Source organism: Serratia proteamaculans (assembly GCF_008830365.1).
GTDB classification, from domain to species: domain Bacteria; phylum Pseudomonadota; class Gammaproteobacteria; order Enterobacterales; family Enterobacteriaceae; genus Serratia; species Serratia proteamaculans.
On the sequence record NZ_WBKI01000001.1, the window covers coordinates 976,251 to 1,437,623 of the forward strand.

General features: G+C 55.0%; 427 protein-coding genes, 2 tRNA genes, 1 other RNA gene, 6 pseudogenes, 1 riboswitch and 1 other annotated feature. Of the genes and pseudogenes, 203 read left to right on the top strand and 233 right to left on the bottom strand.

Annotated features, from left to right (window positions below; genetic code table 11):
- Window positions 1-63: 63 nt before the first annotated feature.
- On the bottom strand, window positions 64-1,233 hold the full coding sequence (gene dacD, locus F8R23_RS04620; RefSeq protein ID WP_129934520.1) for a serine-type D-Ala-D-Ala carboxypeptidase DacD: 1,170 nt from the start codon (window positions 1,231-1,233) through the stop codon (window positions 64-66).
- A 281-nt stretch (window positions 1,234-1,514) separates the two neighbouring features.
- Between dacD and F8R23_RS04625 the strand changes: the two genes are divergently transcribed.
- From F8R23_RS04625 to F8R23_RS04640, 4 genes are all read left to right on the top strand, one after another.
- The gene (locus F8R23_RS04625; RefSeq protein WP_151415328.1) at window positions 1,515-3,821 is read left to right on the top strand and encodes an FdhF/YdeP family oxidoreductase; all 2,307 of its coding nucleotides are present in this window, start codon (window positions 1,515-1,517) and stop codon (window positions 3,819-3,821) included.
- A 109-nt stretch (window positions 3,822-3,930) separates the two neighbouring features.
- On the top strand, window positions 3,931-4,458 hold the full coding sequence (gene gloA / locus F8R23_RS04630; protein WP_129934518.1) for a lactoylglutathione lyase: 528 nt from the start codon (window positions 3,931-3,933) through the stop codon (window positions 4,456-4,458).
- 184 nt (window positions 4,459-4,642) lie between these two features.
- Window positions 4,643-6,577 (top strand): exoribonuclease II, encoded by a 1,935-nt coding sequence (locus F8R23_RS04635; protein ID WP_129934517.1) that lies wholly within the window; start codon window positions 4,643-4,645, stop codon window positions 6,575-6,577.
- Window positions 6,578-6,815: 238 nt separating this feature from the next.
- Window positions 6,816-8,873: a carbon starvation CstA family protein gene (locus F8R23_RS04640; protein WP_099062878.1), complete on the top strand. Its 2,058-nt coding sequence runs from the start codon at window positions 6,816-6,818 to the stop codon at window positions 8,871-8,873.
- 87 nt (window positions 8,874-8,960) lie between these two features.
- Here F8R23_RS04640 and fsa read toward each other — a convergent pair whose 3' ends face one another.
- The gene (gene fsa / locus F8R23_RS04645; RefSeq protein WP_112348452.1) at window positions 8,961-9,626 is read right to left on the bottom strand and encodes a fructose-6-phosphate aldolase; all 666 of its coding nucleotides are present in this window, start codon (window positions 9,624-9,626) and stop codon (window positions 8,961-8,963) included.
- A 146-nt stretch (window positions 9,627-9,772) separates the two neighbouring features.
- Here fsa and F8R23_RS04650 point away from each other — a divergent pair, with 146 nt between their 5' ends.
- Genes F8R23_RS04650 through F8R23_RS04660 form a run of 3 tightly spaced genes read left to right on the top strand, consistent with a single transcriptional unit; the run spans window position 9,773 to window position 13,904 of the window.
- Window positions 9,773-10,672, top strand: a complete 900-nt coding sequence (locus F8R23_RS04650) for a glycyl-radical enzyme activating protein (RefSeq protein ID WP_129934516.1) — start codon at window positions 9,773-9,775, stop codon at window positions 10,670-10,672.
- Between the two features lie 4 nt (window positions 10,673-10,676).
- The gene (locus F8R23_RS04655) at window positions 10,677-13,109 is read left to right on the top strand and encodes a formate C-acetyltransferase/glycerol dehydratase family glycyl radical enzyme (protein ID WP_151415329.1); all 2,433 of its coding nucleotides are present in this window, start codon (window positions 10,677-10,679) and stop codon (window positions 13,107-13,109) included.
- Window positions 13,110-13,157: 48 nt separating this feature from the next.
- Complete coding sequence (locus F8R23_RS04660) at window positions 13,158-13,904, top strand: DeoR/GlpR family DNA-binding transcription regulator (protein ID WP_099062875.1); 747 nt, start codon at window positions 13,158-13,160, stop codon at window positions 13,902-13,904.
- 49 nt (window positions 13,905-13,953) lie between these two features.
- Here the strand turns inward: F8R23_RS04660 and araD are convergent, their stop codons facing one another.
- Complete coding sequence (gene araD, locus F8R23_RS04665; protein ID WP_129938208.1) at window positions 13,954-14,649, bottom strand: L-ribulose-5-phosphate 4-epimerase; 696 nt, start codon at window positions 14,647-14,649, stop codon at window positions 13,954-13,956.
- A gap of 361 nt (window positions 14,650-15,010) precedes the next feature.
- Between araD and osmB the strand changes: the two genes are divergently transcribed.
- Window positions 15,011-15,229 (top strand): osmotically-inducible lipoprotein OsmB, encoded by a 219-nt coding sequence (osmB, locus tag F8R23_RS04670; RefSeq protein ID WP_004945176.1) that lies wholly within the window; start codon window positions 15,011-15,013, stop codon window positions 15,227-15,229.
- Between the two features lie 203 nt (window positions 15,230-15,432).
- Here the strand turns inward: osmB and yciH are convergent, their stop codons facing one another.
- A complete protein-coding gene (yciH, locus tag F8R23_RS04675) occupies window positions 15,433-15,759 on the bottom strand; it encodes a stress response translation initiation inhibitor YciH (RefSeq protein ID WP_099062873.1) in 327 nt (108 codons plus the stop codon).
- Between the two features lie 10 nt (window positions 15,760-15,769).
- Entirely contained in the window at window positions 15,770-16,498 is a 729-nt protein-coding gene (pyrF, locus tag F8R23_RS04680) for an orotidine-5'-phosphate decarboxylase (RefSeq protein WP_198642679.1), read from the bottom strand.
- Window positions 16,499-16,826: 328 nt separating this feature from the next.
- Between pyrF and bhsA the strand changes: the two genes are divergently transcribed.
- Window positions 16,827-17,087, top strand: coding sequence for a multiple stress resistance protein BhsA (bhsA, locus tag F8R23_RS04685; protein ID WP_085117030.1), 261 nt, complete (start codon window positions 16,827-16,829; stop codon window positions 17,085-17,087).
- 172 nt (window positions 17,088-17,259) lie between these two features.
- Window positions 17,260-17,556, top strand: a complete 297-nt coding sequence (locus tag F8R23_RS04690) for an Arc family DNA-binding protein (RefSeq protein WP_099062871.1) — start codon at window positions 17,260-17,262, stop codon at window positions 17,554-17,556.
- Window positions 17,557-17,620: 64 nt separating this feature from the next.
- Here F8R23_RS04690 and lapB read toward each other — a convergent pair whose 3' ends face one another.
- The 3 genes from lapB to pgpB all read right to left on the bottom strand — a co-directional run bounded on the left by lapB (window position 17,621) and on the right by pgpB (window position 20,158).
- Window positions 17,621-18,790, bottom strand: coding sequence for a lipopolysaccharide assembly protein LapB (gene lapB / locus F8R23_RS04695; protein ID WP_112348457.1), 1,170 nt, complete (start codon window positions 18,788-18,790; stop codon window positions 17,621-17,623).
- Window positions 18,791-18,796: 6 nt separating this feature from the next.
- Complete coding sequence (locus F8R23_RS04700; protein ID WP_085117032.1) at window positions 18,797-19,099, bottom strand: LapA family protein; 303 nt, start codon at window positions 19,097-19,099, stop codon at window positions 18,797-18,799.
- A 288-nt stretch (window positions 19,100-19,387) separates the two neighbouring features.
- Complete coding sequence (gene pgpB / locus F8R23_RS04705; RefSeq protein WP_129934512.1) at window positions 19,388-20,158, bottom strand: phosphatidylglycerophosphatase B; 771 nt, start codon at window positions 20,156-20,158, stop codon at window positions 19,388-19,390.
- 278 nt (window positions 20,159-20,436) lie between these two features.
- Between pgpB and ribA the strand changes: the two genes are divergently transcribed.
- Window positions 20,437-21,030 (top strand): GTP cyclohydrolase II, encoded by a 594-nt coding sequence (gene ribA, locus F8R23_RS04710; RefSeq protein WP_085117134.1) that lies wholly within the window; start codon window positions 20,437-20,439, stop codon window positions 21,028-21,030.
- 46 nt (window positions 21,031-21,076) lie between these two features.
- Here the strand turns inward: ribA and acnA are convergent, their stop codons facing one another.
- Window positions 21,077-23,749 carry an aconitate hydratase AcnA gene (gene acnA / locus F8R23_RS04715; RefSeq protein WP_129934511.1) on the bottom strand — a complete coding sequence of 891 codons (2,673 nt, stop codon included), beginning with the start codon at window positions 23,747-23,749 and terminating at the stop codon, window positions 21,077-21,079.
- Window positions 23,750-24,070: 321 nt separating this feature from the next.
- Here acnA and F8R23_RS04720 point away from each other — a divergent pair, with 321 nt between their 5' ends.
- Window positions 24,071-24,676 carry a hypothetical protein gene (locus F8R23_RS04720; protein WP_129934510.1) on the top strand — a complete coding sequence of 202 codons (606 nt, stop codon included), beginning with the start codon at window positions 24,071-24,073 and terminating at the stop codon, window positions 24,674-24,676.
- Between the two features lie 127 nt (window positions 24,677-24,803).
- Here the strand turns inward: F8R23_RS04720 and cysB are convergent, their stop codons facing one another.
- Together cysB and topA are read right to left on the bottom strand one after the other, a co-directional pair.
- Entirely contained in the window at window positions 24,804-25,778 is a 975-nt protein-coding gene (cysB, locus tag F8R23_RS04725; protein ID WP_012145383.1) for an HTH-type transcriptional regulator CysB, read from the bottom strand.
- A gap of 360 nt (window positions 25,779-26,138) precedes the next feature.
- Entirely contained in the window at window positions 26,139-28,736 is a 2,598-nt protein-coding gene (gene topA / locus F8R23_RS04730; RefSeq protein ID WP_099062866.1) for a type I DNA topoisomerase, read from the bottom strand.
- A gap of 426 nt (window positions 28,737-29,162) precedes the next feature.
- On the opposite strand from topA, the gene F8R23_RS04740 reads away from it, so the two are divergent.
- Window positions 29,163-29,414, top strand: coding sequence for a YciN family protein (locus tag F8R23_RS04740; protein ID WP_099062865.1), 252 nt, complete (start codon window positions 29,163-29,165; stop codon window positions 29,412-29,414).
- A gap of 47 nt (window positions 29,415-29,461) precedes the next feature.
- Here F8R23_RS04740 and sohB read toward each other — a convergent pair whose 3' ends face one another.
- Window positions 29,462-30,508 carry a protease SohB gene (gene sohB / locus F8R23_RS04745; RefSeq protein ID WP_151415330.1) on the bottom strand — a complete coding sequence of 349 codons (1,047 nt, stop codon included), beginning with the start codon at window positions 30,506-30,508 and terminating at the stop codon, window positions 29,462-29,464.
- A gap of 360 nt (window positions 30,509-30,868) precedes the next feature.
- Here sohB and F8R23_RS04750 point away from each other — a divergent pair, with 360 nt between their 5' ends.
- Window positions 30,869-31,630, top strand: coding sequence for a YciK family oxidoreductase (locus tag F8R23_RS04750; RefSeq protein ID WP_129938211.1), 762 nt, complete (start codon window positions 30,869-30,871; stop codon window positions 31,628-31,630).
- 13 nt (window positions 31,631-31,643) lie between these two features.
- Window positions 31,644-32,234: a cob(I)yrinic acid a,c-diamide adenosyltransferase gene (gene cobO, locus F8R23_RS04755; protein ID WP_099062862.1), complete on the top strand. Its 591-nt coding sequence runs from the start codon at window positions 31,644-31,646 to the stop codon at window positions 32,232-32,234.
- Between the two features lie 44 nt (window positions 32,235-32,278).
- Here the strand turns inward: cobO and rluB are convergent, their stop codons facing one another.
- From rluB to rnm, 5 genes are all read right to left on the bottom strand, one after another.
- Window positions 32,279-33,175, bottom strand: coding sequence for a 23S rRNA pseudouridine(2605) synthase RluB (rluB, locus tag F8R23_RS04760; RefSeq protein ID WP_085117041.1), 897 nt, complete (start codon window positions 33,173-33,175; stop codon window positions 32,279-32,281).
- Window positions 33,176-33,405: 230 nt separating this feature from the next.
- A complete protein-coding gene (locus F8R23_RS04765) occupies window positions 33,406-34,203 on the bottom strand; it encodes an alpha/beta fold hydrolase (RefSeq protein WP_129934506.1) in 798 nt (265 codons plus the stop codon).
- A 148-nt stretch (window positions 34,204-34,351) separates the two neighbouring features.
- Window positions 34,352-34,711 carry a Rap1a/Tai family immunity protein gene (locus tag F8R23_RS04770; protein WP_099062860.1) on the bottom strand — a complete coding sequence of 120 codons (360 nt, stop codon included), beginning with the start codon at window positions 34,709-34,711 and terminating at the stop codon, window positions 34,352-34,354.
- Window positions 34,712-34,825: 114 nt separating this feature from the next.
- Window positions 34,826-35,446, bottom strand: coding sequence for an L-threonylcarbamoyladenylate synthase (locus tag F8R23_RS04775; protein ID WP_112348464.1), 621 nt, complete (start codon window positions 35,444-35,446; stop codon window positions 34,826-34,828).
- Between the two features lie 48 nt (window positions 35,447-35,494).
- On the bottom strand, window positions 35,495-36,382 hold the full coding sequence (gene rnm / locus F8R23_RS04780; RefSeq protein WP_129934505.1) for an RNase RNM: 888 nt from the start codon (window positions 36,380-36,382) through the stop codon (window positions 35,495-35,497).
- Between the two features lie 243 nt (window positions 36,383-36,625).
- Window positions 36,626-36,729: a sequence feature (Trp leader region), on the top strand.
- 25 nt (window positions 36,730-36,754) lie between these two features.
- On the opposite strand from rnm, the gene F8R23_RS04785 reads away from it, so the two are divergent.
- From F8R23_RS04785 to F8R23_RS04815, 6 genes and pseudogenes are all read left to right on the top strand, one after another.
- Window positions 36,755-38,317: an anthranilate synthase component 1 gene (locus tag F8R23_RS04785; RefSeq protein ID WP_129934504.1), complete on the top strand. Its 1,563-nt coding sequence runs from the start codon at window positions 36,755-36,757 to the stop codon at window positions 38,315-38,317.
- Window positions 38,317-39,911 (top strand): annotated as a pseudogene (gene trpD / locus F8R23_RS24260) (bifunctional anthranilate synthase glutamate amidotransferase component TrpG/anthranilate phosphoribosyltransferase TrpD). Before F8R23_RS04785 ends, trpD begins: the two are co-directional and overlap by 1 nt.
- A 3-nt stretch (window positions 39,912-39,914) precedes the next feature.
- Complete coding sequence (gene trpCF, locus F8R23_RS04800; protein WP_207213251.1) at window positions 39,915-41,276, top strand: bifunctional indole-3-glycerol-phosphate synthase TrpC/phosphoribosylanthranilate isomerase TrpF; 1,362 nt, start codon at window positions 39,915-39,917, stop codon at window positions 41,274-41,276.
- Window positions 41,277-41,307: 31 nt separating this feature from the next.
- Window positions 41,308-42,498 (top strand): tryptophan synthase subunit beta, encoded by a 1,191-nt coding sequence (gene trpB, locus F8R23_RS04805; protein ID WP_099062853.1) that lies wholly within the window; start codon window positions 41,308-41,310, stop codon window positions 42,496-42,498.
- Window positions 42,498-43,304 (top strand): tryptophan synthase subunit alpha, encoded by an 807-nt coding sequence (gene trpA / locus F8R23_RS04810; RefSeq protein WP_129934501.1) that lies wholly within the window; start codon window positions 42,498-42,500, stop codon window positions 43,302-43,304. The genes trpB and trpA overlap by 1 nt, the downstream gene beginning before the upstream one ends.
- A gap of 220 nt (window positions 43,305-43,524) precedes the next feature.
- The gene (locus F8R23_RS04815; protein ID WP_012145400.1) at window positions 43,525-43,839 is read left to right on the top strand and encodes a BON domain-containing protein; all 315 of its coding nucleotides are present in this window, start codon (window positions 43,525-43,527) and stop codon (window positions 43,837-43,839) included.
- A gap of 47 nt (window positions 43,840-43,886) precedes the next feature.
- On the opposite strand, the gene ompW is transcribed toward F8R23_RS04815, so the two are convergent.
- A complete protein-coding gene (gene ompW / locus F8R23_RS04820; protein ID WP_099062851.1) occupies window positions 43,887-44,531 on the bottom strand; it encodes an outer membrane protein OmpW in 645 nt (214 codons plus the stop codon).
- Between the two features lie 433 nt (window positions 44,532-44,964).
- Here ompW and F8R23_RS04825 point away from each other — a divergent pair, with 433 nt between their 5' ends.
- Entirely contained in the window at window positions 44,965-45,717 is a 753-nt protein-coding gene (locus tag F8R23_RS04825; RefSeq protein ID WP_151415333.1) for a YciC family protein, read from the top strand.
- 46 nt (window positions 45,718-45,763) lie between these two features.
- Here the strand turns inward: F8R23_RS04825 and F8R23_RS04830 are convergent, their stop codons facing one another.
- Window positions 45,764-47,467: a SulP family inorganic anion transporter gene (locus F8R23_RS04830; RefSeq protein ID WP_129938213.1), complete on the bottom strand. Its 1,704-nt coding sequence runs from the start codon at window positions 47,465-47,467 to the stop codon at window positions 45,764-45,766.
- 234 nt (window positions 47,468-47,701) lie between these two features.
- Here F8R23_RS04830 and F8R23_RS04835 point away from each other — a divergent pair, with 234 nt between their 5' ends.
- Together F8R23_RS04835 and yciA are read left to right on the top strand one after the other, a co-directional pair.
- Entirely contained in the window at window positions 47,702-48,241 is a 540-nt protein-coding gene (locus tag F8R23_RS04835) for a septation protein A (protein WP_129934499.1), read from the top strand.
- 75 nt (window positions 48,242-48,316) lie between these two features.
- Window positions 48,317-48,745 (top strand): acyl-CoA thioester hydrolase YciA, encoded by a 429-nt coding sequence (gene yciA, locus F8R23_RS04840; RefSeq protein ID WP_012145405.1) that lies wholly within the window; start codon window positions 48,317-48,319, stop codon window positions 48,743-48,745.
- 69 nt (window positions 48,746-48,814) lie between these two features.
- Here the strand turns inward: yciA and tonB are convergent, their stop codons facing one another.
- Together tonB and F8R23_RS04850 are read right to left on the bottom strand one after the other, a co-directional pair.
- Window positions 48,815-49,561: a TonB system transport protein TonB gene (gene tonB / locus F8R23_RS04845; RefSeq protein ID WP_129934498.1), complete on the bottom strand. Its 747-nt coding sequence runs from the start codon at window positions 49,559-49,561 to the stop codon at window positions 48,815-48,817.
- Between the two features lie 238 nt (window positions 49,562-49,799).
- Window positions 49,800-50,453 carry an epoxyqueuosine reductase QueH gene (locus tag F8R23_RS04850; protein WP_099062846.1) on the bottom strand — a complete coding sequence of 218 codons (654 nt, stop codon included), beginning with the start codon at window positions 50,451-50,453 and terminating at the stop codon, window positions 49,800-49,802.
- Between the two features lie 181 nt (window positions 50,454-50,634).
- On the opposite strand from F8R23_RS04850, the gene F8R23_RS04855 reads away from it, so the two are divergent.
- Complete coding sequence (locus tag F8R23_RS04855) at window positions 50,635-50,931, top strand: YciI family protein (protein WP_129934497.1); 297 nt, start codon at window positions 50,635-50,637, stop codon at window positions 50,929-50,931.
- A gap of 238 nt (window positions 50,932-51,169) precedes the next feature.
- The gene (locus F8R23_RS04860; RefSeq protein ID WP_129934496.1) at window positions 51,170-53,059 is read left to right on the top strand and encodes a hypothetical protein; all 1,890 of its coding nucleotides are present in this window, start codon (window positions 51,170-51,172) and stop codon (window positions 53,057-53,059) included.
- A 161-nt stretch (window positions 53,060-53,220) separates the two neighbouring features.
- Here the strand turns inward: F8R23_RS04860 and F8R23_RS04865 are convergent, their stop codons facing one another.
- The gene (locus F8R23_RS04865) at window positions 53,221-53,766 is read right to left on the bottom strand and encodes a TetR/AcrR family transcriptional regulator (protein ID WP_151415335.1); all 546 of its coding nucleotides are present in this window, start codon (window positions 53,764-53,766) and stop codon (window positions 53,221-53,223) included.
- Window positions 53,767-53,890: 124 nt separating this feature from the next.
- Between F8R23_RS04865 and F8R23_RS04870 the strand changes: the two genes are divergently transcribed.
- Both F8R23_RS04870 and F8R23_RS04875 read left to right on the top strand, forming a co-directional pair.
- Window positions 53,891-55,363, top strand: a complete 1,473-nt coding sequence (locus tag F8R23_RS04870) for an MFS transporter (protein WP_129934494.1) — start codon at window positions 53,891-53,893, stop codon at window positions 55,361-55,363.
- A 196-nt stretch (window positions 55,364-55,559) separates the two neighbouring features.
- Window positions 55,560-56,051, top strand: coding sequence for a Dps family protein (locus F8R23_RS04875; RefSeq protein ID WP_085117075.1), 492 nt, complete (start codon window positions 55,560-55,562; stop codon window positions 56,049-56,051).
- 48 nt (window positions 56,052-56,099) lie between these two features.
- On the opposite strand, the gene F8R23_RS04880 is transcribed toward F8R23_RS04875, so the two are convergent.
- Window positions 56,100-56,276 carry a YciY family protein gene (locus F8R23_RS04880; protein WP_071593055.1) on the bottom strand — a complete coding sequence of 59 codons (177 nt, stop codon included), beginning with the start codon at window positions 56,274-56,276 and terminating at the stop codon, window positions 56,100-56,102.
- A gap of 253 nt (window positions 56,277-56,529) precedes the next feature.
- On the opposite strand from F8R23_RS04880, the gene cls reads away from it, so the two are divergent.
- Together cls and F8R23_RS04890 are read left to right on the top strand one after the other, a co-directional pair.
- Window positions 56,530-57,990, top strand: coding sequence for a cardiolipin synthase (cls, locus tag F8R23_RS04885; RefSeq protein ID WP_085117076.1), 1,461 nt, complete (start codon window positions 56,530-56,532; stop codon window positions 57,988-57,990).
- 56 nt (window positions 57,991-58,046) lie between these two features.
- A complete protein-coding gene (locus F8R23_RS04890) occupies window positions 58,047-58,370 on the top strand; it encodes an HI1450 family dsDNA-mimic protein (protein WP_004945300.1) in 324 nt (107 codons plus the stop codon).
- Window positions 58,371-58,434: 64 nt separating this feature from the next.
- On the opposite strand, the gene oppF is transcribed toward F8R23_RS04890, so the two are convergent.
- From oppF to F8R23_RS04925, 7 genes are all read right to left on the bottom strand, one after another.
- Window positions 58,435-59,436, bottom strand: a complete 1,002-nt coding sequence (gene oppF / locus F8R23_RS04895) for a murein tripeptide/oligopeptide ABC transporter ATP binding protein OppF (RefSeq protein ID WP_112348478.1) — start codon at window positions 59,434-59,436, stop codon at window positions 58,435-58,437.
- A complete protein-coding gene (gene oppD, locus F8R23_RS04900; RefSeq protein WP_151415336.1) occupies window positions 59,433-60,449 on the bottom strand; it encodes an ABC transporter ATP-binding protein in 1,017 nt (338 codons plus the stop codon). Before oppD ends, oppF begins: the two co-directional genes overlap by 4 nt.
- Before the next feature lie 11 nt (window positions 60,450-60,460).
- Window positions 60,461-61,369 (bottom strand): oligopeptide ABC transporter permease OppC, encoded by a 909-nt coding sequence (gene oppC / locus F8R23_RS04905; protein ID WP_099062839.1) that lies wholly within the window; start codon window positions 61,367-61,369, stop codon window positions 60,461-60,463.
- A gap of 14 nt (window positions 61,370-61,383) precedes the next feature.
- A complete protein-coding gene (gene oppB, locus F8R23_RS04910) occupies window positions 61,384-62,304 on the bottom strand; it encodes an oligopeptide ABC transporter permease OppB (RefSeq protein WP_112348479.1) in 921 nt (306 codons plus the stop codon).
- 83 nt (window positions 62,305-62,387) lie between these two features.
- A complete protein-coding gene (gene oppA / locus F8R23_RS04915) occupies window positions 62,388-64,025 on the bottom strand; it encodes an oligopeptide ABC transporter substrate-binding protein OppA (protein WP_112348480.1) in 1,638 nt (545 codons plus the stop codon).
- A 150-nt stretch (window positions 64,026-64,175) separates the two neighbouring features.
- Window positions 64,176-65,813, bottom strand: coding sequence for an ABC transporter substrate-binding protein (locus tag F8R23_RS04920; RefSeq protein ID WP_151415337.1), 1,638 nt, complete (start codon window positions 65,811-65,813; stop codon window positions 64,176-64,178).
- A 691-nt stretch (window positions 65,814-66,504) separates the two neighbouring features.
- Window positions 66,505-67,149 (bottom strand): YchE family NAAT transporter, encoded by a 645-nt coding sequence (locus tag F8R23_RS04925; protein ID WP_085117083.1) that lies wholly within the window; start codon window positions 67,147-67,149, stop codon window positions 66,505-66,507.
- A 524-nt stretch (window positions 67,150-67,673) separates the two neighbouring features.
- Here F8R23_RS04925 and adhE point away from each other — a divergent pair.
- Window positions 67,674-70,346, top strand: coding sequence for a bifunctional acetaldehyde-CoA/alcohol dehydrogenase (gene adhE / locus F8R23_RS04930; protein ID WP_129934490.1), 2,673 nt, complete (start codon window positions 67,674-67,676; stop codon window positions 70,344-70,346).
- Window positions 70,347-70,692: 346 nt separating this feature from the next.
- On the opposite strand, the gene F8R23_RS04935 is transcribed toward adhE, so the two are convergent.
- On the bottom strand, window positions 70,693-71,277 hold the full coding sequence (locus tag F8R23_RS04935; RefSeq protein ID WP_112348441.1) for a thymidine kinase: 585 nt from the start codon (window positions 71,275-71,277) through the stop codon (window positions 70,693-70,695).
- A gap of 695 nt (window positions 71,278-71,972) precedes the next feature.
- On the opposite strand from F8R23_RS04935, the gene hns reads away from it, so the two are divergent.
- Window positions 71,973-72,380, top strand: a complete 408-nt coding sequence (hns, locus tag F8R23_RS04940) for a histone-like nucleoid-structuring protein H-NS (RefSeq protein ID WP_006321188.1) — start codon at window positions 71,973-71,975, stop codon at window positions 72,378-72,380.
- A gap of 215 nt (window positions 72,381-72,595) precedes the next feature.
- On the opposite strand, the gene F8R23_RS04945 is transcribed toward hns, so the two are convergent.
- The 5 genes from F8R23_RS04945 to rssA form a co-directional block, all read right to left on the bottom strand.
- The gene (locus F8R23_RS04945; protein WP_129934489.1) at window positions 72,596-73,606 is read right to left on the bottom strand and encodes an NAD-dependent epimerase; all 1,011 of its coding nucleotides are present in this window, start codon (window positions 73,604-73,606) and stop codon (window positions 72,596-72,598) included.
- Between the two features lie 9 nt (window positions 73,607-73,615).
- A complete protein-coding gene (locus F8R23_RS04950; RefSeq protein ID WP_151415339.1) occupies window positions 73,616-74,959 on the bottom strand; it encodes a UDP-glucose dehydrogenase family protein in 1,344 nt (447 codons plus the stop codon).
- 43 nt (window positions 74,960-75,002) lie between these two features.
- A complete protein-coding gene (gene galU / locus F8R23_RS04955) occupies window positions 75,003-75,920 on the bottom strand; it encodes a UTP--glucose-1-phosphate uridylyltransferase GalU (RefSeq protein ID WP_099064216.1) in 918 nt (305 codons plus the stop codon).
- 200 nt (window positions 75,921-76,120) lie between these two features.
- Window positions 76,121-77,134, bottom strand: coding sequence for a two-component system response regulator RssB (gene rssB, locus F8R23_RS04960; RefSeq protein ID WP_099064398.1), 1,014 nt, complete (start codon window positions 77,132-77,134; stop codon window positions 76,121-76,123).
- 105 nt (window positions 77,135-77,239) lie between these two features.
- Window positions 77,240-78,145, bottom strand: coding sequence for a patatin-like phospholipase RssA (gene rssA / locus F8R23_RS04965; protein WP_129934487.1), 906 nt, complete (start codon window positions 78,143-78,145; stop codon window positions 77,240-77,242).
- Window positions 78,146-78,287: 142 nt separating this feature from the next.
- Here rssA and F8R23_RS04970 point away from each other — a divergent pair, with 142 nt between their 5' ends.
- From F8R23_RS04970 to F8R23_RS05005, 8 genes are all read left to right on the top strand, one after another.
- Window positions 78,288-78,752 (top strand): YchJ family protein, encoded by a 465-nt coding sequence (locus F8R23_RS04970; protein WP_129938217.1) that lies wholly within the window; start codon window positions 78,288-78,290, stop codon window positions 78,750-78,752.
- 122 nt (window positions 78,753-78,874) lie between these two features.
- Window positions 78,875-79,723, top strand: coding sequence for a formyltetrahydrofolate deformylase (gene purU, locus F8R23_RS04975; RefSeq protein ID WP_085117091.1), 849 nt, complete (start codon window positions 78,875-78,877; stop codon window positions 79,721-79,723).
- A gap of 158 nt (window positions 79,724-79,881) precedes the next feature.
- A tRNA-Tyr gene (locus tag F8R23_RS04980) sits at window positions 79,882-79,966 on the top strand.
- A gap of 194 nt (window positions 79,967-80,160) precedes the next feature.
- Window positions 80,161-80,245: transfer RNA gene (locus tag F8R23_RS04985), tRNA-Tyr, on the top strand.
- A gap of 43 nt (window positions 80,246-80,288) precedes the next feature.
- Window positions 80,289-80,415: non-coding RNA, RtT sRNA (locus F8R23_RS04990), on the top strand.
- 153 nt (window positions 80,416-80,568) lie between these two features.
- Entirely contained in the window at window positions 80,569-81,141 is a 573-nt protein-coding gene (locus F8R23_RS04995) for an LOG family protein (protein WP_112348434.1), read from the top strand.
- A gap of 102 nt (window positions 81,142-81,243) precedes the next feature.
- Window positions 81,244-82,050 (top strand): exodeoxyribonuclease III, encoded by an 807-nt coding sequence (gene xthA / locus F8R23_RS05000; protein ID WP_085117093.1) that lies wholly within the window; start codon window positions 81,244-81,246, stop codon window positions 82,048-82,050.
- Between the two features lie 45 nt (window positions 82,051-82,095).
- Window positions 82,096-82,497, top strand: coding sequence for a pyrimidine (deoxy)nucleoside triphosphate diphosphatase (locus tag F8R23_RS05005; protein WP_129934485.1), 402 nt, complete (start codon window positions 82,096-82,098; stop codon window positions 82,495-82,497).
- 9 nt (window positions 82,498-82,506) lie between these two features.
- Here F8R23_RS05005 and F8R23_RS05010 read toward each other — a convergent pair whose 3' ends face one another.
- The 5 genes from F8R23_RS05010 to F8R23_RS05030 form a co-directional block, all read right to left on the bottom strand.
- Window positions 82,507-82,803 carry a DUF1496 domain-containing protein gene (locus tag F8R23_RS05010; protein ID WP_129938218.1) on the bottom strand — a complete coding sequence of 99 codons (297 nt, stop codon included), beginning with the start codon at window positions 82,801-82,803 and terminating at the stop codon, window positions 82,507-82,509.
- Window positions 82,800-84,725 (bottom strand): DNA topoisomerase III, encoded by a 1,926-nt coding sequence (locus F8R23_RS05015; RefSeq protein ID WP_165366350.1) that lies wholly within the window; start codon window positions 84,723-84,725, stop codon window positions 82,800-82,802. Before F8R23_RS05015 ends, F8R23_RS05010 begins: the two co-directional genes overlap by 4 nt.
- Complete coding sequence (gene mnmH, locus F8R23_RS05020) at window positions 84,725-85,843, bottom strand: tRNA 2-selenouridine(34) synthase MnmH (protein ID WP_151415340.1); 1,119 nt, start codon at window positions 85,841-85,843, stop codon at window positions 84,725-84,727. The genes F8R23_RS05015 and mnmH overlap by 1 nt, the downstream gene beginning before the upstream one ends.
- Window positions 85,843-86,886 carry a selenide, water dikinase SelD gene (gene selD, locus F8R23_RS05025; RefSeq protein ID WP_112348429.1) on the bottom strand — a complete coding sequence of 348 codons (1,044 nt, stop codon included), beginning with the start codon at window positions 86,884-86,886 and terminating at the stop codon, window positions 85,843-85,845. Before selD ends, mnmH begins: the two co-directional genes overlap by 1 nt.
- Window positions 86,887-87,040: 154 nt before the next feature.
- Complete coding sequence (locus tag F8R23_RS05030) at window positions 87,041-87,592, bottom strand: NAD(P)H nitroreductase (protein WP_129935164.1); 552 nt, start codon at window positions 87,590-87,592, stop codon at window positions 87,041-87,043.
- A 160-nt stretch (window positions 87,593-87,752) separates the two neighbouring features.
- Between F8R23_RS05030 and sppA the strand changes: the two genes are divergently transcribed.
- The 4 genes from sppA (at window position 87,753) to chiD (ending at window position 92,886) form a co-directional block, all read left to right on the top strand.
- A complete protein-coding gene (gene sppA, locus F8R23_RS05035; RefSeq protein WP_129934481.1) occupies window positions 87,753-89,609 on the top strand; it encodes a signal peptide peptidase SppA in 1,857 nt (618 codons plus the stop codon).
- Between the two features lie 93 nt (window positions 89,610-89,702).
- On the top strand, window positions 89,703-90,719 hold the full coding sequence (gene ansA, locus F8R23_RS05040) for an asparaginase (protein ID WP_037419689.1): 1,017 nt from the start codon (window positions 89,703-89,705) through the stop codon (window positions 90,717-90,719).
- 24 nt (window positions 90,720-90,743) lie between these two features.
- Window positions 90,744-91,376 (top strand): bifunctional nicotinamidase/pyrazinamidase, encoded by a 633-nt coding sequence (gene pncA / locus F8R23_RS05045; protein ID WP_151415341.1) that lies wholly within the window; start codon window positions 90,744-90,746, stop codon window positions 91,374-91,376.
- 232 nt (window positions 91,377-91,608) lie between these two features.
- Window positions 91,609-92,886: a chitinase ChiD gene (gene chiD, locus F8R23_RS05050; protein ID WP_151415343.1), complete on the top strand. Its 1,278-nt coding sequence runs from the start codon at window positions 91,609-91,611 to the stop codon at window positions 92,884-92,886.
- Between the two features lie 37 nt (window positions 92,887-92,923).
- Here the strand turns inward: chiD and F8R23_RS05055 are convergent, their stop codons facing one another.
- Together F8R23_RS05055 and msrB are read right to left on the bottom strand one after the other, a co-directional pair.
- Window positions 92,924-93,196 (bottom strand): YeaC family protein, encoded by a 273-nt coding sequence (locus F8R23_RS05055; protein ID WP_129934478.1) that lies wholly within the window; start codon window positions 93,194-93,196, stop codon window positions 92,924-92,926.
- A gap of 64 nt (window positions 93,197-93,260) precedes the next feature.
- Window positions 93,261-93,674, bottom strand: coding sequence for a peptide-methionine (R)-S-oxide reductase MsrB (gene msrB, locus F8R23_RS05060; protein ID WP_085117103.1), 414 nt, complete (start codon window positions 93,672-93,674; stop codon window positions 93,261-93,263).
- Window positions 93,675-94,022: 348 nt separating this feature from the next.
- On the opposite strand from msrB, the gene gapA reads away from it, so the two are divergent.
- On the top strand, window positions 94,023-95,018 hold the full coding sequence (gapA, locus tag F8R23_RS05065) for a glyceraldehyde-3-phosphate dehydrogenase (RefSeq protein ID WP_165366351.1): 996 nt from the start codon (window positions 94,023-94,025) through the stop codon (window positions 95,016-95,018).
- 80 nt (window positions 95,019-95,098) lie between these two features.
- Window positions 95,099-95,974, top strand: a complete 876-nt coding sequence (locus F8R23_RS05070; protein ID WP_129934477.1) for a D-hexose-6-phosphate mutarotase — start codon at window positions 95,099-95,101, stop codon at window positions 95,972-95,974.
- A gap of 104 nt (window positions 95,975-96,078) precedes the next feature.
- Here the strand turns inward: F8R23_RS05070 and F8R23_RS05075 are convergent, their stop codons facing one another.
- Together F8R23_RS05075 and F8R23_RS05080 are read right to left on the bottom strand one after the other, a co-directional pair.
- On the bottom strand, window positions 96,079-96,843 hold the full coding sequence (locus F8R23_RS05075) for a MipA/OmpV family protein (RefSeq protein WP_151415344.1): 765 nt from the start codon (window positions 96,841-96,843) through the stop codon (window positions 96,079-96,081).
- Window positions 96,844-96,951: 108 nt separating this feature from the next.
- Entirely contained in the window at window positions 96,952-97,224 is a 273-nt protein-coding gene (locus F8R23_RS05080; RefSeq protein ID WP_129934475.1) for a hypothetical protein, read from the bottom strand.
- A gap of 47 nt (window positions 97,225-97,271) precedes the next feature.
- Between F8R23_RS05080 and yeaG the strand changes: the two genes are divergently transcribed.
- From yeaG to F8R23_RS05095, 3 genes are all read left to right on the top strand, one after another.
- Entirely contained in the window at window positions 97,272-99,206 is a 1,935-nt protein-coding gene (yeaG, locus tag F8R23_RS05085) for a protein kinase YeaG (RefSeq protein WP_012145456.1), read from the top strand.
- Between the two features lie 64 nt (window positions 99,207-99,270).
- The gene (locus F8R23_RS05090; RefSeq protein WP_099064231.1) at window positions 99,271-100,539 is read left to right on the top strand and encodes a YeaH/YhbH family protein; all 1,269 of its coding nucleotides are present in this window, start codon (window positions 99,271-99,273) and stop codon (window positions 100,537-100,539) included.
- Between the two features lie 851 nt (window positions 100,540-101,390).
- A complete protein-coding gene (locus F8R23_RS05095; RefSeq protein WP_129934474.1) occupies window positions 101,391-101,993 on the top strand; it encodes a type 1 glutamine amidotransferase family protein in 603 nt (200 codons plus the stop codon).
- Window positions 101,994-102,055: 62 nt separating this feature from the next.
- Here the strand turns inward: F8R23_RS05095 and F8R23_RS05100 are convergent, their stop codons facing one another.
- The 3 genes from F8R23_RS05100 to F8R23_RS05110 form a co-directional block, all read right to left on the bottom strand.
- Window positions 102,056-102,745 (bottom strand): alpha/beta hydrolase, encoded by a 690-nt coding sequence (locus F8R23_RS05100; RefSeq protein ID WP_129934473.1) that lies wholly within the window; start codon window positions 102,743-102,745, stop codon window positions 102,056-102,058.
- A 157-nt stretch (window positions 102,746-102,902) separates the two neighbouring features.
- Window positions 102,903-103,460, bottom strand: a complete 558-nt coding sequence (locus tag F8R23_RS05105; protein ID WP_112348420.1) for a GNAT family N-acetyltransferase — start codon at window positions 103,458-103,460, stop codon at window positions 102,903-102,905.
- A gap of 335 nt (window positions 103,461-103,795) precedes the next feature.
- Entirely contained in the window at window positions 103,796-103,954 is a 159-nt protein-coding gene (locus F8R23_RS05110; protein ID WP_006322621.1) for a YqaE/Pmp3 family membrane protein, read from the bottom strand.
- Window positions 103,955-104,176: 222 nt separating this feature from the next.
- Between F8R23_RS05110 and F8R23_RS05115 the strand changes: the two genes are divergently transcribed.
- Window positions 104,177-104,353: a GhoT/OrtT family toxin gene (locus F8R23_RS05115; protein WP_012145459.1), complete on the top strand. Its 177-nt coding sequence runs from the start codon at window positions 104,177-104,179 to the stop codon at window positions 104,351-104,353.
- A 52-nt stretch (window positions 104,354-104,405) separates the two neighbouring features.
- Here the strand turns inward: F8R23_RS05115 and F8R23_RS05120 are convergent, their stop codons facing one another.
- Both F8R23_RS05120 and F8R23_RS05125 read right to left on the bottom strand, forming a co-directional pair.
- Window positions 104,406-106,523, bottom strand: a complete 2,118-nt coding sequence (locus F8R23_RS05120; protein ID WP_151415345.1) for a TonB-dependent siderophore receptor — start codon at window positions 106,521-106,523, stop codon at window positions 104,406-104,408.
- Between the two features lie 430 nt (window positions 106,524-106,953).
- Window positions 106,954-107,247, bottom strand: coding sequence for a hypothetical protein (locus tag F8R23_RS05125; RefSeq protein ID WP_129934471.1), 294 nt, complete (start codon window positions 107,245-107,247; stop codon window positions 106,954-106,956).
- A 171-nt stretch (window positions 107,248-107,418) separates the two neighbouring features.
- On the opposite strand from F8R23_RS05125, the gene F8R23_RS05130 reads away from it, so the two are divergent.
- The 7 genes from F8R23_RS05130 (at window position 107,419) to F8R23_RS05160 (ending at window position 114,995) form a co-directional block, all read left to right on the top strand.
- The gene (locus F8R23_RS05130) at window positions 107,419-107,901 is read left to right on the top strand and encodes a hypothetical protein (RefSeq protein ID WP_151415347.1); all 483 of its coding nucleotides are present in this window, start codon (window positions 107,419-107,421) and stop codon (window positions 107,899-107,901) included.
- A gap of 317 nt (window positions 107,902-108,218) precedes the next feature.
- Window positions 108,219-109,028, top strand: coding sequence for an ATP-binding cassette domain-containing protein (locus tag F8R23_RS05135; protein WP_151415349.1), 810 nt, complete (start codon window positions 108,219-108,221; stop codon window positions 109,026-109,028).
- A gap of 13 nt (window positions 109,029-109,041) precedes the next feature.
- Window positions 109,042-109,824 carry an ABC transporter ATP-binding protein gene (locus F8R23_RS05140; RefSeq protein WP_390901287.1) on the top strand — a complete coding sequence of 261 codons (783 nt, stop codon included), beginning with the start codon at window positions 109,042-109,044 and terminating at the stop codon, window positions 109,822-109,824.
- An 18-nt stretch (window positions 109,825-109,842) separates the two neighbouring features.
- Window positions 109,843-111,351, top strand: a complete 1,509-nt coding sequence (locus tag F8R23_RS05145) for an ABC transporter substrate-binding protein (RefSeq protein ID WP_151415352.1) — start codon at window positions 109,843-109,845, stop codon at window positions 111,349-111,351.
- Window positions 111,351-113,069, top strand: coding sequence for an ABC transporter permease subunit (locus F8R23_RS05150; RefSeq protein WP_151415354.1), 1,719 nt, complete (start codon window positions 111,351-111,353; stop codon window positions 113,067-113,069). Before F8R23_RS05145 ends, F8R23_RS05150 begins: the two co-directional genes overlap by 1 nt.
- 62 nt (window positions 113,070-113,131) lie before the next feature.
- Window positions 113,132-113,692 (top strand): 3'-5' exonuclease, encoded by a 561-nt coding sequence (locus F8R23_RS05155; protein WP_151415356.1) that lies wholly within the window; start codon window positions 113,132-113,134, stop codon window positions 113,690-113,692.
- A gap of 109 nt (window positions 113,693-113,801) precedes the next feature.
- Entirely contained in the window at window positions 113,802-114,995 is a 1,194-nt protein-coding gene (locus F8R23_RS05160; RefSeq protein ID WP_099064245.1) for a multidrug effflux MFS transporter, read from the top strand.
- Window positions 114,996-114,998: 3 nt separating this feature from the next.
- Here F8R23_RS05160 and dadX read toward each other — a convergent pair whose 3' ends face one another.
- Together dadX and F8R23_RS05170 are read right to left on the bottom strand one after the other, a co-directional pair.
- Window positions 114,999-116,072: a catabolic alanine racemase DadX gene (gene dadX, locus F8R23_RS05165; protein ID WP_129934464.1), complete on the bottom strand. Its 1,074-nt coding sequence runs from the start codon at window positions 116,070-116,072 to the stop codon at window positions 114,999-115,001.
- 72 nt (window positions 116,073-116,144) lie between these two features.
- The gene (locus F8R23_RS05170) at window positions 116,145-117,449 is read right to left on the bottom strand and encodes a D-amino acid dehydrogenase (RefSeq protein ID WP_129934463.1); all 1,305 of its coding nucleotides are present in this window, start codon (window positions 117,447-117,449) and stop codon (window positions 116,145-116,147) included.
- Window positions 117,450-117,986: 537 nt separating this feature from the next.
- Here F8R23_RS05170 and F8R23_RS05175 point away from each other — a divergent pair.
- The gene (locus F8R23_RS05175; protein WP_129934462.1) at window positions 117,987-119,522 is read left to right on the top strand and encodes a SpoVR family protein; all 1,536 of its coding nucleotides are present in this window, start codon (window positions 117,987-117,989) and stop codon (window positions 119,520-119,522) included.
- A 60-nt stretch (window positions 119,523-119,582) separates the two neighbouring features.
- Here the strand turns inward: F8R23_RS05175 and fadR are convergent, their stop codons facing one another.
- Window positions 119,583-120,302 (bottom strand): fatty acid metabolism transcriptional regulator FadR, encoded by a 720-nt coding sequence (fadR, locus tag F8R23_RS05180; RefSeq protein WP_151415357.1) that lies wholly within the window; start codon window positions 120,300-120,302, stop codon window positions 119,583-119,585.
- A gap of 242 nt (window positions 120,303-120,544) precedes the next feature.
- Between fadR and nhaB the strand changes: the two genes are divergently transcribed.
- Together nhaB and dsbB are read left to right on the top strand one after the other, a co-directional pair.
- Window positions 120,545-122,116: a sodium/proton antiporter NhaB gene (gene nhaB, locus F8R23_RS05185; RefSeq protein WP_099064254.1), complete on the top strand. Its 1,572-nt coding sequence runs from the start codon at window positions 120,545-120,547 to the stop codon at window positions 122,114-122,116.
- Window positions 122,117-122,240: 124 nt separating this feature from the next.
- Entirely contained in the window at window positions 122,241-122,771 is a 531-nt protein-coding gene (gene dsbB, locus F8R23_RS05190) for a disulfide bond formation protein DsbB (protein ID WP_085117123.1), read from the top strand.
- Between the two features lie 506 nt (window positions 122,772-123,277).
- Here the strand turns inward: dsbB and F8R23_RS05195 are convergent.
- Complete coding sequence (locus F8R23_RS05195; protein WP_129934395.1) at window positions 123,278-123,724, bottom strand: YcgN family cysteine cluster protein; 447 nt, start codon at window positions 123,722-123,724, stop codon at window positions 123,278-123,280.
- A gap of 409 nt (window positions 123,725-124,133) precedes the next feature.
- Between F8R23_RS05195 and F8R23_RS05200 the strand changes: the two genes are divergently transcribed.
- Window positions 124,134-124,382 carry a CsbD family protein gene (locus F8R23_RS05200; protein ID WP_012145476.1) on the top strand — a complete coding sequence of 83 codons (249 nt, stop codon included), beginning with the start codon at window positions 124,134-124,136 and terminating at the stop codon, window positions 124,380-124,382.
- 75 nt (window positions 124,383-124,457) lie between these two features.
- On the opposite strand, the gene F8R23_RS05205 is transcribed toward F8R23_RS05200, so the two are convergent.
- From F8R23_RS05205 to F8R23_RS05215, 3 genes are all read right to left on the bottom strand, one after another.
- Window positions 124,458-125,114, bottom strand: a complete 657-nt coding sequence (locus F8R23_RS05205) for a fumarylacetoacetate hydrolase family protein (RefSeq protein ID WP_112348407.1) — start codon at window positions 125,112-125,114, stop codon at window positions 124,458-124,460.
- A gap of 83 nt (window positions 125,115-125,197) precedes the next feature.
- Window positions 125,198-126,238 (bottom strand): lytic murein transglycosylase, encoded by a 1,041-nt coding sequence (locus F8R23_RS05210; protein WP_151415358.1) that lies wholly within the window; start codon window positions 126,236-126,238, stop codon window positions 125,198-125,200.
- A 63-nt stretch (window positions 126,239-126,301) separates the two neighbouring features.
- Window positions 126,302-126,574: a YcgL domain-containing protein gene (locus tag F8R23_RS05215; protein ID WP_129934393.1), complete on the bottom strand. Its 273-nt coding sequence runs from the start codon at window positions 126,572-126,574 to the stop codon at window positions 126,302-126,304.
- A 136-nt stretch (window positions 126,575-126,710) separates the two neighbouring features.
- Between F8R23_RS05215 and minC the strand changes: the two genes are divergently transcribed.
- The 3 genes from minC to minE are packed head-to-tail and all read left to right on the top strand — an operon-like array spanning window position 126,711 to window position 128,523.
- Window positions 126,711-127,412 (top strand): septum site-determining protein MinC, encoded by a 702-nt coding sequence (minC, locus tag F8R23_RS05220; RefSeq protein WP_129934392.1) that lies wholly within the window; start codon window positions 126,711-126,713, stop codon window positions 127,410-127,412.
- A 25-nt stretch (window positions 127,413-127,437) separates the two neighbouring features.
- Entirely contained in the window at window positions 127,438-128,250 is an 813-nt protein-coding gene (gene minD, locus F8R23_RS05225) for a septum site-determining protein MinD (protein WP_012145481.1), read from the top strand.
- Window positions 128,251-128,253: 3 nt separating this feature from the next.
- The gene (gene minE, locus F8R23_RS05230; RefSeq protein ID WP_012145482.1) at window positions 128,254-128,523 is read left to right on the top strand and encodes a cell division topological specificity factor MinE; all 270 of its coding nucleotides are present in this window, start codon (window positions 128,254-128,256) and stop codon (window positions 128,521-128,523) included.
- A 237-nt stretch (window positions 128,524-128,760) separates the two neighbouring features.
- On the opposite strand, the gene rnd is transcribed toward minE, so the two are convergent.
- From rnd to yoaA, 5 genes are all read right to left on the bottom strand, one after another.
- Window positions 128,761-129,882, bottom strand: coding sequence for a ribonuclease D (gene rnd, locus F8R23_RS05235; RefSeq protein WP_129935149.1), 1,122 nt, complete (start codon window positions 129,880-129,882; stop codon window positions 128,761-128,763).
- 89 nt (window positions 129,883-129,971) lie between these two features.
- Entirely contained in the window at window positions 129,972-131,660 is a 1,689-nt protein-coding gene (gene fadD / locus F8R23_RS05240; protein WP_129934391.1) for a long-chain-fatty-acid--CoA ligase FadD, read from the bottom strand.
- A gap of 207 nt (window positions 131,661-131,867) precedes the next feature.
- Complete coding sequence (locus F8R23_RS05245) at window positions 131,868-132,458, bottom strand: Slp family lipoprotein (protein WP_099064259.1); 591 nt, start codon at window positions 132,456-132,458, stop codon at window positions 131,868-131,870.
- A gap of 100 nt (window positions 132,459-132,558) precedes the next feature.
- Window positions 132,559-133,260, bottom strand: coding sequence for a tRNA (adenosine(37)-N6)-threonylcarbamoyltransferase complex dimerization subunit type 1 TsaB (gene tsaB, locus F8R23_RS05250; RefSeq protein WP_129934390.1), 702 nt, complete (start codon window positions 133,258-133,260; stop codon window positions 132,559-132,561).
- A gap of 80 nt (window positions 133,261-133,340) precedes the next feature.
- On the bottom strand, window positions 133,341-135,245 hold the full coding sequence (yoaA, locus tag F8R23_RS05255; protein ID WP_085117141.1) for a DNA repair helicase YoaA: 1,905 nt from the start codon (window positions 135,243-135,245) through the stop codon (window positions 133,341-133,343).
- Between the two features lie 133 nt (window positions 135,246-135,378).
- Here yoaA and F8R23_RS05260 point away from each other — a divergent pair, with 133 nt between their 5' ends.
- The gene (locus F8R23_RS05260; protein ID WP_044551823.1) at window positions 135,379-135,723 is read left to right on the top strand and encodes a RidA family protein; all 345 of its coding nucleotides are present in this window, start codon (window positions 135,379-135,381) and stop codon (window positions 135,721-135,723) included.
- A gap of 58 nt (window positions 135,724-135,781) precedes the next feature.
- Here the strand turns inward: F8R23_RS05260 and mdtI are convergent, their stop codons facing one another.
- From mdtI to zwf, 4 genes are all read right to left on the bottom strand, one after another.
- Window positions 135,782-136,111 (bottom strand): multidrug/spermidine efflux SMR transporter subunit MdtI, encoded by a 330-nt coding sequence (gene mdtI / locus F8R23_RS05265; protein WP_012145489.1) that lies wholly within the window; start codon window positions 136,109-136,111, stop codon window positions 135,782-135,784.
- Window positions 136,098-136,466: a multidrug/spermidine efflux SMR transporter subunit MdtJ gene (gene mdtJ, locus F8R23_RS05270; protein WP_165366352.1), complete on the bottom strand. Its 369-nt coding sequence runs from the start codon at window positions 136,464-136,466 to the stop codon at window positions 136,098-136,100. The genes mdtI and mdtJ overlap by 14 nt, the downstream gene beginning before the upstream one ends.
- 566 nt (window positions 136,467-137,032) lie before the next feature.
- Window positions 137,033-137,674 (bottom strand): bifunctional 4-hydroxy-2-oxoglutarate aldolase/2-dehydro-3-deoxy-phosphogluconate aldolase, encoded by a 642-nt coding sequence (locus tag F8R23_RS05275; protein WP_112348401.1) that lies wholly within the window; start codon window positions 137,672-137,674, stop codon window positions 137,033-137,035.
- A 152-nt stretch (window positions 137,675-137,826) separates the two neighbouring features.
- Window positions 137,827-139,302 carry a glucose-6-phosphate dehydrogenase gene (zwf, locus tag F8R23_RS05280; protein ID WP_112348400.1) on the bottom strand — a complete coding sequence of 492 codons (1,476 nt, stop codon included), beginning with the start codon at window positions 139,300-139,302 and terminating at the stop codon, window positions 137,827-137,829.
- A gap of 353 nt (window positions 139,303-139,655) precedes the next feature.
- On the opposite strand from zwf, the gene F8R23_RS05285 reads away from it, so the two are divergent.
- The 3 genes from F8R23_RS05285 (at window position 139,656) to F8R23_RS05295 (ending at window position 143,150) form a co-directional block, all read left to right on the top strand.
- Complete coding sequence (locus tag F8R23_RS05285; protein ID WP_129934389.1) at window positions 139,656-140,528, top strand: MurR/RpiR family transcriptional regulator; 873 nt, start codon at window positions 139,656-139,658, stop codon at window positions 140,526-140,528.
- 188 nt (window positions 140,529-140,716) lie between these two features.
- Window positions 140,717-142,159 carry a pyruvate kinase gene (gene pyk / locus F8R23_RS05290; RefSeq protein ID WP_085117145.1) on the top strand — a complete coding sequence of 481 codons (1,443 nt, stop codon included), beginning with the start codon at window positions 140,717-140,719 and terminating at the stop codon, window positions 142,157-142,159.
- A 106-nt stretch (window positions 142,160-142,265) separates the two neighbouring features.
- Window positions 142,266-143,150 carry a leucine-rich repeat domain-containing protein gene (locus F8R23_RS05295; protein ID WP_129938228.1) on the top strand — a complete coding sequence of 295 codons (885 nt, stop codon included), beginning with the start codon at window positions 142,266-142,268 and terminating at the stop codon, window positions 143,148-143,150.
- A 66-nt stretch (window positions 143,151-143,216) separates the two neighbouring features.
- Here F8R23_RS05295 and lpxM read toward each other — a convergent pair whose 3' ends face one another.
- The 3 genes from lpxM to znuA form a co-directional block, all read right to left on the bottom strand.
- Window positions 143,217-144,185: a lauroyl-Kdo(2)-lipid IV(A) myristoyltransferase gene (lpxM, locus tag F8R23_RS05300; protein WP_085117147.1), complete on the bottom strand. Its 969-nt coding sequence runs from the start codon at window positions 144,183-144,185 to the stop codon at window positions 143,217-143,219.
- 149 nt (window positions 144,186-144,334) lie between these two features.
- Window positions 144,335-145,657: a murein DD-endopeptidase MepM gene (gene mepM / locus F8R23_RS05305; protein ID WP_129934386.1), complete on the bottom strand. Its 1,323-nt coding sequence runs from the start codon at window positions 145,655-145,657 to the stop codon at window positions 144,335-144,337.
- A 21-nt stretch (window positions 145,658-145,678) separates the two neighbouring features.
- Window positions 145,679-146,644 (bottom strand): zinc ABC transporter substrate-binding protein ZnuA, encoded by a 966-nt coding sequence (gene znuA, locus F8R23_RS05310; RefSeq protein ID WP_129938229.1) that lies wholly within the window; start codon window positions 146,642-146,644, stop codon window positions 145,679-145,681.
- A 78-nt stretch (window positions 146,645-146,722) separates the two neighbouring features.
- Here znuA and znuC point away from each other — a divergent pair, with 78 nt between their 5' ends.
- Window positions 146,723-147,481, top strand: coding sequence for a zinc ABC transporter ATP-binding protein ZnuC (gene znuC / locus F8R23_RS05315; RefSeq protein ID WP_112348397.1), 759 nt, complete (start codon window positions 146,723-146,725; stop codon window positions 147,479-147,481).
- Window positions 147,478-148,263, top strand: a complete 786-nt coding sequence (gene znuB / locus F8R23_RS05320) for a zinc ABC transporter permease subunit ZnuB (RefSeq protein ID WP_112348396.1) — start codon at window positions 147,478-147,480, stop codon at window positions 148,261-148,263. The genes znuC and znuB overlap by 4 nt, the downstream gene beginning before the upstream one ends.
- A 70-nt stretch (window positions 148,264-148,333) precedes the next feature.
- On the opposite strand, the gene ruvB is transcribed toward znuB, so the two are convergent.
- From ruvB to F8R23_RS05355, 7 genes are all read right to left on the bottom strand, one after another.
- Window positions 148,334-149,338, bottom strand: a complete 1,005-nt coding sequence (gene ruvB, locus F8R23_RS05325; RefSeq protein WP_099064267.1) for a Holliday junction branch migration DNA helicase RuvB — start codon at window positions 149,336-149,338, stop codon at window positions 148,334-148,336.
- 20 nt (window positions 149,339-149,358) lie between these two features.
- Window positions 149,359-149,970: a Holliday junction branch migration protein RuvA gene (gene ruvA / locus F8R23_RS05330; RefSeq protein WP_099064268.1), complete on the bottom strand. Its 612-nt coding sequence runs from the start codon at window positions 149,968-149,970 to the stop codon at window positions 149,359-149,361.
- A 112-nt stretch (window positions 149,971-150,082) separates the two neighbouring features.
- Entirely contained in the window at window positions 150,083-150,604 is a 522-nt protein-coding gene (ruvC, locus tag F8R23_RS05335) for a crossover junction endodeoxyribonuclease RuvC (protein ID WP_112348395.1), read from the bottom strand.
- A 73-nt stretch (window positions 150,605-150,677) separates the two neighbouring features.
- Window positions 150,678-151,421 carry a YebC/PmpR family DNA-binding transcriptional regulator gene (locus F8R23_RS05340; RefSeq protein WP_012145503.1) on the bottom strand — a complete coding sequence of 248 codons (744 nt, stop codon included), beginning with the start codon at window positions 151,419-151,421 and terminating at the stop codon, window positions 150,678-150,680.
- Window positions 151,422-151,440: 19 nt separating this feature from the next.
- On the bottom strand, window positions 151,441-151,887 hold the full coding sequence (nudB, locus tag F8R23_RS05345) for a dihydroneopterin triphosphate diphosphatase (RefSeq protein ID WP_112348394.1): 447 nt from the start codon (window positions 151,885-151,887) through the stop codon (window positions 151,441-151,443).
- A complete protein-coding gene (aspS, locus tag F8R23_RS05350) occupies window positions 151,887-153,668 on the bottom strand; it encodes an aspartate--tRNA ligase (protein ID WP_099064271.1) in 1,782 nt (593 codons plus the stop codon). The genes nudB and aspS overlap by 1 nt, the downstream gene beginning before the upstream one ends.
- 74 nt (window positions 153,669-153,742) lie before the next feature.
- Window positions 153,743-153,973 (bottom strand): FmdB family zinc ribbon protein, encoded by a 231-nt coding sequence (locus tag F8R23_RS05355; RefSeq protein ID WP_332871787.1) that lies wholly within the window; start codon window positions 153,971-153,973, stop codon window positions 153,743-153,745.
- A gap of 202 nt (window positions 153,974-154,175) precedes the next feature.
- Between F8R23_RS05355 and F8R23_RS05360 the strand changes: the two genes are divergently transcribed.
- From F8R23_RS05360 to cmoB, 5 genes are all read left to right on the top strand, one after another.
- On the top strand, window positions 154,176-154,748 hold the full coding sequence (locus tag F8R23_RS05360; protein WP_129938230.1) for a hydrolase: 573 nt from the start codon (window positions 154,176-154,178) through the stop codon (window positions 154,746-154,748).
- A gap of 74 nt (window positions 154,749-154,822) precedes the next feature.
- Entirely contained in the window at window positions 154,823-155,638 is an 816-nt protein-coding gene (locus F8R23_RS05365) for a DUF72 domain-containing protein (RefSeq protein ID WP_129934383.1), read from the top strand.
- A 102-nt stretch (window positions 155,639-155,740) separates the two neighbouring features.
- Window positions 155,741-156,136, top strand: a complete 396-nt coding sequence (locus F8R23_RS05370; RefSeq protein ID WP_085117161.1) for an MAPEG family protein — start codon at window positions 155,741-155,743, stop codon at window positions 156,134-156,136.
- Between the two features lie 103 nt (window positions 156,137-156,239).
- A complete protein-coding gene (cmoA, locus tag F8R23_RS05375; RefSeq protein ID WP_151415360.1) occupies window positions 156,240-156,983 on the top strand; it encodes a carboxy-S-adenosyl-L-methionine synthase CmoA in 744 nt (247 codons plus the stop codon).
- On the top strand, window positions 156,980-157,951 hold the full coding sequence (cmoB, locus tag F8R23_RS05380) for a tRNA 5-methoxyuridine(34)/uridine 5-oxyacetic acid(34) synthase CmoB (RefSeq protein ID WP_151415361.1): 972 nt from the start codon (window positions 156,980-156,982) through the stop codon (window positions 157,949-157,951). Before cmoA ends, cmoB begins: the two co-directional genes overlap by 4 nt.
- Window positions 157,952-157,990: 39 nt before the next feature.
- On the opposite strand, the gene F8R23_RS05385 is transcribed toward cmoB, so the two are convergent.
- The 3 genes from F8R23_RS05385 to cutC all read right to left on the bottom strand — a co-directional run bounded on the left by F8R23_RS05385 (window position 157,991) and on the right by cutC (window position 160,959).
- Complete coding sequence (locus F8R23_RS05385; protein WP_129934380.1) at window positions 157,991-159,283, bottom strand: FKBP-type peptidyl-prolyl cis-trans isomerase N-terminal domain-containing protein; 1,293 nt, start codon at window positions 159,281-159,283, stop codon at window positions 157,991-157,993.
- The gene (locus F8R23_RS05390) at window positions 159,280-159,681 is read right to left on the bottom strand and encodes a hypothetical protein (RefSeq protein ID WP_129934379.1); all 402 of its coding nucleotides are present in this window, start codon (window positions 159,679-159,681) and stop codon (window positions 159,280-159,282) included. Before F8R23_RS05390 ends, F8R23_RS05385 begins: the two co-directional genes overlap by 4 nt.
- Before the next feature lie 519 nt (window positions 159,682-160,200).
- A complete protein-coding gene (gene cutC, locus F8R23_RS05395) occupies window positions 160,201-160,959 on the bottom strand; it encodes a copper homeostasis protein CutC (RefSeq protein WP_017893093.1) in 759 nt (252 codons plus the stop codon).
- Between the two features lie 101 nt (window positions 160,960-161,060).
- On the opposite strand from cutC, the gene F8R23_RS05400 reads away from it, so the two are divergent.
- The gene (locus F8R23_RS05400; RefSeq protein WP_129938231.1) at window positions 161,061-162,212 is read left to right on the top strand and encodes a MalY/PatB family protein; all 1,152 of its coding nucleotides are present in this window, start codon (window positions 161,061-161,063) and stop codon (window positions 162,210-162,212) included.
- On the opposite strand, the gene F8R23_RS05405 is transcribed toward F8R23_RS05400, so the two are convergent.
- Complete coding sequence (locus F8R23_RS05405) at window positions 162,209-162,772, bottom strand: VOC family protein (protein WP_129934377.1); 564 nt, start codon at window positions 162,770-162,772, stop codon at window positions 162,209-162,211. The genes F8R23_RS05400 and F8R23_RS05405 overlap by 4 nt on opposite strands.
- Before the next feature lie 897 nt (window positions 162,773-163,669).
- On the opposite strand from F8R23_RS05405, the gene argS reads away from it, so the two are divergent.
- Window positions 163,670-165,400 carry an arginine--tRNA ligase gene (argS, locus tag F8R23_RS05410; RefSeq protein WP_112348386.1) on the top strand — a complete coding sequence of 577 codons (1,731 nt, stop codon included), beginning with the start codon at window positions 163,670-163,672 and terminating at the stop codon, window positions 165,398-165,400.
- Window positions 165,401-165,475: 75 nt separating this feature from the next.
- Here the strand turns inward: argS and murJ are convergent, their stop codons facing one another.
- From murJ to rimJ, 4 genes are all read right to left on the bottom strand, one after another.
- Window positions 165,476-167,011, bottom strand: coding sequence for a murein biosynthesis integral membrane protein MurJ (gene murJ, locus F8R23_RS05415; protein WP_129938232.1), 1,536 nt, complete (start codon window positions 167,009-167,011; stop codon window positions 165,476-165,478).
- A 122-nt stretch (window positions 167,012-167,133) separates the two neighbouring features.
- On the bottom strand, window positions 167,134-168,054 hold the full coding sequence (locus tag F8R23_RS05420; protein WP_151415363.1) for a Gfo/Idh/MocA family protein: 921 nt from the start codon (window positions 168,052-168,054) through the stop codon (window positions 167,134-167,136).
- On the bottom strand, window positions 168,047-168,691 hold the full coding sequence (locus F8R23_RS05425) for a YceH family protein (protein ID WP_129934374.1): 645 nt from the start codon (window positions 168,689-168,691) through the stop codon (window positions 168,047-168,049). The genes F8R23_RS05420 and F8R23_RS05425 overlap by 8 nt, the downstream gene beginning before the upstream one ends.
- A gap of 9 nt (window positions 168,692-168,700) precedes the next feature.
- Complete coding sequence (gene rimJ, locus F8R23_RS05430) at window positions 168,701-169,285, bottom strand: ribosomal protein S5-alanine N-acetyltransferase (protein WP_085117187.1); 585 nt, start codon at window positions 169,283-169,285, stop codon at window positions 168,701-168,703.
- Window positions 169,286-169,630: 345 nt separating this feature from the next.
- On the opposite strand from rimJ, the gene mdtH reads away from it, so the two are divergent.
- The 5 genes from mdtH (at window position 169,631) to F8R23_RS05455 (ending at window position 174,328) form a co-directional block, all read left to right on the top strand.
- The gene (gene mdtH, locus F8R23_RS05435) at window positions 169,631-170,836 is read left to right on the top strand and encodes a multidrug efflux MFS transporter MdtH (protein WP_129934373.1); all 1,206 of its coding nucleotides are present in this window, start codon (window positions 169,631-169,633) and stop codon (window positions 170,834-170,836) included.
- 86 nt (window positions 170,837-170,922) lie between these two features.
- On the top strand, window positions 170,923-171,171 hold the full coding sequence (locus F8R23_RS05440; protein ID WP_129934372.1) for a hypothetical protein: 249 nt from the start codon (window positions 170,923-170,925) through the stop codon (window positions 171,169-171,171).
- Window positions 171,172-171,300: 129 nt separating this feature from the next.
- A complete protein-coding gene (gene grxB, locus F8R23_RS05445; RefSeq protein WP_129938234.1) occupies window positions 171,301-171,948 on the top strand; it encodes a glutaredoxin 2 in 648 nt (215 codons plus the stop codon).
- Between the two features lie 29 nt (window positions 171,949-171,977).
- Entirely contained in the window at window positions 171,978-173,618 is a 1,641-nt protein-coding gene (locus F8R23_RS05450) for an ABC1 kinase family protein (protein WP_129934370.1), read from the top strand.
- A gap of 146 nt (window positions 173,619-173,764) precedes the next feature.
- Window positions 173,765-174,328 carry a lipoprotein gene (locus F8R23_RS05455; RefSeq protein ID WP_099064287.1) on the top strand — a complete coding sequence of 188 codons (564 nt, stop codon included), beginning with the start codon at window positions 173,765-173,767 and terminating at the stop codon, window positions 174,326-174,328.
- Window positions 174,329-174,423: 95 nt separating this feature from the next.
- Here F8R23_RS05455 and yebF read toward each other — a convergent pair whose 3' ends face one another.
- The 4 genes from yebF to dbpA all read right to left on the bottom strand — a co-directional run bounded on the left by yebF (window position 174,424) and on the right by dbpA (window position 176,996).
- Window positions 174,424-174,783 (bottom strand): protein YebF, encoded by a 360-nt coding sequence (yebF, locus tag F8R23_RS05460; RefSeq protein WP_129934369.1) that lies wholly within the window; start codon window positions 174,781-174,783, stop codon window positions 174,424-174,426.
- 70 nt (window positions 174,784-174,853) lie between these two features.
- A complete protein-coding gene (yqfB, locus tag F8R23_RS05465) occupies window positions 174,854-175,162 on the bottom strand; it encodes a N(4)-acetylcytidine aminohydrolase (protein WP_129934368.1) in 309 nt (102 codons plus the stop codon).
- A gap of 39 nt (window positions 175,163-175,201) precedes the next feature.
- Window positions 175,202-175,525 (bottom strand): YebG family protein, encoded by a 324-nt coding sequence (locus F8R23_RS05470; protein ID WP_099064290.1) that lies wholly within the window; start codon window positions 175,523-175,525, stop codon window positions 175,202-175,204.
- An 88-nt stretch (window positions 175,526-175,613) separates the two neighbouring features.
- Window positions 175,614-176,996, bottom strand: a complete 1,383-nt coding sequence (gene dbpA, locus F8R23_RS05475; RefSeq protein ID WP_099064291.1) for an ATP-dependent RNA helicase DbpA — start codon at window positions 176,994-176,996, stop codon at window positions 175,614-175,616.
- Between the two features lie 242 nt (window positions 176,997-177,238).
- Here dbpA and purT point away from each other — a divergent pair, with 242 nt between their 5' ends.
- Window positions 177,239-178,417, top strand: a complete 1,179-nt coding sequence (purT, locus tag F8R23_RS05480) for a formate-dependent phosphoribosylglycinamide formyltransferase (RefSeq protein WP_129934367.1) — start codon at window positions 177,239-177,241, stop codon at window positions 178,415-178,417.
- 33 nt (window positions 178,418-178,450) lie between these two features.
- Here the strand turns inward: purT and F8R23_RS05485 are convergent, their stop codons facing one another.
- Window positions 178,451-178,699: a YoaH family protein gene (locus F8R23_RS05485; RefSeq protein ID WP_129934366.1), complete on the bottom strand. Its 249-nt coding sequence runs from the start codon at window positions 178,697-178,699 to the stop codon at window positions 178,451-178,453.
- A gap of 63 nt (window positions 178,700-178,762) precedes the next feature.
- Window positions 178,763-179,770 (bottom strand): glycosyltransferase, encoded by a 1,008-nt coding sequence (locus F8R23_RS05490; protein WP_129938235.1) that lies wholly within the window; start codon window positions 179,768-179,770, stop codon window positions 178,763-178,765.
- A gap of 443 nt (window positions 179,771-180,213) precedes the next feature.
- Here F8R23_RS05490 and pabB point away from each other — a divergent pair, with 443 nt between their 5' ends.
- From pabB to F8R23_RS05510, 4 genes are all read left to right on the top strand, one after another.
- Entirely contained in the window at window positions 180,214-181,587 is a 1,374-nt protein-coding gene (gene pabB / locus F8R23_RS05495) for an aminodeoxychorismate synthase component 1 (RefSeq protein WP_151415365.1), read from the top strand.
- Window positions 181,584-182,162: a CoA pyrophosphatase gene (locus F8R23_RS05500; protein WP_129934363.1), complete on the top strand. Its 579-nt coding sequence runs from the start codon at window positions 181,584-181,586 to the stop codon at window positions 182,160-182,162. Before pabB ends, F8R23_RS05500 begins: the two co-directional genes overlap by 4 nt.
- Window positions 182,163-182,607: 445 nt before the next feature.
- Complete coding sequence (sdaA, locus tag F8R23_RS05505) at window positions 182,608-183,972, top strand: L-serine ammonia-lyase (protein ID WP_099064296.1); 1,365 nt, start codon at window positions 182,608-182,610, stop codon at window positions 183,970-183,972.
- A gap of 280 nt (window positions 183,973-184,252) precedes the next feature.
- On the top strand, window positions 184,253-185,869 hold the full coding sequence (locus F8R23_RS05510; RefSeq protein ID WP_129938237.1) for an EAL domain-containing protein: 1,617 nt from the start codon (window positions 184,253-184,255) through the stop codon (window positions 185,867-185,869).
- Between the two features lie 17 nt (window positions 185,870-185,886).
- Here F8R23_RS05510 and F8R23_RS05515 read toward each other — a convergent pair whose 3' ends face one another.
- On the bottom strand, window positions 185,887-187,431 hold the full coding sequence (locus F8R23_RS05515) for a TerC family protein (protein ID WP_112349727.1): 1,545 nt from the start codon (window positions 187,429-187,431) through the stop codon (window positions 185,887-185,889).
- A 575-nt stretch (window positions 187,432-188,006) separates the two neighbouring features.
- On the opposite strand from F8R23_RS05515, the gene manX reads away from it, so the two are divergent.
- The 5 genes from manX to mntP all read left to right on the top strand — a co-directional run bounded on the left by manX (window position 188,007) and on the right by mntP (window position 192,456).
- Window positions 188,007-188,978 (top strand): PTS mannose transporter subunit IIAB, encoded by a 972-nt coding sequence (gene manX, locus F8R23_RS05520; protein ID WP_129934362.1) that lies wholly within the window; start codon window positions 188,007-188,009, stop codon window positions 188,976-188,978.
- Between the two features lie 181 nt (window positions 188,979-189,159).
- Window positions 189,160-189,960: a PTS mannose/fructose/sorbose transporter subunit IIC gene (locus F8R23_RS05525; protein WP_085117191.1), complete on the top strand. Its 801-nt coding sequence runs from the start codon at window positions 189,160-189,162 to the stop codon at window positions 189,958-189,960.
- A gap of 15 nt (window positions 189,961-189,975) precedes the next feature.
- A complete protein-coding gene (locus tag F8R23_RS05530; protein WP_085117192.1) occupies window positions 189,976-190,818 on the top strand; it encodes a PTS mannose transporter subunit IID in 843 nt (280 codons plus the stop codon).
- A 193-nt stretch (window positions 190,819-191,011) separates the two neighbouring features.
- The gene (locus F8R23_RS05535; RefSeq protein ID WP_151415367.1) at window positions 191,012-191,470 is read left to right on the top strand and encodes a DUF986 family protein; all 459 of its coding nucleotides are present in this window, start codon (window positions 191,012-191,014) and stop codon (window positions 191,468-191,470) included.
- Window positions 191,471-191,691: 221 nt separating this feature from the next.
- Window positions 191,692-191,875: riboswitch (yybP-ykoY riboswitch) on the top strand.
- Between the two features lie 11 nt (window positions 191,876-191,886).
- Window positions 191,887-192,456, top strand: a complete 570-nt coding sequence (gene mntP, locus F8R23_RS05540; protein WP_085117194.1) for a manganese efflux pump MntP — start codon at window positions 191,887-191,889, stop codon at window positions 192,454-192,456.
- A gap of 66 nt (window positions 192,457-192,522) precedes the next feature.
- Here mntP and rlmA read toward each other — a convergent pair whose 3' ends face one another.
- Window positions 192,523-193,344, bottom strand: a complete 822-nt coding sequence (gene rlmA / locus F8R23_RS05545; protein ID WP_129934360.1) for a 23S rRNA (guanine(745)-N(1))-methyltransferase — start codon at window positions 193,342-193,344, stop codon at window positions 192,523-192,525.
- 144 nt (window positions 193,345-193,488) lie between these two features.
- On the opposite strand from rlmA, the gene pgeF reads away from it, so the two are divergent.
- The gene (gene pgeF / locus F8R23_RS05550) at window positions 193,489-194,205 is read left to right on the top strand and encodes a peptidoglycan editing factor PgeF (protein WP_129934359.1); all 717 of its coding nucleotides are present in this window, start codon (window positions 193,489-193,491) and stop codon (window positions 194,203-194,205) included.
- A gap of 52 nt (window positions 194,206-194,257) precedes the next feature.
- Here the strand turns inward: pgeF and cspE (F8R23_RS05555) are convergent, their stop codons facing one another.
- The 3 genes from cspE (F8R23_RS05555) to F8R23_RS05565 all read right to left on the bottom strand — a co-directional run bounded on the left by cspE (F8R23_RS05555) (window position 194,258) and on the right by F8R23_RS05565 (window position 196,498).
- Window positions 194,258-194,467 carry a transcription antiterminator/RNA stability regulator CspE gene (gene cspE, locus F8R23_RS05555; RefSeq protein ID WP_002221949.1) on the bottom strand — a complete coding sequence of 70 codons (210 nt, stop codon included), beginning with the start codon at window positions 194,465-194,467 and terminating at the stop codon, window positions 194,258-194,260.
- A gap of 41 nt (window positions 194,468-194,508) precedes the next feature.
- Complete coding sequence (locus tag F8R23_RS05560; RefSeq protein ID WP_071593021.1) at window positions 194,509-194,625, bottom strand: DUF2627 domain-containing protein; 117 nt, start codon at window positions 194,623-194,625, stop codon at window positions 194,509-194,511.
- Between the two features lie 874 nt (window positions 194,626-195,499).
- Window positions 195,500-196,498 (bottom strand): MBL fold metallo-hydrolase, encoded by a 999-nt coding sequence (locus F8R23_RS05565; protein WP_151415369.1) that lies wholly within the window; start codon window positions 196,496-196,498, stop codon window positions 195,500-195,502.
- Window positions 196,499-196,719: 221 nt separating this feature from the next.
- On the opposite strand from F8R23_RS05565, the gene F8R23_RS05570 reads away from it, so the two are divergent.
- Window positions 196,720-197,010 (top strand): hypothetical protein, encoded by a 291-nt coding sequence (locus F8R23_RS05570; RefSeq protein ID WP_129934358.1) that lies wholly within the window; start codon window positions 196,720-196,722, stop codon window positions 197,008-197,010.
- 39 nt (window positions 197,011-197,049) lie between these two features.
- On the opposite strand, the gene F8R23_RS05575 is transcribed toward F8R23_RS05570, so the two are convergent.
- The 5 genes from F8R23_RS05575 to mgrB form a co-directional block, all read right to left on the bottom strand.
- Window positions 197,050-198,417, bottom strand: coding sequence for an amino acid permease (locus F8R23_RS05575; protein WP_129934357.1), 1,368 nt, complete (start codon window positions 198,415-198,417; stop codon window positions 197,050-197,052).
- Window positions 198,418-198,593: 176 nt separating this feature from the next.
- On the bottom strand, window positions 198,594-198,830 hold the full coding sequence (locus F8R23_RS05580) for a DUF4060 family protein (RefSeq protein WP_012145549.1): 237 nt from the start codon (window positions 198,828-198,830) through the stop codon (window positions 198,594-198,596).
- Window positions 198,831-198,897: 67 nt separating this feature from the next.
- Complete coding sequence (locus F8R23_RS05585) at window positions 198,898-199,212, bottom strand: phage protein NinX family protein (protein ID WP_099064304.1); 315 nt, start codon at window positions 199,210-199,212, stop codon at window positions 198,898-198,900.
- A gap of 145 nt (window positions 199,213-199,357) precedes the next feature.
- Window positions 199,358-199,630: a YebO family protein gene (locus tag F8R23_RS05590; protein WP_099064305.1), complete on the bottom strand. Its 273-nt coding sequence runs from the start codon at window positions 199,628-199,630 to the stop codon at window positions 199,358-199,360.
- Between the two features lie 99 nt (window positions 199,631-199,729).
- Window positions 199,730-199,873 carry a PhoP/PhoQ regulatory lipoprotein MgrB gene (gene mgrB, locus F8R23_RS05595; RefSeq protein ID WP_099064404.1) on the bottom strand — a complete coding sequence of 48 codons (144 nt, stop codon included), beginning with the start codon at window positions 199,871-199,873 and terminating at the stop codon, window positions 199,730-199,732.
- Window positions 199,874-200,051: 178 nt separating this feature from the next.
- On the opposite strand from mgrB, the gene F8R23_RS05600 reads away from it, so the two are divergent.
- Window positions 200,052-200,285: a YobH family protein gene (locus F8R23_RS05600; RefSeq protein WP_099064306.1), complete on the top strand. Its 234-nt coding sequence runs from the start codon at window positions 200,052-200,054 to the stop codon at window positions 200,283-200,285.
- A gap of 41 nt (window positions 200,286-200,326) precedes the next feature.
- On the opposite strand, the gene F8R23_RS05605 is transcribed toward F8R23_RS05600, so the two are convergent.
- On the bottom strand, window positions 200,327-200,566 hold the full coding sequence (locus tag F8R23_RS05605; protein ID WP_085117202.1) for a DUF2766 family protein: 240 nt from the start codon (window positions 200,564-200,566) through the stop codon (window positions 200,327-200,329).
- A 201-nt stretch (window positions 200,567-200,767) separates the two neighbouring features.
- Between F8R23_RS05605 and F8R23_RS05610 the strand changes: the two genes are divergently transcribed.
- Both F8R23_RS05610 and F8R23_RS05615 read left to right on the top strand, forming a co-directional pair.
- Window positions 200,768-200,980, top strand: a complete 213-nt coding sequence (locus F8R23_RS05610; protein ID WP_012145555.1) for a YccJ family protein — start codon at window positions 200,768-200,770, stop codon at window positions 200,978-200,980.
- A 457-nt stretch (window positions 200,981-201,437) separates the two neighbouring features.
- Complete coding sequence (locus F8R23_RS05615; protein ID WP_012145556.1) at window positions 201,438-201,824, top strand: helix-turn-helix domain-containing protein; 387 nt, start codon at window positions 201,438-201,440, stop codon at window positions 201,822-201,824.
- 28 nt (window positions 201,825-201,852) lie between these two features.
- Here F8R23_RS05615 and F8R23_RS05620 read toward each other — a convergent pair whose 3' ends face one another.
- The 4 genes from F8R23_RS05620 to lysM all read right to left on the bottom strand — a co-directional run bounded on the left by F8R23_RS05620 (window position 201,853) and on the right by lysM (window position 204,743).
- Window positions 201,853-202,206 (bottom strand): DUF1304 domain-containing protein, encoded by a 354-nt coding sequence (locus F8R23_RS05620; protein ID WP_099064307.1) that lies wholly within the window; start codon window positions 202,204-202,206, stop codon window positions 201,853-201,855.
- A gap of 426 nt (window positions 202,207-202,632) precedes the next feature.
- Window positions 202,633-203,574 carry a pirin family protein gene (locus tag F8R23_RS05625; RefSeq protein WP_129934356.1) on the bottom strand — a complete coding sequence of 314 codons (942 nt, stop codon included), beginning with the start codon at window positions 203,572-203,574 and terminating at the stop codon, window positions 202,633-202,635.
- A 106-nt stretch (window positions 203,575-203,680) separates the two neighbouring features.
- Window positions 203,681-203,845 (bottom strand): hypothetical protein, encoded by a 165-nt coding sequence (locus F8R23_RS24145; protein ID WP_020827317.1) that lies wholly within the window; start codon window positions 203,843-203,845, stop codon window positions 203,681-203,683.
- 451 nt (window positions 203,846-204,296) lie between these two features.
- Window positions 204,297-204,743, bottom strand: a complete 447-nt coding sequence (gene lysM, locus F8R23_RS05630) for a peptidoglycan-binding protein LysM (RefSeq protein WP_112349719.1) — start codon at window positions 204,741-204,743, stop codon at window positions 204,297-204,299.
- A 226-nt stretch (window positions 204,744-204,969) separates the two neighbouring features.
- Here lysM and F8R23_RS05635 point away from each other — a divergent pair, with 226 nt between their 5' ends.
- Together F8R23_RS05635 and F8R23_RS05640 are read left to right on the top strand one after the other, a co-directional pair.
- Window positions 204,970-205,161: a YdfD/YebW family protein gene (locus F8R23_RS05635; protein ID WP_012145560.1), complete on the top strand. Its 192-nt coding sequence runs from the start codon at window positions 204,970-204,972 to the stop codon at window positions 205,159-205,161.
- Window positions 205,162-205,291: 130 nt separating this feature from the next.
- Window positions 205,292-205,516, top strand: a complete 225-nt coding sequence (locus tag F8R23_RS05640) for a biofilm development regulator YmgB/AriR family protein (RefSeq protein WP_099064310.1) — start codon at window positions 205,292-205,294, stop codon at window positions 205,514-205,516.
- A gap of 88 nt (window positions 205,517-205,604) precedes the next feature.
- Here the strand turns inward: F8R23_RS05640 and F8R23_RS05645 are convergent, their stop codons facing one another.
- The 6 genes from F8R23_RS05645 to F8R23_RS05670 all read right to left on the bottom strand — a co-directional run bounded on the left by F8R23_RS05645 (window position 205,605) and on the right by F8R23_RS05670 (window position 213,533).
- Window positions 205,605-206,687: a porin gene (locus F8R23_RS05645; RefSeq protein WP_099064311.1), complete on the bottom strand. Its 1,083-nt coding sequence runs from the start codon at window positions 206,685-206,687 to the stop codon at window positions 205,605-205,607.
- A 653-nt stretch (window positions 206,688-207,340) separates the two neighbouring features.
- Complete coding sequence (gene astE, locus F8R23_RS05650) at window positions 207,341-208,324, bottom strand: succinylglutamate desuccinylase (protein ID WP_129934355.1); 984 nt, start codon at window positions 208,322-208,324, stop codon at window positions 207,341-207,343.
- An 11-nt stretch (window positions 208,325-208,335) separates the two neighbouring features.
- A complete protein-coding gene (gene astB / locus F8R23_RS05655; protein WP_151415370.1) occupies window positions 208,336-209,676 on the bottom strand; it encodes an N-succinylarginine dihydrolase in 1,341 nt (446 codons plus the stop codon).
- An 83-nt stretch (window positions 209,677-209,759) separates the two neighbouring features.
- The gene (astD, locus tag F8R23_RS05660) at window positions 209,760-211,232 is read right to left on the bottom strand and encodes a succinylglutamate-semialdehyde dehydrogenase (protein WP_129938240.1); all 1,473 of its coding nucleotides are present in this window, start codon (window positions 211,230-211,232) and stop codon (window positions 209,760-209,762) included.
- Entirely contained in the window at window positions 211,232-212,266 is a 1,035-nt protein-coding gene (gene astA / locus F8R23_RS05665) for an arginine N-succinyltransferase (RefSeq protein ID WP_129938241.1), read from the bottom strand. The genes astD and astA overlap by 1 nt, the downstream gene beginning before the upstream one ends.
- Window positions 212,267-212,318: 52 nt before the next feature.
- A complete protein-coding gene (locus F8R23_RS05670; RefSeq protein WP_129934352.1) occupies window positions 212,319-213,533 on the bottom strand; it encodes an aspartate aminotransferase family protein in 1,215 nt (404 codons plus the stop codon).
- Window positions 213,534-214,273: 740 nt separating this feature from the next.
- On the opposite strand from F8R23_RS05670, the gene F8R23_RS05675 reads away from it, so the two are divergent.
- From F8R23_RS05675 to F8R23_RS05700, 6 genes are all read left to right on the top strand, one after another.
- The gene (locus tag F8R23_RS05675) at window positions 214,274-215,548 is read left to right on the top strand and encodes an ABC transporter substrate-binding protein (protein ID WP_165366354.1); all 1,275 of its coding nucleotides are present in this window, start codon (window positions 214,274-214,276) and stop codon (window positions 215,546-215,548) included.
- Between the two features lie 60 nt (window positions 215,549-215,608).
- The gene (locus F8R23_RS05680) at window positions 215,609-216,550 is read left to right on the top strand and encodes a carbohydrate ABC transporter permease (protein WP_099064317.1); all 942 of its coding nucleotides are present in this window, start codon (window positions 215,609-215,611) and stop codon (window positions 216,548-216,550) included.
- On the top strand, window positions 216,540-217,373 hold the full coding sequence (locus tag F8R23_RS05685) for a carbohydrate ABC transporter permease (protein WP_129934350.1): 834 nt from the start codon (window positions 216,540-216,542) through the stop codon (window positions 217,371-217,373). The genes F8R23_RS05680 and F8R23_RS05685 overlap by 11 nt, the downstream gene beginning before the upstream one ends.
- A 3-nt stretch (window positions 217,374-217,376) precedes the next feature.
- The gene (locus F8R23_RS05690) at window positions 217,377-218,786 is read left to right on the top strand and encodes a leucyl aminopeptidase family protein (protein WP_151415372.1); all 1,410 of its coding nucleotides are present in this window, start codon (window positions 217,377-217,379) and stop codon (window positions 218,784-218,786) included.
- The gene (locus tag F8R23_RS05695) at window positions 218,786-219,919 is read left to right on the top strand and encodes an ABC transporter ATP-binding protein (protein ID WP_112349711.1); all 1,134 of its coding nucleotides are present in this window, start codon (window positions 218,786-218,788) and stop codon (window positions 219,917-219,919) included. The genes F8R23_RS05690 and F8R23_RS05695 overlap by 1 nt, the downstream gene beginning before the upstream one ends.
- A gap of 61 nt (window positions 219,920-219,980) precedes the next feature.
- The gene (locus F8R23_RS05700) at window positions 219,981-220,973 is read left to right on the top strand and encodes a LacI family DNA-binding transcriptional regulator (protein WP_218165667.1); all 993 of its coding nucleotides are present in this window, start codon (window positions 219,981-219,983) and stop codon (window positions 220,971-220,973) included.
- Between the two features lie 9 nt (window positions 220,974-220,982).
- Here the strand turns inward: F8R23_RS05700 and F8R23_RS05705 are convergent, their stop codons facing one another.
- Window positions 220,983-221,909: a glycosylasparaginase gene (locus tag F8R23_RS05705; RefSeq protein ID WP_129934348.1), complete on the bottom strand. Its 927-nt coding sequence runs from the start codon at window positions 221,907-221,909 to the stop codon at window positions 220,983-220,985.
- Between the two features lie 243 nt (window positions 221,910-222,152).
- Here F8R23_RS05705 and F8R23_RS05710 point away from each other — a divergent pair, with 243 nt between their 5' ends.
- Window positions 222,153-223,127 carry an alpha/beta hydrolase gene (locus tag F8R23_RS05710; protein WP_129934347.1) on the top strand — a complete coding sequence of 325 codons (975 nt, stop codon included), beginning with the start codon at window positions 222,153-222,155 and terminating at the stop codon, window positions 223,125-223,127.
- 1 nt (window position 223,128) lies between these two features.
- On the opposite strand, the gene F8R23_RS05715 is transcribed toward F8R23_RS05710, so the two are convergent.
- The 6 genes from F8R23_RS05715 to F8R23_RS05740 all read right to left on the bottom strand — a co-directional run bounded on the left by F8R23_RS05715 (window position 223,129) and on the right by F8R23_RS05740 (window position 230,289).
- The gene (locus F8R23_RS05715; RefSeq protein ID WP_129934346.1) at window positions 223,129-224,097 is read right to left on the bottom strand and encodes an ABC transporter ATP-binding protein; all 969 of its coding nucleotides are present in this window, start codon (window positions 224,095-224,097) and stop codon (window positions 223,129-223,131) included.
- Entirely contained in the window at window positions 224,087-225,073 is a 987-nt protein-coding gene (locus F8R23_RS05720) for an ABC transporter ATP-binding protein (protein ID WP_151415374.1), read from the bottom strand. The genes F8R23_RS05715 and F8R23_RS05720 overlap by 11 nt, the downstream gene beginning before the upstream one ends.
- Window positions 225,070-226,020 carry an oligopeptide ABC transporter permease gene (gene opp4C / locus F8R23_RS05725; protein ID WP_129934344.1) on the bottom strand — a complete coding sequence of 317 codons (951 nt, stop codon included), beginning with the start codon at window positions 226,018-226,020 and terminating at the stop codon, window positions 225,070-225,072. The genes F8R23_RS05720 and opp4C overlap by 4 nt, the downstream gene beginning before the upstream one ends.
- A gap of 2 nt (window positions 226,021-226,022) precedes the next feature.
- Window positions 226,023-226,979: an ABC transporter permease gene (locus F8R23_RS05730; RefSeq protein WP_129934343.1), complete on the bottom strand. Its 957-nt coding sequence runs from the start codon at window positions 226,977-226,979 to the stop codon at window positions 226,023-226,025.
- Window positions 226,980-227,027: 48 nt separating this feature from the next.
- Window positions 227,028-228,716 carry an ABC transporter substrate-binding protein gene (locus F8R23_RS05735; RefSeq protein WP_151415375.1) on the bottom strand — a complete coding sequence of 563 codons (1,689 nt, stop codon included), beginning with the start codon at window positions 228,714-228,716 and terminating at the stop codon, window positions 227,028-227,030.
- 154 nt (window positions 228,717-228,870) lie between these two features.
- Window positions 228,871-230,289 (bottom strand): aminotransferase-like domain-containing protein, encoded by a 1,419-nt coding sequence (locus F8R23_RS05740; RefSeq protein WP_151415376.1) that lies wholly within the window; start codon window positions 230,287-230,289, stop codon window positions 228,871-228,873.
- Window positions 230,290-230,433: 144 nt separating this feature from the next.
- On the opposite strand from F8R23_RS05740, the gene F8R23_RS05745 reads away from it, so the two are divergent.
- The 3 genes from F8R23_RS05745 to F8R23_RS05755 are packed head-to-tail and all read left to right on the top strand — an operon-like array spanning window position 230,434 to window position 233,008.
- On the top strand, window positions 230,434-231,834 hold the full coding sequence (locus F8R23_RS05745) for a cytochrome ubiquinol oxidase subunit I (protein ID WP_085117220.1): 1,401 nt from the start codon (window positions 230,434-230,436) through the stop codon (window positions 231,832-231,834).
- A 2-nt stretch (window positions 231,835-231,836) separates the two neighbouring features.
- On the top strand, window positions 231,837-232,844 hold the full coding sequence (gene cydB / locus F8R23_RS05750; protein ID WP_129934341.1) for a cytochrome d ubiquinol oxidase subunit II: 1,008 nt from the start codon (window positions 231,837-231,839) through the stop codon (window positions 232,842-232,844).
- A 14-nt stretch (window positions 232,845-232,858) separates the two neighbouring features.
- Complete coding sequence (locus F8R23_RS05755) at window positions 232,859-233,008, top strand: DUF2474 domain-containing protein (RefSeq protein ID WP_085117222.1); 150 nt, start codon at window positions 232,859-232,861, stop codon at window positions 233,006-233,008.
- A 62-nt stretch (window positions 233,009-233,070) separates the two neighbouring features.
- Here F8R23_RS05755 and F8R23_RS05760 read toward each other — a convergent pair whose 3' ends face one another.
- The 27 genes from F8R23_RS05760 to F8R23_RS05890 form a co-directional block, all read right to left on the bottom strand.
- A complete protein-coding gene (locus F8R23_RS05760; RefSeq protein ID WP_129934340.1) occupies window positions 233,071-234,156 on the bottom strand; it encodes a fatty acid desaturase family protein in 1,086 nt (361 codons plus the stop codon).
- Complete coding sequence (locus F8R23_RS05765) at window positions 234,153-235,235, bottom strand: fatty acid desaturase family protein (protein ID WP_151415377.1); 1,083 nt, start codon at window positions 235,233-235,235, stop codon at window positions 234,153-234,155. The genes F8R23_RS05760 and F8R23_RS05765 overlap by 4 nt, the downstream gene beginning before the upstream one ends.
- Window positions 235,228-236,361, bottom strand: a complete 1,134-nt coding sequence (locus F8R23_RS05770; protein ID WP_129938251.1) for a sterol desaturase family protein — start codon at window positions 236,359-236,361, stop codon at window positions 235,228-235,230. The genes F8R23_RS05765 and F8R23_RS05770 overlap by 8 nt, the downstream gene beginning before the upstream one ends.
- A complete protein-coding gene (locus tag F8R23_RS05775; RefSeq protein WP_129935145.1) occupies window positions 236,358-236,975 on the bottom strand; it encodes a phosphatase PAP2 family protein in 618 nt (205 codons plus the stop codon). Before F8R23_RS05775 ends, F8R23_RS05770 begins: the two co-directional genes overlap by 4 nt.
- Window positions 236,975-238,258 carry a F390 synthetase-related protein gene (locus F8R23_RS05780; RefSeq protein ID WP_129934337.1) on the bottom strand — a complete coding sequence of 428 codons (1,284 nt, stop codon included), beginning with the start codon at window positions 238,256-238,258 and terminating at the stop codon, window positions 236,975-236,977. Before F8R23_RS05780 ends, F8R23_RS05775 begins: the two co-directional genes overlap by 1 nt.
- Entirely contained in the window at window positions 238,255-239,061 is an 807-nt protein-coding gene (locus F8R23_RS05785; RefSeq protein ID WP_112349696.1) for an MBL fold metallo-hydrolase, read from the bottom strand. The genes F8R23_RS05780 and F8R23_RS05785 overlap by 4 nt, the downstream gene beginning before the upstream one ends.
- Window positions 239,054-240,070: an NAD-dependent epimerase/dehydratase family protein gene (locus tag F8R23_RS05790; protein ID WP_129938253.1), complete on the bottom strand. Its 1,017-nt coding sequence runs from the start codon at window positions 240,068-240,070 to the stop codon at window positions 239,054-239,056. Before F8R23_RS05790 ends, F8R23_RS05785 begins: the two co-directional genes overlap by 8 nt.
- Window positions 240,067-241,074, bottom strand: a complete 1,008-nt coding sequence (locus tag F8R23_RS05795; RefSeq protein ID WP_112349694.1) for a 3-oxoacyl-[acyl-carrier-protein] synthase III C-terminal domain-containing protein — start codon at window positions 241,072-241,074, stop codon at window positions 240,067-240,069. The genes F8R23_RS05790 and F8R23_RS05795 overlap by 4 nt, the downstream gene beginning before the upstream one ends.
- A 576-nt stretch (window positions 241,075-241,650) precedes the next feature.
- Entirely contained in the window at window positions 241,651-242,328 is a 678-nt protein-coding gene (gene narI / locus F8R23_RS05800; RefSeq protein ID WP_129934334.1) for a respiratory nitrate reductase subunit gamma, read from the bottom strand.
- Between the two features lie 2 nt (window positions 242,329-242,330).
- Window positions 242,331-243,053: a nitrate reductase molybdenum cofactor assembly chaperone gene (narJ, locus tag F8R23_RS05805; protein ID WP_151415378.1), complete on the bottom strand. Its 723-nt coding sequence runs from the start codon at window positions 243,051-243,053 to the stop codon at window positions 242,331-242,333.
- Window positions 243,050-244,594: a nitrate reductase subunit beta gene (gene narH / locus F8R23_RS05810; RefSeq protein WP_085117243.1), complete on the bottom strand. Its 1,545-nt coding sequence runs from the start codon at window positions 244,592-244,594 to the stop codon at window positions 243,050-243,052. Before narH ends, narJ begins: the two co-directional genes overlap by 4 nt.
- Window positions 244,591-248,367: a nitrate reductase subunit alpha gene (locus F8R23_RS05815; protein WP_129934333.1), complete on the bottom strand. Its 3,777-nt coding sequence runs from the start codon at window positions 248,365-248,367 to the stop codon at window positions 244,591-244,593. The genes narH and F8R23_RS05815 overlap by 4 nt, the downstream gene beginning before the upstream one ends.
- A 315-nt stretch (window positions 248,368-248,682) precedes the next feature.
- Window positions 248,683-249,936, bottom strand: a complete 1,254-nt coding sequence (locus F8R23_RS05820; RefSeq protein WP_151415379.1) for an EpsG family protein — start codon at window positions 249,934-249,936, stop codon at window positions 248,683-248,685.
- A 116-nt stretch (window positions 249,937-250,052) separates the two neighbouring features.
- Complete coding sequence (locus F8R23_RS05825; protein ID WP_129934331.1) at window positions 250,053-250,955, bottom strand: glycosyltransferase family 2 protein; 903 nt, start codon at window positions 250,953-250,955, stop codon at window positions 250,053-250,055.
- 34 nt (window positions 250,956-250,989) lie between these two features.
- On the bottom strand, window positions 250,990-251,976 hold the full coding sequence (locus F8R23_RS05830; protein ID WP_112349688.1) for a glycosyltransferase family 2 protein: 987 nt from the start codon (window positions 251,974-251,976) through the stop codon (window positions 250,990-250,992).
- A 6-nt stretch (window positions 251,977-251,982) separates the two neighbouring features.
- On the bottom strand, window positions 251,983-253,860 hold the full coding sequence (locus F8R23_RS05835; protein ID WP_151415380.1) for a carbohydrate binding domain-containing protein: 1,878 nt from the start codon (window positions 253,858-253,860) through the stop codon (window positions 251,983-251,985).
- Window positions 253,857-254,600 carry a glycosyltransferase family 2 protein gene (locus F8R23_RS05840; protein ID WP_112349686.1) on the bottom strand — a complete coding sequence of 248 codons (744 nt, stop codon included), beginning with the start codon at window positions 254,598-254,600 and terminating at the stop codon, window positions 253,857-253,859. Before F8R23_RS05840 ends, F8R23_RS05835 begins: the two co-directional genes overlap by 4 nt.
- A gap of 1 nt (window position 254,601) precedes the next feature.
- The gene (locus F8R23_RS05845) at window positions 254,602-255,663 is read right to left on the bottom strand and encodes a glycosyltransferase family 4 protein (RefSeq protein WP_129934329.1); all 1,062 of its coding nucleotides are present in this window, start codon (window positions 255,661-255,663) and stop codon (window positions 254,602-254,604) included.
- A gap of 1 nt (window position 255,664) precedes the next feature.
- Complete coding sequence (locus tag F8R23_RS05850) at window positions 255,665-256,570, bottom strand: glycosyltransferase family 2 protein (protein ID WP_099064355.1); 906 nt, start codon at window positions 256,568-256,570, stop codon at window positions 255,665-255,667.
- A 141-nt stretch (window positions 256,571-256,711) separates the two neighbouring features.
- On the bottom strand, window positions 256,712-257,560 hold the full coding sequence (locus F8R23_RS05855) for an ATP-grasp fold amidoligase family protein (protein ID WP_099064356.1): 849 nt from the start codon (window positions 257,558-257,560) through the stop codon (window positions 256,712-256,714).
- Window positions 257,550-258,839, bottom strand: a complete 1,290-nt coding sequence (locus F8R23_RS05860; RefSeq protein ID WP_129934327.1) for a flippase — start codon at window positions 258,837-258,839, stop codon at window positions 257,550-257,552. Before F8R23_RS05860 ends, F8R23_RS05855 begins: the two co-directional genes overlap by 11 nt.
- 4 nt (window positions 258,840-258,843) lie before the next feature.
- Entirely contained in the window at window positions 258,844-261,027 is a 2,184-nt protein-coding gene (locus tag F8R23_RS05865; RefSeq protein ID WP_129938257.1) for a polysaccharide biosynthesis tyrosine autokinase, read from the bottom strand.
- Window positions 261,028-261,055: 28 nt separating this feature from the next.
- Window positions 261,056-262,189, bottom strand: coding sequence for a polysaccharide export protein (locus tag F8R23_RS05870; protein ID WP_151415381.1), 1,134 nt, complete (start codon window positions 262,187-262,189; stop codon window positions 261,056-261,058).
- A gap of 46 nt (window positions 262,190-262,235) precedes the next feature.
- Window positions 262,236-263,285, bottom strand: coding sequence for a UDP-N-acetylglucosamine--undecaprenyl-phosphate N-acetylglucosaminephosphotransferase (gene wecA, locus F8R23_RS05875; RefSeq protein ID WP_112349681.1), 1,050 nt, complete (start codon window positions 263,283-263,285; stop codon window positions 262,236-262,238).
- A 180-nt stretch (window positions 263,286-263,465) separates the two neighbouring features.
- Window positions 263,466-264,422 (bottom strand): NAD-dependent epimerase/dehydratase family protein, encoded by a 957-nt coding sequence (locus F8R23_RS05880; RefSeq protein WP_129934324.1) that lies wholly within the window; start codon window positions 264,420-264,422, stop codon window positions 263,466-263,468.
- A gap of 182 nt (window positions 264,423-264,604) precedes the next feature.
- A complete protein-coding gene (locus F8R23_RS05885; RefSeq protein WP_129934323.1) occupies window positions 264,605-265,504 on the bottom strand; it encodes a transcriptional regulator in 900 nt (299 codons plus the stop codon).
- Between the two features lie 777 nt (window positions 265,505-266,281).
- Window positions 266,282-267,673, bottom strand: coding sequence for a NarK family nitrate/nitrite MFS transporter (locus F8R23_RS05890; RefSeq protein ID WP_151415382.1), 1,392 nt, complete (start codon window positions 267,671-267,673; stop codon window positions 266,282-266,284).
- 362 nt (window positions 267,674-268,035) lie between these two features.
- Between F8R23_RS05890 and narX the strand changes: the two genes are divergently transcribed.
- Together narX and narL are read left to right on the top strand one after the other, a co-directional pair.
- Window positions 268,036-269,820, top strand: a complete 1,785-nt coding sequence (narX, locus tag F8R23_RS05895) for a nitrate/nitrite two-component system sensor histidine kinase NarX (protein WP_129938258.1) — start codon at window positions 268,036-268,038, stop codon at window positions 269,818-269,820.
- Window positions 269,821-269,831: 11 nt separating this feature from the next.
- On the top strand, window positions 269,832-270,482 hold the full coding sequence (gene narL / locus F8R23_RS05900) for a two-component system response regulator NarL (RefSeq protein ID WP_151415383.1): 651 nt from the start codon (window positions 269,832-269,834) through the stop codon (window positions 270,480-270,482).
- On the opposite strand, the gene F8R23_RS05905 is transcribed toward narL, so the two are convergent.
- Window positions 270,479-271,972, bottom strand: a complete 1,494-nt coding sequence (locus tag F8R23_RS05905; protein ID WP_129938259.1) for a YchO/YchP family invasin — start codon at window positions 271,970-271,972, stop codon at window positions 270,479-270,481. The two genes, narL and F8R23_RS05905, sit on opposite strands and share 4 nt — an antisense overlap.
- 521 nt (window positions 271,973-272,493) lie before the next feature.
- Here F8R23_RS05905 and F8R23_RS05910 point away from each other — a divergent pair.
- A complete protein-coding gene (locus tag F8R23_RS05910; protein ID WP_151415384.1) occupies window positions 272,494-273,195 on the top strand; it encodes a prepilin peptidase in 702 nt (233 codons plus the stop codon).
- A 134-nt stretch (window positions 273,196-273,329) separates the two neighbouring features.
- Window positions 273,330-273,896: a YbhB/YbcL family Raf kinase inhibitor-like protein gene (locus tag F8R23_RS05915; protein WP_129938261.1), complete on the top strand. Its 567-nt coding sequence runs from the start codon at window positions 273,330-273,332 to the stop codon at window positions 273,894-273,896.
- Window positions 273,897-273,900: 4 nt separating this feature from the next.
- Here F8R23_RS05915 and cobA read toward each other — a convergent pair whose 3' ends face one another.
- From cobA to chaB, 16 genes are all read right to left on the bottom strand, one after another.
- Entirely contained in the window at window positions 273,901-274,716 is an 816-nt protein-coding gene (cobA, locus tag F8R23_RS05920) for a uroporphyrinogen-III C-methyltransferase (RefSeq protein ID WP_129938262.1), read from the bottom strand.
- Window positions 274,717-274,729: 13 nt separating this feature from the next.
- Entirely contained in the window at window positions 274,730-277,381 is a 2,652-nt protein-coding gene (locus tag F8R23_RS05925; RefSeq protein WP_151415385.1) for a nitrate reductase, read from the bottom strand.
- Complete coding sequence (gene nirB, locus F8R23_RS05930; RefSeq protein ID WP_211369071.1) at window positions 277,378-281,523, bottom strand: nitrite reductase large subunit NirB; 4,146 nt, start codon at window positions 281,521-281,523, stop codon at window positions 277,378-277,380. Before nirB ends, F8R23_RS05925 begins: the two co-directional genes overlap by 4 nt.
- Window positions 281,524-281,533: 10 nt before the next feature.
- Entirely contained in the window at window positions 281,534-282,322 is a 789-nt protein-coding gene (locus F8R23_RS05935; protein WP_129938265.1) for an ABC transporter ATP-binding protein, read from the bottom strand.
- Window positions 282,323-282,332: 10 nt separating this feature from the next.
- The gene (gene ntrB, locus F8R23_RS05940; protein ID WP_112349669.1) at window positions 282,333-283,229 is read right to left on the bottom strand and encodes a nitrate ABC transporter permease; all 897 of its coding nucleotides are present in this window, start codon (window positions 283,227-283,229) and stop codon (window positions 282,333-282,335) included.
- 8 nt (window positions 283,230-283,237) lie between these two features.
- Window positions 283,238-284,497 carry a CmpA/NrtA family ABC transporter substrate-binding protein gene (locus tag F8R23_RS05945; protein WP_112349668.1) on the bottom strand — a complete coding sequence of 420 codons (1,260 nt, stop codon included), beginning with the start codon at window positions 284,495-284,497 and terminating at the stop codon, window positions 283,238-283,240.
- Between the two features lie 504 nt (window positions 284,498-285,001).
- Entirely contained in the window at window positions 285,002-286,282 is a 1,281-nt protein-coding gene (locus F8R23_RS05950) for a nitrate regulatory protein (protein WP_151415387.1), read from the bottom strand.
- Between the two features lie 57 nt (window positions 286,283-286,339).
- On the bottom strand, window positions 286,340-287,914 hold the full coding sequence (locus F8R23_RS05955) for an ABC transporter substrate-binding protein (protein ID WP_151415388.1): 1,575 nt from the start codon (window positions 287,912-287,914) through the stop codon (window positions 286,340-286,342).
- A 148-nt stretch (window positions 287,915-288,062) separates the two neighbouring features.
- Window positions 288,063-288,734, bottom strand: a complete 672-nt coding sequence (locus F8R23_RS05960) for an ABC transporter ATP-binding protein (RefSeq protein WP_129938268.1) — start codon at window positions 288,732-288,734, stop codon at window positions 288,063-288,065.
- The gene (locus F8R23_RS05965) at window positions 288,731-289,567 is read right to left on the bottom strand and encodes an ABC transporter ATP-binding protein (RefSeq protein WP_112349664.1); all 837 of its coding nucleotides are present in this window, start codon (window positions 289,565-289,567) and stop codon (window positions 288,731-288,733) included. Before F8R23_RS05965 ends, F8R23_RS05960 begins: the two co-directional genes overlap by 4 nt.
- Complete coding sequence (locus F8R23_RS05970) at window positions 289,557-290,426, bottom strand: ABC transporter permease (protein WP_129938270.1); 870 nt, start codon at window positions 290,424-290,426, stop codon at window positions 289,557-289,559. Before F8R23_RS05970 ends, F8R23_RS05965 begins: the two co-directional genes overlap by 11 nt.
- A complete protein-coding gene (locus F8R23_RS05975) occupies window positions 290,423-291,475 on the bottom strand; it encodes an ABC transporter permease (RefSeq protein ID WP_112349662.1) in 1,053 nt (350 codons plus the stop codon). The genes F8R23_RS05970 and F8R23_RS05975 overlap by 4 nt, the downstream gene beginning before the upstream one ends.
- A complete protein-coding gene (locus F8R23_RS05980) occupies window positions 291,475-293,043 on the bottom strand; it encodes an ABC transporter substrate-binding protein (RefSeq protein ID WP_151415389.1) in 1,569 nt (522 codons plus the stop codon). Before F8R23_RS05980 ends, F8R23_RS05975 begins: the two co-directional genes overlap by 1 nt.
- 303 nt (window positions 293,044-293,346) lie before the next feature.
- On the bottom strand, window positions 293,347-294,300 hold the full coding sequence (gene cbl / locus F8R23_RS05985) for an HTH-type transcriptional regulator Cbl (RefSeq protein WP_012145640.1): 954 nt from the start codon (window positions 294,298-294,300) through the stop codon (window positions 293,347-293,349).
- Window positions 294,301-294,598: 298 nt separating this feature from the next.
- Window positions 294,599-295,294, bottom strand: coding sequence for a gamma-glutamylcyclotransferase (locus F8R23_RS05990; RefSeq protein ID WP_112349659.1), 696 nt, complete (start codon window positions 295,292-295,294; stop codon window positions 294,599-294,601).
- A 455-nt stretch (window positions 295,295-295,749) separates the two neighbouring features.
- On the bottom strand, window positions 295,750-295,977 hold the full coding sequence (chaB, locus tag F8R23_RS05995) for a putative cation transport regulator ChaB (protein ID WP_129936661.1): 228 nt from the start codon (window positions 295,975-295,977) through the stop codon (window positions 295,750-295,752).
- A gap of 130 nt (window positions 295,978-296,107) precedes the next feature.
- On the opposite strand from chaB, the gene F8R23_RS06000 reads away from it, so the two are divergent.
- A complete protein-coding gene (locus F8R23_RS06000; protein WP_012145642.1) occupies window positions 296,108-296,926 on the top strand; it encodes a siderophore-interacting protein in 819 nt (272 codons plus the stop codon).
- A gap of 314 nt (window positions 296,927-297,240) precedes the next feature.
- Window positions 297,241-298,341 (top strand): sodium-potassium/proton antiporter ChaA, encoded by a 1,101-nt coding sequence (chaA, locus tag F8R23_RS06005; RefSeq protein WP_129936662.1) that lies wholly within the window; start codon window positions 297,241-297,243, stop codon window positions 298,339-298,341.
- Window positions 298,342-298,394: 53 nt separating this feature from the next.
- On the opposite strand, the gene lpxO is transcribed toward chaA, so the two are convergent.
- From lpxO to putP, 7 genes are all read right to left on the bottom strand, one after another.
- Window positions 298,395-299,297 carry a lipid A hydroxylase LpxO gene (gene lpxO, locus F8R23_RS06010; protein WP_129936663.1) on the bottom strand — a complete coding sequence of 301 codons (903 nt, stop codon included), beginning with the start codon at window positions 299,295-299,297 and terminating at the stop codon, window positions 298,395-298,397.
- A gap of 465 nt (window positions 299,298-299,762) precedes the next feature.
- The gene (gene phoH, locus F8R23_RS06015; protein WP_085117328.1) at window positions 299,763-300,548 is read right to left on the bottom strand and encodes a phosphate starvation-inducible protein PhoH; all 786 of its coding nucleotides are present in this window, start codon (window positions 300,546-300,548) and stop codon (window positions 299,763-299,765) included.
- A 685-nt stretch (window positions 300,549-301,233) separates the two neighbouring features.
- Window positions 301,234-303,381 (bottom strand): TonB-dependent receptor PqqU, encoded by a 2,148-nt coding sequence (gene pqqU, locus F8R23_RS06020; RefSeq protein WP_112349655.1) that lies wholly within the window; start codon window positions 303,379-303,381, stop codon window positions 301,234-301,236.
- Between the two features lie 211 nt (window positions 303,382-303,592).
- Window positions 303,593-304,891 (bottom strand): iron uptake transporter deferrochelatase/peroxidase subunit, encoded by a 1,299-nt coding sequence (gene efeB, locus F8R23_RS06025; RefSeq protein ID WP_129936664.1) that lies wholly within the window; start codon window positions 304,889-304,891, stop codon window positions 303,593-303,595.
- Window positions 304,892-304,902: 11 nt separating this feature from the next.
- Window positions 304,903-306,039: an iron uptake system protein EfeO gene (gene efeO, locus F8R23_RS06030; RefSeq protein ID WP_151415390.1), complete on the bottom strand. Its 1,137-nt coding sequence runs from the start codon at window positions 306,037-306,039 to the stop codon at window positions 304,903-304,905.
- Between the two features lie 19 nt (window positions 306,040-306,058).
- Complete coding sequence (efeU, locus tag F8R23_RS06035; RefSeq protein WP_151415391.1) at window positions 306,059-306,904, bottom strand: iron uptake transporter permease EfeU; 846 nt, start codon at window positions 306,902-306,904, stop codon at window positions 306,059-306,061.
- A gap of 251 nt (window positions 306,905-307,155) precedes the next feature.
- The gene (gene putP, locus F8R23_RS06040) at window positions 307,156-308,640 is read right to left on the bottom strand and encodes a sodium/proline symporter PutP (protein ID WP_112349651.1); all 1,485 of its coding nucleotides are present in this window, start codon (window positions 308,638-308,640) and stop codon (window positions 307,156-307,158) included.
- Window positions 308,641-309,186: 546 nt separating this feature from the next.
- Here putP and putA point away from each other — a divergent pair.
- Window positions 309,187-313,158, top strand: a complete 3,972-nt coding sequence (putA, locus tag F8R23_RS06045) for a trifunctional transcriptional regulator/proline dehydrogenase/L-glutamate gamma-semialdehyde dehydrogenase (RefSeq protein ID WP_151415392.1) — start codon at window positions 309,187-309,189, stop codon at window positions 313,156-313,158.
- Window positions 313,159-313,257: 99 nt separating this feature from the next.
- On the opposite strand, the gene tcyN is transcribed toward putA, so the two are convergent.
- The 7 genes from tcyN to F8R23_RS06080 all read right to left on the bottom strand — a co-directional run bounded on the left by tcyN (window position 313,258) and on the right by F8R23_RS06080 (window position 319,570).
- Window positions 313,258-314,010, bottom strand: a complete 753-nt coding sequence (tcyN, locus tag F8R23_RS06050) for an L-cystine ABC transporter ATP-binding protein TcyN (RefSeq protein ID WP_129936667.1) — start codon at window positions 314,008-314,010, stop codon at window positions 313,258-313,260.
- Window positions 314,011-314,013: 3 nt separating this feature from the next.
- The gene (gene tcyL / locus F8R23_RS06055; protein WP_037419074.1) at window positions 314,014-314,676 is read right to left on the bottom strand and encodes a cystine ABC transporter permease; all 663 of its coding nucleotides are present in this window, start codon (window positions 314,674-314,676) and stop codon (window positions 314,014-314,016) included.
- Complete coding sequence (tcyJ, locus tag F8R23_RS06060) at window positions 314,676-315,476, bottom strand: cystine ABC transporter substrate-binding protein (RefSeq protein ID WP_099064618.1); 801 nt, start codon at window positions 315,474-315,476, stop codon at window positions 314,676-314,678. Before tcyJ ends, tcyL begins: the two co-directional genes overlap by 1 nt.
- Window positions 315,477-315,590: 114 nt before the next feature.
- Complete coding sequence (locus tag F8R23_RS06065; protein ID WP_129936668.1) at window positions 315,591-316,583, bottom strand: D-cysteine desulfhydrase; 993 nt, start codon at window positions 316,581-316,583, stop codon at window positions 315,591-315,593.
- Between the two features lie 126 nt (window positions 316,584-316,709).
- The gene (gene fliZ / locus F8R23_RS06070; RefSeq protein ID WP_112349646.1) at window positions 316,710-317,219 is read right to left on the bottom strand and encodes a flagella biosynthesis regulatory protein FliZ; all 510 of its coding nucleotides are present in this window, start codon (window positions 317,217-317,219) and stop codon (window positions 316,710-316,712) included.
- A 57-nt stretch (window positions 317,220-317,276) separates the two neighbouring features.
- On the bottom strand, window positions 317,277-317,999 hold the full coding sequence (locus tag F8R23_RS06075; RefSeq protein WP_112349645.1) for an RNA polymerase sigma factor FliA: 723 nt from the start codon (window positions 317,997-317,999) through the stop codon (window positions 317,277-317,279).
- A 332-nt stretch (window positions 318,000-318,331) separates the two neighbouring features.
- Window positions 318,332-319,570, bottom strand: coding sequence for a FliC/FljB family flagellin (locus F8R23_RS06080; RefSeq protein WP_151415393.1), 1,239 nt, complete (start codon window positions 319,568-319,570; stop codon window positions 318,332-318,334).
- 281 nt (window positions 319,571-319,851) lie between these two features.
- On the opposite strand from F8R23_RS06080, the gene fliD reads away from it, so the two are divergent.
- From fliD to F8R23_RS06105, 4 genes are all read left to right on the top strand, one after another.
- Window positions 319,852-321,249, top strand: a complete 1,398-nt coding sequence (gene fliD / locus F8R23_RS06090; protein WP_129936670.1) for a flagellar filament capping protein FliD — start codon at window positions 319,852-319,854, stop codon at window positions 321,247-321,249.
- Between the two features lie 26 nt (window positions 321,250-321,275).
- On the top strand, window positions 321,276-321,686 hold the full coding sequence (gene fliS, locus F8R23_RS06095; RefSeq protein WP_085117266.1) for a flagellar export chaperone FliS: 411 nt from the start codon (window positions 321,276-321,278) through the stop codon (window positions 321,684-321,686).
- A complete protein-coding gene (gene fliT / locus F8R23_RS06100; RefSeq protein WP_112349642.1) occupies window positions 321,686-322,054 on the top strand; it encodes a flagella biosynthesis regulatory protein FliT in 369 nt (122 codons plus the stop codon). Before fliS ends, fliT begins: the two co-directional genes overlap by 1 nt.
- A 347-nt stretch (window positions 322,055-322,401) precedes the next feature.
- Window positions 322,402-323,268, top strand: a complete 867-nt coding sequence (locus F8R23_RS06105) for a helix-turn-helix transcriptional regulator (protein ID WP_151415394.1) — start codon at window positions 322,402-322,404, stop codon at window positions 323,266-323,268.
- A gap of 525 nt (window positions 323,269-323,793) precedes the next feature.
- Here the strand turns inward: F8R23_RS06105 and fliE are convergent.
- Window positions 323,794-324,108 (bottom strand): flagellar hook-basal body complex protein FliE, encoded by a 315-nt coding sequence (gene fliE, locus F8R23_RS06110; protein ID WP_151415395.1) that lies wholly within the window; start codon window positions 324,106-324,108, stop codon window positions 323,794-323,796.
- A gap of 434 nt (window positions 324,109-324,542) precedes the next feature.
- Between fliE and fliF the strand changes: the two genes are divergently transcribed.
- The 14 genes from fliF (at window position 324,543) to sra (ending at window position 335,897) form a co-directional block, all read left to right on the top strand.
- Window positions 324,543-326,231, top strand: a complete 1,689-nt coding sequence (fliF, locus tag F8R23_RS06115) for a flagellar basal-body MS-ring/collar protein FliF (RefSeq protein WP_129936673.1) — start codon at window positions 324,543-324,545, stop codon at window positions 326,229-326,231.
- Window positions 326,228-327,220: a flagellar motor switch protein FliG gene (fliG, locus tag F8R23_RS06120; RefSeq protein WP_129936674.1), complete on the top strand. Its 993-nt coding sequence runs from the start codon at window positions 326,228-326,230 to the stop codon at window positions 327,218-327,220. Before fliF ends, fliG begins: the two co-directional genes overlap by 4 nt.
- On the top strand, window positions 327,213-327,917 hold the full coding sequence (gene fliH, locus F8R23_RS06125; RefSeq protein WP_129936675.1) for a flagellar assembly protein FliH: 705 nt from the start codon (window positions 327,213-327,215) through the stop codon (window positions 327,915-327,917). The genes fliG and fliH overlap by 8 nt, the downstream gene beginning before the upstream one ends.
- Complete coding sequence (gene fliI, locus F8R23_RS06130) at window positions 327,917-329,278, top strand: flagellar protein export ATPase FliI (protein ID WP_099064632.1); 1,362 nt, start codon at window positions 327,917-327,919, stop codon at window positions 329,276-329,278. Before fliH ends, fliI begins: the two co-directional genes overlap by 1 nt.
- Window positions 329,279-329,300: 22 nt before the next feature.
- Entirely contained in the window at window positions 329,301-329,747 is a 447-nt protein-coding gene (fliJ, locus tag F8R23_RS06135; RefSeq protein ID WP_112349637.1) for a flagellar export protein FliJ, read from the top strand.
- Entirely contained in the window at window positions 329,744-330,970 is a 1,227-nt protein-coding gene (locus F8R23_RS06140; RefSeq protein ID WP_151415396.1) for a flagellar hook-length control protein FliK, read from the top strand. The genes fliJ and F8R23_RS06140 overlap by 4 nt, the downstream gene beginning before the upstream one ends.
- 182 nt (window positions 330,971-331,152) lie before the next feature.
- A complete protein-coding gene (gene fliL, locus F8R23_RS06145; RefSeq protein WP_099064635.1) occupies window positions 331,153-331,635 on the top strand; it encodes a flagellar basal body-associated protein FliL in 483 nt (160 codons plus the stop codon).
- 5 nt (window positions 331,636-331,640) lie between these two features.
- Entirely contained in the window at window positions 331,641-332,642 is a 1,002-nt protein-coding gene (gene fliM, locus F8R23_RS06150; protein WP_085117279.1) for a flagellar motor switch protein FliM, read from the top strand.
- Window positions 332,639-333,052, top strand: coding sequence for a flagellar motor switch protein FliN (fliN, locus tag F8R23_RS06155; RefSeq protein WP_129936678.1), 414 nt, complete (start codon window positions 332,639-332,641; stop codon window positions 333,050-333,052). The genes fliM and fliN overlap by 4 nt, the downstream gene beginning before the upstream one ends.
- Window positions 333,052-333,456, top strand: coding sequence for a flagellar biosynthetic protein FliO (gene fliO / locus F8R23_RS06160; RefSeq protein WP_112349634.1), 405 nt, complete (start codon window positions 333,052-333,054; stop codon window positions 333,454-333,456). The genes fliN and fliO overlap by 1 nt, the downstream gene beginning before the upstream one ends.
- Window positions 333,453-334,289 (top strand): flagellar type III secretion system pore protein FliP, encoded by an 837-nt coding sequence (gene fliP, locus F8R23_RS06165; protein WP_232810740.1) that lies wholly within the window; start codon window positions 333,453-333,455, stop codon window positions 334,287-334,289. The genes fliO and fliP overlap by 4 nt, the downstream gene beginning before the upstream one ends.
- A gap of 48 nt (window positions 334,290-334,337) precedes the next feature.
- Window positions 334,338-334,607, top strand: a complete 270-nt coding sequence (gene fliQ / locus F8R23_RS06170) for a flagellar biosynthesis protein FliQ (RefSeq protein ID WP_037419012.1) — start codon at window positions 334,338-334,340, stop codon at window positions 334,605-334,607.
- Window positions 334,608-334,609: 2 nt separating this feature from the next.
- The gene (gene fliR, locus F8R23_RS06175) at window positions 334,610-335,392 is read left to right on the top strand and encodes a flagellar biosynthetic protein FliR (RefSeq protein ID WP_112349632.1); all 783 of its coding nucleotides are present in this window, start codon (window positions 334,610-334,612) and stop codon (window positions 335,390-335,392) included.
- Between the two features lie 373 nt (window positions 335,393-335,765).
- Window positions 335,766-335,897 carry a stationary-phase-induced ribosome-associated protein gene (sra, locus tag F8R23_RS24205; protein ID WP_198642216.1) on the top strand — a complete coding sequence of 44 codons (132 nt, stop codon included), beginning with the start codon at window positions 335,766-335,768 and terminating at the stop codon, window positions 335,895-335,897.
- A gap of 572 nt (window positions 335,898-336,469) precedes the next feature.
- On the opposite strand, the gene flgL is transcribed toward sra, so the two are convergent.
- The 11 genes from flgL to flgB all read right to left on the bottom strand — a co-directional run bounded on the left by flgL (window position 336,470) and on the right by flgB (window position 346,788).
- Window positions 336,470-337,429 (bottom strand): flagellar hook-associated protein FlgL, encoded by a 960-nt coding sequence (flgL, locus tag F8R23_RS06180; protein WP_129938275.1) that lies wholly within the window; start codon window positions 337,427-337,429, stop codon window positions 336,470-336,472.
- Between the two features lie 58 nt (window positions 337,430-337,487).
- Entirely contained in the window at window positions 337,488-339,134 is a 1,647-nt protein-coding gene (gene flgK, locus F8R23_RS06185; RefSeq protein WP_129938276.1) for a flagellar hook-associated protein FlgK, read from the bottom strand.
- A gap of 272 nt (window positions 339,135-339,406) precedes the next feature.
- Window positions 339,407-340,363: a flagellar assembly peptidoglycan hydrolase FlgJ gene (flgJ, locus tag F8R23_RS06190; RefSeq protein ID WP_129936681.1), complete on the bottom strand. Its 957-nt coding sequence runs from the start codon at window positions 340,361-340,363 to the stop codon at window positions 339,407-339,409.
- A complete protein-coding gene (locus F8R23_RS06195) occupies window positions 340,363-341,463 on the bottom strand; it encodes a flagellar basal body P-ring protein FlgI (RefSeq protein ID WP_129936682.1) in 1,101 nt (366 codons plus the stop codon). The genes flgJ and F8R23_RS06195 overlap by 1 nt, the downstream gene beginning before the upstream one ends.
- Window positions 341,464-341,473: 10 nt before the next feature.
- Window positions 341,474-342,175, bottom strand: a complete 702-nt coding sequence (gene flgH / locus F8R23_RS06200; protein WP_099064643.1) for a flagellar basal body L-ring protein FlgH — start codon at window positions 342,173-342,175, stop codon at window positions 341,474-341,476.
- Window positions 342,176-342,411: 236 nt separating this feature from the next.
- Entirely contained in the window at window positions 342,412-343,194 is a 783-nt protein-coding gene (gene flgG, locus F8R23_RS06205) for a flagellar basal-body rod protein FlgG (protein WP_020827517.1), read from the bottom strand.
- 18 nt (window positions 343,195-343,212) lie between these two features.
- Window positions 343,213-343,968, bottom strand: coding sequence for a flagellar basal body rod protein FlgF (locus F8R23_RS06210; RefSeq protein ID WP_112349625.1), 756 nt, complete (start codon window positions 343,966-343,968; stop codon window positions 343,213-343,215).
- A gap of 12 nt (window positions 343,969-343,980) precedes the next feature.
- Window positions 343,981-345,204 (bottom strand): flagellar hook protein FlgE, encoded by a 1,224-nt coding sequence (flgE, locus tag F8R23_RS06215; protein WP_099064645.1) that lies wholly within the window; start codon window positions 345,202-345,204, stop codon window positions 343,981-343,983.
- Between the two features lie 70 nt (window positions 345,205-345,274).
- Window positions 345,275-345,952, bottom strand: a complete 678-nt coding sequence (gene flgD, locus F8R23_RS06220) for a flagellar hook assembly protein FlgD (protein ID WP_151415397.1) — start codon at window positions 345,950-345,952, stop codon at window positions 345,275-345,277.
- A 12-nt stretch (window positions 345,953-345,964) separates the two neighbouring features.
- On the bottom strand, window positions 345,965-346,369 hold the full coding sequence (flgC, locus tag F8R23_RS06225; protein WP_020827521.1) for a flagellar basal body rod protein FlgC: 405 nt from the start codon (window positions 346,367-346,369) through the stop codon (window positions 345,965-345,967).
- A 5-nt stretch (window positions 346,370-346,374) separates the two neighbouring features.
- Entirely contained in the window at window positions 346,375-346,788 is a 414-nt protein-coding gene (gene flgB, locus F8R23_RS06230) for a flagellar basal body rod protein FlgB (protein WP_012145692.1), read from the bottom strand.
- Between the two features lie 160 nt (window positions 346,789-346,948).
- Here flgB and flgA point away from each other — a divergent pair, with 160 nt between their 5' ends.
- The 5 genes from flgA (at window position 346,949) to F8R23_RS06255 (ending at window position 349,435) form a co-directional block, all read left to right on the top strand.
- On the top strand, window positions 346,949-347,602 hold the full coding sequence (flgA, locus tag F8R23_RS06235; protein WP_151415398.1) for a flagellar basal body P-ring formation chaperone FlgA: 654 nt from the start codon (window positions 346,949-346,951) through the stop codon (window positions 347,600-347,602).
- 122 nt (window positions 347,603-347,724) lie between these two features.
- Window positions 347,725-348,051 (top strand): flagellar biosynthesis anti-sigma factor FlgM, encoded by a 327-nt coding sequence (gene flgM / locus F8R23_RS06240; protein ID WP_112349622.1) that lies wholly within the window; start codon window positions 347,725-347,727, stop codon window positions 348,049-348,051.
- Window positions 348,052-348,098: 47 nt separating this feature from the next.
- Window positions 348,099-348,533: a flagella synthesis protein FlgN gene (locus F8R23_RS06245; RefSeq protein ID WP_129936685.1), complete on the top strand. Its 435-nt coding sequence runs from the start codon at window positions 348,099-348,101 to the stop codon at window positions 348,531-348,533.
- Window positions 348,534-348,765: 232 nt separating this feature from the next.
- The gene (locus F8R23_RS06250; protein WP_129938279.1) at window positions 348,766-349,152 is read left to right on the top strand and encodes a type II toxin-antitoxin system RelE/ParE family toxin; all 387 of its coding nucleotides are present in this window, start codon (window positions 348,766-348,768) and stop codon (window positions 349,150-349,152) included.
- Window positions 349,133-349,435, top strand: a complete 303-nt coding sequence (locus F8R23_RS06255) for a helix-turn-helix domain-containing protein (protein WP_012145696.1) — start codon at window positions 349,133-349,135, stop codon at window positions 349,433-349,435. The genes F8R23_RS06250 and F8R23_RS06255 overlap by 20 nt, the downstream gene beginning before the upstream one ends.
- Before the next feature lie 3 nt (window positions 349,436-349,438).
- Here F8R23_RS06255 and F8R23_RS06260 read toward each other — a convergent pair whose 3' ends face one another.
- From F8R23_RS06260 to flhD, 15 genes are all read right to left on the bottom strand, one after another.
- Complete coding sequence (locus F8R23_RS06260; RefSeq protein WP_129936687.1) at window positions 349,439-349,843, bottom strand: flagellar protein FlhE; 405 nt, start codon at window positions 349,841-349,843, stop codon at window positions 349,439-349,441.
- Window positions 349,843-351,921, bottom strand: a complete 2,079-nt coding sequence (flhA, locus tag F8R23_RS06265; RefSeq protein ID WP_151415399.1) for a flagellar biosynthesis protein FlhA — start codon at window positions 351,919-351,921, stop codon at window positions 349,843-349,845. Before flhA ends, F8R23_RS06260 begins: the two co-directional genes overlap by 1 nt.
- Window positions 351,914-353,065, bottom strand: a complete 1,152-nt coding sequence (flhB, locus tag F8R23_RS06270; protein WP_151415400.1) for a flagellar biosynthesis protein FlhB — start codon at window positions 353,063-353,065, stop codon at window positions 351,914-351,916. Before flhB ends, flhA begins: the two co-directional genes overlap by 8 nt.
- Window positions 353,066-353,241: 176 nt before the next feature.
- Window positions 353,242-353,886, bottom strand: coding sequence for a protein phosphatase CheZ (cheZ, locus tag F8R23_RS06275; protein WP_112349617.1), 645 nt, complete (start codon window positions 353,884-353,886; stop codon window positions 353,242-353,244).
- A 10-nt stretch (window positions 353,887-353,896) separates the two neighbouring features.
- Window positions 353,897-354,286, bottom strand: a complete 390-nt coding sequence (gene cheY, locus F8R23_RS06280; protein ID WP_037418944.1) for a chemotaxis response regulator CheY — start codon at window positions 354,284-354,286, stop codon at window positions 353,897-353,899.
- A 65-nt stretch (window positions 354,287-354,351) separates the two neighbouring features.
- Window positions 354,352-355,401, bottom strand: coding sequence for a protein-glutamate methylesterase/protein-glutamine glutaminase (locus F8R23_RS06285; protein ID WP_099064657.1), 1,050 nt, complete (start codon window positions 355,399-355,401; stop codon window positions 354,352-354,354).
- Complete coding sequence (cheR, locus tag F8R23_RS06290; protein ID WP_112349616.1) at window positions 355,401-356,273, bottom strand: protein-glutamate O-methyltransferase CheR; 873 nt, start codon at window positions 356,271-356,273, stop codon at window positions 355,401-355,403. The genes F8R23_RS06285 and cheR overlap by 1 nt, the downstream gene beginning before the upstream one ends.
- A 28-nt stretch (window positions 356,274-356,301) precedes the next feature.
- Window positions 356,302-357,927: a methyl-accepting chemotaxis protein gene (locus tag F8R23_RS06295; RefSeq protein ID WP_129936688.1), complete on the bottom strand. Its 1,626-nt coding sequence runs from the start codon at window positions 357,925-357,927 to the stop codon at window positions 356,302-356,304.
- A gap of 84 nt (window positions 357,928-358,011) precedes the next feature.
- Window positions 358,012-359,682, bottom strand: coding sequence for a methyl-accepting chemotaxis protein (locus F8R23_RS06300; RefSeq protein ID WP_112349614.1), 1,671 nt, complete (start codon window positions 359,680-359,682; stop codon window positions 358,012-358,014).
- A gap of 172 nt (window positions 359,683-359,854) precedes the next feature.
- Window positions 359,855-360,355 carry a chemotaxis protein CheW gene (gene cheW, locus F8R23_RS06305; RefSeq protein WP_151415401.1) on the bottom strand — a complete coding sequence of 167 codons (501 nt, stop codon included), beginning with the start codon at window positions 360,353-360,355 and terminating at the stop codon, window positions 359,855-359,857.
- Window positions 360,356-360,387: 32 nt separating this feature from the next.
- On the bottom strand, window positions 360,388-362,361 hold the full coding sequence (gene cheA, locus F8R23_RS06310) for a chemotaxis protein CheA (RefSeq protein ID WP_151415402.1): 1,974 nt from the start codon (window positions 362,359-362,361) through the stop codon (window positions 360,388-360,390).
- A 4-nt stretch (window positions 362,362-362,365) separates the two neighbouring features.
- Complete coding sequence (gene motB / locus F8R23_RS06315; RefSeq protein WP_129936691.1) at window positions 362,366-363,331, bottom strand: flagellar motor protein MotB; 966 nt, start codon at window positions 363,329-363,331, stop codon at window positions 362,366-362,368.
- Window positions 363,328-364,218: a flagellar motor stator protein MotA gene (motA, locus tag F8R23_RS06320; RefSeq protein WP_037418923.1), complete on the bottom strand. Its 891-nt coding sequence runs from the start codon at window positions 364,216-364,218 to the stop codon at window positions 363,328-363,330. Before motA ends, motB begins: the two co-directional genes overlap by 4 nt.
- A 158-nt stretch (window positions 364,219-364,376) precedes the next feature.
- Entirely contained in the window at window positions 364,377-364,961 is a 585-nt protein-coding gene (gene flhC / locus F8R23_RS06325; RefSeq protein WP_151415403.1) for a flagellar transcriptional regulator FlhC, read from the bottom strand.
- Window positions 364,961-365,311 carry a flagellar transcriptional regulator FlhD gene (gene flhD / locus F8R23_RS06330; RefSeq protein WP_017893242.1) on the bottom strand — a complete coding sequence of 117 codons (351 nt, stop codon included), beginning with the start codon at window positions 365,309-365,311 and terminating at the stop codon, window positions 364,961-364,963. Before flhD ends, flhC begins: the two co-directional genes overlap by 1 nt.
- A gap of 1,407 nt (window positions 365,312-366,718) precedes the next feature.
- Here flhD and ydgT point away from each other — a divergent pair.
- The 3 genes from ydgT (at window position 366,719) to F8R23_RS06350 (ending at window position 368,614) form a co-directional block, all read left to right on the top strand.
- The gene (ydgT, locus tag F8R23_RS06340) at window positions 366,719-366,934 is read left to right on the top strand and encodes a transcription modulator YdgT (RefSeq protein ID WP_012145712.1); all 216 of its coding nucleotides are present in this window, start codon (window positions 366,719-366,721) and stop codon (window positions 366,932-366,934) included.
- A 148-nt stretch (window positions 366,935-367,082) separates the two neighbouring features.
- Window positions 367,083-367,502 (top strand): universal stress protein UspC, encoded by a 420-nt coding sequence (uspC, locus tag F8R23_RS06345; protein ID WP_099064662.1) that lies wholly within the window; start codon window positions 367,083-367,085, stop codon window positions 367,500-367,502.
- A 77-nt stretch (window positions 367,503-367,579) separates the two neighbouring features.
- Window positions 367,580-368,614: an NADP-dependent oxidoreductase gene (locus F8R23_RS06350; protein WP_151415404.1), complete on the top strand. Its 1,035-nt coding sequence runs from the start codon at window positions 367,580-367,582 to the stop codon at window positions 368,612-368,614.
- A gap of 43 nt (window positions 368,615-368,657) precedes the next feature.
- Here the strand turns inward: F8R23_RS06350 and F8R23_RS06355 are convergent, their stop codons facing one another.
- Together F8R23_RS06355 and F8R23_RS24455 are read right to left on the bottom strand one after the other, a co-directional pair.
- Window positions 368,658-368,933: a pyroglutamyl-peptidase I family protein gene (locus tag F8R23_RS06355; RefSeq protein ID WP_454292626.1), complete on the bottom strand. Its 276-nt coding sequence runs from the start codon at window positions 368,931-368,933 to the stop codon at window positions 368,658-368,660.
- Window positions 368,833-369,051, bottom strand: a complete 219-nt coding sequence (locus F8R23_RS24455) for a pyroglutamyl-peptidase I family protein (RefSeq protein ID WP_454292627.1) — start codon at window positions 369,049-369,051, stop codon at window positions 368,833-368,835. Before F8R23_RS24455 ends, F8R23_RS06355 begins: the two co-directional genes overlap by 101 nt.
- A gap of 977 nt (window positions 369,052-370,028) precedes the next feature.
- Between F8R23_RS24455 and F8R23_RS24400 the strand changes: the two are divergent.
- The 29 genes and pseudogenes from F8R23_RS24400 to F8R23_RS06500 all read left to right on the top strand — a co-directional run.
- Window positions 370,029-370,175: pseudogene (locus F8R23_RS24400) on the top strand (DUF2169 family type VI secretion system accessory protein); the annotation flags it as partial.
- A gap of 263 nt (window positions 370,176-370,438) precedes the next feature.
- Window positions 370,439-370,939 carry a type VI secretion system accessory protein TagV gene (tagV, locus tag F8R23_RS06365; RefSeq protein ID WP_129936694.1) on the top strand — a complete coding sequence of 167 codons (501 nt, stop codon included), beginning with the start codon at window positions 370,439-370,441 and terminating at the stop codon, window positions 370,937-370,939.
- A 26-nt stretch (window positions 370,940-370,965) separates the two neighbouring features.
- Window positions 370,966-371,496 carry a type VI secretion system lipoprotein TssJ gene (gene tssJ, locus F8R23_RS06370; protein WP_112349610.1) on the top strand — a complete coding sequence of 177 codons (531 nt, stop codon included), beginning with the start codon at window positions 370,966-370,968 and terminating at the stop codon, window positions 371,494-371,496.
- A gap of 40 nt (window positions 371,497-371,536) precedes the next feature.
- Window positions 371,537-372,883 (top strand): type VI secretion system baseplate subunit TssK, encoded by a 1,347-nt coding sequence (gene tssK, locus F8R23_RS06375; protein WP_112349609.1) that lies wholly within the window; start codon window positions 371,537-371,539, stop codon window positions 372,881-372,883.
- Window positions 372,884-372,904: 21 nt separating this feature from the next.
- The gene (locus tag F8R23_RS06380) at window positions 372,905-374,107 is read left to right on the top strand and encodes a DotU family type VI secretion system protein (protein ID WP_129936863.1); all 1,203 of its coding nucleotides are present in this window, start codon (window positions 372,905-372,907) and stop codon (window positions 374,105-374,107) included.
- Window positions 374,107-377,745 carry a type VI secretion system membrane subunit TssM gene (tssM, locus tag F8R23_RS06385; protein WP_129936695.1) on the top strand — a complete coding sequence of 1,213 codons (3,639 nt, stop codon included), beginning with the start codon at window positions 374,107-374,109 and terminating at the stop codon, window positions 377,743-377,745. The genes F8R23_RS06380 and tssM overlap by 1 nt, the downstream gene beginning before the upstream one ends.
- A gap of 18 nt (window positions 377,746-377,763) precedes the next feature.
- Window positions 377,764-378,483, top strand: coding sequence for a type VI secretion system-associated protein TagF (gene tagF / locus F8R23_RS06390; protein WP_112349606.1), 720 nt, complete (start codon window positions 377,764-377,766; stop codon window positions 378,481-378,483).
- A gap of 23 nt (window positions 378,484-378,506) precedes the next feature.
- Window positions 378,507-379,532: a type VI secretion system protein TssA gene (tssA, locus tag F8R23_RS06395; RefSeq protein WP_129936696.1), complete on the top strand. Its 1,026-nt coding sequence runs from the start codon at window positions 378,507-378,509 to the stop codon at window positions 379,530-379,532.
- A gap of 104 nt (window positions 379,533-379,636) precedes the next feature.
- A complete protein-coding gene (gene tssB / locus F8R23_RS06400) occupies window positions 379,637-380,173 on the top strand; it encodes a type VI secretion system contractile sheath small subunit (protein WP_099064671.1) in 537 nt (178 codons plus the stop codon).
- Window positions 380,174-380,176: 3 nt separating this feature from the next.
- A complete protein-coding gene (gene tssC, locus F8R23_RS06405) occupies window positions 380,177-381,682 on the top strand; it encodes a type VI secretion system contractile sheath large subunit (protein ID WP_085117362.1) in 1,506 nt (501 codons plus the stop codon).
- Between the two features lie 56 nt (window positions 381,683-381,738).
- The gene (locus F8R23_RS06410) at window positions 381,739-382,245 is read left to right on the top strand and encodes a type VI secretion system amidase effector protein Tae4 (RefSeq protein ID WP_112349604.1); all 507 of its coding nucleotides are present in this window, start codon (window positions 381,739-381,741) and stop codon (window positions 382,243-382,245) included.
- Complete coding sequence (locus tag F8R23_RS06415; RefSeq protein ID WP_112349603.1) at window positions 382,242-382,682, top strand: T6SS amidase immunity protein Tai4 family protein; 441 nt, start codon at window positions 382,242-382,244, stop codon at window positions 382,680-382,682. The genes F8R23_RS06410 and F8R23_RS06415 overlap by 4 nt, the downstream gene beginning before the upstream one ends.
- Window positions 382,683-382,879: 197 nt before the next feature.
- Window positions 382,880-383,362: an Hcp family type VI secretion system effector gene (locus F8R23_RS06420; protein WP_012145727.1), complete on the top strand. Its 483-nt coding sequence runs from the start codon at window positions 382,880-382,882 to the stop codon at window positions 383,360-383,362.
- 101 nt (window positions 383,363-383,463) lie between these two features.
- Window positions 383,464-383,829, top strand: a complete 366-nt coding sequence (locus F8R23_RS06425; RefSeq protein ID WP_129938284.1) for a T6SS amidase immunity protein Tai4 family protein — start codon at window positions 383,464-383,466, stop codon at window positions 383,827-383,829.
- Window positions 383,822-384,202 (top strand): annotated as a pseudogene (locus F8R23_RS06430) (T6SS amidase immunity protein Tai4 family protein). The gene F8R23_RS06425 and the pseudogene F8R23_RS06430 overlap by 8 nt, the downstream one beginning before the upstream one ends.
- A 150-nt stretch (window positions 384,203-384,352) precedes the next feature.
- Window positions 384,353-386,098: a type VI secretion system-associated FHA domain protein TagH gene (tagH, locus tag F8R23_RS06435; RefSeq protein WP_151415405.1), complete on the top strand. Its 1,746-nt coding sequence runs from the start codon at window positions 384,353-384,355 to the stop codon at window positions 386,096-386,098.
- Window positions 386,098-386,871, top strand: coding sequence for a PP2C family protein-serine/threonine phosphatase (locus tag F8R23_RS06440; protein ID WP_129936699.1), 774 nt, complete (start codon window positions 386,098-386,100; stop codon window positions 386,869-386,871). The genes tagH and F8R23_RS06440 overlap by 1 nt, the downstream gene beginning before the upstream one ends.
- A 30-nt stretch (window positions 386,872-386,901) precedes the next feature.
- Complete coding sequence (locus F8R23_RS06445; protein WP_129938286.1) at window positions 386,902-387,888, top strand: type VI secretion system-associated protein; 987 nt, start codon at window positions 386,902-386,904, stop codon at window positions 387,886-387,888.
- A 17-nt stretch (window positions 387,889-387,905) separates the two neighbouring features.
- Window positions 387,906-388,721 carry a type VI secretion system accessory protein TagJ gene (locus F8R23_RS06450; RefSeq protein WP_277986051.1) on the top strand — a complete coding sequence of 272 codons (816 nt, stop codon included), beginning with the start codon at window positions 387,906-387,908 and terminating at the stop codon, window positions 388,719-388,721.
- A gap of 2 nt (window positions 388,722-388,723) precedes the next feature.
- Window positions 388,724-389,299: a type VI secretion system baseplate subunit TssE gene (locus tag F8R23_RS06455; RefSeq protein ID WP_151415406.1), complete on the top strand. Its 576-nt coding sequence runs from the start codon at window positions 388,724-388,726 to the stop codon at window positions 389,297-389,299.
- Window positions 389,300-389,303: 4 nt separating this feature from the next.
- The gene (gene tssF, locus F8R23_RS06460) at window positions 389,304-391,190 is read left to right on the top strand and encodes a type VI secretion system baseplate subunit TssF (RefSeq protein WP_129938287.1); all 1,887 of its coding nucleotides are present in this window, start codon (window positions 389,304-389,306) and stop codon (window positions 391,188-391,190) included.
- Complete coding sequence (gene tssG / locus F8R23_RS06465) at window positions 391,187-392,260, top strand: type VI secretion system baseplate subunit TssG (RefSeq protein WP_129938288.1); 1,074 nt, start codon at window positions 391,187-391,189, stop codon at window positions 392,258-392,260. Before tssF ends, tssG begins: the two co-directional genes overlap by 4 nt.
- Window positions 392,261-392,311: 51 nt before the next feature.
- Complete coding sequence (gene tssH / locus F8R23_RS06470; RefSeq protein WP_151415407.1) at window positions 392,312-394,975, top strand: type VI secretion system ATPase TssH; 2,664 nt, start codon at window positions 392,312-392,314, stop codon at window positions 394,973-394,975.
- A gap of 48 nt (window positions 394,976-395,023) precedes the next feature.
- On the top strand, window positions 395,024-396,481 hold the full coding sequence (locus F8R23_RS06475) for a serine/threonine protein kinase (protein WP_151415408.1): 1,458 nt from the start codon (window positions 395,024-395,026) through the stop codon (window positions 396,479-396,481).
- A gap of 81 nt (window positions 396,482-396,562) precedes the next feature.
- Entirely contained in the window at window positions 396,563-398,500 is a 1,938-nt protein-coding gene (locus tag F8R23_RS06480) for a type VI secretion system Vgr family protein (RefSeq protein ID WP_151415409.1), read from the top strand.
- A 13-nt stretch (window positions 398,501-398,513) separates the two neighbouring features.
- Window positions 398,514-399,320: a DcrB-related protein gene (locus tag F8R23_RS06485; RefSeq protein WP_129938292.1), complete on the top strand. Its 807-nt coding sequence runs from the start codon at window positions 398,514-398,516 to the stop codon at window positions 399,318-399,320.
- 3 nt (window positions 399,321-399,323) lie between these two features.
- Window positions 399,324-400,559: a polymorphic toxin type 46 domain-containing protein gene (locus F8R23_RS06490; protein WP_151415410.1), complete on the top strand. Its 1,236-nt coding sequence runs from the start codon at window positions 399,324-399,326 to the stop codon at window positions 400,557-400,559.
- Complete coding sequence (locus F8R23_RS06495) at window positions 400,556-400,942, top strand: immunity protein Tsi6 family protein (RefSeq protein WP_151415411.1); 387 nt, start codon at window positions 400,556-400,558, stop codon at window positions 400,940-400,942. Before F8R23_RS06490 ends, F8R23_RS06495 begins: the two co-directional genes overlap by 4 nt.
- Window positions 400,943-401,054: 112 nt before the next feature.
- Window positions 401,055-401,402 carry a hypothetical protein gene (locus F8R23_RS06500; protein ID WP_244953378.1) on the top strand — a complete coding sequence of 116 codons (348 nt, stop codon included), beginning with the start codon at window positions 401,055-401,057 and terminating at the stop codon, window positions 401,400-401,402.
- A gap of 94 nt (window positions 401,403-401,496) precedes the next feature.
- Here F8R23_RS06500 and kynA read toward each other — a convergent pair whose 3' ends face one another.
- The 9 genes from kynA to F8R23_RS06550 form a co-directional block, all read right to left on the bottom strand.
- A complete protein-coding gene (gene kynA / locus F8R23_RS06510) occupies window positions 401,497-402,339 on the bottom strand; it encodes a tryptophan 2,3-dioxygenase (protein WP_061806550.1) in 843 nt (280 codons plus the stop codon).
- 199 nt (window positions 402,340-402,538) lie between these two features.
- A complete protein-coding gene (locus tag F8R23_RS06515; RefSeq protein ID WP_099064692.1) occupies window positions 402,539-403,054 on the bottom strand; it encodes a MaoC family dehydratase in 516 nt (171 codons plus the stop codon).
- A complete protein-coding gene (locus tag F8R23_RS06520; protein ID WP_129938295.1) occupies window positions 403,048-403,998 on the bottom strand; it encodes an ornithine cyclodeaminase family protein in 951 nt (316 codons plus the stop codon). The genes F8R23_RS06515 and F8R23_RS06520 overlap by 7 nt, the downstream gene beginning before the upstream one ends.
- A gap of 2 nt (window positions 403,999-404,000) precedes the next feature.
- On the bottom strand, window positions 404,001-405,002 hold the full coding sequence (dmpG, locus tag F8R23_RS06525) for a 4-hydroxy-2-oxovalerate aldolase (RefSeq protein WP_112349585.1): 1,002 nt from the start codon (window positions 405,000-405,002) through the stop codon (window positions 404,001-404,003).
- Window positions 404,986-405,873: an acetaldehyde dehydrogenase (acetylating) gene (locus tag F8R23_RS06530; RefSeq protein WP_129936710.1), complete on the bottom strand. Its 888-nt coding sequence runs from the start codon at window positions 405,871-405,873 to the stop codon at window positions 404,986-404,988. Before F8R23_RS06530 ends, dmpG begins: the two co-directional genes overlap by 17 nt.
- Window positions 405,870-406,733: an HpcH/HpaI aldolase/citrate lyase family protein gene (locus F8R23_RS06535; protein WP_129936711.1), complete on the bottom strand. Its 864-nt coding sequence runs from the start codon at window positions 406,731-406,733 to the stop codon at window positions 405,870-405,872. The genes F8R23_RS06530 and F8R23_RS06535 overlap by 4 nt, the downstream gene beginning before the upstream one ends.
- Complete coding sequence (locus F8R23_RS06540) at window positions 406,730-407,953, bottom strand: 8-amino-7-oxononanoate synthase family protein (protein ID WP_129936712.1); 1,224 nt, start codon at window positions 407,951-407,953, stop codon at window positions 406,730-406,732. The genes F8R23_RS06535 and F8R23_RS06540 overlap by 4 nt, the downstream gene beginning before the upstream one ends.
- Window positions 407,953-408,807: a cupin-like domain-containing protein gene (locus F8R23_RS06545; protein WP_198642218.1), complete on the bottom strand. Its 855-nt coding sequence runs from the start codon at window positions 408,805-408,807 to the stop codon at window positions 407,953-407,955. The genes F8R23_RS06540 and F8R23_RS06545 overlap by 1 nt, the downstream gene beginning before the upstream one ends.
- A 44-nt stretch (window positions 408,808-408,851) precedes the next feature.
- A complete protein-coding gene (locus F8R23_RS06550) occupies window positions 408,852-410,078 on the bottom strand; it encodes an MFS transporter (RefSeq protein ID WP_129938297.1) in 1,227 nt (408 codons plus the stop codon).
- A 607-nt stretch (window positions 410,079-410,685) separates the two neighbouring features.
- Here F8R23_RS06550 and F8R23_RS06555 point away from each other — a divergent pair.
- On the top strand, window positions 410,686-411,912 hold the full coding sequence (locus tag F8R23_RS06555) for a M24 family metallopeptidase (protein WP_129936713.1): 1,227 nt from the start codon (window positions 410,686-410,688) through the stop codon (window positions 411,910-411,912).
- A 273-nt stretch (window positions 411,913-412,185) separates the two neighbouring features.
- Here F8R23_RS06555 and norR read toward each other — a convergent pair whose 3' ends face one another.
- A complete protein-coding gene (gene norR, locus F8R23_RS06560; protein WP_129936714.1) occupies window positions 412,186-413,709 on the bottom strand; it encodes a nitric oxide reductase transcriptional regulator NorR in 1,524 nt (507 codons plus the stop codon).
- 162 nt (window positions 413,710-413,871) lie between these two features.
- Between norR and norV the strand changes: the two genes are divergently transcribed.
- From norV to F8R23_RS06575, 3 genes are all read left to right on the top strand, one after another.
- Window positions 413,872-415,359, top strand: coding sequence for an anaerobic nitric oxide reductase flavorubredoxin (norV, locus tag F8R23_RS06565; RefSeq protein WP_129938298.1), 1,488 nt, complete (start codon window positions 413,872-413,874; stop codon window positions 415,357-415,359).
- Complete coding sequence (gene norW / locus F8R23_RS06570; protein WP_129938299.1) at window positions 415,356-416,504, top strand: NADH:flavorubredoxin reductase NorW; 1,149 nt, start codon at window positions 415,356-415,358, stop codon at window positions 416,502-416,504. The genes norV and norW overlap by 4 nt, the downstream gene beginning before the upstream one ends.
- 122 nt (window positions 416,505-416,626) lie before the next feature.
- Window positions 416,627-417,577, top strand: coding sequence for a Dyp-type peroxidase (locus F8R23_RS06575; protein ID WP_129936717.1), 951 nt, complete (start codon window positions 416,627-416,629; stop codon window positions 417,575-417,577).
- Window positions 417,578-417,590: 13 nt separating this feature from the next.
- On the opposite strand, the pseudogene F8R23_RS06580 reads toward F8R23_RS06575, so the two are convergent.
- From F8R23_RS06580 to F8R23_RS06590, 3 genes and pseudogenes are all read right to left on the bottom strand, one after another.
- Window positions 417,591-417,704, bottom strand: a pseudogene (locus F8R23_RS06580) (IclR family transcriptional regulator); the annotation flags it as partial.
- Window positions 417,704-417,838 (bottom strand): annotated as a pseudogene (locus F8R23_RS06585) (ArsB/NhaD family transporter); the annotation flags it as partial. The pseudogenes F8R23_RS06580 and F8R23_RS06585, both read right to left, overlap by 1 nt.
- Window positions 417,839-417,907: 69 nt before the next feature.
- Complete coding sequence (locus F8R23_RS06590; RefSeq protein ID WP_129936718.1) at window positions 417,908-418,243, bottom strand: metalloregulator ArsR/SmtB family transcription factor; 336 nt, start codon at window positions 418,241-418,243, stop codon at window positions 417,908-417,910.
- A 150-nt stretch (window positions 418,244-418,393) separates the two neighbouring features.
- Between F8R23_RS06590 and F8R23_RS06595 the strand changes: the two genes are divergently transcribed.
- Window positions 418,394-419,503: a YbdK family carboxylate-amine ligase gene (locus F8R23_RS06595; protein ID WP_129938300.1), complete on the top strand. Its 1,110-nt coding sequence runs from the start codon at window positions 418,394-418,396 to the stop codon at window positions 419,501-419,503.
- A gap of 96 nt (window positions 419,504-419,599) precedes the next feature.
- Window positions 419,600-419,779 carry a hypothetical protein gene (locus F8R23_RS06600; protein WP_012145763.1) on the top strand — a complete coding sequence of 60 codons (180 nt, stop codon included), beginning with the start codon at window positions 419,600-419,602 and terminating at the stop codon, window positions 419,777-419,779.
- Between the two features lie 78 nt (window positions 419,780-419,857).
- On the opposite strand, the gene F8R23_RS06605 is transcribed toward F8R23_RS06600, so the two are convergent.
- Complete coding sequence (locus tag F8R23_RS06605) at window positions 419,858-420,775, bottom strand: LysR family transcriptional regulator (RefSeq protein WP_129936720.1); 918 nt, start codon at window positions 420,773-420,775, stop codon at window positions 419,858-419,860.
- A gap of 106 nt (window positions 420,776-420,881) precedes the next feature.
- On the opposite strand from F8R23_RS06605, the gene F8R23_RS06610 reads away from it, so the two are divergent.
- From F8R23_RS06610 to F8R23_RS06625, 4 genes are all read left to right on the top strand, one after another.
- Entirely contained in the window at window positions 420,882-421,337 is a 456-nt protein-coding gene (locus tag F8R23_RS06610) for a DMT family transporter (protein ID WP_112349562.1), read from the top strand.
- A gap of 5 nt (window positions 421,338-421,342) precedes the next feature.
- On the top strand, window positions 421,343-421,807 hold the full coding sequence (locus F8R23_RS06615; RefSeq protein WP_129936721.1) for a DMT family transporter: 465 nt from the start codon (window positions 421,343-421,345) through the stop codon (window positions 421,805-421,807).
- Window positions 421,808-421,922: 115 nt separating this feature from the next.
- Window positions 421,923-422,519, top strand: a complete 597-nt coding sequence (locus F8R23_RS06620) for a SatD family protein (RefSeq protein ID WP_112349561.1) — start codon at window positions 421,923-421,925, stop codon at window positions 422,517-422,519.
- A gap of 1 nt (window position 422,520) precedes the next feature.
- Complete coding sequence (locus F8R23_RS06625) at window positions 422,521-423,294, top strand: DUF3307 domain-containing protein (protein WP_129938302.1); 774 nt, start codon at window positions 422,521-422,523, stop codon at window positions 423,292-423,294.
- Between the two features lie 31 nt (window positions 423,295-423,325).
- On the opposite strand, the gene mgtA is transcribed toward F8R23_RS06625, so the two are convergent.
- Both mgtA and F8R23_RS06635 read right to left on the bottom strand, forming a co-directional pair.
- On the bottom strand, window positions 423,326-426,025 hold the full coding sequence (mgtA, locus tag F8R23_RS06630) for a magnesium-translocating P-type ATPase (protein WP_151415412.1): 2,700 nt from the start codon (window positions 426,023-426,025) through the stop codon (window positions 423,326-423,328).
- A 198-nt stretch (window positions 426,026-426,223) separates the two neighbouring features.
- Window positions 426,224-426,922 carry an MgtC family protein gene (locus tag F8R23_RS06635; protein WP_099064721.1) on the bottom strand — a complete coding sequence of 233 codons (699 nt, stop codon included), beginning with the start codon at window positions 426,920-426,922 and terminating at the stop codon, window positions 426,224-426,226.
- A gap of 515 nt (window positions 426,923-427,437) precedes the next feature.
- On the opposite strand from F8R23_RS06635, the gene F8R23_RS06640 reads away from it, so the two are divergent.
- Together F8R23_RS06640 and F8R23_RS06645 are read left to right on the top strand one after the other, a co-directional pair.
- Window positions 427,438-429,621, top strand: a complete 2,184-nt coding sequence (locus F8R23_RS06640) for a glycoside hydrolase (RefSeq protein WP_129936724.1) — start codon at window positions 427,438-427,440, stop codon at window positions 429,619-429,621.
- Between the two features lie 63 nt (window positions 429,622-429,684).
- On the top strand, window positions 429,685-431,070 hold the full coding sequence (locus F8R23_RS06645) for a CoA transferase (protein ID WP_151415413.1): 1,386 nt from the start codon (window positions 429,685-429,687) through the stop codon (window positions 431,068-431,070).
- 2 nt (window positions 431,071-431,072) lie between these two features.
- Here the strand turns inward: F8R23_RS06645 and F8R23_RS06650 are convergent, their stop codons facing one another.
- Window positions 431,073-431,945, bottom strand: coding sequence for a LysR substrate-binding domain-containing protein (locus F8R23_RS06650; protein ID WP_129936726.1), 873 nt, complete (start codon window positions 431,943-431,945; stop codon window positions 431,073-431,075).
- 101 nt (window positions 431,946-432,046) lie between these two features.
- Between F8R23_RS06650 and F8R23_RS06655 the strand changes: the two genes are divergently transcribed.
- Window positions 432,047-433,462 (top strand): pyridoxal phosphate-dependent decarboxylase family protein, encoded by a 1,416-nt coding sequence (locus F8R23_RS06655; protein ID WP_151415414.1) that lies wholly within the window; start codon window positions 432,047-432,049, stop codon window positions 433,460-433,462.
- A gap of 737 nt (window positions 433,463-434,199) precedes the next feature.
- Complete coding sequence (gene rcsA / locus F8R23_RS06660) at window positions 434,200-434,829, top strand: transcriptional regulator RcsA (protein WP_099064726.1); 630 nt, start codon at window positions 434,200-434,202, stop codon at window positions 434,827-434,829.
- A 236-nt stretch (window positions 434,830-435,065) separates the two neighbouring features.
- On the opposite strand, the gene dsrB is transcribed toward rcsA, so the two are convergent.
- The 3 genes from dsrB to F8R23_RS06675 all read right to left on the bottom strand — a co-directional run bounded on the left by dsrB (window position 435,066) and on the right by F8R23_RS06675 (window position 436,976).
- Window positions 435,066-435,266 (bottom strand): protein DsrB, encoded by a 201-nt coding sequence (gene dsrB / locus F8R23_RS06665; protein ID WP_129936728.1) that lies wholly within the window; start codon window positions 435,264-435,266, stop codon window positions 435,066-435,068.
- A 347-nt stretch (window positions 435,267-435,613) separates the two neighbouring features.
- Window positions 435,614-435,826: a transcription antiterminator/RNA stability regulator CspE gene (cspE, locus tag F8R23_RS06670; protein WP_004946278.1), complete on the bottom strand. Its 213-nt coding sequence runs from the start codon at window positions 435,824-435,826 to the stop codon at window positions 435,614-435,616.
- 283 nt (window positions 435,827-436,109) lie between these two features.
- Window positions 436,110-436,976, bottom strand: coding sequence for an ion transporter (locus F8R23_RS06675; RefSeq protein ID WP_151415415.1), 867 nt, complete (start codon window positions 436,974-436,976; stop codon window positions 436,110-436,112).
- Window positions 436,977-437,129: 153 nt separating this feature from the next.
- On the opposite strand from F8R23_RS06675, the gene F8R23_RS06680 reads away from it, so the two are divergent.
- The 3 genes from F8R23_RS06680 to F8R23_RS06690 all read left to right on the top strand — a co-directional run bounded on the left by F8R23_RS06680 (window position 437,130) and on the right by F8R23_RS06690 (window position 439,402).
- Complete coding sequence (locus tag F8R23_RS06680) at window positions 437,130-437,513, top strand: hypothetical protein (protein ID WP_129938308.1); 384 nt, start codon at window positions 437,130-437,132, stop codon at window positions 437,511-437,513.
- A 511-nt stretch (window positions 437,514-438,024) separates the two neighbouring features.
- Window positions 438,025-438,234 carry a hypothetical protein gene (locus F8R23_RS06685; RefSeq protein WP_012145776.1) on the top strand — a complete coding sequence of 70 codons (210 nt, stop codon included), beginning with the start codon at window positions 438,025-438,027 and terminating at the stop codon, window positions 438,232-438,234.
- Window positions 438,235-438,394: 160 nt separating this feature from the next.
- Window positions 438,395-439,402 (top strand): NAD(P)H-quinone oxidoreductase, encoded by a 1,008-nt coding sequence (locus F8R23_RS06690; RefSeq protein WP_129938309.1) that lies wholly within the window; start codon window positions 438,395-438,397, stop codon window positions 439,400-439,402.
- Window positions 439,403-439,441: 39 nt separating this feature from the next.
- Here F8R23_RS06690 and F8R23_RS06695 read toward each other — a convergent pair whose 3' ends face one another.
- Both F8R23_RS06695 and F8R23_RS06700 read right to left on the bottom strand, forming a co-directional pair.
- Window positions 439,442-440,521 (bottom strand): endonuclease/exonuclease/phosphatase family protein, encoded by a 1,080-nt coding sequence (locus F8R23_RS06695; protein WP_129936732.1) that lies wholly within the window; start codon window positions 440,519-440,521, stop codon window positions 439,442-439,444.
- A 109-nt stretch (window positions 440,522-440,630) separates the two neighbouring features.
- The gene (locus F8R23_RS06700) at window positions 440,631-441,683 is read right to left on the bottom strand and encodes an SDR family oxidoreductase (protein WP_129936733.1); all 1,053 of its coding nucleotides are present in this window, start codon (window positions 441,681-441,683) and stop codon (window positions 440,631-440,633) included.
- A gap of 115 nt (window positions 441,684-441,798) precedes the next feature.
- Here F8R23_RS06700 and F8R23_RS06705 point away from each other — a divergent pair, with 115 nt between their 5' ends.
- A complete protein-coding gene (locus F8R23_RS06705) occupies window positions 441,799-442,731 on the top strand; it encodes a LysR family transcriptional regulator (protein ID WP_151415416.1) in 933 nt (310 codons plus the stop codon).
- 3 nt (window positions 442,732-442,734) lie between these two features.
- On the opposite strand, the gene F8R23_RS06710 is transcribed toward F8R23_RS06705, so the two are convergent.
- The 4 genes from F8R23_RS06710 to F8R23_RS06725 form a co-directional block, all read right to left on the bottom strand.
- Entirely contained in the window at window positions 442,735-443,121 is a 387-nt protein-coding gene (locus tag F8R23_RS06710; protein WP_099064733.1) for a YidB family protein, read from the bottom strand.
- A 94-nt stretch (window positions 443,122-443,215) separates the two neighbouring features.
- Window positions 443,216-443,464 carry a GlsB/YeaQ/YmgE family stress response membrane protein gene (locus tag F8R23_RS06715; RefSeq protein ID WP_099064734.1) on the bottom strand — a complete coding sequence of 83 codons (249 nt, stop codon included), beginning with the start codon at window positions 443,462-443,464 and terminating at the stop codon, window positions 443,216-443,218.
- A gap of 516 nt (window positions 443,465-443,980) precedes the next feature.
- Window positions 443,981-444,883, bottom strand: a complete 903-nt coding sequence (locus F8R23_RS06720; RefSeq protein WP_129936791.1) for a LysR family transcriptional regulator — start codon at window positions 444,881-444,883, stop codon at window positions 443,981-443,983.
- A gap of 53 nt (window positions 444,884-444,936) precedes the next feature.
- Window positions 444,937-445,710, bottom strand: a complete 774-nt coding sequence (locus tag F8R23_RS06725) for an SDR family oxidoreductase (RefSeq protein WP_099064736.1) — start codon at window positions 445,708-445,710, stop codon at window positions 444,937-444,939.
- Between the two features lie 269 nt (window positions 445,711-445,979).
- On the opposite strand from F8R23_RS06725, the gene F8R23_RS06730 reads away from it, so the two are divergent.
- Complete coding sequence (locus F8R23_RS06730; protein ID WP_099064737.1) at window positions 445,980-446,396, top strand: VOC family protein; 417 nt, start codon at window positions 445,980-445,982, stop codon at window positions 446,394-446,396.
- Between the two features lie 55 nt (window positions 446,397-446,451).
- On the opposite strand, the gene F8R23_RS06735 is transcribed toward F8R23_RS06730, so the two are convergent.
- Window positions 446,452-446,646 carry a hypothetical protein gene (locus F8R23_RS06735; protein WP_099064738.1) on the bottom strand — a complete coding sequence of 65 codons (195 nt, stop codon included), beginning with the start codon at window positions 446,644-446,646 and terminating at the stop codon, window positions 446,452-446,454.
- 232 nt (window positions 446,647-446,878) lie between these two features.
- On the opposite strand from F8R23_RS06735, the gene F8R23_RS06740 reads away from it, so the two are divergent.
- Both F8R23_RS06740 and F8R23_RS06745 read left to right on the top strand, forming a co-directional pair.
- The gene (locus tag F8R23_RS06740) at window positions 446,879-448,429 is read left to right on the top strand and encodes a sensor domain-containing diguanylate cyclase (RefSeq protein ID WP_129936792.1); all 1,551 of its coding nucleotides are present in this window, start codon (window positions 446,879-446,881) and stop codon (window positions 448,427-448,429) included.
- A 455-nt stretch (window positions 448,430-448,884) separates the two neighbouring features.
- Window positions 448,885-449,291: pseudogene (locus tag F8R23_RS06745) on the top strand (Kdo hydroxylase family protein).
- A gap of 40 nt (window positions 449,292-449,331) precedes the next feature.
- Here the strand turns inward: F8R23_RS06745 and paaZ are convergent.
- Window positions 449,332-451,404: a phenylacetic acid degradation bifunctional protein PaaZ gene (gene paaZ / locus F8R23_RS06750; RefSeq protein ID WP_129936793.1), complete on the bottom strand. Its 2,073-nt coding sequence runs from the start codon at window positions 451,402-451,404 to the stop codon at window positions 449,332-449,334.
- A 317-nt stretch (window positions 451,405-451,721) separates the two neighbouring features.
- Here paaZ and paaA point away from each other — a divergent pair, with 317 nt between their 5' ends.
- Genes paaA through paaK form a run of 11 tightly spaced genes read left to right on the top strand, consistent with a single transcriptional unit; the run spans window position 451,722 to window position 461,364 of the window.
- Complete coding sequence (gene paaA, locus F8R23_RS06755) at window positions 451,722-452,660, top strand: 1,2-phenylacetyl-CoA epoxidase subunit PaaA (RefSeq protein WP_198642220.1); 939 nt, start codon at window positions 451,722-451,724, stop codon at window positions 452,658-452,660.
- Between the two features lie 12 nt (window positions 452,661-452,672).
- A complete protein-coding gene (paaB, locus tag F8R23_RS06760) occupies window positions 452,673-452,960 on the top strand; it encodes a 1,2-phenylacetyl-CoA epoxidase subunit PaaB (RefSeq protein WP_112349546.1) in 288 nt (95 codons plus the stop codon).
- Window positions 452,961-452,968: 8 nt separating this feature from the next.
- The gene (gene paaC / locus F8R23_RS06765; RefSeq protein WP_112349545.1) at window positions 452,969-453,727 is read left to right on the top strand and encodes a 1,2-phenylacetyl-CoA epoxidase subunit PaaC; all 759 of its coding nucleotides are present in this window, start codon (window positions 452,969-452,971) and stop codon (window positions 453,725-453,727) included.
- Between the two features lie 9 nt (window positions 453,728-453,736).
- Complete coding sequence (gene paaD, locus F8R23_RS06770; RefSeq protein ID WP_129936795.1) at window positions 453,737-454,234, top strand: 1,2-phenylacetyl-CoA epoxidase subunit PaaD; 498 nt, start codon at window positions 453,737-453,739, stop codon at window positions 454,232-454,234.
- A gap of 8 nt (window positions 454,235-454,242) precedes the next feature.
- Window positions 454,243-455,301 carry a 1,2-phenylacetyl-CoA epoxidase subunit PaaE gene (gene paaE, locus F8R23_RS06775; protein WP_151415417.1) on the top strand — a complete coding sequence of 353 codons (1,059 nt, stop codon included), beginning with the start codon at window positions 454,243-454,245 and terminating at the stop codon, window positions 455,299-455,301.
- A 9-nt stretch (window positions 455,302-455,310) separates the two neighbouring features.
- Window positions 455,311-456,084 (top strand): 2,3-dehydroadipyl-CoA hydratase PaaF, encoded by a 774-nt coding sequence (gene paaF / locus F8R23_RS06780; RefSeq protein ID WP_129936797.1) that lies wholly within the window; start codon window positions 455,311-455,313, stop codon window positions 456,082-456,084.
- A 3-nt stretch (window positions 456,085-456,087) separates the two neighbouring features.
- A complete protein-coding gene (gene paaG / locus F8R23_RS06785) occupies window positions 456,088-456,879 on the top strand; it encodes a 2-(1,2-epoxy-1,2-dihydrophenyl)acetyl-CoA isomerase PaaG (RefSeq protein WP_129936798.1) in 792 nt (263 codons plus the stop codon).
- Between the two features lie 2 nt (window positions 456,880-456,881).
- Window positions 456,882-458,402 (top strand): 3-hydroxyacyl-CoA dehydrogenase, encoded by a 1,521-nt coding sequence (locus F8R23_RS06790; RefSeq protein ID WP_151415418.1) that lies wholly within the window; start codon window positions 456,882-456,884, stop codon window positions 458,400-458,402.
- Window positions 458,399-458,839 (top strand): hydroxyphenylacetyl-CoA thioesterase PaaI, encoded by a 441-nt coding sequence (paaI, locus tag F8R23_RS06795; RefSeq protein ID WP_151415419.1) that lies wholly within the window; start codon window positions 458,399-458,401, stop codon window positions 458,837-458,839. Before F8R23_RS06790 ends, paaI begins: the two co-directional genes overlap by 4 nt.
- On the top strand, window positions 458,836-460,041 hold the full coding sequence (gene pcaF, locus F8R23_RS06800; RefSeq protein ID WP_129936800.1) for a 3-oxoadipyl-CoA thiolase: 1,206 nt from the start codon (window positions 458,836-458,838) through the stop codon (window positions 460,039-460,041). Before paaI ends, pcaF begins: the two co-directional genes overlap by 4 nt.
- Window positions 460,042-460,056: 15 nt before the next feature.
- Window positions 460,057-461,364 carry a phenylacetate--CoA ligase PaaK gene (paaK, locus tag F8R23_RS06805; protein ID WP_151415420.1) on the top strand — a complete coding sequence of 436 codons (1,308 nt, stop codon included), beginning with the start codon at window positions 460,057-460,059 and terminating at the stop codon, window positions 461,362-461,364.
- Window positions 461,365-461,373: the final 9 nt, after the last annotated feature.

Here is a 461,373-nt window from a genome sequence, read left to right on the forward strand (position 1 = left end):
CATGACTGGCCTGAGTATATCATCGCCGCAGGATTTCGGGCGCAGCACCCTGCGCCCGGAGGGTCAGATTTTCAGCTTCACATAGTCCATCAGGCGCGAGAACATGCCGCCCTGATTGACCGGCTGCAACGCCACCAGCGGCAAGGTTTTCAGTACTTTGCCGTTATCGCTGATACGAATTTCACCGATCGCTTGCCCCTGTGCCAACGGCGCATCAAGACGCGGCGTATTGATCACATATTGCGCTTTCAGTTTGGCCGCCTCACTTTTCGGCAGGCTGAAGTATTGATCCTGCGCACTGCCCACCGTGACCTCATGGCGGTCGCCGTACCACACTTTTTCCTGGCCCAGGTTTTGCCCGGCGCTGAACAAATGCACGGTGGCGAAATCACGCAGGCCCCAGGTCAGCAGTTTACGTGCCTGTTCTTCTCGTCCTTTCGAGCTTTTACCGCCCATCACCACCGCAATCAGTCGGCGGTCACCTTCGGTAGCAGAGGCAATAATGTTAAAACCGGCAGATTCGGTATGCCCGGTTTTCAGGCCGTCCACCCGCAGATTTTTGTCCCACAACAGCCCATTGCGGTTCTGCTGGGTGATGCCATTCCAGGTCAGCGATTTCTCGCTGTACATATGGTATTCCGCCGGCTCACTCATGATGATGGCACGTGAAATCACCGCCAGATCGCCCGCCGTGGTGAATTGCCCCGGCGCATCCAGGCCGTGGACGGTTTCAAAATGGGTATTTTGCAGACCCAACTGGGCGCTCTTTTCATTCATCAGTTTGACGAATGCGGCCTGACTGCCCGCCACGTAGTCCGCCATGGCTACGCAGGCGTCGTTGCCAGAGTCAATGATAATGCCGCGGCTGAGATCGCGAACCGTGACCCTGTCACCTGGCTTCAGGAACATCAGCGATGAGCCTTTGAACACCGGATTGCCCTGCGCCCAGGCATCTTTACCCACCGGTACCACGTCATCCAGACCAATCTTGTGTTGATCGAGCGCGTGATCAATCACCAACCCGGTCATCAGTTTGGTCAGACTGGCCGGATTACGCCTCTGATCGGCATTTTCCTGTGCCAGTACCTGGCCAGTGGTGTAATCCATCAGCACGTAAGAGGCGGCGTCTATCGCCGGCGGGGCATTAAGGGGAAAGTTGAGTGGCGCATCTGCCGCCTGTACCGCCAACGGCAGCAAAACCCCGGTGATAACCACCAATACTGAACGCTTCAATTGCTGTTCCTCAGGCCCTGCGGGCAAAATAAAATACCAATATAATCCGAGGCATAGACTGCATTAATTGTGGCGAAAGCGGAATCATTACTCTTTTTCAGCACATGTCATTATGCAACCATTTGTTTGCCCGGGCCGAGCATGCGATAAACCGGCTCTATGCCGCCATAGCCCCATTCGATTAGACGCTGAAGCCGCGCCCTCCTAAACTTGTGACATAAACACTGAAAGCGCTTAAAAAAGCGTTCACTTTTTAGCTACAACCACCTGCGAAGACCAAAATGAAATTTAAACCGGCAATAAAGCCTTATACCGGCGCGGCGGGCGGCTGGGGTTCACTCGAAGCCACCACTCGCTATGTGCTCGACAGCAAACAGACGCTGAAAAATCTGCGTAACCTGATGCGCGTAAATAAGGCCCGTGGCTTCGACTGCCCGGGCTGCGCCTGGGGCGATGATAATCACAGCACCTTCAGCTTCTGCGAAAACGGCGCCAAGGCGGTCAGTTGGGAAGCCACGCGTAATGCGGTCGAACCGGAATTCTTTGCCGCTCACAGCGTCAGCACTCTGCAGCAACAAAGCGATTACTTTCTTGAGTATCAGGGCCGCCTCACCCACCCAATGCGCTATAACGCCGAAACCGACCACTATGAACCGATCGGTTGGCCAGACGCGCTGGCATTGATTGCCCGGCACATCAGGCAAATGGATAATCCGAACCAGATCGAGCTGTATACCTCGGGGCGCGCCAGTAACGAAGCCTCCTACCTGTATCAACTGTTTGGTCGCATGCTCGGCACCAGTAACTTTCCTGACTGCTCCAACATGTGCCACGAAGCCAGCGGCGTCGGGCTGAAACAAAGCATCGGCGTGGGTAAAGGCACCATCCGTATGGATGATTTTGAAAAGGCCGATGCCATCTTCGTCTTTGGTCAGAACCCCGGCACCAACCACCCGCGCATGTTGCACAGCCTGAAAAACGCGGCCAGCCGTGGGGCGCGTATTGTCAGTTTTAACACCCTGCGCGAACGTGGGCTGGAGCGCTTTGCCGATCCGCAAAGTCCGATTCAAATGCTGACGCCCAAGTCATCACCGATCAGTTCGTCCTATTTCCAACCCAACCTCGGCGGAGATATGGCCGCGGTACGCGGCATGGTGAAAGCTTTGCTTGAAGGCCACCGTCAGCACTTGGCTGCCGGTGAGCCAGGCCTGTTCGACCTGGCCTTTATTGAGCAGCACAGCGTCGGTGTGGAGAGCTATCTGGCGCAGGTAGATGCCACCTCATGGGAGCAAATCACCCAGCAGTCCGGCCTCAGCGAAGCACAACTACGCCAGGCGGCGGCCATTTATCAGGGTGCCGAACGCGTGATCTGCACCTGGGCGATGGGCATCACCCAGCATAAACACTCAGTACCGACGGTGCGTGAGATCACCAACCTGCAACTGCTGTTCGGCCAGTTGGGTAAACCGGGTGCCGGCCTGTGTCCGGTACGCGGCCACAGTAATGTGCAAGGCAACCGCACCATGGGTATTGATGAGAAGTCGCCCAAGGCGCTGCTAGACAGCCTGGAGCAACATTTTAACTTCTCGCCGCGACGCGAACCGGGCCATAACACGGTAGAGGCGATTGAGGCCATGCTGCGTGGTGAAGTGAAGGTTTTGCTGGCGCTGGGCGGTAATCTGGCCGCCGCCGCACCGGACACCGAACGCACAGCCCGCGCTCTGCGCTGCTGCGACCTCACGGTGCATATCAGTACCAAGCTTAACCGTAGCCATCTGGTCACCGGCAAGGACGCACTGATCCTGCCGACGTTGGGCCGCACCGAGCAGGACTTGCAGGCCAGCGGCCCGCAGTACATCACGGTAGAAGACTCGTTCAGCATGGTGCATGCCTCTGAAGGCGTCGGCAGGCCGCTGGCGGAAACCCAACGCTCGGAAACCGCCATTGTCTGCAGTATTGCCGATGCGGTACTGGGCAACCAACAGCTCGACTGGCTGGAGTTGGCGGATGACTATTCATTGATCCGCAATCATATTGCCGCCACCATTCCGGGCTTCGAAGATTTTAACCATCGCTGCGATCAGCCGGGCGGTTTCTATCTGGGCAATGCCGCCGCCGAACTGCGGTTCAATACGCCGAGCGGCAAGGCGGAATTCGGGGCTGCCCCGTTGCCGGACAGCCTGTTCCCACAGTTGGATGGTCGCCAGGCACCCTTCACACTGCAGACCTTGCGCTCGCACGATCAGTACAACACCACCATCTACGGGCTGGATGACCGCTATCGCGGCGTGTATGGCCAGCGAGAAGTGCTGTTTATTCACCCGGAAGATCTGGCGGCACTGGATATGCAGGACGGCGAACTGGTGGAGATCGAAACCCTGTGGAATGACGGTATCACCCGCAAGGTGAGCGGTTTCAAACTGGTGAGCTACGATATCCCGCGCGGCAATCTGGCGGCCTATTACCCCGAGACCAACCCGCTGGTGCCCCTGGCCAGCTTTGGTGACGGCACCGGCACGCCGACCTCCAAGTCGATCCCGGTTGAGATCCACCGTTGCGTCGCGCAGCCGACGCTGCGTATCGCCTGACCCGCAGCGCCCGGTTTACGCCGGGCGCGCTAATATATAGTTGAAAAAATCACTTGGGATGGTCATTGAATTATCCTAGAGTCGTACCGACAACCTAAGAGGGAATCCTATGCCACTGAATGATTTACTGACGTTGCCAGGTGTGACTGCCCAACCGGAAGCGGTCACCGACGGCTACGTGTTCAATCACACCATGCTCCGTGTCAAAGACCTGAGCAAAGCGCTGGATTTTTATACTCGTGTGCTGGGTTTCACCCCGGTGTACCTGGAAGAATTCAAAGAAGCCGCGTTTACTATTTGCTATCTGACCCGTAGCCCACGCAATCAGATCCCTCAGGATGACGCCGAGCGCAAACGCTGGGTGCTGAGCCAGCCTGGCATTTTGGAACTGACCCATAATCACGGCAGCGAACAGCAGGCCGATTTCCACTACCACAACGGCAACAGCGAGCCACGTGGCTTTGGCCACCTGTGTGTCACCGTGCCGGACGTGCGTGCCGCCTGTGAGCGTTTTGAGCAGTTGGGTGTGAACTTCCAGAAGCGCCTGCATGAAGGCCGAATGAACTACGTGGCCTTTATCAAAGATCCTGACGACTACTGGATTGAAATACTGCAGCCAACGCCGCTACAGGACTGATTTCGCCCCACTTCTCCCCGGTCTGCTGAGCCGGGGTTTTTCTTTCCGGCGATTGAACGCTCGATATTCCATGAAATCACGAGCCAACGCGGGAAACCACGACGTTAGGCTTGCTCGCAGCAGGTGATTCGCGTAAAACTGTCAGCCGCAAATCTTGCCACTCACAACCCATTCACTGGACGATATGTTTCAAGATAACCCGCTGCTGGCGCAGCTTAAACAGCAACTTCACTCTCAGACCCCGCGCGTTGAAGGCGTAGTAAAAGGGACTGAGAAAGGCTTTGGCTTTCTTGAAGTAGACGGTCAAAAAAGTTATTTCATTCCGCCACCGTACATGAAGAAAGTCATGCACGGCGATCGGGTGAGCGCGACCCTGCACACCGAGAAAGAACGCGAAATCGCCGAGCCGGAAACCCTGATCGAGCCATTCCTGTCGCGTTTTGTCGGCCGTGTGCAAAAGCGCGATGACCGCTTGTCCATCGTGCCCGATCATCCTTTGCTGAAAGACGCGATCCCATGTCGTCCAGCGCGTGATCTGAAGCATAACTTCCAGGCCGGTGACTGGGCAGTTGCCCAAATGTGTCGCCACCCGCTGAAGGGCGATCGTGGCTTTAACGCCGATCTGACCCATTTCATTACCGACGGTGAAGATCACCTGGCACCGTGGTGGGTAACTCTGGCCCGTCACAATCTGGAAAAAGAAGCCCCGGAAATGATCGCTACCCGCGAGCCGGACGTTTCGTTGCCGCGTGAAGATCTGACTGCGCTGAACTTTGTCACCATCGACAGTGCCAGCACCGAAGATATGGACGATGCGCTGTTCGTGCAGGACAACGGCGACGGCACACTGCAGTTGACCATCGCTATCGCCGATCCGACCGCTTACGTCGAGCAAGGTAGCCCATTGGATGAAATCGCCCGCAAGCGCGCCTTCACCAACTACCTGCCGGGCTTCAACATCCCGATGTTGCCCCGTGACCTGTCAGAAAACCTGTGTTCACTGCGCCCGAACCAACGCCGTCCGGTGCTGGCCTGCCGCGTGACCGTCGGTGCCGACGGCGCATTGGCTAACGACATTCACTTCTTCGCCGCCGAGATCGAGTCAAAAGCCAAACTGGTTTATGACGAAGTGTCCGACTGGCTGGAAGGCATTGCCGGCTGGCAACCGCCGAGTGACGACATTGCGCAGCAAATCACCCTGCTCAAGCGCGTGTGCGATGTGCGTAACGCCTGGCGCCACCAGCATGCTCTGGTGTTCAAGGATCGCCCTGACTACCGCTTTGTGCTGGGCGAAAAAGGCGAAGTGCTGGAGATCGTCACCGAGCAGCGCCGCAGCGCCAATCGCATCGTTGAAGAGTGCATGATTGCTTCTAACGTTTGTGCCGCTATCGTGCTGCGTGACCGTCTGGGCTTCGGCATTTACAACGTGCATACCGGTTTCGATCCGCTGCTGGTCGAGCAGGCGGTTACCGTGCTGCAGGCTAATGGCGTAGAAGCCGAAGCCGAGAAACTGCTGACGCTGGACGGGTTCTGCGAACTACGTCGTCACCTGGATTCACAGCCGACCCAGTTCCTCGACAGCCGCATCCGTCGTTCCCAGACCTATGCCGAGATCAGCACCACACCGGGCCCGCATTTCGGCCTGGGGCTGGAAGCCTACGCCACCTGGACCTCACCGATCCGTAAATACGGCGATATGGTTAACCACCGCCTACTGAAAGCCATTATTACCGGGCAGTCCGCTGAGAAACCACAGGATGAAGTGACCGTCCAGTTGGCCGAACGCCGTCGTCTTAACCGCATGGCGGAGCGCGACGTAGGTGATTGGCTGTACGCTCGCTACCTGAAAGATAAAGCTGGCACCGATGAGCGCTTCAATGCGGAAATCATCGACGTGACCCGCGGCGGGCTGCGTGTGCGCCTGCTGGACAACGGTGCTGTAGCCTTTATCCCGGCACCGTTTATTCACGCGGTGCGTGATGAAATGGTCTGCAGCCAAGATACCGGCACGGTGCAGATCAAAGGCGAAGTCGTCTATCGTCAGGGTGACAGCCTGCAGGTCACTATCGCCGAAGTGCGTATGGAAACCCGCAGCGTGATCGCCAGACCGGCGGCCTAACCCCGCGAGACTCATCTCACGTCAGACAAACACCGGACGGGTCAACCTCCGGTGTTTTTTTCGCCTGTTGATGACCACAACAATCTCATCACATTGTTTTTACGCCATTACTTAACCAGCATCACATTTCTCATCCGACCTGCTGTTCTTCACGCGCAAAACTCCTACTTTTAATGGGTATCCATTATCCATAACAACATCGCTTTCTTTATTTCTGCACACCAAGGAGTCGTTGAAGATGAAGAACGTCAAGTCTGGGATCATCTGGCTGGTAGTGGCGTTGGTGGGCGCATTTGCCTTCGCCATGCTGGCCCTTAGCCGTGGTGAACATGTCAACGCGGTTTGGCTGGTGGTGGCGGCGATTGCCTGTTACAGCATCGCTTACCGCTTCTATAGCCTGTTCATCGCCAAAAAAGTATTTGAGCTCGACGATCGCCGCATGACGCCGGCGGAGCGTCGCAATGACGGGCTGGATTATGTCCCTACCAACAAGTGGGTGCTGTTTGGTCACCACTTTGCCGCTATCGCCGGAGCCGGGCCGCTGGTTGGCCCGATCCTGGCGGCGCAAATGGGTTTTCTGCCCGGCACCATCTGGATCCTGGTGGGGGTGATGCTGGCCGGTGCGGTGCAGGACTTCCTGATCCTGTTCATTTCCACCCGCCGCGACGGTCGCTCGTTGGGTGAAATGGCCAAGCAGGAACTGGGGGCCTTTGCCGGGGTGATCACCATGCTGGGCGCACTGGGAGTGATGATTATCATTCTGTCCGCGCTGGCACTGGTGGTGGTAAAAGCCCTGGCCGACAGCCCATGGGGATTGTTCACCATCGCCGCCACCATTCCTATCGCGCTGTTTATGGGCGTGTATATGCGTTTCATCCGTCCAGGTAAAATCGCTGAAATCTCGGTGGTGGGCTTCGCCCTGATGCTGCTGGCGATCATTTATGGCGGCAATGTGGCACAAGACCCCTACTGGGGCCCCTTCTTCACGCTGCACGGCACCACGCTGACCTGGGTGCTGGTGGTCTATGGCTTCGTCGCCTCGGTGCTGCCAGTGTGGCTGCTGCTGGCACCGCGTGACTATCTGTCCACCTTTATGAAGATTGGCGTTATTATCGGGCTGGCGGTCGGCATCGTCTTCGCCATGCCAGAGATGAAAATGCCGGCGGTATCGCGCTTTATCGACGGCAGTGGCCCGGTATTCGCCGGTTCGCTGTTCCCGTTCCTGTTTATCACCATCGCCTGCGGCTCGATTTCGGGCTTCCATGCACTGGTATCCAGCGGCACTACGCCGAAGCTGGTGGAACGTGAAAGCCACATCCGTTTTATCGGCTACGGCGCCATGCTGATGGAGTCCTTCGTGGCGATCATGGCCCTGATCTGCGCCTCGGTCATCGATCCAGGCGTTTACTTCGCCATGAACTCGCCGGCGGCGCTGATCGGTACCACGGTAGAGAATGCCTCGCAGGTGATCAACGGTTGGGGCTTTATGATCACCCCGGAAACCCTGACGATGATTGCCAAAGACGTTGGGGAGCATTCGATTCTGTCACGTGCGGGTGGCGCACCGACCTTTGCGGTGGGTATGGCGCACATCATTACCGAGGTGTTCAACAGCCGCGCGATGATGGCGTTCTGGTACCACTTCGCCATTCTGTTCGAAGCCCTGTTTATTCTGACCGCCGTCGATGCCGGGACCCGCGCCTGTCGCTTTATGGTGCAGGATTTGGTCGGCGTGGCAATCCCAAGGCTGGCCAATAACCGTTCGTGGTTCGGTAATCTGGCGGGCACTACGGTAGCCGTCGCCGGCTGGGGCTTCTTTGTGTATCAGGGGGTAGTTGATCCGCTCGGCGGCATCAACACCCTGTGGCCGCTGTTTGGTATCGGCAACCAGATGCTGGCGTCGATGGCGCTGATCCTCGGTACCGTGGTGCTGTTCAAAATGAAAAAGCAGCGCTATGCCTGGGTGACTATCCTGCCGACCGTCTGGCTGTTTATCACCTCAATGACCGCCGGCTGGCAGAAAATCTTCCATGAGAAACCGAGTATCGGCTTCCTGGCGCAGGCGAAGAAATTCTCTAACGGTATTGAGCAAGGTACGTTGATCGCCCCTGCCAAAACATTGAAGGATATGGAAACCATCGTTTTCAGCAACCAGATTAACGCCGCGCTCTGTGCTTTCTTTATGCTGGTAGCGGTCACCATGCTGGTCTCCGCCTTCTTTGTGATCCGTCGTGCGCTGAACGCCAGCCAGCCAACGGTGAAAGAGTCGCCGATCGTCCTGCGTGAGAATGGCTAACCCTGCGATTGAGTGCGGCATATCGCGCAACTATTTATAAATAACCGGGCACTGAGTCAGTGCCCTTTTTTTCGCTTATTTCACAAGTCAGTTCAGCAAGTTAGTCCCAAACGCCCCCTGCCAATCCTGCTCGAACTTTTCTACCGCTGCCTGAACCGCCGGGGCAGTAAGGAACTGCTCAGCCACGTCGACCGGCAAGGTGATGGCCTGGCAGCCCGCCAGCAAGCATGCCAACGCCTGACGCGGCGTTTTAAAACTGGCGGCCAACACCCGGGCTCCCGGCGCATGCAGCGTCAGCAACTGCTGCAACTCATGCACCATTTCGATACCGTCGCCGCCCTGCGCGTCCAAACGGTTAACGTAAGGCGCCACGTACTCCGCCCCGGCCAGCGCCGCCAACAACCCCTGACCTGCACCATAGACCGCCGTCCCCAAAGTAGGGATCGACATCGCCTTCAGTTTTTTAATCGCAGCCAGCCCTTCCGCGGTCGCCGGCACCTTCACCACCAGCCCCGGCACCCGCTGATGAAGCAACGCCGCTTCGGCCACCATGCGCTCGGCATCGTTGGCCATCACCTGAGCAAACAGCTTGCCAGTGCCCCCCAGCGCATCGCGCAGCGCCGGTAACACCTCCCAAATGGGCTTTCCTTCTTTGGCAACAATGCTTGGGTTGGTGGTCACACCGTGCAACGGCAGGATGCGCGCCAGACGTTTTACTGCGTTCACATCAGCGGTATCGAGATAAAGCTCCATTATGGACTCCTGAATCTTCTGTGGGCGAATTCAAACTCTCATCATAGTAGGGCATGCAATGCGTTTATATTTGATCGAAATCAAATCAACTTTCATTCGAAACAACTTTAATGACATCAGTAAAGCAACTGAATGACAGGTGACTCGTGATCTTCAATCTGCAGCGCTATTCCACCCATGATGGCCCCGGCATTCGCAGCGTGGTATTCCTGAAGGGCTGCTCACTCGGCTGCCTCTGGTGCCAGAACCCGGAAAGCCGCGCGCGACAGGCCGATCTGCTGTTCGACCCTCGCCTGTGCCTGAGCGGCTGCACGCTGTGTGGAGACGACCACTCGCCGGCAATCCGGCGGATAGACGGTAACCTGGTGATCCAACGCGATTTGCTCAGCCATGAAGATTATGCCGCATTGGCCGCCCGTTGCCCAACCGGCGCACTCAGCCTGTGCGGTAACGCGGTTAATATCGACGATATCATGGCCGAAGTGTTGCGCGACCGGCCCTTTTATTTACGTACCGGTGGGGGCCTGACGCTTTCTGGCGGTGAACCCTTTATGCAACCGACCGTGGCGGCAGAACTGCTGCGTCGCGGTCATGACGCCGGTATTCATACCGCGGTAGAGTCCTGCCTGCATACCCCGTGGTCGCACATCACCCCTTCACTGCCCTGGCTTGACCTGATGCTGGCGGATCTGAAACACGTCGATGAACGACGTTTCAAACAGTGGACCGGCGGATCCGCCAAACGGGTGATGGATAACTTCCGCCGGCTGGCAGCCCATGGCACCCCAACTACCGTACGCGTACCGCTGATCCCAGAATTTAACGCCGATCGCCATTCTATCCGCGCGATTGTCGATTTCGCTGCCGATGAAGCCGGTGCCAAAGAGATCCATTTCCTGCCGTATCACACGCTGGGCATCAATAAATACCACTTGCTTGGCGAACATTATCACGCTGCCCGTACCCCACTGGATGCGCCCGAATTGCTGGCCTATGCCGAGCAGTACGCCGAAGCCAAAGGGCTGACCGCCATTTTGCGAGGATAACATCATGACCACGCTGGACCTGACCACCCTGACCGCACGTACCCTGGCCCACAAGAACGCACTGATCCATATCGTCAAACCGCCGGTTTGCACCGAACGCGCACAGCATTATACCGAGGCCTATCAGCAGCATCTGGATAAACCCTTGCCGGTACGCCGGGCACTGGCGTTGGCCAACCATCTGGCCAAACGCACGCTGCGAATTGACAACGATGAGCTGATTATCGGCAACCAGGCCAGCGAATTACGCGCCGCGCCGATCTTCCCGGAATATACCGTCGGTTGGGTCGAAGATGAGATAGACCAGTTGGCCGACCGTCCGGGTGCCGGTTTTTCCGTCAGCGAGGAGAATAAGGCAGTTCTGCACCAGGTATGCACATGGTGGCGAGGTCAAACGGTGCAGGACCGCTGCTACGGCATGTTCACCGATGAACAAAAAGCCCTGCTGGCCACCGGCATCATCAAGGCCGAAGGTAATATGACCTCGGGGGATGCACACCTGGCGGTGAATTTCCCACTGCTGCTGGAAAAAGGCCTCGACGGGCTGCGTGACAAAGTGGATGAGCGCCGCAGCCGCATTCGGCTCACCGACTGGCAAGAGCTGCAGCAAGAGCAATTCCTGAAGGCCATCGACCTGACGCTGGAAGCACTGAGCGAACATATCCTGCGCTTTGCCCGGTTGGCCCACAGCATGGCCCAGGCGGAAAGCCGTCACTGGCGCAGTGAGGAGTTGCTGGCCATCGCAGAAAACTGCGAGTTGATCGCCCACCGTCCACCACAGACTTTTTGGCAGGCTCTGCAACTGTGTTACTTCATTCAGTTGACGCTACAAATTGAATCCAACGGGCATTCAGTGTCCTTTGGCCGTCTCGACCAATATCTCTATCCCTGGTATCGCCGTGATGTCGAGCTGGAGCAAACTTTGCCGCGCGAGCGCGCGATTGAAATGCTGCACAGCTGCTGGCTGAAACTGCTGGAGATCAACAAGATCCGTTCCGGCTCACACTCCAAAGCCTCGGCAGGCAGCCCGCTGTATCAGAACGTAACTATCGGTGGGCAGCAACTGGTCGACGGCAAGCCGTGCGATGCGGTTAACCCCCTGTCCTATACCATTTTGGAATCTTGTGGACGCCTGCGTTCTACCCAACCCAACCTCAGCGTGCGCTACCACGCCGGGATGAGCAGCGATTTTCTCGACGCCTGTGTACAGGTGATCCGCTGTGGATTTGGCATGCCTGCCTTCAACAACGACGAAATCGTCATTCCCGAGTTTATCAAGCTGGGGGTCGAACCGCAGGATGCTTATGACTATGCGGCAATCGGCTGCATCGAGACCGCTGTGGGGGGCAAGTGGGGCTACCGCTGTACCGGTATGAGCTTTATCAACTTCGCCCGCGTGCTGCTCGCCACGTTGGAACAGGGACGCGATGCCACTTCCGGTCAGATCTTCCTGCCGCAGGAACTGGCGCTGTCACAGGGCAACTTCAGCCATTTCGACCAGGTGTTGGGGGCCTGGGACAACCAGATCCGCTATTACACCCGTAAGTCGATTGAAATTGAGTGCGTGGTCGATAGCGTGCTGGAAGAAAATGCACACGACATTCTGTGCTCAGCACTGGTGGACGACTGTATCGAGCGCGGTAAAAGCATTAAGCAAGGTGGGGCAAAATACGACTGGGTTTCGGGCCTGCAGGTCGGTATCGCCAACCTGGGCAACAGCCTGGCGGCAGTCCGCAAATTGGTGTTCGAACAGGGCGTGATTGGTCAGCAGCAGTTAGCGGTTGCGCTAGCCAATGACTTTGACGGGCTGAGCGGCGAACAGTTACGCCAGCGGCTGCTCAACGCCGCGCCAAAATACGGCAACGACGTGGATGAAGTTGACCAACTGCTGGTGCGGGCTTATCAGACCTACATTGATGAACTCAGGCAGTACCAGAACACCCGTTTTGGTCGTGGCCCGATCGGCGGCACTTACTACGCCGGTACCTCGTCCATTTCAGCTAACGTCCCCTTTGGGGCCGCCACCCTGGCAACGCCGGACGGCCGCAAAGCGCATACGCCGCTGGCGGAAGGTGCCAGTCCGGCTTCCGGCACCGATCACCTGGGGCCTACCGCCGTGTTCAACTCGCTGTCCAAGTTGCCTACCGCGTCGATCCTCGGTGGCGTGCTGCTGAACCAGAAGCTGAACCCGACCACGCTGGAGAACCCGGCCGATCGCGAAAAGCTGATGTTGATGTTGCGTACCTTCTTTGAGGCCTATCAGGGCTGGCATGTGCAGTACAACATCGTGTCGCGGGAAACCCTGCTGAAGGCGAAGCAACATCCTGACCAGTATCGTGATTTAGTGGTTCGCGTTGCTGGATATTCCGCTTTCTTTACCGCATTATCCCCTGACGCGCAGGATGATATTATTGCGCGAACAGAACATACTATTTAAACAATAAATATTAGCGGCCGCACCTTGGTGGCCGCACATCAGGTTGATATGAATTCTAGACAACAGACAATATTGCAATTGGTTAACGACCGCCGGCGCATCAGCGTCAGCGATTTGGCTGCCGCCACCGGCGTTTCAGAGGTGACAATCCGCCAGGATTTGAACTTGCTGGAGAAACGCAGCTATCTGAAACGGGTACACGGCTCCGCGCTGGCGCTGGAAAGTGACGACGTCGATGCGCGCATGATGTCCAACTTCACCCTCAAGCAAAAGCTGGCGCAGTATGCCGCTTCGCTGGTTAACGACGATGAGACCATCTTCATCGAAAGCGGCAGTGCCAACGCGTTGCTGGCTCGCTACATTGCCGAACGCAAGCGCATCACGTTGATCACCGTCAGCCACTATATCGCCAACCTGCTGAAAGAGACCGACTGCGAGGTGATCGTGCTGGGGGGCATGTATCAGAAAAAGAGCGAAACCGTGGTTGGCCCCTTAACGCGTCAGTGCATTCAGCAGGTTCATTTCAGCAAGGCGTTTATCGGCATTGACGGCTACCATGCGGACACCGGCTTTACCGGCCGCGATATGATGCGTGCCGACGTGGTTAATGCCGTGCTGGCGAAAGGCGTGGAAAATATTGTCCTGACCGACTCGTCCAAATTTGGCCAAATCCAGCCCAATCCGCTGACTCAGCAGGGAAAAGTGCATCGGGTAATCACCGATTCGCGGCTGTCACTGGAATATCAACACCAGTTGAAACGCCAGGGAATACAGTTGGATATAGTGAACGACTAGGCGTCAGGCAAGAATATGAACGGCCGTCGATCGGCGGCCATTCTGAAGATCACTGGCCGTAATAGGCATTCTTACCGTGCTTACGCAGGTAATGTTTATCCAACAGTGTCTGCTGCATATTCGCCAACCCCGGCGTCAGTTGGTTTGAAAAAATCCCCATATAGGCAACCTCTTCCAACACCACCGCATTATGCACCGCGTTTTCCGCATCCTTCCCCCAGGTAAAAGGACCGTGCGAATGTACCAATATCGCGGGGACCGCGGCAGGATCCAACTGGCGTTCAGCAAAGGTTTCGACAATCACCCTGCCGGTTTCCCATTCATAGCGGCCGTTAATTTCCTCATTCCGCATCTGTCGGGTACAGGGGATATCACCATAAAAATAATCGGCGTGCGTGGTCCCCCAGGCAGGAATGTCCAGCCCCGCCTGCGCCCAAATGGTAGCGTGGCGTGAATGGGTATGGACAATGCCCCCGGCGGCGCCAAACTCAAGGTAAAGTACGCGGTGGGTATCGCTGTCCGATGACGGCTTTTTACCTCCCTCCACTACGTTGCCGCTTTCCAGTTCCACCACCACCATGTCATCACGGGTCATCACCTCGTATTCCACCCCAGAAGGCTTGATCACCATCAGCCCTTCACGGCGATCGACGGCGCTGACGTTACCCCAGGTAAAAGTCACCAGATGATGCCGTGGCAGGGCCAGGTTGGCCTCTAATACCTGCTGTTTGAGTTCGTTAAGCATGTGTCTTTCCCGTTTAAACCTGTTGGGAATATTGTCGGCAGGCCGGCTCTGAGAGGGTATGGCGTAAATCGCTAAAGACCGCGTAGCCTTCTGCTGGAAACCGAGAACTGTGCGACACAGAGTGAATGGCCTGTAGAGGTGGGGAATGGACTTTAAGACTATTTACCTGTTTATCGTCAGGCAGAGGCTTATAGTGGATATTGGCAGAGAGAGCGCTTCTGGCTTTTCAATTGTTCTGCCTTTAACAAAAAATGCCATTTTTTATATCGATACGCTTTGGGAGCTAATAGCAGGCCGAATTTAGGGTTCATGCCTATACTTATAGGGCACTCCCATAAGCCAATGCTAAGGAGAAGTCATTATGATGATTATCAATAAACGTTTCGCCACCGCTGCTTTGGCGCTTACACTGGCGTTTTCACTCAGCGCTTGTTCAAACATGTCCAAACGTGACCGTAACACCGCTATTGGTGCCGGCGCGGGGGCTGTAGGCGGCGCGGTGTTGACCGATGGTAGCGCATTGGGTACGCTCGGCGGGGCCGCCGTTGGGGGCATCATTGGTCATCAGGTAGGCAAATAACCTGATCGGCCACTATCTGGATACCTCTGCCGACAGGCTGGCAAAAGCATTTACGCTTTGACGTATTAACCATAATAAAGATTATTTCAGGTCTGTTTTACCTTCAGTCAATGGCTCTTTGCCATTCACGGGTTAACGCCCGGCAGCATCACCCTATGCCATGCCGCAGTATTGTACCGCGGCATGGCAATTCCCCCAGGCGATCAACCACCCGCCAGCTTGACCTTCATTCCTTTGGCTTCCAGCAGCTGTTTTAGTAAATCGCGCTTATCGCCCTGGATCTCAATCACGCCATCCTTGAGCGAACCACCGCAGCCACACTTCTTCTTCAACTCGGCCGCCAGTTTTTCCAGTGCCGCATCATCCAGATCAACGCCCGAGATCAGGCAAACGCCCTTCCCCTTACGCCCACTGGTTTGACGCTGAATGCGTACGATGCCGTCACCCTTGTCGCGCTGTGGCTTAACCTCTTCCTGTTTGATGCGGCCGCTGTCGGTGGAATAGACCAGGCGGCTGTTATCGTCCTTCATGGTCATATCCTCAGGCCAGTGAGGCGCGAATGGCGCTCAGCGTGGCGGCAGGGTCAGCGGATTGGGTGATCGGACGCCCAATCACCATGTAGTCAACGCCCACCGCCTGTGCCTGCACCGGCGTCATGATGCGACGCTGATCGCCTGCGTCGCTGCCTTCAGGGCGGATACCCGGCGTCACCAACTGGAACTGTTGACCACAGGCCGCTTTCAGGCGCTCGGCCTCATGCGCAGAACAGACTACGCCGTCCAGCCCGCAATCGCGAGTCAGGCGCGCCAGCCGTTCCGCATGTTCGGCCGGTGAGAGATCAATACCGATAGCCTGCAGATCCTCCGCTTCCATGCTGGTCAGCACGGTCACGGCGATCAACAACGGCGCCTGCGCGCCATAAGACAGCAATGCCTCTTTGGCGGCAGTCATCATACGCGCACCGCCGCTGGCGTGAACGTTAACCATCCATACGCCCAGCTCGGCCGCTGCCGCTACCGCGCGGGCGGTAGTGTTAGGAATATCGTGGAATTTCAAATCCAGGAATACGTCGAAACCGCGGTCGTGCAAATCGCGCACCAGTTGCGGTCCAAACAGGGTGAACATTTCCTTGCCCACTTTTAACCGACAGTCCTGCGGATCGATACGATCGGCAAATGCCAGCGCGGCACCTTTGTCCGCGTAATCCAGCGCAACGATAATTGGCGATGATTTTAAGTCATTGTTATTAATGTTATTTTCAGACTTCATTTCTTCTACCTTCTGTAAAATGGACATAACCAGGTAACAACCCGCCAAACTGACCGCCGCATTCTACATGCCAGCCGACAGAAATCCCAGCCGCAGCGCGTGCTGCGGTTAAGTAATGTTAACCCCTGGTTCGTCATCAAGCGTCAATATAACCCGAATGCCATTAACCCAGACTGCGTAAAGCGCCGTAAAGATGCGTAAATTATAAATCAAATAATTTGAACAACAAGCTCAGCATTATCAGATTTTAAATCCCCGTGGATGCTTTATTATTCAACGCATCGGAAGCAAACGGCTTCCAACCTAAATAAACAGACTGGAGTTTCCTATGAAAAGCATCAAATATTTTGCAGCCGCTGCCGCTATCGCCATGACCTCTTTCGCTACCTTCGCCGCTGAGCCGGTTGATCTGCAGCAGGCCACCAGCCTGACCGCCTCCGGTGTCGTCTCCGCAGGCCATGCTACTACCCTCAGTAGCCTGGAAAGCAAACTGGCCGCCAAAGCTGAAGCCCAGGGCGCCAGCAGCTACCGCATTATCTCAGCCGGTGGTAATAACATGCTGAGCGGCACCGCAGTCATCTACAAATAAGTGCTTTCGGTATAGGGCCCGGCACGCCGGGCTCTATCTCAATCCCCCCCACCATATCGTTCATTATTTCCCCGTCACAATGTTACATAAATATTAAATTTTTATTACACACTAGACACTCACTCACGACTGGCTTAGCTTGAAAGCAATCCTCCCGCAGAAAGGCTTCAAAATGAGCGAGATATCTACACTAACGATTAAAATCCCTCTGGAACTCAAAGAAAAAATTCGTGCCATTGCCGCCGATAACCAACTTTCTCTGAGCGCTGAGGTTTGCCAACGTCTTGAACATAGCTTCGACTTCCCGGCTAAGGCGGAAAAAGCCGCTAAGAAATCGGCGGAGTTACACCATGGTGACATCGACAACCAGGGTATTGAAGAAGAGATTGAGCAACCGCTGAACCAGAAAGAATTGAAGAAGCTGCGTCAGTTGCTGAAAGGTGGCGTCAAAGCCGGCAAGAAAAAATAAAGCGCTATTCTCATAAAAAAACGGGGCTAATTTAGCCCCGTTTTTTATTGTGTATTACTGTGCGTTATTGTCCATCCAGCCCGCGGATCGGTTTAACCGATGACCAGGCTCGGCATGATGGACAATGCCAATAAAGAGAGTGTGCGGTAAAACCGCATTTATGGCAGCGATAGCGCGGCTTGGTACGTATTTGTTCGCCAACCATATCACGCAGCAACAGCAAGCTCTCTTTCGCACGGCCGTCTTCCGCATCTGCCAGGTGATAATCCATCAGGCGATAAAATACCCGCATCGTCGGGTGGCGCTGTAATTGGCGGTTGATATAAACCTGCACCACATCGCGCCCTTCTTGCTGCTCAATTATTTCCGCCAGCATCAGTTCAGCGGTAGCGCCAGTATTTTCTTCCACACAACGTTTGAGGAAGTCCGACCAATCCTGCTGCTGCTCCAGATGTTGGTAACACTCATGCAGCATCGGCAAGGTTTCGCTAACCAGTTCTTTATCCTGATTCAACACCCGCTTGAGCGACTCTACCGCCTTGGCGTATTCCCCCTGAGCCATATAAATGCGCCCTACCATGATCGACACCCGGGCACACTGCTTATCGGCCGAGGCCGCTCGTTTCAGCAGGCCCATTGCCTTATCGAGATCGTCACTGCCCATCGCCTGCAATGCCAGTTCGCAGTAGAAATGGGCGATCTCGATACGCTGTTTATCTTTGCCCAATTTGACCAGTTTTTCCGCCACATCAATGGCTTTTTGCCAATCGCTGGTGGCCTGATGGATCACCAACAATTGCTGTAACGCGGAAATGCGGAAATCTTCTTCACCGATTAACTGGCCGAACATATCTTCCGCGCGATCGTACATGCCGGCGGCCATATAATCGCGCCCCAGCTGTTGCACCGCCAGCAGACGTTGTTCGAAGGTCAGAGAAGCGCTTTCCATCAGCGCCTGGTGAATGCGGATTGCACGGTCTACTTCGCCGCGCGAACGGAACAGGTTACCCAGCGTCAGGTGAGCCTCAACGGTGTTGCTGTCCTCTTTCAACATATCCAGGAACAGATCAACCGCTTTATCCTGCTGGTTGGAAAGCAGGAAGTTAACCCCGGCCACATACTCGCGTGACAGACGGTTGGCTTCCTGTTGTTTATCCTGTTGAGCACTTCTGCGCCCCATGTACCAGCCGTACGCGGCAGCCACGGGCAACAACAGAAACAGCAGCTCTAACATAGAAGATTATTCCTTGCTGACAACGGATGGAGCTGCCGATTCAGCAGGTTGTTCAAGCTGCAGTTCCAGCCTTTTGATTTTGCGCTCGGCCCGACCCAGCGAAATGCGGGTACGCAGATAAAACAGACCACAAATGACCCAGCCGAGAACAAAACCGGCGCCAAACAATGCCGCCAATAGGGTCGATACGCGATAGTCGCCCTGCGCAACCAGGTAATTAAAACTCACGACCTGGTCGTTATGCGCGCCCAACGTGACTGAAATCACGAAAATCACCAGAACCAACAAAAAAATCAGCAAATATTTCACATTCTTTCCCGCGATGCCGAGTTAATCGGATGAACTATGCCTATACGTGGCGTCCCTAACCTTTAAGTTAGCATTTCCCATCGTGGCAGGGAAACCCTGCGGCACGATAAAACCACATATCTGCTGGCATATTCGACAGTAAACGACGCTCCCGAACAAATTAATGAGAAAGCTTCTCAAAATAATAGATTAATAAGGATATGGGGGCATGAATAAGAATTACAACAAAGGGAAATGTAAGGGGTTAATGCGGCGCCGTATCGGCGCCGTGATAAGTGACATCGTCACCTAATGTTTATGGGTAGCACTTCTTTCCGCAATTTCCTGCTGTTCTTGCGGCGGCGGAGTCAAAGGGCCAAACCAGCGTTGTGCCAACCAACAAGCTATTGTCACCAGCAACCAACTGATCAACGTCGCCACCACCAGATCGCGCGGCCAGTGCATACCCAGCAGCAAACGACTGCCCATGACACCCGTTGCCCACAGCATTAATACCGCCACAGTCTTATAGTGCCGACGCGGCCACAACAGCCCTACGCCCAGCAGCGCCCAACTGGCGGCAAACATGGTATGGCCGGAAGGGAATGCGAAACCGGTCTCAAACTGCCAGTGTTCACGTAACCATACCGGTACCAGAGGTTGCTCCTGCAGTTGTTCTTTAACCAACGCACCCCGCTCTTTACGCTTGAGTGAGTAAAAGTACTTTTCGTCAATCTGATGGGCAGACTCCAGCCACAACACAAACGGCCGCGGTTCCTGTACCCGATCCTTGATAAAAGACTTCACCCCCTGACCAATCAGAATCGATGCGCTGAGCAGCACCAACAGACCTATAGCCGGCCGGATGCGAAAGCGCAGGCACCAAAGAAACCAGGCACCGAGAATGATGCTGGTGATAATTCCCCAGGGCGAAGTGACCGTTTCGGTCAGCCAATACAGACCTTTCAATAGTCGGCCATCGCCGCCCGGCTGCCATTGCCAACCGGAAAGCCACGCTGCCAGCGGCATCAACAACAGCACTATCGCGCCTGCTGCCGTGCGTTTTGCTATCTCAAACATTCCTATCGTCCTTTGCATAAACCCATTGGCAGTGTAACAATCTTGTAATATTGATAACACTCTAAAAATTAAACAGATATATAACCTAATTCAATAATACTTGACTGAAAACACCGGATGCCGATTTGCTGAGCACCTCAGGGCAAGAAGTTATGGCAAAATAGTCGATAATTGATGAAATGCCGATCGTCGTTGCGCATTTTAATACTGGTCAGTTCACTGTGCCGGACGTAGGATGCGCAACCATGATTGAATCGGATGTATTTGTGGAGAGCAACATGCAGCTTAAACGGGTGGCAGAGGCCAAATTGCCAACACCTTGGGGCGATTTCCTGATGGTAGGATTCGAAGAACTGGCTACCGGGCACGATCATCTGGCGCTGGTGTTCGGTGATATTTCTGGCGCGACGCCGGTACTCTCACGGGTTCATTCTGAGTGTCTGACCGGTGATGCATTATTCAGCCTGCGCTGTGACTGCGGTTTTCAGTTGGAAGCGGCGCTGGAGCATATCGCAGAAGAAGGTCGCGGTATTCTGCTCTACCACCGCCAGGAAGGTCGTAATATCGGTTTGTTGAATAAGATCCGCGCTTATGCGTTGCAGGACAAGGGGGCTGACACGGTAGAAGCCAACCACCAGTTGGGCTTCGCCGCTGATGAACGCGATTTCACCCTGTGTGCAGACATGTTCAAACTGCTGGGCGTGGATGCGGTGCGTTTGTTGACCAACAACCCGAAAAAGGTTGAGATCCTGACGGAAGCCGGTATCAACATTAGCGAACGAGTGCCGTTGATCGTGGGGCGTAACCCGAAGAACGAACGTTATCTGGCGACCAAGGCCGCGAAAATGGGCCATTTGCTGGACCAAGAGTAATTTCCCCCAGGGGAAAATCAGGGCGCCATGACAGGCGCCCTTTTTATTACAGCATTTTCCTGATCACATAGTGCAGGATGCCGTCATTTTCATAGTAGGTCAGCTCATTGCCGGTATCGATACGGCAACGGGTATTGACCACTTCTTTACGCCCATCTGCGTAAGTGATCAGCACCGGCACATTTTGCCCCGGTTTCAGCGTTTGCAATCCGCTGACGCTAATCTGCTCATCACCACTCAGCCCCAGCGTTTTGCGTGTCACGCCCGCAGGGAACTCCAGAGGCAGAATACCCATACCAATCAGGTTAGAACGGTGAATACGCTCAAAGGATTCGGCAATCACCACTCGTACCCCCAGCAGACGCGGCCCCTTCGCCGCCCAGTCACGGCTGGAGCCGGAACCGTATTCTTTACCGGCAATCACCGCCAGCGGTACCTGCTCCTGCTGATACTGCATCGCGGCATCGTAGATCGACAGCTGATTCTGTGACGGAATATGGCGGGTATAACCCCCTTCAACCCCCGGCACCATTTCGTTGCGGATGCGGATATTGGCAAAGGTGCCACGCATCATCACTTCATGGTTACCACGGCGTGAGCCATAGGAGTTAAAGTCCAGTGCAGCAACGCCATGATCACTCAGATAGCGCCCCGCCGGGCTTTCACGTTTGATATTCCCCGCCGGCGAAATATGGTCGGTAGTCACCGAGTCAGCCAGGATCGCCAGAATGCGGGCATCTTTGATGTCTTGCACCGGATCCGGCTGCACTTTCATGGTGCTGAAGAACGGCGGATGGCGAATATAGGTGGAATCTTCCTGCCACGGATAGGTGGCCGAACCGGCAACCTGAATCGACTGCCAGTTGGCGTCACCGTCAAACACCGCACCGTATTCCTTGTGGAACATCTCGGTGCGAACTTCTTCCACCGCCTGGGCAATGTCCTGGCTGCTTGGCCAGATATCCTTCAGATAAACCGGCTTGCCGTCACGGCCTTCGCCCAGTGGGTCTTTGGACAGGTCAACCTTCATGCTGCCGGCCAGCGCATAGGCCACCACCAGCGGCGGCGAGGCCAGCCAGTTGGTTTTCACCAGCGGATGGATACGGCCTTCAAAGTTACGGTTACCGGACAATACCGCCCCCACGGTCAGGTCGCCCTCTTTAATCGCCTGCTCGATAGGATCGGGCAATGGCCCGGAGTTACCAATACAGGTGGTACAGCCATAACCCACCAGATTAAAGCCGAGCTCTTCCAAGTAGGCGGTCAGCTTGGCGCTGTCGAAATAGTCGGTCACCACTTTGGAACCCGGCGCCAACGAGGTTTTCACCCAAGGTTTGGTTCGCAGCCCTTTATTCACCGCATTTTTCGCCAGTAGACCGGCTGCCATCATCACGCTGGGGTTGGAGGTATTGGTACAGGAGGTAATGGCCGCGATAACCACAGCGCCGTTATGCAGCTCGTGTTGCTGCCCATTCAGAGTGAAAGGTTTGAATTCAGATTTACGTTGCTGGTTGCCGATTTCCAGTTCGGTTGCGGCATTGAACGCTTTAGGAACGTCGGGCAGTGCCACACGGTCCTGTGGGCGTTTCGGCCCGGCGAGACTGGCGACCACCGTCGACATATCCAACGCCAGAGTACTGGTAAACACCGGCTCATCACCAGGGTTACGCCACATGCCCTGCACTTTGGCGTAGGCTTCCACCAATGCGATTTGTTCATCGCTGCGACCACTCAGCTTCATATAGCCCAGCGTCACGTCGTCCACCGGGAAGAAGCCGCAGGTCGCGCCAAATTCTGGCGACATGTTGGCAATGGTGGCTCGGTCGGCCAGCGGCAAATCGGCCAGGCCGTCACCGTAGAACTCGACAAACTTGCCCACCACCCCGTGCTTACGCAGCATCTGGGTGACGGTCAACACCAGGTCGGTGGCGGTAATGCCTTCGCTGAGCTTACCGGTGAGTTTAAAGCCCACCACGTCCGGGATCAGCATCGACACCGGCTGGCCCAGCATCGCCGCCTCGGCCTCGATACCGCCCACGCCCCAGCCAAGAATACCCAGGCCGTTGATCATGGTGGTGTGGGAGTCGGTACCCACCAAGGTATCCGGGTAGGCAATACGCTGACCGCTTTCGTCGGTGTGCCATACCGTTTGACCAAGATATTCCAGGTTAACCTGGTGACAGATACCGGTGCCCGGCGGCACTACGCGGAAGCGGTTGAAGGCTTTCTGCCCCCAACGCAGGAAGGTATAGCGCTCGTGGTTGCGTTCCATTTCGATACGCACGTTTTCTTCAAACGCTTCGTCATCGCCGAACTCATCAACGGTGACCGAATGGTCAATCACCAGATCGACCGGTGACAACGGGTTGACCTGGTCAACATTGCCGCCCAATCGCTGCACCGCTTCACGCATAGCGGCCAAATCCACCACCGCGGGTACGCCGGTAAAGTCCTGCATCAGTACGCGAGCGGGGCGGTAGGCAATCTCGCGGTCGGCATGACCGGTCTGTAACCAGCCGACGATAGCTTTAAGGTCGTCAACCTGCACGGTGTCGCCATCCACATGGCGCAGCAGGTTTTCCAACAGCACTTTCATTGATTTTGGCAACCGGTCGATATCACCCAGCTGTCTCGCGGCCAGTGGCAGACTGTAATAACGATACTCGTTATTCAGTGCAACCAGCTTATCCATACTCGTTTCACGAAGATCGGACGACATAGCTCCTCCATTTCTTATTATGTCTAAAACAGGGTAATCACTGAGGTCTTATTTAAAGATAACACAAAGATGATGTAACGTTTTGATAACAACACGTTTTGATCATAACGATAGATAGAAGTAATCAAGAAGGGAGAAGTCGTTTTTTCCCAACGGCTTAGACATGGGCTCCGCTGAGCACAGAATAGCAAGAGGGTCATATTCCTGCGTCGATTGCTATCTGTTAAGGTTCCTTTCCAGCCGTTCGAAGAACGGCTTGTGACTTATCGCGCAGCATTGGCCGTGATACCAAAGTCATATTTTAAATCCAAGGAGAGAATAGTGGCATTTTTGGGATTCGTCAGTGAACGTGAGTGTCAGCGCTGGGAAGGCGCGCCGCCCTATATTCCCGCCTTCAGCTTTCATGAAAAACATCAGTCAGCCCCCATTAATGCCACACCTGAAGCCATTATTCAGGCGGTGCTTGCGCTGGATATGGCCGAGGACCCTATCATCAGTCGGTTACTGATGCTGCGTCAGTTACCCACGAAGCTGCGCCAATGGTTCACTAACACCAAAAACACTACGCCGCCCGCTGCATTTGGTTTCGACACTTTTACCCTGCTGCATCAGAGCACTAATGAAATTTCTCTTGGATTGGCCGGTCGTTTCTGGCGCCCAACCATGGGGGTGGCAAATCTGGCCAATGCAGAAGAGTTTGACCATTACAACGATCCCGATGCGGCTAAACTGGTGTTGCGCTTCAACGCCACACAGGACAATGCCGGATGGGCAGTGTTAAGTACGGAAACCTTCGTCTGGTGCCCTACGCCCCAGGTAAAAGCACGCTTTGCCTGCTATTGGGGAGCCATTCGCCCGGCCAGCGGTTGGATAAGGCGCCGCACCCTGCTTGCCGTGCAGCAGAAACTGGCAATGAGAGACAGCTGACGAATGGATGCCGGAACTGGCATCGTTCTGTGGGAGTACAAAGGGGATATCAGAGGTGAACAAACCTGAAAAGATAAAACAGGAAGGGGTGGGTTCCCCTCCTGCTATCAGCCATTAATCTAACGGCTTACTTCTCTGGCAGTTTGATGTCCTTGAACATCGCTTCAATCTCTTCGTTGGAACGCAGCGCAACTGCGCTATCAACCACGTCGCGCGTCAGATGCGGAGCGAAGCGTTGAATGAAATCGTACATATAACTGCGCAGGAAGGTGCTGCGGCGGAAACCGATTTTGGTGGTGCTGTAAGTGAAGATATCACGCGCATCCACCGTCACCAGATCGGGATCCTGAACCGGATCCACAGCCATGCTGGCAATCACCCCTACACCAAGCCCCAGTCGCACGTAAGTTTTAATCACGTCGGCGTCTGTCGCGGTAAATACGATGCGTGGCGTCAGGCCTGCGCGATTAAACGCGGTATCCAACTCGGAACGGCCAGTGAAACCGAAGGTATAGGTAACAATCGGGTAAGCCGCCAACTCTTCGATGGTGATGTGGCTTTTACCGGCTAATGGATGATCGGGTTTTACTACCACCGCACGATTCCAGTGGTAGCACGGCAACATGATTAAATCGTCGTAGAGGTGCAACGCTTCAGTGGCAATGGCAAAGTCTGCGGTGCCTTTGGATACGGCTTCGGCGATTTGCGTCGGCGACCCCTGATGCATATGCAGCGAAACACGCGGATAACGCTCAATGAAGCCTTTAATGACGTTAGGCAGCGCGTAACGTGCCTGGGTGTGAGTTGTGGCCACATACAGTGAACCTTTATCCGGGTAGGTATGCTCGCCGGCGACGGCTTTGATGGCATCCACTTTGGACAGAACTTCACGCGCAATACGGATAATTTCCAAACCTGCCGGCGTCACCTGAGTCAGGTGTTTACCGCTACGGGCGAAAATCTGGATGCCCAGTTCATCTTCCAGCATCCGCACCTGCTTGCTGATACCGGGCTGTGAGGTGTAAAGCCCTTCTGCCGTCGAGGAGACATTCAGGTTGTGGTTAACCACTTCCACGATGTAACGAAGCTGCTGCAATTTCATATCTTATACCATCCTAGGTTAAACACTGCGTTGAGCCGCAGCCAGGTATATCGGTGTCGCCCCGGTATGCTGAAAAGTAACAAGCCATAAACACCGTGTTTCACCCAGACGCTGAAGAAACCGCCGCTGTTAATAAGCTTTAATCATAAAAAAACTTTTTATATAACCACTATAACACGCTACAGCTTCAAGTATAGATCCACGTCACACTGTGGTAACGATTATTTTGCATTGCTATCAAGGTGAAACCCTGGCTCCAGGAGGGAAAAAGCAGCAAAGGATAGATCCGTTCGCCCCCTTTCGCCAATAAAAAAACCAGCCACATGGGCTGGTTTTTTATGTTGCATTCAGGCTGCAAATTTACTTTTTGCCTTCAACCCATTTGCCATCTACGTAGAAAGCGGACCAGCCGGTGGCTTTGCCGTCCTTTTCTGAAGAGACATACTGCTGTTTGGTTTTACGGCTGAAACGCACCATGGTTTTGTTGCCTTCCGCATCGGCCACCGGCGCATCTGCCAGATAGCGCAGTTTTTCAGGCAGACGATCCTTGAAACGGGCCAGTTCTTCCACCAACGGCGCACGGGTCTCGCGCGATTTAGGGAAGGTATTAGCCGCCAGGAACACACCGGCAGCGCCGTCACGCAGTACAAAGTAAGCGTCCGACTTTTCGCATGGCAGTTCCGGCAATGGAACCGGATCTTCCTTCGGTGGTGCAACATCACCATTACGCAGGATCTTACGGGTATTTTTACACGTCTCGTTGGTGCAACCCATGTACTTGCCGAAGCGCCCCATTTTCAGGTGCATTTCAGAACCACACTTATCGCACTCAACCACAGGACCGTCATACCCTTTCAGGCGGAACTCGCCCTCTTCGATCTCATAGCCGTCACACGCAGGGTTATTACCACACACGTGCAGCTTGCGTTGGTTATCGATCAGGTAGCTGTCCATCGCCGTGCCGCACTTCTGGCAACGACGGCGGGCACGCAACGCGTTGGTTTCCGCGTCATCCCCTTCGAGAATGTTCAGCACTTCCGTTTCCGGCACCAGGTTAATGGTGGTTTTACAACGTTCCTTCGGCGGCAACGCATAGCCGGAGCAACCCAGGAACACGCCGGTACTGGCAGTACGGATACCCATCTTGCGTCCGCAGGTTGGGCAATCGATGCTGGTCATCACCATCTGATTCGGGCGCATGCCGCCTTCTTCTGGCTCTTTCTCCGCCGTTTCCAGCTGTTCGCTGAACTCGGCAAAGAACTCATCCAACACCGCTTTCCACTCTGCCTGGTTGTTCGCTACCTGGTCCAGGCCGTTTTCCATGCGTGCGGTGAAGTCATAGTTCATCAGCTCGCGGAAATTTTCTTCCAAACGGTCGGTAACGATCTCACCCATTTTCTCGGCGTAGAAACGGCGGCTTTCGACCCGCACATAGCCACGATCCTGAATGGTCGAGATGATCGAAGCGTAAGTCGATGGACGGCCGATACCGCGTTTTTCCAACTCTTTTACCAATGACGCTTCGCTGTAACGCGCAGGTGGCTTGGTGAAGTGTTGACTTGGGATCAGCTTCTGCAATTCCAGATCGCTGCCTACTTCAACGTATGGCAAGGTGCGGTCTTCATCACCCTTGCGCAGAGCAGGCATCACTTTGGTCCAACCATCAAAACGCAGCGTACGGCCTTTGGCGCGCAACTGGTAATCAGCAGCTTTCACCGACAGCGTGGTGGAGTCATACTGCGCCGGTGTCATCTGACAGGCCACAAACTGGCGCCAAATCAGCTGATACAGTTTTTGCGCATCCGCTTCCATATCTTTCAACTGCTCAGCCAGCACGTTCACATCCGACGGACGGATAGCTTCGTGTGCTTCCTGCGAGTTTTCTTTGCTGCTGTACTGATTCGGGGCTTTCGGCAGGTACTTGTCGCCGAAGTTGTCACCGATGTAACCGCGCACCATCTCGAGCGCATCCTGGCTCAGGTTGGTGGAGTCGGTACGCATATAGGTGATGTGACCTGCTTCATACAGCCGCTGAGCCATCATCATGGTTTTCTTCACGCCAAAGCTCAGACGGGTACTGGCCGCCTGCTGCAAGGTCGAAGTGATGTAAGGTGCACCCGGCTTGCTGCTGGTCGGTTTGTCTTCGCGATCCAGCACCGTATAACGGGCTTTCTCCAGCAGTTTGAGTGCGGCGTGGGTCTGCTCACGGTTAACCGGTTTGAACGGTTTGTCGTGGGCATGTGTCACTTCCATCTGCAGCGCGGTATCGCCCTTCGCCAACAGATCGGCGTGCAACTCCCAGTACTCTTCCGGCACGAAGGCTTTGATGTCGCGCTCACGCTCCACCACCAGCCGAACCGCAACGGATTGCACTCGCCCGGCGGACAAGCCACGGGCAATTTTTTTCCACAGCAGCGGCGAAACCATGTAACCCACCACGCGGTCCATAAAGCGACGCGCCTGCTGAGCGTTAACACGATCGATATTCAGTTCACCGGGCTGTTTGAACGCATTTTGGATCGCGTTCTTGGTAATTTCGTTAAACACCACGCGGCTAAAGCGTTTGTCGTCACCCCCGATAACTTCCCGCAGGTGCCAGGCAATGGCTTCCCCTTCGCGGTCAAGGTCGGTTGCGAGATAAATGTGGTCGGCGTTTTCCGCTAACGACTTTAACTCGGCGACAACTTTTTCTTTACCCGGCAGGATTTCGTATTGCGCTTTCCAGCCATGGTAAGGATCGACGCCCATGCGATTTACCAGCGCCGTCGTCGGATCTTTTTTAACTTTCTTCTTGGCTTTGTCTTCGGTTGAGTCAGCGCTCTTTTTGCTGGCTGAGCCACTGGTCGGCAAATCACGGATATGACCGACGCTGGACTTCACCACGTAGTCATTACCTAAATATTTATTAATAGTTTTGGCTTTTGCCGGGGACTCAACTATTACGAGAGCTTTACCCATATTTACCTTTACCTAATTTTATTTCTTCTAAAAAGAAGTCTTTTATCTCGCCGTGCCGCAGCGATTCATATCTCTTTTTTATATTGCGGCAGTCTGGCAAGAGATCAACATGTTTTTTTCTATCGGCTGTTTAACTGCTCAACCTGAACGCAAGTTGTTGATCCTGCCTACTATTCACTCATGCCCCAGAAGTACGGCAGTGTGAAACTCATTCATGGCGTAAACAAAACCTTCCACCCGACGCCGCAAAATCCCACACTGTACCTGATAAAAAGCGCCACGCAACCTAATTAGCACGGAAAGGCAGATTTCGCCAATCGGCAGATAGTGCTAGCCATCCAGACGGCAAATAAACCTTAGTCTGTTTGCGGATAAATGCGAACTGGCGTTAGAATATGTGCAGAATTTTTCATTGGAGTGTAATAAATGCGCACTGATACCTCACCTATTGCTCGCGAAGCCCTGCTGGAAGAAGCAAATAAACTTATTCGCCAGCATGATGAATATCTGCATGGTATGGTTGCCACTGATGTTGAACAAAAAGGCAGCGTTTTAGTTTTCCGCGGTGAATTCTTTTTGGATCCGGATGGATTGCCAACGATAAAAACTACCGCAGTATTTAATATGTTTAAACACTTGGCTCACGTGTTTTCTGATAAATACCATTTGGTCGATTAAGCATTAAAAAAGGGGGCCATGGCCCCCTTGATGTTTAAACATTCGGTTTAAAGCAGTGGCTTTTCACCCCGCTGCCACCAGCGTAACAGCAGACGATCGACACTTTCCGCCGCACTGCCGGTAAAACGGTCCATCATGCGTTTACGGCGTGCATAGCGCACCCTGACCACCTCGTGGTTTTCCATTTCAGCGATCAACAAATCATCACTGGTGCCAATGGCATCAATCAGCCCTTTGTCTTTCGCCTGAGTGCCGAACCAATGCTCACCGGTCGCCACGCTATCGATATCCAGCGATGGACGCTGTTGATGAACAAACTGTTTAAACAGCTCGTGGGTGTCGTTCAAGTCTTCACGGAATTTCTCACGCCCCTGCTCGGTGTTTTCGCCAAACAATGTCAGCGTGCGTTTGAACTCACCGGCGGTGTGCAACTCTACATCAATATCATTCTTTTTCAGCAAGCGATGGAAGTTAGGGATTTGCGCCACGACGCCAATGGAACCGATGATGGCAAAGGGGGCTGCAACGATGCGATCTGCCACGCAGGCCATCATATAACCGCCGCTGGCCGCCACTTTATCGACCGCAACCGTCAGGCGAATGCCGCCGGTACGCAAACGTGCCAGTTGCGATGACGCCAGGCCGTAGCCGTGCACCACCCCGCCAGGGCTTTCCAAGCGCAGCAACACTTCATCCTGCGGTGTCGCTACCGCCAGCACCGCCGAAATTTCCTCACGCAGTGAAGTCACTTCATGGGCATCCATGCTGCCTTTGAAATCCAGCACGTACAGGCAAGGTTTGGTGGCTTCAACCGCACCGGTTTTGGCACGCTGTTTCTTCAGTTTATCGTCGGCCTTGGTCTGCTTTTTAAACTGTTTGTTCCAGGCCTTTTGTTCCGCATCGCCCATGCGCGCCAGCCGCATATCACGCTGCATGTCGCGATATTGTTCGCCAAGGTCAGTCAGCCGCAGTTCTCCTTTCTGGCGGTTCTTACGTTGCCCCAGGCTGACCGCCAGCAACGCCAGCGCGGCGATAGCAATCACTACCGTCGCGACTTTGGCCAAAAATAGGCCATAAACAGATATAAACTCCACAGATTCCGCCTTGATTAACAGGTTGTTAGTATGATCTCATTCATTCTAGCCAACCGACGCAGTGACTGTCGCGGCTAAATAAAAAATCCTTGTGATACCTTTTTACTATGTGGGCACATTTTGGCTTAACCAAGCCGCTACTGTTCCCTTTTTGTTACAAAAGAATGCCGATTCTGCTGCCTAATCATTGAAAATACGATCCATTTAAGGCATATAACACGGATTATTCATCAACATGATGATCCAAATTCGCTGCGGGGCCCTGCATGCGGTCGAGCCTTAGCTCCTGTCATGGCCCCTCAATCCACACCCCTCCCCGATGCAAGCGGGAGACCAGCCACCAAGGCGCGAGGAATTATTGTGCATTACCAACCTAAACAAGATCTGCTGGAAAAACGTATCATTTTGGTCACCGGCGCCGGTGACGGCATCGGTCGCGAAGCGGCACTCACTTACGCCAAATTTGGTGCACAGTTGGTGCTGTTGGGGCGTACCGAAAGCAAGTTGCAGGCGGTACAAGCCGAGATCGCAAAACTCAGCAGTTCGCCAAGCTACATCATCACGCTGGATCTACTGCATACCACTCAGGAGCAGTGCCAACAGGTGGCCGAAGAATTGGCAACCCATGTCCCGCGTCTCGACGGCGTGCTGCATAACGCCGGTCTGCTGGGTGATATCGCCCCCATGGCAGGACTGTCGATGGCAATGTGGAATGAGGTGATGCAGGTGAACGTCAACGCGACCTTTATGCTCACTCAGGCGCTGCTGCCATTGCTGCTGAAATCCAACGCCGGATCGCTGGTCTTTACCAGTTCCAGCGTCGGCCGTACCGGACGTGCCAACTGGGGTGCCTATGCGGTGTCCAAGTTCGCCACCGAGGGCATGATGCAGGTGTTGGCCGATGAATACAAAAGTCGCCATCTTCGGGTAAATTGCATCAACCCTGGCGGAACACGTACCCAAATGCGCGCATCAGCCTTCCCGCACGAAGACAAAAGCAAGCTAAAAACCCCGGCTGATATTATGCCGCTTTACCTCTATCTGATGGGTGATGACAGCCGCCGTAAAACCGGCATGAGCTTCGATGCCCAGCCAAACCGTAAACCCGGCGCCGCCGAATAAAAGGGGCTTTATCATGGCAGAAGATCGTCACCAACAACGCCAGCAGCGCCTGAAAGAACAGGTCGATGCCCGCATCGCTGCGGCTCAGGATGCACGGGGTTTACTGCTGGTTTTCACCGGTAACGGCAAGGGCAAGACTACCGCAGCATTTGGCACTCTGACTCGCGCTGTCGGCCACGGGATGAAAGCCGCCGTCATTCAGTTCATCAAGGGAGAGTGGCCGAACGGTGAGAAGAATCTGCTGCAGCAGCACGGCGTTGAGTTTCAGGTGATGGCCACCGGTTTTACCTGGGAAACCCAGGATAAAGCCAGCGATACCGCCGCTTGTCAGGCCGTATGGCAACACGGCAAGCGTATGCTGGCCGATAGCAGCCTGGATCTGGTGCTACTGGACGAACTGACCTACATGGTCAGCTACGGGTACCTTGAGCTGGATGAGCTGCTGGAGGCGCTACGACAACGCCCTGCACACCAGACGGTGATTATCACCGGGCGAGGATGCCATAGAGATCTGTTGGAACTGGCGGATACGGTCACGGAGATGCGACCGGTGAAACACGCGTTTGACGCGGGTATCAAGGCACAACAGGGAATTGACTGGTAACGCAAAGAAAACGCCGCAGCCCGGAGAGGGTTGCGGCGTAATGATTAGCTACGCTTGGCGGGCTTGCCAGGCTTGCTGCCTGCCGCACTACGACGTCCGCTGCCGGCCACCTGGGTATGGCGCTTGACGGCACGACGGATCTGATTGGCTTTCACGCGGCGACGTTCACGCTCAATCGGCATCTTGCTAACGGTTTCCGGTTTTAATTCAACCAGTTCACGCAGATAGTTAATTGCCGGCAAGTCCAGTTCGGTCCAACCGCCACGCGGCAGGCCTTTCGGCAGATCGATATCGCCGTAACGCACACGGATCAGGCGACTCACCTGCACGCCGACCGCTTCCCAAAGACGACGAACTTCGCGGTTACGCCCTTCGGTCAAAGTGACGTTGTACCACTGGTTAATGCCTTCGCCACCCTGGAAACTGATGGTGCGGAAAGCGGCCGGGCCGTCTTCCAGCTGAACGCCCTTGCTCAGTTGCTTGATTTTTTCGTCATCAATCTGACCAAATACACGCACCGCATATTCACGCTCAACTTCACGGCTTGGGTGCATCAGGCGGTTCGCCAGTTCACCGTCAGTGGTGAACAGCAACAAGCCTGAGGTATTGACGTCCAGACGCCCTACTGCCACCCAGCGTGAGCCACGCAGTTTAGGCAGGCGATCAAATACTGTCGGACGGCCTTCAGGATCGCTACGGGTGCAGAGTTCGCCTTCCGGCTTGTAATACGCCAGTACGCGGCAAACCGCTTCTTCGGATTCTTTAACCGAGACCACGTGACCATCCAAACGGATTTTCATTGAAGCGGTTACTTCAACGCGATCACCCAGCTTGGCGACTTTACCGTCAACGCTGACGCGGCCGGCTTCAATAATGGTTTCGATTTCACGACGCGAGCCATGGCCAGCGCGCGCTAAAACTTTCTGTAACTTCTCGCTCATTGAGCAACCTCTAGTGTCGCCTTCACAGGCGTCGGGGGGATGACCACCGCGGCGTCGAGCGCCACGGCAGTAACAATACGTTTACATAGATCGAACCGCGCATTATACAGGCTTTCAATAGGGTTGAAACCCACTTTATTGTCGGGTCGATTATCAAAAGCTATTGATGGCTTCAACACGCGGGGGAAAACGGGCGCAGGCCCGTTAGATAAACAACTGCAGTTATTTAATTAATGACCGAGAAAATTGACAACCTCCCGATATACCACCTCCGGCTGTTCGAGAATACCGAGATGAGTACGGGCATCATCCAGCCGCGTAACCGAGAAGAACGGATGGTCAACGGCAAACCCCTGTTGGTGCCGCAGGTAATCGTCATCACGATCCAGCGAGTAAATATGCCGACAAACCGGAGGGGAGCTTAATTGACTCAGCCGGTGAAGTGGCGAACGGTATTGCAGATAGGCTTGTTCAATCGCTACGCCAGCCGCCTGCCAAACGCGAAAATCTTCCTGCGCCATTTCGACAGTCAGATGATGTTTAACCCGTGGTTGCTCAATTCCCCCCTGCCAGAAACTAAACAATTCATCACGTGCCGCCAGCCATTTTTCTGGCCGCTGCATTTGTTGCACCGAATCGAAAAATGCCGGTTCAGGCTGAGTCATGATCCAATCGAGAAAGACCATGGCTTGCGTCTGCTGTGGCAAGCTCTCGGCCAACGCCACCGCAATCCAACTGGCGTGTGCCACCGACAACGTCGCAAACCGATTCACCCGCAGTTCAAGTAACAGTTGGCGCAAATCCACCAGCAAATCCTCAGCGCCCAGCGCAAGATCGACACCGCCGGCGGACAGCCCGTGGCCACGCCAGTCGAGACTGATCACGCGGTATTGTTGCTCCGCCAGTGCGGTAAAAGGGGCAAAAACGGTTTTCGGCTCACACCAGCCAGGCAGCAAGAGCAACGTCAGTGGACCTGAGCCGGAATCTTGATAATCGAGGGAAAGAGTGCCATGGCGAAACGCTGTCATTTTGTCTCCTAAACGTCATTGCCCTAAATCACTTAGGGGTTTATGCGCTAGTGGTAAAATGACAGCGTTTATCGATCTCATCTATGGGAAATGATGCTAACAAACCGGCTTCGCACCTAATGAAAAAATACGCACGAAACGGACTGTTTTAATGCCGTTCACAAGGGTAAGCGGCGGTTAACGCCAGCATAATCACCGAAGGCGCTGAATAGTGCAGCTGTTCCGGGTGTTCATTTAAATATTGCATGACAGCATCCGAGGCCATGCCCACGCTCATACCGGCATCCGGGCAAATATTGCGGTTGCCCTGCATCGAAAAGGTATCAAATACCCCGGCTACATAGCCCATAAACATCCCGCCATCGAGGGCTTCGGCAACGGTGGCTGCACCATTTTTATTTTTCACATAGCCGCTGGTCTCAGACAGCAAAGCACTGCCGGAATAAAAACCTGCACTGGCCGCAGAGGAAAACAATATGGCTGCTAAAAGAGAAACCCGCTTAATCATCGCTATGCATCCTGCCTATTATCTATTTTTGATATTGTAGAATAGCGGCTTTAACCCTAAATGACGCCGTTTCGGCCACTTTTCAGAATAATGAGCAAAAACTACCGCTATGAATCAACGGAAAGGCGTTGGGTCACCCGCCCCTTCGCGCAGCACTTCCGGTGCGGACTCGGTCAGGTCAACCACCGTGGTCGGTTGCTGCCCCAGGAAGCCACCGTGGATCACCAGATCCACCTGTTTACCCAGGTGTTCGCTGATTTCTTCCGGGTCGGATTCGGCAAAATCATTGCCTGGCAGCATCAACGTAGTCGACATCATCGGTTCGTTTAATACTTCCAGTAACGCCAGCGCAATCGGGTTCGACGGCACGCGCAATCCTATGGTTTTACGTTTGTCATTCATCAGGCGGCGCGGGACTTCCTTGGTCGCTTTCAGAATGAAGGTGTAGTTGCCGGGAGTGTTGTTTTTGATCAGTCGGAACGCGGTATTGTCGACATAAGCGTAAGTCGATAACTCAGACAGATCGCGACACATCAGCGTAAAGTTATGATTGCCGTCCAATTGACGAATGCGACAGATACGCTCCATCGCCGACTTTTCTTCCAGCTTGCAGCCCAGCGCGTAACCGGAATCGGTGGGATAAACGATCACACCGCCCTTACGCAGTACATCCACCGCCTGATTGATCAGTCGCGGTTGGGGATTGTCTGGATGAATATAAAAAAGCTGACTCATGACTTGCTCCTAAAAATGATGCTCGCGGGCGGCATCGCTCACGTTAAATCAATCGACTTTGGCCAGTTGTGGCTGCGACCAGTCACGCCACACGGGTTCAACACCGCCGGGTAACCACAGTTTACGGCCCAGTTCGATCCACGAGCAGGGCTGATGGAAATCAGAGCCCTGCGACGCCAATAATTGATATTCCTGCGCATACTTCGCCAATTGCGAACGCTCATGCGGCGCCTGCTGACACTGTGCAACTTCCATGGCATCACCACCATGTTCCGCAAAGTGCGCCAGCAACCGCTTCAGCCATTTGGCCGTCAGGTCGTAACGGCCCGGGTGCGCTATCACCGCCTGACCGCCGGATTGATGAATGACATCAATGGCTTGTTCTATTGTACACCACTGTGGCGGAACGTAGCCGGTTTTGCCTTTGGCAAGGTATTTCTTGAACACCTGAGCCATATTATCGGCCATGCCGATCTGCACCAGATAACGGGCAAAGTGGCCGCGGGTCACCGCCCCGCCGTCTGCCAATTTTTGTGCGCCTTCAAAAGCACCTTCAATACGCGCCTTGGCCAGTCGCACGCCTATTTCATGGGCGCGCAGGTGACGGCGCTCGGTCTGTTCGGCCAACAGCTGCACCATCGCCGGGTGCCTGGTCTCTATCCCCAGGCCCACGATATGGATCTCGTGGTTTTCCCACAGCGTGGAGATCTCTACCCCGTTAACCAATTGCAACGGCAGTGACAATTCAGCAATGGTTGCCGCCGCTGCGGCCAGGCCCGCGGTGGTATCGTGGTCGGTAATCGCCAGTACGCCCACCCGCATTTCAACCGCCCGCTGCACCAGCTGCGCTGGCGTCAAATAGCCGTCAGAGGCGGTGGTATGGCTGTGGAGGTCGTAGAGAGTAAATGCGGAAGGTTGGGGGTTGCTGTCTGTCAAAAGGAATATCCGGCAATGGCTTGGTCTTCTATCATACCCGCGATCGCCCGGCAGACGGAAATCTATTCTGGTCCGAGGCCCCTTCCCGCTGATGAAAATAATTCACGCTTGCCGCTAAAACATTGTGCGAAAAGAGGGTTGACTTTACCCCCACGAACCAGTTAACTAGTACACAAGTTCAGGGCAATTCCCTGGTTGGATGATAAACAAGAGAGCATAGAAATGAATAAGCAAACTTCTCTTCTTCGTTGGTGGCGTCACTCCCTTTCTCGGGCGGAGTAATCACGCATACCTGTCATCTGACACTGCAGATTCCCTAAGCCCGCTGGTAACGCGGGCTTTTTTATGGATAAATTTTAACTGGAACCACCAATGATGAACATCAAACCACAACTCAAATTACTGAAGGCGGAGGCCAGTTACCGGGGCGATCCGACCACCATTTTCCACCAGTTGTGCGGCGCTCGTCCGGCTACCCTGCTGCTGGAATCAGCTGAAATCAACAGCAAGCAAAACCTGCAAAGCCTGTTGGTGATCGACAGTGCCCTGCGCATCACCGCTCTGGGCCGCACCGTGAAGCTGCAGGCGCTGACCGCCAACGGCGCGGCGATGCTGCCGTTGCTGGACGAAGCCCTGCCGGCCGAAGTCCAGATCCAGGTACGTCCTAATGGGCGTGAACTGACCTTCCCGGTGATTGATGCCATTCAGGATGAAGATGCCCGCCTGCGTTCGCTGTCGGTGTTTGATGCACTGCGCACTCTGCTGACGCTGGTTGACTCCCCGGCTGACGAACGTGAAGCGGTGATGCTTGGCGGCCTGTTTGCCTACGATCTGGTTGCCGGTTTTGAAGACCTGCCGGAACTGCGCCAGGATCAGCGCTGCCCGGACTTCTGTTTCTATCTGGCGGAAACCCTGCTGGTACTGGATCACCAGCGCGGCGTTGCCCGTCTGCAGGCCAGCGTTTTCACTGCCGACACGGCGGAAGAGCAACGTCTGCAACAGCGCCTGGAACAGCTGCAGGTTCAATTGAAACAGACGCCTCAACCAATTCCCCACCAGAAACTGGAAGACATGCAACTGAGCTGCAACCAGACCGATGAAGAATACGGTGCGGTCGTCAGCGAATTGCAACAGGCTATCCGTCAGGGCGAAATCTTCCAGGTAGTACCATCGCGCCGTTTCTCACTGCCTTGCCCAGCCCCGCTGGCCGCTTATCAAACGCTGAAGGACAACAACCCAAGCCCGTATATGTTCTATATGCAGGATGATGAATTCACCCTGTTCGGTGCATCGCCGGAAAGCGCGCTGAAATACGATGCCGGCAACCGCCAAATCGAGATCTACCCGATTGCCGGTACCCGTCCTCGCGGGCGTCGCGCCGATGGTTCGCTGGATCTGGATCTCGACAGCCGTATCGAGCTGGAAATGCGCACCGATCACAAAGAACTGGCCGAACACCTGATGCTGGTCGATCTGGCGCGTAACGATTTGGCGCGCATCTGTCAGGCCGGTAGTCGCTATGTGGCCGACCTGACCAAAGTGGACCGCTACTCATTCGTGATGCACCTGGTTTCCCGGGTGATTGGTACCCTGCGCGCCGACCTCGACGTGCTGCACGCCTACCAGGCCTGTATGAACATGGGCACCCTGAGCGGTGCGCCAAAAGTACGCGCCATGCAGTTAATTGCCGCCTCTGAAGGCACGCGTCGCGGTAGCTACGGCGGTGCAGTCGGTTATTTCACTGCCACCGGCGATTTGGATACCTGTATTGTCATCCGCTCCGCGTATGTTGAAGACGGCATTGCAACCGTGCAAGCCGGCGCCGGCGTGGTGCTGGATTCTGTTCCTCAGGCGGAAGCCGATGAGACCCGTAATAAGGCACGAGCCGTGCTGCGTGCCATTGCCAGCGCGCACCAGGCCAAGGAGGTGTTCTGATGGCCGATATCTTACTGCTCGATAACGTTGATTCCTTTACCTATAACCTGGTCGACCAGCTGCGTGCCAGCGGCCATCAGGTGGTGATTTACCGTAACCAGATTTCTGCCGAAGTGATTATCGAACGCCTGCAGCAGTTGGAACAGCCTGTTCTGATGCTGTCACCGGGGCCAGGTACCCCGTCCGAAGCCGGTTGCATGCCGGAGCTGTTACAACGCCTGCGCGGCCAGTTACCTATTATCGGCATCTGTCTGGGTCATCAGGCGATTGTCGAAGCCTACGGCGGCCACGTTGGCCAGGCCGGTGAGATCTTGCACGGCAAGGCCTCGGCCATCAGCCACGACGGCGAAGGGATGTTTGCCGGGATGGTGAACCCACTGCCGGTGGCACGCTATCACTCCCTGGTCGGCAGCAATATCCCGGCCGAGCTCACCGTCAACGCCCAGTTTGGCGAGATGGTGATGGCAGTACGTCATGACCAGCATCGCGTATGCGGTTTCCAGTTCCATCCGGAATCGATCCTGACCACCCACGGCGCGCGTTTGCTTGAGCAGACACTGACCTGGGCGCTGGCGAAATAACGAGGGATACGACGATGCAAACTATTCTTGAAAAACTGTACCGTTCAGAGTCGATGGACCAACAGGAAAGCCAGCAGTTATTCAGCGCCATCGTGCGCGGTGAGCTGGAACCAAGCCAATTGGCAGCGGCACTGATCAGCATGAAAATTCGCGGCGAACGCCCGGAGGAGATCGCCGGAGCGGCCAAAGCGCTGCTGGCCGACGCCCTGCCGTTCCCACGCCCGGATTACCCGTTTGCCGACATCGTCGGCACCGGTGGCGACGGCACCAACAGCATTAATATTTCCACCGCCAGTGCCTTTGTGGCAGCGGCATGCGGCGCCAAAGTGGCCAAACACGGCAACCGCAGCGTTTCCAGCCGGTCCGGCTCCTCTGATCTGCTGGCGGCATTTGGCATTCGCCTGGATTTGCCGGCAGAAGAAGCGCGTAAGGCACTGGACGAACTGGGCGTGTGCTTCCTGTTCGCACCGCAATATCACACCGGTTTCCGCCATGCGATGCCGGTACGCCAGCAACTGAAAACCCGCACGGTGTTCAACGTGCTCGGTCCGTTGATCAACCCGGCACGCCCACCGCTGGCGCTGATCGGCGTTTACAGCCCGGAATTGGTGCTGCCGATTGCCGAAACCCTGCGCGTGCTGGGTTATCAACGGGCAGCGGTGGTACACGGCGGCGGTATGGATGAAGTGGCGATACATGCGACTACTCATGTGGCCGAATTGAACAACGGTGAAATTGAAAGCTATCAGTTGACGCCACAGTCCTTCGGGCTACAAAGCTATCCGCTGGAAGCCCTGCTGGGCGGCTCACCGGAAGAAAATCGTGACATTCTGGCAAGGTTGTTACAAGGTAAAGGTGACCCGGCACACGCCGCTGCGGTAGCCGCTAACGTGGCGCTGCTGCTGAAGTTATTCGGGCATGAAGACCTGCGCCAAAACGCGCAGCAGGCACTGGACATGATTCACAGCGGGCAAGCTTACGAGCGCGTCACCGCACTGGCAGCAAGAGGATAAATGATGCAGGAAACCGTGCTCAACAAGATTGTTCGTGACAAAGCGCAATGGGTCGCAGCACGACAGCAACAACAGCCACTGGCCAGTTTTCAGAATGAAATCGTCCCGAGTGAACGCGGTTTTTACCACGCGTTAGAGGGAGCCAGAACGGCGTTTATTCTTGAATGTAAAAAGGCATCCCCTTCCAAAGGGTTGATCCGCGAAAACTTTGATCCGGTGGAAATCGCTGAGGTCTACAAGGATTTCGCCTCGGCGATCTCGGTGCTGACCGATGAAAAATACTTCCAGGGCAGCTTCGATTTTCTGCCGCTGGTCAGCAAGACGGTGACACAGCCGGTACTGTGCAAAGATTTTATTATCGACCCGTACCAGATCTACCTGGCTCGCTTCTATCAGGCCGATGCCATCCTGCTGATGCTGTCGGTGCTTAATGACGAGCAATACCTTCAGTTAGCCGCGGTGGCGCACAGCCTGAACATGGGCGTGCTGACCGAAGTGATCAGTGAAGAAGAGCTGCAACGGGCCATTACTCTGGAAGCGCGCGTGGTGGGTATCAATAACCGCGATCTGCGCGATCTGAGCATCGATCTGGATCGCACTCGTCAGTTGGCGCCACGCGTGCCACACGGCGTGACGGTGATCAGCGAGTCCGGCATCAACAACTACGGCCAGATCCGCGAATTGAGCCGCTTTGCCAACGGTTTTCTGATTGGCAGTGCATTGATGTCGGAACCCGACCTGCGCGCCGCCGTACGCCGGGTAATGCTCGGCGACAATAAAGTGTGCGGGCTGACCCGTCCGCAGGATGCCGCCGCGGCCTATCAGGCAGGTGCCGTCTACGGTGGGCTGATTTTTGTCGGGCGCTCCCCGCGCTATGTCGATATCACCCGTGCCCGTGAAGTCATTTCCGGCGCTCCGCTGAAATACGTCGGCGTGTTCTGTGACGCACTGGTAGAAACGGTAGTACAGACTGTCGCACGTCTGGGCCTGAAAGCAGTGCAACTGCACGGCGCGGAAGACCAAACCTATATCACCGCCCTGCGCGCCGAACTGCCGATCGACTGTCAGATTTGGAAGGCGCTGAGCGTGAAAGACCATTTGCCAAAGCGTGATTTGCAGCACGTTGACCGTTACCTGCTGGATAACGGCGCGGGCGGCACCGGGCAACGTTTCGACTGGTCGGTACTCCAGGGTGAAAACCTGGAAAACGTGATGCTGGCCGGTGGCCTGGGTGCAGACAACTGTGTTGACGCGGCCAAGCTCGGCTGCGCCGGTCTGGACTTTAACTCCGGCGTTGAGAGCCAGCCCGGCATTAAGGATCCTGTCCGCCTGGCGGCGGTGTTCCAGACCCTGCGCGCTTACTGAAGATCATTAACGGATAATAACGGGAACTATAATGACGCTGCTTAACCCCTACTTCGGCGAATTTGGTGGCCAATATGTGCCACAGATTCTGATGCCGGCCTTAAAACAACTGGAAGAAGCCTTTGTCAGCGCACAGCGCGACCCGGAGTTCCAGGCTGAATTTATCGACCTGCTGAAAAACTACGCCGGTCGCCCAACGGCGCTGACGCTGTGCAGAAACCTCACTGCCGGTACCAAAACCAAGCTGTACCTGAAACGTGAAGACTTGCTGCACGGCGGCGCACACAAAACCAACCAGGTGTTGGGTCAGGCACTGTTGGCCAAACGCATGGGAAAAACCGAAATCATTGCCGAAACCGGTGCCGGTCAGCATGGCGTTGCCTCGGCCCTGGCCTGTGCCTTGCTCGGTCTGAAATGCCGCATCTATATGGGTGCCAAAGATATTGAACGCCAGTCGCCGAACGTCTTCCGCATGCGTCTGATGGGGGCGGAAGTAATCCCGGTGCATAGCGGTTCTTCTACGCTGAAAGACGCCTGTAACGAAGCGCTGCGCGACTGGTCTGGCAGCTACGAAACCGCCCACTATATGTTGGGTACCGCAGCAGGCCCACATCCGTATCCAACCATCGTACGTGAATTCCAGCGCATGATCGGTGAGGAAACCAAAGCGCAGATGCTGGAGCGCGAAGGCCGCCTGCCTGATGCGGTACTGGCCTGTGTCGGTGGTGGCTCCAACGCCATCGGCATGTTCGCTGACTTTATCGATGATGCCAGCGTGGGTCTGATCGGCGTTGAACCCGCCGGGCTGGGTATTGAAACCGGCCAGCACGGCGCACCCTTGAAGCACGGCCACGTGGGGATCTATTTCGGCATGAAAGCGCCGATGATGCAGACTTCCGAAGGCCAGATTGAAGAGTCCTATTCCATTTCAGCCGGGCTCGACTTCCCTTCCGTTGGGCCGCAGCACGCCTATCTGAACAGCATTGGTCGCGCAGAATATGTGTCGATTACCGATGACGAGGCGTTGGACGCCTTCAAGGCCCTGTCGCGTAGCGAAGGGATTATCCCGGCGCTGGAGTCTTCCCATGCCCTGGCACACGCGCTGAAAATGATCCGTGAAACACCGCAAAAGGAACAGATCCTGGTGGTTAACCTGTCTGGCCGCGGCGACAAAGACATATTTACCGTTCACGACATTCTGAAAGCACGGGGAGAAATCTGATGGAACGTTACCAGCAACTGTTCGACCGCCTGGCAAGCAACAAGGAAGGCGCCTTCGTCCCGTTCGTGACCCTCGGCGATCCTAACCCGACATTGTCATTGCAAATCATCGATACTTTGGTTGAAGCCGGTGCCGACGCGCTGGAATTGGGTATCCCGTTCTCCGATCCACTGGCTGACGGCCCAACCATCCAAAGTGCGGCGCTGCGCGCATTCGCCTCTGGCGTCACACCAACCCAGTGCTTTGAAATGCTGGCCGCCATCCGTCAGAAGCACCCTGGCATCCCCATTGGTTTGCTGATGTACGCCAACCTGGTGTTCCATAAAGGCATCGATGCGTTTTACCAACGCTGCGCCGAAGTGGGCGTTGATTCGGTGTTGATTGCCGACGTGCCGTATGAAGAGTCTGCGCCCTTCCGGGCCGCCGCTATCCGCCATGGCATCGCGCCGATCTTTATCTGCCCGCCAAATGCCGACGATGATTTGCTGCGTGAAATCTCCTCACACGGCAGGGGATACACCTACCTGTTGTCACGCGCTGGCGTAACCGGGACCGAAAGTCGCGCGCAATTGCCACTGCATCACCTGGTGAACAAACTGCGTGAATACCATGCAGCCCCACCGCTGCAAGGGTTTGGCATTTCCGAGCCGGCTCAGGTGCGTGATGCACTGCAGGCCGGGGCTGCCGGAGCGATATCCGGCTCGGCGATCGTCAAGATTATCGAGCAAAACCAAGCGCAACCGGCCGAAATGCTGACCCGACTGGCGACCTTTGTCAGTGAAATGAAGGCCGCAACACGGGCGTAATTCCTCAACAACGGGTGCAGAGGATCTGTACCCGTTGTTAACATATTGTTTCCCTTCAAGGTTGTGCTAATTTTTTACAGCTTGGATTTGAACAAACCCCATTCTTGTCTCACAATGAATCTTGCGCGTCGGGCATTTCTTTATTGGGAGGGAATGCGCTACGTTTTTAGATGACAACCTAAATGTAGTTTCAACAATAACATTGCATGGAGAGTAATTTATGAAGCTATTTAAAACCCTTTCGGTCTTATGCATGGCAGCCGTTGTGGCATTCGCAGTGAGTGCCTGCGCGCCAACAGCGAAATCTGAAGGGACTGGTGGTTATATTGACGATACGGTAGTAACGACCAAGGTGAAGTCAGCGCTGCTGGCGGATAAAACCATCAAATCTACCGAAATCAGCGTCGAGACCTTTAAAGGTCGTGTACAGTTGAGCGGTTTCGTCAGTTCAAGCGCCGATGCCAACCGCGCAGTGCAGGTGACTCGTGGTGTAGCGGGTGTGAAATCTGTTGAAAACGTGATGAATATCAAGTAGTAAAAATAAAACGGAGGCGCTGTATGCGCCTCCCTGTTTCACCCCTGTCAGAAGCGATACCCTGCCCCGAACATAAACACCCACGGATCCAAACGCGTATCGATGCTGTGATGATTACCGTCCGCGTCGTCAAAGCGAGTTTTGGTTTCGATGTTCATCCACCACACTGACATGTTCAGCATCCAGTGCTCATCCAGGTTGTAATCCAGGCCCGCCTGCGCGGCCACGCCCCAGGAGTCTTTCAAGCTCAGGTTGCTCAGCCCGGCGCTTTTACCGTTGTCGTTGAATTTTTCATCGAAGAAGGTGGTGTAGTTAACCCCCAGCCCCAGATACGGACGCAGTTTGTCCTGCTTATCGCCAAAGTAGTATTGCGCCATCAGGCTTGGCGGCAGATCGCGCACGGTGGCGATATCACCGTTCACCGCCTTGCCATTCAGCCCCACTTTATGGCGAAATGGCGTTGCGGCCAGCAGTTCGACACCAATATTGTCCGTGACCATATAGCCGAAGGTCAGACCAAGCTGGGTATTATTGTCGGCACTGAATGAGCCTTGCCCCAGCACGTCATCCGATCCGGCGTTTGGCCGCACCGTTGCAGCGCCGGCGCGGAAAAGAAAATCCCCTGCCTGATGTGCACTTGCCAACATAGGGGCCATCATCGCCGCCAATACCACCAGAGTTGTCTTTTTCATTGTCCATTCCATTTGTGTGGTTATCATCCGGGGGAATATACCTACTTACGGGTATTTATGATCCCATCGAGATCACATCTTATGTGTAAAAATTTTAAATCCTACTAAAAACAAGGTTACCTAAGAGGCTAATAAATCAAGAATTGATCTGAATCAAAAAAACACTTTTGTTGCAAATTATCTACATGTTTAGTTATGGGACGTAGCATAAACGGGGCAAATATTTTCATCCTTCGACCGGCTCAAGGGTGACAAATCTAGCGGGAATTAGGTTAAACGCTGTGGTTTGAAAGATAATGAGTAGATAGCAATAACGGCGATCGCCGAAGAAATCGTCGCAGTGCACTTCACGGGGTGCCACAGCGGCCTGGAACAGGGTACAATCGCCCACTGATTTTGATTTATCTCTGTTTCTCGATGCCAAGGAGTCTGCATGCCTATCACGGCCAACACGTTGTACCGTGACAGTTTTAATTTTTTCCGTAACCAACTGACCAGTATCCTGATGCTGGCGCTGTTGACCGCGTTCATTTCTGTACTGCTCAATCAAGCTTTCAGCCCTGATGTCGAACAGTTGAAGATCCTGAGCGCAACGGAAGGTGACTTTGCTGCATCCGCCGGTATGGGGATCCAGGAAATCATTCAACAAATGACGCCTGAACAACAGATGGTGTTATTGAAAGTTTCAGCCGCCGCCACCTTTTCCGCATTAGTGGGCAACGTGTTGCTGGTTGGCGGGATGCTGACATTGATTCGCCTGGTTTCCCAGGGGCAGCGTATCAGCGCACTGCGCGCCATCGGTGCTTCCGCGCCCGAGTTGCCGCGTCTGTTGTTGCTGCTGTTCACCTGCACGCTGTTGATTCAACTGGGCCTGACGCTGTTTGTGGTACCTGGCGTGATCATGGCGATCGCTTTCTCGCTGGCACCGGTGATCACCGCTACCGACAAGAAAGGCGTGTTTGCCTCGATTAAGCTGAGCTGCAAGTTGGCTTTCGCCAATGCGCGTGTGATTGTTCCGGCGATGATGCTGTGGCTGGCAGCCAAGCTGCTGGTGTTGTTTATGGTGAGCCACCTTTCGGTGCTGACCCCGAACGTCGCCAGCGTGGTATTGACTGCATTGAGCAACCTGGTTTCCGCCCTGTTGCTGGTTTACCTGTTCCGTCTGTATATGCTGCTGCGCAGCTAATTTTGCCACAGGAACTTAAAGGGCACGCCTCGGCGTGCCCTTTTGCTTACTGAGTCACCGGCGGTTCAGCCTGTTCCTTACTTTGAATCAGCTTCAGCGCCAGGTACAAATCCGGCACCAGGATCAATTCCCGGTCGCGCCCCATTCGATTGATACGGAACCAGCGCGTCAGCTCGGTTCGCCGCCCTGCCAGTACCAGTCTCACGTTACGCTGTAACAAATCCCGTTTCAATTCGTCGATGGCCGCCAATACGCTGATATCGGCATGGGTAAAGCTGGCAACCGCATCCACCACTACCCAACGCGGCTGGAACGGCGTGCTGTCGACCAGGTTGAGGATCCGCCGCTTGAAGTACGCCACGTTGAAATAGGTCAGCGGCGAGTTGAAACGATACATCATCACGCCGGGTACCGCTTTAATGCCGTTATTGTTGCCCATTGAGTGAATCATGCCTTCGTCATTAACACCCAGCAGTTGTTCAGTCGGGCGGAACACCGTGCGCAGAAACTGCATCAGGCCCAGTAAGACCGCCAGTCCAATACCGCTTATCACCCCCACCAGCAGCACGCAGAGGAAGGTAAACATCGCCAGTCGGAAAGCCTGAGCATTACGACGCCGCATGATCCAGATACCGCGAATATCCAGCAACGACCAAGCGGCGTACATCAGCACCACGCCCAAACCCGCTACCGGAATAAACTGCAACGGTGCCATCAGGAACAACAACACGAAAGCAATCACCGCTGCTGCAATGATCGACACCAGTTGACTCTTGCCGCCGTTGGCATCATTGACCGCGGTACGTGAATCCGCCCCGCTGATGGCAAACCCCTGTGACAGCGCCGAGACTATATTCACCAACCCGAGCGCGCGGAATTCAGCGTCAGCGTTCACCTCATAACCGTTCTTCGCCGCAAAACTACGGGCAGTCAGCATCATGCTGACAAAACTCACCACCGCCAGGTTGAGCGCCGGGATCACCATGTCACGCAGTAAACCCGGTTGAAAATCCGGCCACTGCACGATGGGTAATACATCGCTAAAACCGCCCACCGTCACCACACCATGCTGCTGCAGTCCACCAGCCCAGGTCATAAAGGTCACCAGGACGATGGCAAATAACGGCGCCGGCCAGTTGGGCCGCCATTTTTTAAACCCAATCAGCGTAACCAGCGTCAGTAACGACACCGACATGGTCAGCCAATCGCTGTGCATCAGGTTGCCCGGCAGCGCGTAGATACGTTCGATCAACTGCGCCGGATGCACGCCAAAACCAAATACCTTACCAATTTGATCGACGATAATGGTGATCGCCACGCCGTTCAGCAGCCCACTGAGAATCGGCCTGGAGAGCAGGTCCGCCAGCGCACCCAGCTTAAAGCGGCTGGCCAACAGGCACCAGGCGCCCATCATCGCGGTCATCATAATGGTCAGTTGCCAGTGGCGTTCCATATTGCCTGCCGCCAATGGGGTCACAACGGCGGCAATCACCGCGCAGGTCGCCGCATCCGGCCCCACAATCAGTTGGCGTGAGGAGCCGAAAAAGGCGTAGGCCACCATCGGTAAAATACAGGAATATAACCCTACTATCGGGCTGACCCCCGCCAGTTCGGCGTAGGCAATCGCCACCGGCAAGGCCACGGCGGCCACGGATAACCCGGCGCGGATGTCCGGTTTCAGCCAACTGCGTTGATACCCTAATAAATGCGTCAAACCGGGCGTCAGCGCCTGGAGAGATTTCCACTGCATAAACTGTTTTCCGTTATAAATTATCCGGCTATTATTGTGTGTATCATGCGATGCCAATGCCGTACTGGCAATCTGCCCGCCGCGAACTCGCGACCTCAATCGTAAGTTTATGCAAATTCCTGCTTTCATGGCGGAAATCCGGTGGCCAAACGCCGATAATCATCGCTTGCCAGCGGTACACAGAGCCCGCCAAATCCGGTATAGTCGGCCGATGAACAGATGATGGATTGATTTATGAAGCAGTTTCTTGATTTCCTCCCGTTAATTGTCTTTTTTGCATTTTATAAGCTCTACGATATCTACGTCGCCTCTGGCGCGCTAATTGTTGCTACCGCCCTGGCGCTGGTGTTCACCTGGTTTAAATACCGCAAAATCGAGAAGATGACGCTGATCACCTTCCTGATGGTACTGGTGTTTGGCACCCTGACACTGGTGTTCCATAACGATTTGTTTATCAAATGGAAAGTGACGATCATCTACTGCTTGTTCGCACTGGCATTGTTGATAAGCCAACTGGTGCTCAAAAAACCGCTGGTACAACGCATGCTAGGCAAAGAGCTGACGCTGCCGGATAAAGTCTGGAACACCCTCAACCTGGCCTGGGCGATCTTCTTCCTGGTCTGTGGCCTGGCGAATATCTACGTCGCTTTCTGGCTGCCTCAGAGCGTTTGGGTTAACTTCAAAGTGTTCGGCCTGACCGCGCTGACGCTGGTATATACCCTGCTCAGCGGCGTTTATATTTATCGGCACATGCCGGAAGAACAGAAAAAATAGTTACAAAATTGTTAATGCCCGTGGCGTTTGCTACGGGCAGTATAGTGAAATCCCTTCCTTGATAAGCAGACAGCTATGACTCAACAACGACCTTTACCCAGTGGCGAAATGGTGCTACGAACGCTGGCGATGCCGGCAGATACCAATGCCAACGGTGATATTTTTGGCGGCTGGCTGATGTCGCAGATGGACATCGGTGGCGCTATTCAGGCAAAAGAAATTGCCGAAGGCCGTGTCGTGACCGTGCGAGTGGATGGCATGACCTTCCTGAAACCGGTCGCGGTAGGTGACGTGGTATGTTGCTACGCACACTGTATCCGCACCGGACGCAGTTCGATCACCATCAATATCGAAGTGTGGGTCAAGAAAGTGTCTTCTGCACCTATCGGGCAGCGCTACCGTGCGACCGAAGCCGTGTTTACCTATGTTGCCGTAGACGACGAAGGTAATTCACGCGCCCTGCCCGACGGTAAGATGAACTTCCGTGTTGGCTTCGAAGAATAAGCCGGAATTCAGGCAGTAAAAAGGGTCGCCCTGTGGCGACCCTTTTCTTTGTCAAAATCACTCTCGGTGTCAGTTCATTTCCGTGGTGCCGTTAATTTTAAAGCGGATACTCATGGTGATATTCTTCGCTTCCTTGGCTTCATAACGCCACTTACGCATTGCCTGTTTCACTTCACGCTCAAACATATTGCGTGGCTCCGCATACAGGATACGCACGTTACTCAAACGGCCATCACTGTCGACATCAAACTGCACCCGCACATTGCCTTCAATCTGCAAGGCTCTGGCGCGCGGCGGATAAATCGGGTCGGCACGGCTGATCGCTCTCGGCGTCACATCACGCGAATTGCCCGCAACCGGCGCTGATGGCGCCTGCTTCACCGGAGCCCTATCGACAGGCTTGGCCGGTTGGTTATTTTCAAACGGTGACGGCTCACGCGGCTCGGTTTTCTGCGGCTCACGTTTAACCGTTTTCTCGACCTTCGGCTTCGGTTTTGGCTTCGGCTTGGGTTTTACCGGCTCAGGCTTCAGTATCGCCTTCGGCGGTGGCTCTGGGAGCGGTTCCGGCTCGGGCTCGGGTGCAGGCTCCACCTGCGGCTCTGGCTCAGGCTCGGCCGGTGCAGGCGGTGGCGGCTCTGCCATCGCGGCGGTATTGACCATCATGACGCTGATCGGCGCATCCTCAGGTTTCGGCAACTCCATCACCTCCTTGACAGAAGCATAGAGCAGACTCGCCACCAGGGCGCTATGTAAGCCAACGGACAGGACAATTGGCACGGACAAACGGCGATTAAGGAACATCTTTTTTAGCGGCATAATGATTCTGTTTCCTCTGGTTCGCCAAGTTTAAATGCAAATAGCAATCATATTCAATAACGAATGGCAAACTATCGCTCTAATCGTCATTATTCATTGCTAAAACCTGTAAACTCATGAGGATATTAACCTTTCATTTGCCTTTTAACTGAGGCTTTTACACGCTTCATTAACCTGATTCACCTGGGTCAAAACCGAAAAAACCCGCCGTAGCGGGTTATCTTTGCCCCATGCAGCGTTATTCTTCATCGCCGTAATACAGTACGCCCAGTTTGATCAGCGGTCGGCCCTGCGCTTTACGATGCAGGTTGCTGTCACGTAGCGAATAGACGCAGCCGCAGTACTCTTGCTGATAAAAACGCTCACGTTTGCTGATGTCGATCATCCGCGACGAACCGCCTTTTTTACGCCAGTTGTAATCCCAATACTCCAAATCGGGGTACTTTTCCGCCGCGCGCACTCCACAGTCGGTGATTTGCTGCATATTCTTCCAGCGAGAGATACCCAGCGAGCTGGAAATAGTGTCGTAGCCGTTTTCATGCGCGTAGAGTGCGGTGCGTTCAAAACGCATGTCAAAACACATGGTGCAGCGGATACCGCGCTCAGGTTCATGCTCCATGCCTTTGGCACGAGCGAACCAGTTATCGGTATCATAATCGGCGTCGATGATCGGTACCCCGTGCTGCTCGGCAAAGCGGATATTCTCGTCCTTGCGCAGCAGGTATTCCTTTTGCGGATGGATATTCGGGTTATAGAAGAAAATGGCGTATTCGATGCCGGAGGCTTGAATGGCTTCCATCACCTCCCCGGAACAGGGCGCACAGCAAGAGTGCAGCAACAGTTTACTTTTGCCCTCAGGCAAGTCGAGTTTATCTCTAACCAGTTCCGTCATTTCCTCACCTCTCAATCCTTGTCTCATTAAACCGCGCGGCCGCACTATACGAATAAAAGCTAGTCGCTTCAAGGCATAAGCGCCAGCCACAGTTAAATTCCAGCGGGCGGGCATTCCCTTGTATCTCCTTTTGCGCTACTTTAAATTTACCCTTCTATAGCAATGATTTTAAAGGTGAAACATGCTTTATCTGATCTACGCACAAGACGTGCCCAACTCTTTGGAAAACCGCCTGTCAGTACGCCCCGCACACTTGGCTCGCCTGCAGGCACTGCGTGACGCAGGTCGCCTGATAGTTGCCGGCCCCAATCCAGCCATCGACAGCAACGATCCGGGCAGTGCCGGTTTCAGCGGTTCTACGGTGATTGCGGAATTCGCCTCACTGGCCGATGCCCAAGCCTGGGCTAAACAGGATCCTTACGTCGCCGCCGGTGTTTATGCCGAGGTGACGGTCAAACCCTTCAAGCAAGTGTTGTAGTTTAATGATGACCCGCAGTTGATGTTGCTACGGGTTGTCTATTACAACCAGGTCCCAATTTGATCCGCTAAAATAAATATCGACTCCTGAGTCATAGCATAATTGCCCATTTCCCCGTTTAGCCTTGGATGGCACAACAGCCGTGTACCTGTGCGCTATTGTGCATTAACCAAAGCACTCATAGACTTCAATGACTGTATAAAAATACAGTATTCATTTTGCTATGAGGATCTAAATAATGAACACCTGCCCTGATATTGCAACATTGAGAAGTACTGTCCCTACCGCTGCCGGCGAGCTGATCGCCGTAACCGCCTATGATGCAAACTGGAGCACCGGTAGCCGTCAGCCAACCGGTGGCGGCATTTTTGTCGCAAAAGCGCAGCCGACACCAGCGGATGATGGTGGTATGTTTATCCGTTCTAATACTTCGTGGGTCTGGCTACGTGTATTGGAGGTAGCGGGCACCGTCTCGCCTTATATGTACGGCGCGAAAGGCGATGGTATTGCTGACGATACCGATGCGATCCAAAAAGCCCATGATTACGCCAGTTCGCAGGCAACCACCAGCGGTGCACGTGTGTTGAAAAACGGCAATCTTATTTTTGGAAATGGTCGTTTCAAATGTATTACAAAACTAACCTTTGATACCAAAACCGTCGATTATGATTTTTCCGGTGCATTACTGGATTTCACAGCAATGACACCTGGCACTGCAGAACTTCACAAGGCTGCCATCGACTGGAAAAATAATGCCGGTTATGCCCAAGGTAATCTGAGTGCTAAAAATCTGCGAATGATCGGCCCTGGCGCTGACTCGTTTATTGATGGAATGGCATTCTCTACATCGCTTTCAGGCAGCTACCCACGTAACTCGCTGACGTTCACCGGCGGTGGTATCGAGGGATTCTCCTGCGGCATTACAGGTACCACTAATTTCTATTTCCTGCGCATGTACGGCTTCACTTTCAACCATTGCGACACTTGCTATTTCTTCCCAAACAATACCTCAGACTCCGGTGAAGAGATGAACTTCCACAGCTGTGTCTTTGCCCAAAGTAACTGCGGCGTGAACCTGCAGGGAGGATATAGCTACTTCTTCAATTGTTCCTTCGACTATATCTACGGGAAAAGTGGGCCGCAAACGTCGGCAGACAGACTGGGGAAATATATTCATATCGAAGGCGGTCAACACACTTTCCGCGATTGCCACTTTGAGGGTTACGGCCCCCAAAATTACATCGTCAACATCCCAGATGATAAAAGCTGTAAAGTTAACTTTATTGGCGGCATCTTCACCTTTAAAGCTGGTGGCAGCCCATCGACCTATCCGACTACCTGTAACCCTTTCTACTTTGGCAACCTGGCACGAGTCGTGTTTGAAAAAGTCAATATTGGTCAGATGCAGCAAGGTGGCGATGCAAACGTCAGCGGCTGGATTGATGGTAACGGTTCAGTGTCATTGCATGATACGCAACTGCCGATCGCCTGGCCTTATTTGTTGTCGCAAGTACGTACCGATGCAACGGTGCAGGACAACTGGCTCGATGGCTCAACCTATACCAGCGGTGCCGGGAATGAGAAATGGACCGAGGAAGTTTGGGTATTACCGCCAGGAGGCGTTAATAGCGTGCGCAAATCACGTTACGGCTGGGGAACCGCAGCCAGTACCAATTTCAGCATGATCCGACAGGCCAACTTTGTCTCCCTGGGGCGTAATGTAAGCGCCGGAGACGGTGTATTTCAGGCCGTGTTAGGAACTATAAAACTGAAAGGCTACGGCGGTGTCATTCATCACCTCCGAGCCAATACATTCGCAGGCGATGGTCAAAGCTGCCAGGTTAAAATTATTTGGGCAAAACTGAGCGAATTTGGTGCTCAGCAGGATGTTGAGCCCAAAATACTAATGCAACAAACCGGCCACTCATACACCTTTAATTTCAGCGGATTAGAATCCGAATTGAAAACCGTGGTTATTCCTGGACAAATGCAGGGCTATGTCACCCAGCCACCATCATTTGAACGGGCCCCAGATTGGGCAACGCATGCTTTCTTACTGGTGGATACCACTAAAATGAAAAGCAACTTCGACCTGCGAATTACGGACGTTTATATGCGTCAGGTCTAAAGAGTACAATGTTAACAGCAGCCGCAGATGACCGCGGCTTTTTCATACAAAAAAAAGCCAGCACGGAGTGGCTGGCTAAAGGGTTCTTCGAGGGAATATCTTGTCCGATAAACTTACTCTCTTCACTTGTCGGTCCGCCATCTATTGCTGTGATAGGCGAGCTATTTTTTCGCAAAAATCAACGCCTGCATATCCGTAAACATGGCGTCCCACTCTGGCTGGTCAATCGCCATCAGGCCAAAGAAACGCAGCATAAATGCCCCTTCTGTGGCCAGAAAAGCCAATCGAGCGCGTTTGCCCTCTTCGCTGGTTAAGTCCAGACCGGCGATCCGGCTGCGGTACCACTCGCGCGTACTGTCCAAATGCTCTGGCGTTTGGATCAGCGTCGCCATCAGCCCCGCCGCCTTGGCGCTGGATGCCTGATCGGAACTTCGGGTCGCCTGCATATGTGCTTGCACACTAGTCGTGGCCGAGGGATTGTCCCCGGCAATGGCATCAAACACCCGGTCATAGGCCTTACCCCAACGATCGAACATCGCATCAATTAACGCGTCTTTGCTGCCAAAGCAGTATTGCACCCCGCCCTTGGAAATCCCCATCGCCTTGGCAACGGAATCAATGGTCAGCCCGGCAGCACCCTGCGTGGCGACAATCTCTTCAGCCGTATCCAGAACCTTGTCACGATCGATGCTGCGTTGACGTCCCATTGAGAAACCCTCTTTTCAATACATACGTATGGATATATATTAGCGCCAGTATACCACCCGACAGGTTCGGGTGGTGACTTTATGGCAACGCATCCGCGTCGCTCGCTTTTTTTGGAATAATATTATGCACGTAAACAACCGCTGGTTGATCCTGGCAATGATTTCCAGCGCGCTATTTTTGATCATCATCGACATGACGGTGCTGTACACCGCATTGCCACGCCTGACGCTAGCGCTGGATGCCAGTGCGTCACAAAAATTATGGATCGTGAATGCCTACCCGTTAGTGGTTGCCGGTTTGCTGCCCGGTGCAGGCATGTTGAGCGATCGCATTGGTCATAAACGGCTGTTTATTGCCGGGTTGCCCGTGTTTGCCGTCGCCTCCCTGTGTGCGGCCTTTTCTCCTTCAGCCGAATGGTTGATCGCCGCTCGCGTATTCCTCGCTGTCGGTGCAGCAATGATGATGCCGGCCACGCTGTCCATTGTCCGCCACGTTTTTACCGACGAACGCGAACGCGCCTTGGCGATTGGTATTTGGGCTGCAGTCGCCTCTGGTGGTGCCGCTATTGGCCCGGTGGTTGGCGGGGTCCTGCTGGAATATTTCTGGTGGGGGTCGGTGTTCTTGATCAACGTGCCAGTCGTTATGGTGGTGTTACCGCTGGCATGGCGGTTGATACCGCACTGCGGCGGAGAAAATAAACGCCCTTACGATATCATCGGTTCGGTGCAGGTCATGGCCGGTCTGGTGGGCTGCATCTATGCGCTGAAGGAACTGAGCAAGGCGACGCCCTCCTTTATTGCGCTGGTGATTGCCGCCGCCATCGGTATTTTCTCGCTCTGGCTGTTTGTCCGTCGCCAGCGTCAGGCGCGTTATCCAATGATCGACTTCTCGCTGTTCCAGAATCGGCTGTTTGCCGGCGGCGTCGGCGTGGCTCTGATATCGATGATAGCCCTGGTCGGTGTGGAGCTGGTACTGACGCAACGTCTACAGTTGGTGCTTGAACTTAGCCCGTTACAAGCGGCACTGTTCATTCTGCCGATCCCCGTGGCGTCTGCATTAGCCGGTCCGCTGGCCGGATTAATGCTGCCACGCTACGGCGAGCGCAGCATGATATTCGGTGGGTTGCTCCTGACCGGCTTGGGTATTGGCGGCCTGGCGCTGCTTTATCAGAGTAGCCTGGTGCTGCAGTTGGTTTGCCTGTTTATCGCCGGTTTTGGTCTTGGGGGAGTAATTACCGCCGCGTCGACTGCCATCATGCTCAATGCTCCGGAAGAAAAATCCGGTATGGCGGCGTCGATCGAAGATGTGTCCTATGAACTGGGCGGCGTTCTGGGCATCACCTTGCTGGGTGGGTTGATGACCGCCATCTATAGCCACAGTCTGGCGCTGCCTGGCAGTCTGCCGGTGAGTGAAGCCGCTTACGACAGTATCGATGAGGCCTTGCGGTTGGCCTCAACTCTGGCCGCCGATCAGGCACAACAGCTTAAGCAACTGGCCCGCCTGGCTTTCGACCGCGCATTTATCGTGGTGCTGATCACGGCGGCATTACTGATGGTGCTGGGTGCCGGTGTGACAAAAATGGCCTTGCGCAAGTAATGATAAGAAGCCGCTTTTGTTGTTAACGCATTCTGCTTAAACTGAATTGGCAATTTGCTTCTCGGATTTATCGTTATTGGTTTCAACGATTGCATTGATGCTTTTGATCGTCTTTAACCCTGCGATAAATCCGGTTACTGTGTTTGTTATGGATATTGTGTAAATCATCGAATCAAATAATCAGGAGAAGATTATTATGGCAACGACGAAGAAAGCAGCTAAAAACCATATCGGCCTGGACAGTAAACAATCGGCAAAACTATCGGAAGCGTTGAATGCGCTGCTGGCGAATTATCAGGTGCTGTATATGAACGTGCGCGGTTACCACTGGAACATTTCCGGCCCGCATTTCTTTGAGCTGCACGTCAAATTTGAAGAAACCTATAACGATCTGCTGACCAAGGTTGATGAGTTGGCGGAACGTATTCTGACCCTGGGTTCGCAGCCGCGTCATGCCTTCAGCGATTATCTGAAAACTTCCGACATCAAGGAAGACACCAACGTCACCGATGATAAAGGCACGCTGGGTGGGTTGCTGCACGGTTATTCGGTGCTGTTGCAACAGCAGCGCGACCTGTTGACACTGGCCGCCGATGCGGGTGATGAAGGGACGGCTTCACTGATGAGCGACTACATCAAAGAGCAGGAAAAGCAGGTTTGGATGCTTAACGCCTATCTGGGGAAATAAACCCAACCGCAGTTAACAGAAACAGTCCCCTCAGGGACTGTTTTTGCTTTACCACTCGTAGGCCACCACAAACAGCAATGAACGTCGGTGCTGGTCATCCAGGCGACGTCGCACCCGAATAATATGCCGATTGCTGCAAGACTGGCGTTCCAACCAGCGATGCCTGCGGCGCTGACTCTGTCGTAGCATCCGCCAGCGGCCCACCTCGTTTCTACTGCGTCTCATCGTTTTGTCACTCATCCGTCAAAAACCTACGGCGGGCATTATAGCCCTTTCGCTGAGCGATCCAAGCCTCAGTTCGCCGTATTTTAATCCGACTGGGCGACGCGATAACCGGCGAAAAATGTATTTTTTGTTTACAGCAAGTGCCTTAAGCCAATCATATTTTTGCAACATAAGCGCCGAGAAAAGGTTTCCCCTTTAGCGTTCTGTGCGTACACTCATCGTTGGTGGTTTGCGAACGGGATTTTTCGCCTTTATGACAACATTTTATACCGTAATCAGTTGGCTCATGGTCTTTGGTTACTGGCTGCTTATCGCCGGTGTGACACTGCGTATTCTGATGAAACGTCGCGCTGTACCTTCCGCTATGGCCTGGTTGCTGGTTATCTATATTCTGCCGCTGTTCGGTATCGTGGCTTACTTATCCTTTGGTGAATTGCATCTGGGCAAACGCCGCGCCGAACGCGCCAAGGCGATGTGGCCTTCTACCGCACGCTGGCTGAGCGAATTAAAAGAGAGCCAGCGCATCTTCGCCACCGATTACAGCGAGGTCGCCAGACCCCTGTTCCAACTGTGCAATCGTCGCCAGGGTATTGATGGCGTCAAGGGCAACCAACTTCAGTTACTCACCACCACCGACGCAACGCTAAAAGCGCTAATCCGTGATATTGAGCTGGCGCGCCATAATATTGAGATGGTGTTTTACATCTGGCAGCCCGGCGGATTGGTGGATCAGGTGGCCGAATCCCTGATGGCCGCTGCGCGCCGCGGTGTACATTGTCGCCTGATGCTGGACTCTGCCGGCAGCCTGCAGTTCTTCCGCAGCCCCTATCCCGGCATGATGCGTAATGCCGGCATCGAGGTGGTGGAATCACTCAAGGTCAACCTGTTCCGCGTATTCCTGCGCCGGATGGATTTGCGTCAACACCGTAAAGTGGTGCTGATTGACAACTATATTGCCTACACCGGCAGTATGAATATGGTCGATCCACGCTATTTCAAACAGGACGCCGGTGTTGGTCAGTGGATCGATCTGATGGCACGTATGGAGGGCCCAGTCGCCAGTACCATGGGTATCGTTTATGCCTGTGACTGGGAGATTGAAACCGGTAAACGGATCCTACCACCGCCGCCGGACGTCAATATCATGCCGTTCGAACAGGAAAGCGGTCACACTATCCAGGTTATCGCCTCCGGCCCCGGCTTCCCGGAAGAAATGATCCACCAGGCGCTGCTGACCGCAGTTTACTCAGCACGTGAACAGTTGATCATGACCACCCCCTATTTCGTACCCAGCGACGATTTGCTGCATGCGATCTGCACCGCCGCACTGCGCGGGGTTGAAGTCAGCATTATTGTGCCACGCGATAACGACTCCACGATGGTACGCTGGGCCAGTCGCTCTTTCTTCTCCGAACTGCTGGAAGCAGGCGTCAATATCTACCAGTTTGAAGACGGCTTGCTGCATACCAAGAGCGTACTGGTCGATGGTCAACTCAGCCTGGTTGGCACGGTAAATTTGGATATGCGCAGCCTGTGGCTGAATTTCGAAATCACACTGGTGATCGACGATGACGGTTTCGGCAGCGATCTGGCCTGCGTGCAGGATGACTATATAGCCCGTTCGCAGTTGCTGAATGCCAAAGAGTGGCAGAAACGGCCGTTCTGGCACCGTATTGTTGAGCGCCTGTTCTACTTTTTCAGCCCGCTGCTATAAATGCCGTAGCGGGCATGCTTTAATAATGCCAAATCATTTGTTATCGGGATTTAATTATGGATTTGAATAACCGCCTTACTGAAGACGAAACGCTGGAACAGGCTTACGACATCTTTTTGGAGTTGGCCGGCGACAATCTGGATCCGGCGGATATTCTGCTGTTCAACCTGCAGTTTGAGGAGCGCGGTGGCGCCGAACTGTATGACCCGGCGGAAGACTGGTCGGAACATGTGGATTTTGACCTGAACCCGGACTTTTTCGCCGAAGTGGTGATTGGCCTGGCGGACAGCGATGGCGAACCGATCAATGACGTGTTTGCCCGCGTGCTGCTGTGCCGAGAGAAAGACCACAAGCTTTGCCACATTCTGTGGAAAGAGTAAGCGGCTATCAGGCATAAAAAAACCCGCCAATTTTGGCGGGTTTTTTGTTGGCGAAAAACACCGATTACAGCGGATCGACCTTCAGACAAGAAACCGCATGGCGGAAGCTGCCTTCCAGCAACGGTCGGGTCTTGGCGCATTCCGGCCCGGCGATGGGACAGCGAGTACGGAACACACAGCCAGATGGCGGGTTGATCGGTGAAGGCAGTTCCCCTTCCAGCAACTGGATCTGTTTATCCTTCTCCTTGTCCGGATCAGGAACCGGTACCGCCGACATCAGAGCTTTGGTATAAGGGTGCTGCGGGTTGTGGTACACCTCATCATAGGTGCCCAGTTCCACCGCATGACCCAGATACATTACCAACACGCGGTCAGAGATGTGTTTTACTACCGCGAGGTCATGAGCGATAAAGATCAGCGACAGCCCCATTTCACGCTGCAGTTGCTGTAACAGGTTCACCACCTGCGCCTGGATCGATACGTCCAGCGCCGAGACCGGTTCATCACAAATCACCAGTTTTGGCTCCAGGATCAGGGCGCGGGCGATACCGATACGCTGACACTGACCACCGGAAAACTCATGCGGATAACGGTTGATCAGGTTTGGCAACAGGCCAACCTTCAGCATCATCGCTTTAACCTTGTCTTTCACTTCCTGACGCGGCATTTTTGGGTAATAGGTACGCAGTGGCTCGGCGATGATTTCCCCAATGGTCATGCGCGGGTTCAGTGAGGCCAGCGGATCCTGGAAGATCATCTGAATATCGCTGCGGGTTTTGCGCCAGTCAACGTCGCTCATACCGAGCAAGTCTTTACCCAGCCAGGCAACGCGCCCGCTGGTCGCTTTCACCAGACCGATAATAGCGCGGGCAAAGGTCGATTTACCACAGCCCGACTCGCCCACCACGCCCAGAGTTTCCCCTTCGAACAGGCGCAGTGTCACACCGTCAACGGCCTTCAGGGTTTTCGGCGGCTGCCAGAACCACTGTTTGTCATCATGAATGTCGAAGTGCACTTTCAAATCAGCCACTTCGAGCAGGACTTTCTTGTCGGTTACCGTACTCATACCAACGCCTCCACCGGTTTAAAGCAGGCACGTAGACGCCCTTCACCAAACTGCTCCAACGGCGGAGCGCTTGCACATTGCGGCATCGCGTACGAACAACGCGGCTGGAACGGGCAGCCTTTCGGCAGGCGTAGCAGATTCGGTGGGTTGCCAGGAATAGTCATCAGCGCCTCACCTTCGGCGTCCAAACGAGGTACCGCATTCAGCAAACCAATCGAGTAAGGGTGGCTAGGACGATAGAACACATCGCGTGCACTGCCATATTCCATGGTGCGTCCGGCGTACATCACCAGCACCTTGTTACAGATGCCGGCCACCACGCCCAGGTCGTGGGTGATCATAATGATGGCAGTGTTGAACTCGCGCTTAAGCTCGTTCAGCAGTGTCATGATCTGCGCCTGAACCGTCACATCCAGTGCGGTGGTAGGTTCATCGGCAATCAACAGCTTCGGCCGGCACAGCAACGCCATGACAATCATCACGCGCTGGCGCATACCGCCGGAAAACTCATGCGGATACATGCGCATGCGCTTACGCGCTTCAGGCATTTTAACCGCATCAAGCATGCGCACCGATTCTTCAAAGGCCGCACTTTTACCCATGTTCTTGTGCTGCATCAGCACTTCCATCAACTGCTCACCAACGCGCATATAGGGGTTGAGTGAGGTCATCGGGTCCTGGAAGATCATCGAAATCTCTTCCGCCCGCAGCTTATTGAGCTGTGTTTCCGGCAGGTTGAGAATTTCACGGCCGTTAAATTTAGCCGAGCCGCCAATGCGACCATTGCTGGCCAACAGCCCCATCAGCGCAAAGGCGGTCTGGGATTTACCAGAACCGGATTCCCCCACGATACCCAGCGTTTCGCCGGCGCGCAGGTCAAAGTTCAGATCGTTCACTGCCGTCACGTCACCGTCCGGAGTGCCGAAGGTCACGCGCAGGTCTTTTACATCCAGCAACAGCGGCGATTTAGCGGCGGTGCTGGTTTGCAACTGTGGATTTTCAATGGTGCTCATGATTGCACTCCTTAACGATCTTTCGGGTCGAGGGCGTCACGCAGGCCATCGCCGATAAAGTTGAAACAAAACAGAGTGACAACCAGGAAACCCGCCGGGAACAGCAGCAACCACGGTGAAACTTCCATCGAGTTGGCGCCATCGCTCAGCAATGCACCCCAGCTGCTTAACGGTTCCTGAGTACCCAGCCCCAGGAAGCTGAGGAAAGATTCGAACAGGATCATACTCGGCACCAGCAATGAGGCGTATACCACCACCACACCGAGCACGTTCGGCACGATATGGCGCAGCACGATATTACGGCTCGACACACCGCATACCAACGCCGCTTCGATAAATTCCTTACGCTTTAGGCTCAGGGTTTGTCCGCGCACAATACGCGCCATATCCAGCCAGGACACCATGCCGATCGCCACAAAGATCAGCAGGATGTTTTGCCCGAAGAAGGTGACCAGCAAGATAACGAAGAACATGAACGGGAAGGAGTTGAGGATTTCCAACAGGCGCATCATTACCGAATCGGTTTTACCGCCCAGGTAACCGGACATCGCACCATACAGCGTCCCGACAATCACCGCCACCAGCGCGGCTGATACGCCAACCATCAGCGAGATACGTCCGCCAATCGCCACGCGCACCAGCAAATCACGACCGGAGGAGTCGGTGCCAAAGTAATGGCCCGCGTCAAGGCTCGGCGCGGCCGACATCATCGCCCAATCGGTATCGTCATAGGCAAACTGTGACAGCCAGGGTGCCACAATCACAAACAGGGTAATCAGCACCAGCACAAACAAGCTGCTGACTGCCGCACGGTTATGCACAAAGCGACGACGGGCATCCTGCCACAGGCTGCGCCCTTCTACTTCGAGCTTTTCGCTGAAGTTCTCCAGAGCCTCGCTGTTCTTTTTCGTCAACATCATTTGCGTGCTCCAGCTTAATAACGAATTTTTGGATCGATAACGGCGTACAGCACGTCGACGATCGCGTTAAACAAAATAGTCAGGCCACCCACCAGAATGGTCAGGCTCAATACCAAGGAATAGTCGCGGTTCAGCGCGCCGTTAACAAACAGCTGGCCGATACCCGGCAGACCATAAATGGTTTCGATCACCATGGAACCAGTGATAATGCCGACAAACGCCGGGCCCATGTAAGAAAGCACCGGTAATAACGCAGGCTTGAGCGCATGGCGGAAAATAATGCGCCGCATCGGTAAGCCTTTGGCGCGGGCTGTGCGGATAAAGTTTGAGTGCAGCACTTCAATCATCGATCCACGCGTGATACGGGCGATACTGGCAATATAGGCCAGTGATAACGCCACCATCGGCAGGATGATGTATTTCGGCGCCCCTCCGTTCCAACCGCCACCCGGCAACCATTTCAGCGTGATGGCGAAAATCAACACCAGTAACGGCGCCACCACGAAACTGGGGATCACCACCCCGGTCATGGCAAAGCCCATCACCGTATAATCCCATTTGGTATTTTGATTCAGTGCAGCAACCACCCCGGCGCTAACCCCCAAGACGACCGCCAACAAAAATGCGGCAAGGCCAAGTTTGGCGGAGACCGGGAATGAAGAAGCCACCAGATCGTTTACCGAGTAATCTTTGTATTTGAATGACGGCCCAAAATCGCCTTTCGACAGTTGCACCAGATAATGGCCGTACTGCTTCCAGATCGGATCGTTCAAATGATATTTGGCCTCGATGTTGGCCATCACTTCCGGCGGCAATGCACGCTCGCCGGTAAATGGGCTGCCAGGAGCCAAACGCATCATAAAGAATGAGATGGTAATAAGGATAAATAGTGTCGGGATCGCTTCTAACAAGCGACGAAATATAAATTTAAGCATTGCCCTAACCCTGTGCTGCAGCCTGATAACGGCTTATTATTCTCAACATGGGCCGGCGGTTCACACCGCCGGCACTTACCTTATCAATGCTTGATGATGTACAGGTTTTTGTCGTACACGTTATCAAGTGGGTCTTTACCGGTGTAACCCCCAACATAAGGTTTCACCAGACGGGCATTCACATAGTAATAAACCGGAACGATGGCGGAGTCTTTATCCAGCTGCACTTCGGCTTTCTGATACAGCTCTGCACGTTCTTCTTTGGTTTTCGCCGTCAGCACATTCGCCATCAGCTTATCGAACTCCGCGCTCTTATAGTGCGGGGTGTTACTGCTGCTGTCAGACAGCATCATGTTCAGGAACGAGCTTGGTTCGTTATAGTCGGCACACCAGCCGGCGCGCGCTACGTCATAGGTCCCCTGATGGCGGGTGTCCAGGAAGGTTTTCCACTCCTGATTCACTAGCTTCACGTCCACACCCAGGTTTTTCTTCCAGATGGAGGCCGCGGCGATAGCCAGTTTTTTGTGCAGGTCGGAAGTGTTGTACAACAGTGAGAATGTCAGTGGTTTGCCTGGGCCATAACCAGCGTCAGCCAGCAGTTTTTTCGCTACTTCGTTGCGTTTTTCCTGTGTCCAGCCGAACCACTCTGGTGGCGTCAGTTTGGCGCCATCGGTGTAAGGAGGTGTGAAGCTGTAGGCTGGCAGATCACCCTGGTTTTTCACTTTATTGGTGATGATGTCGCGATCCAGACCCAGTTTCAGCGCTTCACGTACACGCTGATCGGTAAATGGCGCTTTCTGGTTGTTGATCTCGTAGTAATAGGTACACAGGTAAGGATCAACATGAACTTCTTTCGGGATCTCTTTTTTCAATTTCTGGAACAGTTCAATCGGCATGTTGTTATAAGTCATGTCGATTTCGCCGGTGCGGTAGCGGTTTACGTCGGTCACTTCCGACGCAATTGGCAGGAACGTCACTTTATTAATGATGGTTTTTGCGTTATCCCAATATTCCGGGTTACGTTCCAGCACGATACGTTCGTTAACCACCCAGTCTTTCAGCTTATAAGCACCGTTGCTGACGTAGTTCGCCGGCAGGGTCCACTTCTCGCCAAACTTCTCGACCGCGTCTTTAAACACTGGTTTCATCGCGTAGTGCGGCGTCATTTCAACCAGATAAGGCACCGGCTCGGTCAGGGTAACCTGGAAGGTGTGATCGTCGATTGCTTTCACGCCCAGGGTGGATTTGTCTTTCTTGCCCGCGATAACGTCATCGACGTTTTCTACGTGAGCGTATTGCAGATAGCTGGCGTAAGGGGATGCCGTTTTTGGATCCACCACGCGCTGCCAGCTATAAACGAAATCTTGCGCCGTTACCGGCTTGCCATTCGACCATTTTGCGTCTTTACGCAGATGGAAGGTCCACACTTTAAAATCTTTGTTATCCCAGCTTTCCGCCACGCCCGGAACGATAGCCCCATCCGGACCATTGTTGGCCAGGCCTTCCATCAGATCGCGGGTAACGTTATTTTCCGGCACGCCTTCGATCTTGTGCGGATCCAGGGACTGCACTTCCGAACCGTTGTTTTTAACGATTTCTTGCTTGTCCGCCAGTTGCACACCCGCCGGCACGTCAGCCGCAAAAGCACTTCCGGTTGCTGTGATGCCCAGCGCGGCAATGATGCCGGCCGCAAGGATGGTTTTTTTCGTGATGTTGGTCATGTGTATACTTCCGTTTTTATTATCACAGGCTCGTCGTGGAGCCTGCGTTGCCCGTGAGCGGACCTTGTTATACCGGCTACCGATGAACGAATACGGCAGGCGGCCTTCCCTGTATTACTCACCGTTGTTGGCGTGACGTAATACCCCTCGTTACTGCTTGATGATGTATAGATTTTTCACATCGGTGTAATCCAGCGGATCTTTACCGGTAAAGCCGCCCACTGATGGCCTGATCAGACGCGCGCTAATGCGGTAATACACCGGGACCAACGCGGAGTCTTTGTCCAACTGCGTCTCCGCCTGCTGATAAAGAGCAGCGCGGGCAGCTTCATCCGGCGCTTTCAGCGTGCTGGCCATCAGGGCGTCAAACGCCGGGCTCTTGTAAAAAATGGTGTTGATACTGCTATTGGAGATCAGCAGGTTCAGGAAGGCACTTGGCTCATTATAATCACCACACCAGGTGGCCCGAGCCACGTCGTACTGCCCCTGATGGCGGCTTTCCAGTGAGGTTTTCCACTCCTGATTGCGCAGCGTGACATCCGCACCGAGGTTTTTCTTCCACATTGACGCCGCTGCGATCGCCTGCTGTTTATTTTGATCGGAGGTGTTGTACAGCAACGTGAATTTAAGCGGTTTAGCCGCGGTGAAACCTGCCTCGGCCAACAATTTCTTCGCCTCGGTATTGCGCTGTTCCTGGCTCCATCCTGCCCATTCCGGCGCCGTGAACTTGGCACCGTCAGTAAAGGTCGGGGTAAAGCTGTAGGCCGGGATCTGTCCCTGGCCCATGATCTTGTTGGCGATAATGTCGCGGTCCAACGTCAGTTTTACTGCAGCGCGCACCCGGGCATCGGTAAATGGTGCGCGCTGGTTGTTGATCTCGTAATAAAAAGTGCACAGATAAGGGTTAACGTGCAATTGCTCAGGAATTTCGCTCTTCATCTTCGCGAACAGATTTGGCGGGATGGCGCTGTTAGTGATATCAATTTCACCGCTGCGGAAGCGGTTGACGTCACTGACTTCTGAAGAAATCGGCAAGAACGTTGCCTGATCGATTACCGTTTTCTTGTTATTCCAGTAGGTTGGGCTGCGTTCAAGCACAATACGCTCATTCACCACCCAATCTTTCAAGCGATAGGCCCCATTGCCGACATAGTTCGCAGGCAGCGTCCATTTGTCGCCAAACTTCTCAACCACCGAACGTTTTACCGGTTTCAGCGAGGTGTGGCTCAGCATGCTGATAAAATACGGCACTGGCTCGCTCAGGGAGACCTGCAGCGTTTTATCATCAATGGCTTTAACGCCGAGGGTCTGCGGACTTTGCTTGCCGGTCAGGATCGCGTCGGTATTTTCAATTTTGGCGTACTGCAGATAGCTGGCGTAAGGTGAGCCGATTTTCGGATCGGCCAGACGCTGCCAACTGTAGACAAAATCCTGTGCAGTGACCGGTGAGCCATCACTCCATACCGCGTCGGGCCGCAGGTGGAAAGTCCAGGTCTTAAAATCCTGATTTTCCCAATTTGTCGCCGCGGCCGGTACCACGTGCCCATTGGCGTCGGTACTGACCAACCCCTCCAGCAGGTTCAGAATGATATTGCTTTCCGGTATGCCTTCGACCTTATGCGGATCCAATGAAGCCACTTCCGAACCGTTGTTAATGACAATCTTCTGCTGTTGGGCTAATTGCACCCCGGCCGGAACATCAGCCGCCTGAGCAGAATAAACGGTGCTGAGACTCAGCAAACCGGCAATGAACATGGCCAATGGCGTGCGCTTTAAGGTTTGCTGCATAGTCGAGGCTCCTTTTCACCAACAAGCAATGCTTATCGATATTCGTGAAGTATTTATAAGAATTCTAAATAAACAGACACCAGCAAAAATCATTCCCACTTTGGCGACGCGATACTGTTAATTACGCGTAGAAAGTTGCTCAGAAATTAGCAGAAGGCAATTTCCATAGCCAATAATTTTTACAGAAATGTTAAGCAATTCTCTTTTATTGCTCCAAGCAGGTTCTGACCCACTGGTGAAGGGGGTACGTGAAAATAATTTAACCAATTGATTTTAATGATTAAAATTAAAAAAATAACCGTCAGAGCCGTACGCAGCGAACCCACACACCAGATAAAGAAACATTCAGTTAACAAAGGCGCAGTTCAAAGAACAAACACCTGCTTATGTGCGGTTAATCACTAATAACACCTGGATGAAAGCGAGACAAGCCCTACAGAATGATGTGATTAAATTAACAGCGAATTTGATGTTCAGAAGGTAATAAAGGGCAATAACCGAGGGGGATAAGGGGTAAAAATAGCGCTTAGAGCTTTTATTGAGCAACAGATTAAGATTTATGCCACATTATGGTGCAAGTGAATAAAATTCATTCACATTAAGCACCATATTAATGCGAGACAATAATAGTTTTTATTTTTTAAAATTAATTTGAGCCGCGAATCATCCTATTCGCGACTCATTCCCCGGATTACAGCAAGCCGGGGAATATGGCTTTTATACCCGTCACGATAAACTCGATACCCAATGCCATCAGCAACAACCCCATGATACGGGTGATGACGTTAATGCCGGTTTGCCCCAATAGACGCACCAGCAGAGGCGCAGCGCGGAACAACAACCAACAACAAAAGGCAAACAACGCGATGGCCAGGGTAAACCCCAGCAGGTTCTGCCAGCTGTGATAGCGAGAACTCCAGACTATGGTGGAACTGATGGCGCCCGGTCCAGCCATCAGTGGCAATGCCAACGGCACCACGCCGATGCTCTCACGGATCGCGCTCTCTGATTTTTCCTGTTTGTTCTGTTTGTCCTCGCCCAGCTTGCCGCTGATCATCGACATGGCAATGCTGACCACCAGAATGCCGCCGGCAATACGGAACGAGTCAATAGAGATGCCGAACATGCGCAAAATCCCCTCCCCCAAAAACAGCGAGGTCCACAGGATAATGGCGACCGACAGGTTGGCGGTCAGGTTAGTTTTATTGCGCCCGGCCGCCGCCTGGTAGCTGGTCATACTGATAAACACCGGCAAAATACCCACCGGGTTCACCAGTGCAAACAGGCCGACAAAAAATTTAATGAAGCCGGAAAAATCCAACAGAGATGGGCCCACAAATGACTCCGCTTTAGTAACGCTAAAAGTGACAATGCCTTCGCGCGCTAATGTAATAGAATTGCCACGGGTAATCCATTGGTCATGGGCGGGATTTATATCTATTTATGCCCATGCCGATAAGATAATTCGCCATTGTTAAAGCAATGTACGGTTTATGATTTTTTATGTTGAGAAAAGTGTCTGACATGACAGTTATCAAGAATTATTCTCAACAACCGTAGCTGAATGGTGTCAGCTTGCGGTTTTTATGATTTAAATCACAAAATCACTAACCAAGAGTAGTTAAGCTCTTAGTCGTAGTCAGGGAGTAGAACAGGTTAAGGAAAAAGTGGCATCTCTGTTCGGCCCGCTGTCTTCTTCTGCTGAAGCATCGGGTAAAGCTCTTTAAGCAAATCAGCGACATGTGACAAAAAATGGCGGAAAGCCCTTGTTTTTAAAGCAGCATTTTCCCCCGTTCTGTCTATACTACTTGCTCGCACGGCTGATTTACTGAAAGAGTTTAACATTATCAGGAGAGCATTATGGCTGTAACAAATGTCGCTGAACTGAACGAGCTAGTTGCACGTGTCAAAAAAGCCCAGCGCGAATATGCCAACTTCACTCAAGAGCAAGTTGATAAAATTTTCCGCGCTGCTGCCCTCGCCGCTGCCGATGCCCGCATTCCTCTGGCCAAATTGGCCGTTGAAGAATCCGGGATGGGTATCGTTGAAGATAAAGTGATCAAGAACCACTTCGCATCAGAGTTTATCTACAACGCCTATAAAGATGAAAAAACCTGCGGCATTCTGGCCGAAGACCATACTTTCGGTACCATCACCATTGCAGAGCCTATTGGCCTGATTTGCGGTATCGTACCTACCACCAACCCGACTTCCACGGCCATTTTCAAAGCCTTAATCAGCCTGAAAACCCGTAACGGCATTATCTTCTCTCCGCACCCTCGTGCGAAAAACGCCACCAACAAGGCAGCGGATATCGTGCTGCAGGCCGCGATTGCCGCCGGTGCACCAAAAGACATCGTCGGCTGGATCGACCAACCTACCGTTGAACTGTCTAACCAACTGATGCACCACCCTGACATCAACCTGATCCTCGCGACCGGCGGTCCAGGCATGGTGAAAGCCGCCTACAGCTCCGGCAAACCGGCTATCGGCGTTGGTGCAGGTAACACCCCGGTGGTGGTTGACGAAACCGCAGACATCAAACGCGTTGTCGCTTCAATCTTGATGTCCAAAACCTTCGACAGCGGCGTCATTTGCGCCTCTGAGCAGTCAGTCATCGTGGTTGATTCAATCTATGATGCAGTGCGCGAACGTTTCGCTACCCACGGCGGCTACATGCTGCAGGGGAAAGAGCTGAAAGCCGTTCAGGACATTATCCTGAAAAACGGCGGTCTGAATGCGGCTATCGTTGGCCAGTCTGCACCGAAAATCGCCGAGATGGCTGGCATCAAAGTGCCGGCAAGCACCAAAGTGCTGATCGGTGAAGTGAAACTGGTTGATGAAACTGAGCCTTTCGCTCACGAAAAACTGTCGCCTACGCTGGCTATGTATCGCGCCAAAGACTTTGCCGACGCCGTCAGCAAAGCGGAAAAACTGGTCGCCATGGGCGGTATCGGTCACACCTCTTGTCTGTACACCGACCAGGATAACCAGCCGGAACGCGTTGCCTTCTTCGGCGACAAGATGAAAACCGCGCGTATCCTGATCAATACCCCGGCTTCTCAGGGGGGCATCGGTGACCTTTACAACTTTAAACTCGCTCCGTCACTGACGCTGGGCTGCGGTTCCTGGGGTGGTAACTCCATCTCTGAAAACGTCGGTCCAAAACACCTGATCAACAAGAAAACTGTAGCGAAGCGAGCAGAAAACATGTTGTGGCATAAACTTCCGAAATCAATCTACTTCCGTCGTGGCTCACTGCCTATCGCGCTGGAAGAAGTAGCGACCGACGGGGCAAAACGCGCCTTCATTGTGACCGACCGCTACCTGTTCAATAACGGTTATGCAGACCAGATCACCTCCGTTCTGAAGTCTCACGGCATTGAAACAGAAGTCTTCTTTGAAGTTGAAGCGGACCCAACGCTGTCCATCGTGCGTAAAGGTGCTGAGCAGATGAACTCCTTCAAACCAGACGTAATCATCGCGCTGGGTGGGGGTTCACCGATGGATGCTGCGAAGATCATGTGGGTGCTGTACGAACATCCTGAAACCCATTTCGAAGACCTGGCGCTGCGCTTTATGGATATCCGTAAACGTATCTACAAGTTCCCGAAAATGGGCGTCAAAGCAAAAATGATTGCTGTGACCACCACCTCTGGTACTGGTTCAGAAGTAACACCGTTTGCGGTAGTGACCGACGACGTAACCGGCCAGAAATACCCACTGGCGGATTATGCGCTGACACCGGATATGGCGATCGTTGACGCAAACCTGGTGATGAACATGCCAAAATCCCTGTGCGCCTTCGGCGGCCTGGATGCGGTGACTCATGCACTGGAAGCTTACGTTTCAGTACTGGCGAACGAATACTCTGATGGTCAGGCGCTGCAAGCGTTGAAACTGCTGAAAGAGTATCTGCCAGCCAGCTACAAAGAAGGTGCAAAGAACCCGGTAGCCCGTGAGCGCGTGCACAATGCCGCAACCATCGCCGGTATCGCGTTCGCCAACGCCTTCCTGGGGGTTTGCCACTCAATGGCCCACAAACTGGGCTCTGAGTTCCACATCCCACACGGTCTGGCCAACGCCATGCTGATCTCCAACGTTATTCGCTATAACGCGAACGACAACCCAACCAAGCAAACGGCATTCAGCCAATACGACCGCCCGCAGGCTCGTCGTCGCTACGCTGAAATCGCTGATCACCTCGGTCTGGGCGCTCCTGGCGACCGTACCGCACAAAAAATCGAGAAGTTGCTGACCTGGCTGGACGAGATCAAAGCCGAACTGGGCATCCCGGCATCAATCCGTGAAGCCGGTGTGACGGAAGCCGATTTCCTGGCAAAAGTTGACAAGCTGTCTGAAGACGCCTTTGACGACCAATGTACCGGCGCCAACCCGCGTTATCCGCTGATTGCAGAACTGAAGCAAATTATGCTGGATACCTTCTACGGCCGTAAGTTTAGTGAAGCAGAAGATGAAGAAGTTTTGGTAGCACCTGTTGTGGCCAAAACAGAAAAAAAGACCAAAAAGTAACGGTTCATTGAGCCAATAAAAAACTGCCGAAATAAAGTGAACCCCGAAAGTTGGACACCCCAACGATTAGGGGTTTTCTTTTAAATGGGCAGAAAAAAGTACACAACAGAATTTATCCGTAAGGTTGTCTTCCACTATCTCAAACAATGAGCAAATCAAAGTAAAACTAAACGGCCTAAGCCCGGTACAGTACCGAACTCAGGCCATGTTAGCCGCCAGGAAAAGTATCCAATAAATGGGATTCACTTCAGAAAGGCGGTTTTTTTATGCGGAAGGTTCAGCTCAATCTACCAGGTTGTACAATAGCGTTTAAACGCGCCACAGGGCTCGCTGTCGTGTTTAAACCTTACCCCAGTGCCTGTATGGCTTCCTTGTAATGCTTGCGACAAACGGAGACATAGCTCTCGTTACCGCCAATCACTACCTGCTCACCGGCATGCATCGCCTGCCCGCTCTCATCCAGCCGTAACACCATATTGGCCTTACGCCCGCAATGGCAGATAGTTTTCAACTCTACCAGTTTGTCCGCCCAGGCCAGCAAGTATTGGCTGCCAATGAACAGTTCACCCAGGAAGTCGGTACGCAAGCCGTAACACAAAACCGGAATATCCAGTTGGTCGACGACATCGCATAATTGCTCAACCTGCTGCTTCGTCAGGAACTGGCTTTCATCCAACAACACGCAGTGTATCGGTTGCTGTTGATGTTCCTGTGCAATCATCGCGTAGAGCATCGACTCATTATTATAGAGCTGTGCCTGAGATGACAGGCCAATCCGCGAGCTCACCTTGCCCACGCCAAAACGGTGATCTATTTCGGCGGTAAACACCAGTGTACGCATACCACGTTCTTGATAATTATATGAAGATTGCAACAACGCGGTAGATTTCCCTGCATTCATTGCAGAGTAATAAAAATAAAGTTGAGCCATGGGCCCGCAACTCCAATGGTATAAGAAATATTCAAACGTTGATTCAGGCGTAAAGTGTACCATAACCTGTCGGCCTGCTCACGCCTCCGGGTTAATCAACATCCCGACAAAACGAATACCAAACTTTCAAGTGAAACATTCCGTTCTGTACGTGCCATGCCTTTACATCTATTTACAGGATAATTGCCGTCTGTCATCACATTTAATTACTGCTAATGATTAGCATCAGGCATTAATGGTTATAGCAACACAGGTCTGCCCCGTCCCCGAGACACAGAGAAATTGAATCTATTAACGCCTGCCGGTGCGACACCAGAGTATTTAATGACATAAAACAGCTAAGGGTACAGTTCTTGACGTTATCTTTACTCGTATACCCCCATTGTTTACAGTGTTGGCATACTAAGGCGCGTGATTTAACCCACAGAATTCAGCGTAATATTGATATAAAACACAATTATAACTTAGCCATGAATGCCTTTCATGCATAGTAAACATACCCTACTGTTGAAAATTTGACTTAAAAATGGAGGTTGTAATACTTATCCCCCCCACCTATATTAGCCGTAGTGTTCCGGTTAGGTGTTTTAAAAGGTAAATTTGAGCGTTCCTTTCAATTTGTCTATTGCAGAAAAGAAAAGAGCACTCTATTATTATCCAGACGCCCCCCACCAATATAATTTGAGACTAGGACAATGAGCGAAGCATTAAAGATTTTGAACAACATCCGTACTCTACGCGCACAGGCAAGAGAATGCAGCCTGGAAACGCTGGAAGAAATGCTTGAAAAACTGGAAGTTGTTGTGAACGAACGTCGCGAAGAAGACAGCCAGGCTCAAGCAGAAGTTGAAGAACGCACCCGTAAACTGCAGCAATATCGTGAAATGCTGATTGCTGACGGTATTGATCCTAACGAACTGCTGCAAACTATGGCTGCAACTAAAGCCGCTGGTAAAGCTAAACGTGCAGCACGTCCGGCTAAATACCAATATAAAGATGAAAACGGCGAACTGAAAACCTGGACTGGCCAGGGCCGTACTCCAGCAGTGATTAAGAAAGCTATCGAAGAGCAAGGTAAATCTCTGGACGATTTCCTGCTGTAATAGCATTTCAATGCACGTTAAAAAGGCTCCCTTGGGAGCCTTTTTGTTATGCTTATTTCCTGGCTGGTTAGAACATAAGTTAAGCTTTAGGTAATTATCCTATGGCAGCCCTCTGCCCCATTGGTTTTTGTCTCCTGACTTACCGAACTGACCTGACTTTGTCTAAGCATAAAAAAAGGGGCCAAAGCCCCTTATAGCATTTACGTATTGCTCAATTACTGAGCTTTATAAAATGACTTATACCATTCAACAAAGCGTTTCACGCCTTCTTCAACGCTGGTTTCAGGCTTGAAGCCAATAACACGATAAAGCTCCGCAGTATCAGCACTGGTATCTAACACGTCACCAGGCTGCATCGGCAGCATATTCTTACGAGCCTCAATCCCCAACGCCTGTTCCAGTGCACTGATATATTCCATCAGCTTCACCGGGCTGCTGTTGCCGATATTATAGACATGGTACGGCGCAGAACTGGTCGCTGGCGATCCCTGCTCAACTGTCCAGGCTGCATTGGCCTGAGGAATAACCGCCTGCAACCGCACAATAGACTCCGCGATATCGTCGATGTAGGTAAAGTCACGGTGCATCTCCCCGTGGTTATATACATCGATGCTCTCGCCCGCCAATATGGCCTTGGTAAATTTAAACAGCGCCATATCCGGGCGCCCCCACGGGCCATATACGGTAAAGAAACGCAAACCGGTGGTGGGAAGACCATATAAGTGAGAGTAACTGTGCGACATCAGCTCATTGGCTTTTTTAGTAGCCGCATACAATGATATCGGGTGATCAACAGAATCTTCAGTCGCAAATGGCAGCTTACGATTCAAGCCATATACCGAACTGGAAGAAGCATATAACAGATGCTCGACTTTATTGTGTCGACATCCTTCCAGCACGTTTAAATGCCCGATGAGATTCGAGTCAGCATAGGCCAGCGGGTTTTCCAATGAATAACGCACCCCGGCTTGAGCCCCAAGATGAATCACCCGCTGGAACTGGTGCTCGGCAAACAGCTGCGCCATGCCCTCACGATCGGCCAAATCCAGCTTAATAAACTGGAAATCGGGTTTATCCACTAGCAGATCAAGGCGAGCCATTTTCAGGCCCACATCGTAATAATCATTCAGGTTGTCGATACCGACAACCTGATGCCCAGCGGCCAGCAGACGCTCAGCGGTGTAATAACCAATAAACCCTGCCGCGCCTGTAACCAGGAATTTCATATTTGTCCCTTAAATAACCGGCTGAATGGACGCACCGCGACCAATGGCATAATAGGTAAAGCCGCGGCTTTCCAGACGCTCAGGGTCAAACAAGTTGCGGCCATCAAAGATCACCGACTGCTTTAACGCGCCTTTAATCACGTCGAAATCAGGCGCGCGGAAATTCTGCCATTCGGTACAGATAACCAACGCGTCAGCCCCCTGCAGGGCCGCTTCTTTGGTACCTACCAGCTTCAGATCGTCGCGCTGGCCATAGATGCGCTGCACTTCGTTCATCGCTTCAGGGTCGTACGCCTGCACGGTAGCACCTGCTTCCCACAGCTGCTCCATCAGCACACGGCTGGAGGCTTCACGCATGTCGTCGGTATTAGGTTTGAAGGCCAGTCCCCACAACGCAAAGGTTTTGCCCTTCAGATCTTCACCAAAGTGATGCTTGATAAATTTGGTCAGCTTATATTTCTGCTGATAGTTAACCTGTTCTACCGCCTGCAACAGTTTTGGCTGGTAGCCAATATGCTCCGCGGTGCGGATCAGGGCCTGAACGTCTTTCGGGAAGCAGGAGCCGCCATAGCCGCAGCCTGGATAGATAAAGTGATAGCCGATACGGGAATCAGAACCGATACCCTGACGCACTTTCTCAATGTCTGCACCAAGCATTTCGGCCAGATTAGACATTTCATTCATAAAGCTGATTTTGGTCGCCAGCATGCAGTTTGCAGCATACTTGGTCAGTTCAGCACTACGAATGTCCATTATGATCATACGATCGTGGTTGCGGTTGAACGGCTCATACAGCTCGCGAATAGGCTCGATCACATCGTTGTTATCGGTACCGATGACGATGCGCTCAGGACGCATGCAGTCTGCTACCGCAGCGCCTTCTTTCAGGAATTCCGGGTTGGAAACCACATCGAAAGCAACCTTGCTACCGCGTTTCTGCAGCGTTTCTTCCATAACCTGACGGACTTTATCTGCGGTGCCGACCGGTACGGTAGATTTATCGATCACCACTTTGCGATCGGTCATATGTTCTGCGATGGTACGTGCCACGGCAGTCACATATTTCAAATCGGCAGAGCCATCTTCGTCCGGTGGTGTGCCCACGGCGATGAATTGAATGGTGCCATGCGCGACCCCGGCTTTTGCATCGGTGGTGAAATGCAGACGGCCGGCTTCATAGTTTTGTTGCACCAACGGCGTCAGACCAGGCTCAAAAATAGGGATGTTCCCTTTCTTCAGGTTTTCGACTTTATGCTCGTCTATATCGATACACATAACGTCGTGCCCGACTTCAGCCAGAACCGCAGCCTGCACCAGGCCAACATAGCCAATACCAAAAACTGTTACTTTCATAGGAAAATCCTAGTTTTTAAAATTAAGACTAAAGATAAATAAATTATTTCTTATCAGCGGCCAGTAACTGTTTCAACCACTGAGTAAACTCTTGGCCCAGCCCGGCATGTCGCATGCCATATTCGACAAATGCCTGCATATAACCGAGCTTATTGCCGCAGTCATGGCTGATCCCTTTCAGGTGATAAGCCTCTACTGTCTCTTGCTGCATCAGCATTTCAATGCTGTCGGTAAGCTGGATTTCACCACCGGCACCCGGAGGGGTTTTCGACAGCAGCGGCCAGATATCGGCGGAGAGCACATAGCGGCCAACAATGGCCAGATTGGATGGCGCTTCATCCGGCGAAGGTTTCTCGACTACGCTGACCATCGGGGCACTTTCGCCCGGCTGAAGATCATACCCTTTGCAATCGGCCACGCCGTAGTTGCCAACATCTTTATGTGGCACGGGTTCGACCATAATCTGGCTGATACCGGTTTGTTCATAGCGCTGCAGCATTTCGTGCAAATTGTCTTTTTTCAGATCGGAGCTGTACTCATCGAGGATCACATCCGGCAAAATTACGGCCACCGGCTCGTCACCCACCAGCGGGTAAGCACACATAATCGCGTGTCCCAACCCTTTAGCTACCCCTTGACGTACCTGCATCACGGTAACGCCCTTTGGACAGATAGACTGCACTTCATCCAGCAACTGACGCTTAACACGTTTTTCCAGCATCGCTTCCAGTTCAAAACTGGTATCGAAATGGTTTTCGATCGAATTCTTGGAGGAATGGGTTACCAACACAATCTCGTTAATCCCTGCTGCAATACATTCATTGACAACGTATTGGATCAAGGGCTTGTCAACCAGCGGCAGCATTTCTTTTGGAATGGCTTTTGTCGCCGGTAACATCCGTGTTCCCAAGCCTGCAACCGGGATCACAGCCTTTCTGACTTTACGATTTACAGCAGGCATTATTTCCTCTCTTAATAGCGCTCGGTTTATGAGCTTCATCCGTCATACAAAAAACCTCCGGAGTATACCAGTTTATGACTGAGTGGCATTAACCGCAGCACAAATAGAAAAACTTTAGGACAATTACCCAATGGGTTAACTGAGGTAAAAATAAGCACGTCAAATATCTAAACTTTACATGCTGTTTTAATCGCGGTGGTTTATTCAGCGCTGAGCATCAAGCGCAGCCTGCCACCAGAGCCCCAAACCTGGCACTGCCAGGCAGCACAGTGCTGGCTGATTTGATTCATGTAGGTCGCACCCAGCGTCCCAAGCGGCACGCCGTTGCTCAGTTGAATTTGATTATCGCCGGTATTTACATTGGCATGCAGACCTGCGGAGACCAAAATCAGGTTTTTATATTCGGCGTGATAATAACCGACCAGCAACGGGAATTGCCCCTCCAGTTTGCCCTGACGTAATAATTGATTAACTTGCTTTAACAATGCAGTCATTTGCGGCAACCGATGGCGCTGATTAGCTAAATGATCCTGCAGTAATCCATTAAATAAAGCCCGCAGTAGTAATGCCGCCAATACGCCATTATCCCCTGCGCGGGTCACATCCAGACAATAGAACGCCAGATCCTTATCCGATAACGCTGCAATATCCAGCACCAACCCCGGGTTCTCGCCGGTGGTTAATTGCCGGTAATTAATCCGGCAATGAGCGATGGTCTGCTGCACCGGAGGCTGTAACTGTTTGAGTAACTTCACCGCTTCGGAGGGATTTTTACTCAGTGCATCCCAGTCCTGGAACAGTTCCACTTCTTCGATAGCCGGTGAGGTAAACATATTGGGATACAGACAGCCCAGCACCGCTTCACGCAGGCGATTGAGATCGGTCACCGGTTTTAACAACACGTCCTGGACACCTAACCGCAACATTTTGGCGATATCCGCCATTTTGTCGGTCGCCGAGATCACCAACACTGGGGTTTGTACGCCTTGCAGGCGCAGATGTTCGACAAACTCGATCCCATCCATTTCCGGCATCGCCAGATCGCACAGGATTAAATCGGGATGAACATCATCCACCAAACTCAATGCCTGCAAACCGTTGGCCGCTTCACTGGTTTCCGCCCCCAACGATTTCAAATAGCCAACAAGCACGGAACGAAAAACCAGTTCGTCCTCAACGACCAAAATGCGCTTGTGAGTCAGTGGTAATGCCATCAGCCGAGCCTCTTCCCTTTCCATAGTGTAATAGTGGCTCAAAAAGACCGTTTATGCCTGCCTGAAATTTTCACCACCGCAGAGCATGCCGTTAAGAACCGTAAATTATTTGTCTTTTATCAATGGCAACAGCATATCCAGCTGTTTTTCAACCGCCAGTTTACCCGCTTCAATCGCCTCGTCGGCACGATGGAAGTCTAACGTCGAGATCTGTGGACAATAGGGTTGGATCAGCACATCCGGCGGATCGCCGGCCATGCGATTGCGTTTCAGCCGATTTTCCAGCACCTGGATCGAAGTCCCCATGATCTCCATCGCCGTCGGCGTGAAATTCGGCTTTCTGGTGGTCATTTTGCTGATACGTTCCCTCAATCGCCCTCGCCAGTTTCGGGCAGGGAGATCTTTTGGTGTCTCCATATCAGGAGTGCGTACCGAGAACAAATCCTGTTGCATCAGATGGGCATCATGTTGCAAGTCAACGGCAATAACGATGTCTGCCCCCAAAGCCCGGGTCAATGAGATAGGCACCGGATTCACCACCGCACCATCCACCAGCCAATAGCCGTCAAACCACACCGGCGCCAACAGACCAGGCATACTGCACGACGCACGCACCGCCTGATGAATATCCCCTTCCGTTAACCACAGTTCCCGTCCGGTGCTCAGATTAGTCGCCACCGCGCCAAACTTCAGTGAACATTCAGCGATATCATCAATCTTTAACAACTGCCCTACCGCATTGAATACCCGTTCCCCACGCAACAGCCCGCCGCGTTGCCAGGACAGGTCCATCAGACGGATCACATCCCAATAGCTGAATGAACGCACCCAGGTTTCCATCGCCGGCAGACGGTGGCTGGCAAAGGCAGCCCCCACCAAGGCACCCACCGAGCAGCCGGCTACTATATCGACTTCAACACCCAATTTCTTTAGCGCGTTGATCACCCCGATATGCGCCCACCCTTTGGCCGAACCCGCGCCCAATGCCAATCCGATCTTAATTTTCCGCATCGTTTCCGTCCTTTTTTCGGTGAATGTTTCGCCCCAGCTGTCAGCCTAGATTGTCACAGCCGAATATTGTTAGGTAACATATGCTCTAAATTTGTTTCGGCATCGGCCCGTTCATTTCGTTCCGGCCATTTTAGGAGTCATCTTGCCCGAATTATGCCCCTGCGGCAGCGGCCTGGAGTATAGCGCATGCTGCGAGCCCTACATCAACGGCCCCCAAACGCCGTCGACCCCTGGTAAATTAATGCGTTCGCGCTTTAGCGCTTACGTAAAACACAATGTGGATTATCTGGTAGCGACCTGGCATCCCGACTGTCATGCCGCTGAATGGCGCAATGGGATCGTCGACAGCTTCAAGAATACCGAGTGGATCGGCCTGACCCTGGTGGAAGAAAAACAGGGACATGAAACCGGAGAAGGTTTTGTCGAGTTCATCGCCCGCTTCGTCGACGGCAGTACCGGCGAGCACAAAGCGATGCACGAGCGTTCGCGCTTCCTTCTGCTTGACCAACGCTGGTATTATATTGACGGAACCAAACCCCAGCCTGGCAGAAACGCCGTTTGCCCCTGCGGATCAGGGAAAAAATATAAAAAGTGCTGTGGGCGTTAGCCGACAGTCACAGGCACCGTAGATTTCAGGCGTGGCCAATCGGGCACAGCTTGAAAATAAAGATGATAAAACTCTCGCCTGCGAAGACAGGACGTTCAGTATCAGACAGGATCCTCACTCCCATGCCACACCAAAATGTACAAAGAAAAGTTTTGCGCACCATTTGTCCGGATGCCAAAGGCCTGATCGCCAAGATCACCAATATTTGTTACAAGCATGAACTCAACATTATTCAAAACAACGAGTTCGTTGATCACCGCACCGGCCGTTTCTTTATGCGTACCGAACTGGAAGGCATTTTCAACGACACCACACTACTGGCAGATCTCGACAGCGCGCTGCCGGTGGGTTCGGTTCGCGAACTGCATAACTCTGGCCGTCGTCGTATTGTCGTCCTGGTTACTAAAGAGGCACACTGCCTGGGCGACCTGTTGATGAAAAGCGCCTACGGTGGTCTGGATGTAGAAATCGCTGCGGTTATCGGTAACCACGATACCTTGCAAACGCTGGTAGAGCGTTTCGATATTCCGTTCCACCTGGTCAGCCATGAAGGCCTGACGCGCGACCAGCACGATCAGAAAATGATGGCTCAGATTGATCAGTATCAGCCAGACTATGTGGTGCTGGCCAAGTATATGCGGGTGTTGACGCCGGCGTTCGTCCAGCACTACCCGAATCAGGTGATCAACATCCATCACTCGTTCCTGCCGGCCTTTATCGGTGCCCGACCTTATCATCAGGCTTACGAACGCGGCGTGAAAATCATCGGCGCTACCGCCCACTACGTTAACGACAATTTGGATGAAGGCCCAATCATCATGCAGGACGTGATCCATGTCGATCACACCTATTCTGCTGACGATATGATGCGTGCCGGACGTGACGTTGAAAAGAATGCACTCAGCCGCGCGCTGTACCATGTGCTGGCGCAGCGGGTATTTGTTTACGGCAACCGGACGGTTATTCTGTAATTGCTCAATAAAGCGGTGCCTTTCGTTCAGGGATGCACCGCCACGAGTAAAAAACCGGCAAACGATTCATTTTCTGCATTTCAATACTTTACACGCCCGTTTCATTTGATATGATGCGCCCCGCTTACCGAGACAGATGTTTCGCAAGCAAGGCCAGTGGTGGGGTTCCCGAGCGGCCAAAGGGAGCAGACTGTAAATCTGCCGTCACAGACTTCGAAGGTTCGAATCCTTCCCCCACCACCATCTTCTCTCTGTTGTTGAGAGCACAGCGAAAGCTGAAGCTACATAAAACACGGAGGGGGAGGATGAGAAGCTTCGACAAGGTTCGAGCCGAGCGCAGCGAGACAACGCGCTTCAGCGCGGTAATCCTTCAGACGAAGCGCCATAGGAATCTAGCCGATCTCCTGTTAAATAATAAGTAAAACCATGAATACCATGGTGGGGTTCCCGAGCGGCCAAAGGGAGCAGACTGTAAATCTGCCGTCACAGACTTCGAAGGTTCGAATCCTTCCCCCACCACCATCCTTGTATGTCCCCCAATATTAAATCAAACTTGAAAGTACCCTATCACTCCTTACCGGGAAGGATGAGAAGCTTCGACAAGGTTCGAGTCTCACGCAGTGAGACAACGCGCTTCAGCGCGGCCCGAAGGGTGAGTCGCACCGCGACGAATAATCCTTCCCCCACCACCATCCTTGTATGTCCCCCAATATTAAATCAAACACTTGGTCCTCTTATCTCCCATTTATCAATTCCCTTAATCCGTTAGCGCATCCTCAACTTGAATTCCGGCCAACAATTCGCTATATCACTGACTTCTTTAATGCAGTTAAGGAAGAAAGTGCATGCGTAACAATATCTGCGTTTTTTGTGGCGCCAGCGAAGGCGTTAATCCTGCTTATGCCGAGAATGCACGGCAATTGGGTCTGACGCTGGCCACTCAGGGCCGACGCCTCATCTATGGCGGCGGTAAAAAAGGGTTAATGGGCATTGTGGCGGATGCGGTCCTTGCCGCCGGTGGTGAGGCCGTGGGCATCATTCCCGAGCGCCTGGTCGAAGCAGAAACCGCACACCGAGGTCTGACGGAACTGGAAGTAGTCCCGGACATGCACACCCGTAAGGCGCGCATGGCGGCGCTGGCAGACGGTTTTATTGCTCTGCCTGGCGGCATAGGCACCCTGGAGGAACTGTTTGAAATCTGGACCTGGGGTCAGATCGGCTATCACAGCAAACCGGTGGGTCTGTTGGACGTAAACGGTTTTTATCGCCCGTTAAACAGTTTCCTGCAGCACGTGGCCGATCAGGGCTTTATGCGCCATGACTACCTCGGTACCATGCATATCAGCGATTCAGCGCAAACCTTGCTGCAGCAATTCGACGACTATCAGCCGAAGAATTACGACCGCTGGGCAAAATAATTTTGCTTGCCGGCGGCGGCCGTTGCCGCTGGCCTGCGTTACATTTCTGGCCAAACTCTGCTACTATCTCAACACATTTTTCTTGTGAAAACGGCACCGCTCATGAAGTTTGTCTCTTTTAATATCAATGGACTGCGTGCGCGTCCGCACCAACTGGCCGCCATCATCGAACAGCACCAGCCAGACGTCATCGGCCTGCAGGAAACGAAAGTTCACGATGACATGTTCCCACTGGAAGAAGTCAGTCAGCACGGTTATCACGTGTTCTACCATGGCCAAAAAGGCCACTATGGCGTGGCGCTGCTAACCAAAGAGAAGCCGCTTGCCGTGCGCCGTGGTTTCCCGACCGATGATGAAGACGCACAGCGCCGCATCATCATGGCCGATCTGGCGACACCACAAGGCACGCTGACGGTGATCAACGGCTACTTCCCGCAGGGTGAAAGCCGTGACCATCCGATCAAATTCCCAGCCAAGACGCGCTTCTACCAGGATTTGCAAAACTACCTGGAGCAGCAAATGTCGGTGGACTCACCGGTACTGGTGATGGGTGACGTAAATATCAGCCCAAGCGATTACGACATCGGTATCGGTGAAGAAAGCCGCAAGCGCTGGCTGCGTACCGGTAAGTGCTCCTTCCTGCCGGAAGAGCGCGAATGGATGGACCGCCTGATGAACTGGGGCCTGGTGGATACCTATCGCCATGCGAACCCGGAACGTAACGATGAATTCTCGTGGTTCGACTACCGTTCACGTGGGTTCGATGAAAACCGGGGCCTGCGTATCGACCTGTTGTTAGCCAGCACGCCATTGGCCGCACGCTGCACCGCGACTGGTATCGATTACCAGATCCGCGGGATGGAAAAACCTTCGGATCACGCCCCGGTCTGGGCAGAGTTCTCACTGTAATTTATCCAACCCCGGCCTTCGCCGGGGTTTTGCTATGTGGTACGCATGAAAATTATCGATGTCGTCGCCGCCATCATTGAAAAAAATGGCAAAATTCTTCTGGCACAACGTGATGCCGGCAGCGATCAGGCTGGGCTGTGGGAATTTCCCGGCGGTAAAGTCGAGGCAGGCGAGAGCCAACCTCAGGCGCTGGCGCGTGAACTAGAAGAAGAATTGGGGATTGTCGCCAGTGTGGGGAGCTATGTCGCCAGTAACCAGTGGCAGCAAAGCGAGCGCATTATTCGCTTGCATGCCTGGCGGGTAGCTACCTTCAGCGGTGAATTACAAAACCGCTGCCATTCAGACTTTGTTTGGTTAGCGCCGGAGCAGGCGTTTGACTACCCGCTGGCCCCGGCGGACGTACCGCTGTTAACTGCCTATATCGCCACACAGCGGGCGAAGGCCTGAGTTACAGCGTCACTTCTTCAACCGTACCCAGATCAACGGGTTAGTCCCCACCACGTTGGGGTCGCGTACGCACTGTAATGCTTCCCCTTCCACCTTGAGTACCGCCCCTTCAGAATAGTTTTTATCCTGATAGATACAGCAGCGAACGCAAGGTTGCGCCGTTGGCTGAGTGGCGGCATTTTTTGCCGTACCCCAGATTTCCGGCGATACCGGCACTACCACATCCACGTCACCACGATTGGCAATTGCCGCCGTGGAACAAAACAGCAACGCGCCGCTGGCCAGCATCAGTAAGCCATAATTCATTCGCTCTTCTCCCGCGCCTTGCCCGCGCTTTTCTTGCGTTTTTTCGCCCCGGCAGAAGGTGACGGCGGCAACCCGCGAAACGCCATACTCGCCCGGCTCTGCTTGGCCTGATAAATCAGCTCCTGCAAAGTGCCTACCAGAGGTTGCATAAAGTCCTGATAACGGCAGGATTTCTCACTGATTTGCGTCAGCGTGGCTTCCCAGTTGGCGGTCATATCAGGACGGGCTGCAATATCCGGCAGCGAATGGATCAACGCCCGGCCGGTTTCACTGGAGTGAATATAGCGCCCTTTCTTATACAAAAACGCCCGCTTGAACAGCAACTCAATGATGCCCGCGCGCGTGGCCTCTGTCCCTAAACCATCGGTCGCCCGCAGGATTTTCTTTAGTGCTTTATCCTGAACGAAACGGGCAATCCCTGTCATGGCGGAAAGCAGGCTGGCATCGGTAAAAGGACGTGGCGGTTGGGTCTGACGTTCAACCACCTCACCACGTTCACACAATAGCTGGTCATCCTTCGCCACGACCGGCAACGGAGCGCCTTCATTTTCTTCATCACGCTCTTTACTGCCCAACAGTGTTCGCCACCCGGCTTCCGCCAGAAAACGCGCCTTGGCGATAAACTTGCCACCGGCAATATCCAGCTCAATCACGCATTTGCGGAACATGGCGTCCGGGCAGAACTGCATCAGGTACTGCCGCGCCACCAAGCCATAAACGTTCAGTTCATCCTGGCTGAGGCTAACCTTACTGGCACGGGCGGTCGGGATAATGGCGTGGTGGGCATCCACCTTCTTGTCGTCCCAGCAGCGGTTACGGCGATCGCTGTCGATCACCGGCTGCGGATAAAGATCCGGCTGATGAACACTGATGGCATTCAACACCGAATGACGCCCGGCAAAGTGCTCTTCCGGCAGGTAACGACAGTCAGAACGCGGATAGGTAATCAATTTATGGGTTTCATACAGCCGCTGGCAGACGTCCAGTACCTGCTGCGCGCTCAGGTTGAAACGTTTGGAAGCCTCAATCTGCAAAGTCGACAGTGAAAACGGCAAGGGGGCGGTATCTGATTCCCGTTTATCATTATAAGACGTGACCAGTGCCGGCTGGCCCTCGATGCGCTTGAGCACGTGTTCTGCCAACGAGCGGTGCAGCAGGCGCCCTTCTTCATCCTGATAAGGCTCACAGGAGTCACTGGGTTGCCACAGAGCAACAAAGCGCTCGTCTTTGGGCGTCACGATGTGTGCTTTAACTTCGAAGAAGTCCTTCGAAACGAAGTTTTCAATATCCTCGTCACGCCGTACCACCAACCCCAACACCGGCGTCTGTACCCGCCCCACCGACAACACACCGTCATAACCGGCATTACGCCCCAAAATGGTGTAAGCGCGGGTCATGTTGATGCCATATAGCCAGTCGGCGCGGGAGCGCGCCAGAGCAGAGACACACAAGGGGATAAAGTCGCGATTATCACGCAGCCGTTCGATAGCGCGCTCTACCGCCTGCGGGTTGAGATCGTTGATCAGACAACGGCGGACGCTGTGACGTTTTTCCGGCGACAACGCCAGGTAGTCCAGCACCTCGTCCACCAGTAATTGGCCTTCGCGATCCGGGTCACCGGCATGCACCACTTCATCGGCCTCGTGCAGCAGCTTTTTGATGGCATTAAGCTGCTTGCTGACCGACGGACGCGGCTGCAACTGCCACTTTTCAGGGATGATCGGCAGATCCGCCAGCGACCAGCGCGCATAACGGCTGTCGTAGGCATCCGGCTGCGCCTGTTCTAATAAGTGGCCCACACACCAGGTCACCACATCATTGTTACCGCAGGCGATAAATCCGTCGCCGCGACGATGCGGCTTGGGAAGTACGTCGGCAATGGCGCGCGCCAAACTCGGTTTTTCGGCAATAAACAGTCGCATTATTCACCGTTATTCTGGCTGTACGTCATCAGGAATTCTCTTACTTCAGCATAATTCCCGCGGAACATAATCCGCTGGGATTTCTTTTCCAATTGGTAGTGATACATCGGATCGTAGTAGTGCTGCAACAACGGCACCAGCCACTCCTGATGCTCGTCACTATTCCCACTGGCCTGCTGGCACTGCAGTGCCCATTCCAGGCGTTGCGTCAGCTGTTGGAAACGTTCAAGCCCCAGGCGGCGGCGAATGGCAAACAGGCCGTGATGCAGATAGTCATCGTACTTCTGCCAGCCAAGCTGCGCACCATAGGCCTGTTCAAACTCAATACGCATCCGATCGATATATTCTTGCTGTAGCCGGGCCAGACGCACCTCAAAGGGATCGTCTATCACCGCTACCGGTGCCAGCTGCATGCGGTTGAAGATCGCTAACGGCAGGTTGTTGCTGCCGATAATGCGCCCTTCGTCTTCCAGCACCCAACGGCGGCAGCCACCATGCTGTTTTTTCAGCAATAACACAGCCAGACGATTCTCAAAATCTATCTGAGCGCTTTGTTCCACCAGCGTTCGGCCAAAAGATGAACCGCGGTGGTGTGCAACACCTTCCAGATCGATGCCATCGGCCAGTTCATTGACCAGCAGAGTTTTACCACTGCCGGTATTGCCGCCGATCAACACCATCGGCAGTTCGGCACTCTGCTCCAGCGTGGTGAGCAGGAAATTACGCAGTGCCTTGTAGCCGCCGGTGATCCGCGGGTAGGTCACGCCAGCCTCACGCAGCCACTGCTGCACCAGCTGTGAACGCAAACCGCCGCGGAAACAATAAATATAGCCTTGCGGCCATTGGGCACATTGCGCCAGCCAGGCCGCCGTGCGTTTCTCGCGCAGCCTGCCATTAACCAGACGATGACCCAGCGCAATCGCCGCCTGCTGCCCCTGCTGCTTGTAACAGGTGCCGACGGCCTGCCGCTCTTCATCGTTCATTAACGGCAGATTCAGCGCATTGTCGAATGCACCCTGCTGAAACTCAACCGGAGCACGCACGTCAATCAGCGGGATATCTTGCAAAAAAATACGGCGGTAGTCCTGGGTGTCTTCCCGTTCCCTCGAGGCTGACACTAGACAACCTCGATCAGGGGTTTGGAAGGCACGGCCGCATGCAGTTCACCGATAGCCTGGAGTTGAATGCCGTGGCGCTCGGCAATCGCCTGCACCTGCTGCTCCGCTTCAGGCAGTACTGCCAGCAGCAAGCCGCCGGAGGTCTGCGGATCGCACAGCAATTGGCGCTGCAGGTCGGTCATTTCACCAACCAGATGGCCGTAACTATCAAAGTTGCGCCCGGTACCGCCGGGTACGCAGCCTTCGGCAATATAACGCTCGATGTCAGGCAGTTTAGGGACCTGATCAAACCATACCGTCGCCTGTAGCCTTGACCCCTGGCAAACCTCGCTCAGATGGCCCAGCAGACCGAAGCCGGTGACATCGGTCATCGCCGTCACGCCTTCGACTTCGGCAAAATCCGTGCCCGGTTTATTCAGTTGGCACATCACTTCGGTCGCCAGGCCTTCATGCTCTGGCAACAGTTTGCTTTTCTTCTCGGCGGTGGTCAGGACGCCAATGCCCAACGGCTTGGTCAGGTACAATTTGGCTCCGGCCTGCGCCGCGCTGTTTTTCTTCACCCGCTCGGTATTGACGATGCCGGTCACCGCCAGGCCAAAAATAGGCTCTGGCGCATCGATAGAATGGCCTCCCGCCAGGGCGATACCCGCCTGCTGACAGGCATAGCGCCCGCCGTCGATCACCTGTTGCGCCACCTCCGCCGGCAGCGTGGCAATCGGCCATCCCAAGATGGCAATCGCCATGATCGGTTTACCACCCATGGCATAGACGTCACTGATGGCGTTGGTGGCGGCGATACGGCCGAAATCGAATGGGTTATCAACAATCGGCATAAAGAAGTCGGTGGTGCTGATGATGCCAACGCCGTTGCCGATGTCATACACCGCCGCATCGTCACGGGTTTCATTGCCCACCAGCAAGCGGGGATCGACAAACTTCTCCCGCTCGCTGTGCAGAATAGTTTCGAGAACTTTCGGTGAGATTTTACAACCGCAGCCGGCGCCATGGCTGTACTGGGTTAAACGGATCGCTGGCGATGTCATATACCACTCCCTTCGGTTAACGGCATTCAAGATAGCATAGGGTAGCGCTTGCCGAGGGGAATGGTAAGAGCGGGCTGTCGATAACCGAACAGCCTGCTCAGAAACAACACAGAATGGCGGGATTTAGCGCATTTTTCCGTCGCCGCGACAGGGATCAGAAATAGCTGACGAAAGGCGTGCTGTCTGGGGCGATCACTTTAGTAGACGCTTTTAGCTGCGGGGTGCCCAAATACAGGAAGCCGACAATTTCGTCCTGCTCGCGGCAGCCAAAGGCTTCACGAACCAGAGGATGCTCGGTCCAGGCACCGGTACGCCAGATGCCATTGAAGCCCTGCGCCAGTGCGGCCATCTGCATCGCCTGTACCGCACAGCCGGCAGAAACCACCTGCTCCCAACGGGGGACCTTGGTTTCTTCAGTGCAGTGTGCCACCACGGTGATGATCAACGGCGCACGGAATGGCGCTTTTGTCGCCTTTTCAATCGCGGCTTCGTCCATCTCGTCCTGCTTTGCAGCAGCTTGTAACAATTGGCTAAAACGCTCCAGGCCCTGGTTTTCAATCATCACAAAACGCCATGGCTGCAACGCGCCATGATCGGGCGCCCGCAGGCCCGCATTGATGATATTCTGACGCGCCCCATCGGTAGGCGCAGGGGCCGCAAGGCGTGACGCAGAGCGGCGATTCAGTAAAAGATCCAGTGCATCCATCATAAACTCCTGATAACAATTTTCATTACGATCACGTTAACATAGCTAAACGGTGAGTGACAGCCTCGGCATTAGCCTCTGTGACCCGCGATTTAAAGCTGACATTTCCTCGGCCGCTCATTAGGATAGCGGAACATTCTCGACTCTTGCTGGAGAGCACATGCGCACATTGTGGCAAATCATTGCCGGCGTTTTCAGGTGGACATGGCGTCTGCTGAACTTTATCAGGGAACTGATCCTTAATTTGTTCCTGGTGTTGCTGATCCTGGTTGGGGTCGGTATTTATCTTTCATTCCAGAGTGCCACCACCCCTGCCGTCCCTACCCGCGGTGCGTTGCTGGTGGACCTGAGCGGCGTGGTAGTTGACCAGCCGTCGATGAACAACAAGGTACGCCAATGGGGCCGTGAACTGCTGGGCGCTTCCAGCAATCGCCTGCAGGAAAACTCCCTGTTTGACGTGGTTGACAGCATCCGCAAGGCCAAAGACGACAAAAACATTACCGGCATGGTATTGCAGTTAAATGACTTCGCCGGTGCCGACCAGCCTTCACTGCAATACATCGGTAAAGCGCTGCGTGAATTCCGTGACAGCGGCAAGCCGATTTTTGCCATCGGCGACAGCTATAACCAGACGCAATATTATCTGGCCAGCTACGCCAACAAGGTTTACCTGTCACCGCAGGGCGCAGTCGATATGCACGGTTTTGCCACCAATAACCTTTACTACAAGTCGCTGTTGGAAAAACTGAAGGTCACCACCAACATCTTCCGCGTCGGGACGTATAAATCCGCAGTGGAACCTTTGATCCGTGACGATATGTCACCGGCCGCCCGTGAAGCCGACAGCCGCTGGATTGGCGGGCTGTGGCAGAACTATCTGGATACCGTGGCGGCCAACCGTCAGATCACCGCACAGCAACTGTTCCCGGGTGCTGCAGGGGTGCTGAGCGGTATGCAGGCTGCCGGTGGCGATACCGCGAAGTATGCGCTGGATAACAAACTGGTCGATGAACTGGCGTCGCGCACCGTGATCGAAAACCAACTGATCAAGACTTTCGGTTGGGACAAACAGGCGAATGATTTCAACGCGACCAGCATCTACGACTACCAGCCGAAACCGACGCCGGATCAGGGCGGCAAAATCGCCGTGATCTTCGCTAACGGCGCGATCATGGACGGTCCGCAAACGCCAGGCACCGTGGGTGGCGATACCACCGCGGCGGAACTGCGTCAGGCGCGACTGGATCCGGCCATCAAGGCGGTGATTTTCCGGGTCAACAGCCCAGGGGGCAGCGTCAGTGCCTCTGAAGTGATCCGCTCCGAGTTGGCTGCGGTACGTGCCGCCGGCAAACCTGTGGTGGTATCCATGGGCGGCATGGCTGCCTCGGGGGGTTATTGGGTCTCTACGCCAGCGGACTACATCATCGCCAGCCCGAGCACCCTCACCGGCTCTATCGGCATCTTCGGGGTCATCAATACCTACGAGCAGACGCTGGACAGCATTGGCGTGCATACCGACGGTGTGGCAACCTCACCGCTGGCGGATCTTGCCGTCACTAAGGCGCTGCCGCCAGAGTTCTCGCAGATGATGCAGTTGAACATCGAAAAAGGTTACCAAAACTTTATCGACCTGGTCGCCAAGTCGCGCAAAATGACACCGCCGCAGGTTGATCAGATTGCTCAGGGCCACGTGTGGTTGGGCAGCGATGCCAAGACCAATGGGTTGGTCGATCAGTTGGGTGATTTCGACGACGCGGTGAAGAAAGCCGCCGAGCTGGCGCAGTTGAAACAGTGGCAGCTTAACTGGTTTGTCGATACCCCAAGCCTGACCGACATGGTGCTCAGCCAGTTTGGTGTGTCAATTCACGCCATGCTACCTGCAGCCATCCAGTCCATGCTGCCTGCGCCGCTGGCGTCAGTGGCCATGGCAGTCAAAGAGCAGCCGGGTTTGTTCAATAACCTGAACGATCCGCAAAACCGCTACGCCATTTGTTTGACCTGCGGAGAAGTCCGCTAACAAATTAATCCTCAGCCCGGTACCCGCCGGGCTTTTTTTCTGCGCTTATCCCCCTATAATTCAGCCCATCTTATTTCTGTTAAAACAATCACTATGCAAAAGAAATCGATTTACGTCGCCTACACCGGTGGGACCATCGGCATGCAGCGTTCTGAGCACGGCTACATTCCGGTCTCTGGTCACCTGCAGCGTCAACTGGCCTTGATGCCTGAATTCCACCGTCCGGAAATGCCGGACTTCACCATTCATGAATATGCGCCGCTGATCGACTCCTCCGACATGACGCCGGAAGACTGGCAGCATATCGCCGACGATATCAAACTAAATTACGACCGCTATGATGGCTTTGTGATCCTGCACGGTACCGACACCATGGCATTCACGGCCTCGGCGCTGTCATTCATGCTGGAAAACCTGGCCAAACCGGTGATTGTCACCGGTTCGCAAATTCCGCTGGCGGAACTGCGCTCAGATGGCCAGACCAACCTGCTGAACGCGCTTTATCTGGCGGCCAACCATCCGGTGAATGAAGTCAGCCTGTTCTTCAACAACAAGCTGTTTCGCGGCAACCGCACCACCAAGGCGCATGCCGATGGTTTCGATGCCTTTGCTTCTCCTAATCTGCCGCCGCTGCTGGAGGCCGGTATTCATATTCGCCGCCAGAACGGTATCGACAGCCCGGCCTGCAACGGCGAACTCAAGGTGCATGACATTACGCCGCAGCCGATCGGTGTGGTGACGATTTACCCAGGGATTTCTGGCGCGGTAGTGCGCAATTTCCTGCTACAGCCGGTGAAAGCCTTGATCTTGCGCTCTTACGGTGTGGGTAACGCCCCACAAAAAGCAGAGTTGGTGGATGAATTGCGCGATGCCTCTGAACGCGGCATTGTGGTAGTCAACCTGACGCAGTGCATCTCCGGGCGGGTCAATATGGAAGGTTACGCCACCGGGAATGCGCTGGCCCATGCCGGCGTCATCAGCGGGTTTGATATGACGGTCGAGGCCGCATTGACCAAGCTGCATTACCTGCTGAGCCAACCGCTGACGCCGGAGCAAATCCGCAGCCAGATGCAGCAAGACCTGCGCGGTGAGCTGAGCATCAGCGGTTAACCTGTTCCACACCACGGAGTGACGATGAAAACTGCCCTGTTGCTTATCGATTTACAAAACGACTTTTGCCCCGGCGGCGCACTGGCAGTGACCGACGGTGATGCCGTAATAACCGCAGCCAATCAGGCGATAGCGGCCTGCACCGCGCGCGGCGAGCCGGTGGTCGCTTGCCAGGATTGGCACCCCGCCAATCACCGTAGCTTTGCGGTAAACGCCAACGCGCAGGTCGGTACCCTGGGTGAACTCGAAGGCTTACCTCAGGTGTGGTGGCCGGTGCACTGTGTACAGGAAAGCCAGGGTGCTGAGTTTCATCCACAATTGCACCGGCGGGACATTATCGCAGTGTTCCGTAAAGGGCAAAATACGGATATCGACAGCTACAGCGCCTTCTTCGACAACGGTCACCGCTCACACACCGAGTTGGACGCTTGGCTGAAAGCGCAGCAGGTTAGCCATCTGGCGATTATGGGGTTGGCGACCGACTACTGCGTAAAGTTCAGCGTGTTGGATGCGCTGGCGCTGGGGTATCAGACCACAGTGATCACCGATGGCTGTCGCGGCGTTGATTTACAGCCCGGCGACAGCCAGGAAGCTTTCCAGGCGATGCAGCAGGCCGGCGCACACCTCGTTACCCTGTCACAATTTATCGCTCACTGATATCCCTGGGCGCGGGTTGCGCCCATTTCCCTTCCCTCGGTCCAAACCTCGACATCGCTCACATTCCAACCATTCTCCTGTGATTACATCTTGTTCGTCTGCGTCGCTTTTGCTGTTATGACCGCTGATGCATTGGCATCAGTAAGTTATACGCATCCGGGGCCCATTGAGCCCGGCTTTAGATTACCGCCTCAGGCGGTTTCGGTCGGCCTTGTCGACCAAAGGAGATTACATGGTATTAACCCGTAAACTGCTGCCTTTACTGGTAGCGGTGCAGCTTGGTATGGCTGGTGCCGGCATGGCCCACGCCGCTTCTTACCTGTCCGTCGGTTATTTCAACGGCGGCGGTGACGTTACCGCCGGCCCTGGCGGCGATATCAACAAGCTGGACGTCACTCAGATTACCCACCTCAATTACTCTTTCGGCCTGATTTACAACGACGAGAAACAGGAAACCAACCCGGCGCTAAAAGATCCGGCTCGCCTGCACCAAATCTATCTGTCGCCCAAGGTCATGACTGACCTGCAATTGCTGCCGGTATTGCGTAAACAGAACCCGGAACTGAAAGTGCTGCTGTCCGTCGGCGGCTGGGGGGCCCGCGGTTTCTCCGGCGCGGCCGCCACACCGGAAAGTCGGGCGGTGTTTATCCGTTCGGTGCAGCAGGTGATTAAGCAATATCATCTGGACGGCATCGATCTCGACTGGGAATACCCGGTTAACGGCGCCTGGGGACTGGTCGAAAGCCAACCGGCGGATCGCGCCAACTTCACGCTGTTGCTGGCAGAGCTGCATAAAACCCTGGATAAAGGCAAGTTGCTGACTATCGCCGTCGGCGCCAACGTAAAAAGTCCGCAAGAATGGGTCGATGTTAAAGGCATTGCGCCCTATCTCGATTACATCAACCTGATGACCTACGACATGGCGTACGGCACCCAATACTTCAACTCCAACCTGTATGACTCCAAACAGTGGCCAACCGTCGCCGCCGCCGATCGTTACAGCGCCAATTTTGTGGTGGAAAACTATCTGGCGGCCGGGTTGAAGCCTGCCCAGTTGAACCTGGGTATTGGTTTCTATGGCCGGGTACCAAAGCGGGCAACCGAAGCGGGCGTTGACTGGGACAAACCAGATGCAGCCAAAAACCCGGTCACCCAGCCCTACTTCACCGCACGCGAAACCGCCGTGTTTAAAGCCATGGGGCTGGATCTGACCAAGGACAGCTACTTCAAATACAACGATATCGTCAGCAAACTGCTGAACGATCCACAACGGCGCTTTACCGCCCATTGGGACAGTGACGCACAGGTCCCGTACCTGACGATGAAATCCGCTGAGGGCAAGCCGCTGTTTGCCATTTCATATGAGAACCCGCGTTCAGTGGAACTCAAGGCTGACTACATCAAAAGCAAAGGGTTGGGCGGTGCGATGTTCTGGGAATATGGCGCAGACGACAATAACCGCTTGGCACATCAACTGGCAGAGTCACTGGGGATTAACGGCGGGAAATGATAAATCAGCGGGGCGATGCTCGCATCGCCCCGCTGATTTACTGCGGCTTTAACTTGACCAGCGGTTCAGCAATGAACTGCTGTTTCAGTTCCTGCTTGCTCTTCATCACAATCTGGCCGTCGGTGCCGATACTCATATGCTGCGGGTCAGCATTGTACAATGACTGCCACAGCATCACTGCCTGCAGGCTATTTTCTTTCTGTTCCGGCGTTAGCGCTACGCCGTCGGGCCACTTGCCCAATTCAACGGCCTGCACCAGTCGCTGATAGATTTCCGGCGTCATGGCGGCAATCAGATCTTTTACGTCCATCAGAGCATGTCCTCACTCGTGGAAGAATAATTAGCTGAATCGATTTTTCTCACTGAATAATCCGTCAGCCGGCCGTTTTGTCACCGTTCTCACCGTCGGTAAAGCTCAGCGACGCCGAGTTAACGCAAAAACGCTCGCCGGTTGGCTGCGGGCCATCGGGGAAAACATGCCCCAGGTGTGCGTCGCAATGGCCACAACGAATCTCAACGCGATGCATATTATGCGTATTATCATCAAGATAACGAATAGCATCGTCGGAGACCGGCTGATAGAAGCTCGGCCAGCCGCAGCCGGAGTCATACTTGCTGTCGGAGTAGAACAGCGGATGGTTGCAGCACAGGCAATGGTACACGCCCTCGCGTTTGTTGTGCAGCAGTTTGCCGGAATACGGCGCCTCGGTACCACGTTCCTGAGTGACATAACGTTGGATTTCATTCAGTTCCGTGGCCTGATGGTCAGGGGTTGTCTCTTTAGCCATTTGTGCGTTTCTCTGAATGTGGATAATGTCAACGAAAACAATGAGTAATAATAACAAAAAATTAACAACACTGCAGCGCTTTTTGGCCTAAACTGTAGCCCATAAAGGTCACGCCATGGCGATATGTGACACCGATCACATATCTTAAATAGGCTGACTTTATACTTAGCGGTTTGACCCCATATAACGGATGAGGCCGAACGCAAACGGAATGTGCAATAAGCACTCAAACCCGGCTTCCAGGTTTGATTTGCAGCAAGAATTGACACGATTCCGCTTGACGCTTGGTAAGGTTTTTGTAATTTTACAGGCAACCTTTTATTCACTAACAAATAGCTGGTGGAATATATGACTATCAAAGTAGGTATCAACGGTTTTGGCCGTATCGGTCGCATTGTTTTTCGTGCTGCTCAAGAACGTTCTGACATCGAGATCGTTGCAATCAACGACCTGTTAGACGCAGAGTACATGGCTTACATGCTGAAATATGACTCTACTCACGGCCGCTTCAACGGCACAGTAGAAGTTAAAGACGGCCACCTGGTTGTTAACGGCAAAACCATCCGTTGTACCTCAGAAAGAGATCCGGCTAACCTGAAGTGGAACGAAGTCAATGTTGACGTCGTTGCTGAAGCAACTGGTCTGTTCCTGACTGACGAAACTGCACGTAAACACATCGCTGCAGGCGCTAAGAAAGTTGTTCTGACTGGCCCATCCAAAGATGACACCCCTATGTTCGTTATGGGCGTGAACCACAAATCTTACGCTGGTCAGGAAATCGTTTCTAACGCTTCTTGTACCACTAACTGCCTGGCACCACTGGCTAAAGTTATCAACGACAACTTCGGTATCGTTGAAGCGCTGATGACCACTGTGCATGCAACTACCGCTACTCAGAAAACTGTTGATGGCCCGTCTCACAAAGACTGGCGCGGCGGCCGCGGCGCATCCCAGAACATCATCCCTTCTTCTACCGGCGCTGCTAAAGCAGTAGGTAAAGTTATCCCAGAACTGAACGGCAAACTGACCGGTATGGCGTTCCGCGTTCCAACTCCGAACGTGTCTGTGGTTGACCTGACTGCTCGTCTGGCAAAACCAGCTTCTTACAAAGAAATCTGTGCTGCTATCAAAGCCGCTTCTGAAGGCGAGCTGAAAGGCGTACTGGGCTACACCGAAGACGAAGTAGTTTCTACCGATTTCAACGGCGAAACTCTGACTTCCGTATTCGATGCCAAAGCCGGTATCGCTCTGAGCGACACTTTCGTGAAACTGGTTTCCTGGTACGACAACGAAACCGGCTATTCCAACAAGGTTCTGGATCTGATCGCTCACATCTCCAAATAATGGATTGATGTTAAGCTGATGATGAGGGTGACATTTTTGTCACCCTTTTTTTGTTTCTACGGCGAACAAAAGGCAACCCGATGAACGAAAAGATTTTCACCCTACCCGTTACCGAACAAATTTCCCCTTTTATCAGTCAGCGCCAGCTCGATGAACTGCCTGTCGTAGTGGTTTCCCATCCGAAAGTGCGTGCCGCTATCTCACTTCAGGGCGCACATCTGTTGGCCTGGCAACCTAGCGGTGAAAAACCGGTTATTTGGCTGAGCAACAACACCCCCTTTAAAAAGGGCAATGCCATCCGTGGCGGCGTGCCTATCTGCTGGCCCTGGTTTGGCCCGGTAGCAAAACCTTCACACGGTTTCGCACGCAATCAGCCGTGGACTCTGACCGCGCATGATGAAGACGACAACGGCGTTATTCTGACCTTCACGCTGAAAGACAATGAGCAGACCCGCAGCCTGTGGCCACATGCCTTTACGCTGATCGCCCGTTTCAAACTGGGTGAGGAATGTGAAATAGAGCTGGAGTCCCACGGCGACTATCAGGCGACCGCGGCGTTGCACACCTACTTCCAGATTGGTGATATTGCCCAGGTCAAAGTGGCCGGCCTCGGCGAGCCTTACATTGATAAAGTGGCTGCGGGCGCACAAGCCAGCCAAGTGGGGGACGTGACCTTCGTCGGCCAGACCGACCGGGTTTATACCCAGCCGGACGCCTTCAGTCTGATCAAGGACGCGGCGCAACAACGCACCATTGAGGTTCATCACCATCACATGAGTGACGTGATTGCCTGGAACCCCGGCGTGGAGCTTTCTTGCAGCATGGCGGATATGCCAAATGACGGTTATAAAACCATGGTTTGCGTAGAAACGGGTCGCGTCAGTAAACCCCTGGTGGCAGCCGGTGAACAACCGGCCCGGCTGGCAGTGACCTTCCGTGTTCGTAACAACGGCTGATCCCTTTTAAGTGCAGCAAAGACTTGCTGCGCTACAGATGTGCAAAAGGGGCGCCAGCGCCCCTTTATAATGCCTACATTGCACAACATTGGTGCAGGCTTCGCTTAGAAGCTGTATTTCACACCCGTCATCAACAGTCCGGTGTAAGATTTATCCACCATTGGGCTGTCTTTAACTTCATCGGACAGTTGGACATAACGCCCAACAAAGAAGGCATCCCAATCTTTGTTGATCTTATAGTTGGCACTCAGCTCAACGTACGGCGCCCAGCTATCACCTGGCGTGTAACTGTCCAGACCGCTGCGGCGAGATTCATTTTCGCTGATACCGTAGTAGTATTTGTTCTGGTTTTTGCTGCTCCACGACACGCCCACACCAGGTACCAGGGTGAAATCGCCCATATCAAATTTGTACAGATAGGCTAAATCACCCACCATACCGTTGCTGTAGTCTAACGTATCACCGGTAAAGGTGGTGCGCAGAATCCCCCACTCAGCAAAATGCGAATAGGCCAGACCGGCCATCAGGGTGCCGCGACGCTTGTCCAACTGCTTCATGCGGTCGTCGTCACTGTCACCTGGGCGATAGCCCAACGGGGAGAAGTAACCCATCAGGCTCAGTTGATTTTGCTGATCTTTCCACAGGTAATAACCGGCGGTCAGCGTACGGAAGTAGAAGTCGTCACCTTCATAGTTAATGACGGGTACCGGATATACGCGGTCTTGATAGCCACGATACGGATCCGGGCTAACCAGCGCTGAAGCACCGAGTGACCAAGTTCCTGCCTGAGCACTTTGCGCACAAACCATTGCGGAAGCGATAATTGCTAGCGTTTTAAGTTTAAAAATCTTCACTGGTTCTTTTTCCATAAATAACAGAGTTAATAGCGTGCTTAGTTTATGTGAGAATTCCGTTGCGTGCTGAATCTTTACAATAGAAAAGGACCAAGATCGAATAACTTAGATCGGAAATATGAATTAATCATGGCAGAACCATGACGTTTTTTGCCGCAAGCCGCGCCAGACAAGGCATTTGGCTATCCCTGTAATAACTGAGTCATTGATATGACTTAAAAAAAGCCTTTTACCAAGCAGGAAATTTTCTGGTATGCAAACTAAGCTTAAATCAGAAGGTGAATAAATCCTGAGCCAGTGGCAATACAGCGCAACTCGCGATAATAAGCGCACCAAGTTGGCATACGGGTTGCTGTACTCAGGGATAACTTCTTCTTTCGGGAGCCAAAAGACCATCACCAGCTCCCTTTACCTGTGCTAATAACGAAAGGACGGGCATCGCCATGAACATATTTGACCACTATCGCCAGCGCTACGAAGCTGCCAAGGACGAAGAGTTCACACTGCAGGACTTTCTTACCATTTGCCGGCAAGATCGCAGTGCTTATGCCAATGCGGCCGAACGTCTGCTAATGGCTATCGGTGAACCAGTAATGGTCGACACTGCGCTCGAATCGCGCATGTCTCGCCTGTTCTCCAACCGCGTGATCGCACGCTATCCGGCATTCGAAGAGTTCTACGGCATGGAGGAAGCTATCGAGCAGATAGTCTCTTATCTGAAACACGCCGCTCAGGGGCTCGAAGAGAAGAAACAAATCCTTTACCTGTTGGGCCCGGTGGGCGGCGGGAAATCATCGCTGGCAGAACGCCTGAAAGCATTGATGCAGTTGGTGCCTATCTACACCCTGAGCGCCAACGGGGAACGCAGCCCGGTTAATGACCACCCGCTGTGCCTGTTCAACCCGCAGGAGGATGCCAATATTCTGGAGAAAGAATATAACATCCCGAATCGCTACCTCGGCACCATCATGTCGCCGTGGGCAGCCAAACGCCTGCATGAGTTTGGCGGCGACATCACCAAATTCAAAGTAGTAAAAGTGCGCCCTTCCATTCTGGAACAGATTGCCATCGCCAAAACCGAACCGGGTGATGAGAACAATCAGGATATCTCGGCGCTGGTCGGTAAGGTCGATATCCGTAAGCTGGAGAATCACGCGCAGAACGATCCGGATGCCTACGGCTATTCTGGTGCCCTGTGCCGCGCTAACCAGGGGATCATGGAGTTCGTGGAAATGTTCAAAGCGCCGATCAAGGTGCTGCATCCCCTGCTGACCGCCACCCAGGAAGGTAACTACAACGGGACCGAAGGGATCTCTGCCCTGCCGTTCAGCGGTATTATCCTGGCTCACTCCAACGAATCCGAATGGGTGACCTTCCGTAACAACAAAAACAACGAGGCTTTCCTCGACCGTGTTTACATCGTCAAGGTGCCTTACTGCCTGCGGGTGTCGGAAGAGATCAAAATCTACGACAAACTGCTGGATCACAGTGAACTGACCCATGCGCCATGCGCCCCGGGTACGCTGGAAACGCTGGCACGCTTTACCGTGCTCTCTCGCATGAAAGAACCGGAAAACTCGAGCATTTACTCGAAAATGCGCGTCTATGACGGTGAAAGCCTGAAGGACACCGATCCTAAAGCCAAGTCGTATCAGGAATACCGCGACTATGCCGGGGTCGATGAAGGCATGAACGGCCTGTCCACCCGTTTCGCGTTTAAAATTCTGTCGCGGGTGTTTAACTTCGATCACGCTGAGGTCGCCGCTAACCCGGTACACCTGTTCTATGTGCTGGAACAGCAGATCGAACGCGAACAATTCCCACAGGATCAGTCTGAGAAATACCTGGAGCACCTGAAAGGCTACCTGATCCCGAAATACGCCGAGTTTATTGGCAAAGAGATCCAAACGGCTTACCTGGAGTCTTACTCGGAATACGGTCAGAACATTTTTGACCGCTACGTGACCTATGCAGATTTCTGGATCCAGGATCAAGAGTACCGTGATCCGGATACCGGACAGCTGTTCGATCGCGAGTCCCTGAACGCCGAACTGGAGAAAATAGAGAAGCCTGCCGGCATCAGCAATCCGAAAGATTTCCGTAACGAAATAGTCAACTTCGTACTGCGTGCCCGCGCTAATAATAGTGGTCGCAACCCTAACTGGACCAGCTATGAGAAGCTGCGTACCGTGATCGAGAAGAAAATGTTCTCGAACACCGAAGAGTTACTGCCGGTGATTTCGTTTAACGCTAAAACCTCAACGGATGAGCAGAAGAAACACGACGACTTCGTCGACCGCATGATGGAGAAAGGCTATACCCGCAAACAGGTTCGCCTGCTGTGTGAATGGTATCTGCGGGTCAGAAAGTCTTCATAACGTCTAATGAGAATTAGCGTCATGGAGATGGCGTAGAAAGTTGGCAACGTCGTTTGGGGGAAGTATGGCGTATTTTATTGACCGACGGCTTAATGGCAAAAACAAGAGCATGGTGAACCGCCAGCGCTTCTTGCGTCGTTACAAGTCGCAAATCAAACAGTCGATTGCCGAAGCCATCAACAAGCGTTCGGTCACCGACGTAGACAGCGGGGAGTCAGTCTCGATCCCCTCTGGCGATATCAACGAACCGATGTTTCATCAGGGTCGCGGTGGCACACGTCACCGCGTTCATCCAGGTAATGATCATTTTGTCCAGAATGACCGCGTCGAGCGCCCACAGGGCGGCGGCGGTGGAGGCAGCGGCCAGGGTAACGCCAGCCAGGATGGTGAAGGCGAGGACGAATTTGTCTTCCAGATCTCCAAGGACGAGTATCTTGATCTGCTGTTTGAAGATTTGGCGCTGCCAAACCTGAAAAAGAACCAGTATAAGCAGCTCACCGAGTACAAAACCCATAGAGCCGGCTACACCGCCAACGGCGTGCCGGCCAATATCAGCGTGGTTCGTTCGTTACAGAATTCACTGGCGCGACGCACCGCCATGACCGCCGGGAAACGGCGCGCTTTACATGAGTTGGAAGATGAACTCACCCAGATGGAAAACACCGAACCGGTGCAACTGCTGGAAGAGGAACGGCTGCGTAAGGAAATTGCCGAGCTGCGTAAAAAAATCGAAAGCGTGCCCTTTATCGACACCTTTGATTTACGTTACAAGAACTATGAGCGTCGGCCCGAACCTTCCAGCCAGGCGGTGATGTTCTGCCTGATGGACGTTTCCGGCTCGATGGATCAGGCGACCAAAGACATGGCTAAACGTTTCTATATTCTGCTCTACCTGTTCCTGAGCAGAACCTATAAAAACGTCGATGTGGTGTACATCCGTCACCATACCCAGGCGAAGGAAGTGGATGAACAGGAGTTCTTCTACTCGCAGGAGACTGGCGGCACCATTGTTTCCAGTGCGCTGAAGCTAATGAATGAAGTGGTTGAAGAGCGTTACGACCCGGCACAGTGGAACATCTATGCCGCACAGGCGTCGGATGGCGACAACTGGGCCGATGACTCCCCGCTGTGTCACGAACTGCTGGCGAAGAAGCTGCTGCCGATGGTGCGTTATTACAGCTACATTGAAATCACCCGTCGCGCCCACCAAACGCTGTGGCGTGAGTACGAAGATTTACAGGCAAAATTCGAAAACTTTGCCATGCAGCATATCCGCGAACCGGACGATATCTACCCGGTATTCCGCGAGCTTTTTCATAAGCAAACAGCATAACTCGTACTATTAATCACGGCCGGTTAATCAGATTAATCGGCCGTTTTCTTTTAGAAGAATAATGAAAAACTCCACTGGAGAGATTTACTTCAGGTTTTATATAATCTCCTTCATTACAAACTCAACATCTTCCCCACTTTACCCCTGAGATAAAAAGCTAATTTGTTATTCATTTCATAGTTTTTTCAACCAGTCCGGTGATACCGTCGATAGCTAAGGTAATTCCTAATTACGTGTCACGGACCCAATGCCCATTGCGTGAGTTAGGAAAAATCCTATTTAATGAGGGACCAAATTGCCATCTTAGGTGAGTGCCATGGAATTACTGACCATCGCCATCATCGTCGTTTTGATTGCAGTTGTTGTATTTTCCTTTGTCATGTATTTGCGACAAAGAAGGGGAACTACTTTCAACACCAAGCGGAACCGACGATAGGACGCCTCCCCACAAGGAAGTGGTTCAATAACCTTTATCACATGACCACTTCGTGCCAACTGGCTCCTGCACCAGCCAGAATTAACCTCTGAGCAAGTACTTCTGATTTTTTATGAGGATATTCTGATACATGCGGCATTATAGATTATCGTCTTGTCGCTGAAATTCAGGTGCGCTACTGTCGTCATATGGATGGCACACAACACCGTAGAATCACAACAGCATCCAACTTTCGATATCATCCCTTAATCCCGCCGCTGTGCGGGATTTTTTTGGTCTCAACCTTTTCACTGAACAGAATGCTAGATCGCGAACTCTACTGACAGAAACTGGCAGTGGCCGCCGTTAGACTGGGTATTCCTGCGGGAGAAAACCTCCACGCACCATGACCAAATGCACAGGGAAATACGCGCCGATGACAAGAGTTATCACCATTCTTACCGAGAATTTCTCAGACTGGGAAACCGCGCTGATCAACTCCACCTGCCGTGGCTATTATGGCTTCGACACCCGTTTTGCCTCACCCAAGGGGACTCCTGTCATCTCCTCCGGCGGCATGCTGGTGACACCGCAATTGTCGATCGAGGCCATCCAACTGGATGAAATCGACCTGTTGATCGTTTGTGGCGGCACCGCATGGCAGACAGAACAGGCCCCCAATATCACCGGGCTGGTTGCACAGGCCTATGAGAAGAACATCGTTGTCGCCGCCATTTGCGACGGAACCCGCGTATTGGCGCAAGCGGGCGTGCTGGATAACCTCCGTCATACCTCCAATTCGGCGGAAAACCTGTCGCAACTCAATTATCGTGGGGCTGCGTACTATCAGGATGTGCCTTACGCCGTAGCCGATCGACGCGTGATCACCGCCCCCGGTAGCGCTCCGGTCAGCTTTATGGCCGAGATTTTAGCAACCTTAGGGGTGAGCGACGAGAATCTCAAAACCTATCTGGCGATGCATGCAGCCGAACATCGCAGGCCAAATACCAGGTATGAGGGTGATAGCAAAATGACATAACGGCCGAATCTGACCTATGCAATAAAAAAACCCCGCAGTTGCGGGGTCTGAACGATGGGCGTTTACGAGGCGTTAGCCGCTTCATCGATAAAAGTGGCTATTTCCTGTGGGTGTGACGCGAGCGAGGCATGGCTGGCATTTAGAGTAATCACTTTCTTAGCCTTCAATCGCGCCGACATATGCTGTTGATTTTCCGGCGTAATCATCCGGTCATTGCTGGAAATTTGATACCAGGAAGGTTTGTGCTTCCATGCAGGTTCAGTGATTTCATTGCCGAAGGTGCTGGCCAGCGGTGCCTTCTGCGTTACCGCCATCACCAGTGCCGCATCGGCGGGAAGATCCTGACAGAAGCTTTCGTGAAATTTATCGGTTTTAATCCATAAATAGCCATCGCTGTCCGGCGCCAGGTTCGCCGCTGCGATCGGTAGATGTTGCTGAGTGATAGCACCAGGGCTTTCGCCGGCATCCGGCGCAAAGGCGGCGATAAACACCAGCCCAACCACATTAGGTTGATTGCCCATTTCGCTGATCACCGCGCCGCCATAAGAATGGCCGACCAGAAGAACAGGACCTTCCTGCTGTGCCACCATCTTGCGCGTGCGCTCTGCGTCATCGGCCAACGATGTCAGCGGCATCTCTACGGCATGAATCGAGTGATATCCTTTATGTGACAGTTCGGTAATGACTTTACTCCAGTGCGCTGCACCGCCCCAAAATCCATGGACCAGGACTACAGTAGGTTTTACCTTCATGGCAGATTCCCTCTTTTATCACGTGGAGGCGTTACGCCAGACCCGTTCATCACAGCACTGCGATCCTTCCAGAGCCATCTGTATCAAGCCCAAAACGCCTTATATGCCCTGTTGTATATAGTTCACATCCATGGTTTTCAGCAATAGCTACGAATAGTTAACCCGCGGCCACATCCCTTCTGGCGTTCCATTCGGCCCGAGTGATTTCCCAGATCTCCGTCGGCATGCGTCCGCCGATATAGTCATTTTCTTCTGTGGCGACTATCCGCATGCCATTACGCTCCGAAACGCGACGTGACGCCAGATTGTCTTTTGCCTTAGGCACTCGTAATACCGATTGCCCCAGCACATTGAACCAGAAATCCGTGACACTTTGACTGGCTTCGCTCATCAAGCCCTGACGTTGCCATTGCTGCGCTAACCAAAAACCTCGATTGCTGTTACCGCCCAGGCTGAGGTTAATCACACCAATCAGATGTCGTTGATCTTCGTGACGCCGGATAGACCAAAACCAGCCAGTACCCGCTGCCATTGCCGGTAACGCAACATTGTTGATAAACCCGAGTGCGGCCCCCTCAGGATATGGCCAGGGGATTTGGCTGGTCAACAGACGTACAATTTCCCAATGTGGAAACAAATGTTGAATATCTTCTGCATCATCGGGTTCCAGAGGACGCAATACCAGCCGGCGGCTGGTTAAAACGGGAATGTCCAAGTGGCAAACCTCCAATACTAATGTTGTATCTTGGCCACAAATCAGCCACGTCGTCACATTAAAACTAGGATTTATACCTATTACGATCTAAAATTCCATGAAAAAACAATGAGAAGTCATTCAAACAAAATCAAAAGGGAATTTTACGTGAAGGAAATGATCTCTATTCTTTTTATCGCAGGCCTGTTGGCGATGCTTTTTTCATGGCTGTTTGTCTATGGCCTCAATATTCATTAGGCCCTTCAGAGATTAAAAAACCCCGGCATGTCTCCACGCCAGGGTCGGTAGCATTGAGCTGAGGGAAAACCAGCAAGCTGGCGATGTCACCCTTTGCGCTACTGTTTGGTCTGGATCCAGAACGCATGGATCAGGCCGGGGAAGTAACCCAGCAAGGTCAGAATAATGTTGAGGATGAACGCGCCGCCAATCCCTTTATCCAGCAGTACACCCAAAGGGGGCAGGATGATGGTAAAAACGATTCTCCAAAAGCTCATAATAACGCCTCATTTTGCTTTATAAGCCTCCAATATATTACATACTCTTAACATTTTCAAATGACGCTCTCATCGAAAATTCTTATAGAACCTTTTAAGCCGGATATATCTACAGATATTGTGGTTTTACAGAGCGAATAAAAGAAAGAATTAATAAGCATTGATTATGTGGAATTGAGCCCTTAAAATTTACAGCTTAAAAATACAACTGAGATTGGTTTCATGTCGTCGCTGTGGGTTGCAACACAATACTTTTATTTAATTGGCCTGTTGGTTTCTATGATTTTTACCTACCTGGTCAGCCGGGATACCATCAAGATTCGTTTTATCAGTGCGTTAACGATTGGTCTGACCTGGCCTTTAAGCCTGCCGGTAGTGTTGATGTTCTCTTTGTTCTAACGCTGTAGAAACCGCCCCGCCAAAGAACGACGGGGCAGTCGTCAGCCTTCCCTTAGAAATCGTACCCCACCGTCGCCACCACGGAGCGTTCCGCCCCCCAATAGCAATAACCGGAACCATAACAGGCCGCAACGTATTTCCGGTCGGTCAGGTTGTTCACGTTTAACTGCACATAAGCGCCTTTCAGCGACGGATTAACGCTGTCCAGATTCATCCGTACCGAAGCATCCACCAGCGTCACAGAAGGAATGCGTAACGTATTTTCATTATCCGCCCATTGCTTGCCGATATAACGTACCCCAGCGCCAACATCTACGCCGTAGGCAGCAGCATATTTACCCCACAGTGTGGCCATTTGGTCCGGGGCCAGATACGGCGTATTGCCGTTGTTACCGTCAATCGCATCTTTGAACTTCACCTTGTTGTAGGTATAGCCTGCAATCAGATCGAAACGTTCGGTGATCTTGCTGCGAGCCTCCAGTTCAATTCCCTGAGAATGTACCTTGCCGGCGGGTAGATAATAACTTTGCTGCACCACACGGTTGGCGACATCATTCTGTGTCAGATCATACAGCGCCACGCTGTAGATTGATGAACTGCCCGGTGGCTGGTATTTCAAGCCCACCTCGTATTGCTCACTGGTACTCGGCTTGAGCATATGGCCGTTCTGATCGGACAGCGCCTCTGGCGTCACTGCCGTGCTGTAACTGGCGTAAGGTGAGAAACCGCTGTCAAAGCGGTACAGCAACGAGGCGCGGCCGCTAAAGTTATCGTCGCGACGTTCATCACTGGTGCCGGTATTAAGCACCGTATTTTTTGACTCTATACGGTCAAAGCGGCCAGACAGGTTCAGATACCAGTTCTGCAGGCTGATTTCGTCCTGCAGATACACGCCGGTCTGCTGATAGTGACGTCTGGAGTCGGTATGCGTCAGATTGGTCAACCCCGCACCACCGGACACGCCGGTATAAGGATTCAGTTCAGAGGCTCCGGCAGACTCGTCCCACAGGTTATTACGAAAGCGCTGGTAATCCAGACCCAGCATCACCCGGTGATCCAGCGGCCCGGTGGCAAAGTCAGCTTCCAGCTGATTGTCGACGGCGAAAGCATCCAGTGAGGTCGCCGAGCCGCTGTAATAGCGGTTCAGCAACTGATGGTCCTGATCCCAGCCAATCTGATACACCTGCTGCAATTCAACGTTGGAATGGGTATAGCTGGCATTTTGTCGGAATGACCAAACGTCATTAAAGCTGTGCGAGAAGGCATAGCTGTAGATCTGCTCCCAGCGTTTGAACACGTTACGGCTACTCTCGCCGTCAAAGAATCCGCGCCCCAGCTTGTCGCCTGAGCTGGAATAGAGGCTGCCATCTGCCGGAACTGCACTGTGATAACCGCCGGACGGATCCTTTTGCAAATAAGCTTTCAGCAACAATGAGGTATTTTCATCCGGCTGCCACAGCAATGACGGCGAAATGGCATAGCGCTCTTCGCGCTGGTGGTCATACATGGTGTCGCTGCTGCGCGTCATCCCGGTCAAACGATAAGCCCACTGGTCCGACAGTGGGCCGGTCACATCAAAAGCCGCGCCCTTGGTGTCGTTATTGCCCGCCGAGAGGTTAACCTGCCCTTGCGTGGCAAACTGCGGCCGCTTGGAGGTCAAGGCCACCAGCCCACCCGGAATGCTTTGCCCATACATCACCGAAGACGGCCCTTTGATGACGTCGATACGCTCCAGAAACCAGGGATCAACCTGCAAGGCATTATAGGTGCCGCCATCGCTTAACAGACGCAAGCCATCGAGGAAGGTGTTATTAACATCTCCGCCGTGGAAACCACGCAATGCAATGGTGTCATAGCGTGTCGCACCGCCGGAGAAATTGGTGAAAACACCCGGGGTATATTTCAGTGCATCATTCACCGTCTGGGTGTTCTGATCGGTCATCTGTTGGCGTGTAACCACCGAAACGGACTGCGCCGTCAGGATCAGCGGCTGGTCGGTTTTAGTGGCTCCCTGACTGGTCGTTGCTTGGTAACCCTGGGTTGCAGCCTCAGCCGTATCGGCGGGTTTGGCGGTGACCACCAGGGTATCTTCAGCTAACGAAGTCAGTGGCAGAAACATCGCGAAAGCGCATAAAACACGCGACCGTTTGACAGAAAAAAACATTGGCATGCCGGTAATCCCTGGTAAGTATCATTAAACCGCACCCGACAGGGGCCCCGTCAGCAACGCTGGCTGACGAAGGGGCGAAGGAACTATCGGTATTGCGCATGTAAAGAAAAGGAAATATTAATGATAATTATTATCTTTATCGATAAAGAATTTCAAGTATGAGCAAACTTTTTATGAGCGGGCAAAGTAATTGACCGCAGGGAAAGGACCGGGCTGAGTGTGAAGTATTATTCTGAAAATCAATAACAAAAAAATTCCAGCGCCAGGCTGGCATACAAACTGGAAGCAATGTGAGCAATTTATTGCCAGTACAGGCAGCGCATAAGGAGACAATCCTCTAACCTTTACTGGTGATTGAAAGTGATAACGACTATCATTATCCTTCATAAGGCGCTTTCCATCTACCCCTTTCGGCAGTAGTTGGTGGTGTTCACCGAGACTTTCTGACGAACCAGGTATAGAGACGCCCCGCTCCCAGCAGAATGAGCGCCAGCAGAATATTCGCTATAGCCCACAAACTTAATGCGTATATAAAGGTTTGATAGAGGGGAATACCACGGGCAGCGCCGAACGGATTAAAATGCCAAAAGCGAATAATGGTAAACGGGTTTAGATTTAACCAGTTGAAAACGATAGCCACCAGCACCGGCGGTAGGAAAAAATAGAGTCCCAGGGTGATTATCAGCAGATACACTGCGGCGCGATCGTTTTTATAATCTTTCATATCAGTAAATTACCACCACAAATCAATTTAAAAACACCCTGAACATTGCGGTTTAAACAGACCTGACAAGTGCTGATTAGTTCCAGGTTTAGGGTAAAATAAAGCCTGTTTGGCGTTTAAATTTCATTTAGATTTTGGATGTTATAACGCTAGTCAGCTCAGGAGGCTCCAATGATACCGGACTATTGCCCAACCCCGCCCACGCCCAAAAAACTCAAAATCACCTATGGCTGGTATATATATACCATCTATGCACAGTTGATCTTTAATATCTATTTGGCGGTGTATAACGGTTGCGTCAGACGCCCGATTGAAACGCCACTGATCTCCGTGGGCCACAGCGTTTTCATCGCGTTTATCCTTTATCATGTGTTGAAAAAACGCACGCATTTCGCCTGGGTGATGCTGGCCTATTACATTTTGATGAGGTTGTATTACGCCAATGTACTGCATATCGAGTTCAATGCGTGGAGTCGTGGGCTGGTGTTTATTTTTCTGACGCTGTTGCTTACCGGTACGGTGGCCGTAGGCCAACTGGCTACCCCACCGCTGCGCCAGGATTGGTTGGCGCGCTTAGGATGGCGACAGTGGACAACCTTGGCCGCGTTGTCCGGCTTACTGACACCTTTGATCACCACCGATTATCTTGGCTGACTGCCGGCATTTACTTTGGGATATGCGGCTCCGAGATATCGACCAGACGGCACACCTTGGTGTAGTTATTGGATTTCTCACAGATCTTATCAGTGACAAAAATACCAAGGTAGCCTAGTACCACCAGATACCCAGCCATGCACAAAATGAAGATAAGCGTTCTCACCGATTAGACCAACCTGACAACAGAACCCTGAGCATCATACCTTGGTTACCCTGTTTTAAACTATTTCTAAGTATTTCATAAATCCGCTGGTCATCTCAGCCTCGTGAATGTTATGTTATTACATATCAAAACATTTTACATAGACGCATCAATGGAAAGCCAAACCCCACCGTTACTCGCCGTAGAACACCTGACGCTGTCGCTTGACGGTGAGGTCAAAATTCACAACCTGAATTTCACTCTGTATCCCGGCGAACGAGTGTGTCTGCTTGGCGCATCGGGCTCAGGCAAATCCCTAACTGCCGCGGCCATTTTGGGAACATTGCCCAACAACGCACAAGTCAGTGGCTCAATCCGAGTTCAGGGTCAAGAAATCAGCGGTCAACGGTTGCAACTGCGCAAACGACCTGCGTTGGCGGCTATTTTCCAGGATCCCTTCACCGGTCTCAATCCCCTGACCCGCGTAGGCCAGCAGTTAATCCTGGCGTTACGCGGCCAGAGCAAGATGAAAACACAACAGGCACAACGCTGTGCCGCCGAGTTGCTGGCCGCATTAGGCTTGCCGCCAGAGCTCATAATGGCCCGCTATCCCGGCCAACTGTCAGGTGGCCAGTGCCAGCGGGTCTGCGCAGCACTGGCATTGGTGGGTGAGAAAAGCCTGCTGATCGCAGATGAACCCACCACCGCACTGGATATGGTCAGTCAACATCAACTGATCGCTATCCTGAAGCGTTACACCGAACGCCCCCACGCCCCGGCATTGCTGTTTATTACTCACGATCTCACCGTCGCCGCCAACCTGTGTCAGCGAGCCATTGTCCTGGTGGCGGGCGAAATTGCCGATCAGGGGCCGTTCGAACAGTTACTGCATCACCCTGCTCATCCCTATACCCAGCAGTTGGTTGCCACGGCACAGTGCCCAACCTTCGACCAGGCATCACCGTTAAGTCTGGCCGGTTAACGAGATGAATAACATGTCAGTCAGCAGGACGCTGCCCTTTATCAGCCTGCAACAAGTCTGTCGGCAATATTCAGCACAGTCCGGCGGGCTGAAACCCACCGACCTGAATCTGTACGCGGAGGATCGCGTCGGGTTGGTGGGCTGCTCAGGTGCCGGTAAATCCACCCTGCTTAAATTGTTGCTGGCTCTGGAGATAGCGGACGCCGGTCATGTTCATTGCCAGGGTAGCGCAGTCCGCCCAGCCCCAGCGCACCGTTTGCGTTGGTACCGGCGATTGGTGCAGTACGTGCCGCAAGATGCCCATGCTTCACTCAACCCTCGTCACACGGTAGCCGAACTGATTATCGCCCCTCTGCGGCAACTTGCTCCTTCTCAGGATTTGGGTATCACCGCCGAACGGGCATTGCGACAGGTTGAGCTGGAGGAGCGTCTGCTTTACATCCGCCCAGGCCAGCTTTCCGGCGGGCAGGCGCAACGGGTGGCGCTGGCGCGAGCTATTGCGCTGCAACCCCGCTTTTTAATCGCCGATGAACCGGTCAGCGGTTTGGATCTGCCGCTGCGTCAGCAGATCATCAGCCTGCTCGATCGGATTGCTCGTCAGCAAAATATGGGCATGCTGCTTGTCTCCCATGATATTTCGCTGGTCGCCGCTTTATGCCAACGCACATTGGTGATGGAGTGCGGTGCCATCGTGGAAGATCGCCCAACCGCTGAGCTGCTGAACAGTCCACGGCATGCCGCTACCCGCGATCTGATCGCCGCAATCCCATCACTGCCCACCCTTTTCCAGCCTTGATATTCTGAGGAATACTTCATGTTGAACCCACGCTTTATTGGTCCCACCGGCTGCCTGCTTGCCGGCAGTTTGCTGCTTGGCGGCTGCTTTGACCCTACACAACCGAAAGAAAGCACCAATGAAGAACGACGCATCCGGCTGGCCATGCTACAACCGCCTCGTTCCGGGCTCACGCCACTGAGCGATGACGCGTTTAAACTTTCTCGCTGGAGCAATGCTGAAACATTGGTCGTGCTGAACGCCAACGGCGATGCTGAACCGGCATTGGCCACCGAATGGCAGCAAATCGATCAACACCGCTGGCGCTTTGTGTTGCGCCCGGGAGTCAGCTTCCATGACGGTAGCGTTATGACGGCGCAGAGTGTCGTACGTTCACTTTCGGCGGCAATGAACGCCGCACCAAAACCTCGCATCCTTGACGGCGTTGAGTTATCCGTCAGCACAGAAGACGATCACACCCTGCTTATCTCTACTGCGGTGCCCGATCCTCTGCTGCCGCAACGGCTGTCCAGCCCACAATTGGCCATCCTCGCCGAGCGAGCTTACGCTGCCAACGGCGTGGTTAATCCCTTGCAGGCCGGGACCGGTGCCTTTGTACTGACAGAAATCAACGGAACCAGCAGCGCGCGGCTAAACCGTTTTGACAGCTACTGGGGCGAAAAAGCCGCAGCGCCAGGCATCGACGTCAGCTTTGTGCCGGACAGCGCAGCCCGCGCCGCCGCGCTACGCACCGGCAGTGCCGATTTGGTTGAAGCACTGCCCGTATCACAGCTGCCCTTGATTGCAGCAGAACTGATCCATGAAGTGCCCATGCCACGCACCAACACGCTGTATCTGAACACCCGGGTCGGGGTCTTCCGCGATCCGGCGGTGCGTGCTGCGGCGGCAGCGGCCATTCAGCGCCAACCCCTGGTGGATAACGTCTACGAGGGCCGTGCCGATGTCGCCAGCGGGCTACTGGGCCCAGCGCTGCCCTGGGCCGCACCATTGCGACAGCCGCAGCCCCTGCTGCCAATTACGGCGCTGAAGGGAAAAGCCATCACCCTGGCCACCTTCAGCGATCGCGCCGAGTTGCCGGAGGTCGCGGTTTATCTGGCGCAACAGCTCAGCGCCGCCGGTTTTGTGGTGAAACAGGAAGTGCGGGAATATGCACATATTGAAGCCGATGCGCTGGCGGGCAAATTCGACGCGTTTATTCTGTCACGCGCCACGGTGCTGGACTCCGGCGATCCGCTGGCCTACATGTACAGCGATTTCGCCTGCCAGGGTTCGTTCAATATCGCCCAACTGTGCGACCCGCAGGTGGACGCAGCCCTGATCTACGCCGCCGCGATCCCGGCCGGTGCCTCCCGACGTCAGGCGATCATCGCAGCAGAAAATCGTATTCTGGCGACCCATGCGGCGATCCCTTTATTGCATGAACGAGTGATCCAGGGGGAGGCCGCAGCCATGAAGAACGCCGAACGCGACCCGCGTGAACGCCTGCTGGTGACACCACGCAGCCGGATCGCCAGCGGACAGCCCTGATGACACTGGCACAGCGGCTATTACCATTGGCCTCACGCCTGTTTGCCCTGCTGGCAATGATAACGCTGGTCGGCCTGATGCCCTGGCTGTCCGGTCGCGATCCGGCGCTCAGCCTGCTGCGGGCCCGTTCGGCTGAACAGGAGGCCACGCCAGAAGCCCTGAACGCCATTCGGCAGCGCTTTGGTCTGGACGACGGGCCGCTGATATTGCTTGGCCGCTGGTTTAGCCGGCTGTTGCACGGCGATGCCGGGAACTCCTGGATCTCCGGCCGTCCGGTGCTGGAGGGGATGCTACAGGCAACCGGGGTTTCTCTGACATTGATGGGCTACGCGTTGGCAATAGCGCTGCTGGTGGCATTGATGCTAGCGTTGCCAACCCTGTGGCGCGGCATACAGGGTGACCCTCACCGTCCTGCCGGGGTTCTGGCAGTGACGCTGACTGCCCTGCCCGAGTTTTTGCTGGCGGCGCTGTTGCTGATTGTCGGTGCCGTCTGGTTAAAATGGTTTCCTCCCTATGGCTGGCAAAGCCTAGGACATGTCGTGCTGCCAGCCCTGGCGTTAGGCTTGCCGGCCGGGGGCCTGCTGGGTCTGTTGTTCAGTGACGGCCTGACCGCCACCTTCAGCGAACGCTGGCTGATCACCTGGAGCCTGGCCGGCATCTCCCGGCGGCAGCGTCTGCTGGCGGTGTTACGTCGCACACTCCCCGCCCTGTTGCCACAAATCGGTTTGGTGCTGGTGGGGCTTACCGGCGGTGCCATCGCCGTCGAGAAAGTGTTCGCCATTCCCGGCCTGGGTAGAGCAACATTGGGTGCCGCCATTGCGCAGGACCTGCCGGCACTGCAGTGCGGCATTCTGATCCTGTTGTTGATTGCCTTCAGCGCCGGGCTTCTGGCACAGGGTGCGCATTATCTGTTGCTGGGCCGGATAGCGGCAAGCTTGCCCAATTCGGCACCGCCGCAGCACAACACTAAAATCAGTTACCTTTTCGCCGCCGGCGCCGCGCTGTTGTTATGTCTGCTGGTGCTGAGCGGTATCATCCGCGATCCGCTCTCGTCACTGCATATCCGCCTGCAACCGCCGAGCCTGGATCTGCCCTTCGGCGCGGACGCCACCGGCCGCGATATTCTGGCACGCGTCGCTTACGGTGCGCTGAATACCAGCCTGCTGGCGCTGGCGGTCAGCTTCGCGTCGCTGTTCCTCGGGATAGTGTTCGGGCTGATGCCACGTCTGATGTGCGGGGTGATTGAACTGACCAACGCTACACCGCCAATCGTCGCTGGCCTGTTAGTGGTCGCCATTAGCGGCCCTTCAGCCTACGGTGCCGCCTGTGCGGTGATGTTGGTCAGTTGGGCTCCGCTGGCCGCCCATTGTGCTTCGTTGTTGGCGGAAGCCCGCACGCAGCCCTATATCCGCATGTTGCCGGTATTGGGCGTCGGCCGATGGCGCACGCTGACCCACTACCTGCTGCCGGCGCTCTCTGCTCCCCTGCTGCGCCACGCCATGTTGCGTCTGCCGGGCATTGCGCTGGCGCTGGCGGCACTGGGTTTTCTTGGTCTTGGGCCGCAGCCACCCAGTGCAGAATGGGGGCTGGTGCTGGCGGAAGGCATGCCTTATCTCGAACGGGCGCCCTGGGGAGTCCTGGCACCGGCGATCGCACTGATATTACTGGCAGTGCTCGCAGTAACGCTGGCAAATACTGCCGGTAACCGTCGGGGCTGACGGCGCATCCTCGCCCGGTTTGTAGTAACATTAGGCGATACTTCAACCTGCCAGGAGACCCCATGCACCACCTGATGTTAGATATTGAAACGCTGGATATAAAACCCAGCGCGGTGATCCTGGTGATCGCCGCCGTGTTTTTCGATCCCAAAACCGGTCAGCTCGGAGCGGAGTTTGAAAACGCCGTCAGCAGCCAAAAAGATCAGCCTGGCAGAACCATCAGCCTGGACACCGTTACCTGGTGGGCGAAACAATCAGACGAAGCGCGCAAACTGGCTTTCGGTGGCACAGAGAGTCTTAAACGCGCGCTAACCAACCTGAGTCGGTTTATTCATATGAACAGCACCGACAAGGTCAAAGTCTGGGGTAACGGCAAGGAGTTCGATTGTACAATCCTCGAGCATGCCTTCCAGCAACTGGAAATGCCTTGCCCATGGAAATTTTGGGATACGCAGGATGTGCGCACGGTGATCACCCTGGCCGAAATGCTGGGCTTTAACCCCAAGAAAGAACGGGCATTCGAAGGAACGCCTCATCGGGCATTGGATGACGCCAAACATCAGGCACGCTATGTGGCGGACACGGTATCGGCACTTTACTATCGCAAAGCCCCTGTACCCTGAATAGAACAAGACTGGCATCCCCTTGGCAGGCTTATGCTTTGCCTCTTTCCATTTAGCGCCAGAATCTCTACTCTAGCCCTCTTTGTCACTTGGATGTGCTGTTTTTGTTATGCAAAAATTTCTGTTTCTGCTTCTTAGCCTGGTGCTGCTCGGCCCGCTGGGTATCGATCTCTATCTGCCGACTATCCCCGCTATCGCTCTTGGCCTTAACAGCAGTGAAGCGCTGATCCAGTCCACCATTTCCCTGTTCATCCTGGTGCTGGGCCTTGGACAGGTTATCGCCGGCCCGCTGGTGGATAACTACGGCCGTAAACCAGTGGCTCTGGCCGGCATTGTGATCTACATGATTGGTGCAGCCATGGCGGCGCTGGCCACCACGCCAACCATGTTTGTGGCCTCACGCCTGCTGCAGGGTGTGGCGGTCTGTTGCACCGCCGTAGTGGCATTCAGCGGCGTGCGCGATCGGATGAACGGCGACGATGCGGCCCGTGCCTTTGGTTTTCTCAACGGCACCTTGAATATTATTCCTGCTCTGGCACCGCTGCTTGGCGGACTGCTGGCAGAAGCCTTTGGCTGGCGTGCGCCGTTCTGGTTCCTGGTGTGTTATGCCCTGGCCGTGCTGGTACTGATCGCCCTGCGTCTACCGGAAACTCGCCCGGCGGATACGGTGCGCGTCAAAGGGTTGCCGGTGCGACAATATGCCCGCATCGCCCGCGATCGCCGCTTTCTGTCCTTTGCCGTGGTCAACTCCGGTGCCATGGGCATGGCGTTAACCTACGTCTCACTGGCGCCCAATGTGTTAATGGGCACCGCCGGGCTGACGCCGTTGCAATTCTCGCTGGTGTTTGGTGCCAACGGCTTTTGGATCATGCTGGTGAGTTTTTTCGCCAACCGTATTATTCACAAGGTCGGACGTCCGGTCTGCCTGGCGACCGGCGGAATTTTGATGGGTGTCGGTTGTATCGGATTGCTGCTGGGCGTGTCCTTGCTGTCCGGCGCGGCACAAACCCATTGGCTGGCTTATATGTTGCCGGTGGCCTGCGCCTGCGCCGGGCTGGCCTTTGTGATGGGCCCGGCAACCAGCTACGCGCTGGAGCCGTATTCCAATGAGGCCGGGGTGGCCTCTGCGTTGGTCGGTTTTGTGCAGATGGCCGGCGGTGCAGGCCTGGGCTTATTGGCGATGGCACTGCCGTTGCAACCCAAGCTGTCGTTGGCGCTGGTTATGTTGGTGGGTTGCCTGCTGGCACTGCACGCACGGCAGCGCAGCAAGCAAATAAAAGGTCAGTTGAAGAAAATTGCCTGAGGCTTATGCCTCGGTGATGACCGGTACTCTGGCGGCCAGGGCCGTCAGTAATTCATAACCCAGCGTGCCTGCCGCGGCGGCGACATCGTCAACCGGCAGGCGTCGCCCCCACAGCTCTACTTCCGCCCCAATACCCGCATCTGGGCAAGGCGTCAGATCAACCACCAGCATATCCATCGAAACCGTGCCTAGCGTTCTCGTCAGCACACCCTCTACCCAGACTGGTGTACCGGTCTGTGCATGGCGAGGATAACCGTCGGCATAACCACAGGCCACCACACCGATACGCTGCGCACCCTCGGCGCGGTAACGCCAGCCATAACCAACCTGGTCGCCGGGCTTCAGTGTTTGAATACCAATAATTTCGCTACTCAGCGTCATGGTCGGCTGCAGACCGCTGGCGGCAATATCGCGCGATTGGCCGCTCGGTGAAGCACCATACAGTACGATACCCGGTCGTACCCAGCTGCCATGCGTTTCCGGATGCCACAGCGTGGCGGCCGAGTTGGCCAGACAGCGTGGCAAAGTGATACCCGCTGCAGCCTGTTCAATGGTGGCCATTTGCGCCTCAACGCCCTGTGGGCCGTCAGCGGTGGCGAAATGACTCATCAGCGTCAGGCTGGCAATATTGCCGATCGCCTGAGCTTTCATCCACACAGAGTGCAAACGTTCCGGCGCAAACCCCAGACGGTTCATCCCGCTGTTCACTTTAAGGTAAACATTCAGCGGTGCAGAGAGTTTGGCTTCGGCGATCGCCGCCAATTGCCAGTCACTGTGTACCGACGTCGTTAAACGATAGTGATCCAGCAGGGCAATATCCTGCGGTTTGAAAAACCCTTCCAACAGCAAAATCGGTCCTTGCCAGCCGGACTCGCGCAGCAAAATGGCTTCGGCGAGATCCAGCAAGGCAAAACCATCGGTCTGCGCCAGACTGCGCCAGACATGTTTAATACCATGGCCATACGCGTTGGCCTTGACCACCGACCAGACTTTGGCGTTAGGGGCAAAACGACGAACCACCTGCAGGTTATTTTCAAAGGCGCCAAGGTGCAACGTGGCGGAAATCGGGCGAGGCATGGGCACTCCTACGGGCTGGCGAATACAGTCACGGGCCAACGCCCGTGACAATAACATGATAAATCAGGATGTTTAACGCGCGGGATGCACATCGTTCAAGGGGCCGGTGTAGAGGCTACGAAATCCGGCGCTGTAGCGCGCCACCCCCAGGTCGTCTGAAGGAATGGCCGGGGTGATACCGGAAATCAAATCGGATAGCAGCTGCCCGGAGCCACAAGCCATGGTCCAGCCCAAAGTGCCGTGTCCGGTATTCAGGAAAAGATTTTTCAGCGAGGTCTTGCCGACAATCGGCGTACCGTCCGGCGTCATCGGGCGTAAACCGGTCCAGAAGGTCGCATCGCTCACCCGTCCACCGTTAGGGTAAAGATCGCGTACTACCATCTCCAGTGTCTCTCGCCGCTTTTGCTCCAACTGAGTATTAAAACCAACAATTTCCGCCATGCCGCCGACGCGAATACGTTGATCGAACCGGGTAATGGCAATTTTATAGGTTTCATCCAGCACGGTTGAGAACGGTGCCGCAGACTCATCGGTGATTGGAATGGTCAGCGAGTAGCCTTTCAACGGATAGACAGGGATCGACACCAGATCGCGTAACAGCGCAGTCGAATAAGAGCCAAAGGCCACCACGTAGCTGTCGGCTTTGAAGATTTCACCGCCGCACTGCACGCCGCTGATCTTGTCCCCTTCCACCAGCAGGCGATCAACGCTGCGGTTATACAGGAAGGTCACGCCCGCCTGCTGTGCCAGTTTGGCCAGTTGCTGGGTAAAGAGTTGGCAGTCACCGGTTTCGTCGTTAGGCAGTTGCAGCCCGCCGGTCAGCTTATGTGCCACCTGCGCCAACGCAGGTTCAACGCTGGCCAACTGACTGGCTTCCAGCAGTTTGTAGGGCACACCGGCATCTTCCAATACCGCGATATCTTTGGCCGCACTTTCAAACTGTTGCTGGGTACGGAACAGTTGCAGCGTACCGCCCTGTCGGCCTTCGTACTGAATACCCGTTTCCTGACGCAGCGCCTTGATACAGTCACGACTGTATTCCGCCAAGCGCACCATGCGCCCTTTATTGGTCATGTAGTGTTCGGTATTGCAGTTTTTCAACATCTGCCACATCCAGCTCAACTGGAAGCTGCTGCCATCTAGACGAACCGCCAGCGGCGCATGGCGTTGGAACATCCATTTAACCGCCTTCAGCGGGACGCCAGGCGCAGCCCAGGGAGCCGCATAGCCCGGAGAGATCTGTCCAGCGTTCGCCGCGCTGGTTTCCATCGCCGGACCGGGTTGACGATCGATCACCGTCACCTCATGGCCCGCTTTCGCCAAATACCAGGCACTGGCAACCCCTACCACTCCACTACCTAAAATTACCACTCGCATCGCTGACTCCAGCTCAAGGCATCACAAAGCATAATCTTCTGCTCACAGGAAATTAACTCAGTGGAAAAATCCGTCCAACATCTTCGTCAATAAACGTGACAACATTCACATTTAATTTATCGTTCATGGCTGGGTCTTTTGCAATAGCTACCTATAAATAGCGATAAGATGTTGTGAAAGGCCAGTTTTAGAGCGAAACAGCGGCTAATATGATGTCAATGATAGCATTGCTATCGACAAGAAAAGCCAGGGTACGCAACAGGGATTTAACAGAATATAAAAATGAAACAGCGCCATCAATACAGAATATAAAACTACAAAAACCGCATTTATCTAAGATAACGTTTTGCAGACATAAGAACCTGCTTCAGCAGAAAAAACTCGCTGTAAATTCGTCCTGGCAACACAATGGGAAGATCCTTGAGGCAGATCGTTGAATTTTTAAGCTTTATATCATTATTACCTCTGCGCAGATTGAGCTACGATTGATACAGGGTCTGCCGTTCGAGCAAGGTCCGTAATAACGAGGGTGCGCTGATGACTACTTCAACACATGATAAGGTCAAGGAAGATAAACGTCTGAGCGATGGACCGGACTGGACGTTCGAGTTGCTGCAGGTGTATCTGGAGCACATCGATCGCGTAGCCAAACATTACAAGCTCGACACCTACCCGCATCAGATCGAGGTCATTACCTCAGAGCAGATGATGGACGCTTATTCGAGCGTCGGCATGCCGATTAACTACACCCATTGGTCGTTCGGTAAAAAATTCATTGAGACCGAGCAGCGCTATAAACATGGGCAGCAGGGCCTGGCCTATGAGATCGTGATCAACTCCAACCCCTGTATCGCCTACCTGATGGAAGAGAACACCATCACCATGCAGGCCTTGGTGATGGCGCATGCCTGCTACGGGCACAACTCCTTCTTCAAAAATAACTACCTATTCCGCAGTTGGACCGACGCCAGTTCGATCGTCGATTACCTGTTGTTCGCCCGCCACTACATCAGCCAGTGCGAAGAGCGCTACGGCGTTGAAGAAGTAGAAAAGCTGCTCGACTCTTGTCATGCGTTGATGAACTACGGCGTAGATCGCTACAAACGACCACAGAAAATTTCACTGGTCGAAGAAAAAGCCCGCCAGAAAAGCCGTGAGGAGTACCTGCAAAGCCAGGTGAACACGCTGTGGAAGACCCTGCCACGGGTTGAACGTGAAGAAGCACCAGAACAGGCGCGGCGCTATCCAAGCGAGCCGCAGGAAAACATCCTCTACTTTATGGAAAAAAATGCGCCGCTGCTGGAGCCCTGGCAGCGTGAAGTTTTGCGTATTGTGCGCAAAGTGAGCCAGTATTTTTATCCGCAGAAACAAACGCAGGTAATGAACGAAGGCTGGGCCACATTCTGGCACTACACCATCCTTAATCATCTGTACGACGAGGGCCGGGTAACCGAACGTTTTATGCTGGAGTTTTTGCACAGCCATACCAACGTGGTATATCAACCGCCTTATAACAGCCCTTATTACAACGGTATTAATCCCTACGCTCTGGGCTTTGCCATGTTCCAGGACATCAAGCGTATCTGTCAGTCGCCAACCGAAGAAGATCGTTACTGGTTCCCGGATATCGCCGGTAAAGACTGGCTGGAAACACTGCACTTCGCCATGCGGGACTTCAAGGATGAAAGCTTTATCAGCCAGTTCCTGTCACCGAAAATCATGCGTGATTTCCGGCTATTCACCGTGCTGGATGACGATCGCAATAATTACCTGGAAATTGCAGCGATCCATGATGAAGCCGGTTATCGTGCGATCCGTGAAGAGCTGTCGGCGCAGTATAACCTGAGTGACCATGAGCCGAATATTCAGATCTGGAATGTGGATTTACGCGGGGATCGCTCGTTGACGTTGCGCTATATTCCGCAGGACCGTGCGCCGTTGGACAAGAGCCGGCGTGAAGTGATGAAACACCTGCACCGCCTGTGGGGTTTCGACATTATTCTGGAACAACTGAACGAAGATGGCAGCGTTGAGCTGCTGGAACGTTGCCCACCGCGACCGACACCGCTGTAAGATCAGTCCATAACAAAGGGGCGCCATTGGCGCCCCTTTTGCTTAATGCGGGTGATAGTGTTAGCGGCGGGCTTCGGTCAGATCGCTTGGCATAGTGCCTTGCATGCTCTGCCAGATGGCACCGCTATCTTTACCGTAGTTACGCACGCAATCCATTACCTGATCGTACGACTTATCATGGCACAGCGTTGACAGCTTGCTATAGAAAGTCAGCGCCAGCTTGCGGGATTCCGGGTTTGAGAAATAGTAGCGGCCAACGCGTGTATATAAGCCTTTCAGACCGTTGAAGATCAGACCGTAAATCGGGTTGCCGGAGGCAAACGCCAGACCACGGAAAATTTCGTAGTCCAACAGGTTGAAAGCGTCCGTCTGATCTTCCACTTGGGTGGCTTTCGCCAACACTTCCAGAGCGGCTTCAGGATGGTTACGCACCGCTGCGCGAATAAAGATCGCCGCAATATTGGTACGAACCGACAACAGATTGTCGATCAATTGTGGGACGCTCTGATGATCGAGGCGTGCCACCGTCTCAAGGATATTGAGGCCGGAAGTTTCCCAGAAATTATTTACTTTGGTCGGTTTACCATGCTGAATGGTTAGCCAGCCATCACAGGCCAGGCGTTGTAAAACCTCACGTAACGTGGTGCGCGTAACACCAATCAGTTCTGAAAGCTCACGCTCCGCGGGCAAAATAGTGCCAGGAGGGAAGCGATTATTCCAGATACTCTCGATAATGTATTCTTCCGCGAAACCGGCAGGACTCTGCGCCTTTATGACCATGTGTTTGACGTTCCGTAGCGACGATAATCAGTAATAGTAGTCGGCTGATCATACCAGATCGCTATTGCATGACCTAGCGTGAGCGAAAAACATTGAACGAAACTGTGCATAAAGTGGCAAAAAACCTGCAAAAACACCGCATAGAGAAATTTCTCGTCGTAAAGCAAGCCCGTATTGCATCTGCCCCGGCGGCATTGTTAGGCTAGTATGAGACAACTTATTTTCAGGACGTGTAATTCATAATGGAAACAACCTTACGCAGTGCCTTGGTAAAAAACTTCCTCGGGCAATCACCTGACTGGTACAAACTGGCCATTCTCATTTTCCTGGTGATCAATCCACTGGTTTTCTTCCTGGTCGATCCGTTCATTGCCGGTTGGCTGTTTGTGGTCGAATTTATCTTTACTCTGGCGATGGCGCTGAAATGCTACCCCCTGCTGCCGGGTGGTCTGCTGGCCATTGAGTCGGTACTGATTGGCATGACCAGCCCCGATCGGGTGGGCGAAGAAATTGCCCATAATCTGGAAGTGCTGCTGTTGCTGATCTTTATGGTAGCCGGCATCTACTTTATGAAGCAGTTGCTGCTGTTCGTGTTCACCAAACTACTGCTCAACATTCGCTCAAAAATGCTGCTTTCTTTGGCATTCTGCTTTGCCGCGGCGCTGTTGTCAGCTTTCCTCGATGCGCTGACGGTGGTTGCAGTGGTGATCAGCGTCGCAACCGGATTTTATTCGATCTACCACAACGTGGCTTCAAACCGTTCTGACGGCAATACTGACGTCGGTGACGACAGCACACTGGTCAGTGACGATCACAAACAGACGCTCGAACAGTTCCGCGCCTTCCTGCGCAGCCTGTTGATGCACGCCGGGGTCGGTACCGCACTGGGCGGCGTAATGACCATGGTGGGCGAACCGCAGAACCTGATTATCGCCAAAAGTGCCGACTGGGGATTTGTCGACTTCTTCCTGCGTATGGCACCGGTTACCCTGCCGGTGTTTGTCTGTGGCCTGTTGGTTTGCCTGCTGCTTGAACGCTTCGGTATCTTTGGCTACGGGGCAAAACTGCCGGAACGCGTCCGTGAGGTGCTGACCGAGTTTGACCGTCAGGCCACCGCAGGACGCAGTAAACAAGAACAGGTCAGATTGGTGATTCAGGCGCTGATCGGCATTTGGTTAGTGGTAGCGCTGGCCTTTCATCTGGCGGAAGTAGGCCTGATAGGTCTGTCGGTGATCATCCTGGCCACTTCTTTGTGCGGCGTAACCGATGAACACGCCATCGGCAAGGCATTCCAGGAAGCGCTGCCCTTTACTGCCCTGCTGACGGTATTTTTCACCGTGGTGGCGGTAATTATTGAGCAACACCTGTTCACGCCGATTATCCGGTTTGTTCTGCAGGCAGAACCCTCTTCACAACTGGCGCTGTTTTATCTGTTTAACGGCCTGCTGTCTTCGGTATCTGACAACGTGTTCGTCGGCACGGTCTATATCAATGAGGCACGTGCCGCGTTTGAAAACGGTGCAATCTCCCTGAAGCAGTTCGAAATGCTGGCGGTCGCCATTAACACCGGGACCAATCTACCGTCAGTTGCTACCCCGAATGGTCAGGCGGCCTTCTTGTTCCTGCTGACCTCCGCGCTGGCACCGCTGGTGCGTTTGTCTTACGGGCGAATGGTGTGGATGGCTTTACCCTATACTGTGGTATTAACGCTGGTAGGTCTGCTGTGCGTACAGTTTACTCTGGCACCGATGACTGACCTGTTAACGGAGTGGCATTGGCTGACACTGCCAGCGATTGAAGCCGTTGCACATTAACCCGGTTAACCTGCCCCGCTGCCAGCGACTATTTTTGTGCTGAATCAGGCTCAGGTAGCTGGCAGCAGAGTTGAATTGGTTTACACTGCCAGTTCAATTGCTTACTGCATGGAAGAATAAATATATGTTGCAATTCTTTAACCGCTGCTCGCAGGGGCGCGGTGCTTGGCTGTTGATGGCCCTGACTGCGCTGGTGCTGGAATTAGTTGCTCTCTACTTTCAGCACGTAATGCTGCTGCAACCCTGTGTAATGTGCATTTATGAACGCTGCGCGCTGTTTGGCATTCTGGGCGCCTCGTTGCTCGGTGCCATCGCGCCGAAAACGCCACTACGCTATGTCGCTATTCTGCTGTGGATTTACAGCGCCTGGGAAGGCCTGCAACTGGCATGGAAACACACCATGATCCAACTGCATCCTTCGCCATTCAATACCTGCGATTTCTTCGTCAGCTTCCCGTCCTGGCTGCCGCTGGATAAATGGCTGCCGGCGGTGTTCCACGCATCCGGTGACTGTTCCGTGCGCCAATGGGAATTCCTGACGCTGGAAATGCCGCAGTGGTTGGTGGGTATCTTCACGGCTTATTTGATGTTCGCCATTATCGTGTTGATCGCACAATTTGTCCGCCCGCGCCGCCGCGACCTGTTTGGTCGTTAAGCCTGAGCGAATAAAAAACGGCGCCTCAGGGCGCCGTTTTTTATTGAATTGCGGATGCTATGCAGAGATATAGCGACATTAAGTGTGTGTAAGGTAATAAACGAGCACTATCAGCGCCCCAGCCACGGCAAACAGACGTATCATTTTCATTATTGTACTCTCGGAACTTAGCGTGAGAGCGGTCAAACTACCTAACCTTCTGTATAAAAAGAAGCATTCGGATGGGATTTGGTGCGTAATTTACATAACATTAAGTTGGGGGAGTAAAAAACCTTATTCGCAGGAGTACAACCCCATTTTATCGACCGTAAATCGTAATACAGTGGAACGACTCATCTCCTCCTCACTCGCTTCATACAAAAAAACTCATCATAGTGATGCATTATTGCATCAATATTTTGATGAAGTTATGCCAAAAAATCCTTATAGTATCCGCAAGTTAATAGTAACGATTTCCCTGGTGTTGTTGTGTGTCTTGCCCCTCTTCTTTGCAGGGGCTTTTTTCTTTATCTCGCCCAGCTTGGTTTGTTCATGATGTGATCCTGCCAGTCCACCACTTCGCTTTCGCGTACCGCAATGTGGCGCACAGTAATACGTTCACCGTGCATCGCCGCCTTTGAGCCGCTAACCAATGGGTGCCAAGAGAACAGGGGTTTGCCTTCGCCAATCAGGCGATATGCACAGGTCGGGGGCAACCAGTCAAACGTCGTGAGGTTCTCGCGCGTCAACTTGATACAATCTTCTTCCAACTCAAAGCGACGTTCATAGTTGCGGCACTGGCACGATTTAATATTCAGCTGGTCACAGGCTACGTTGGTGAAATAAATCTCGTCGGTATCTTCGTCGATCAGCTTATTCAGACAGCATTGCCCACAACCGTCGCACAGCGATTCCCACTCTTGTTCTGACATTTCAACCAGCGTTTTTTGTTGCCAAAAAGGGGTTTGTGACATGTTCGCGTCCGGTATAGGTAAATGAATAGATAACCTGCGTACAGGTTTTGAGGGTGCACTATATAGATATCCCAGCCAAATGGAAAGACTGAAAACACAATATAATCATAGCGATAACAAAACAATCGCTTAAAAAAAATGCTATTTAAAACAACATCATTCAACATTCCGCGGCGTGACTATCCACCGCTTGTGCTTTGCTTCCTGCGGGGAGAAATAGCGCGTTTATCGCTTAAATATACGTACTAATCACAGGTCTATCACCTTTTCGTTTTATCCCCAGATTATCGCCAACCGATACTTCAATTCACCGGTAAGATTCATCTTATAACGCACGATTTGCCGCCAGGTACGACATAATCCTGCTATGTTTAATGTTCGCCTTTAGAACCGAGATAAGGAGCCAAGTATGTTTGGAAAAGCAGAAGACAAGGTTAATGAAGCGGCCGGCGCCGTTGAGGAAGCCTTTGGTAAAGCAACGGACTCGCCGGATCATCAGGTTAAAGGCGCAGCCCGCAAATATGCCTCTCAGGCCAGCTACGCGGCTCGCGATGCGGCTGATACGGTGCGGACTCAGGTTGAATCCAACCCACTTGCCGGCGTGGCAATCGCCGCTGCAGTCGGGATTGTTTTCGGTTTCTTGCTGGGCCGTAAATAAGCACTTTGCCCACCCCGAACCGAAGAAAAAGACAAAAGGCCCCATGGGGCCTTTTTTAGTGCGTCTTGCCAGGCTTTAAATCACGCGAGTCGTTAATGATTTACCGTTGAGTGTGATTTTCAGCATGTCGCCTGAGCTCATCGGGCCAACGCCTTGCGGAGTACCGGTAAGAATAATGTCACCTGCGCGCAGCGTGAAGAAGCGGCTCATATAGCTGATCAACGGCAGGATCGGGGTGATCATATCGCGAGTATTGCCCTGCTGACGCACCTGGTCATTGACCGTCAGTAACAGCTCGGCATTTTGCGGATCGCCAAACTCTGCCACCGGAATAAAACCGGAGATCGGGCAGGAGCCGTCAAAACCCTTGGCTTTTTCCCAAGGCTGCCCCGCCTTCTTGAACCCCGCCTGCAGTTCACGCAGCGTCAAATCCAGCGCAACACCGTATCCGGCGATGGCACGCGCCACGCGATCTTCATTCGCTTGTTTTAACGGCGTGCCGATCAGCACCGCCAGTTCCACTTCATGATGAACCGACCCGAACTCTTTTGGGATCGCCACCGGCTGGCGGATATCGCACAGCGCCGTTTCAGGCTTGATAAATACGACCGGCTCTGCCGAGGTTGCACTGCCCATTTCCTTAATATGGTCGGCGTAGTTGCTGCCGACGCAGACCACCTTATTCACCGGAAAATCAAGTAATGAACCCTGCCAGTCTCTATGTTGATACATACCGCTTCTCCCTACAATCATGTAGGGGCTTAGCATGCTAAGCCCGTTATCCCACGCATTGGTGGAGGTACCGTGACCCTATTTTATTGCCCGATACCGTCAGCCATCATACCCACAGCGATAGCAAAATAGTAAGAGCGATTCCAGTGCATGATAGTGCGAAAATTGTCATAAACCATGAACGCACGCCCCTGCATATCATCCGGCGTAATAACCCAGCTGCGCAGTGTAGAATGCGGTAAGGCTGAACCATCCGCACGACGTATGCCACGCTTTTGCCATTCATTGACGCTGTGCGCCTGGCGATCTTTCAGTCCCAGACTCTCGCTGCTGAAACCGGCGGGCAGTTTAACTTCCCTGCCCCAGCCAACCCCCGGTTGCCAACCTTCACTCGACAGATAATGGGCTGCGGAGGCAAACACATCGTCAACGTTATTCCAGATATCAATACGGCCATCGCCGTCACCATCTGCCGCGTAGTTCAGGAACGACGTTGGCATAAACTGGCACTGGCCCATTGCCCCGGCCCAGGAGCCTTTTAGCTGTTCGCGGCTGACATGCCCTTGTTCGAGGATACGCAGCGCTGCCATCAATTGTTGACTGAAGAAAGCCTCACGACGCCCTTCAAACGCCAGGGTAGCAAGCGCAGATATGACATCTTCGCGGCCCTGGATCTTGCCGAAGGCGCTTTCCATCCCCCACAGCGCTACCACATAGCGCCCTGGAACACCGTAGCGAGCAGTAATACGCGTCAACTGCGGCTGATATTGTCGATAGAGGGAACGGCCCTGCGCGATCTTGGTCGCTGGCAATACGCGTTTAAGGTAATCATCCAGCGTGATTTTCTTTTCCGGCTGATTGCGGTCCGCCTTGATCACCCGATCAACAAAATGCACGTTGGCAAAAGCACTGTCGACGATAGCCGGGCTAATGCCCTGCGCCAACGCCTGACGTTTCAGTTGCTCAACATAGACCGGGAACTGCGCGGGGTCACGGCCGGTTTCAGCCAACGTACTCTGCACAGGCGCAGCAGTGGCACCCGGTGATGCAGTCTGCGCCATCACCTGCGGACCGGCACTCAGCATCAGCAGAACCACTGTCGTTGTCTTCGCTGCTCCTCTCATCACGCAGCTCCTTTGTCGGTTTGGGGTTACTGATCCAGCGTAGCCCCTGCACGCCAACGACGGTTATTTTTTGTCGGCAGACAGATGCTGGTTTAATAAATTTTCCAACGGCGGTGGAACCTGCAGATAAAACCCTTCATCCTTCAGGGCCTCTTTCACTTTCTCAATATCTGCCGTGGCTAATTTTTCCCTTCCTTCAAGAGAAAGCACCATCGCCAATTGTGGCGAACCGAAACTTTTCATCAGATCTTCCGGCACTCGGGAGAAATCGTCTTTTTTTTCGACATAAAGATAAGTTTGATCGCGTTTAGGGCTTCTATAGATCACACAAAGCATGTTTTTAACTCTATTTAATTGGGGCAGCGTCTTGCCTGGATATAACTCTGACTATAACATGCTTATAGTACTTCGGAATATCGCACCCCGATTGGTATTCCGGGGATTTAAAGTTGCTGAGACTGAGTCAGGATAGATGTCACAATCGCCAATTGAGCTAAAAGGCAGCAGTTTTACCCTATCGGTTGTTCATTTGTATAATTCGGAACCCGAGGTAATACGTCAGGCGTTACTGGAAAAAGTCGAGCAAGCGCCCGCTTTTTTGAAAAACGCCCCTGTTGTTATCAACGTTGCAACGCTGAACGGCGATGCAAACTGGAAAGAACTTCAACAGGCTGTCGCGGCAGCAGGGCTGCGCGTTGTGGGTATCAGCGGTTGCAGAGATGAGCGGCAAAAACGCGCGATAGCCCGTGCCGGGTTACCGTTGCTGAACGAAGGTAAAGGCCAAAAGATGGCCGCCCCGGAAGCGGCGTCCGCGCCAGCCCCGGTGGTGGATCCCAACGCCCCCGCCAAGACGCGCATCATTAGTGCCCCTGTCCGTTCCGGCCAACAAATTTATGCCCGCAACAGCGATCTGATAGTGACCAGCAGTGTCAGCGCCGGCGCCGAATTAATTGCCGATGGCAATATTCACGTTTACGGCATGATGCGCGGTCGTGCGCTGGCCGGTGCTTCAGGTGATACGCAGTGCCAGATTTTTTGCACGCACCTGGGTGCTGAGCTAGTCTCTATCGCAGGGCAGTACTGGTTGAGCGACCAAATCCCGTCCGACTATGTCGGGCAGGCAGTACGACTCAGCCTGTTGGATAACGCTTTAACCATACAACCTTTAAATTAAGCCCTTTTGACAAGGAATCCATTTCATGGCACGCATTATTGTTGTTACATCGGGTAAAGGGGGCGTTGGCAAGACCACTTCAAGCGCGGCCATCGCTACCGGCTTAGCCCAAAAAGGTAAGAAAACCGTGGTAATCGATTTCGATATCGGTCTGCGTAATCTTGACCTGATCATGGGCTGTGAACGCCGGGTTGTTTACGATTTCGTTAACGTTATTCAGGGTGATGCCACGCTGAATCAGGCGTTAATCAAAGACAAGCGTACCGATAACCTGTTTATCTTGCCTGCTTCGCAAACGCGCGATAAAGATGCACTGACCCGCGAAGGTGTTGAAAAGATCCTCAACGATTTGGGTGAGATGAATTTTGACTTTGTGGTCTGTGACTCTCCGGCAGGTATTGAAACCGGCGCGCTGATGGCCCTGTACTTCGCTGATGAAGCCATCATCACCACCAACCCTGAAGTCTCCTCAGTACGTGACTCTGATCGTATCCTGGGCATTTTGTCGTCCAAATCCCGTCGTGCTGAGCGAGGCGAATCGGCGATCAAGGAACACCTGCTGCTGACTCGCTATAACCCGGGGCGCGTTAGCCGTGGCGACATGCTGAGTATGGAAGACGTGCTGGAAATTCTGCGCATTCCACTGGTCGGCGTTATCCCGGAAGACCAGTCCGTGCTGCGGGCCTCCAACCAGGGTGAACCCGTGATCCTTGATGCTGAATCCGATGCCGGCAAGGCCTATGACGATACCGTTAGCCGCTTGTTAGGGGAAGAACGCCCCTTCCGCTTCATTGAAGAAGAGAAGAAGGGTTTCCTGAAACGCCTTTTTGGGGGATAAACCATGGCATTACTAGACTTCTTTCTGTCCCGCAAAAAGCAGACAGCCAATATAGCCAAGGAACGGCTGCAGATTATCGTCGCGGAGCGTCGTCGGGGGGACAGTGAACCCCCGTATCTGCCTGATTTGAAACGTGATATTCTGGCGGTAATTTGCAAATACATTCAAATCGACCCTGAAATGCTGCACGTGCAGTTTGAGCAGAAAGGGGATGATATTTCGGTACTTGAACTCAACGTGACATTACCGGAATCGGAAGAAGTAACTAAATGAGCGTGACGCATTAATTACCCCCTGTATATTTTCTACAGGGGGTAACTGTATGCATACCCAGTTATTGAGATAAACAAGACCCAATAATCATTTTTACCCTTTGGGAATAATCTCAATTAATCTTGCGTCGCGGTTGTTTAAAGTAAATGCTGGCGGTAAGTGTCTTTACTTAAATTATTTTTAATCAATATTCAGAGCAGTGTTTCCTTACCCTGCCCCGACTTTCTCGCAACCCGATTAATAATCCTTCAAAATATCCTGAAGCGGCGTCGCTAATAAATCACCGCGCCAACCGCTGACTAATTCTGGCAAGTTGTCCCCCGCTTTCAATTTCCAATGCCAATTCAGCAACTGATTAATCTGCCGACGCGAGGCCAGCAATTCGCTACTTAAGCCGCTTTGCTCGCTGACAATGACGATCGCCGCTTTGATTTCCTTGAACACTTTCTTATAACCCGGCTGGTCGATCAGGTTCGGTAACGGCTCCGGCAGTGCCGATTCATCCAGCTCACCGGCTTCTGCCACCAGCGCCACCAACGTTTTACCGTGATAACGGATTTCCGGGCCGCTCAACCCCAGCGAGTCCAACTCTCCCAGCGAGGTCGGCATATGACGCGCTACCTGCCAGAGATTCTCTTCACGCACCACAAAGTTCACCGCCAGATCACGCTCACGCGCCTGGCGCAGTCGCCATTCCGCCAGCTTCTGCAAGCAACCCAACTGGCGCGGGCGCAGTTGCCAGGCGTTGGTGATTTCACGGTAGGCCAATTCCGGCGCCAGCGTCTCGCTACGGCGTTGGCACAACAGCAGGCATTCATTGCTGGCGGCCGCGGTCCAACCGGCCTCTTCCGTCTCCTGCACCAGCCGTTTGGCCATTGGCAGCAGATAGAACACGTCGGCAGCGGCGTAGACACACTGTTTTTCCGTTAATGGACGCGCCAACCAGTCGGTACGGGCTTCGCTTTTATCCAGCTCCACCTGCATATACTCCGCGACCAGGGTGGCAAAGCCACAGGACATAGGTCGACCGGTAAAAGCCGCCAGGATTTGAGTATCGACCAGTGGTGTCGGCAGGGTTTTGAAGGCATTGAGGAACACTTCCAGATCCTCACTGCCGGCGTGCAGGAACTTCACTATCTCTGTGTTGCTCAGCAGCTCAATAAACGGTTGCCACTGCTTGATTGGCAAGGGGTCAATCAGAGAGAGTTGTTCACCGTCGTATAACTGAATCAGGCCTAACTGCGGATAGTAAGTGCGCGTTCTGACAAATTCGGTGTCCAGCGCAATCTGGGCATGCTGTTTCGCCTGCTCGCAGACCTGCTGCAATCCGGCATCGGTAGTGATCAACTGATAGTTCAAAACGTCATTCTCTTGGTCGCTTTCATGATTCAAACACAACAACGCCGGCATTCACCGGCGTTGTTGATCTGTAAGGCGTGGATGATAGCCTAGGCGGCATCGGCCGCCACAGGTTTTTTCTGCTCATCACGCAGTTCTCGTCGCAAAATTTTACCGACGTTAGACTTCGGCAATTCATCGCGAAACTCAACAATTTTAGGCACTTTATACCCGGTGAGCTGCCGACGGCAATGGGTCAACAGCTCTTCTTTGGTCAGCGAGGCGTCTTTCTTCACCACGCAGATCTTCACCGCTTCACCGGATACGTCACTCGGTACGCCGATCGCCGCACATTCCAGCACTTTCGGATGTTGACTGACCACGTCTTCGATCTCGTTCGGGTATACGTTAAACCCGGAAACCAGAATCATATCTTTCTTACGATCAACGACGCGTACAAAGCCCATCTCGTCCACTGTAACGATATCGCCGGTCGCGAGCCAGCCATCTTTCATTACTTCATCGGTGGCATCCGGCCGCTGCCAGTAGCCTAACATAACTTGTGGTCCTTTAACCCACAGTTCCCCCGGCTCGCCGACCGGCACATCATTGCCGTTATCATCCATCAGTCGTATGTCAGTGGATGATACCGGCAGACCGATACTGCCGCTATAGTGCGTCAAGTCGTGCGGGTTGCAGGTGACCAAGGGTGCGCATTCGGTCAGTCCATAGCCTTCCAAAAGGTGCTTGCCGGTGGTTTTCTCCCACTTGTCCGCCACCGCTTTCTGCACCGACATACCGCCACCGACCGAGAAACGCAGCGTCGAGAAGTCGAGTTGATGGAAGTCGGCATTATTCAGCAACGCATTAAACAAGGTATTCACCCCACTTATCGCGGTGAACGGATAGCGCCCCAGCTCTTTCACCAGCCCTGGAATATCACGCGGGTTGGTGATCAACAGATTACGGCCGCCTAATTCAATGAACAGCAGGCAGTTCACCGTTAATGCAAAGATGTGGTAGAGCGGCAATGCGGTGACAATCAGCTCCTGACCATCGCGGAACAGCGGCTCGTAGGCGGCTTTGGCCTGCGCCACGTTGGCCTGCATGTTACGGTGCGTCAGCATCGCGCCTTTGGCCACGCCGGTGGTGCCACCGGTATATTGCAGGAACGCCAGGTCAGAGTTGATGATATCGGGTTTAACGTACTGCAGCCGGCGGCCGCGCTGCAGCGCACTACGGAAAGAAATAGCCGCCGGCAGATGGTATTTCGGTACCAGCCGCTTAATGTATTTCACCACAAAGTTAACCAAGGTGCCTTTGGCGGCGGAGAGCTGATCACCCATGCGCGTCAGGATCACGTGTTTTACCTGGGTGTTGAACACCACTTTTTCCAGCGTGTGGGCAAAATTGGAGACGATTACGATGGCACTGGCACCGCTGTCGTTCAGTTGGTGCTCCAGCTCTCGCGGCGTATACAGCGGATTAACGTTAACCACCACCATGCCGGCTCGCAAAATGCCAAACAGCGCGATCGGATACTGCAACAGATTCGGCATCATCAGCGCAACACGATCGCCCTTCTGCAGGCCCAACTCGTTTTGCAGATAAGCGGCAAAAGCCCGACTGCGCTCTTCCAACTTGCGGTAAGTCATCACTTCGCCCATGTTCATGAAAGCCGGTTGATCCGCATAACGCTGAACCGCATTTTCAAACATTTCGACCAAAGATGAATAACGATCGGCGTCGATCTCTGCCGGAACATCCGCCGGGTAACGTTTTAACCAGACCTTATCCAAGGTATTACTCCTGAAATCATTATTCATTGTCATCGCAGCCCCTAAATATGCAGCCAAACCATAACAATATTTTAACTCAGCAGACCAGTTTGAGTTTTAAACAATATTCAGGTTGCGATGTACGTCACTAATTGGCACCGTTTCCCTGCGCCAAAAGAAAAAGGCAGCCGGAGCCGCCCTAATAAAATGGTGAATGCCTAACTAACACTACTCGGTAACGATGGTTTGCACCTGTGCCGGGCCAGGATTGTACCAGCCATAACCCACGCCCCAACCTGGGCCCCAGGTACCGCCACGCCAACCCCATGGCCCCATTGGGGCCGGCGGCATCATCACCTGTTGGGTGAGGTGCCAGCGTTTATAGCCGGTAGCATTCATGGTGACAAACTTGTACGGCGTCATGCCAATCTTGCCGTCTCTCACGCCGGTGATCGGTCCGACCACGGTAACCAACTGACCTTTGAAATCCACCGGCTCCAGGAAACCGTTAACCGAGGCTAATAAACGTCCCCGCGACGGTTCGCCCAAAATAGGCCGGGCACCGGAGTCGAGCGGCACAGCGGCGATTTCCAACACCGTGCGCCCCTGCTCATTGGCAACATTCACCACGGTGCCACCAAAACGGGCCTCGGCCCCAACAAACAGGTTCGGCGCATTCTGCACCGAGGATAACTGCTGCACCGGTGTTTCCGTGCTGCCTTTAATGGCGTCGGGTACGGTTACGCAGCCCGACAGCACCAGCGCGCCACCGGCAATGGCCAGCAGCGACATTTTTTTATTTACAGTGCGGGTTAACATCGTCGCAATCTCCTGAAATAGCTGTAACTTTGACATCAATTCACAGAGCAAGTTGCAGTTCATTCATATCCCGATTGCTACCAAAGCACAATAGGTTGCGCTATTCACGCCCCGGCAATTTTTTCCAGGTGACCTCATTACGCAGGTAGGTTGGTTCGGCATTTTCAACCGCGACCGCCAGCCCCTGTTGCCAGGCATGCAACGCCAACGGCAGCATATCTTCCGCCTGCGGCAGCAGCATTTGACCATCACCCAGGTTTAACGAGGAACCGCTGACCAGATCCGGATAGGTTTGCCAGCCGGTACCCACATGCGCCCAGTGCCCTTGCAGGCCTTGCGCTCGTTCCAACGCTTGCGGTGGTGAAAGTACCGCTTCGCCTTCGCTTTCCAGCCAATGGCCGTCTTGCTGACGCTCAAACTGGCCCCAGTAAACCTCACCCATGCGCGCATCTATCGCCGCCAGCACCCGATCAGCCCTGGTGACGCGCCAGGCGCCTTGCGCCATAGTCTGCAACGTAGAGATACCCAGCAGTGGCAAGCTGGCACCCAGCGCCAGGCCCTGTGCGATACCAATACCAATGCGCACGCCGGTAAAGCTGCCGGGCCCGCGGCCGAAGGCCAGAGCATCGAGCTGATTAAGGGTGAGACCGGATTCCGTCAGCACTTGCTGCACCATCGGTAAAATGCGTTGCGTATGCTCACGTGGGCACAGTTCAAACAGGGCGTGGATTTCGCCTTGATTCCAGATAGCAACGGAACAGGCTTCCGTCGCTGTATCGATCGCTAAAATTCGCGTGGACATGCCAACCTCAGGCGGGAAAAAAACAGGGTTTTTCATACAGGGCGCGCATTGTAGCACAGCCCTGAGGTCACGCCTATCCGCTAGCGCTCTGCCTGCAAGAAGGCAATTGCCTGGGCGATATCACGGGTACGTGGCGTCGGCGGCAGGCTGTTGAGGAACACTTCGCCATACGGCCGCATCACCAAACGGTTATCGCAGATCACCAGTACGCCGCGATCGTCGGTATCGCGGATCAGACGCCCAACGCCCTGTTTCAGGGTGATGACCGCATCCGGCAGTTGCACATCGTTAAACGGATCGCCACCGCGTAACCGACAATCTTCAATCCTCGCTTTCAACAGCGGGTCTTCAGGCGAGGTAAACGGCAGTTTGTCGATGATCACGCACGACAAAGCATCGCCACGCACGTCCACCCCTTCCCAGAAGCTGCTGGTCGCCACCAACAACGCGTTACCGGATTCAACAAACTGCGCCAACAGTTGGCCCTTACTGGTTTCCCCCTGCAGCAGGACCGGCAAGGTCATGGTCGCACGGAACTCTTCCGCCAGTTCGCGCATCATCTGGTGTGAGGTACAGAGGAAGAAACAGCGGCCGTTATTGGCCTCAATCAGCGGGCGCAGCATACGCGCCAGTTGCCGAGCGCCACCCGGCTGATTCGGTGACGGCAAAAAGCGCGGTACACACAGCAATGCCTGTTTGGCGTAGTCGAACGGGCTGGCCAGCAGCAAGGTTTTGGCCTTGTTCAGGCCAAGGCGCTCGGTAAAGTGCCCCATTTGTTCATTAACCGACAGGGTTGCCGAGGTGAAGATCCAACTGCCCGGTTTCTCGTCCAACAGTTCACGGAAACGATCGGCGACCGTCAGCGGCGTCAGCGCCAGGACAAAATGGCGTGAGTTGCACTCATACCAGTAGCTAAAACCCGGTTCATTGACCTCTTTCAAACGTTTGAGGCGCGCACGATACAGCGTGGCACGCTCGAAGGCGGCATCCAGCAGGGCCGAACGGCCCAGGGACAGTTTGACCACGTCGTAACACAACTCCAATGCATCATCGAGCAGCAGTAAGGCACGTTGCACATTGGGTTGGCTTAGTACCTCGCGCAGATTGCCACGAAACCCCGGCTCCCCCAGCATCAAGCGGAAGTCCTGCGTGCTTTGGCTGAGGCGGTCGGCGCTTTTTTGTAACTGGGCCGCGTCACGCACTTCGGTGCGGTAGGCAATGGAAATGTCTTTCGCCAAATCCAGTAGTTGGCGGCTGGTCAGCTGTTTGCCGAAATACTGACTGGCAATATCCGGGATCTGATGCGCTTCATCGAAGATCATCACATCGGCCTCGGGGATCAGTTCGGCAAAGCCGCCCTCTTTCACCACCATGTCCGCCAGGAATAAATGGTGGTTCACCACCACCACGTCGGCATCCATGGCACGGCGACGCGCCTTGACCACAAAGCAATCTTTATACAGCGGACAATCGCTGCCCAGACAGTTATCGTTGGTGCTGGTCACCAGCGGCCAGACGAAGCTGTCTTCCGCCACGTCGCTGCAGCTACTGATGTCACCCTCTTTGGTCATTGATGACCATTTACGCAGATGGACCAGATCGATCAGCGCCTGTCCTGCCAGCTCACCACCGGCCATCGACTGCTGTTCAAGACGTTCCAGACACAGATAGTTGGATCGCCCCTTCAACAATGCCATCTTACCTTTGTACTTCAGCGCTTTGGCGACGGTGGGCAGATCGCGTGCATAAAGCTGATCCTGCAGCGCTTTTGAACCGGTGGAGATAATCACTTTGCGATCGGCCCGCAGTGCCGGTGCCAGGTAGGCGAAGGTTTTACCGGTGCCGGTGCCCGCTTCGACCACCAACTCCTGCTTGAAGTTAATGGCTTCGGTAACCGCTTCCGCCATCTGCCGCTGTGCTTCACGCGGTTTGAAACCCTTGATTGCCTGCGCCAGGGCGCCGTCTGTTGCGAAATCGTCTGTCACGCTATCTCTCTGCCGGTGTAATTCAGCGTTGATTATGCCAATCCTGCCGCGCGGCTACCACCGACTTTATCATCAAGCATTTCTACCGGAGGCTGTGATACCCTTAAGGTGATGATGATATGGAGATAACTGAATGAATATCGAACGAATTGATCCGGACCAGCGTTGGTCAGAAGCCGTGGTTCACAACGACACAGTTTATTACACCAGCGTGCCGGAAAATCTGGATGATGACGCCACTGCGCAGACCGCTAACGCACTGGCGGCGATTGATGTGATCCTGGCCCGGGTGGGTTCCGATAAAAGCCGGGTGCTGGACGCCACTATTTTTCTGGCCGACGGTGCCGACTTTGCTGCAATGAATGCGGCCTGGGATGCCTGGGTGGTTGCCGGTAGCGCCCCAGTACGTTGCACTGTGCAAGCCAAACTGATGAACCCGAAGTACAAGGTTGAAATCAAAATTATTGCCGCGCTGTAAAGTAAAAAAACCGCAGACGATAACGCCTGCGGTTTTATTGGGTGTCACCGGCTGCTGATTAAGCCAGTTTGATGATCACCATTCCCGCCAGTAACAGCACCAAACCGATCCAGCCTTTGGCATTCAGCCGTTGACCGAACAGGATCCAGCCGGCTGCGATGGTCGCGGCAATACCGAAACCGCCCCACAATGCATAGGCAACCGACAAATCAATCCCCTTCACTGCCTGCGCCAGCGCACTGAACGCCCCCAGCACCGACAACAAAGACAACAGACCCAACCAAACCTTGCGGAAGCCGTCCGACATTTTCAGGAAAATGTTGGCAATAATCTCCAGCACGATCGCCAGCCCCAGAAACGCGATGTGGTACAACTCAAGCTGTTGCATGGTTGTCACCTCGCGGAGTGGCCTGTTTGCGTGGCTTGCGGGTACCGGACTTGACCAGCATGATACCGGCAATCAGGGTGACCAGACCCAACAGTTTCAACGCCGAGATCGGTTCGTCAAACCACATCACGCTGAACAGGGTAATAAACAGAATGCCAATGCCTTCCCACAGGGCATAAGCAACCCCCAGAGCAACGCGTTTAACCGCCAACGACAGCATCACATACGACGCGGTGATCATCACATACATCACAATATGGCCGGTCATGCCGCCGCTGACGCTGGCGTATTTCATTGACAGGGTACCGATAATTTCGGTCACAATGGCCAAACCTAAAAAGATCCAATAAATCATGATTTCTCTCCCAAACGGCGAATAACGCACGCTAAGGCATATTTATCCCGATTTATCTCGTCGGACAGGCGCAACGAGGCGCTGACGACGCAGAGATCCCTGGGGATAAACTGACCCAAACGTAATAAAAATGTTTGCCCGGCTACGCGGAATGACGGAGGACTGAGCCTGTCACCAGCACCGGTTAAGGGAGAAAGACGCTATAGCTCGCTGCACCAGTGATGCTCACTGGCAAGGATGGCAGACAGGAAAAGCTGGCAAGTAGAGGTTCTGAGGGTAATTCCATTAGTTGTCATCATAAGTATTCTCTATTCTCAGCCGCACATAATCTTGTTACACGGAGTGCGATTTGCCCAATATCCTCATCAAGTAAAATTTTCAACTGAGATAGTTGTACCATAGCAATAATTATAAAGCAAACCGCTGTTTTCGCAAAAAGGATAAAAAAACAGTTTAAAAATAATAAAGTTAACTAATTTAAAAATAAAAAAAAGACCCAACAAGTCGTTGAGCCTTCGTTTAAGTTGGACCGACCCAATAATCGGCGACCCCAGGCCCGGCGCAGGTTACGCCGTAGCGCCGTTAACTGCGGTTCGCGCCAGTTCAGTGATGCGGGCGTAGTCACCATTTTCCAGCGCATCGGCTGGCACCAACCAGGATCCACCGATACACAGCACGCTTTTCAGCGCCAGGTAATCACGGTAATTGTTCGGTGTAATACCGCCGGTCGGACAGAAACGCACTTGCGGGAATGGGCCGCCGATCGCCTGTAGTGCCTTCACACCGCCGTTGGCTTCCGCCGGGAAGAACTTGAACTCCCGCAGGCCATGATCCATCCCCAGCATCAACTCTGAAACGGTGCTGATGCCCGGAATCAATGGAATGGTACCTGCGGTAGCCGCTTTCAGAAGCGACTCTGTCAGGCCTGGGCTGATGGCAAATTGCGCACCTGCTTCGGTCACCGCCTGCAACTGCTGTGGGTTAAGCACCGTACCGGCACCGATAATCGCCTCCGGCACCTCAGTGGCGATAGCGCGGATCGCGTCTATGGCACAAGCGGTGCGCAAGGTGACTTCCAATACTCGCACGCCACCGGCTACCAGCGCCCTGGCCAACGGCACCGCATGTTCCAGCTTGTTGATCACAATAACCGGAACTACCGGGCCTGCGGTCAGGATCTGTTCTGCGCTGGTTTTCCAGTTTTTCATCGTTACTTCTCCATTACTTACGGGTTATCAATGGCACGCCCCTGCCACAGGGCTCCGCATCTAAACGCGGGCGTCCGGCCGTACCCCAAGTGATGTTGTGCCCCGGAACTGCAGGCAAAAAAATGCCGGCAGATAATCTGCCGGCCGGGTCATTATTCGAACTCGTTCCAGGAACGGCCATCGCGGGTGATCATCGCCACCGAGGCAACCGGGCCCCAGGTGCCGGACTGATACGGCTTCGGCGCTTCGTTATCCGCTTTCCAGGCGTCCATGATGGAGTCCACCCACTTCCAGGCTTCTTCCACTTCATCCCGGCGCACAAACAGCGCCTGGATGCCACGCATGGTCTCCAGCAACAGGCGCTCATAGGCATCAGCCACGTGCTCCTGGTTGAAGGTCTCTGAGAAACTCAGATCCAGCTTGGTAGTTTGCAGACGGTGTTTGTGATCCAGCCCCGGGACCTTGTTCAACACCTGGATCTCGATGCCTTCATCCGGCTGCAGACGAATGGTCAATTTGTTCTGCGGCAACTGCTGGTAAGAATCGCTGAACAGGTTCAACGGCGGGTTCTTGAAGTAGACCACTACCTCAGAACATTTGGTCGGCAAACGCTTACCGGTACGCAGGTAGAACGGCACGCCGGCCCACTGCCAGTTGTCGATATCGACACGGATGGAGACGAAGGTTTCAGTATTGCTGCTTTTGTTCGCCCCTTCCTCTTCCAGGTAGCCCGGTACCTTTTTGCCCTGTACGAAGCCGGCGGTGTACTGGCCACGTACCGTGGTTTCACGCACATTGGTCTGATTGATGCGACGCAGTGAGCGCAGAACCTTCACTTTCTCATCACGAATGCGGTCAGTGCTCAAGTCCGCCGGTGGTGACATGGCGATCATGGTCAGAATTTGCAGCAGGTGGTTCTGGATCATGTCGCGCATCTGGCCGGCCTGGTCAAAGTAGCCCCAGCGCCCTTCAATCCCCACCTCTTCCGCCACGGTAATCTGCACGGAGTCGATGGTGCGGTTGTCCCAGTTGGAGGCGAACAGTGAATTGGCAAAACGCAGCGCCAACAGGTTCAACACCGTCTCTTTACCAAGATAGTGGTCAATACGGTAAACCTGGCTCTCGTTGAAGTACTCCGCAACCTGATCGTTAATCACGCGGGAAGACGCCAGATCGGTACCGAGCGGTTTTTCCATCACTACGCGCGCCGGATCGTGGTTCAACTTGGCTTCACCCAAGCCTTTGCAGATCGCGCCGAAGGTGCTTGGCGGCATGGCAAAGTAGTTAATGGTGGTGCGATGCTTCTGATCCAGCATTTTGCCCAGTTTGGCAAAGTTCTTGCTGTCGTTCACATCCAGGTTGCAGAAATCCAGGCGCGCGCTCAGCGTGGCCCAAAGTTCGTCATCCAGTTTTTCTTTCATAAAGGTGCCAAGCGCTTCCTTGACCACCTTGGTGTAGGCTTCTTTATCCCACTCGGCACGGCCGACGCCGATAATACGGGTATCCGGGTGGATATGACCGGCTTTCTCTAACTGGTACAGGGAAGGCAACAGCTTACGACGCGCCAAATCGCCTTTCGCTCCGAAAATAACCAGGTCACACGCCTGGGCTGTAGAGGTTACCGCCATGTTCATCTCCTCGTTGCAGGATATTTGTAATTTTCTTACATTACTAATGTACTCTCTTTAACTACGGCCAGTAAACCCGGATCAAAAGCAGAAAAAAAGCCCCAGAAATTGCAGTGTTAAGCGCTGTCGGTGGTATTTGCCGCGGACCAAACTAAAAACTGTAATTTTCTGTCTTTTTTGACGCCCTTTTACCATTATGAAAGTTAGACACAGGTCATGTTCTGATGAAAAAACTCTGCATACCCTCTGTCGACACTGCCAACGGTTACCAGCACGTAGTATATTTTCACTAAACCGGCATTGATTTCTCCTTTGATTGAAATCGACATACCCTATGAGTGGACTCTCGTTATATGAATACGCTGGAAAAAATCCAGAGCCATCTGGAGCTGCTGAGCAAATCTGAACGGAAAGTCGCTGAGGTGATCCTGGCCTCCCCGCAGACCGCCATTCACTCCAGTATCGCGACGCTGGCCCGCATGGCGGACGTTAGCGAACCCACCGTCAACCGCTTTTGTCGCCGTCTCGATACCAAGGGTTTTCCCGATTTTAAACTGCATCTTGCCCAAAGCCTGGCCAACGGCACCCCGTACGTAAATCGTAACGTGGAGGAAGATGACAGCGTTGCTTCCTATACCGGTAAAATTTTCGAATCTGTAATGGCCAGTCTCGATACAGTAAAGGCAAATTTGGATATTGCAGCAATCAATCGTGCGGTTGACCTGCTCACCCAGGCAAAAAAAATCTCTTTCTTCGGTTTAGGCGCCTCGGCGGCCGTCGCCCACGACGCCATGAACAAATTTTTCCGCTTTAATATCCCGGTGGTCTATTTCGATGACATCGTCATGCAACGCATGGGATGCATGAACTCCAGCGAGGGAGATGTAGTGGTGTTAATCTCTCACACCGGCCGCACCAAAAACCTGGTGGAAATGGCACAGCTGGCGCGTGAAAACGACGCCACAGTCATTGCCATCACCTCACGTGATACCCCTCTGGCGCAAGAGGCAACCCTGGCATTGTTGCTCGATGTACCGGAAGATACCGACGTTTATATGCCGATGGTGTCACGAATTGCGCAATTAACGCTCATCGACGTTCTGGCCACCGGATTTACCTTGCGCAGGGGGGCCAAATTCAGAGATAACTTGAAGCGGGTCAAGGAAGCGTTGAAAGAATCGCGCTTTGATAAGGGGGCAGTCATCCCCAACAATTTCGACTCGTAACCGATGTGAAAAAAACTGTCGTTCAAAATAGTCTGAACGGCGGCATTAGAGGCAGTACCCTGTTAAAACGCTCATGCGGGTAACCCGAGTGAAATATCAGTGTAGTAAAATTACATTTCACTCCTGGTTTCGTTATCCGACGTTATCGCAACACCAATAATTTGCTTCACCAGTCAACGGAGTAATACATGTCCAGACGGCTCAGAAGAACCAAAATTGTTACCACCCTGGGTCCGGCTACTGACCGCGACAATAATCTGGAAAAGATCATTGCCGCCGGCGCTAACGTAGTTCGGCTTAACTTTTCCCACGGCACGGCAGAAGACCACCAGATTCGCGCTGACAAAGTGCGTGAAATTGCTGCCAAGTTGGGACGTCACGTCGCTATTCTGGGTGACCTGCAAGGGCCGAAAATTCGCGTTTCTACCTTTAAGGAAGGCAAAATCTTCCTTAACATCGGCGATAAATTCCTGCTTGATGCCAACATGTCCAAGGGCGAAGGCGATAAAGAAAAAGTCGGTATCGACTATAAAGGCCTGCCTGCCGACGTGGTGCCAGGCGACGTACTGCTGCTGGATGACGGCCGCGTACAGCTGAAAGTGCTCGAAGTTCAGGGCATGAAAGTGTTTACCGAAGTGACCGTTGGCGGCCCGCTGTCCAACAACAAAGGCATCAACAAGCTGGGTGGCGGCCTGTCCGCTGAAGCCCTGACCGAGAAAGACAAGGCCGATATTGTCACCGCGGCAAAAATCGGCGTCGACTACCTGGCAGTTTCCTTCCCGCGTACCGGTGAAGACCTGAACTACGCCCGCCGTCTGGCCCGCGATGCAGGCTGTAACGCCAAGATCGTGTCCAAGGTGGAACGTGCCGAAGCCGTCTGCAGCGACGAAGCTATGGATGACATTATTCTGGCCTCCGACGTAGTGATGGTAGCCCGTGGCGATTTGGGCGTCGAAATCGGCGATCCGGAGCTGGTCGGCATCCAGAAAAAACTGATCCGTCGCGCCCGTACGCTGAACCGCGCCGTGATTACCGCAACCCAGATGATGGAGTCGATGATCACCAACCCAATGCCGACCCGCGCCGAAGTTATGGACGTGGCGAACGCCGTGTTGGATGGGACTGACGCCGTGATGCTGTCTGCTGAAACTGCGGCAGGCCAATACCCGGCAGAAACCGTGGCGGCTATGGCACGCGTTTGTCTGGGCGCTGAGAAGATCCCAAGCATCAACGTCTCCAAACACCGTCTGGACGTGCAGTTCGACAACATTGAAGAAGCTATCGCCATGTCTTCAATGTACGCGGCTAACCATCTGAAAGGGGTTACCGCCCTGATCGCCATGACCGAGTCCGGACGCACAGCGCTGATGATGTCACGTATCAGTTCCGGCCTGCCGATCTTCGCCATGTCACGTCATGAGCACACGCTGAACCTGACCGCGCTGTACCGTGGCGTTACGCCGGTGTACTTCGACAGCCACGAAGACGGCGTCATCGCGGCCAATGACGCGGTTAACCGCCTGCGCGACAAAGGCTTCCTGGTATCCGGCGATCTGGTGATCGTCACCCAGGGCGACGTGATGGAAACCGTTGGGACCACCAACACCAGCCGTATCCTGCGCGTCGAGTAACCCAAACTGCTGCCGGCCGTACCTCGGCCGGCATTTTTCCCCGCTCCGCCCTTCCCCCCTGTTAAACTCATCTCCAGTCGCCACTACGGCAAATGGAGAGCCATCGATGCTTCATCAACACCCACAGCAAAACCACACTGAACAAGCGCTGGATCTCGACGGCCTGGGGCTGGAGAATTTGGCAGAGGAAAGCCTGCGGGGTAACTCGCTGCTGAAAATCAGTCTGTACGACAATCGACTTCGCCAGTTCCCGATGCAAATCCTGCAGCATACCGACCTGCAGGTATTGAATATCTCCTGCAACCAGCTTAGTGAGCTTCCGGTCGAAATAGGCCAACTGCAAGGGCTGGCAATGCTGGATTGCGGCCACAATAAGGCCAACAACGTACCTGCAAGCATCGGTGAACTGCGTGAGCTAACCTATCTTTATCTGAGCGACAATGCCTTTTGTGACTTGCCTGTCGAGCTGGGCCGGTTACACAAGTTGCGCTATCTGAACGTGACGGATAATCAGCTCAGTGAACTGCCAGCGGCCATTGTTCAACTCGGTACCCTGCAGGAATTGCGGTTGTACAATAATCAACTTGTCAGTTTGCCAACCACTGTCGGACAGTTGACCGCACTGCGGGAACTGCACCTGATGAAAAACCGCCTGACCACGCTACCGGATGAAATTGCCCTGTTGTCTGAGCTGGCCGTGCTGGATCTGGAAAATAATGCCATCAACCGGTTACCGGCTGCATTTTGCCACTTGCCCAGCCTGACTCACCTCAACCTGCGAACTAATCAGCTACAGCAGTTACCGGAGGATTTTGGCCAGCTAACGGCCCTGAGCACGCTTGACCTGCGCGCTAACCACCTGAGCAGCCTACCGGACAGCATGACGGCATTGACGAACCTGCGACGGTTGGACCTGCGTTGGAACAACTTTGCCCAGATACCCGCCGTACTGGAGCCGCTGATGGCTCAGGGTTGCATGGTACATATCTAAGCGCAGCTAAAACAAAGGGCCAGACACCCTGAGATGACTGGCCCTTAACCCCAAGCAAAACCTCGCTTAGCGGTATAAATCATCACGCGAATAAGGTTCTATCTCACCTTCTTTACGCGTTTTCAATAGTTTGAGGATCCAGGTGTACTGCTCCGGATTCGGCCCCACCAGATTCTCCACCTCTTCATTCATCCGACGCGCAATATAGTGGTCATCGGCCGTAGCCAAATCATCCATCGGCGGACGAATATAAACATCCAGCATACTGGTCTTGCCATCATACACCGGGAACAATGGCACAATGGCCGCGCGGCAAACTTTCATCAGGCGTCCAACCGCCGGCAGCGTCGCCTTATAGGTGGCGAAGAAATCGACGAATTCACTGTGTTCAGCACCGTGATCCTGGTCGGGCAAATAATAACCCCAGTAGCCCTGACGCACCGAACTGATAAACGGCTTGATGCCGTCATTGCGCGCATGCATCCGGCCACCAAATTTACGGCGCACCGTATTCCACAGATAATCGACTAACGGATTACTCTGGTTGTGGAACATCGCCGCCATCGGCTGACCGCGAGCCGCCATCAGCATCGCCGGAACATCCACCGCCCAACCATGCGGCACCAGGAAAATCACGTTACGACCTTCTTCACGGATTTTATCCAGCACCTCTTCACCATGCCAGCGAACACGCTTGAGCACTTTCTCCGGTTTGGTGCAGGCCAGCTCGGCCATCAGGATCATCGATTGCGGCGCGGTGGCGAACATCTCATCAATGATGTGCTCACGCTCGTTTTCCGGCACTTCCGGCAGGCAGTACAGCAGGTTAATACGCGCGCGGCGTCGGGCACCTTTAGCCACTTTGCCGGCAAGCTTGCCAACCGCACCAAGCACCGGATCGCGCAGGCGAGCAGGCACCAATGAAATGCCGGCCATCAGCCCGGTTCCCAGCCAAACGCCCCAGTAGCGTGGGTGGTAAAAGGCTTTCTGAAATTGTGGAATGAACTCTGAGTTCGATTTTTTTTCGTTTTGCATGCACAAGCTCTTAACTTAGCGGTTCGGCTAATCATAATTGCAAAGGTCGATTTTGCAATTAACCACGGCGAAGCACCAATATAAAACAACATCGGCCCGAAATCAGGCCGATGGAATCACTGGCGCAGTAACGCGCCCGAACAAAGGGATTAGTCCAACTGCAGTTGCGGAGTGACTTCCTTCACCTGCGCCAGATAATCACTGCGATCTTTACCGCTCAGCCCTTCGGAGCGTGGCAGTTTCGCCGTCAGCGGGTTCACCGCCTGTTGGTTGGTCCACATTTCAAAGTGCAGATGCGGGCCGGTTGAGCGGCCGGTGTTGCCGGACAATGCGATACGGTCACCACGTTTCACCTTCTGCCCTGGCTTAACCAGCAGCTTTTTCAGGTGCATATAACGCGTGGTGTATTGGCGGCCATGACGGATCGCCACATAGTTACCGGCAGCGCCGCTACGTTTGGCGATCAACACTTCACCGTCACCCACGGCCAACACTGGAGTACCGACCGGCATGGCAAAATCGACACCTTTGTGCGGCGCAATGCGCCCGGTGACCGGATTAACCCGACGCGGGTTGAAGTTGGAAGAAATGCGGAACTGCTTCATGGTTGGGAAACGCATAAAGCCTTTCGCCAGGCCGGAACCCTGACGATCGTAGAATTTACCGTCCTCGGCACGGATAGCATAGTAGTCCTTGCCGCCGGTACGCATGCGCACACCCAGTAACTGGCTCTGAGCACTCTTGCCGTCAAAGTGTTCGCGGGACATTAATACCGCGAATTGATCGCCCTTGCGCAGTTTGCGGAAATCCAACTGCCACTGCAGCGCTTTGATCACCGAATTGATTTCTGCTCGGCTCAGGCCGGCACTGCTGGCGCTGCTGACAAAGCTGCCGTTCAAACGGCCGCTGATCACGTTGTTGCGCCATTCGCCCTGCTGAGATTCCTGGGTTTCTTTGAAGTTGTTGCCAGTACGATCGTAGGTGCGGGTCTCACGCCGGGAGACTTCCCAGGTCAAACGCTGCAGATCGCCGGCATCATTCACTGTCCATGACAGCTGCTGGCCGATTTTCAGATTACGCAGATCGCGGTTTTGCGATGCCAGCAGCGTGACGTCCGACATATCGATACCATATTGGGTCAGGATACTGCCCAGGGTATCGCCAGTGGAAACCACATATTCATGCACTCCATCCTCACCGGCGACCTTCTGGTCCAGCTCATCCTGTGGGATGTCATCATCGGGGGTGGCTTGGTCGAGATCGATCGGCTCACTGGCTTCGGGCAGCAAGGACCGTAACTGACTGGATTCTAATTCAATACTCTTAACGATGGGGTTATGTTCTGGGTGATAAACAAAAGGCCGCCAGACGGCAACGGCCAATGTAACCACTGTCAGCGACCCCAGCATGACGCGATGGGGCCGTGGCAGGTTGTTATACGCCAGAGCGATAGTTTTGACTATCTGCTGCACTCGATTTTATCCTCATAATCTTTACTTCAGGCAGCTCACGTACTGGTTTGACAGCTGAGTCAGGAAGTTCCCGTAGCTGTCTTTCCCCAGTGCGATGCCGGTGCCCAGCGGGTCCAGCGTTCCAGAACGCACTTTGGTCCCCTTGGCAACCGCATTGATTACGGCCGGCCTGAATTGTGGCTCAGCAAAAACGCAGACTGCTTTCTGCTCAACCAACTGTGTTCGAATTTGGTGTAAGCGCTGTGCTCCAGGCTGGATTTCGGGATTAACGGTAAAATGGCCCAATGGGCTCAGCCCGAAATGTTTCTCAAAATAGCCGTAAGCATCATGAAAAACAAAATATCCCCTACCTTGCACAGGCTTAAGCATGTTACCAACATTTTTGTCAGTTTGCGTCAGCAGATTCTCGAACTGGCGCAGGTTTGCGTCTAATTTGTCCTTATTTTGTGGCATAAGTTCCAATAACCTGTCGTGAATCGCGATCGCGGTCACTTTTGCCACCTCCGGAGACAGCCAAACGTGCATGTTATACTCGCCGTGATGGTGTCCATCGTCCCCGGCATGATCGGCATGATTATGCGCATCGGCTGCATGATCATGGTCGTGCCCATGGTCGTGTTCGTCGTCTTCGCCCTTCATCAGCAGAGGTTTCACCCCACTCAATTCGCTGATGGCAAGTTGGCGGTTAGCCGACACAGAGGTTAAGGATTTAGTCAGAAAGGCCTCCATATCCGGCCCCACCCACACCACCAGATCGGCGGCGCGCAGACGCTGGATATCGGAAGGCCGCAGCGCGAAATCGTGTGGTGATGCACCATCCGGCAGCAGCACCTCGGTCGGTGTCACGCCGTCGGCTATCGCCGCAGCGATAAAACCGACCGGGCGAATCGAGGTCACCACCGCCGCAGAGGCACTACTCAGGGGCCCGGCCATCATCAATGCGGTTGCCAGCAGCGTACGCTGCAGCCATTTATTTTTCTGTGCCATTCTCAGTTATCCCGTCGTTTTCATCAGCGAGGCGTGATATTATAACATTCGGTTAGTTCTGCAAAATGTAATCATGAGATGTCCACACTGACAACGCTAAAAAATATCTCCGTCTCCTTTGGTAGCCGCAAGGTGCTGTCGAATATTTCGCTCAGCCTTCAGCCGGGCCGTATTCTGACGTTGCTCGGCCCTAATGGCGCGGGCAAATCTACGCTGGTGCGAGTGGTGCTGGGCTTGGTTGCGCCCACCGAAGGAACACTGGTGCGTGAGCCTGGCCTGCGCATTGGTTACGTGCCGCAAAAATTGCACCTCGACGCTACCCTGCCGCTTACCGTCAGCCGCTTTATGCGTCTGAAGCCCGGCGTCAAAAAGGCAGATATTCTGCCTGCGCTGAAGCGCGTGCAAGCAGCCCACCTGCTCGATCAACCCATGCAAAAACTCTCCGGCGGTGAAAACCAGCGCGTATTGCTGGCCCGTGCGCTGTTGAACAAGCCACAACTGCTGGTGCTGGATGAGCCGACCCAAGGGGTTGACGTCAACGGCCAACTGGCGCTGTACGATCTGATCGACCAACTGCGTAAAGAATTGGGCTGTGCGGTATTAATGGTGTCCCATGACCTGCACCTGGTGATGGCGAAAACCGATGAAGTGCTGTGCCTCAACCAACACATCTGCTGTTCCGGCGCACCGGAAGTGGTCTCGATGCATCCTGAATTTATCGCCATGTTCGGTAACCGTGGTGCGGAACAACTGGCGGTCTATCGTCACCACCATAATCACCGTCACGACCTGCAAGGACGAATTGTGTTGAAAAATACCGGGGGCCGTGAGGCATGATCGAACTGTTATTACCCGGCTGGCTGGCCGGGGTGTTGTTGGCCTGCGCCGCCGGTCCACTCGGCTCATTTGTGGTCTGGCGTCGGATGTCCTATTTCGGCGATACCCTGGCACACGCTTCATTGTTAGGCGTGGCGTTCGGCCTGCTGCTGGACGTGAATCCCTTCTATGCGGTGATTGCCGTAACGCTGGTACTGGCGCTGGTGTTGGTGTGGCTGGAGCGTCGCCCACAGCTTTCCGTTGATACTCTGCTCGGCATTATGGCTCACAGCGCACTTTCATTGGGGCTGGTCGTGGTAGCGTTGATGTCCAACGTGCGGGTCGATCTGATGGCCTATCTGTTTGGCGATCTGCTGTCGGTCACCCTCAACGATATCTGGATGATTGGCATTGGGGTCACAGTCGTGCTGCTGATCCTGTGGTGGCAGTGGCGCAACCTGCTGTCGATGACCGTCAGCCCTGAGCTGGCACACGTTGACGGCGTTAATCTGGTGCGCGCACGTACCGTGTTGATGCTGGTGACCGCCCTGACCATTGGCCTGGCGATGAAATTCGTCGGTGCGCTGATCATCACTTCACTGCTGATTATTCCGGCAGCAACCGCACGACGCTTCGCCCGTACACCGGAACAAATGGCGGGATATGCGGTGTTGGTGGGCGTGCTGGCCGTAACCGGTGGATTAACCTTCTCGGCCTTCTACGATACCCCGGCTGGCCCATCGGTCGTTTTAAGCGCCGCAGTGCTGTTTGTTTTGAGCTTATCCAAAAAACAGCAAGCCTGATTTCAGACTGCTATAGATGTACAAAGGGCCGCAACGCGGCCCTTTTCTAATGCTGACGGTTATTCAATACTTACTCTTCGCGCACCATGCCAAAGTGTTTATAGGCATGATTGGTGGCCATACGTCCGCGTGGCGTGCGCTGGATAAAGCCTTGCTGGATCAGGAAGGGTTCGATAACGTCCTCGATAGTTTCCCGCTCCTCGCCAATCGCGGCTGCCAGGTTATCCAGACCCACCGGCCCGCCGGTGAACTTGTCGATAATCGCCAGTAGGAGCTTGCGGTCCATGTAGTCGAAACCTTCGGCATCAACGTTCAGCATATCCAGTGCCTGCATCGCCACTTCACCATTGATCACCCCATTGGCACGGACTTCGGCAAAGTCACGCACCCGACGCAGTAAGCGGTTGGCAATACGCGGAGTCCCACGTGCGCGGCGAGCCACTTGATGGGCCCCCTCTTCCGACAGATCCAGTCCCAGGCAATTGGCGCTGCGTGAAACAATGTGCTGCAAATCGGCGACCTGATAAAACTCCAGACGCTGCACAATGCCAAAGCGATCACGCAGTGGCGAGGTCAGTGAACCGGCGCGGGTGGTTGCGCCCACCAGCGTGAACGGCGGCAAATCGAGTTTGATCGAGCGTGCGGCCGGACCTTCGCCGATCATGATATCCAGCTGATAATCTTCCATCGCCGGGTACAGCACTTCTTCTACTACCGGAGAGAGACGGTGGATTTCATCGATAAACAAAACGTCGTGAGGTTCGAGGTTGGTCAGCATCGCGGCCAGATCGCCCGCCTTTTCCAATACCGGCCCGGAAGTGGTGCGCAGGTTAACGCCCATTTCATTGGCGACGATGTTGGCCAGCGTGGTTTTACCCAACCCTGGTGGACCGAAGATCAGTAAATGGTCCAGCGCGTCGCCACGCTGCTTGGCCGCCTGAATAAAGATTTCCATCTGCTCGCGGACATGCGGCTGACCAACGTATTCTGTCAGCAGCTTCGGCCGAATGGCGCGATCAAGAAACTCCTCTTCATTGATCGGTTCGGCAGAAATCAGGCGATCGGCTTCAATCATTATCTACCCCTTATTGACGCTTACAGCGCGGCGCGCAACGCGTCACGGATCAGGGTTTCGCAATCGGCGCCCGGTTTGGCGATTTTGCTGACCATGCGGCTGGCTTCTTGCGGTTTGTAGCCCAGGGCCACCAGCGCAGAAGCCGCTTCGGCTTCCGCATCCATTTCGGCAGCTTGTGCTGCGGTGGGGAGCGTGATTTCACTACTGTTGTTGAACAGATCGCCATTAAGCCCTTTGAAGCGGTCTTTCATTTCTACCACCAGACGCTCAGCGGTTTTCTTGCCAACCCCAGGCAATTTCACCAGTGTGGTGATCTCTTCACGCTCTACCGCACTGACAAACTGTTGCGCCGACATGCCGGACAAAATAGCCAGCGCCAGCTTTGGCCCTACGCCGTTGACTTTGATCAACTCGCGGAACAACGCACGCTCTTGTTTATCATTAAAGCCGTACAGCAGTTGTGCATCTTCGCGCACCACAAATTGGGTAAACACGATAGCCTCTTGCCCCAGTTCCGGCAGCTCATAAAAGCAGGTCATCGGCATATGCACTTCATAGCCCACGCCGTTTGCCTCCAGTAATACCAGTGGCGGCTGCTTTTCCAGAATATTTCCTCTGAGACGACCTATCATTAACCCTCCTGCAGAATTCATGAGCATGACCTGCTGCCATGCCGTGCTGGTAAAGCTTATAACATAAAAAAGGCTGGATGAATATCCAGCCTAAGTGATCACTGATTAAACCCTACTTTAAACGCCCCCGCGCCAGGTTCAACCGCCCTTCGCTCATCCGCAGCACGTTTTGGCTGAGATGGCAGTGGGTAATGGCGATGGCCAACGCATCGGCGGCGTCAGCCTGGGGATTGGCCGACAGTTTAAGCAAGGAGCGCACCATATGCTGCACCTGCGCTTTTTCCGCCGCGCCGGTACCGACCACCGTTTGCTTCACCTGGCGGGCTGCATATTCAAACACTTCCAGATCCTGGTTCACGGCAGCGACAATCGCCACGCCGCGCGCCTGCCCAAGCTTGAGCGCCGAATCCGGGTTCTTCGCCATAAACACCTGTTCGATGGCGAAAAAATCCGGTTTAAACTGGGTGATGATTTCGCTAACGCCCGCATAAATCAGCTTCAAACGCGTCGGCATATCATCCACCACGGTGCGGATACAGCCGCTGGCAATATAGGTCAGCTGGCGACCCTGCTGGCGAATAAGGCCATAACCGGTGACGCGCGATCCGGGATCGATACCGAGAATGATCGTCATCCCTACACCCACCTTGCGTTAAGCATTAACTTCGCCAGGCGCTGCCACAAAGCAGCGCCGTACTTCAACCCGATTACAGTGTCGCTGCAACTTCGTCGGAGATCTCACCGTTGTGGTAAACCTCCTGCACATCGTCACAGTCTTCCAGCATGTCGATCAGACGCAACAGCTTAGGCGCGGTTTCCTCATCCATATCGGCCTTGGTCGATGGGATCATGGAAACTTCTGCCGAGTCGGCGGTAAAACCGGCAGCGGTCAGCGCGTCTTTCACTTCGCCGAGGTTTTCCCAGGCGGTAAATACGTCGATCACACCGTCGTCGTAGCTGACGATATCTTCAGCACCAGCTTCCAGCGCTGCTTCCATCACCACGTCTTCATCCAGGCCCGGTGCGTAAGTGATTACGCCTTTCTTGGTGAACAGGTAAGCCACAGAACCATCGGTGCCGAGGTTACCGCCGCACTTGGTGAAAGCATGACGCACTTCGGCCACGGTACGGTTGCGGTTGTCACTCAGGCATTCGATCATCACGGCAGTGCCGCCTGGACCGTAGCCTTCATAGATGATGGTTTCCATGTTGGAATCATCATCGCCGCCCACGCCGCGCGCAATGGCACGGTTCAGGGTGTCACGCGTCATGTTGTTGGACAGCGCTTTGTCGATCGCCGCACGCAGACGCGGGTTAGCCCCCGGGTCACCACCGCCCAGTTTCGCGGCAGTCACCAGCTCGCGAATAATTTTGGTGAAAATTTTACCGCGCTTGGAATCCTGCGCTGCTTTACGGTGCTTTGTGTTGGCCCACTTACTATGACCTGCCATAAAAAATCTCCGAAAAAAATTACTGGACTGAATTAATCACAAACTCTTCAATCGCCTGCTGATTGCTCCAGGACTTGGTCAACTTCACGGCTTGTGCCGCCTCAAGCCACTGGTAGGCGTGATGCTCGGTAATCACCGGATCGCGCTCTTCAGGCAAAGCCAGACAGAACCAGTGCTCTTTATTGCGCGTGGTTCCCGGCGCATAGCGATGTCGCAAATGGACAAAGAGTTCAAACTCCACACAGCGCTGGCAATCGAACAACGGCAGATTCTCTGCTTCGATATCGATGCCGACTTCTTCCTTGACCTCACGCCGTGCGGCATGCGGCGGCGACTCATCCTCCTCCAGGCTGCCGGTCACCGACTGCCAGAATTCGGTATCATCGCGCCGCTGTAACATCAGCACCCGGCCACTGGAGATGGCATAAATCACTACCAGAATTGACTCGGGTCGCTTGTAGTTCATCACTCGCTCTCTTGTTCAGAGGCTTTCTTCACCACACAAATCCCCAGTTCCTGCAACGACGCCGGGTTGGCGAAGCTCGGCGCTTCGGTCATCAGACAGGCCGCAGCGGTGGTTTTCGGGAAGGCGATGACGTCACGAATGTTGTCGGTACCGGTCAGCAGCATCACCAGACGGTCCAGGCCGAAAGCCAGACCGGCGTGTGGTGGTGTACCGTACTTCAAGGCATCCAACAGGAAACCAAACTTCTCGCGCTGTTCGTGTTCGTTAATCCCAAGGATGCTGAACACCGTTTGCTGCATTTCGCTGCGGTGAATACGCACCGAACCGCCACCCACTTCGTAGCCGTTGATGACCATGTCATAAGCGTTGGCAATGGCGGTGGTTGGCGCAGTTTTCAGCTCTTCCGGGCTCATGTCGCGCGGTGCGGTGAACGGATGGTGCATCGCCGCCAGACCGCCTTCGCCGTCTTCTTCGAACATCGGGAAGTCGATCACCCACAGCGGTGCCCAACTGTCGAGTTTGGTCAGTTGCAAGTCACGACCCAGCTTCAGACGCAGCGCACCCATCGCATCGGTCACAATCTTGAAGCTGTCGGCACCGAAGAACAGAATGTCGCCGGACTGCGCGTTGGTACGCGCCAGGATCGCTTCCAGCACTTCCGCGCTGAGGAATTTGGCTATCGGACTCTGTACGCCTTCCATGCCGGCGGCGCGGTCATTGACCTTCAGCCATGCCAGGCCTTTGGCGCCATAGATATTAACGAAAGCACCGTACTCGTCGATCAGCTTACGCGTCAGCTGTGCGCCGCCCGGAACGCAGATCGCGGCAACGCGGCCTTTGGCATCGTTAGCCGGGCCGGAGAACACTTTAAACTCTACGTCTTTCACCAGATCGGCAACGTCCACCAGTTCCAGCGGGTTACGCAGGTCGGGTTTGTCGGAGCCGTAACGACGCATGGCTTCTTCAAAGGTCATGATCGGGAAATCGCCCAGATCCACTTTCTTCACGTCCAGCCACAGTTCACGTGCCAGTTTCTCCATCACTTCACGCACCTGTTCGGCAGTCATGAAGGAGGTTTCCACGTCGATCTGGGTAAATTCAGGCTGACGGTCGGCACGTAAATCTTCGTCGCGGAAGCATTTGACGACCTGGTAGTAACGATCGAAACCGGACATCATCAGCAACTGCTTGAACAGCTGTGGTGACTGCGGCAACGCGTAGAATTTGCCTTTATGTACGCGGCTCGGTACCAGGTAGTCACGAGCGCCTTCTGGCGTGGCTTTGGTCAGCATCGGCGTTTCGATGTCGAGGAAGCCATGGCTATCCATAAAGCGACGCACGAAGCTGGTGATCTTGGCGCGGGTTTTCAGACGGTCGGCCATTTCAGGGCGACGCAGATCCAGGTAGCGATATTTCAGGCGCGCTTCTTCGCTGTTGACCTGGTTGGAGTCCAGCGGCAATGGCTCGGAGCGGTTGATTATCTCCAGAGCATGGGCGAACACTTCCACTTCACCGGTCGCCATATCTTTATTGATCTGGCTGTCCGGACGGGCACGCACGGTGCCGACGATCTGGATGCAGAATTCATTGCGCAGGTCGTATGCCTTATCGAACGCAACCTTTTGGTCCGGATCGAAGAACACCTGCACGATGCCTTCACGGTCGCGCATATCAATAAAGATCAGGCCGCCCAGATCGCGACGACGGTTGACCCAACCACACAAAGTGACTTCCTGGCCCACGTGAGACAGATTCAACTGCCCGCAATATTCAGTACGCATACGCTATCCTTTTGGCTTAAGCCGATGCCGCGCGGGCTTTTGGCACCTGCCACACGGCTGTTTTCTGATGAACTCTATTTATTACCCGGTTTGGCATCTGATGCATACCAACCGGTGCCCTTTAACTGGAAACCGGTGGAAGAAATCAGCTTGGTTAACGCGGGCTGCCCACACGCCGGACAATCTGTCAGCGGCGCATCGGAAAATTTTTGCAGTTTCTCTAATCGAAGGCTGCAAGCACCACATGCATATTCATAAATCGGCATAGGTCGTTGGAGTAAAGTGTGTTGAAAAAAGGCGATCATTATAAAGGAAATTCATGCGCCAGATAAGTGCGAACACAGCTTTGTTGCGGCACTAAATGACCTGTTTTTGTCCGAAATAACACATTGCTTAACAAATTTCTCATTAACCCGTGACGCTTTTTTCACGTAGCCTGAATCCACGCTTGTTTGGCGCGTCACTTCAGTTGCGCGTATTTCATCCACCCCGTAACGAGATCTTCCCATGTTAAAACTTGATGCTCAAACCACAGCTTTGGTATTGATTGATTTGCAAAAGGGTATTCTGCCTTACGCCGGCGGGCCTCACAGCGCCGAGAGCGTGGTGGCCAACGGAGCGCAACTGGCGGCACACTTTCGCTCACTGGGCGCACCGGTGATCCTGGTGCGCGTCGGTTGGTCAGAGACCTTTGCCGAAGCGCTGAAACAACCGGTGGATCAACCTTCCCCAGCCGGTGAGTTGCCTGCCAACTGGTGGGAGTTCCCTGAAACGCTGGCGGTTAACGACGGCGACATTCTGGTGACCAAACGCCAATGGGGCGCATTTTACGGTACTGACCTTGATCTGCAACTGCGTCGTCGCGGCATTAAATCCGTCGTGCTGGGGGGGATTGCCACCAACATCGGCGTAGAGTCTACCGCCCGCGCTGCCTGGGAGCACGGCTACGAGTTGGTGATCGCCGAAGACCTGTGCAGTGCACCTAACACTGAAATGCACCAGTTCGCTTTCGACAACATCTTCCCGCGTCTGGCGCGCATTCGCAGCGCTCGCGAAATTCTTGCCGCCCTCAGCAAGTAACGTTAAGTTGTAAGGGTGCGGCATACTGCGCCCGCGTTTGACTGACAGGGAAAATTAAGGAAGATACCAGCTTGATGTATATCGGACTCCCACAGTGGCAACACCCGGCCTGGAACCGTATCGGGCTGCGCGATCTGGCGGATTACAGCCGCTACTTTAACTGCGTGGAAGGCAATACCACCTTCTACGCGTTACCTAAACTGGAGATCGTTCAGCGCTGGCGCGACATGACCACCGATGATTTTCGCTTCTGTTTCAAATTCCCCGCCACCATTAGCCATAAGGCTGCACTACGCAATTGTGATGCCGATCTACAGGCGTTCTATCACTGTCTGAATCCGGTGCATCAGCGCATCGGCCAGCTTTGGCTACAACTGCCTGCCGCGTTTGGCCCGGCGGAATTACCGGCGATGTGGCAATTCTTTGATGCCTTGCCGAAAGAGTTCACCTACGGGGTGGAAGTCCGTCACCCGTCGTTTTTCGCCAAAGGTGAAGAGGAGCGGCTGTTAAATCAGGGGTTGCATCAGCGCGGTATCAATCGGGTGATCCTCGACAGTCGCCCGGTGCATCACGCCGCCCCCAACAGTGCAGCAGTTCGTGATGCTCAGCAGAAAAAACCCAAACTGCCGGTGCATGCGCTGGTCACCGCCAACAATCCGCTGGTGCGTTTTATCGGTGGCGATGTGTTGCAAGATAACCTGCGCTGGTTTGATGCCTGGCAACAAAAACTACCTGCCTGGCAATCACAGCATCAGCCTTTCCTGTTTATCCATACGCCAGATAACGGCGATTCCCCCCAGCAGGCACAGAAAATTTGGCAGCAACTGCGTCAGGCTATTCCGAATTTACCGCCCCCGCCAGACTGGCCCGAGCAGGATGCACTGTTTTGACCTATTAATCTGACCAATAACATCAGATTTTTCCTCGCGACAGTGAATGCAATGGCGGCTATGATGCTGGCTGCCAGTTTTGGTTAGGGAATGGAGTTAAAAATGGTAAGCGCGCTTTATGTCGTGCTCGGCGCATTGTTGTTAATCAAACTCTCATATGACGTGGTTAGGCTAAGGATGCAATACCGTGTCGCTTACGGAGACGGCGGCTTTTATGAGCTACAGACCGCCATCCGCGTTCACGGTAATGCCGTAGAATACATTCCTATTGCCGCCGTTTTACTGGTGATCATGGAAATGAACGGCGCTGAAGTATGGATGATCCATATTTGTGGCCTGATGTTGATGGCCGGCCGCCTGGTGCATTACTACGGTTTACGTAATCGAGAGGTTCGCTGGCGCCGTTCAGGTATGGCGGCCACCTATATTTCATTGGTGCTGATGGTACTGGCCAATATTTTCTATCTGCCGTGGGATCTTATTTTCAGCCTTCATTAATCCCCTGCTCGTCCTCAGGCGGTTACGCCGCCTGCTTCCGCTGCTCTTTCTTGCCATTTTCTGTTAGCATATGCGCCTTCGAATTCTGAACTGATTTGCCGCCATGCCAAACCGCGATACTCTTTTTTCTGCCCCAATCGCCAAACTGGGCGACTGGACCTTCGACGAACGCGTCGCTGAAGTGTTCCCTGACATGATCCAGCGTTCCGTACCCGGCTATTCCAATATCATTTCGATGATTGGCATGCTGGCCGAACGTTTCGTTCAGTCCGACAGCCAGGTCTATGACCTCGGATGTTCACTGGGCGCAGCAACGCTGTCGATGCGAAGGAATATCAAGGTGGCCGGGTGCAACATCATTGCCGTAGACAATTCCCCGGCGATGGTGGAACGCTGCCGCCGCCATATTGACGCCTTCCGCGCCGACACCCCGGTAGAAGTGATCGAGGCCGATATCCTCGATATCAACATCGAAAACGCCTCCATGGTGGTGCTTAACTTCACCCTGCAATTCCTGGAGCCGGCCGTTCGCTTGCGCCTGCTGGAACAGGTTTACCGCGGGCTGCGTCCGGGTGGCGCGCTAGTGTTGTCGGAGAAATTCAGCTTTGAAGATACCGACGTCGGTGAGTTGCTGTTCAACATGCATCACGATTTCAAACGCGCCAACGGCTACAGCGAACTGGAAATCAGCCAGAAGCGCAGCATGCTGGAAAACGTCATGCTGACCGACTCCGTTGCCGCCCACAAGACCCGTCTGAAACAGGCCGGTTTTGAACACGCCGAAGTCTGGTTCCAGTGCTTTAACTTCGGTTCACTGATCGCCCTGAAATCGGGGGCGGCAGCATGATTGAGTTTGGTGATTTTTATCAACGCATCGCAAAAAGCAACCTCAGCCATTGGCTCGATACCCTGCCCGCGCAGCTTAGCGCCTGGCAGCGTGAGTCGCTGCATGGCAAGTTCAAACAGTGGTTTAATTCGGTTGAACACCTGCCGGCACTGACGCCGACCCGTCTGGATTTGCTGAACGGCGTGCGTGCCGAGATGGCTCCCCCACTGTCACCCGGTCAGTTGGAAGGCATCGAAAAAATGCTGCGCACCATGATGCCGTGGCGCAAAGGGCCGTTCTCGCTGTATGGCATCGATATCGATACCGAATGGCATTCAGACTGGAAATGGGATCGCGTTTTACCGCACATTTCACCGCTGGTCGGTCGTACCATTCTTGATGTCGGCTGCGGCAGCGGTTATCACCTTTGGCGCATGCTAGGCGCCGGTGCGCAGTTGGCGGTCGGCATCGACCCGATGCAGTTATTCCTGTGTCAGTTCGAAGCGGTGCGTAAACTGCTGGGCGGCGATCAGCGCGCTCATCTGTTGCCACTCGGCATTGAGCAACTGCCGGAACTGGCCGCCTTCGACACGGTATTTTCGATGGGTGTGTTGTATCACCGCCGCTCGCCGTTGGATCACCTCTACCAGTTGAAAAACCAATTGGTCAACGAAGGTGAACTGGTGTTGGAAACCCTGGTAATAGAAGGCGACCGCAATAAAGTGTTGGTACCCGGTGACCGCTATGCGCAAATGCGTAACGTCTATTTTATTCCGTCTGCCGAAGCGCTGAAGTGCTGGCTGGAGAAGTGCGGTTTCGTCGATGTGAAAATCGCCGACATGTGCGTGACCAGCACCGAAGAGCAACGCCGCACCGACTGGATGACCAGCGAGTCATTGGCCGAGTTCCTCGATCCCAACGACCCGGGCAAAACCATCGAAGGTTACCCCGCCCCGCTACGCGCCGTGCTGGTGGCCAAAAAACCTTAATGCTTGCCAATCGGGCCTGGGAGACCAGGCCCTGTATTATCACTTGTCGACATCCACAATCCGCAGTTCATACACCATAGTGGCATCCGGTGGGATTTGTGGCGCGTAGCCCGCCTCTCCATAGGCCAACTCTGGCGGAACCACCATCGTCAGTGAACCATGATTTTTCAGGTAACCGATGGCTTCACGGAATAACGGCGGGAAAGCCGACAGCGACTGGGAAAGTACCTTCCCACTGCTCTCCATATCCTGAATGACGAGTCCATCGGTCAGCGTTTCTTTTACCACCACATCTACCCGAGAGGTTTCAGCGATGGCTCCGTCGCCCGGGTAGTCAATCCGGTACCAGAAACCGGAGGACGATTTCTTTGCCCCTTTCTTCTTTTTGAATTCAGCGACAAAAGATTCGCCCTTGGCGCGCTGATCCATTAGCACCTGGTTTCTGGCAACATTCACGGCTTGTTCTGATTCCGTCAGTGAGCTTGCCAATAGCTTTTCACTCAATTGATACTGCCCATTGAAAGTGTCAATCACGCCGGCTAACAGTGCGGTCCTATCGGGATCAATACCCCAGTTTTTACGTTCGGTCAGCAGGGTCTGAATATCTCGTCCCAGTGCCACACCGGCGGCATAACTCTGCCGATCACGGTCTTTGTCCAATGCCTGACGGTCCAGCAAGAGTCTGCCCTGGGAACGCAACCCTTCGATTTCGTCACGCAGGTTTTTTTGCACCCGATTAGCGGTGACCTGCGCTTCATCAGACTGTTTCGCCTGCTGCAGATCCTTATCCTGAAGCTGCGTGATATGCTGCTGAAGCCCACTTATCACCTTGGCGGCCTCAGACTTTTGCTGTTCCAACGCCTGCTGCGTCTTTGCGATTAGCGCCTGCATCTGTTGTTCCTTCGGCGTCAAATTAAACGCCTGTCGTATACCGCTGGCGAACTTAGTTAATTCGGTAATATCCTGTTGTGACATCACCTTATTTGGTGCCTTCGCGCGCAATGCCGTTAACTCCTGCTGCAAAGACTGTATTCTGGCCTGCTGATGCTCCAGTTGAGCTTCTTTTTCACGCAGTGTCGCCCGGGCTGCCGCCAATTGCTGCTGCTGGCGCACGGAAAGCTCTCGCGTCTGGCCCCCCTTGCTCACGGGCTTTGGGGGCGGTGTCTTGGCCGGAGGTAACTTGTCCTCCGGGGTTTGCTGTGGCTCCTGCCGGTGATATTGCTCTGCAAACTGCAGCAAAACGGGTACGCCGTCATCCGCATAGAGCAAGCCCGGCGCCACCATCAGCGGCAGCATTAAGCCAAAAAGAGTCAATCGGGAACAAGAGGTCATTGTATGCGTTCTCCCCGATCGGCGAGGCTGGTCATCATGGTGGCGCTGATATCAGCGCAAGTGCGGCTAATGCGATAGCGATAAAGCGAATCAACAGTTTCCTGAGTATCCATCGTGACACTTGATCGTACTCCGGTATATTGCGCTGCGCCGCTCATCAAAGTGTCAAATTCGAGTTTGAATTTTTTGTACTTCTCTGGATCCATATTTCTCATGGCCTCAAGTTCATGTTGACATTGCTGTATACGTTCGGCCTCGCGTTGTTTTTTATCTTGCTCTATCGTTTCCGTTGCACCAATTTTATTCACGGCGGTCACGGGATGTTTGACCTTTTGACATCCGGTCAATGTCATGGCTAACAGAAGTGTAGCGGTTAGGCAATATGCCGATCTGGTCATTGTTTTTATCTCCATTATTAAGTCCAAAAGGACTTCAGTTTATGTCCATAACGGCCACTTGGCGCGTTGAGACAGGTCGCAGTAGCCATACTGCAACACAGGTATCGCTAACGGCATTTGAAATTAATAAACAAATGAAATTAATAACATAGAATAAAAGCAGTTAAAATAAAAACAAGGTACCGTTAGCATTCAACTAAATACATTCACAAAACAAATAACTGCCATCAAATTAATCTATAAAAATAATGCCATCCGACATTAAAAAACAAAATCTATCAGCTGATAATAACTTATTCAAGGGAATACATAATATCACCCAGAAAAACAAATCCCAGATGAAAAATTATTGTATTCCGCCATGGGTATCACATCGCGAGTGGCCGATATATTTTTGACATAAAAACTTGCTTTACCGATTTTATATTAACGGTAGATACGGAAGGAATACATACGGAGAGTGGCGCCACGGGGACAGCCCGAACCTCTACGGCTGCCCCCTTGGCTATCTATTAGCTATTAGGCACTTTGCACCAGCGGATCGACCAGCGCCAGCGAGTTTTTCATGGCTTCGACCATTTCGCCATCCACGCAATAATGGCTAAATTCATCAAACTCACTGTCTGAACACATGGTCACGCCGGCTTTGCGATAACGCATGGTCGAAGGCACCGCATGACCGGATGAACTGTGCAGCTCCTGAATACCGATATCGACAAATTTATGCAGATTGCTCAGGCGCACGCCGGCGCCGGCCATAATTACCGGCCCCTGACTGGCCTGCAGCAGATCACGCAGCAAGGGTAAACCCAGCTCCGCATTTTGCTGCTGGCCGGAAGTCAGTATCCGCGCCACGCCCAACTGAGTTAGTTGACTGAGCGCCACCATCGGGTTCTGGCACATATCAAACGCGCGATGAAAGGTCACCGCCATATTGCCACTCAAGCGCATCACTTCACGCATGCGCGGCAGGTCGATATGCCCTTCTTCATCCAGCATGCCGACCACCACACCGGCAAAACCCATGTCGCGGATCTGTGCAATGTCATGCTTGATTACGTCGAAATCCACCGCACCGTAGCAAAAATCTCCGCCACGTGGGCGAATAATAGGATGCACCGGCACGCTGACTCTGTCGCGCGCCAGGCGTAATGAGCCGTAGCTGGGTGTCAAACCGCCCTCACTCGGGCTGGCACACAATTCTATGCGATCGGCACCTGCCCGCTCAGCCGTCAGCGCGCAATCGACGCTATAGCAGCAAACTTCCAGTTTAATCATTGTCACCCCCAGATGACGGCTAACCTGCGACGGCAATTGTTAATTTTTCCATTTATCTCGTAGGCTGATACAAAGGTATAAACCTATACAGGGTAGTAACTATGGCATTCAATTTTGATCAATGGGTAGACCGTAGTCACAGTGACAGCGTTAAGTGGGATAAATATCGTGACCGCGACATCATTCCACTCTGGGTCGCCGATACCGATTTCCCGTCACCGCCGGCTATCATCGACGCATTACAGCAGCGCGTATCGCATGCAGTATTCGGCTACAGTCATCCCTCCCATGAACTCATTGAGGTTTTTACCCGCCGCATGCTAGAGCGCTACGGCTGGCGTATCAACCCCGAATGGCTGATTTTCCTGCCTGGAATGGTTTGCGGTCTTAATTTATGCGTGCGCGCTTTTACCGCCGAAGGTGAAGGCACCCTGGCTCCGTCACCGATTTATCCCCCGTTTCGCAAGGCGGCAAAATTCGCAGGTCGCTCACAGCTGTCGGTGCCCTTAACCCTGCACCACCGTCGCTGGCTGTTAGACTTCAATGCCATCGCTGGGCAGCTCAGTGGCGATGAGAAATTACTGTTGCTGTGCAATCCGCAAAACCCAGGTGGCACCGTCTACCGCAAACAGGAGCTAGTGCAGCAACACGCGTTTGCCCAGGCCCATGATCTGATCGTCTGTTCGGATGAAATTCATTGCGACCTGTTGCTTGAACCTGGCTGCGAACACATCCCCTTTGCTACCTTGAATGAAGACGCGGCCCAGCGCAGCATCACGCTGATGTCGCCGTCGAAAACCTTCAACATTGCCGGGCTGGGCGCCTCGATGGCGATTACTCCCAATCCCGAGTTACGGCAAAAGCTGGTCCGTGCGCGCAGTGGCATCGTGCCGGAGGTGGACGTACTGGCGCTGGTTGCCGCCCAGGCCGCCTACCAGCATGGCCAAGACTGGTTGGACGCGCTGTTGAGTTATCTGCGCACCAACCGTGATTTGGTGACCGAGCGTATTAATGCCATGCCCGGACTGTTGCTGCAGCCCATCGAAGCCACTTATCTGGCCTGGATCGACTGCAGCCAACTGACGGTTGATAACCCGCACGCCTTCTTTGAGCAGGCCGGAGTCGGTTTAAGTCCGGGGCTGGATTTTGGCAACCGACGCTTTGTCCGCTTAAATTTCGGTTGTCGGCGCGAGTTGTTGCTCCAGGCGCTGGATCGCATGACGCTGGCAACCCAGGCGCTGATGCCAAATTAGGCGTGTTCGCTGGCGACAATGTCCCGGATCGAATAAGGATGAAATTTGATGGTCACCGTACCGTCGGTGATCGCCAGGGTTGGGTTCGGCAAACGTTCGCCCTCCCCCTGCGGTGAACTCTGCTTCAATTTAATCCCAGGTGCCAGCAACGCTTCATCAGGTAAATGACTCAACGCCCGCGCATACAAGGTGGCCGGTTCGCCGCTCAGCACCAGTTCCACATGTTCCCAGCCCTCGTGCGGATAGCGTTTATCGCCGGGATAAGGAAGCTCCACGCAGTCAATCAGCCAAGGTCCAACCTCGAGTGGCTGCCGGAGATCAAACAAACAAATCGGACGACCATTAATCATCGACTCTGACAACAGTGAGCCACACTGCTGCAACCCCTGCCGCCAGCGATCGGCCGTGGTGATTTGGTGGCAACGGACCGAAATATGATCGGCCGTAAACTGGGACAAATCCAAGTGTAGTTTTTCGGCAAACCGGCTCAGCGCCAGTTCAAAGCGTGGCAGGTCCAGCGCTAAATCATTCAGTTCGGCAATCGCCGGGAAGGTGGTCATAGGATCCTCGCAACTACGGAAAGCGGTTTTCAGGGAGGGTAATTTACACGCCGGAGGCGTAGCTATCCACTCGGCTGACGGGGAAAGTGGCCATTTTCTGGTTCAAATTTCCACGCCAGAATAAATCTGCCATTCATTTGTCATAAAAAGCACAAAAGAATAATTTCCTCGATTTTTATTACACTTTGGCTTAGCCTTTCCTGGTTTTTAATTCATGAAAATAGTTGCAGCATAAGTTTATAGCTTTTTCTTATGACAGGAATGTTGAAGACATTACTAACTTATTAAGTAAGAAAATTCACGCCATCCGTTACTTACAAAAGCTTAAGAAATAGTTAACCCCTAACGAGAAAAATGGAGACAGACTCAAATAAAAACACCAACATACTGTTTTTAAGGTGTTTTATCCATCACTGCACCTGAGAATCTTCCTAAACAGAAGCGACATAATTGCTTGAAAATATCAATTGAGCTACTTTAGTGAAAATTGAGTTAGAGATAATCACTTATGTTCCTTTTAATAGTTTCTTTGCTATTGGTAGTCATTGCTGCCTATGCGATATATCGCCACTTTAAATCGCGTCGCAATAACACGCTGGATGCTGGCCGTCGAAAGAAAAAACACTAACCTCACTGATTCCATTTTATCCCATTCATGTCTTTTCTCGTATGCACCCCACATTGCCATCTGCATTTTTCACTCATAGCAGGCGGGCATTTATGAACCCCGACTTTCACCTAATCCTCCCGCGTCAACTGCTGACGTAACCCATCAGATCGGTTACAATTACAGGCTGTTTTGTGGTGGGCCGCCGTCTTGACGCGCAGCCAGAAAACCACCTTTGAATCCCGCAGGGGCATGGCACACGGCCCCTCGTTCGTCATTAAGGTAACCCGGTGAATATTCAGGTTCTTCTTTCAGATAAAGTCAGCCAGGCGCTGATTGCCGCAGGCGCACCCGCCGATTGCGAAGCCCAGGTCCGTCAGTCCGCAAAAGCGCAGTTTGGCGACTATCAGGCCAATGGCGTGATGTCCGTTGCCAAGAAACTTGGCATGCCACCGCGCCAGTTGGCGGAGAAAGTGGTGCAACTGCTTGATCTCGGCGACGTCGCCAGCAAAGTAGAAATCGCCGGTCCCGGCTTTATCAATATCTTCCTGAACAGTTCATGGGTCGCGCAGCAAGCCGATCGCGTGCTGAGCGCCCCCAAACTGGATATTGCCCCGGTTAAACAACAAACCATCGTTATTGACTACTCTGCCCCTAACGTGGCGAAAGAAATGCACGTCGGCCACCTGCGTTCCACCATCATCGGTGACGCCGCCGCACGTACCCAGGAGTTCCTGGGCCATAAAGTGATCCGCGCCAACCACGTCGGCGACTGGGGCACCCAGTTTGGCATGTTGATCGCCTATCTGGAAAAAATGCAGAACGAAAATGCCAGCAATATGGACTTGTCCGATCTGGAACAGTTTTATCGTGAAGCGAAGAAGCACTACGATGAAGACGCCGATTTTGCCGAACGCGCTCGCGCCTATGTGGTGAAGCTGCAAGGCGGCGATCAATACTGCCTGAAGATGTGGCGCAAGCTGGTCGACATTACCATGGCGCAAAATCAGCTGACCTATAACCGTCTGAACGTCACCCTGACCGAAGACGACGTGATGGGTGAAAGCCTGTACAACGCGATGCTGCCAGGCATCGTTGCCGATCTCAAGGCCAAGGGCCTGGCGGTGGAAAGCGAAGGCGCTACCGTGGTCTTCCTCGACGAATACAAGAACAAAGACGGCGAACCAATGGGCGTCATCATCCAGAAAAAGGATGGCGGCTACCTGTACACCACCACCGATATCGCCTGTGCCAAATACCGTTATGAAACGCTGGGTGCCGATCGCGTGCTGTATTACATCGACTCACGTCAGCACCAACATCTGATGCAGGCCTGGACCATCGTGCGCAAAGCCGGCTACATCCCGGACAGCCTGTCACTGGAACACCACATGTTCGGCATGATGCTGGGTAAAGACGGCAAGCCGTTCAAAACCCGCTCAGGCGGTACTGTGAAACTGTCCGATCTGCTGGATGAAGCTGTGGATCGCGCCGGTAAACTGATTGCCGAGAAAAACCCGGACATGCCGGCGGAAGAAATGCAAAGCCTGGCCAATGCCGTGGGCATCGGTGCGGTTAAATACGCCGACCTGTCAAAAAGCCGCACTACCGACTACATCTTCGACTGGGACAACATGCTGGCGTTTGAGGGCAATACCGCACCTTATATGCAGTATGCCTATACCCGCGTGGCCTCCGTATTCAAGCGCGCAGGGATTGACGAAAGCAATCTGACTCTGCCGTTGGTAATGACCGAAGAGCGTGAAATCACTCTGGCGACCCGTCTGCTGCAGTTTGAAGAAGTGATCACCACTGTGGCGCGCGAAGGCACTCCGCACGTAATGTGTAGCTACCTGTACGACCTCGCGGGCCTGTTCTCCGGCTTCTACGAACACTGCCAGATCCTGAATGCGGACAGCGAAGAAGCACGTCAGAGCCGCCTGAAGCTGGCGCTGTTGACCGCCAAGACGTTGAAAACCGGTCTGGATACGCTGGGTATCGAAACCGTAGAACGTATGTAAGCCATCAAGGCTGAATACGAAAAAGGGTCGCCGAGAGGCGACCCTTTTTACTGTATTGGTGACAGAGATATCCGTTTATGCCACCCGACGGGCAAAGTCGCGAGGGCGGAAGCCCAAACCGCCCAACACACCAAAATAAGCTACCACGCCGGTGACCACCACCAACGCCAGACGCAGCAAACGCTCCAGCATATTGCCCTGATCCCAGGCCGGCATCAGCCACATCATACCCACCAGGACTACCGACATCACAATCACCGCAATCACCAGCTTGGTCAGGAACATCGCCCAACCCGGTTGTGGGTGGAAAATCTTCTGCTTACGCAACTGCCAGTATAGCAGCGAGGCGTTAATACAGGCCCCGAGACCAATCGACAGCGAAAGCCCGGCATGTTTCAACGGCCCGATAAACATCAGGTTCATCACCTGAGTCAAAATCAACGTGATAATGGCAATTTTAACCGGCGTTTTAATGTCCTGGCGCGAATAGAACCCAGGTGCCAACACCTTGACCACGATAAGCCCCATCAGTCCGACTGAATAGGCCACCAGCGCGCGCTGAGTCATGGCAGCGTCAAAGGCGCTGAATTTGCCATACTGGAACAGCGAAACGGTCAGCGGCTTGGCCAAAATACCCAGGGCAATCGCACTCGGCAGCGCCAACAGGAAGCACAGGCGCAGGCCCCAATCCATCAGCCGTGAATACTCGTCGTGGTTACCACTGGAGAAACTTTTCGCCAGTGACGGCAACAGAATAGTCCCCAGTGCCACGCCCAGTACGCCGGAAGGAAACTCCATCAAACGGTCGGCATAGTACATCCAGGAAACCGAACCTGAAACCAGGAACGAGGCGAAAATGGTATTGATAATCAGTGAGATCTGGCTCACCGAAACACCAAAAATCGCCGGTCCCATCTGACGCATCACGCGCCATACGCCGGCATCGCCAAGCTTGATGCGCGGCAGCACCAACATGCCGATCTTCTTCAGGTGCGGAAGCTGGTAACCCAGTTGCAGTACCCCACCAACCACCACCGCCCAGGCCAGCGCCATCACCGGTGGATTGAAGTAAGGGGCGGCAAACAGCGCAAAACCGATCATGCTGACGTTCAATAACGTCGGCGCAAATGCCGGGATCGAAAAACGATTCCAGGTATTGAGGATCGAGCCGACCAGCGAGGCCAGCGATATCAACAAAATATAGGGAAAGGTGACGCGCAACAGTGACGACGTCAGGGCAAACTTGTCCGGCGAATCGGCAAAACCCGGAGCCGTAATGTAGATAACCCAGGGCGCGGCCAACATGCCCAACACCGTCACCAGCGCCAGTATCAGCGTCAACAGCCCGGAGACATAGGAGATAAAGGTCCGCGTCGCCTCTTCACCCTGCTGGTTTTTATATTCGGCCAGGATCGGCACAAACGCCTGCGAAAATGCCCCCTCGGCAAAAATACGCCGCAGCAGATTGGGCAGCTTGAACGCCACGAAGAAGGCATCTGTTGCCATACCGGCGCCAAATACCCGCGCCACGATAGCGTCACGGGCAAAGCCCAACACCCGCGAAAACATCGTCATAGAGCTGACGGCGGCCAATGATTTTAGTAGGTTCATGTGGTTTTTCTGATGTGCCCTGTAAATGTCGACGCCTGCATCAGCAGGCGTCAGTAAAACTATCGGCTAAGTTTACCCGTCCACGGCAGAATAGCTACTGCCATATGTTACATGGGGTTACCTTATAAACCGGCATCACGCAGCAGTTTTTCAATCACCCTTTGGGCGGAAATTGCCTGCTCGCCGGCGGTTTCCGGCACCGTCTGATTGCTGACAGCGGCAATGAAATGGCGGATCGCGCCTTCAAAGCCGCGCTGTGCCAACGTGGTTTGCCAGCCTGGCGCCGGTTGCTCCAGTACGCCTTGTGAGTCTTCCCGCAACCACTGGCGCATATCGTTCAACTGATAGAGCGCACCATCGGTTACCGCCTGCACGCTTTCACGCTGACTGCCGGCCCGGCGATGCATACTGGTGGTGACCAGTGTTTCACCGCACGCAAAATGATGCTCGGCATAGCTCAACTCACCGGCATCCGTAGCACGCAGGCTACCGCTAAGCAATGTCCCCGCATTGCCACCCAACCACAGCGCGGTATCCACCACGTGCAGATAATCGTCCAACAGGGTAAAACGCAGGCCGTTTGGCCCAACGCTGTCGGCGCGATGTTTGTCCATGCGAATCGACGCCGGTTGCTGCATCTGTTGCTTTAACTGACGATACAGTGGCGCAAAACGACGGTTAAACCCCACCATCAGCGTTTTACTCTGTTTTTCCGCCAGCGCGATCAACTGTTCGCCCTGCTCTACCGTCTCCGCCAGCGGCTTGTCGACATAAACGTGGACGCCAAGACGTAGCAACTCCTCGATCACCTGAAAATGACTGGCGGTGCTGCTGTGCACGAATACCGCATCACACTGCTGTGCCAGGCTGTCCAGCCGCGAAAAACAGGTCATGCGATAGCTGTCGCAAACCGGCTGCGCCTTTTGCTGATTAGGCGAAAATCCGCCGACCAGCGTCCAGTCCGCCGCCTGGCTGAGGATCGGCAAATAGGCTTTTTGCGCAATACCACCCAGCCCAACCACACCAATACGTAATTTACTCATCCGTCCCCCGAGCCAATAGCGCCTGCAGTTGTTGCTTGAGCTGCGCCACTTCGTTTTCCAGTGCGCTCACGCGTTCGTTCAATTCGGCGTCATTGGCCGGGAGTGCTTCTGTCGGTGCCTCGTCAATTTGGCCACTAAACAAATGCATAAATCGGCTTTCACGCTTACCCGGCTCCCGCGCCAATCGCACCACAAAGGGCCCATCTTCACGAGCACTCAGGCTCGCCAACACCTGCTCCACTTCGGTGACGTCATTAAATTCATGCATGCGATTGGTACGGGTACGCAGTTCACCGGGCGTTTGCGCGCCACGCAGCAGCAAGGTGGCAATCACTGCCAACTCGGCAGCAGACAGCTTTAGCTGACCAAACTCCGAATTGCAGAAGCGGTGCTCATACTTGACCACCCGATTGCCGAAGCCGCTCAAGGTGCGCAGAAAATGTTTCTTCAGCAGCAAATCGAGGATCTGCTGAACTTCGCTTTCCGTCAGTTCCATCACCGGCTCGCGGTTGGTTTTCTGGTTGCAGGCAAGCTGAATGCCATTGAGGGAAAGAGGATACTGATCCGGCGTGGTGACCTGCTTTTCCAACAGGCAGCCAATCACCCTGGCTTCTTTAGCGTTTAATTCATATTTCATTATTTGGCCTTAGCGTGGCGGTAGCCATTCTTTATTGGTTAATGCCGTCAGTACGTGATCCTGCCACTGCCCGTCGATCAGCAGATAGTCCTTGGCATAACCTTCACGTTCAAATCCCAGGCGGGTCAACAATGCGCCGCTGCGCTGATTGTGCGGCATATAGTTGGCCATAATGCGGTGCATTCGCTGCTGACGCACCATATAACGGATAGCGGACTGCAGCGCTTCATACATCAGCCCTTGCCCCTGCCATTTTTCGGCCAGCGAATAGCCAAGGAAACAGGCATGGAACGAGCCACGCAGTACGTTGCTGAAGTTAGCCACGCCCTGTACTTCATGTTCTTCCGGATCGAGCAGGATAAAGTAGTAGGCGCTGCCCTGCTTTTGCATTTCGGTGATCATCCCCAGCCGCGCCTGCCAGCCGGAAGGATAACAATGGCTTTCATCCCGTACCGGCTCCCAGGGTTTGAGGAAGGCTCGGTTTTCGGCATAGTATTCGGCCAGCCGGTAGGCATCGCGTTCATGGACTAAACGGACAACCAGTCGGTCGGTGGTGAGGCGTACTTTTGGTGATGCAGAGCGATAGCCAAACATCATTTCCCCCGCGGTCAGAACGGTTCGATAAGAAGTATTTATTGGGCACACGTCCGGATATTCATCCTGCGACGAACCTATCCTGAGCCATTATTTCTCAAACACCAGCGCAGAACCGCACTTACCCTCATTTAATATAACCGCAGCCTGCCCCGCAGGTAAAACTCCGGCCGCTCAGTAAATAACCGATTAGTCATTTTACGGCTATTTTCGTGCTGTTTTGCTGTTCAGCCAACATATTGACGATAAAAAAATATTATCTACCTCGCCCCTATCGGCAACCCGGGATTGGGTACAAACTAGAGCAGTCGCACTCCTCCCCCCTTTAATTGCTCGTGGTGAAGCATGTCTCTGGTATCGCAAGCTCGGAGCTTGGGTAAATACTTTTTATTACTCGATAACCTGTTAGTGGTTTTAGGCTTTTTTGTGGTTTTCCCGCTTATTTCGATTCGCTTTGTCGATCAGCTTGGCTGGGCGGCCGTGGTGGTCGGTGCCGCACTGGGTTTGCGACAATTGATCCAGCAAGGATTGGGCATCTTCGGCGGGGCAATAGCCGATCGATTCGGCGCTAAACCGATGATTGTCACCGGTATGCTGATGCGTGCCGCCGGTTTTGCCACCATGGCAATGGCCGATCAACCCTGGCTACTGTGGTTCTCCTGTGCCCTTTCTGCCCTCGGCGGCACGCTGTTTGACCCACCTCGCACCGCCCTGGTGATTAAGCTCACCCGTCCACACGAGCGCGGCCGTTTCTATTCTCTGTTGATGATGCAGGACAGTGCCGGCGCGGTGATTGGCGCTCTGATCGGCAGTTGGTTGCTGCAATATGATTTCCACTTTGTCTGTTGGGTCGGTGCGGGTATTTTCGTGCTGGCAGCGGGCTGGAACGCCTGGTTGCTGCCGGCCTACCGTATTTCTACCGTTCGCACCCCAATGAAAGAAGGTATGATGCGCGTCTTACGCGATCGGCGTTTCCTGACCTACGTATTGACCCTTACCGGCTACTACATGCTGTCGGTACAGGTGATGCTGATGCTGCCGATCGTGGTTAATGAAATCGCCGGTTCACCTGCGGCGGTAAAATGGATGTATGCCATTGAGGCCGTGCTGTCGCTGTCATTGCTCTACCCGTTGGCACGCTGGAGCGAAAAACGTTTCCGGCTGGAACAGCGGTTAATAGCGGGCCTGCTGCTGATGACCCTCAGCCTGATGCCGGTCGGGCTGGCGACCAGCCTGCAGGGCGTCTTCACCCTGATTTGCTGTTTCTATCTCGGCTCGATCATCGCCGAACCGGCGCGTGAAACCCTCAGCGCCTCGCTGGCCGATCCACGCGCACGCGGCAGTTATATGGGATTCAGCCGCCTGGGGCTGGCATTAGGCGGCGCATTGGGTTATACCGGCGGCGGTTGGATGTACGACACCGGCCATGCGATGAACATGCCGGAACTGCCGTGGTTCCTGCTCGGTATCGTGGGCTTTATTACCCTGTTCGCACTTTATTGGCAGTTCAATCCACGCAGTAGCGCGCCGGCAATTGCTCCCGGAGGCTAAGGTTTTTCTCTAAGTTGCCAGAAAATCAGCCGAATTTCCTATAGCTGCTATCCTGTTAGTAAAAACATAAACAGGAGAAGTTGGCGATGACTGATGAATCAAAATTACCGCAGCTGCTGGAACACATGGTACTGAACCTGCGGATGATCTACGCACGCTCAACGTTGGTAGAAAAAGCGCTGGCCCATATCATCGCTGGGAATGCCGACCTGAAGAGTGACATCATCAAACAGTTGCAGATCGTTAACGCCACCAACGAGCGGGATAAAATCGATCTGGAAGAAGCGCGTATGCACCTGATAGAAGTGATCAATTCCGTGCCAACCAAAAAATAACCCCCTGCTTTGACCCGCGCAGATGCGCGGGTAATACAATAATAACGCACCTTCCAGCAAGAACTCTTCGCGACAGCCTCAGTATGCTGTGATAACTATTGCTATTAAAACCTGACAACCGGAGCAAGCATGAAACTGTTTATCTACGATCATTGCCCATTCTGCGTTAAAGCCCGCATGATTTTTGGCCTGAAAAACCTGCCCGTCCGCCTGGTCACTCTGCTCAATGATGATGAGGCAACGCCGGTCAGCATGATTGGCAAGAAAATGGCGCCCATTTTGCAAAAAGACGACGGCAACTATCTGCCGGAAAGCATGGATATCGTGCATTACATCGATAATCTCGACGGCAAGCCGCTGCTGACCGGTAAAACCAACCCGGCAATCGCCGACTGGCTGCAACACGTCGGTAGCTACAGCCTCAACTTACTGCTGCCGCGCTTCGCCAACGCCGACTTCGAAGAGTTCGCCACCGACAGCGCCCGTCAGTATTTTACCGACAAGAAACAAGCCTCGATCGGTGACTTTTCCGCGCATCTGGCCGACAGCGCCGATCTGATTACCCAACTGGAGACCGATCTTCAAACGCTTTCCGGGCTGATTGTTTCCCCTGAAGCCGTCAATGGCAGCCTGTCGGAGGACGATATTCACCTATTCCCCCTGCTGCGTTCGCTGTCGATTGTTGCCGGACTGACACTGCCGGATAACGTTGAAGCCTATCGTAACCGTATGGCACAGCGCAGTGATATTCCGCTGCTGTTCGATATGGAACAGTGATCTTCTCGCAATAAGGATATAGCGCGCAAATGTTGAAAATGGTGCTGGTCACCGCCCGCGATCGGGCACGGCTGAAAGAAATCTCCGCAGTGCTAATCCGCTACGGGTTGCAGGACGTGATCCGCCTGCTCGGCCTGGGTACCTTGCTAAGTGACGGTGAAGGCGGCAGTGAGTCGCAAGATAGCCAAACCTTGCCGCAACGCCTGCGCGCCGCGCTGGAAGCGCTGGGGCCGACCTTTGTCAAATTCGGCCAGATCCTGGCTACCCGCTCCGACCTGCTGGATCCCAGTTGGACCGACGAACTGGATCGCCTGCACAGCCAGGCGTCTACCCTGTCCTGGAGCGAATTGGCGCCGCAGATAACCGCAGATTTAGGCGCCTCGCCACACAGCCTGTTTGCCGAGTTTGACGAAACCCCTCTGGCCGCCGCCTCGATGGCACAAATTTACCGCGCTCGCCTGCACAGCGGTGAAGCGGTGGTAATCAAAGTATTACGCCCCGGTCTGGCGAAAACCATTCACGCCGATTTGCGCCTGCTGGCCTATCTGGCGGAAACCGTGGAGCAGCAAAGTCCGGCGCTGGCTCGCTATCGCCCACGGCAGATGGTACGAGCGCTGGCGACTGCGCTTAATCATGAACTGGACCTGACGCACGAAGGCAATAACTGTGAACGGGTAGCCCAGCAATTTGCCCAACAGCCCGACGTAGTGATACCGAAAATCTACTGGCAATGGTCGTCAAAACGTCTGCTGGTGCAGGAGTTTCTGCCCGGTATCGCGCCGGAAAACCCACAGCAATTGGCCACCGACGGCTTTGATGGCCCGCTTCTCGCCCAGCGCGGCGCCCAGGCCTTTATGAAAATGGTGCTGGAACACCGTCTTTATCACGCCGACCCACACCCAGGTAACGTGATGGCGTTGGCAGATAATCGCGTCGGCTTTATCGATTTCGGCATGGTGGGCCAGCTTTCCGAGCGGCGGCGTAATCAGTTGCTGCTGTTGCTGCAGTCCATCGCTGAACGAGAATCCGGCGGCATCGTCAATACCCTGATCGCCTGGTCGGACAGCGATCCTTTGGATCTGCTGGATCTGGAACTGGCGGCACAAAACTTTCTCGACAAGCAGGCCTCCGCAACCTTGACACTGGGCAAGGCGTTGACCGATCTTCTGGTGATGGCACGTGAACATCAGCTAGCGCTGCCACCGGATCTGGTCTTGCTATTCAAGGCGTTAATCACCGCAGATGGCGTATTGCACCGACTGGATCCCAACTTCGATATCATCGCCACCCTGAAACCGATGCTGCAACGGGTCATGTTACAGCGTTACACCCCTGAAGCGGTGCGTCGGCGTATGTTGGCGCTGGGCGGTGAAGCACTGGACGCTAGTGAAGAACTTCCGCAAACTCTCCGCCTGCTCATGCGTCGCCTTAAACGCGGGCAAATCAGTGCCGATATCAACCTCAAGAACCTCGATCAGTTAAGCAAAGCGCTGGAGCGGGCTGCCGTCACGCTGGCCATTGCTATTGTCACCGCCGCCTTCACGCTCGGCCTGGCCCCCTACCTGATGCAATCTTCGTTGCGGTTGTGGGGCATTCCGCTGTTTCCGGCGCTGGGTGCGCTGGCTTGTCTGGGTGGCGTATTACTGCTGGTACTGCGGTTACGGCGCTAAACAGTTTCAGCGTTATCCGATAGGTCATGGCGGGTTTCACGCGCACTATCTGTGTTATCCACCGGTGAGCAGGATTTCTTTAGCCGTCGGTTACCCTTTATAATGAAAAATCAATTAGCTACACAGTTAGTATTTATGAGGCAAAAATGAAGAAGATTCTGATGGGTGTGGCAGCCCTGGCGTTTGTTGGCGCAATGGTCGGTTGTAACCAACTGACCCAGTACACACTCAGCGAGCAGGAAGTGAACGACTACCTGCAAAAACATAACGATTACCAGAAGCAGATCGGCGTGCCGGGATTGCTGGACGCCAATATCGTGCTGACGCAGTTGCAGAGCCAAATTGGCCGCAGTGAACCGGGCAAAGTCACCCTTTCCGGCGATGCGAAAGTGAATATCACCTCGATCCTCGGCCCACAGACCGCGGACCTGAAGCTGACGCTGAAGGCACAGCCGGTCTATGACCGCGAGCAAGGCGCGGTATTCCTGAAGGACATGGAATTGACCGACTATAGCGTGCAACCGGAGAAGATGCAGACGGTGATGAAAGCGCTGACGCCTTACCTGAATCAGTCGCTGAAATCCTACTTCGACCAAAAACCGGCCTACGTGCTGAACCCGGATAACAGTAAAACCGAAGCGATGGCGAAGAAACTGGCTAAAGGTCTGGAAGTGAAACCGGGTGAGTTGGTGATCCCGTTTACCGACTAAGAGCCGCAGTTTAAAACAAAAAGCCCGCTGATAAGGCGGGCTGAGTCTTTTTCAATTGGGCAAACTATTCGCAGCGCCGCCTGAAAATCATGTGATTACTGTGGTTCGCTGTAGGTAATCTTACCGGCGTTACAGTCCAGGATCACGTTATAGATTTTATCCTGTTTGGTTCCGCGGACCGTCAAAGGAACTTGCCAAACGGCGTCCTTACCGGTAATGGCTTCCGGGCTAATCCAGGCTATCGGGGTGGCCGTGCCAAGCAGCTTTTTATCTGATTCCCAACGCGTGATACGGTTTTGCAGAAAATCGCGTTTCACCTGAGCGGCAACATCAGCCGGTTGCAACCCCTGGCATTGCGCCACTTTGGCGCTGCGTTGCTCCTGCGCCTGTACCGTGGTGGTTAAACCCGCCATAGCCAACAGCGCTACGGCCAAACTCAGTCCCGTTGTTTTCATATTCCCTCCAGTTGTGATTAACGCTATCCGCAGGCATTGGCCCTTGGCTCACAACTGGCCTGGCAACAGATCAGCGTTTGGCGAAGGTGATGACAAACAGCTCATCCAGCCCCGGATAGATTTCCTTGATCACCTGCTTCAGTTCGCTGAGCGACATGTTCTCCTGCCGGGCATGCAGCTCGGTTAACGCCTCCAGGCGCACCGGTGTGACTGACAGCACTTCAATCTGGCAGAAAAATACGTCGTCTTCATTGCGGCTAACGCGTAAAACCTCACCGGGTTGAAAGTGGGATTCACTGGTATCCCGAATGGTAATGGTTTTGCGCCCGGCCAAAATATCTTGCTCAAAGCGGCTGAAGAAAGTTATTTCACGGCTCATTCTAGATCCTTTTTCATCACATTGCCGCAACATAAGTCATTATGCTGCCTGCTTTTCTGACGCAGATCCCTCTTTAGTGGTAGCGACAGGTTTTTCCGTTTTCACTTTGGCGGGTTTCTTCGGTGCTTCCGCTGGCGCAGCGCCGCGCAGAATTTGCCCCAGCACGTCTTTATTCTCCGCCAGGAAGAAGCTCAGCCCTTCACGCTGCTCATCATCCAGGGTCAGAGGTGACTGCTGCAGCCATTCACCGAGGCTATCCGCCAGATCCAGCATTTTGTCGTAAGCGTCGGCTTCTTTCTTGGTTGCGAAAGTCATCTTTTCCTCACCGTTTCTCACCACCACATATTTAACTTCAACTGCCATGTGTGCATTCCTCAAAGGTTAGAATACTGTATTTTTATACAGTATAAGGTGATGTTACGCAGGGATGCAAGCGCACCCCTGACGCGACTTATTTCAACAACCGCACCTTACAGTTCTTACCCTTGATTTTGCCCTGCTGAAGCTGTTGCAGTGCCTTGCGCGCGCTTTCCTTGCGGATCGCTACATAGGCATGTACCGGGAACATGTCGATCTTGCCGACTTCAGCCGCCGTCAGCCCAGCATCGCCGGTCAATGCGCCAAGAATGTCGCCTGGACGGATTTTGGCCTTACGCCCACCGTCGATGCACAGGGTGACCATTTCGGCTTCCAGGGTGGTATTACCTGCACCGCTCAGCTCAGATACCGGTGCCCACTTAACCTTAATCTGCAAATATTCTTCAATCGCATGCGCACGCGTCATTTCTTGCGGCGTACACAGACTGATAGCCTTGCCACTCAAACCAGCACGGCCGGTACGACCGATACGGTGCACGTGGATTTCCGGATCAAATGCCAGCTCATAGTTGACGACCAGCTCCAGCTCTTTGATATCCAGACCGCGCGCAGCGACGTCGGTCGCCACCAACACCCGGCAACTGCGGTTGGCAAAGCGCACCAGCACCTGGTCACGATCGCGCTGTTCCAGATCGCCATGCAGCGCCAGCACGTTAATGCCGCGAGCTTCCAGCGCTTCATACACGCTCTGACAGTCACGCTTGGTGTTACAGAACACCACGCAGGAAGAAGGCTGGTAATGACGGATTGCCGACACCAGCACCGCAGGACGCTGATCGCGGGTGGTTTCATAGAAGCGTTGTTCGATGGTGGTTTGTTCTTCACCGTCGTCCACTTCCACATTTAACGGGCTACGCTGCACACGGGCGCTGATGCGTTCAATACCGCTCGGATAGGTTGCCGAGAACAACAGCGTTTGACGCTGTGGCGGTGTATAGCTGATCACGTCATCGATGTCATCGGCGAACCCCATGTCCAACATGCGGTCGGCTTCGTCCAACACCAGCACTTTCAGTTCATCCAGTACCAGCGTTTTCTTGCGCAGGTGTTCCTGAATGCGCCCCGGGGTCCCCACCACGATATGGGGGGCATGCACCAACGAATCGAGCTGTGGCCCCATAGGCTGGCCGCCGCACAGGGTCAAAATCTTGATGTTCTGGGTGAAGCGTGCCAGACGGCGCAGTTCTTTGCTCACCTGATCAGCCAGCTCACGCGTCGGACACAGGATCAACGCTTGCGCGGCCACCTGGGCGACGTTAATTTTGTCCAGCAAACCGATACCGAACGCCGCCGTTTTACCGCTGCCGGTTTTTGCTTTGGCACGTACGTCCTGCCCATTCAGGATGGCGGGCAGTGCGGCGGCCTGCACCGGTGTCATTTCGGCATACCCCAGTTCGTTGAGGTTGGCCAACTGTTCGGCTGGCAGCGGCAGGGAAGAAAAAGATACTGTGCTCACGGCGATAACTCTTATATGGCAAATGGAATGGCGGCGCGCCCACGGCAGCACCGAATCAGCCGCAGATGATAACAGAGATAGGCTGGATTACGGATTTCACGCATAAAAAAAGCCGCGCCCCGCGCCTTTTCCTCCTCTCACCGACAGCACAATAGCCTCCGGCTGCACACGCAAACGTTTTCGTATATACTGCGAGGCCATTATCAGACCGCGTTACACGCCACAGATCCAGGTACCAGACTATGTTAACTATTGGAACCGCCCTGCGCCCGTCCGCCACCCGCGTTATGTTGCTCGGCTCCGGCGAGCTGGGTAAAGAAGTTGCTATCGAATGCCAGCGTTTGGGCCTCGAAGTCATCGCCGTTGATCGCTATGCCGACGCCCCCGCCATGCACGTGGCACATCGCAGTCACGTGATTAACATGCTGGACGGCAACGCGCTGAAAGCCGTGATTGAGCAGGAACGTCCTGATTACATCGTGCCGGAGATCGAGGCTATCGCCACCAGTATGCTGGTCGAGTTGGAACAACAAGGACACCACGTAGTACCCTGTGCCGAAGCAACCCGTCTGACCATGAACCGCGAAGGCATCCGTCGTCTGGCCGCAGAAACCCTCGGCTTGCCGACCTCCAGTTACCGCTTTGCCGACGGCGAACCTGCATTTCGGCAGGCAGTCGATGAAATCGGCTACCCGTGCATTATCAAGCCGGTGATGAGCTCCTCCGGCAAAGGCCAGAGCCTGATCCGCAACCCGGAACAGCTGCAAACCGCCTGGGATTATGCCCAACAGGGGGGGCGCGCCGGCGGTGGCCGGGTAATTGTCGAAGGCCTGGTGAGGTTCGATTTTGAAATCACCCTGCTGACCATCAGCGCAGTCGATGGCGTGCATTTCTGCGCACCGATCGGCCATCGTCAGGAGGATGGCGATTACCGTGAGTCATGGCAGCCACAGCAGATGAGCGAACTGGCGCTGAGCCGCGCGCAGGCGATTGCAGAAAATGTGGTGAAGGCGCTGGGGGGTTTTGGCCTGTTTGGCGTTGAGCTGTTTGTCTGTGGCGATGAGGTGATCTTCAGCGAAGTTTCACCGCGTCCACATGATACCGGCATGGTAACTCTGATTTCACAAGACCTGTCAGAATTCGCGCTGCATGTTCGCGCTTTTCTCGGTCTGCCGATTGGTGCCATTCGCCAGTTCGGCCCTTCAGCCTCTGCGGTGATCCTGCCACAGCTAACCAGCAGTGATCTGCGTTTCAGCGGTCTGGATCGCGCGCTGGTCGGCCACAATCAACTGCGTCTGTTCGGCAAGCCGGAAATTAACGGTCAACGTCGGATGGGTGTCGCGCTGGCTACGGCAGAAAATATAGAGCTGGCGGTGGAGTCGGCCAAATTGGCCGCGGCGGCGGTGGTGATTGAAGGTTAACGCTTTGGGGCCGGCTTGCCGGCCCCTGCAACATCAATAGTTTTCGTCTTCTTCCGAGTCATCGTCAGCCTGGTCGTCCGGCCGTTCCTGATACTCTTCTTCGTCGTCGTCTTCGTCATCAAACATGACGCTAACCTGGTCACCCTGATGTTTTTCGCGGATTTCCTGCGCGACGCGCGCGATGGCTTCACCACTGCTCATGCCTTGTTCCATCAACAGATGGATACGGTCCGCAGCTTCCTGCTGCTCTAGATGGCTCAGTGACGGCATACCTGCAAGCATGTGTTTCTCTCCGGCAAAATGGAGGCTGAGTATACGCCTTTAACCGGCAGAACCCTACGTCTGTTATTCAGTAGCCTGCAGTGAACGTGAGTCGCCGTGTCGCCACTGCTTCAGACGGTGCAGCCAGAGAATGACGTGCCAATCCTGTTTGAGCCCGCGTGCGTTGTCAACCATCGCCCGATCGATGCCATTTTGATAGAACTCATCGGTGATCTGGCACTGCGCCGCCAGTTCAGGTTCACGGCGAATGCTGTGGCAAATGCCCAATGCCTCGCGGGTGATCTGCCAGTGGAACGCCGGGCGAATGTCGATTTTGTCGGCATAGCGCTGGTTAAGCGCCACCAGCATGGCCACGATTTTCATGTAATGACGCTGATACTCTACGTTTGCCTTACCCGTGCGGCGGCGATTACTGATCGATTGATCGTGCACCCGCTGGCGATACAGCGCTTTGCTAAGGTATTTCACCCGCTGCGCATTAAACATCACTTCGGTCGTCCAGGGAATATCCTGATGATGCAAACCCGGTTCGAAATACAACCGGTGCAGCTTAATAAAATCAAGGCGATACACCGCCAGCCAGACCACATGAATAAACTTTCTTGATTTTAGTGCGCGTTCCAGCCATTGGGCGCCGCTAATAACACCGGTGTCGCCCAATCTTTTTAGCGGAATAATCGGCTGCAGTTCATCTGCGTCGGTGAAATAACGCTCACCGTTACACTGCATAACATCCAATTGATTTTGCTCGGCCAATTCTACCAGCGTTGAATACATTTCAGGCGCCAATAAATCATCAGCATCGGGGAACGCCACATATTTACCCCTGGCGATCGCTAACCCGGCATTACGCGCATTAGACACGCCGGCATTAAGCTGATCGATGACGGTAATATGTGGATGTTGCTTTGCATAGCGATGAGCGATATCTCCAGAGCCGTCGGTAGAACCATCATTAACAATGATTACCTCCAGCCGCTGCTCATCTTGTGCCAGCAGCGATGCCAGAAACGGTTCAAACAATTTACCCACGTTGTGCAACGGGACAATGACACTCAGCATTAGGGGCATAGGCAGCTCTTCGCAAAGGTAACGAATGAATATTTCTATTTTTAGAAAATATCAGGGTGCAATTAAATTAATTAAAGCACAGGCCAACCGACAAAGTCGCAGGCACAAATGCGTCTTGTTACCATTTATATTTTAATCTCTTTACTTTCACAGATGGCTGATAACAAGCAAAAACAATAACCGAAAGAAACTAATAATGAAGTTTGGTGTTTGAAATTCAAATCATCGAATCCGATGAAATATCTTAGATACTCACTGATGTAGTTTTTAACATATTGGATTATAGCCAAAGTCGCAAAAAATGCTTCATTTGCAAAATTGTTTACTCGCGGTTTATATGAAGTGTGCCGTGTAGCGTGCAGCCAGAGCATGCGCCAACCGGCTGAATATGGCAGAATAGCCTGCAGAAACAGCCGCCCCGTCAGTCAGGTTTATTGAGGCCCATGAGCGCAACCGCACCGAATATTAAGTCTTTACCCTACACCCGCACCGCCCTGCTGGAGCTATTTGCCCCACTGGCCTCACAGCCTTGGGCGATGTTGCTACATTCTGGTTTTGCCGAACACTCACATAACCGGTTTGATATTCTGGTCGCGGCGCCCTGTGCCACTCTGACCACGCGCGGCCCTCTCACCGAGATCCGCCGCGGTGAAGCCTGCTGGCAGTCGCCGGAAGATCCTTTCAGCCTGTTACAACAGCAGTTGGAACAACAGAACCTGCAGCCGGATGCGGATACCGACCTACCGTTCCAGGGCGGGGCCCTCGGGTTGTTCGGTTACGATTTAGGCCGCCGGGTAGAGAAAATGCCGCAGCGGGCACTGGCGGATATCGCGTTACCGGACATGGCGGTCGGCATTTATGACTGGGCATTGATAGCAGATCACCACCAACAAAGGCTAACCTTGCTCAGCCATGCTGATGTAGAGCAGCGCTGGCAGTGGCTTCACAGCCAACAACCCGCGCCCCGGTCGGCATTTGCCCTGACCAGCCCCTGGCAGGCCAATATGACGCGACGGCAATATGGTGAAAAGTTCCAGCGCATTCAGCATTACCTGTGCAGTGGCGACTGTTATCAAATCAATCTGGCGCAACGTTTTGCTGCCGATTATCAGGGCGATGAATGGCAAGCCTTTCAGCAATTGAGCGCCAGCAATCGCGCGCCCTTCTCTGCCTTCCTGCGTCTGCCGGATAACGCCGTGCTGAGCGTTTCACCCGAACGTTTCCTGTGGCTGGAGAATCAACGGATCCAAACCCGCCCCATCAAAGGCACCCTGCCGCGGCTGGCCGATGCTGAACAGGATGCACAGCAGGCGCAACGGTTGGCGAATTCCGCCAAAGACCGTGCGGAGAATCTGATGATTGTCGATTTGCTACGCAATGATATCGGCCGCGTCGCCGAACCGGGCAGCGTGCGGGTTCCCGAACTGTTCGTGGTCGAACCTTTCCCGGCGGTGCATCATCTGGTCAGCACCATTACCGCCACCCTGCCGCAACACACTCCGGCGACCGAGCTGCTGCGCGCCTGTTTCCCTGGGGGGTCCATCACCGGTGCGCCCAAGGTGCGAGCGATGGAGATTATTGAAGAACTGGAACCCCAGCGACGGAATGCCTACTGCGGCAGCATCGGGTATATCAGCGCCTGCGGCACCATGGACACCAATATCACGATCCGCACCCTGATCACCGAAAACGGCCGTATATATTGTTCTGCCGGGGGCGGCATCGTCGCCGACAGCCAGGAACAGGCGGAATACCAGGAAACCTTTGATAAAGTCGGCCGCATCCTGCCGCAACTGGGGGAGTTTATCGCTTCGTGAATCCACCGACTTATCCGGCCTCGCTGGCGGCCTTTATCAGCCGCTTTCAACTGCAACTGCCACAGGCAGCGCAGATCTCACATAACGTTCGACCGGCCGCGGTACTGATCCCGATTATCTGTCGCCCCGAACCCACGTTGTTACTGACACGCCGAGCCGATTCACTGCGCAAACACCCGGGCCAGGTGGCGTTTCCGGGCGGTAAAACAGATGCTGAAGACGGCTCGGCAATTATCACCGCCCTGCGCGAAGCTCAGGAGGAAGTGGCAATCCCCTCACAGGCAGTGACCATTCTGGGACAACTGACCCCACTCGACAGCAGCACCGGTTTTCAGGTGACCCCGGTGGTCGGCTTGATCTCACCCGATGTGCAATTTTTCGCCAATGAAGACGAAGTGGCCGACGTGTTTGAAATGCCGCTGCACGAAGCGCTGACACTTTCGCGCTATTACCCGCTGGATATTCAGCGTGCCGGCCATTCGCACCGCATTTATTTGTCCTGGTATCAGAGCCAGTTTGTCTGGGGTTTGACTGCCGCCATCATTCGACGACTGGCGCAGCAGGTCAGCATTTAACGCCAATAATGTGACCCCCATCACAAGCCAAACGGTTACCTGTACCACTGGCGTGGGTAAAGCGATCGTCATCACTCCATTGGTTTGTTTTTTCAACTACCTTCCTGTCTATCAGAGTTTTAAAAAAACTGTAAACCCTCTCTTCAACCTTACGAAATACCTGTAAAATACCACCGTCCGGAATAAACCACTATTTAAGCAAGGTTTAAGCCGGCCGCGTTCAGCAGCGGAAGCTGGCGCGATTGCCATTAACCGAGTTTAGGCAATGGGGGTTCCACGGCCACCCGAATGCCTGAGGCAATCAGCAACAAAACTAACACCAAGGATTATTTTATTTCATGCGAAAAAGGCAGCCAAACCCGCGTGGCCCTTTTACAATATCGCTGTTCCCTGCTCGGTTTTTAACCGCCGCAGCCATAACAATATGCCTCTAAGGAGTTTTAGCGTGATTAGCGTTTTCGACATGTTTAAGATCGGCATCGGCCCGTCCAGCTCTCATACGGTTGGACCGATGAAAGCCGGCAAACAGTTTGTCGACGATCTGGTAAATCAAGGCCTTATGCCTTCTATCACGCGTGTTGCCGTTGATGTTTACGGCTCACTCTCATTGACCGGTAAAGGTCACCATACCGATATCGCTATCATCCTCGGCCTGGCGGGCAATATGCCAGATACCGTTGATATCGATAGCATCCCGGGTTTTATTCGCGATGTAGAACAACGTCAACGCCTGATGCTGGCCAACGGCCTGCATGAGGTTGATTTCCCACGTGATGGCGGCATGGTTTTCCGCAGCGACAATTTGCCGCTGCATGAGAACGGCATGCAAATCCACGCCTTCGCCGGGGATAAACAAGTTTACAGCAAGACCTACTACTCACTCGGCGGCGGTTTTATCGTCGACGAAGAGAACTTCGGCAAGGCCGACGCGCACGAGTTGAGCGTTCCTTATCCGTTCAGTTTTGCTCGTGATATTCTCGCCCACTGCCGTGATACCGGGCTGTCTTTTTCCGGCCTGGTGATGCAAAACGAACTGGCGCTGCACAGCAAGCAGGATATCGAGACCTACTTCGGTAATATCTGGCAGACCATGCGCGCCTGTATCGATCGTGGCCTAAATACCGAAGGTGTGCTGCCGGGGCCACTGCGTGTGCCACGCCGTGCTTCTGCGCTACGCCGCCTGCTGGTGTCTTCCGACAAGCTGTCCAGCGACCCAATGAACGTAATTGACTGGGTCAATATGTTCGCGCTGGCGGTCAACGAAGAGAACGCCGCCGGTGGCCGTGTTGTTACCGCACCCACTAACGGTGCCTGTGGTATCGTTCCGGCCGTGTTGGCTTATTACGACCACTTTATCGAATCCGTCAGCCCGGATATCTACATCCGTTACTTTATGGCGGCGGGTGCCGTCGGTGCGTTGTACAAGATGAACGCCTCTATCTCCGGCGCCGAAGTGGGCTGTCAGGGGGAAGTGGGTGTGGCTTGCTCAATGGCGGCAGCCGGCCTGGCCGAACTGCTGGGCGGGAGTCCGGAGCAAGTTTGCATCGCGGCAGAGATTGGCATGGAGCACAATCTGGGGCTGACCTGTGACCCGGTTGCCGGCCAGGTTCAGGTGCCTTGTATCGAACGTAATGCCATTGCTTCCGTGAAAGCGATCAACTCGGCGCGTATGGCCTTGCGTCGCACCAGTGAGCCACGCGTGTCTCTGGATAAGGTGATCGAAACCATGTACGAAACCGGCAAAGACATGAATGCCAAATATCGCGAAACCTCTCGCGGTGGGTTGGCGATCAAAGTGCAATGTGACTGACCCTCTAACCCCGCCTTAATGGCGGGGTTTTTCTTGCTATTACCCTGATTAATCAAATCATTAACGTCACTTTAGTGACAGCGTCACAGAAAACCCACAAAGAATACTCCGTCTATCCTGCGGTTAACCTGCAATTTAGCCCTCTGTTTCACTAAATTTAAATAATTTACTGGGTTACCATCACTCTTGTATAACGACAGGCTAGAATTAGCCGAGGATCATACAGGGCTGTTTGGCCTGACGGTGGTTCTGGGCTGGCTTACCGAACAAGGATTGAGCGATGTTGATGACCCAACTTGCCGTGACCAAATACCGCTATTACCGTTGGCTACTGGCCGGGGTGGTCGGGTTGGCTATTCTGCTGCTGTCACTGTATACCCGCTATTATCAGGAGCTTGGCTCCATTGAACAAAGCCGACAGGCGCTTGCCACCCGTACTGTCGCCAAGATTAATGATTTGCTGACGCCAGCCAAGCAGCAAGCCAAACGCAGTATGCCGATGTTGAGTCAATCCTGTGAAATCGCGATGCCGACGTTACGTTTTCGCGCCGCACAAAATCAGGCTTTACGGGCCATGCTATTGGTCAAAGACGGCATTATTTACTGTTCCAGCCTGTTTGGTTCCCGTACCTATGTTTTAGCCGCCATTTTGCCCGCAATAGCAAACGATGGCGCGACGTTGGCGCTGCGCCCTTCACTCTCGGTCGCCAAAGGCGTGCCAACTCTGATTATGTGGACTCCAACCGAGGCAGATAACCGTAGCAACGGCGTGTTACACGTCTTCAATATTGAGTTATTGGCGAACTTCCTGCTGGAACCCCAGGAACCCTACGCACAACGGGTGGTGCTGAACGTCGGCGACTTCAGCCTGGAATATGGCCGCCGGGAAATTTTGCGTAGTGATACCCTGACAACCAACCTGCGCTTTACCGCAAAATCCACTCAGTATCCGTTCTCTATTTCGCTGTTCGGCCCTCAGGCCAGCATGCTGGCGTTGGCGGCGCTGCCACGCCATATCCCATTGTCGTTGTTGATCAGCCTGCTGGCGGCCTATGTGGTGTATCTGCTAACGGCAAACCGCATGAGCTTGTCGTACCATATTGGTCACGCCATTTCCCATCGCGAATTCCGCGTTTATTGTCAGCCAATTATCAATGCTGAAACCGGCCGCTGCGTCGGGGTTGAGATGCTGCTGCGCTGGAAGAACAAACGCCAGGGCTGGATCTCCCCCGACGTTTTTATTCCGCTGGCGGAGCAGCATGGCTTAATCATCGCCCTGACCCGTTACCTGATGACCACCGTGGTGGAAAACCTGCAGTTATTCCCGCCACGCCCGTCTTTTTATATCAGCATTAACGTCGCGGCCGAGCATTTCAACGGGGTGACCATTATCGATGACATCCGCCGCCTGTGGCTGCCGGCCCACCCCATGCCTTCGCTGATGCTGGAATTGACCGAACGCACCGCCCTGTCGGAAATTCAGTATGAGCAAATCAAAACGCTGAAGGAAATGGGTATCATGTTGGCGATCGACGATTTTGGCACCGGGCACAGTTCACTCAGCTATCTGAAGAAACTCAGCCCAGACGTATTGAAGATCGACCGTGGCTTTACCGCGGCTATCGGCACCGATGCGATTAACGCTACCGTTACCGATACCATTATCACGCTGGCGCAACGCCTGAAATTAAGGCTGGTGGCCGAGGGCGTGGAAACCGCTGAGCAGGCTGATTATCTTCGCTCACGCGAGGTGAACGCGCTGCAGGGCTTCTATTTTGCCAAGCCGATGCCGATCAATGTATTCCCGCTATGGTTACAGCAGTACGAATCAAGATTGCGGACGGTGAATCAGCGGGAGGAACGGCAGAAGGAACAAGAAAGCAAGCCGGAGGCGTGATGCCCCCGGCCCCGGTGTTACTGGTGTTCCTCGTCGAGAGGTTCCACCTTGGTAATACGCACCAACTCAATGCGGTACTCGGACACGGCAACGACTTCGAAACGCAGTCGGTTAAGTTCTACCGTTTCGCCCACCGCCGGCATCTGACCGTAGTGGGACAGCAGGAACCCCGCCAGGGTGGCGAAATCCGCCGTCGGACTGACCAGATCCTCGCAGTTCAGCGCCTGTTCCAGGGAGTGTAGATCGGCTCCGCCCTTCACCAGCCAGCCGGCATCTTCCACCACGATATCGGGCGTTTCATCCTCGTCCGGGAATTCACCGGCAATCGCCTCCAGCACATCCAGTGGCGTGACCAGCCCCTGCACTACGCCAAATTCGTTGGTAACTACCACCAAACGCCCCTTGGCACGGCGCAATACCGCCAGCAGGTTAATCACGTCCATGGTGTCCGGCACCACAATCGGTGGCGTGCGCGCGGCAAACTCGGCAATATCATCACCCCGTTCTACCGCCACCAGCAGATCCTTGGCACGAACCACACCGATAATTTCATCCAGCGAGTCACGGCAAACCGGGAACAGGCTGTGCGGCGTATCCAGCAGTTGCTCACGCACCTCTTCACGGGAACGATCGCAATCCACCCATGAAATCTCGGTGCGTGGCGTCATCACGCTACGCAGTGAACGTGAGGCCAGCGTTAACACGCCGCTGATCATATAGCGTTCTTCCTCGGCGAAGGTTTCATCCACCGGCTGCGGTGCCGTTTCGTCCGTCTGCTGTGCCCGCTGTTGCCCCATCAGGCGCATGATCGCCTCTGCGGTGCGTTCACGCATCGGGCGATGAGCCTGATGCTTGATAAAGTTGCGGCGGGCAATTTGGTTAAACAGCTCAATCAGGATCGAGAAACCAATTGCGGCATACAGGTAACCTTTAGGAATATGCAAACCAAAACCTTCGGCGATCAGGCTAAGGCCGATCATCAACAGGAAGCTCAGGCACAGCACCACAATAGTAGGATGCGCATTCACGAAGTTAGTCAGCGGTTTGGAAGCCACCAGCATCACCACCATGGCGATGACAACGGCGGTCATCATGACCGGCAGGTCGTTCACCATACCCACGGCGGTAATTACCGCGTCGAGTGAGAACACGGCGTCAAGGATCACAATCTGCACCACCACCGCCCAGAATTTAGCGTAGCCACGGTTGGCGCCATCCTGGTGCGTTTGCCCTTCCAGCCGTTCGTGCAGCTCCATGGTGGCCTTGAACAACAGGAACACCCCGCCGAACAACAGGATCAGGTCGCGACCGGAGAAGCTGAACTCCCCAACGCTAAACAGCGGTGTGGTCAGCGTCACCATCCAGGAAATAACCGACAACAGGCCCAGACGCATAAACAGCGCCAGCGACAGGCCGAGGATGCGCGCTTTATCACGCTGCTTCGGCGGCAGCTTATCGGCCAGAATGGCGATAAACACCAGGTTGTCGATACCCAGTACAATTTCCAATACCACCAGTGTCAGTAACCCAGCCCAAATTGAGGGGTCCATTAAAAATTCCATATCAGACTCCGAAAAAAAGACGGGATGGCCGAGCGGTGCTCAGACGTGACAATGCCGACGCAGCAAGGGCGCGGACAGAAACAGCAAGATATCGGGATTGCAGTACCGGGGGATGGCCGAACGGCCGTGTGACTTGTGCAACGCCAGCAGGTGGCGGGTGGAACCTTGAAAAACAGTAACTTCGGTGACAGTCCATAGGGTGGGCTGAGGCCCTTCACTCCTAAATATGAAAGAAGAAATACTCTAGCAGGAATTTTTTTGCCGGCAAAGAAGCTTTTTTACCTTCTGCATCGTCTTGTAACAGCTCTGGTGTTTAATTCCGCAAACACCGGGTTAGGACTTATCCGAGCGTTCAATAACAGAGCAACGTCACAAAATTTATTTTTTCACTCACTAAAATAAATGGCGCTGATGGGATTCATTGCGCACAGGCGTTTGAAACTGCGCGGGAAATGTTAACGGCGGGTTTCCAAATTTCTACCATAATGTATCTGAACCACGCAGGTGACTGCCAGCAAGGAAATGAACTAAACAACGACACAATCCGTGCATGAAGTTCAATGAGGAGGTAGCGAGTGGCAATAGCTATTATCATCGGCACACACGGGACCGCAGCAGAACAATTGCTGAAAACGACGGAAATGCTATTGGGCGAACAGGACAACGTCGCTTTTATAGATTTCGTCCCCGGTGAAAATGCCGAAACGTTAATCGAGAAATACAACGGAAAAATCAGTGGACTCGACACCAGCGGTGGCGTCCTGTTCCTGGTCGATACCTGGGGCGGCAGCCCGTTCAATGCGGCCAGCCGCATTGCCGTCGATAAAGAAAACTATGAGGTCGTCACCGGGGTTAACATTCCGATGCTGGTGGAAACGTTCATGGCACGAGATGACAACCCTGGCTTCGACGATCTGGTCGCGCTGGCGTTGGAAACCGGCCGTGAGGGCGTGAAAGCGCTGAAAAAACCAGCCGAAGAGAGTGTTAAGCCCGCGGCACCACAGAGTGTTCCTGCCGCAAAACCCGCTGCGCCTCAGGCACCGCTGGGCCCTAATGACCATATGAAAATCGGCCTGGCCCGCATCGATGACCGTTTGATTCACGGTCAGGTTGCGACCCGCTGGACCAAGGAAACCGACGTCACTCGCATCATCGTGATCAGTGACGAAGTTGCCGCCGATCACGTTCGTAAGACCTTACTGACTCAGGTTGCCCCGCCGGGCGTCACCGCACATGTGGTTGACGTGGCGAAAGCCATCCGCGTCTGGAACAACCCGAAATACGCCGGCGATCGCGTGATGTTTCTGTTCACCAACCCGACCGACGTCTGGCGTTTGGTGGAAGCCGGTGTGGATATCAAATCGGTGAATATCGGCGGCATGGCGTTCCGTCAGGGCAAAACCCAGGTGAACAACGCCGTTTCGGTTGATGAAAAAGATATCGAAGCGTTTAAGAAATTAAACGAGCGCGGTATTGAATTGGAAGTTCGTAAAGTCTCGTCCGACAGTCGGTTAAAAATGATGGACCTGATTAACAAACTCAATTAATGGCGACATCTCCCAAGATAATTGGAGTGGCATCGCGGCGGCAAGTCTGCAAATCACCAGGAGCATAGCGAACTATGTGACTGGGGTGAGTGGATGCAGCCAACAAAGATGCAGCTTCAAGTATGAAGGCGACAGCCAATAATTATTTTACTCAGAGATCTTTGGTCATAGGAGAAGTGCAATGGAGATTACCACTCTTCAGATTGTACTGATATTTATCGTTGCCTGTATCGCCGGGATGGGTTCTGTCCTCGACGAGTTTCAGTTTCACCGTCCGCTGGTCGCCTGTACCCTGATCGGCTTTATTCTCGGTGACATGAAAAGCGGTATCATCATCGGCGGTACGCTGGAGATGATCGCTCTGGGCTGGATGAACATCGGTGCGGCGGTAGCGCCAGATGCGGCGTTGGCGTCAATCATTTCCACCATTCTGGTTATTGCCGGTGGACAAAGCGTCGGGGCCGGCATCGCCCTGGCCATACCGCTGGCAGCCGCTGGGCAAGTGCTGACCATCATCGTGCGTACCCTGACCGTGGCCTTCCAGCATGCGGCAGACAGCGCGGCGGAGCGCGGCAGTTTACGCGCCATTACCTGGTTGCATATCTCCGCCCTGCTGCTGCAGGCAATGCGTATCGCCATCCCGGCGGTTATCGTTGCGGTTTCGGTGGGCACCTCAGGCGTTCACGCGCTGCTTAACTCGATCCCGGAAGTCGTCACCAGCGGCCTTAACATCGCCGGTGGGATGATCGTGGTGGTTGGTTACGCCATGGTGATCAACATGATGCGTGCCGGCTACCTGATGCCATTCTTCTACCTCGGTTTCGTTACCGCTGCCTTCACCAACTTTAACCTGGTCGCCCTCGGCGTGATCGGTGTGGTGATGGCCGTGCTTTATATCCAGCTCAGCCCGAAATACAACAAGTCTCAGGTAGTCCAGGCTGGTCCGGCTAATGCCAACGACCTCGATAACGAACTCGACTAGGAATAGGTGAGAGAAATGGTTGATACAACAGCTCAAAAGAAACTCACGCCAGCCGATATTCGCGGTGTGTTTATGCGCTCGAATCTGTTCCAGGGTTCATGGAACTTCGAACGTATGCAGGCGCTGGGTTTTTGCTTCTCAATGGTGCCGGTGATCCGTCGCCTGTACCCGGAAAATAACGACGACCGCAAACAGGCGATCAAACGCCATCTGGAGTTCTTTAACACCCATCCTTACGTGGCCGCGCCGGTACTTGGCGTTACCATGGCGATGGAAGAACAGCGCGCTAACGGGGCACCGATTGACGATGCGGCTATCAACGGCATCAAGGTCGGTTTGATGGGGCCACTGGCCGGTGTCGGCGACCCGATTTTCTGGGGTACCGTACGGCCGGTATTCGCCGCACTCGGCGCCGGTATTGCCATGAGTGGCAGCCTGCTGGGTCCGCTCTTGTTCTTCGTTCTGTTCAACCTGGTGCGCCTGATGACCCGTTATTACGGCGTGGCCTACGGTTACCGCAAAGGGGTGGATATCGTTAATGATATGGGCGGCGGCTTCCTGCAAAAACTGACGGAAGGAGCGTCCATTCTCGGCCTGTTTGTCATGGGGGCACTGGTTAACAAGTGGACGCACGTGAATATCCCACTGGTGGTGTCGAAGATCACCGACCAGACCGGGCATACCACGGTGACCACGGTGCAAACCATCCTCGACCAGTTGATGCCGGGTCTGGTGCCGCTGCTGCTGACCTTCGGCTGTATGTGGCTACTGCGCAGAAAAGTGAATGCGCTGTGGATCATCATTGGCTTCTTTGCCATCGGTATCTTCGGTTACTGGATAGGTCTGCTGGGTCTGTAAGCGTTTTAACCACCGGGGGGCCCCCCCCCGGTTTGAGTTTGATATTTAGCCCGAGATACCCGGGCCTAGCGCACCGAGGGGCGCTCCGGCAACTAAAGTTGCTACGACCCCTTCGGCACGCTCTCCCTAATAACTGGCTCTGCCAGTCGTCTGCCCGGGGAAACCCCCGGTTTTTTATTTGTGGAGTTGAAAGATGTCGCTGACCGATAGCGTATTACTGATTTTCACCGCGCTGATGCTGGTGTATGCGATTTACGACGAGTTCGGTATGGACCTGCTGAAAGGCAAAACCTTGCTCAAGGTGCAGTTAAAACGCCGTAATCGGATTGATGGCCTGATTTTTATCGGCCTGATCGCCATTCTGCTCTATCGAAATGTCACCACTCAGGGTGCGTTAATAACCACCTATCTGCTTATTTCTTTAGCACTGATCGCCATTTATATTTCTTATATCCGCTGGCCCAAGATGTTGTTTAAAGCCCAGGGTTTCTTTTATGCCAATGCCTTTATTGAATATAACCGGATTAAAGCCATGAATTTATCCGAGGATGGCATCCTGGTGATAGATCTGGAGCAGCGTCGCTTGCTGATTCAGGTTACTCAATTAGACGATCTGGAAAAAATTTATCACTTTTTTGTAGAAAATCAGTGAGTAAGAAATAGCCTCATATCTCCCATCGCCTCGCCCTGCGCTGCATGTGGATAATTACTCGCCAGCGCACGAGGCTACCTGATGATTATTTGCGCAATATTGTTGCACTCGCCTACATTATATTCCTTCTTGTACATTCCATTAATGAAAATAATTATCAACCCCAAACAAATGCCCATGGGGAATAAGGGTTGTTGGTAACGGAATTAATATGGTATTGTTGCGCCGTCATTGGGGAGTAGCCGGTTTCTGGACAATAAAACGCCAGAAACGCCCGTATCAACATACTCGTTTTATACATTAAAACGTGGTACGGGCAGCCAGGTAAGGTTGGCGAGACCATAGGCACGTAACTCCGTCGTATGGTTGGGGGTGGGTTACGTGTATATGGAGCCGCCCGGCCGAGGTTACTTAACATGAACTTGTCAGCTACACTCATTCTCGCTTTTGGCATGTCTATGGATGCATTCGCCGCATCGATCGGCAAAGGTGCCAGCCTGCATCAACCCCGTTTTCGTGAAGCGCTACGCACCGGACTCATCTTCGGGGTGGTCGAAGCCATTACGCCGATTATCGGTTGGGGCATCGGCTTGTTCGCCAGCCAATACATTATGGAATGGGATCACTGGGTCGCCTTCTCACTGCTGTTTATCCTCGGCATGCGCATGATCGTCGAAGGCGTCAGAAACCGGCCGGACGAAGTGGAAAAAGTGAAGCGTCACGGGTTCTGGCTGTTGGTCGCTACCGCCATCGCCACCAGCCTCGACGCCATGGCCATCGGTGTCGGTCTGGCCTTCCTGCAGGTGAATATCGTGCACACTGCCATGGCTATCGGCTGCGCCACCATGATTATGGCCACCCTGGGCATGATGATTGGCCGCTTTATCGGGCCATTGCTAGGCAAACGTGCGGAGATCCTCGGCGGCGTGGTGCTGATCGGTATCGGCTTCAATATCCTGCTGGAGCATTTGGGTTATCTCGCCTGATCCTGCTGAACGCAAAGAAAAACCTGCCAATGGCAGGTTTTTTTATTTGTGGCACGTGATTCAGGCTTAATCAGGCTGGCGGCGGTACAGCACGATGACAAAATCGGTTTCGCAGGCGAAGGCCTCGCAGCCAATCAGGTGCTGCTGCACCTCTGGAGAGGCCCGCCAGGCAAACGGCGTCATCTGCAGCAGGTTGGCCGCCTGCTCACCCGGTAACGTCATCGGGTAGGCTAACGACTCAACGTGTTCACAGTCAAAACCGGCGAACTGCTCATCCTGTTCGACATGCAGTTGCACCTGCTGATAGACCTGTTCTTTCAATTGGTACAGGTGACGTGGGCCGGGTGATACCGTGACCACTACACCACCGGGTTTCACCACCCGAGCCAGCTCTTCAGCTTTGCAAGGCGCATAAATACGCAGTATCGCGTCCAGAGAGCCGTCGGCAAACGGCAGGCGGTGGCTCGACGCCACACAGAATGACACTGCCGGATAACGCTTGGCGGCGTAGCGGACAGCCACTTTGGCAACATCCAGGCCATACACCGTAATATTCCGCTGCTGCGCCAATCGGGCCGCCACCTCTGCCGTGTAGTAGCCTTCACCACAGCCAATATCCAGTAACGCCTGTGCATCGGTCGCCAACGCCTGATCCAACAGCTCAGCCACCCGCTGCTGCAAGGGCTGATAGAAACCCGCATCCAGGAAAGCCCGCCGCGCCTGCATCATTTCCACACTATCTCCGGGCTGCTTTGAACGCTTGTGCTGTACCGGCAGCAGATTAACATAGCCTTCTTTGGCGCAGTCAAACTGATGGTTGGCGTCGCAACGCCATTGCAGATGAGATAAATGAAGCGGTTGATGACACAGAGGGCACTGATAAGACATGGCTTGGATTCCAGAGAGATACGGCGCGGCTAGTCTAAAGAAGGCGCTGGTGTGATGCAAGGTACATCCCGCCAGGGCCTAGCCAAGCAGGAAAAAAACTGGCTACACTGACGTTAAGTTTTCTGACGCAGGCAAAAACCTTATATGACCGATTATTCCCTACTGCTCAACACCATACCGGCCATTCAGCACGGTTTCGGCAACAAAAGTGCGCTGCTGCCCGGCCACCTGCAGCCCTACCGCGCCACCCAGCCGGAGAAGAAACAGGTACATGGCACTCGTATTGTTGACGTTACGCAGACAACGCAACTGTGCGGTGAAGCCGATGGCTTCTATACCACCCAGCCCGGCATTTTGCTCAGCGTGTTAACGGCAGACTGTCTGCCGGTGATTTTCAGCCGTAACGACGGTTCTGCCATTGCTGCCGTGCATGCCGGCTGGCGTGGCCTGCTGGATGGTATTCTGGAGCAACTGGCGGCGCGTATCAGCAGTGATGACTCAACGGCAAATTGGGTGGCTTCCATTGGCCCTGCGGCCGGCCCCTGCTGTTACGAGGTCAACGAGGAACTGGTCGCAAGGTTCAAGCAACAGTTACCCCTGCCCGCGGCCTTAATCAGCCCCCATTATCGCCACCTGGATCTGGCCGCCATCGCCGAATCCAAACTCCGCGAACTGGGGTTTGCCGCCGTTGACCATGCCGGAAGCTGCACCATCTGCACCCCCAATACTGACCCGCGCCAGCCACAGCGTTTTAAATACACCAGCTACCGTCGCAACAGTCACCGGCGCGAGCAAGACCCTACGCATCCGGGTATTACTGGGCGAAATCAGTACGCGGGGATTATTATTACCGGTAGATAACAGAAACGAAAAAACCCGCACTAAGGCGGGTTTTTTGTACAGCTGACGCTGATTAGATTGCAGTAACGTTTACTGCAGATGGGCCTTTCTGGCCATCTTGGATTTCGAACTCAACGTTCTGGCCTTCAGCCAGGGTTTTGAAGCCGTTACCCTGGATTGCAGAGAAGTGTACGAACACGTCTTTGCTGCCGTCAGCTGGAGTGATGAAACCGAAACCTTTAGATTCGTTGAACCACTTAACTTGACCTTTAATCTTTGCCATCTTGAGTATTTCCTTTGGATTGTTTAAACCGCCCGGAGGCGTTACATAGACAAACTAGAGTCGTTACTGCTTGAGGCACTAAGATAAGGATCGGCAGAGAAGCGGTATTCAACGCTAACGTTTTTACTCAGAACTTCTTTACTGAAAATGCCACACATATACAGAACTGTACCTCGTTTTACCCAGATGCGTTATCACATACTCTGTATTCGATGGCAAGCCATTTTTAATCACTGGTGGAGCTGTCGCACATATTTGAAACGGTCGAGAGCAACATAAGCTTAAATAGACTAAAAGATGTTGAAGCCTTAGCTATTTTCTGCTTAACAGTGATACCTCGCCACACTCCGCACCCTGACTGAATTTTAACAATTCTTTCATCCAATTGACCAATGTATGTTGCAACATATAACCCCAGGCAGACGCTTAGAACGTTAAAAAATTTGAATCTTTATGGAATTTCTTATACAACTTTTGAATATCGATGAACGGGCACATTTGATATCGGATGATCCGACCATCGGGTTGCCGTCTGGATGGCCCGACGCTGGCACCGCCTTTCGTCCGCGACTTCCCTGCCCCCGGCAACGAAATAATACCTAGGCTCATTATTGCTCTCAATCAGAGTGGCCACAATTTGTGCAACCGGGATCTCACGACAAAAATCAAATAGCGTGCCACTTTAGGGTGCATAAGCATGCAAAATCAGAATTTACGCACTCTTGTCGTGCAGCAGCAGTGAAATACATTACTTATTACGGGGGTTAAATAACGGCAATAACCTTGAAGAGTGTGGGAATCTATAGCGAAATTAAATCTTAAAAACCGCGCAGGTATTTACTCGGTCAATAAGAATGTCTAACGAGCGTATTTATTTTCTCTTTTTCTACACGTGGTATCTATTCAGGCCAACGCGTAACCTCAGGCATGGGATAACCGGCCCCGCACTACGGAATGGCCACAGCCCGCATCGGAGCTGGCCTGCAGGCGGTGGCAACCTTCGCGCCCGTCCTACAGGCCCAGAGTTAACGCTTAAGAGTTAGCCTCAAGCGCGATACGCTCACCAATTTTGATTGGCCGAAACCGGTGCTGCTCTATTCCCGCTGCACTCAGAGCAAGATTTAATTGCTGTGGCGGTTCATCCAACGACTCGTCGGCCAACTCAAAAACCCCCCAATGGATCGGAATCACCCGCGGCGCATTTAATTGTTGATAAAGCGTCACCGACTGCTGCGGATCCATATGTTGTTCCTGCATGAACCAGCGTGGAGCATAAGCACCAATCGGCAACGCCGCCACGTCAAACGGCCCTAAACGGGTACCAATGTCTGCCAGACTATCCGAATAGCCGCTGTCTCCGGAAAAATAGAAGCGTAGCGCCGGATGATGGATCACCCAACCGCACCAGAGAGAGCGATTGCGGTCCCACAGGGTGCGCATGCTCCAGTGACGCGCCGGCGTACAATGAAACGTCAAATCCCCCAACTGCAGGCTATCCCACCAGTCCAGCTCTTCTACCCGCTGCAGGCGGTAACGTCGGAACCAGTTCTTCAGCCCCAGCGGCACAATAAAGGTCGCCTGCGGGAATCGCCGCGCCAGTTGCCGAACGGTGCGTCGATCGAGATGGTCATAATGATTATGTGAAATTAATACTACGTCCACCGTCGGCAACTGTTGAACCGTCAACGGCGGCGGTGTCTTACGCTTCGGACCATAAAAACTGAACGGCGATGCACGCTCCGACAGTACCGGATCGATCAGAATATAACGACCATCGAGACGCAGCAGCATCGAGGCATGCCCCAGCCACCAGATACTGTTATCGCTGCCGCTAAGATCGGCATGTTGCCACCAGCGCTGGGTAAACTGCGGATAGCCAATCTGCGGCGGTTTGGGCAACCCTTGCTGTTTACGCTCATCCTGCCAGCGCTTTAAATCCCCCGCCTGACGTTGCGAAGGCTCCGGATTGCGAAACCCCTGCGGGGTATGGTGCGCTTTGCGGGCATCATAGTAACGATTGGTTATCTTCAAGTTGCTCTCCCGACCATTGCGGACACCCTGCACGGGTAGGTTCGTCAGCATACCAAGATACGCGATCCGCACGCTTTGTGAACCGTGCTCACCTCAGGGGGACCTTTTCGGGTATTGTGTTGTCACAGTCCCTGTAAGAATGCCAGGGCCGACTAGAGCCTGTTAAGCATCTCTTAAGATCCTTGTGATTTACTTATAGGACATTCAGAAAAGGAGAAGTTATGAGCCGTTCTACATCACGCAAATCACGTGTTCGATTGGGCCGTATCCGTAGCGCGATGCTGGCACAAATGCAGTATTGGAAAATGTATGCCGCGATGAAACTGCGCCGGGTGCGCGTACCGACACCACTGGTACTGCTGTTTGGCGCGCTGGTGAGTTTCTTCATGCTGGGCGTGTTGATGCTAAGCGTGGTCGCTATCGATGTCATCACCACCCTGTTCCTGCTGTGCAGGAAGCTGTTGGGATTGGGCCGCGCCACCCCAGGCAATGCCTTTATGCCTCGCAGCTAAAGGATGAACCGGAGGCGCAGACAGCGCCTCCGTTATAGATTACCGCCGAACTTTAGCGCCTTTGCGGCGCGTCAGCATAAAGCCTGTCCACAACAGCAAGATCCACACCGGCATCAGCAATACCGAGATACGGATCCCCTCGCTGAAATACATGATCACCAAAATCAGGCTGAGGAACACCAGGCACAGGTAGTTGCCAAACGGGTACCACAACGCCTTGAAGATTGGGATCACGCCCTGACGGTTTTTCGCTGCGCGGAACCGCAGATGCGCCAGACAAATCATCACCCAGTTAATCACCAGGGTAGAGACCACCAACGCCATCAGCAACTCAAAGGCCTTCCCCGGCATCACATAGTTGATCAGCACGCCGACCGAGGTTACCAGCGCCGACAGCGCGATCGACAATACCGGGACACCACGCTTGTTCACCCGAGTCAACGCCTTCGGCGCATTCCCCTGCGTCGCCAGCCCGAACAGCATACGGCTGTTGGCATAGACCCCACTGTTGTAGACCGAAAGCGCCGCAGTGAGCACCACCACATTGAGCAGGGTTGCCACCAGATTGCTGTTCAGCGCATGGAAAATCATCACGAACGGGCTGCCACCCTCGACCACTTTGTCCCACGGATAGAGCGAAAGCAGTACCGTCAGCGAGCCGATGTAAAAAATCAGAATGCGGTACACCACCTGGTTGGTGGCCTTGGGGATACTACGGCGTGGATCGGCCGCTTCAGCGGCCGTAATGCCCACCATCTCCAGCCCACCGAATGAGAACATGATCACCGCCATCGCCATCACCAGCCCTTCAATGCCGTGTGGCATAAAGCCGCCCTGCTCCCACAGGTTGCCGATACTGGCTTGCGGACCGCCGTTGCCGCTGGCCAATAGCCAGGCACCGAAGACGATCATGCCGACAATCGCTACCACCTTGATGATGGCAAACCAGAACTCGGTTTCGCCGTACAGCCGCACGTTAACCAGGTTGATCATATTGATCAGAACAAAGAATACCGCGGCGGAAACCCAGGTAGGGATGTCCGGCCACCAATACTGAATATAAATACCGACCGCAGTCAATTCAGCCATGCCGACCAAAATGAACATCGCCCAGTAGTTCCAGCCGGAAAGAAAACCGGCGAAATCACCCCAGTATTTATAGGCGAAGTGGCTAAACGACCCGGCGACCGGCTCTTCAACCACCATCTCCCCCAACTGACGCATGATCAGAAAAGCGATAAAACCGCCAATGGCATAACCCAGCAGCACCGAGGGGCCGGCCATTTTAATGGTCTGCGCAATGCCGAGAAACAGGCCGGTACCGATGGCGCCGCCCAGGGCGATGAGTTGTATGTGTCTGTTTTTTAAACCGCGTTTTAGCGGGGTATCCTGCTGCTGACCGCCCATCTTATCCTCATATGGCGTGGGATCCTGCCGCTTTTGCGCAAGATTTCGCCAATCAATAAATGTATCTGCGGGCGGCTTTTTAACACTTAACCCCGTGAGCATCAAGGAGTAGCGCCCCGGCAACGATGGCCAGGGCGCTATTTTATACTGGGAATAACCGTAGAAGGGATGAGTTTTTAACCGGACAGGCCGCACAATTTGGTCAGATTGCGCGCGCCAATCATCAGCGTTGCGACGTAGGACTGGCGGCGTGTTACCACCTCTACCGCCACGCGATCGTTTTGATATTTTATCAGATAGGTTGACGGCCAGCCCTGTCGACGCTGACCAAAGCTTTCGGCGTGACGATCGATTGCCGCATGGGCAACCACCAGATGAGACAAGTTTTTATCACCTTTAATAATGCGCTTCATAAACAGGCTCCGCCAGAGACAAGTTCTGTTGTCATAAAAAGGGAAAGTCATCAGTAATTCTGGTGTTTTAACGGACCATTTCGTTAGTTTGCTGGCTCAGCAGGAAACAGATCATCGCTGCACGCAGTGGGCTGCTGCAGTCCGCCTGCCACTCGCCTAGCTGAGTGCTCATGCGCGCTTGCCACTGCGTACTGTCGCTTTGAGCATCGGCATTCAGACTGATTTTATTGGCGCAGATAATCGGCCAGGCATCGGAGGGATTCTTGCAATAATCTTTACCTTTCACACCGCCGTAAGGATACCATTTATCCGGATTTTCTCCGGTGATCAACGCAATGCTGCGGTTCACCTCGGCGTCGCTTTCTTCATACCATTTAATCATCGGCTTTATCCATCTTTCGTAGAGTTGGCGCTACATTACGATGCTAATACGACAGATTTATGACAATGGGATGGGTTTTTATATTATCTACACTAATGTTTTTCGGCGCGATGCGGGTGGCAACGCCACCCGACAGGCATCTTGATTAACGCTCGGGGATAAAACCTTTGAAATCCAGCGTCGGGCTGAGATCGTCATCGTCCGTCACGCTATCGCCGCGCGCGCTATGCGCCAGGCTTTTCAATAATGCAGTTTGCTGACGTTGCTGCTCGGCAATTTCCTGCAGCAGGCGGATCTGCTCATTGGCACGCACACTAGCGCGATTCACCAGGAACCAGATCCACAATCCCACCAGCAGTGCCAGTACGGCGACAACCAGCGACACCAGGCTATTCGGACCAAAACCTAAATCGTACATGGACAACCCTATCTACTGCTAAAAACAGGCGGACATCTTAGCACTCCGGGCCCCGGCACGAACATCTTGATAGAAAATTGTTACGCACTGCCTCGCATCTCACCAGGGAATCAAGCGGGTAACGGAACAAACTCCCAACGCGAATGTGCCCCCCTCATCGCAATAGCTATCCAGCGCCAGCAGATAAAAGAACAGGCAGGCAGCGAGGAACGCCATTATCACGAGGATTTTTTTCCGTAACAAATTTAGCAGCCTCATTGTTATCTTGATAATTTGTTGGGCATGCTATCACAGCCAACTTAAACGAAGTTTAACCTGTCGTTTAGAAACCGGCTTGAGGGCTACTTTTCAGATTGTTACCATTGCCCCCTTCTCCGGAGCGTGGCTATATCGCAACGACGATAAATAACAAGGAGTCACAATGGGTAAGTTGGTGAAATGGGCAGTGCTGCTGGCAGTAGTGTATGGGGTGTTTTTGTTCTCGGGCTATGGCGTGTTGGTCGGCAGCAATAAAAACGTCGGTGGGCTGGGATTGCAGTGTAAGTACATGACAGCACGCAACCTGGTGATCGCCCAGTATCTGCATGGTGATAACGGCGTGATTGGCGTGGCCGATTGCCCGTTGTTCAAGAAAGTCGAAACGGTGGTGGATTAATCACCACCGCTAAGAACCGTCGCTCAGCGGCGGTTTCCCCATTAGCTGCGGGTAAACTTCATCTCAATCAGTGCAATCGCTTTTTCAATCGCCCGCCGGGTCACGGGATCGGCACCGGCTGGGTGAGTGGTAAAATCGATGCTCTTCAACTGGCTTGCCATCTTGTCCCGCACTTCGGTGGGGGCGATAACATCGATAACGTCCAGGATTTGTTTGATCACCAATTGGCAGGCCACCAGGTCGGAAGCCAATTCCTGATCGTTGCTCAGCATGTCGGACATAATTCCTTTCCTTCTTAATTCAGACGCCGCACAGAATAGCATGCCACCTGAGGCTTTACCGCCTCCTGGTCGTTTGCCGCTGAATTTTCAACGATGTTGCGCATTGGCTGCCAAAACGCCCGGTTGAATTGACCTATACTTGAGCCTTGAGCGGCACGCTTTTCGGCGCAACCCTCAGCCACAACCCAACAGGAGAAAGTTATGGCAAACCACAATGTGAAATCCTGGGCTACTGTGCGTGAAACTTCGGTGGAGATCGCCGAGGCTATTTTTGAACTGGCAAAAAACGATGAGGTTCTGGCACAAAAAATCTGGGAAGAAGGCAGTGACGAAGCGTTGCAAATGGCCTTTGCCAAAACCAGCGCCGACCAACTGTACTGGGGTGAAGAAACCGTGGAACGGAAAAACGTTTAATCGGCTAATGCTCAGCAATAAAAAGCCCGGGTCACTCTGTGCCCAGGCTTTTTCGGTAGTCTGTCAAACCCCATTGGGGGTCATATTCTGCCCTGATATCACGGCTCTTCACCTCCCACACCTTCCGCATTATTCATTCTCATCACCGGTGTCACCATAAAAGCGGCCACACCTACAATTACAACCAGAGTAATAATCACTGTCATTAACATGCGATCACCCCATCAACGCTGAATTGTCACGGCTGGATCTGCTTGGGTTGTTATGTGTTGCGATCTGACCCACTTTGGTGCCGGCAGTAGTGGGCAATCTCAGATTAGCCGGTTTTCCTTCCGGCTGACAAGCCACCTGACGATGGTTTTTCCGAATAATTTAGCCTCGGTGTCGGTGGCTTTTTTGTCCGTGGCGGCAAGTTGTGTATACTTCAGCGCTATGTAGATCTCACACAGACGCACTGATGATACAAGAACATCACCTCTCATTAGTCTGCGCCCTCAGTAAATGGGTCGAAACTCACCTTGGAAGAGTGATCCATCTCGAAGAGCTGGCCGAATACTCCGGCTACTCTCTGTGGCACATGCAGAAGCTGTTCAAAGAAGCGACCGGGATTTCGCTGGGCAAATACATCCGTGAGCGCAGACTGGCCGGCGCGGTTTACCAGTTGCGTAGCAGTGACGCTTCTATTTTCGACATCGCCCTCGATTTTGGTTTTGGCTCACAGTCACATTTCACTTATATGTTCAGAAAGCGGTTCGATATCACGCCTTATGATTTTCGTCAGGATTTAAGCGTGGATTTGCACATCGCCCCGCCGCTGCACGTCATTCATCAGAAGACCGCCTGACCGCTTTCCCGCCGCCGTCAACGGCGGGCTAATGCGCCCAAAGGACCACCACCAGCCCCACTAACGCGGGCAGCGCCTGCACCCTGAGGATTTTACGGCTGGCCGTCAGCCCGCCAAACACGCCCGCCACCAGCACACAGCCGAGGAAGAACAGCTGCACCGTCGGATCGTTGCGCCAGACACCCCAGGCCAGTCCTGCCGCCAGAAAACCGTTATACAGCCCCTGATTGGCTGCCAGCACCCGCGTTGCCGCAGCAAACTCTGCGGTGGTAGCAAACACTCGCCTGCCAGTAGGTTTCTGCCAAAGGAACATTTCCAGGATCAGGATATACAAATGGATCGCGGCAATTAACAACACGATTATATTAGAAAGAATTATCATTTTTTTTACGGGGTTAATCTGGGATTAGGTTTAACCAGTATAACCGCACTCAGAATATTGCGAATAATTCGGCATAAAAAAACCCGCCGTAGCGGGTTTATTGCATAATCATTCAGAGTTAGTTTAGTGCGACAACCAACATGGCTGCGATGGTGATCCAAAACGCCGCCGTTGCAATAACAACATGGGATAATCTTGCACGATAGAGTACTTGGCTCATAATGACCTCACAGGCTTCTGACTAGCGGTGGCAACATCACTTCTTGATGATTTATCTTAATCCACTGCTCCGACCTTTTATTTGCGCCAGATCACTATTTACCAGATAAACTATATTTACGCCAAAACATGGAATTTCGATCACATTAATTTAACGTTAATAGAGCGAAATGAATAAAACCATTAGTTTGTTATAGCCTGATGATATCAAACATCGCTCCAGGGCAGGCGGGGTGCGGTCATACGTTGACCATAATAGCCGCTAACTTCGGGAAAACGTGTATTCCCCTGTTCCCAGTCACGTTGCGCCTGAGTAATCTCCTGCTTGTTGTGACCGACAAAGTTCCACCAAATGAGAATCTCTTCGTTTAAAGGTAGTCCGCCGATTAATAATGCACGGCTGCCCTTCCTGGCATGTAACTCGATACGGTTAAGATTCCTACCTAAATAGGCAAACTCATCAGGTGAAAATTTTTCATCATTAACCTCAAATGCACCAATAAGGGGCAAAAATCCTATTTCAAAGTCCTCTCGCAGAGGTAATTGCAAATAGCCATCGGCTAGCCATTCCAAATCAATGGCGATTAAAGGCGAAAGAGTGAACACCGGGGAACGATATTTTTCAAACTCGCCCACCAACAAAGTGTGCCTGACCCCATCGCGTTGCCAGCACGGCAAATCAGGATAATGATCGAAGCGTGGTGCCATATTGGCATGTTCGGCAGGTAACGCGATCCACAATTGCGCGGCGTGTAAACGCCGCTGTTCGCCCGTTGACTGCTCGGTATGCGCGATACCCTGCCCTGCAGTCATCAGATTGACCTGCCCGGGACGTATCACCTGTTCACTGCCCAGGCTGTCACGGTGTAGCACTTCACCTTCAATCATCCAGGTAAAGGTTTGCAGGCCGATATGCGGATGCGGCCCGACGTCCATCCCCTGCGAGGAGCCACTGAATACCGACGGACCGGCATGGTCGAGAAAGCACCAGGCCCCCACGGTACGGCGTTCACGGGTAGGCAAGGCCCGATTGATCTCAATGCCGCCGACTTCGGCGTTGCGTACGGCAATGCGTTGGATCTGACGGATGCCGTCAACCACAGGACAATCACGGGAAGATGAAGTATGAGTTGGGCGGGAATTGCTCATGATAAAACGCCTCCAGAACGTCACACAGATGAGTGAGTAACCGGACGCCAGCTTACCATGAGCCGGCGGCCAGAACGTAACCTGGGTGGTATGGGTGATATGAGCGCTAAGATGCCTTGATATAGCAGCCTTTGATATCGACTTCATCGCGCGCATGCTTCAGATCGGAGAAGTAAGTCACACCAAAGAGTATTGATACCACTAACAACACGGAAACCAGTAAGCCGATAACGGCCAGCAGTTTGGTTTCATCGTGGAGATTGTGCTCCATTTTATCCCCTGTATTGAAAGACGTCATGTCAGCCACAGCGTGACTGACAGTGTAAAGATGATCAGGGAGCAGGACGCTATCGCCAGCACAATGACAGCAAATTGCGCGTCTCCCAAAGTTTCACGGTAGTTTTTATCTTGTGAGGTATTACGTTGTTGTTTCACAGAATCTATCTTAACTCATCACGCGTTAACGTTTTTGTGAGGGGTGATTGATAAAAAGCCCGCCATTGCAGGTTTGTCAGATTCCGCGCCCAATGCCGCTCAGACCTCAAGAGTGGCAAGACGCTATCAACTTTCCTCGCCAGGGTCAATATTCTCCCCTGACTGATGCGGCGAAGAACAGGAAGCATTCTCAAAACTTATTAAAACAATAAAATAATTAGACCAACTTATAGCAAATGGCATAAAAAAGCCCGACCAGAGATCCGGTCAGGCAGAATGTGTCGCGGTTACTGTGGAATACGCAGTACCTGCCCTGGGTAGATTTTGTCCGGGCTGGACAACATTGGCTTGTTCGCTTCGAAAATCTTGTTGTACAGATTGGCATTACCATACACTTCTTTCGAAACAGCGCTCAGGGTATCGCCCTTCTTCACGGTATAGAAACGACTTTCTGCGGCAGCTTGTTCAACCGTCACCTTGTCTTCCACACCGCTGATGCCGGCGACATTTCCTACGGCCACCAGGATCTTCTCTTTCAGTTCCTGGCTGACTGCGTCACCGGTCACCACGGCTTTACCGTCAACCACCTGCACATCAACCTTATCAATACCCGGCAGACCGGTCTTATTGAGGTGGTCCTTCAGTTTGGCGCTTTGATCTTCGGCAGTCGCATTGCCGGTCACTGTGTCCCACAGCTTTTCGCCCGCTTCTTTGACGAAGTTAAACAAACCCATATTCACTCCTTTCGATGGTTACAATGTTGCGTTGACTTAAGGCTTGTTAAGCTTAGCACTGCAAGAGGGATATTCAATTGGCCCTGCGGTTTTAAGCGGTTAGAGTAATCCGAAAGTGCCACATTTAGTTGCCAAACTGTCCAGTTGCACCTGCCCGGCATGAAACAATCGCCGACTTTACCTACAATATAGGTATGGAAGGATTGGGTGAAGGACATGAGACGCAATGTACGCCTTGGTGATGTTTGTCTGTTATCTGGATGGCGGCTGTGCCGATATCGTAGTTGACGTACTGCGCGATGAACGCCAGTGTCTGATCAGCATGAAGGAACAGAACCTGCGCCATGCCGGTTGTTTTCCGTTTGAGGATTTTATCGACGGCTTCTGGTTGCCTGCCAACGAATATGCGCCGATGTAAACTATCGAACAAATTTCCCGCTACTTTCCTCTGAGGAATTTCTGAATTCACCGGAAAACAGGTCTGCCTACAATGCTTTATGCCGTCAGTTTGCTAAATTGCTTCACCCGAACGATATGGAGACGGCGTGATGCCCGTATCTACCCTCTCAAACGAACATTATGAAACCCTGTTACGCGACGTCAGCCTGGTGGTCGGCGGCGCAGTGATCCAACTGATCAATCTCAATAAAAAAATTTCTGGCAATAATATTCTGGCCCATTTGGTTAACGAGATTGAGCATGAGACCAATCAGCAGCGCTTTGCCACCTTGCGCTCCGCCATTGAGGTGATGGGGCAAGCCCCGAAAGGATAGCGGCCCCAATAATAGAAAAGGCAGAGCTCACGCTCTGCCTGATTACCTTTTGGTTCCCGACACAGGAAGAAGGTAATAGCGTTGAAACTTAGAAACGGTAGGTCAAGTTCACTGCCACAATATCATCGGTGCTCAGTTTCAACTTGTTATCGTCGTTCAACTGGTTGATTTTGTAGTCAACATAGGTGTACATGTTTTTGTTGAAGTAGTAAGTCGCCCCCACTTCCACGTATTTCACCAGATCGACATCACCAATCCCTTCGATATCCTTGCCTTTGGACTGCACGTAGGCCAGAGAAGGACGCAGACCGTTCTCAAACTGGTACTGAGCCACCATTTCGAAGTTCTGCGTTTTGTTGGCGAAACCAGACACGCCATTGCCGCTGATTGGCGTCATGTTACGTGTATCGGCATACATGGCTGCCAGGTAAACCTGGTTGGCATCATACTTAATTGCCGTGGTCCAGGCTGTTGCACTGTCGCCTTTGCCGTAAGCCAATTCTTTTTGTGCACTGGTGCGGTTGGAGTCAGAGAACGCCGCCGCTACGCCGATGCCGGAGCCGCCGATGTCCTGATAATCCAGGGACATACCATAACCGTCACCGTTTTGTTTGGTCACGCCACGACCGTCACCATCGTTTTTACCCTGGTACTGCAACGCAACACTCAGACCTTCAACCAGGCCGAAGAAATCACGGTTACGGTAAGTTGCCAGGCCGTTGGAACGTGCGGTCATGTAGTTGTCGGTGTAGCTATAGGAGTCACCGCCGAATTCCGGCAGCATGTCGGTATAGGATTCCGGGTCGTACACAACGCCGTAGTTACGGCCGTAATCGAATGAACCGTAGTCGGCGAATTTCAGGCCGGCAAAGCCCAGACGGGTTTTAGTGCCCGCGGTACCCTGCGCTTCGTCGTGGTTGGCCTGAACGTTGTATTCCCACTGGCCATAACCGGTCAGTTGGTCATTGATTTGCGTTTCGCCTTTAAAACCGAAACGGACATAAGTCTTGTCGCCGTCTTCGGATTTATCATCGCTGAAAACATGTTTGGCCGCTACACGACCATACAGGTCGAGTTTATTGCCATCTTTATTATAAATTTCAGCCGCGTTGGCAAAGGAGGTCATTGCCCCGAGGGCAATAGCTAAGGCTAATACACTGCGTTTCATCATTTATTTTCCTAGATATTATAATTTTTAATTCCTGCCCATCACGCCCAATTTATGGTTTGGGCTGTGATCTTTATCATTTAGCGTTTTATGAGCGCCCCTAATAAAGGAGCCATGTGACATTAGCATCATGAATCGTAACTTAAAATAAAAAAGTTCATAAAACACCGTGGATAAAGCATGTTTATTTGTAACCAAATATTACAATAGCGAAAACAATCAAACTATTGATTTTAATTATATTTTTTCACATAAGTTATAACCATATTGGTGCAGAGCACTAATATGGTGCAATTTAGTTTCTTTTTGTATGCTTTCCATTCGTTTCATAAATATCATGAAACTTAGCATGGTTACTAATAACGTTACTTATTTCACATTTTTATCTGAGTAAAGTCGCGCCGGTCATTTAGGACATTTACCCGTGTTTTAAGCCAAGCTTTTACCGCTTCGAATAATTAATCGGAGTCAAACCATCAAAAAGAGGTTTTGCGAAGGTGAAAGGTGAAAAAATAAAAAACATTGAACAGCGTAATATAAAGAAGGGGAAATAAGTGGAATGGGCAGCATGATACACCGTCGTTATTTAAGGTTGTAGCCAACATCACTACAACCTCAAACACAGCAAGTATAAAAACGTATTTAGGAAGAACGACTCAATACAGCGTGCTGCGTGGCGCTTCGATCAGCACCATACCGGCACGCAACCCAAGTGCAACGCCAGGGTTAGGGAACAATATCCACTCACTGGCATGCTGTACCCGGTACTCTTCTCCCGGTTGCTCACACAATAGCGTGCCCTGCTTCAGCTCGGTAAAGTTGGCAGTATCATCACTGAGATGCAGCCTGAAGTCTTCACTACGCTTGATCAGCGAGCGCTCAACGCGGAATAGCCGCAATGTATCCCCCGCTCGTTGCGGTAAAGGCTCATTACTCACCGCCGTCTGTAACGCACGGTTAATGGCGGCAAACTGCTGCAGATCGTTGCTGCCAAACGGCCTCGCCTTGCCCAGTTCCAGCGTGCAGCTGGCAGCGCCGGCATGCTCACTGGAGAAATGGCTGAAAGTGCCGCCCGGTGCACTGTGGATCACCAGGGCATCCAGTTCGGCGGCATCCAACAAGGCCAGCATCTCGGCACTGTAAGGCCGCGTCTGGAAAGGCAAAATACCAAAGCGCGGCAGGCGCGAATCACGGATCGCCGTATGCAGATCATAATGGAAACGTGCAGCGTCCTCATCGGCGAAAAACTCCGCGATCGCCTGCTCCAGTTGCTGTGCCCGCGCGGTTTCACCACTATGGTCAAAATCACGATACCGGCCGCCAAACATCCGGTTCATATCACTGTGCAAATAACGCTTACCGGCACGCATCGCCGCCGGGTTGCCCAGCACCACCAGCAGCCTAACCGCTAAGGTTCGGCTACCGCTGAGCAGATCATTGACCAACTGATTCAGCAGCTCAATGGGGGCAGTTTCATTACCGTGGATACCCGCTGACAGCACTACCGCCTGGCGGTAATCCTGCTGTGGGGTGATCTCCAGCAGGCCTTCCCCCAGCCAGTGCCAGTGCAAATTCGCGTTCTCGCCCTGTTGCTCAATCGGGACCTGTCCCGCCAGCGTCAGTGCCAACAAATCAAACATGGTGGCTCCGCCTATTGTTGGAAAGGATAAACCGAGCCCAGCCCGAGGATGGTTGTCAGGGAATCCAGCGCTTCACGCCCTTCACGCAACAGTTGCGGATCGGCCAGGTCATTTTGCGTCAGGCGATCGCGGTAATAGCGATCGACCCATTCATTGAGCGTGACGAACAGGCTATCGTTCATCATCACGCGCGGATTCACCGCCCGCAGTTCCTGCTCATTCAGCGCCACACGCAGTCGCAAACAGGCAGGCCCGCCGCCGTTGCGCATGCTCTCACGCAGATCGAATACCTTGATTTCATCAATTGGCCCGCCGCCGGACACCATCTCACTCAGATAGCTCCAGACGCCGCTGTGCTGGCGCGACTCTTCGGGTACCACGATCATCATCTTGCCATTTGGCTTGGTCAAGATCTGGCTGTTGAACAGATAGGTTGCTACCGCATCCGCCACGGATACCCGCGCCGTCGGCACTTCAATCGCCACCAGTTCGGTGTCCAGCGTCGCCATCTTGCGGCGCACTTCATTCAACGCCTGCTGCTGGCGATAAAAAGCCTGCTGATGATGGAACAGCACGTTCTGGTTGCTGACGGCAATCACGTCGTTATGGAACACGCCCTGATCGATCACCTCCGGGTTCTGCTGCACAAACACCGTATGCTGCTCGTCCAATTGATGCAGACGGGCAATCGCCTCCCCGGCCTCACGCGTCTGACGCGCCGGATAACGCGTTGGGGCAATTTCACCCCCAAACTCCTGACGGCCGTAGACAAACATCTGCACGCTGCGTTTGCCGTAATCACCGCCCAGTCGGTTGTGATTAGCCGCTCCTTCGTCACCGAACAGCGCCACCTGCGGCAAGGCCTCATGATGGGCGAAATGGCGGGGATCGTTAAACATCGCTCGCAGCACGCCGGAAGTCGTCTCGACCTCAATCGCGCGATGGAATTTATTGTTCAGATTGGCGGCGGTGAAATGCACCTTGCCATCAGCGCTGTCCGCCGAAGGTGACACTGTCGCCGCATTGGCGGTCCACATGCAAGAGGCCGAGCTGAGCGCAGACAGCAGACGTGGCGACTGCTGCATCGCCTGTGCCAAAACACTTTCATCGCTGCCGCTGAAACCCAATTTGCGCAGCATCGGCACGTGCGGGCGTTCCTGCGGCGGCAATACACCCTGCTGGAAGCCGAGGTCCGCCAGTGCCTTCATCTTCAGCAGCCCCTGTTTGGCCGCCAGTTTCGGGTTCGACACGCTATTCTGGTGCTGGGTCGAGGCCTCATTCCCAAATGACAATCCGGCGTAGTGATGCGTCAGGCCCACCAGACCATCGAAATTGACTTCATATCCTGACATGTTGTTCTCCTGGTATTGTAGGGGCGCTGCATGCTGCGCCCCTACAGTAATAACGCTGCGACTTGAAAGGCGACGGGTAAAACTTAATTAAATGACAGTCCCGGCGACAGACTGGCCGGCAGCGTCAGGCTTTCGCTCTCCAGCGATGCCATTGGCCAGGCGCAGTAATCCGCTGCGTAGTAGGCACTTGGGCGATGGTTGCCAGAGGCCCCCACACCGCCGAACGGTGCCGCACTGGAAGCCCCGGTCAAAGGTTTGTTCCAGTTGACGATACCGGCACGCGCCTCCAACAGCAGGTGATCAAAACGCTCACGCTGCGGCGAAACCAGGCCGACCGAAAGGCCATAGCGCGTCTGGTTGGCGATACGCACCGCTTCATCAAAATCGTTATAGCGAATGATGGTGGTCAACGGGCCAAAATATTCCTCGTCCGGCACATTCTGCACGCCGGTCACGTCAATAATGCCCGGGCTGAGCAATGCGCTACCGCTCTCCAGACGTTGCATGGTCAGCAAGGCTTTGCCGCCCAGTGACAGCAGGTGATGTTGCGCCGCCAGCATTTTTTCTGCCGCAGCCGAAGAGATCACCCCACCCATAAATGGCTGAGGTTCGGCGTCCCAGCGGCCAATGCGCAAGGCGCTCGCTACCTGCACCAAACGCTCAATAAAGGCATCGCCCTCGCTGCCGTGCTTCACCAGAATACGGCGCGAACAGGTACAGCGCTGACCGGCGGAAATAAAGGCCGACTGGATCGCCAGGTTGACCACCGCATCGCGATCTTCAATCTGATCGACAATCAGCGCATTGTTGCCGCCCATTTCCAGCGCCAGGATCTTCTCAGGCTGCCCCGCCAACTGACGATGCAGGTGATAACCCGTGCCGGCACTGCCGGTAAACAGCAGGCCGTCGATATCGGTACTGGCGGCCAGCGCCTCGCCGGTTTCACGTCCGCCCTGCACCATATTGATCACCCCGGCAGGCAAACCGGCCTGCTGCCACAGCTTCAGGGTTTCCTCGGCGGTTTGCGGCGTAAGTTCACTCGGCTTAAACACCACCGTGTTACCCGCCAGCAGCGCCGGTACGATGTGCCCATTAGGCAAATGACCGGGGAAGTTATAAGGTCCAAACACCGCCAGTACACCGTGCGGCCGGTGACGCAGCACCGAAGCGCCATCCGCCATCGCGGTCTGGCTTACGCCGGTACGCGCCTGATAAGCCTGCAGGGAAATCGCCACTTTGCCGATCATCGCCTGAACTTCGGTCAGCGTCTCCCAACGGGGTTTGCTGGTTTCACGGCTGATGGTCGCCGCCAAATGCGCCTTGTGCTCTTCCAACAGCGCGGCAAAACGCTTCACCAATTGCTCACGTTGTTCAAACGGCGTCCGCGCCCAGGCCGGGAAAGCCGCACGAGCCGCTTCACAGGCAGCGGCGACATCACTGCCGTCGGCGGCGTTAGCCTGCCACAGCGGCTGATTGTCGACCGGATCGGTTTTGCTGAATTCAGCGCCATGGCCCTGCAGCCAGGTGCCATTAATAAACAGTGCAGGATGGGACATCACGCTTTCTCCTGTGCAATAAGGGGGATAACCCGCACCGGGCTGCCTTGCTCAACGCCCAGCGCCGCAGCGGTGGTCGCATTGATATGCAGACGGTCGTCATAAAGGTCGGCATTGACCAGCAGCGCGCGGTAATTTTGATAATGATCGTTAGCCACCAGATGAACCGGCGCATCGGCGCGCATCGGCGTCTCATCCAGCACCACTTTCACCAGACGACTTTGTTTGACCGCACGGATCTGGTCGATTTCCGCTTCCAGCGTCGGGCCACCGTCGAAGATATCGACATAGCCCTGATAACGCAGACCTTCCGACTCCAATACCCGGCGCGCCGGTACCGTCTGCGGGTGCACTTCGCCAATCACTTTTTGCGCGTCTTCGGCCAGGAAATCGACATACAGCGGGTGTTTCGGCATCAGTTCGGCGATAAACGCCTTCTGGCCGGTGCCGCTCAGGTAGTCCGCCTTGGCGAACTCGATCGAGAAGAAATGGTTCCCGACGCTCTCCCAGAACGGCGAACGGCCGTTCTCATCGGAGAAACCGCGCATTTCGGCAATCAGCCGGGCGGAGAAACGCTCACGGAAAGCGGCGATAAACAGGAAACGCACCTTCGACAGCAGCTTACCGTTTTCGCCGTGGCGGTAGTCCGGATCGAGGAACAGCGTACAGAGTTCGGAATGGCCGGTGTGATCGTTGCTGAGGAACAGCGTCGGCACCGATTTATACACATTCAACTGTTTGGACGCATGCACCTGGGTGCCAACACGGAAGCTGTACCAGGGTTCAGTGAGCCCCACGGCCACTTCAATGGCACACACCCCGACCACCTGCTGGCGCTCGCTGTCTTCCAGGACAAACAGATAACACTGGTCACTTTGCGGAAGTTCGCCTTGCCAGGTTTTTAACGCCCGCTCAATGCGTGCCGACAAGGTATCTTCATCTTGCGGCAGGGAAGTGAGACCGATGCCGGACTTACCGGCCAGCGTCAATAAATCAGCCAAATCGCGACGCTCTATAGGGCGAATAATCATCATAATGCGAACCTCTTCTTAATCAGGCTGCGCAGGTGAAGGCGCAGCCCCTGTGTTAGCTGCAAATCCGCGCCACGGCTCGCGCGAATCGCGCCAGCCCCTCTTTCACATCCTGCTCAGGAATAATCAGTGAAGGGGTGAAGCGCACCACATCCGGCCCGGCGATCAGGGCAATCACGCCCTCTTCATTGGCCAGTTGGGTGATCTGTTTTGCCTTGCCGGCATAATCCTGGGTCAGTTGGCAGCCAATCAACAGGCCGCCACCGCGGATCTCAGAGAAAATCGGGTACTGCTGGTTAATCTTGTTCAAACCGTCGAGGAACCACTGGTGACGCTGTTTAACCCCTTCCAGCACTTCCGGCGTGTTGATGATCGAGAACACCGCACCTGCCACCGCCGTCGCCAGCGGGTTACCGCCGTAGGTGGTGCCGTGAGTGCCGACGCCCAGGGTTTTAGCCAGTTCGTCCGTGGTCAGCATGGCACCAATGGGGAAGCCGCAACCCAGCGCTTTCGCGGTGGTCAGCACGTCCGGGACCACGCCGTATTGCGTATAGGCATACAGCTCGCCGGTACGGCCCATGCCGGTTTGTACCTCATCGAAAATCAGCACCGCATCGTGACGATCGCACAGCTCACGCAGGCCCTGCAGGAAAGCGGGATCGGCCGGCAATACGCCACCTTCGCCCTGAATCGGCTCGACGATCACCGCACAGGTCTGGTCGTTGATCACTTCGGCGGCGGCCGCCAGATCGTTGAACGGCGTGTGGGTGATGCCGCCCGGCAGCGGGGCAAAATCTTTGGAATACTTCGGCTGGCCGCCGGCAGAAACGGTAAACAGCGTGCGACCGTGGAAGGCGTTGTTGAACGCCACAATCTGATTCTTGCTGCTGTTGCCCTGGTCCAGCGCACGTTTACGTGCCAGCTTCAGTGCCGCTTCGTTGGCTTCCGCCCCGGAGTTACAGAAAAACACCTTGTCGGCAAAGGTGGCGTCAATCAGCTGTTTGGCCAAACGCAGTACCGGCTCATTGGTGTAGCCGTTGCCCAGGTGCCACAGTTTGCCCGCCTGTTCCACCAATGCTGCCGTCACCACCGGATGAGCATGGCCCAACGCGTTGACCGCGATACCGCCGGCGAAATCAATGTACGACTTACCCTGTTGATCCCAGACCTGCGAGCCTTCTCCCCGTACCAGAATAAAATCAGCGGGGGCGTAAACCGGGACCATCCAGTCGTCGAAAGACTGGCGGGTAACTGCGATTGGCTGTTCCATAATGACCTCATAACTTCAGCAAAGACTGAATTTTGACTGTAAGGACCGCTCCTGCCCGGATGTTCCTCCACAAAACAACAAAAACCACGCCGTCGCTGCCACTTTTCGACCGGTGATAACTCTGCCTTTCACCGTCTATTCAGAAACAAAACTGTTACATCAAACGCGTTTTTCGCTATTTATGCCGGGTATCGGGTCCTGGAACGGGGAATAAATGTTAACGAGCAGTTAAAATACATGCCGTTTGATAAAGAGTGTAGAGCAGCTATCGTGCCAAACTGGGATTTTCGGCGATTTTTGCGTTTTTTTACGCTAAAACAACGGCTTACAATGCATACTTATTCAATAAATATGCATTGGTAATGAATAATTGAAAAAATAAGGCTAAAAATCATCGTTGGCTGCGAAATCCTATTCAATTACAAAAAACTTCAATAATTCTGATCGCGCTCGCAAAAATAATTTGGCCCGATTTGCGTCTGATCACACTTTTGCCCCACATAGGTGCAGAGAATGCACCAGATACGGGCAAAGCCGCGTCAATTCAGGCTTTGCGCGACAAACAGCCGCCCCGAATCGGGCGCCTCCGTGGGCAACCTCCGCGCCAGATCTCATATTTGTTAACTTACCGAACAAATTGTTGACAGTCTGAAGGCGCGATAATAGGTTAATTTCAATGGAACACGTGTTCCATGATGAAAAAACACACACCATATCGACTGCACAGCATCGGGGTTATCATGGCTCATTTCTGCTTGCGTACTAACCAGAGGATTACCGGGGCCGCACTGGCCGTGCTGTTGGGCCTGCCGGTTTCTGCCGGCGCCAACACCCGCATCACCTTCGCCAACTATTTGCCGAATGATTACATCAACAAGGTGATTAAAGACTTTGAAGCGGCGCATCCGGACATCCAGGTGCAGTCGATCAAATGCGGCTTCGCCGACTGCCACCAAAAGCTGACCACCGCACTGGCCGTTGGCCAGGGAGCGGCCGATATCTTCAGCGTCAGCACCATCAAGCTGGGCAGCTTTGCCAACTCCGGCGGGCTGAACAACCTGAGCGCCCCACCGTTCAGTATCGATAGCCAGGGTTGGCAGTTTGATCCCTCAATGATCAGCCTGGCGAAGGGCAACGACGGCAATATCTATGGCGTGCCCTATGACACCGGCCCGGTGATCATGATCTATCGTAACGACATGGTGCAGAAGGCTGGCGTGAAGATTGAAGACATCACCAAAAGCTGGGACAGCTTTATTGCCTTTGGGGAAAAACTGAAAAAGGAGCAAGGCGCTTACCTGCTCCCGGCCGCCACCAGCCTGATCAACCCGTTGGTGGTGGGCATGAACAGTGAACCGGGCAAGCCGGTGTACACCAAAAACGGCAAACCCAATCTCGACTCCCCGCAAATCAAACAGCTGATGACGGTGATCAAAACGCTGTATGACAAAGGACTGGCGGCCTCGCTAGACGGCTCAACAAACTCGCAGGAATACATCAAGCTGTACCGTCAGGGGAAACTGTTCGCGGATATCGACGGTCCGTGGGACGAAGGCCGTATTGAACAGGAGTTGGATCCGGACGGTGCCAAAGCAGGGCTGTGGCGCGTCACTGGCGTACCAGGCAATATCAAGGTCAATGCCGGCGGCACCACGCTGGTGATCCCGAAGCAGAGCAAAAATGCCCAGGCAGCCTGGCAGTTCATTCAGTACTTTATGCAGCGTGACGTGGTGATCGACGCCGCGAAAACCGCCGGTACCCTGCCTGCCCGTCTCGACGTGTATAACGCGCCCTACTTTGACACCCCGAGCAGCATTCTCGGCGGTCAGCATTCGATGCGTTACTACGCCAGCCTGGTGCCGGATCTGAAACCGGTCGCCTCATCGCCGGAGGACAACATCGCCAACGAGATCCTTAACGAAGCGGCGAAGAAAATTCTGGTGCAGCATCAGGACATCGACAGCACCCTGCGCGATGCCAACAAGCTGCTGGAACGTCGGATGCGTGCTTTGTAATCATCAGATACGGCGGCCAGTCGGCCGCCGACTTTATGTTTCCGTCGGTTCGGGGAGTCTATGCGTAAGCGATTTTTCAAAGGGCTGCTGCACGATCACCGCACCGCCTACCTGCTGCTGCTGCCGTTTATGCTGCTGTTTGCGGTGTTCAACGCCTTCCCGATCTTCTTCTCGGCGTTTCTGTCATTTCAGTCGTGGAACCCGGTAAAAGGCCTCAGTTCGATGAAGTTTGTCGGGCTGGATAATTTTTACTATGCCTTCACCGACGATGCCTTCTGGGTGTCGCTGGTCAACACCATCAAAATTACGCTGGTGTCCGGTCTGTGCCAGCATTTGTTCGCCATCACTCTGGCCTACTCATTGCTGCACATCATCGTGCGGGGCAGACGCTTTTTGAAGGCGGCGATCTTCCTGCCCTACATCACCTCTTCTGTCGCCGTCAGCCTGATAGTGTTCAACCTGTTCTCCCCGGTCGGCATGGTCAACGAACTGCTCAGCGGGCTGGCGACCAGGCTGCATCTTGGCGCACTGGCAGCCGCCTTGCCGATCAACTTTTTTGACAGTGACTGGATCCGCTTCACCATCGCCAATCAGGTGACCTGGAAGTTTACCGGCATCAATACGGTGATCTACATGACTGGCCTGGCGTCGATCTCACCGGACCTGTACGAAGCGATTGAACTGGACGGCGCCGGCCGCTGGCAGAAATTCCGCTATATCGCCCTGCCGCTGTTGGCACCCTTTATCTTCTTCGCCACGCTGATGACGCTGATCGGCAATATGCAGCTGTTCAATGAACCGATGATCCTGACGCAAGGGACCGGCGGCGTCGACAACAGCGGCCTGACGGTGTCGATGTACGTGTATAAAACCGGCTGGTCCTATCTGGATATGGGCACCGCTTCGGCAATATCCTGGATCCTGTTCCTGTTGATAGCCGTGGTCAGCGCACTGGTATTTTGGGGCTTTGGCAATCGCGGGGGATTAAAAGATGAACGCTAACGGACGCCGTTTTGACACCGGCAAGCTGGTGATCTACCTGCTGGTCTCGCTGTTTGCTTCACTGTCACTGTTCCCGTTCTACTGGTCGGCCTTGCTGGCAACGCAGGACACCCGCAGCATCATGGGCATGTCGCTGCGCTTTGGCAGCCACCTGTTGGAAAACTACCTAGGGCTGGAACAACAGGTGCCCTTCACCCGCTCGCTGATCAATACCCTGTATGTCACCGCCATGGCGACCCTGACCAGCGTACTGGTGTCCGCCGCCGCGGGTTACGCCTTCAGCGTTTATCAGTTCAAGGGCAAGAAGGTGTTGTTCACCACCCTGATGCTGACCATGATGGTCCCCAGCGTGGTCAACCTGGTGCCCTATTTCTTCGTGATCAAAAGCGTCGGCCTGCTGGATCAGTTCGCCGCCGTCTGGCTACCGGCCGGTGTCAACATCTTTGGTATTTTCCTGGTACGCCAGTACGTCAGCTCCTCACTGCCCAGCGAAATCCTCGACAGCGCGCGTATGGATGGCCTGAACGAACTGCAGATCTTCCTGCGTATCGGCCTGCCGCTGATGCGTCCGGCGCTGCTGACGGTGGCGATCGTGGTGGTGGTCGATACCTGGAACAACTTTATGCTGCCGCTGGTAGCGTTACAGTCGCCGGACAAACAAATTCTACAGTTGGTGCTGCGTAGCCTGAGCGGCGCCACCGCCACGCCGTGGAATCTGGTGATGACCGGCAGTTTCCTGGCGATCGTGCCGCTGCTGATCGCCTTTATCTTCTCTTCCAAACAAATGATGGAGAGCCTCACCCGTGGGGCGGTCAAAGGGTAACTTATGCAATCAATCGATATTTACCGCGATCACAGCACCGCTGAGCGCCAGCAAGTGATCCTGTTTGCCACTGCGGAGGACGCACTGCCTGCCACCTTGCAAAATGCCGGTCTGCAACGGGCAGCGGTCGGCACGCTTTATCCGCTGGGTGACAGTCGTTTTGCTCTCAATATCGGCACGCCACTGACCCCCGCCGCATTGCAGGACGCCGGGGCCATTATCGCAGCCGGACAAAAAGATTTCGGCTTGCAGCAGCTACGCCTGACGCTAACGCCAGAGCGGCCGGCAGATGCCGAGAGCTGGCGCTGGCTGCTGTTCGGCCTGCGCCTGGGGGCTTATCGTTATCAGCATCACGACAGTGCGAAGCTCACCGACCCCACCCAGCCACTGAACAGCCAGGATGCGACCACCCAAGCGCTGTGCGACTGGGCTAATCTGCATGCTGAGGGGGTGATCATTGGTCGCGAGCTGATGAACAAACCGGCCAATATTCTCTACCCGAAAAGCTTTGTGGAAGCGGTAGCCCAACTGCCGTTCAGCCACCTGCGCCAGGAAGTGCTGGGGGATGAACAAATGTCAGCACTGGGTTTTGGCGGCCTGCTCGGGGTGGGCCAGGGCAGCGCCCGTGCGTCTCAGTTGCTGATCCTCGATCACCATCCGGCCAACGCCCGACACACGCTGGCGCTGGTCGGCAAAGGCGTCACCTTCGACAGCGGCGGCATCAGCATTAAAGGCGCGGCACGCATGAGCACCATGAAGTTCGATATGGGCGGTGCCGCCGCGGTGGTGGGCGCCATGCGCATTATCGACGCACTGCAATTACCCATCCGCGTCATTGGCCTGTGCGGGCTGGTGGAAAACATGCCTTCTTCCCGTGCCCAACGGCCTGGTGACGTTGTCACTATGCACAACGGTAAATCGGTGGAGATCATTTCCACCGACGCCGAAGGCCGCATGGTGCTGGCGGACGTGATCAGCTATGCCCAGCAACGCTTCCAGCCGGATTATCTGCTGGATATCGCCACCCTGACCGGCGGTGCCGGCGTGGCGTTGGGCAAGGAATATGCTGCCATGATGGGCAACGACCCGGCGTTTCTGGCGCAGGTCACCCAGGCGGGCCAGGTCAGCGCAGAACCGGTGTGGCCGATGCCGCACGGCGGCTGGTATCGCGGCGTGCTGAAGTCTGAATTTGCCGACTACCGCCACGGTGGCGAAGATCCACACGGCAGCCCGTGCGTGGCGGCGACCTTTATCAGTGAGTTCGTGCAACCGGGTCAACGCTGGACACACCTGGACATCGCCGCCATGTCGACCGATATGCCGCACCGTAAGCTGTACGCCAACGGCGCATCCTCATTCGGCGTGCTGTTGCTGGCACGGCTGAGTTCCCTGCTTGCCGAAACGGAGCACTGATGGCCTACGTAGAACTGCTTGATATCAACAAACGTTATGACAACGGCTATCAGGCCGCCAGCGACGTGAATCTGCAGGTGGAGAAAGGTGAGTTTGTGGTGCTGCTCGGCCCATCGGGCTGCGGCAAATCCACCACTCTGCGCATGATCGCCGGGTTGGAAACCCTGTCCTCCGGCGAATTGCGGATTGACGGCGAACGCATGAACGAGGTGCTGCCCAAATACCGTGATATCGCCATGGTGTTCCAGAGCTATGCACTGTACCCGCACATGACGGTGTACGAGAACATGGCGCTGTCGCTAAAAATCAAAGGGATGGCCAAAGCGGAGATCGCCAGCCAGATTGCCGCGGTCGCCGAAATGCTGCACCTGAGCGAGTTCCTGCAGGTCAAACCCGGTCAGTTGTCCGGTGGCCAACGCCAGCGGGTGGCACTCGGTCGGGCGATTGTCCGGCGACCCAAGGTGTTCCTGTTCGATGAGCCGCTGTCCAACCTCGATGCCAAACTGCGCAACCGCATGCGTCAGGAGTTATCGGCGTTACACAAGGCGATCGGCGCCACCATCATCTACGTCACCCACGATCAGGTGGAGGCGATGACCATGGCAGACAAAGTAGTGATCATGAACCAGGGCAAAGTGCAGCAAATCGGCACGCCGCTGGATCTTTATCACCGGCCGGTTAATCGTTTTGTCGCCGAGTTTATCGGCTCACCGCAGATGAATCTGTTTGAGGTACAGGTACAGGTTCAGGGCGAGCAGATTGTGCTGCAGGGCGATTCGGGATTGGTGTTGCCGCTGGCGGCAGCCGACTTCCCGGCGCTGAGCCCTCTGCACGGTGCCTGGCTGACGTTGGGGTGTCGTCCGGAAGCCTGTAGCATCAGCGCGCCGCTGGCGGAGCCGCATCTGAGCGGGACGCTGGTGTACAGTGAAAATCTGGGGGCGGAGAACAACCTGTTCGTGCAGGGTGACAACGGCGCGCAGTACATCGTGAAACAGCATACTCAATTGCAGCACTCACAAGGGCAACCGCTGGCGGTGACGCTGGATACCACCGCGTTGCACTTTTTTGATCCGCAAACGGGCGAACGGCTGGCGCCGCGCGGGGAAACGGTGTTACCGACCGGCGTTCTGTGAGATCCTATCACCGCTGCGCGCCCCTACCGCAGCGCCCTGTTTTCCGTTGAGTATTCGCCCCATGCCGATTAAAAAAGTCACCTCTCACGATGTCGCCCGCGTTGCCGGTGTTTCACGCACCGTAGTCTCCCGCGCCTTTTCCAATCAGGGCCGGGTGTCGCAGAAGAACCGTGAACTGGTAATGCGCGTCGCCAGCCAACTGGGCTACGCGCCGGACGCCATCGCCCAGAGCCTGCACACCGGAAAAACCGGCTTTGTCGCGGTGGTGGTTAACCACTTTCATGACCTGTCCGATCTGGAGTTTTTCGACCGTTTGGTGGAACAACTGCAAAACAGCAACCGACAGGCGGTGATGATCCGGCTGGAAGGCATCGCAGATCCGGCCGGCTACCTGAAACAAACCATTTCCTATCACGTGGATTCTGCCGTGGTGTTCGCCGACAACATCAGCGCCCGCGCCGCGAAGGATCTGTTCCGCATTGCCACACCGATTATGCTCAACGGCCTGGCGGGTGACGCCCTGTGCGATGCGCTCAACGCCGACGAGGCCCCCAGCCTGCAACAACTGGCGGCGCTGATGGCGCAAAAAGGTCAGCGGCGGGTGGCGGTGCTTGGCGGGCGCAGCAGCGCCAAAGGGGAACAGCTACGGCAGCAGACCTTCTTAGCCCAGGCGGCACAGCAACAGTTGCAGATCGTGGCCCAGCTCAGCGGGGATTACAGCTACCAGAGTGGTTTCAAGCTGGCACCGCAGCTACTGGCGGCACAGCCGGCCCCGCAGGCGATCTTCTGCACCGCAGATTCCATGGCAATGGGGGTGATGGATTATATTCGTTTGCATACGTCGTTGCGGATCCCGCAAGACGTCGCGGTCTACGGCTTTGACGATATCCCGATGGCCGCCTGGCCGAGCTATCAACTGACCTCGGTGCGGCGGGATATCAGCGCGATGATCGCCGCCATTGTGCAACTAATAGAATTACGCAGCAGCAGCCCGCAGGCCGCGCCGCAGCAGGTGGCCATCCCCACCGAACTGGTGGTTCGCGCCTCCTGTTAACCCCGCTTTTCAGCGGGTGGTAATGATCTCGGCATCGCGTAATTCCGGTGCCGCCATGCCGCTTTGCCACAGCCAATATTGGATCGGACCGGGGCAGTTGAGGCTTACCACCTTGTGGTTGCCGTGTTTATCGACGGCATGGATAGTCACCCCTTCGGTGTAACCGTCCTTCAGGTAGTTCAAATCCTCTATCGCTTCATACACCGCCTGATCCAGCGTCATGCCCATCTTCATATACAACACCACGGCACGGCTGGTACCGCAACGGATGGTCATTTCCCCGGTGTGGGTACAGGCGCAGGCCCCATAGCGGCTGTCGGCATAGGAACCGCTGCCGATGATTGGGCTGTCTCCCAAGCGGCCCGGGTATTTCCATGCCCAGCCAGAGGTAGAGGTAGCCGCACTCAGGGTGCCCCCGCCATCCTGCGCCAAGAACACCGTGGTATCGCGCACTCGCTCGGGATCGGTGGCGTTATTCGACAACCCGGCCAGCGGAATATTCGGCCAGTCACGACGCTGTGCCGCGCTCATCGCCTGCTCCAGCTTTTCCCACCACACGCGTTTGGAGTCGGCAATCAGGTTGTCGCCCGCCAGTGCGCCAATTTCGGCAGCAAAACGAGCCGCCCCGGCACCGACCAGGATCTCGTGGTTAAGATCTTTCATCACCCGGTAAGCCACCTCCACTGGATGCAGGTACCCTTGCAATGCCCCTACCGCACCGGTGCGCAAGCTGTCGCCGTCCATCACCGAGGCATCCAGCTCCATCTCGCCCAGGACGTTGGGCCAGCCGCCATAACCCACGGTGCGCACGCTCGGATCCAGCTCCACCAGCTTGATGCCGTCAACGATAGCGCGCAGGCCATTGTGCCCCTGCTGCAGCCGTTCGGCCGACAGACCGATCCCCGGATGTCCTTCAGAGTTTGCAATCACAATCATAGGATTTTGTTTCCCGCACGGCGTTGAGCGCCCAAAGAGAGGCACCGGGATTTCCGGTGTTCAGTGCCAATGGAACACGTGTTCCATTGGAGTTTAAAAAGTATCTTCGCCTCGCTGAAAAGTCAAACTCAGGCGGCAAAAAGCGTGGCGTGGCACGCTTTTTCTCAACGTGCTGCCGGGCCAGCAAACGTGCACCATTCAACTACACTGTGATCTCGACCGAAAAGCGCATGAGGAGCCATGATGTCCAAGAAAACTGTAGACCCAACCCAACCCGCCGCTCAGCACGATATCCGTACTTTTCTGGATGCGTTGAATGCCGGGGGCGGCAAGCCGATGGAACAGATGAAGCCGAAAGAGGCACGTAAGGTGCTGGAAGGCGCGCAGCGTAGCGTCGAAGTGCCGCTGCACGAGGTCGAAATCAGCGAGAAAACCATTCATGTCGAGGGGCAGGACATCCTGCTGCACATCGTGCGACCGGCCAAGGTCAAGGAAGCACTGCCGGTATTTATGTTCTTCCACGGCGGCGGCTGGGTGCTGGGAGATTTCCCTACCCATGAACGGCTGGTGCGCGATCTGGTTTACAGTTCCGGCGCGGCAGCGGTGTTCGTTAACTACACCCCGTCACCGGAAGCTCATTATCCCACCGCCATCAATCAGGCCTATGCCGCCACCGAGTGGGTGGCGGAATACGGCGAAAAAATCAACGTCGACGGCTCCCGGCTGGCGGTAGTCGGCAACAGCGTCGGCGGCAATATGGCGGCGGTGGTCAGCCTGATGGCCAAAGAGAAAGGCACCCCGGCACTGCGCACGCAGATCCTGCTGTGGCCGGTAACGCACGCCAGCTTTGATACCGAGTCTTACCACCAGTTCGCCGAAGGCCACTTCCTGACCCGCAACATGATGAAGTGGTTCTGGGACAACTACACCACCGATAAAGCCCAGCGCAAAGAGATCTACGCCTCACCGCTCAATGCCACGCTGGAACAGTTAAAAGGCCTGCCACCGGCCCTGGTGCAGACCGCCGAGCTGGACGTGCTGCGCGACGAAGGCGAGGCCTATGCCCGATTGCTGAATGCCGCCGGGGTAGAGGTCACTTCCACCCGCTATAACGGCCTGATCCACGATTATGGCCTGCTGAACCCCATTGCCCATGTGCCGGCGGTGCATTCCGCCATCCACCAGGCCGGACGGGCGCTGAAGCATTATCTGGCCTAGGTTAATCGGCATAATGGCAGGCCACCCGATGCCCCGTAGCCACCGTACGTAACGCCGGGGCCTGTTCCCGGCACTGTGCGGTGGCCTGCGGACAACGCGGATGAAAACGACAACCCTGCGGCGGTTGCGCCGGGTTAGGCAGTTCACCCCGCGCCATCACCTGCGGTTGGCGTTGCGGATCCAGACTGGGCACCGCCGCCAGCAACGCCTGAGTATAAGGGTGACGCGGTTGGCGAAACAGGCTGTCGCGGTCTGCGCTCTCGACAATCTGGCCGAGATACATCACCGCCACGTCCTGACACAGGTGTTCCACCACCCCGAGATCGTGCGAAATAAACAGGAAGGTCACCCCCTGCTGCTCCTGAAGATCGGAAAACAGGTTGATGATCTGCGCCTGTATTGAGACATCAAGCGCCGAAATCGGCTCGTCAGCGACAATAAATTCCGGCTGCAGGATCAGCGCGCGCGCAATACCGATGCGCTGCCGCTGACCACCGGAAAACTCATGCGGAAAACGGCCGTAGTGATGCGCCGACAGCCCGCAGATCTTCATGGTGTCGATCACCCGATCACGCAGTTCGCTTTTCTGCGCCAGCCCATGTTGCAACAGGGCTTCACCAATCGCATCGCCAATGCGCATCCTCGGATTCAGCGAACTGTAGGGATCCTGAAACACCAACTGCATCTTCGGGCGCATCTCACGCAGCCGTCGTGGGCTGAGCGCATCCAACGCCTGTCCCTTGAACAGCACCTCACCGGCGGTTTTGTCATGCAGCCCCAGCAGCGTGCGACCAACGGTGGTTTTCCCACTGCCGGACTCGCCCACCAGGCCGAAAATCGTGCCTTTTCGAATGCCGAAGCTGACGTCATCCACTGCCCGCAATTGCCCGGTGGTCCGGCCGAACAGGCCTTCCCGCAGCGGAAAATGCTTCTTCAAGCCTTTGACTTCCACTAACCACTCAACCGACATGAATACGCCCTCCCGCATTCAGAAAACAGGCCGACTGACGCTGCAATGTGCCATACAACGGCGGAATGCCGTCGCGGCAGCGCGCACTGGCCTGGGCACAACGATCGGCAAACGCACAATGGTCCGGCAGCTTGGCCAGATCCGGCACCTGACCGGGGATCGAATACAACCTGCGCCGCCGCTGCCCGGCCACCGGCCGTGAAGCCATCAGCCCCTGAGTGTAAGGGTGCTGGGGGTTAGCCAATACCTCACGCGTCCCCCCCTGCTCGACTATCCGTCCGGCGTACATCACCACCAGCCGGTCGGTCATCTGAGCAATCACGCCAAGGTCGTGGGTGATCAACATCATCGCCATGTTATTTTTACGGGTCTGCTCACGCAGCAGTGCCAGGATCTGCGCCTGCACGGTGACGTCCAGCGCGGTGGTCGGCTCATCGGCAATCAACAGCGCCGGGCGACAGCTGATGGCCATGGCAATCATAATGCGCTGTAACATGCCGCCGGAAAACTGGTGCGGGTAGCTGGTCATCAACTGTTCCGCGCGCGCCAACCCAACCTCGGTAATCAGCGCCGTCGCCTCACGCCATGCTACCTTCGGCGAAGTACCGCGATGGCGGATCAGCGGTTCCACCAGCTGTTCGCCGATCGTCAGCACCGGGTTCAACGCGCTCATCGGTTCCTGAAAAATCATCGCCAACCGGTTGCCACGCAGATCGGCCATCTGCGGCGGTCGCAGCTTCAGCAAATCCTGACCGTCGAAGTGGATTTCACCACCGTCAATTTGTGCCAGCGGCTGCGGCAATAACCCCATCAGCGCCATGGCGGTGACGCTTTTACCGCAGCCGGACTCGCCGACCACCCCCAGCGTCTGTCCGGCATGCAGTTCAAAACTCAGGTGCTGCACCGCCTGCACCCGGCCCTGCTCACCATTGAAGGCCACCGACAGTTGATTAAAAGCCAGCAGGGGGCGGCTCATGGTTTTACTCCGTTCATTTTCGGATCGAGCGCGTCCCGCAGACCGTCACCCAGAATATTGATCGCCACCACGGTGATAAAAATCGCCAGGCCCGGCGGCATCCACAACCAGGGACGACGCTGAAAGTCGATCAGGCTGTTGGCAGCATCCATCATGTTGCCCCACGACGGCGTTGGCGGCACAACGCCCAGCCCCAAATAGCTGAGTGCCGACTCACTGAGAATGGCGTTGGCAACGCCCATGGTCGCCACTACCACCAGGATGGGAATGGTATTCGGCAACAGATGGCCAAACAGGCGCCGCCGGGTGGACAGCCCCAGCACTTCGGTTGCCAGCATAAAATCGCGTTCGCGCAGCGACAGGATCTGGCCGCGTACCAGCCGCGCCAATGAAGGCCAGCCCAGCAGGCTGAGCATAATCATCACCATATAGATGCGGTAATCCGGCGAGACGTCCAGCTCGGACAACATCGCCCCCATAATGATCAGCAGCGGCAGGCTGGGGATGGTCATCAACAGATCGGCAAAGCGCATGATCAGCTTGTCCACCATACCGCCCAAATAGCCAGACAGCGCCCCCAGCAGGTAACCGAGCGTGACGGACAGCAGCATCGACACCAGACCGATGGTCAGTGAGATGCGCCCCGCCAGCAGCAGGCGGGTGTAAATATCGCGGCCAAGAAAATCCGTGCCGAGCCAGTGCGCCGCATTCGGGGCCTGATTGATGTTCAACGCATCCCCGGCATCGTCCTGCCAGGGCGACAGCATCGGCCCAAAGAGGCACAGCACCGCCAATATCAGCAGCAACAGCAGCGAGGCCATCGCCAGCCGGTGACGCCGCAGCCGTTGCCAGGCCTGAGCGGTCGGGGGCGGCGACAGTTGCGCCAGCGCCGGAAGTTGCGCCTGCCGCCAGCGGCGACGGCGACCAAAAAACAGCGTTGCCAACATGTTCACCTCAAACGAATTCGTGGGTCGGCATAGGCGTACAGAATGTCCGCCAACAGATTGCCCAAAATGGTCAGCACCGCCAGAAACAGCGTGAAGCCCATCAGCACCGGATAGTCACGTGCGGCCAGCGAGTCAATGTGGATATGCCCCGCCCCAGGCCAGTTGAAGATTTTTTCGGTGATCAGCGCGCCGGAAAACAGCGCCGGTAATTCAAAGCCCAGCAGCGTGATGATCGGTAACAGCGCATTGCGCAGCGCGTGTTTGACGATCACCGTTTTTTCTTTCAGGCCTTTGGCGCGTGCGGTGCGGATATAGTCCATGCGGATCACGTCCAGCATGCTGGCGCGGAAATAGCGCGTCAGGGTGCCGGCCTGCAGCATCACCAGTGCCAGCACCGGCAACAACAGGTGCGCCGCCACCTCTGCCACCCAGGCCAGTCCGGTCGCTTCGCTGCCGGTGCGCAGCATGCCGCCCGCCGGCAGCCAATGCAGATCGACGGCAAACCATTTGATCAGCAGCAGGCAAAGGAAAAAGGTCGGAAATGACATGGCGCCGAACACCGCCACCGTGACCAGATGGTCGAACAGCGAATAGGGTTTCATCGCCGAAGCCACGCCAACCGCCAGCGCAATGCCCCAGTACAGCACCAGGGCGACCGAAGCCAGCAGGAACGAATTCCAGATGTACTGATTCAACAAGGTGCTGACCGGGATCTGGTACTGCAGCGAAAAACCGAGATTGCCTTGCAGCAGTTGGCCGAGCCAGTGCCAATAGCGGATCATCAGTGGCTGGTCCAGTCCGTACAGCGCACGTAATTCGGCGGCGCGCTGCGGCGTCAGGTTAATGTTGCCGTCAATAAAATCGCCGGGCGTCAGCGCGAAGATAAAGAAAATCAGCAGTGATGCCAGCAGCAGCATCGGCAGGGTTTGCAGCAGGCGGCGCAGGATAAAATTTCTCATGGTGTTTTCCATTACCGCCGCACGGAGGAGCGCGGCGGTACCTTGCCGTTACTGAGCCAGTTTGACGTCCGGCAGGCTGCCGGTCAGGCCATTGTAGACATCCGGTTTAAAGCCGGTGACGCGGGCGCTGCTGGCGCTGAGCACTTTGCGGTTACCCAGCAGGATCACCGGTGGGTCTTCCGCCAGCACCTGATACAGCCGGTGATACAGCGGTTTGCGCTGCCCGATATCCAGCGTGGCGTTAGCCTGACCGATCAACTGGTCTGCCTGCGGGTTGTGATAGCCGGTTTCACTCACCTGGCTGATGAAGTCGCGCACCCCGTCATGCGGGTCATTCAGCCCGCTGGTGCTGAGCGACGCCAGGTCATAATTCCCAGCCTTGCGCTGTGCCAGCAACGCGTTGAAATCCAACACCTGTGGCTTTAACAGCACGCCAATCTGCCGGTAGTTGTCTTTGGCGATCGGCACCAGGGCGTCATTCAGCAGCTTTTTTGTCACCAGCAGCGTCAGTTCCAGTTTTTTACCGTCTTTTTGGCGAATGCCGTCGGCACCCGGTTTCCAGCCGGCCTGATCGAGCAATTGCTTCGCCTTGTTGACGTCATAAGCGTAAGGATTGATGCCTTGCGGATCATAGGCCCAGGAAACGGGAGATATGGGCTGATTCGCCACCGTGCCGTATCCCTGATACACCACGGTGATCAATTTTTGGCGATCCAGCCCGTAGATCAACGCCTGACGTACGCGCGCATCTTGCAACGCCGGGCGCTTAAAGTTGAAGTCCACCCGGCTGTAGTCGCTGGAGCTGTACAGGTTGATATTGGCGAAGCCCAACAGCTTCAACTGCTCAATATCGTCCGGCTTGGAGGTAAAGGCGTCATAGTCGGTTTCACCGGTCTGAAACAGCTGGAAGTTGGTGGCAGGGTTGGTCACCCGGTAAATAAAACGGGCCACCGCCGGCGGGCCGAGGTAGAAGTTCGGGTTGCCGTGAAAACGGATCTCCTGCCCCGGTATGTATTTGTCGTAAATATAAGGGCCGTTGCCCAACGGCTTGCCATTCAGCGCCCGCACGCTCTCCAGCTTGCCGCGCTGGTAATCCTTGCCGTAGTAGGCTTTCGACAGCACCGGCCCGCCAATCAATAACAGGGTGGTGGCGCCCGGCTGGGTGGTGGTGATCTGAAGAGTACGATCGTCAATCACCTTCAACCCGCTGATAGCGGGGGCAGTACCGTTTTTGTATTCCGCCCCACCCTGAATATGCGCCGGGGCAATGTCGGTATCACCGTCATAGGCGGGGTCATGCAGCAGCGTCAGGGTAAAGGCGATGTCTTCCGCCTTGATGGGTGAACCATCGCTATAGGCCAGATTAGGGCGCAGTTTGATGGTATAAACCAGATTATCCGCGCTGACCTGCCAGGACTCCGCCAGGCGCGCTACCGGTTTGCCTTCACTGTCCAGGCCAATCAACCGGGTAAAGATCACGTCGGTGACGTTTTCGTCCCAACCGTTGGTGAACAGATAAGGGTTAAAATTGCCCTGCGGCTCGAGGATACCGGCCACTACGGTGTCTTTGCGCAGCTTGGCTGCCGCCGGCACCAAACTGGCATCGCTCGCCGGAGTGATCCCTTCCGCCAGCGTTTCCGCCTGAACACTGAATGAAAGGCCTATCGCACTGGCCAGCGCCAACGGCACCAGTCGCTTTTGCAACAGTCTGTTTATATTATTTTTTATTTTTCTCACCCACTGCCCCTTGTCTACCCGTTGATAAAATGTGACAAAATTTATCGAAGAGTAATGGGCAGCCGGAGGGCTGTCTAACAACGAAACCGGCATTCCATTGCCGAAAAAAGCATTATGAATTTTTCTATTGCGATACCCGGCCAATCCGTCCGGCTCAGCCTGTCGGTTCGAGCTGCCGGATAAGTTTGGCTAAGGTTTTGATCGCCGCCTCGTGCTTGTCACTCCAGTCAAAAGAGGCGTTCAGGCGGAAGCAGTGGTTGAAATGGTCGCCGGTGGTGAACATCCGACCCGGCGCAATACTCACCCCCAATACCAGCGCACGCTGATACAGCTCCATCGACGACAGCGCGGGATCCAGCTCCAGCCACAGGAAATAGCCACCATCGGGCTGGCTGACTTTGACGGTAGGCGGAAAATGGTGGGCGATCGCCTGACGCATGATGCTTTGGCGCTGCGCCAGCAAGCGGCGCAAACGTCGCAGGTGGGTGTCGTAGCCGCCGTGGAGCAGATAGTCGGCAATCGCCAACTGGGTAGGTACGCTGGTCGATACGGTGCTCATCAGTTGCAACCGCTGGATCTGCTGCGCGTAGCGCCCCGCCGCCACCCAACCGACACGAAAGCCCGGTGCCAGGCATTTGGAGAATGACGAACAGTGCAGGATCTGCCCTTCGCTGTCCCACGCCTTGGCCGGCTGCGGCCGTTCAGCGCTGAAATACAGCTCGCCATAAACGTCGTCCTCAATCAGGGAAATCTGCCGCTCTCGCAGTAAGTTCACCAGCCGCTGCTTGTTGTCGTCCGACAGGCTGGCCCCCAGCGGGTTTTGAAAGTGGGTCATCAGCCAACAGGCTTTGATCGGATACTGCTCCAGCGCCTGCGCCAGTGCGCCCAGATCGATACCGTCCTGCGGATGCGTGGCAATCGCCACCGCCTTCAAGCGCAGCCGCTCCAGTGCCTGCAACGCGCCATAAAACGCCGGTGACTCGATCGCCACGTAATCTCCCGGCTGGGTCACCGCCTGCAGGCTGAGGCTCAGAGACTCCATCGCCCCGGCGGTAATCACGATTTCGTCCGGCGCCACCTGCATGCCGCTCAGGGCATAACGCTGGGCAATGTGGCGGCGTAGCGCTTCATTGCCGGGCGGCAGGTTGGCCAGTGAGCTGTGCGGCGTAAACTTGCGCGCCACGCTGCTCAGCGCGCGCGCCAGCTTCGGTTGGGCAAACAAAGTGGCGTCGGGAAACGCCGAACCAAAAGGCACAATCTCCGGATCCTGGCACGCCTGCAGCACATCAAAAATAAAGGTGTTGATATCCACCTGCTCGCTCAGTAACAGCTTCTCGCCGTGTACCGGCTGCGGCAGCGGCTGCGGGCGTGCCGCCACGTAATAACCGGACTGCGGCCGCGCGACGATCCAGCCCTGACTCTCCAGCAATTGATACGACTGCACCACCGTCATCAGGCTCAGCCCGGCGCGTTTGCCGCTTTCACGCAGCGACGGTAACTTGTCCCCCGCCCGCCATACCCGGTTCTGGATCTGTTCACGAATCTGTTGTGCAAGCTGCTCGTATCTGGTCATAGGCCCTAACTGTTATATGAAAAAGTGAAATAACTGTCACTATTATAGTCACTGTACTCCGTGCTTAACTTGGCGCCAAGCTTTCGAGAGAAAAATTACCGCTATACTGAAGAGGCCATTTTATGTACAACCCAAGGAGGCGCCATGCTGGGTCTTGATGCACTGGAACTTGCCAGAATACAGTTCGCCTTCACCGTTTCTTTCCATATCATTTTTCCGGCGATAACCATCGGCCTGGCCAGTTACCTGGCGGTGCTGGAAGGGTTGTGGCTGAAAACCCGTAACGAAACCTACCGCGATCTTTATCATTTCTGGTCCAAAATTTTCGCCGTCAACTTCGGCATGGGCGTGGTTTCCGGCCTGGTAATGGCCTATCAGTTCGGCACCAACTGGAGCTTTTTCTCCGAGTTTGCCGGCAGTATCACCGGCCCTTTGCTGACCTATGAAGTGCTGACCGCCTTCTTCCTGGAAGCCGGTTTTCTCGGGGTGATGCTGTTCGGCTGGAACCGCGTCGGCCCTGGCCTGCACTTCTTCGCTACCTGCATGGTGGCGCTGGGTACGCTAATTTCCACCTTCTGGATCCTGGCGTCCAACAGCTGGATGCAAACGCCGCAGGGTCACGAAATCATTAACGGCCAGGTGGTGCCGGTCGACTGGCTGAAAGTAATTTTTAACCCGTCATTCCCGTACCGACTGTTGCATATGTCCACTGCCGCCTTCCTGTCTTCGGCGTTCTTTGTCAGTGCTTCCGCTGCCTGGCACCTGCTGCGCGGGCGCGATACTCCGGCGATGCGCAAAATGCTGTCGATGGCGATGTGGATGGCACTGATTGTCGCGCCGATACAGGCGATGATCGGCGATGCCCACGGCCTGAATACGCTGAAATATCAGCCGGCAAAAATTGCCGCTATCGAAGGTCACTGGGAAAATGCACCGGGTGAAGCCACCCCGCTGATCCTGTTCGGCTGGCCTGATATGCAACGCGAGGAAACCCGCTTCAAGCTGGAGGTGCCCTACCTGGGTAGCCTGATCCTGACCCACAGCCTGACCGAGCAAGTACCGGCGCTGAAATCCTTCCCGCCTGAGGACCGCCCTAACTCCACCGTGGTGTTCTGGTCGTTCCGCATTATGGTGGCACTGGGTATGTTGATGATCCTCGCCGGGGTCTGGAGCCTATGGCTGCGTTGGCGCGGCGGCCTCTATCAGTCCCGCCCCTTCCTTTACTTCATCCTGTGGATGGGTCCTTCCGGGCTGCTGGCCCTGCTGGCGGGCTGGTTCACTACCGAAATTGGCCGTCAGCCGTGGGTGGTGTATGGCCTGCTGCGCACCAAGGATGCGGTCTCCGCACACGGTGACCTGCACATGAGCATCAGCCTGCTGGCATTTATCATCGTCTACTGTTCGGTGTTCGGCGTGGGCTACTCCTACATGATGCGGTTGATCCGTAAAGGGCCACAGCAACATGAAGGCCACGAAGATGACACCGAAGGCCGACCGGCGCGTCCGCTGTCTGCGGTGAAAGAAACTCTGGATGACAGGAGCTGAGTATGGGCATTGACCTTCCGTTGATTTGGTTTGTGATCATCGTCTTCAGCACCATGATGTACGTGGTAATGGACGGCTTTGATTTAGGTATCGGCATCCTGTTCCCTTGGGTTAAGGACAGCGGTGACCGTGATGTGATGATGAACACCGTCGCCCCGGTCTGGGACGGCAATGAAACCTGGCTGGTGCTGGGTGGTGCGGCGCTGTTTGGCGCCTTCCCGCTGGCTTACGCGGTGATCCTCGACGCGCTGGCTATTCCGCTGACGCTGATGCTGTTTGGGTTGATCTTTCGCGGCGTGGCCTTTGAGTTCCGCTTTAAGGCCACGGCGGAAAAACGCCACATTTGGGACAAGGCGTTTATCTGGGGCTCCCTCTTCGCCACCTTCAGTCAGGGAGTGGTAGTGGGTGCCATCATCAAGGGTTTCCCGGTCAACGGCCGCACCTATGCCGGTGGCGCCCTCGACTGGCTGACGCCGTTTGCGCTGTTCTGCGGACTGGGGCTGGTGGTGACCTATGCGTTACTCGGCTGCACCTGGCTGGTGATGAAAACCGCCGGTGACCTGCAGGCCCGCATGTACCGGCTGGCAACACCACTGTTGGCTACCCTGCTGCTGGTGTTGGCAGTGGTCAGTATCTGGACGCCGATTGCTCACCCGGAGATCGCCACCCGCTGGTTCTCACTGCCGAATCTGTTTGTGCTGTTGCCGGTGCCGATCCTGGTGCTGCTCAGCGCCTGGGGCATTCAGCATGGGGTGAAAAATGCGGCGCACTACTCACCGTTCCTGCTAACCCTGCTGCTGGTGTTCCTCGGTCTGAGTGGATTGGGCATCAGCATCTGGCCGCTTCTTATCCCGCCGTCTATCACCCTGTGGCAAGCTGCCGCACCGCCGCAAAGCCTTGGCTTTATGCTAGTGGGTGCGCTGTTTATCATTCCGATTATTTTGGTTTATACCTTCTGGAGCTACTACGTGTTCCGCGGCAAGGTCAGCCATGAGCATGGCTATCACTGATGAGGGAGCAAACTATGCAGGATAAAACCGCACCCGCACCGGCACCCTGGTGGAAACGCGTCGGCTGGCTGGTGGTGATCTGGAGTGCCAGCGTGCTGGGGCTGTTCGCCGTCGCCTCGCTGTTCCGCCTGTTGATGAACGCCGCGGGCATGAGATCGCACTAACCCAGACGTTGTCTGGCAAAGAGAACATTAGCGTGGGCAATACCCCGCCCACGCTAAAATCACTACAGCGGTTTACGCCCCATCGCGCTGAGAAAGCGCTGTTGCAGACGCAACAACTCCCCCAGTTCCAGTACCCGATAGTCGATACCAAAGCGCGGTGCCACTTCAGCAATAATGCGGCTCAACGCCGGGTAATGCCGGTGACTCCAGTGCGGAAATAAATGGTGCGTCAGGTGCAGATTAGCACCACCCAACCAATAGCCCAGCCAACGCGGCCGGGGGAACCAGTCAAAGGTGGTGGCGAACACATGGTGATACCAGCCGTGCGCTAACGCCCCCTGTTCCGGTGCCTGATAAAATTTCGCCTTGGCCCAGTGAGTGCCAATAATCAACATCACAAACAACAATGAAGACAGCATCTGGCTCAGCAGGTAAACCAGCAGGATTTGCCCCACGCCAATCGCCGGAGGCAACAGATAGCACGGGATCGCCAGCGCCAGGATCAGGTGTGCCGCTTTGCCCGCCAGAAAAACACTCCAGCCACGCACACCCTGCTGCGCCATCCTCGCCCTGACCCGGGTCCTTCCCGCCCGATCCAACCAGTCGAACAGCCAGATGTAATACGGAAAGGTCATCGCCGCCACCAGCGGCCAATAAAAGCGCTGCGCTCGCATAAAGGGCCGCCAACGCTGAAACGGCGTTTGCCGCAGCACGCCATTGGCGTCGATATCGGGATCGTAATGCTCAATATTGTTGTGTGCGTGGTGAAAAATAACGTGCCGTACCCGCCAGCAATCGGGATCTAATCCTAGCGGAATACTCACCAGGCAATTCAGCCAGCGATTGGCCCAGGGTTGCCTGAAAAACGCGTTGTGCGACGCGTCGTGCACCACATTCACCGTAAGAAACATACCGATAAAAATGAAACCGAAGTAGCAGGTAAAGAATGCCCAAAAGCTCTGTTGCTGCAGGCTCAGCCCGTAACAGAGCGCACACAGCGCCAGCAAGAGCAGCACCTTCACCAGCATGCCACCGTCGGCAAACCGATGGTCGCGATTGTCGGCCAGATAGCCCTGCGCTGCCTGCATCAACGCACGATGCAGCCCGGTGTCATCCGGCTTGAAGGCCAATGGGCGCAATGGCTTCATGGCTGCCCCATCCGGCGTAAGAATTGCTGTTGCTGTGCCAGCAGCTCGCGGTAGCCGATACAGCGGTATTCCATGCCGTGCTGCGCCGCCAACTGCGCCACTATGCCGGCCAACGCCGGATAATGGCGATGATTCCAGCCGGGAAACAGATGGTGAGTCAGGTGATAATTCAGGCCGCCGGTCAGGTGCTGTAACCCTCGCGGGGAGGTCTGCCAGTCACAGGCGGTCGCGAAATTATGCCGATACCAACCGTGCGGCATACACCCGCCTTCCGGCACAGCGTAAAACTCGGCCTGCGCCCAATGGGTGCCCAGCAGCAAGAACACCACCAACAACGAGGCGCACATCTGGCTGACGGTGTAGGCCAGCAGCACCCACTGCCAGCCGATACCGTTCTGCTGGCACAGTACCAGCGGCAGAGCCAGTACCAACACCAAATGACCGATTTTGCATAGGATAAACACCGCCCAACCGCTACGGCCCGGTAAAATATTCTTTTCATGCAGCGGGGTTTTACCCAAACGATCCGACCAGTCAAATATCCAGGCGATGTAGGGCAAGGAGAGTGCGGCGATCAACGGCCAGTACAGGTGCTGATAGCGCATATGTTTACGCCAGCGCTGAAACGGCGTCTGACGGAAGAAACCGTTCTCTTCGGTATCCAGATCATAGTGCTCGACGTTGGCATAAACGTGGTGATATTCCACATGTCGCACCCGCCAATAATCCGGATCCACCCCCAACGGCAGCGTCACCAGCCGCCCTACCAACCGGTTGGCCCAGGGGGCGCGCAGAAAAGCATTATGCGAGGCATCGTGATTCACATTCACGTTGAGCAGCATACCCATCATCACAAACAGGAAATAACAGCCGAAAAACGCCCACGGCTGATGCTGCATCAGGCCCAGCACATAAAAACCCACACACAGTACCAGCAGCGCCGCCGCCTTGGCTAACCGCCAACCGTCGGCATAACGATGATCCTCGGCCAAATAGGCATGAGCCGCCCGCTTGAGATCGCGATGAAATGCCTGTTCGCCGTCGGCGGGAAACTTCAGCGGAGCCAGTGAGTCAGCCATAGGGTTCCTCCACCGGTGCCGGAGCGCTCGTCCGGCCCCAGCCCAATGTCGCACAAACGCCGTGCAAGGCGGTTATGCCCATCGCAACCTGCCAGTAAAGCTGCGGCCAGCCCAGATAACCAATAAACAACAGCGGGAGGCTTAGCGTCATCAACAACCAGACGACAATCGCCCAACGGTGCCCTTCGGTCATGCCGCCCAGCGCCATCGACCCCAGCGCCAGCAACACCAGCAGCGCCATTTGCGGCCAGCTGATATCGCTGTAGCCATAGCCGTACTGGTAAACATAGCCAATCACCAGGGTAAACAGCAGCATCGCACCGCTAAACACGCTAAGCGCCGAGTAGCGGAAACCACCGCTGCTCATCTTCGGTCGCCAGCGCAGACGGAAATAACGCAGGAATGGCAGATTGCTGGCCCAAAACGGATTGGCAGAAGGCTTATCGCCGCTAACACCATACACAAACGGCGTTTGCGGCAGGCTCGGACAAAAAGTGCCGAACAGTTTGTCCCAAAAAATAAAGCTGCCGCCGAAGTTCTTGTTCGAATAGGCCATGTCTTTAACGTGATGCACCCGGTGATGCGCCGGCGTAACCAGAATGTGTTCCAGCCAGCCGAGTTTGGGGGTCAACGCATTATGGTTAAACAATTGGATGCTGTAATGCAGGATCGAGACCGTGACAAACACCGACAGCGGCACACCCAGCAGTGCCAACAGAAGAAAGAACGGGATCGAGGTCAGCGACGAGTACCAGGAATTGCGCACCCCCAGCGATAAATTGAAATGCTCGCCCTGATGGTGCACCACATGCACCGCCCACAGCACGCGCAGATAGTGGTGCAAGCGATGCAGCCAATAAAAGCCGAAGTCCCACGCCAGCAGGGCAAACAGCCACATCAGCACCGGCGGCCAGTCGCTCAGCAAATCCAGGCTGAAATGCGCCGCCACATAGCCGTAGCAGGTGATCTCCAGACCGCGGAACAGCCACAGCATGATATGGCCGGAGTTCAGATTGAACACCAGATCGTGCCAGTTGACCTGCCGCCGCTGCGCATACTGCAGCACCAGGGCCTCACCAATGACGACAAACAGCATGAACACGATGGGCATCGCCAGTTCGCTCATCCTATCTCTCCTGTGACGGCGTCACGCCGCCAATTTTCTATGCGCTGCGCCAGCCAGCCGGCTAAAAACGCCAGCAATGCCCCACTGGCCAGATCGACCAGCAGATGGCGGCGCAGCTGCAGAATGGAAAAGGCAATCGCCAGCGCCCACAGCATCAACAGCGCGGTTCTCACTTTACGCAGTCGATCGCTCAGTGCCCACACCGCCAGCACCGTCAACGCCATATGTAGCGACGGCAGGCAGTTTTGCAACGAATCCACCTGGGTCAGCGCCGCCAGCAGTTTTGAACTCACACCGACCCCGCTGTCTTGCGGATAAGCCATAGTGGTCGGCCACCACAAATAGACCGCCCCGGCCCCCAGCGCCGTCAGTTGCATCGCTGTACGCAACCATTTCACCCGTGGCATCGGTGCCAGCAGATAACCGAGCGGGATAATGATAAAGAAAGACAGGTACAGCCAAATGGCCATCGGACTGAACGGGATCCAACGGTCAATCGCCGAAGGGGGGAGCAGTGTTCCTGAGCCCTGCAGGCGATCGGTCAAGCTATAGATGACCCCGACAAACCCCCAGCCCAACAGCATTTGCCACAGCCGGTACGCCAGCATTTTCATCATTCGGCCACCTGCCGGATAATCCGCCTTCTCTTGCGATCAAACTGCGGCATCACCGCCTGCACCTTCAGTTGCCACTCCAGGCCAGCGCTGTCGATGCCCTGACGTTCAAACAAGGCTGACAGCTGCGTCTGACAATGCGCCAGTTCAGCTTCACTGCAATCGGCCATCAATTGCAACTGCCGTTCCCCGGACTGAACCAGGCGGTAATCGCTGGTTAGCGGCAGCGCATTGGCGATCGCCCGGCTACACAGATCGGCAAACACCACCTGCGGCTGGCCAAAGGCATCCGGCAGCATCAGTTGATCGTCACGCCGTCCTTCAATACGCGCAATAGCCATCGACGACTGCCCACAAGGGCAAGGCTCCGTCTGCCTGACCAGCACGTCGTCCAGTCGGTAGCGGACGATCGGCTGCGTACTGCGGGTAAAGTCGGTGATCAATGGCGTGAAGCGCTGCTCATCAATCCACTGAGGTTCAATATGCAAAAACTCTTCGTTCAGGTGCAGGGTGCCGTGCGCACAGGTGGCGGCCAGGAACCCCTCAGTGGCCTGATACACCTCACCCACCGTCGGAAACACCTGCGCCAGCAGTTGCCGGTCTTGATCTTCCAGCACCTCGGCCACTGAAATCACTTTTTTGACCTTGAGCCGAATCTGCTGGGCCAGCACCGCCAACGCCAATGCGCGCAGCACCTGTGCGGGTGCGACAATGATGGTCGGTGCCTGCTGCTCCAGCCGCGAGAGTTGCTCGGCAAAGGGGGCGAAAAGATCGTAAAACTCCAGGCTCAGCCAGCGGTTGTTGACGCTGTGATACAGGTTATTATCCGCTCGCAGAAACAGCGCGACGCGCTCACCGGCAAACAGCCCCTCCGGCAACATTTTCGCCAGCATGCCACCAGCCCAGACGCTTTGCTCATGCGGACTGACGACAAAAATACCGCGCTGGCCGGAAGTGCCCGATGACAGACCCACGCTGTATTTGCCGATTTTCGGGCTGAAATCCCGCTGTTGCTCACTGCGTCGCGCGCAGGCCAGTAATTGATCGCGCTGCAGCCCGGCGGTGTTCATTTGGTCGAATTGTTCCATCATCAGCGCCTTGTCCATCTGCGGCCAGGTGGCGATGGCTTGCCGGTTGAAACGGCTGAAATAAGGGCTTTTGGTCAGCACGCGTCGAGCAAAACGCTTTAGCCTTTTGGCCTGGTAAGCCTCCAGAGACTGACGATCGTCAAAGGTTAAGCGCCGGGCACGGAAGTAATGCCACAGCGTCATCAGCGGGATCATAAATCCCCCTCATGACACAGCAAAATATTCGCATTACCGCTCTCCCATAGCTGATTCAACCGTTCCAGCGTGTGGTAATAGGCGTTGGCATCGTCCATCACCAGATTGGCTAACCGTGAAGGACCGCGCAACTGCTGATAACTGAGCGGCGACCAGGCCGCGTCGCTGGCCAATAGCGTCCAGCCGTCATCGGTGAGAATAAAGGCGCCAATATGACCCGCCGCATGCCCCGGCAAATCGACCAGCAGGATCTGCCCTTCACTGCCCGGCAGCGCATAGCCACGTTCGAAAGGTGCCAGCAACGTAGGCAAGCTTACCTCAGGGAAACCTTCGATAAACTGCAGGCCACTCTCAAAATCTTCAGGGATCAGTCCGGGGATAAAAGCGCGTTTTAACGCCGCGAAACCACGCAATGGCCGGGTTTGCCGCCAGCCTTCGCCTGAGCAGATAAAATCGAGATGGTTAAAATCACGCAGCCCGGCAATATGGTCGGCGTGAAAGTGCGAAACAATCAGCGCCTGTATGTCATTAGCGGCGTAACCGGCGGCTAACAACTGTTGATTCAGCGACTCACGGGGATCGAAATACACCGGCGTCATTTGCCGGTAAATACGGAAAATGCCGGACTGCGTCTGCTGTTGGAAATACTGTGCATAGCCGGTATCCCACAGCCAACGGCGGTCCCCCACTTCCAGTAAATAGGCCCGAGCCGGGAATTTGCACACCCGGAAACCTGCACCCCGTAGCGCCATGCAACCGATATGGGTGCAGTATCCCACTTCAAAAGCGGTAACTTTAGCCATGGGGCACATCTCCCTGCCGTTTAAGCCACTCTCCGGTAATGCGGATCCCCTCTTCCATCGAATAACACGGCCGGTAACCCAGTTGCTCCACGGCTCGGGTTTGGCTCAACGTCATATCGAAATACACAGCTGCCACGCTGTAGCGCGTCAGCAGGGGCTCTTTGCCGGTGAAATGGGCCAGCAGCTCCAGCCCCCCGGCCAGCACCTGCAACAAGGGGTATGGCACAGCCTGCAGCCGGTAGCGCAACCCCAACTGCCGGTGCAGCAGTGCATCCAGCATATCCGCCAGCCGCTGTGGTTGATGATTGGTGATGTTGTAAGCCGCACCGGAAGGCAGTGGCTGCTGACGGCTGGCCAGGTCCATCGCATGTACCACGTTCAGCACGAAGGTCAAATCCAGCAGCGCTTTACCACCGCCGGGCAACCGTAGCACCCCGCTATCGCGTTCCAGCTGTTGCAGCAGCCGCGGCACAATCACCCGGTCGTGCGGACCGAACAGCCCTCTGGGGCGCAGAATAATATAGGTAGTTTGCGGGTAGCGCGGCACCAGCGCCTGCAGCCGTTGCTCCGCGGCATATTTGCTGGCGGCGTAATGATTGGCGAAACGTCGGGCGCGACACTCTTCATCGATATTCTGGTGCGGCTGAAAATCAAAATAGATCGCCGGCGTGGAGATATGAATAAAACGCCGGATGCCACAGTGCCCCGCCGCCTGCGCCAGCTTTTCGGTCGCGGCCACGTTGGCCTGATGAAACTCGCTCTTGCTGCCCCAGGGGGAAGATTTTGCCGCGCAGTGCCAGACCCAATCGCAACCAGCCATCAGTTGGCAGCACTGTTCCTCCGTCGCCTGAGTCAGGTCTAGCGGAGTGAACTCAGCCCCCAACCGACGCAGTTCCTGCCCGGCACGGCTGTCACGCCCGGTGGCATGAACCTGATGGCCCGCCTCCAGCAGCCACTGCGCCGCGTTACGTCCCAGCCCACTGGTGGCTCCGGTGACCAGCACCCTCATGGCAGCAACACCATACCGGCCAGCGACAGCCCGGCGGCGGTGCCGATCAACATCACCGGTTTGCCGGGATTAAAACGCCCGCTGGTGACCGCAGCGTGCAGTGCCGTGGGGATAGAGGCCGCCACCTGATTGCCGTGATAACGATAGATATCCACCAAAACCTCGGCAGAAACGTGCAGCCGCTTGCGCATATGTTCGAGCGACAGGTGGCTCGCCTGATGCGGCACCACCGTGGCGATCTGCGCTAACGTCAGGCCACTGGCCGCCAACAAACGGTCAAGGTAGTCTTCGATCAACGCCGACGCCTGACGGAACAATTTTTTGCCCTGCATATGGAACAGGAAATCGCTGTTACTCATACCAGCGCGTGGGTTGCGCCGCGTACCACCGGCGCGGATCTCACATAGCTCACTGCCTTCAGGATAGGTTTCAACCAGGCTCGCCAAAATACCGCTGGTGCCGTCGCCACGCTCGACGATGGCACAGGCCGCACCGTCGCCAAAAATCAGCGAGGATTCTTCGTGATCCCAGTCAATCCCGCGTGAAGCCAAATCGGCAGAGACAATGGCAATACGCCGGTAGGTACCGGCATTCAACAGCCCGGCGGCCACCTGCATGGCGGAGATAAAGCTGACGCAGCTGCTGTTGATGTCAAAACCGGCGGTGCCCGGTGCCAGGCCGGCCACTTTAAGAATGTGTGCAGCGGTGCAAGGCAGCGCCTGCACTGAGATCGCTGACGCGGAAATCAGCAGATCGATTGTTTGTGCCTCGAGGCGGCCACGGGTTATAGCATCCTGCAGTGCGGCGACCGCCAGTTCAGCCTGGCTGGCATCATCCGCAGCGTGAAAACGGTAACTGATGCCGGAACGTTTTTCGACGTAGCCAAGCGGCTTGCGCAGCAGGCTGTCCAGTGTGGAGGAATCGACACGGTTAGGCGGCAACGCGGCCCCCGTAGCGATGACTTTCAGAGGCAGTAACGCGAGAGAACAAGATTGTGTTGTCATTATTATTGTTAACTAACCTGAATATCCATAAAGCGATCTCCCGGCGCAACCCAGCAGGCAGCGGCGAGTCATCCCCGGTTTTAAATCCCAAAGTGCCCGCAAACAGGGGCTATTGATTGTTGTTATGCACTGCAAACTGCCGGCAGCCGCCGACGAATAATTGTAACCATACTGAGATAGCAAGTTTACGGCAAGGAAGCAAGAATGGGCAAATCGGCGGGAATTATTTGGCGCGGCTGTTGGTTCTGGGTACTCATGGCAACGTCCCTCCTTATTTAAGGATAGCGTTGCGTCGACCCGTTGGACTCACTGGGTAAAGCTTACATTAGCAGTAAGGATTGTTAGATTAGTGAACTGCGTAACACTTCGCAAATTCAGCAGGTTGTGTGAATTAAATACCCTGTTGCTGCTGCCGGGTCAGGATGGTCTGAGCCCGCTATTGCGGGATAAAAAACCAAGAAAGGCAAAACCCCTGACCGACTCTGACCATTGCAGGGAGTGCCAAACATGATCAATAAAAAGCCCATTGACGGAAAAGAGTCCGCCGAATGGGCTTTAAAGCGAGAAGAAATACCCTCAGCGGCGGTTACGCACCAGTTGGTAGCGGCGGGTCAGGTATTCCACCGGCACACTCCAGATATGCACCAGGCGGCAGAACGGGAACAACACGAACAGCGTCATGCCCAACACCATATGCAGTTTAAAGATCGGCGCAACCCCCACCAGATGTTCTGACGCACCAGCATGGAAGGTCACCACCGCCTGTGCCCACCCCACCAGCTTCATCATCTCGCTGCCGTCCATATGTTGGGCGGAGAACGGAATGGTCAGCAGACCGAGGCACACCTGCACCACCAGCAAGGCCAGGATCATGATATCGGCAAAGCTGCTGGTCGCCCGCACCCGCGGGTTGGTCAGACGGCGTTTCAGCAACAGCGCACCGCCGATCAAGGTCATTACGCCGCAGGCCCCCCCGGCGATCATCGCCAGCTTCTGTTTCACATCAATCGGCAGGAAAGACTCATACATCCAGTGCGGCGTCAGCATGCCGAGGAAGTGCCCGGCAAAGATGCCCAAAATGCCGATATGGAACAGGTTGGAAGCCAACCGCATGCCCTTTTTATCCAGCATCTGGCTGGATCCGGCGCGCCAGGTGTATTGCCCGTAATCGTAGCGCAGCCAACTGCCGATCAGGAAAACCGCACCCGCCAGATAGGGGTAAATATCGAAAAAGAACTGATTTAAAAATTGCATGATTAGCGTCCTTTGGTTCCGGTTAGCGCATCCGTCAGGTCCAGGTATTGCGGTGCCACCGCGCCGGCAAAGCGCCGTTGGTGCGCCGCCTGCTGCGCCGAAGCGCAGCCCTGCTCGCCGAGGAACTTAACCTGTTCCTCTTCCCATACCGCGTCCAGCGCCTGCGGCGTGTCATCGCGGGCTTCTTTTGCTACCTGGGACTCCAACGCCTGTGCCTGAACTTCACTGCCGGACAGCGCCAACAGCAGATCAAACAGCACCGCATACGGACTTTCCCGCTGCTGTAACCGTGCACCCAGCAGTGCCAGGATTGGCGCGATATCCTGCAGCCCTCCGGCGGCCTGTTCCTTGCTGCGGCTGGCGAGATACTCCAGGTATAACGGCAAGAAGTCCGGCAGTTCTCGGCAGTCAATCTCCAGCCCGGCTTCGCGGTATTGCGCCATCAGATCGACCATGGCCTGGCCGCGATCGCGTGATTCACCGTGCACATGTTCAAACAGCAACAGCGAGGTGGCGCGGCCACGGTCGAACAGCTCGCAGTATTCGGCCTGCACATCCAGCAACGGGCGGGCGCAAAAACGGCGAATAAGCAGGATCAGCTGTGCGCTGTGATGCAAATCCAGTTCGCTGGCCGGTTCCAGCGCTTCCACCAGCGCCTGCTGATGGTCAAACAATGCCTGCTCCGGGTAGTCCAGCAGGCGGGCAATCACTTTCAGGCTGATCATGAGGCATCCTCCTGACGAGGCGTTTTTTTCGTCACATCAATGGCATCAATGCGGCGGCTGTTGAACAGATTGAATTTACCGTCGCTGCCGTGGCAACCATCGCCAAAGCTGAAGCCGCAGCCTTTGCTTTCCGGGAAGGCCTCACGCGCCAGTTCACGATGGCTGGACGGGATCACAAAGCGGTCTTCGTAGTTGGCAATCGCCAAATAACGATACATCTCCTGCGCCTGAGCTTCACTCAGCCCCACCTGTTCCAGGGCGCTGGTGTCCAGCACGCCATCAACGGTTTCCGCACGTTTGTAGTGGCGCATCGCCAGCATGCGCTTGAGCGCCAACAGCACTGGGGCGGTATCACCGGCGGTCAACAGATTGGCGAGGTATTGCACCGGAATACGCAGGCTCTCCACGTCCGGCAGTACGCCGCTATGCGCCAGCTCACCGGCATCGGCGGCGGATTGAATCGGTGACAGCGGCGGCACATACCACACCATCGGCAGCGTGCGGTATTCCGGGTGCAGCGGCAGTGCCAGCTTCCAGTCCATCGCCATTTTGTATACCGGCGACTGCTGGGCAGATTCGATCACCCCTTGTGGGATGCCATCCGCCAACGCCTGGGCAATCACCGCCGGGTCATGCGGATCGAGGAAAATATCCAGTTGGCTCTGGTACAGATCTTTGTCGTTTTCGACCGCCGCCGCCTGCTCGATACGGTCGGCGTCATACAGCAGCACGCCAAGATAGCGGATACGGCCGACGCAGGTTTCCGAACACACCGTTGGCTGGCCGGATTCGATGCGCGGGTAGCAGAAGATGCACTTCTCGGACTTGCCGCTCTTCCAGTTGAAATAGATTTTCTTGTACGGACAGCCGGTCAGGCACATGCGCCAGCCGCGGCATTTATCCTGATCGATAAGCACAATACCGTCTTCACCGCGCTTGTAGATAGCCCCGCTCGGACAGGTCGCGACGCAGGCCGGGTTGAGGCAGTGTTCGCACAGGCGCGGCAGATACATCATGAAGGTGTTTTCGAACTGGCCGTACATCTCCTTTTGCATATTGTCGAAGTTTTTATCCTTCGAGCGCTTGGAGAATTCACCGCCGAGGATCTCTTCCCAGTTCGGACCATTTTCAATCTTCTTCATGCGCTGGCCGGTGATCAGCGAGCGCGGCCGGGCGATCGGCTGATGCTTGCCCTGCGGCGCGGTATGCAGGTTCTGATAGTCGTAGTCGAACGGCTCGTAGTAGTCGTCCAGCGCCGGGACGTCTGGGTTGGCGAAAATCTTCGACAGCAGGCCAACACGGCCACCCATGCGTGGCTCCAGCTTGCCGTTGATTTTACGGATCCAACCGCCCTTCCACTTTTCCTGATCTTCCCAGGCGTGCGGATAACCGACGCCGGGCTTGCTTTCCACGTTGTTGAACCAGGCGTACTCCATGCCTTCGCGGCTGGTCCAGACGTTCTTGCAGGTCACCGAACAGGTGTGGCAACCGATGCATTTGTCCAGATTCAGCACCATGCCGACTTGTGAACGAATTTTCATTTTGCTTTCTCCTGCTGGCTGCCCTGCGAGTCGTCGTTACCTTCACCATCTAACCAGTCGATGCGGTTCATCTTGCGCACCACCACAAACTCGTCGCGGTTGGAGCCGACGGTGCCGTAATAGTTGAAACCGTAAGCCAGTTGGGCGTAACCGCCGATCATATGGGTCGGTTTCGGGCAGACGCGGGTCACCGAGTTGTGGATGCCGCCGCGTTGGCTGGTGATTTCCGAGCCGGGAATATTCACGATGCGTTCCTGCGCGTGGTACATCATGGTCATGCCGGCCGGAATACGCTGGCTAACCACCGCCCGCGCAGTGAGCGCGCCGTTGGCGTTAAAGGCTTCGATCCAGTCGTTGTCCTCAATGCCCAGGTCTTTGGCGTCGTCCTCACTCATCCAGACGATCGGCCCGCCGCGCGACAGGGTCAGCATCAGCAGGTTGTCACTGTAGGTGGAGTGAATACCCCACTTCTGGTGCGGCGTCAGGAAGTTCAGTGCCTTCTCTTTATTGCCGTTCGGCTTCTGGTTCAGCAACGGCTGCGCGGCCCGGGTGTCGATCGGTGGACGATACACCAGCAGGCTCTCGCCAAAGGCACGCATCCATTCATGATCCTGGTACAGCTGCTGGCGGCCGCTGATGGTGCGCCATGGGATCAGCTCGTGCACATTGGTATAACAGGCGTTATACGACACATGTTCGTCTTCTAACCCTGACCAGGTCGGGCTGGATATGATTTTGCGCGGCTGGGCCTGAATATCGCGGAAGCGGATTTTTTCGTCTTCCTTGTTCAGCGCCAGATGGCGGTGATCGCGACCGGTCATCTTGCCCAGCGCGTCCCATGCCTTGACCGCAACCTGTCCGTTGGTTTCCGGTGCCAGCGCCAGGATCACCTCGGCAGCATCAATGGCGGTTTCAATCTTCGGTCGGCCAGCGGCCGGGCCTTCCGTCTTGACGTAGTTGAGTTTTTTCAGGAAGTCGACTTCAGTCTGGGTGTTCCAACTGATGCCTTTGCCGCCGTTGCCCAGCTTATCCAGCAGCGGCCCCAGCGAAGTGAAACGCTCATAGATGGCTGGATAATCACGTTCTACCACCATGATGTGCGGCGCGGTTTTGCCGGGGATCAGATCGCACTCGCCTTTTTTCCAGTCTTTGACACCGTAAGGCTGCGCCAGCTCGGCGGCCGAATCATGCTGGATCGGCAGCGTCACCACGTCGGTCTCCTGGCCCAGATGCCCGACGCAAACTTCGGAGAAGGCTTTGGCGATGCCTTTGTAAATCTCCCAGTCACTTTTCGAGTCCCAGGCCGGATCAACCGCCGCCGACAGCGGGTGAATAAACGGATGCATATCCGAGGTATTCATATCGTCTTTTTCGTACCAGGTGGCGGTCGGCAGCACGATGTCGGAATAAAGACAGGTGCTGGACATGCGGAAATCAAGCGTCACCACCAGATCCAGCTTGCCTTCACCGCCGTTATCCAGCCATTCTACTTCCTCAGGTTTGGCACCACCTTGTTGGCCCAGATCCTTGCCCTGAATGCCGTTTTCGGTACCCAGCAGGTATTTAAGCATGTACTCGTGGCCCTTGCCGGATGAGCCCAGCAGGTTGGAACGCCAAACGAACAGATTGCGCGGGAAGTTCTGGGGGTTGTCCGGTTGTTCGGCGGCGAAGTTCAGGCTGCCTTTTTTCAGCCCTTCAACGGTGAAGTCCAGCGGCGACTGACCGGCGGCTTTCGCCTGTGCCGCCAAATGCAGCGGGTTGGTACCCAACTGGGGAGCTGACGGCAGCCAGCCCATACGCTCGGCGCGCACGTTAAGGTCAATCAGGCTTCCGCCAAAGCGGGTCTTGTCCGCCAATGGCGACAGCAGCTCTTCGGTGCCGACGGTTTCATAGCGCCACTGGCTGGAGTGGTTGTAGAAGAACGAGGTGCTGTTCATATGGCGCGGCGGGCGTTGCCAGTCGAGGCCAAACGCCAGCGGCAGCCAACCGGTCTGCGGGCGCAGCTTTTCCTGGCCGACGTAGTGCGCCCAGCCACCACCGCTCTGGCCGACGCAGCCGCAGAAAATCAGCATATTGATCAGTCCACGGTAGGTCATGTCCATGTGATACCAGTGGTTGACACCGGCGCCGACGATAATCATCGAACGGCCATGGGTTTTCTCGGCGTTGTCGGCAAACTCACGGGCGATGCGGATAATGTTGTGGCGCGACACGCCGGTGATCTGCTCGGCCCAGGCCGGAGTATAGGCTTTGACGTCGTCGTAATCGGTGGCGCAGTTGGCGTCGTCCAGACCACGTTCGAGGCCGTAGTTGGCCAGGGTCAAATCGTAAACGCTGGTCACCAGCGCTTCGCTGCCGTCCGCCAGACGCAGGCGTTTTACCGGCAGCTTGTGCAGCAGGATCTCGTCCAGCGCCACGCTGTTGAAGTGTTCGCTCTCGGCACCGCCGCTTTTGATGCCGCCAAAGTAAGGGAAGCCCACTTCGGCCACCTCGTCGTGTGCGCCCAGCAGGCTGAGTTGCAACTCGACTTCCTGCTGATCTTCACCGGCGCGCTGTTCCAGGTTCCATTTGCCCTGCTCGCCCCAACGGAAACCGATCGACCCCTGCGGGGCCACCAGTTCGCCGCTGCGTTGATCTATAGCGACGGTTTTCCACTCGGGGTTATTTTCCTGCCCCAGGCCATCGACCAGATCGGCGGCACGCAGCAGGCGACCTGCGGCGTAATGCCCTTCTTCGCGCGGCTCCAGTAGCACCAGCATTGGCATATCGGTGTAGCGACGCACGTAGTCGCGGAAGTAGCCCACCTCACGATCCAGGTGGAACTCTTTGAGCATCACGTGCCCCATCGCCAACGCCATGGCGCTGTCAGTGCCCTGTTTTGGGTTCAGCCATTGGTCACAGAGTTTGGCGACTTCGGCGTAGTCCGGCGTTACCGCTACGGTTTTGGTGCCTTTGTAGCGGACTTCGGTGAAGAAGTGGGCGTCCGGGGTACGCGTCTGCGGCACGTTAGAGCCCCAGGCGATGATGTAGGAGGAGTTGTACCAGTCGGCCGATTCCGGCACGTCGGTCTGCTCGCCCCAAGTCATTGGCGAGGCCGGTGGCAAGTCGCAATACCAGTCGTAGAAGCTCAGGCAGGTGCCGCCAATCAGCGACAGATAGCGAGCCCCGGCGGCGTAAGACACCATCGACATCGCCGGGATCGGTGAGAAGCCGATGATACGGTCGGGGCCGAAGGTTTTGGCGGTATAGACGTTAGAGGCGGCGATCAGTTCGTTCACTTCCTGCCAGCTGGAGCGGACAAAACCACCGCGTCCGCGCGCGACTTTGTAGCTTTTGGATTTTTCTGCATCGCTGACGATCGAGCCCCAGGCATCAACCGGATCGCTATGCAGCGCCTTGGCCTCGCGCCACAGTTTGATCAGGCGTTTACGCATCAGCGGGTATTTCAGGCGGTTGGCGCTGTACAGATACCAGGAATAACTGGCGCCGCGTGGACAGCCGCGCGGTTCATGGTTGGGTAGGTCTGGGCGGGTACGCGGGTAGTCGGTTTGCTGGGTTTCCCAGGTAACCAGACCGTTTTTCACATAAATCTTCCAGCTACAGGAGCCGGTGCAGTTCACCCCATGGGTGGATCGCACAATCTTGTCGTGCTGCCAACGGCTGCGGTAGCCGTCTTCCCAGTCGCGGTTGGTGTTCAGCGTCTGGCCATGTTCGCCAGAAAAGGGTTCCGCCAACTGCTTAAAATAGCGGAATCGGTCTAGAAACTTGCTCATCCGGAATTCTCCTGAAGGCTTTCATTGTTATATGAAGTGACATTGCTCAATCTGCCGCCAGCCTACTGAGGCCAGAACGGTGGCAAATTGATTGCGATCAAGAGAACGGAGGGAGAAGAACGGCGGCGGCAGCGTGGCTACCCCTAAAGTATCATGGCAAGTATTTGGTTTAATTAATTGAAAATATTATAGAAATGATGAGTCAGATGTTCGAGGGGATATGCTGCGGGGTCAGTTGGGGTATTTGGGGGTAGGATGCGAGCGGGTGCCCGCATCCCTGGCTGCTATGTTGATGTTAGTGGAGAAAGAAGCACGTTAACCTGCATCCATCTCATGGCCGATCCACTCGCCGCTGTCGCGATTAATCACGCGCAGATACTGCTCATACTGCTGTTCGCCGTAGAACAGGTTCAACAACGGCGTTTTATAGAATGACTGCCACATTTGCCCCAGCATAATCGGTCGGCGGGGGACATAAATGTTCTCGATCAGGTTATAGCCGGTGGCCATCAGCATGAAGCACAGGAAGAAGTAGTTAAACCTGCCGCGGATGAACGAGCTCTGATGAGCCACGTAATAAAACAGCAGAAAGACCGACGCCACGCTGGCATAGCGGCTGGCCGCCTGTAACGAGCTGGAACACAGGAAAACAAACACCACCAGCCAGGCCGCGGTATTTTTGATGTCCCCCGTCTGGTTGCGCATTGGATGAGCCAGCATGAAAACGCCGAGAAACAGCGCCGGGAACAGCACGATCAGGAAGTTAATCATCCCGTTGGCATTGCCGGAGGTCAGGTAATCACTGGCATACATGCCGGAGGTATAGACGTCGGAATAACTGTTGATGCCGGAAATCGTAATATGGGAAACGATAAACGGCAGCGCGAACTTGGCGGTCAGCAACGCAATGGTGCTAAACACCACCGTCAGCAGGCGGTTCAGACGCATCACCCGGCTGCACAGAAATACCCCGACCAACAGCATGCTGGAAAAGTGGGTCAGCATGGCAAACAGCATCAGACCGGCGGCGAGCGGCCGATTTTGTTTATGGCAAAACAGCACTATCGCCAGCGTCATCACGGCCATCGAGAAACCAAAACGCAAGCCCATGCCGATGATAAACGGGTTGATCAAAAACAGCACCGCCAAATGCAGCAACACAAACTGCCGGGCTGAAAACACCTTGCCGGAGTGCAGCATGACAATATTCAGCGCACTCAGGTAACAGTAAACCGACAGCGCGACGTACAGCCCCGGGATGACGAAGAACGGGATACCCAACGTTTTGAAAATATAAAAGTTGGCGTACAGCACCACGTCCACCTTACCCTGAATGACATCACCCAGGCTGGTGGCCGAGTTAATGGCATCGTAATTGGCAAAGTGACGATAGAGATCCGCCAGCGGCGGGATCTTGATAAAGAAGAAGAAAAAACACAGCGCAATCAGCAGATAGGCCACCGTGTTTTTCTTTCCCGCTCGCAGCGTGGCTATGCTGTGCAGCAAGGCAAATAGCGGTACCGTCAGCAGCAGTACGCTGCCGATCAGCGTAGAACGTTCAAAGCGCATAATCATCCTCTGGCTCAATAATTCCCTCTTATTTGGGAGTATTGCTTATCAGTTAAGGCAATATTGTCCCCTCTCCTTTGGGAGAGGGTGACGTTTACCTGACTAATTTCGTAATATCAGAACGGCACACCACGGAAAAACACATTGCGGATGATATTTTTCATGTATACACCGGCCATCAGGCCGCTATTGACATAAACAATGCCCTTCAGCCCGTACACCACCCCGGCCAGGCGGTTCTTGCCGTCGGTAATGATGCGCGAATTAATGCAGGTATGGCGCAGGCGCATGATGTTGCGCGCCCGGCCGGAGATCTGCGGCATCAGTCGCTGCTCAAACTGCATTTTATTGCGATAGCCAATAATGCCTTTCGGGCTGGAGGTGATACGTTCGCCATCGTGGTCGTTGTGCACCGCCAGCCGCTCATGCAACGTGCCAATCTTCGCCTCGGCCGCCAACAGCCGGTACAGGAAGATATGGTCCTGGTAGCGTGGGGTATTGAAGAAACCACGCACCGCTATCGCCATGCTGCGTCGCAGCATAATCATCGGCGTGTAGGCCACACCGGCCAGCATAAAGTCTTCCAGTCCCTCGCAACGCGCCCGGTAATAATGCTCGGCGCTGATCTGACCATCCTTCAGGATATCCATATCGCACAGACTGACGTCGTAATCCCCCTGCTGCATAAACGCCAACTGCCGGGCGATTTTCTGCGGATGGTAGTAGTCGTCATCATCCAGAAAGGCAATGTACTCGCCGCGTGAACGCAGGATCCCGCTGTTACGCGCCTGCGCGCCACCGCCGTTATGCCGACGCGGATAATAGATAACCTGCCCCCGTTCGATATAACCGGCCAGGCGTTCGCGGGTCGCCAGGCGTTGTGCATCGCCCTGCGGGTTGTCATCCACCACGATAATTTCCAGCGGACGATGGGTTTGCGCCAGCACGCTTTCGATGGCGCGTGCCAGCAGTTCACTGCGGCCATAGGTGGGTATGATGACGCTAACAGTAATACTCATATATAGATTTGCCCCAATTGACATAGGTGCGCCGCTATCCGCGCAGGTTATACAGCCGGGCCATCAGGTAATAAGCCAGCGGGCTGCGGTAGAACAGTCGGTTCTTGCGGCTCAGCATTTTACGTTCTTCCGCCCGCAGGCCGGAGTAGCGGCGTTTTAGCTCGCGGGTTTCGCGCAGTGCGTCACGCAGCCCGAAAAAGTCCAGTCCCACCAGCAAACGTGCCTTCAGCGTGGTGACGAACAGCACCGAGTAAAGCCCATGCCCCATCCCCTGGCGGCGTCCACTGTCAGCACCGTCGAGCGCATAATCCAGGTCATCCAGATCGCGTCGTTTGGGTGCACGCGTGATGCCATTCGGGTTGGCGCGGTAGCCCACCAACGGCGTGTCGCAAACCACGATACGTTGCGCTTTCAGGTAGAGTTGCGGAATCAACTGAATATCTTCGAAATTGCGTCCCGCCGGGAAGCGTGCCTGATCGAACAGCGTTTTGCGGTAAATACGCGCCCAGGCGAACCACATGCTGCGGTTGAAGCTGTCCGCCAGCAGCGCCATATGAGCATCACGCTGCTGCGGCGCGGCATTGCCGGGCACGATAGCCATAGTGCCGTCCGACTGTATCTTGCCGTTGTTGATCGTCGAGAAGCGCTGGGCATTGAACGCCACTATGTCTGCCTGCGGGTTATCCGCCAGCAGGCGGCCTAAAATGCTGAAATACCCTTCCAGCAGCACGTCATCGGAATCGAGAAAGCCGATATAACGCCCTTCCGCATGGGCAATACCGCTGTTACGCGCTTCGCTCAGCCCCTGGTTTTTCTGCCGCAGAATACTGACCCGCAGTTTGTGTTGTGGATATCGACACAGCACCTCTTCGGCCAGAGCAATGGCACCATCCGGGCTGCCGTCATCCACGATGATCACTTCCGCCCAGTCCGGCAGCTGCTGAAGCACTGAGCACAGGCAGGCCTCAATATAAGCCTCGACCTTATACACCGGAATAATCAGGCTCAGAGTGGTATTCATGATCGGTTATCCTTGGTTTTCTTTTTGAAGTTGCACCCATACCGCCCGGCTGCCCATCGACGGCAATTCAGCCTCGATCTGCCGCTGGCCTTGTGCCTGCCAACCCGTCGGCAAGTCAAAGCGCGCCGACATGGGCCGGTAGTAAGGGTTGGCGATCAGTACCAGGCCCTGCTCGCCATTGATAAACAGCCTGGCCGGGATGGCGGTATTGTTGCCCTGTAGCAGGGTGCTTTCGCCGGAAAGCAGGTAAGGGTTAAAGCTGACAATCTGCTGTGCCACACTGGACACTCCCCGCCAGATAGCCTCGAACTCCTGCTGGCTAAAACCGCCGCGTTGGCGCTTGTAGAACAAGTCGGTATAGGAATAAAACAGAATGCCTTTGGCGCCGCCAATCAGCCCCAGCCAGGCCTGATTGCGGATCTCCGCCTCCGTCGGTTGGCGTGGCTTGCGACGCGGCGCATAAGCGGCGTGATCCATAATCTGCATCACCAACCAGGCCCCTTTGACCTGCCGCGCCACCTGACTGGTAATGCGGCTGTACTCCAGAGTACGCGTCAGGTCGGCGTCTCGGCCAACCGGGTAAGGATCGCTGGCCAGCACGTCCGAACTGTTGAAATAGGCGTTGAGCGTGCCGGTCTTGTCCAGCACCTGGAACGTCAGGTGATCCGGATCCAGGCGTTTTACCTGCAAATGCTTTTGCTCGATCTGCGGTACGTATTCCGGCCCCAGTTCGTCGTTGATATACCAGGCCAGCAGGTTTGGCTGGTGCTTGAACCTTTCCACATAGCTCGCCGTCAGTTGCGGATAACTCATTTTGGTTTCCGGCGCGAATCGGGTACCGGCATACATGTCCTTGAGCGAAAAAATTACCTGCAAACCGTACTGCTGGGTTTTGCGGAAATAGTTATCGGGGTCGCGGCCGGTACCGTAGTTGTAATTGAGCAGCGTGTTGAAACCGGCATCGCGGATGCGCGCCAGATGCTCATCCGTCGCCATTTCGCCGTACATGTAAATACCCAGCGGGAAGAAGCGCTTGCCCTGTTTCAGGGTATAGCCCTGGGCATCCAACGCCACTTTAGGCTGCGCACGACCGACACTGATCGGCATTTCGCTTCGCTGGCTGCGCTGTGAGGCGACATCCGTCACCTGCTGCTGCAGGCGATACTCCCCGGCGGCCAAATCGGCCGGCAACGGGAACTCCACCTGCTGTTTGCCACTAATACGGTAACGGCGGCTGTCGTGTTTCACGGCGGTGTTTTTGTCGTCGACCAGCGTGCTGTCCACCTGCACCTGTTGCGGATCCACCACTTCGATCAGGCTCGATGCCGCGCCGTTGGCACTGCGCATCTGGTATAACTCCGGCGCTACCGGCTGCTGACAGGCGTAGACGTCATCAAACCAGGCGCTGCCGGTGGTACCCTGGCGCAGATAAACACCCAGCACTACCTTCACCGCCCGTGGCGGCACCCGAAAATCCCCGGTGACCGGCTGCCAGCCGCTGGTGCCCAGCAGGCCCTGCGGATAACTTCCGGCCAAAAAACGCCCCTGATCGTCATAGCTTTCGATAAATACCCCGGCGCCCTGATTATCCCCCTTGCCCTTCAGGTTCTCACCGCGCACCCAACTGCCAAAAGCCAGCTGCTGACCAGGTTTAACCGCCAGCGTCTGCAGCATATTGTGGTAGTTGGCGGGGTTGTGATTTTGATAGAACAGGCTGCTCCGGCCACCGTGGCCGCCCGCTACCACCTGTGCCGAGGCCAGTGACCAGCCCGCGCCGCCCTGCTCGAAACCGGGATCCTGCAGCAGGTTATTGCTGCAGGGGGCAGCATTGGCCAGCCCGGAGCCCACCAGCAGGCAGGCCGTGCTTAGCTTGCTGAGTTTCATTGGCGTTTCATCACCGCGTTGTACAGATAAGAGAAGAACAGATAGCAAGACTTCTGGTAGGAGAGCCCGAGATGGCGGCGATAAATCTGCCATTGCCAGTCGGCCGCCTGGATTTTATTGCCGGATAACGACTGCGCAGAAAGGCGGTAGAAGGCCAGCGGTTCGGGAATGCAATACGCCAGGTGGTTACGCGCTTTTTCCAGCACCGACAGCCACATCACATAGTCCTCGTGCCCGACCTTGCTTTGATACACCTTGCCGACCTGGCGCTGGTTGTACATGCCGGTCAGGTTGCCGATCCAGTTACTTTTCAGCATGTCCTGGTAAGCAATGATCTCCCCGGAACCCCGATAGTTTTTCACCCGTGCCGGATCATCTTCGAAGGTGTAATAATGGGAACACACCACGTCATAACGGGAAGTTTTTAGAATGCCAACCTGGCGCGCCAGCTTGTTCGGGTGCCAGACATCATCGCTGTCGCAGAACGCAATATAATCACCGCGTGCCGCTTCAATCGCGATATTGCGGGTTTCGGCCACTCCCTGGTTGGTGTTGTTGCGAATGTAGGTCAGGCGATCGTGAATAAAAGGCTTCACCACCTCGGCGGTCTGATCGGTGGAAGCGTCGTCGATCACGTACAGGTGATAATCCTGATAAGTCTGGTTCAGCACCCCGAGGATCGACTGTTTGATAAAGCCCGCGGCGTTGTAAGCCGGCATAATAACTGAAACTTTTTCCATCTTAACCTCCAGCGATAAGCTGTTGCCATTGGGGATAAATACGCTCAGGGATGTACTGCTGTGCCCGATCCAGTGAGTGCAGAGAGAAGCGCTGACGCAACCCGCCGTCCTCGATCAGCGCCAGCGTGCGTCGGCTGAATGCCTCGATATCGCCTTCCGCCACCAGATAGCCATTACCCGCGTCATCGATCAGTTCAGCGGGTCCGGTCTGACAGTCGAACGCCACCAGTGGCAGGCCAAAGCTCATGGCTTCAATCAACACCATCGGCAGCCCTTCGTAACGCGAGGTCATCAACAGCATCGCTGCCTGACGGTAGTGGCCGGCAATGTCTGCCGTTGCCGGCAGCAACTTCACCTGTTCACCCAGTCCGGCAGCGTCAATCTGCTGCTGTAGCGCCGCGCGGTCCGGGCCGTCACCAACGATATGCAGTTGCCAGCCCGTCGTTTGCTGCGCCACCCGTTGCCAGGCGGCAATCAGACGATCAAAGCCTTTTTGATGACACAGCCGACCGACCGCCAGCGCCACCGGCTGTTGCAACATCGGCTGCGGCGCTTGCACCGGGAACGGGGAAACGTTCTCAATCACCCGACATTTACGCTCCGGCACCCAGCGGCTGATGGTGGCCAGATCTTTCTTGGTCAGCAGTACCGTGCGGTCACCCAACCGATAAACCAGCACCTTCAGCCATTTCATCGGCCAGGCGTATTGATGGAAGCTGACGTGTTCACTCAGCAACAGGCGGCTGCGCGGACAAAGTAAACGCAGGTACGGCACCATCAGCGACGAGAGTTTTCCCATCGAAACGGTGACGATCACGTCATAGCGACCACGCCGCAGAAACCACGCCAGGCGCCAGGGCCACAGCAGCGTTCTGCCGGGCATAAAGCGCAGGGTCACCGCGGGATCCAGCGGATAAAACGCCCGGTCACCGCTGATCGACACCAGATCCACCTGATGGCCCAGACGCGTGGACAGCGCATTGGCCAGGCTGCTGGCGACCCGCTCGGTACCGCCCTTTTCGGCAATGTTCTCAATCACAATCGCTACTTTTCGTTGCTGCATGTCATCTCCGAAATCCCTCACGGGCGGTGCGCAACAGACGCCCCCCCAATGGAAACAGCCCCAGTCTGGCCAGGCAGTCGCCGTACAGTTTGATCGCTCTGAACTTGCTGCTCAGGGCATGGTGTTCGGTGCGCGACGAGTAATAGTTGAAGGCCTGCAGGTTCTCGCTGTACAGCGAGGCCAGCAGGTGTTTACAGGCAAATCCGCTGATATAGCGGCCGCTGGTGTGCAGGTAGGCATCAATAAACTGTTCGCTGGCGTCGATGTTCATCCGGCAGCGATCCGTGTCGGCATCACCGCAGCGGATGAATACCCCGTGCCCTTCGTCAAAGGCCACCCTGGCACCCAGATTGGTGGCATTGACCAAAAATCCCCAGTCCTGGTACTTGTAGAGGAATTCCGGGAATAAAAACCGTCGATCCTCTTTTTTACGCAGGCTGATGGTGGAGGTACGAATATCGCCCATATCGAGGAATAAAAAATCGGCCCCTGCCGCCCCTTCCTTATAATCGAATCGGTAACTGCGAATGTTTTTGTCACTCACCGTGGCGTAATTACCAAAAATAATGTCCAGCCGGGTATCCTGATGGCGTTTCAGACGACGGATAATATAGTTGGTACTGAAGGAGTCTTCCGGTTCAAGAAAGAAAACCACTTCCGCACGCGCCAGCCGAAAACCGGTATTACAGGAAACCGCAGTATTAGTACGTATTTTATTTTCATGCAGGCGCGCCCGACGATTGGCGGCCAATAAGCTGCGCATATTATCCAGCTCTGGTTTATCGGAAGCATTATCAACCACGATAATTTCATAATCAAAGCCGGAGCAGGCATTGGTCATCCGGACTAGCGTGGCGGCCAAACTGGCTGAGTTATTAAAAACGGGCATGACAATCGATAAGTCCATTTATTACCTCAACAATATATTATCATTTGGCATAACAACGTTATTGCCAACGGAATAGTTTGTTATCCCAGAATTTCCTTGTCCGGTTATTACCCCCCGTCCTGACGCGGTTAAAATTCGCGCAGCCTACCGGTTATTCAACTACTCCTGGAAATAACCTCCCCACTCCTGTTCAATGGTTTCTGGCATCAACCTTTGCAGGCCGGCCCCCGGGGTGAATGTCAGCTCGCCAAAATAGATACGTTGCTGCACCTGATAAAAATCGACACGAACATAGGAAAATTGCTCCGCAACCTGATGCGACAGCGCCAGCATTTGCTCCAGCCGGCAGGGTTTGTCCATCGGCACTTCGCTGTTGGGCACCCCCAGACGGATCTCGGTCCGGTTCCAGTCGGCATCAAAAAAGTCGCGACGGTGATCAATAAAGCGCTGGTAATCGATCTGGATGAAAAACCGCACTTCACCACCGCGGTTAAAACAGTGGATCTTGATATCATTGGGTGTTTTGCCGTCTTCCAGCAGCATTTTTTCCACCATCACACAGGGTGGAATATCCTTATAATGACGCTCGCGGTAGACCTGATAAAAATTCTGTCTCAGCCAGCTATTGGTCAGCACTCTCAATTCATTGAAGCTGGTCTGACTTTTATCAAAAACCAGTTTGTTATAACCGCTGCCGTGATTGGCCTTAATAACAAATGCATCAGGCAGTGCCTCATACATCTCCTCAGTTAGTTCATTACCCTGGGCATAAAGCTCAATCAGGTACTCTTCCCCCCACAAATTCTTGATGTACTCTCTAACCTGATATTTATCGGATAACTGAGTGTACATTGCCAGAGGATATACTTTTCTGCGCATCAGTTTTTCGCTATACCCCACCGGCTTGGCCAGGTGCGGCACCTTGTGAAAAAACAAGGCGTATTTTAACTGATGATATAATGCGTCGGGTATATTACGGTAAAAACCCTTCACCAGATTATTTAGCATAAAGTTCTCGCACCTTCCCTATTAATTGAGGTAAACAACGGTAACAGGTGACCTGCAACCGGGTAATTTGTCCTCTCCTGAAGAAACCATTAAGTACAAAAAATGAAATAAACTCGGTGATCAGGGTGGAAATCGCAGCGCCCGCTATGCCGTAACGCGGTATCAACAGCAGATTCATCAGTACGTTGGCCAAGGCGGCCAGCGGCATTTTTATCGCGATAAACCGATAACCGCCAAACAGCACAATCGCCCGATAGGACACGGTGCCCATCACCGAAAACAAAGAAGTCACCGAACACAGCGCCAGAATAGTGGCGGTTTCACGGTAGCTGTCGCCAAACATCAGCGCCACTATCGGTCCGGGGAACAGCGACAGCAGCAAAATGACCGGCATCGAAAGCAACAGCACCACCAGATACAACAGCCGAATGCGCCCTTCCTGTTCGACCTGGGTGCGGGCATTTGCCACCCCCGGCATCATCGAGGTGATCAGCGCGATCGGCACAAAGATCCACCCCTGACTCAGGGTGATGGCGGCGCTGTACAGCCCAACGCTGTGCTCGCCCAGATAGTTGCCGATCATGATCTGATCGATACGGGTATAGATGACAATCGACAACCCGGAGACCGCCAACGGCAGCCCTACCTTCAGCAGGTAACGCCCGTAGCGTCGTTGATGTCGCCTGCTGATCGGCCGCAGCCCACTGCGCTCTCGGCGAAACAGCACCCAACGCACCGCGTAGGGGATCAGGCTGCTCAGCACATAAGGCACGGCAAACCACTCCAGCGGCAGTCTGGCATGCACCAGCGCCAGCCGAACCACGATCGACAGTAACAGCGCCAGATTGTTGATCAGCGTGTTCAACTTCGATTTCAGCAGGGCGTCGTAATAGATTTTATAAACGTCCTGCACCGAGAAATAAGCGCTGATCAGCATCAACGCCATCATGATCTGGCTGGTGCGATCCTGTGTCAGCAGCGCCCAGGCCATCAGCGGCACGGCGATCAGCGCAAACAACTGTCGGCGCAGGCGCATTGAGGCCAGCATCAGCCGGATACCGCTGTGCCGTCGCCGGGCGACGCGGTTAAACAACACCGCATCGGCCCCCAATTGCACCAGCGGTACGGCAATGGCGATCACCGACAGCAGGTAGTTAATCAGCCCGTATTGCGCCGGTCCCAGGTAACGCGCCACGTACACCGAAACGAAAATGCCTGACAGGCTCAGCGATACCCGTTCCAACATCAACCACAGGGAGTTCATCAGCATCGCTTTCATGCGGCTACTGGACCTTTTCCTGATGGCTGGGGTAAGCAAAGGCGTAGTACCCGGCGTCGGTGGCGGTTTTCTTCACCATACCGTTGAGGATCACCCCTTTAATGGTCACCCCGTTCTGCTCGAAGCGGCGGATACTGGTCTCGATCTGCCTGACGGTGTTGACCTCAAAGCGCACTACCATCAATGCGGTACCGGCATGATGGCCCACGATGGCGGCATCGGTCACCGCCAGTACCGGCGGCGTGTCGATCAGCACCAGATCATAGTTCTGCCCCGCCCAACGCAGGAAGTCGGCAAAGCGCTGGTGCATCAGCAGTTCAGACGGATTCGGTGGCACCTGACCACGCGGCACAAAGTCCAGATTGGCAATGTCAGTTTTCTTCACCGCCTGGTCTGGGGCGATCAGCCCCGACAGCATGTCTGAAAGACCACCCTTGGCGCTGTTGTTCAGCCAACGGTGCAAAAAGCCTTTGCGCATGTCGGCGTCGATCAACAACACCCGCTGACCGGCCTGGGCGATCACCACCGCCAGGTTGGTGCTGGTAAAGCTTTTACCGCTGGCGGGACTGGCGCCGGAAACCATCAGAATGTTGTTTTTGGCCTCCATCATGGCGAAGTGCAAACTGGTGCGCAGACTGCGGAACGCCTCAACCGACAAGTCCTCCGGTTCCTCTTGCGCCAGGATCGGCAGTTTGCCGCTGCTGCTTTTGGTCAACAATTGCTGCTGAGTACGGTTACGCTTTTGCTGCCAGGGTGATAACGGCACCGTGGCGTACACGCTGATGCCGCGCTTTTCCAGCGTATCGGTGTCACTGATGCCACGGTGGAGCGCGGCACGCAACACCACCACTGAGGCTGACAGCACGCCGCCCATCAACAGAGCGAAGAAAACGATCATCATTTTTTGCGGCTGAACGGGGCGCAGACCGGTTTCCGCCTCATCGATAATACGAATGTTGCCCACCGTGCCGGCCTTGCTGATGCTTAATTCCTGCTGCTTGTTCATCAGTTGCATGTAGACCTGCTGATCCACCTGCACGTCCCGGGTCAAACGCAGAATTTCCTGCTGGGTTTTTGGCAAGCTCTGTACCTGCTTACCCAACCGCGCCTTTTCCGCTTCCAGCGTGGCGCGCTTTTCCAACAGTGCCCGGTAAGCCGGATGTACGCGAGTATAAAGCTTGGAGATTTCCGCCTCTTTGAAGGTCAGCTCATTCAACTGGCCTTCCAACTGCACCTGAGTGTCCAGCACCGATTTGGCTTCCAGTGACAAATCCACCGAATCGTTCTGCTGACGGAACTGGTTAAGCTGATTCTCTGCGTTATTAAGCGAACTCTGGGTACGCGGCAACTGTTCGTGCAGGAAAGCCAGCATGCGCTGTGCTTCCTCGGTTTTGCGATCCACGTTTTGCTGCAGGTAGTTATCGGTGATGCTCTTAAGCACCGCCTCCGCACGCTGCGGATCCTCCCCCGCCAGGCTGAAGGTCATGATGCCGCTTTCCTTGCCACCGGGGGCGACATCCAGCATGTTGCGCAGATCGTCCACCGCTTTCTGACGTGGCACGTTAACCACGCTGAAGGTGGTCCCCGGCAAGGCTTCGAGCGCGGTCACATTGATTGCCCAGCCGCCCTGCTGCAATAGCTGCCCAACGCTGCCACTGAACAGGGTTTTACCGTCATGGCTCAGGCTATAGCGCTGTTGATCTTCCGCCGTCAGGGTCAATTCCTGGCCCTGCATGATGGCCGGGACCTTCATGCCGGAGATATTCAGTACCGGGGGCGTTTCACCGCTCAGGCGAGCAATGCCCTTGCCGAACAGCGGGAAGTAATCCGGGCTGATTCGCACCGTCAGGCCAAGGTCGTCGACGGTTTTGCCAATCACGTAGCGCGATTTTGCCAGCGAAACCTCGTCCTGGGTCGCCGCGTTTTGCCCGATGGATCCGCCAATCGAACTGTCCAGAGTTTCACGCAGCAACGAGTCACCCGAAAGCTGTTTTTCCACCTGCACCAGTGCGGTAGCCTGATAGATTGGCGTTGCCATCAACGCATAAGCGCAGCCGAGAATGCCGGCCACGCCGGTCACCAGCAGAATGCGCCAACGGTTGTCCCACAGCGGGCCAATCAGTCGCTCCCACTCCAGTTTGTCGTCCTGCTCAGCCATCACAATCGGCAATGCATTGTTCTTCATCATCGGTTTTCCTTTAGTCACCGTTACGGGTTTACCAGTTACGTACCCGCAACGTGGCCTCGCTGAGGTCGTTAAAGCTGGAAATGGTCGGTGCCAACTGGCTGATCAAACGGTTCCAGCGCGCGATCGGCGCCGCAGTGACGTACACCACATCGTAAGGCTCCAACTGGAATTCGGTGCCCATCGCCAACGCGGAAGCATCAGAAAGGTCGAACTGATAGAGCGATGCCAGCCGCTGTGGCTGTTTGCCTCCGTTCGGGCGGATCACGAACACGCCGGTCGCGTCGGCGACCGTTTGGCTGATCCCTTCGGAGCTGCCCAACGCCTCGGTCAATGTCATCCCGCTGCGATCCATTTTCAGCGTTGACTGCTTGCCGACCTCACCCATAACGAACACTTTCAGTTCGTCGTTGCGCGGCACATACAAGATGTCGCCCGGCTCCAGCAGGTGGTTTTGGCTGATATCGCCACGTTGCATCAGTGCCTGCAGGGAAATCGGCTGCTCTTTACCCTGATGCGTTAACACCACGTTGCGCCAGTCGGCGTTGTCCGTCAGGCCGCCGGCGGCATTGACCGCATCAAGAATGGTCAGCGGCACGTTGGTCACGGGCTGCTGTCCTGAAGTTTTCACTTCACCGGTCACATAGACTTTTTGCGAACGGAAGGCGGCGATGCTGACATCCACCTGCGGGCTTTCCACATAGGTAGCCAGTCGACCGGCAATCTGGTTACGCACTTCGCTGACGGTTTTTCCCACCACCTTCACCCGACCGATATACGGATAGAAGATAGAGCCGTCGGCATGTACCCAGTTGCCGGTGTCGCTGGCGCTGCGGTATTGTCCAGCGGGCGTGGTCAGTTCGGGATGATCCCAGACGGTGACGTTAAGCACATCGCCGACACCGATACGGTACTGATAACTTTGCAGACGCTGGTCCAGTGCCAGGTTTGGTCGCGCTACCGGCTCAACCCGACGCATTTTTTGCAGCAGCATCGGCGTAACGCGGTACACCTGGACCTGTTTATTCAAATCAAAGTCTTCGTCCTGTTGAGTCACTGTCTCTTTGCCATGGGTCGGCAAGTGTGAACCCGGAAAGGCAGTGCAACCACTAAGCAAAACGCTGGACAGCACCAGTGGCATCAAATGAGGCAAATGAAGGTTCATAACGGTACCGTGAGAAAACGGGCCGCCGTTGCGGCCCGTTGGAGGATTAACGATCGGCGGTAGGGTTATCGGTAAATATCCTTGCCTGACGAGGTTCGTGCAGCAGGGCAAAATAACCGAAGAAGCAAAATACGAAGGCCAACAGCATCAGGTGGTCCGGCAACTGCAACACTTCGCTACAGATTCCCACGCAGGCCAAAGTGACCGCCAACATGCAGCTCATGGCCAGCGCCTGGCGCGCATTGAGGCCACGACGCATCAGAATGTGATGCAGGTGATCGCGTCCGGCCTTGAACGGGCTCTGGCGACGCAACAAACGCCGTACCATCACTGTCACCATATCCATCAGTGGGATGGCGATTAACCACAGTGCGGTCACCGGCCGTATTATTGCGTCGTCTCCCTGAGTAGCGACAATCAACAACCACAGCACGCTGAAGCCAATAACCATGCTGCCGGCATCACCCATGAAAATCTTGTTACGCGCACCGAACACGCTGAGGTTAAACAACAGATACGCCGCCAGAGCCGCTATCAGGCTCAGACACCACAACGCCTGCGCGTCATGCCCGGCCAGACCGAACAGGATAGCCAATGCCATAAAGGTGACACAGGACAGCGCGCCAAGCTGGCCGTCGATGCCGTCAACCATGTTATAGGCGTTGATCGCCCCCCATACCGCCAGCGGCGTAATCAGCAAGGCGGCATAACCCAGCAGTAACTCCTGGTGACCCCACAGATGTCCGAAGGAAGTAAGTTGCATCCCTGCTGCCAGCATCATCGCCAGCGCAATCCCTCCCTGCACAATGACGCGCGGCGCCACCGGCAGATCAAAACGGTCATCAAGCACTCCCAGCATCACCAACGCCGTGACGCACAACAAATAGGTAGTGCTGTGCGGCAGCCAATCCGGTTGCCAGAAGGTCACCAGCGTCATGATCAGGTAAATGGCAATGCCACCGACCAACGGAATATGCCCCTGATGGCGTTTGCGGGCATTGGGTTTATCCACTAACCCCACCGCCAGTGCAGCGCGCCTGGCAATAACGACCAGCATCAGCGCCAAAATAAATATCACACTCAGTTGATATAACATGATCCCTCCAGCGAATAAGCACGCTACCGCCCTTGAGTTACAGCTCCCAATGCGCTATTAACAGAAATAAAATTGACAGTGCCAGGATATAAGTCAGCATGAGTTAATCCTGTTAAATACAGATTTATCCGCTTGTCAGCGGTGAAAAATAAACAACCCTGATCTTAGAGAAAGTTATCTCTAGGAAAACTCGTGTTTAATTGTTCTTTCGATTGCCGAATCAAGTTCAACCGGCGCCACGAAATCACTTTGTACATTGCTTTTAAATTGTGTTCTGGCGCAGAATTTTTGCACCCGTACGCGGCTAATAGGGAATTTACGGCGACTTATTTTACTCACCAAATCCAATGCTGTTGCGCCACAGAGACCAAATAAATAGGGAATGCGAATAGTCTTATTACTTTTTCCTAATGAAGAAGAAATAACATCAACCAGTTGATTCATGGTGAAGTCAGGTTTATCAACATAATTACTGACCTGATAAATTGCCTGCTGATCCAGCGCGTGCTCCAGTCTGGCGGCAATATTTTCCACGTAAGCCATGGACTTCATATTATTGCCGCTGCCAATCATCACAAAACGACCGCTGGCGATTTGCCGGAACAAGTTATAGACGTTGCCACGATTATTTTCACCAAACACTACCGTCGGGCGGATGATGGTTAATTTGTTGCTGCCCTCGGCTTTGCGCCAGGCTTCGTAGACATACTCGGCCTCCAGCTTGGATTTTCCGTAATGGTTAAAGGGTTCGAAAAGCCCTTCTTCACCGGTTTCCTGGGTCACGAAACCGTAGACCGCCACCGATGAGGTAAAGATGATTTGCTTGATATTCAATGCCGAGGCCGTCATGCAAACATTGCGCGCGCCTTCAACGTTAACCTGATAATACAGTGAGACAGGATCGACATTATCCTGATGCTCGGCCGCAAGATTAATCACGGCGTCACAATCCGCCAGTGGCTGCCGCAGGGTCTCGGGCTGGGTTACATCGCCAAATTGATAAAGCTCAGGAAAATGCTCACTTGGCTTTTTATCCACGATGGTCAACACCAGGTCGTTACGCGCACTCAGACGTTTAACCAAACGCGTCCCGATAAAGCCGGACCCCCCGATGATAGCTACTTTACGCTTATCCATAATTTGTCACTCAACCCGGTTATCCATTATTCCCTACCGCACCATTGAGGCAGGACGCTAATTGGCGTTAGAACATGGAAACCAGACTGGACAAAACAGACCGAGCTTTCAAATAACAAATAATGAAATAAAAATATTGGCCGAATGTAAAATTATCGATAAAGGTGAAATATTATCTTGTGCTAATTTTTAACATCGTAAGCAACCTGATATTCCATGGTTTTATTCGGCAGTATAAGATTAATCTTACCCGTTCCCTGCGCATCTGAAGTTTCGTATTTCACTGGCTGTTTCAACTTTCCCTGTTTGGGATCGACACACTCTATGGTCGCTTGGTCCAGGCTTTCACCCTGATACAGACAAAGCAAGGTTTGTGGCCCATTGCTCCGGGAGTTGTTCAGCGTCAGGGTAAGGACCACGCGGGTATTGTTTTGAATATCATTGATAATGGGTGGGCGAGTTTGATTCCCCAGCACATAGGAGAAATGTGAAATTATCAGTAAGGACACGAATACTGACAGATATTTTACAACTCTGACGGCCGGAACTGAGAAAAAACCTGCCGACATCGGAATTTTTTTTCTTATTGACGTATTTTTAAGCATTCCTGACGTGACAGACGGAGTAACTGGAGCCATATCCCTCTCGGATTGCTCTATTTCTTCAGTAAGAATTTCATCATCTTTATTGTCATTTTCAGAAAGTTCCGCTTGAATATCTTTATTAGCATCCTCTTCAGAATTCCATATTTCGTCAGCGATGTATTCATCTTCTTCAGAAATAAAGTGAAAAACAGCCTTATTCTCAACCTTATAACCCAGGCGAGGAATAGTTCTGATAAGTGTATGCTCTGTATCACCGATTTTTTGGCGAATTGATTTAATTGTTTGATTTATCGTTGAATCTGAACAATAAGTTCCTTTCCATATGTTTTCTATAATTTCCGTACGACTAACCAGTTCAGGTGATCTGGCGACAAGAAGTGAAAGTATCTGATACTCCTTCCAACGTAGACGAAACTTTTCCCTGGACGGTGTCAGAACATCTAGATTCCTAATCTTTATTCTTTTATCAAGATTCACTTTTAATTTCCTTAGCGTGCCTGTCCTGCACACTTTGTATAGAAATATGAAAAAATGTTCAAGAAATTAAATGTAAACTCAACAGGTTGCATTCAATAGATATTAACTTTTATAAAAATTCGCTGATTTCATTTTTTACATTACCTCTCAAATGGAGGTTCTGATTCTTTGAATGTCTCTATTTCCCTGTTGGCATCATGGTTTCTCATCATGTTTACCGGCAATAAAATACAGCCAAGTTGCTGTTTTAAAACATAAAATACAAATATGTTACAATATTGTTATTTAAGTGAAATTGTGAAATTTCATACTCGCCGTCAAGGACACCCTCTGTTTTTCCGCCTAATCCGATTGCCAGATAGCCTACAAAAAGCCTGCAAAAACAGAATGAGAGTTATCTGATTTAATCCTTCACAGAACACCAGGTTAAAATATAGCACCAAATACAAAGGCCTATTGTCGTCCTGATGAGATGAATCTCTAATAACAAAAAAAAGCCACAATTCATTACCGCACTATATGTCATACACAGTGCTTTATTTTCGTAAGGAATTCGACTGGGTAATGAAAAAAATAACGCACAGAAAAAATTCAGTCATCGACAGTGAAAATTCACGGTTTGAGAGAGATACCTATAAACAAAGGGAAAAACAGTGCGCGATAATAAGAATATTACCTAAAGAGGTGGGAATTTCACTGAGGGAGTAAAATTTCATCGGGGGCAAAGGGGAATGAGTCCCTCCCCTGCTGGGGAGGAACCGGTGCTACTCGAAGGTTTTACTGTTTCTTGCGGCCATAAACTACCCAGGTGACCACCACACACAGCACGTAGAACAGCAGGAAGATTTTCATCGCTCCCGCCGGTGAGCCGGTCAATGCCAGAGAGGTGCCAAAGGCTTTCGGAATAAAGAAGCCGCCGGCAGCACCAATTGCCGAGATAAAGCCCAGGGCTGCCGCAGAGTCGGTCACCGCTTCGCGCTGAGCGCTTTCGTCACTGCCCCCGCTGGCCTTAACCCGGTCAACGGTGATTTTACGAAAGATCACGGCAATCATCTGGAAGGTAGAACCGCTGCCTAACCCGGCAGTGAGGAACAGCAGCATAAAGACGCTATAAAACGCAATAAACGACCCCGTATGCCCCGCCCCCGGTAAAGTCAGGAACAGCAAGGCAGCGAACACCGCCATCAGCACAAAGTTAATCAGCGTGACACGAATGCCACCAAAGCGATCGGACAATGCGCCGCCCACCGGCCGTGCCAGAGCGCCAAGGAACGGGCCGAAGAAGGCATAATGCAGGATCACCACGTCCGGGAACTGGGTTTTAGACAACATGGCGAAACCGGCGGAAAAACCGATAAAGGAACCAAAGGTGGCGAGATACAGCAGACTTAGCACCCACAGGTGGCCGCGTTTGAGTACCGGCAGTTGCTGACGCAGCGACGCTTTGGAGGCCGCCAGATCGTTCATGCCAAACCAGGCCGCAAACGTACCGACCAACAGGAACGGCACCCAGATCCATGCGGCGTTCTCCAGCCACAGTGAGCTGCCATCCGCCTGTGTCTGAGTGGTGCCACCAAAGGCACCAAAGATAGCGACAGAGATGGCCAGCGGAGCCACCAACTGCATCACGCTAACCCCCAGGTTGCCCAAACCGCCATTCAAACCCAGCGCGCCGCCCTGCCTGGCCTTCGGAAAGAAGAAGCTGATATTGGCCATGCTGGAAGCAAAGTTGGCACCGGCGAAACCACACAGCAGGGAGATAATCACAAACACGCTATAAGGGGTAGTGGCGTCTTGTACCGCAAACCCCAACCACAGACAGGGTACCAACAGAAAGCAGGTACTGATGGCAGTCCAGCGACGGCCGCCGAACAGCGGGATCACAAAGGAATAAGGCACGCGCAGGATAGCGCCAGAAACGGAAGGTAATGCAGTGAGCAGGAACAGCTGATCGGTGGTGAAATTGAAGCCAACCTTATTCAAATTGACCGCGACCGCGCTAAATAACATCCAGACGCAGAAAGCCAATAACAGACAAGGAATGGAAATCCACAGGTTGCGGTTGGCAATGCGTTGGCCACGCTGTTGCCAGAATGCGGCATCCTCAGGTTGCCAGTCCTGAATAACCGCGCCTGTTTGTTTTGATAATGACGTTGCAGATTGCGACATAAAAACCTCAGACACAGGATGATAACTCCGCACACCCTAGGCGGCGCACCCCATGGCAAAGTTGATGTAAATCAACCCGGATGCAGGTAGCCAACAGTCAAAAAAGGCTCGCCATCCCTTTGTGAGTAACCCGAGGATTCTTATAAAAGCAAAATAAATCAATCGATTGAAAAATACGCCATGCCTCAGCAACTCGCTAACATCGCGGCGTGGAAACTAGGGGGTACTTCGTTAGAGGTATGGGGTTATGCCCCGGTATGATAAAAAATGGCGCTGAATTGTTGCCACTCCGGCTGGTGCCACCTGATTTTGTCCTCTGGTTACCCGCCGTTGTCTTGCTCTGCGCCGGGGATCCCAAATTTATGAAACGCCTATTGGCTCCGCTTTCGATCGTTAATCAGGTGGCCGTATTGATGTTGCTATTGGGCATTCTTGGCGTGGCCGGTATGAGCATTTCCGCCTGGATGTCACAAAGTATTCAAGGCAACGCGCATGCCATCAACAAAGCCGGGTCGCTGCGGATGCAAAGTTACCGCCTGCTGGCGCAGGTGCCGTTGGATGCACACAGTGAAGCATTGATCCGCGAGTTGGACCAGGATGCCAACAGCCCTGATCTGCAACACTCGGTGACGCAAGAGCAACTGACCGAACAATTTCAGGCACTGTACAGCTACTGGCAATCGACTTTGTTGCCAAGGTTGCGCGAAGCCCAGCAACCGGCTGACGCCGCGCCGCAGGTGGCACATTTCGTTTCCCAGTTGGATACTCTGGTCTCCGATATCGACCACCATACCGAACGCCGACTGCTGACGGTAACACTGGTGCAAGGGGTGTTTATCGCACTGACGCTGCTGCTGTTGGTGGGCACCATTTGTTATCTGCGCCGGCGCCTGCTGCACCCCTGGCGGCAATTGGTGGCGATGGCGTTATCGGCGGGCCGCGGCGATTTCAGTCGCCGTTTTGCTCAGCGTGGGCATCAGGATGAAATGGCCTCGCTCGGCGGCGCATTAAACACCATGTCTGACGAACTTGCCGCCATGTACAGCGGGCTGGAGCAACGGGTGGCGGAAAAAACCGCCGACCTGCAGCAAAAGAATCAGGTGCTGAGCTTTTTATATCGCACCAGTCGTCAGTTGCATGCCAATGAACCGTTGTGCAGCCGCCTGACGCCAATACTCAATCAGTTGCAAACCCTGACGCCGCTGCGTGCCATCCAGGTGCGCCTGTACGAAAACAACAGTCAGGAGCAGTTTGTGCAACTGAGCGGCAACCAGCCGCTGCGGCCGGAGTATTGCAATAATCCGGTGTGCAGCGCCTGCCTGAACGACGAGGGCCAACAACAGGCCGATCACCCTTCTTTGAGCTGGAGTCTGAGTGACAAGCTGGGAGATTACGGGGTGATCGTCGCGCAACATGCGCCACAGCGGCCGCTGAATGACGATCATCAACAACTGATGAGTACTCTGGTCGAACAGTTGACCAGCGTGCTGGCGATTGAACGCCAGGTCGATCATCAACAACAGTTGATGTTGATGGAGGAACGGGCAGCAATAGCGCGCGAGCTGCATGACTCCATCGCTCAGTCGCTGTCGTGCCTGAAGATGCAAACCAGTTGCCTGCAAATGCAAGGTGCCGAGCTATCGCCCGCCAACCTGGCGCTGGTGCAACAGATGCGTGAAGAGCTGAACATCGCCTACCGTCAACTGCGTGAGCTGTTGACCACCTTCCGCCTGCGGTTGACGGAACCGGGACTACTGGCGGCGCTACAATCGACGGTGCAGGAGTTTAGCCAACGGCTCGGGATCACCATCAACCTAAACTACCAGTTAACGCCGCGTACGGTCCCCGCTTATCAGGCCATCCACCTGTTGCAGATCGCCCGTGAGGCGTTAAGCAACATCAACAAACATGCTCAGGCCAGTCAGGTGAACATTCAGGTGGTCAATCAACGTGGCGAGGTCACCCTGAGCGTCTGCGATAACGGCTGCGGGTTGCCGGAAGAGACCGATCGTCCCGATCACTACGGCCTGATCATTATGCGCGATCGCGCCAAAAGCCTGCACGGCCGCTGCGAAATTTTGCCCCGCAGCGGCGGCGGCACTGAAGTCCGGGTGGTATTTAAACCGGACAACCACGCCATCGACTAATGGGAGACACCATGACCACCGAAACTGCCGCCACTATTTTACTGATTGACGACCACCCGATGCTGCGCAATGGCGTAAAACAGCTTATCGGCATGGACCCACGCCTGCAGGTGATTGCTGAAGCCGGTAACGGCGAACAGGGGGGCGCGTTGGCCGAAGAGCACGATCCGGATCTGATCCTGCTCGATCTGAACATGCCTGGCATCAACGGGCTGGAGACGCTGGATCGCCTGCGCCAGACCGCCCTTTCCGGACGCATCGTGGTGTTTAGCGTGTCGAACCATGAAGATGATGTCGTCAGCGCGCTAAAACGCGGTGCCGATGGTTATCTGCTGAAAGATATGGAGCCCGAGGAGCTGCTAAAGGCACTGCATCAGGCAGCGGCTGGGCAGATGGTGTTAAGCGAGGCCCTGACGCCGATCCTGGCCGCCAGCCTGCGCGAGAACCGCCCCAGCGCCGAACGCGATATCCAACAGCTGACCCCCCGTGAGCGCGATATTCTCAAGCTGATCGCTCAAGGCCTGCCCAACAAGATGATCGCCCGCAAGCTGACCATCACCGAAAGCACCGTCAAGGTGCACGTCAAACACCTGTTGAAAAAAATGAAGCTGAAATCACGCGTTGAGGCCGCCGTCTGGGTGCTGCAAGGGAAGAACGGTTAATCCCCCCCGTTCAACGGCCCGGTTTCAGCCGGGATAGGCGGCGTTTGCAGTGTTTTTACCGGTGGCAACCCAGGATCAATGCTGGAAGACGCGGTCAGCGGCGGCGTCACCTGCAGCTGGATCCAGTTAGAGGTCACCAGTTGTTGCTTGTCATCCTCCAGCGTCACCGACAGACGGTAGCTGTTGGCAGCGTCCGGCGAGTTATCCCACTGTGGCACAATCAGGCTCCAGCCGTGTGGATCGTTACTGTTCTGCGACGGCGTCAAGCTCAGCGCCTGGGTATCGCCCTGCCAACTGACACGGGTGATTTTGTTGGTGGTTTTAATCTCCAACACCAGCGGCAAGGTTTCCCCGGGTTGCAGGCGCCAGGGTGGCGTGGCCAGGAACACTTGCAGCGTTTTACGCTGTTTGAACGCCATCACCGGCACATTTTTCCGTTCGATGTTGTCATAGCGGCTACCGCGCAACGACTTGGCCTGAGCGACATACTCCGGCGATATCTGCTTCACCAGCGGCACGCCAAGCCGATAACTTAACGCCAGCTCGACCTGATCCTGACTGACTCCGCCTTCCCCCATCTTGTGCAGCGCTTTCACCGTCACCAGCGGAACCGGGGTGTAATTCACCCCCAGTTGCATGGCTCGTGGATCATTTTGCTTTTTGCCGGAGCCAAACAGATCGACGTTTTCTCCCCAGTACTGTTCATAGCTGAGCGAGCCGCCAATCTGGCGGTAAAACGGCAGGTAGCCCTGAGTGGTGATGTCATAACCGCTCGCCGGACGGCTGAGGAATTGAGCGTTATCGGCCTGTTGTGCCAAAGCTGATAACGGATAGTAATAGTTGGCGGAAAAACGCAGGAAATCCCCCCAGGCTTCGGCCCCCAGACTGGCGCGCTGGTGATGGCGTTCAAAGTCGCTGTCGAGCACGGTGTTATATCCCAGCAGCCAATCACCGGCGACCCAGCGCTGCCCGAGGCCAACGTTGCCCAACGAGCCGTCCGTTTGTTGCAATAGCCCGAGTTGGCTGTAGGTCAGCAAACCGTTAACATCATGCAGCGGGCTGAATAACTGGCCGCTGCTGCCGCTAAAATCCCCTTGGTCGGACATCACCAGCGACAGTTTGGCGTTACCCAGAGGCGAAAGCAGCTCCTGCGCCTGCTGTTGCAACACGTTGCCGGCTTGCCCCACAGCATAGCTCTCGGCCCGGGTGCGCACCTGCTGACCCGAGACGTTATTCAGGTTGCGTTCACCCAACTGTTTAGCCATGGTGGCCCACTCTTTCTCACGCTCGGCGTCATTGGAAGCATTGCCGCCCAGTTCCGGCAAATCGTTGGCCGGTTGCTGAACAACCGAGTCCGGTGCAGGTGGCGATTCGGCGTAGGCGGGCAACGCGCCGCATAGCCACGCCAACCCCATCGCCGGTAAACAACCCGTGGCAAAAGGCACAACTTTTTTCAATCGGTAACGCGCTTTATGAATAACGTCTGTCATTGCACAGTCGCCACCCCTTGATCCAGAGGGTTGGCAAATAAACCCTTTCTTGCTGCCATCACTCCAGACGACAGACCACCCAAACTTTGCGCAGTCTGGCATTTTGCCCCTAACGGGCAGTTGCGAGCCAAACTGCATCATGAACCCTAAAGTCTAATGGCTTTATCATCAGAAACAATCGGATAAACCTCATTTAATTTAGTGACAACGTCACATGACCTTCAATTATTTCAGCCGGTGATGGAGTGCCAGAAAAACGCTGAAACTCTTGCGGCTGAAAACGAGAATTCACTTTATTTCATCGCTGATTTTGCCGAAAAAAACTGCAAATTTAAATTCACCAAGAAATTAATCTATTGATTATGCGTAGCAATTCGCAATTTCAGTGTATTTCACCTGGCACTTAACCGTGGATTGCGGCCCCCTGCGCAATACCGGTAATCGATAAAAACATTCGCTCTGCATGAAACCCTTTTTGCCGCTATTTTGAACGCTAATTTCAGACCGGTAAGGATGCTTTTATGTTCGATAATCCTCAGCTCGATTTCTGGTTCCGCGGCCTGTTTATCCCGGCCATGTTACTGCCCGCAGCGCTCGCCACCAGACTGATCGGCATCCCCTCACCAGGCTTGACGCAACACCCGCTACCGAGGGAACGCACGCGAATGTTGATTGCCGTCAGTGCCGGGCTGGCGGCCCTGCCTTTCAACATTCCACTGCTACAACGGCTATTGCTGCTGCCGGCAGCGGCGATATTACTGGCGCTGGCTCTCATTGACTGGCAACAGCGACTATTACCGGATCGCCTGACCCAACCGCTGCTATGGGCCGGGCTGTTGGTCAATCAGCAAGGCTATTTTGTTTCGCTGACCGAAGCGGTGACCGGGGCCTGCATCGGTTATCTTTCGCTGTGGTTGCTCAATGTGGCTTATCGCCGCAGGCGGAAAACGGACGGTATAGGTCAGGGAGACTTTAAGCTGTTGGCGGCACTGGGTGCCTGGATCGGCTGGGCCGCCCTGCCGATGCTGGTCAGCGGCGCCGCGGCAGCCGGGTTGTGCGCTACGGCAATAGCCCGTTTACTGCGCAAAGCCGGCAGGCAGGATACGCTGCCCTTTGGCCTTTATCTGGCGCTTTCCGGCTGGTTGGTTCTGTTGGCGACCGCCGATAGCGGCCCTTCACCTTTCAGCGGAGAAATCACAGCATTTCACCTTATTTCACCCTGATGCCAGACTGGCCCGGCTATTTTCCCGCTGTTATAGCCCACTGTTGGCGTAGCTGTTATGGCGCCCCTCCGCCTGCAGCACTATGCTTTGCCCAAGGCAAAACGGGGTTTACCCAAATCAACACAGGAGGTTGTATGTCAGGTCGTGGTTTATCTGCATTCGCGCTTAGCGCGGCTTTGGCTACCGGTTCGCTGTCTTTCGCGGCACAGGCCGCCGGCACCTTTACCCTCAGCTCATCGGCATTTCAGGATGGCGGCTCGCTGGCACAGAAATATGCCGGAGCCACACCGGGCAACGCCAGCTGCACCGGCAATAACGTTTCGCCACCGCTAAGCTGGGCCAACCCACCGGCAGACACCAAAAGCTTCGCCCTGCTGCTGTCCGATCCCGAAGGCCGCGCAGGTCTGGGAGTCAGTCATCTGGTAGCCTATGGCATTCCTGCCAGCGCCAGCGGCTTCGCCGAAGGCGATCTCACCCAGGGAAAAGGCTTTATTGGTGGAAAAAACTCACCGGGTACCGCGGTTTATCATGGCCCCTGCCCACCGGCGGGTTCAGGGCAGCACCACTATACCTTTGTGTTGATCGCCACCGATCTGCCGCCGCATGCGCTCGGCCCGGGGCTCACCCGTGAACAGCTATTGGAGAAATTACAGGGCCATGCCAAGGGCGGTGCGGGCATTATCGGTCGCTTCGGCCAATAGCGGTTCAGGCGGGCAACGCCTCTGTCGGCATCTCGGCGACAATAGCCGGCGCGCGGTACAGACTAACCACCTCACCAATCACCAGCAGGCTGGGTGAAAGCGGCCGCTGACGGGCAATTAACGTCGGTAATTCTGACAGCGTACCGGTCAATACCCGCTGCTGAGGCAATGTACCGCGTTCAATAATGGCCAACGGCGTCTGTGCGGCCATGCCATGGCGCATCAGTTGCGCGGCGATGGTTTCACTTAATGTCAGTCCCATATAAAACACCAGTGTCTGACCCGCAGTGACCAGGCCGTGCCAGTCCAGACTCACCTCACCGTTACGGCAATGGCCGGTGACAAAACGCACCGATTGAGCGTAATCGCGGTGTGTCAGCGGGATACCACTCGCCGCCGCACAACCGCTGGCGGCAGTGATACCCGGAACCACATGGCAGACCACGCCATGGCGCTGCAATTCAACCATCTCCTCCCCGCCGCGACCAAAAATAAACGGATCCCCCCCCTTCAGGCGTACCACCCGATTACCGGACAGGGCTAATTCGACCAGCAGGTGATCGATCTGCTTTTGCGACAGCGTGTGGCAGCCCATGGACTTACCTACGTCAATGCGCAGCGCCTCCTGCGGCAGCAAAGCCATTACCGCCGGGGAAACCAGACGATCGAACACCACCACGTCCGCCTGCCGGATCACCCGTAATGCCTTTAACGTCAGTAACTCCGCATCCCCCGGCCCGGCACCCACCAGCCACACTTCACCGTTGCGTACCGGCTGGCGATGATCGCCGGCCAACATCAGTTTCTCAATCGCGCTCATCTCACCACCTCTGCTAGGCCACCCGTTGGGATGCATGCTGTTGAATCAGTTTTTTTAGCTCCGGCAGGCAGGAACCGCAGTTGGTGCCGCATTGCAGACGGGCACCCAATGCCTCTGCGCTGTGGCAGCCCGCCTGGATAGCCGCAATGATGCGGTTCTCGCCCACGCCGAAACAACTGCAAATCGTGGTGCCTGCCGCTAACTGCCCTGGCGCACCGCGCCCTGCCAACAGCGCCAGCCGTTGTGGCCCACCGTTGGGGGCCAGCTCAAAGGCACTGAGGATCGCCGGGCGATCCAGCTGCGGGGCCTGCTGGCGAACATAAAACGCCAGTTGCACCTCGCCCTGTCGCCAGCCAATCAGGTGTAGACCGCGCTGGGCCAACTGTGCCGTTTGCAGCGTCATGCCCTCCAGCGAGAAATGCCGCTGTAGCCAGGCCTGCCAGTCTTCAACCGGCCGCTGCCCGGCCATAATGTAGTGAGTCAGGCCATCCTGCGCGACCCGGCTCCAGTAAATTCCCCTGGGGGCGGCGACGTCGGCACGGATAAAAATCTCCGCCTGCCAGCTCACCGGCCAATGGCTGACCCTTACCGGCGCATGTTTGCTTTCCGGCTGGCCGGAGTCGGCATCCACCACCGGCGGGATCAGGCTGTCTACCCGGCCCTGAGCGGTAAATTGACCGTTCCAGTGCATCGGTACGAACACACTGCCGCGCCGCTGTCCCGGGTTGCACTGCGCGCGTGCCAGCATCCAGCCGTGGGGCGAACTGAGTCGTACCAGACTGCTGTCGGCGATCCCCAGTTCAGCGGCATCCTGCGGGTGTATTTCGCAAAAAGGTTCGCTCAAATGACGCATCAACCGTGCTGCTTTGCCGGTGCGTGTCATGGTGTGCCACTGATCGCGGATACGACCGGTGTTAAGCACCAGTGGATAACGCGCTGAGACCGCATTCTGCGGCAGGCGTGGCGTCACCGGCAGTAGTCGCGCCTTGCCATCGGGATGGAAAAAACGCCCATCGGCAAACATGCGCCGACACCCCGTAGGATGCCGCGCATTCACCGGCCACTGCACCGGGGCCATCTGCAACCATTGCTGTCTATCCAGCCCCGCCAGTTGGCCGATGTCGAACGCGCGCGTTCCGTTATTCTCAAATCCGGACAGAGCCGCGTGTTCGCTGAAAATCTCCGAAGGATGTTGGTAACTAAATGCCGCACCATGACCCATACGTTGCGCAACCTGACTGAGGATCCACCAGTCGGCCCGGGCTTGCCCCGGTGCCGGCAGAAAGGCACGCTGGCGTGAAATACAGCGCTCGGAGTTGGTCACGCTGCCCTGCTTTTCCCCCCAGGCCAGCGCCGGCAGGCGAATATGCGCCAGTTCAGCGGTATCGGTCATGGCCATCACTTCGGACACCACCACCAGCGGGCACTGTTTTAGCGCCTGGCGCACCGTATCGGCATCCGGCAGCGAGACCACCGGGTTAGTACCCATAATCCACACCGCTTTTACCTGCCCGGTGGCGATCGCCTGGAACAGGTCCACCGCATTCAGCCCTGGTTGCCTGGCGATGCGGGGCGATTGCCAAAAACGCTGAACCCGGTCGATATCCTCGGGGGTGAACCCCATATGCGCCGCCAGTTGATTGGCTAGCCCACCGACCTCCCGCCCGCCCATGGCATTGGGTTGGCCGGTAATCGAAAACGGGCCGCTGCCTGCCCGACCAATACGTCCCCCCGCAAGGTGCAGATTGATAATCGCATTGCATTTATCCGCACCGCTGGCCGATTGGTTAATGCCCATCGAATAGAGCGTGACCCAGTTGTGGGACGCGGTCAGCAGTTGGAAAAACGTCAGCACCGCACTCAGCGGCAGCCCGCAAAACTCCGCCACCCGCTGCGGCGTCCATTCTGCCGCCGCGGCCAACGTGGCCTCTGCGCCGCTGGCATGCTGTTGCAAAAAAGTGGTATCCAGCCCTTGTTGTTCGGCCAGCCAGTGCAGCCCGCCGGTAAACAACGCCGCGTCACTGCCGGGCCGCAGCGGCAGATGCAAATCCGCAATATCGCAGGTTGCCGTCTCACGCGGGTCGATCACCACCACCCGCATCTGCGGGCGCTGCTGACGGGCTTTCACCAGCCGTTGATAGACCACCGGATGCGCCCAGGCGGTGTTGGACCCGGTCAGTATCACCAGATCCGCCTGTTCGATATCCTCATAACAGCAAGGCACCACATCGCCGCCGAATGCCCGCTTGTAGCCAACCACCGCAGACGCCATACACAGCCGCGAGTTGGTGTCGATATTGGCCGCACCGATAAATCCCTTCATCAGTTTGTTAGCCACATAATAGTCTTCGGTCAGCAACTGGCCGGAGGCATAAAACGCCACTGCCTGCGGGCCATGTTGTTCAATAATCTGATTAAAGCGCTGTGCCACCTGCCCGAGCGCCTGATCCCAAGCGACCGGCTGGCCATCGACCTGCGGCTGCAATAAGCGGCCAGTCAGATCCAGTGTTTCACCCAGTGCGCTGCCTTTGACGCACAGTCGCCCCTGGTTGGCCGGGTGCGCTACATCGCCGCTGACAGTCAGTTCGCCATTACTCTGCTGCTCAATGGTTACGCCACAGCCCACGCCGCAATACGGGCAGGTGGTGCAATGTGCGGCGGTCATGACGTCACTTCCGCCGTTTCCGGCAGTTCAGCCTGCACCACCAGCGGTGTACTGCACACCCATACCCGGCCTTCCTCTACCCGCACCGGCCAGGCAGTGACAGCACGCTCTGCATTATCCACACAGATACCGTCACTCAGGCGGAAACGCTGCTTATACAACGGGGAAATCACCACAGGTTCGCCCGCTACGTCCCCCAGCAACCCACGCGCCAGCACGTTGGCGTCGCTGTCCGGTTCCTGGTTAGCCAACGCATAAACGCCGCTGTCCGGCAGATGGAACAGCGCAATTTGCCGCTGCCCCAGCCGGGCAGCCATGCCGGCGTTGGCCGGGATCTCCGCCAGCGCACAAACATCCAGCCACTGTTCCCCGACAGCCTTCGCCGGTTGTACCTCGATCACCTGGCCCCGCTCCACACCCATCGCCGGGCGGCGTTGTCCGCGTTCCGCCTGCCAGACGATCGCCTCATCCGGCTGTTCGCTGTTAACAAAAGGGCGGAACAGTTTCAGGCGATCCGGACTGGCGAGCGTGGTTTGCCATTCGCATTGGTAGTGGCTGACTACCCTTGCCATCTCTGCGTCCAATTCGGTGCCGATACCCAGACTGTCCTGCAAAACCACTTCACGCAGGTAATCCAGCCCACCTTCCAGGTTGTCCATCCAGGTGCTGGTACGCTGCAGGCGATCGGCGGTGCGGATGTAGAACATCAGAAAGCGATCGACCGTGCGGATCAACGTGTCGGTATCGAGATCGCTGGCAAACAGATCCGCATGGCGCGGTTTCATACCGCCGTTACCGCACAGGTAGAGGTTCCAGCCTTTCTCGGTGGCAATCACCCCAACGTCTTTGCTCTGCGCCTCTGCGCACTCTCGCGTGCAGCCGGAGACCGCCATCTTGATTTTGTGCGGCGAACGCAGCCCCTTGTAACGGTGCTCCAGTTCGATAGCCAACGACGTAGAATCCTGCACGCCGTAGCGACACCAGCTGGAGCCGACGCAAGATTTCACCGTGCGCAGCGACTTGCCGTAGGCATGACCGGTTTCAAATCCGGCGTCGACCAATTGCTGCCAAATCTCTGGCAATTGCTCCAGCCGGGCGCCAAACAGGTCAATCCGCTGACCACCGGTAATCTTGGTGTAGAGCTGATAGCGCTGGGCAATTTGGCCGATGGCGATCAGCCCCGCCGGGGCGATTTCACCGGCCGGTACCCGTGGGACCACCGAATAAGTGCCGTCTTTCTGGATATTGGCGAAAAAGCGATCGTTGGTATCTTGCAGCGGCAGGTGCTGCGGTTTGAGCAGGTATTCGTTCCAGCACGAAGCCAGGATCGACCCCGCCAGCGGTTTGCACACCTCACAGCCACGCCCATGACCGTGTCGAGACAGCAGTTCATCAAAGGTGCGGATGTTGCCGACGCGTACCAGGTGATACAGCTCCTGACGTGAATAGGCGAAATGCTCGCAAACGTCTTTTTTCACCACTACGCCGCGCTGCTGCAGTTCGTGCTCCATCAGCTGTTTGACCAGCGCCGCACAGCCGCCACAGCCGGTGCCCGCTTTGGTGCAGGCTTTGACCGCCGCCAGATCGCCGCAGCCTTGTTCCACCGCAGCGCTGATATCACCTTTGCTGACGTTATGACAGGAGCAGATCTGCGCCGTGGCCGGCAAGGCTGAGACCCCCAAGGCTTTCGGTGCTGACCCGGCCGTCGCAGGTAAAATCAGACTCTCCGGCATCGCGGGCAGCGGCATATCGTTGAGCATCATCTGCTGCAGCGTGCTGTATTCAGCGCTGTCACCCACCAGTACCGCGCCCAGTAAACGCTTGCCTTCAGCGTCGACCACCAGTTTTTTATACACCTGTGCCGGGCCGTCGACCCAGTTGTAGCTTTGGCTGTCGGGAGTATGACCATGGGCATCACCCAGCGAAGCCACTTCCACGCCCAACAGTTTGAGTTTGGTACTCATATCTGCACCACAGAACACCGTTTCCTGCCCGGCCAGCCGATCGGCCAGGGTACGCGCCATCTGGTAGCCGGGAGCCACCAGACCGAAGATTTGTCCGTTCCACAAGGCGCATTCGCCAATGGCATAAATCGCCTCATCGTTGGTGCAACACTGGCTGTCGATCACAATGCCACCGCGTGCCCCCACCTCCAGTCCGGCCTCGCGGGCAAGCTGGTCTCGTGGGCGAATACCGGCAGAAAACAGAATCAAATCAGCCTCCAGGCGCTCACCATCAGCAAAATTCATACAGTGACGGTGTAACGAACCCTCGATAATGGCCTGAGTTTGCTTACCGGTATGCACGCTGACACCGAGCGCCTCAATTTTTTTGCGCAGCATGGTCGCGCCACCGTCATCCAGTTGCACCCCCATCAAGCGTGGCGCAAACTCCACGACATGGGTGTTCAACCCAAGCTGACGCAAGGCATTGGCGGCCTCCAGCCCCAGCAGGCCGCCACCGACCACCACCCCGACGCGAGCGGTTTTGGCGCAATCGGCTATCGCGGCCAGATCGTCGAGCGTGCGGTAAACCAGACAGCCCGGGCGATCGTTACCCGGGATCGGCGGTACAAACGGATAAGAGCCGGTCGCCAGCACCAGTTGGTCGTAGGCCGTTTCTCTCCCCTCGGCATCGATCACACATTTGCGCTGGCGATCGATAGCGCACACCGCCTGCCCCAACCGCAGCTCTATGCCGCTACGGTCGAAAAAGCCCGCCTCCACCATCGACAGCGAATCCGCACTGCGGCCAGAGAAAAACTCGGACAGATGCACCCGGTCGTAGGCCGCCACCGGCTCTTCGCCAAACACCACAATGTGATACTGCAAGTGCAATTCGCGAGCGACCAGTTGTTCCAACAAGTGATGACCGACCATGCCGTGACCGGCGACCAACAAAACGGGCTTGTGCATATCAGAATTCCTCTCATCAGACGCCGCTGGCGTCCCGGGTTCGCTACTGCCAAACAGCAAGGTATCCGGCTGTGAAACCGGCAGGCCAAGCTGTTGCAGATAAAAAGGGCTGTCCTGAGCGTCGCCATACAGCACCACGCCCTGTAATTTGCCGTCGCGCACCAGCAGGCGGCGGTAGTGCTGCGCCTGAGGATCTTCGGCGTGATGGATCTCGGTTTGTCCGTCGGCAACCATTTCGCCGGCGCTGAATACTTCAACGCCACTGACCTTCAGGCGGGTATGCAACGGCGCTGGCCGGTAACCCGCCACCGGCTCCCCGCTCAGCCGCTGCGCCAACAGTCCGGCCTGTTGCCAGCAGGGTGCCACCAGACCCACCGTGGTCTCACCAAACTGAGCACACTCACCGATGGCGAACACTGCCGGATCGTCCGTTTGCATGCGGTCGTCGATCATAATGCCGCGCCCGCAGACCAGTCCGGCGGACTGCGCCAGGCTAATTTCGGGCCGCACTCCGATGGCGATCACTGCCAGTTCGCAGGCCAATAACTCGCCGTGACTCAGGGTGACAGCGCTGACCCGTTCGGTTCCCTGAAAGCGGCTGACTTCGCAGTTCAACCGGCATTCGATACCGCGCTGCAACAGGTTAAGTTGCAGCATCCGCCCCGCACGGGCGTCCAACTGCCGTTCCATCAAATGCTCGCCTCGGTGTACCACGGTGACGTTCATGCCGCGCTGGGCCAGTGCCGCCGCCGCCTCAATCCCCAGGACACCACCGCCCACCACCAGCGCCGGTCGGGCTGGCCGGCAGCGAGCGATCATCGCTTCTACATCGTCCAGGGTGCGAAAGCCATAAATGCCGTCCAATCCCCCACCCGGCAGTACGGGCCGCAACGGGCGCGAACCGGTGGCAAATACCAGCAGGTCATAAGGCAGTTGATGCCGTGCGGTGATCACCCGCTTTTGTTGCCTGTCCACCGCCAGCGCCGGTTCCCCGGCCAGCAGCTGCACCCCCTGCTGCCGATACCAGTCATAGTCGTGCAGCAGGGTATCGCTGAACGCTTTGTCCCCCGCCAGTACCGGCGACAGCAGAATACGGTTGTAGTTGCCGCGCGGCTCTTCGCCAATCACCGTGATGGCATAGCGCTCTGGCGCCAGCCGACACAGGGTTTCCACCAGCCGCATACCGGCCATGCCGTTACCAATCACCACCAGTTTGGGTTTGTCCATCATCCTGCTCTCATGCCGCTTTCGCGTGCTTCTCATACAGGAACTTCAGCACCTGCCGACGGTAATGGTGATATTCCTGGTCATCCGCCAGCGCCACACGTGAACGCGGACGCGGCAGCGCCACCGGCAGAATTTCACCGACGGTGGCCGACGGGCCGTTGGTCATCATCAGCACCCGATCGGACAGCAGCACCGCTTCGTCGACGTCGTGGGTAATCAGCACTATGGTGGTGTGCAGCCGCTGCTGGATTTCCATCACCGCATCCTGTAGATGTGCGCGGGTCAGCGCGTCCAGAGCGCCGAAGGGTTCATCCATCAGCAGCACTTTGGGTTTCATTGCCAATGCGCGAGCGATGCCAACCCGTTGTTTCATGCCGCCGGAGATTTCATGTGGCCGCTTGTCGAGCGCATGGCTCATGTGCACCAGCGCCAGGTTGTGTTCGACCCAGTCGCGCATTTCGCTGCGCGTCATCTCGTGGCGGAAAACCTGATGCACCGCCAGCGCCACATTCTCGTAAGTGGTCAGCCACGGCAGCAGTGAATGGTTCTGGAACACCACGCCGCGCTCCGGGCCCGGCCCGGTAATTTGTCGGTTGTCGCACAGCAATACGCCGTCGCTGGGCAAGGTCAGCCCGGCGATCAAATTCAGCAGCGTTGATTTGCCGCAGCCGGAGTGGCCGATCAGGCTGAGGGTTTCCCCGGCCTGAATATCAAAGCTCACCCGATCCAGCGCGATAAACTCCCCCTGCGGGGTGGCAAAGCGCTGGCTAACGTTCTGGACCTGAATAATCGGTTTCATAGCGCGCTCCTTAGCGGTTCTGATAGCTAAAACGTTTTGCCAGTAACATCAGCCCCTGCTCGAGCAGCAGCCCGACCACACCGATCACGATGATGGCGATAATGATGTTTTCGACGTTGAGGTTGTTCCACTCATTCCAGATCCAAAAACCGATGCCGACGCCGCCGGTCAGCATTTCCGCCGCGACGATTACCAGCCAGGCGATGCCGATCGACAGACGTACGCCGGTCAACACATAAGGCAGCACTGCCGGAAACAGGATCTTGCGCATCACTGTCCATTCCGACAGCTTGAGCACCCGCGCCACGTTGAGGTAATCCTGCGGAATACGCGTGACGCCCTCGGCGGTATTAAGGATCATTGGCCAGATTGAACAGATGAAAATAGTCCAGGTTGACGCCGGTTCTGCACGCTGGAACAGCAGCAGGCCAATCGGCAGCCAGGCCAGCGGGCTGACCGGGCGCAGCAGTGAAATGATCGGGTTGAGCATGTTGGCCAAAAACGCAAAGCGCCCCAGAAGAAAGCCGGCCGGAATGCCGACCAGCGCCGCCAGGCCAAAACCGGTCGCCACGCGCTGCAGCGAGGCCAGTACGTTCCAGCCAATGCCCTGATCGTTCGGCCCGGCGGAATAAAACGGGTCGGCAAACAGCACCAGCGCCGCCTGCCAGGTCGCCCATGGCGTTGGGAATCCCTTGCTGTTAAGCGCCGCTATCTGCCAGGCCACCAGGGTCAGCACCAGCCCCAGCACCGCGGGCACACCCCGGCGGAAGCCTTGTTGCAGCAGCAAGCCCCAACGAGGTTTGCGCTGCGGCTGCGGCTTGTGCGGGCGCTTTAGCGGCACGATTTCCGCACTGACTTCTACACCGGGTGACGCAGGAATATCGATCCGTTCAGCAAGATTTTTCATCGGTTACCTCAGCGCTTTAAAGAGAAACTGTTGGCGTATTCCGCCGGATTACTGCCGTCCCAGCGCTTGCCGTCCAACAGCGTACTGGTGCGCATATCGTCGGTAGGCAAGTTCACTCCGCCTACCGCGCTGGCCGCCTGCTTATAGATTTCAGTTCGGTTGATTTTTTTCGCGACGGCCAGATAGTCCGGTTCGGCGCTCAACAGACCCCAGCGGCGATGCTGGGTCAGGAACCACATGCCATCGGACAGGTAGGGGTAGCTCACTTCGCCATCGTGGAAAAAGCGCATCGCATGCGCGTCCTGCCATGACTTACCCAGGCCGTTCTGGTACTGGCCGAGCATGCGGCCGGTAATGATCTCTGGTTTGGTATTGATATAGGCGCGCCCCGCCACCACCTGGGCGGTTTCCTGGCGGTTGGCGTCCGAACTGTCGATCCAGCGCGCGGCGTCCAGCACTGCAGCGGTCAGCGCACGGGCGCTATTGGGATTGGCCGCGACCCAGTTGCCGGTGGTGCCCAGCACCTTTTCCGGGTGATCGGGCCAAATTTCCTGGCTGGTGACGGCGGTAAAACCAATGTCCTCGGCAATCGCACGTTGGTTCCACGGCTCACCCACGCAAAAACCGCTCATGTTGCCGATTTTCATGTTCATCACCATCTGCGGCGGCGGCACCACTACGTTGCGCACGTCGTCAAACGGGTGAATACCGGCGTTGGCCAGCCAGTAATACAGCCACATGGCGTGGGTACCGGTCGGGAAGGTTTGGGCGAAGGTGTAAGTGCCCTTGGCGCTGGCATCGACGGTTTTTTTCAAGCTGGCCGCATCGGTGACACCGGCCTGTTTTAACTGGTTGGAGAGCGTGATCGCCTGGCCGTTGTTGTTGAGCGTCATCAACACCGCCATATCCTGCTGCGGCCCGGCAACACCAAGCTGCAGGCCATACACCATGCCGTACAGCACATGGGCCGCATCCAGTTCCCCGGACAACAGCTTGTCGCGCACCGCCGCCCAACTGGCCTCCTTGCTGGGGATAATTTTGATGCCGTACTTCCGATCGAACTGTTTCACCGCCGCCATTACCACCGAAGCGCAGTCGGTAAGCGGGATAAAGCCCACGCGGATCTCTTTTTTCTCCGGTGCGTCAGAGCCTGCCGCCCAGGCGGCGTTCATCAGGCCGGGCAACATCATGCTGCCGCCCAGCGCCGCGCTACCGGCCAAAAAGCGGCGGCGCGTCAGGCTAAGCCCGGGGAGTTTGGTGTGCGTCATCGGCAAGTCCTTCAATCAGGCGATAAAATAAAAAAGGCGTCCCATCAGCACATTCCACCGTTGGGGTGAACATGCTGAAAGGACGCCTTTATCCATAATCTTGTTGGCAACCCGACCGCCATTGGCCGGGTTACGTTTTAGTAATGCAGCTTGCGTGCCAGATCTGTCATTTTACATACCCCAATTTATAGTTATGTAATTTATACCCTATGAATTTCAAGTTGGCCGCTCTAGCGCGTCCATGCGCTCGCGGCATTTGTACATCCCTGTACAGCACGGCTAGGCGCCCAGCTTGCTCATCCCCAGGCGCTTACAAAAGTTAAGTAACTGGGGTGACAAATCTGCCGGGAGCAGATTTGAACGCTGCCAGCAGCGGCCCCAAAGGGGTGTGGCCCATGGACGGGCCACATAACTGAGTGCAGGTAACAACACTGCAACTTGAAAGGCGACGGGTATTTGCACAACGCCAAGGCAGTAACTGCACTGACTGTGTGCATATACCCCTTAGGGAGTACTACCGCTGGGCGGCAGAATATCCGCGACCGCCAGCATGGCGTTGGCGATATCAATCAGGCGCTGGTTCTGGTTCATCGCCATCTTCAGCAGCAAACGGTGGGCCGCCTCCTCGGTCAAGCCGCGATGCTGGATCAGCAGCCCTTTGGCGCGTTCAATCTGTTTGCGTTCATTCAGCGTTGCCCGCGCCGTCGCCAGTTCCTCCGATAACACCTGTAGACGTTGCGACTGCTGCTGAATCAACTCCAGCATCGAACGGCCCAAACGCGGATGGATACCGTCCCCCGCCAGCGATGATGCATCCCCCAAGGGTGCCGCCACGAAAACCGCGTAACTTTCTTGCATCGGCTGCGGCGCGTAATTGGCGCAGTCCGCCGCCAGCGCGCGCTGGGCCTGCGCCAGACTGTGGCGGCAACTGGTCATCAGTGCCTCCTCCAGCCGGTCTTCAATATGTTTCATCAGATCGATACGCGCACTGGTGATCTCGAACCAGCGCAGGCTGGTATCGGCTTTATCATTCAGTTGCAATTGGGTACAGGCAATACGCCGCAGGCGTTCAAACTCGCGGTCATCCTGCTGCTGCATGTGCCGCCACTGGGCCAGAGAAGCTTCATCGGCAAACTCGCTGAAGGTAGCAAAGCAACGCTCCTGCCCTTCGATCAGCATCAGTAACTGTTGGTGCGCCGGTTCGCCAAAACGCATGGCGGCAAAACCGGCCGAACCGATTGCCCGTTCCTGCCCGGCCAGCTCCTTGCCCTGCATAAAGCTGAACATGGCGATCAACGCACGTGCCGTGATGGGTTCTGCACAGGCATCCGCCGCTTCAAATACCAGTGCCAGCAGGCTGTGAATGATGTCATTGAAGGTGCCCATGGCCGCAGGCTGCAGAATTTGCCTTTGCTGCACCTGGCGGCGTAATTCAGGCAAGGCGGTAAGATGATGCAGCGCGCTGGCAATGCGGCTGAACAGACGGCTGGCGCTGGCCAGGGGCGCAGTGCTGTCATCCAACTGCATCAACTGCCGCTGCACCGCCAACTCAGCCTGCTCCACTTCCTGCGTCCGCCCGGCCAACCGCTCGCCAAACAATGCTCCCTGTGAACACAGGTAAATATTGACGGTACCGCGTTCCCGCTGGAGCACGTGGATCAGTTGGCTGACCCGGCCAACCAACTGTCCCATTTGCAGCAATTGCTGCAATACGGTGATTTCACAACGTTTGGAGGCCAGCAAAAAGTCGCCGGCACTGGGCGGGAAAGTGTGGTTACGGCTCATGACAGGATCCCCGGTGGGCTAAATAAACCGATCCTGCAAAAGCCGTGCCGTGCTGGGTTACTTACTCACGCGATCCAGATACAGCATGCTGTTGGCGATATCCACCTTAGCGTCTTTAACGTTGTCACGCAGTGCCACCAGCGTTTGTCCCTGCAATGCCACGACGTAGGGAGAGCTGGTCTGCAATTCGCGCTGTAAGCTGGCGTAGTGCGCGGCGCGCTTTGCCCCATCACCTTCCGCCGCCGCTGCGCGGGTTTCCGCACTCAGCGCCGGGATAGTCCACTGGGTGCGCCAGGCCAGGGTTTTCGGCCCGTCGGGCACGTTGTAGGCAAAGGCACTGGCGTTGGTGTTCGGATCCAGGTAGTCCGCTCCCCAATAGGTGAAAATGGCCTGGAAATCGCGGCTGCGCATCTTGCCCCACAGGTCGCTTTCTACCACCGGATGAATATCCAGTTGCAAACCGGCCTTGGCAAAGCTGGCCTGCAGCGCCTGGGCGATATCGGTATACGGCGGCTGGTTGATGACAATCAGATCAATGCGCGTGCCTTCGGCAATACCGGCTTCATGCAAAATCTGTTTGGCCTTGGCCACGTCGAGCTTGAACGGTTGGTTGTCGATCGCCCCGTCCAGCCCCAGCGGTAGAAACGCCTGATGGACGCGGTACTGGCCCTTCAGCAGGTTGTCGGCAATGGATTGGTAGTCCACCAACCAGCGCGCCGCCTGCCACAATGCCGGATTGCTCAGAGCAGGTACCTGCTTGCTCCCGGTGTTGAAACCGAGGTAATAGACTTTGGACGAGTCCTGCTGCTCTATCCTGACACCCGGCTCCTTACGCAGCGAATTGAACTGATCAGCGCCCAGATCGTAAGCCACGTCGGCGTCCCCTTTCAGCAGCAACAGGCGTCGGGTTCCGGCGTCGCTGACGTTCTTCAGCAGCACCGTTTTCAACTTCGCCTGCGGTTGGGCATAGTCGTTCCGACTGAACAGCAGCGCCTCATGCGGGACATAGTTGCTGACGCGATAAGGCCCGGCACCGGCAGAATTAGAACGCAGCCAGGCGTTACCGAAATCCCCCTGTTGACTGTGCTCAGTCAGCAGCTTTTCATCGACGATCGAGGCAACCGGCGCGGTCAACAGCCGCAATGCCAGACCACTGCCGATATTGGCCGACCAGCTTAACTGCAGCTGGTTGTCCCCCAGTTTTTTCAATTGGCCCTCGACGTTTTCTGGCGTCCAGCCGAACTCACCAAGAATAAACGACGGCGCCTTGTTCAGTTTCACCGCCCGCACCAGCGAGAAGATCACATCTTCCGGCCGTACCGGATTGCCGGAAGCAAAGCGCTGGTCAGCCTTCAGGGTAAAAATCAGGCTGCGGCCGTCCGCCCCCGCCTGCCAGCCGCTGGCCAGCTCTGGGGCCAGTTTTTCCGGCGTGCTGCGATCCGGCATCAGTAACCGCTGATACAGGTTGACCAGGTTGGCCGAGCTGACGGTTTCAAAGCTTTCGGCCGGATCCAGACTGATGATGCCTTCCAGCGAACTGACCACCACCAGCGTGTCTTTCGGGGTGGCCGCCTGCGTGCCAAAGCTCGCCGCCAGGGCGCTGAACAATAAGGTGGGGATTAGCCGTTTCATCGATGCACTCTCCAGGATCACGCGGATGCGTTATTTTTCGAGTGTAGAGGCAGCGGCTTAGCAGAAGAACGACTATAAATTGCTTTATTTATTACGCAGATGTCTATTGACTTCAAATAATACCCGCCGGGTTAACGGCGGGCAGAATTCAACTGACCAAACGGCCGTGCGCCATCGCCACCGAGCGATCGCACATGTGGTCGATCACATCAGCGTCGTGACTGACCAAGATCATTGTCAGGTCACCCGCCTGTTTCAGCTCGTTGAGCAGGTTGAGGATCTCCGCCTGCACCGACATGTCCAGCGCCGAGGTGGGTTCGTCCAGCAGCAGCAGTTTGGGTTTTAACAACAGCGCTCGTACAATCGCCACCCGCTGACGCTGGCCGCCGGAAAGCTGGTGCGGATAACGATCCAAAAGCCGCGGATCCAACCCCACCTGCCGAAAACCGGCGCTGATTTTTTGCTCGACGCCCCTCTCTTCCAGTAATTTCAGCGGCTCCGCCAGGGTGCGCAGCAACCGGTGTTTGGGGTGCAGCGAGGCATAGGGATCCTGAAATACCATCTGCACCTCACGTCGCAGCGTGCCGGTGAACGGGCGCCCCGGCTGCAGATCGCGGCCCAGCAGGTTGAAACCGCCGCTCCAGCTTTCATTCAGCCCGGCCAACACCCACAGCAGCGAGGATTTACCGCAGCCGGAAGGGCCGACCAGCCCGAAACACTCACCCGGTTCGATATGCAGGTTGACCTCATGCACCACGGTGCGCACGTCATATCCCTGCCGATGGCTGACGCTGAGATTGTCCAAAGTAATCAGGCTCATTTCAGTGACTCCAGCAACGCACGATCCAACACCGGCAAGGGTTTACCCCGGGTCTCCCGGCTTGGCCGACACGACCACAGCGTGCGGGTGTAAGGATGGGTGGCAGAGGCCAGGCGATCGGCGGGCAACTGATCCAGCAGTTCGCCTTTGTACATCACCAGCACCCGCTCACAGTAGTGCGCCACCTGCTGCAGGTCGTGGCTGATCAAAATCAGGCCCATATTGCGTTGTTCAACCAGAGTTTCGATCAGTTGCAGGACCTGATCGCGCATCTGGTGATCCAGCGCGGACGTAGGTTCGTCGGCAATCAGCAATTGCGGGTCGTTAATCAGCGCAATTGCCAGCATCACCCGTTGCCCCATGCCGCCAGACAGTTGGTGCGGGTAACGTTGGCGCAGCGATTGCGGATCGGGCAGCCCTACCGCCGCCAGCATATCCAGCACCTTCTCCCGCCGTTCTGCCCGGCCCAGGCGGGTGTGCAGCAACAGCGGCTCTTCCACCTGACGGCCAATCGGCTGGGTCGGATTCAGCGCATGCTTGGGATCCTGCATCACCATCGCCACTTTGTTGCCGCGCAGGCGGTTCCACTGGCGTTCATTCAGCCGTGCCAGATCGTCGTCACCCAGCGTCAAACGCTGCGCCTGCAACTGTAACGGCGGTGGCAACAGCCCCATCAAGGCACGCGCGGTCAAGGATTTACCGGAGCCGGACTCCCCCACCAGCGCCAGCCGCTCCTGCCCCATGCTGAAAGAAATGTCTTTGACCAGCGGCTGGGAACTCCACAATGCCACCGACAACCGTTCGACGGTCAATAAATTGTTATCAATGCCCATGACGAGGATCCATTTTATCACGCAGGCCATCGCCCAGCAGGTTAAAGGCCAGGCTGGCGAACAGGATCGCCCCACCCGGTACTGCGGCGACCCACCACTGGTCAAATATCACTTTGCTGCCCTCGGCCACCATGGACCCCCATTCGGCGGTCGGCGGTGCCACTCCCATGCCGAGAAAGCCCAAACCGGCGGCGGACAGGATGATACCACCGAGGCTCAGCGCGGCACGCACCACGGCACTCGGCAGGCACAGCGGCAAAATATGCCCGGCCATCAGCCGCAGGCCACCAATGCCTTGCATGCGCGCTGCGGCCAGATAGTCACTGCGGCGCAACGCCAGGGTTTCCGCCCGCGCCTGTCGGGCGAAAGAAGGCCAACTGGTTAACGCCAGCGCCAGCGCGCCGTTCATCAACCCCGGCCCCAGCACCGCAACAAACGCCAGTGCGATCACCAGGCTGGGCAACGACAGAAAAATATCGGTCACGCGCATCAGAATACGCTCGACCCAGCCACCGAGATAACCGGCGCTAATGCCCACCAGCAGGCCAATCGGGATGGTCAACAGCAGGATCAATGACACCAGGATCAGCGTTGGGCGAGCGCCGTAAATCACCCGTGACAGCAGATCGCGGCCAAAGCCGTCGGTGCCCAGCCAATGGCCGGAAGCAGGCGGCAGCAGGCGCAACTCGATATGCTGCAGATTGGGATCGAAAGGTGCCAGCCACGGGGCCAGCAGTGCCGTCAGGATCAGGATCGTCACCAGCGTCGCACCAATCGTCAGCGTGGTTAGCCTGCCGCGTGGGCGATAAACGGCAGCCGGTTCGCTCTGGGGCTCATGTTCAGAAAGGTATTGGCTCATCGGGTTCGCGGGTCCACTAAATAGGTCAGCGCATCGGCCAGCGCGTTAAGCACCACAAAACAGGTGCCAATCAGCAAGGTAGCGCCGAGAATGGCCGGCGTATCGGCGGCAAACAGTGCGGTGGTCAGATAACGTCCCACCCCCGGCCAGGCGAACACCGTTTCAGTCAGCACCGCGCCCTCCAGCAGGCTGGCGTAGGACAGCGACAGTACGGTGATCAACGTGCCCAACACGTTGGGGAATACGTGACGCAACAGAATACGCGTGCGGCTGGCCCCTTTGGAACGCGCCAGGGTAACGTACTCTTTATTGCACTCTTCCAGCATCGCCGCACGCAGCAAGCGGGTGATGCCCGCCATCGACAGCAGTGCCAGTGCCACCACCGGCAACCACAGGTGGCTGATGGCGTTGTAGAACATCTCACGATCGCCGGACAACCAACTGTCGATCAGGATAAATCCGCTGCGCGGTTCCATGCTGTACAGATAGATATCATCCAGCCGCCCCGGCCCCGCCGACCAATGCAGCGTGGCGTAAAACAGCAGCAACCCCAATAGGCTGAGCCAGAAGATGGGTACCGAATAGCCGATCAGTGACAGCAGACGTGCCGCATTATCCAACCAGCCACCCGGTTTGATCACCGCCAGAAACGCCAGGGTAATGCCGCCGACCGCTCCGAGGATAATGGCGCAGGTCGCCAGCTCCACCGTGGCCGGGAAGGTGCGCAGCAGATCGCTCAGCACCGGCTGCGAGGTAATCCGCGAGATGCCCATATCCCCTTGCGCCAGATGCACCAGATAACGCCAGAACTGCACCGGTAAGGGCTGATCCAACCCCAGATCGTGGCGCACCTGGGCATAGGTGGCTTCGCTGGCGTGATCGCCGGCTATCTGCAGCGTGGGATCGATCGGTGCCAGATGCGAAAGCATAAAGGTGAACAGCAGCAATCCAAGCAGCGTCAGTGCCAATGACAGCAGGCCGGTAAACAGCCTGCGGCCCCAGCGCCAACTGCGCCGGGCTAACCCGGCGGAAGACGTACGACTGATCATTATTTGCTGACCTTGCTGTAAAACACCATGTCAGGGTTGATGCCCTGCTCGTAGCCTTTCAGGTTGTCGCGCACCGCAATCAGGCTGCGCGCCTGCAGACCAATCACAAACGGCGAGTTTTTTTGGACGGCTTGCTGCAACTGTTGGTAATCCGCGACCCGTTTGGCGGTGTCATTTTCCGCCGTGGCCGCCAGCGTCAGTTTGTTCAATGCCGGTATCTGCCAGTTGGCACGCCAGGCCAGCGTTTTACTGCCGTCTTCCGGGTTATAGGCGAAGGCAGCGGCGTTGGTGTTCGGGTCAAAATAGTCCGGCCCCCAGGAGGTCAGGACCGCATCATAGTTGAGAGATTTGACCTTGGTGGAGACCTGCGCACTGAGGCCCGGCACCAGATCCACCTTCACCCCGCCCTGCGCAAAGCTGGCCTGCAATGCCTGTGCGATGTCCAGGTATGGCGGCTGGTTGTTAACCTCCAGCTTAAAGCTGACGTCTTTCAGACCGGCCTTGGTCAAAATTTCTTTAGCCTTGGTCGGGTTAAAGCTGTAAGGCTTGTCCTTCAACGCCCCCAGGTAACCCTCTGGCAGGAACGCCTGATGGTTCTGGAACTGGCCTTTCAGCAGGTCATCGGCAATGCCTTTATAGTCGAACAGCCAGCGCGCCGCTTCCCAGAAGGCCGGGTTACCCAGCGCCGGGGACGCCTTGGCGTTGAACTGCAGGAAATAGAGTGAGGCGTACGGAATGGCCAGCGGCTTGACGCCCGGCTTGCCTTTCAGCGCGGCCATCTGGTCTGCCCCGAGGTTACGCGCAATGTCGGCGTCGCCCTGCTCGATCAGCAGACGGCGGGCGGCCGGATCCGGTACGTTTTTGATCAGGATAGTTTTCAGCGTTGGCGCGCCCTCTGGCGAACCGGGGTTGGCGTCAAGCACTACCACTTCATGCGGCACATAGGTGCGGATTTTATACGGGCCGCTGCCGGCGGAATGGCTATTCAGCCACTGGTGGCCAAAGTCATCACCCTGCTGATGCGCCAACGCTTCTTTGGCATCGACAATGGAGGAAACCGGGGCCGAAAGCAGGCTAAGCACAAACGCCGGACTGACGTTTTCGCTCCAACTGATTTTGACCCGCTGGTCATCCACTTTGCTCAGGTATTGGTCGACATTTTTTGCGTTCCAACCCAGTTGGGTGAGGATAAACGACGGTTCAAGATTCAGCTTCACCACCCGCGACAACGAGAAGATCACATCTTCCGGGCGCAGTGGATTGCCGCTGGAGAATTTGGCGTCTGGCCGCAGAGTAAAAGTCAGGCTGCGGTTATCACTGCTCGCCTGCCATTCACTGGCCAACGTGGGTTTAAGTTCGATCGGATTTTTTGGATCTGACTGGATCAGGCGTTGGTACAGGCTGTTAAATGACTGCACCGTGGTTAATTCAAAGCCCTGGGCCGGATCAAAGCTGACCACGTCATCGATGGATTGGGCAATCACCAATGTATTGGCCGGGGTTGCCGCCTGTGCGTTGAAACTGGCCGCCACGGCCAAAAATACCAAAGAGGGAACGAACGCTTTCATCAAAAACTCTCCAAGCGGATGGAATTTATAGTAATTTCGCGAGTGTATGTGAGAGCCATCGGGAGGCGAAGGTACTTAAATAACTATAGATATTCTTTTTATGTCTATAGCTGAGATTTTGATTATTAAGCAGGCGGGCTTTTGCGAGTGGGTGCGCAAAAGAAGAAGTCCCCATATTAGAACTCATAGGCCCAGTGCAAAAAAGCAAACGCCGTATGGTCAGAAAACTGTTGAGAAAACAGCTTTAACTTTCCCTATCGCCGGGCACATGCCCGGCCTGCTTGCCAGCCACCTTCCCTCCGATTAAATCTGGTAATCGATCACCGTATCCAGCTGTGAGGAGAACACTTTGTCTTTGATTTCGGTCAGCGACAGCGTTGGGTTACAGAGCTGGATAAATCGCCATGCATAGTTACGTTGTAACTGACTGCGTTTCAAACCTAACCAAACGGTATTGGGTTCGAACAGGTGTTCGGCGTTAAGGCTAACCAACCCGTGGTCGCGTTCCTTCTCGTAGGACATATCCGCCAGCACGCCCACCCCCAATCCCAGCTCAACATAGGTTTTAATCACGTCAGAATCCTGCGCGCTTAAAGCAATATCCGGCGTTAACCCGGCAGCTTTGAAAGCGCTATCCAGCCGTGACCGGCCGGTAATGCCCTGCCGGTAGGTAATCAGTGGCAAAGTACTGAGCATTTCCAGCGTTACCTGTGGCTGACGGGTCAACTCATGCCCTTCCGGCACCAGTATGGTGTGGTGCCAGCGGTAATAAGGAAACGCCGCCAGAGACTCGTCGCTCATCAACCGCTCACTGGCAATGCCGATATCGGCCTCACCGGAAGCCAGCATACCGACGATTTCTTCGGGGCTGCCCTGATTCAGTACCACCCTCACCCGCGGATACAGCGCGCGAAACTCTTTAATCACCCCCGGCAGGCTGTAGCGTGCCTGGGTATGGGTAGTGGCGATGTGCAGTTGACCGGCGTCGTTGCTGCTGAATACGTCCGCCAGACGGCGGATATTATTGGCATCATTCAGGATGCGTTCCGCCACCACCAGTAGCTCTTTGCCCGGTTCGGTCATGCCTAATAAACGCTTGCCGCGGCGGATAAATATCTCAATGCCCAGCTCTTCTTCCAGTTCCCGAATATGGCGGCTGACACCCGACTGCGAGGTAAATAAAGTGTTGGCCACCTCGGTCAGGTTGTAGTTGCAGCGCGCCGATTCCCGAATAATTTTTAATTGTTGAAAGTTCATCCACTCCCCCCGGTCGAACAATATTGTTAACACAGTGATACGGAGTCTGGCGTGAGGGGACAAATAAGAAATAACCTTTAGTTATGCATTTTCATGCTAAGTGAATTTTTCACCGCTGTGAATTAACTGTTTCTTAGCCTTAAAATAACCAATTCCTTTAATATTAATGAGATAAATAACCACTTATAAATTGTGGATTAAATATTCATGCAGAATAAAGTTATTAAATATAGGTATTAGATATATGAAACGAAAAAAGGCTCAGCATGCTGAGCCTCATTAAAACGCAGTGCGGGGATCAGGCCGTTGCCTCTCCACCGACAGGACCGGAGGTATTCTGCTGCAACCACTGCTGCACATAGCACACCAAATCGCCAATGCAGTCGTCCTTCATACCTTGGTTTCTCAGCTCGGTATCCAGTGAGAACAGGTACTGAGCGTTGGTACCCAATGGCCCGCTGGCGCTGGCGATCAAGGGTGCGATCACCTGGTGGCTGGTATCTTCTTCAAACAGCGGATGCTGCGGGTTCATCACAAACACCAACGCGGTCACCACTTGGCCATCGGCCAGGCTGAGATCGCACCAGGTCGGCAAATAACAGCCGGTCAGCATCTCACGTTTCCACAGCAGTTCCAGCTCTTCGTGCAGCTTGGCTTCCGGTAGGCGAAACGCCAGCCCGGTGGTACTTCCGCCCTCTTTCAGAGCTAACATACGCCCAGGCTGATGCAAGGTGCCGCGCCCGGCGGTCAGCCGCAAACAGAAAGCGCGGTGCCAGCCCTGCAACGTGGCCGGTCGCACCTCTTCGGATTCAAATACCGGGTTCCACATCAGTGACCCGTAGCCGAAAACCCACACCGGGCTGTTATCCGGCCGACGGGATAAAGTACAATCCAGTGAGGCCGCACGCTGCTCTGATGTCAGTAACAGCGACTCCTCAATGGTGCCGAATGCTGTTTTGCAATCCGCATTTTGCAGAAAATCTCGCGTTAACACCTTAACAACCTCCCGGGAATAAGATTGCTCATATTCCCTAGCCACTGTTCATCTTATACCCGTCATCTTTCAAGTTGCAGCGTTGTTATCTGCTTACAAGACCCATCCATGGGCCTTGCCCTTTCAGGGCCGCTGCAAGCAGCGTTCAAATCTGTTCCCGACAGATTTGTCGCTCACCCCAGTTACTTAACTTTTGTAAGCGCCTGGGGATGAGCGAGCTGGTCGCCTAGCTGCAACTTGAAAGCCATAGGGTATATTTATTAGCTGCGGAATTTTATTAATTCTATAACCCTTCCCGCGATAATAATGACCTTATTCTTTTCTCTGGGAGCAATCAAGTTTCAAGCAGGGTTTAAAGTGAAAAAGTGTTTGTACTCAGCAGCAATAATATTAATTGCCAACTTGTAGGTTCAAAACGCAGAATTTACCGGCGCACCAAGGCGCCGGATGAAAGGTTACTTTTTATGCCAGTGGTCATCATCGCCTTTGCGGTAGCTTTGCTTGACTGCGGCCCAAGCCACCTTATGTGCCGTTTCCTCACGACTGTCGTCACCGCGTCGGTCGTCCGGATCGCGATATTGTTGCCAGGCGCTGTTGAATGCTTCCTTGTAGATCTCTTGCGCGTGCGCCGGCAATACGTTCTTCACATTGTCAGGCAAGGCATTTGTGCTGTTATAGGGCATCACTTTCCTCCGGTAAGTCGTCAGTGAACCTTAAGCTTAGATGCCCCATCCACCCACCTCAACTAGCAAACAATTCTCATTATCAAATGGCGTGATATACTCTGCGCCAAACGAACATAAGGAGAACCCCGTGACTACCGAAGCCCCACGCTCACGCGCACCCTACCTGATTGCAGTCAGTGCCATTCGCGATATTACCCCGCACCTGCGCCGTATCACCTTCACCGCGCCGGACCTGCGCTATTACCCGGCAAATGCTGCTGCCGCGCACATCAAGGTTTTCCTGCCGCTGGCAGGCCAGACACAGCCGGATCTGCCGACGCTGACCGAAAATGGCCCACGCTGGGCAGCCGATGCGGTGCGCCCCATTGTTCGTACCTACTCCATCCGTGCGGTACGTCCGGAACTGGCGGAAGTCGACATTGAATTCGCCATTCATGACCACAGCGGTCCGGCGGTTGACTTTGCCCGCGCGGCGAAAGCCGGCGATAAAATTGGCATCAGCAATCCCGGTGGCCCGAAACCTATGCTGCCAGAGGCTGACTTTTACTGCCTGGCCGGCGATCCTTCTTCTTTACCCGCATTGGCAGCTTTGCTGGAAGGGCTACCGGCACACAGCGAAGGCAATGCCTTTATCCGTGTAGATAGCTCGGCCGACGTGATCGAGCTGAAAAAACCTGCAGGCCTTGAGCTAAGCTGGATTATTGGCGGCACCGAGAAAACCGCTGAGCTGATCACCCAATTTTGCGCCTTGCCGCAGCCACAGGCCGCGACCCAATACTGGCTGGCCGGTGAAGATCGTCTGGTGGTTGAACTGCGCCGCTTCCTGCGCCGCGATCGTCAATGTGAGCGTAATCGGCTTTATGCCGTACCTTACTGGCGTGAGGGGTTAAACGAAGAGGGTTATCATAATAAACGGCATGAAATTATGGACAATATTGATGACTGATGTGAATTTTTTCCTTTATTAACGGTGCTATACACGCTAAAACTGCAATTTATGTGCCGTTAATGAAGTAATTTCATGTTACTGCGTAAAAGAAAGTAAAGAAAACCGCATCCCGTGCGGTTTTTTTGTTAACCTAGTCACATATTGCAAGCATTTGCTTTTGCAAGTAAAACAACATCACATCATTCCCCGGCACGCGCCACTGGGTGTATCCTATTATTATTAAATAAAAATGCATTCTGGATGCGCAGAGTTGCCTTTAACGGCAGTTAGCGAAGACGGGACCACGCTGTTTGAGAAGGAGTACCATCGAAATGAAGTCGCAAAACGATCCTGGCCGATCCAAATCCCGCCACACCGAGTATTCCCTGCTGCTGCCCATTGCCGCCCTGGTGGTGCTGAATTTGTGGGGTAATACCAGCAACTTTCCGTTGATCGTCGGCATTAACATCGTTGCCCTGATCGGTATTCTCAGCAGTGCGTTCAGCGTAGTACGCCACGCCGATGTCCTGGCTCACCGCCTGGGTGAACCCTACGGCTCGCTGATCCTCAGCCTGTCGGTGGTAATCCTGGAAGTCAGCCTGATTTCTGCGTTGATGGCCACCGGCGATGCCGCACCGGCGCTGATGCGCGACACCCTTTACTCGATCATTATGATTGTCAGCGCCGGATTGGTGGGTGTTGCGCTGCTGCTTGGCGGCCGCAAATTCGCCACCCAGTACGTTAACCTCGGCGGTATAAAACAGTATCTGATGGCGATTTTCCCGCTGGCGGTGATTGTGCTGGTGTTCCCGAGTGCGCTGCCGGGCGGTAACTTCACTACCGGTCAGGCGCTGCTGGTTTCGGTGATTTCTGCCGCCATGTACGGCGTGTTCCTGGTGATCCAGACCAAAACCCACCAGAGCCTGTTCGTCTATGAGCACGAAGATGACGATGGCGATCCGCACCATGGCAAGCCTTCCTCGCACAGCAGTGCCTGGCATGCCATTTGGCTGATCGTGCATCTGGTTGCGGTGATCGCAGTAACCAAATTTAACGCCAATCCGCTGGAAGGTTTGTTGACCAAGGTGAATGCCCCGGCGCAATTTACCGGTTTCCTGGTCGCCCTGCTGATCCTGTCGCCTGAAGGTCTGGGGGCACTGCGCGCGGTATTGAATAATCAGGTACAGCGCGCCATGAACCTGTTCTTCGGTTCTGTGCTGGCGACCATTTCCCTGACGGTACCGGCGGTCACCGTCATCGCCACGCTGACCGGTCAGACGTTGATCTTCGGTTTGCAGACGCCGCATATCGTGGTGATGCTGACGGTGTTGTTGCTGTGCCAGCTTTCGTTCTCTACCGGCAGGACCAACGTGCTGAACGGTACGGCGCACCTGGCGCTGTTTGCCGCCTATATGATGACTATCTTTGCCTGATTAACCGAAGGGCGTCCCGTGGCGCCCTTCGTTTTTATAGATATCGCGAAAACTTATACCGCGAAAAAAATGCCCGCCGCGATACCGCCAAACAAAATCCATTTAATGATGTAATACCCGGTACGGTTCCACGCCTTCAGCCGTTTCCCCACTTTGCGCACCGCATAAATATACTTGAACAGCTTGTTAACCCCCCCGGTACGATCGCCCTCTTCATTGGGTGCGGTAGCCGCGCTCATCAGGTTACGCCCCAACCAGTGGTTGATGCCCTGCGCCCAGCGGAAACGCATCGGTCTTTCGATATCACAAAACAGGATCAGCCGGTTTTGCCCACTTTGGTTTTCGGCGAAATGCAGATAGGTCTCGTCAAACATCACTCCTTCGCCATCGCGCCAGCTATAACGCTCGCCGTCCACTTCAATAAAACAGCGGTCGTCATTCGGAGTAATCAGCCCCAGGTGATAACGCAGCGAACCGGCGTAAGGGTCGCGGTGACGTGGCAGGCGGCTGCCGTCCGGCAGTTCGGCAAACATCGCCGCCTTGACCGAAGGCAGGCTCCGTAACAAAGCCGTGGTCTGCGGACACAGGCTCATCGCCGACGGGTGGCTGTCTTCATACCATTTTAAATAAAAGCGCTTCCAGCCGGTTTTGAAAAACGAATTGAATCCGGCGTCATTAAATTGATCCGAGGCTTTGATCTGCTGGATCGCCATCAGCTGCTGCCCTTCATCGCGAATGCTTTGCCAATTCTCCCGCAGCACCTGCAGTTCTGGAAATTGCTCCGGCTGCAAATAAGGGGTGGTCGGCACGCGTGAGAATAAGTACATAAAAACGTTCAATGGCGCAGTGAAGGTCGAATGATCGGAAAGCTGCCGCCAGAAGGTGTAACGCACCCTGCCACGGTAATGGACATACACAACGCATAAAATAAATAGCAATAAAATAATATATTTCATGATTGAACCGCTTTGAAAATCCCAATGCCCAGTACGCCAACCCGGCATACTCCCAGATATTTCCTTTTGGCGGATGAACCCCTTCGCCCGTCTGGAACACCACTAAGCATTAACGCTAACCCAACTAAAATCTATACAAAAAACCACAATAATTTACACAAGAGGTAAACAAGCGGAGATTGACGGTTCAGCGCTGTCCAACCAGGCCAACCAGAGCGGTCTGCCAAAGGCAATAAACGAAAATTAACTTTGCCGTTAAGCTATAAGTGGAACCTGTAAGTCACGGTAAAACAATAAATTAATAATTTGATTTCGATCAGTGCATCATAATCCCCCCATGTTTAACTCAGGGTGTTATTTAAAATAAATAACAACAGCGCGAACAATAATAAAAATAAATAATACGCGCAGGCAACATCATGAAAAAGGCCGCCGAAGCGGCGGCCTTGAATTAGCGGGCAGGTTTTAACTGTAGGCGTTGAGCGTACGCTGGCACAGGGCGGAGCGGACGCAGTCTTGTTTATCAAAGCGGATGATGCCGATCATTTCATCCTCCTCGAAGCGTTCCATCGCATCGCTGAGGCCGGACTTCACGCCGCGCGGCAAATCGCATTGGGTTACGTCACCATTAACGATTACCGTTACGTTCTCACCCAAACGGGTCAGGAACATCTTCATCTGGCTGGCGGTCACGTTCTGGGCTTCATCCAGGATAACTACCGCATTTTCGAAGGTACGCCCACGCATGTAGGCGAAAGGCGCGATCTCTACCTTGCCGATTTCCGGACGCAGGCAGTATTGCATAAAGGACGATCCCAAGCGGCGCACCAGAATGTCATACACCGGGCGGAAATAAGGGGCAAACTTCTCTGAAATATCCCCAGGTAAGAAACCGAGGTCTTCATCCGCCTGAAGAACCGGGCGAGTAACAATAATCCGATCCACTTCTTTATGTATAAGGGCTTCTGCCGCTTTCGCAGCGCTGATGAAAGTTTTGCCGCAGCCGGCTTCACCGGTGGCAAAAATCAACTGCTTCTTATCTATGGCGATTAAGTAATGACCCTGAGCTTCGGTTCTAGCCTCGATGGTAGAGCTATCGCGCTTGTCTCGCGCCATGCCAATAGACTCAACACCACCCATTTGTACCAGCGAGGTTACGGACTCTTCTTCAAGCTGGCGATGACTACGAGCGTCACGACGAATAACGCGTTTCGCTTCACGACGTGCTTTGATCACTGCTTTTTGTCTCATAGTGGCACCTTACAGTTTGTTTCACCTACCGCGGCGGTCTGGACCGCGCGATTATGTTTCACACACAGATTAGGTTTTGGCTCCCTTTTGAACCAACAATAGCCAAGAGTAAAAGTGAATACGCGGCGGGCGTGTTAGCACACCGATTTTTCACGGGAGAATGCGATTGCGTAATTAAACCTAGAGTAAAAAGTGACAAGAATTTCGAATGACGAGAGTGCGGAGTGGCCAGGAAAAGAGAGTCGGAGAGAGAACCCTCGTTACAACGAGAAATCAGGGAAGGTCTGTTATTTGTTCTTTCTAGCCCAACCAAGGACTTTACCATTAGCGATCCCCGCAGTGTTATTTACAGCTTCGAGCTGTGCACCTTGTGAAAACTACCGCCAGATGATTACAGTATAATGACATTCAAACCTCGTGCGTTGCTAAAATGTAAAAAAATTTAATCTTTTTTGTTTTTAGACGCAACAAGAACACTATATCACGCCGATTACGTCATTCAATAAAATTTTTATTTATCACCATATCAAATAGTTATGATTAAAAAAACCGGATGACATTTTGGTTTCCTGATTAAAATTTGCACAAACAAAAATCTTTCTGTTCGCCGAAAATTATAAATAAAAAAGGCGGGATAGCTCCCGCCCTGTTGCTGAGTGATCACGCCGATAAACTCATCCGGCGGTTACTCGAAGGTATAAGAAACGCTCAATCCGCCGCCCCAGTTTCTGCCCGGTGCCGGTTCGTAGTAACGGCCATTGCCTTCATTGACGATCACCGAACCAACATATTGACGGTCAAACAGGTTATCTACCCGGCCAAAAACGTTAAGCATCCAGTTGCCCAGCGGATAACGATAGCCGGTATTTAAGCCGACGGTGGTATAAGCCGGAGCCTGTTCGCTGTTGGCGTCATTAACCTCGATATCGCTCATATAGCGCACCTCAGCACCGGCATACCACCCTTCCGGCGGTGACCAGGCCAACGAGGCATAACCCATATTGCGCGCAATGCCCGGCATCCGGTTGCCACTCGGTACCATGTTGGCCGCCGAACACTGGCTATCACCACAAACATCGTCGCGGTAACGCGCATCCAGCAACGTCCAGGCTAACTGTACCCGCCAGTCATAAGCGAACTGCTGATCCAGCGCCAACTCAAGCCCACGCCTGCGTGTCTGTCCGGCGTTTTTGTAGCTGCTGCGTCCGTTACTGCTTTCATCAACCACAATTTCGTTGCTGGTGTCTGTCTGGAACACTGCGGCGGTCAGCAAGCCATTGCCAATGCGGGTTTTACTGCCGAATTCTACCGTATCGCTGGTCGATGGGTTCAGGCCGAAGTTGAGCCCAGACTGATTGCCGGAACGGTAAGATAGTTCATTAATGGTCGGGGTCTCAAAGCCACGACCGGCGGAAAGATACAGGTTCCAGCCGCTCATCACCGCATAGTTAAGGGAACCGGCCGGTAGCCACTTATGATAACTGGCGTTACCGCTGTCATCGCCATTAGCTCCGGTGATGTAGTGATCGTTGGAGTCAAAATTGACGGTGCTGTAACGCATACCGACATCCAGCGTCAGTTGCTGGGTTAACTGCCACGAAGTTTGCAGATAAGGGTCGAGGTTCCACATCAGGTTGCGTTCATTACGGCGCAGTGCCCCCTCGGTGCCAAGCTCGGTTACGCCGTTGACCTGAGTAAAGTTTTCATACCCTTTGCGCTGCTCGGTCATGGTTTCATAATCCAACCCGCCGGTAAGGGTATAAGGAACCCCCAACTCGCCACGGTGCGTCCAGCGAGTATCAATCCCCTGATAGTGGCGCGTCAGGTCAATCACTCCGCCCGGATGCTGCGCACTGCGCTGCTGCACCGCGACCGGGATCGACTGATACTGGGTGGTTTCGCGCTCACCGGCGTACATCATGATGCTCAGGTCATCATTGGCGCCCATCTGGCGCTCATAATGCAGCCCGGCCTGGGTCTGTGACGTGGTTTTGCGTGTGTTGTACTGATCGGCTCGTGGTGCCTGGCGCGGATTATCGTGCCATTCGGCAGAAGTCAGACCGCCTGGGTCATTGGCGTCGATATCAACACTGTTGAACAACAGCGTCAGCGTGCTGACATCGTCGATGCGCACACCCAGCTTGGCATTGCCGAGGTTTTTCTGCGCGCCGCTGTGATCGCGGAACCCCTGGGTGGTGAAACGGGTACCGGAAATCGTGTAGTTAACATCACCGGCTTGGGTGCCGTCGCCGGTCGCCCCAGTGGCTTTAACACCATAGCGCCAGGTGCCGTAGCTGCCGAAATACGAACTGGCCTCCAGGCGAGTCGGCTGTTGGCCGGTTTCGGTTTCCACATTCACCATGCCGCCGGAGGCATTCCCGTAAAGGGCGGAAAAAGGCCCGCGCAGTACTTCCACCTTCTCGACCGAGTTAAGGTCGATATTCGAGGTCTGCCCCTGGCCGTCCGGCATGGTGGCCGGAATACCGTCGACATAAATACGCACGCCGCGCACGCCATACATAGAACGGGCCCCGAAACCGCGCACCGACAGCTGCAAATCCTGCGCATAGTTCTGTCGGTTCTGAATTTGCAGACCCGGCACGCTACCCAGGCTTTCCGACAGGTTGATCTGCGGTCTCGCCTCACGGATTTGGTCACCATTCACCACGCTGACGGCCGCCGGAGTAGAGAGTTCGGAAAGACCGCTGCGCTTGGCCGTGACCACCATGGACTGTTCGTTATCCTTGTCTTGCGCGAAGCTGGCAGAGACAGGCAGTAAGGCGGGAATAACCAGGGCTGAAACTGCCAACCGGTTTTTATGAGTGCTTTTCATCTGGAGAATGCCGTTAAAGGGATCGGAAGGTATGAACCATTTGGAACGTTATGGTCGACATGTTAATGCTTTTAACAAAAAATGAAAATAGTTAGCCTAATTAAAGCCCGTTCCCCCAATTGCGCAAGGACAGGGTTGATTTCAATTAACGGCGGTTCGCGGCAGATATCAGAAAAATGAGGCGGGGAAACCCCGCCTTGTAAGAGGTGACTTAGGCTTTCAACAGACCGCTGCCCAGGTAATCATTAGCTTCTTTTACCCCCGGCAACGCAAAGAAGTAACCGCCGCCGATCGGCTTGACGTACTCTTCCAACGCCTCGCCGTTCAGACGTTTTTGCACCGTCAGGAAGCCTTTTTCCAAATCTGCCTGATAACAGACAAACAGCAACCCCATTTCCAGTTGACCGGAATTGGACACGCCAATCGAATAGCTGTAACCCCGCCGCAACAGCAAATTGCTCTGAGTTTGCGGCGTGCGCGGGTTTGCCAGGCGAATATGCGCATCCATCGGGATCATCTTGCCTTCGGGATCTTGCGCGTAGTCCGGCTCGTCATGCTCATGCTTCATGCCAAGCGGCGCGCCGCTGTGCTTGTCGCGACCGAAGATAGTTTGCTGTTCCTGCAACGGCGTGCGATCCCAAAACTCCACGTGGAAGCGGATAATACGCGCAGCCTGATAGCTGCCGCCCACCGCCCATGCGGGTTCTCCGGCGTTATCCGCCACCCACACCACCTGATCCATCAGCGGTTTATCGCTGGTTTTCGGGTTGGCGGTGCCGTCTTTAAAGCCCAGCAGGTTGATCGGTGTTTCTTTGCCTTTGCTACGTGCGGCGTGGGCAGAAATAAACCCTTCCCGCTTCCAGCGCACGCTGAGCAGATCCGGCGAATGTTTGATAATGTCGCGCAGCGCGTGGATCACCGTTTCATTGGTATTGGCGCAAATCTGCAACACCAAATCACCATGACACAGACTGGCGTCCAGCGAGTCGTTAGGGAAGCGCGTCATTTTTTGCAGACGCAGCGGTTTTTGTGCCTGTAACCCGAAGCGTTCGTCAAACAACGAGGTGCCGACCGACACGGTGATGGTCAGGTTATCCGGATAAATCTCCGGCCCCATAATGCCCGAATCGAGCGGTGGTAACTTGGGATCCACCTCCGGTGCCCTGCCGCCGGTAGTCAGGAAGGCAATGCGGGTGGTCAGCAGCCGGAACAGCCGCTCCAAATCCTGCTTGTTGCTGGCCAGCACGTCAAACGCCACCAGCATCATCGCAGCTTGCTGCGGGGTGAGGATCCCGGCCTGATGTGCGCCATAAAACGGCTGCTTCTGCCACCGTTCGTCCTGCGGCACCGCCAGCGGTTCTGCCACTTTATCTGCCGCCTGAGTCAGACGGCTGCCGCCCAACGCCAGCACGCCCAGCCCCAATCCTTGCAGCAAACGACGGCGCGACGGTGACGCCGCGTCCTGCGGCTGTGGATACGGCCCGTTGGCCGGGCCGATCTTGTTACTCATTATGCTTTGCCTCAATCCAGACCCAGAACGCCACGCAGTTGTGACAAGTCTTCCGCCAGGGTGGTGATTGGCCCTTTCATGGCATTGCGATCGGCATCGGTCAGCTTCTCGTAAGACTCATAGCCATCTTTGGTTTTGTACTTCGCCAGAATGGTATCAACGGTTTTAAAGTTGGCGTCGATTTTGTCCAGCAACGGCTTGTTGGCCTTCACCAGCAGCGGGCGCAGCAGGTTAACGATTTTCTGCGCGCCGTCGACGTTAGCCTGGAAGTCCCACAGATCGGTGCGGCTATAACGGTCTTCTTCACCGCTGATTTTGCTCGCCGCCACTTCTTCGATCAAACCGGCCGCCCCGCCCACCACTTTGCTTGGCGGGAAGGTCAAGTCAGTGACGCGTTTTTGCAGCTCGACGGTGTCGTTGTACAGTTGATCGGCGTATTTGCTCATGTCTTTGGTGGTGTTATCGGCAAACAGCGCTTTCTCCAGGCGGTGGAAACCGGTGAACTTCGGATCTTCCGCTTTCTTCTCGTAATCGTCTTCACGGGCGTCGATGCTGCCGTCCAGATCGGAGAACAGTTCGGCGATTGGCTCAATACGCTCGTAGTGCTGACGTGTTGGCGCATAAAGTTTGCGCGCCTGTTCCACGTTGCCGGCTTTTACCGCGTCGGTGAACAGCTTGGTCTGCTTGACCAGCCCTTCTACTTCTTTGGTGACGTAAACCTTGTATTCGGCAATCGGCCCAACCAAATCCATCGCGTTCGGTTTGCCGTCGGTGGTGGCACCCGCAGCCGCAGTCACGGTCAGTTTGCCTTTCGGATTGCTGAGCAGCCCGCAGGTCATGTCGTATTCACCCGCTTCCAGATTAGCGGTCATCTTCTGGGTGAAGCCCGGCGCGATGTTCTCACGCTCTTCTACCACCATCACCCCTTTGAGGATTTCCCATTCAACGTTTTTCTGGCTGGTGTTGTGCACCACAAATTGGGTTTTACCGGCCGGAACCGTCAACTGCATCGGCTCACACTGTTTGTCGTTAACGGTAATCTTCACCTGCGGCACATCCGCCGCCTGGGCATTGATGCTCAGCGCAAACGCCGGGAGTGCCAGTAATGCTGCGTGCAACGCCTTACGGCGGAATAATGGAGTCGACATACAAGATTCCCTATTAAAATTAATGATTGATTTTACGTTGCGCCGAAACCACTGCCGGTTCCGCACGCTGCGGCAGGAAAAAGAAAATCAGCGCCGGGATCAGATACAGGAAATAGACCGCAACTTCGCTCACCGTTGGCGTTTCCTGGTAGCCGAAGATACCTTCAAGCAGGGTGCCAAACAGCGAATGGGTCGACAGATGGTTGCTGAAATCGAACGCAATATCCTGGAAATGGTTCCACAGTCCGGCCTCGTGGAAGGCGCGGATCGCCCCGGCAGCCAGGCCAGCGGCAACGAACAGAATAAACAGGCTGGTCCATTTGAAGAATTTGGCCAGGTGCAGCTTCACGCCGCCCCAATAGATAGCCATACCCAGCACGATGGCGGCCAGCAGACCGAGCACTGCACCGATCGGGGCTTCAATACCCACATCTTGCTGGAAGGCGGCCAGCAGGAAAAACACCGACTCCAGCCCTTCACGCGCCACGGCAAAAAACACCATCGCCACCAGTGCCCAGCCCTGGCCTTTGCCAGAGTTGAGCGCGTTGTCGATAGCGCCTTCCAGATGTACCTTGACCGACTTGGACACCTTACGCATCCAGAACACCATATAGGTGAGGATCAGTACCGCCACTACCGCAACAATGCCTTCGAACAGCTCTTGCTGTTTCTGCGGGAATTCACCGGTGGTTTCATTGATGAAAATGCCGAGCGCCAGGCACAGGGCAGCGGCAACAATCACCCCTATCCATACCACGCCTAGCCATTGACCCCTCTGGGTGCGTTTCAGGTAGCTGGCGATCAGGCTGACGATCAACGCCGCCTCCAGCCCCTCACGGAACATGATAAGGAAGGGAACAAACATAAATAATAACCCCTAAAAAGGCATCTGCTGCGAAGCGTCCGCACGCCGGAAAAGGCGGCAACGCCAATGTAAAGAAAAGTAAAACACAACGATAGTGATTATCATTCTGGCTGGAATAAATACAAGGGCCGCAAGGGTGATTTTTTCTAATCAAATGTCGCCAGGTGTTTCAGGCAGATGACAGAAAACGACGGAATGAAAAATGACAAAGGGCGCATTAAGCGCCCTTTGAGACTCGTGCTACGCGAGGATTAAACGGTTTTAAACTCGGCTTCTGCCTGATCAAAACGTTCGGTGATAGTCGCCGAAGGCTGACGCCCCATCAGGCTCACCGTCACGATGGCGATACAAGCAAACAGGAAGCCCGGGATGATTTCATACAGATCCAGCCAGGCAAAGTGTTTCCAGACAATCACCGTCACCGCCCCGACCAGCATGCCGGCCAATGCGCCGTTACGCGTCATGCGTGACCACATTACCGAAATCAACACCACCGGACCAAAGGCCGCACCGAAGCCGGCCCAGGCGTAGCTCACCAGACCCAGCACGCGGTTTTCCGGGTTTGCCGCCAGCGCGATGGCGATCAGCGCCACCAGCAACACCATGAAACGACCGACCCACACCAGCTCACGCTGGCTGGCACCTTTACGCAGGAAGGCTTTATACAAATCTTCGGTAATCGCGCTTGAACACACCAACAGCTGGCAGCTCAGGGTACTCATTACCGCCGCCAAAATGGCCGACAGCAGAATGCCCGCCACCCAAGGGTTGAACAGAATCATCGCCAGTTCGATAAACACGCGCTCACCGTTCTGCGACACATTACCCGCCTGATCCGGGTTGTTGGAGAAGTAGGCAATGCCGAAGAAACCGACGGCAATGGTCCCCGCCAGACACAGGATCATCCAGGTCATGCTGATGCGACGTGCGCTGCGAATGGTGCGGTGAGAATCCGCCGCCATAAAGCGCGCCAGAATGTGTGGCTGACCGAAGTAGCCCAACCCCCAACCCAGCAGTGAGAGGATCGCCACAAAGTTCAGGCCTTTCAGCATATCGATATTGGCCGGGTTCTTCGCCTCAATCACCAGCATCGAGGTGTCAATGCCCCCCACAGCCATAATGACCATTACCGGCGTCAGGATCAGCGCGAAAATCATCAGGCTGGCCTGCACGGTATCGGTCCAGCTCACCGCCAGGAATCCACCGATAAAGGTATAGAGGATAGTAGCGGCGGCACCAGCCCACAGCGCGGTTTCGTAGCTCATCCCAAAGGTACTTTCGAACAGACGCGCACCCGCCACGATGCCGGAAGCACAATAGATAGTGAAGAACACCAGGATAACGATGGCAGAAATCACCCGCAGCATTTTGCTGTTGTCTTCAAAGCGGCTGGTGAAGTAATCCGGCAGCGTCAGGGCATTATTGTTGGCTTCGGTATGCACGCGCAGCCGCCCCGCCACCAGCTTCCAGTTAAGGTAAGCGCCAATCGTCAAGCCAATGGCAATCCAGCTTTCGGAGATGCCGGACAGGAAGATGGCACCCGGCAAGCCCATCAGCAACCAGCCGCTCATATCCGATGCGCCGGCAGAGAGCGCGGTCACCACGCTGCCCAGGCTACGGCCGCCCAGAATGTAGTCGTCAAAGTTATTGGTTGCCCGGTAGGCAAGTAAGCCGATTAACACCATCCCGAAGATATACACCAGGAAGGTCACCAGCATTGGTGTGCTCATTGTCATGAAATTCTCCACTCTCATTATTATTTCGCGCTGTATTGCGATAGTTACTGCTTGCCCATCCGCCGGAACGTGGCGAAATTGCAGGTACCCCGCAGGTGAAAATAGTTTCCGCCCGCAATTGTCTGGCCGACGGCTATCCTAGATGACCCGTTCATTATCCAACAAGATATTTAACAACAAAGTTACACAAAGTTTACCCTGCGTCACATTTAACCGCTCCCAGGGTTACACCTTTCACTCCTAAACGGAGTTGCACCTAATATAATTCTGATGTTACCCCTGATATCACTGGGGACAACGCACTTAAACTCCGTCTTCATCCCCCCCTAGTCCAGAGACTGAGCAAGAAGCATGCCGGTTATTGATGTTAAAAAATCGATGGAACTCACACTTCGCTCATCAGCCTGATTTAACACGGTTGCACAAAGTTGCAACATGCTGGATATTGTCTGCATTCATCACAGCACTCAACGCACGAACCTATCCCCGCAGCCTCTCTGGCCCGCAGTTTGTGTATAGGTTCTTAAACACAGGAGTTGGATTGGCATGGGCACTACCACCATGGGCGTAAAGCTCGACGAGGCAACTCGCGATCGCATTAAAAGCGCAGCACAAAGTATCGATCGCACGCCGCACTGGCTGATCAAACAGGCCATTTTCAATTATCTCGAGCGTCTCGAGAACGGTTCCGAACTGCCTGAAATTCCTGCTGTTGCCGCTGCCGGCCAGGCCGAAGCGGACGACATTATGCCGCAAGTGCAGGAAGAGTCCCACCAGCCATTCCTTGAATTTGCTGAACAAATCCTGCCGCAGTCGGTTAACCGCGCCGCTATCACCGCAGCCTATCGTCGTCCTGAGACCGAAGCGGTTCCGATGATGCTCGAACAGGCACGCTTACCAGCCGATCTTGCCAAAGCCACCCATAAGATGGCTTACAACATCGCCGAGAAGCTGCGTAACCAAAAAAGTGCAAACGGCCGCGCCGGTATGGTGCAAGGTCTGCTGCAGGAATTCTCGCTCTCCTCACAAGAAGGCGTGGCGCTGATGTGCCTGGCGGAAGCCCTGCTGCGTATTCCGGACAAACCAACCCGTGACGCGCTGATCCGCGACAAAATCAGCAATGGCAATTGGCATTCCCACCTCGGCCGCAGCCCATCGATGTTCGTGAACGCCGCCACCTGGGGCTTGCTGTTCACCGGCAAGCTGGTTTCAACCCATAACGAAGCCAACCTGTCGCGCTCGCTGAACCGCATTATCGGCAAGAGCGGTGAACCGCTGATCCGTAAAGGCGTGGACATGGCGATGCGCCTGATGGGCGAACAGTTCGTCACCGGCGAAACCATCGCCGAAGCGCTGGCCAACGCCCGCAAGCTGGAAGACAAAGGCTTCCGCTACTCTTACGACATGCTGGGTGAAGCCGCCCTGACCGAAGCCGACGCTCAGGCCTATCTGGTGTCCTACCAGCAGGCCATTCACGCGATCGGCAAAGCGTCTAACGGTCGCGGCATCTATGAAGGCCCGGGTATTTCGATCAAGCTCTCCGCCCTGCACCCGCGCTACAGCCGTGCACAGTACGAACGCGTCATGGAAGAGCTTTACCCACGCCTGCTGTCATTGACCCTGCAAGCCCGTCAATATGATATCGGCATCAATATCGACGCCGAAGAAGCCGACCGCCTGGAGATCTCACTCGATCTGCTGGAGAAATTGTGCTTTGAGCCGCAGCTGGCCGGCTGGAACGGCATTGGCTTTGTGATCCAGGCCTATCAGAAACGCTGTCCGTTCGCCATCGACGCCGTGATCGACATGGCGCAACGCAGCCGCCGTCGCCTGATGATCCGTCTGGTGAAAGGCGCTTACTGGGACAGCGAGATCAAACGCGCCCAAATGGACGGGCTGGAAGGCTATCCGGTTTACACCCGCAAGGTTTACACCGACGTCTCCTATCTGGCCTGCGCCCGCAAACTGCTGGCGGTACCCAATCTGATTTATCCGCAGTTCGCCACCCATAACGCCCACACCCTGAGCGCGATTTACCATATGGCAGGCAACAACTACTACCCAGGTCAGTATGAGTTCCAGTGCCTGCACGGCATGGGTGAGCCGCTGTATGAGCAGGTGGTGGGCAAAGTGGCCGACGGCAAATTAAACCGCCCTTGCCGCATCTATGCCCCGGTCGGTACCCATGAAACGCTGCTGGCATACCTGGTGCGCCGCCTGCTGGAAAATGGAGCCAACACCTCGTTCGTTAACCGCATTGCCGACGCCACGTTGCCGCTCGACGAACTGGTGGCCGATCCGGTCACCGCAGTTGAAGCCATGGCCGCCAGCGAAGGGCAAATTGGTCTGCCGCATCCGCGTATCCCGCTGCCGCGCGAGCTGTATGGCGAGAAACGCACCAACTCCAGCGGTCTGGACTTGTCCAACGAACAGCGTCTGGCTTCTCTGTCCAGCGCATTGCTAAGCAGCGCTACTCAGCCATGGCGTGCCGAGCCGATTATCGACGCCGAGCTGGATCAGGGCGTGGAACAACCGGTGATTAACCCTGCCGAACCGGGCGATATCGTCGGTTACGTGCGTGAAGCCACCGAAGGTGAAGTCAGCCGGGCGCTCGACGCCGCTGCCGCTGCCGGCCCAATCTGGTTCGCCACCCCGCCGTCCGAACGCGCCGCCATTCTTGAACGCGCCGCAGAACTGATGGAAGGCCAGCTGCAAAGCCTGTTGGGTATTCTGGTACGCGAAGCGGGTAAAACCTTTAACAACGCCATCTCCGAAGTGCGTGAGGCGGTCGATTTCCTGCATTACTATGCCGGTCAGGTGCGTGATGACTTCGCCAATGACAGCCACCGCCCGCTGGGCCCGGTAGTGTGTATCAGCCCGTGGAACTTCCCACTGGCGATCTTCACCGGCCAGATTGCCGCGGCACTGGCGGCAGACAACAGCGTGTTGGCTAAACCGGCCGAGCAAACTCCGCTGATCGCCGCACAGGCGGTACGCATTCTGCTGGAGGCCGGCATTCCCCAGGGCGTGCTGCAATTGTTGCCAGGCCAGGGTGAAAGCGTCGGCTCAGTGCTGGTCAATGACGCCCGCGTCCGTGGCGTGATGTTCACCGGCTCCACCGACGTTGCCGGTATTTTACAACGCAGCATCGCCGGTCGTTTGGATCCGCAAGGTCGCCCAACACCGCTGATCGCCGAAACCGGGGGCCTGAACGCGATGATCGTCGATTCTTCCGCCCTGACCGAACAGGTGGTGACCGACGTGGTCGCCTCCGCCTTCGACAGCGCCGGTCAACGTTGTTCCGCCTTGCGTATCCTGTGCATTCAGGAAGACGTGGCGGACCATACGCTGCAAATGCTGCGCGGTGCGATGGCCGAGTGCCGCATGGGTAACCCGGAACGCCTGTCTACCGACATCGGGCCGGTGATCGACGCCGAGGCCAAAACCGGTATCGAACGCCATATTCAGGCAATGCGAGCCAAGGGCCGCAAGGTCTATCAGGCGGCGAAAGGCAATGCACAAGATGAGAAAGAGTGGTCACGCGGGACCTTTATCAAGCCAACGCTGATTGAACTGGACAGCTTCGACGAGCTGCAAAAAGAGATCTTCGGCCCGGTACTGCACGTGGTGCGCTTCCAGCGCTCCAATCTGGAGTCATTGGTCGATCAGATCAACGCCGCCGGTTACGGTCTGACGCTGGGTATTCACACCCGTATTGATGAGACCATCGCCCGCGTCACCGAACGTGCCAAGGTGGGTAACCTGTACGTGAACCGCAACATGGTAGGTGCCGTGGTCGGCGTGCAGCCGTTTGGCGGCGAAGGCCTCTCCGGCACCGGTCCGAAAGCCGGTGGCCCACTGTACCTGTACCGCTTGCTGGCTAACCGTCCGGATGACGCGGTGCTGCGCACCCTGAGCCGTCAGGACGACGAACGCCCGCTGGAAGCCACCGCGCGCCCACAGCTGCTCAAGGCCCATCAGGCGCTGGAGCAGTGGGCAATTGCCGAAAAACAGGCAGAGCTGGTGACGCTGGCACAACGCTACGGCGAGCTGGGTCAGGGCGGCACCCTGCGCCCTCTGCCAGGCCCAACCGGCGAGCGCAACACCTATGCCCTGCTGCCGCGTGAGCGCGTACTGTGCCTGGCCGATAACGAAGCCGATACCCTGACTCAGTTGGCTGCGGTACTGGCGGTGGGCAGCAGCGTGCTGTGGCCGGAAGCCGAGCTGCAACGCGCCCTGTATCGTCGCCTGCCGGCTGCGGTTCAGGCCAGCATCAGCTTCAGCAAAGACTGGCAGCAGGACAAGGTGGAGTTTGACGCCGCCATTTACCACGGCGATGCCGATCAGTTACGTACTCTGTGCGAGCAAATCGCCCAGCGCAGCGGCGCGATCGTTTCAGTACAAGGCTTTGCCCACGGCGAAATCAATATCCTGTTGGAACGCTTGCTGATCGAACGCTCTCTGAGTGTCAACACCGCCGCCGCCGGCGGTAACGCCAGCCTGATGACGATTGGTTAACTCTCCCTGTTAATCAACCTTGGGGGGCAGCTCGTAATGGCTGCCCCCCTTTTTATTGGTCAGCATCCGGTGGGCCGAATATGTTCCGGCCCCTACATGTTATTGATTCAGGAATTTATCGAGGAATTGCTGGGTGCGCTGGTGTTGCGGATTGGCGAACAGCTCTTTCGCCGGACCCTGCTCAACGATACGGCCGTGATCCATAAAAATGGCGCGGTCGGCCACGTCACGGGCAAAGCTCATTTCGTGCGTCACGATCACCATAGTGCGCTTTTCTTCCGCCAGCGAACGGATGGTGTTGAGCACTTCGCCCACCAGTTCTGGATCGAGTGCAGAAGTCGGTTCATCGAACAGGATCACTTCCGGCTGCATCGCCAGCGCGCGGGCAATCGCCACCCGTTGCTGCTGCCCGCCGGAAAGACGACGGGGATAAGCGGACTCTTTGCCGTTCAACCCTACCTTCGCCAACAATGCCCGCGCACGCTGTTCTGCGCTGGCTTTCGACTCGCCTTTAACGATGACCGGCCCTTCAATAATATTCTCCAGCACCGAACGGTGCGGGAACAGATTGAAGCTCTGGAACACAAAGCCCACTTGCTGGCGCAACGCACGCACCTGATTTTTCTGTTTGCTCAGCGGTTTGGAACTGTCGATCTGAATATCACCAACGCGGATCGTACCGGAATCCGGCACCTCCAGCAGGTTGATACAGCGCAGCAAGGTGGTTTTACCCGAGCCGCTGGGCCCGATAATCGCCACCACTTCACCCGCACTGACCTCCAGATCGATCCCATGCAGCACCGTTTGACCTTTGAACTGCTTGGTCAGCTGTTTCACTTCAATGGCACTCATGCGTTACTCCTGATCCTGGCGGTTGACGTGCGCTTCCAGACGATTTTGCAGCGCAGAAAGCAAAGTCGCCATCACCCAGTAAATCAGCGAGGCCGCCAGATACATGGTGAACACTTCCAGCGTACGCGAGGTAATCAACTGTGCCTGACGGAACAGCTCCGGTACCTGAATGGTCGCCGCCAGCGAGGTGTCTTTCACCAGGCCGATAAAGCTGTTGCCCAACGGAGGTAATGCAGTGCGCGCTGCCTGCGGCAGGATCACCCGACGCAGCGTCTGCCAACGAGTCATGCCGATGCTGGCCGCGGCTTCCCACTGCCCTTTTTCGATCGACGAAATCGCCGCACGCAGGGTTTCCGAGGTATAGGCTGCCGTATTCAGCGACAGGCCAATCAGCGCCGCCGGGAAGGGATCAAACTCGATACCGAACTGCGGCAAACCGTAGTAAATCATGAACAGCTGGGCAATCAGCGGCGTGCCACGGAACAGCGACACGTAGAAGCGCGACAGCCACGACAGTGGCCATAACGGCGAAAGGCGCATCAGCGCCAGCAGAAAACCGAGCAATAAACCGAGCGCCATGCCCCCCAGACTGAGCTGGAGAGTGAGTATCGCGCCCCTCAATAAAAATGGCGCTGAATCCAGCGCCAGTTGGATACTTTCGTGCATTATTTAGTTACGTCCGCGCCAAACCATTTGTCAGAGATCTTAGCCAGCGAGCCGTCTTTTTGCATTTCGGCAATCGCCTGGTTGATCGCGGCCAGCAGTTCCGGGTTGTTTTTACGCACCGCTACGCCAGACTCCTGACGAGAGAACGCCGGGCCGGCTACCGCCAGCGTATCGCCGGTTTTCTTCACCAGATCCAACGCCGCCAGACGGTCAACCAGAATGGCATTGATACGACCTACGCGCAGATCCTGGTATTTGGTCGGGTCATCATCATAGGTGCGCACGTCAACGCCCTGCACATTGTCACGCAGCCACTGTTCGTAGTTGGTGCCCAGGCCGACGCCGACTTTCTTGCCTTTCAGATCTTCCGGCTTGGTGATGGTGCCTTCATTGCCCTTTTTCACCAGCGCCTGAATACCGGAGACGGTGTAAGGCGTGGAGAAATCATATTTCTTCTGACGCTCCGGGGAAATGGTGACCTGGTTGATCACCACGTCGATGCGTTTTGAATCCAGCGAGGCCAGCATGCCGTCCCACTTGGTCGGGTTCAGTTTGGCTTTCACGCCAAGATGCTGCGCCAGCGCGTTGGCGAAGTCCACTTCAAAACCAGTCAGCTTGCCGTCTTCACCCTGGAAGCTGAACGGCGGGTAAGTGCCTTCCAGCCCAACAACCAGAGTACCGTGATGCTTCACCTGCTCCAGCAGATTATCGGCGGCATAGGTTTGCGTGCTCAACCCCGCCGTCAGCGCAACACCCATCACACCCAGCAGCAGTTGACGACGAACTTTAGAAAACATCATAAACACCCCATCTGTTGTTTATCTTTTTTGATATCAGCACTTTAACAGTGTGACCGCCTGCTTGAAGGAATATAACCTTATAAATATAGTTCAAAATGGAATAACAAACTCGGCTCACACCTGCGGATGGTAGGCGAAGAGCGCCGGTGCACCGCCGGTATGGATAAACAGGATCGGGCCGTCATCACGGAAACGCTGCTGGGCTACACCGTCGATCAAACCCGCCATCGCCTTGCCGCTATACACCGGATCCAGCAACACCCCTTCCTGTTGCGCCAGCAGCTGTATGGCCGCCAGCCCTTCTTCATTCGGCATGCCGTACTGTGGCGCAAAGTAATCATCCCAGAGGGTGATGGACGCCAGTTCATCGATGTTCAACGAACAGGCCAGCGCTTTTTGGATCAGTTCCACCTTGGGCAGTTGGTCGATAACTTTGCGTGAAACGGTCACTCCGATCAGCTCAGTTTCTGGCAACAGTTGCTGCAAACCGACCGCCAGCCCGGCATGGGTTCCTGCACTGCCGGACGCCACCACTACGGAGCTGAACGCGACATTGCTGAGGCGACTCTGCTCGGCAATTTCCAGCGCACACTGTATATAACCCAACGCACCCAATGCGTTAGAACCGCCGACCGGCACCACATAAGGGCGGAAACCCTGTGCCTCAAGGCGTGTCGCCAAATCGGCCAACTGCTGCTGTGGGTCGTGCAGTGCTTCGCACATCTCCACCTGAGCGTTGAACAACCCAAGCAGCAGGCGGTTGCCGTTGGTCAGGTAATTCTCTTCCTGGGTGTCGATTGGGTTTTCCAGCAATGCTACGCAATGCAGGCCCAGTTTGGCCGCCACCGCCGCAGTTTGGCGCACGTGATTGGATTGGATTGCCCCGGCAGTGACCAGCGTATCGGCCCCCTGACGCAGGGCCTCAGCCGCCAGAAACTCCAGCTTTCTCAGTTTATTACCGCCCATCGCCATCGGCGTGACGTCGTCACGTTTAATATAAATTTCACGGCCAAGGTAGTCTGAAAGGCGAGACAGTTTTTCGAGCGGTGTGGCAGAGCCGACTAAATCGAGGCGCGGGAACTGCGCCAATTTTTGTTGCAGATTCACAACTTCCCCCAGGGAATAGGTATCAACAGCTAAAGGATAGATTTAGCAGATGTGAACCTAATAATCACTCTTTATTAGTCATGGGAGGAAGAGGAAAACCCCGGCTGGCGCGCCGGGGAGAGCGGATCAGTAGCTTTTTTGCCAGGCGAGATACTGGTCGTATTTACGCAGGGCAATGCGGTAATTGTTGTGCGCCGCAGAAGGCAACTCTTCAATGATGCGTTGATGGCTGGCATTGCTGGCGAACTTGTCGGCCGGATAGTTGCGCTCCACCAGCATTTCATCCAGCCGACGCAGGCGCACCACATATTCGCGGATGGTGCTGTGGCTCATTTCGGTCTGCTCAAACAGATACTGCTTGAAGGCCATAATGTCGAAATAGCTCGGATGGCTGTTGCAGGAAATTTCACTGCAAAAGCGGCACAGCGCGGTCAGCTCGTTCTGTACATTCAGCCAGACGTGATCGTCGATCGGCTGGTCCATACGCGCAATGGCGTCTTTGTTGATGATCTTGCCACGAAACACCAACGCCATGCGATCCAATACCTTGCCGCACTGGGAACAATGGGTCTGGCTGTGTTTGTAATCTTTCAAATAACGGCTCAGCGGCCGCTTTTTCAACAGTATTGCTGGCATTAGGCAGTCCGGTTATCGCAAGGGTGATCGGGTTGAAGGATCAGGGTTGAATACATGTCAGTTCTCGTTCGCCAGACGGGCACGCAGGCGTTTGATCGCCTGGCTATGCAGTTGGCTGACACGCGATTCCCCCACGTCCAGCACGGCGCCAATCTCTTTCAGGTTCAACTCTTCCTGGTAATACAGCGTCAGCACCATTTTTTCGCGTTCCGGCAATGCCTCAATGGCGTCTATCACCCGTTGGCGCAGATTGCCCTCCAGCAGATGATGTAACGGATTGGCCTCTTCGTGCCCTTCCAGCAGCGGCTCCGCGCTTTCACCATGCTCTTCCCGCCATTCGTCATAGGAGAAAAGCTGGCTGTTATTGGTGTCCAACAGAATTTGACGGTACTCATCCAGTGACAGGTTTAGCGTCTGCGCCACTTCCACTTCGCTGGCCGGACGGCCTAGCTGTTGTTCCAACTGACGCATCACCTGCGCCACTTCACGCGCATGGCGACGCACACTGCGCGGCACCCAGTCGCGGCTACGCAACTCATCGAGCATGGCGCCACGGATGCGTTGCACCGCATAGGTGGTAAAGGCGGTGCCCTGCAGGGCGTCATAACGCTCGACGGCGTTCAACAACCCTATCCCCCCGGCCTGCAGCAGATCGTCAAGCTCCACGCTGGCGGGTAACCTGACCTGCAGGCGCAACGCCTCGTGGCGCACTAACGGAACGTAGCGCAACCAAAGAGAATTTTTGTCCATCACGCCTTCGGCGGTATACAAATCGCTCACTATGTCTAAAACCTGCGGATAAGAGAGTCAGCGCTATTATCCGTAGGGGGCAAAATGCCAATCGGCTGAACAGTCGTACAAAACAGGCCTTATTTGCGCCATGCAATACCTGCACAGCGCGCGACCATAAAAAAACCCCGCCAAAGCGGGGTCAGAATGCTGACAAAGTCCTTTGTGGTTAAAAGTACTGTTTGAGTGCCAATAGAAACAAAGGATTATACCTTCTGGTTTACCCAAACACCCGAAAACCACGCTTTTCGGGTGTTTGTCACCATATAAAAACCCCGCCAAAGCGGGGTTCTTTTTGCGACAGGTTAATCGGGGAGAGTCGATTAACGCAGCAGGGACAACACGTTCTGAGTAGACTGGTTAGCCTGTGCCAGAACAGAGGTGCCAGCCTGTTGCAGGATGTTGGCACGGCTCATGTTGGACACTTCGGTCGCGTAGTCAGCATCCTGAATACGGGACTGGGAAGCAGACAGGTTGTTCACGGTGCTGTTCAGGTTGTTGATAACAGAATCGAAACGGTTCTGTACCGCACCCAGAGAAGAACGCAGACCGTCAACCTGAGACAGTGCTTTGTCCAGAGTTGCAAATGGGTCGGCAGTTTTAGGTTCAGAGCTCATCTCTGCACCTTTGGTGACTTTACCTGCGCTATCTGCAGTGGCTTTGAAGTATTTAGCCGCTGCGCCAGTACCTTCCTGAATCAGGTAAGATTTGCCGCCGTCATAAGATTTCAAACCAGTAGTGTCGCCGGTTGCAGTAACTTCTTCTTTAACGGTGGTGGTAGCAGCGGTGTCGGTCAAACCGGTGGTTTCAGTCCCCGCGATCGCAGTGATGTCACCAGAGGTTTTGTCAACGGTGGCCTTGTAGTTCTTACCGTCGGTGCCTACTGCATAAACGTCGCCAGTAGTATTATCTTTGAGATAGCTGGCCGGTGCAGCACCGTTAGCCTGCTTATTGGTCGTGTTAGTGATGGTCAGGTCTTTACCTGTCGCAATGGTAGTAACCGCTGCGCCGACTTTAGCTGTATCAACACCGTCTGCCACACTGAACTTATCCAGGCCCAGAGTTTTAGAATTGATGTTTTTCAGATCAATCTGGATGGTTTCGTTGTCGTTAGCGCCCACCTGGATGGTCAGTTTCTGGTCGCCGCTCAGTACTTTCACGCCGTTGAAATCGGTTTGCTCAGAAATACGGTTGATCTCTGACATGCGCTCGCTGATTTCGTCCTGGATGGACTGCAGGTCGCTGGAGGAGTTAGAACCGTTCTGAGACTGTACGGTCAGACGACGGATGTTTTGCAGGTTGTCGTTAACTTCGTTCAGTGCACCTTCAGTGGTCTGCGCCAGAGAGATACCGTCGTTAGCGTTACGAGAAGCCTGAGTCAGACCCTTGATGTTAGCGGTGAAGCGGTTAGAGATTGCCTGACCCGCGGCATCATCCTTGGCGCTGTTGATACGCAGACCAGAAGACAGACGCTCGATCGCAGTACCCAAAGAAGACTGAGATTTGTTCAGGTTGTTCTGCGCCATCAGCGACAGGCTGTTGGTATTAATTACTTGTGCCATTATATGCTTTCCTTACGAATCAGTTGCGATCTTCGCAATGTGGTTAAAAGGTTCGGGCTGCTTTGCCCACGGCGTCAACCACCGTCCCATCAGGTATCGGCCCTCCCCCTGCAACCTTTAGAAATTTTTTGTTTTTTTTTCGCTTATTGCCAATGGCAGAAATAACGCGGTTTTTCCTTCTTCTATTGCGCCATCACTTTTTTAATTTTTCAGTAAACTTTTTCTCCACTGGGCCGATAAACGCGTAAAGCGAATAAAGTCATGATTAAGGAGAATTACCAATGGCATCGATCAGTTCATTAGGCATCGGCTCAGGACTCGACCTCAACGGCTTGCTGGACAAGCTAAGCAAAGCGGAACAGCAGCGTCTGACCCCTTACACCACCCAGCAAACCAGCTACAACGCCCAATTGACTGCCTATGGCACCCTGAAAGGCTCACTGGAAAAGTTCGATAACCTGAGCAAAGAGCTGGCGAAACCGGCGTTCTTCAACAATACCACCGCCAGCAAACACGATCAGTTCGCTATCACCACGACCGACAAGGCGGTGGCAGGCAACTACATCGTTAAGGTGATCGCGCTGGCTCAGCCGCAAACGCTGACCACCCAAACCCCTATTGCCAATCAGACAGAAACGTTGGGCACACCAGGCAGCAGCGACCGTTCAATCACCATTACCGCCGGCGATCCGCAAAAAGACGTGAAGATCCCCCTAAGCGACGACCAAACCTCATTGGTGGAAATGCGCGATGCGATTAACAACGCCAAGGCCGGCGTCAACGCCAGCATCATGCGCGTAGGCGACAACGACTATCAACTGGCGATCAGTTCCACTACCACCGGGGCGAAAAATACCGTCTCGGTGCAGGTCAATAATGACGATAAGCTGGGGGCTATCCTCAACTATGACTACAAGGCCAAAAGCGGTGCGATGAAGCAAACCGTAGCCGGTCAGGATGCCGAGATCGAGGTTAACGGCACGCCAATTAAACGCAGCACCAACTCGATTGCCGATGCGTTACAGGGCGTCACTATCGACCTGAAAACCACCACCAAAACTGATGCACCACAAAACCTGGTGATCAGCACCGATAAAACCGGCACCGCCGATAAGATCAAAGCGTGGGTCGACAACTATAACTCGCTGCTGGACACCTTTAACTCGCTAAGCAAATTTACTCCGGTCAAGACCGGTGAAGCGCAGAATGCCAAAAATGGCGCGCTGCTGGGCGATAACACCCTGCGTGGCATTCAGTCGTCGATTAAGAGCGCACTTAGCGCCGCACAAAACAACCCGGAACTGAAGGGTCTCGGCAATCTGGGTATCACCACCAACACCAAAACCAACAAGCTGGAGATCGACAGCACCAAATTGAACAAGGCCATTGAAGAGAAACCAGACCAGGTCACCAACTTCTTCTCTGGCAACGGTAAAGACACCGGCATGGCCACCGAGATCCATAACGAGATCCAGAACTACATCAAGGCTGGCGGCATCATTGAGAACTCGACCAAAAGCATTAATACCAGCCTCGATCGCCTCAACAGTAAAATCACCACGGTGACGGCCAGCATTCAAAACACCATAGATCGCTATAAACAACAATTCGTTCAACTGGATACCATGATGTCCAAGTTGGGCAGTACAGGTAATTATTTAACCCAACAGTTCAAATAGAACTTTTTAACCAGGTAATAAATCGCATGTATAACCGAAGCGGAACTCAAGCCTACGCCCAGGTCAGTCTGGAAAGCGGCGTAATGAGCGCCAGCCCGCATCAGTTAATCGTGATGCTTTTCGACGGGGCGCTTAGCGCCCTGTTACGCGCACGCATTCTGATGAAACAGGGAGATATCGCCGGCAAGGGGCTGGCACTGTCAAAGGCCATCAATATTATCGATAACGGCCTGAAAAGCGGTCTCGACCCCCAGCAAGGTGGCGAAATGGCCGATAATTTGGCGGCGCTGTATGACTATATGAAGCGCCGCCTGATGCAGGCCAACCTGCATAATGACGAAGCGGCGATCGACGAAGTGGTCAAACTGCTGGAAAATATTGCCGATGCCTGGCGCCAGATTGGCCCCAATTATCACCCCTCTCAGGACGCCGTATAATGGAACGTCAACAGCAACTGCTAGCCGCGTATCAACAAATATATAGTCTGAGCAGCCAGATGATCGCCCTGGCGCAAACCGAAAGATGGGAAGACCTGATCGAATTGGAGCTGGCTTACGTGACGGCGGTGGAAAGAACCGCCGCCTTCACCGGTCAGGCCGGCCCGTCCATGGCGCTGCAGGAGTTGTTGCGCAATAAGCTGCAACAGATCCTGGACAATGAAACCGAGCTCAAACGCCTGCTGCAACAACGCATGGACCAATTGAAAGAATTGATCGGCCAGTCAACGCGACAGAACGTGGTTAACAACACCTATGGCCAGTTTCACGACCGCGCCCTGCTGTTGGGAGAGCCGCAAATCAGATAACCGCTTAACAATAATGATAACAGTAGAATAAATAGCAGCTTGCACTATTATTCTCCGGTTAAGTCAGGATATTAATCCATGGCATTTGAATTATATACATTAATCATATTGATCACCCCGGGCCCTTAAGGGGCGAATATATTGCCCCGACTAACGCGGGCGCAACATGCAACGCCCCCACGAGACGGATAAATATTACGCCGACACGGACGTTTTCTGTTCAGCAGGAAATTGATTTTTGATAGATAAAACACGTCGTTGTGTTTCACAACGCATGGAAAAATGTTGCTCCAACGCCAATCAAAGCGTAAAGATATTCTCAGATAATGGCTGCGAAATGAATATCGATGGAACGTACAATTAATCTTTGTCCTGGAATTGGTGCCTCGGCGCACATCATTCAGCATACTGAATTATTATTCCCTTCAGTCTATTTTGAACAACCCCATCTGTATTTGGTACAGCAAGGCCACAAGCGCGTGCGTTGGCAACAGCGTGAAGTGGTGGCTCATACCGGGGAGTTGTTGATTATCGACGGAGGGCAAACCGTGGACATTGTTAACGAACCCTCAGAGGAAGGGGTATTCAGTTGCCAGTTGCTGACCTGCGATCCGTTACTGTTTGCGGCACAACCGATCCAGGCGGAAACCCTGGCCCCTACGGCCTTCGACCCGGTGTTGGCACTACGCAACCTGCCCTGCGCCCTGATGCACAGTTTTGAAACCACCAGCCTGGCGTTGGCGCTTAAACACCGTTTCCCTGCTGTCATTATTCGCCACAAAATGCTGGAGATTTTGCTGTGGTTGAAACAGTTCCATATCAACTTCGTGCATAACGAGGTTAGAAATTTAACCCAGAGGGTGCGACGTTGTCTGGCAACCGATCCGCACAACATCTGGACGGCGGCCGAGGTCGCGGACACCTTGTCGATGAGCGAGGTCATGTTGCGGCGCAAGCTGTCGGCGGAAAACACCTCATTGCGTAATCTGATGATCGACGTGCGCATGAACAGTGCACTGACATTGTTACAGTCCACTGACTGGCCAATATCCGCCATCGCCCAGCACGTCGGTTACGAAAGCTCTTCCCGGTTCGCCGAACGCTTTCGCAAACGCTTCGGCTTTGCCCCCACCGCCATTCGCGGACATCAACGAGCCATGGAACCCAGTACCATTCGTCCCGACCATTTCAGCTTGATGGAAGCGCGGGACTGATGACCACGGGCGCAAGTTAAATCATTGAACAATGGAATCGTGGTTTATGCAGGTCGGGTTAGCGGAAAACCGCGGGGTGAGATAGCATCGGCGATGCGTTAAAGCCATCAGGAGTGATAAACCATGCTCAACGAAAAACTGCTGTTTTCTCTGGCCGTCTTGCTGCTTGGTATCTGGCTGCTGGGCCTGACGTACGAAGAAGACGCCATGCGGATACTGGCGGGAAAGTAAATCAGCAAGGCCACAACCTGTGGCCCGTTTTTTTAACTTTGTTTAATTAAAACGCCTATGAGTACGACCAGCACCACCAAAATTAAAATACTCAATAGCCGCCATCTGCTTTCACTTTTGCTACTCATCATCTTGTCCGGTAATTAACACATCCTGTATCCCGGCAATTATAACCCCGTAACCCGTACGGCAATGTGAGTTGAAGCGGGGTTTCTGCCCGCTTACTCTGGCGATTGGTCGCCCATTTGTCGTTTCTGAGCTCGGAAAGTAATAGCAAGGGCCAAATAGCGACAATCACACCGCCATATTCATCACTTCCTGGTAAGCAGAAACCAGCTTATTACGTACCTGCACGCCCATCTGCAACGAGATAGATGATTTTTGCAGATCGACCATCACGTCATTCAGGCTAATGCCAGGAACGCCGACCTCAAAATCCTGCGCCTGCTTACGTGCGGTCTGCTGGGTATCGCTGATCTTGCCAATCGCCGCTTTCAGTTCGCTGGCAAAACTGATGCCTGGAGCACCAGCGCCTTGTCCGAGCTGCCCTGCCTGAATCGCCGTGGCTTGCAACTGTTGCAACACCCCTTCAATACCCTGAATTGCCATTGTGACCTCAATAAAAACGCGGCTACCGGCCCTTGTGGCGGCAGGCACTACTTTGATGCTGCACACCCTAACACAGCATTTTTATCCTAAAGCGGCTAATTAACTGCAAAAAACCCGGCTTATCGGGCCATCGAAATAGTAAGTAAGGGGAAATAATGGCATGCCCAGAAATGGGAGCGCCGCTATACCCGTCGTCTTTCAAGTTGCAGCGTTGTTACCTGCACTCGCTCACCCCAGTTACTTACTCAAGTAAGCGCCTGGAGATGAGCGAGTTGGCCGCCTAGCTGCAACTTGAAAGGCATAGGGTATATTTATATGTGTATCAGGGAGTCTGTTTTGTCACACAACGCTAACCACATCGTTCATCAGCCTGGCAGGGAGCTACGCCGTGGCCCGCACCGGATCCTGAGCGTCATTGAAGGACACTGGCTAAAATGAGTGCTTCAATCTCCGCCACCGAAAACCGCGATAATGGTCTGCAAGCCCTGTGGGACCGTCTGCGCGCCAACCCGAAAATCCCACTGCTGATCGCCGCTTCCGCCGCCATCGCCATTGTGGTTGCGCTGCTGTTATGGGCAAAAAGCCCAGATTACCGCGTACTGTACAGCAACATTAACGATCGCGACGGGGGTGCCATCGTCACCCAACTGACGCAGATGAACATCCCCTACCGCTTTGCCGAAAACGGCGCGGCGCTGCTGATCCCGGCCGATAAAGTACATGAAACCCGCCTGCGACTGGCGCAGCTAGGTCTGCCGAAAGGTGGCGCAGTGGGTTTCGAACTGCTGGATCAGGAAAAATTCGGCATCAGCCAGTTCAGTGAGCAAATCAACTATCAGCGCGCTCTGGAAGGCGAACTGTCACGCACCATCGAATCCCTGGGGCCGGTACAAAACGCCCGCGTGCATCTGGCGCTGCCAAAACCCTCGCTGTTTGTCCGCGAGCAAAAATCCCCTTCCGCCTCCGTGACCCTGACGCTGCAAGCCGGCCGCGCACTGGATGACGGTCAGATCAACGCCATCGTTTATATGGTTTCGAGCAGCGTTGCCGGTTTACCGCCGGGCAACGTCACGGTGGTCGATCAGTCCGGCCGCCTGCTGACCCAGTCTGACGGCACCGGGCGCGATCTGAACGCGGCACAGTTGAAGTACGCCGGTGAAGTGGAAAATCGCTATCAGCGTCGCATCGAAGCAATTCTGGCGCCGATGGTCGGTAACGGCAACGTCCGTGCGCAGGTCACCGCACAGATCGACTTCGCCACCCGCGAGCAAACTGACGAAGAATACCAGCCGAACCAACAACCCAATAAAGCCGCCGTACGCTCCAGACAGCTGAGCCAAAGCGACCAAATTGGCGGGCCGCTGGTCGGCGGCGTGCCGGGCGCACTGTCCAACCAGCCTAGCGCACCGGCTGCCGCGCCGATTGAAACCGCCAAACCGGCTGCCGGCACCAACGCCGACGCCGCCAAACCGAATGCCACGGCAACCCGCAGTGCGGCGTCAGGGCCACAGAATACGCGCAGTGATGAAACCACCAACTATGAGGTCGATCGCACCATTCGCCATACCCAGCAGAAGGCCGGGACGGTACAGCGGCTGTCGGTGGCGGTGGTGGTCAACTATCGCGGCACCGATAAAGAAGGCAAACCGCTGCCGATGAGCAAAGAGCAGTTGGCGCAGATCGAATCGCTGGTACGTGAGTCCATGGGCTTCTCCAGCAGCCGTGGCGATACCCTCAACGTGGTCAACACACCGTTTACCGATAACGAAATCACCGGCGGTGAACTGCCGTTCTGGCAAAGCCAAAGCTTTATCGATCGCCTGTTGGATGCCGGTCGCTATCTGCTGGTACTGCTGGTGGCCTGGTTGCTGTGGCGCAAACTGGTGCGGCCGCAGTTGCAAAACCGTCAGGCGGTACAGAAAGCCGCCCTCGCCACCGCCAATGCGCCGATGGCCAAACCGGCCGACAGCAATAAACAGAGTAATGAGGAGCTGGCGCAACACCGCAAATCGCAGCAGCGCGTCAGTGCAGAAGTCCAGAGCCAGCGGATCCGCGAACTGGCTGAAAAAGACCCGCGCGTGGTCGCTCTGGTAATCCGCCAATGGATGAGTAACGAATTATGAGTCTGACCGGTACCGAAAAAAGCGCCATCCTGCTGATGACGCTGGGCGAAGATCGCGCTGCCGAGGTGTTCAAACACCTTTCCTCGCGTGAAGTTCAGCAGTTGAGTGGCACCATGGCCAGCATGAGCCAGGTCTCGCACAAGCAACTGCAAGAAATACTGCGCGAGTTTGAAGACGATGCCGAACAGTACGCAGCACTGAGCGTCAATGCCAGCGACTACCTGCGTTCGGTATTGATCAAGGCGTTGGGCGAAGAGCGTGCCTCCAGCCTGCTGGAAGACATTCTCGAATCTCGCGAAACCACCACCGGCATGGAAACGCTCAACTTTATGGAGCCGATGAGCGCCGCGGATCTGATCCGCGACGAACACCCGCAGATCATCGCCACCATTTTGGTCCACCTGAAGCGTGGCCAGGCAGCAGATATTCTGGCGCTGTTCGACGAACGCCTGCGCAACGACGTCATGCTGCGTATTGCCACTTTCGGTGGCGTGCAGCCGGCAGCGTTGGCGGAACTAACCGAAGTGCTGAACAATCTGCTCGACGGCCAGAACCTCAAGCGCAGCAAAATGGGCGGGGTACGCACCGCGGCCGAGATTATCAACCTGATGAAAACTCAGCAGGAAGAGGCGGTTATCGACGCCATGCGCGAATACGACGGCGAACTGGCGCAGAAGATCATCGACGAAATGTTCCTGTTCGAAAACCTGGTGGAAGTCGACGACCGCAGCATCCAGCGCCTGTTGCAGGAAGTGGAAAGCGAATCCTTGCTGGTGGCGCTCAAAGGCGCGGAACAGCCACTGCGCGAGAAGTTCCTCAAGAACATGTCACAACGCGCGGCCGATATTCTGCGCGACGATCTGGCCAACCGTGGCCCAGTGCGTATGTCGCAGGTAGAGAACGAGCAGAAAGCCATCCTGCTGGTAGTGCGTCGTTTGGCAGAGAGCGGCGAAATGATTATCGGCGGTGGCGAGGACACCTATGTCTGATCGCATTAACACCCTACCCTGGCAACCCTGGTCGCTCAATGACCTGAACGAACCCAAACCGGAGCTCGACCCCCTGCCGTTACCGGTGGTGGAAACTTACGGCGTTCCCCTGGACGACAGCGTCGTTCAGGAACAGCAACTGGCCCAGTTACGCCTGCAGGCAGAGCAACAGGGCCAGCAACTGGGTTATGCCGAGGGTCAGCAAAAAGGCTACGACGCCGGGTTCCTGGCTGGAATGGAAGAAGGCCGCCAACAGGGCTTGCTGGAGGCGCAGCAGCAACAGCAACCGCTGACTGCCCACTGGCAACAATTGGTGACCGAATTCCAGCACACGCTGGACGCTCTCGACAGCGTGATCGCCTCGCGCCTGATGCAACTGGCGTTGACCGCCGCCAAACAGGTGCTCGGTCAGCCGCCGGTGTGTGATGGCACCGCGCTGCTGGCGCAGATCCAACAGTTGATCCAACAGGAGCCGATGTTCAGCGGCAAGCCGCAGTTGCGCGTACATCCGGATGATTATCATCGGATAGAGCAGCAGTTGGGTGCCACGCTAAGCCTGCACGGCTGGCGGTTGCTGGCGGACGGTCAGTTGCACCCTGGCGGCTGTAAGGTCAGTGCTGATGAGGGCGATCTCGACGCCAGTCTGGCGACCCGCTGGCACGAACTCTGCCGTCTGGCAGCTCCGGGAGAGGTGTAATGACTCAGCGCCTCGGCCGCTGGCTGACCTCACTGGATACGCTGGAAAAACGTATTACTCTGGCCCCGACGGTTCGTCGCTACGGCCGCCTGACGCGCGCAACCGGGCTGGTGTTGGAAGCCACCGGACTGCAACTGCCTATCGGTGCCACCTGCCTGATCGAGCGCCACGACGGCGGTGAAGTGCAGGAAGTCGAAAGCGAAGTGGTCGGTTTTAACGGCCAGCGACTGTTCCTGATGCCGTTGGAAGAAGTGGAAGGCATTGTGCCCGGTGCCCGGGTTTATGCCCGTGTCTCACCGGAGGGACAAAGCGCCAGCAAACAGCTGCCGCTTGGCCCGGCACTACTGGGTCGTGTACTGGACGGCAGCGCCAAGCCGCTCGACGGCCTGCCCGCACCGGAAACCGGCTATCGTGCGCCGCTGATCACCGCCCCGTTCAACCCGCTGCAACGTACGCCGATCGAACAGGTACTGGACGTCGGGGTGCGCACCATCAATGGCCTGCTGACCGTCGGTCGTGGCCAGCGCATGGGGCTGTTCGCCGGTTCTGGCGTCGGTAAAAGCGTGCTGCTGGGCATGATGGCACGTTACACCCAGGCCGACGTGATCGTCGTCGGGTTGATCGGTGAACGCGGCCGCGAGGTTAAAGACTTTATCGAAAACATCCTCGGCCCTGAAGGCCGGGCACGCTCGGTGGTGATCGCAGCACCGGCGGACGTCTCACCGCTGCTGCGTATGCAGGGGGCGGCCTATGCCACCCGTATCGCCGAGGACTTCCGCGATCGCGGCCAGCACGTGTTGCTGATTATGGATTCACTGACCCGCTACGCGATGGCCCAGCGTGAGATCGCCCTGGCCATCGGCGAGCCACCGGCCACCAAAGGCTACCCGCCTTCGGTGTTCGCCAAACTGCCGGCGCTGGTGGAACGCGCGGGCAACGGCATCAGCGGTGGCGGTTCGATTACCGCCTTTTATACCGTGCTGACCGAGGGTGATGACCAGCAGGATCCGATTGCCGATTCGGCGCGCGCCATTCTCGATGGCCACGTAGTGCTGTCGCGGCGATTGGCGGAAGCCGGTCACTACCCGGCCATCGACATTGAAGCATCGATCAGCCGCGCCATGACGTCGTTGATCGACGAAGAGCACTACCGTCGGGTACGCAATTTCAAACAGATGCTGGCCAGCTATCAACGTAACCGCGATTTGATCAGCGTCGGTGCCTACGTCTCAGGCAGCGATCCGCTGCTGGACAAGGCGATGGCGCTGTACCCGCAGATGGAAGCCTATCTGCAACAGGGCATCTTCGAGCGCAGCGGTTACGACGACGCCTGCCAACAGTTACAGCAATTGATCGTTTAACGTCACCAAAGGCGCAAATCCGATGAAACCACAGTCACCCCTGATTACCCTGCGCGATTTGGCGCAGGATGCGGTGGAACAGGCGACGCAGCAGTTGGGCCAGGTGCGCAAAGCGCAGCAGGCGGCTGAGCAGCAGCTTTCCATGCTGCTCAATTATCAGGATGAGTACCGCCAGAAGCTGAATAATCAACTGAGTGGCGGTATGGAGTCATCCAACTGGCAGAACTATCAGCAGTTTATCGGCACGCTGGAGCAGGCCATCACCCAGCACCGCCAGCAACTGACGCAGTGGGGACAAAAGGTCGACCACGCGATGAAGCACTGGCAGGACAAACAGCAGCGGCTGAACGCCTTCGAAACTCTGCATACCCGGGCCCAGAGCGCGGAGCTGCTGTTGGAGAATAAACGGGATCAAAAGCTGATGGATGAGTTCGCTCAACGCAGTGCACAAAGGAATAGCCACCAATGAACCTCAACGTTTTGCCCGCTATGTCGCCCGCGGGTGATAGCGGATTACTGTCGGACGCACCGTTATCGCTGGATGAGTCATCCCTTTCGTCCGCCTTTGCTCAACTGCTCGGTGCCCGCGTGCTGCCTGCCGATAAGGCTGCGGGCAAGCTGTCACCGATGACGCTGAGCGCAGACCAGGAGTCAGCGCCGCTGAGTCGCAACCAGCTAACCCAGCTACTGGCCGCCTTCGGCGAACGCGATGGGCTTTTAGCGCCGTCGCTGTTGAGCAACGGGCAGCCCACCGCCGTCGCTCCTGGCGAAGAACCGCAGAAAAATCAACCGCCAGAGGAGACGGCTCTGCGCCCTGCCGGTGAGATCGACGCCGCCACGTTGCAGGCGCTGTTCGCCATGTTGCCCATTGCCGTCACGCCTGTGATGCAGGGCCCTTCCGGAGCCACTGAACTGACCGTTGAAGGCGAGCAAGACTCCACGCAACCGACGGCTGTGCTGAGTGCGGCTCTGGGCCGCTCTTCGGATACCTCCGGCAGCCCGCTGGCAGACACGCAGAAGACCCCGACAGCAGTGAGCAAAGATCAACTCAACATGGAAAGTCGCGCCGACACGCTACAACAGACCGCGGCAACCCATGACAAGCCGGATGCCGCTGCATTGAAATTCGGCACCGATACGCAGCCGCAAACGCCGGTCAATCACCTGGTGGCACCGCCGGTATCCAGCCCAACAGTGGCCACCACCCCGGCCGCCTCGCTGGTCACCGCCCCACCCACGCCACAGTTGAATGCCCAGCTTGGCAGCCCCGAGTGGCAGCAGGCGCTGAATCAGCAGGTATTGATGTTCCATCGCAATGGCCAGCAAAGTGCCGAACTGCGTTTGCATCCGCAGGAACTGGGCGCGTTGCAGATCACCCTCAAGCTGGATGACAACCAGGCACAGCTGCACATTGCCTCTGCCCACGGACAGGTGCGTGCCGCCGTGGAAGCCGCTATGCCGCAACTGCGCCATGCACTGGCGGAAAACGGTATCAATCTGGGGCACAGCAGCGTGGGCGGTGAGTCAATGCCACAGGGTCAACAGGCGCAACAGCAGAACGGCGAGCAACAGGGCCGGTCGAATTATCGTGAGAGCCACGGTGGCAGCGAACCGGCCACAGAGGTGCTCAGCGCCCCACAGGCATTGCAGGCCATGGCCCGCGGCGTCAGCGGCGTTGATATTTTCGCCTGAGTGGCCGCAAACGCCCAAGCTGGCACGTTTTTCTCCGCCTATTCTGGCTATTGTGCGCCGCAATAGGCGCGATAATACCGTTACATGTCATGCGTGTGGCTTTTGCGCGCGCTATGTACCCGCCGGGTTTCAGGCTGCGGCTTGCAGGACGTCGGGTATAACAACAGGAATTTGATTTAGCTATGTCTCAAAATACCCTACCGGCAGCACCAAAACGCTCCCTTCTGGTCATCCTGCTGGTGTTGATAGCCGTGCTCGCCTGCGGCGCTGCCGGCTACAGCTGGTGGCAGCTCAAGCAGCACCAGAACGGTACGCAACCCGCAGAAAAACCTCAGCCGCCGGCCGTGCCGGTGTTTATGCCGCTGGACACCTTTACCGTCAATCTGATGACGCCGGATAACAACCCCGATCGCGTGTTGTATATCGGCCTGACGTTACGTTTGCCGGACGAAAATACCCGCCGTCAACTGAACGATTTTCTGCCGGAAGTGCGCAGCCGTCTGCTGATGCTGCTGTCCCGTCAGGAAGCAGGTCAGCTGAGCAGTGAACAAGGGAAACAGCAACTGGTGGCGCAGATTAAGGACGTGCTTAGCCCGCCGCTGGTTAAGGGACAACCGAAGCAGGTGGTCAGCGACGTGCTGTTCACCGCCTTCATATTGCGGTAATCACTATGGGCGACAGCATTCTTTCACAGGCAGAGATCGACGCCTTACTCAACGGCGACAGCGCGGGGGATGAACCCGTAGCGGTCGCCAGTAACGAGAGCGAGGTCAAGCCGTACGATCCGACCACCCAGCGCCGCGTGGTGCGCGAGCGACTGCACGCGCTGGAAATCATCAATGAGCGTTTTGCCCGGCAGTTCCGCATGGGGTTGTTCAACCTGTTGCGCCGCAGTCCGGACATTACCGTTGGTCCGATCAAGATCCAACCGTATCACGAATTTGCCCGCAACCTGCCGGTGCCCACCAACCTCAACCTGGTGCACCTGAACCCGCTGCGCGGTACCGCGCTGTTCGTGTTCGCGCCGAGCCTGGTGTTTATCGCCGTCGATAACCTGTTTGGCGGCGACGGCCGCTTTCCGACCAAAGTGGAAGGCCGCGAATTCACGCCTACTGAGCAACGGGTGATCAAGCGCATGCTGCGCCTGGCGCTGGACGCCTATGGCGACGCCTGGAGCGCGATTTACAAGATCAACGTGGAATACGTGCGGGCTGAAATGCAGGTGAAGTTCACCAATATCACCACTTCGCCGAACGACATTGTGGTCACCACTCCGTTCCAGGTAGAGATCGGTGCTCTGAGCGGTGAGTTCAACATCTGTATCCCGTTCGCCATGATCGAACCGCTGCGCGAACTGCTGACCAACCCGCCGCTGGAAAACTCACGGCAGGAAGACAGCCACTGGCGCGAAACGCTGGTGAAGCAGGTGCAGCATTCCGAACTGGAGCTGATTGCCAACTTCGTCGACATCCCGATGCGGCTGTCAAAAATCCTGAAGCTGCAGCCGGGTGATGTATTACCGATTGATAAACCGGATCGCCTGATCGCCCACGTGGACGGCGTACCGGTTCTGACCAGCCAATACGGCACGTTAAACGGGCAGTACGCCCTGCGTGTTGAACATTTGATTAACCCTATTTTGAATGCTCTGAGTGAGGAACAGCCCAAATGAGTGATCCTAAGCAACCGTCTGGCGAAGGAAAGGAATCCGTGGACGACCTGTGGGCTGATGCGTTTAACGAGCAGCAATCTACCGAAAAAACGTCTGCCAGCGACGCGGTGTTCAAATCGCTGGAACCGCAGGATGCCAGCGGCAGCCTGCAGGACATCGATCTGATCCTGGACATCCCGGTCAAACTGACCGTCGAACTGGGCCGCACCAAAATGACCATCAAGGAGCTGCTGCGCCTGTCGCAAGGATCTGTCGTGGCTCTGGACGGGCTGGCGGGTGAACCCCTGGATATCATGATCAACGGTTATCTGATTGCCCAGGGCGAAGTGGTGGTGGTGGCCGACAGGTTCGGCGTGCGCATCACCGACATTATTACCCCTTCCGAACGCATGCGTCGCCTGAGCCGCTGATGAACCCAAGCGCCAGCGCGCCCGGCCAGGGCACCTTACAACCCTCCGCACCGGCATTGCCGGCCGGTTCGGTTTTAACACAGGTCAGCACTGCGCTCGGTGGCATTCTGCTGCTGATCCTGCTGGCCGGGTGGCTGTTCCGCCGACTGGGATTTGCCCCACAGGCGCGCAACAACAAGCTGCTAAACCTGCGCGCCAGCTGCCAGGTCGGGCAACGCGAGCGCGTGGTGGTGATCGAAGTGGATAACACCTTGCTGGTGCTGGGTGTCACCGCCCAGCAAATCACCCCACTGCATACCCTGCCCGCCCCTGCGGCGGACAGCACCGCAGCCGAGACCACCGCGCCGGCGGATTTTCGCCAACTGATGCAAAAAGTTCTGAAACGTCCGGAAAAATCGGCATGACTCACACTCAACAATCGGCATCCCCGACTATTGTTCCCCTCACTTCGGATTGGCAGAAAACCGCCGCCTTCCCCCTCTCCTGTTGGGAGAGGGCCGGGGTGAAAGGAAAGCGGCTTCTGGCTGCTGCGCTGCTGCTGATCAGTCCGGCGGCTTTCGCACAACTGCCCGGTTTGATCAGCCAGCCGTTAGCCAACGGCGGCCAAAGCTGGTCGCTGCCGGTACAAACGCTGGTGCTGCTGACCTCGCTCAGCTTCTTGCCCGCCATGCTGCTGATGATGACCAGTTTCACCCGCATCATCATCGTGCTCGGGCTGCTGCGCAACGCACTCGGCACCCCGTCCGCTCCGCCCAATCAGGTGATGCTGGGGCTGGCGCTGTTCCTGACCTTTTTCATCATGTCACCGGTGTTCGACAAGGTTTATCAGGACGCCTATCTGCCGTTCAGCCAGGATAAAATCAGCCTGGACGTGGCGATGGATAAAGGTTCGCAGCCGCTGCGCGAGTTTATGCTGCGCCAAACGCGGGAAACCGATCTGGCCCTGTACGCCAAGCTCGCCAACCTGCCGCCGCTGGCAGGGCCGGAAGCGGTGCCGATGCGCATTCTGCTGCCGGCTTACGTCACCAGCGAGCTGAAAACCGCGTTCCAAATCGGTTTCACGGTATTTATTCCGTTCCTGATTATCGATCTGGTGGTGGCAAGCGTGCTAATGGCGCTGGGGATGATGATGGTGCCACCGGCGACCATCTCACTGCCGTTCAAACTGATGCTGTTTGTGTTGGTGGATGGCTGGCAGTTACTGCTCGGCTCGCTGGCGCAGAGTTTCTATTCCTAGTTTTTATTGGTAATTCGCGGCGGACACCCCGCCACTGAGGGATTCACGATGACACCCGAATCGGTCATGGCGCTGGGCACCGAAGCGATGAAAGTGGCACTGGCGCTGGCGGCCCCGATGTTGCTCGCCGCCCTGGTCAGCGGTCTGGTGGTCAGCCTGCTGCAGGCCGCCACCCAGATCAACGAAATGACCCTGTCGTTCATCCCCAAAATTCTGGCGGTGGTGGCCACCATCGTGATTGCCGGGCCGTGGATGCTGAACCTGCTGCTGGACTATATGCGCACGCTGTTCACTAACCTGCCCAATCTGATTGGTTAACCATGCTCACATTTGACAGCGCCCAGTTCGGCGTCTGGCTCAGCCAATATTTCTGGCCGCTGCTGCGCATTCTGGCGTTGATCAGCACCGCGCCGGTGTTCAGCGAAAAGCAGATCAGCAAGAAGGTGAAGATTGGTCTGGGCGGTCTGATCGTGATCCTGGTGGCCCCCGGTCTGCCCATCAGCACTGTCCCTATTTTCTCCGCCGCCGGCCTGTGGCTGGCGGCTCAGCAAATCCTGATCGGCGTGGCGCTGGGCCTGACCATGCAGTTCGCCTTCGCGGCAATCCGCTTGGCCGGTGAAGTGATTGGCATGCAGATGGGCCTGTCGTTCGCCACCTTCTTTGACCCCAGCGGTGGGCCAAACACCCCGGTGCTGGCACGGTTGCTCAACCTGCTGGCGATGCTGCTGTTCCTCAGCTTTAACGGCCACCTGTGGCTGATTTCGCTGCTGGTAGACAGCTTTCATACCCTGCCTATCCAGGCCGAACCGCTGAATGGCAACGGTTTTCTGGCATTGACCCAGGCTGGCTCGCTGATCTTTATCAACGGCATGATGCTGGCGCTGCCGCTGATTTGCCTGTTACTGACGCTGAACATGGCGCTCGGTCTGCTCAACCGTATGACGCCGCAACTGTCGGTATTCGTCATCGGTTTCCCGGTCACCATGACCATCGGCATTATGACCATCGGCATGATGATGCCGATGCTGGCGCCGTTTTGTGAGCACCTGTTTGGCGAGTTCTTCGACAGGCTGGCCGATGTTCTCGGCAACATGACGCCCTAGCGTAACCCTCATCAATGCGGCTTAACGGCCGCACCTCGCCGGACAAACGGGCAGTAAAACCCCTTTCTCGCTATAAAAAGTTGAAAAAAACCTATTAACACTATTTGGCTTCGATTATTTTTATCGACTTGAATAATAAATTACCCCCCTTAGAATGGCCTTGTTAAATAAAAAGCCATCAGTAAAACCGTCAGTATTTAGTCGTAGACATTAAATACAGGAGGGAATTTAAATATAAAGCAACACACAGGGAAGTGAATTTAAAACTCCATCCGTTATCCGCAAGGATAAAGATATTCTTTCACCGGGGTCAGCCGGCGGGACGGGTATATTTATTATTTGCGGAATTAACCCTACTCTCAGGAGCACAGAAATGAAAGCTAAAACCAACCGCAGAGCACGCAGAGCATTAGGTATGGCGCACTGGGTAACCAACCGAATTCAAATTGCATTATCCCCTTCACCGAACGGTGAAAAATGGGCCATGGTGAAAAAGAAGAAATAACGACGATGTTATAAATAAAGTCAAAATATAACCTCGACTGTTATTTAGCCAACCCTCCTGAATATTCAGACGTTTCCCTACGTTAAATCAGGCGGATATCGGCAGGTTCCACTTTGCCTCAGCCGAAAAAAAGGCACGTCACTCAAACCTTCGTGGGGGAAAGAGTGACGTGCCAAACAAGTGCGCCCGGTTTCAAGAATTCCCTACCCCTGTTTACAGCGATAAAGTCCTCTAAGCACACCCAAAGAACGACCCGCCATAACTTCACAGCGGATATGGGTTATTGCCATCCCACCCTGCACTGTAGGGGCGCTGCATGTGAACTACAGCCCAGATATTGGATAATAATCTGACATTTGGTGGAGTAGGCCCTGACCAACGGAGATTAATCATGCCATACCCTATGGATTTCAAGTTGGCCGCTCTAGCGCGTCCATGCGCTCGCGGCATTTGTACATCCCTGTACAGCACAACCAGGCGCCAAGCTTGCTTATCCCCAGGAGCTTACTTAAGTAAGTGACTGGGGTAAGCAAGTGCAGGTAACAACGCTGCAGCTTGAAAGACGACGGGTATCAGCGATTCATCTGGAACAGCGACATACCCTGCATATCACCAAATGTCTTGTATGACGCCTGCAGCGCGGCCTGTTGCATAAAGTAAGCAGAGATCGACTCGGCCAAATCCGCATCTGTCAGCGCACTCATCTGCACTTGATTGGTCATGTCGCGCTCTTTGCCGATGCTGTCCAACTGGTCCATTTCCTGCAATTGGCTGCCCAATTCAGCACGCACACTGAGCACCTTGTTGTAGGAGTTGTCCATGCCGCGGTTAGCCTTGGCCAATGCATCTGTCACCTGTTGCTTGGTGGCGTCGTCCGCGTCCTGCTGCGGGGTTTTCAGCGCTTTCAATGCAATGTCGATGCTCTCAAACACGTTAGCAACCGGCGCACTGCCGTCCGGCTCGGGTTTCGGGTTGCTGGTCAACGACATGAATACCCCCTTGCCGGTATGACCAATGGTCATCGTCCGGTTCGCGTCCACCTTCTGTTCGACGACCTTATCACCGCCTTTATAGCTCACGGTTCCACCTTCATCGACAAACGGCGGCTTGTCGTTCTCATAGCCGCCGAACATGTAGCGGCCGTTACCATCAGTGCTGTTAGCCAGATTGAGCAGCTGATCTTTCAGCCCCTGCAGTTGGGTCGCCAGCGAGTCGCGGTCGTTATCGCTTTTGGTGCCACCCGCGTTGACGATCAGCGCCTTAATATCGGAAATGGTCGATGTTGCACCGCTCAAAACGGTTTCCTCCATCGAGACGTTCTGCCGGGCAAAGGTGCGCGCGAGCGTATACTGATTGTTCTCAGCCTGCGACTGCGACAGCATCACCGCCTGCGACGCCGCCAGCGGATCGTCGGAAGGATTGATCACTCGCTTGCCCGTCGACAACTGCTCTGCGGCCTTCATAAACAGTGACTGGTTGCCGGTGATGCCGGACATGTTTTGTTGGTACATCATGCTGGTGCTCATACGCATGCTGTAGGTTCCTCACGGTGAGCGACCGGCGCCCACAGGGCGCCGGTCAGCAATTAAATCAACGGATATTCAACAAGGTATCAAACAGCGAGCTGGCGGTTTCAACCACCTTCGCGTTAGCCATGTAATATTGCTGGAAACGCAACAGCTCACCGTATTCTTCGTCCAGGTTGACGCCAGAGATCGACTGCTGCTGGTTGGTCAGCTGTATGACGATGTTGCCCTGCGAAGTGGTAGCCACCTTGGCGGCGGCGGTCTGATTGCCGATGCTACTGACCATACTGGCATAGGCACCGCTGAAAGTGGCTTTGCCGTCCACCAGCTTCTGGGTTTGCAGATCGATCAATTTTTTGGCATTTTCATTATCACCACGGCCGCTGTCATCTTTGCCGGCTGCGGCGATATGTGACGTGTCGGTGATAACCACCTTCAGGCTGCCCGCCACATCGCTGAGCGGTTTCACGGTAAAGCTGTCTTTGGCCTTGGCGTTACCGTCGATGCTGACCTGCAGACCGTCGAAGCTCAACGTCTGCTTGCCGTCAGCATCGGTACCCGCAGTGGCGTTAACCTTAACGTTGTCCGGCAGGCGGCTCACCTGCCAGTTGCTGCCGTCAAACTCGACGCGGTAATCGTTGGCCTTCACCTTGCTGGTATCGGTGTAAGAGACCGACAGCGAGGCGTCACCGGTATTACGGGTGTTATCCACCACGCGACCACCGCCGAAACCGAAGAAGTCTGTACCTGCGTCACCATTCAGATCGAAACCTGCACGGTGCTGCTGGTTAAAGTTGTCCGCCAACGCCAGCGCAATTTGCCCCAGTTGGTTGCGAGCGCCGTCCAGCGTCTCACTGCGGAACTTGAACACACCACTCAGGCTGCCGCTGTTGATCTGGCTCTCAGGGACTTCGTTGGCACCGTTGCCGCGGTCGTAACCCAGGGTCAAGCGGGAAGGATCGCTGCTGGAAGGTACCGCCGACACCTGGTAGGTCGTACTGCCCTGCACCAAGGTCAGGCCGTTGGCGAATGAGACCGTATAGGCGTCGCCATCCTGCTGAGTTACCTGCACACCCACCACTTTATTCAGGTCAGTCACCAGTTGATCGCGCTGATCCAACAAAGCATTTGGCTCGCCGCCACTGCCGCGCAGACGGGTAATCTCATCATTCAGACGGGCAATTTGCTGGCTGTAGCTGTTGATTTGCTGCGCGCTGTCACCGATCTGCTGGTTGACACCACTGTCCATATCACGCAGATATTTGTCAGTGTTGTTGAGCTGGTTAACCAGGCCGTTGGCCTTACCTAACACAGTCTGACGCGCCGAATCGTCGCCAGAGTTACTCACCAGGTTCTGCAGGTTGGTGAAGAAGTCTTGCATGTTGGTGGACAAGGTATTGGTTTTGCTCGCCAACAGGTTATCGATCTGAGAGATTTTCTCGTAATAAGCACCCTGCGCTTCGGCGTTGCCCTGCGCACTACGCAATTGGTTGGTAATGAACTGGTTATACTCGCGGTTAACGCTGGTGACGGTTACACCGTTACCGATAAAGCCGTTCATGGTACTCAAGCCACCGTTTTGCGCCAGGATCGCCGTCTGGCGGTTATAGCCGGTCACGTTGTAGTTAGAGATGTTGTTACTGACAGTGCTGAGCGCCACCTGAGCCGCATTCAGCCCGCTCATCGCGGTATTGATTAAGCTATTGGACATAAAAGTTCCTTTTGCTGCGGCGCCGCTGGCCCACAGAAGTCAATTAATCTGCTGAGAGGGTTCACTCAGCCTGTCTTGGTTATCGGCAAAAAGCGGGGAAACTTGATAGAGAATTGCTAGCCTTTTCATGATTTATGACATTCCCAAATCCCCAAAATAATTGGCGTTGCAGCACGGCGGCCAGCAAGGGAGTCGCCGGGAGCTTGGTCAGCCAAGTGACCGGGGTGAGCCTGTGCAGCCAACACAGCTGCAGCGTCAAGAATGAAGGGGATTTAAAACAGATCCTTCAGGTCGTGGGTATAGGCTTTAACCACCTGCTCACCGGCGTTTTTCATCTGCTGGATCACGCTGACCAGTTTATTGGCATATTGCGGATCGGTGGCGTAACCGGCCTGCTGCAATGCATGCGCCGCCTGCTCCGGACTACGGGCATTGGCCACCTCGGCGTAGCGTGGGTTATTGGTCAACAGCTTGACGTAGTCGGCCATCGCCTCGACGTAAGAGCCATACACCCGGAACTGCGCCTTGATCTTCTTCGCCGTCCCCTGCTCAAACTCGGTGGTGGTGATCTCGGTGACCGGCCCCTTCCAACTGCCACCGGCCTTGATGCCGAACAGGTTGTAGCTCGGCGTGCCGTTGGCGGTCGGGATCTCGCGTTGACCCCAACCGGATTCCAGCGCCGCCTGTGCCACAATCAACTGATGGGGTATGCCGCTCTGTTGGCTGGCAACCCGTGCAGGGATAGACAAGCGGGCGACAAAGTTGCCGTTATTGAGCGACAGCGGCGGCGTGGCCGGTGCTTTCGGAACCGCACGGCGGATCATCTGCTCCAGCGCCTGATTCGGCAGCGTTTGCAGCACCTCCCTGTCCTGATAAAGAAGGTCCAGCGCCATCGGCGACATGCCTGCGGTCTCGCTCGGCACCGCGTTGGCATTACTCATCTGCTTAACCATCATGTCAGCCAGCCCCAGTCCTTTCTGCGACATTTGCTGGGCGATCTGCTGGTCATACATCGAGGTATAAAGCCGCGACTGATCGCTGCTCAACACCCCGTCCTTCGGTAACGCAGCACGCATGCTTTTCAGCATCATCTGCACGAACATGCCTTCAACCTGCTGGGCCACCTGTTTCAGGTTACCCTGCGGATCGATCGCCGCATCACGCTTCAGCCCGTTGAGTGCCTGAGCATCGTAAGCCGCGCCCGACATTGCCATCAGATCGCCAGCCATCAAATGATTTCCAGCTTGGCGCGCAGACAACCAGCGCTTTGCATCGCCTGCAGGATCGACATCAGATCGATCGGCGTAGCCCCCAAGGCGTTAAGCGCGCGGATCACATTGTTCAGATTGGCGCTGGCGTTAACCTTCTGCAACGAACCGCCCTGCTGCTGCACCGAAATCTGGGTATTCGGCGTCACCACGGTCTGCCCGCCGCCAAATGGCGTCGTCGGCTGGCTGACGGTATTTTGCCGATCGACCACCACCGACAGGTTGCCTTGTGCCACCGCGCAGGAATCCAGGATCACGTCTCGGTTCATCACCACCGAACCGGTACGGGAATTGATGATCACCTTGGCGTCTATCGCCCCGACGCTGACGTTAATGTTCTGGACCTCCGCCAGGAAACGTACCTGAGAACTCTTGCCTTGCGGCACCAACACCTGAATGGTACGGGCGTCTAGCGGTGAAGCGGTGCCGCCGCCTCGCTGGCGGTTGATGGCATCGCTGATCTGTTGTGCCAGCGTGAAGTCTTCATCGTTCAACTGCAGGTTAATCACCCCACCGGCACCGAAGGTGGTTGGCAGTTCGCGTTCAATGGTAGCGCCGTTACTGATGCGTCCCCCCGCCAGTTGGTTGACCTGCACGCTGCTGCCTCCAGCCGACGCTCCCGCGCCGCCCACCAGCACGTTGCCCTGTGCCAGCGCGTAAACCTGGTTATCCACCCCTTTCAGCGGGGTCATCAGCAAGGTGCCGCCACGCAGGCTTTTGGCGTTCCCCATTGAGGACACCACCACGTCAATATTTTGCCCGGTGCGTGAAAACGGCGGCAGCTTGGCGGTGACCATGACCGCAGCTACGTTTTTCAACTGCATATTGGTGCCTGGCGGCACCGTGATACCCAGTTGCGACAGCATATTACTCAGACTCTGGGTGGTGAACGGCGTCTGCATGGTCTGGTCACCGGAACCATCCAGCCCCACCACCAGCCCGTAACCGATCAGCGCGTTATCACGCACGCCCTGTACCGTGACCAGATCGCGAATGCGCTCCGCCGTCGCCGGTAAACACACCAGCCCAATCCACAGCGTAAGCAGTAATTTTTTCAGCATCGGTCAATCCTTAGAACGGTGAAACATTTAAGAAGAAGCGTTGCAGCCAACCCATGGTCTGCGCCTCGTTGATATAGCCGTTGCCGACATATTCAATACGCGCGTCCGCCACCTGGGTGGAGGCCACCGAGTTACTGCCGCTGATGGTGCGCGGGTTGACCACCCCAGAGAAGCGGATGAACTCGGTCCCCTGATTGATGGCGATCTGTTTTTCGCCCACCACGTGCAGATTGCCGTTAACCAGCACCTGATTGACCGTGACGGTAATAGTGCCGTTGAAGGTATTGTTGGCGTTGGCCCCGCCCTTGCCGCCGAAGGTGCTGTCGCCGGACATCTCCATATCCGCGCGCGCATTGCCTAACAGCCCATCGAGATAACGCGGCGCGGTGGCAACACCAAACTTGCTGGCACCGTTGCGGCTGGCGTTGGCCGAGGAGCTTTTGCTGGCGCTGACGTTTTCCTGCAACGCGATGGTCAGGGTATCGCCGATATTGCGTGGACGTCGGTCTTCAAACAGAGGCTGATAGCCGTAGTTCATCGGCTGTACCGTTTGGAAAATCGAGCCGTTCGGCACCGGAGCGCCCGCCGGAGCAGGTTGCGCCGTGGTCGTGCCGTCCACCAGAGGTTTATGCGGAATATATGCGCAGCCGCCCAGCGTCAGCATCACCATCGCCGTCAACCAGCGTTTGCCTTGCGGCGGCACGTTTGCCATCAGAGTTGTGGTTACCACGGGTATCGCCTTTGTTGCACAAAAATAGGGTTACGGGCGCAGCCGCGCCCGTGAATGTGTTGACAACGTGGGGAAAAAGCGTGGTTTTTCCCCACGTTGTGGTTATCAGCCGAAAATCAATAATTTGATTTTCCTTAATTTTTTGTTAGCAAATCCTGACCTTCAAACCCTGTTTTGAGATTTGTTAGCTGTCTGACGAGCGCAGCCGCGCCCGTCAATTACAGTTGCGTCAGCTTTTGCAGCATCTGATCGGAGGTCGATACCGCTTTGCTGTTGATCTCATAAGCCCGTTGGGTCTGGATCATATTCACCAGCTCTTCCGCCACGTTGACGTTAGAGGTTTCCACGTAGCCCTGATACAGCAGACCGGCGCCGTTAAGGCCTGGCGTACTCTCGTTCGGCGCGCCGGAACTCTCGGTTTCCTGATACAGATTCTCGCCCATGCTTTCCAGGCCGCTGTCATTGATAAAGGTGGTCAGCGTCAGTTGCCCCACCTGTTGGGCGGCGGTTTGCCCCTGTAAGGTGGCGCTGACGATACCGTCACGGCCTACGGTGATGCTCAGGGCATTGGCCGGAATGGTGATCGCCGGTTGCACCTGGAAGCCGCTGGCGGTCACCAGCTGGCCGTTCTGATCTCGCTGGAACGAGCCGTCGCGGGTATAAGCCAGGGTGCCGTCTGGCATCATCACCTGGAAAAAGCCCTGCCCCTTGATGGCGATGTCTTTGCTGTTGTTAGTCTGCGACAGATTGCCCTGGCTGTGCAGGCGCTCGGTCGCCACCGGACGAACACCGGTACCGATCTGCAGACCGGAAGGTAACGTGGTCTGTTCAGAGGACTGCGCCCCCGGCTGACGCATGGTCTGGTACAGCAGGTCTTCAAACACCGCGCGCTGGCGTTTGAAACCGTTGGTGCTGACGTTGGCCAGGTTGTTGGCAATCACGTCCATGTTGGTCTGCTGCGCGTCCAGACCGGTTTTAGCAATCCATAAAGATGGGATCATGGGTTATTTCCTTGCGATTTAACTCATTGATAACAAAGAGTTGGCGCGTTGTTCATTTTCATCCACGCTGTGGATGACCTTCATCTGCATTTCAAAGCGACGGGCGTTGGCGATCATGTCGACCATGGTTTCCATCGGCTTGACGTTGCTGCCTTCCAGCACCCCCGGCATCACCTGCACCAGTGGATCATTGGGCAACTGATTGCCCCGCTGCTGTTGAGTTTCCGGCGTCAAACGGAACAGGCCATCGTCACCGCGCATCACTTCCCGCGCATCAGCCTTCACCAGTTTTAACCGGCCGATCTGCGCGATGCTGTTTGGCGGATCGCCCGCATTCAGCGCCGAGATGGTGCCATCGGCAGCGATAGTGATTTCCGCCGACGGCGGTACCTCAATCGGCCCACCGTCACCCATCAACGGCATGCCCTGCACCGTCAGTTGCCCGTTTGGGGAGATCTGAATGTTGCCGTTGCGGGTATAGCCTTCGCTGCCGTCCGGCAGGCTGACCGCCAGAAAACCGTCCTGTTGCAGCGCCACGTCCAGCGGACGCGCGGTGTAGTTCAGCGCTCCCTGGCTCATGTCAGCCCCCGGCGTTGAGGCGGTAACCAGCGTTCTGGTTGGCAGGCTTGGCCCGTCTACCGGCACGGCACGCAGCGCCGACAGCTGGGCGCGAAAGCCCGGCGTCGAAGCGTTAGCCAGATTGTTGGCGGTGACCGATTGCTGTTCCAGCGTCTGTCTCGCCGCGCCCATCGCGGTATAAATCGCGTGATCCATAAATCAATCCTATTAGCGCAGGCTGACCAGCGTCTGCAGAATGGAGTCCTGGGTTTTGATGGTCTGGGCGTTCGACTGGTAGTTACGTTGGGCGACAATCATATTCACCAGTTCCTGGCTCAGATCGACGTTGGACGCTTCCAGCGCGCCGCTGGTCAACTTACCCAGGCCGCCGCCGCCCGCAATACCCACGCGTGGCTGACCTGATGCGCCAGTTTCCTGCCAGACGTTATCGCCCTGTGAGGACAGGCCTTCAGGGTTGGAGAAGTTAGCCATGACGATCTGACCCAGCACCTGAGTCTGCTGGTTGGAATAGATGCCCACCACCGTACCGTCGTTGTTAATCTGGAAATTGGTGTACTCACCGGCGCCATAGCCATCCTGTGATACCTTGCTGACCGAGTCGGCACTGACGCTCTGCTGCATGCTCTTGGCAAAGCTCAGAGTCAGGTTTTGCGCCGGAGCACCGTCTTTGGCAGACATCGGGATCAGCATGCTGAACTCAGCGGCGGTACCTTGTTTACTGGTGGTGCTGGTCAGGTTGCCGCTGGTATCGAAGGTCATGGTGCCGGCATCGACCGGTGCAGCAGAGCCATCCTGGGTATAGACCTGCCACTGGTTGTCGTCGGTCTTCACAAAATAGGCATTGATGTTGTGCGAGTTGCCTAACGAGTCGTATGCGGTGATGGTGTTGACGTAGTTATAAGAATCCTGTTTGGCCGGATCGAAGGTCTTGTTGTCCGGCACCTTATGAGTGGATTTCAGGTTGGCGACCATGGTGCCGGAGGTCGACGCCTTGGCGTTCATCATACCTTCAGGAATGCTCAGCGGCACCGGGTTAGCACCCTGCTGAATGGTCGGTGGCGTACCGGCCGCCGGATAACCGGTCAGTTGCAGGCCCTGCATGTTGGTCAGGTTGCGGTTTTCATCCAGTTTGAACTGGCCGTTACGGCTGTAGAAAATGCCACCGTCCTGATCCTGCATACGGAAGAAACCGTTGCCGGAAATCGCCACGTCCAACGCACGGCTGGTGCCGGTGGTGGTGCCCCCCTTAAAGTTCTGGGTGATGCCGGCTACCTTGACGCCTAACCCCACCTGCGAGCCGGCAAACATGTCGGCAAAAGAAACGGTGCCCGATTTAAAACCGGAAGTGGCGGAGTTAGCGATGTTGTTACCGATCACGTCCAGGTTGGTTGCTGCCGCGTTCAAGCCGCTTACTGCCTGAGAAAAGGCCATGTCATTCTCCGAATATTGTTTAGGCTATCGTCCGATAACGCCCAATGAATAAGTGAAATAAAAAATCGAATTAAAGTATCTGCCGGACCTCATCCAGCGTGCTGCTGCCCGCCAGGCCCAGATCCAGCTTCGCGCCGTTGGCGTCGCGGATAACACCGTTGACCATTCCAAAATGCAGGCTGCGCGCCACCAGTTGCTCGCCGTTGCCCTTGGCGCTGATGGTAAAGTTGTAGGCACCGTCGGGTGCGGCGGTACCGTCCGTCATCGAGCCGTCCCAGCTAAACGAATGCACACCGGCGGTCTGGCCACCAAGCTCGATAGTGCGCACCGCTTTGCCGGTGGCGTCGGTAATGGTGGCGGTCACCGAGTCGGCCGCACGTTCCAGTTCCAGACCAAACGGCGTGGTACTGACCTTGCCGTCTTTGCTGCCGGCCAGAATGTTGCTGCCGGGCACCATCACACCGTGGCCGATCAGCGCACTGGCTTGCAGCGACTGATTGCTGTTGATCTGGCCGGAAATCGAACCCAGCGTGGTATTGAGTTTCTCTATGCCTTGTACGGTGTTGATCTGCGCCAATTGGCTGGTCAGTTCATTGTTTTGCATCGGGTTGGTCGGATCCTGATTCTTCAACTGCGCCACCAACAGCGTCAGGAAGCTGTTGTTCAGATCCTGACTGTTGGTGGTTTTGCTGTTGGCACCGATGACGGTGTTATCCAGCGTTTCATTGGTGGTTGCGGCAATAGCCATGGCAAACTCCGGTTATTGACCCAGCGTCAGGGTTTTCATCATCATCGACTTGGTGGTGTTGAGCACCTCAACGTTGGCCTGATAGCTGCGGGAAGCGGAAATGGTATTGACCATTTCACCCACCACATCCACGTTCGGCATGCGTACATAGCCTTTGCCGTCCGCCAGTGGGTTGCCCGGCTGGTAAACCAGACGCTCCGGTGCCGGGTCGTCGACCACCTGGGCTACACGGACACCGCCGGTGGGCTGCCCGGCGGCTGCGGCAACTTCAAACACCACCTGTTTGGCCCGATAAGGCTGACCGTCCGGGCCGGTGACGCTGTCGGCGTTGGCCATGTTGCTGGCACTGACGTTCATGCGTTGCGACTGGGCAGACAGCGCCGAGCCGGAGATATCAAAAATATTCAGTAGCGACATGCGCCTTATCCTTGTTGTAACACTGACATCATCCCTTTGATCTGACCGTTGATCAGCGTCAGATCGGTCTGATATTTCAGGCTGTTATCGGCGAAGTTGGTACGTTCGCGATCCATGTCCACCGTGTTGCCGTCCATCGAGGGTTGATCCGGTACGCGGAACAGCAAGTCGAGCTGTGGCGGCTGCATGTTCTGCGCCGGAATGTGGCGGGCCGACGTCATATTCAGCGCAATGCCACTGCCGCTGACGCGGCCCTGTTCCAGCACCTTGTTCAGTTGGCCGGCGAAATCGATGTCCCGCGCCTGATAGCCCGGGGTGTCTGCGTTGGCGATGTTGGCGGCCAAAATTTCCTGCCGCTGGGCGCGCAGGTTCAGCGCCTCTTGACCAAAGCGCAGAGCAGCGTCCAGTTTGTCGATCATGCTCCCTCCGCGAGGTTAGAATTTGGAGCCGACAGCATAAACGCCCCTTCCGCCAGCCGATCGCGGGAATAAGGGCAAAATGCGTCGCTATTTATCTGCTTAGCCTGAACGCAGGCCGGGTACACTTACGCGCACCCTGATGGTTCTTGAGGAAGCGAAGATGAAAGGTAAAATACTGCTGCTGGTCACCCTGCTGTGCAGCCTGAACGTACGGGCCGAGGATCTGACGGCGCAGATCGATCGCTTCATCAGCAGCCAGTTCAGCGGCAGTCCGGTACAGGTTAAAGTGCTGGTGCGCACGCCTGCGGCCCAATGGCCACAGTGTGAATTTCCGCAACTGTCACTCGCGCCCAATGCCCGCCGTTGGGGCAATATCAGCGTCTCGGCACGTTGCGGTCAGGAGCGGCGTTTTATCCAAACGCAGGTTCAGGTGATCGGCAAATACCTGGTGTCAGCACGCGGTATCAGCGCCGGCAGTAAGTTGACAGAGGCGGACATCAGGCTGAAAACCGGTCGACTCGACACTCTGGCCCCCCGCACGCTGACCGAAGCCAGCAAGGCGCTGGGTGCCGTCAGCCTGCGTAATATCAGCCCCGGCCAGCCGCTAACCTTCGCCATGTTGCGCCGCGCCTGGGTGATCAAGGCCGGTCAGGCGGTGCAGGTCAGCGCACAGGGGAACGGGTTTAACATCAGCGGTTCAGGCAAGGCGATGAACAACGCCGCCACCGAAGATAGCGTCAGAGTACGCATGGCCTCCGGGCAAATTGTTAGCGGCATTGTCGGTGACGACGGGACGATTCGCATCATCCTATAAATAAGTAAAGGTTTATCAAACCTTGCCGATAATAACGTCATAAGCAGTATTTTATTGGCCGCCAGGGCCACAAATAGTATCAGCCATTGCCCCCGCGGCGACGGCATCGATGGAGATTGACCATGAGTATCGATCGCACCCAGCGGCTGCAACCCGTTCCAACGGTGCAACCGCGTGAGACGCCGGCTGAAAATCAACTTCAGCCACGCAAGGCCGCCCAGACGGAAAGCACCGTCAGCGGCACCCAGGTAAAGTTGAGCGATGCGCAAGCGCGTCTGATGCAGCCAGGGACGCAGGATATTGATATGAACCGGGTGGACGCCATCAAACAGGCGATCCGCAACGGCGAACTGAAAATGGATGCCGGTAAAATTGCCGATGCCCTGCTGCAAGACGCGCAAAGCGATGCCCAGTGGATGTCAAACGGCAACCCGACATCAAAGGTTTAACCGCCGGGTTAAACACCAGGGAACTCTTTGAAAGGTGATTTATCGTAATGGAAAATCTGGCGCAACTGATCGATAAGCTGCTGGAAACGCTGCAAGCGTTGGATACCGTGCTGGCGGAAGAGCATCATTTGCTGTGCTCAGGCCAATTACCGGGCGTGGCATTGCAACGTGCTACCGATGCCAAAAGCCAGCTGCTGGCCACGGTAAACTATCTGGAACAGCAGCGGCTGAAACTGGAAAGTGCACAAGAGCAACAGGCGCCCTACTCTGCACATCCACGTCTGGCGGAAGCCTGGCAACGGGTGCAGTCGCTCAGCCAACGGCTGCGGGAAAAAAACCAGCATAACGGTATGCTGCTCAATCAGCAGATCGATCACAACGCCCAGGCGCTGGCGATCCTGAGCAAGCAAAACAAATCGCTGTACGGCCCCGATGGCCAGTCGCGCAACGCCAGCCTGCTCGGGCGAAAAATCGGCGTTTAGATCAACCAAACCTCACCCGGTCACGTCACTGTTCAGCCGGGTGTGTCTCCCCCATTGCGAGACAACTCGCACTTCAATTGCCACTTTATCCAGCCCTCTGATTTTGTTTTCGTAACACTACGCAAACCTGGCATTTTCGCCTGTCCTCTCCCATGCCGCTCCCCCACACTGTGTTGGTTTTTAAATCACTTGATCTATACCCGTAAAGGGGATATTTTCACAGGGAGTGTGAATGACCGATATTTACCTCACCAGAACATTCCAGGCATTCGCTACTCACGAACGTATTAGCGACGCCACGGTGATCAAAGCTGCGCGAGAAATACAAAACCAACTGTACGATGCCAATTTGGGCAGTTGCGTTTATAAGAAACGAATCGCTCGTGTCGGTGGCGGTAAACGCGGCGGTTACCGGGTGCTGATCACCTTTCGAGATGAGGACCGGTTTTTTTTCATGCGCGGATTTGCCAAAAATGAAATGGACAACATTGCCAGTGATGAATTGGTGGCGTTGAAGCGCCTTGCCGCGCTTTATCTGGACTATTCGCCTTTCAGGCTTTATCAGTTGGTTAATGACAAGAGGTTGAGGAGACTGACCTATGAGCAAGATCCTTGCTGAGATCCATCAAGAAGTCCAAGAACTGCATCAGGCAGGATTTGTTGATGCCAGCACCATGCGCACCTTCGACATGCTGTGTTTACGCCCGGTCAAACAATATACTCCAGCGGACATCCGCGCCCTACGCGAGCGTGAAAACGTCAGCCAGCCGGTGTTTGCCTTGCATCTGAACGTCAGCAAAAAGGCGGTGCAAAAATGGGAACGCGGCGAAGCCGTTCCCAACTCCGCCGCGATGAAGCTGCTTTCGTTGGTCGACCGCAACGGTCTGGCGATCCTGGCTTAACCGTTACTGGTAATTAACAATCACCTGATTGCTGATCACCCGCAGCGGCGGATTCAAACTGCCTTGCGCCTGCACGTAATAAACAAAACGCAGTTCGGCATTTGCCGGTTCGCCTTGCAGTCCAATGCTGCTGCCACTGCCACCCCCGAGTGAAATACAGCGGGTCAGGGTACAGAGTTGCACCTGCATGCCGGCCGGTTCGGCGGCCAGTAATCGGTAACGCCAACTTACGCTGGTGATACGCGCATCCGCATCCGGTAATTCATTTGGCGCACGTAGCCGGGGTGACTCACCCCGTTCCCCACCGTATTCCAGCGTAGCACCGACGCTGTCAGCCACCCAGGAGCCTGATGCCGCCTGCAAGCTCAGCGGGGCCAACAGGCAGATTAACGCCATGCGGTATTTCATTATGCGGCCCCAATGGTCGCGGTCATGCGGATCTGACGATCGTCGTTGATTTCCAGATTCGACAGCACCACCAGTTGCGGCAGGCTGCGGCGCAAGAAACGCGCCAGCAACGCACGTAGCGCGTGGTTCACCAGCAATACCGGTGGCGCACTGAGCATTTCCTGCCGCTGCAACGCCTGTTTGGCCTGATCCAGCAAGCGATCCGCCAGCCCCGGTTCCAGACCACCTCCGCCCTGCAGGGCTTGTAACAGCAAGCGTTCCAGCTGGGTATCCAGGCCTATCACCTGGATTTCGCCGTTGCCCGGGAACCACTGCTGGGTGATCGCCCGCCCAAGTGCCACCCGCACTACGGTGGTCAACTCATAGGGATCGGTCTGGGACGGCGCATGCTCCGCCAACGTCTCGATAATGGTGCGCATGTCGCGGATCGAAACCCGCTCCGTCAGCAGATTCTGCAATACTTTATGCAGCGTGGTCAGCGTCACCGCGCCCGGCACGAAATCTTCGGTCAGTTTTGGCATGTCTTGCGCGACACGATCCAACAGTTGCTGCGTTTCCTGCCGGCCAAACAGCTCGCTGGCAAACTGGCCAATCAGATGATTAAGATGGGTCGCCACCACGGTGCTGGCTTCTACGACGGTAAAGCCCTGGATCTGTGCCTGCTCACGCAGTGCGCTATCAATCCATACCGCTTCCAGCCCAAAGGCCGGATCGGTGGTTTTATCCCCTGCCAATTCACCCACTGCGTTACCCGGATTGATCGCCAGCCAACGTCCCGGTTGCGCTTCACCGCTGCCGATCTCTACCCCTTTCATCAGGATACGGTAGCTGGCCGGCGGCAGTTCCAGGTTGTCACGGATATGCACCACCGGCGGCAGGTAACCCATCTCCTGCGCAAACTTTTTACGGATGCCGCGAATACGGCCGAGCAGCTCACCGTTCTGCTGGAAATCCACCATCGGGATTAGCCGGTAACCGACTTCCATCCCCAAGGGATCCTCCAACTGCACGTCAGACCAACTGGCTTCCACCGCCTGCGGATTATCCTGCGCTATCGGCACTTCCTGTTCTTTTGGTGCTTGCTGTTCCCGCCCGCGCAGCCACCAGGCCAGGGCCAACAGACCGGCAGTAAACAGCAGGAAGACCAGGTTCGGCATCCCCGGCACCATACCGAGCAGGCCGAGTACCGCGGCACTCAACAGCATGACTCGCGGATTCTTGAACAGTTGGCTAACCATCTGCTCGCCAACGTCCTGGTCGGTCGCCACGCGGGTCACGATAACACCGGCGGCAGTCGAAATGACCAGCGCCGGGATCTGCGCCACCAGGCCGTCACCGATTGTCAGCAAGGTATAGGTTTCCGCCGCTGCGCCCAGTTCCATGCCGTGCTGGATCACCCCGACCAACAGGCCACCGACCACGTTCAACATCATGATCATCAGGCCGGCGACGGCGTCACCACGGACGAACTTACTGGCACCGTCCATCGAACCGTAGAAATCCGCTTCCTGCGTCACTTCGGAACGGCGTTTTTTCGCCTCTTCTTCACCGATCAGACCGGCGTTCAGATCGGCATCGATCGCCATCTGCTTGCCCGGCATGCCGTCGAGTACAAAGCGTGCGCCCACTTCAGCGATACGCCCGGCCCCCTTGGTGATAACCATAAAGTTGATCAGCACCAAAATGATAAACACCACAATACCGATGGCAAAGTTACCGCCCACCAGGAAGTGACCAAAGGCCTCCACCACGCGACCGGCAGCGGCGGAGCCAGTGTGTCCTTCCATCAGGATGATGCGCGTCGAAGCTACGTTGAGCGACAGGCGCAGCAAGGTCGAGAACAGCAATATGGTGGGAAAGGCCGCGAATTCCAGCGTGCGCTGGGTAAACATGGCTACCAGCAGCACCATGATCGACAAGGCAATATTGAAGGTGAACAACAGATCGAGGATGAATGCAGGCAAGGGCAGCACCATCATCGACAGGATCATCAGGATCAGTATCGGTCCGGCCAATACCTGCCACTGCGTATCTTTAAAACTGCCCGGCAAACGAAGCAAGGCGGCCAAATTAGCCATTAGAGTCACTTTCTCCAGCAAAATCCAGTGCTTCCGGCACCGGTAAACGTTCAGGTTTTTTCGGGATCAGCCCCCCTTCGCGCCGCCAGCGTCTTAGCTGGTAAACCCAGGCCAGAACTTCGGCCACGGCGGCGTACAGGGTGGCGGGAATATGTTGTCCAATCTCACTGTGTCGATACAGCGCACGCGCCAGCGGCGGCGCTTCCAGCATTGGGATACGGTGCTCCATACCCAGCTCACGGATACGCAATGCAATTTCACCGGCCCCTTTGGCCAGGACCTTCGGCGCGCTCATGTTTTTGTCGTTGTACTGCAGTGCGACGGCGTAGTGCGTCGGGTTGGTCACGATAACGTCGGCCTTCGGCACGTCGGCCATCATCCGCCGCCGGGACATGGCGCGCTGCTGCTGACGGATGCGCCCTTTGACGTGCGGGTCGCCCTCCTGATCCTTGAACTCGTCACGGATGTCCTGCTTGGTCATCTTCAGTTTTTTGAAATAACTCCACAGCTGATAAAACACGTCAAACGCCACCATCGGCGTCAGCGCCAGTACCACCAACAAGCCACAGAAGATGATCATCTGCAGCGCATTGCCGAGCGCATCGAGCGGCTGTTGCGTCACCAGATGCAGCATCGCCGCCCAGTTGTGCCACAGGTATAACCCGGTGACCCAGCCCACCAGCGTCGCCTTCAGAATGCCCTTCAGCAATTCCGCCAGCACCTGGCTGGAAAATATCCGTTTCAACCCGGACAGCGGATTCATGCGCTTTAAATCAAACTTGAGCGATTTGCCGCTCAACAGCAGGCCACCGAGCAGCATCGGTGCGGTTATCGCCACCAGCGTCAACCCCGCCATAACCGGCAACAGCGCCCAAACCGCCTGCTGCAATAAGGTCGCCAATTGGCGCAGCATCTGTTTGTCGTTGCTGATCATGCTGTGATCGAAGTTCAGACCCTGCGTCAGCATCATGGCCAAGCGTTGCGCCATATTGCCGCCGGCCAGCCAGATGATCGACAGCCCTGCCACCAGCATCAACACCGACGTCAACTCGCGCGAACGCGGGATCTGGCCATCTTCGCGGGCCTTTTCCACCCTGTGGGGTGTGGGAGCCTCGCTCTTTTCCAGATCGCTGTCTTCAGCCACGAACGCGTTTCCTGTGCCGGGAGGGAATAAAATTGCCGTCAGCATGCCAAAAAAATGCTGATTTCATTGATGGAACAGCGAGGAAAAAGGCGGGTTATTTGCGGGATGAAGAAATGTTAAGTCGCCGTGTCGGTATCGAACTGCTGGGACGCAGCAAGGCTACGCCCCAGAGGACATCAGAAACCCAGGCTGTCGAGCAGGTCGTCGACCTGTGCCTGATTGGCGATCACACCAGCGCCGTTCTGGTCGAGCTGCGGACCGTTGAGCAGGCTGTCACTCGGCTTTTTCTCTTTCGCCGGCTGTTCAGGAATATTTTCCATCAGCACCATCAGCAGCTGTTTTTCAATCTCCTGCACCACGTCCATCATGCGTTTGATCACCTGACCGGTCAGATCCTGGAAATCCTGCGCCATCATGATTTCCAGCAACTGGGCGTTGGTAAATGCCGTATGTTCCGGCACCTGCTCCAGGTACTGACGGGTATCGGTCACCAGCTCGCGCGCGTCGTCCAGTTCAATCGGATCGGCGAACCAGTCGTCCCAGCGGCCTTTTAACGCCTTGGCCTCTGATTCCAGCTCCGCCTGGCGCGGTTGCGCGGCTTCCACACAGTTCAACGCCCGTTCCGCTGCCTGCGCCGTCATGGTGACTACGTAATCCAGACGATCGCGCGCATCCGGGATTGCCTCTGCCGCCTGGGCGATCGCCTGATCAAGCCCCAGTTCACGCATGCTGTCACGCAACATGCGCGTCAGTTGGCCAATGCGAGAGATAATCTCCCCCGCGGTTGCCGCATCGCTGGCAGGCATTGGAATGTCTCTCATCGCCCTCTCCTTACATGCCCAGTTTTTCAAAGATCTTATTGAGCTTTTCTTCCAGCGTTGCCGCCGTAAAAGGTTTCACCACGTAACCGCTGGCACCGGCCTGCGCCGCCGCGATAATGTTTTCTTTCTTGGCTTCCGCCGTCACCATCAGCACCGGCATGGCCGCCAGCGCGCCGTCGGCACGGATAGTCTGCAACAGCTCCAGGCCGTCCATGTTCGGCATGTTCCAGTCGGAAACCACGAAGTCGAAGTCACCGGCACGAAGTTTATTCAACGCATCCGCGCCGTCTTCGGCTTCTTCTACGTTGTTGAATCCCAACTCTTTCAGCAAGTTTCTGACGATGCGACGCATGGTGGAAAAATCATCCACCACCAGAAACTTAAGGCTTTTATCTGCCATTTTTACTCCCAAGGTTTAACCGTTAAAGATGCAAAACAACTGCCGCCGTCGGCGGCAACATAAAATCAAATACGTAATGCTTGGCCACCGGCAATTTGCGCCAGCATACGTTGGCTCATGCGTTCCAGCTCCACCACTTCATTGACGCCACCGGTGGCGATCGCCTCGCGCGGCATACCGAACACCACACAGCTGGCTTCGTTTTGCGCCAGGGTATAGGCACCGGCGCGGTGCATTTCCAGCATGCCCGCAGCACCGTCATTGCCCATTCCGGTCAGGATCACACCCACCGCATTACGCCCGGCGTACTGCGCGACCGAGCGGAACAGCACGTCCACCGACGGCCGATGGCGGTTGACCGGTGGGCCGTCATGCAGCTTCACCTGATAGTTAGCCCCGCTGCGTGACAGTTCCAGGTGACGATCGCCCGGAGCGATATAGGCATGACCCGGCAGCACACGCTCACCGTCTTCGGCCTCTTTCACCGTGATTTGGCACAGCTTGTTCAGCCGTTCGGCAAACGAACGGGTAAAGCCCGGGGGCATATGCTGGGTAATCAACAACGCCGGGCTGGTGGCCGGCAACGGTTGCAGTACCTGACGGATCGCTTCGGTACCGCCGGTTGAGGCGCCAATGGCAATCAGCTTTTCACTGCTCAGCAGCGGCGTATGGCTGAGGATCGCCGGAGCCGGGCTGTTGGAGCGTTGGGGTAATCGCGCCTTGGCCGCCGTACGAATTTTCTCGGCAATCAGCTCGCTGTAAGCCAGCATGCCTTCGCGAATGCCCAACTGCGGTTTGGTGACAAAATCTACCGCTCCCAGTTCCAGTGCACGCAGCGTAATTTCCGACCCCTTACCGGTCAGCGACGACACCATCACCACCGGCATTGGCCGCAGACGCATCAGTTTTTCCAGGAAGTCGAGGCCGTCCATACGCGGCATTTCGACATCCAGCGTCAGCACCTGCGGGTTAAACTTTTTGATCAGATCGCGTGCCACCAGCGGATCCGGTGCGCTCGCCACCATCTCCATATCAGGATGGCTGTTGACAATTTCGGTCATCAACTGGCGCATCAGGGCCGAATCGTCGACGCACAATACTCTGATTTTATTCATTACCTCTCCTTGGTCAGGCCATACACGGTCTGCCCACGCAAGTAGAAATCCCGGCTGATCTGGCTGAAGTTCTCGGAGTGACCGGCAAACATCAGCCCCCCCGGTTTAAGCAAGGGCACGAAGCGCCGCAGGATGCGCTCCTGTGTCGCCTTATCGAAATAGATCATCACGTTGCGACAGAAAATGGCGTCAAATTGCCCCGGCAGCGCCCATTCCGGCGCCAGCAGGTTAAGCGACTGAAAATTCACCCGCCCCGCCAGTTCCGGCCGCACCCGCACCAACCCCTGATGCGGCCCGGTGCCGCGCAGGAAATAGCGTTGCATCTGCGTCGGCGTCAGGGTGCGCAGATCTTCCTGGCGATATACCCCCGCCTCGGCTTTTTCCAGCACCTGGGTATCGATGTCGCTGGCCCACACCTGACAGCCGGTGGCGCGTTGCCCCAACACTTCACTCAGGGTGATAGCGATCGAGTAAGGTTCTTCCCCGGTCGATGCTGCCGTGCTCCACACGCAATAGCCGTTTGGTCGTGAGCGTGCATGCTCCGCCAGGATCGGAAAGTGATGCGCCTCGCGGAAAAAGGCCGTCAGGTTGGTGGTCAATGCGTTAATAAACGCCTGCCATTCGGCGCTGTTCGGATCGCTTTCCAACAGCGCCAGATAATCGCCAAAATCGTTCAAGCCCAGCAGCCGCAGGCGTCGTACCAGGCGGTTGTAAACCATCTCGCGCTTGTGCTCCGCCAGCACGATGCCGGCGCGCTGGTAAATCAGTTGGCTGATACGGCGAAAATGCACGTCCAGCAACGGCAGGCGCTGCACCATCTGCGTCAGCAATGTCGCAGGTTCTCGGTTCGGGGTCGACGGTGCCGGCTTCATACCATGTCACTCAGAAAAAACGGGCTGCTTATGCGGTTTGACAATCTGGGGCTTCCTTTACCACGGGTGAAACTGCGTCTTGAGAGTAAGTCTGTGCGGTGAAGTTATCGTCCGCCAGGCGGAATACCGACACCGCATCGGCCAGGGTGATCGCCTGTTCCTCCAGTGCGGTGGCCGCCGAGGCGGCTTCCTCCACCAGTGCGGCGTTCTGTTGGGTGACCTGATCCATCTGGGTCACGGCCTGCGTCACCTGTTCGATGCCGCGGCTCTGTTCATCCGACGCCGAGGCGATTTCGCCCATGATGTCGGTTACCCGGGTGACCGAACGCACAATGTCCTGCATGGTGGCACCGGAGTTTTCTACCAGTACCGAACCTTGCTTGACGCGACTGACCGACTCGTCGATCAACCCTTTGATTTCTTTCGCCGCCTGCGCGCTGCGTTGCGCCAGGTTGCGCACTTCGCCTGCCACCACCGCAAAACCTCGGCCCTGTTCGCCAGCACGCGCCGCTTCAACCGCCGCGTTCAACGCCAGGATATTGGTCTGGAAGGCAATGCCGTCGATCACGCTGGTAATGGCACCAATTTTCTGCGAACTGTTGGCAATGTCGTGCATGGTAGTCACCACGTCCCCCGCCAGTTCGCCGCCCTTGGCCGCGGTGGTCGAGGCGTCTCGTGCCAGTTGTGAAGCCTGGCGCGCATTATCGGCATTCTGTTTCACCGTGGCGGTCAGTTGCTCCATGCTGGCAGCCGTTTCTTCCAGCGAGGCTGCCTGCTGCTCGGTACGGGAAGAGAGATCGTTGTTGCCTTCGGATATTTCCTGCAGGCCGATCAGGATCGATTCCGCCCCATCGCGCACGGCACCCACGGTGCCGATCAGCGACTGCTGCATGCCTTGCAGGCTGGCGAACAGTTGGCTGATTTCATTACGGCCATAAACCTGGATCGGCGTGGCCAGATCGCCAGCGGCAATGCGGTCAAAATGATTGCGCATGATATTCAACGGCCGTACCAACATGTTACGCAGCCACCAGGTGGCGCTGCCGGTGACCACGATCAGCATCAGTACCGCACCGGCCACCAGCCAGCCCGACAGGGTGAAGGAGCGCTGATTCGCCGTATTGGCGTCGCTGACGTTAGCGCTCACCAGTTGCAGATACTGGACAAAATCAGCTTCAAACAGGTCCTGGGTTTTCTGCGTCGGCTGGTCCATAAACGCCTGCAGGTTATCGTTCTCCAGGAAGCCAATCAGCTCACGCAGGGTATTGCGCAGGCGGTCATAGCTGGCTTTGGTGGTTGCGGTCAGTTGTTGTTCCTGTTCGCTGTTACGCGGTACCGCCAGGAACTGGTTGAAATAGAGATCGGCTTTTTGCAGTGAACTGCGCGCATTGCCCATCAGCGCATTGACCTGATCCTGCGGCAGTTTGAGCGCTGCACGGGTACCGGCGCGATTGAGCGTATTACGCGCCTGTAGCAGCGATACCCAGCTCAGGCTGAGGGCATCGCGCTGCTGGCTGCCTAGGGTGATCAAATTCAGATTGTGGTGATCGGAGCGGAAAGCGGTGTACGACAAGCCGCTGGTGGCCAACTGCATAACACAAAAAGTCATCAACAACAGAAACAGACTGGTAGAGACGCGGATTCGGTTAAACACTGTGAACCTCCTTGCAGCCGGCCGATGGCCAGCTCACGACGGGGAATCGGCCTCCCCCCGAACAGGAAAGAGGCCTAATGCCGGTTAGAACGTTTCCCAGTTATCCTGCGGATCGCTGGCGTTCATTTTTTTATGATTGAGTACCGGTGTTACTGTTGCCTTGCTGCTGGCGGGCATTTTGAACTCATCCTGGCCTGCCGCTTTTAAACGGAATACCGCCACGGACTGGGTCAGCATGCTGGCCTGCTCTTCCAGCGCCGCCGCAGCAGAGGCGGACTCTTCCACCAACGAGGCGTTCTGCTGGGTAACGCGGTCCATTTCTGCAACCGCCTGACCAACCTGATCGATGCCACGGCTCTGTTCGTCGGACGCCGAGGCGATTTCCCCCATAATGTCGGTGACACGGGTAACCGCATTGACGATATCGCCCATGGTCTCACCGGCGCTTTCCACCAGTACCGAGCCCATATCAACCCGGTTGACGGAATCTTCGATCAGCCCTTTGATTTCCTTCGCCGCCTGCGCACTGCGCTGTGCCAGATTGCGCACTTCACCGGCCACCACCGCAAAACCACGGCCCTGTTCACCGGCGCGTGCCGCTTCTACCGCGGCGTTCAATGCCAGGATGTTGGTCTGGAAAGCAATGCCGTCGATCACGCCGGTAATGTCGGCGATTTTCTGTGAACTACCGGCAATGTCGTGCATGGTTTGCACCACATTGGCTACCACCTTGCCGCCTTTCTGCGCGGTTTCGGAGGCGCTCAACGCTAACTGGCTGGCCTGGCGGGCATTTTCGGCGTTCTGTTTCACCGTGGCGGTCAACTGCTCCATGCTGGCAGCGGTTTCCTCCAGTGAAGCGGCCTGCTGTTCGGTACGAGAAGAGAGGTCGTTATTGCCGGCGGCAATTTCGGAGGCACCGCTATAGATAGCATCGGCCCCCTGGCGGACCCCACTGACGGTGTCGATCAGTTCGTTCTGCATATGTTTGAGGCTGGCGGCCAATACGCCCATTTCATTGCGGCTGTTCACTGCAATCGGCTGGGTCAGATCGCCGGCGGCAATCATTTTGATGTGTTCGATCATGCGGTTCAGCGGACGCACCAGGATGTGGTGAATGCCACTCCATACCAGTACGATCACCGCCAGAACCACCAGTAACACTACCGCCAGCGTCCAGAGTGCGAAGTTGAAGGAGTTGTTGCTGTCTTCTACTGCGCTCTGATAAAGCTTGTCGTTTTGCGCCAGGTAGGTGTTGTAGATATCTTCGAACGCGTCCTGATAGCTTTGCGTCGGCTGGTCAAAGAAGGCGTTGATCTTGCCCTCACCCAGCAATACGGTCAGTTCGGTTAAAGCGCCGTGCAGGATGCCGTATTGCTGCTTGAGCTTGTCGGCCGACTGCGCGTCCTGACGGGCATTGAGAGGGATTTTGTCATAGGCGGCGTAGTGTTGTTCTGCCACCACCAGGTTGCTTTTGGCTCGCGCCAGCAGCTCGGCCACAGTGGCACCGCTGCCAATGTTATTGGTGTCCATCATGTGACGAATACCGGCACGGTTGAGCGTGTTGCGGGCCTGCAGCAGGTTGACCCAGCTTTCGTTCAGCTCGGATTGTTGCTGGCGAATGGTCTGCAATACGGTGAAGTTTTCTTTGTCATTCTTCAGTGAGGTGAAGAACAGCCCGCCTGATACCAACTGCAAGGCGCCAAATAACACCAGCACCAGTAACAGGCTGGTGACCACCTTCATACGATTAAACATGTTTTCCCTTGTTAAACGCCCGCGCGGACAGGCCCTGATTACGTTGATTGACAGAGTTATCGGCGCGGTTGGGAAGAACTTTATGCGGGGAGGTAACTATTTTTATGTAGGGTTTGGGTTTGTCCGGTTTCCAGATCAGGGCGCGGTATGCAGCGCCCCTACGGGTAGTGGATCAGGCGCTTTTTGCCACGCTGTCGACCAGCGACATCTCTTCACTGCTCAGCAGTTTTTCGATATCCACCAGGATCAGCATGCGATCACCCAGCGAGCCCAGGCCGGTCAGGTATTCGGTCGCCAGCGTCACGGCAAATTCCGGCGCCGGACGGATCTGCTCGGTGGTCAGCGACAGCACGTCGGACACGCCGTCAACCACGATACCCACCACCCGTTGGCCAAAGTTAAGCACGATCACCACGGTATTTTCATCATAGGATACGTCCTGCTGAGCGAACTTCACTCGCAGGTCGATAATCGGCACAATCACGCCGCGCAGGTTGGTGACACCCTTGATAAAGGTCGGAGTATTGGCGATACGCGTAACCTGATCGTAGCCGCGGATCTCCTGAACCTTGAGGATATCAATGCCATATTCCTCATTGCCCAAGGTAAAAATCAGGAATTCTTGCCCTACCGTTTCGCCAGCCAGTTTGCTGACGGTTGCCAGTCCTGCCATGTCATTCACCCTTCAAATCAATAGATTAATTGTTATGCGGCTGCGTCGGTCTGACGCTGTTCACGGTTCAGCGTTTGCAGCGCCGAGACATCGACAATCAGCGCCACGCTGCCATCACCGAGAATAGTGGCCGCGGAAATGCCCGGCACTTTGCGATAGTTGCTTTCCAAATTCTTCACCACCACCTGATGCTGGCCGATCAGTTGATCCACCAGCAACGCATAGCGACGGCCGGCGCTTTGCAGGATCACCACAATGCCCTGGGTAGCGTCGGTTTTGGCACCTGCAACCTCAAACACCCGGAACAGCTCCACCAGCGGCAGATATTCGCCGCGCACCTGCAACACCCGCTCGCCACCGGCTAACGGATGCAGGTCTTCGGCCTGCGGCTGCAGGGATTCCATCACGGCGTTGAGCGGCAGAATAAACACTTCGTCGTTTACCTTGACCGACATGCCGTCGAGGATCGCCAGTGTCAACGGCAGCAGGATGCGGATCGCGGTACCCTTGCCTGCCTGAGAGTGGATTTCTACATGCCCTCCCATCTCCTGAATATTGCGCTTCACCACGTCCATGCCAACACCGCGACCGGATACGTCGGTCACCTGCTCGGCGGTGGAAAAACCCGGGGCAAAGATCAGCATACCGACGTCTTCATCACTCATGCTGTCGCTGACTGGCAGCCCCTGCGAGACTGCCTTGGCGAGAATCTTCTCACGGTTCAGGCCGGCACCGTCGTCGGTCACCTCGATACAGATATTGCCGCCCTGATGCTCCGCCGACAGGATCAGATTACCCACCGCCGACTTACCGGCGGCGATGCGCGTGTCTGGATCTTCAATGCCGTGGTCCAGGCTGTTACGCACCAGGTGGGTCAAGGGATCGATAATGCGTTCGATCAGGCTCTTGTCCAGTTCGGTAGAGCTGCCCTGCAACTGCAGCTCTACCTGTTTATTCAGCTTACCGGCCAGATCGCGCACCAACCGCGGGAAGCGGCTGAACACGTACTCCATCGGCATCATGCGGATCGACATCACCGACTCTTGCAGATCGCGCGCGTTGCGCTCCAACTGACTCATGCTGTTCAGCAGGTCACCGTGATTGACCGGGTCCAGGTCGCCCGAACGCTGCGCCAGCATCGATTGGGTGATCACCAGTTCGCCGACCAGGTTGATCAGTTGGTCCACTTTCTCTACTGCTACGCGGATGCTGGTGGATTCACTGGCCTTGGCCCGCGGCTTCGGCGCTTCGGCCACCGCAGGGACGGGTTTGGCGACCGGCAGTGCTACAGCCACCGGCATTGCCGGCTCAGGGGTCACAACTGGCGTCTCGACCTGCGCCGGCGTGGTGAAACTGATTTGCTCCGGCTCCAGTACAAAACAGAGCACCGCGCTGATGTCATCTTCGCTGGCGGAGGTCAGCAGCGTCACTTCCAGGCTGCTTTCAGTCTGATGCGGGTTTTTCACCTCGCCCAGATTCCCCAGTTCTTCCAGCATCAGCGGCACTTCGTTCGGCTTCAGGCCACACAGGCAAACCCGCATCCCACCGTCCATCGCCGCAGACGTGGCGGCGGCATGTTCCGTGACCGGATGCGCTACAGAGGCATCCTGCTGCTGTGCGTCTAACGCAAGCTGGCGCAGCGCCTGACAGATGTATTCAAAGCTGTCGGCGTCAGGCTTTTGCGACGTTTTATAAGCGTCCAGTTGCTCCTGCATAATGTCTTTGGTTTCCAGAAACAGGTTGATAATCTCGGTGCTGAGGCTCATTTCCTGACGCCGTGCACCGTCCAGCAAGTTCTCCAGCAGGTGGGTGGTTTCCTGCAGCACCGAAAAGCCAAAGGTGGCCGCACCGCCCTTAATTGAGTGTGCTGCACGAAAAATGGCGTTCAGCGGCTCAATGTCCGGAGCTAACGGATCCAGCTCCAGCAGGTGTTGCTCCATGTCGGCCAGCAACTCGTCTGCTTCATCAAAAAAGGTCTGATAAAAGGCACTAATATCCATGCTCACGGGATCACCTCTGCTGTGAGTCGCTGTTAATCGGTGTAGGGACAGCCGCTGGCTGCTCCGGTGCAATCAGGGTGGCCGGAGCCGTCGCTGTAGGGGCCAGCGACTTCAACTCGACCGGCTGGACGACATCCATCGCGTTGCTTTCGCCATTTTCGTGTTCGATGCCCTGCTGGGTTTGTTTGTTCAGCACCAGTACGGTGATGCGACGGTTGATGGCATCGTCGGCACCGTGCTGTTTCAGACTCATGGTGGCGGCCATGCCCACCACCCGCAGTACTTTGCCTTCCGACAGACCACCGGCGATCAGTTCGCGCCGTGAAGCATTGGCACGATCGGCCGAAAGCTCCCAGTTGCTGTAACCGCGCTCGCCGCTGGCGTAAGGAATATCGTCGGTATGGCCAGACAGGCTGATTTTATTCGGCAGGTCATTGAGGATCGGAGCGATTGCCCGCAGGATATCTCGCATATAGCTTTCAACCTGCGCGCTGCCGGTTTTAAACATCGGGCGGTTTTGACTGTCGATGATCTGGATGCGTAAACCTTCATCCATCATGTTGATCAGCAGATGCGGGCGCAGCGCTTTCAGACGCGGATCGGACTCAATCAGCTCATCCAGTTTTTCCCGCAATTTGTTCAACCGCAGCTCCTCGTCACGCTTCTCCAGCGTATCGATCTGCCTTTTCACCAGTCCGTCCTGCTGGGTAGGATCATCCCCACCGCCAGGAATAGGGCTGCTTTCCGAACTGCTTTTGTCGCCGTTCGTCAGCGCCACTTTAAGCGGCGTACGGAAGTATTCGGCGATTTGTGTCAGTTCCTGCGGACTGGCGATCGCCAGCAGCCACATCACCAGAAAGAATGCCATCATCGCCGTCATAAAGTCGGCATAGGCAATCTTCCAGGAGCCGCCGTGGTGGCTGGCCTGATGCGACTTGCGTTTTCTGACCAGAATAACCGGATGATTCTGCTTCATGCCTGTTCTTCTTCCGTCGCCTGCTGTGCCGGCGCTTTCACCCGACGCACATGTTCTTCCAGTTCGACGAAGGACGGACGTTCGGTGGTGTACAGCGTTTTACGGCCGAATTCGACCGCAATCTGCGGCGCATAGCCGTTCAGACTGGAGAGCAAAGTGACCTTGATGCACTGCATCATTTTGACGTTTTCGGCGCTTTTCTGCCGCAACAGGGTCGCCAACGGCGAGATAAAACCGTAGGCCAGCAAAATGCCGAGGAAGGTACCGACCATCGCGTTGGCGATCAACGCCCCCAGCTCGGCCGCCGGGCGATCGGCCGAGGCCAGCGCATGCACCACCCCCATCACCGCCGCGACAATACCGAAGGCCGGCAACGAATCACCGACCATCGCCAGGCTACCTGCCGGCACCTCGCTTTCCTGTTCAAAGGTTTCGATCTCTTCGTCCATCAACGCTTCGATCTCAAACGCATTCATGTTGCCGCTCACCATCAGCCGTAAGTAATCGGTAATAAACTCTACGAGGGTGTTATCGGCAAGAATGCGCGGATAATTAGAGAAAATTTCACTTTCCTGCGGATTATCAATATCGAACTCGAGAGACAGCATGCCCTGCTGGCGGGACTTGGCCAGCAGCCGATACAGTAGCGCCATCAGATCCATGTATAAATCTTTGCTGTATTTTGAACGGCGCATCAGCTTGGGAATGGCGCGCAGGGTGGATTTTATCGCCTTACCGTTGTTGCCCACGATAAAAGCGCCGATACCCGCGCCGCCGATAATCAAAAATTCTGCCGGCTGATAAAGCGCGCCCAGATGGCCCCCCACAATCAGGTAGCCCCCAAAGACCGCACCCAATACCACGAGATAACCCAAAATAACTAACACACGCATTCCTTAAATTAACAATGTGGATGGAAGGTGGGCTAAGCGCGCGTTTGAGACGCACCGACGCAGCAGGCTGGGCTGCGCCGATGGGTTCGGCATGCCGAACCCTGCGTTTCACAAATCGGTTTAGGTCTGGATAAACCGGCGCTGCCGCCGGTTCAAATCGCGCGTTTAACCTGCTCGTCCAGCAGTTGAGGAATAATATCGGCCAGTTGCGGCGAAAGTTTACGTCTTTTTACTGCGCGGGATGGGGGTTGGCATAAACTGCAAACAAAACTGTTCAACGGCTGGTGCGCATGGGTGATAAAAGTACCGCCGCAGCAGTTGCAGGCAGAAAGCTGCAGCATACCGCTATCGACGAAACGCACCAGCGTCCAGGCCCGGGTCAACGCCAGCAACGGTGGCTTGCCCGGCGCGTGCGGACACTGTTCCAGATACAGGCGATAGGCTTTAATCACCGCTTCAACGCCTGTACAGTGCCCACTCTTCATCAGGAAGCTATAGGCGTTATAAAACATCGATGAATGGATGTTCTGTTCCCAGGTCATAAACCAGTCGGTCGAGAACGGTAACATCCCTTTGGGTGGCGGACTGCCGCGCAACTCCTTATACAACTTAATCAACCGCCCACGGCTGAGCTGAGTTTCACTTTCCAGCATCTGCAAACGGGCGCCCAACGTGATCAGCTCCATGGCCAGCTGAATGTCCTTGGCTTCCTGAACAATACTTTTCTCTGCCATCATCAAGCTCTTTTCTTCGTCGCACTACCGTCTTTAGCCGACAGCTCTTGCAGTAAGTGGCTTGATAGCAAAATGCCGGTATGGATTTGCTGCAGATCGTCCACGCGCGACTCTTTTGTCAGGCGTTCAATCGTATGGTGATCGTTAAAACGGAATTGACAGACCAACTGGTTGGTCTCAGCCAGTTTGACCATTTGCGGTAACGTGAGTTGAGCGAGTGCATCAGCCATGGTCTCGTCGATACCCAGACGGAACATTGCCGATGCTTTTTCATCATTAATCAGACGCTGTGCTAAAAGTAAATATGACAAATTGATGTCATAAATATGCTTAAGTAATTCAGACGTACCCATATTCCCCATCCCGACAGACTATGTTTAAAAACATACGCTGGGTGATAATTTTTATCGCCCGTGACCTGGGTTTGTTCCCTAAGTTGGCAAATGAAGCCCTAAATAACGACCGTTATAAATTTTTCAACATCACTAAATTCGGACCGTCATTCAGTATTTGATACGTGCGTAAACCAACGTGTATGGATGTACAGCATTTTGCTCCAGCAGTGTTTAATCACCGTGAAACTATTTTTACAAAATTAACAAGATTATTCCTAATGCAGCGCAACTCTACCCCCGAACCATTAGCACACACAATGTAAGTAAGAGGCAATTTTAAATACAATGTGATCTAGATCACAAAAATAAAAAATATTTAAGCCAAATATCCGCTTTACCGTCTGTTTTTCAATCTGGTTTTAGGGCAAAAAATAGCCATAAGTAAAAAAACGTCTTAAAAACAATGTATATAAGCCAAAAAAATATCTTTTTTAGATCAATTCGAACAAAAGCATTACCAAACTAAAATAACAGAACAAAAATCTGCTCGTAGCCGATAAAGACAGTATAAATAACCGTTTAATAACCCATAAACTATCCGCATTGAAAAGTAACGCATGTAAACTATAAGGTTATTGAGTTTCGGATTTAACTTAAAAGTCGAGTGATAGGTTGTTTTATTTTTCGGCTAATGATCGTTTTCGGTTAACAAAGACTCGCTTAAGTTGTGAACAAGACAGTAGTCGTAACCATATGTTTCACGATAAGGAGAATGAAGCGTCTGGTTTCGGATTTTTCTTGAGCGAATTATCCCAAGACGATTTATCGGCAGTATTAATTAAAACTTTAATAATTTTTTATCGCCCGACGAAAAATCATTTAAATCTCATATAATGTTTATTGCCCAATAAACCTCGGTGTCATTTCCCGTCACGCTTATAAATTAAAACGTAGTTTCGTTTTATTTTATACATTGGTTTCATCTATACCCGATGGATTTCAAGTTACCGCCTGACAGCCTGCTCGCACATCCTGAAGACGGGCAGGTACATTTCATGGCCGATTCGCACTAATTGGTTGAAAAAAGCATCAGTGGGTGTTCCGCTCTCGAGAATCAGGCGGCATTGCATGTTGCATGTGCGCTCATCGCAAGCAATACCCTGCCGATCTGATCACCTGGACTTTCCAAACCTGAGGCTTTCCCTATTTTGGGTGCCAATCAGCAGGTTGGCATTGCCGACAACGCACGGGCATATTATTATTCTCAACGCAGGATCAACTTGCGCGCAGCCATTTATTACCGTATCGAAATTTATTTATTTGAAATTAATTTTTCAGGTCACACATCACACTTTTGCTGCTGTCATGATGACAGGGTGATGTTTCTTCGTCCGGCGACAACTCTTAACAGGCTATATTTTAATCATGACTGATACCCTGGATTACCTGATGACATTCCGTAAATGCACCAGTTTGGACAGCGTGGAAAAAGTGTACGACAAGCTCAACTATTCCATTGATAATGATATTGAAATCAGCAACATGTACCGAGCCGCCGATCACCGCCGCGCCGAACTGGTTGCCGGTAAATTGTTCGATTTGGGCAAGGTGCCGAAAACGCTGTGGGCACAAGTGCTATAATTTTTTATTACACGCGCGTATCGATTTATCTTTTATTGCTAAATAACGGCAATAGTCTGTGATTTATTGACGCGCGTGATACAAAACACATTTATTAGTTTCGCCAGGCTCTACCCTTTCCCCCAAGAACAGGAAACAGGAGTGGAAGATGGGATATCAAAACGTTTTGGTTACCGTCGCCGTGGCGGCAGACAGTCACCGCCTGGTTGAAAAAGCCGTCTCCATCGTGCGTCCTTACAACGGCAAAATCACCCTGCTGAGCATGATAGCCAATCCAGAAATGTACAATAACTTCGCCGGGCCGATGTTGGGCGATCTGCGCGCGTTGATGGAAGAGGAAACGTTGCTGTTTATGGAAGAGTTACGCCTGCGGGCCGATTACCCGATAGCCGATACGTTGATCGTCCACGGCGAGTTAGGTGACAGCCTTAACTATGCCAGCCATCAGCAAACCTTTGATTTGGTGATCTGTGGCAACCACAGTGACAGCATGATGAACAAGGTTTCCTGCTCTGCAGCGCGCTTTATCAATACCAGCCATATCGACGTGCTGATCATTCCTCTTTGAAGCTGAGCACATTAGGCCATTTCCCCTTGCCAAGGATTGTCTAGACTTAGGGCCCGTGTCCGCTTAAGGAGTCTACGATGTCCCAGTCTACGCAACAAAACCGCCGTTTTCTGTTAGCCTCACGTCCGCACGGTGAACCTACCGCAGACAATTTCCGTCTGGAAACAACGACGATACCGCAACCCACTGCCGGCCAGTTGCTGTTACGCACCGTTTACCTGTCACTTGATCCTTACATGCGCGGCCGAATGAGCGATGCTCCTTCTTATGCCCCACCGGTAGAGATCGGTGAAGTGATGGTTGGCGGCACGGTATCCCGGGTTGTCACATCGCAGCATCCTGACTTCAAACCCGGTGACTGGGTGTTGGGTTACGACGGCTGGCAGGATTACGCGCTGTCTGACGGCAGCGGCCTACGTAACTTAGGCCCGGATCAAAAACACCCTTCCCGCCTGCTCGGCGTCTTGGGCATGCCGGGCTTCACCGCCTATATGGGCCTACTGGATATCGGTCAGCCGAAACCCGGTGAAACCCTGGTGGTGGCGGCCGCCAGCGGTGCCGTCGGTTCCGTCGTCGGACAGGTCGCCAAACTGAAAGGTTGCCGCGTGGTCGGCGTGGCTGGCGGTAAAGAGAAATGCCGCTATGTGGTAGAAGAGCTGGGCTTTGATGCCTGCGTTGATCACCGGGCGCCTGATTTTGCCGAACAGCTGGCCGCCGCCTGCCCACAGGGCATCGACATTTATTATGAAAACGTCGGTGGTGCCGTGTTTGATGCAGTGATCCCACTGCTTAATACCCAGGCTCGTATTCCGGTGTGCGGCATTATCGCCCATTACAACGCCACCGACTTGCCTGCCGGCCCAGATCGCCTGCCGATGCTGCAGGGGCTGATCTTGCGCAAGCGCATCCGCATGCAAGGCTTTATTATTTTCGACGACTATGCAAAAGGTTTTGGCGAATTCCTGCAGCAGATGGGCGAATGGGTTGGTCAGGGAAAAATCAAATTCCGCGAAGATCTGGTCGACGGGCTGGAAAATGCTCCACAGGCGTTCATCGGCCTGCTGCAAGGCAAGAACTTCGGCAAGCTGGTGATCCGCGTTAGCGACGAGTAATGTTTCAGGGCGCAGTCATTGTGAACTGCGCCCTGTTATTAACTCAATGCAGCGCCCCGCCGGAAATCGTTAAATCCTCCCCGACCGTCAAAGTGGTATGCACAATACTTCGCACCGCCTCAATCATCGTCGCTAATGCCATGCTCGGTTTGCCCGGATGATTGACCGCCAGCTCATGGCTGTACGGAATGTGGATAAACCCGCCTTTGATTGCCAGATTATGGCTGGCGATATGATGACTCAGCCCATAAAACAGCTGGTTGCAGTTGTAGGTGCCCGCCGTATGCGATACCGCGGCCGGAATGCCTGACTGACGCAAGTGATGCACGATCGCCTTCACCGGGCAGCGTGGAGAAGTAACCCACCGGTCCGCCCACCACCACGGGTACGTCTATCGGTTGTTTACCGGCATTATCGGGAATACGTGCATCGATCAGGTTGACGGCTCAATGCCGGTCACCAATGCCCAGGCCCGGCTGCTCACCCTGTTTGACGATCCGTTGTTCGTCCGCTGCGGCGGAAGCATGATGCCGACGTTGCCGGACGACAGATAAAGCACGCCCCTGCTTTGGCGTAGTTATGCGATACCCTGCACCAACTCAATCTCAATCCTTTTCGCCGTTAATTCATCCCTACTAAAGCATTAGCCATTCGATCAATCGACCCGCGTCCGCCCCCGCCCTGAGCGACTCTTCGTCCAACCAAATAGGAATCCTCCTAAATAACATTCCTTTTATTTATATATGAGATCATCTTTACCCTGCGAATGGTAAGTACGCAAAACGACCTGTCACTTTATTTGCGTTAAAAAATAGTCGTTATTTAAGTACATTGGCTTAAGTGTTACATAAATATTTCATGGTATTACCAATTACCCAAAGAACATCCACACAAAAACAATAACTACATAAATACATGTTTTACATGGTTTAAATTTAAATTGTGAGTGAGATAACGAATTGAGCATTGATCCAGAAGGTTATTTTGCAAATTTGCAAGGCTATTGTAGACTGCGAAAACTCTGTTTATATGTAAACTTTGTTAAGTTTTTCGTCAGTCCATGTCTCAATTCGTGACAGATACGTCATCGGGATCCTGCGTTAATTCTCGTGCGGTAGCTATGTCTCAATCGAGAGATTGTGCGAATTATCTTATCATTCCACATCCCTCTCGGGCTGCCGTCAACCACGGTTTAAACGCCTTTCCGGTGAGTGTTACTCGCTGGGCTTTTTGAGTTTACAGTTGAGTTATTGAGCCTAAAAAACCTGACCGTCACCATCAAACAACCAGGTTAAAACAGCCAGCAGCACAAAGATTGTGAAGTAACCTGATATCTATTAAACCGAAAAACGGGATTGTTTTTGAGCGATGCGGCCTAGCTGTTCGCTGATATCTACGGGAAGCCTTACACACAATGAAAGCCGTAAAACCATTGCGCCCAAGCGCAGTTCATCGTCCTTGCCACGGGCAGGGAAAACATCATCCGGATGTCTCCGTTTTGGCGCTAGCCGACATGGGGGTATCCCCGCGTCTGCACCCTAAACCCGAACTGTGGCAACTGCCCCATAAAGTGTTACCGCTCGGCCACTGGGTTAATCATCAGCCCTTCACTCCCCCCACGACGAAAAAGGTTTCCCGACGGATACCTTTGTCCCATGGCTGAAAGGTTCGCCGGCTACGCTGGTTTACTCGCCTCAGCCGGCAAAACACCCCTGATACGCATCCTGACCTGCCAGCTAAAAATAATGTCGCTTGCGCCTCCAGTCGGCGCTTTTATTACACAGCCGCTTCATTTCTGCCCATAAAAAACTCAAAGAGGATATTGTGAAAACACGGATTACCTTAACGCTGTTGACCGCCCTGACGCTTGCCGGCTGCTCCACCCCGCCACCACCACCACCGGTACTCGATAACAACGCCCTGATCAGCAGCGAAGTGGACGGTGTAAAACTGCAGCACCGCGTCGCCATCACAGCTCCCCAACAGTTCAAACCCATAGGCAAGGAATACCGTAGCCTGTACGCCGCCAGCATCATGAGCAGCCCCGGCTACAACGGCACTCCGGTCGGCAACCTGGACAATGCCGCCGCTTTCTATGCGTTGGGTGAAGTAGAAAACCACTGGCTGGCAATCTCCGAAGTCGACGGAGGCGATCTGATGGGGTACATCCAGACCAACGCCGGTGTACCGGCAACGCGTTACAAATCGACGCTGCGTAAAGATTTACCGCGCCGTACCCGTACCGCCCAGCAGGACTGCGTAAAAGTCGGCGGTGACAGCAAGGCCTGTAAAAGCGCCGGTTCTGCCACCTGGATCCTTCAGTAGTTCCCCCCAGGTTGACGAGACTTAACATGATAACCACATCCATCACCTCCCGCCGGTGCGGGCTATTGTTCCTGATGTTGGGCGCACTGACGCTCAGCGGCTGCATGTCCTCTGCCAAGAGTGTGCCCTCTCGCTACAGCTTGGTCTTTGACGCCGACCGCCAGGTCAATGCCGTAGCCGGTCAACGTCCTGCACCGATTAAAATTCGCGTGCTGCTGCTGCGCTCTGATGCGGAATTTATGGAGGCCGACTTCTTTAGCCTGCAGAGCGATGCGAAAAGCGTGCTGGGAGCCAGCCTGCTGGACAGTGACCAGTTCTTCCTGACTCCGGGCCAGATGGGCAAAAAGCTCAGCGGCCAAAGCACGCTGGAAACCCGATATATCGGCATCATCGCCGAATATCAAAACCTGGATGGCAAAGCCTGGCGCATTTCCTTACCGCTGCCGGAACCGACCGAGACCAATTTTTACAAAGTATGGCAATTCTCGCCGGATGAGCTGGAAGCCCACATCGTCGCAGGCATTAGTGGCCTGCGTACCCTGAAAGATCCCGACTGACCCACCGCTGTGCTGAAGCGAAGTAACCAAAGGTGTGATGATGAAAGATGCTCATAAGGTAGTCTGGACTGAAGGGATGTTTTTACGCCCTCACCATTTCCAGCAGGCGGAAAACTATCTCGAAAGCTACATGCGCAATTGGGGCCAGGCCCACCAGGGTTGTTTTTGGGGTTTCCTCAATCTGGATTTGGATCAGACCCTGCTGCGTCAGGGCAAAATTGCCCTCAACGCTGCCAGCGGCATCATGCCGGACGGCACGCCGTTTCGTTTCTCCGGCGCCCAGCAGGCGCCCGCCCCGCTGACCATTACCGAAAACAAGACCGGCGAAAACGTGGTATTGGCCCTGCCGACCTATCGCGCGGGCCGCGAAGACGTGATTTTTCAGGAAGCGCCGGACGCGCTGGCACGCTATCTGGCCTATGAAAACGAAGTCGACGACCTGAACGCCGTCTCGGTCGGCAGCGCAGCACTACAGTTTGGTCAATTGCGCCTGCGCCTGATGCTGGAAAGCGACCTTAACGCTGAATGGACGGCACTAGGTGTCACCCGGGTGCTGGAAAAACGCGGCGATGCCAGCCTGCGTCTCGATCAGGTGCAAATCCCGCCGATGCTGAACTGCCAGGGAAGCCCGGTGCTGAAAAACTTTATCAACGATTTGCAGGGCCTGTTACAACAGCGCAGCCAACAGATGAGCCAGCGCCTGCTGCAACCGGGACGCGGCGGCAGTTCCGAAATGGTCGACTTCATGCTGCTGCAACTGATTAACCGCCATCTCGGCCAGGTGAGCCACGCTTACCATCTTGATCATCTGCACCCGGAACGCCTGTTCGCCGACTGGCTGCAGTTCGCCACCGAACTCGCCAGCTTCTCGGCACAGCGCACGCCGGAAGCCCGACTGCCGGTGTATGACCATGACAACCTGGCACTGTGTTTTGGCAAATTAATGCTGTTACTGCGTCAGGGACTGTCGGTGGTGCTTGAAGACAACGCCATCCAATTGACCCTGGTCGAGCGCTCGCATGGCCTGAACATCGCCACCGTTCAAGACACCAAAATGATGCGCGACTTCGGTTTCGTGCTGGCGGTACGTGCCGACGTGGCAGCCGAAGTGCTGCTGACCCACTTCCCGGCGCAGATGAAGATAGCCCCGGTCACGCGTATCCGTGATCTGGTTCAATTGCAACTGCCGGGCATTGGGCTGCGTACCATGCCGGCCGCGCCACGTCAGATCCCCTATCACGCGGGTTACACCTATTTCGAACTGGAAAAAGGCAGCGACCTGTGGAAACAGATGGAAAAATCCAGCGCCTTCGCCCTGCACCTGGCCGGCGACTTTCCAGGACTGGATATGGAATTTTGGGCGATTCGCAGCCATACGGACCGGTAACTTATGACTCAGGAAAATAGCATGACGCCGGCGGGCAACCCGCTGGTAGAGGCCGCCAACCCGTTGCTGAACGCCATCTCACAAATCCGTCAGTCGGCCACCCACGCCAACCCGGCGCAACTGCGCCAGCAACTGATTGATAAAGTGCGTCACTTTGAACTCCACGGGCAGCGTGCCAACCTACCGTATGAAGTGATTATCGGCGCACGTTATTGCCTGTGCACCGCTCTGGATGAAGCCGCCGCGCTGACACCCTGGGGCAGCAGTAGCGTCTGGTCCGGCAGCGGATTGCTGGTGACTTTTCACAACGAAACCTGGGGTGGAGAAAAATTCTTCCAACTGCTGGCAAAGCTGTCGCAAAGTCCGCGCGAACATATCCAACTGCTGGAGCTAATTAACTTTTGCCTGCTGCTGGGGTTTGAAGGCCGCTACCGGGTGATGGAGAACGGTCGTTCGCAGTTGGAGACCATGAAGCAGCGCCTGCTGCAGCTGATCCGCTCGGTGCGTGGCGGTTATGCCCCACCGCTGTCGCCCAATGCACTGGACTTGCCGGTGCAGCAAAAGCTGTGGCGCCCACTGGTGCCGCTCTGGGCCTGCGTGGCGCTGACCGGTTTCCTGGCGTCGTTGCTGTTTATCGCCCTCAACTGGCGACTGGGCGACAGTACCAGCCCGGTATTGGCCGCCATTTATCAGACCAATCTGCCCCAGGTCGCCATCGGCAACCCGGCACCGGCGGCGCCCCCGACGCTGAGTCTGAAAAGCTTCCTGCGTAAAGAAATTGCCGAAGGCCTGGTGGTGGTGCGTGACGAAGCACAGCAAAGCGTGGTGATCCTGAAGGGTGACGGCCTGTTCGACTCCGCCGCCACCACGGTTCGCGGCAACTATATTCCGGTGATTGACCGCGTTGCCGCCGCCATGAACGGCGTCAGCGGCAAGATCCTGGTCACTGGCTACAGCGATAATCTGCCGATCCGCAGCGCGCGCTTCGCTTCCAACTGGGAACTTTCACTGGCCCGCGCCGAGGCGGTAAGCGCCCGGCTGCAGAAACACCTCGATAACCCGCAACGGGTGAAAGCGGAGGGCCGTGGTGAAAGCAACCCGGTCGCACCGAACAATAGCAAAGTGAACCGGGCGCTTAATCGTCGGGTAGAAATTACGCTGTTGGTTGCGCCAGAAAATACCCAGGCGGAAATCAACGGCTTGCCGCAAGGAAACGGAAAGTAATGCTCAGTACGTTATTCTCCATCATCACCAGTCGCCTGTTATGGGGCTTTGCTGGTATTACCGCGCTGGCGTTCATCATCTGGATGATCGGCCCGTTGGTGGCTATCGGCGATTATCGCCCGCTGGAACCGGAACTCAACCGCCAGTTAGCCATCGGCGCTCTCTATCTGATCTGGTTTCTGTGTCGCATTATTCCGCGTATCTACAACGCCTGGCTCAACCGTCGGTTGCTGAGCAACCTGCGTGCCAGCGAGGAAACCCCGGCAGAAAACGGCAAGCCCGTAGCCAAACAGGATGAACTGCTGGCCCAGCGTTTTGATGAAGCGGCGCAATTGCTGAAAAAAGCCCGCTTCGCACCGGGCCAGGGCGACAGCAAGCACCGCTGGATGACTCACTTCAGCCGTCAATATCTTTACCAGCTCCCCTGGTATGTGATCATCGGTGCACCGGGCGCAGGGAAAACCACCGCGCTGGTCAACTCCGGTCTCCATTTCCCGCTGGCAGATCGCTTCGGCAAATCTGCCCTACGGGGTGTCGGAGGAACACGCAACTGTGATTGGTGGTTCACCAATGACGCCGTGCTGCTTGATACTGCCGGTCGCTATACCACACAGGAAAGTCAGCGAGAAGAAGATGCCGACGAGTGGAAAAGCTTCGTCAGCCTGCTGAAAAAATACCGTACCCGTCAACCGATCAACGGCGTGATGGTGACCATCAGCATCGCCGATCTGTTGAGTGACAGCAGCGATGCCCGTGCCGCGCAGGCCAGCGCGCTGCGTAAACGCCTGATTGAGCTGCATGAGCAGTTGGGGATCCATTTCCCGGTTTACGTACTGGTGACCAAGACCGACCTGCTCAATGGTTTTATGGCCTATTTCAACGGCTTTGATAAGGCGCAGCGCGACCAAATTTGGGGATTCACTTTCCCCTATGAGGCTACACGTCAACCGGATTTCAACCTGAACGCCACCTTCGAACAACAATATACCTTGCTGCAGCAACGGCTGGATGCCGCGTTGCCTGAAACTTTGCTGGTTGAACATGACGCCCGCCAACGCGCCGAAACCTATCTGTTTCCGCAGGAATTCGCCGCTCTGCGTCCGTTGCTGAGCCAGTATCTGGATCAGGTGTTTGCCACCTCCAGTTTTGAGACTCGTTTTACGCCGCGCGGCATTTACTTCACCAGCGGCACCCAGGAAGGTCTGCCTTTCGACCGGGTGATGGGCGAACTTAACCGTTACCTGCAATTGCCGACCGCAAACAGCCAACAGCATGCCAACCCGGCCTGGGACAATGTGAACCCGACCGCGCCCATCCCGGCGACCAAGGGCCAAAGCTTTTTCCTGAAAGACACGCTGGAATCAGTAATTTTCCAGGAGTCCGGACTGGCAGGCAGCAACCGCTGGTGGGAATACCGCAACCGCGCCCTGCATTGGGCAGGCTATATCGCGCTGGCGGCTTGCCTGGCGATCCTAGCGATTTTCTGGTTCACCAGTTACAGCAACAACAAGGCCTATCTGGCCGAAGTCGCCGCCAAAGTGCCCGGCGTAGAACGACAGGGATTGGGTTTGACGCAGTTGGGTAACGGCGACATGTTATCGCTGCTGCCGTTCCTCAACAGCGTGCTGCATTTGCCGGATAGTCAAAACTTCTCGCTGGAAGATCCCCCGTTCACTTATCGCATGGGGCTGTATCGTGGCGATCAGGTCAGCGACGCCAGCGACTCGCTGTATCAGAAAGCACTAAAGGAGTTGCTGCTGCCGCAGGTGGCGCAGCAGATCGCCACTACGCTGCGTAACGACAACCACGGTGATGCCGACTTCAGCTACGAAGCGCTGAAGGCCTATCAGATGTTGTATCTGCCGAAACAGTACGACGGTAAATTCCTGCGCGCCTGGGTAATGCTCAACCTGCAGCGCAACCTGCCGCAGGGCAGTACGCAAAAACAATTGCAGCAGATTGAGTGGCACCTGAGCCAACTGCTCGACGTGCAGATCCAGGCTTCGCCTTATGCCAAAGATGAACCTTTGGTCGAGCAAGCACAGGTCGCGCTTAACCGTGCTCCCCTGTCGCAACGGGTGTACGGCCGCCTCAAGCGCCTGCTGTTGAAACAGACCGAAATCAAACCGGTCAGCCTGGTTGACCTGGCCGGCCCACAGACCGAACTGGCTTTTTCGCGCAAAAGCGGCAAGCCGGTGACCGACGGTGTGCCAGGCCTGTTTACCTCGCAAGGCTACTGGAAAACCTTCAACGACAATATTGATCCGGTGACCGATACCCTGCGTCAGGAAGATGTTTGGGTGCTGAACAGCAAAACGCCGGATCAGAAAAACGCCGATCTGATCAAAACCATTCGCCAACTGTATATGCAGGACTTTATCAGCGCCTGGGATGAACTGTTGGGTGATATTCAATTGGCCAATATTGGCAGCCTGAGCCAGCGCATCAGCAGCGCACGTTTGTTATCCGGCAACCCTTCGCCAATGCGGAACCTGCTGGTCAACGTCAGCAAGAATGTCACCCTGCGCGATGAGAAAAACGATGCTGATTCCCGCTCATTGCTGGATAAAACCGAGGATCGGCTGAGCCAGAATGCCAACCACACGCTGGAAGCCCTGTTCACCAACCGCCCCGCCAACGCCGACGGCGACGTCTCTGCCCAGCCGGAACAACTGGTGATGGCGCACTTTGCCGCGTTACTGGAACTGGCGCAAAGTCAGGGGGAAGGCAACAAAGCTATCCCGTTCGACAGCGTGCTCAAACAGGTTGATGAGTTATACAGCTACCTGACCGCGGTCCAGGGCGCGGCCAACAGCGGCATGTCGGCCCCGCCGAGCGATATCATCTCACGCCTGCAGGCCGAATCCGGGCGTCTGCCGGTGCCGTTCAAACAGATGCTGCTGTCGCTGGCAATCGGGGCCAGCAGTGACACCCAGCGCAAGGAGATGGAAAACGTCAAGAAACGCATCAGTGTCGAAGTCGGCAGCTTCTGCCGTCAGGCGATCGCCGGACGCTACCCTCTGGCCGCCCGGGCACGGCAGGAAGTGACGCCGGACGACCTGGCACGTATGTTTGCGCCCAATAGCGGACTGATGGACAGCTTCTTCCGTGACAACTTGCAGGGCAAGGTCGATACCACCCGCGCCAACTGGCGTTTTACCCCTGGCGTGGACGGCAAGACGCTACCAGGTGGCGAAGGCATCCTGCGTTCATTCCAGCAGGCGCAACGTATTCGTGATGCCTTCTTCGCCAACGGTACCGCCGCGCCGTCTTACCGCGTGACCGTACGACCGGTGCGGATGGATAACGACATCCTCAACCTGACGCTGGATATCGACGGGCAGTTGTTCAAATACAGCCACGGTCCGCAGGTTCCTCTGGTGGTCAGTTGGCCAGGTACCCGCAACACCAATCAGGTGCACCTGCAACTGGCGCTGGCCAACGGCTCCACCGCCAGCCTGGTGACCAGCGGCCCCTGGGCGCTGAACCGTTTGGTGGATACGGCGCAGTCCTCCGCCGGCAGCAGCAGCCTCGGCCGTCAGGCAACCTTTAACCTGGATGGCCACCGCGTCACGTTGGAGTTCACGGCCAACAGTATCCGCAATCCGTTCCAGTTGCCGGCATTCTCCTGCCCGTAGCCCCGAAAGGACAAGATGATGAGCAATGACCCGAGCCCGACCACAAGCATTGGCTGGTATGGCAAGATCCCTTCCGCCGGTGACTTCCTGCAGCGTCGCCTGCCCGACCTGGTGGTCAACAATTGGGCCCACTGGTTTCACAACGGTTTGGTGAACCTGCAACGCAATCCACCGGGGCCGAACGGGCACCCTTTCAGCAACGCCCCGGTATGGAACTTCGTCATTCCGGCCACGCTCGGCAGCCAGTATGTCCAAATGGGCTGCCTGCTGCCCGCCCGTGATCGGGTGGGACGTCATTACCCGATCTGTGCTCTGCGCCTGTTCTGCCAGGAAGACTGGCGAATGCAGCAATTGAACATGGCGGCAGAATGGTACAACCAGCTCGGGCATCGGTTACTGAATGGCGTGCGCAATGGTTTTTCTGCCGAGCAACTCGACCGTTCGTTGCTGGAGATCCCTGTTCTTGCCAGCCCACCCGTTGAGACAGATTCCGAGATCCTGTCGATCATCGGTTTCCAGCATCCGGACGTGCCCGGCCTCGGCTGGCAACAGGCGGCCGACTGCTTCGATCCAGCGCAGTACACCAGTTTCTGGTGGACCAATCAGGCCGATGGGCATCCGCTCTATACCCATGTGCACAGCGGCAACCTTACCGTGCAACTGTTCTCTCTGCTGTTTGAACCCAATGGCTGGGCACGCCCCGGTCGTGGCGGTCACTATCCGCAGATGTTTGATTAACCTCGCCTGTTGAAGGAAATTTTATGGCTATCGACACCCTGTTAGCCCCGGTTGACGCAGAAAATCCCTGCGGCGAAAACCTGGAGTACGACACTGATTTTCTGGCGATGGAGCAGGCTGCCACCGGTAAGAGTGAGCAGCAGTTCGGCAGCACCATTATCCCGGCAGAAGCACCGGACTGGGTGCAGGTGGAGCGACTCGCGACCACGTTGCTGGCGCGCACCAAAGATTTACGGGTGATGCTGTGCCTGACCCGCGCCTGGACGCAACTGCGCGGGCTACAGGGTTACGCCGACGGCCTGATGCTGATCCATCAGGCGCTGGATCGCTACTGGGATACATTGTTGCCACTGCTGGAATTCGACGGTGAGGCCGACCCGCTGTTTCGCATCAACGTGCTGGCCGATCTCGGCGATAAAGCCACGCTGACCGCCAGCGTGCGCGCCGCGCCGCTGCTGAAAGGGGCTACCGGTGAAATCTCGCTGCGCGATGCCGGGGCGCTGCTCGACGGCAGTAAGCTCGAGTGCCCGACCTTTCCTGGCGGCCGTGCGCGCCTGCAGGATGAACTGTCGCAACCGGACCGCCCGGAAGCCCAGTTGGTGGTGCACATCGCCGAAACCCTCGGTGCTATCCGCGCGACAGTCATCCGCCATTTGGGGGAAAGCGCCCTGCCGGAAATGCACAACCTGACCAAAATCTTTGCCCTGGTCGCTCAGTTCGGTCAGGACATCGCCCCGGTTACCGAAATGGCCGAACAGCCAGATGACGTTGCCGCCCAACCCACAAACGCAACCACAGCGCCATCGGGTGCCACGCTCAACTGGCGCAGTGCACAGATTCAGTCGCGCGATGATGCCCAACTGATGCTGGACAAGGTAAAAAGCTATTTTCGTCTTCATGAGCCAAGCCACCCGGCCCCGCTGATGATCGACCGGGTACAACGGCTAATTGCACTGGACTTTATGCAAATTATCCGCGATTTGGCGCCCGATGGTCTTAACCAACTGGAGACCATTCTCGGTCGTCCCGATAACGAGGAGAACAACTAGCCGCCGATCCCTTTGTTCTCTTAACGATAGTCATACCTGCATTTGAACCTGACTCTCCAAGCCGGAAGAGGCGCGTTCCCAATCGCCATAAGATGGAGTAAATCATGCCAAACTCGAAATCCCGCAGCGGGCAGAAATTTATCGCCCGCAACCGCGCACCGCGCGTACAGATTGAATACGATGTCGAAATTTATGGCGCAGAGCGCAAAATCCAGTTGCCGTTCGTGATGGGCGTAATGGCCGATCTGGTAGGGAAATCGGTTGATCCGCAACCGAGCGTTGATGAGCGCAAATTCCTGGAGATCGACATCGATAACTTCGATGAACGCATGAAATCGCTAAAACCGCGCGTGGCTTATCAGGTCGACAACACCCTGACCGGCGAAGGCAAGCTGAACATCGACCTGACTTTCGAAAGCATGGAAGACTTCTCCCCTGCCGCGATCGCCCGCAAAGTTGACGCGCTGGACAACCTGCTGGATGCCCGTACTCAGCTTTCCAACCTGCTGTCTTATATGGACGGTAAAAACGGTGCCGAAGAGCTGATCTCGAAGATCTTGCAAAACCCGGCGTTGCTGCAATCCCTGACCGATGCGCCGAAACCGGCTGCAGAAGACGACAACAATCAGCGTGAGGATTAATTGATGAGCAACTCGCCTCAGCAACAAAAAGCGCTGCAGACCACCGAAAGCTTCTCCAGTGATGAATTCAGTGCGCTGCTGAACAAAGAATTTCGGCCTAAGACCGATCAGGCCAAGGAAGCTGTTGAAAATGCGGTAAAAACCCTGGCACAGCAGGCGCTGGAAAATACCGTTACCGTCTCCTCTGACGCCTACCGCACCATTCAGGCGCTGATCGCCGAAATCGACGAAAAACTGTCGCAACAGGTTAACCAAATTATCCACCACGCCGAATTCCAGAAGCTGGAAGGTGCCTGGCACGGCCTGCACTATCTGGTCAACAACTCCGAAACCGACGAAATGCTGAAAATCCGCTTTATGAGCATTTCCAAGCAGGAGCTGGGCCGCACGCTGAAACGCCATAAAGGCGTGGGTTGGGACCAGAGCCCCATTTTCAAGAAGGTGTACGAGGAAGAGTACGGCCAGTTCGGTGGCGAGCCGTTCGGTTGTCTGGTGGGCGATTACTACTTCGATCACAGCCCACAGGACGTAGAGTTGCTGGGTGAGATGGCGAAAATCAGCGCCGCCTCCCACTGCCCGTTCATCGCCGGTACCGCACCGAGCGTGATGCAGATGGAATCCTGGCAGGAGCTGTCCAACCCACGCGATTTGACCAAGATCTTCCAAAATACCGAATACGCCGCCTGGCGCAGCCTGCGTGAATCGGAAGATGCCCGCTATCTGGGCCTGGTAATGCCGCGATTCCTGGCACGCCTGCCGTATGGCATCCGAACCAATCCGGTTGACGAGTTCGACTTTGAGGAAGAAACCGACGGCGCGAACCACGGTAACTACACCTGGACCAACGCCGCCTACGCCATGGCCGCCAACATCAACCGCTCGTTCAAAGAGTTCGGCTGGTGTACCGCGATCCGTGGGGTGGAGTCTGGCGGTGCGGTAGAGAACCTGCCGTGCCACACCTTCCCGAGCGACGACGGTGGCGTGGACATGAAGTGCCCGACCGAGATCGCCATCAGCGATCGTCGCGAGGCCGAGCTGGCCAAGAACGGCTTCATGCCGTTGGTACACCGGAAAAACTCCGACTTTGCCGCCTTTATCGGTGCCCAGTCGCTGCAAAAGCCGGCCGAATACTACGACGCCGATGCGTCTGCCAATGCTCAGCTCTCCGCCCGTCTGCCTTATCTGTTCGCCTGCTGCCGCTTCGCGCATTACCTGAAGTGCATCGTCCGTGACAAGATCGGTTCTTTCCGCGAGCGCGACGATATGGAACGCTGGTTAAACGACTGGATCATGAACTACGTGGATGGCGACCCGGCCAACTCCTCGCAGGAAACCAAGTCGCGCAAACCGCTGGCCGCGGCGGAAGTTCAGGTGGAAGAGATCGAAGACAACCCGGGCTACTACAGCGCCAAGTTCTTCCTGCGCCCACATTACCAATTGGAAGGCTTGACCGTCTCCCTGCGTCTGGTATCGAAACTGCCTTCACTGAAGCAGAACGACGCATCCTGATGTGCTGAAAGTCAGGCCGTGGAAACACGGCCTGAAAAATAACATGGAGGTAGGATATGGGAGCAAGACCACGATTTCTCGCTGCATGGACAGCAGCCAAAAATATTTATGACGCTAATGACTCGCTGGGAAAAGTGAAAAATACCATTGGCGGCGCAGTGCAACGCAACTTCGAGATCCCCGTGAATGCTGGAGGATGGGAAAATAGCTGTGCTGTGAGAATGAGTTATGTACTTAACTATACAGGGCATCCGGTCCCCAGAATAAGCCAACTCACGGTCTCTGGTGCAGATAAGAAATGGTACTTTTTCCGAGTACGTGATCTTATTTCATACTTGACAAAAACATGGGGAAAGCCAGATTTAATTATCAATTTCCCTCAACTACCCGTGACCCAACTGGCCAATAAAAAAGGTCTAATCCTTTTTGAAGTATCCGGATGGGACAACGCAGGTGGGCATGCTACGTTCTGGAATGGTTCCAGTTGTTCGGATCATTGCTATTTCAATGAGCCGGGCACAAATTACTCAACTCCTCGAGCCAACTTTTGGGAGTTGCCATGAATACTCTAATTAAATTCAGTCTGCTTTCAACGCTACTGAGTGTTTCATTGCAGTCGCAAGCCACGGATATCCAAGACCCAGTAGCATTTATCAAACAAATGCCTTATTTCCAGGTGGTTAAAGAGCTGGCACTGACTCGCTGTCTGGCGCAGGTTTCCGAATCAGACAAAACCTTCTCTCTTGATGCGGCCAGAACCGCCAATGCGATGAGAGAATGGATGCCGTTTGATATCGAATCCGGTGATGAGAAAGTGAATACTCTCATCGATAAGTTCAAATCCAGAGTGAACGCGTTTCACAGCGAGACTAAAAACAGCAGTACAGGGGTAACCTTAAACTGCCTGCGGCTTTATCACAGCACCGAGCTGGATAAATTATCTCGTGAAGTCATTGTTGGTGATCCTAATCACTCGTGGAATCAGGATAACCCGCAGTAATCAGCATTGGGCCATTGTCGTTTTTTAATGATGGCTCGGTAATTAATACCGAAAGCATGCGGTATTTAATGAGGTGCATGGCACAAGGATATTAAATGGTAGTGCATTACCAAACTTTCAATTCCTGCTGCTATTACCTGAATTTTTCAACGTAACGTTAATACTACTGTTAACCCTTAATAAAGAGTGAAGAAACTATGGCTATTGATATGTTCCTGAAAGTTGAAGGTGCCAGCGGTGAATCTAAAGATTCAAATCACAAAGGCTGGACCGACATTACTTCTTTCTCCTGGGGCGCTTCTCAACCAGGCAACATGAGCGTGGGTGGCGGTGGTGGTGCCGGTAAGGTTTGCTTTAACGATCTGCATGTCAATGCGCTGGTCGACAAATCAACCCCGGCGCTGCTGAAACACTGCTCCAGCGGTAAACACCTGACCAAGATTGAACTGTCAGTCTGTAAAGCCGGTGGCAGCCAGGTTGAATACGTCAAAATCACCCTGGACGACGTACTGGTCACTGCCGTGCAATATACCGGTGCCGGCGGTGAAGACACTGTGGGCGTGACTTACTCGTTCCAGGCATCGAAAGTGAAACAGCAGTACTGGGAGCAGAGCGATAAAGGCGGCAAAGGCGCAGAAAGCAGCGCAGGTTGGAATATCAAGGAAAACCGCGAAGCTTAATCTGTTTCCCCCGGTTCCGGCCGGGGGTTCTTCATACACACTCATTGGTAAATTGGGATGCAAACGTAAAAACCGCTATTTGGCCCGGCATGGATATTAAAATGAAAACTTCATACTTTGCCTTCACTCTTTTACTTTTACCGACTGCGTTACTTGCCGAAGACATAAAAATAGAAAATCTGTCACAAGAGGAAATATATAGTAACTGGTTGGTTAGCCGATGCCTTGGAAAAGCCACCGACTCCGAAAAGACCCGCGAAGATGCCTTCCGCTCAGCCAGCGCCTATTTGGAGTTCAGCAAATTACCTCTTGATGCTTTCGACAAGGGCGAGGAATTGGTTAGTCAATCTTTGCAGAAACACGCGCAGGGTTCTGTTAAGGGAAGCTACCATACATTGGAATGTCTTTCGCTTCCTCAATCCGCAGAAGCCAAAGTTATTTTCAAAAAATACGAAAAAAATGAATAGGCAGGCAAGGCTGAGATTGTTGCTCATAATCACAAGCTTAATAGCATCCCCTTCAGGGCTTGCACAGTTTAAGCAAATGTATAGCCCAGAGTCACAGCTTAAAAACTACGCACTTAGCGCCTGCATTGCCGAAGGTTATTCAGCAGCAGAGGTGAAAAATGACACCGCGGCCGCCGCTTGAGGCTATACCGAGTTTGGTGATTACTCCCTTGAAGCGCACACCGCAGTTCGCAAACTCGCCAAGCAATTTTTGGCACGTCAGTACGACAGCATGTCAGGTGAACCGATGACGATGGCAAAATGTATCGACCTTTACCATAGCCAAGAACTAAAACAAATAATAAGTAAGTACAAAGGCAAAGACGACAGCTAGCTTTTATAAGTGCTCTTGATTTCCGAATTAAAATTAAAATAGTTCATAAAAAACTCATAAACCGGCTTACCAAAATAGCCGCTAATTTTGGTAAGCCAAACACCGAAATAATAACTAACTGCAATACATCCTAATCAGCAGGAATGCCTTATGCGATTTTCTATTGTGAAAAATAAAAGTGGCCAGGTTGCGCCACAGAGTAGCTGCGACTTTTTGCCGCCCGGCGGCACCATTGGCCGTAGCGTGGACAACAACCTGGTGCTGCCGGACGAAGAGCGCGCCATCTCCCGGCTGCAGGCGATCGTACATATTTCTGCTGACGGCGAATGCCGCGTGACCAACCGCGGTAACGTCACCCGTATGCTGCTGAACGATATCCCGCTGGAGCGTGGCCGTCAGGTCGAACTGCAGGATGGGGACATTCTCGGCATCGACGATTACCAGATCCAGGTCACCTCCCTGCAGCAACAGGCTGCACCGCAAGCACAACCGGCGGTCAAAAACGTCGATACCGCTTCGGCCCCCGTCCCGGTAGCGACGGCCAAAGAAAAATCGGCAGCCCCTATCCCGAATGAAATCTGGGACAGCCTGGTAGAAGAGTTCACACCGAGTACTGCCGCCCCAGCAGCCCAGACGCCAGTCATCAATCAGGATCACCACCCGCTGCTGGAAACCCCAGAGCCCGAACGGAACCCGGTGGACCCGCTGGCACAGTTGGCACAGTTGGCTGGCAACGTCGAGTTACGTCAACTGCAAACGCAACAAACCGATCCGACGGCGCTGTTTAATACCGACGCGACCTTCGAGCGCGATCCTATTTTGGCCGATACCACCCCGAGTGCACTGTTGACCGAACAGCGCCAGACAGCTCGTCAACCTGCGCAGGTCAAACCCTCGACGGTAGAAAGTCACGAACAGGAGCTCGATCCGTTGGCGTTGTTTGGCGGTTCTTCCACTCCCGCATCGCCGGAGGCATTGAACAGCAACGATCCCCTCGGTCTGCTGATGGGCAGTGCCGTCCCTCTGACACAGCCGGAGGTACCCCAGCCACCGTTGCAACAGCCGGCAATGGCAGCTCGCGAGGAAACACCTCAACCCAAAGCCGCGCCGCAGCCGGTCGCACAGCCAACGCCGCTACCGCAACCTGAGCCACAATATCCCCCCCCGGTTCAGCCAACCACCGCTCAACCGCGTCCGCGTCCGGCCAACCGCCTGGGTATCGATCCGATCGCCTATCAGTCCGCACGCACTCAACATGGTCCAGTAACTAGCGGCGAACAGTTGGAAGGCCCACTGTTGGCGGCACTCCTGCAAGGGGTTGGTCTGGATGATCTACAGCCACAGCCGCACTTTGATGAGCAACAGCTCCGTCAGGCCGGTCGGTTGCTGAGCCTCTTTTCTCAGGGCACCGTCGCTCTGCTGTCTTCACGCTCGATCCTTAAGCGTGGCGTGAAGGCCGAGATGACCATGATCCTCGATGAGGCCAATAACCCATTCAAACTGCTGCCTTCGGGCAAGACGGTGTTGATGCAGATGTTCGGCAGCAAAATGCCGGGGTTTATGCCGCCAGAACAGGCGGTACGTGACGCGCTGATCGACCTGCAGGCACACCAGCTAGGCATGATCGCCGGTATTCGCGCCATCATCGCCGCCATGTTGCAGTCGTTCAACCCGGATCGTCTCGAAGAAGAAGCGCGTAAGGAAGGCGCGGCCCCTCGCCTGTCGCTGCCCGCCAGCCGCAAGGCGGCCCTGTGGGATTACTTCGTAAAAAGCTATCAGCAGACCTCTGGCGAAATCGAGGACGACTTCCACACCCTGTTCGGCGAAGCCTTCCTGCACGCCTATGACGTTGAAGTGAATCAATATAAAGACTCACAGACCCAACCGGATGCGTAATGAATATCACTATAGCCTCTACCTCCAATCAGGGCGGCCGCGCCTCTAATCAGGATCAGACCGGCGAAGTGGTCGGCAACCGCGCAGCCTGTTTCGTGGTTTGTGACGGCATCGCCGGTTTTCCCGGCGGGGACATCGCCGCCAAGCTGGCACACGACACCATCCTGCAAAACTTCGACGGAGAAAAGCACCTGAACGCCCAGAACATTCGCCAACACATTTCCAGTGCCAATGCCGCCATCCACCAGCAGCAGCGACAGGCGCATGAGTACAGCAAGATGGGCACCACACTGGTCAGCCTGTTTATCGATCGTGATTACCAACTGGCCTATTGGGCGCACGCCGGTGACAGTCGTCTGTATCTGTTCCGCCGCGGCTATTTGTATTCGGTCACCACCGACCACAGCCTGATCCAGCAAATGCAGGACGCCGGCTACCAGACCAGCGGCATCAACAGCAATTTGCTGTATTTCGCCCTGGGCCTGAATGAAGAGCGCGACGCCACCTACAGCGACGTGTTGCAACTGGAAGATGGCGACGTCTTTCTGCTGTGCACCGACGGCTTTTGGCACAGTTTTACCCAGTCGGAACTGGAACAATCGCTGCATATGGTCAACTCCCCCAGCGAGTGGATTGCCCTGATGGAGCAAGCATGGAAGAAAAATAATAACAGCGATAACTACAGCGCTATCGCCGTCTGGATTGGCTCACCGCAGGAAACCACCCTGCTGCATTCGCTGGCGGATGCAGAGCGGTTTTTGTCCCGCGACTGAGTCAGGTACACATTTACAGCAAGGTTCCCTATGAAATACTGGATGCCCGGATTTATCGCCCTGATGGCGATACCGGCCGCGCAGGCGGCGAATTATCGCTTGGTCTACTCCCCCAGCCAGAAGCTGGAGGTGTTTATCGACGACGTCAAAAATAGCCAACCGGCCAGTTGGTGCAGCAAAACCATCCCGCTGCGCATCGTTTCGGCGCAGAGCAAAGATCCCGCCGTGCTGGATGACTTCCTGCCCCGCGTCGGCAATCTGCTGGCCAAGCAATGCGCCAAGGCCAGCCAACTGCCCTGGACGCTGACCGACAAGCGCGGTGAAAAACTGGCGTCCGGCGAAGCCAGCAAGGCACGGGGCTGGAGGCCGGTGCAAAAACAGCAGGCCGTCGAGCCGATGACTCCCCCACCGCCGGTGATCCCGCCTGCCGTGGCGATCACCTCTCCCCAGGCAGACAGTGCACCGGTACCCCAATTTGACCTGCCGCAGGGCTGTCATTTCCGCACTTACTGGAACGAAGAAACCAACGGCAGCGCGCTGTTCATCCCGAGCGGCGACGCACTGCGCTGTGGTGAGGACGGCGGGTTAAACGGCAATAGCAGCGTGACTTTGCAGCAAAATGGCAAAACCGCTTCGCCGGTGCTGTCATTCTACCGGGGCTACCCGCTGGTGAAGATCAACGTCGGCGATCACCCCTTGAGCGTGGTCAGTGCCAACGTGCAGCGGCTGGTGCTCGGCGCCAACCCGCAGGCTCCGGGCAGTTTCCTGCTGCTACCTTTCGCACCGCAGCTGCACGCCTGGTCGTTTAATGGCGAAGTGATCGTCGAAATGCCCCGTGAACAAGCCGCAGATACCAACAAAATCAAACAACGCATTGAACAGGTACAACGTGCCTGGCAGCCGCTGCTGACCAACCCGGCCACGCCACTGAGTTTCAAACTGGTGGAAAAGCTCGCCGGCGATCGGGTCGATCCTGCCAGTGGCAGCTACCTGTCGGTTAACGACGCCACTCACTGATTATTAAGGAAAGCCCCGTGAAATCATTAGCAAACATGTTGCAAGGCGGCTCGGTCAGCGCGGCTATCGGCGCAGTGGAAAGTGAAATTAAAGCGCGACCGGCGGATGCCAATCTACGTGCCGCGCTGGTGCAACTGCTGTGCATCAGCGGTAACTGGCAGCGCGCCAACGCACAACTGAAATCCTGGCAGGCTCTGAAGCCGATCGCCCAGCCGACCACTTTGCTGTTAATGCAATCGGTCAATGCGGAACAGCAGCGCCAGGCCGTGTTCGCCGGCGAGGCAGCCCCCGCGCTGCTGCAACAAAATCAGCCCTGGCTGCAACAGATGATCCAGGCCTTACGTCACGATGTCTTGGGTGAAGCTGAACAGGCGCAGGCATTGCGCGATAGCGCGCTGGAAGCGGCACCGGCCAGTGCCGGGCAACTGACCCTGGATGAACAGCAACAGCCGGTGGCGTTTGACTGGCTGACCGACGGTGACGGCCGCCTTGGCCCGGTGTGCGAACTGGCATTGAACGGCACCTATTACTGGCTGCCCTTTGCCAATATCGCGGAAATTCAGTTCCAGGCACCGCAAAGCGCCATTGACCTGGTCTGGAGCCATGCACTGGTACGGCTGAACGATGGTCGTGAACAGGTTTGCCAACTGCCTGCTCGCTATCCGCTGGCCGCAGACAGCGACGATGCCCTGTTGCTCGGCAAACGCACCGAGTGGCTAGCGCTGGGCGAGGGTCCGCACTACGCCGGACTGGGCCTGAAAACCTGGCTGAGTGAGAACGATGAGTTCCCGCTGCACAGCCTGCGCCACCTGAGCTTTAACGCGAGCGCCTAATCATGAACAGCAAGCGGCCAACCCAACATGATGATGGCGATCTGCGCCGTCAGGGCTATCGCGCCCGTCAGGACAGCGAGCGCCTGACGTCACGCGACAAAATGGAGCCGGTGCTGCTCGACATGCTGACCGACGACCAACCGCTGAAAAAACAGGAAGCGCAGGTGCGCAATCTGGTCTCACACAGCGAACTGCGTCGCCGGGTGTTGCGTGACCTGCAGTGGCTGTTTAACTGCGTGAACAGCGAATCCAGTCTCGATTTGGGCAACTTCCCGCAGGTGCGGCGATCCACCCTGAACTATGGCATCGCCTCACTGGCCGGCAAGCGCATGTCGGATATCGAATGGCAGGATATTCAGCAGGCGCTGACCGAGTCCATCCTCAATTTCGAACCACGCATCCTGCCCGATGGCTTGCAGGTGCGCTGCATTTCGGACACCGGCTCGCTGGAGCTGCACAACGTGTTATCGATTGAAATCAAGGGCCGCCTGTGGTGCGTGCCCTATCCGCTTGAGTTTCTGTTCCGTACCGACGTGGACCTGGAAAACGGCCACTTCGATCTGAAAGACATAGGGTAAGGCGATGGACAGTAAACTTTTAGATTATTACAACCGCGAGCTGGCCTATCTGCGCGAGATGGGCGCGGAATTCGCCGAGCAGTATCCGAAAGTGGCGGGCCGCCTCGGCATGCGTGGCATCGACGTGGCGGATCCTTATATCGAGCGTCTGATGGAGGGCTTCGCCTTTCTCACTTCGCGCGTGCAACTGAAGATGGACGCGGAGTTTCCACGTTTCTCCCAACGCCTGCTGGAGATTATCTACCCCAATTATCTGTCGCCGACGCCGTCGATGGCGATTGCCGAGCTGCAACCGGACAGCAACAAAGGCGACATCAGCAACGGCTTTGTGGTGCCGCGCGGCACCATGATGGACAGCCAGTCGCTGAAAAAAAGCGGCATCACCTGCAGCTATACCACCGCGCACGACGTCACGCTGCAACCTGTGCGGCTGAAAAGCGTCGAGCTGGGCGGCATTCCGGCTGATATCCCGTTGGCCAGCCTGGGGTTGCAGCACAACGGCTGCGTCAGCGCGTTGCGTATCCGGCTGGAATGTTATGACAGCGTCACGCTGAACAACCTGCAGTTAGACCAGTTGATGTTCTACCTCGCGGGCCCGGATTTGCAGGCGCAGCAACTGCTGGAACTGCTGATGGAGCACAGCGTCGGGCTGATTTGCCAGACGGTGGAAGCGCAACCGCAGCGGAGAGTGCTGGCGCTGGATGGGTTACGCCAGGAAGGCTTTGCCGCCGATCAGGCATTGCTACCGAACGATCTGCGCAACTTTGAAGGCTATCGCCTGCTACAAGAGTATTTTGCCTTCCCGGCGCGCTTCCAGTTCTTCAGCGTCAACGGTATACGCCCGCTATTGCAAAGCGTACGTGAAGGCAAAAAAACGCTGCGGCAGTTTGAGATCCTGGTGTTGCTTGACCGCCAGGATGCGGCGCTGGAACGGGTGATCGACGTCAGTCATTTGGCACTGCACTGCACGCCGGTGATTAATCTGTTCCCCAAAGTCGCCGAACGCATCACTGTCAGCGAAAAAAGCCATGAATATCATCTGGTGGTCGATAATATTCGCCCACTTGATTATGAGGTGTTCTCTGTTCAACGGCTCGGCGGCAGCGCCAGCGAAAAACGCTATGAGCAGGAGTTTCGACCGTTTTACAGCACCCTGAGCGCGGATGACGGCAACTATGGCGCTTACTTTTCACTGCGCCGCGAACAGCGCACGCTGTCCGAACACGCCCGCCGCTACGGCACCCGCACCGGCTATGTCGGTTCGGAAGTGTTCGTCTCGCTGGTGGATGAACGACAGTCACCCTGGCATAGCGACCTGAAATACCTCACTGCCGACGTGCTGTGCACCAGCCGCGATTTGCCGCTAATGCTGTTGCAACAGGATCAGGGCAATTTCGTGATGCCGGACTCGATCCCGATTAAACAGGTGTCGCTGAAAAAAGGCCCGACGCCGCCGCGCCCGGCTCTGGCCGAAGGCATGATCACCTGGCGGCTGATTAGCCAGCTGCAACTGAACTACCTCAGCATGATGGACGGTGACCCGGAACAAGGTGCTGCCAGCCTGCGCCAGTTACTTGGGCTGTACGGCAACCTGAGCGAACCGGCAATCACCAAGCAGATCCAGGGCGTGCGCCACTGTAACCTGCGCCCGGTTTACCGCCGGGTGCCCGAGCCAGGCCCGATCGTATTCGCACGCGGCATCGCCATCGATCTGACCGTTGACGAGCAGTCGTTCTCCGGCAGCAGCCCCTACCTGTTGGGCAGCGTGCTGGAGCGGCTGTTCTCCCGGCTGGTGGCGATGAACACCTTTACCGAAATGACGCTTTCCAGCCAACAACGCGGCGAGATCGCCCACTGGCAGGCGCGCATGGGCAAAAGGACGCTGATTTGAGCCCGCATCTCGCCGGGGCGGAACTGACGGCACCGCCACAGATAAATGCCTTGCACCGCCTGCCGGAGGATTTCTGGCTGCGGCTGAGCAATGCGCCTTATAAACACGATTTATTTCAGCTGCTGCGCCGCCTCGATGCTCAGGGCGGGCAAGCTTACCTGCTGGGCCGCGCCCCATTGCCACGCCATGAAATGCTGCGGTTGGGGCAGGAACCTTCGCTGTCGTTCGCCCCGTCGACGCTGGCACAGGTCAGCCCACGGCCACAAAGTCCGTTACACGACGTTTCGATTTTCAGCTTTGGCCTGTTTGGTCCCAATGGGCCGCTGCCGCTGCACCTGACCGAATACGTGCGTGAACGGGTCCATCACCATCAGGACACCACCTTGCTGGCCTTTGCCAACCTGTTTCACCACCGGCTAACGCTATTGTTTTACCGCGCCTGGGCCGATGCGCAACCCACGGTATCGCTGGATCGTCAGGATGACCGGCGTTTCGACCAATACCTTTCCAGCCTGATTGGCATCGGCCAACCGGCGCAACAACAACGCGACAGTATCAATGCCCACGCCAAGCATTTTATGGCCGGTCATCTGATTCGCCACAGCCGCGATCCGGAAGGGTTAAGCAAAATCTTGCAGCAGTACTTCAAGGTACCGGTGCGCATCGTGGAAAACATACCGCACTGGCTGCGGGTAGATCCACGCGAACAGGCTCGCCTCAAGGCGGGTCGCGGTGCCCCCCGACTGGGAGAATCCTCGTTCCTTGGCATTGCAGTGCGCGATATTCAACACAAGTTCCGCATCGAACTGGGGCCAATGTCACAACAAAACTATGAGCGTTTTCTGCCCGGTGCCGAACTGTGCCGTCAGTTGCGTGATTGGGTGCGCCAATATCTGGGCATCGAGTTTGTTTGGGAACTGCGGCTGATTCTGGCGAAAGATCAGCTCAGCGGCACCCAACTCGGCGGTACTCAGCGCCTGGGATTAAGCAGTTGGCTGGAAGACGCCCGCCACCAACGCGACCTTGACGATCTAATCTTCAGCCCCGAACCGCTGGAAAACCCGTACTGACTTTATTCTGGCCGGAGCCATATGGCGCTCCGCCACGACCTGAGGAAAACCATGTCTGAAATCAGCCGCTCGGTATTATTTGGCAAACTGGATAACCTGTTATTCACCTCTCTGGAAAGTGCGACGGCGTTTTGCAAGCTGCGCGGTAACCCTTACGTTGAGCTGGTGCACTGGCTGCATCAACTGATGCAGGCACCGGATGCGGACCTGCAACAGGTGATCCGCCACTTTGCACTGGATGAAGCGCAACTGGCGCGCGATATCGTCGAGGCGCTGGATCGTCTGCCGCGAGGTGCCAGCGCGATTTCCGATCTGTCCGAGCATATCGACAGCGCGGTAGAGCGTGCCTGGGTTTATGGTTCGCTGAAGTTCGGTGCCACACAAATCCGCGGCGGCCATCTGCTGCTTGGCATCCTGAAAACCTACAGCCTGCGCCACCTGCTGAAGGCCATCTCCGCACAGTTTGAACACATCAACACCGATTTGCTGATGGAGCAATTTGCCACCATCACCGCCCACTCGGCAGAAAACAACCTGACGCCAAGCGCTCAGGCCGAGACTCCCCCGGCGGCGCAGAGCGGCGGCAGCGTGCTGGCGCAATATGCTCAGGATTTGACCGCCAGGGCGCGCAACGGCGAGATCGACCCGGTGACCGGGCGCGATGAGGAAATCCGCCAGATTGTCGATATTCTGATGCGTCGCCGTCAGAACAACCCGCTGCTGACCGGTGAGGCCGGAGTCGGCAAAACCGCCGTGGTCGAAGGGCTGGCGCTGCGTATTGTGGCCGGTGACGTCCCGCCGCAGTTGCGCGATGTTCAGCTTTATCTACTGGATATCGGCATGTTGCAGGCCGGAGCCGGGGTTAAGGGCGAGTTCGAAAAACGTCTGCAGACGGTGATTGATGAAGTTCAATCCAGCCCGACCCCCATCATTTTGTTTATCGACGAAATCCATACGCTGATCGGTGCCGGTGGCGCACAGGGCACCGGTGATGCCGCCAACCTGTTGAAACCGGCGCTGGCACGCGGTCAGTTGCGCACCGTTGGTGCCACCACTTGGTCGGAATACAAAAAATACATTGAGAAAGACCCGGCGCTGACCCGCCGTTTCCAGGTAGTGCAGGTGCATGAGCCGAGCGAAGACAAGGCGTTGCTGATGCTGCGCAGCACCGTCAGCCCGCTGGAGCAACACCACCGCGTGCTGCTGCTGGATGAGGCGGTCGACGCCGCCGTGCGTCTGTCGCATCGTTACATTCCGGCCCGCCAGTTACCGGACAAGGCCGTGGCGCTGCTGGACACCGCTTGTGCACGCGTCGCGGTCAGCCAACATGCGGAACCCGCACAGGTGGAAGACTGCCGCCACCGCATTGAAGCATTACAGATTGAATTGGAGATAGCCCAGCGCGAAACCAAGATCGGTATCGGCAATCCGCAGCGCCCGCAGGATATCGAAGCTCAGCTGGCGCTGTTGCAACAGCAACTGGAACAGCTCACTACCCGCTGGCAGGATGAGCTGGCTCTGATCCAACAGATCATCGATCTGCGCGCAGACCTGCACGGGGAGGATGCTGTAGCTGAGCCAACTGACGAGGCAACAACAGATGAATCACCAACCGTCCCCACTGCCGAAGAACTGCGCGCCCGGTTGGCGCAATTGCAGCAACAACTGAGCGAGTTGCAGGGCGAGGCTCCGCTGATTTTCGCCGCTGTCGATGCCAACGTGGTGGCCGCAGTGGTATCCGACTGGACCGGTATCCCACTGGGTCGCATGGTGAAAAACGAGATTGACGCGGTACTGCAACTGGCGGATACGCTCAACCAACGGGTTATCGGCCAGCGACATGCGTTGGATCTGATCGCCCGCCGGGTACGTACCTCTCGGGCACGGCTGGACGATCCGAACAAGCCGGTCGGGGTCTTCCTGTTGGCAGGCCCCTCCGGCGTCGGGAAGACCGAAACCGCGCTGGCGCTGGCGGAAACGCTGTACGGCGGCGAGCAGAACGTGATTACCATCAACATGAGCGAATTCCAGGAGTCGCATACCGTTTCAACGCTGAAAGGCGCCCCGCCCGGCTATGTCGGCTACGGCGAGGGTGGCGTGCTGACCGAAGCGGTGCGCCGTCGCCCCTACAGCGTGGTACTGCTGGACGAAATAGAAAAAGCCCATCCGGATGTACACGAGATCTTCTTCCAGGTGTTCGATAAAGGCTGGATGGAAGACGGCGAAGGCCGCCATATCGATTTCCGTAACACCATCATTATTCTGACCTCTAACGTCGGTACCGATCTGATCGCCGGACTGTGCAGCGATGCGGATCTGATGCCGGAACCGGAGGCGCTGAGCGGCGCCCTGCGCGAACCGCTGCTGTCGGTGTTCCCGGCGGCGCTGCTTGGCCGCCTGCTGGTGGTGCCTTACTACCCGCTGACCGACGCCACGCTGGGCAACATCGTGCGGCTGCAACTGGGACGGGTACAACGCCGGCTGGCGGAAAACCACGATATCGTCTGCACCTTCGACGACGCGGTGATCGAGCAAATCGTCAGCCGCTGTACCGAAGTGGAGTCCGGCGGCCGTATGGTCGACGCCATTCTGACCAACAATCTGCTGCCGCAGATCAGCCACACCTTACTGACCGGCAGCGCCAACGATCAGCGCTATCGCCAACTGCATATCGCGCTACAGCAAAACGAATTTATTTGTCAATTTCAGGCATAACGCCGCGGCCGCCGGCACGGCGGCCATTGTTCACAGAGAGTCATCATTATGTCGGGAACCGGGGTAATCAAACCGAATTCAAACAGCCTGCCGATCGGCTATCGGTTTAATGAGTTCGAGATCAAGGAAGCTATCGGCGAAGGCGGTTTCGGCATCGTCTATCGCGCCTACGATCATCAGTTGGAACGCACCATCGCCATCAAAGAGTACATGCCGACCTCGCTGGCCATGCGTAATGACGATCTGAGCATCGGTTTGCGCGGTGAGCGTTTCAGCAAAACTTTCCAGGCCGGGTTAAACAGCTTTATTCAGGAAGCCCGTCTGCTTGCGCGTTTCTCACATCCAGGGCTGCTGCACGTGCTGCGCTTCTGGGAAGAGAACGGTACCGCCTACATGGGCACCCAGTTTTACAGCGGCACCACCCTGAAGAACCTACAGGCCCAACAGCCGGAGAAAATCGACGAGCCCTGGATCCGCAGGCTGCTGCCGCCGCTGTTCAGTGCCATCAACACCATCCATCAGGAAGGTTATCTGCACCGTGACATTTCCCTGGATAACATTCAGATCCAGGAAAACCAGTTGCCGGTGCTGCTGGACTTTGGTTCGGCGCGCAAAGAGATCGGCAACCTGTCCGACGAAACGGAAATCATGCTGAAGCCGGGCTACGCGCCGATTGAGCAATACACCGAGAACAGCGACGGTGAACAGGGCCCCTGGACCGACATTTACGCTCTGGGTGCCGTGCTGCATACGTTGATCGTCGGTTCACCGCCGCCGGTCAGCGTGGTGCGCAGCATCGAGGACAGCTATCAACCACTGACCGAGCGCCGCCCAACGGGCTATTCACTGGAGCTGCTGCGCACTATCGATCACGCGCTGGCATTGAAACCGGAAGATCGGCCGCAAACCATCGACGAGATGGCGGAACTGTTGCACCTGCCGATTGCCGATGAAAACGAAATCATCAGCACCCCAGTCGCCGCCCCGGAAAACCTGGTGGTGGCCACCAACCCGGCAGCCGGCGCCACAGCGGCAGGCACCGTCACCGCACATAGCATGAAACTCACACGCCCAATGATGGCAGGCGCTGGCGTAGCGGCTCTGTTGGTGGTTGGCATCATCGCCTGGCTGAGCGGCGGCGACAGTAACCCAACGCCGATAGCCGCCAATACCCCGGACAATCCACCAGCGGATCTGCCCTTAGTGCCGCAACAGAGCGCGCCGCAGACGGCGGCCAACCCGTCGCCCGAGCAGCCGCCTGCGGCCCAAACCGCCCCGATGCCTAAGCCGGTGGCGCTGGTGTATTTCAAACTGCAACCCGGCGAACAGGTCAGCCTGGACGGCAAACCCCAGCAGGTGAACGCGGGCAATAACGGTTTCGCCAGCCTGAATCTGGCACCGGGCAGCTATCAGTTGGAAATCCGCCATAACGACCAGTTGCGTCGCCAGCAGCTTAGCATCGATAACGCCGGCACCTGGCTGGTCAACCCGGCCGTCGCCGGTTAACCCCGACGTCTCCAGCCCGCCACTGCAGGCCACACCATTTTCATGAGATTGACGCATGCGTCATTCACAGAGGACGTTCTCATGTTGGATCGTATTATTGCGCATACGCCACTGGGCCCTGAGCCATTGTTGTTCCGTTCGCTGGAAGGGACCGAAGCCCTTTCTACCCCCTTTGATTTCAGCATCGAGCTGCTGAGCAAAAATGCCCGCCTCGACCGCAAGGCCTTGCTCGGCCAACCCTTGACGCTGGAGATCCCTACCCAGGGTTTTCTCAGCCCCCCCCGCTACCTGAACGGCAAGATCACCTCAATCGCCGTCGGCAGCGAAGAGATCGGCGGCACCCGTTATGCAGTGTATAACCTGCACATGCAGCCAGACCTGTGGCCGATGACCAAGGACCGCAACTTCCGCATATTCCAGGAACAGACGGTACCGCAGATCGTCAAAACCCTGCTGACTGAACATAATGTTCAGTTAGAAGACCAGCTCACAGGCGACTACCGTCTGTGGGGCTACTGCGTGCAGTACAACGAGAGCAGCTTCAACTTCATCAGCAGACTGATGGAGCTGGAAGGCATCTATTACTATTTCAAACATGAGATGGGCAAGCACACTCTGGTACTGGGCGATGCGCCCCACCATCATCAGCCCTATCCCGGCTACGAGATGATCCCTTACCATCTGACGCCCTCCGGTGGCAGTACCAGCGAAGAAGGTATCAGCCAGTGGACCTTGTCCGATCACGTGACGCCGGGCATTTACAGTCTCGATGATTACGACTTCCGCAAACCCAACGCCTGGCTGTTTCAGGCGCGTCAGAACCCCGCCTCCCCGACGCCGGGTCAGATTGACGTTTACGACTGGCCAGGCCGCTACACCGAGCATCAGCAGGGGGAGTTCTACGCCCGTATCCGTCAGGAAACCTGGCAGGCCGAGCATCAGCAGATTGAAGGCACCGCCACCGCGCTGGGTATCGCCCCCGGCAGCACCTTCACGCTGTATAACGCGCCGCATGCGGACGACAATCGGGAATACCTGACGCTGCAAGCCAAATATCACCTGAAGGAGAACCGCTACGCCAGCGGCGACGATCAGCACAGCGAGCACCGCATCGATTTCACCGTGCTACCGGCCGATATTCCCTGGCACCCGGCGCAGCAGGCCAGTTGGCCGAAAACTCACGGCCCGCAGACCGCCAAAGTGGTCGGCCCGGCAGGCGAGTCAATCTGGACCGACAAATACGGCCGCATCAAGGTGAAATTCCACTGGGATCGCTTCGGACCCAAAGACGATGGCAGCTCCTGCTGGGTGCGCGTTTCCAGTGCCTGGGCCGGACAGGGTTACGGCGGGGTGCAGATCCCACGCGTCAACGACGAAGTGGTGGTGGACTTTATCAACGGTGACCCGGACCGCCCGATCGTGACCGGTCGCGTGTATAACGACGCCAGCATGCCGCCCTGGGCACTGCCCGCCGCCGCGACCCAAATGGGCTTTATGAGCCGCACCAAGGACGGCACCGCTGACAACGCCAACGCCCTGCGCTTCGAAGATAAAGCCGGTTCGGAACAGGTGTGGATCCAGGCGGAACGCAACATGGACACCCAGGTGAAGAACGACGAGAGCCATAGCATTGACAAGAACCATACGCATTTTGTTGGTGCTAAAGAGGAACAGCGGGTTATCGAAGATCAGACTGTTGGCGTGAAAGGCCACTCAACCATGCTGACTGAGCAAACACGCACAGATAATGTTGTAGGGGCTCTTGTGATTGGTTCTGGAACGTCTATTCGTCTCGAATGTGGCAAAAGCGTATTGGAGTTGACCAAAGATGGCGACATTAATATTACCGGCATTAATTTCAATATTACCGTTGACCAATCAGGCGAAATTAACACATCCAGCGGCAAGCTGAATCTCAACCCTTCGAGTGGCCAGAAGAAAACGGATGCGCCAGGCGACGAACATCAAAAAACAATTCAAAGTCAAATAGACAGTTTTTTCTCACAGGAAGAAAAGTAATACAGGATATTGAATGAGCCATTATTTAACGCAAGAAGCCAGTTTCGAACTGCCCGACGCATTTAAAGACCGGACAATGAACATTTTCACCCTCAGCGAAAACAACGCCAGTGAATTTACCTTTGTTGTTTCACGCGCTAATGCGAGGGTTGAGGATACGCTGCAAAAAGTTGCTGCGCGGTTAACTCAGGATCTTCAGACCACCGTTCAAGGGTTCGCGTTGATATCATCATCTCATGGGGATATAAATCAGCAACCATCCATAGAGATTTTTTACCGTTTCAAGTCTGCAGAAGCACTAATCTGGCAAAAGCAAAACATCGTTCTGCTGAAAGATGAGCTACAAGGCAGAAAAATAGTTTGTTTTATTGGCACCTGTCAAAATAGCTTCAATGACTACTATGACAGACAGTATAAAGGGATTATTGCCAGTATTGTTTTCAATGAAAAAGAGAATGACACTCATGTTCCCGTCATGCTTGCGACCGACTCTGTAGGTAATTTTTTTGTATTTGATACCGACAGTAAAGAACTTTCAGTATTCACAGCTATCAGCGAACTTTATCAACATATCGACCTGAAAAGGGCATTAAACGGCAGCTACCTATTTTACCACTCACTGGGTGAGCCGTTGCATATTGCGCCAGTGTCTACCAACAGCTCAGCTGAATTTACTCGTTATGCGCTATGGACATCCTCTGTCAAAAACAACCAGCATCTTTCATCGATACTGTTGCTCTGTCGATCTGTTAATGGGCCACAAGAACTAAACAATCCCGAGCAAATTGCGGAGTATCTTCGGGCCGCCAGGGAGCCTTAACCCATGAGTGAGCTTAGTGCAGCGCGAGAGTTGGATGAAATAGCCCATACTGCGTCCGAAGGCTGGATGATCGCCGGGTTGATTGGCGGCGCGATTGTCGGTGCCGCACTAATCGCCGTTACTGGTGGCACGGCTGCGGTCGCTGTCGCCGCCGTAGTTGCAGGCGCTTCTGCCGGAGGCGGACTTGGTGAAGTGCTGGGCAGCATGTCCTGGGCACCTCGCCATGTCACCGGGGTACTTGCCGACGGCTCACCGAATGTCTACATCAATGGTAGACCTGCCATACGCGCGCATATCTCAACAGGAGAATGCAGTGAAGATGGCCCGGCCAAAAAGGTCGTTGCCCAAGGCTCGGCCAAAGTCTATATCAATGATTTCCCTGCGGCCCGTATCAATGATTTGCTGGCATCTAGCGCCGAAATTCACACGGGTTCACCTAACGTCATTATTGGCGGCGAGCAAGAGCAAACGGATGATATTGAACCAGAGATCCCCGACTGGGTGAACTGGACGCTGCTTGCGGCGGGTGCCGGTGCCACTGCCATACTCGCCACCCCTGCCATAGCCATACTGGGTACACTGGGCGGATTGGGAGGCGGTTTCGCAGGCAGTTTAATTGGCGGTGCTTTCTTCGGTGAAGGCAGTGATGGTCAGAAATGGTCAATGCTGGCGGGAGGATTCGTCGGCGGATTTGCCGGCGGGAAAGGCGGTGCTAAGTTTGATGCATTCAGGCAAACAAAGGCAGTTAGTGCTCGTCGTGCTTACTTGAATGAAAAATTTGGGAGAACCGGCGATTTAAATAAAGACATATATATTAGAGGAAATGTGGAAAAAGTAACAAACTTCATGAAGAAACAAGGGATTACTGAAAACAAAGTACCTGAATACATGGAAGGTATAAATCTAAATGAACGAGTTAGCATTGAATCAGTAAATAGAGGGAAACTCGCTTACCAAAATCAAGTTGCCGGAAACTGGCAAGGTAATTGGTACTCCTTAGACAAAAACACGCCGCCAACAAAATTAGGAATCAATCCCGAAGGTAATATTTACGGAACGGAAACTAAAGCGTCTAAAGTTACCACATCCTATCAAGCACATCAGTCTGTAGAAATGTTACGAAGCACAGCAAATCCGGCATTGGACACTTGGTCAATACCAAAAGAACCTTTCCAGACAGAAGGCGGTGGGATACAATGGTTTAGTACAAATAAAGATGTATGGAGTAAAATAGAATGAATAAAATCACCACTTTAGATTACATAAATCGAGCACTTAACTTGGCAAGAAAACGGCATGCACATATTTTACAGATGCAAGGTGGCGAAAGTCTCGAACCGATGTACAACTCTATCGTTCAACAACTCATCTATCTACGCCGAGTCGTTATCGGTGAGGAAAAGAACAAATCCAAACTTTGGGAACTCACTTTCGGAATGTATGCGACCAAAGAATTTGAGGCGACAGATCCGATTTTTGAGGATAGATTAGGCGATGCTTTCTATATTGCCTCTCAAGTCAGAAAAGGGCTTAAAGTGCAATTACCTCACCAAGTAGATCCTAATTTCGTAACAAAACAACAATCTCTCAAAGCTACCTACCCTGACGATTTTGAAGACTAGAGCTGATTTGTTAATAATTCCGAACACAGAAGTTTAATAGTTATCACTTTGCAAAAGTGTAATTAATTACTTCTCCGTTATACCTATTGTGGTATGACATATTCCCAGAAAATTGATATGTTACGCATTCGAACGTGACAACCTGCACCGTGAACTGAGCCGCACTCAGGGCCGACTGACCAGCCGGCTGCACTATGATCGGCTCGGGCGCAAAGATCGCCGGGAAATTTTTAACGATAACCGCCAACACCCTGCCCCGGCCAGCAGCTCGCGGCAGTGGTTCTACGACTATCAGAACAACCTGACGCGCGAAGAACAGAACGCCAACCCGTTCGCCTATCAGCGCTATCACTACGATGCCGCAGGCCGCCTGCTAAGCCAGGACGGCACCTTGCCGGACACCGAGCGCTACCGCTACGACCCGGCCTCCAACCTGTTGGATGAAGGTCATTGCGGGTAAGGGCCGACGACCCGCAAGCCCACCACGGTTTCTGCCGCTTTATCTTCAATTCTTATCGCCATCACGACCCCCTCGCACTATTACGGGATAAAGCTTAGGCACCAATCTCGGTGCGCACATCCAGCAGTTCCGGGAAGAAGGTCAGCTCGAGCGCTTTTTTCAGGAAACTGACGCCGCTGGAGCCGCCGGTGCCGGTTTTAAAGCCAATGATCCGCTCCACCGTCTTCATATGGCGGAAACGCCACAGGTGGAAGCTTTCTTCTATATCCACCAGCTTCTCGGCCATTTCATAGGCTTCCCAATACTTTTGCGGATGATCGTAGATCTCTTTAAATGCCGGCAACAGGTTCGGGTTACGCTGGTAAGGCTGCGTCCAGTCACGTTCGATACACTCTTGCGGAATAGGCAGGCCGTGGCGTGACAGGTAAAGCAGATATTCATCGTACAGGCTGGGTGCTTCAAGGATCGCCTTCAGCGCAGCGTGTTTTTCCGCATCGTTGCTGAACACCGCCAGCATGGCGGCATTCTTGTTGCCCAGCAAAAATTCAATCGAGCGGTACTGATGGGATTGAAAACCCGATGAATTGCCCAGCACATCGCGGAATTCAACGTACTCCGACGGCGTCAGAGTTTCCAACACGGCCCACTGCTCAAACAGCAGCCGCTGGATCTGTTTGACCCGGGCCAGAATTTTGAAGCAGTGGCTGAGTTTGTCCTGCTGCACCAGTGCCCGCGCCGCCTGCAACTCGTGCAACATTAACTTCATCCACAGTTCAGAGGTCTGGTGCTGCACCACAAACAGCATCTCATCATGATGCTGTGGGTTCGACAACGGATGTTGGCAGTCCAGCAGTTGATCCAGGCACAGGTAGTCACCGTAGCTCATGCGTTTGGAAAAATCGGTGACAATCGCGCTTTCTAATTCCCGTTTGTTCATCTGTTCTCTCCGCTGCGCCCACGACCGGAAGCGGTGTGTAGCGTGCTGCAAACAGAAAACATAGTACAGAACCCTCAGGCCTGAAGGACTATCAACCAGAGTTGCCACGCAGATCTCAGGCTGGGTGGCAGCACATTCATTTCAATGGTTTTTCCTGCTCATCCCCGCTGCGGTTATCAACGGGAATGAGTCGCCCTGTCTAATCCCGCGCAGATGAAGATTGGGCGGCAATATACTCCCGGCGCAGAACCATAAAGGATCTTTCGAAGGTGATCACCGTTTCGCCCGTGGATTTGATGCCCAGAGTTTCTACCGTGATAATGCCTTTATTCGGTTGGGATTTTGAAGGGCGTTTTGCCAGAATTTTGCTGGTGGCATAGAGCGTGTCACCGACAAAAAGCGGATCTTTCAAACGCACTTTTTCCCACCCCAGATTAGCGACGGCCCTGGCAGACAGGGCCTGTACGGTCATTCCGCTGACCAACGCCAGGGTAATGCTGCTGTTCACCAATACGCGGCCATATTCAACCTGGGCGCCATAGGCCTGATCGAAATGCAAAGGATGCTGGTTCATCGTCAGCAAGGTTAGCCAAGTATTGTCGGCCTCGGATAACGTGCGCCCCGGCCAGTGTTTGATGGTCATTCCCGGCTCGAAGTCCTCGTAATCCCCACCGTGTTCTTCAACATACTCATTTTCGCCAACTCGTCTTAGCATGACCTTTTCTCCCTGGATGGATACAGTGCAATCGCCGCTGCCGTGTCTTCAATCGCCAGCCCCACGCTGCGAAACAATGTTGTCTGCCCTTCTCTTGCCGCAACCTCGCCAAGAATGACGGCGCCGAGTTCATTTAGATCTTCAGGTTGAATGTAGCCCTGCGTGAGGGCGCTGCGCACTTCTCCTGCGTCTTCCTGAGCGGCAGCGGCGGTTTCCACCACTACAAACGCCGTCTTCAGCAAGCTGGGTTCAACCTCAATAGCCTCTTCGTGGGTCCCACCAATAATGTTCAGATGCGCCCCCGGCGCTATCCAACCGGCCTCGATCAGCGGCTCACAAGCGCTGGTGGATGTGGTCGTACAAATAATCTCCGCCCCCTGCACCGCCTCGAATGCGCTATTGCACAGAGTGACTCTGGCTTTCGTCACCGAGCGTGCCCACCGTGCAAACTCTTCGGTTCTGGTCGGCGTGCGGGAAAAAATCCGCACCCTGCGGATCGGGCGGACGGCAAGCATCGCCAACAGCACGGCCCGGGCCTGCACTCCTGCGCCCAAAATGGCCAGATCCCCGGCATTTGCATTGGCACACAACTGGGTCGCCAAACCGGCAACCGCGCCGGTTCGTACTGCGGTTAAGCTCGCACCATCGAGTAATGCCAGCATCTGGCCACTATCGACGTCGGTCAGCACCACCACCCCGTGGATCAATGGAAGGCCATGTTCGGCGTTCCCCGGCGTGAGGGTAGTAATTTTGACACTGGCAACGCCGCGCTTCATCCAGCTTGCCGGGCTGATCAACATTTCAGAACGACCGTGGTTCAGCAAGGTTCGCGGCGGAGATTGTTCTTTACCGCTGCGTAAGTCCTGGAACACTTCACTCAGGGTCGCCATCACCTGCCGCAGTCGGTCCTCACCCGCCATTTCGGCAGCGTTTATCATTTGCATCGTCACAAGATTGCCCTCTTCAACTCGGCGACAACCTCAACGATCAGGTCTTCTTGCCCGGCAATAACCTGTCGCCTTCCCAGTTCGAAGAACACGTCGCGCGCATCCACCCCGGCGCTGCCAGCATGGTTCAGTACCGGGTTTTTGAAGCCGGAAAATACGCCGGCCAGCCCGCTGACGATGCCCAGAGAGTCAATCATCGGAGGAACCACCATTAACTCCCGAGCGGCAAGATCGGCGGCATCCAGAAAATGATAGAGATCGATGCCGGTGTTATACCCCAGGCGTTCCAATACCGGGATCAGCACTTCCAGTTGGGTATTACCCGCCCCCGCACCAAACCCGCGAGCACAACCATCAATAATGCCGGCCCCCGCCTGGGCGGCCGCCACCGAGTTCGCCACCGCCATACCCAAATTGTTATGCGCGTGGAAAATCAGCGGCACCTCTACCTGCATGCGCATTGCAGCAATACGTGCTGTGACATCCTGCGGCAAAAGACTGCCGGCCGAATCCATGATGCCGACCGCCTGAGCCCCATAACCCACCAATAACTCAGCCTGTTCGGCTAACTCGGCAGGGGTGGCCATATGACTCATCATCAGCACCGCATGAGCCTCCGCACCCTGTTCACGCAGCCAGCCCAGGTGACGTTCAGCCAGCGTAGCCTCGGTACAATGCGTGCCGATACGCACCACATCGGTGCCGCAGGCCAGGGCTTTCGACAGGTCAGCGCTGGTGCCCCAACCGGGAAGCATAAACACCCCCATCTTGCTGTTTTGCAAAGACTCTCGCACCGTAGTCAGCATGGCTTCGTCACTCAGTGCCGCACGGCCCACCTGATAGGAGGAAGCCCCCAGCCCGTTACCGTGGCCGACTTCAACAATCGCCACGCCGGTTTTATCTGCCGCGGTGGCGTAGCTTCGCAACTGCGCCGCAGTAAGTTGGTGTTTTACCGCATGCTGCCCATCGCGCAGGGTTGAGTCGTTAATGAGAATAGTCATTGGTCACCTCCGCTTTATTTCGATAGTGCGCATACTGTTCGGCGACCAGAATGGCTGCGGAATTGATCAGGTCCAGGTTACCCGCATATTCAGGCATTACCTTACTGCTGGCGGTCACCTCCAGAGAGACAGATACTCGCCCTTCGGTGACCTTGAGCGCCGTTAATCGATAACCCGCCGAAAATTCCCGCACTGCCGCCGCCGCCGCGGTGACCACCGGGGTTATCTGTTCTGCCGTCACGCCGGGGATATCGGCAAAAATAGTGACTCTAAACATGGCAGGCGGGGTTGCCGGACTGATATTGAGGATCGCCTTGGTGTTTGCCACGCCAGTGAAAGCGCTGAGCGCAATCTGCGTAGTCTCTACGTATTCATCGATGTTGATACGCGTTGCTCGCCCCAAAATATTGCTGGCTACGGTCGCCACCACCTCGATGTCGTTAATTTGGAAATGCCGGCTAAGGGCATGCAGAATGGGGATCGACGCCTGCCCGCCACAGCTGATCAAGCTGACGTTGCGATCGGCCAGCGCTTCGGTGCCGGTTACCGTAGGAACTATCATTTTGCCCAGGTGGCTGGGGGTCAGGTCGATCAGCAACGTACCCAGCGGGCGAAGCAGCTCCCAGTGTTTGACGTGCGACATCGCGTTAGTGGCGTCGAATACCACATCGAACGGCTTGGGTGCGGCCAGAATAGCGTCAATCCCTCCGGCACTGGTCGGGCAGCCCAGCTTGGCCGCGATTTCAAGACCGGCGGAATCCTTGTTACGCCCTGCCAGCAGCCCACAATGCAGCCAGGGCGAACGATGAATTTTATTGACCAGATCCATGCCGATGGCTCCGGTCCCGATGACGGCAACGGAGAGAGTCATGAGTTCCCCCGGTTGAAACGTTCAGCCCAGGCTTTGCCTAGTTGCAACGTGGTGTGGGCCATACGCGCAAAAGGTGGCCCCACCATGTGTCCGTCCAGTAAGGCAATGCCTCCGGCGGCGGCCTTGACCGCGTCAGTGATCCGGGATGCGGCCAATAGCGCGCCCTCATTGGGTCGCAATGCTGAATTGATCGGCTCAAGTTCGCTGGGGTGGACGGTAGCTTTACCGTGGAAACCCAGATCCTTGATGTTCTGAATTTCGCTGGCCAGCACCTCCGGCTCAGAAAGCCGGTAGTTGGCGGTATCAATACAGCCAATACCGTGTCTGGCACTGGCCAAAACCATCGCCTGACGCGCCGCCAGCATTCCGGACCAGGTGATTGGCACGCCAAGCGTAGCCGCCAAATCCGCAGAGCCAAAAACCAAGCCATCGGCTACGGCCGCGACGTCATCGAGATCGGTAATGGCTTCAACCGTCTCTATCGTCAGGTAAATTTCCGGATACTTGCCCGCTGAGGCAAAAGTCTCTCGCAGAAAAATCACCTCGGCAGGTGACCTGACCATCGACATAACGATAAAACCCGGCGTGGCAACGCCGGTGCTTAGCATCACCAAATCATGCAAAGCATCAATCGTACCCAGTGCGTTAATGCGTACAGCTATATTCGCCGACGCTGGGGCACTATCAAGGGCGGTGCGGCAGATGATCCGCCCTTCCGCTTTCAATGGACCCGGGACCGAGTCTTCCAAATCGATCAGATGAACATCGGCGTCATAAGACAGGGCCTTGACCACCCGGTTGAGTGATAAGGCCGGGGTATACAGAATGCTGCGTGGAATAGCGCGTGTGATATCCGTCATTGGGGAGCCCTTACTTCAGCGAGTATCTTGCACAAACGGCGAATCTGATCTTCTGTTTGCCCGGCACGCATCATCACCCGCAGGCCTGCCGTGCCTTTCGCAACGATCGGGAAGAATACCGGCGAGACATAAAAACCGGCCTCTATCACCTTGCGACCTTCGCTGATCACCGTTTCATCGCTCATCGGCACCAGACGGATCGGGTAGCTATTGCCACTCTGCTCTGTCGGAACCAGTGAGTCGAACAGGGCAATGTTGTCGTACAGCTTCTTCTGCAATACCGGCAATTCAGCCGTGCGGTGAATTTCGGCCGAAGCCAGGCTGGCACCGATGGCCGCCGTGTTCAGATTTTGCGAATAGTTGAGCCCACCACCGAAGCGTTCTACCAGGCGCAGCATTTGCTGCGAATAGCCATTGAGCAGTATGGCCGCGCCGCTGGTGCCGAAAGCCTTGTTAAGGGTGACCACCATAACGGTGTTCTCATTCAGTGCCGGACTGTGCGAGCGAACATAGCCGACTCCACGTTCGCCATAGGCGGAAATAGAATGTGAATCATCGTAGAACACCATCAGGCCGTATTTGTCCTGCAGTTCGGCCAACTCTTTAACCGGCGCATAGCCGCCCAGGCTATCGCTGCCGTCAACCACGTAGCAGACCCGTTCATATTTCTTACAGCAGTCCTTAATGAACTCCAGATCGTGGTAATTGCAGGTGACAACCTCGGTTTCATCGGCACAGGCGGGTTTGGCTGCGGCCAACGACACATGAGCGTGCTTATCGAAAATCATTAACGGGCGAGCACCGTTGCCCAAATGCCCGGAGGCGATCAGCGGCAGCAGCCCGCCACTGATGCTGCTGGCCGACACGCCACTGAGAACATCGGCCTGGAACAGTTCACCAAGCGATTCCTCCAGCTCCTTCAGTACCGGCAGTTGAACCCGGCTACGGGCGATGCAATGATCCAGCACGCCATAGCGACGTACCGCGTCGATGGCCCCTTCTACCACCTTAGGATGCGAGTCCAGGTTCAGATAGGAGCAGCAGCTAAAATTGACAAATTGATGACCACTCGGGGTGGACAGGAGATCGTTTTCAAGTCCGGCGACGATCCCTGCGAGTCCGTTCTGCTCTGACATATCCCAGAAGGGATTACCAATACCGATAGCTTTGTCGTTGTTGCGATAGTGGTTGGTTGGCATGATCTTCTTACGGCTGGTCATCAAATTCCTTCCTTCTTGGCAGGTTCGGGTTGATAGTTATAAATGCCTTTGAACTTACGGTAGGCGGCCGTGTAGAGCGCGGAATACAGAACATAAGGCCTGCGCAGGATTTTCAGATCCCACAGCCAAAAATTAACGTTGATATTCAGGTCGTCTAACGACTCGGCCTGGTGCCACCATCCCAGTGGCAAATACAGCATTTCACCGGGCTCCAGAATAAAATCGCGACGCTGCGGGGATTTCGCTGCCAGCCGTGGGAAACGCTGTGGGTCAATGTTGTTAAAATCGAAGGCCTGCGATTTGTCGCCAAATCCCTTTAAGATAGAACGCGGGTAATAATCGCGTCGGCCGGGTGGATAAAGGATGAATCGTTTTCTTCCCTGCAGGGCGATATTAAAGTTCTCGAGTTCATCGAAGTGACTTTGGGTAAATACACCGTGGTAACTTATCCATAAATTGGCCGCATTCAGACCACGACGGGAAGCCAGTAGCGAAAATGCATCGAAGCCGAGAAGTGTATTGATGTCTTCTGGCCGGTGCATAATATTGGAAACCACGCGATACCAAGTGCTGTTGTCTTGCTGGTATTCTTTATTTTCCAGAAAGCCACGCAGTTGAATCTTCATGGTCTGCCATCGTTCGGTATTTTCCTTATTACTGGCTTCCCGGAACAAGGTGACATTGTCATCACCTAACCGTTGAGCAATAAGGTCATTAGCGCTACAGCTGGTATCAAGTGGCAGATCGGTAATAATCACAGGAACGTCGGCCCGGAAAACAGCCTCAATCCCCAGCGCGACAAATTCATTAAAGGTAATACGTGGTACGGGAATACCCGTGGTTAACTGATTCACGATGGCCGTTTTCCTGTCTCGGTAATAATAATGAGAGAACCCGCTTAAATGGGGCTGGGTAGTGATTTCTTACTGAGTAGTGACTGGCTGAACAGACTGGCTAATAAGGCGAGCATGCCAGCGGCCAAAGCGATCCAGGCGACCTGAGCAGCCCCGGTTTGATCTGAAAGTTGCCCGCCGACCGACACTCCCAGGGAAAACCCCAACCAACCCGCACTGGACAGCCAGGAGAAGCCTTCTGACAGGCAGCCTTTGGGCGTTAACGATTCCAGCAGGTTACTGCAGGTGATTAATAACGGCGCCACCGATAAACCGGCAATAAAAGCGGAGAACCCCATGACGATCGGGGAACTGGTGAACACCAGGGGAACAGTACCGGCACACAGCGTGGCAGAGGTGAGTAACAGCAGCCGTGGCTGCGGTATAGACCAGTTCATGGCACCATAGCAGAGCCCTCCCACCAGGCTGCCCGCGGCACAAATAGACAACAACACGCCAGCCAGCGTGGGATTGCCTGCCTCTTTGGCAAAGGCGATCATCATCACATCGATCGAGCCAAGAAATATCCCCACCGCTGCATAGGAGATCATCAGGCTACGAACCCAGGCCATGCTAATGGCTCTGCGGTTTTTTTCATCGACCCTTTGCACAACAACTGGTTCTGAACGCCGATGCAGCACCAGTGCCATCGAACCACTGAAGGTGAATATGGCGCATAAAACCAACCCCGCAGCGGGATGTAATACCGTGGCTAAAACAATGGCGACCAGCGGCCCCAACAAGAAAATAATCTCATCGAGTACGGTTTCTAAAGCATAAGCGGTTCGCAGAGCCTCATCGGTGACCATTGCCGCCCAACGGGTGCGAATAAAGCCATCTACCGGCACTGACGAGCAACCAATACCCATAGCGGCGGCCATGATTGCCCATAAGTGGGCATTAAGAAAGGCCAGGGCAATCAGTAAAGCTATGGCCATAACGTGGCAACAACAGGTAACAATAAGCACTTTGCGTTGGCTGAATCGGTCGGCAAAGCCCCCGAGTATCGGGCTGGCCAAAGCCTGGGTAATCATTAAGGTTCCTGCGACGGTACCCGCGATCCACAGCGAATTGGTAGTAGCAGATAACAACATAATGCAACTTATAGAACGCATCGCCACCGGAAAGCGAACTAATAGCCCAAACAAAGAAAGCACGGCATGCCCGGGACCAGACAGTAATCGGGTATAGGAACCAAAACTGAATTTAGACTCAACGGCATTTGTTTCCATAAAGTACTCTCAATAATAAAATCGCTTATGCCCAAGCAACTGGATATATCAACAACAATATATCCCCTCACTTATCAGGTTAGGTTTTCGCAATAGAGAAAATAATTGCAAATTTTATTTATGCGTGACGGCGCGAGTGTCTAATAACACGCTAATACATTAAAATAGTCCGTTTAAAACTTGGTTATTTATACATCGTTAGCATTGAAATTATCGTGATGAACAATGATTCATTCACTACTGGGTAAAAGTAAAAATTCCTTATAAATTTATTTAATACGATGGGCATTAACAATTAGCAACGCTAATCATTATTTACAAGAGCGTTTTTGCATCATGTTGATGCGTTATTGCATTATCAAGTAAATAGAATCAGTTACAGATGGATTAAGGGGTAAATGTAATTTTTGGTTCGCCCGCAGCGCCTTTTACAGCAGAATCTGTCGGGTAAAACCAGGACACAACATTGCCGAAGGTAAAACTGTGCTGTAATCGGCATCTTTCTTATCTATTGGAGCCAAGTATTGTCGCTGCGGTTTATTTATGATGAAGGTTTGGCGCGCTGGGACATTGGCCCTGATATTGAACATTATGCGAGGAGAAAAACATGGCTACAGGCATTGGCGGTTGCACGGCGCAACAGGCCCTGGAACAACTGCAACCGTTAACGGATAATCCGCCTGCAATCGCCGCCGGAGAGTATCGGCAACGTATTCAACACGCACAGCGCCTGATGCGCGAAAACGGCATTGACGCCTGCTATGTCAATGCGGGCAGCAACCTGCTGTATTTTACCGGTACTCCGTGGTCACCGAGCGAACGCATGGTCGGTGCAGTGATCCCGGCCGAAGGTGAAATCGCCTATATCGCCCCCTGGTTCGAGATCGGCACCTTCAAAGACGCACAGGTGATAGAAGCAGAAATTTTTAGCTGGCATGAGGAAGAAGATCCCTATCGACTGTTCTTCAGCGTGCTGGCTTCGCGCGGGCTGACAGGTGCTGGCCGCCAGCACAAAGTGGCGATTTGCGAAACCGCTTCGGTCACGCTGTTCCTCGGTCTGCAACAGTATGCCGGCGATATCAGGCTGATCAGTGCCCAGCCGATCACCGGCCATTGCCGCAGCCGTAAATCGGCGACGGAAATCGCGCTGATGCAAACTGCCAATAATATTACTCTGCGGGTGCAGCAGGCAGCCGCCAGTATATTACGCCCTGGCATCACCGCCAGCGAACTGATCGACTTCGTCGATAAAGCCCACCGTAAAATGGGCACCAGTGGCTCTTATTTCTGTATTGCGCTATTCGGCTCCGATAGCGCGTTTCCGCATGGCGTGAAGCAACCCAAACCGCTGAAAAACAATGATATCGTGCTGCTGGATACCGGTTGCCGCTACAAGGGTTACCTGTCCGATATCACCCGTACCTATGTGTACGGCGAAGCTAACGAACGACAGCGTTTCGCCTGGCAGGCGGAACATGAGGCACAGGCCGCCGCGTTTGCCGTTATCGCGCCCGGTGTGCCCTGCCATAAAGTGGATGACGCGGCGCGCGATGTGCTGGTCTCTTATGGCTTTGGGCCGGACTATCAGCTGCCGGGCCTGCCGCATCGCACCGGGCACGGTATCGGACTGGATATTCATGAAGCCCCGTATCTGATCCGCAAACAGCAGCAACCGCTCGATGTCGGCATGTGCGCCAGCATCGAACCTATGCTGTGCCTGCCGGGCGAGTTTGGTATCCGCCTTGAAGACCATTTTTACGTCACTGAAGACGGTGCTCGCTGGTTTACCCCGCCGGCAACATCCCTTGATGATCCATTTGATTTAGCCGGATGATCATCCGCCGGGCGGCGATGCCGCTCGGATTAGAATATAATATTAATATCGACCATGTTTAATAAAACCATTTAATTATACAATTTAGTGCAATCACTAATTAAAATTTTCGCCATCCGCGTGAAATAGCTCTTGATATAAAAATAGTTGCGAGTTAAAAAATCAACCGTCCATTTCAAATGCGAATATAAGAATAAATTATATATTCAAATGGAATTGATGATGAAAAAAATTGATGAGGGAAATAATTAGTGAATATTATAAAAGGCACACTTATTTAATATTCAATCGCTTGGCAAGTCGATGCAAGTTACCGCTGTCCAGGTTCAATTTACGTGCGGTCGCCGCCCAGTTCATCTCACATTGCGCCAAGGTTTTCTCAATCACGCTGCGCTGGAAATGTTGCGTCATTGTCGCGAGATCCGCCTCAATAGCCGTCTCTGGCAGTGCTTCGTCACTGATCCCGGTCGGCAAAGAGCCGGCCTTTATAGTGAAATGCGCCGGCAACAGTTGTAGCTCGCTGCTGTTTTGCTCCGCACGAGCTAAAATCGCAGCCCGATAGATTACATGTTCCAGTTCGCGAATATTCCCCGGCCATGAATACTGCTCGAGCGTGAATAATGCTTCTGCGCAGAGCGTTAACTGCGCCAAACCCAGCTTGATACGGCAACGTTCGCAAAAGTACCCCGCCAGCAGAGCAATGTCGCTGGCTCGCTCGCGCAACGGTGGCACGAACAGCGGAAACACGCTCAGCCGATGGTATAAATCCAGCCGGAATGCCCCATCAACTGCCGCCTGTTTGAGATTCCGATTAGTGGCCGCTAAAATTCGTACATTAACGCGCTTGACCCGATCATCCCCCACTCGCTGAAGATCGCCGTATTGGATCACCCGCAATAGCTTGGCCTGCAGCGACAGTGAAAGCTCACCAATCTCATCGAGAAACAGAGTGCCATTGTCTGCCATTTCAAATTTGCCGGCGCGGTGTTGAATAGCACCGGTAAATGCCCCTTTGACGTGGCCGAACAGTTCGCTTTCCGCCACGCTTTCCGGCAGAGCAGCGCAGTTAAGGTAGACCAGCGGGTTGGCAGCCCGCGCCGATCCCTGATGGATCGCCCGCACCACCAGCTCTTTACCTACCCCGGTCTCTCCGGTGATCAAAACGTTGAGCTCGGAACCGGCAACGATGCTGATTTCCTGCTTGAGTTGCTGCATAACCGGCGAAAGTCCGATGATCTCATCATTTTCTCTAGGCGCGCTTACCCCTTGCGATGCCAGCGGAGACAACGCCTGCCTCTCCAGAGCTTCAACCAATAACGCATTGTTTAGCGCCCCCGCCGCTAATGCACTGATTAACCGTAGTTCTTCATCGCTGAAGCGATCAAATTGCAGCGGGTCCAGACTGTCAAAAGTCAATGCACCGATTAAATCCTGTTCGGCAAACAAGGGCAGTCCAATGCAGGCATGAACCTTAAGTTGGTCATGCCCGGGGATCAAACCATCGTAGGGGTCCGGTAAATCGCTATCCGCGGGGAAACGCACCACATCACCGGCGCGGGCAATCGCTTCCAGGCGCGGATGGGCATCCAGCGCAAAGCGTCGCCCCAGAACATCCTGAGCCAAACCGTCAATCGCCAATGGGCGGAACTGCTGCCCTTCAAAACGCAGTAAAGCCGAAGCATCACAGCGCAGTAGCCGGCGCAGACTGTTGATCAGGCGTTGAAAGCGGTCGCCTTGTGTCAGGCCGCTTTGTAATTCGATAGCGATGGTGGCGAGGGACTGTATGGAGAGGGTCATAATTGTCATTCCGACACTTAATTGTCATATAGACAATATTACACCTATGTCAGAATGACACCAATGAATTATTATTACATAAAAAACAATATCATAAAAACTGGCACGCTGTTTGCTCATTACAAGTATCGAAACCCAGTAAACGACAATAAGGTAATGAGCATGGCAATTCAGGTGAAAAATAATATCCAGTGGGTCGGTCAACGTGACTGGGAAGTGCGTAATTTTCATGGGACAGAATACAAAACCTTAAAGGGCAGCAGCTATAACAGCTATCTTATCCGTGAAGAGAAAACCGTGTTGATCGACACGGTGGACCATACGTTTAGCCGTGAGTTTGTACAGAATCTGTCAGCGGAAATTGATCTCAAAACGCTGGATTACATCATCATCAATCACGCAGAAGAAGATCACGCCGGGGCGCTGACCGAATTGATGGCGCAGATCCCGGGAACGCCTATCTACTGTACCGAAAATGGCATTGATTCAATCAACGGTCACCATCATCACCCAGAGTGGAACTTCCACGTAGTCCACACCGGTGACTGCCTGGATATCGGCAATGGTAAACAGCTGATCTTCGTTGAAACGCCGATGCTGCACTGGCCGGACAGTATGATGACCTACATGACTGGCGATGCCGTGCTGTTCAGTAATGACGCCTTTGGCCAGCATTACTGCGATGAGCATCTGTTTAATGATGAGGTTGATCAAAATGAATTGTTTGAACAATGTCAGCGTTACTACGCCAATATCCTGACCCCGTTCAGCCGGCTGGTGACACCCAAAATCAACGAGATCCTCGGTTTCAACCTGCCGGTAGACATGATCGCCACCTCACACGGCGTGGTATGGCGCGATAATCCGACGCAAATTGTACAGCGCTATTTAGAGTGGGCGGCGGATTATCAGGAAGATCGCATCACCATTTTTTACGACACCATGTCCAACAATACCCGCATGATGGCGGACGCTATTGCACAAGGCATCAACGAAGTCGATCCGCGCGTGGCGGTGAAGATTTTTAACGTGGCGCGTCATGATAAAAACGAAATCCTGACTAACGTGTTCCGTTCCAAAGGCGTATTGGTGGGTTCGTCGACCATGAATAATGTGATGATGCCGAAAGTTGCCGGGCTGTTGGAAGAGATCACCGGGCTGCGTTTTCGCAATAAGAAAGCCTCGGCCTTCGGCAGCTACGGCTGGAACGGCGGCGCGGTAGACCGTATTCAAACCCGTTTGATGGACTGTGGTTTTGAAACCACGCTGGCATTGAAAGCCAAATGGCGTCCCGATGGCGATATGCTGGCAATCTGCCGTCAACATGGCCGGGATATCGCTCGTCAATGGGCTTTAACCTCCTTGCCTTTGACGACGGCAGCCCCAGTTCCTGCGGCTGCCGTCGCTCAGCCACAACCACAACCTGAAGTACCCTGCGCCAATGTCGATACCGATACCAACGTCGATACCGATCTCGGGCCGCGCATGCAATGCAGCGTCTGCCTGTGGATCTACGATCCAACGTTGGGTGAACCCATGCAAGATGTGGCCCCCGGAACCTGCTGGCAAGACGTGCCGGATGATTTCCTGTGCCCGGAATGCGCAATGGGCAAAGACGTGTTCGATCCCCTCGCTTCGGAGGCAAAATGAACCCTGGCATTCTGATCGTTGGTTCCGGCTTTGCCGCCCGACAGCTGGTAAAAAATCTGCGCAGACTCAATAGCGACGTTCCGATTCGCCTGATTGCCGCCGACAGCTGTGATGAATATAACAAACCTGAGCTGAGCCATGTGATCAGCCAGAATCAAACTGCAGATGCCTTAACGCGGCAAACCTGCGGCAGCTTTGCCGAACAGTTCCAACTGAGGTTACACCCAAACACGCGGATCACGGATATTGATACCCAGCATAAAAGGGTGTGCAGCGGCGAACAAAGCTGGCAGTACGACAAACTGGTTTTGGCGGTCGGAGCTTCGGCTATCGTACCGCCGGTGACCGGCAATGAACTGATGCTGACGCTCAACAGCCAGCAGGAATATCGCGACGGCGAATTGGCACTGCTTCAGGCGCAGCGGGTGCTGATCCTGGGCGGCGGCCTGATCGGTTGTGAACTGGCGATGGACATGTGCCGGGCCGGTAAACAGGTCACCCTGGTGGACAGATCCGGCAGCCTGCTGTCGGCACTGATGCCGATTGAAGCCAGCAGCCGCTTGCAGCATTGTCTGCAACAGATGGGGGTCGAAGTGCTGCTCAACCAGCAACTTAGCGCCTTGATACAACAAGACCGTGGCTTACAGGCAACGCTGGGGAATGGACGTCAATTATCGGTTGATGCGGCGATCGCGTCGGTCGGACTGCACCCGAACGTTGGGCTGGCGCGCCAGGCTAATCTGCAAGTGGATCGCGGCATCCGGGTGAATAATCGCTTACAGACCTCGCAGATCGATGTGTACGCCCTCGGCGATTGCGCAGAGATCGATGGCCAACTACTGCCATTCCTCCAGCCGATACAGTTTAGCGCCATGGCCCTGGCGAAAAACCTGCTGGGCGCCGAGGAAGGCGTGAAACTGCCGGCCATGCTGGTCAAGGTGAAAACCCCCAACCTGCCGCTGCACCTGGCAGGGGAAACCCATCGTCAGGATTTGAGCTGGAACATTGTCGCCGAACAACAGGGCATGATTGCCAAAGGTTTTGATCGGCAACAACAGTTGCGCGCGTTTATCGTTAGCGAAGACCATATGAAACTGGCCTTCGGTTTACTGAAGGAATTAAACACCCTGACAGCAGAAAGTTAATGATGACCCACCTGTACACTCTGAGTATTTAACGATGCCCTACGCCAACTGGGGTTAATCAGTTGGCGTAGCCCTTAAAATAGATTAGTTTTAAGCTCTGACTTACTCCGGCACTGGATGCTATGACTATCAATTCCCCCCTACCACAAGCTGTTTCCAGCCCTGTTACGCGCCACGCTATTTTCCTGGTTGCTACCTTGTCACCCGACCCTGCGCAGCTCGCAACGGTGCGTGGCTGGTGCGCTGATATCAGCGGTGTGATCCGTTCCGTCGGCAAAAGAGCCCCGGCAGGAAACTTGTCCTGCGTTTGCGGATTTGGCTCAATGGCCTGGGATCGCTTATTCGGCCAACCCCGTCCTGCACAACTTCATCCCTTTGGCGCAATAGGCTCCGGAGACCGCGTGGCTGTCTCAACCCCCGGCGACATCCTGTTGCATATCCGCGCCGACGAGATGGATCTGTGCTTCGAACTGGCCACCCAGTTAATGAACAAACTCGGCGACGCCGTGACGGTGATTGAGGAAGTGCACGGCTTCCGTTACTTCGACCAGCGCGCGATGATTGGCTTTGTCGACGGCACCGAAAACCCGGAGGGAAATGACGCAGTCAACTACACTGTGATCGGTGATGAAGATGGCGCGTTTTCCGGCGGCAGTTACGTGCTGGTGCAGAAATATCTGCATGATATGAAAGGCTGGAATGCCCTGCCCGTCGAAACGCAGGAGGGCATTATTGGCCGCCACAAGCAATCCAATATCGAACTTGATGAAGACGTGAAACCTTCGTCATCCCACAGTTCGTTGACGACGCTGGTGGATGAGAATGGCGATGAAGTCAAAATCCTGCGCGACAACATGCCGTTTGGCAAACCCGGCATGGGCGAGTTTGGCACCTACTTTATTGGTTACGCGCGCGCTCCCCAACCGATCGAGCAAATGCTGGAAAACATGTTCATTGGTCGACCGGCCGGCAATTACGATCGCCTGCTGGATTTCAGCCGTGCGGTCACCGGCAGCCTGTTCTTTGCCCCTTCGGCGACTTTGCTGGAAGAACTGGCCGATCGTAATACCTGAGACTTGCACATAGCTACAGCAGCAGCGCCAGCTCCATCGCCGTGCGCTGCAGCCGTGGCAGCACCCGCTCACGCAATTCCGCCGCCGAAATTTGCGAGGCATTGACGCCCACGTTCATCGCCGCCAATCATTGATGTGAACTACCCCGGTCAGTAGCGCCAGCACCGCCCCAAGAGACGCACTCCAGCTAATGTCCAGGCCTTTGGGTTGCCAGATCACCAAAATGAGAGTCAGGATAAAAATTGCCCCGGCCAACACCATCACAACTCCTTAGCAGCTCGCGACAAACATATATGAAATTTCGTATGTATATGGTTAAATTTTTTATCGTTAACGACAGATAATCCCATTACCGGCAGCCCGTTGCGCCAGCTCGTTCACCTGTTGCTGTTGACTAAGGTAAGCCTGTTCAATAATTGCCGCCGCCCAGGCCGGCATATGTGGCGACAGCCGGTAGTAGATCCACTTGCCGTCACGGCGATCAAGCAGCAAGCCACTTTCACGTAACATGGCAAGATGACGGGAAATTTTAGGCTGTGACTCGGCCAACGCCCCGGACAACTCACAAACGCACAGCTCCCCCGCCTGGCGCAACAGAAGCGCCAGCATCAGGCGAGTCTCTTCCGACAAATTTTTAAACAGTTGCAGTGGTGTCAGTGAGGTCATGCACGCGCTCCTTGAGTCAAGACCGTCATCATAATTCGTCGGCGGAGAATGTCAAAAACACATTCGAATTATCGAATATAAATAGGCAAACAGCAAAATCTCGATGGAGGATTATAATTACCGCAACGCTGTTTCTCTGAGGGATGAACTATGCCGTTAGCATTCAAACGCTCGCAAAGACTCTCCATTGGCACAGAAATAGAACTGCAGTTAGTCGATATTGAGAGCTACGATCTCACCGACAAGGCCGATCAGGTGGTAACGGATCTTGGCGACAATAAACGCATCAAGCATGAATTGACCAAATCAATGGTGGAACTGAACAGCTCGGTGCACACCAATATTGACCTGTTGCACGACGAACTGCGTGAACTGACCGCCAGCATCCGCCTTAGTGCACAAAACTTCGGTTGTGACGTTTGTGGCGGTGGCCGTCATCTGAGCAATGACTGGAGAAAACAGGTCATTACCGATGCCCAGCGCTATCAGCAATTAGCCAGCCGCTTCGGCTATCTGTCCAAGCTGGCCTGCGTGTTTGGTCAACATATTCATATCGGGGTCAATAACGGCGATGAAGCCATGTATCTGTGCCACGCTTTAACCCCCTACTTCCCCCATTTTATTGCCCTCAGCGCCTCTTCTCCACTCTACCAGGGGGTAGACACACTGTTTGCCAGTTCGCGTTTCAGCGCGCAAAACTCCTTTCCCAACTATGGCTGTCTGGAGCAGATCTACAATTGGGAGCAGTTCAATGTCTATTATGAACGGCTGAGTACGGCCGGCGTGATAGACAGCATCAAGGATATTTATTGGGATGCACGACCCAAGCCGGAACTGGGAACGGTGGAGATCCGTATCTGCGATACGCCACTGCATATTTCCCACGCCGTGCTGCTGGTAGGTTACTGCCGCCTGCTGGCCGGTTTTTTGTTGTCGCGCCGCACTGAAATAGCCCCGGAGTATTACGCCTTTACCAACTACAACAAAATCAATGCCTACCGCAACGGTTTTGACGCCGACTACGTCGACTCCACCACGTTGAAGCGCAGCAGCCTGACCTCACATATGCTGACCACACTGGCAGCGTTACGCACTGACGCTAACGATCTGGAAACACAAAGCTTGCTGGACAAGATTGAGCGCCATGTCAGGCTCGGGGTGAACGACTCGGAACGAATTCGGCAGATGCTGGATAACGGCCTGTCGCAAAAGCAGATAATTCAACGACTGTGCGACGAGCTATTGCAACCGGTGAGTTAAGTTTTAGCTATCGATTCCATACGCCAAAGCGTCTGTTCATTATGTGCTCTTTGGTTACAATCGTTAGCACTGAAATCCACCGTTACGAGGGCTACTATGTACAACTTTTCACGTTATCAGGCAAAAGAACTGGCGCTGGCTTATATGAGCGGCAAAAAACACGACCTGTCACCGCAGGAATTTCTGCAGCAACTGAAAAGCAGCGAAAAATCGTTCGACTATTTGTTGAAGCACGGCAGCGAACAGCCGCGCGAAGTGTTGGTACAAAGCTTCTGAAGCACGCAATGCCGCCCGCTTCGCCGGTGGCGAGCCATCTGGCCCGCGTATTCCCGGCTTAACGGCGAGGGGTTTTCATCACCGACGCGGTAGGTCCCAATAAGGCCGTTCTCCACCAAGCTGAGCCAGCAGGAAATCGACAAAGGCCAATACTTTAGCCGGCAGGTATTTTCGCTGCGGGTACACCGCATAAATGGCATGCTCCGGCAGCCTATATGCCGACAACACTTCAACCAACCGCCCCTGCGCAATATCATCCCCGACAATGAAGGTCGGCATCTGGCAAATTCCCAGACCGCCAAGCAGTGCTGCGCGCAAAGCCTCACTGTTATTCACCTGGTAATTCCCCCGCGGCTGAAAACGCACCGCTCCCATTGGCCCCTCAAACAGCCATTCACTGCCACCACGGAAATAACTGTAAAATAAACAGTTATGCTGTGCCAATTGTTCCAGATCTGCCGGTGTTCCACAGCGCGCCAAATAAGACGGTGCCGCGCACAATACGCTGTGACAGGGCGCGATACGCCGGGCGATCAAGCTTGAATCGGCAAGCCGACCTATGCGGATCGCCAGGTCATAGCCCCCTTCGACCAAATCGACCAATTGATCATCCATCATCATATTGATCTCCACCTCCGGGTAAGCCGCCAGAAAATGGGCGATCAAAGGGGCCACATGCAAACGGCCAAACACCATCGGCACACTGATCCGCAGACTGCCCTGTGGTTGTCCCTGCAGACGGGTGACCGCATCTTCCCCCTCTTGCGCCACCACGCAGGCATTACGGGCGTAGCCAAAATACTGTTCACCCGCTTCGGTCAGGCTCAGGCTGCGGGTCGTGCGCTGTAACAGCTGCACGCCAAGTGAGCTTTCCAACTGGGAAATTCGTTTGCTTACCGCTGATTTTGTAATGCCCAACCGTCGGGCGGCAGCTGAAAAACTTTCGCATTCCACTACTGCCACAAACAGCGGGATCGCTGCAAAGTTATCATTCATCTATCGTCAACTTTTACTCAACAATGAGTTTCTATTTTAGTGGATTATGTTTAAAACAAAAACAATATAGCCTGTTCGCCCATCTAAACATAAATCGGACACCAAGATGCGCGAACATTTTTCCCATCCCTTGCTGGCATTGGTCGCCGGCGCATTGCTGGCCCTGATGATCAGCATCAACAGCGTGCTGGCCAGCTATAATTCTCCGCTGCTTGCTTCATGGGTCGCCCATGGCATAGGCGCAATCACCGCCTGGCTACTCTTGCTGTTGCTGAGTCGCCGTACCCCGGGATCTTCTTCGACATCGGCCGCGGTTCCCCGTTGGGCCTATTTTGGCGGCATTCCCGGTGCCCTGACGGTGGTGTTGGCGGCTATCACCGTTAACAGCCCACTGGCGCTTTCCGGCAGTCTGGCACTGATGCTCACCGGTCAGGTTTTATTTGGCATGTTGTCCGACAGCTGCGGCTGGTTTGGCGTGCTGAAACGCCGTCTAAGTGCCAACGACATTATTGCTACGCTGCTGATCCTCTCCGGCTGCGCCCTGCTCATCTTTCTGAGATAATCCCCATGATCACTTTGGTACTCCTCGCATTGTTCAATGGCGTTTGCATCAGCATCAGCCGCGCGGTCAACGGCCGTCTGGCGTTGGATCGCGGCGCTTTCTCAGCCTCGCTCTGCAACCACATCGTCGGTTTTCTGTTCCTCAGCCTACTGTTGGCAATGGTCGGCGGCTTCAATGGTGACTTCTTTGGCCAGGCTCCCTGGGGAGCCTATCTTGGCGGGCTTATCGGCGCGCTGTTTGTCGCCTTGAACAGCTATGTGCTGCCGCGTCTCGGTACCCTGCGCGCTGCACTGTTGATTATCAGTGGCCAGATGTTGGCAGGGGTCGTTATCGACCGCCTGCGCGACAGCAATGGGTCTGCCGGGTTGCAGATACTCGGCGTGGGCCTGATCCTGCTGGGCGTCTATTTGGCCAGGATGGAAAAACCCCTGATGACGCTGATACATGAGCGCATTAAATTACTGGGTTAATTTCGCCTCTGGATACGAATAATTATTAAATTCGCATTAAGATACGAATAATTGACATATTCGTATTTAGATGCGAACTTTACGGATAATTCATCGCTTCAGAGTAGAAAAAGGCATGGCAGCACAAGTCAGCGTAATCACCGGCGATTTGGTTAACTCCCGTCGGTTAGACACCACTCACTACATCAGCGAGTTAAATGCCCTGCTTAGCCAACTGCAACAGGCTAAGCTTATTCAGGCGTTCGAGATTTTCCGCGGTGATGCCTTTCAGGCCGTGGCGGAACCGCAATCCGGTTTGCTGCTGGCGGTATATATCCGCATTGCGCTCAAAGCCATGGACTCGCCACACTGGGATGCCCGCGTCGCCGTAGGTCTGGGCACTGCGCAGGCAGATACCGCCGGCTATGGCAGCGCCTTTGTGAATTCGGGTCAGGCGCTGGATGGCCTGATGAAAAATTGCCGGCTGGCTCTGAAAAATGATAATGACCAGACAAATGCCATTGTCAGCGATCTGTTGCCAATGTTAGATCATGTGGTTAGCCGTCTCTCGCAGACCGAAGCGCAGATCGTCCAGGCGCGCATCTTCGCCACCACCAGCCAGGAGGTGGCGGAAAAATTGCAGAAGGCCGCCTCCACGGTCTCCGCAACGCTCAAACGCGCGGCCTACGAGGAAATCATGCGATTTATTAACGCAATTAACAGGATTACCTGATATGGATTTGAGCTACGCGCCGTTGCTGGTCTGGTTGCTGATCGCCCACTTGCTTGCCGACTTTCCGCTACAGTCGCCTCGTTGGGTAGAGGATAAGATCCGTCGCCGCGCTGGTTCCCGCTTTCTGCTCGTACACGCCTTGCTGCACGGCATACTGGCTGGCTGCGCCGTGGCTGGTTTTGCTCTGTGGCATGGCGGTCTATCCGCTTCCCAGGTGTTAGCCACCCTGCCGGTTATCGCCATCAGCCACTGGCTGATCGATCTGCTGAAAGTCACTCTATTAACGCGCCTCAGCCAGGCCAGTGGTTTTCTGCTCGATCAAGGCCTGCATCTGACGGTGATTATTCTGCTGTGGCTGTCTTTCACGCCGAACACTCACGGCCTGCTTAGCGCACTGGCGGCCGCCGTCACCGGCTGGCAACCAGGGCTGGTACTGTTGGCTTATTTATTGATTTATATGCCTATGGGCATTCTGATTGGCCAATTACTGGCGCACTGGACGCCACAGATGCCGCCCTCGGCCAAAGCGGATAACGATTCACTGTTACGTGCGGGCAAACAAATAGGTTATCTGGAAAGGACGCTGATCCTGACTTTCGTGCTGATCGGGCAGATACCAGCGGTCGGTTTTTTGCTGGCGGCCAAGTCGATCTTTCGCTTTGGCGACTTGCGGCAGAGTGATGACAAAATGCGTACCGAGTATGTGCTGCTCGGTACGCTGTTTTCCTTTACGCTGACCATCATGCTCGGTCTGCTGGTGAAAAAATTACTCTAGGGGCGAGGCTATTCGCCCTTTTCTGCAATAATTACAACCACTCGCCGAAGCGACGAATATAGAAACGCTTCATCAACTGAGCCACTACGCAGTAGCTGACCAACGTGCCGGCCAGCCATGGGAAGTATTCCCACGGCAGCGGCTGCAGCCCAACCAAAGCGCCAAGCGGTGAGAATGGCAGATAGATACCCAGTGCCATCACCAATATCGTGGTCAGCAGAACCGGCAATGCTGCGGTGCTCTGAATGAACGGGATTTTCTGGGTACGCAACATATGTACCACCAGCGTTTGCGACAGTAACCCCTCAATAAACCACCCTGACTGGAACAAAGCCTGATGCTCTACGCTGTTGGCGGCAAACACGAACCACATCAGCGCATAGGTAGTGATATCGAAGATGGACGATGTCGGCCCAATCCACAGCATAAAGCGGCCAATGTTTTTCGCATCCCACTTGCGCGGTTTACGCAGGAACTCTTTGTCCATCTTGTCCCATGGCAGCGACAGTTGGGAAATATCGTACATCAGGTTCTGGATCAGCAGGTGGATCGCCAGCATCGGCAGGAACGGAATAAATGCGCTGGCGACCAACACCGAAAACACGTTGCCGAAGTTGGAGCTGGCAGTCATGTTCAGATACTTGATGATATTACCGAAGGTCTCGCGTCCCTTGATCACCCCCTCTTCCAGCACCATCAGGTTTTTTTCCAGCAAAATGATGTCCGCCGACTCCTTGGCAATATCGGTACCGGTATCCACGGAAATACCCACGTCGGCATCACGCAGCGCCGGCGCATCGTTAATACCGTCGCCGAGGAAACCGACGGTATGGCCATTCGCCTGCAACATCTTCAACACGCGCGACTTCTGCAGCGGCGTCAGTTTGGTAAACACCGTGCGCTGTTCCACTTCACGTGCCAACGTGACGTCGTCCATTTCGGCAATTTGCGGGCCAGAAAGCGGCTCGCCGGGCTCCAGCCCAACATCACGGCAAATCTTGCAGGTGATCACCGGGTTATCACCGGTCAACACCTTCACCGCCACGCCATTTTCCTGCAAAGCGGCTATCGCTTCTTGCGCGCTCTCTTTCGGTGGATCGAGGAACGTCAGTACGCCCTGGATCACCATATCACGCTCATCGGCTACGCTCAGCGGCAAGGCGTGTTTCTGTTCCCCCAGTTCGCGGGTCGCCAGCACCAACACGCGGAAGCCGTCTTCATTATACTGGGCGGCCAGCGCTTGCAGCGTCTCACGCCGCGCCGGATCCAGCGGGACAATCTGCTGCCCGTCACGGACATGGGTAGCGATTTCCAGCATTTCCTCCACCGCCCCTTTGCAAATCAGGCGCTGTTGGTTGTTTTCATCTGCCACCACAATTGACAGACGGCGACGTACAAAATCAAAGGGGAGCTCATCGACCTTGCTGAAGCGGCCCAAAGCTTCAATACCCGGTTTGCCACGCCCAAAGCGGATCACCGCCTGATCCATCAGGTTTTTCATCCCGCTCTGGTGGACGCTGTTCAACCAGGCCAGATGCAATACCTCATTATCTCTGACGCCGCTGACGTCCAGATGGTGTTCGAGGATGATGCGATCCTGAGTCAAGGTGCCGGTTTTATCAGTACACAGCACGTCCATCGCGCCAAAGTTCTGAATGGCATTCAACCGTTTGACCACCACTTTACGCCGTGACATGGCAATAGCGCCCTTCGCCAGGTTAGAACTGACGATCATCGGCAGCATCTCTGGCGTCAGCCCGACAGCAACCGCCAGGGCAAACAGCGCCGCTTCGCTCCAGTCACCTTTGGTAAACCCGTTGATCAGCAAGACGATGGGCACCATCACCAACATAAAGCGGATCAGCAGCCAACTGACGCTGTTCACCCCGCGATCAAACGCGGTTTGCGAACGAGAACCGACAATCGACTTTGCCAGCGAACCAAAATAGGTGTGGCCTCCGGTCGCCACGACTACCGCGGTGGCCGTCCCGCTGGCGACGTTGGTACCCATCAGGCAGATGTTCGACAATTCCAGCAGCGCATGCTCACTGGAAACTTCGTCCTCGCTCGATTTTTGGCTGACGTTGCCCATCGCATCGTATTTCTCGATCGGGATCGCCTCCCCGGTGAGGATCGCCTGACTGATAAACAAATCGCGTGAGGCCAGCAAACGCACGTCCGCCGGTATCATATCGCCGGCAGAGAGCTTAATAATATCGCCCGGCACCAACTCGCGGATCGGTACTTCCAGCGTCAACGGCTGCGCGCTGTAGCTGCTGCGGCGCAGGACCGTGGCGGTGGTGCGCACCATGGATTTCAGCGTTTCTGCCGCTTTGTTGGTTCGGTATTCCTGCCAAAAACGCAGTAACCCACTGAGTGACACCATCACCAGTATGATGATCACGCCGGTAAGTTCAGTTTCTTCACCGCGCTGAGCGGGCAACCAGTAGTCGGTAAAGAAACTGATCGCAGCCAGCACCATCAGCACAAAGATAAACGGGTTATTAAATGCAGCGATTAGCTGCACCAGCGCGTGTGGCGCTTTCTCATGAGCGACCTGATTAACACCAAACTGCTCCAGACGTTCGACCACATCGTCCTGAGTTAAGCCATTGCGGTTACATTTTAAATTGGCCAGCGTTTGATCAACGCTGTTTTTCGCCTCTTGGGCGATGACATAAGACGTCGTTTTTTTATCACGACGACGTACGGCTTCGTTAATATAAGTCATAACGCTATTCTCTTATTTTACTCTGCGCACAGGGTTACCCCGCCCGACTAACAGGTGAATAAGCACAGAGTGGAATTTATTTTATTGGCGTAATTAACGCGCTTTATTCACGCGCCAGATACGCTGAGTCATTAAGCTTTCGGGGTCACCGTCCATGACGCCTCCTTATCACTGAATACAGTGAATATTAATCAATACTTAAACGGGTAATTCAGAAGCGATACGCCAGCGTACCGCGCTAACGCTCTTTTCCAGACTGACGCGGCAGACAATGCCTTCTATTTCCTTTTGGACTGAGGGGTTTGCCGTTATTTCTGCACAAACCTCGAGTTGGCCCGGAATGGAAATATCTGCACTGCGCAGGGATTGTAATCTTAATGCCACACCATTCAGCGCCTGCAATATCAGGGTACGTACCAGTATTTCATCCTGCTCGCCGCAGGTAACCTGAATGCGGTAGCAGACCTCCAGATCGGTTGCCTGTTGCTGGGGTTGCAGATTGATGCGCTGCGCCGCTTCACGCAGCAGGATATTCGCGCACAGGATCACCAGCGTCGCCAACACTGCATTCCAATACTCACCCAGGCCGCACAGCACGCCAATTGCCGCCGAGCACCACAACGTAGCGGCGGTATTCAAACCGCGAATATTCAGCCCTTCACGCATGATGACCCCGGCCCCCAAAAAGCCGATACCGGAGACAATTTGTGCAGCAACCCGCCCGGCGCTGGAAGGATCGGTAGACATGGAACTGAGAATAAATACCGCCGCACCGGTGGCCACCAACGCATTAGTGCGCAGGCCGGCCATACGCTGGCGCCACTGCCGTTCAGCGCCAATAACTGCGCCCAGGCTCATCGCCAGTAATAAATTTAAAACAAAAGGAGTCATAGCCATGACTTTCCCCTTAAATAACTGCAGGAGATAAAATCATGTGCTTTTTAGCACACGCGAAATCGCGCTGATAATAGATCAGCGGTTGAGCGTATCAGTGCCTGGAGGGAATAGGCTGTGGCTGAAAATGGCCATAATAGCGTCCAAATCAATTCACCCGATGCCATTAGGCAGCAGGGACAACAATAAGATTCGGGTTTGCACAGCTCGGAATAACTTGAGAGGGGTGCTGCCCGCCGTTTTCGGCAAGCAACAAATCAGAATAGGATTGGTCAGCTTGCCTTGTTTATATCACTGCAACTAAAACTGTCCAATTGTGTTTCCTCACTGAAATTTTGGCTGAGTATAGTGACGTGGAGTGATGATGTAAAGGCGAATTTATTAAACGAAAATTAAACTCAGTAATTCCGTATATTTGAAGCGGCACACGATTATAAATATTTAGCATTGGGCAGTCCGTTAATTACCGATAAAATGAAATCTCAGCAGGACAATCATCCCTAAGGACAACCTATTCGATGAACACGCTTCGCCTCTCCTTCAGCCTCGCCCTGCTTGCCGGTTTCCCTGCCCAGGCCCTGCTTTTACAGCAGGGAGAAGCCCGTTTCGACATTGATCCTGCCACGTTACAGGTAACCACCGATAACATCCTGGCCAACCAGGCGCAGAGCAAGCAAACCGTGGCTGGTCTGCAGAGCACGCTCACCCAGGCAAGCTGGCAATGGCCCAATAGTGACATACAGATCACCGCCAGGCTGGAAGGCGGCGATCTACGCCTGAGTTTCAGCAGCAGCCGGGCGCAAACGCTGGACTGGTTCACCCTGCCGCCACAGACGGCCACTCTGTTGTTACCGATTGGCGAAGGCAGCCGCATTCCATTAGATAACACCGCCTGGCAGCACTACCTGGTAAAAGAGATGACGCCGCTGGACACCAACTGGGATCTGAAACTGCCGCTGTGGAGCCAACAACAACAGGACAAGGTATACAGCTGGTTATTGCTTACCCCATTCAGTAATCAGGTCAGCTTCGCCAGCACCAAAGATCGCCTCACTATGCGCAGCAGCCATCAGTTCAACCGTTTTAATCAACAGCAGGCCTTCGAGGTATTACTGCACGTGGGTCGCACCCCGCTGTCCGGGGCTCGCCGTTATCGCGAGTATTTGCAGCAAAGCGGTCAGTTCAGCAGCCTGCGCGATAAAATCCGTATTGCGCCAGAGGGTGAAAAACTGATTGGCGCCACGCATATTTATCTGTGGGGCGACAAGCTGTTGGCACCGGCTGACGTGAAGAATTGGCCGGGGCTGCTTGCCTGGCTGGTATCGCCAACCGGTGAAGTCCTGTGGCAAAAAATGGATGCCGACAGCCAAAAAACCGTGCAAAAACTGGCAGGGAAAATACCAGAATCCTGGCAACAGCAAGCACTCATTGACGCGATTAATCAGGCATTGGTGGCGCTGACGCCCCTCAAGGCGACACCGGATGATGCCGATTTCCTGCAGGCACAACGCCAACAGGCCACTCACGTCAGGGAATGGGCACAGCGACAGCTTGGAGATTACCTCGCACCGGCGGATAGCTGGGGTCAGGGGTTGGCAAAACCGCTGGTCGAGGCGCTGCACCAGGCCGGCCTGCCCCGTCTGTGGCTGGGTACCGACAACTGGACCGCCGAATTTCTGCACCCACAGGCCGTAGAGAGTGCCAAAAAATCGGGCTATCTGATTGCCAGCTACGATTCTTATGACACCGCCATTCCACGTGGAGTCAATGACAGCTGGCTGACGGCCCAACTGCCGACAACGCTACGTGAGGAATGCGCTATCGTGCGCGCTGACGGCAGTAAAAAACCCGGTTTCGGCAAGCAGGGCTACTACCTGAATCCGGGTTGCGTGCTGCCTTATTCTCAGCAACGTATGCGCGAACTGGTGCAGTTAGCCGGGCTAAACAGCCTGTTCCTTGACGTTGATGGCACCGGGATGGTCTCCGACGACTATCGACCCGGACACCCAACCGGTGCAGCGCAGATGGCACAGGCCCGCAATGCTCGTCTGGCCTGGTTCAGCAATACGCTTAAACTGCCACTCGGTTCTGAGGACGGCAATGCGGTAACTGCACGTCACATCATGTTTGCCCACGGCATGGAAACCTGGGGTTTTGGCTGGCGCGATAAGCAGATGAATCAGGATAAATCCTCGCCTTATTACCTGGGTGCCTGGTGGCCCAACGCCCAACCAGCCTTCTTCTTCAGCCCGGCCAAGGTAAAAGAACCCTATCGCACCGTGGAGTTCGATCCGCGTTATCGCCTGCCCATGTATCAGGCGGTGTTTCACGACGCGGTGATCAGCAGCCACCACTGGAATTACGATAATCTGAAATTCAGCGACGTTAAAACGACCCGCAGCCTGTTAAGCCAATTGTACAACACCGCACCGATGTTCCATCTCAGCCGCGCTACTCTTCATGCACGTTTGCCACACATTAAACAGGCTGATGCCGCCTTCCGTCCGTTGCATCAGGCTCTATGGGATAAGGCGCTGACCGATTTCCGTTGGCGAGATCAGGCTGGATGGGTGCAGCAAACCACGTTCAGCGATGGTTCAATCCTGACGGCCAACTTTGGCCAACAAGCATTCGACGGCATAGCTGCCCATAGCCTGCGTGCCAAACTGGCGGACGGTCGCATCCTCAACATCACGCCATAGCAACTCCAGTCGGGGTGAACTAGGCTAGACACAGTCTCCCCGACCGGCAACCTGGAGTTGATGATGGATAGCCTTACTCAAACACTGCTGGCAGAGATCGGGCAAAGCCTGGGCCACAGCGCAATCCCTGAGATCCCGTTGACCATCAGCGGTGAAGGCGCTCTGAACAGCGCATTCCCGGTCACCGAACTGGCAACCGCCTGCTGGAGTGCTTCCGGGCTGGCCTGTGCCCAACTGCTGCAACAAAATCAGGGCGGTGTGCCGCAGGTGTTTGTCGACAGCCGGCTGGCATCACTGTGGTTTGGCTGGACATTGCGACCACTGGGATGGCCATTACCGGCCGCCTGGGACGCGCTGGCAGGTGACTACGCTACCCGTGACGGCTGGATCCGTCTGCATACCAATGCCCCCCATCACCGCAAAGCCGTAGAACAGGTACTGGGCCCACATCAGGATAGAAACCGACTGGCGCAAAAAGTGCAGACATGGGAAAAAGGCGAACTGGAGCAGGCAGTCATAGAGGCCGGTGGCTGCGCGGCTGAAATGCGTTCGACCGAGGCATGGCGACAACATATTCAGGGAAAAAGCGTTGCGCTGGAGCCACTGATCCATCAGCAGCAGCAAGCGGAAGCTCCCCCCGCAGGCTGGACACTCCCCTCTGCCAGACCGCTGCACGGCGTCCGCGTGTTGGATCTGACGCGAATTATCGCCGGACCGGTAGCCACCCGTTTTCTTGCCGGGCTGGGTGCCGACGTATTACGTATTGATCCTTACGGTTGGGATGAACCCGGCGTCGAACATGAAGTGATCCTCGGCAAGCGCTGTGCGCGCTTGAACCTGGCAAATGCTCACGATCGCCACACCTTTGAACATTTACTGAAAAACGCCGACGTTATCGTTCACGGCTACCGCGCCGGCGCGCTGGAAAAGTTGGGTTATGGTGCTGAGCAGCGACGCGCGCTGTCGCCGGGATTGATCGACGTTTGCCTGAACGCCTATGGCTGGAGCGGCCCGTGGCGAGGACGGCGCGGTTTCGACAGCCTGGTACAAATGAGCTGTGGCCTGGCAGAGTCGGGTATGGCATGGAAAAATGCCGCCATTCCGGTGCCGCTGCCGGTACAGGCACTGGATCATGCCACCGGCTATCTGATGGCGACGGCAGTTCTGCACGGTCTACGCCAACGCCTGCAACAGGGTACCGGCTACAGCGCCCGGCTGTCTCTGGCACGAACGGCACAACTGTTGTCCGATCATCCCTATCCGCAACACTATCCGTTGACCCCACTGGCGGTGGTCACTCCTGCAGATGAAAACCTGGAAACCGAACTGACCCACTGGGGCCCAGCACAGCGCCTGCTCCCACCACTGCAGTTAACCGGCACGGCACTGCTCTGGGCACTGCCCGCAACCCACCTTGGCAGCTCGCAGCCAGAATGGCTACGCCGCTGATCTCAGGCCAATTGGCGCTGCAACCAGTGTAATAACGCCTCGACCGCCGGCGTCAACCCGGCGGTCTGCGGCCAAACCAGATAAAAATCTACCTGATCCAGATGCCGTGGCTGAGCCAGTGCCACCAATCGGCCTTCTGCCAACGCATCGCTCACCAACAGCTTTTTCACCAACGCGATGCCAAACCCCTGTTCGGCGGCGCGGATCAATAATCCCGCGTCATTGAACAGTGCCAATGGCCGAGCCTTATCTCGTTGCTGCTGCGCCGAGAACCAACTGCGCCAAGGCGTAACATCGTGTTCCAGCAGCGGCACATCTGACGCCCCACTGTTGAAAGCCACCTGCCACTGATGAGCCAACGCCGGAGTCGCCACCGGCACCACCTCTCCGGAGGCAATACGCTGTGCCTGCATATCTGCCCATTGACCATTGCCAAGACGAATGGCCGCGTCGAACCCTTTACGTACCAAATCCTGCACCGCCAACGATGCATCAATATCCAGCGCAATATCGGCGCAGGCTGCGTGAAAAGACGGCAAGCGCGGCATCAACCAGTAATGCGCGAAAGAGGGCAGTACGCTGATACGCAGTGCCTGGCTTTGTGCAATTCGCCTGACCCGGTTAACGCCCTGCTGCAACGCCTGCAGAGCCGGCTCTGCAACCGCCAACAGCTCACGACCGGCAGTATTCAGACGCAATCCACGGCCCTGCCGCTCAAACAACGGACAGCCGATCGCCTGTTCCAACTGCTGGATCTGCTGGCTGACGGCGCCATGGGTAAGATGCACCTGCTGGGCGGTAGCGCGCAGATTTTCCAACCGGGCGGCAATCACAAAGGTCGGCAGGATGTGCAGTGGAATACGTTCATTGAACATTGGTTAGCCCTGCTATCCAAAAGGGGTATTTTTCATCGATTTTCGTTGCAAAGCAAATGATCTAGGCTGTCACCCTTACCCCTTGATAACCGGAGTCACCCATGCACCCACGTTTACAGCAGGATCTTGACCAGTTTCCACAGATACTCGAACGTACCCGCCATTTGGCCGAGGGCTTCCTTGCCGGATTGCAACAGCGCCCGGTTTGCCCTCCCCTGGCTTCACAGCAACTGCAACCGGGTGATGACAGGTTGGCTGATGAGGGTGACGGTGCGCTGGCAGCACTGGACGATTTCTGGCTGCGCTATGCCGAGGGTCTCTCTGCCAGCGCCGGGCCACGTTATTTTGGCTTTGTTACCGGCGGCTCAACCCCGGCCGCATTGGCGGCAGACTGGCTGGTTAGCACTGTCGACCAAAATAGTCAGTTAAGTCACGATACTGTTGCCGCAGCAATCGAACTGGCAACCATTACGCAGCTAAAAAATTTGCTGGGTTTGCCGGAGGTGTTCAACGGCAGTTTTGTCAGCGGGGCCACCATGGCCAACTTTGTCGGCATGGCCATCGGTCGTCAGTGGCTGGGCCAGCAACGCGGTATTGATGTCGCTGAACAGGGAGTGACGGCATTGGGCCCGGTACAGGTGCTGTCAGCAAACGCACACTCCAGCAGCGTAAAAGCGCTCAGCATGCTCGGCATTGGCCGTGACGCCTTGAAAATTATCGACAACCTGCCGGATAGTGAAGCTATTGACCCTGTCGCGTTGGAAAGACATCTTGCCGCCAGCATCGGCGCTCCCACTCTGGTGCTGGCCAGCGCCGGAACGGTGAACACTGTAACCTTCGACGACCTGCCGCACCTGCTGGCGCTGCGCGAACGCTACCCGTTCTGGTTACACGTTGATGCGGCCTTTGGCGGCGTAGCGGCCTGCTCACCGCGCTATGCTCCCCGGTTAACCGGTTGGGAGCAGGCGGACTCGATTACTGTCGATGCGCATAAATGGTTGAATGTGCCCTACGACAGCGCGATCCAATTCAGCCGTCATCTGGCGTTACAGATGCAGGTCTTTCAAAACCATTCGGCTTATCTGGAAGCGCCGACGCTGCGGTCAGACAACTACCTCCACCTGACGCCGGAAAACTCGCGACGTTTCCGCGCCCTACCGTTGTGGTTGGCGCTAAAAGCCTATGGCCGCAGTGGCATGCAGGACATGGTTGAGCGCAATGTCCAATTGGCGCAACTGTTGGGCACTGCGCTGGCGGCCAGCGAGGGTTTCCGCCTGCTGGCACCGGTCAATCTGAACGTGGTGTGCTTTGCACTGAAGAACATTGAGGGAGATGCCGTTGCTGCACGCGATCGCTTTATCGCCCGTCTCGATCGACACGGCGTGGTACGCTGTACCCCTACCCTTTATAACGGGCAACCGGGGATCCGGGCTGCGCTGGTCAATTGGATGACACAAGAAAGCGATATTCATCTGGCGTTGGAATCGATGCAGCACTGCCTTGCAGAACCACACTGACGGGAAAAGTTAAGGGCACCTTTAGACACGCCTCTCTGTTTTTGTTACTGCCAGCAAATGTAAACCTTTTCTCACCACCAAGAGTAGACAACTTTTCGTGGTGACTAAATAGTTCAGAAAAACCAATTAATCACTCGCTGACATTTTTCACATCTGTGAGTACAGCACGATTAGTTACATCAACTCGTTGTTATATGACCGTTTTTTGCAACAAAAAAATGAATTAATGTTAACTTAATGTGATTATTGATTATCACAAGTGATAAGGAATGAAAGAATTATCATTATCAGAACCAAACAAATAAAGCATAAACTTATGATAATATTATAAAAAATAAAATCATTCATACTGTTCGACATTCAAACTGATGACGAAATAGGCTAAAAAATGTTAAAAAAACAACACATGAATTTTTTTTAAGAATTTTCCTAGCAATCAAAAATTTCGTTTCGTGACATGATGAGCAGATTCGACGATAAAGATACCAGCAGGCGCGCGGCTCAAGCACCAATTGACGTTACAGCCCCGAAACCTCTGCGGCAGCGGATTATTCTGACTTAAGCTAAACTTATAGGTTCACATCGCTAATTAGTTTAGAAAGAAAATATCGTTGAGTACCGCCGTATTTATTGATAGAACATTCCTATACGTGATTTTTTTGTACTTTTTTGCCTTTTAGGCTTCAGGCTTTTTCTTTTTGTTACCGCGGTAAAACGGATTTAAGTGGGGGTGAGATATGCCAACGATCATTATGGATTCATGCAGCTATACCAGATTAGGTTTAACAGACTACCTGACAACACATGGAGTAAAAAAACGCCAGATTAATGCTATTAATGACATCGACGATCTACATGAAAAATGCAGCAAGTTGAAGCCTAGTCTGGTATTTATTAATGAAGACTGTTTTATACACGAAGCGAACGCGACGGAACGTATAAAAGGGGTGATCTCTCTGCACCCGGACACTTTATTCTTCATCTTTATGGCTATTACCAACGTACATTTTGACGATTATTTATATGTTCGTAAAAATGTCATCATCTCGTCAAAATCAATCAAACCAGAGACTATGAATCAACTACTTAGTCACTATCTGGAGAGAAAAGTACCCCGCACTGAAAAAACTTCTTTTGATCAGACACCCGTTACGCTGAGCCAAACCGAGTCCAACATGTTACGTATGTGGATGTCGGGTCAGGGCACCATCCAGATATCCGACCAGATGCAAATTAAAGCGAAAACGGTCTCTTCCCATAAGGGAAATATCAAAAGAAAAATTAAAACGCACAACAAGCAGATTATTTACCATGTTGTTCGTTTAACCGACACGCTGACCAGTGGGATATTTGTCAATAGCCGCTAGATGGACAGCTTTGTCGTGTACTCTGCTAAACGTTGGTTTTAAATGTCGTTCAGCCCATCGTGCTGGATATCACACATTTAAATAACCTAAATACCTGCTCGCGACGAAATTCTCGGCCGCGACGGGTATTCCCGCAGTAATAAATGGATTATTCCTACCGCTCCGGAATAATTGCCTGCCGTAAACCTTGCGAATTAAATTAATGTGCTGGAGAGGTATTGCCGTTTCCCCCAAGGTTACTTGGGTACCCCCTGCCGTAGCTCAACAAAGGTACCGTCACGGCTGTCTATCTCGTTAAAGAACCATACACCGGCTGGATAGTCTGGCAAGGACACCAGGTACATGATCCCCTCATTAAACTCTTCCACCGCCAGGATCACTCCTTCGCGTCGCTGCTCACCGTCAGTTTTTACCGTTACCAGATCGTTAGCTTTCATACCTTGTCCCATCATTTATCATTGATGTCAGTGTATTACACAATGAGGTGAGAAAAATACCGTGCACCACCAGTTAATCCGCTGATCACCCGCATAGCGTCTTCCTACAAGCGTAGCAGGCCATCCGGCATGCGGCTTTTTCACTTTCTTAACGTTTTGTCGGCAGAATCTTAAGCGCGCAACGGGTAGTCTGTTGCCTGGTGCTTCCCCCCCAGAGAAGTACCTGCAAATGAAGAAGTAACAAGGAACTTTTGCCCGCAGACTTGCGGGCTTTTTTTTGCCTGTGGCGAATGACAGACACAAAAAAACCCGCCTTGGCGGGTTTTTATTAATCAGCGAGAGGCCGATTAGATAGCGGTAACGTTAGCCGCTGACGGACCTTTAGCACCGTTCTCGATAGAGAACTGTACGTTCTGGCCTTCAGCCAGGGTCTTGAAGCCTTGATCCTGGATAGCAGAGAAGTGTACGAACACATCTTTGCTGCCGTCTGCTGGAGTGATGAAACCGAAACCTTTAGACTCGTTGAACCACTTCACTTGACCTTTGATCATGTTAGACATGTTAATTCCTACAATATTAAATTTACGCCACCATGGGCAAGAAATAGCCGGTCATCAGTTACTTATGGAGGCACTAGAAAGGAAATTCGTCAGTGAAGTGCTATCTAGGATAACGCTTTAAATTTGAACTACTTTACTCAAAATGTCGTGCATAAATAGGTCTGTACCACAGGCCGAGAAGCATTAACTCACGATGGGACTTTAATAGCAACTCTTTTTATAAGCCCCTCGGTGGAAACGGGACCAAACGCGCAGGATTTAAACCATTTAGCTCGATTTTTAATCATTTCTGGCTGCATTTCCCCGTTAACGGAGGGAGCCGGCTGCCGCAAAATTTACAAAATGCAGAATCCGTCTCGTGGCCACCTCGTTGACATTGCTCACAATTTCGCCTTTCGCGGTTGCGTTGCAACTCCTGTGACATATAAGCAGTCAGAATGCCGGTCGGCACCGCAATGATTGAGTAACCCAACAGGATCAGCACCGAGGTCAATAACCGCCCCAGCGGGGTATGAGGAACAATATCACCGTATCCCACGGTGGTCAGTGTCACTACCGCCCAATAGACGGAGGCCGCCAGGCTGGTAAAGCCCCCACTTCCGCCCTCAACCGCATACATCAGGCCGCCAAAGACACACAGCACCACGGCGACAAAACCAAAAAACATCGCCAGCTTATGACGCGCCAACTTGATGCTGCGCCAGATCATGCCCATCTCACTCATGTAACGCAGCAGCTTCAACACCCGTAATACCCGCAGTATTCGTACGACTCGCAGTAGCATCACGAATTCTACCGTCATATGCGGGTACAGCCAGATGATATACATCGGTAACACCGTCAATAAATCGACAACGCCGAAAAAACTGCGGGCATAGTGCTGGTCAGGTGGCGTGCACCAGAGTCGGAGCAAATATTCGCACGTGAAAATAACGGTAAAAATAATCTCGGCGTAAAAGAAAAGATAAATGGCTTGCTGGCCCGGAGCGTACAAAGCACTACCGCCCGGCTCGAGGAACAACAGCACCACACTGAGTAACGCGGTGCTGACCCAAAAAGCCTCCATCCTGCGACCACTGCGGGAATGGTTGTCGAACAGCAGTCGATAGCTGCGTTGACGTAGGCTCAACGCCGCAGTGTCAGTGGTCATAGTTCGATGTCTTATAAAGAGAAGTTACTAATAGAGTAGACCTGAACATTGATGCCGCCAACTCCCGTGCCAGCGATGAATAACCACAAATGATAGTAATTCTCGTCTGTCTGATTTATAGTTGCGCTGCGTAACTATAAAGGGAGATTGACCATGCTGAGATGGCATACGCTGGCAGCGTCTTGCTGCACCGCTCTGTTGATACTGAGCACTCCAGCCCAGGCGCTGGACTTGTCCTACACCGCACCGGAACCCAGCATTAAACCGGCACCCGCACCGCAAACCGCTCTCGGCCCAGAAAAAAAAGCCGCCAAGCCGCCGGTGGTGTGGTCAGAAACCGAAGACAAAACCGGTTTTCGCGTTGATATGGAATGTGATCATCCCGGCTGCAGCCGTCCGCGCGCCAAGCCGTATTCGTCCCTTAATTACGGCCCGAATCTTGGCCCGGTGAAAAAAACCGACCGCCGCCGCCAGTCAGATCCCTACTCCACCGATCAGGAACCTGATTACAACGTGAGCATGGGTTATCAGTGGTAGCGGCGCTTTCAGAGTTATCCCTATAGCTGCCGCCGCATGCAATTCATACAATGGCGACCTGTTCACCACTCCTCCTGGTGCTGAACACAACAAGCTGTGTTGCAATATTTTATGCGCCTCTCTATAGGCGCTTTTTTTATCTCTGAATATCAGTCACCTGGCGTCTTACAGAATGGTCTCATTGCGGCATAACGTGATAACTGTCACAAATAACCGCTCCTTAGCCATGCTTTATCGGAGGGTTGTCAGATGGCGACTGAATATCTACTTTTGCTGGCCGCATTAGCCGGCATTTCAGGGTTCGCGTTGTATAAGCACTTTAAATCACAGAAGAAAAGTACCCTATTGCGTCCATACGATCGTTAACGCAAGCGTTACTGGAGCATGGCATCAGCGCTATGCTCCAGGCCACAAGTCCACACTCTGTCATTTTTTTATCACAAAATTGTCACAATACAGCCATATCATGGTCGACGATTATCCGCGCTGGCTCAATACCAAGGATTTCGTTATGACTACCATTAGAGCAACAAACCACCAGGAAGCAGAAAAGCTGATCCGCTACGGCACGGCAAAGAAAATTGAACTGGCCTACGACATCGACAGCGATGACTTTTTCCAGCTTGCCAGCCTGTGGTGTGATCGAGGTGCCAAAATCTCCAAAGGGAAAGAACATTTTATCGTCTCGCTAAAAGGTTTTCGCATCCCGCCCAACGATTAATCCCATGCCGCCCCTACGGCGGCGCCCCACTTTCCCCGTGTTGAAACCGCCCAATGATCCACATTCTCCCCTCAGCATTTCTGTAAGATAAATTATGAATTACAGCAGGCTGTTACCTACACTGGTTACTGCGCCTGAACGCCAACTGAGGAGAACCACCATGTCAGCCAACCCAGCGCTGCCCAGCACCATGAAAGTCATCGAAATCAGCCAGCCTGGCGAACCCGAGGTTCTGGTTAGTAGCCAAAGGCCACTGCCGACCCTGCAACAGGGAGAAATTCTGGTGAAAGTTGCCGCTGCCGGCGTTAACCGTCCTGACGTGCTGCAACGCCGGGGTCAGTACGCGCCACCACCCGGCGCATCGGATATTCCTGGTCTGGAGATCGCCGGTATGGTGGTCGCCACCGGCGTAGGCGTGCAAAATTACGCCATCGGCGACAAGGTGTGTGCCCTGATTGCCGGCGGCGGTTATGCAGAATACTGCAAGGTCCATGAAAGCAACGCACTGCCGGTCCCCGAGGGCTTTAGCCTGATTGAAGCGGCGGCGATCCCGGAAACCTTCTTTACCGTCTGGGTCAATGTGTTCCAACGCGGGCATCTGAAGGCCGGTGAAACCGTGTTGATCCACGGCGGCACCTCCGGCATTGGCACTGTGGCAACCCTGCTGGCGAAAGCCTTCTGCGCCCGGGTGATCACCACCGTCGGCTCCGAAGAAAAACGCCAGGCCAGCCTGGCATTGGGTGCCGATGTGTCGATTAACTACCGCAACGAAGATTTTGTTGAGCAGACCCAACGCGCCACTAACGGCAAAGGCGCCGACGTGATTGTCGATCTGATTGCCGGTGACTACGTGGCGAAGAACTATCAGGCGGCGGCGATGGACGGCCGCATTGTGCAAATCGGCACCCAGAACGGCGTGGTGAAGGAATTGAACCTGATGCCGCTGCTGATCAAACGCCTGACCCACACCGGCTCCACCCTGCGCGCGCGTAGCGTGGAAGATAAGGCGCAAATTGCCGCCGATTTGCTGCAGAAGGTTTGGCCGCTGCTGGAACGCGGAACGTTAAAACCTCAGATCTTCAAAACATTCCCGCTGGAACAGGCGGCCGAAGCACATGCATTGATGGAGTCCAGCCAGCATATTGGCAAAATCATGCTGACTGTCTAAACCCGAATACCCCGCAGCCTGCACTGCGGGGTTATGGTTTCAGGCACCTGGCGTATGCACGTCTTCCGGAGATGAGTCGGTATTGGCCAGCTTCTCCTGCGCCAGCGCTTCGTCTTCGCTGTCTTTTTCCAGGCTTTCCTGCTGTGCCCCCTGCTTTGGTGAATAGACCAACTCCACCATTATCGGGAAGTGATCCGAACCTACGTGGGTTAAACGACGCAGCGAGCCGAGAACAAAGTCATCGCTGTGAAACACGTGATCCAGTGGCCAACGCAGGAACGGGTAGCCGGCATGAAAGGTGCTGAACATGCCGCGCCCGCGACGCGGATCCAACAGGCCGCTGACTTTCAGAAACAGCCGGGTGGTCGTCGACCAGGCCACATCATTCAGATCGCCGGTCACAATCACCGGAACCTCCGATTTGGCCGCGCTTTTCCCCACCATCACCAGTTCGGCGTCGCGGTCTTCCGATTCTTCATTTTCGGTCGGGCTCGGCGGCATCGGATGCACACAGTGCAAACGTACCTGTGGCCCTTGCGGCAAATGCACCATCATGTGCATCGACGGGATCTGTTCATCCACCAGATACTGTATTTGCGCATCGCTGAGTTCCAGCCGCGAATAGACATGCATGCCGTACAGGTTATCCAGCGGACATTTCAAACAGTGGGGATAGTCCTGCTCCAGCGCCGACAGTTGCTGCTCCCACCAACCATCGGTTTCTACCGCCACCAGCACGTCCGGTCGTTCGGTCGCCACCAGCGCCAGCAGTTTATCCGCCTGGCGATTAGGAGTTAATACGTTGGATACCAGAATGCGGATGCGCGGCTTCTTCTGATAGCCGGTAAAACCCAGCACCTGAGGTTTGCTCAGCCGGGTATAGGGATAAATCCACACGGCCTGATAAACCACACAGGCCAGGTTTACCGCCATCATGCCCCACACCCAGGGTGACAACGGCACAAACAGCAGGTTAAGCAATAACACCAATAACGAAAGCGCCAGTATTTGCAGGCGGGGAAAATCCCACACCCGGATCCACCAGGCTGCATGCTTTGAAAGTGGCGCAATGGTCACCAGCGCCAGCAAAAGCGTCAGTATGGCGGTAATCCCTGTCACGGTTAATTCCTCATCATCGATCCTGGCCTGTCGGGGTGACGGCCTCCTGACTGCCGCGTTTGGCGGCAGCCAAAGATTGCCATAAAAAACGCCCGTCCCGCCAGCCGACTTAAGGAATAATCTTGCGACGGCGGAATTCGTCAAACAGCGCGAACAGCATCGCCTCGGTTTCGACAAATTGATGGAAGCCAAAGCGGCGCGCCTTACTGCCATCGGCAAACATGTCGTAATCCCACGAGAATACAAAGTCGGCAAAGCGCCAGCTCGCTACCGCACGGTAATCCGCTTCGACCAAATCATGCTGTTGCGCCAGGGCCTGCCACAACTCATTTTTATCCTCCATCACCGACGCCAGCGGCATCGGCAACGGCGGTGCGACCTCCAGATCAAAATAGCCGGCAATTTTCGGCCACAGCTCGCTCCAGCGGAAGAGGTCACCGTTATTGATATTAAACGCCTGATTAGCAGCCGCAGGCTCAGTCGCCGCCCACAGCGTAGCACGCGCCAACAGCCCGGCGTCGGTCATTTCCAGCAGGCTGTGGTAAGCCCCGGGTTTGCCGGGAAAGCGTAACGGCAGCCCCAGCGCCTTGCTGATAGAGGCATAAACCGCCAGGGTCAGCGCCAGATTCATCGGGTTGCCCAGCGAGAAGCCGCCGACCACGCTGGGACGGATTGCGCTCCAGTGCCAGTTTTTCCCCTGCTGGCGCTGTTCAAGATAGCTTTGCTGCGCCAGGTTGAACTCCGGCGGCATGTGCCCGGCATCACTCTCCCGCGCCGGAGTTTTGAACGGCCCCAAATGGGCGCCATACACTTTATAGCCCTGCATCAGGCTGATGTGCTCCAACCCTTGCGCTACCGGTTCCAGCGCTTCCACCACATTGCTCAACATCGCCAGATTAGGTGCCACCAGCCCCGCCCAGTCCGGGGCATCCTGATAGGCGGCGTAGAAAATGTGGCTGACCTGGGTCAGCGAATGCAGGGCATCGCGTGTGGCTTGTGCATTCAGCAGGTCGACCGCCAGATAACGCACCTGCGGCCGGTCAAGGCCTCCGCGCCGGGACAAACCCACCACCTGCCAACCTTGTTGCTCCAGCTCTTCAATCAGCTTGCCGCCAATAACGCCGTTAGCACCGACTACCAGCGCCAGTTTATTGTTTTGCATGTTGTGTCTCCGGTTTCGTATCGCTTGAGACTTTCACTTTGATTGATTAACAAAGCTTGCGGTAGAGGGTATTTACCACTAATACTTATAAGATAAATCTATATATGGAATGCCGATGGACAAGCTGAACGCGATGAATACCTTCGTTCGGGTCGCGGAACTGGGCAGCCTCTCGGCCGTCGCCCGCGATCTGGGCCTGACCCAGCCTGCCGTGAGCCAGCAGATTGCCGGTTTGGAGCAGCAACTGGGCGTGCAGTTACTGTTTCGCAGTACCCGTGCGGTGACGCTGACCGACGCCGGTGTGGGCTATTACCGGCAGGTCAAACCGATTCTGGCGGCGGTGGGTGAAGCGGAAGAAGCGCTACACGGCCAAAACCTGCGGCTGCAAGGGTCGTTACGCATCCATGCACCAACGGGGTTCGGCCAACAGCACCTCACGCCACTGGCAATTGCCTTTCAGCAACAGCATCCAGAGCTGAATATCGAACTGTTGTTGGACGATCGTCGGGCGGATGTGATTGCTGAAGGCATCGATGTGGCGATCCGCTTTGGCGAATTGAGTTCACCGGGGATGGTGGCGCGGCGGCTGGGAGAGTTACAGCGTATTCTGGTGGCCTCACCGGCCTACCTGACGGCACAGGGCGAACCGCAAAGCCTGAAGGAACTGGCAACCCATCCGCATATCCGCTATAGCGGCCTGAGCGACGGGGACACGCTGACGTTAATCGGCCCTGATGGTGCCGAGGTGGTGGCGTTGCGCCCGGTATTTCGCGCTAACAATACGTTTTCACTGCTGGCGGCGATTGAATCAGGGCTGGGTATTGGCGGCGCACAGCGGCCGCTGATCGATCGACAATTGGCGAGTGGCGCACTGGTCCCCATCTTGCCGGCCTGGCGTTATCCCCCGATGGCGCTTCATGCGGTTTATCCCGCTGCACGGTTTATTCCCGGCAAAGTGCGGGCCTGGGTAGAGTATTTGCAGGGGGCATTGAGGAACATTGAGGGTGTGACGCTAAATTATGCCCCCGACAAGGTGCCGGGGGCATAAATCTTATTTGAACAGTTTACCGACCATATCGCCCAGTTCGTTACTGTTCTGCTGCACTTCACCATTTGGCGAGGCGGCGTCAGCGACCGTTGGCAGGAACTGCGCAATGGTGGCGGATGCCTGAGCCGGATCGATACCCAGCTTTTCGGCCAGTTGGTTAATGGCATCGCTGCCCAGCGCCTGCTGCACGTGATCGCCGCTGATCTGCTGGTTTTCACCGTTACCCAGCCATGAACCGACCACATCGCCGAATTGTCCCTGACGGAATTTGTCCAGGATCGCCTGCAGACCACCCTGTTGCTCAACCCATTGCATGATGGCGACGTAATCGATGCCTTTACCGTTGGCGCCGCCCAGAATGTTGCCCAATACGCTATCAAACAGACCCATGTTCTTCCCCTTCCAGCCGTCGGCTCAGGCCGCTCGACCCTTGTGATTTAACGAAAAAAGGGCCGCCGCAGCGACCCTGTTGATCAGTATCTGATTAGTTTCTGATCTTTCTGTAGACAAAAAGCACCACCAGGGCACCGATGACTGCGACAACAAAGCTGCCCAGATTGAAGCCATCAACACGACCCATACCGAAGAAGGTACTGATATAGCCGCCGACAACTGCACCGATGACGCCCAGGATGACGGTTACAATAAAGCCACCGCCGTCTTTGCCCGGCATGATCCATTTAGCCAGGATACCGGCGATTAACCCAAAAATGATCCAGGAAATGATGCCCATTTTTACTCTCCCTATTACTTTTTGCCTAAAAGAAACCCTATCACCAGGCCCATGATGGCACCTGCTCCAACCCTGACGATACTTTCACAACTCTATTGCCCTATGCCGAGCATTTCCGGCAGCGCGATACAGGGGTGAATCTTGATAAACACGCATCTTCACACTGTTACTATAGTCAAATATCAGCAGTTTACCCATTTCCGTCCGTCTGAATTTTAGGGTACAAAAATCGACCGAATTCATCCCACTGTCATTTCTGCACGCTATAACAAAGGGAATCATCCCGCAGGAGACAGACCATGACCAATACGTCGTTTCTGCTGATACTGACCACGCTTTACGCCCTGGCTGCCGTCTGGGACGGTTCTGCAGCCCTGCTGCTGATGTAATGTTACACATCCTTTGTCACTTTTTTGACGATTTTAATTGTGTCTTGTTTTTACAGAAGATTAATCACCTGAAAGCCAACAAAAAATTCCCCTGTACTTGGATAAAAATCCCATTGGCCGTCAGAGGTTAGATCTCACAAAAGGGTTTGATTAATTGTTTAAACCACTCGGCAAAAGCGGTTAAACGTGCGGAACGCTGGCGACGATGGGGGTAAAGTAGCGCAATGCTCATCGAGGGCGGCCGGGCCTGCGGCAAGATCTCACACAGGCTGCCATTATCCAGGTAATGCTGAACATCAAAACGCGGTATCTGCATCATTCCCAACCCCGCCAGGCAACAACCGATATAATTTTCTGCATTGTTCACCGTCACCCGACTGCGCAGCGTTTTTTCAACGCACTGTTCATCCTGCTGCCACTGCCAGCTATCCGCCCCTGTCAGAGTCGGCTGCGCGTAGCCCACGACCCAATGATCTTCCAACTGGTCAGGGTGTGCAGGCGTTCCGTAGCGTTGCAGATAATCCGGGCTGGCGCAGTTGATCATGCTCAGGCGACCCAGCGGCTGGCTGACCAGGCTGCTGTCGCTGAGACTACCGACACGCACCACGCAGTCGATCCCTTCCTGGATCAGATCGATCGAACGGTCGCTGGCGCTGAGAAACAGTTGAATTTCGGGGTACTGCAGAAAAAAGTCCGGTAACGCCGGCACAATCATTCGCCGGGCAATACGGCTGGGGACATCGACCGTCAAACGGCCATCGATCGGGCCATTGTGCCGATGAAACAAAGTGTCCAATGTTTGCACGTCTAACAGCAGGTCACGCGCTTTTTCGAGCAACAACTCACCATCGCTGGTCAGTTGTACCCGGCGAGTGGTGCGATGAAACAGGCGGGCGCCCATTTCGTGTTCCAGTTGCTGTATCGCCGCCGAAACCGTGGTTTTTGGCATCATCAGGATTTGCGAAGCGCGGATAAAACTGCCCACCTCGGCAACCTGGATAAACACCCGTAATCTCCCTATTTTATCCACCGGCAGTGCATCCCGTTAAACAGGCTGCGGCACCGGCCGCAGCAGAATTGATATTAACGGGTAGTATAGCCACCGTTGGCAAACAGCGTCTGCCCGGTGATCCACCAACCGTCGGTGACCAAAAACTTGACGATCGGCGCGATGTCTTCAATGTCAGTCAGGCCGGTTTTCGAGAACTTGCTCAGCGCAGCGGCTGTACTGTGATACGCCACGGCCTCTTTGCTTTCCTGACCGTAGAAGAACGGGGTGTCCATTGGGCCGGGGCCGATGGCATTCACGCTGATACCGCGTTCGCCAAACTCCTTGGATGCCGCACGGGTAAAGTGCTCCACCGGTGCCTTGCTCCCCGGATAGACCGCGTAGAACGGCGTATAAGCCGCCAGCAGTGAACTGACGATCGACACAATTCGGCCGTTATCGGCCAGATGCTTGCCCGCCTGCTGAATAAAGAAGAAAGCCGCCTTGGAATTGATGTCGAAACTGCTGTCGTAATCCGCTTCGGTCACCTCGGCAATCGGTTTTTTGATCACCAAACCGGCGGTATTGACGGCAATATCCACTTTGCCAAATGCCTTGATCGCTTCCTCAAACAGGTGTGCCACGTTAGCCGGCTGGGTCAAATCGCCCTGCACCAGGATCGCCTTGGCGCCCGCCGCGTTAACCGCCTTCAGCGTTTCCTCCGCTGCCGCCCGGGTCGCATCACTGTTGTAATGCACAACCACCGCCGCAGCCCCGCCGGCCGCCAGATCGCGTGCCACCAGGCCCCCCAGGTTCTTGGCACCGCCAGCGATCAACACCACTTTTCCATTCAAAGATTGCTTGCTCATTACAGTGACTCCGTTAGTGAAGGTTGCAACGAGTATAGGAACCCTGACCGCTCAGATAATCTGTCCAAATCGGGATGAACCATCCCGCTTTTTCGGCCAATAGGCCTGCGGGGGCGATAAATCTCCATAGCGTGATCGAACAGCCGGGCATTCAGCGTAATTCGCACTACACTTGTAAGTTTCCAACGGCAATAGTCGCAAATCGAAACTATTGCTCCCTGCCCGCCGGCCGCTAAACGCCCAGACGGGCCATAACAGAGGTCAATGTCATGGTGATTCAACCCTATTTATTCTTTAGCGGTAACTGTGAACAGGCGGTGAACTTTTACGTGCAGCAGCTAGGCGCGACGCTTGAAATGATGATGCGTTACAAAGAGATGCCTGAGGAAGCCAAACAGGGCAACCCGCAGGATGTCAATCCGGAGTCCATCATGCATGCCCGGTTGCTGATCGGTGAAACGGCGCTGATGGCCTCGGATGGCTGCCCACAAGATGGTGCCGACGCATCACACAAAGGATTTGCCCTGTCACTCAACCCAACGACCGTGGAGCAAGGCCGCGAACTGTTTGAAAAACTGTCGCAGGGCGGCCAGGTTACCATGCCTTACCAGTCCACCTTCTGGGCCAAAGGTTTTGGCATGCTGACCGACCAGTTTGGCGTCAACTGGATGGTTAACGTTGAATAGCCCGTCATCCCGCTGCGGTGTGCGCCGCCAATAGCGAACATCGCAGCAGCAATCCTCAGTTATAGCGATACCAGTCATAGGCCGCCATGGCGAACAGCACAAACAACGCCGTCAACAGCACCAGTCCCAAACGCCAATAAGGCGACTTACGCTGCCGCCAGGCAAAGGCGATCATTAACGCCAGCACTCCCAGGGTCAGCGGGTAATAAACCACCAGCGTCAACAAAGTAATAATGATGTAGTCAGACATGCAAGCGATCCCTGTATTCTCTCCGCAGGTTTAGCGCGAACGCTTTACCCTCATCTCCCGCTCTTGTAGCGGTGCTACATACTGTGGTCCGGTCAGTCGGGGTAATATATTCCTCCCCTGCCCTCAACAACTTATTCATTTTCACCGTTTAAGGAGTAGTGGTCCAGGTGATTAACGAATAAGATGTAGGATTGTTCTTAGCGCGATTTGAATATTTTACAGCAAGGGTGACATGACACAGCAGCAACCGCAGGATGCCGAACGGCTACGCAACGGTAAAAACTCCCCGTTATTATTTCAGGCCGGCGTGTTCGTCGTCATCGTTGCCGTCACGCTAGTGCTGTTTAACGCCTGGCAGATTTGGAACGCCTATCAACGCGACTTGCAAAGCGCCGAACTGGAATCCGCCAATCTGGCCCGCGCGTTAGCGCAGCATGCCGACGATACCTTTATGCAGACAGACAGCACGCTGTCTGACCTGAGCGAACGTATTCAAATTGACGGCCTGGCTCAACACCCCCTGCTGCGACTACAGAAAGTGATGCAAACACAGGTGGGCAATCAGCCCCAGTTACATGGCCTGTTCGTTTACGACGCCCGTGGCAATTGGATAGTCACCTCATCGGGCCGATTCGTACAAAACGCCAATAACGCCGACCGCGAGTATTTTAAATATCACCTCGATCACAACAGTAACGCGATCTATATCGGTAAGGTGGTACGCAGCCGCTCTACCGGTGATTTGATCATTCCGGTATCACGCCGTATCAACAATCCGGACGGCAGCTTTGCCGGGGTGATACTGGCCACGCTGTATGTCGATTATTTCCGCCAGTTTTACGATACCTTTGCACTGAACAGTGACGCTTCACTCAACCTGTTACTGGCTGACGGCACCATTCTCTACCGTCGCCCTTACTCCCTTAACGCCATCGGCAAGAATATCGCCGAGGGCGTGCTGTTCCGTGAGATTCTGCCGCACTCCGAATTCGGCAATGCCACCATCATCTCCCGTTACGACAAGGTAGAGCGGATTTATGGCTATTCGCGGGTCAACCGCTATCCGCTGGTGATCGCCGCCGGGTTATCGAAGCAAGATGCGCTGTCCGACTGGCGTAATGATTCCAGCGTGTTTGCCCTCGGCGGTGCCACCCTGCTGGCCATTCTGCTGGCGATGGGGCTGGTGCTGATGCGTCAAATTAACCACAGCGTGCGCACCGAAGCCGAACTGATGCGCACCCGCGATCAACTCACCAGCATCAATCGGACGCTGGAGGAGCTGGCATTGCTGGACGGCCTGACTGGCCTGGCCAACCGCCGCCAGTTTGATATCGCCTTGAAGAATGAGCTGATGCGCGCTTCACGCAACTACCGCAGCGTGGCGCTGCTGATGTTGGATATCGACTGTTTCAAGCAATATAACGACATCTACGGCCACGTCGCCGGTGACCAGTGTCTGCAACAGATCGGGCAAATGCTCAAAGGAATGGCCAGCCGCAGTAATGATATTATGGCCCGTTACGGCGGAGAGGAAATGGCCATTATATTGCCGGATACCGACGTTCAGGGGGCACTGATTTTCGCCGAGCGCGTCATCGAAGCGGTGCGCGATTTGAAAATCCCGCATCAGGGCAACCCGCATGGTATCGTCACCATCAGCATAGGTATCTATGCCAAGGTGCCACATATGTATAACGACACACCAATGAGCTTTATCAATCAGGCGGACAGCGCCCTGTATCAAGCCAAGGCCCAGGGTAAAAACCGTATTTATACCGCTTAATCTGCCGGGGCCGTCTCTGACCAGGGCGGCCCCGGATAAACGCCGGACAATCGACAAAAATAAAACCAACCCGCTGATTAAAAAATAAAAAATAATTTACACCTTTGATTAATTACCGATGAAAATTAATTGATTTCAGCCCAGTCTATTTTACCCATTCGTTCCATTACCCTGCCGTTTAATGTCTGTTTACTTTTTGGTGAATTTTAATAATGCCAGCATCACGCCATCCAGCTTATTAATAGCATTTATTTTAATTCCAAATTAATTCCTGCTGGATATAAATCATTTCAAATAAAAACAATTAAAATATGACCCATTCGCAAGGAGATATTATGCGCGCGGATAACCTTACGCCAGAGCAGGCGTTGATGATCTTGCCACAGCAGCAGTGGAACAGTGCTCCCACTCCCCTTTCCCTCACCGCCGTCGAGGCGCTGGAGTAAGGGAGAACCCTGTTTTTGCCCGAGTTAAACTTTCCATTATTAGACGATGAAATAACGTTATTGGATCCCGCACTGGTAGATATAAAACGTAAAAACATCAGCTATTGGCCGGAGACTCACAAATTATCCGGCGTAGCCATAGGCGTGCGACCAGCTCATGGCGTAAAGACGACAGTCGTCTGCACGTCGACGCTTTCCCTTCGCGCCCCAACCTGGGTGAACATATCCTGCGTATTTTCACCAACATCAATCCCCACGGTGAACACCGCCAATGGCGCATCGGTGAATCCTTTCCTCAGTTGGCGCGACGCTTTATGCTGGAACAAACCTTCCTGCTGCCGGTCGACGCCATGAAAAAACCACAGCAATCACCGCTGAAGGTGCTGGAAACCTTGCTGCAGCACCCCTTGCTTTAATCCGCTTCCAACAGCAGGGTTTCCCCCAGTTGTTGCCCTCTCAGCTAACCGACTCGCTATCCCCTTGCTGGCGCGCTACCAGTGTCAGAATGCTGTACAACGCCACCGCCTGCTGATGCTGATTGAGCACCTGAACGTCCCACACCACCACGCCATGCGGACGATCTTCAGCGGTTTTTTGCGGCTTGCGAATTTTCTTCTTGCAGGTCAGCCGTACCTGAATGGTATCGCCAATTTTCACCGGTTCGATAAAACGCAGATTTTCCATGCCATAGTTGGCGATTACCGGCCCCACACCCGGATCGACAAACAGCCCGGCAGCAGCAGAAACCACAAAGTAGCCGTGCGCCACCCGCTCGCCAAACAGTGACTCGGCGGCGCCGATCTTATCCATATGGGCATAGAAATGGTCGCCGCTCAGGCAGGCAAAGTTAACAACGTCGGCTTCGGTCACGGTGCGGCGTGCGGTGAGCAGGCTGTCCCCCAGCCGCAGCTGTTCAAAGTATTTGCGGAACGGATGAACCGGATCCTCAACTACCGTCGCCCCACGCACCCACTCACGGCCGATCGCCGCCAGCATCGCCGGACTACCCTGGATCGCCGTGCGTTGCATATAGTGTTTTACCGCCCGCAGCCCGCCCAGTTCCTCGCCGCCACCGGCCCGTCCTGGTCCGCCGTGCACCAGCATCGGCAGAGGTGAACCGTGGCCGGTTGATTCCGCTGCCGCCTGTTGATCCAGGATCAGCATGCGGCCGTGGGCACAGGCGGTGGCGCGGATAAACTGCGTTGCCAGCGCTTCATCGGCGGTCACCAAAGACCCAGCCAGGCTACCCTGTCCTAGCAATGCCAGTTCAATCGCCTGTTCGGTATGCTGATAAGGCATCAGTGTCGCCACCGGACCGAATGCCTCGGTGCCGTGTACCGCCTGATGAGTAAAGGGATCGGCGCAGTACAACAGCGTGACCGGGTAAAATGCTCCCCTGGCGACCCCTTCGCCCAGCACCGTCAGTTTATCCGCCACTGCGCCACACAGTGGCTCACAGCCGTTATGCAGCAGGAAATCGACCTTCTGCTGTACGTCATCGCGCTGTTCGTGGCTGACCAGCGCCCCCATGCGCACCTGCTCCAGTTTAGGGTCACCCACCGTAACACCGGCCAACCGCTGCAACAGCGCCTGCTGCACTTCGGCTACCCGCTTCGCCGGCACGATAATCCGCCGGATAGCGGTACATTTTTGCCCGGCCTTGGCAGTCATCTCGCGGCACACTTCTTTGATAAACAGCGCAAATTCCGGCATCTGCGGCGTAACGTCTTCCCCCAGCACACAGCAGTTGAGCGAATCTGCCTCCATCGTGAAGGCAATGGATTTTTCCAGCAGGCGCGGATGGGCACGTAGCCGCTGACCGGTCGGTGCCGAGCCGGTAAAGGTCACCGCGTCCTGATAATCGAGATGGTCAAACATATCGCCGATGCCACCGCACACCAGTTGCAACGCCCCCTCCGGCACCAGGCCACTGTCGATAATCAGCCTGACCATCGCCTGTGTTAACTGCGCGGTGGCGGTTGCCGGCTTGATGATCGCCGGCATGCCCGCCAGCCAGGTCGGAGCCAGCTTTTCCAGCATCCCCCAGCAGGGGAAGTTGAAGGCATTGATATGCAACGCCACGCCTGGGCGTGAAGTCAGTACATGACGGGCGGCGAACTGCGCCTGTTTGGACAGCGGGATCAGCTCATCTTCCGGCCACAGGGTATCGTCCGGCAGTTCACGCCCCGCCAGACCCGCATAGGCAAACAGCGTGGCAATACCGCCTTCTATATCCACCCAGCCGTCACTGCGGGTCGCGCCGGTCTGATACGAAATCTCATACAGCGCTTCTTTATGCGCCAACAGGTGTTTGGCCACCGCTTTCATCATTTGCGCGCGCTGCTGGAAGGTCATCTGTGCCAGCGCCCTGCCACCCTTGCTACGCGCATACTCCAGGCTGGCTGCCAGCGGCAACCCGTCGGAACAAACCTGATACAGCGCTTCGCCGGTAACGGCATGATGGATTTCACGGGGGGCTCCCTGGCCAAACACCCAACCGCCAGAAAGATAACTGTGTAACTGCTGCATGGCTCCTCCGGAATTCATAAATTTACACAACAAGGATTAATTACGTATCAGGTATTGTCCAGTTTTCTCTTGGATGGAATTTAACAAAAATAGAACACCAGCGGGTTTTAGCGCGCTAAGCCGGTCATTCCCTGCCGCTTTTTAATTTTAAATACTTATAAATAACAATCAAATAACAAAAGCACCTGTGAGTACCATCGCAAAACCACATAAATGTCGTTTGATCTTTTTGTTATCAGTTTGTAGCCTTATGGTTAGTTAAAGTGATTCACATTTTTATATTCAATGTGAAAAATACGAATCACCAAGAGGCAAGCATGACAACTGATGCGCAATATCAGCAACACTTCGACGACAAGATTGCGGCGGATACCTCCATCGAGGCCAAAGACTGGATGCCGGAGGCCTACCGCCAAAACCTGATCCGCCAGATTGGCCAGCACGCCCATTCCGAAGTGGTTGGCATGTTACCGGAGGCCAACTGGCTGACGAGGGCGCCGACCCTGCGCCGCAAAGCGGTGTTACTGGCCAAGGTGCAAGACGAAGCCGGGCACGGCCTGTATTTGTACAGCGCCGCCGAAACCCTGGGCTGCTCGCGCCAGGACATCTACCAGAAAATGCTCGACGGCAAGATGAAATACTCCTCGATCTTCAATTACCCGACGCTCAACTGGGCGGATATAGGGGTGATTGGCTGGCTGGTAGACGGCGCAGCGATCGTCAACCAGGTCGCGCTGTGCCGCGCTTCTTACGGCCCTTATGCGCGGGCGATGGTAAAAATTTGCAAGGAAGAGAGCTTCCACCAGCGTCAGGGTTACGAGGCCGTGATGGCGATGGCCAACGGCAGCGAGCAACAGCAAGCCATGCTGCAGGACGCGATTAACCGTTTCTGGTGGCCGGTGCTGATGATGTTCGGCCCAAGCGACACCGATTCACCGCACAGCGCGCAAAGCATGGCGTGGAAGATCAAACGCCACAGCAACGACGAGCTGCGACAGAAGTTTGTCGACAACACCGTGCCGCAGTTGGAAGCCCTGGGCATGACGGCCCCGGATGCGGATTTGGCATGGGACGAAGCCGCCGGCCACTACCGCTTCGGCGAAATCGACTGGAGTGAACTGCACGAGGTGATCAAAGGCCGCGGGCAATGCAACCACGAGCGGCTGCAAGCCAAACGTCGCGCCTGGGACGAAGGTGCCTGGGTCCGCGAAGGTGCCCTGGCTCACGCGTCCAAAAACACCTCAACCGCCGCCTAAAAGGAACCGATGATGACACACGTTGAATGGCCGCTGTATGAAGTGTTTATCCGCAGCAAACAAGGGTTGGCGCACCGTCACGTCGGCAGCCTGCACGCCGCCGATGACCAGATGGCGCTGGAGAATGCCCGCGACGCCTATACCCGCCGCAACGAAGGCTGCTCTATCTGGGTGGTGCAGTCCGGCCATCTGATCGCCTCACAACCAGAAGATCGTGAAGCCTTCTTCGATCCGTCCGATGACAAGATCTACCGTCACCCGACGTTCTACACCATTCCCGACGGCATCAAGAACATGTAGAGGCGGCCATGACCCTTAACGATCCGCGAATTACTTATATTTTACGTCAGGGCGATACGCCACTGATCCTCGCTCAGCGACTGTGCGCCTGGTGCGGCCATGCGCCGGAGCTGGAGATTGACCTGGCGCTGGCAAACATTGGTTTGGATCTACTCGGCCAGGCACGCAACTTTCTCGGTTATGCCGCCGAATTGGCCGGGCCGCAATACAGCGAAGATCGCCTGGCCTTCGGCCGTGACGAACGTGAGTTTCACAACCTGCTGTTGGCGGAACAGCCCAACGGCGGTTTCAACGACACGCTGGTGCGCCAGTTCCTGATGGATGCCTATCACGTGCAACTGCATCAGGCACTGAGCCACAGCCGCAATGCGCAACTGGCCGCCATTGCCGCCAAGTCCCTCAAAGAGGCACATTACCACCTGCGCTTCAGCCGTGGCTGGATGATCCGCCTGGGTGACGGCAGCCCGCTCAGTCAGCAAAAAATTCAGCAGTCGCTGGACAACCTGTGGCGCTTTACCGCCGAGCTGTTCCACGCCGATGAGCTGGAGCTACAACTGGCAGAACAGGGTATTGCCGCCGATCCGCGCCAGCTTGAAGCACCGTGGCTGGCACTGGTGAATGACACCTTGCGACAGGCCAACCTGCAACTGCCGGCCGAACAGGCCTTCCGTCACGGTGGCAAACAGGGGCGGCACAGCGAGCACCTCGGCCCACTGCTGGCGGAGATGCAGTTTCTGCAACGCGCCTATCCCAACGCTAACTGGTAGGAGGCCGTGATGAACATTACCCGGCTGCAGCCCGCCGAAATCCCGCAAATCTGGCACTGCCTGCAACAGATTAGCGATCCAGAACTGCCGGTGCTGTCGATTACCGATCTGGGCATGGTGCGCGACGTCGAAGCCGAAGGGCACGGCTGGCATATTACCTTTACGCCAACCTACTCCGGCTGCCCCGCCACCGAGTTTCTGCTCGAAGCGATCGAACAGCGGCTGGCTGAAGCCGGTTTCAGCCCGGTGAAAGTGACCATCCAACTCAGCCCCGCCTGGACCACCGACTGGATGAATGCGGCTGCGCGTGAGCGACTGCGGGAATACGGCGTCGCACCGCCTCAGGGCCATACCTGTGACAAACCGCTGGCGCACGGCCCGGTGCCTTGCCCGCGTTGCGGCAGCACCCACAGCGAAAAAATCAGCGAATTCGGCTCTACCGCCTGCAAGGCGCTGTACCGCTGCTGCGATTGCCGTGAACCCTTCGACTACTTCAAATGCATTTAGGAAAAACCATGACGGTCTTCCATCGCCTAAACGTCGCCGCCATCGAGCGCGAAACGCCGGACGCCGTAGCCATCACTCTGCGGGTGCCCGAAGAACTGAAAAGTCACTATTGCTATACGCCCGGCCAGCACCTGACGCTGAAGGCGCTGGTCGACGGCGAAGAACTACGCCGCTGCTACTCCATTTGCAGCTCGCCGCAGGAAGGGTTGCTGCAGATCGGTGTTAAAGCCATTCATCAGGGCCGCTTCTCCTCGTTCGTTAATCGCCTGCTGAAAGTCGGTGACGCACTGGAGGTGATGGTGCCGCAGGGGCGTTTCGGCTATCAGCCACAGGCAGAAAACTGCGGTAACTATCTGGCGATTGCGGCCGGCTCAGGCATTACGCCGATGCTGTCGATCATCAAAGCCACGTTGCAACTCGAGCCCCTCAGCAGCTTCACGCTGATTTACGGCAACCGCAGCAGCCGTTCGGTGATGTTCAAAGAGGCGCTTTGCGATCTGAAGAACCGCTACCCGCAGCGCTTTCAGCCACTGTACATGTTCAGCCAGGAGAGCCTCGATAGCCCGCTGCTCAGCGGCCGTATCGACCGTGAGCACCTGCTGGCGATCGGCGACACCCTGCTGGATTACCGCGACTATGACCACGCCTTTATCTGCGGGCCGGAAAGCATGATGGACGACGCGCAGAGCGTGCTTGAACAGGCTGGCGTACCTGCAGAGCACATTCACAGCGAACGCTTTAACACCGGTGGCATGGTTGCCCGCCCGGTCAATGACACCAACCGTAATGCTACCCAGGTGGAAATTCTGCTGGACGGTCGCCGCTTGAATATCGAAGTGAGTGCGCAGGATGACAGCATTCTGGATGCAGCGCTGCGCCAGGGCGCCGATCTGCCCTACGCCTGCAAAGGCGGCGTGTGCGCCACCTGTAAATGCAGATTGAAGGCCGGTCAGGTGGATATGGCCGTCAACTACAGCCTGGAGCCGGATCAGTTGGCCGCAGGTTACGTTTTAAGCTGCCAGTCGTGGCCACGCGGCGACGGCGTGGTCCTGGACTTTGACGTATAGGAACCGACCATGGAAACCCCGTTGATCCTGCAACAACGCCAACAGCGCGTGATGACCCTGACGTTACAGCGTCCAGAGGCCCGCAACGCCTTGAATACCCCCTGCCTGGAACAGCTGGTTTATTGGCTGGACCAGGCTGATGCCGATGTCAGCGTCGGCGCCGTGGTGATTGCCGGTGCGCCCCGCTTCTTTGCCGCCGGTGCCGATCTGCATGAGCTGCAAAAACAAGATCTGCCTGCCGCGCTGACGGATCGCCGCCCACTGCTGTGGCAGCGGCTGGCCCAGTTCAGCAAACCGCTGCTGGCGGCGGTAAACGGCTATGCGCTGGGCGCCGGCTGCGAACTGGCGCTGGCCTGCGACATCATTATCTGCGGTGAAAGCGCCCGTTTTGGCCTGCCGGAAATCACCCTCGGCCTGATGCCGGGGGCCGGGGGCACCCAGCGCCTGATCCGCTGCGTCGGCAAGTCGCGCGCCAGCCAGATGGTACTGACCGGTGAAGCCATCAACGCCACCTGTGCACTACAAAGCGGCCTGGTCAGCGAAGTCTGTGTCGATGCGCTGACGCTGGAACGCACGCAGCAGATCGCCGAACGCATCAGCCTGCAGGCGCCCCTGGCATTACGCGCCGCCAAACAGGCATTGAAACAGGCTGAAGAAACCGGCCTTAGCCAGGGGCTGGCCATCGAGCGCCAGCAGTTTGTCACCCTGGCCGCCACCGACGATCGCCGTGAAGGCATCGCCGCCTTCTTCGAAAAACGTACGCCAAACTATCAGGGGCGCTGATTTATGGATAACGCATTGATTCTCACCCATCTGGAAGCCGGGGTGCTGACCCTGACCCTCAACCGGCCGGACCGGCTCAACAGCTTTAACGACGAGATGCACCGCCAGCTTAGCGAAGCGCTGACCCTCGCCGAGCGCGACGACAGCGTGCGCTGTCTGCTGATCACCGGTGCCGGACGCGGGTTTTGCGCCGGGCAAGACCTGAACGATCGCAACGTCAGCGCTGAACAACAGGCACCGGATCTTGGCCTGTCGGTAGAACGCTTCTACAACCCGCTGATCCGCCGTCTGACCGCCTTGCCGAAGCCGGTGGTGTGCGCGGTCAACGGCGTGGCAGCGGGGGCAGGTGCCGCCCTGGCACTGGCCTGCGATATCGTGATCGCCGCCGACAATGCCAACTTTATCCAGTCATTTTGCCGTCTGGGGCTGGTGCCGGACTCCGGTGGCAGTTGGTTCCTGCCGCGCCTGGCGGGCCATGCCCGCGCCATGGGCATGGCGATGCTGGGGGATAAAATCAGCGCACAACAGGCACTGGCCTGGGGCATGATCTGGCAGGTGGTGCCTGCGGATGAACTGACCGCCACCAGCCAAACGCTGGCGCAGCATCTGGCGACCCAACCGACTTACGGGCTGGGGCTGATTAAAAAAGCCCTCTACAGTTCGGCCAGCAACACCCTCGACCAGCAGCTCAGCCTGGAACGCGACCTGCAGCGTCTCGGCGGCCGCAGCGACGATTACCGTGAAGGGGTCAGTGCCTTCTTCGCCAAGCGCCCTCCTTCTTTCAGCGGGAAATAGCCATGAGCCAGCCGAACTTCAACGCCAGGGTCGCGGTGATAGGTGCCGGTACCATGGGCATCGGCATCGCCCAGGTGGCCGCCGCTGCCGGGCATCCCGTGCAACTGTTTGATATCGACGCCTCCGCTGCCCGGCAGGCACTCAACGTGCTCGCCCAGCGGCTGCGTCAACGGGTGGCGGCCGGTAAGGCCGATGCCGATGCCACCGAAGCCTTGCTGGCACGCATTCAGCCGGTAGATTCGCTACACCCGCTGGCCGACAGCGCCCTGGTGATAGAGGCGGTAGCGGAGAAGCTGGCGATCAAACAAAGCCTGTTCCGCGATCTGGAAGCCCTGTGCTCGCCCGCCACGCTGTTTGCCAGCAACACCTCGTCGCTGTCGATAACCGCGATCGCCGGTGCGTTGCAGCATCCACAGCGGCTGGCCGGGCTGCACTTCTTCAACCCGGCACCGCTGATGAAACTGGTAGAGATCGTCAGCGGGCTGGACACCAGTGCCGAAACCCTCGCCACGCTGCAAATGCTAACCCGGCAATGGGGCAAACAAAGCGTGCTGTGCCGCTCCACGCCGGGGTTTATCGTCAATCGGGTAGCGCGGCCCTTTTACGCCGAAACCCTGCGTGCACTGGAAGAACAGGTCGCCGACGCCGCCACGCTGGATGCGGTGATGCGCGACGCAGGCGGCTTCGCCATGGGACCGCTGCAACTGACCGATATGATTGGTCAGGACATCAATTACGCCGTGACTGAATCGGTGTTTCAGGCTTTCTTCCAGGATCCCCGCTTTACCCCGTCGCTGGTGCAGCAGGAACTGGTAGCGGCCGGACGTCTTGGTCGCAAAAGCGGCCAGGGGTTTTATCGCTATGGCGATCATCAGCCGCCGGTCGCTGCGGTGCTGCCCCCTTCCACGGCGACATTACCGCGCAGCGTCACGCTGCATGGGGATCCGCAGGGTATGACCGTGCTGAGCGAGTTACTGGCAGGAAATGCGGAGTCGATCAAACAATCTGGCCAGACCACTGCCTTTGCCCGGATCGATGAAGTTACATTGATGTTAACGAATGGTAAAACAGCCAGCCAAGTCGCCGATGAAACCGGAACCCCCGTGGTGCTGTTTGATCTGTCCGCCAACTACTCGCAGGCCACCACCGTCGCTATCAGCTGCGCGGCGCAAAACGATGCCCGTCACAACGCCAGCGTGGTTCGCCTGCTGCAATCTCTCGGCAGGAAGGTGATCCTCTTGCCGGACTATCCCGGCCTGTTGGTAATGCGCACCCTCGCCATGCTGGCCAATGAAGCGCTCGACGTGGTGAACAAAGGCGTCGCCAGTGCCGAGGATACCGACCAGGCCATGCGCTGTGGCGTCAACTACCCACGCGGTCCGCTGGAATGGGCCGCCGCCCTGGGCTGGCGACAAATCCTGACCACGTTGGAAAATCTGCAACACCACTACGGCGAGCCCCGTTACCGCCCAATGCCGCTGTTGCGTCACTACGCATCCCTCTCTTCAGGAGCCCAACAATGAACGCCAATACGCCCCACGCGCTGGCACAACGCTGCGCCGAACAGATGTTCCAGCAGGATACCTGCGCCCAGGCGATGGGTATGCGGGTGGATGCAGTCGATGTCGGTTTCGCCCAGGTCAGCATGACCGTCGGCCCGCAGATGCTCAACGGCCACCAGACCTGCCACGGCGGCCAACTGTTCAGCCTGGCGGACACCGCCTTCGCCTATGCCTGCAACAGCCAGGGGCTGGCGGCGGTGGCGTCCGGCTGCAACATCGAGTTTATACGCCCGGCGCTGGCCGGCGATCGTCTGACCGCCAGTGCGGAAGTCCGTCATCAGGGCAAAACCACCGGGCTGTACGACGTGGAAATCGTCAATCAATTGGGCAAAACCGTCGCCTGGTTTCGCGGGCGTGCTCATCGCCTCGGCCATGCCATTTTAGGGGAACAACCATGAGTCAGGCGTTTATCTGCGATGGCGTTCGCACGCCGATTGGCCGTTACGGCGGCGCATTGGCCAACCTGCGTGCCGATGATTTGGCCGCGCTGCCACTGCGTGCCCTGGTAGCACGCCACCCTCAGGTGGACTGGTCGTTAGTGGATGACGTGATCCTCGGCTGCGCCAATCAGGCCGGGGAAGATAACCGTAATCTGGCGCGCATGGCGACATTGCTGGCGGGCCTGCCGGTGAACGTTTCCGGTACCACCGTCAACCGTCTGTGCGGTTCAGGATTGGACGCACTGGCCATGGCAGCACGCAGTATCAAGGCCGGGGAAACCGGGTTGGTGCTGGCCGGTGGTGCGGAATCCATGACCCGCGCCCCGCTGGTGATGGGTAAGGCCGACACGGCCTTCAGTCGCCAGGCGCAGCTGTATGACACCACCCTGGGTTGGCGCTTTATCAACCCGCTGATGCAGGCGCAGTACGGCACCGACTCAATGCCGGAAACCGCCGAAAACGTGGCAGCACAGTTCAATATCAGTCGCGCCGATCAGGACGCCTTCGCGTTGCGTAGCCAGCAGCGCGCGGCCCGGGCGCAAGATTTGGGTTTACTGGCGCAGGAGATCGTGCCGGTCAGCCTCAGCGGTAAAAAAGGCGCGGTGACGCTGTTCAGCCAGGATGAACACCCGCGCGCAGACACCCGGCTGGAACAATTGCAGGGGTTAAAAACGCCGTTCCGCCAACCCGGTACCGTGACCGCCGGTAACGCCTCCGGCTTGAACGACGGTGCCGCGGCGCTGATCGTCGCCTCGGAGGCAATGGCCGTCAGCCAGGGCTTAACGCCACGTGCGCGCATCGTCGCTACCGCTACCTGCGGCGTCGAACCCGGTTTGATGGGCATCGGGCCGCTGCCGGCCACCCGCAAGGTGCTGGAATTGGCTGGGCTGAGCCTGGCGCAAATGGACGTGATCGAACTGAATGAGGCGTTTGCCGCCCAGGCGCTGGCGGTACTACGTCAGCTTGGCCTGCCGGATGACGCCCCGCAGGTGAACCCCAACGGCGGCGCCATTGCCCTTGGCCATCCATTGGGGATGAGCGGTGCGCGTCTGGCGCTGGCCGCCCTGTTTGAACTGGAACGGCGTTCCGGCCGCTACGCGCTTTGCACCATGTGCATCGGCGTCGGCCAAGGCATCGCCATGATCATTGAGCGAGTCTGACCCCCGAGGCTAATTATGTCCACAAATCCACAGCCACTCGACGCCATTGAGTTCGCCTCGCGTGATGAGATTGAAGCGCTGCAACTGGAACGTCTGAAATGGACGCTGCACCATGCCTATAACAATGTGCCGATGTATAAACGCAAGTTCGATCAGGCGGGTGTGCATCCCGACGATCTCAAACAACTGAGCGATCTGAGCCGTTTCCCCTACACCACCAAGCAGGACTTGCGCGACAACTACCCGTTCGACACCTTTGCGGTACCAATGGAGCAGGTGGTGCGTATTCACGCCTCGTCGGGCACCACCGGTCGACCGACAGTGGTCGGTTATACCCAGCGGGATATCGATAACTGGGCCGATATCGTCGCCCGCAGCCTGCGCGCCGCCGGGGCCACCGCCAAAGACAAGGTGCACGTGGCCTATGGCTATGGCCTGTTTACCGGTGGGCTCGGCGCTCACTATGGCGCGGAGCGACTCGGGGCGACGGTGATCCCGATGTCCGGCGGCCAAACCGAAAGGCAGGCGCAGCTGATCCTGGATTTCAAACCCGATGTGATCATGGTGACGCCGTCCTACTGTTTAACGCTGATCGATGAACTGGAACGCAAAATGGGCGGCGATGCCCGTGGCTGCTCATTGCGTCTGGGGGTGTTTGGCGCAGAACCCTGGACCGAAGCGCTGCGGCACGAAATTGAAAGCCGCATGGGCATCAAGGCGCTGGATATTTATGGCCTGTCAGAAGTGATGGGGCCAGGAGTAGCGATGGAATGTGCCGAAAGCGGCGGCGGCCCGACCATCTGGGAAGACCACTTCCTGCCGGAAATCATCTGCCCGGAAACCGGCCTTGCCCTGCCGGACGGCCAGCATGGCGAACTGGTGTTCACCACTCTGACCAAAGAGGCGCTGCCGGTGATCCGTTATCGCACTCGCGATCTCACCCGTCTGCTGCCCGGTGATGCCCGCCAGATGCGCCGCATGGGGAAAATCACCGGCCGCTCTGACGACATGCTGATCATCCGTGGCGTCAATGTGTTCCCGTCGCAGGTGGAAGAACAAATCATGCAGTTCGAACAGCTGTCACCGCACTACCAGCTACAGGTCAGCCGCAGCGGACACCTGGATACCCTGGCGGTACGCGTTGAATTGAAAGAGGCGGCGCTCAGCCTCAGTCACCAGCAGCGCTGTGAGATTTGCCACCAGCTGCGCCACCATATCAAGTCGATTATCGGCGTCAGCACCGACGTCAGCATTGCCAACTGCGGTGATATTCCCCGTTCGGAAGGCAAGGCCCAGCGGGTGGTCGATCTGCGACCACGCTGATCCCGCCGG

What these genes read in the sequence shown, in the direction of transcription:
- F8R23_RS05575 (WP_129934357.1), bottom strand. Translation starts at nt 198,417, where the DNA reads ATGGGCGGTCAGCAGCAGGATACCCCGCTAAAACGCGGTTTAAAAAAC.
- sppA (WP_129934481.1), top strand. Translation starts at nt 87,753, where the DNA reads ATGCGCACATTGTGGCAAATCATTGCCGGCGTTTTCAGGTGGACATGG.
- F8R23_RS05785 (WP_112349696.1), bottom strand. Translation starts at nt 239,061, where the DNA reads ATGGCTAAAGTTACCGCTTTTGAAGTGGGATACTGCACCCATATCGGT.
- F8R23_RS04625 (WP_151415328.1), top strand. Translation starts at nt 1,515, where the DNA reads ATGAAATTTAAACCGGCAATAAAGCCTTATACCGGCGCGGCGGGCGGC.
- F8R23_RS06495 (WP_151415411.1), top strand. Translation starts at nt 400,556, where the DNA reads ATGAATAAAATCACCACTTTAGATTACATAAATCGAGCACTTAACTTG.
- F8R23_RS06445 (WP_129938286.1), top strand. Translation starts at nt 386,902, where the DNA reads ATGAAATACTGGATGCCCGGATTTATCGCCCTGATGGCGATACCGGCC.
- chaA (WP_129936662.1), top strand. Translation starts at nt 297,241, where the DNA reads ATGAAGTCGCAAAACGATCCTGGCCGATCCAAATCCCGCCACACCGAG.
- mntP (WP_085117194.1), top strand. Translation starts at nt 191,887, where the DNA reads ATGAACTTGTCAGCTACACTCATTCTCGCTTTTGGCATGTCTATGGAT.
- efeU (WP_151415391.1), bottom strand. Translation starts at nt 306,904, where the DNA reads ATGTTTGTTCCCTTCCTTATCATGTTCCGTGAGGGGCTGGAGGCGGCG.
- F8R23_RS05720 (WP_151415374.1), bottom strand. Translation starts at nt 225,073, where the DNA reads ATGAGCCGCCCCCTGCTGGCTTTTAATCAACTGTCGGTGGCCTTCAAT.
- F8R23_RS05070 (WP_129934477.1), top strand. Translation starts at nt 95,099, where the DNA reads ATGAACGAAAAGATTTTCACCCTACCCGTTACCGAACAAATTTCCCCT.
- fliM (WP_085117279.1), top strand. Translation starts at nt 331,641, where the DNA reads ATGGGCGACAGCATTCTTTCACAGGCAGAGATCGACGCCTTACTCAAC.
- F8R23_RS06615 (WP_129936721.1), top strand. Translation starts at nt 421,343, where the DNA reads ATGATCACTTTGGTACTCCTCGCATTGTTCAATGGCGTTTGCATCAGC.
- F8R23_RS05700 (WP_218165667.1), top strand. Translation starts at nt 219,981, where the DNA reads ATGCCGATTAAAAAAGTCACCTCTCACGATGTCGCCCGCGTTGCCGGT.
- F8R23_RS05015 (WP_165366350.1), bottom strand. Translation starts at nt 84,725, where the DNA reads ATGCGACTGTTTATTGCCGAAAAACCGAGTTTGGCGCGCGCCATTGCC.
- F8R23_RS05400 (WP_129938231.1), top strand. Translation starts at nt 161,061, where the DNA reads ATGGCATTCAATTTTGATCAATGGGTAGACCGTAGTCACAGTGACAGC.
- flgC (WP_020827521.1), bottom strand. Translation starts at nt 346,369, where the DNA reads ATGTCGCTACTGAATATTTTTGATATCTCCGGCTCGGCGCTGTCTGCC.
- F8R23_RS05295 (WP_129938228.1), top strand. Translation starts at nt 142,266, where the DNA reads ATGCTTCATCAACACCCACAGCAAAACCACACTGAACAAGCGCTGGAT.
- F8R23_RS05845 (WP_129934329.1), bottom strand. Translation starts at nt 255,663, where the DNA reads ATGCAGCAACGAAAAGTAGCGATTGTGATTGAGAACATTGCCGAAAAG.
- F8R23_RS05090 (WP_099064231.1), top strand. Translation starts at nt 99,271, where the DNA reads ATGGCGTATTTTATTGACCGACGGCTTAATGGCAAAAACAAGAGCATG.
- F8R23_RS06730 (WP_099064737.1), top strand. Translation starts at nt 445,980, where the DNA reads ATGGTGATTCAACCCTATTTATTCTTTAGCGGTAACTGTGAACAGGCG.
- fliO (WP_112349634.1), top strand. Translation starts at nt 333,052, where the DNA reads ATGAACCCAAGCGCCAGCGCGCCCGGCCAGGGCACCTTACAACCCTCC.
- efeO (WP_151415390.1), bottom strand. Translation starts at nt 306,039, where the DNA reads ATGTCGACTCCATTATTCCGCCGTAAGGCGTTGCACGCAGCATTACTG.
- F8R23_RS04690 (WP_099062871.1), top strand. Translation starts at nt 17,260, where the DNA reads ATGAGCGAGATATCTACACTAACGATTAAAATCCCTCTGGAACTCAAA.
- paaB (WP_112349546.1), top strand. Translation starts at nt 452,673, where the DNA reads ATGACACACGTTGAATGGCCGCTGTATGAAGTGTTTATCCGCAGCAAA.
- F8R23_RS05970 (WP_129938270.1), bottom strand. Translation starts at nt 290,426, where the DNA reads ATGAGCCAATACCTTTCTGAACATGAGCCCCAGAGCGAACCGGCTGCC.
- F8R23_RS05795 (WP_112349694.1), bottom strand. Translation starts at nt 241,074, where the DNA reads ATGACAACACAATCTTGTTCTCTCGCGTTACTGCCTCTGAAAGTCATC.
- F8R23_RS05450 (WP_129934370.1), top strand. Translation starts at nt 171,978, where the DNA reads ATGTTGAAAATGGTGCTGGTCACCGCCCGCGATCGGGCACGGCTGAAA.
- cysB (WP_012145383.1), bottom strand. Translation starts at nt 25,778, where the DNA reads ATGAAATTGCAGCAGCTTCGTTACATCGTGGAAGTGGTTAACCACAAC.
- paaD (WP_129936795.1), top strand. Translation starts at nt 453,737, where the DNA reads ATGAACATTACCCGGCTGCAGCCCGCCGAAATCCCGCAAATCTGGCAC.
- rluB (WP_085117041.1), bottom strand. Translation starts at nt 33,175, where the DNA reads ATGAGCGAGAAGTTACAGAAAGTTTTAGCGCGCGCTGGCCATGGCTCG.
- flgE (WP_099064645.1), bottom strand. Translation starts at nt 345,204, where the DNA reads ATGGCCTTTTCTCAGGCAGTAAGCGGCTTGAACGCGGCAGCAACCAAC.
- F8R23_RS06515 (WP_099064692.1), bottom strand. Translation starts at nt 403,054, where the DNA reads ATGCTAAGACGAGTTGGCGAAAATGAGTATGTTGAAGAACACGGTGGG.
- fliT (WP_112349642.1), top strand. Translation starts at nt 321,686, where the DNA reads ATGGAACGTCAACAGCAACTGCTAGCCGCGTATCAACAAATATATAGT.
- narL (WP_151415383.1), top strand. Translation starts at nt 269,832, where the DNA reads ATGACCACCGAAACTGCCGCCACTATTTTACTGATTGACGACCACCCG.
- ruvA (WP_099064268.1), bottom strand. Translation starts at nt 149,970, where the DNA reads ATGATAGGTCGTCTCAGAGGAAATATTCTGGAAAAGCAGCCGCCACTG.
- astB (WP_151415370.1), bottom strand. Translation starts at nt 209,676, where the DNA reads ATGTCAGGATATGAAGTCAATTTCGATGGTCTGGTGGGCCTGACGCAT.
- chiD (WP_151415343.1), top strand. Translation starts at nt 91,609, where the DNA reads ATGGTATTAACCCGTAAACTGCTGCCTTTACTGGTAGCGGTGCAGCTT.
- F8R23_RS06440 (WP_129936699.1), top strand. Translation starts at nt 386,098, where the DNA reads ATGAATATCACTATAGCCTCTACCTCCAATCAGGGCGGCCGCGCCTCT.
- F8R23_RS06380 (WP_129936863.1), top strand. Translation starts at nt 372,905, where the DNA reads ATGACGCCGGCGGGCAACCCGCTGGTAGAGGCCGCCAACCCGTTGCTG.
- F8R23_RS06540 (WP_129936712.1), bottom strand. Translation starts at nt 407,953, where the DNA reads ATGACCAGCCGTAAGAAGATCATGCCAACCAACCACTATCGCAACAAC.
- hns (WP_006321188.1), top strand. Translation starts at nt 71,973, where the DNA reads ATGAGCGAAGCATTAAAGATTTTGAACAACATCCGTACTCTACGCGCA.
- F8R23_RS05135 (WP_151415349.1), top strand. Translation starts at nt 108,219, where the DNA reads ATGGAAAGCCAAACCCCACCGTTACTCGCCGTAGAACACCTGACGCTG.
- znuA (WP_129938229.1), bottom strand. Translation starts at nt 146,644, where the DNA reads ATGGCACAGAAAAATAAATGGCTGCAGCGTACGCTGCTGGCAACCGCA.
- F8R23_RS06415 (WP_112349603.1), top strand. Translation starts at nt 382,242, where the DNA reads ATGAATACTCTAATTAAATTCAGTCTGCTTTCAACGCTACTGAGTGTT.
- rcsA (WP_099064726.1), top strand. Translation starts at nt 434,200, where the DNA reads ATGCCAACGATCATTATGGATTCATGCAGCTATACCAGATTAGGTTTA.
- F8R23_RS06650 (WP_129936726.1), bottom strand. Translation starts at nt 431,945, where the DNA reads ATGTTCAATGAACGTATTCCACTGCACATCCTGCCGACCTTTGTGATT.
- F8R23_RS05850 (WP_099064355.1), bottom strand. Translation starts at nt 256,570, where the DNA reads ATGGACTTATCGATTGTCATGCCCGTTTTTAATAACTCAGCCAGTTTG.
- putP (WP_112349651.1), bottom strand. Translation starts at nt 308,640, where the DNA reads ATGACAATGAGCACACCAATGCTGGTGACCTTCCTGGTGTATATCTTC.
- F8R23_RS06455 (WP_151415406.1), top strand. Translation starts at nt 388,724, where the DNA reads ATGAACAGCAAGCGGCCAACCCAACATGATGATGGCGATCTGCGCCGT.
- F8R23_RS06700 (WP_129936733.1), bottom strand. Translation starts at nt 441,683, where the DNA reads ATGCAAAACAATAAACTGGCGCTGGTAGTCGGTGCTAACGGCGTTATT.
- F8R23_RS06255 (WP_012145696.1), top strand. Translation starts at nt 349,133, where the DNA reads ATGAGCAAGATCCTTGCTGAGATCCATCAAGAAGTCCAAGAACTGCAT.
- F8R23_RS05880 (WP_129934324.1), bottom strand. Translation starts at nt 264,422, where the DNA reads ATGGATAAGCGTAAAGTAGCTATCATCGGGGGGTCCGGCTTTATCGGG.
- dsrB (WP_129936728.1), bottom strand. Translation starts at nt 435,266, where the DNA reads ATGAAAGCTAACGATCTGGTAACGGTAAAAACTGACGGTGAGCAGCGA.
- F8R23_RS04640 (WP_099062878.1), top strand. Translation starts at nt 6,816, where the DNA reads ATGAAGAACGTCAAGTCTGGGATCATCTGGCTGGTAGTGGCGTTGGTG.
- F8R23_RS06520 (WP_129938295.1), bottom strand. Translation starts at nt 403,998, where the DNA reads ATGCAAATGATAAACGCTGCCGAAATGGCGGGTGAGGACCGACTGCGG.
- F8R23_RS05005 (WP_129934485.1), top strand. Translation starts at nt 82,096, where the DNA reads ATGAAAATTATCGATGTCGTCGCCGCCATCATTGAAAAAAATGGCAAA.
- F8R23_RS05355 (WP_332871787.1), bottom strand. Translation starts at nt 153,973, where the DNA reads ATGATCGCCTTTTTTCAACACACTTTACTCCAACGACCTATGCCGATT.
- murJ (WP_129938232.1), bottom strand. Translation starts at nt 167,011, where the DNA reads ATGAACCTACTAAAATCATTGGCCGCCGTCAGCTCTATGACGATGTTT.
- dsbB (WP_085117123.1), top strand. Translation starts at nt 122,241, where the DNA reads ATGTTGCAATTCTTTAACCGCTGCTCGCAGGGGCGCGGTGCTTGGCTG.
- F8R23_RS05765 (WP_151415377.1), bottom strand. Translation starts at nt 235,235, where the DNA reads ATGGCTGACTCACTGGCTCCGCTGAAGTTTCCCGCCGACGGCGAACAG.
- F8R23_RS06605 (WP_129936720.1), bottom strand. Translation starts at nt 420,775, where the DNA reads ATGAATGATAACTTTGCAGCGATCCCGCTGTTTGTGGCAGTAGTGGAA.
- F8R23_RS04785 (WP_129934504.1), top strand. Translation starts at nt 36,755, where the DNA reads ATGATGAACATCAAACCACAACTCAAATTACTGAAGGCGGAGGCCAGT.
- F8R23_RS06685 (WP_012145776.1), top strand. Translation starts at nt 438,025, where the DNA reads ATGACTACCATTAGAGCAACAAACCACCAGGAAGCAGAAAAGCTGATC.
- F8R23_RS05175 (WP_129934462.1), top strand. Translation starts at nt 117,987, where the DNA reads ATGACTACTTCAACACATGATAAGGTCAAGGAAGATAAACGTCTGAGC.
- dmpG (WP_112349585.1), bottom strand. Translation starts at nt 405,002, where the DNA reads ATGACTATTCTCATTAACGACTCAACCCTGCGCGATGGGCAGCATGCG.
- F8R23_RS05890 (WP_151415382.1), bottom strand. Translation starts at nt 267,673, where the DNA reads ATGTCGCAATCTGCAACGTCATTATCAAAACAAACAGGCGCGGTTATT.
- F8R23_RS04870 (WP_129934494.1), top strand. Translation starts at nt 53,891, where the DNA reads ATGCACGTAAACAACCGCTGGTTGATCCTGGCAATGATTTCCAGCGCG.
- oppF (WP_112348478.1), bottom strand. Translation starts at nt 59,436, where the DNA reads ATGAGTACGGTAACCGACAAGAAAGTCCTGCTCGAAGTGGCTGATTTG.
- F8R23_RS05340 (WP_012145503.1), bottom strand. Translation starts at nt 151,421, where the DNA reads ATGGCAGGTCATAGTAAGTGGGCCAACACAAAGCACCGTAAAGCAGCG.
- znuC (WP_112348397.1), top strand. Translation starts at nt 146,723, where the DNA reads ATGTCCACACTGACAACGCTAAAAAATATCTCCGTCTCCTTTGGTAGC.
- gapA (WP_165366351.1), top strand. Translation starts at nt 94,023, where the DNA reads ATGACTATCAAAGTAGGTATCAACGGTTTTGGCCGTATCGGTCGCATT.
- aspS (WP_099064271.1), bottom strand. Translation starts at nt 153,668, where the DNA reads ATGCGTACTGAATATTGCGGGCAGTTGAATCTGTCTCACGTGGGCCAG.
- minE (WP_012145482.1), top strand. Translation starts at nt 128,254, where the DNA reads ATGGCATTACTAGACTTCTTTCTGTCCCGCAAAAAGCAGACAGCCAAT.
- F8R23_RS06245 (WP_129936685.1), top strand. Translation starts at nt 348,099, where the DNA reads ATGGAAAATCTGGCGCAACTGATCGATAAGCTGCTGGAAACGCTGCAA.
- F8R23_RS05865 (WP_129938257.1), bottom strand. Translation starts at nt 261,027, where the DNA reads ATGATGAAGAACAATGCATTGCCGATTGTGATGGCTGAGCAGGACGAC.
- F8R23_RS05560 (WP_071593021.1), bottom strand. Translation starts at nt 194,625, where the DNA reads ATGTGTGGCATTTTCAGTAAAGAAGTTCTGAGTAAAAACGTTAGCGTT.
- cbl (WP_012145640.1), bottom strand. Translation starts at nt 294,300, where the DNA reads ATGAACTTTCAACAATTAAAAATTATTCGGGAATCGGCGCGCTGCAAC.
- purT (WP_129934367.1), top strand. Translation starts at nt 177,239, where the DNA reads ATGTTAACTATTGGAACCGCCCTGCGCCCGTCCGCCACCCGCGTTATG.
- paaI (WP_151415419.1), top strand. Translation starts at nt 458,399, where the DNA reads ATGAACGCCAATACGCCCCACGCGCTGGCACAACGCTGCGCCGAACAG.
- F8R23_RS06410 (WP_112349604.1), top strand. Translation starts at nt 381,739, where the DNA reads ATGGGAGCAAGACCACGATTTCTCGCTGCATGGACAGCAGCCAAAAAT.
- mdtH (WP_129934373.1), top strand. Translation starts at nt 169,631, where the DNA reads ATGTCTCTGGTATCGCAAGCTCGGAGCTTGGGTAAATACTTTTTATTA.
- fliG (WP_129936674.1), top strand. Translation starts at nt 326,228, where the DNA reads ATGAGTCTGACCGGTACCGAAAAAAGCGCCATCCTGCTGATGACGCTG.
- cobO (WP_099062862.1), top strand. Translation starts at nt 31,644, where the DNA reads ATGGCAGAAGATCGTCACCAACAACGCCAGCAGCGCCTGAAAGAACAG.
- F8R23_RS06105 (WP_151415394.1), top strand. Translation starts at nt 322,402, where the DNA reads ATGGAACGTACAATTAATCTTTGTCCTGGAATTGGTGCCTCGGCGCAC.
- F8R23_RS05160 (WP_099064245.1), top strand. Translation starts at nt 113,802, where the DNA reads ATGCAAAAATTTCTGTTTCTGCTTCTTAGCCTGGTGCTGCTCGGCCCG.
- F8R23_RS04920 (WP_151415337.1), bottom strand. Translation starts at nt 65,813, where the DNA reads ATGCAGCAAACCTTAAAGCGCACGCCATTGGCCATGTTCATTGCCGGT.
- F8R23_RS05585 (WP_099064304.1), bottom strand. Translation starts at nt 199,212, where the DNA reads ATGATTAAATGGTATGAAGAAAGCGACGCCGAGGTGAACCGCAGCATT.
- astE (WP_129934355.1), bottom strand. Translation starts at nt 208,324, where the DNA reads ATGTTTGATTTGTTGGCACTGACGCTGGCGGGACAGGTCCCGATTGAG.
- fliE (WP_151415395.1), bottom strand. Translation starts at nt 324,108, where the DNA reads ATGGCAATTCAGGGTATTGAAGGGGTGTTGCAACAGTTGCAAGCCACG.
- flhC (WP_151415403.1), bottom strand. Translation starts at nt 364,961, where the DNA reads ATGATGGCAGAGAAAAGTATTGTTCAGGAAGCCAAGGACATTCAGCTG.
- F8R23_RS05840 (WP_112349686.1), bottom strand. Translation starts at nt 254,600, where the DNA reads ATGGAAAAAGTTTCAGTTATTATGCCGGCTTACAACGCCGCGGGCTTT.
- cheY (WP_037418944.1), bottom strand. Translation starts at nt 354,286, where the DNA reads ATGGCAGATAAAAGCCTTAAGTTTCTGGTGGTGGATGATTTTTCCACC.
- F8R23_RS04830 (WP_129938213.1), bottom strand. Translation starts at nt 47,467, where the DNA reads ATGCAGTGGAAATCTCTCCAGGCGCTGACGCCCGGTTTGACGCATTTA.
- efeB (WP_129936664.1), bottom strand. Translation starts at nt 304,891, where the DNA reads ATGAGTAACAAGATCGGCCCGGCCAACGGGCCGTATCCACAGCCGCAG.
- norV (WP_129938298.1), top strand. Translation starts at nt 413,872, where the DNA reads ATGGCAATTCAGGTGAAAAATAATATCCAGTGGGTCGGTCAACGTGAC.
- F8R23_RS05910 (WP_151415384.1), top strand. Translation starts at nt 272,494, where the DNA reads ATGTTCGATAATCCTCAGCTCGATTTCTGGTTCCGCGGCCTGTTTATC.
- F8R23_RS05200 (WP_012145476.1), top strand. Translation starts at nt 124,134, where the DNA reads ATGTTTGGAAAAGCAGAAGACAAGGTTAATGAAGCGGCCGGCGCCGTT.
- fliQ (WP_037419012.1), top strand. Translation starts at nt 334,338, where the DNA reads ATGACACCCGAATCGGTCATGGCGCTGGGCACCGAAGCGATGAAAGTG.
- F8R23_RS05055 (WP_129934478.1), bottom strand. Translation starts at nt 93,196, where the DNA reads ATGGACGTAAAAGATCTGATTGCCGCCATGACGCCGGAAATCTATCAG.
- F8R23_RS05615 (WP_012145556.1), top strand. Translation starts at nt 201,438, where the DNA reads ATGATACAAGAACATCACCTCTCATTAGTCTGCGCCCTCAGTAAATGG.
- wecA (WP_112349681.1), bottom strand. Translation starts at nt 263,285, where the DNA reads ATGTTATATCAACTGAGTGTGATATTTATTTTGGCGCTGATGCTGGTC.
- F8R23_RS06420 (WP_012145727.1), top strand. Translation starts at nt 382,880, where the DNA reads ATGGCTATTGATATGTTCCTGAAAGTTGAAGGTGCCAGCGGTGAATCT.
- F8R23_RS06595 (WP_129938300.1), top strand. Translation starts at nt 418,394, where the DNA reads ATGCCGTTAGCATTCAAACGCTCGCAAAGACTCTCCATTGGCACAGAA.
- trpA (WP_129934501.1), top strand. Translation starts at nt 42,498, where the DNA reads ATGGAACGTTACCAGCAACTGTTCGACCGCCTGGCAAGCAACAAGGAA.
- astA (WP_129938241.1), bottom strand. Translation starts at nt 212,266, where the DNA reads ATGATGATTATTCGCCCTATAGAGCGTCGCGATTTGGCTGATTTATTG.
- F8R23_RS06480 (WP_151415409.1), top strand. Translation starts at nt 396,563, where the DNA reads ATGTTGGATCGTATTATTGCGCATACGCCACTGGGCCCTGAGCCATTG.
- F8R23_RS06645 (WP_151415413.1), top strand. Translation starts at nt 429,685, where the DNA reads ATGGATAGCCTTACTCAAACACTGCTGGCAGAGATCGGGCAAAGCCTG.
- kynA (WP_061806550.1), bottom strand. Translation starts at nt 402,339, where the DNA reads ATGAACAAACGGGAATTAGAAAGCGCGATTGTCACCGATTTTTCCAAA.
- tcyJ (WP_099064618.1), bottom strand. Translation starts at nt 315,476, where the DNA reads ATGATGTTTTCTAAAGTTCGTCGTCAACTGCTGCTGGGTGTGATGGGT.
- F8R23_RS06625 (WP_129938302.1), top strand. Translation starts at nt 422,521, where the DNA reads ATGGATTTGAGCTACGCGCCGTTGCTGGTCTGGTTGCTGATCGCCCAC.
- minC (WP_129934392.1), top strand. Translation starts at nt 126,711, where the DNA reads ATGTCACAATCGCCAATTGAGCTAAAAGGCAGCAGTTTTACCCTATCG.
- F8R23_RS05790 (WP_129938253.1), bottom strand. Translation starts at nt 240,070, where the DNA reads ATGAGGGTGCTGGTCACCGGAGCCACCAGTGGGCTGGGACGTAACGCG.
- F8R23_RS05730 (WP_129934343.1), bottom strand. Translation starts at nt 226,979, where the DNA reads ATGAGAAATTTTATCCTGCGCCGCCTGCTGCAAACCCTGCCGATGCTG.
- F8R23_RS05610 (WP_012145555.1), top strand. Translation starts at nt 200,768, where the DNA reads ATGGCAAACCACAATGTGAAATCCTGGGCTACTGTGCGTGAAACTTCG.
- mgtA (WP_151415412.1), bottom strand. Translation starts at nt 426,025, where the DNA reads ATGACTTATATTAACGAAGCCGTACGTCGTCGTGATAAAAAAACGACG.
- F8R23_RS05675 (WP_165366354.1), top strand. Translation starts at nt 214,274, where the DNA reads ATGGCTCATTTCTGCTTGCGTACTAACCAGAGGATTACCGGGGCCGCA.
- F8R23_RS05760 (WP_129934340.1), bottom strand. Translation starts at nt 234,156, where the DNA reads ATGAAGCCATTGCGCCCATTGGCCTTCAAGCCGGATGACACCGGGCTG.
- cspE (WP_002221949.1), bottom strand. Translation starts at nt 194,467, where the DNA reads ATGGCAAAGATTAAAGGTCAAGTTAAGTGGTTCAACGAATCTAAAGGT.
- F8R23_RS06195 (WP_129936682.1), bottom strand. Translation starts at nt 341,463, where the DNA reads ATGCTGAAAAAATTACTGCTTACGCTGTGGATTGGGCTGGTGTGTTTA.
- F8R23_RS06550 (WP_129938297.1), bottom strand. Translation starts at nt 410,078, where the DNA reads ATGGAAACAAATGCCGTTGAGTCTAAATTCAGTTTTGGTTCCTATACC.
- purU (WP_085117091.1), top strand. Translation starts at nt 78,875, where the DNA reads ATGCCACACCAAAATGTACAAAGAAAAGTTTTGCGCACCATTTGTCCG.
- pgpB (WP_129934512.1), bottom strand. Translation starts at nt 20,158, where the DNA reads ATGTTTGAGATAGCAAAACGCACGGCAGCAGGCGCGATAGTGCTGTTG.
- F8R23_RS05120 (WP_151415345.1), bottom strand. Translation starts at nt 106,523, where the DNA reads ATGCCAATGTTTTTTTCTGTCAAACGGTCGCGTGTTTTATGCGCTTTC.
- F8R23_RS05150 (WP_151415354.1), top strand. Translation starts at nt 111,351, where the DNA reads ATGACACTGGCACAGCGGCTATTACCATTGGCCTCACGCCTGTTTGCC.
- fliI (WP_099064632.1), top strand. Translation starts at nt 327,917, where the DNA reads ATGACTCAGCGCCTCGGCCGCTGGCTGACCTCACTGGATACGCTGGAA.
- F8R23_RS04945 (WP_129934489.1), bottom strand. Translation starts at nt 73,606, where the DNA reads ATGAAATTCCTGGTTACAGGCGCGGCAGGGTTTATTGGTTATTACACC.
- F8R23_RS05385 (WP_129934380.1), bottom strand. Translation starts at nt 159,283, where the DNA reads ATGACCTCTTGTTCCCGATTGACTCTTTTTGGCTTAATGCTGCCGCTG.
- paaF (WP_129936797.1), top strand. Translation starts at nt 455,311, where the DNA reads ATGGAAACCCCGTTGATCCTGCAACAACGCCAACAGCGCGTGATGACC.
- F8R23_RS05830 (WP_112349688.1), bottom strand. Translation starts at nt 251,976, where the DNA reads ATGAATACCACTCTGAGCCTGATTATTCCGGTGTATAAGGTCGAGGCT.
- tssB (WP_099064671.1), top strand. Translation starts at nt 379,637, where the DNA reads ATGCCAAACTCGAAATCCCGCAGCGGGCAGAAATTTATCGCCCGCAAC.
- flgM (WP_112349622.1), top strand. Translation starts at nt 347,725, where the DNA reads ATGAGTATCGATCGCACCCAGCGGCTGCAACCCGTTCCAACGGTGCAA.
- tagH (WP_151415405.1), top strand. Translation starts at nt 384,353, where the DNA reads ATGCGATTTTCTATTGTGAAAAATAAAAGTGGCCAGGTTGCGCCACAG.
- flhA (WP_151415399.1), bottom strand. Translation starts at nt 351,921, where the DNA reads ATGGCTAATTTGGCCGCCTTGCTTCGTTTGCCGGGCAGTTTTAAAGAT.
- minD (WP_012145481.1), top strand. Translation starts at nt 127,438, where the DNA reads ATGGCACGCATTATTGTTGTTACATCGGGTAAAGGGGGCGTTGGCAAG.
- fliD (WP_129936670.1), top strand. Translation starts at nt 319,852, where the DNA reads ATGGCATCGATCAGTTCATTAGGCATCGGCTCAGGACTCGACCTCAAC.
- F8R23_RS04850 (WP_099062846.1), bottom strand. Translation starts at nt 50,453, where the DNA reads ATGACGGAACTGGTTAGAGATAAACTCGACTTGCCTGAGGGCAAAAGT.
- F8R23_RS05645 (WP_099064311.1), bottom strand. Translation starts at nt 206,687, where the DNA reads ATGATGAAACGCAGTGTATTAGCCTTAGCTATTGCCCTCGGGGCAATG.
- cutC (WP_017893093.1), bottom strand. Translation starts at nt 160,959, where the DNA reads ATGATTAAACTGGAAGTTTGCTGCTATAGCGTCGATTGCGCGCTGACG.
- paaZ (WP_129936793.1), bottom strand. Translation starts at nt 451,404, where the DNA reads ATGCAGCAGTTACACAGTTATCTTTCTGGCGGTTGGGTGTTTGGCCAG.
- F8R23_RS04660 (WP_099062875.1), top strand. Translation starts at nt 13,158, where the DNA reads ATGAATTCTAGACAACAGACAATATTGCAATTGGTTAACGACCGCCGG.
- F8R23_RS04815 (WP_012145400.1), top strand. Translation starts at nt 43,525, where the DNA reads ATGAAGCTATTTAAAACCCTTTCGGTCTTATGCATGGCAGCCGTTGTG.
- mdtJ (WP_165366352.1), bottom strand. Translation starts at nt 136,466, where the DNA reads ATGATTTATTGGATCTTTTTAGGTTTGGCCATTGTGACCGAAATTATC.
- trpB (WP_099062853.1), top strand. Translation starts at nt 41,308, where the DNA reads ATGACGCTGCTTAACCCCTACTTCGGCGAATTTGGTGGCCAATATGTG.
- F8R23_RS05275 (WP_112348401.1), bottom strand. Translation starts at nt 137,674, where the DNA reads ATGAAAAACTGGAAAACCAGCGCAGAACAGATCCTGACCGCAGGCCCG.
- oppB (WP_112348479.1), bottom strand. Translation starts at nt 62,304, where the DNA reads ATGCTTAAATTTATATTTCGTCGCTTGTTAGAAGCGATCCCGACACTA.
- pcaF (WP_129936800.1), top strand. Translation starts at nt 458,836, where the DNA reads ATGAGTCAGGCGTTTATCTGCGATGGCGTTCGCACGCCGATTGGCCGT.
- F8R23_RS06635 (WP_099064721.1), bottom strand. Translation starts at nt 426,922, where the DNA reads ATGGCTATGACTCCTTTTGTTTTAAATTTATTACTGGCGATGAGCCTG.
- cheR (WP_112349616.1), bottom strand. Translation starts at nt 356,273, where the DNA reads ATGAAGCCGGCACCGTCGACCCCGAACCGAGAACCTGCGACATTGCTG.
- F8R23_RS05620 (WP_099064307.1), bottom strand. Translation starts at nt 202,206, where the DNA reads ATGATAATTCTTTCTAATATAATCGTGTTGTTAATTGCCGCGATCCAT.
- F8R23_RS05110 (WP_006322621.1), bottom strand. Translation starts at nt 103,954, where the DNA reads ATGAGCTTTTGGAGAATCGTTTTTACCATCATCCTGCCCCCTTTGGGT.
- F8R23_RS06705 (WP_151415416.1), top strand. Translation starts at nt 441,799, where the DNA reads ATGGACAAGCTGAACGCGATGAATACCTTCGTTCGGGTCGCGGAACTG.
- F8R23_RS05605 (WP_085117202.1), bottom strand. Translation starts at nt 200,566, where the DNA reads ATGTCCGACATGCTGAGCAACGATCAGGAATTGGCTTCCGACCTGGTG.
- F8R23_RS05510 (WP_129938237.1), top strand. Translation starts at nt 184,253, where the DNA reads ATGTTGATGACCCAACTTGCCGTGACCAAATACCGCTATTACCGTTGG.
- ruvC (WP_112348395.1), bottom strand. Translation starts at nt 150,604, where the DNA reads ATGACGATCATTCTCGGTATCGATCCCGGATCGCGCGTCACCGGTTAT.
- F8R23_RS06425 (WP_129938284.1), top strand. Translation starts at nt 383,464, where the DNA reads ATGAAAACTTCATACTTTGCCTTCACTCTTTTACTTTTACCGACTGCG.
- fliZ (WP_112349646.1), bottom strand. Translation starts at nt 317,219, where the DNA reads ATGCCAGCAATACTGTTGAAAAAGCGGCCGCTGAGCCGTTATTTGAAA.
- cobA (WP_129938262.1), bottom strand. Translation starts at nt 274,716, where the DNA reads ATGAGCGCGATTGAGAAACTGATGTTGGCCGGCGATCATCGCCAGCCG.
- selD (WP_112348429.1), bottom strand. Translation starts at nt 86,886, where the DNA reads ATGACATCGCCAGCGATCCGTTTAACCCAGTACAGCCATGGCGCCGGC.
- F8R23_RS06740 (WP_129936792.1), top strand. Translation starts at nt 446,879, where the DNA reads ATGACACAGCAGCAACCGCAGGATGCCGAACGGCTACGCAACGGTAAA.
- F8R23_RS05140 (WP_390901287.1), top strand. Translation starts at nt 109,042, where the DNA reads ATGTCAGTCAGCAGGACGCTGCCCTTTATCAGCCTGCAACAAGTCTGT.
- F8R23_RS06600 (WP_012145763.1), top strand. Translation starts at nt 419,600, where the DNA reads ATGTACAACTTTTCACGTTATCAGGCAAAAGAACTGGCGCTGGCTTAT.
- F8R23_RS05590 (WP_099064305.1), bottom strand. Translation starts at nt 199,630, where the DNA reads ATGTACGATTTAGGTTTTGGTCCGAATAGCCTGGTGTCGCTGGTTGTC.
- F8R23_RS05770 (WP_129938251.1), bottom strand. Translation starts at nt 236,361, where the DNA reads ATGAGCGAACTGGCGATGCCCATCGTGTTCATGCTGTTTGTCGTCATT.
- fadR (WP_151415357.1), bottom strand. Translation starts at nt 120,302, where the DNA reads ATGGTCATAAAGGCGCAGAGTCCTGCCGGTTTCGCGGAAGAATACATT.
- F8R23_RS06475 (WP_151415408.1), top strand. Translation starts at nt 395,024, where the DNA reads ATGTCGGGAACCGGGGTAATCAAACCGAATTCAAACAGCCTGCCGATC.
- F8R23_RS05440 (WP_129934372.1), top strand. Translation starts at nt 170,923, where the DNA reads ATGACTGATGAATCAAAATTACCGCAGCTGCTGGAACACATGGTACTG.
- cmoA (WP_151415360.1), top strand. Translation starts at nt 156,240, where the DNA reads ATGCCAAACCGCGATACTCTTTTTTCTGCCCCAATCGCCAAACTGGGC.
- F8R23_RS05100 (WP_129934473.1), bottom strand. Translation starts at nt 102,745, where the DNA reads ATGAAGGTAAAACCTACTGTAGTCCTGGTCCATGGATTTTGGGGCGGT.
- F8R23_RS05695 (WP_112349711.1), top strand. Translation starts at nt 218,786, where the DNA reads ATGGCCTACGTAGAACTGCTTGATATCAACAAACGTTATGACAACGGC.
- lysM (WP_112349719.1), bottom strand. Translation starts at nt 204,743, where the DNA reads ATGGGTTTGTTTAACTTCGTCAAAGAAGCGGGCGAAAAGCTGTGGGAC.
- F8R23_RS05215 (WP_129934393.1), bottom strand. Translation starts at nt 126,574, where the DNA reads ATGCTTTGTGTGATCTATAGAAGCCCTAAACGCGATCAAACTTATCTT.
- yeaG (WP_012145456.1), top strand. Translation starts at nt 97,272, where the DNA reads ATGAACATATTTGACCACTATCGCCAGCGCTACGAAGCTGCCAAGGAC.
- F8R23_RS06535 (WP_129936711.1), bottom strand. Translation starts at nt 406,733, where the DNA reads ATGACGGATATCACACGCGCTATTCCACGCAGCATTCTGTATACCCCG.
- narX (WP_129938258.1), top strand. Translation starts at nt 268,036, where the DNA reads ATGAAACGCCTATTGGCTCCGCTTTCGATCGTTAATCAGGTGGCCGTA.
- msrB (WP_085117103.1), bottom strand. Translation starts at nt 93,674, where the DNA reads ATGGCTAAAGAGACAACCCCTGACCATCAGGCCACGGAACTGAATGAA.
- F8R23_RS05710 (WP_129934347.1), top strand. Translation starts at nt 222,153, where the DNA reads ATGTCCAAGAAAACTGTAGACCCAACCCAACCCGCCGCTCAGCACGAT.
- norR (WP_129936714.1), bottom strand. Translation starts at nt 413,709, where the DNA reads ATGACCCTCTCCATACAGTCCCTCGCCACCATCGCTATCGAATTACAA.
- sra (WP_198642216.1), top strand. Translation starts at nt 335,766, where the DNA reads ATGAAAGCTAAAACCAACCGCAGAGCACGCAGAGCATTAGGTATGGCG.
- F8R23_RS04765 (WP_129934506.1), bottom strand. Translation starts at nt 34,203, where the DNA reads ATGACAGCGTTTCGCCATGGCACTCTTTCCCTCGATTATCAAGATTCC.
- F8R23_RS05935 (WP_129938265.1), bottom strand. Translation starts at nt 282,322, where the DNA reads ATGAAACCGATTATTCAGGTCCAGAACGTTAGCCAGCGCTTTGCCACC.
- F8R23_RS05425 (WP_129934374.1), bottom strand. Translation starts at nt 168,691, where the DNA reads ATGAAATATGAATTAAACGCTAAAGAAGCCAGGGTGATTGGCTGCCTG.
- tssC (WP_085117362.1), top strand. Translation starts at nt 380,177, where the DNA reads ATGAGCAACTCGCCTCAGCAACAAAAAGCGCTGCAGACCACCGAAAGC.
- F8R23_RS05525 (WP_085117191.1), top strand. Translation starts at nt 189,160, where the DNA reads ATGGAGATTACCACTCTTCAGATTGTACTGATATTTATCGTTGCCTGT.
- F8R23_RS05515 (WP_112349727.1), bottom strand. Translation starts at nt 187,431, where the DNA reads ATGGAATTTTTAATGGACCCCTCAATTTGGGCTGGGTTACTGACACTG.
- F8R23_RS05580 (WP_012145549.1), bottom strand. Translation starts at nt 198,830, where the DNA reads ATGAAGCGCATTATTAAAGGTGATAAAAACTTGTCTCATCTGGTGGTT.
- F8R23_RS05170 (WP_129934463.1), bottom strand. Translation starts at nt 117,449, where the DNA reads ATGCGAGTGGTAATTTTAGGTAGTGGAGTGGTAGGGGTTGCCAGTGCC.
- flhD (WP_017893242.1), bottom strand. Translation starts at nt 365,311, where the DNA reads ATGGGTACGTCTGAATTACTTAAGCATATTTATGACATCAATTTGTCA.
- rlmA (WP_129934360.1), bottom strand. Translation starts at nt 193,344, where the DNA reads ATGTCTTATCAGTGCCCTCTGTGTCATCAACCGCTTCATTTATCTCAT.
- gloA (WP_129934518.1), top strand. Translation starts at nt 3,931, where the DNA reads ATGCCACTGAATGATTTACTGACGTTGCCAGGTGTGACTGCCCAACCG.
- flgA (WP_151415398.1), top strand. Translation starts at nt 346,949, where the DNA reads ATGAAAGGTAAAATACTGCTGCTGGTCACCCTGCTGTGCAGCCTGAAC.
- F8R23_RS06210 (WP_112349625.1), bottom strand. Translation starts at nt 343,968, where the DNA reads ATGGATCACGCGATTTATACCGCGATGGGCGCGGCGAGACAGACGCTG.
- flgL (WP_129938275.1), bottom strand. Translation starts at nt 337,429, where the DNA reads ATGCGTATGAGCACCAGCATGATGTACCAACAAAACATGTCCGGCATC.
- fsa (WP_112348452.1), bottom strand. Translation starts at nt 9,626, where the DNA reads ATGGAGCTTTATCTCGATACCGCTGATGTGAACGCAGTAAAACGTCTG.
- F8R23_RS05145 (WP_151415352.1), top strand. Translation starts at nt 109,843, where the DNA reads ATGTTGAACCCACGCTTTATTGGTCCCACCGGCTGCCTGCTTGCCGGC.
- chaB (WP_129936661.1), bottom strand. Translation starts at nt 295,977, where the DNA reads ATGCCCTATAACAGCACAAATGCCTTGCCTGACAATGTGAAGAACGTA.
- F8R23_RS04775 (WP_112348464.1), bottom strand. Translation starts at nt 35,446, where the DNA reads ATGAGTCAGCTTTTTTATATTCATCCAGACAATCCCCAACCGCGACTG.
- F8R23_RS06655 (WP_151415414.1), top strand. Translation starts at nt 432,047, where the DNA reads ATGCACCCACGTTTACAGCAGGATCTTGACCAGTTTCCACAGATACTC.
- ribA (WP_085117134.1), top strand. Translation starts at nt 20,437, where the DNA reads ATGCAGCTTAAACGGGTGGCAGAGGCCAAATTGCCAACACCTTGGGGC.
- F8R23_RS05955 (WP_151415388.1), bottom strand. Translation starts at nt 287,914, where the DNA reads ATGAAACGGCTAATCCCCACCTTATTGTTCAGCGCCCTGGCGGCGAGC.
- F8R23_RS05965 (WP_112349664.1), bottom strand. Translation starts at nt 289,567, where the DNA reads ATGGGCATTGATAACAATTTATTGACCGTCGAACGGTTGTCGGTGGCA.
- lapB (WP_112348457.1), bottom strand. Translation starts at nt 18,790, where the DNA reads ATGTTAGAGCTGCTGTTTCTGTTGTTGCCCGTGGCTGCCGCGTACGGC.
- F8R23_RS04880 (WP_071593055.1), bottom strand. Translation starts at nt 56,276, where the DNA reads ATGAGACGCAGTAGAAACGAGGTGGGCCGCTGGCGGATGCTACGACAG.
- acnA (WP_129934511.1), bottom strand. Translation starts at nt 23,749, where the DNA reads ATGTCGTCCGATCTTCGTGAAACGAGTATGGATAAGCTGGTTGCACTG.
- F8R23_RS05690 (WP_151415372.1), top strand. Translation starts at nt 217,377, where the DNA reads ATGCAATCAATCGATATTTACCGCGATCACAGCACCGCTGAGCGCCAG.
- F8R23_RS06715 (WP_099064734.1), bottom strand. Translation starts at nt 443,464, where the DNA reads ATGGGCATCATTTCCTGGATCATTTTTGGGTTAATCGCCGGTATCCTG.
- F8R23_RS05945 (WP_112349668.1), bottom strand. Translation starts at nt 284,497, where the DNA reads ATGACGCACACCAAACTCCCCGGGCTTAGCCTGACGCGCCGCCGCTTT.
- znuB (WP_112348396.1), top strand. Translation starts at nt 147,478, where the DNA reads ATGATCGAACTGTTATTACCCGGCTGGCTGGCCGGGGTGTTGTTGGCC.
- ydgT (WP_012145712.1), top strand. Translation starts at nt 366,719, where the DNA reads ATGACTGATACCCTGGATTACCTGATGACATTCCGTAAATGCACCAGT.
- F8R23_RS04865 (WP_151415335.1), bottom strand. Translation starts at nt 53,766, where the DNA reads ATGGGACGTCAACGCAGCATCGATCGTGACAAGGTTCTGGATACGGCT.
- F8R23_RS05260 (WP_044551823.1), top strand. Translation starts at nt 135,379, where the DNA reads ATGAATATCGAACGAATTGATCCGGACCAGCGTTGGTCAGAAGCCGTG.
- F8R23_RS04950 (WP_151415339.1), bottom strand. Translation starts at nt 74,959, where the DNA reads ATGAAAGTAACAGTTTTTGGTATTGGCTATGTTGGCCTGGTGCAGGCT.
- cheZ (WP_112349617.1), bottom strand. Translation starts at nt 353,886, where the DNA reads ATGAGAGACATTCCAATGCCTGCCAGCGATGCGGCAACCGCGGGGGAG.
- uspC (WP_099064662.1), top strand. Translation starts at nt 367,083, where the DNA reads ATGGGATATCAAAACGTTTTGGTTACCGTCGCCGTGGCGGCAGACAGT.
- F8R23_RS04860 (WP_129934496.1), top strand. Translation starts at nt 51,170, where the DNA reads ATGAACACCTGCCCTGATATTGCAACATTGAGAAGTACTGTCCCTACC.
- paaC (WP_112349545.1), top strand. Translation starts at nt 452,969, where the DNA reads ATGACCCTTAACGATCCGCGAATTACTTATATTTTACGTCAGGGCGAT.
- pncA (WP_151415341.1), top strand. Translation starts at nt 90,744, where the DNA reads ATGAAAACTGCCCTGTTGCTTATCGATTTACAAAACGACTTTTGCCCC.
- astD (WP_129938240.1), bottom strand. Translation starts at nt 211,232, where the DNA reads ATGTCCCATCCTGCACTGTTTATTAATGGCACCTGGCTGCAGGGCCAT.
- F8R23_RS06285 (WP_099064657.1), bottom strand. Translation starts at nt 355,401, where the DNA reads ATGAATAAAATCAGAGTATTGTGCGTCGACGATTCGGCCCTGATGCGC.
- F8R23_RS05125 (WP_129934471.1), bottom strand. Translation starts at nt 107,247, where the DNA reads ATGAAAGATTATAAAAACGATCGCGCCGCAGTGTATCTGCTGATAATC.
- adhE (WP_129934490.1), top strand. Translation starts at nt 67,674, where the DNA reads ATGGCTGTAACAAATGTCGCTGAACTGAACGAGCTAGTTGCACGTGTC.
- F8R23_RS05715 (WP_129934346.1), bottom strand. Translation starts at nt 224,097, where the DNA reads ATGTCGGTTGAGTGGTTAGTGGAAGTCAAAGGCTTGAAGAAGCATTTT.
- F8R23_RS06575 (WP_129936717.1), top strand. Translation starts at nt 416,627, where the DNA reads ATGACTATCAATTCCCCCCTACCACAAGCTGTTTCCAGCCCTGTTACG.
- F8R23_RS05405 (WP_129934377.1), bottom strand. Translation starts at nt 162,772, where the DNA reads ATGACCACCTTCCCGGCGATTGCCGAACTGAATGATTTAGCGCTGGAC.
- F8R23_RS05670 (WP_129934352.1), bottom strand. Translation starts at nt 213,533, where the DNA reads ATGGAACAGCCAATCGCAGTTACCCGCCAGTCTTTCGACGACTGGATG.
- dadX (WP_129934464.1), bottom strand. Translation starts at nt 116,072, where the DNA reads ATGCCTCGCCCGATTTCCGCCACGTTGCACCTTGGCGCCTTTGAAAAT.
- cspE (WP_004946278.1), bottom strand. Translation starts at nt 435,826, where the DNA reads ATGTCTAACATGATCAAAGGTCAAGTGAAGTGGTTCAACGAGTCTAAA.
- F8R23_RS05245 (WP_099064259.1), bottom strand. Translation starts at nt 132,458, where the DNA reads ATGTTAACCCGCACTGTAAATAAAAAAATGTCGCTGCTGGCCATTGCC.
- flgK (WP_129938276.1), bottom strand. Translation starts at nt 339,134, where the DNA reads ATGTCCAATAGCTTAATCAATACCGCGATGAGCGGGCTGAATGCGGCT.
- F8R23_RS05860 (WP_129934327.1), bottom strand. Translation starts at nt 258,839, where the DNA reads ATGAAAGCGATGCTGATGAACTCCCTGTGGTTGATGTTGGAACGGGTA.
- flgG (WP_020827517.1), bottom strand. Translation starts at nt 343,194, where the DNA reads ATGATCCCATCTTTATGGATTGCTAAAACCGGTCTGGACGCGCAGCAG.
- fliL (WP_099064635.1), top strand. Translation starts at nt 331,153, where the DNA reads ATGTCTCAAAATACCCTACCGGCAGCACCAAAACGCTCCCTTCTGGTC.
- pyk (WP_085117145.1), top strand. Translation starts at nt 140,717, where the DNA reads ATGTCCAGACGGCTCAGAAGAACCAAAATTGTTACCACCCTGGGTCCG.
- narH (WP_085117243.1), bottom strand. Translation starts at nt 244,594, where the DNA reads ATGAAAATTCGTTCACAAGTCGGCATGGTGCTGAATCTGGACAAATGC.
- F8R23_RS06790 (WP_151415418.1), top strand. Translation starts at nt 456,882, where the DNA reads ATGAGCCAGCCGAACTTCAACGCCAGGGTCGCGGTGATAGGTGCCGGT.
- F8R23_RS05980 (WP_151415389.1), bottom strand. Translation starts at nt 293,043, where the DNA reads ATGAAAGCGTTCGTTCCCTCTTTGGTATTTTTGGCCGTGGCGGCCAGT.
- F8R23_RS05130 (WP_151415347.1), top strand. Translation starts at nt 107,419, where the DNA reads ATGATACCGGACTATTGCCCAACCCCGCCCACGCCCAAAAAACTCAAA.
- F8R23_RS05705 (WP_129934348.1), bottom strand. Translation starts at nt 221,909, where the DNA reads ATGATTGTGATTGCAAACTCTGAAGGACATCCGGGGATCGGTCTGTCG.
- F8R23_RS05820 (WP_151415379.1), bottom strand. Translation starts at nt 249,936, where the DNA reads ATGCGCTTTGAACGTTCTACGCTGATCGGCAGCGTACTGCTGCTGACG.
- F8R23_RS06590 (WP_129936718.1), bottom strand. Translation starts at nt 418,243, where the DNA reads ATGACCTCACTGACACCACTGCAACTGTTTAAAAATTTGTCGGAAGAG.
- F8R23_RS06140 (WP_151415396.1), top strand. Translation starts at nt 329,744, where the DNA reads ATGAACCTCAACGTTTTGCCCGCTATGTCGCCCGCGGGTGATAGCGGA.
- F8R23_RS04855 (WP_129934497.1), top strand. Translation starts at nt 50,635, where the DNA reads ATGCTTTATCTGATCTACGCACAAGACGTGCCCAACTCTTTGGAAAAC.
- F8R23_RS05740 (WP_151415376.1), bottom strand. Translation starts at nt 230,289, where the DNA reads ATGACCAGATACGAGCAGCTTGCACAACAGATTCGTGAACAGATCCAG.
- F8R23_RS05490 (WP_129938235.1), bottom strand. Translation starts at nt 179,770, where the DNA reads ATGCCCCTAATGCTGAGTGTCATTGTCCCGTTGCACAACGTGGGTAAA.
- grxB (WP_129938234.1), top strand. Translation starts at nt 171,301, where the DNA reads ATGAAACTGTTTATCTACGATCATTGCCCATTCTGCGTTAAAGCCCGC.
- F8R23_RS05420 (WP_151415363.1), bottom strand. Translation starts at nt 168,054, where the DNA reads ATGAGTAAATTACGTATTGGTGTGGTTGGGCTGGGTGGTATTGCGCAA.
- F8R23_RS05960 (WP_129938268.1), bottom strand. Translation starts at nt 288,734, where the DNA reads ATGAGCCTGATTACTTTGGACAATCTCAGCGTCAGCCATCGGCAGGGA.
- F8R23_RS05815 (WP_129934333.1), bottom strand. Translation starts at nt 248,367, where the DNA reads ATGAGCAAGTTTCTAGACCGATTCCGCTATTTTAAGCAGTTGGCGGAA.
- F8R23_RS06640 (WP_129936724.1), top strand. Translation starts at nt 427,438, where the DNA reads ATGAACACGCTTCGCCTCTCCTTCAGCCTCGCCCTGCTTGCCGGTTTC.
- opp4C (WP_129934344.1), bottom strand. Translation starts at nt 226,020, where the DNA reads ATGTTGGCAACGCTGTTTTTTGGTCGCCGTCGCCGCTGGCGGCAGGCG.
- ompW (WP_099062851.1), bottom strand. Translation starts at nt 44,531, where the DNA reads ATGAAAAAGACAACTCTGGTGGTATTGGCGGCGATGATGGCCCCTATG.
- F8R23_RS04635 (WP_129934517.1), top strand. Translation starts at nt 4,643, where the DNA reads ATGTTTCAAGATAACCCGCTGCTGGCGCAGCTTAAACAGCAACTTCAC.
- flgB (WP_012145692.1), bottom strand. Translation starts at nt 346,788, where the DNA reads ATGATCGACAAACTGGACGCTGCTCTGCGCTTTGGTCAAGAGGCGCTG.
- fliS (WP_085117266.1), top strand. Translation starts at nt 321,276, where the DNA reads ATGTATAACCGAAGCGGAACTCAAGCCTACGCCCAGGTCAGTCTGGAA.
- F8R23_RS06610 (WP_112349562.1), top strand. Translation starts at nt 420,882, where the DNA reads ATGCGCGAACATTTTTCCCATCCCTTGCTGGCATTGGTCGCCGGCGCA.
- F8R23_RS05600 (WP_099064306.1), top strand. Translation starts at nt 200,052, where the DNA reads ATGGGTAAGTTGGTGAAATGGGCAGTGCTGCTGGCAGTAGTGTATGGG.
- F8R23_RS05365 (WP_129934383.1), top strand. Translation starts at nt 154,823, where the DNA reads ATGTATATCGGACTCCCACAGTGGCAACACCCGGCCTGGAACCGTATC.
- phoH (WP_085117328.1), bottom strand. Translation starts at nt 300,548, where the DNA reads ATGAGACAAAAAGCAGTGATCAAAGCACGTCGTGAAGCGAAACGCGTT.
- F8R23_RS06735 (WP_099064738.1), bottom strand. Translation starts at nt 446,646, where the DNA reads ATGTCTGACTACATCATTATTACTTTGTTGACGCTGGTGGTTTATTAC.
- F8R23_RS05925 (WP_151415385.1), bottom strand. Translation starts at nt 277,381, where the DNA reads ATGACCGCCGCACATTGCACCACCTGCCCGTATTGCGGCGTGGGCTGT.
- narJ (WP_151415378.1), bottom strand. Translation starts at nt 243,053, where the DNA reads ATGATCAGCCTGAAAGTGATTGCCCGCCTGCTGGACTACCCGGAGCAG.
- rssB (WP_099064398.1), bottom strand. Translation starts at nt 77,134, where the DNA reads ATGGCATTACCACTGACTCACAAGCGCATTTTGGTCGTTGAGGACGAA.
- F8R23_RS05080 (WP_129934475.1), bottom strand. Translation starts at nt 97,224, where the DNA reads ATGGTCTTTTGGCTCCCGAAAGAAGAAGTTATCCCTGAGTACAGCAAC.
- F8R23_RS05075 (WP_151415344.1), bottom strand. Translation starts at nt 96,843, where the DNA reads ATGGAAAAAGAACCAGTGAAGATTTTTAAACTTAAAACGCTAGCAATT.
- F8R23_RS06530 (WP_129936710.1), bottom strand. Translation starts at nt 405,873, where the DNA reads ATGACTCTCTCCGTTGCCGTCATCGGGACCGGAGCCATCGGCATGGAT.
- pqqU (WP_112349655.1), bottom strand. Translation starts at nt 303,381, where the DNA reads ATGAAAAGCACTCATAAAAACCGGTTGGCAGTTTCAGCCCTGGTTATT.
- F8R23_RS05775 (WP_129935145.1), bottom strand. Translation starts at nt 236,975, where the DNA reads ATGAAAATGCTGGCGTACCGGCTGTGGCAAATGCTGTTGGGCTGGGGG.
- tssM (WP_129936695.1), top strand. Translation starts at nt 374,107, where the DNA reads ATGCTCAGTACGTTATTCTCCATCATCACCAGTCGCCTGTTATGGGGC.
- nirB (WP_211369071.1), bottom strand. Translation starts at nt 281,523, where the DNA reads ATGGACAAACCCAAACTGGTGGTGATTGGTAACGGCATGGCCGGTATG.
- F8R23_RS06485 (WP_129938292.1), top strand. Translation starts at nt 398,514, where the DNA reads ATGAGCCATTATTTAACGCAAGAAGCCAGTTTCGAACTGCCCGACGCA.
- F8R23_RS06555 (WP_129936713.1), top strand. Translation starts at nt 410,686, where the DNA reads ATGGCTACAGGCATTGGCGGTTGCACGGCGCAACAGGCCCTGGAACAA.
- paaA (WP_198642220.1), top strand. Translation starts at nt 451,722, where the DNA reads ATGACAACTGATGCGCAATATCAGCAACACTTCGACGACAAGATTGCG.
- ruvB (WP_099064267.1), bottom strand. Translation starts at nt 149,338, where the DNA reads ATGATTGAAGCCGATCGCCTGATTTCTGCCGAACCGATCAATGAAGAG.
- lpxO (WP_129936663.1), bottom strand. Translation starts at nt 299,297, where the DNA reads ATGAAATATATTATTTTATTGCTATTTATTTTATGCGTTGTGTATGTC.
- tssA (WP_129936696.1), top strand. Translation starts at nt 378,507, where the DNA reads ATGGCTATCGACACCCTGTTAGCCCCGGTTGACGCAGAAAATCCCTGC.
- F8R23_RS04835 (WP_129934499.1), top strand. Translation starts at nt 47,702, where the DNA reads ATGAAGCAGTTTCTTGATTTCCTCCCGTTAATTGTCTTTTTTGCATTT.
- zwf (WP_112348400.1), bottom strand. Translation starts at nt 139,302, where the DNA reads ATGGCGGTAACCTCTACAGCCCAGGCGTGTGACCTGGTTATTTTCGGA.
- F8R23_RS05685 (WP_129934350.1), top strand. Translation starts at nt 216,540, where the DNA reads ATGAACGCTAACGGACGCCGTTTTGACACCGGCAAGCTGGTGATCTAC.
- narI (WP_129934334.1), bottom strand. Translation starts at nt 242,328, where the DNA reads ATGCAATTTTTAAATCAGTTCTTTTTCGATATTTACCCCTATCTGGCG.
- fliN (WP_129936678.1), top strand. Translation starts at nt 332,639, where the DNA reads ATGAGTGATCCTAAGCAACCGTCTGGCGAAGGAAAGGAATCCGTGGAC.
- F8R23_RS05115 (WP_012145459.1), top strand. Translation starts at nt 104,177, where the DNA reads ATGTCGTCGCTGTGGGTTGCAACACAATACTTTTATTTAATTGGCCTG.
- ansA (WP_037419689.1), top strand. Translation starts at nt 89,703, where the DNA reads ATGCAAAAGAAATCGATTTACGTCGCCTACACCGGTGGGACCATCGGC.
- F8R23_RS05095 (WP_129934474.1), top strand. Translation starts at nt 101,391, where the DNA reads ATGACAAGAGTTATCACCATTCTTACCGAGAATTTCTCAGACTGGGAA.
- F8R23_RS05030 (WP_129935164.1), bottom strand. Translation starts at nt 87,592, where the DNA reads ATGGATGCACTGGATCTTTTACTGAATCGCCGCTCTGCGTCACGCCTT.
- putA (WP_151415392.1), top strand. Translation starts at nt 309,187, where the DNA reads ATGGGCACTACCACCATGGGCGTAAAGCTCGACGAGGCAACTCGCGAT.
- F8R23_RS04740 (WP_099062865.1), top strand. Translation starts at nt 29,163, where the DNA reads ATGCGCACTGATACCTCACCTATTGCTCGCGAAGCCCTGCTGGAAGAA.
- F8R23_RS06300 (WP_112349614.1), bottom strand. Translation starts at nt 359,682, where the DNA reads ATGTTTAATCGTATGAAGGTGGTCACCAGCCTGTTACTGGTGCTGGTG.
- F8R23_RS05855 (WP_099064356.1), bottom strand. Translation starts at nt 257,560, where the DNA reads ATGCTAAATAATCTGGTGAAGGGTTTTTACCGTAATATACCCGACGCA.
- bhsA (WP_085117030.1), top strand. Translation starts at nt 16,827, where the DNA reads ATGAAAAGCATCAAATATTTTGCAGCCGCTGCCGCTATCGCCATGACC.
- tcyL (WP_037419074.1), bottom strand. Translation starts at nt 314,676, where the DNA reads ATGCACGAAAGTATCCAACTGGCGCTGGATTCAGCGCCATTTTTATTG.
- F8R23_RS04655 (WP_151415329.1), top strand. Translation starts at nt 10,677, where the DNA reads ATGACCACGCTGGACCTGACCACCCTGACCGCACGTACCCTGGCCCAC.
- fliR (WP_112349632.1), top strand. Translation starts at nt 334,610, where the DNA reads ATGCTCACATTTGACAGCGCCCAGTTCGGCGTCTGGCTCAGCCAATAT.
- osmB (WP_004945176.1), top strand. Translation starts at nt 15,011, where the DNA reads ATGATGATTATCAATAAACGTTTCGCCACCGCTGCTTTGGCGCTTACA.
- yebF (WP_129934369.1), bottom strand. Translation starts at nt 174,783, where the DNA reads ATGAAAACAACGGGACTGAGTTTGGCCGTAGCGCTGTTGGCTATGGCG.
- F8R23_RS05285 (WP_129934389.1), top strand. Translation starts at nt 139,656, where the DNA reads ATGAATACGCTGGAAAAAATCCAGAGCCATCTGGAGCTGCTGAGCAAA.
- cmoB (WP_151415361.1), top strand. Translation starts at nt 156,980, where the DNA reads ATGATTGAGTTTGGTGATTTTTATCAACGCATCGCAAAAAGCAACCTC.
- F8R23_RS06350 (WP_151415404.1), top strand. Translation starts at nt 367,580, where the DNA reads ATGTCCCAGTCTACGCAACAAAACCGCCGTTTTCTGTTAGCCTCACGT.
- rssA (WP_129934487.1), bottom strand. Translation starts at nt 78,145, where the DNA reads ATGCGGAAAATTAAGATCGGATTGGCATTGGGCGCGGGTTCGGCCAAA.
- xthA (WP_085117093.1), top strand. Translation starts at nt 81,244, where the DNA reads ATGAAGTTTGTCTCTTTTAATATCAATGGACTGCGTGCGCGTCCGCAC.
- yqfB (WP_129934368.1), bottom strand. Translation starts at nt 175,162, where the DNA reads ATGAGCCGTGAAATAACTTTCTTCAGCCGCTTTGAGCAAGATATTTTG.
- F8R23_RS24145 (WP_020827317.1), bottom strand. Translation starts at nt 203,845, where the DNA reads ATGGAGCACAATCTCCACGATGAAACCAAACTGCTGGCCGTTATCGGC.
- yciH (WP_099062873.1), bottom strand. Translation starts at nt 15,759, where the DNA reads ATGAAGGACGATAACAGCCGCCTGGTCTATTCCACCGACAGCGGCCGC.
- nudB (WP_112348394.1), bottom strand. Translation starts at nt 151,887, where the DNA reads ATGAACTACAAGCGACCCGAGTCAATTCTGGTAGTGATTTATGCCATC.
- F8R23_RS04935 (WP_112348441.1), bottom strand. Translation starts at nt 71,277, where the DNA reads ATGGCTCAACTTTATTTTTATTACTCTGCAATGAATGCAGGGAAATCT.
- F8R23_RS05745 (WP_085117220.1), top strand. Translation starts at nt 230,434, where the DNA reads ATGCTGGGTCTTGATGCACTGGAACTTGCCAGAATACAGTTCGCCTTC.
- F8R23_RS05950 (WP_151415387.1), bottom strand. Translation starts at nt 286,282, where the DNA reads ATGAGCCGTAACCACACTTTCCCGCCCAGTGCCGGCGACTTTTTGCTG.
- tssJ (WP_112349610.1), top strand. Translation starts at nt 370,966, where the DNA reads ATGATAACCACATCCATCACCTCCCGCCGGTGCGGGCTATTGTTCCTG.
- tssF (WP_129938287.1), top strand. Translation starts at nt 389,304, where the DNA reads ATGGACAGTAAACTTTTAGATTATTACAACCGCGAGCTGGCCTATCTG.
- topA (WP_099062866.1), bottom strand. Translation starts at nt 28,736, where the DNA reads ATGGGTAAAGCTCTCGTAATAGTTGAGTCCCCGGCAAAAGCCAAAACT.
- tcyN (WP_129936667.1), bottom strand. Translation starts at nt 314,010, where the DNA reads ATGAGTGCCATTGAAGTGAAACAGCTGACCAAGCAGTTCAAAGGTCAA.
- fliF (WP_129936673.1), top strand. Translation starts at nt 324,543, where the DNA reads ATGAGTGCTTCAATCTCCGCCACCGAAAACCGCGATAATGGTCTGCAA.
- F8R23_RS06675 (WP_151415415.1), bottom strand. Translation starts at nt 436,976, where the DNA reads ATGACCACTGACACTGCGGCGTTGAGCCTACGTCAACGCAGCTATCGA.
- F8R23_RS05535 (WP_151415367.1), top strand. Translation starts at nt 191,012, where the DNA reads ATGTCGCTGACCGATAGCGTATTACTGATTTTCACCGCGCTGATGCTG.
- F8R23_RS06710 (WP_099064733.1), bottom strand. Translation starts at nt 443,121, where the DNA reads ATGGGTCTGTTTGATAGCGTATTGGGCAACATTCTGGGCGGCGCCAAC.
- flgJ (WP_129936681.1), bottom strand. Translation starts at nt 340,363, where the DNA reads ATGGCTGGCGATCTGATGGCAATGTCGGGCGCGGCTTACGATGCTCAG.
- lpxM (WP_085117147.1), bottom strand. Translation starts at nt 144,185, where the DNA reads ATGCAAAACGAAAAAAAATCGAACTCAGAGTTCATTCCACAATTTCAG.
- F8R23_RS06080 (WP_151415393.1), bottom strand. Translation starts at nt 319,570, where the DNA reads ATGGCACAAGTAATTAATACCAACAGCCTGTCGCTGATGGCGCAGAAC.
- F8R23_RS05455 (WP_099064287.1), top strand. Translation starts at nt 173,765, where the DNA reads ATGAAGAAGATTCTGATGGGTGTGGCAGCCCTGGCGTTTGTTGGCGCA.
- paaG (WP_129936798.1), top strand. Translation starts at nt 456,088, where the DNA reads ATGGATAACGCATTGATTCTCACCCATCTGGAAGCCGGGGTGCTGACC.
- oppC (WP_099062839.1), bottom strand. Translation starts at nt 61,369, where the DNA reads ATGATGTTGACGAAAAAGAACAGCGAGGCTCTGGAGAACTTCAGCGAA.
- fliH (WP_129936675.1), top strand. Translation starts at nt 327,213, where the DNA reads ATGTCTGATCGCATTAACACCCTACCCTGGCAACCCTGGTCGCTCAAT.
- flgH (WP_099064643.1), bottom strand. Translation starts at nt 342,175, where the DNA reads ATGGCAAACGTGCCGCCGCAAGGCAAACGCTGGTTGACGGCGATGGTG.
- tsaB (WP_129934390.1), bottom strand. Translation starts at nt 133,260, where the DNA reads ATGTCCACGCGAATTTTAGCGATCGATACAGCGACGGAAGCCTGTTCC.
- F8R23_RS06690 (WP_129938309.1), top strand. Translation starts at nt 438,395, where the DNA reads ATGTCAGCCAACCCAGCGCTGCCCAGCACCATGAAAGTCATCGAAATC.
- F8R23_RS05975 (WP_112349662.1), bottom strand. Translation starts at nt 291,475, where the DNA reads ATGATCAGTCGTACGTCTTCCGCCGGGTTAGCCCGGCGCAGTTGGCGC.
- fliP (WP_232810740.1), top strand. Translation starts at nt 333,453, where the DNA reads ATGACTCACACTCAACAATCGGCATCCCCGACTATTGTTCCCCTCACT.
- F8R23_RS05485 (WP_129934366.1), bottom strand. Translation starts at nt 178,699, where the DNA reads ATGCTTGCAGGTATGCCGTCACTGAGCCATCTAGAGCAGCAGGAAGCT.
- galU (WP_099064216.1), bottom strand. Translation starts at nt 75,920, where the DNA reads ATGCCTGCTGTAAATCGTAAAGTCAGAAAGGCTGTGATCCCGGTTGCA.
- rimJ (WP_085117187.1), bottom strand. Translation starts at nt 169,285, where the DNA reads ATGTTTGGCTATCGCTCTGCATCACCAAAAGTACGCCTCACCACCGAC.
- F8R23_RS05905 (WP_129938259.1), bottom strand. Translation starts at nt 271,972, where the DNA reads ATGACAGACGTTATTCATAAAGCGCGTTACCGATTGAAAAAAGTTGTG.
- F8R23_RS05635 (WP_012145560.1), top strand. Translation starts at nt 204,970, where the DNA reads ATGTACGCCTTGGTGATGTTTGTCTGTTATCTGGATGGCGGCTGTGCC.
- F8R23_RS05010 (WP_129938218.1), bottom strand. Translation starts at nt 82,803, where the DNA reads ATGAATTATGGCTTACTGATGCTGGCCAGCGGCGCGTTGCTGTTTTGT.
- F8R23_RS06680 (WP_129938308.1), top strand. Translation starts at nt 437,130, where the DNA reads ATGCTGAGATGGCATACGCTGGCAGCGTCTTGCTGCACCGCTCTGTTG.
- F8R23_RS06250 (WP_129938279.1), top strand. Translation starts at nt 348,766, where the DNA reads ATGACCGATATTTACCTCACCAGAACATTCCAGGCATTCGCTACTCAC.
- tssK (WP_112349609.1), top strand. Translation starts at nt 371,537, where the DNA reads ATGAAAGATGCTCATAAGGTAGTCTGGACTGAAGGGATGTTTTTACGC.
- araD (WP_129938208.1), bottom strand. Translation starts at nt 14,649, where the DNA reads ATGCTTAACGAACTCAAACAGCAGGTATTAGAGGCCAACCTGGCCCTG.
- F8R23_RS05210 (WP_151415358.1), bottom strand. Translation starts at nt 126,238, where the DNA reads ATGAGAGGAGCAGCGAAGACAACGACAGTGGTTCTGCTGATGCTGAGT.
- norW (WP_129938299.1), top strand. Translation starts at nt 415,356, where the DNA reads ATGAACCCTGGCATTCTGATCGTTGGTTCCGGCTTTGCCGCCCGACAG.
- F8R23_RS05155 (WP_151415356.1), top strand. Translation starts at nt 113,132, where the DNA reads ATGCACCACCTGATGTTAGATATTGAAACGCTGGATATAAAACCCAGC.
- oppD (WP_151415336.1), bottom strand. Translation starts at nt 60,449, where the DNA reads ATGAGCACCATTGAAAATCCACAGTTGCAAACCAGCACCGCCGCTAAA.
- F8R23_RS05470 (WP_099064290.1), bottom strand. Translation starts at nt 175,525, where the DNA reads ATGGCAGTTGAAGTTAAATATGTGGTGGTGAGAAACGGTGAGGAAAAG.
- F8R23_RS05530 (WP_085117192.1), top strand. Translation starts at nt 189,976, where the DNA reads ATGGTTGATACAACAGCTCAAAAGAAACTCACGCCAGCCGATATTCGC.
- F8R23_RS05570 (WP_129934358.1), top strand. Translation starts at nt 196,720, where the DNA reads ATGAGCCGTTCTACATCACGCAAATCACGTGTTCGATTGGGCCGTATC.
- mdtI (WP_012145489.1), bottom strand. Translation starts at nt 136,111, where the DNA reads ATGCAACAGCTTGAGTTGTACCACATCGCGTTTCTGGGGCTGGCGATC.
- fliJ (WP_112349637.1), top strand. Translation starts at nt 329,301, where the DNA reads ATGAAACCACAGTCACCCCTGATTACCCTGCGCGATTTGGCGCAGGAT.
- F8R23_RS05835 (WP_151415380.1), bottom strand. Translation starts at nt 253,860, where the DNA reads ATGAAACTCAGCAAGCTAAGCACGGCCTGCCTGCTGGTGGGCTCCGGG.
- F8R23_RS05915 (WP_129938261.1), top strand. Translation starts at nt 273,330, where the DNA reads ATGTCAGGTCGTGGTTTATCTGCATTCGCGCTTAGCGCGGCTTTGGCT.
- F8R23_RS06490 (WP_151415410.1), top strand. Translation starts at nt 399,324, where the DNA reads ATGAGTGAGCTTAGTGCAGCGCGAGAGTTGGATGAAATAGCCCATACT.
- F8R23_RS04875 (WP_085117075.1), top strand. Translation starts at nt 55,560, where the DNA reads ATGGCAACGACGAAGAAAGCAGCTAAAAACCATATCGGCCTGGACAGT.
- F8R23_RS05780 (WP_129934337.1), bottom strand. Translation starts at nt 238,258, where the DNA reads ATGATCCCGCTGATGACGCTGTGGCATTACTTCCGTGCCCGGCGCTTA.
- motB (WP_129936691.1), bottom strand. Translation starts at nt 363,331, where the DNA reads ATGAAGCAGAATCATCCGGTTATTCTGGTCAGAAAACGCAAGTCGCAT.
- F8R23_RS06725 (WP_099064736.1), bottom strand. Translation starts at nt 445,710, where the DNA reads ATGAGCAAGCAATCTTTGAATGGAAAAGTGGTGTTGATCGCTGGCGGT.
- F8R23_RS05870 (WP_151415381.1), bottom strand. Translation starts at nt 262,189, where the DNA reads ATGAACCTTCATTTGCCTCATTTGATGCCACTGGTGCTGTCCAGCGTT.
- ntrB (WP_112349669.1), bottom strand. Translation starts at nt 283,229, where the DNA reads ATGAAAAATCTTGCTGAACGGATCGATATTCCTGCGTCACCCGGTGTA.
- cheW (WP_151415401.1), bottom strand. Translation starts at nt 360,355, where the DNA reads ATGGCAGGACTGGCAACCGTCAGCAAACTGGCTGGCGAAACGGTAGGG.
- tagF (WP_112349606.1), top strand. Translation starts at nt 377,764, where the DNA reads ATGAGCAATGACCCGAGCCCGACCACAAGCATTGGCTGGTATGGCAAG.
- tssH (WP_151415407.1), top strand. Translation starts at nt 392,312, where the DNA reads ATGTCTGAAATCAGCCGCTCGGTATTATTTGGCAAACTGGATAACCTG.
- paaE (WP_151415417.1), top strand. Translation starts at nt 454,243, where the DNA reads ATGACGGTCTTCCATCGCCTAAACGTCGCCGCCATCGAGCGCGAAACG.
- F8R23_RS06260 (WP_129936687.1), bottom strand. Translation starts at nt 349,843, where the DNA reads ATGAAATACCGCATGGCGTTAATCTGCCTGTTGGCCCCGCTGAGCTTG.
- F8R23_RS05640 (WP_099064310.1), top strand. Translation starts at nt 205,292, where the DNA reads ATGCCCGTATCTACCCTCTCAAACGAACATTATGAAACCCTGTTACGC.
- nhaB (WP_099064254.1), top strand. Translation starts at nt 120,545, where the DNA reads ATGGAAACAACCTTACGCAGTGCCTTGGTAAAAAACTTCCTCGGGCAA.
- cls (WP_085117076.1), top strand. Translation starts at nt 56,530, where the DNA reads ATGACAACATTTTATACCGTAATCAGTTGGCTCATGGTCTTTGGTTAC.
- F8R23_RS05390 (WP_129934379.1), bottom strand. Translation starts at nt 159,681, where the DNA reads ATGACCAGATCGGCATATTGCCTAACCGCTACACTTCTGTTAGCCATG.
- F8R23_RS05205 (WP_112348407.1), bottom strand. Translation starts at nt 125,114, where the DNA reads ATGTATCAACATAGAGACTGGCAGGGTTCATTACTTGATTTTCCGGTG.
- pabB (WP_151415365.1), top strand. Translation starts at nt 180,214, where the DNA reads ATGAGCGCAACCGCACCGAATATTAAGTCTTTACCCTACACCCGCACC.
- F8R23_RS05625 (WP_129934356.1), bottom strand. Translation starts at nt 203,574, where the DNA reads ATGAGCAATTCCCGCCCAACTCATACTTCATCTTCCCGTGATTGTCCT.
- F8R23_RS04770 (WP_099062860.1), bottom strand. Translation starts at nt 34,711, where the DNA reads ATGATTAAGCGGGTTTCTCTTTTAGCAGCCATATTGTTTTCCTCTGCG.
- flgD (WP_151415397.1), bottom strand. Translation starts at nt 345,952, where the DNA reads ATGGCTATTGCCGCAACCACCAATGAAACGCTGGATAACACCGTCATC.
- F8R23_RS05195 (WP_129934395.1), bottom strand. Translation starts at nt 123,724, where the DNA reads ATGTCACAAACCCCTTTTTGGCAACAAAAAACGCTGGTTGAAATGTCA.
- F8R23_RS04825 (WP_151415333.1), top strand. Translation starts at nt 44,965, where the DNA reads ATGCCTATCACGGCCAACACGTTGTACCGTGACAGTTTTAATTTTTTC.
- F8R23_RS06620 (WP_112349561.1), top strand. Translation starts at nt 421,923, where the DNA reads ATGGCAGCACAAGTCAGCGTAATCACCGGCGATTTGGTTAACTCCCGT.
- pgeF (WP_129934359.1), top strand. Translation starts at nt 193,489, where the DNA reads ATGACCGATTATTCCCTACTGCTCAACACCATACCGGCCATTCAGCAC.
- oppA (WP_112348480.1), bottom strand. Translation starts at nt 64,025, where the DNA reads ATGACCAACATCACGAAAAAAACCATCCTTGCGGCCGGCATCATTGCC.
- F8R23_RS05360 (WP_129938230.1), top strand. Translation starts at nt 154,176, where the DNA reads ATGTTAAAACTTGATGCTCAAACCACAGCTTTGGTATTGATTGATTTG.
- F8R23_RS05755 (WP_085117222.1), top strand. Translation starts at nt 232,859, where the DNA reads ATGCAGGATAAAACCGCACCCGCACCGGCACCCTGGTGGAAACGCGTC.
- F8R23_RS04890 (WP_004945300.1), top strand. Translation starts at nt 58,047, where the DNA reads ATGGATTTGAATAACCGCCTTACTGAAGACGAAACGCTGGAACAGGCT.
- F8R23_RS05370 (WP_085117161.1), top strand. Translation starts at nt 155,741, where the DNA reads ATGGTAAGCGCGCTTTATGTCGTGCTCGGCGCATTGTTGTTAATCAAA.
- tonB (WP_129934498.1), bottom strand. Translation starts at nt 49,561, where the DNA reads ATGCCGCTAAAAAAGATGTTCCTTAATCGCCGTTTGTCCGTGCCAATT.
- paaK (WP_151415420.1), top strand. Translation starts at nt 460,057, where the DNA reads ATGTCCACAAATCCACAGCCACTCGACGCCATTGAGTTCGCCTCGCGT.
- F8R23_RS05680 (WP_099064317.1), top strand. Translation starts at nt 215,609, where the DNA reads ATGCGTAAGCGATTTTTCAAAGGGCTGCTGCACGATCACCGCACCGCC.
- yciA (WP_012145405.1), top strand. Translation starts at nt 48,317, where the DNA reads ATGACTCAACAACGACCTTTACCCAGTGGCGAAATGGTGCTACGAACG.
- trpCF (WP_207213251.1), top strand. Translation starts at nt 39,915, where the DNA reads ATGCAGGAAACCGTGCTCAACAAGATTGTTCGTGACAAAGCGCAATGG.
- pyrF (WP_198642679.1), bottom strand. Translation starts at nt 16,498, where the DNA reads ATGAAGTCTGAAAATAACATTAATAACAATGACTTAAAATCATCGCCA.
- F8R23_RS04995 (WP_112348434.1), top strand. Translation starts at nt 80,569, where the DNA reads ATGCGTAACAATATCTGCGTTTTTTGTGGCGCCAGCGAAGGCGTTAAT.
- cydB (WP_129934341.1), top strand. Translation starts at nt 231,837, where the DNA reads ATGGGCATTGACCTTCCGTTGATTTGGTTTGTGATCATCGTCTTCAGC.
- F8R23_RS05825 (WP_129934331.1), bottom strand. Translation starts at nt 250,955, where the DNA reads ATGAGTATTACTGTTAGCGTCATCATACCCACCTATGGCCGCAGTGAA.